Source organism: Bradyrhizobium embrapense (assembly GCF_001189235.2).
In the GTDB taxonomy this organism is placed as follows: Bacteria; Pseudomonadota; Alphaproteobacteria; order Rhizobiales; family Xanthobacteraceae; genus Bradyrhizobium; species Bradyrhizobium embrapense.
In genome coordinates this window covers 395,827-845,112 of record NZ_LFIP02000002.1, presented here as the reverse complement: position 1 = coordinate 845,112, position 449,286 = coordinate 395,827, and the positions used below count along the sequence as shown (strand labels likewise).

The following is a 449,286-nucleotide window of genomic DNA, read 5'->3' as shown; positions in this document are numbered from 1 at the left end:
GCCGTCGTAAAATCGTTAACGCACGCAATCATTAAGCCACTTGGCTGATCGCTGTCGAAACCGTGATACGGCCATGGTAAGGGCTGCCACGAACCACCCTTGGAACCCGTGCGGACCCCGAATCCGCAACCTTTGGACGTCGAGATGAGCCAAGCTGCCGCACCACGATCCGCCGCCGGATCCGCCTTATGGGCGGATGCGCTGCTGGCCTCGTTCGCGCAGGCTGGCTATCTCAGGTCCGAGCCCGCGATCCTGCAGCCGGCCGAGCCGTTCCTCGACCTGTCCGGCGAGGACATCCGAAAGAGCCTGTATCTGACGACCGACCCGAGCGGCGAGGAGCTCTGCCTGCGCCCGGATCTCACGATCCCGGTGGCGCGCGACTACCTCGCCTCGCCCCGCGCCGGCCAGCCGGCCGGCTTCAGCTATCTCGGCCCGGTGTTCCGCTATCGCGACGGAGCGCCGAGCCAGTTCCTGCAGGCCGGCATCGAATCCTTCGGACGGCAGGACCGCGCCGCGGCCGACGCCGAGATGCTGGCGCTGGCGCTGGAGGCGACCACGGCGTTCGGATTGACGGACGTCGAGATCCGCACCGGCGACGTCGCGCTGTTCAACGCGCTGATCGATGCACTCGAGCTTTACCCGGTGTGGCGACGCCGGCTGATCAAGGATTTCAACCGCAAGGTTTCGCTGACCGACGACATCGAGCAGCTGACCCTGGCGACCGCGCCCGGCCGGAACGAATATGAGGGCGTGCTCGCGGCGCTGGCCGGCTCCGACCGCAAAGCGGCGCTGGCGCTGGTCACCGACCTGATGTCGATCGCCGGCACCACCAATGTCGGCGGACGAACGGTCGCCGAGATCGCCGATCGCTTCCTCGAGCAATCGACGCTGAAGGGCGGCGCACTGCCGCGCGATGCGCTCGCCACCATCAAGCGCTTCCTCGCCATATCAGGCGATCCCGACGACGCGGTCGCGCAGCTGCGCGCGCTGGCCGCCGACGCCAGGCTCGATCTTGCCGCCGCGATCGACCAGCTGGAGAGCCGGGTCGGCTTCATGGCCGCACGCGGCATCGATATCCGCAAGACGCGGTTCGCGACCGCATTCGGCCGCGGCCTCGACTACTACACCGGCTTCGAGTTCGAACTGCACGCCAAGGGCAACGGCGCCGAGCCGCTGGTCGCGGGCGGCCGCTACGACGGGCTGATGTCGCAGCTCGGCTCGGCCAATCCGATCCCCGCGGTCGGCTTCTCGGTCTGGATCGAGGCGATGAACCGGCATGGCAAGGCCGGCGGAGGCGCCCGATGAGCACGCCATTCGTCGTCGCCGTTCCTTCCAAGGGACGTCTGCAGGAAAATGCCGAAAGCTTCTTCGCCCGCGCCGGGCTGACCCTGTCGAAAGCCGGCGGCGCGCGCGACTATCGCGGCACCATCGCCGGCGTCGACAATGTCGAGATCGCCTATCTGTCGGCGAGCGAGATCGCGGCCAATCTGGCGCGCGGCTCGGTGCATCTCGGCGTCACCGGCGAGGACCTGGTGCGCGAGAGCATTCCCGATGCCGACAAGCGCGTGCTGATGATCGAAGGCCTGGGCTTCGGCTATGCCAATGTCGTGGTCGCGGTGCCGCAGGCCTGGATCGACGTCCGCACCATGGCCGATCTCGACGACGTCGCGAGCGGCTTTCGCGAGCAGCACAACCACCGCATGCGGGTTGCGACCAAATACATCAACCTGACACGCGGCTTCTTCGCCAAGCACGGCGTCGGCGACTACCGCATCGTCGAAAGCGCCGGCGCCACCGAGGGCGCGCCCGCGGCCGGCACCGCCGAGTTGATCGTCGACATCACGACGACGGGCGCGACGCTCGCCGCCAACGGGCTCAAGGTGCTCGACGACGGTGTGATGCTGCGCAGCCAGGCCAACCTCGTCGCCTCCCGCGATGCCGACTGGTCGACCGGCGCCCGCGAGACTGCGCGCGTCATCCTCGACCACATCGCCGCGCGCGCCCGCGCCAGCAAATACCGCGAGGTCCGCACCCGCTTTGCCGGCTGCAACGACGCGCTGCTGTCGGAAGCCCATACCCGCTTCGGCGTGGTCGCCCCGTTCGGCAGCCCGACCTCGTCGGGCATGCTGACGCTGCACTGCCCACCCGGCAAGCTCTACGCGCTCGGCAGTTTCCTGCGCGAGCACGGCGCCGAGACCGTGTCGGTGGTGTCGCTTGACTATGTGTTCGACCGCGAGAACCCGCTGTTCGCCAGGCTCGAGGCGTTCCTGCGACAATGAGCCGGTGTCGCCGTTCATGTTGGCGACAGCCGGCCGTCGGTACCATATTGTGTTCATGATATCTTGTCGTGACGCGTTTTCTCCATGCGAAGGCGAAGCTCTTTTCGCCGGAAAGCGCTCTAGTTCCGGAACCTGACCGATGATGCTGGGCTCTGACGTCTCCAGCCTGACCACAACCGCCAAGACCGCCGCCGCGCAGGGTCTGTCCATCGTCGTGCCCGTCTACAACGAGGCCGCCGGGCTTGCGGCGCTGCACCAACGACTGATCGACCTCGCCGGCTCGCTGCGCGCCCGCTACGGGCTCAATTGCGAAGTGGTCTATGTCGACGACGGCAGCGCGGACAACACGCTGGCGATCGCGCGCGGCCTGCCTGCCGACGGGCTCGACCTGCAGGTGGTGTCGCTGTCGCGCAATTTCGGCAAGGAGGCGGCGCTGATGGCCGGCCTCGACCATGCCCGCCGCGGCGCGGTGCTGTTCATGGACGGCGACGGCCAGCATCCGCCGACATTGGTGGAGCAGCTGGTCGCGCACTGGATCGATGACGGCTTTGATGTGGTCTACACGGCGAAGGCGCATCGCGACAATGAATCGGCGTTGCGGCGGCTTGCGGTGCGCGGCTTCTACGCGCTGATCAACTGGGGCGCGCGGCAGCAGATTCCCGAGGATGCCGGCGACTTCCGCCTGCTGTCGCCGCGCGCGGCAGCCGCCTTGCGGCAATTGCCGGAGCGCAACCGCTTCTTCAAGGGCCTCGCGAGCTGGATCGGCTTCAGGCAGATCCGCGTCGACTACGAGCCGGCGCCGCGCGCGCATGGCGTCACCACCTTCAACGCCGGCCGGCTGATCGGCCTGTCGATCGAGGGCCTGACCTCGTTCTCGGTGGCGCCGCTGCGCTTCGCCAGCCTGCTCGGCGCGCTGCTCGCCGGCGCAGCCTTCCTGTTCGGCCTCTCGATCCTGTGGGAAGTGCTGACCACCGGCAAGCAGGTGCCCGGCTATCCCTCGCTGATGATCGGCGTGATGACGATCGGCGGCGTGCAGCTGATCATGATCGGCATCGTCGGCGAATATATCGGCAAGATCCTCTCCGAATTGAAGGCACGGCCGATCTACTTCGTCGCCGAGCACACCGAGAAGCACGCCGACGGCGGCGCGGCGCAAAGCGCCACAGAGCGGACCGCCGCCGAATGAGCGACACTGCGCCGCGCCGGATCTGGCTGTGTGCTGACGACTATGGCTTGAGTGATGGCGTCAACCGCGCGATCCGCGATCTGATCGAACGCGGCCGCCTCAATGCGACATCGGTGATGATGGTGACGCCGGCAATCGGCCGCGAGGCGGCGGCCGTGCTGACGGCATCGGTGGCGAAGAGCCTGCGCTGCGCGATCGGGCTGCATGTGACGCTGACCGCGCCGTTCCGGCCGCTGACGATGCATTTCCGCCCGCTCGACGGCGACATGTTCCTGCCGTTCCCGCGGCTGCTGCGTGCCGGGCTGATGCATCGCCTCGACGCCGAGCTGGTCCATGCCGAAGTGCTGGCGCAGCTCGACGCCTTCCACGATCTGTTCGGCCGCGCGCCCGATTTCGTCGACGGCCATCAGCACGCGCAGCTGTTCCCGCAGGTGCGCGACGGCTTCCTGCGCGCCGTGAAGGAGCGCGCGCCGGGCGCCTGGGTGCGGCAGTGCGGACGCGAAGGTCCCCTCGCACGCCAGCTCGCGGCGCCGAAGGCGCTGGTGCTGAACGTGCTCAGCACCCAATTCCGGATCAAGGCCCAGCGATCGGGCCTGCGCTTCAATCCGGCCTTCGCCGGCGCCTATGATTTCACACGCGAGACCGATTTCGCAGGCTTGATGCGCGGCTTCCTCGACGGCCTGCCCGAGGATGGGCTGGTGATGTGCCATCCCGGCTTCGTCGATGAAACGTTGAAGAGCCTCGATCCGCTGACGACGCAGCGCGAGACCGAGCATGCCTATCTCGCAGGCGACGATTTCCCCGCCCTGCTGGCCCTGAATAAAGTTACACTCGGATAAAGTTACATCGGCCTGACGAGGTTCATCCGGTCGTATTGTCGCATACATAAATTTAATTCGGGCCCCCACTCCTTGCGCCACAAAGCCCGTCCTACATCAGCCGCGCGCCGATTCGAGCGACGCGATGGAGAACGCCATGACACCGCAAGAACGCCAATTGATCGACGATCTCTTCGACCGGCTCGCCAAGCTGGAGAATGCCCCGCGCGACAGCGAGGCCATGTCCGCGATCATGCAAGGCCTGCGTAGCGCGCCGAATGCGGTTTACGCGCTGGTGCAGACCGCGCTGGTGCAGGACGAGGCGCTGAAGCGCGCCCACGACCGCATCCAGCAGCTCGAGGCCGCGGTCGCCCAGCAGCAGCCGGCACAGCAGCAGGGCGGCGGCTTCCTCGATTCGATGCGCGATGCGATCTTCGGACAGGGCCAGCAGCAGCCGCACGGCTCGGTGCCGCCGGTGCGCGCGCCCGATATCGGCGGCAGCCGCCCGGTCTGGAACTCGGGACAGGCGATGCAGCAGGCCGGCGGCTACGGCCAGCCGCCGCAGCAATATGGTCAGCCCCAATACGGCGGCCCGCAGCCCTCGGCCTTCGGCGGCGCGCCCGGTGGCGGTGGCGGCTCGTTCCTCGGCACTGCGGCTGCGGCCGCGGCCGGCGTGGTCGGCGGCGGGCTCTTGCTGTCGAGCATCCGCGGCATGATGGGCGGCGGCGGCCACCAGTCGCTGGCCGATGCGGGCAACTTCGGCGGCGGTTCGCGCCCCTGGGGCGGTGACCAGTCGTCGAGCGATCTTGCCCGTGACGCCGGGATCAACGATGTCGGCTCGAATCGCGACAGCGGCTCGCGCGCCAGCGCGTTCGACCAGGCGCAGGCCGATCGGGACAGTGACGATGATCAAGACGCCGACGACTTCGACAACGACGACGGCGGCTTCGATGATGGTGGCGGCGACGACAGCAACTACGCGTAAGCGTACGCATGTCGCCTGAACACGAACGGCCGCTCCATCGAGCGGCCGTTTTGTCTTGAACAATCCGTAGCCCCGGATGCAGCCGTTCTCCTTCCCCCTGAAAGGGGGAAGGTCGGGATGGGGGTCAGCCACACGCATTGCTGCTCATGGAGAGACCAGATCCCCACCCGCTCTGCTCTGACGAGCAAAGCGACCTCCCCTTTGCAAGGGGAGGTTGACGCGCCTCTCACATCACGACGACCTTGGCGCCGACATTGACGCGGCCATAGAGGTCGATCACGTCCTCATTGCGCATCCGGATGCAGCCCGACGAGACGTTGGTGCCGATCGTCCAGGGTTCGTTGGAGCCGTGGATGCGATAGAGCGAGGAGCCGAGATACATCGCGCGGGCACCGAGCGGATTCTCCGGGCCGCCTTCCATGTGCCGCGGCAGATCGGGACGGCGTGCCAGCATTTCCGGCGGTGGCGTCCAGGCCGGCCACTCCTTCTTCGCCGAGATCGTCTTGACGCCGGCCCAGGTGAAGCCGGGCCGCCCGACGCCGATGCCGTAGCGCAGCGCGCGGCCGTCGCCCTGCACCAGATAGAGGAACTTGTTCGGCGTATCGACGACGATGGTGCCGGCGCTTTCCTTGCCGCTGTAATCGACCAGCTGCTTTTCGTATCGCGGATCGAACGGACGCTGCGTCGGATCGCCGGCCGCCTCTTCCTGCTGGCGGATCATCTGCTGCTGCGGATCCATCGGCGGCAGCTCCTGGCGGTTGCCGTAATAACCGGGCTGTTGCTGATACCTCGGCTGCGGAGAATAACCCTGCGACGACGGCGCATCGCCAAACAGGAATTCGATGAAGCCGCCGCCCAGGTTGGAGCGTTGCGGCTGCACATAAGCGGTGCGCATCGGCGGCTGCGGTGCGCCCTGGTTGGCGTAGATCACGGTGGGCTCGGGCTGAGCCGATGCGTCGATCGCCATGGCATGATGCGGAAGGGCAACAAGCGAAGAGGCGCCGGCGAGCAGCGCAAGCGTGGTTTTCCTGAACATCGACGTACTCTGTACTGGTTTCGTCGTGACGTGTGACGTGGACGGAGCGCACAAGCCCCGTTGCACGTGGTCAATAAGCAATGAAAACCGCATCGGTTTGGTAAACGGATCGGCCGTTTCGATTCACCATCTCGACACTGCGGCGCGGTTTTGCCTGACAGCGTTTATTTTGCGTGAACGCCGCGGCGACATGGTTAATCGCCGGTATCGCAGCGGTTGCGCGCGGGCGGCGCAAACTGTTCCCGCGTGAACCTGACGTTAAATCACCTCTCGCTAGAACGGACGGCAGTGAAGGGGCGGGAATGAAAATCATGTCAGTGAAGCGCAAGCGTTTTCGTGTCGAGCAGGCGATGGGCGAAGTCGTGATGCCGGAGCCGGAAGTTGCCGGCAGCGCCGAGCTCGGCCCGATGCATCGGGAGATCATGGCGGAGCTTCGCTCGATCCGCGCCCAGATGGCCGCGACGCCGGCGCAGCGCACCGGCGACAGCGTCGATGCCGCGGTCGCCCGCGAAGTCGCCGAGACGCACGCACTGCTCGAGACCTACCGCGCGCAGGTCGAACAATGCGAGAAGCTCAAGGTCGAGCTCGACCTGATCCACGACGCGATCAGCCGCACCAAACGCGAGATCGCCGTGCTGCACGGCAAGAGCTTCAACGGCGAGGAGATGGCCAAGGTCAATGGCGAGCTCGGCGCCGTGGTCGGCGGCACCGAACAGGCCACCCAGCTGATCCTCGAGGCGGTGGAGGCGATCGACCAGGCCGCGACCGCGCTCGCCAACAACGTCACGCCCGATCAGCAGAAGCGGCTCAGCGAAGATATTCAGGAGCGCGTGGTCTCGATCTTCGAGGCCTGCAACTTTCAGGACCTCACCGGCCAGCGCATCAGCAAGGTGATGCAGACGATGAAGTTCATCGAACAGCACATCAACGAGATGATGAATATCTGGGGCGGCGTCGACGCCATCAAGTCGCATGCGACGCCGATCGTCGACACCCGCGAGGGCGACGCCCGCCTGCTCAACGGCCCGAAGCTCGACGGCGACGCCGGCCACGCCTCGCAGGACGACATCGACGCAATGTTCAATTGAGGCTTGCCGAACTAGAACGAAAAATGCCGGCCTCGAGGGCCGGCGTTTTTGCTTCAGCGGTGGTCCATCCCGAGAAGGATCACCAGACAGAGCCGTCAGATCACGCGGTCACCGTTCGTGAGTGACCTTGCGCGATAGCTTTCCTTGCTTGCCCGTCAAGCGAAACATCAGTCAGAAATTCTGTCTCGATCGCATGCAGTTTGTGCCAATTGTGACACTTGCAAATTTACTGGCAGGCTTGCTGTCGTTGGCGCATACTGCGTGTGAGGAAGCATTGTCATGCGTGTGCCGGGAGCCAGGATTGGATGCCGGTTGCATCGGACTTCCCGAGTGAATCCGGTCGCTCCGAACGGGGCTTTGTACTTCCGCACAACACACAGCACAGGTTTGCGGACCGCTCGTTGCGTGCATCCGATGTTGAGCAGGCTTCGCTCGGGCGCTGCCGTCATTGAAACCGTGACGATGCATAGCGGGTTTCTTGGGCGCTGATACCTGCGGCTTGTTGAGGATCACAGATTGGGGGGAGCCACTGGAGTACTCAACACTGGAGATCGAACATGACGCGAAGAAATGTCAGGAATACTGCAATTACGCTCTCGACTTTCGCTTGTGCGACACTGCTCTCCATTACCTGGTCCGAGCAGGGCGGCATTTCGGCTTCGGTCGAAAGCGCCCAGGCGCGCGTGGGCCGACCGCTGACGCCCGTGAGCGTCGCGGGCGTTGCGCGTCGTCACACCCGGCGCGCTGCGTACGGGTACGGAGTCGGCGCGGGGATCGCCGCCACGGCCGCGGTCGCCACGGCAGCCGCCACGGCGCCGGTCTATGCTGGCTGGGGCACGAATAACTGGACCGATGCATACGCCGCCCAGACGGATCCCCACTTCGGCCAGCCCTACTATCCGGCCCGAGCCTATTATGGTGGCAGCCCGTATTACGGGTATGCCGGATGGGCGGACTACAAAGCGGCCAATGGAATCATCTGCGAACCGGGCACGATGACGAAGATGGCCGACGGCCACAGCTACGTCTGTCAGTGAGATCCGTGCAACGACACGACAAGAGGGCGGCTAATGAGCCGCCCTCTTTCATATGGAGGGAGATCGATCTAGCATGGGGCGGCCCGCGCCAGCGTTGATCTAGGTCAACATCGCCTATCCCTCGCCATTCATATGGTTAACCGTGCCCGAACCGCCGCCATCATCGTCGGTTCGCTTGCGATGGAGATCACCATGCATCGGACGAACATTTTTTCGACCAGGTCGGTGACGGTTACGGGGATTGCGGCCAGCCTCCTGTTGGGGGCAGCAGGTGTCGCGCTCAATCCGGCACCGGCCAAGGCGGTCGTCTACTGCCAGTATGTCGGCTATCCGCACGGTTGCGTGGCGAGGGCAGGCGTCGTGCTAAGGCCTCGTCCGGTGGCGCGGGCTACGGTTCGTCATCACGCGGGCGGCAACCTGAATGGTGGCGTCAATCGGGTTGGAGTCCGGCGATAAAGCAGGTCTCTGCGAGTCACGCCCTGGGCGACACGGCAATGTTCGTGCCCCCTGAGGTTGGTTCACGGACAGACGAAAAACGCCGGCCCTCGGGGCCGGCGGTTTTGTTTTGACCTACGGCAAGCCCATGACGTCGAGATTCTCCGGTGCGCAGTTGCGCAACTGAGGTCCGATGCTTCGCATCGAGCCCGAATGACGCGCCAGCCCGTCACGCCCTCGGGGCGCAGCGGACATAGACCATGTTGCCGTAGCGGGTGGCGGCGTCCTTGTCGACGAAGCGGGTGATCATGACCCGGCCGTCGAACGAGAGGATCTCACGGTCCTGCTCGCCGGGCACAGGTCCGGGCGGGCCGATATAGTTCTTGCCGCTGGGGGAACCCTTCAGCCGCAGTTCCTGCGGGGTGGCCTGGTCGGCCAGATGCATGATGACGCCGCCGTTCTGGCCCGCGCCGATCACGTAAGGCTGCTTGCACTGGCCGCGCGCGGCGGCCTCGGTGCGGGCGCGGTCGGCGGGATTCTGGAACGAGGCGAGGCCCCAGCGGCCGACGATCTCGTCGGCGCGGATGCTCGCCGGCATCTCCGGGGCCACCCCCGGCTCGACCGGCCCCGGTTCGGGATTCGACGACAGCGACGGCAGGCTCATGCTGCCGCACGCCCCCAAAAGCGTCGTCAGCGCCGAGACAGCCGCGAACCGTGCGACCAATCGCGCGTTGAGTGACCTGATCATATGCATCCCCCGAACTATCTCCCGGCCGCACCCGTCATGCAGCCAAGCGTAAAACTTAAGGCGGAGCAATGACGTCTGACAAAATTACGTCATCGCTACGATTTGGTTTCCGGTCCACCATCCTATATTGGCCTCACCAAGGCCTTAACCCGTTTGCTTGACAGAAACTGCGCCAAGCCATATTTCCCGGCGCACAATTAGCACTCTTGCACCACGATTGCTAAATGCGCCGGGCGTCCTGCCTGGCGCCGACCGGGCCGGTATTCAACGCCGGTCTCGATGAACCGGACCTGAAACCGAGCCTCCAAGAGGAAACGTCATGGCTAAATCCACCTTCCGCCCACTGCATGACCGCGTCGTGGTCAAGCGTATCGATGCCGAGGAGAAGTCCAAGGGCGGCATCATCATTCCGGACTCGGCCAAGGAGAAGCCGTCCCAAGGCGAGATCGTCGCCGTCGGCCCGGGGGGCCGGGACGAGGCCGGCAAGCTGATCCCGATCGACCTCAAGGTCGGCGACCGCGTGCTGTTCGGCAAGTGGTCGGGCACCGAGGTCAAGCTCGACAACCAGGAGCTCCTGATCATGAAGGAGTCCGACATCATGGGCGTGCTGGCGTAAGCGCCAGGATCTTCAAGGCCGCCGCGCCCTCAGCTGTCACGCCCGGGGCTTGACCCGGGCATCCATCACGCTTCCGAAGAATCTTACCAAAACGATGGATCGCCGGGTCACCTAGCACGAAGACGCACTTCGTGCTTTTGCCCGGCGATGACGAGCGTCAACAGACGGCAAGCAATTCACAGACACTCCAGGAGTTCAAATCAATGGCTGCCAAGGACGTAAAATTCGCCGGAGACGCCCGCGACCGCATGCTGCGCGGTGTCGACGTGCTCGCCAATGCCGTGAAGGTGACGCTCGGCCCGAAGGGCCGCAACGTCGTCATCGAGAAGAGCTTCGGCGCGCCCCGCATCACCAAGGATGGCGTCACCGTCGCCAAGGAGATCGAGCTCGACGACAAGTTCGAGAACATGGGCGCGCAGATGCTGCGCGAGGTCGCTTCCAAGACCAACGACACCGCCGGCGACGGCACCACCACCGCGACCGTGCTGGCGCAGGCCATCGTCCGCGAGGGCGCCAAGTCGGTCGCCGCCGGCATGAACCCGATGGATCTCAAGCGCGGCATCGACACCGCGGTCGCCGCCGTGATCAAGGACATCGAGAAGCGCGCCAAGGCGGTCGCCTCCTCCTCCGAAGTCGCCCAGGTCGGCACCATCTCCGCCAATGGCGATGCCGCCATCGGCAAGATGATCGCGCAGGCGATGCAGAAGGTCGGCAACGAGGGCGTCATCACCGTCGAGGAGAACAAGTCGCTGGAGACCGAGGTCGACATCGTCGAGGGCATGAAGTTCGACCGCGGCTACCTGTCGCCCTACTTCATCACCAACGCCGAGAAGATGACCGCCGAGCTCGAGGATGCCTACATCCTGCTGCACGAGAAGAAGCTGACCGGCCTGCAGTCGATGCTGCCGGTGCTGGAAGCGGTGGTGCAGTCGGGCCGTCCGCTCTTGATTCTCGCCGAGGACGTCGAGGGCGAGGCGCTGGCGACGCTGGTGGTCAACCGCCTGCGCGGCGGCCTCAAGGTCGCCGCCGTCAAGGCGCCGGGCTTCGGCGATCGCCGCAAGGCGATGCTGGAGGACATCGCGATCCTGACCGGCGGTCAGCTGATCTCCGACGACCTCGGCATGAAGCTCGAGAACGTCACGGTCAACATGCTGGGCCGTGCCGGCAAGATCGTGATCGACAAGGAGAACACCACGATCGTCAAGGGCGCCGGCAAGAAGAAGGACATCGACGCCCGCGTTGGCCAGATCAAGGCGCAGATCGAGGAAACCACCTCGGACTACGACCGTGAGAAGCTGCAGGAGCGTCTTGCCAAGCTCGCCGGCGGCGTTGCCGTCATCAAGGTCGGCGGCGCGACCGAGGTCGAGGTCAAGGAGAAGAAGGACCGTGTCGAGGACGCGCTGAACGCGACCCGCGCTGCGGTGCAGGAAGGCATCGTGCCGGGCGGCGGCGTTGCGCTGCTGCGCGCCAAGAAGGCGGTCGGCCGTCTCACCAACCCGAATGCCGACGTCCAGGCCGGCATCAACATCGTGCTCAAGGCACTCGAAGCTCCGGTCCGCCAGATCTCGGAGAACGCCGGCGTCGAGGGCTCGATCGTGGTCGGCAAGATCCTCGAGAACAAGTCGGAGACCTTCGGCTTCGACGCCCAGACCGAGGATTATGTCGACATGGTCGACAAGGGCATCATCGACCCCGCCAAGGTGGTGCGCACTGCGCTGCAGGACGCCTCCTCGGTGGCCGGCCTCCTGGTGACCACCGAAGCCATGGTCGCCGAACTGCCCAAGGACGCTGCGCCGGCAATGCCGGGCGGTGGCGGCATGGGTGGAATGGGCGGCATGGGCGGATTCTGAGCCCGTTCAGCACATTCGCATCGCGATCGAAGGCCGCCTCCGGGCGGCCTTCTTTTTTTGCGGTTCAATTACGATCGAGACGTAAGATCATCCCATGTCCCGCGACGCCAAATCCCTGACGTCTACGCTGGTGCTGTTCTACGCGATCGGCGCGGTGCTCGCGCTCGGCGCCTATGCCCAAGACAGCATCGACGATCTTGCGGTGGTCCTGACGTTCTGGTTCAAGCAAACGTTGACGTTTGTCGTGCTCGGCGCGGGTTATGGCCTCTACTACGTCATGTCCGGTGCCGCGGGTCGTCGCCCAAAATCGCCGCTGCGATTTCTGGACATATCGTTTCTTGCCGCACTCGCCACGCTCGGCATTCTGATGGTGATCTAGGGTTGGGCGATCCGACTGCGACGAGGCGATAATTCCGGCAGCCTGCTACGCCACGCACACGCCCGGCACCGCGACCTTCTGGAACAGGTGCGGCGACGCCACCGCCGAGGCCGGATAGGCCGCGAGCTTGGCCCTGAACTCGGGGTTCGCAAAGGCGGCGCGGAAGGCCGCGGTGGATTCCCAGATTGCGTAGTTCAGATAGGCCGGGCTGTCCCCGAGCGCGCGGTGCAGCTGGGTGGAGATGAAGCCGGGCTGCCGCTTCATGATGGCGGCGTCGGCCTGCCATGCCTTCAGAAAGATATCCTCGTCGGCCGCATCGAGCGTGAAGAGGTTGACGAGCACGATGTTGCTGGCCTCGACCGAGAGCTGGCGGTCGATCGGGAATGCGGGGTCGAGGGGGCGCATCTGCGGCATGGCTGGCTCCGTTGATTTGGTGCTATGATGTCATTTCGACCCGACGGATACATATGATATTTGACATCATGATGTCAATACAAACTTATGGTGACAAATGCCGCAAACCAAGCGAACGCCGGCGGGCGAGGCCCTGAGCGACCTGATTCTCGACCTGTTCAGGCTCAACAGCCTGCTGTTCACCGCCGGCGACCGGATGGTGGCCGGACTTGGCCTGACCAGCGCGCGCTGGCAGATCCTCGGCGCCATCGTCGCCACCGAGCGCCCGCAACCGGTGGCGTGGCTGGCGCGCGACCTCGGCGCTGCCAGACAGAACGTGCAGCGGATCGTCAACGACCTCAAGCGGGACGGGCTCGTCACATTCGAGACCAACCCGCATCACCGCCGCGCCCAGCTCGTCGTGCTGACCGACAAGGGCCAGCAAAGCTTCGACGCGGCGATGCGGCTGCAACTGCCCTGGGTGAACGGCCTCGCCGATGGGCTGCCGGTGAAGGACATCGAAACCGTCAGTCGCGTCGTCAGCACGCTGCGCAGCAGGCTGGAGAGCGGCCAGGAACCGCACGACCGCGCATGACGACGATTATGGAAGCACCGCCGTTAGGCGGCCTTCTTTTTTGGCCAATGACACGGAGGTTTGCTAGTTACGACGGAACCGATTCTGCCCTTCGAGGACTTATCGTATGCGCGCGCTCCCGCTCCTGCTGCTCGGTGTTGCCGTCATCTCGGCACCTGCCCTCGCCCAGATGAAGCTGCAAACGAAGCCGGCGCCGACGGGCGGCCCCGAGACGCGCTACTTCACCGCGATCGACGGCCTGATGGACGGCAATGCCGACGTGGTGCTGAAGGAAACCCGCCAGGGCAAGACCGTGACTGCGGCGGTGCTCGACGTCTGCTATCCCGCCGACAAGAGCTCCGAGCGTAAGGACCGCTTCGTCGCCAACCTGACCATCAACGGCCAGACGCTCTCCGGCACCACCACGAGCGTTGCCGACAAGCAGCCGGTCACCGTCAAGCTGAACCGCAAGCAGAGCGGCGACAGTTTTGAGTTCCGCGGCCAGATCACGATCGGCCAGACCGTGACCGAAGTGGCATCGACGGACAATTCCGATCTCAGCGAGAAGGAATTCCAGGACAACCAGGCCACCGAGGACGGCATCACGCCGCAGCCGAAGGATTTTACCGACGTCTCCCCGGAATCGATCGGGGTGCGGGTGAAGCTCGACGCGGCGGCCGATTTCCTCAAGAGCCTGAAGGGCGAGGCCGTCGAGGTCGGCACCTCCAGCCTCGCGGTAACCTGCGATGCAATGCGCTCCGGCGAGCAGACCCTCAACCTCACCGTCGATCCCGAGCACGCCGGCGCGCTGCTCGCCAAGGCGAAATCGGCGCCCGGCGTGACGGCAGCCGGCTGGACCAGTGGCGTGGTGGAGATGGACCGCACCATCCGCTTCGCCGCCGCCGACTGGCGCGACGGCGACAAGATCAACAAGGACAAGCTCGCGACTGCGATTTCCAATGTGCTGGCAAAGACGCTCGCGGCAAAGCCGGCGTCCGCGACCTGGAACGCGAACACCGGCAAGCTCAAGCTGGTGCTGAAGCGGCCGAGCGCGATCTATCCTGCGCTCGGCCTTACCCAGAACTACGAAATCACCGCCCTCGTCTCGCCCGACAAGCCCGGCAGCTCCGACAAACTGATGCTGTGGGTCTCGAGCCCCACCGTCTCGACGTCGGACGACAGCGCCGGCGCCAAGCTCAATCTGTCCGACGATTCCAGCAGCGACGAGGAAGGCAGCGAAGCCAAGGACGACAACGGCGCGATCGACGCGCTGCTCAAGGAGTTCAAAGGCCAGCGCTGGGACGCCGACAAGTCGGTGTGGCGGTGATCCACCCGCTTCCCGATTGCTCGACGGAGTTCGGGAAGCAGCGCCAAACGTCATATCGACACAGCGGAATTTCTCCTGAAGTCTGACAGCATGCCCGATCCGGAATCGGGTGGTGCGACACGCGTCTCACATTGCCTAATGCGCGCATCGACACAGCGCCGGCCGCGATGCCGGCAACGCGCAAATGGAGACGATGAGATGTCAGAGCAAAACAAGAATGTGGTCGGCCGATGGTTCACGGGCTTCTGGGGCAACCCGTGGAATCCAAACATCATCGAGGAGCTCGCGACGCCGGACATTGTCGTGCACTACCCGATGCACGAGCCGAAGAGGGGCCGCGCCGCGGTCACGCAGTTCATCACCGAGTTTCGCGAAGCGTTCCCGGATCTCAATTTCTGGGGCGTCGGCGATCTCGTCGCGGAGGGCGATCTCGTCGTCGGCCGCTGGGAAGGTGGCGGCACGCACACCGGGCCTGCCTTCAGCGACTTCCGCCTCGGCTCGCTGCCCGCGGGCTCCGGCCGCAAGATGACGTTCGCCGGCACGACCGTGCTGCGCGTGCGGGACGGACGGATCGCCGAGGAGCTCGGGCAGGAAGACGCGCTGACCGCCATGCTGCAGCTCGGCCTCATTCGCTTGCCTGAACGGAATGGTTACGCCGGGTGAGCCGGCGTTTCATCGACGATCGCATCGCGGCTACATGCATTCGGGTAGAGCAAGCGATCGGCTCGGCAGTGCCGGCGCAGGCTCTCCGCAGCAGCTTTTCATCAAGCCGGAAAGATCAGGCACGTCGTCGTGCCGTGCGCGAGCAGTCGCCCCTTCTCGTCGGTGACCCTGCCTTCCGCGGTGCCGACGCGGCGGCCGCAATTGAGCACACGGCCCTCGGCCCGGATGAGCCCGGTGTCCGGCGTGATCGGCCGCACCAGAGAGATCTTGAATTCCAGCGTGGTCTGGCTCGTGCCGGCATCGAGCGTCGACTGCACCGCAAGCCCCATGCAGCTGTCGAGCAGTGTCGCGGTGAGCCCGCCATGCACGGTGCCGGCCGGATTGAGATGCGCATCCGTCGGCAGCAGCGTGACGACGACGCGGCCATGCTCGGCCTCGGTGACGTCATAGCCGAGCGTGCGCGCGATGGTGTTGAGCGGCAATTCGCCAGAGGCGAGCCCTTGGACGAATTCGAGACCGCTCATCTTGAGTTTCTGTTCGGCGCTGACGGTGCCGTAGGTCCTGGCCATTGCAGATCTCCATCGAGGTTCATGGCATCGCGATGCTTGGCGGCGGCTTTCCGTCGCAGCGAGGCGGGCGAGCGGCCGTAGAGTTTTGCGAATGCGGCGTTCATGCGACGCGCGCTGGAGAAGCCGGCGCGCTGCGCCACCACACGGATCGGGAGATTGCTGCCGTCGATCAGGCGCTTGGCGCGCTGCACGCGCAGCGAGAGCGCGACCTGCAGCGGCGATGCATCGAGTTGCTCGTCAAAAAGACGCGACAGATGCCGTGCGCCGATGCCGAGCCGATCGGCCAGCGCAGCGACATTGCCGCGGTCGAGCGCGCCCGCTTCGATCAGCGCCAGCGCGCGCTCGACCGTGGACCTGGTGCCCTTCCATGCCGGGCAGAACGGCGCCGCTTCGGGACGGCAGCGCAGGCAGGGCCGGTAGCCGGCGCGCTCGGCCGACGCGGCGCTGCCATAGAACCGCACGTTGCGGGCGAGCGGCGTGCGCGCCCGGCACACCGGGCGGCAATACACGCCCGTGGTCCGGACCGCGACGAACACGATGCCGTCCCAGGCCGGATCGCGGCGCCGAAAGGCAGCGTATTGTGCGGCGAAGTCGAGCATGCATCCGCTATAGCGACGTCTGCGCGCCGCGACGACCCGCTTCGCGGAGACGGCGTCCGGAAACGACCGCTGCAGGCCGGGCAACGTAGCGCCCCCTGGACGCTTCATCGCGGGCTTGTTTGTGGTGATCGCCCAAAGGACGGCATCGCTTCCGCTCGCCTATACCCGTCGATTTACGGGGCCTGCGACCAAAAGACTTCGTGCTGCCGCAGTTCGGTCACCGAAAATTAAGGCTCGATTTAGTTTCGAGGATCATCCTTTGCGTCACCGAACACGGGTCACGCCCATGCAAGACCGCGAGCCGATCAGTCCTTCGAGCATCTGGCCAACGGATGTGACGGAGGGTCATTCGCCGGCGCAGACCGCGGACCTCTGGGACATCTCAGGCGAGAACCATGACGCCGCCCTGCTGCTGCGGGAGCCGTTCGCCGACCGGATCGGCACTGCCCTGCTGGCAGCCACCGCACTGGCCGCAAGCTTCGTGCTGGGATGGACCGGCGGCGCCAACTGGCGCGACTTTACAGCTCCCGCCGCGGTCCCGGTGGCCCAGAAGGAAGCGCCTGTCCAGCACGTTGCGGAGGCGCCACCGAGCCGAAAGAGCGAGAGCCCGCGCCGGACCGCCTCCAACGCCGATGTTACCGGCAGCATCCCCAAATCGGTCGCCAATCCACGCCCGCAGATGCTCGGTGCCGCGCCGACGACGCTGAACGCGCAAGCCATGGCGCTGGGGCCGAAGCAGCCCGCGGCAGCAGCTCCCGAGACCCGCCCGAGCACGATTCCCGGATGGTCGGTGGTCGAAGTCCGCGACGGCACCGCCGTGCTCGAGGGGCCGGAGGGCGTCAAGATGGCCGCGCGCGGCGACGTCGTGCCTGGCCTTGGACGCGTCGATTCCATCGTGCGCTGGGGCAATCGCTGGATCGTCGCCACCGCAAGCGGATTGGTCGCAACGCCCTGAGCGGCCGCCCCTCGATGTATCAGTTGCTGTTGATCACGAACCGCAGCTGCTTGCTGCCGATGAACGTGACCTGATCGCCCTGCCGTTTCCAGCTCGTCATGTCGCCGAGCGCAGCCAGCAGATCCTTGTCGGCCTGCGCCCGATCCGGCGCGCAGCTGCGGTTCTCCATCGCGCCGGGAACGAACACGATGGTGTTGCCGGCGACCGAGAACTGGCCCTTGCCGCCATCGCACCACAGTTCGAGGATCACCTCGCCATTCTCGCCGACCTCGATCGAGGGAATCCGCTTGGAGCCTGGCATGCGCGCGGCATCGAGCGTCATCACGAAGCCGAACGGGAATTCTTCCTGGGCCTGCACTGGAACCGCGGCAAGGGCCGTTGCACTCAGCGCCAACGCGGCCATGCCGCCGTTCAGAATCCGCTTCATCGAGATCATGCCATTCCCAGGATCGCTTTTGAGCATGTCTAGTCGGAAAACCGGCTTCCGCTTTTCCGGATCATGCTCTGACGCCGCCCTTGTATGGGACGCGGCTGCGATTGGCCAGAACGGCGGCGCGTGAAAAAGCGCTTGAAACGCAAAATCCCCGCGGGCTCGCACCCGCGGGGATCTTCGTTTGGGCGACGCCTCGCCTCGTTATTTCAAGACCAGCTCCGTGAACGGGTAGACATAGGCCTGCAGGGTCACGAACAGACCGACCAGGCACGCCAGCACGATCGAGTGCAGGAACACGTAGCGCAGGATCGAACCCTCGTGGCCGTACCAGTTGGTCGCGGTCGAGGCGACCACGATCGATTGCGCGTCGATCATCTTGCCCATCACGCCGCCCGAGGAGTTCGCCGCCGCCATCAGGATCGGCGACAGGCCGAGCTGCTCGGAGGTGATCTTCTGCAGATTGCCGAACAGCACGTTCGAGGCGGTGTCCGATCCGGTCAGCGCCACGCCGAGCCAGCCGAGCAAGGTTCCGAAGAAGGGATAGAGCACGCCGGTCGCCGCGAAGGCGAGACCGAGCGTGGCGTCGACGCCGGACAGCCGGGTCAGCGTGCCGATCGCCAGCATCGCCGAGATCGTAATCAGCGAGATCGCGCAGAGGCGGATGGTGCGGCCATATTCGGCGATCAGCTTGGCAGGCGAGAAGCCCATCAAGAGACCCGAGATGATCGCGGCGATCAGCATGCCGGTTCCGGTGAACGACAGATAGGTGAAGCTGAACACGGCGCCTTCCGGCGTCGGCTTGGCGGCCACCGGCGGCACCTTGAAGATCAGCTTGTCGAGGTCGGGCACCGCATAGTTCCAGACGAAGTTGGCATTCGCCCAGGTCTTGAAGGCGCCATTGCCCCAGATCAGCATCAGGATGCAGACGATGATCCACGGCAGCAGCGCGCTCCACAATTCGCCCTGGGTCAGCGGCGTCTTGTCGAGCGGCGGTGCGGCCGCCATCGTCGCCGCCGATTCATCGCGGCCGCGCAGCGCAGGCGACAGCCAGAGCTGCCGCGGCTGCCAGATCTTGAGGAACAGGATCAGCGCGCCCATCGAGATCAGCGAGGCGCCGATATCGACGATCCAGGGATTGATGTAGTTCGAGATCACGAATTGCGGCACCGCGAACGACACGCCGGTGACCAGGATCGCCGGCCAGATTTCCTTCATGCCGCGCCAGCCGGCAAAGGCCCACACCACCCAGAACGGCACGATCAGCGAGAACAGCGGCAGCTGCCGGCCGACCATGGCGCCGAGGATATAGGGATCGAGCCCGGTGACCGAGGCGAGGCCCTGGATCGGCGTGCCGAGCGCACCATAGGCGACCGGCGCGGTGTTGGCGATCAGCGACAGGCCGGAGGCTGCGAGCGGCGAGAAGCCGAGCCCGATCAGCACCGCGCCGGTGATCGCGACCGGGGTGCCGAAGCCCGAGGCGCCCTCGAAGAAGGCGCCGAACGAGAACGCGATCAGGAGAAGCTGCAACCGGCGATCCTCCGTGACGCCGCCGACCGCGCGCTTCAGCAACTCGAACTTCCCGCATCTCACCGTGACCTGGTAGAGGAAGATGACGTTGAGCACGATCCAGCCGATCGGAAAGAACCCGGTGACGATGCCGAGGATCGATGCGCGGATCGACATGCCGGCCGGCATCGTGAACACGAAGATCGTGATCAGGTTGGTCACGATCACGGCGATGATGGCCGCGATATGCGCCTTCACCTTGCCGCTGGCGATCAAGACCAGCAGCGTGACCACGGGAATGGCGGCGGCCAGCGTCGACAGCCCCGCATTGCCGAGCGGATTGTAGATTTGATTCCAGGTGCTCATCTCGGGATCCTTCCCACATTTTTATGCAGCGCCCTCGCCTTGCGTGCAGGCAGGTGCGCTGGTGCGATTGCGGGAGTCCGTCGGAAAGATTGCAGCCCCGGCTCGCGAATGAACGATCGGTAAGGATCGCTCACATCCTCGCGAAAAATCGAAGGTCCCCCGCCCCTCGCCGTTGTCGTCATGCTAGGGTTGACTCGCTTGCCGGGACAAGCCAACGCTTGCATGCCAGACCTACGACTTTAGTCGAGGTGCACTGCGATTGTCCCGATTCTTCAGGCCGTTGCGGCCGCTTCCCCGGAGACGATAATCTGTGAAAAACATTCGCTCGACGCTCGCAACGGTGTGGCGCATCGCCTCGCCCTATTTCAACTCCGACGACAAATGGGCAGGCCGCGGACTTCTGGCCGCGGTGGTGATCATCGAGCTCGCCAGCGTCTTCCTGACCGTGCTGTTCAACCGCTGGAACAATGTTTTCTACAACGCGCTGCAGGAGCGTGATCAGGCGGTCTTCACCTACCAGATCGGTTATTTCTGCGTGCTCGCGGCATTCTGGATCGGCCTGAAGGTCTACCAGCTCTATCTCAATCAATGGCTGCAGATCCGCTGGCGGCGGTGGATGACCACGCGCTATCTCGGCGGCTGGCTGCACAATGCCAACCACTATCGCATGCAGTTGCTCGGCGATGCCGCCGATAACCCCGACCAGCGTATCGCCGACGACACCCAGCGCTTCGTCGAGCAGACCCTGACGCTCGGGATCGGATTGTTGAGCTCCGTCGTGACGCTTGCGTCCTTCGTGGTCATCCTGTGGGGTTTGTCCAATCAGGCGCCGCTGCATCTGTTCGGCAACGACATCGCCTTTCCCGGCTATCTGGTATGGGGGGCGCTGATCTACGCGATCCTCGGAACGGTTTTGACCCATGTGATCGGCAGGCCGCTGGTCGACCTCAATTTCCGGCAACAACGGTTCGAGGCCGATTTCCGTTTCAACCTGGTGCGCACCCGCGAGAACGCCGAGCAGATCGCACTGCTCCGCGGCGAACCGGCCGAGCGTACGCGATTGCTCGATCGCTTCGGTTTCGTGGTTGGAAACTGGCTCGACATCATGCAGCGAACCAAGAAGCTGACCGCGTTCACCGCGACCTATTCGCAAGCCGCCGTGATCTTCCCCTATGTGTTGATCGCACCGGCCTATTTCGCCAACAAGATCCAGCTCGGCGGCATGATGCAGACCGCGTCCGCCTTCAGCAGCGTGCAGGAATCACTGTCGTTCTTCATCACGGCCTACCGGACGCTGGCCGAATGGCAATCGGTGGTCGCGCGTCTCGATGGCTTCGAGAACTCGATCCGCGGCGGCGATGCGCTCGCGCAACGGCAGGACATTATCCACGTCAGACCTGCAGGTGGTGGCGACACCATCGATCTCGACGATCTCCTGGTCACCCTGCCGGATGGCAAGCCGCTGCTCGCGGCTGACGGCTTCAGCCTCCGCGACAATGAACGCACCCTGGTCACCGGCCCCTCCGGCGCCGGCAAGTCCACGCTGTTCCGCGCGGTGGCTGGCATCTGGCCGTTCGGTCGCGGCGCGGTCGAGATCCCGGCCAATGCCAGCCTGATGATGTTGCCGCAACGTCCCTATCTGCCGATCGGCTCGCTGCACGATGCGGTTGTCTATCCGGGCCAGGCTGCGAGCTACGATGCGGGACGGGTCCGTGAGACCCTCGCCGCTGTCGGACTGCCGCAGCTCGCGGCGCGACTCGAGGAACAGGCACACTGGAACCGGATGCTGTCGCTCGGCGAGCAGCAGCGGCTCGGCATCGCCCGCGCGCTGCTGCATGCGCCGCAGTTCCTGTTCCTGGACGAGGCGACGGCCTCGCTCGACGAGCCGTCGGAGGCCGCGCTGTACCGACTGATCGCCGAGAAACTGCCCGACACCACGGTGGTTTCGATCGGCCACCGCGCGACGCTCGACGCCTTCCACCAGCGCAACGTCTCGCTGGTCCGCGACGGCGACCGCTTCACCTTGCGCGACAAGGTCGAGGCCGCGGCGTCGTAGGCGAGCGAACTCAGCCGCGAATTCGAATAGCGAGCCCGGAAGGCACTCGGCTCCCTCTCCCGCTTGCGGGGGAGGTGGAGCTCGTCTGCCGCTTCACTCTCGTCATCACACGAATCCGCAAAACAAAAGGGGCGGCAGATTGCTCTGCCGCCCCCGCGATCCTCGGATGAGGAAATTACTTCAGGTTGGACATCGCCGTCAGGTCGACCGAGAGCTTGGCAATGCCGGCCGCGCCGCACCAGTTGGAGCCCGTGCCGCCCGGATTGATCGGGGTGACGTTGGTGGTTCCGCCTGCGGTGTAGTCGCTGGTGAAGGCGCTGCAATTGCCCTTCGACATGTCGGTGTCGGAGTAGCGCAGATCGAGCGTGAACACCTTGTAGGTGAAGCCGATGCCGATGTTCCAGGTGTTGTAGTCGGCGTACTTGATGCCGTTCGGGAACGCCGGGACGCCGTAGAAGCTGTCGGAGGTGCCGAGCCACTGCCGGCCGAACTCACCCGACACATACATGCCGACGCCGCTGGTGCCGAACACGGTGCTGGGCGCGGTGTACTTGCCGATGATCGACGAGTAGTTGCCCCAGGCTCCGGTGTTCAGGAAGTTCGGCGAGTAGTATTCGTTGATGGTGAACGCCCAGTTGTCGTTGATGGTCCAGGTCGCCTTGCCATAGACTTCGAAGAACGAGACGTCCTTCTTCATAACGTTGCCGTTCGGCAGGAAGTTGAGGGCGCACTCGGCACCGAGCGCCTTGCCGGCGGTGTCGAACGGCGCGCCGTAGTAGCAGGTTCCACCCGGATACAGGTAACCCCAGACGCCGATGTCGAAGGCGAAGGCGCCGAAGGTCGGGCGGATACCGCCGTAGACGTCGACTTCAGCCGCGGCGCGGTTGGCGAACGAGATGCTCTCGGTCGAGGTGCCGATGTAGAGCTGCAGGTCCTTGTTGACGTTGTAGCGCGGCTCGAAATAGGCGGTGACCGACGGATTGTGGTTGGACTGGGTGACGCCGCGGAAGACGTAGTCGCTCAGGATGCCGGCACCGAAGGCGATGTCCCAGGGATCGAAGGGAGCCGGCGGCGGCGCCTTGACGGCCTTCACCGCCATGTCAGCTGCCATTGCCGAGCTCGAAATCATTGCTAGCGCCGTTGCTAACAAAGCCAGTTTCTTCATGACGATCCCCATCTACTTTTCCAGACAGCCCAGCTCCGGTGGCCCCCAGGGCGCGCGATAACGGACTGCGACTAAATCGCGTGGGCTCAATCTGAGGCCCGTGCACGGTACCGTGAAGGCGAAAAGACATGCATCTGCCGACTTTTTAGGCGTTCCAGCCGCCTAGCCACACGTTGGTTGACGGGTGTTGCATTTGCACCACAAGATTCATGGTTCCCGCGCCGGTTGAGCGGCGAGCAAGATCGGATTCGAGCAACAGTTCGGCATGCTGCAGTCGGCGGCGACCCGAATCGTGCCCCCGCAATACTACGGACCACCCGCACGGAAAAAGCCGCAGCGGCGTCCGCTGCGGCTTCGATCAGGTCAACCGTTGCTGGTTCGGTCAGTGGTGCTCGCCCTCGGAGGTCCCCCAACTCGGCGCCGGCTCGTGGCTCGGTGTGGCCCAGCTCGCGGCCGGCTGCGGCGCAGGCTCGGGTGCCGGCGGTGCTGCGGCCGGGGCGGCCGGCTTCGGCGCGGCGGCCTTCTTCGGAGCGCTCTTCTTGGCGGCTTTCTTCGCAGCCGGCTTCGCGGCCTTCTTCGGAGCAGCCTTCTTCGCAGCTTTCTTGGCGGTCTTCTTGGCTGACTTCTTCGCCGATTTCTTTGCAGACTTCTTCGCGGCCTTCTTGGCCGACTTCTTCGCGGACTTCTTCTTCGCTGCTACCGCCTTCTTGGCCTTTTTGGCCTTCTTGCTTTTCTTCGCCTTCTTCGACTTCGCCATCGTGGTCCTCCTGTTGCCGCTGATCTGAGTCCACCGCGTATTGAAGTGATCGCTTGCCGGTCGTTGGCCGCACCTCGGGAAGAGGCACCCTCCACTTCGCTTGTCGAGCATGATGGCCGCGTGATCGCTTCGCGTCTGTGGCAGGGAAGCGCCGGTCCTTCAGTTTGCGTCAGGGCAAGGCTGGGGTCCGGATCATGTTCGAATGGCAGTCGATCAATTCAATCCTGGCCGGGGACCTCCTGTCGCCCAATCGAGAAGCTCAATCGTGTGCACCACAGGAACTGACGTACCGCCGGCAATCTGAACCATGCAGCCAATATTGCCCGCAGCGATCATGTCCGGTTTGACAAGCGCGATATTGGCGACCTTGCGATCGCGCAATCTGCTCGCAATGTCGGGCTGGAGAATGTTGTAGGTCCCCGCCGAACCGCAACACAAATGGCTCTCAGGCACATCTTTCACCACGAATCCATTCTTGGAAAGCAATTCTTTCGGAAGTTGAGTGATTTTCTGTCCATGCTGCAACGAACAAGCCGAGTGATAGGCGACGGTGACGTCGCCTTTCTGCGTTGAAGGTGCGAGCTCGAGAGTTGAGAGATACTCGGTGATATCCTTTGCCAGCGCGGAGATTCGCTTGGCAGGATCGGCGAATGTTTTGTCCTCGCGCAGCAGGTAGCCGTAGTCCTTGACAACTGTCCCACAGCCCGAGGTCGTCACCAGAATGGCGTCGAGCCCTTCTCTGTCCGCTTCCCTTTGCCACACCGCGATGTTGGCCCGGGCGCGCGCCAGCGCGTCGGCGTCCTGTCCCATGTGATGGGTCAACGCGCCGCAGCATTGCTCGTCCTTGACCAGCACCACCTCGACGCCGTGCCGGGTCAGCACGTTGATCGCGGCCTGATTGATGCGCGGCGCCAGCACCTGCTGGGCGCAGCCCTGCAGCAGCGCGACCCGCCCACGCCGCCGGCCGATCGCCGCAAACACGGTTCCCGCAGCCGGACCGGGCTGCGGCAGGCCGCGCGGCGCGAGCGCCAGCATGGCCTTGATCCGCCGCAGCAGGCCCGGGCTCGCCGCACCGACCGACGGCGTCGGCAGCAGGGCCGCGAACGGACGGGCGAGCCCGGCCAGGATCATGCTGATCCGGAACAGGCCCGGCCGCGGCAGCACGTAGGCGAGCACCGACCGCAGCAGCCGCTCGGTCAGCGGCCGCTGGTAATCCCGCTCGATCCTGACCCGGGCCTGGTCGACGAGGTGCATGTAGTTCACGCCCGACGGACAGGTGGTCATGCAGGCGAGGCACGACAGGCAGCGGTCGATATGCTTGACCACGTCCGCCGTCGGCGGCTTGTCCTTCTCCAGCATCTCCTTGATCAGGTAGATGCGGCCGCGCGGACTATCGAGCTCGTCGCCGAGCAGCACATAGGTCGGACAGGTCGCGGTGCAGAAGCCGCAATGCACGCAGGCGCGCAGGATCTTGTCGGCTTCCTTGATGTCGGGATCGGCGAGTTGCGCCAGGGAAAACTCGGTCTTCATGCAATCCCGCCTCGAATCATCCGGCCGCGGTTGAGGACCGACCTCGGATCGAAACTCGCCCTGATACGTTCGCCGAGCGCGGCGAGCCCGGGCGGCTGCGGCTGGAACACATCGACCGAGCGGCGCACTTCGTCGGTAGCGCGGATCAGGGTGGCGTGCCCGCCGACCGCCTCGACCTGGCGGCGGACCAGCGCGGCCTGCGCGTCGGCACACTGCGGCAGCGCGGCCCAGATCAGCCCGCCGCCCCAATCGTAGATCACATCGCCGCCGGTTGAGCGCGACAGCGCCTGGCCGAGCGCGCCGCCTGAGGCCGGCGGGCAAACGATGCGCCACACCGGCCAGTCCCCGAGCGCGCCGTTCGCAGCAAACGGCACCACGTCGCGCAGTGCGCTCCAGATCGCAACCGAGGCGTCGTCAGCGAGGCTGTCGACGGGTCCATAGGACGACAATGTCTGGCTCAGCGACGCCGCCCGGTGCGCCGCCGACGCCGAAATCCCTTCGAGCCGCACCAGCGTGACCGGCTGGCCGGCGGCAGCAACGCCGGCCAGCGCGCCGGTTGCGGACCGTAGCGCCGAACCGGGCAGATGCGCCGCGCCCGACACGTCGAAGGGCGACCCCAGCGCCGCCGTCATCGCCTTGTTGGCGGCGACGTCGTCGAGACCGCGCAGCACCAGGGTGCGCTCGGCTTCCGGCTTCGGCATCACCTTGAGCGTCACTTCGGTCATGACCGCGAGCGTGCCCCAGGAACCGGTGAGCAGCTTGCAGAGATCGTAGCCGGTGACGTTCTTCACCACCCGTCCGCCGGTCTTGAAGCTGTCGCCGAACCCGGACACGGCGTGCGCCCCGAGCAGATGATCCCGGGCGCCGCCGGCCTTGATGCGGCGCGGACCGGCAAGGCCTGCGCCGATCATGCCGCCGATCGTGCCGGCTCCCGCGGTGCCGAGCAGCACGGACGTGTCGATCGGCTCGAAGGCGAATTGCTGGTTCTTGGCGTCGATCAGGGATTGCACGTCGGCAAGCGGCGCGCCGGCCTGCACGGTGATGATCAGCTCGTTCGGCTCATAGGAGCTGACGGCGTTCAGCACCGAGACGTCGAGCACCGCGTTGGTCGCCATCGGATGGCCGATGGCGCGTTTCGATCCATGACCGATGACCTCAAGCGGCTGCTCGCTGGCGACAGCGGCGCGCACCACCTCTTCAACGTCCTGGATGTCTCTGACTTTCAGCGTTTCCACCCGCTAGGCGGTAACGAAGTTTAGCGCCGAAATCAAATGCGACAAACTCCACCGCCGCAACGCCGACGGAATGGCCCCGGGGAGCGGGGCTTGGCGTCCGGCAGTGGTGGGAACGGCGGTCGGGCCACCCAGCTCGAGGATTTGCCCACATCGCGCGTCCTGCGAAGGCGGAGACGCAACACTTCGACCAATGTCGAACCATTTTCACGACATCGACATTTCGACCGTCGCCTAACCGAGTTCATCGAACGATCCACTATCTCTCGCGGTGCGGTTCGGCCGGCACGCCGGTTGGCGCAAATCATCCGGAGGCGACATGAAGCGTTCGCAACTCACGACCACGACGATGATGCTCACCCGACGATCGGCCATCGGCTCGTTCGCCGCGATCATGACGATCGCCGGCATCTCGCCCCTCGCCGGATCGCAAGCTCGATCGGAGCAAAGCAACGGAGGAATGCAAATGAAGCACTATGCGATGAGCACGAGAACCATCAGCGATGCGATCAACACATCAGGCCTTCTGGTCGTGGCGCAATGGGAAGCCAAGGAAGGCCAGGCCGACAAGGTCGCGGAAATTCTCGGCAGCTTCCTGCCCGAGGCGCAGAAGGATCCCGGCACCAAGCTGTTCCTGATCGGCCGCGGCAAGGACAATCCGGCGCAATTCCTGTTCTACGAATTGTTCCAGGACGAAGCGGCGTTCAAGGCGCATTCAGAGAGCGCCTACTTCAAGACCTACATCGCCGAGCAGGCGCTGCCGCTGCTCGCCAAGCGCGAACGGACGCAATACGCATTGCTGTGAGTGATGGCGCCGCGGGAGGGCTTGCGATGCAGGCCCTCCACTCCGGCGCGATATCAGACCGACGCGCGGCCGCCGAGCGCCGGTCCCAACTCGATCCGCTCGGGAGATTTGCGCCAGAAGGCTGCGATCGAAATCCGGGAGAGCACCGCCGCCTCGATCCGTTCGACCTGCGCCCTGAGCCGAAGCGCGTGTTTCTCGACGAGATGCCAGGACGCCACCGCGATGCCGAAGGCGAGCGGCAGGCTGATCAGGAGGTTCAGGTACCAGGGCTGCGCCGGCGGACCGAAAGCCGCCACGCATTGCTGGATGACGAAGCCGTAGAGATAGAGCCCGTAGGAGTAGTCGCCCGACGCCACGATCCAGCTCCGCCGCGGGTTCATCAGACCGAAATAGCAAGCGACATAGGCGGCCGGCACCGGAGCCAGCGCGTCGCCGCGTCCGGTGGCCATGCCGGCGGCGCACAGCACCAGCGCGAACAGGCAGACGGTCCGGTCGTACGGCACCTTGTCGCGCCAGAGATAGAAGCCGACGCCGGCAAGGAAGGAAAACACCAGCAGATGCGGGCGAAGCTGGATCGGCACCACGTCCCAGCGATAGATGTCGTAACCGATCAGCCCGATCTGGGCGATCACCATGAACGCGAGATACGCCACCCGGTTGAAGGCAATCGTGGTCACCGCGAGCAATGCCAGGATGACGTAGCACCACAGCTCATACGGCACCGTCCAGAGCTGGCAATTCACGAGGCGCGGCAGCGGATTATTGAGGAACACGCCCGGCAATTCGTAATGGATGTCGCCGACGATGTTGAGAAAATAGGCGTGGAATTTCGGGTCGGCGACGTACTGCGCCAACGGCAGTTCGGTGAAGACCGAGCCGATGACGACCGCCGACAGCGTCGTCTCGACCGCGAGCGCGGGTCCGATCCGAAGCACGCGCAGGCCGAGGAAGGAAATCAAGCTCTTGCACCTCAAGAGACTCGCCGTCACCAGGAAGCCGCTGAGGGCAAAGAACAGTGCGAGGATCATCGCGACGCCGATGCGAAGCTTGCTCTGGACCTGCAGCGCCTCGCCGAGCCCGAGCGACACGTTCAGGCTGTGCAGCCCGATGATCGTCGCCGCCAGCACGACCCGCATGTAGTCGAAACCCGCGGGCCGATTGCGCGAAAGCGCCAGTTGATCAGCCAGGCTGGGCATCGATGTGTTCCCGAAGACATACATCTCGGGAAAATACCGAGGAACAGTTGAAGGCCGTGTAAACGGGCGGTCGCCGCAATTGCGGCGACGCGCAACGGCATCGTAACGGCTTGCCACGGCCGTCGCGGCAAGCATCGGTTAAGGTTATCGGCCGGCTAGCGCGATCGATCGAAATGTACCGATCGCCCTAACGCGCGATGTGATTAGGTTGAAGCGTCATCGCGCTTTGAGCTCTTTGACTGAGCATGATCTTTTCGGAAAACCGCTTCGCACTTTTCCGGATCATGCTTTAGAACCGCGGGATATCCGGAAACGCCAGCTTGCCGGCGTGGACATGGACGCGGCCGAGCTCGGCGCAGCGGTGCAGGGTGGGAAACACCTTGCCGGGGTTGAGCAGGCCCGCGGCATCGAACGCACATTTCAGGCGCTGCTGCTGGTTGAGGTCGATCTCGGTGAACATTTCCGGCATCAAATCGCGCTTCTCGATACCGACGCCGTGCTCGCCGGTGAGTACGCCGCCGAGCTCGACGCAGCAGCGCAGGATGTCGGCGCCGAACGCCTCGGCCTTCTCGATCTCGCCCGGCTTGTTGGCATCGTAGAGGATCAGGGGGTGCAGATTGCCGTCACCGGCGTGGAACACGTTGGCGACGCCGAGGCCGTATTTCTCCGAGAGCTCGCGAATCCGCGCCAGCGCCTTCGGCAGCGCGCCACGGGGGATGGTGCCGTCCATGCAGAGATAGTCCGGCGAGATGCGCCCGACCGCCGGGAATGCCGCCTTGCGGCCGGCCCAGAACAGATTGCGTTCGGCTTCTGAGGTCGATATCTGGCAGGACGTCGAGCCGCAGCCCTGCGCGATCGCCTCGACCCGCTTGATCAGCTCGTCGACCTCGACCTGGGGCCCGTCGAGCTCGATGATCAGGAGCGCCTCGACATCGAGCGGATAGCCGGCATGGACGAAGGCTTCCGCGGCGTGGATCGCCGGCTTGTCCATCATCTCCATGCCCCCCGGGATGATGCCGGCGCCGATGATGGCGGCCACGCATTCGCCGGCCGCCTCGACCTCGGCGAAACCGACCATCAGCGCGCGCGCCGTCTCCGGCTTCTGCAAAATGCGCACCGTGATCTCGGTGATGACGCCGAGCAGCCCCTCCGAGCCGGTGATGATCCCCATCAGATCGTAGCCGGCATTCTCGGCCGACTTGCCGCCGATGCGCAGGATCTCGCCCGACATCAGCACGATCTCGCAGCCCAGCACGTTGTTGGTGGTCATGCCGTATTTCAGGCAGTGCACGCCGCCGGAATTCTCTGCGACATTGCCGCCGATCGAGCAGGCGATCTGCGACGACGGATCGGGCGCGTAATAGAAGCCGGCATGAGCAACCGCCTGGCTGATCGCAAGGTTGGTGACGCCGGGCTCGGTGACGACGACGCGGTTGTCGAAGTCGATCTCGCGAATCCGCTTGAACTTGCCGAGCCCGAGCAAGACGCCGTCGGCAAGCGGCAGCGCGCCGCCGGACAGCGAGGTGCCGGAGCCGCGCGGTACCACCTTGATGCCCTGCGCCTGGCAATATTTGAGGACCTTTGCGACCTGCTCGGTGGTATCGGGCAGCACCACGACCATCGGCGGCTGCCGATAGGCGGTCAGGCCGTCGGATTCATAGGCCAGCATCTCGGCGGCGCTGTCGATCACGCCCTCGCCGGGGACGATTGCGCGCAAGGCGGCCACGATCTCGGCGCGGCGCGCAAGTACAGCCTTGTCGGCCTCCGGCATCATGATGGACATCGATGTTCCCTCGGACGGGCTTTTGCCCTTTGCCGATTTGTTACGACAAATCAAACACGTCTGCACCTGTTTCAGTCGCCTTGTTTCGGGCGCCCGGCCGAAGGTCCCATTGCCCCGCCCCGCAAGGACGAGTTCTCTCTCGGACAAGCGGGCGGTCATGAAACCTGTCAAAGTTTCGTGGCTTGTCCTGTCCAAGCCGGACATGCCACAAACGATCACTACCCCCGGGACGAAACGAAGAGAACCCCATGAACCTAAAGACCTTGAGCGCGCTGGCGGTCGTCACATCGCTGGCCACCGCATCCTCCGCGCTGGCGCAGGATGCCGCTGCCGGCAAGACCTCGTTCAACAAATGCCTCGCCTGTCACGCGATCGGCGAAGGCGCCAAGAACAAGGTCGGCCCCGAGCTCAACGGCCTCGACGGCCGCCACTCCGGCACCGCGCCGGACTACAATTATTCCGATGCCAACAAGAATTCCGGCATCACCTGGAACAAGGAAACCTTCCTCGAATACATCAAGGACCCGAAGGCCAAGATCCCCGGCACCAAGATGGCCTTCGCCGGCATCAAGAACGAGACCGAGGCCAACAATCTGTGGGCCTACGTGTCGTCGTTCGACAAGGACGGCAAGCAGAAGTAATCGGCGGTATCGGACGTCGTCCGCCCTGCGCCAATGCCAGGGCGGACGCTGGAAGGGGATGCGTTTCCTCGAATCGCCATCCCCTTCTGGCTTTTTGGTTTGCGCCGCCGCCGCGATCAGCGCGGCAACAGATTGGTTTTGGCGAGATCGACCACCTCGTCGCCGCGCCCGCTCATCACGGCGCGCAGCACCCACAGGCTGAAGCCCTTGACCTGCTCCAGCGTAATGGTCGGCGGCATCGACAATTCCTGCGTCGCGGTCACGACGTCGAGCACCGCCGGGCCGTCATGCGAGAACACGTCGCGGATCGCGCCCTCGAGCTCGCCAGGATCCTCCACCCTGACGCCGTGAATGCCCATGGCGCGGGCCATCGCCGCGAAATCCGGATTCTTCAGGTCGACCCCGGTCTCGATGAAGCCGGCGGCCTTCATCTCCAGCGCGACGAAGCCGAGCACGCTGTTGTTGAAGATCACGACCTTCACCGGCAACTTCGCCTGGGTCAGCGTGATCAAATCGCCCATCAGCATGGCAAAGCCGCCGTCGCCGGACATCGACACCACCTGACGCCCCGGCTGTGCCGCCTGCGCGCCGATCGCATGCGCCATCGCGTTGGCCATCGAGCCGTGCACCCAGGAGCCGACCAGCCGGCGGCGGCCATTCATCTTCAGATAGCGCGCAGCCCAGATCGTCGGCGTGCCGACGTCGGCGGTGAACACCGCATCCTCGCTGGCTTGCTCGCTGAGCAGCCGCGCCAGATATTGCGGATGGATCGGCTTCTGGCCCGGCTTGCCGCGGGCGAGATCGTCGAGCCCGGCGCGCGCGTCCTTGTAGTGCCCAAGGCTGGCGTCGAGGAATTTGCGCTCGCTCTTCAGGTTGAGCTTCGGCAATAGCGCGGCGATGGTCTCGCCGACGTCGCCGACGATGCCGAGATCGAGCTTGCAGCGGCGGCCGAGATTTTCCGGGCGCAGATCGACCTGGGCGATGCTGATGCCGGTCGGGAAGAACTGCTTGTAGGGAAAGTCGGTGCCCAGCATCAGCAACACGTCGCAGCCATGCATCGCGGCATAGCCGGAGGAGAAGCCGATGAAACCGGTCATGCCGACGTCGTAGGGATTGTCGTATTCGACATATTCCTTGCCGCCGAGCGCATGCACGATCGGACTCTTCAGCGTCTCGGCGAGCTTGAGCAGGACGTCATGCGCGCCGGCGCAGCCGCGGCCGCAGAACAGCGTGACGCGCTTCGCGCCATTGAGCAGCGCGGCCAGCGCATTCAATTCGGCGTCGGCCGGGCGCACCACCGGCGCGGGCGGCAGCAGGCCGGCGTTCGGCGCGATGTCGCGCTTCGGCGCCGGTCGCATCGCGACATCGCCGGGCAGCACCAGCACCGCCACGCCGCGCTTGCCGACCGCGGCGCGGATCGCGTTCTCCAGCATGTAGGGCAGCTGCGCCGGATCCGACACCAGCTCGCAATAATGGCTGCATTCGCGGAACAGGTCCTGCGGATGGGTCTCCTGGAAATAGCCGCCGCCGATCTCGGCCGACGGAATCTGTGCCGCGATCGCCAGCACCGGCGTGCGGCTGCGATGCGCGTCGAACAGGCCGTTGATGAGATGCAGATTGCCCGGGCCGCAGGAGCCCGCGCACACCGCAAGGTCTCCCGTGATCTGGGATTCGGCCGCCGCAGCGAACGCCGCGACCTCCTCGTGGCGGACATGCAGCCAATCGATCGTGCCGCGCTTGCGCAGGGCCTCGGTCAAGCCATTGAGACTGTCGCCGACGACACCGTAGATGCGCTTCACCCCGGCTTGGGCAAGGGTTTCGGCGATGAGGTCGGCGATGTTGTCGATCCGCATGGGGCTTGTCCTTTGGGTAAGATCTGTCTGGCCGCGCAGCCGCATGATGTTCGGCAGGCTGCAACCGCGCAAGCCTCACCGGATCACAGATTCGCGGGCGCAATCTTGTCCGCTGTTGCTGCCGGTTGGACCATCCGGCCGGCCATCGCCTCGATCTCGGACACCACGAGATCGGGCGCCGCGTATTGCACCATGTGGCCGACACCCGGCAGCACGATGAGCTTGGCGTTCGGCGCCGTGGCGGCAAGCGGCCGCGAATGGATGCGGGTCGTGACCGTTGCGTCGACGTCGCCCGCAATGATCGACAGCGGCGCCGTGATCTCCGCATAGCGCGGCGCCTGCTCGACCATGGCGGCCTTCAGCGTGACGAGGTCGCGCGCATTGGCGATGAACTCGCGCGGCCGCAGCAGGAGCAACGTCTCGCTGTCGCGGACGAAATCGTCCGGCATCGGCTGCGGTGCGAACACGCCGCGCGCGCCTGATGGCGTGACGAGATAGCCAAGCGGCAACGTGATGGTGTGCGCCAGCAAGGGCCCGATCAGCGGCGTCGAGATCACATCGTTGTAGCGGCCGGCACCGCCGCGCCATGGATAGGCGACGGGAGCGAGCAGCACGAGACCGGCGACGCGCTCCGGATGATCCAGCGCAATGCGCAGCGCGAGCGCGCCGGCCCAGGAATGCGCCACCACGGTCGCCCTGATGATACCGAGTCTGGCGAGCGCCTCGGCGATCATCCGGCCCTGAATCGCCGGCGTCGAATCCTCAGCGCGCTCGCGCGTGCTCCAGCCATGGCCCGGGCGGTCGATCAGGATCACCCGGCGCGTTTTCGCAATGCGCTCGCCGAGCGGCTGCATCGCCCGCAGATTGGAGCTTGCGCCGTGCAGCATCACGACCGGCGGCTCCGCGGCATCGCGCGGGCCGAGCTCGACCACATGCAGCCGCGCGCCGGTCACATCGACCATGCGGCCCCGAGGCGGAAAGGCTCCCTGAATGAAGATGACGCCGATTTGCGTCACCAGAGCCAGCCACAGCCCTGTGGCCGCCAGCGCAATGATTGCGGTCAACATCGAGGGTATCCGAAGGGTCTTGGGTAACTGAAGTGTGTTGGGCACCTGAACATTAAGACGAAGCCAACGCTTGGTTTCGCGTCGATTTGCCCCCTGCCCGGGCATGCTCTTGTTCGGAAAGCCAATTGTCGATTTCCGGCCCGCGGCGGAGCGCGGAGTTGTCCACAATGCCCCCAGCCTGTGGATAGCGGGTTTATCCCTGCGTCATTAGTAATTCCATAGATTGCCCGTGGCAATTTCGCCATCAGAGGCGAGGCTTCATCGAAACCGCGACGGGCTCGGGATGTCTCTTGGCTTGTACACTGAATCCACAGGAACCTGCGTCCGCACGACGTGTTCAATGGGAAGTAATCGGAGGAGTACCATGATTTCCGACCCTAGCGATGCGGCCATCGATCAGATCGTGGCGAGTTGCAATGGCGACCTGCGCGGCGCCCTGAAGGCATTGTTGCTGGTGAATGAGCACCTGGAGGCGGAGCTTCAGCAATTCTATGCCGCTGTCGCCCAGGACAGCGCGTCACGCGGCAAGTTACTGCACTAGTCTCCTGCGCCGGACCGTATCGCGAGCAAGCATCAGGTTCGCGAGCAACGTGCCCATCGCGGCCATTGGCCCGCGATCGCGATCCATCGCACGCATTCAGTTCAAGGCAATCAGATGTCGCGGCCTTCGACCTTCTCGGTCAGCTGCTTGACGATCTGCGGCACCTTCTCAAGGTAGGGATCGACCGCCAGCGCCTTGCGGAAGGCGTCCAGCGCGCGCTTGTCGTCGCCCATGTCCTGCATGATCATGCCGACACCCGCCAGCGCGCCGAAATGGCGGGGCTCGCGGGTCAACACCTGCTGCAGATCTCCAAGCGAACGGACGTAGTCGTTCTTGAGGTAGTAGATGGTCGCGCGCCGGTTCCAGGCCTCGACATAGTCGGGCCGGAGCTTGATCACCGCGTCCAGAAGCTTCAGGGCGACATCGACATTCTGGGCGTCGAGCGCGGCCTTGGCGCGCACCATCAAAAGCGCCGCGGTATCGCTCGGGGTTTGCAGCCATAGCGCCCATATCCGCGCCTCGACATGGCGGGCGCTGTCCTCATCAGGCGCGGCCTTCAGCGCGCCGAACAGGAAATCCAGCCCGCGGGTGCGGTCGGCCGGAACCTTCGGTAGCTTGGTCGGGGCTTCCGGCAGTTTCTTCTGCGCCTTCGGCGGCGGGACCACGTGCGGATCGTCCTGCGCGGCGGCCGCGACGGGCACGGCCAGAAGTGCTGCGATCAGGATCGCCAGCCGGCGGTTGGTGGGCCGAAGGAGGTTGAATCCCATGACCGAAGTCTAGACGCACAAAGCCGCGCTGCAAAGCAGCACGGCCTCAAAGACCTGTGAAATGATGTGTTGGGATCAGCGCAATCGGCCGACCCGCGCCGGATCAACCCTGGCGCGCCTTGAAGCGGCGCTGGACCTTGTTGATCACGTAGACCCGGCCCTTGCGGCGGACCAGACGGTTGTTGCGATGGCGGCCGCGCAGCGACTTCAGCGAGTTACGGACCTTCATGGGACAATCCTGTTACTTCGAAAGGCCCGCGTTGGAGGCCGTACCTGATCAATGCCAATCGTCGGCAAAAAGCCAATAGTTGGCGAAATGGGATTATCCCGACAAGCGCCTAACGCGCGGGACGGCCGGGTTCTAAGCCATCGGACCGTTAAATGTCAACCGAGATGGGCCGATTTTCGGCCATATCCGGGCCTGGAACCAACGTTGGCCATCCCCGTCACGTTATTGAGATCACATCAGAAACGGACGACCGCCGCGATATCCGCGCCATCGCCCCGTCCGGTCGCAGCGCTCTAACGATGGCTTCTTGGCCGGCGAAGCGGGCTCACGCGCCGGATGCACCCCGCACCCAGGGACGACTTCGTGCCCGAACCGGGTTCGCGCCGCCACCGCGCCTTCCATCAACTCAGACCGCTTGCGAAAATTGTTATATCATATAATTATTTTCCATCGCCAACAAACGCGCCGCCGGGGAAGCCGAATGCCCAAGCTCAAACTGCCTGACATCGAAAAGGTCATCGCGATCGACATCCACACCCATGCCGAGGAGCCGTGCGGCATGCATGGCGACGACGGCTATGACGATTTCCAGGCGCAAATGGCCGACTATTTCAAGTCGCCGCACAAGCATCCGCCGACCGTGCCGGAGACTGCGGCCTACTACCGCGCCAAGAACATCGCCGCGGTGATCTTTCCGGTCGACGCCGAACGCGAGACCGGTTTCCGCCGCTACAAGAACGAAGAAATGCTGGAGATCGCGTCCGACCATCTCGACGTGCTGATCCCGTTCGTCTCGATCGATCCGCACAAGGGCAAGCTCGGCGTCCGCGAGGCGCGCAGGCTGATCGAGGACTACGGCGTCCGCGGCTTCAAATTCCATCCGACCATGCAGGGCTTCTACGCCAACGACCGCATGGCCTATCCGCTCTATGAGGCGATCAATGACGGCGGTGCGATTGCGCTGTTCCACACCGGCCAGACCGGCGTCGGCTCGGGCATGCCGGGCGGCATGGGGATGCGGCTGAAATATTCCAACCCGATGTACATGGACGACGTCGCGGCCGATTTTCCCGACCTCAAGATCATCCTCGCGCATCCCTCCTTCCCCTGGCAGGAAGAGGCGCTGTCGGTCGCGACCCACAAGCCGAACGTCTACATCGACCTGTCCGGCTGGTCGCCGAAATATTTCCCGCCGATCCTGGTGCGCTACATCAACTCGATCCTGCAGGACAAGATGCTGTTCGGCTCCGACTGGCCGGTCATCACGCCGGACCGCTGGCTCGCAGATTTCGCCAAGCTCGACATCCGCGAGGAGATCCGCCCCAAGGTCCTGAAGGCCAACGCGCGCAAGATTTTGGGGATTTAAGGGAGTATTGTCGGCGGCAAGCTTCGGAGGTGGTTCATGGCGAACTTCACCGGACTTGCCGCTTTCCTCGCCGCGCTCGCGATCGCAAGCGCAGTGCCGGGCTGCGCCGCCGCCGCCGAGCAGCCGGCCGCCTTCGTCGAGTTCGAGAGCCCGCTTGCGAGCGCGCAACCGCTGCAAGGCCTGTTGCGGCGGCCGGAGCGACCGGGTCCCCTGCCCGCCGTGGTGTTGCTCCACGGCTGCAGCGGGCAGTGGCGGGAACTCGACGAGCGCTGGGGCAAGCGGCTCGCGGCCTGGGGCTATGTCACGCTCACGGTAGACCGGTTCGGCCCACGCGGCATCAGCAATACCTGCACCGGCGATGTTCCGGCCGCAACGGTTCACGACGCCTATCGCGCGCTGAGCTTCCTAAGCCGGCAATCCCTGGTCGATCCGACACGCATTGCCGTGATCGGCTTCTCGCAAGGCGGATGGCTTGCGTTGCTCTCGGTCGAGCGCGGCGCGATCGAGATCAACGCGACAGAAAAATTCCGCGCCGCCGTCGCCTTCTATCCGCGCTGCCTCGGCATCAAGGGCAACATGAGTGTGCCGACCCTGATCATGGTCGGTGAACTCGACGACTGGACGCCGGCGCAAGAGTGCCGGAACCTGGCAGAAGGCCGCGACGATGACGGCATCTCGCGGCAGCAGGGCCTCGGTTATCCGATCGAGTTGATCGTCTATCCCGGCGCCTACCATGAATTCGATATCCCGCATTACAGCACGCCGGCACAGCCGCTCGGCCATCACCTCGAATTCAACGAGCAGGTCCGCGATCGGTCCATCGACGCTCTCAAGAAATTCCTGTATGCGACCATTGGCGGGCAAGAGAAAACCCAATGAGCATCAAAGCAATCGTCTTCGACGCCTATGGCACGCTCTATGATGTGCAGTCCGTGGCCGAAATCACCGAAGATGCGTTCCCCGGCTATGGCGACATCATCACCCAGATCTGGCGCATCAAGCAGCTCGAATATTCCTGGCTGCGCACGCTGATGCGGCGCTACCAGGATTTCGCGACCGTGACCCGCGATTCCCTCGCCTACACGCTGCGCTGCCTCGGCCTGCAATATGACGAGGCGACCTTCGGGCGCATCATCGACAAGTACCAGCATCTTGCGCTGTATCCGGATGCCGTCGCTGCGCTCGAGGCGATGAAGGACAAGAAGCTCGCGATCCTCTCCAACGGCAGCCCTGGCATGCTGAATGCGCTGGTGCGCAATTCCGGCCTCGATCGCCTGCTCGATGCGACCATCAGCGTCGACGCCCACAAGGTGTTCAAGCCGGCACCGGAAGCCTACACGCTGATCGAGGAGGTGCTGAACGTGCCGCCTGCGGAGGTGCTGTTCATCTCGTCCAATCCGTGGGACGCCTGCGGCGCCAAGGCGTTTGGACTCAATGTCGCATGGATCGAACGGGTGACGCCGGAGGCGATGGCGCTGGCCTGCGTCGAAAGCGAGACGGTTGCCCCATTGACGATGTTTTGGGCGTTGCGTACCCAGATGGACGAGCTCGGCGTGGTGCCCGATCATCGGATCCACGGCCTGTCTGAACTTCCTGCCCTGGTGTCTGCCAGATCCTGACTAGCAAGGTCCTGAACAGTATGAGCCTCGCCTCCGTCCGCGCCTTCTTCGCCGAGAAGGCGCCCGAAATCTCCGTGATCGAATCCGCTGTGAGCTCTGCGACCGTCGCGCTGGCGGCGGAGGCCTATGGCGTCGAGCCGGCGCGGATCGCCAAGACACTGAGCCTGCGGGTCGGTGACCGTGTGGTGCTGATCGTCACGGCCGGAACGTCCCGGATGGACAACAAGAAGGTGAAGGCCGCGTTCGGCGGCAAGCCGAAGATGCTCGGCCTCGACGAGGTCGCCGATATCACCGGCCACGAGGTTGGCGGCGTCTGTCCGTTCGGACTGAAGACGCCGCTGCCGGTCTTTTGCGATGTGTCGCTGAAGGCATTCGACATCGTGGTGCCGGCCGCAGGCTCGACCCACAGCGCGGTGCGCATCACGCCCGACCGGATGGCGGAACTCACCGCCGCAGAATGGGTCGATGTCTGCGAGGTCAGGTCTCAGGCAGACGTCGGTTCCTAGAGATTAGTCTTCGTCGTCGCCAGGCGCCGGCCGCGGTGGCGCAACGGAGCCTGGACGCATCTGCTGTTGCACGTGCGGCCGCTGCATCGTCTGCGGCTGGGGCGCGCGCCCCTGCGTTTGGGCCTGCTGTTGCGCATTGGACTCGAACACCGCCCGGCAAGAACTGCCAAGCAGCGCCGTATTCTGCCGCAGGCAGGCGACAATCCGGTTGGTGTCGGGAATCTGATCGCTGCACAGCCGCATCACGTCAGGCGTGCAAGCCATCTGCTGTTCCCAGGTGCCACGATACTCCTGCGATAGCGCAGGCGCGGCCGTGCCAAGGCCGCCGATCGCGATCGCTAAGCTCAGGACAATCCGCTGCGTCTGCATGCCCAATGCCTTCATTCGATTGGAGTTCAATTTGATCCGCGCAGGCGGGTTCCGCGCGGCGATTGCTTCAACGTGGAAAATAAATGCGGCCAAGGATCGTTCGTGCAGACAACTAAATGTGATTGCCGATCGACACAGGTTCCCTGTTCGACCTTGCCGCTTCTTCACCGCCGCGCTCAAGCGCGCGCTGTCGTCTGCAATAAATTCTTGAAAATTCCGCCGCGTCTCCTTTCCCGCAAGCTGGAGAGGTGCAGCAGTTTGCCGCGAGGCCGGTTCAACCTGATTCAAAAAGCTAGCGCTTGCGCGCCACCTTGCGCGTCTTTGCAACCGACCGCTTCCTGGCCGCGCCGCGCTTGGTCGCTGTCTTCTTGCTGGCGGCTGCGCGGCGGACCGGAGCGGCTGCCGGTGGACGCTTGCGCGACCCCGCCCTCCTGACCGCCTTCCTGTGCGAATTCTTGGCTGTCTTCTTCGCTGCTTTCTTTGCGGCCTGCGGGCTCGCGCGCCGCGCCGTCGACGCGCTCCGGCGCTGCGCGCCGCTTCCCCCGACCGGAACGATGTGGTCGTCGGCATCGAGCGTGAGCTGCTGGAGCGGATATGCCGGCAGGAAGCTCGGATCGTTGTAGAGCTTGCTCAAGCTGCCCTGGTCGAACTTGCCGCCTTGCCCGCGATCTTCACCTGCGCCGGCGCGCCAGGCCGCTTCCCAGACTCTCGCGAGCGTCTTGGCGCCGTCCTGCATGCAGGCCGCCGTCGCATCCTTCAGCTTCGACCACATCACGTCGACCTGGCCGCTTCCCATGTGCGAGTTGAACAGGTCGACGATCGTCATCGGCGGCAGCCGCTTCACGGTTCGCTGCATCAGCGCGACCACGGCGACCGCAGCGTCGCGTCCGGTCGGCGTGGCGCCCGCAGCGATCTCCGCGACGTCGCTGGTCCGCGCTTCGGGGATCATCTTGATGAGGTCCTTGCCGTGGCGCCCGATCATCGTGGTCTCGTACACGCTGTGCACCTTGGCGTGCTTCTTGTCGTTCGGGTCGAGGCCATGGTGGAATTGCGAGATGTGCAGCGGCTGGCAGGCATCGCCGATGTAGTGCGCGACGATCCCCGCGGCGCAGACGAATTCCAGCTTCTTGTTGGCAGCGGCGTATTCGACCATTTCGTCGAAGATCTGCCAGATCCGGAACGGCAACGCGCCGCGGCGGTCCTCGCCGATCCCTTCGTAATAGTCGTTCCAGACCTTTGGATCGACGTTGCGCGTGGACTCGGCGCAAAGATCCAGCAGCGTCTTGCCATCCTTGCCCGGTCTATCCATGTCGGCGAAATGGTTGCTCTCGTCGGTGTGCCGGGTGAAGCGCCAGACCAGGTCGGCGACGTCGGCCAGCGGCGCGAATGCGCCGCGCTGATACGGCTTGAGATTGGCCAGCAGCTTGTCGTCGAGGCCGATATTGTCGGAATTGGCGTCCATCATGGCGGAGAGCTTGGGCAACTTCGCATCGATCAAGCCGGTGGCGTAGGCGCCGATCTTGACGTGTCCCCATTCGCCCCAATACTCGGTGTGGCCGGCGTTCCAGTCGCCGATCAATTCGACATCGAGCTCGCGGCACAGCGTCGCCATGCAGATGCCGAGCGCAACCTGCATCGGGACCTTGCCGCCTGATCCGAACAATTCCTGGCCACCCCATTCCAGCGCCAGGGGACTGAGGATGCGCGCGCCGCTGGCGTTCTTCTTCGCGTCCGGATCGTCGAGAAACCAGACCGTGCCGGAGTCGCCGGGATAGTTGTTGAGCGGGGTGTCGCCGTCGCGCGGGCCGATCACGAAATCGCTGACATATTCCATGCCGCCGACGGTCTTGTAGCGATAGAACAGGCCAATGATCTTGCCCTTCATCAATCCGCTGGTGGCGCCGAAGGCGATCAGCGGCTGGTTGATGATCTCGAGGCGGAAGGTGCCGACATTGAGATCGACGACGTCGCCGACCTGGCCGACGCCGTAGACCTGCGCGGTCCAGCCCTTGACGTCGTCGACGCGGATCAATCCGGCATCGAGATTGGCCACCGCGCGCGCGCCGGGCCAGCCGGGATAGACGTCGCTGAACGCGCGCTTGCCGAGTTGCAGCGCATCGCTGATGCCGAGGCGGCGGTCCGTGTTCTTGAAGCCGGCGAATATCTCGCGCCCGGCCGCGCCGACCACGTGGCGATTGGAGAGTGCAAACACGGTCTCGCCATTGGTGACGAGGCAACCGATCGAGCCGCGGTGGATCTTGCCCTGGATCATGGTCTGGACGGGGAAGCCGCCGCCGACCAGATCGCTCTTGAACACCGGCGGATCGACGACGCCGGGGCCGCCCTCGTTCGGATCGACCTTGACGACGCAGGTCGGCACGACGCGCCCGTCCGGCAGATACAGGAACGGCGGCACCAGCTGGTCCTGCTTCTCCGGATGGTTCTTCAAATCCGAGCGCTTCATCCAATCCCGCACGAAGACGAGAATGCAGGGCCATGACCAGTCCTTGACCGACGAATTGAACAGCGTGCGCGGTCCGAGCGCCTGCGGCTTGGAATGGTGCCGCCGTTCGGTCGCGTTGCGGTCGCTGTCCCGGATCAGATAGCGGCCGATCGCCGTGGCGTAGACCGATTGCAGATGGGCCAGATGCACATGATAGGCTTCGCGGGCATCGAGCAGATCCTTCACCGACAATGACGTGAAATCGTGCTTGGTCAGATCAATCATCTGATCCCTCCCAAAATGCGCTTGGCGGCAACAGGTTCAGGACACAGAAATAGACGATCGCGGCGGCCCACGATCATGGGTTAGTTCACACAGTTTATACAATTTAAAAGGGATGACACGAATGTGACGGGTCACGCGGCCTACGGCCTGCGTGCGGACGTCCGTTATTCGGATGAGCGGCCCGTTATTTCCGCTGGCCGCGGCCTTTGGCGAAATGGCTGGCGAGGAAATCCGCCAGCACCTCGACGCGGGCGGGACGCGGGCCGCCGGGCGGGGTGACGAGATGCACGGCGCCCTCGGGCTGCTTCCAGCCTTTCAGGATCACCTCGACCTCGCCGCGCGCGATCGCGTCGCCGACGATGAAGTCGGGCAGATCGGCGATGCCGAGGCCGGCGAGCAGCGCGGGCATCACGGCCTCGCCATTGTTGACGCGCAACTGGCCGGCGGGACGCACGCTCGCCTGTTCGCCAGACGCGTTGGTGTAGTGCCAGACGCCCTGGGTCGAGAGATAGGCGTAGCCGAAGCATTTGTGCTCGGCGAGATGCATCGGATGGGTCGGCCGGCCGTAGCGCTTCAAATAGGACGGCGCCGCCACCGTATAGCGCGGCATGCCGCATAGCCGCCGCGCGATCAGCGAGGAATCCGGCAGCCGCGCGATGCGCAGGCCGGCATCAAAGCCTTCGCCGATCAGATCGACGGTGGCATCACTCAGATGCAGATCGATCGCGACCTCCGGATAGGCCTCCATGAATTCCGGCAGCAGGGGCGCCACGGTCTTGATGCCGAAGCTCATGGGCACCGCGAACCGCACCAAGCCGCGCGGCGTGGTCGATTGCGCCAGCGCCTCGCTCTCGGCGGCCTCGCCGTCGGCCAGCAGCCGCGCGGCGCGCTCCGACAGTTTCTGGCCGGCATCGGTCAGCGCCAGACGCCGCGAGGTGCGGTTGAACAGCCGCGCGCCGAGCCGCTCCTCCAGCCGGCTGACCGCTTTCGAGATGGTCGCCTTGGACAGTGAGAGCTCGGTCGCAGCCGCCGCAAACGACCGTAACTCCACGACTTTTGCGAAGATCGCGAGCGCCTCGAAGTCCGGAAGTTTCGACATGGCAGCTGCCCCGATTACCAATTTTGGAAACAATGAGTTTCAATAGTTTCTATTTCTATACCACAGCCGGAGGCATATCCAAGGGGTCAACGAGATCGAAACCAACTATCAAGCGGAGTAACACATGATCGAACTCAGACCATTCGCAGAGCTTGGCGGCGCCGACCACGGCTGGCTGAAGGCCAAGCATCACTTCTCGTTCGCGAGCTACTACGATCCCGCCAATGTCAGCCACGGCGCGCTGCGCGTGTGGAACGACGACGAAATCGCGCCCAACTCCGGCTTCCCGGCGCATCCGCATGCCAACATGGAGATCATCACCTATGTTCGCGAAGGCGCGATCACGCACCAGGACTCGCTCGGCAACAAGGGACGCACCGAAGCCGGCGACGTGCAGGTGATGAGCGCCGGCAGCGGCATCCGTCACTCCGAGTACAATCTGGAGCCGTCCAAGACCAAGATCTTCCAGATCTGGATCGAGCCGACGACGAAGGGCGGCCAGCCGACCTGGGGCTCGAAGCCGTTCCCGAAGGCGGACCGCTCGGGCAAGCTCGTCACCATCGCCTCCGGCATCGCCGGCGACAACGACGCGCTGCCGATCCGCGCCGATGCGCGGGTGCTCGCCACCACGCTGAAGGCCGGTGAGAGCGCGGAATACGCCGCCGACAAGGCCCGTCACCTCTATCTGGTGCCGGCGGCCGGCAGCATCGAGGTCAACGGTGTCCGCGTCAACACACGCGACGGCGCCGCGATCCGCGATGAAGCCAAGCTGAAGATCATCGCGCTCGAGGATGCCGAGCTCGTGCTGGTCGACGCGGCCTGATCACCTCACTCTGCATGCGCGGACGGATGTCCGCGCATGCCCCTCCCGATCATCTTCCCTTACCTCAACCCCAGAAGGAGGCCATCATGGCCAAGGTTCTCGTCCTCTACTACTCCGCCTACGGTCATATCGAAGCGATGGCCAATGCCGTCGCGGAAGGTGCGCGCGAAGCCGGCGCTACCGTCGACATCAAGCGCGTGCCCGAGCTGGTGCCGGCCGAAGTCGCCAAAGCTTCGTACTACAAGCTCGACCAGCCCGCGCCGATCGCCAAAATCGACGACCTCGCCAACTATGACGCGATCATCGTCGGCACCGGCACCCGGTTCGGCCGCATGGCCTCGCAGATGGCGAACTTCCTCGACCAGGCCGGCGGGCTCTGGGCCCGGGGCGCGCTGAACGGCAAGGTCGGCGGCGCCTTCACCTCGAGCGCGACCCAGCATGGCGGCCAGGAGACCACGCTGTTCTCGATCATCACCAACCTCTTGCATTTCGGCATGACCGTGATCGGCCTGAACTATGGCTTTGCCGGACAAATGAAGCTCGACGAGGTCACCGGCGGCGCGCCCTACGGCGCCACCACGATCACCGGCGGCGACGGCAGCCGCCAACCCAGCGAGAACGAACTCGCCGGCGCGCGCTATCAGGGCCGCGCCATCGCGGAGGCCGCGAAGAAGCTGCACGGCTGAACTGCACGGCCGAGTTCCACATCCGGCTGGATAGATGCTCGACAGGGCGGCACTCGGTGACGATTGCCGCCCTCTCGACCGCAACGGTTCCCGAGGTTCATCGCGACTATTTTCGTGATATGCCGCAAGGCTCCTTGTCGGCGCAGCCCTGAGGTTTGCCATGACCAACGCACCGAAGACCCGCTGGCCGGAACTGCCGACGGCGGAGTGGCGCGACAGCTGTGCCACGCTCCAGCTCTTCACCCAGATCGTCGGCAAGATCCGGCTGGCGAAATCGCCCTGGCTCAATCACTCCTGGCACGTTACGCTCTATGTCACGGCACGCGGGCTGACAACCTCACCGATCCCGGATGGTGACCGCACGTTCCAGGTCGACTTCGATTTCATCGATCACGTGCTGCGCATCTCGACCAGCGACGGCGCCGAGCGGCAATTCGCGCTGGCCGGGCAATCGGTCGCGAGCTTCTACGCGGCGATCATGGCGAAGCTGAGCGAGCTCGGCGTCAATGTCGTCATCGACGAGACGCCGAACGAAATCCCCGAGCCGATCCGGTTTTCGCTGGACACGCAACATGCCGCCTACGATGCGGACGCCGTGCGCCGTTTTCACCAGATCCTCGTGAACTGCGACCGCGTGTTCAAGCAATTCCGGACCGGCTTTCTCGGCAAGGCGAGCCCGGTGCATTTCTTCTGGGGCAGCTTCGATCTCGCGGTGACGCGCTTCTCGGGCAGGACGGCACCGCGGCATCCCGGGGGCGTGCCGTATTTGCCCGACGAGGTGGCGCACGAAGCCTATTCGCACGAGGTCAGCAGCGCCGGCTTCTGGCCGGGCGGCGGCGCGATTGATTATCCCGCTTTTTATTCCTATGCCTATCCGGAACCTGCGGGCTATCGCAGCATGCCGGTGCGACCTGACGCTGCGTTCTTCAGCGAGGCGCTCGGCGAATTCATCCTGCCCTACGACGCCGTGCGGATGGCTGCGGACCCGGACAGGGCGCTGCTCGAATTCCTGCAATCAAGCTATGAGGCCGCGGCCATCAATGCGAACTGGGACCGTGCTGCGCTGGAGTGCACACCGGGCCAGCCGGGCGTGGTCAGAGGGGTCTGAGGCCGGCGCGCCGCGCCATTCGTTCAATCGTCTTCGCGCGAGGGCGTCGCCTTGCCGAGCGCCCGTTTCAGCCGCGCGGTCAGCTCGGGATAGTGACGCAGCGCCAGCACGGCGCGGTCGCGCAGCGCGTGAGGCTGCCCGCGCCAGCTCAAGGGTGCGCTGAGGTCGACCAGTGGCGTGCGCTGCGGTCCGAACCGCCGCTTGTAGCTGTAATTGCCGATCGAGAAATCGAACTCCCGCACACCATCCTTGTGCAGCGCTGCGATGGTGCGATCGACGATCAGCCGGCCCGGCGAACAGGCCGACCATTTGCCGCCCGCATTGCTGATGCGGATCATGACATAGCGCGAGCCGGTGCGAATGCCGAGCAGCGTCGCCACGACTTCGTCGTGGGTCGCAAGCGCGGTCATGACGGCATAGCCGCGCGCGGTGCCTTCGCGCACGAGGTCGCGATAGAAGGCGGCGCAGTCCGCATTGTCGAGCACGTAGTTGAGCCCCAGGCTGTTCAGCCGCGCGCCCTGCTGCGCTTCCGTGACGGACAGCAGGCCCAGCGCCTCGTCGGTATCTGTGGCGATCCTGAATGATGCGGACCGCTCGCGCGCAAACACGCGCCAGCTCCGTCCCAATTCCTTGCGAACCTTCCGGCTCAGCTCGTAGCGCCAGGCGTCGTGGTCGTCGCCGATGGTCAGGAGATTGCCGTTGACGACCGACGGCCCGATGCCGTCGAGCAGCGCCAGCGGGTTGGATCGCGTCGCGAGCTTGATCGGCATCTTGCGAAACCTGATCAGATCGGCCCCGCCTTGCGCCTTGCGCAGCGCGGCCTGCAAATCGCGCCAGAACTGCCATGCGGCGACGTCGTCGCGCGGCGCAGCCGGCCCGAGCACCGGCGCGTTGAAATCGGTGAGGTTGAGGTCGGCGAATTCAACGATGCGCAGGCTGCCCAGCCGATGACGGATCAGCGGCAGCAGCGCCGCCCGCTCGCCGGTCGCGGCATCGCTGACAAGGGCGATCAGCGGCTCGACGCCGTCGGTCGACGCGAAAGCGCGGTACCAGGACGCATACCATTGCGGATGCTGGAACGCGGTAAGCGGTTCGAAAGTCCCCCAGCGGGCGACCGCCTGCGCCCAATCGGAAACCAATTCGACGCGATAGCCGACCGCATAGGAGGCGACCCGCGCCCCGAATTTCTCAACCGCTGTCGTCAAGACCGTCATTTCAGCACCTGCTACCGGCAAGCTGGCTTACGCCGCCTGCAACGCCGCATTGGACGGGTCCTTGGGCGGGTCCCTGGGCAGGTCGACGATCTTGCCGAGATCGCTCTCGTTGAGGCGGAAGTCGATTGCGCGCCGCACGGCACGTTCGCGCTTCACCCACTTGCCGTCGCGCAGCAGCTTCTGCATCACCTGCTTGGCGAAGAAGGTCGGGCCGCGAATGCTGCGGCTGCGCGGCGTGTAACCGAAGCGATGCCGCAGCATGCCGTTGGCAAGATGCAGGATCTGGGCGCGGCGGATGTCGTCGTTGACATAGGAGATCGTCATCGAGATGTTGACGGTGTCGAGGTTCTCGACACGGTGCGGCGCATTGAGCGGCCAGTTCAGCATCTGGCCGGGCTCGAGATCGATGACCTGCGCATGCCAGTCGTACCAGGGTTCGTAGGGGATATCGACCTCGACGTCGAACAGCGCGATGTTCTCCAGATGCTCGGGCCGGATGAAGGGCTGCGTGGCGGGGTAGATGTAGACCCGCTTGCGGCCGGCGATCTGGACCAGGCCCTGCCCCGGCAGATCGGCGTGGTAATAGACCTGCGCATCGGGCGACGAAATCAGGATGCCGGCCTGATGGGTCGGCGCATCGAAGCCAGGAACCTTGGCCGCGATCTCGCCGAACATCCGCTCGATCATGTCACGGTAGCGCCGATCGATCGCGGTGACGTTGCGCAGGTTCAGCCACAGACCGCCGCGCGAAATCGCCTCGATCACCTGATGGCCGCGCAACCTGCCGATCTCGCCCTCGCGCCAGACCCGGCTCGATCCCTTGGCGCCAGTCTTGACTAGGCTGTAATGCTCGCGCGGATAGTGCTCGATCAGCTTGGCGAGATCGTCCATCGAGAACGCGGGCTGCTTGTGCATGGTGTGCTCGAGCCGGATCGGCTGATGGCTCCAGAGCCTGGAATGGTTGTCATCCCAGTTCGCAAAGATCTTGCCCGTCGTCATTGGTCGCGCTCCTGGCTGCGCCGTTTCGCTGCATTCGATGTCCCGTTCCGGGACGATCTGGCTGCTCTTGAGCAGGGATTGGCAAGAACGGTGCCGTCGCACACGCGCGCGGGGTTACGCAAAGCTAATGTCTCGCCGATATGGCTAACCGCGACGTTTCCGGAGCCGGCCGCCGTGGCCGACAGGACTGAATGACTGTACCACCCCGATATCGCGCGCTGTTCCTCGGCGCCGGGCCGCGGATGCACTGCGGCGTCGGGCACTTCACTCGCCTTTTGCAGGAGACGATCGACAAGATCGAGCCCGGCGCGACCACGGCGTTAACCCTGACCCAGACCGATGGCAGGATCAGCGAGATCTGGCGCGCGGTCGGCAGCGCGGACAGCGTGGTCTGTAACTTCCCGATCGTGGCCTGGAAGCGCGTGATCGTGCGGCCGCTGCTCGCGCTGCTGTTCGCCCGCCTGCGGCGCCGCAAGGTCGTCTTGATCCAGCACGAATGGGCCGGCCTCAACGGCATCCGCCGGCTGACCTTTATTCCCGCGCTATGGTTCGCCAACGCCATTGTGATGTTCTCGCCGCTGGTACGCCGCGAACTCGCCGACGACCGGATCATGCGTGGCATGGTGCGGAAATGCGTGCTGGCGCCGCTGCCGCCGAACATCGCGGCGCCGGCCGGCTTCGCGGACTCGATGTTGCTGCAGCGGCTCGTCGCGGCACGCAGCAACGGCCAGCTCATCGTCGGGCATTTCGGCTCGATCTATCCCGGCAAGCAGCCGAACGGGCTGCTCGAGATCGGCGCGATCCTGAAGCAGCGGGGCCTGCAGCCCTTGATCGTCTATGTCGGCTCCTTCATCCGCGGCACCGACAATATCGAGCAGAAGTTCTATGCCCGCGTCGCCGAGCTGGGGCTCAAGGGCGATGTGATCGTCTCCGGCTATGTCGCCTCCGACCACGAGGTATTCGGCCTGCTCGGCGAGATCGACGTGTTCTGCTATTCGCTGGCGGAGGGCCTGACCGCCCGGCGGTCGAGCATCCTGGCCTGCGTGCAGTCCGGCCGGCCGCTGATCGTCACCGGCCCGGCGCTGCCGGACGAATTCGACCATCATCCGCGCTTCAAGGAACTGATCGACCGCGGCGCCATCCTGCTGGTGCCGCGCGACGCCGACAGTGCCGGCTATGCCGACCGGATCGTCACGGCGCTGAAGCGGCCGACCGTCCCCGTGCCGTTCGATTTCGACGCTTGGTGGACGGATGTCGCCAACGCGGTCCGCGCGCAGCTCTAGCTACGCATCCGGAACCGGGCCAGATAATGCAGCCCGAATACCGCGATCAGGAACGTCACCCAGGTCGTATCGGCGCGATCGAGAAAGAAGCTCTCCATCGACGACAGATAAAGTCCGAACAGCCAGATGCGCAGGAACAGCATCGTCAGCGGCCCATCATTGCCGCCGCGATCCGCGGCCTGGAAGTCGCACAGCGGCTTGACGACAACCGCCGCGATCAGCAGCACGAGACCCGGCAGGCCGGTCCCGAGCGCGGTATCGAGATAGCCATTGTGGCTGTGCGAGGCGTAGCCCGCCCACTCCTTGCCTTCCTGCAGGTTCTGGATCGCGCTAGTGCCCCAGAACGACTCGAAGCCGTAGCCGGTCCATAACCGCTGGTGCAGCGATTCGAGGGCGAACGCCCAGATGTCGGCGCGGCCGGTGAAGGAGGTGTCGATCGGCATCCGGTCGGCGATCGCCGCCAGCGTATCGCTCATCACGGTGCCGACGCTGAACAGATTGAGCAACAGCAGCGGCGTCAACAGCAGCAGCGCGCGGCCCGACAGCGAGCGGATCACCGGCATTAGCGCGGTCAGCATCAGCACGGCGAGGCAGAGCACGATCGCGCTCTTGCCGGCGGTGAAGAACAGGAACACCGCGGCAAGCCCGGTCACCGCGATGCCCGACAGCCAGCCGCCGGCCCGCATCAGATAGATGCCGATGAAGATCAGCATCGCCATCATCGCGGCCGCGACGTTCTTGTGGCCGAACGCGCCGCGCCAGTTGCCGGCAAGCGCCGGTTCCTGCGGATCGGTGGCCTGGTGGATCGACAGATGCGGCGCCAGCAAGACGCCGAGGTAACACGTCACCAGCAGCACCAGGGCGGCGATGCCGAACCAGCGCATCAATTCGCCCTGCGATTTCGGCAGCAGCAGCAGCGTCGCGGTTACCACGATGACGAACACCGACAGCGTCAGGCGGCGCAGCGAGGTGGCAGGATCGGACGACAGCACGACGGTGACGCAGGTCCAGCCGGCGAACAGCAGGAAGGCCGGCGTCAGCAGCGATTTCAGCGCCGGCAGATTGTCGCGCAAGGTCAGAGCCAGCATCGCGACCATCAGCACGCCGAACAGCGCGTACAGCACCGCATCCTTGCCGGTGACGACGTCGCCGACATGGAAGCCGCTCAGATCCGCGAACGGCCGCAGCGATATCCAGACCAGCAGGAGGATGCCGACAAAGAATGCACCTCGGACGATATCCATCACAGGCCGGCGCGCAACCTCGGCGATCAGCGCCCGGCCTTCCGCGGTGACGGACATCTCACTCACGGGGCGATCTTGGAAGCCGCATAAGGCTGCGGCTCGATGCCGAGTACGGCAAGCGCGCTGCCGACCGCGACCACCATCGGATGCATCGCAATCACCGCCTGATGCTCGCGCAGCACGATGCGCGTGAAGCGATACAGCGAGAACGGCACCAGGCCGAACATCTTGGCCTTGACGGCCGCGCGCGACCACGTTGTCTGCGCCGCCTTGCGCTCGATGTGATAGTTGATCGCGCCGATCCGCAATCCGCGCCGCACGATCCAGCCGAGACTGGTTCGGGTCGAGGGAACGGTCTCGCTGATGACGGCGTCCGTAACCCAGAAGAACCGAAAGCCGGCGCGGCGCGCCCGTGCGAAGAAATCGTGGTCGCCGCCACCGAGGAAGTTGAAGCGCAGGTCGAAGGCGGGCTGGCCGAGCCTTTCGAATACCGCGCGCCCGATCAGGCAATTGCCGCAGCCATAGATCACCGGAACCGGACCGCTGGCATGATAGGCCGGCGCAAACGCCGGATGCCGCTTGAGGCTGCGCTTGTGCTTGTCATCGAAGTTCGGCCACACCGGCCCGCCGACGATCTCGGCGCCGGAGGTCTCGGCGGCCTGCACCATCCGCTCCAGCCAATCCGGCGAGGCGACCTCGTCGTCGTCGATCATCAGGAAGTTCTGCGCGTTCGGGAAGGTCTCGAGCGCGGTCTCGAATGCCGCGTTGATCGCCTGGCAATTGCCCTGCCGCGGCTCGACGACGCAGACGCCGCGAAGCTTGCCGGAATTGAGAAACTCGGCCGCTACCGGCGCGCTCTCGCAGTGCGCCGCATCGTTCTCGACCACGACGATCGCGAAGCTGCGCTCGGTGCGCTGCGCCGCCACGGACTCCAGCGTCAGCCGCAGGTGCTTCGGGCGCCGGAAGCTCGGAATGCAGATGACGGTATCGATGGAGCAATCCAGCGCGGGCGAAGTGGTGACCCAGGCGCGGTCGGCTACAGCAAGCTCGGTCGACATCTCCATGCCCTCCTGGCAATCGCGATTCGCACGACGCATCGTCCCGGCACGGATCGGAATGGGACATGGCCGTCCCAAAGTGACCGACACCGGTGGCAATACGGACGCGGCGCGAACGTTACGGCGACCTCATGGCAAAATCCGCTCCACAGGAGACCCGCGTTACCGCAACTTCGTCGCAAGGTTAATTTGAAGTCGAACGAAGCGATTTGCAGGCATATGCGACAGTGCGGCAGGCGGCTTCACCATCGGCGTCACGCTGTTAGCTGATCCTTAGGGTTAAGAGCCGTCACGCGCGCGTGAAGCGTGCTTTACGCTCCAGTTGGCATTCAATTTGCTGATCACCCCATAATTTTCGATCGTTCCGATCGCAACAACGCAAAACACTGCTAGAGGTTCACCTTGAAAGCGCTCGACCTCGTCTCGCTCGGCACCAAGCATGTCCGCAACGCCCTCTCGGAAGAGCTCTATTTGCGTACCGGACGCGACGTCACCCGCCCGGCCGCGATCTTCGCCGAGGTCGTCGAACGCTGCAACTACAAGTGCCGCTACTGCGACTACTGGCGCCGCCCGAACTATCGCGACGAGATGTCGATCGCCGAATGGCAGCGCGCGCTCGCGAGCCTGAAGCAATTCATCGGCGCCTATCACGTCGAGTTCGCCGGCGGCGAGCCCTACATCAAGAAGGGCTTTCTCGACCTGCTGCGGTTCTGCCGCGACAACGACATCCACTGGGGCGTCACCACCAATGGCGGCGCCTACCTCAACAAGAAGATCGTGGCGCAAACCGTCGCGGCGCGCCCGTTCAACATCAACATCTCGATCGATTCCACCGATCCGGCGATCCACGACTACTCGCGCGGCGTCGAGAACTCGCTGCACGACATCGTGCAGGGCATCCGCAACGTCGCCGAGCAGCGCCGTGCCGAAGGCCTGGATTTCCCGATCATCATCAAGCCGGTCGTGCATCGGCTGAACTTCCGCCGCCTGCCCGAAATGGTCGACTGGATCCAAGAGATCGGCGCTACCGCGCTGAGCTTCCAGCCGGTCGAGCAAGGCACGCAGGAGGTCGAGGACGAACTGTGGATCGGTGAGAGCGAGCTGGACGATCTCATCAAGGTCCGCGACGAGCTGTTGCGCATGAAGCGCGACGGCGCGCCGATCCTCAACGGCGAGGCCGTGTTGCGGGCCTGGCCGAACCATTTCCGCCGCGAAAAGGCGCCGAAGGAAGTGATGCCGTGCCGGGTCGGCATGCGCAATTATTTCATCCGCTCCGACGGCCGCCTGGAAACGTGCTGGTTCTTCAAGCCGATCGGCAACGTGCGTACCCAGACCGCACGTGAGATCTGGTACAGTGAGGAAGCCCGGGTCCGCCGCAAGGAGACCGTCGCTTGCGACAAGCTCTGCCTGTTCACCTGCCTTGCGCAGCGCACGCTGCAGGACAAGCTGAAGATGGGCCTGACGCTGCTAACCAACACCAAGGCCGCCTGACGCAGCGAGAGAAAGGCAACAAAGCCCGGTAGGTTCGTGGGACCGATCGGGCTTTTTGCTCGATCGCATTGAGTTCAGCCCGCGAACAGCCTTCGGAACAGGCTGGCCGATTCGGGAAACTGGCCGTTGTCGATCTGCGTTGGCCACAGACCGTCGACATCGAAATAGGCCGCATAGGCGATCGCAGCCTGATTGGCGGCAAACCAGTCGTGCATCTGCTGCACGAAAAACGCATTGTCGCCGGACTGGCCGACGCCCCATTCCGGATAGCTCATCAGCTTGCCGTGCTTCGCTGCAAACGTCTGCTGCCATTCGAGGCCGAACGGAGCCTTCAGACAGGAATTGGTCCAGCGCTCGGCCGCGCTGCCGGCCGATTTGAAATCGTAGACGTCGAGGCCGATGAAATCGACGACGTCATCGCCGGGATAGGCGGCGTCGGCCGGCATGTCCTGCGCACCCCAGCCCGGACACCAGTCGAACTTGAAACGGCGGGAATGTCGGCGGAAGATTCCAACCACGCGGCGGAACGCCCTGATGTAGTCGTCTTCATGCCCCTTGGCGAACCAGCCCGAGCTGGAGATGTTCATCTCCCAGCCGAGGCGGATGATCGCTTTGGGATGCGCCGCTGCGATGGCGCGCGCGGCCGCCCCGAACTCGGCGTCGTGCAGGCCGCCCGCGACATCGGCAAGCGGCGTGCCGGCCATGGTGAGCGGCACCGACCACACCACATTGCGCGCCGGATTCAGCTTTTTCCAGAGCCCCGGCACCCAATCGAGCTTGTGAAAGTCGTCCCAGCTGCTCTGGCCGTAGAAGTCGACGCCGAGCACTGACGACCGCGGCCGATTGAGCCATGTCTCCCAGGCCTGCAGCACTTGCTCGCGGCCGGTCTCGCCCCAATTGACGAAGGCGCCGGCGAACCGTGCCGAACCCGTGCCGAGCTGCGATCGTGCCGGTGGCGCGGCCCGCGCGGTCGACAGTCCGTTCAGCGCAAGCGCCGCGAATGCGAGGGCACCTCGCCGCGTGATTCCGTGATCAGTTGGCATCCCGCGCTCCAGTCGGCTCGCTCGCGGCGCGCGTGCCAAAAGCACACAGCGGGGCCAGCGCGGATGTCTCGAAATGGACTGATGTTGCAGTCGGCCGTTTGGCCGCGCCGCTGACCCGCCGAAAATGCCACCGAATCCGCATGTGCACTCACCTGCGCCGACCTCGTCGGCATTCGAGACGGCAGCACTGCAATATCCAGGCAACATCCCGGTCCAGCGCCAAAATCGCGCAACCGAGCGATGATTGTCGATCCATTACCGACCGCGGCGGGCCATCATTTACCATTGCTTAACCATCAACGCCGCCGATAGGGCCATCAAATCTCTCCGGCACTGATCTTGCTGAACTCGGGTTCAGGACAAGTCTGGCGGCTGCGATGTGCCGCCGTGAAACGGTGTCGCCGGAGAGAGTTACGAGATGAACCCTGTCGCGTTGCTGACCCCGACCTACGGGCGCGATCTGGAAATCTGCGCGCTGCTCTGCGAGAGCGTGGATCGTCACGTCACATCGTTCTCCAGGCACTATCTGCTGGTGCCGGATTGCGACCTGCCGCTGTTCGCGCCGCTGGCCAGCGAGCGCCGCATCATCATTCCGGCCTCGTCCTTCCTGCCCGACTGGCTGCGGCCGCTGCCGCGCATGATCCAGCGCAAGCGCCGCCAGTTCTGGTGGTCGCTGCGCACCAAGCCGGTGAACGGCTGGCACGTCCAGCAGATCCTGAAGATCGCGGCGACGATCGCGTTGCCCTATGAGCGGTTCTGCATCCTGGATTCCGACATCGTGTTCTTCCGTGATTTCGACCTTTCGCGCTTCCAGCATCCGAACACGATCCCGCTGCTGAAGACGGCCGATGCCGTAACCGCCGACCAGCCGCGCCATTCGCGTTGGCTCGAGACCAGCCACCAGTTGATCGGCCTGCCGACGCCGCCGTTCCCGGCACCGGATTTCATCGGACACATCATCTTCTGGGACAAGCAGACCACGCGTGCGCTCACTGAGCGCATCGAGGCCGTCTCCGGGATGAGCTGGATCGAGGCGCTGTGCCGGACCCGCGAATTCTCAGAATATCTGCTGTACGGCTTCTTCGTCGAGAACGACGAGTCCGCCGCACTGCGTCACTCCGACGTGCCGAAGACGCCATGCGTCAGCTACTGGGACGATCCGACTCTGAGCAAAGACGAACTCACCCGGCTGCTGCTGCGCGCCGACAGGGACGACGTTGCGTTCTCGATCGCGTCGTTCTCGGGGACGCCGGTCGCGACGATTCGCGAGGTCGTGGCCGAGAGCGACGCCATCCTGGCGTCGTCGGCGGCCGGGACGCTTTCGGAGTTCGCCGCGTCATGCTGATCGGACAGGCCAGCATCAACCTGACCGCCAACGTGCTCTCGGCGCTGCTTGGACTGTTCAGCGTATTCATTTTCACGCGGCTGTTCGCGCCGCATGACTATGGCATCTATCTGCTCGGCGTCGGCTTCGCCTCGGTCATATCGGTCTTCCTGGTCGGGTGGTTTCGCAACCTTATCCTGAGCGGCCACGCCCGCAATGACGGCACCGACGTCCGCGGCCTGGTCGTGTCGGGCTATCTGATCTGCTGCCTCACCGCGCCGATCGCCTGGCTGCTGGCCCGCCACGTCGGGCTCGATGCCGCCGCCGCGCTCGCGGCCGTGGTCCTCGCTGTTGCAATCGGCCTGTTCGAGTTGACGCAGGATCTGCTGCGTGCACGGCTGAAGGCGTTTTCGGTCATGAAGGCGACGCTGGTCCGCGCCGCCGCCTTGCTCGGCCTGGGGGTCGCGGTTGCGCTGGTCAGCCCGACCGGCGTGCTGCTGCTGCTCGCGGCCGCCACAGCCTATCTCGTCGCCGTGCTCCTGCAATCGCGCAGCGGGTGGCGCGGCACCGTCGTCACCTTCGACCGGGCCGACCTGCGGTCGCTTGCCCGCACCGGCCTGCCGCTGACCTTGTCGCTGACGCTGCTCGCGATCTCGAGCGTGACCGACCGCTTCATGATCGCCAACCTGATCGGCGCCGCCGATGCCGGCAAATATGTCGCGGCGCTCGACCTGGTGCGCCAGACCCTGATGATGCCGGCGATGAGCATGGCCGCGGCGTTCTTTCCGATGGCCGTGCAGATCCATGCCAGGCAGGGCGACGCCGCGGTCAGGACCCATCTCGCCGATTGCCTCGAGCTGCTTGCCGGCGTCACGCTGCCGGCCTGCCTCGGCTTCGCGCTGATCGCCCCGCATGTCGCCAACATCGTCCTCGGTCCCGCCTTCCGCGCAGTTGCTAGCGAGATCATGCCGGTCATCGCGATCGCCGTGCTGTTCCAGGTGCTGACGCAGCAATATCTGCATGCGAGCTTCCTGCTGTCGGGACGCAACTCCTTCTACCTGATCAACACCGCCTCGATCATCGCCGCGAACGTGATCCTGTCCTACGGGTTGGTCAGCCTTTACGAGACGGTCGGCGCAGCTTGGGCGCGGCTCGGCGCCGACACCACGGGCTTTGTCTGCGCCTTGGTCCTGAGCCGCTTTGCCTTCCGGATTCCGATCCCGATCGGTCGGCTCGCGCTGATCGCTATCGCCGCGCTCGCGATGGCGCTCACCGTCGGCGCACTCGACCGCATCCTCGCCCTCGCCGATCTCCCTGCCAGCATCGTGCTGATCGCGGCCGGGCTCGTCGTTTATGCCGCGCTCTGCTGGCTGTTCGACATCGCGCGGCTGCGCGGCAGGCTGAAGCGGGGCGTTGTCATGTTCCACACCAGATCCGCAAACAGCAACGTTGGATGAGCCGATGAACAGATCCCTCGCGCTTGCTACGCGTCCCGCCCCGCTCACCGAACTCACGATGCCCGTCCCCGCTGAAATCCATCCGGAATCACTGCTGGCCCTGCCGCCCGGCGAAGCCAAGCAGAGCCTGCTCACGGTTCACAGCATCCTCGAGGCCCGGCTGCCGGCCGGTCGGCTCGCGATCTACGAAGCCGGCGGCGGCTCGACCAGCTATCTGCCGCTGGGCGTGCTGCGCCGTTCGCATGTGACCGTCGTCGACATCGACGCCGATCAGATCCGCAACAACAGCTATGCGCAGGAAGCCATCCTCGGCGACATCCAGACCTATCGCTTCCCGCCAGGGCAGCGCTTCGACCTGATCATCTGCTACAACGTCATCGAGCACATCCCCGACGTGGAGGCCGTGCTGCGCGGGTTCTGCGAGGCGCTGAAGCCGAACGGGCTGCTGTTGATCGGCGCACCGAACCCGAAGTCACTGTCGGGCATCGTCACGAAATACTCCCCGCACTGGTTCCACGTCTGGTTCTACCGGCATGTGCGCGGCGAGAAGCACGCCGGACTGCCGGGCGAGGCGCCGTTCCCGACCCATTTCCATCCGCTGGTGACTCTCGGCAACCTCGAGGCGTTCGCGGCCGGCCACGGGCTGCAGGTGATCTATCGGAAGAAATACGAGAGCCCGCGCTATCCCGAGATGCGCAGACGCAAGCCGCTGCTGGCCGCGCTGATCGACGCGGGCGCGAAGGCGATCAACACGCTATTGCCGGGCAAGATCGACGTCCGGCACGGCGACTACCACGTGATCTTGCGGAAACTTGGCTCATGAACGCATTGTGGTCGGAAGCCAGGGTCAAGGTCAGCCACCGGCTGGCGATGCATGTGCAGGTCGAGCGTTTTCGCCTGAACAATGCCACGTCGATGGTGACCTTCACCTTTGACGACCTGCCGAAAAGCGCGGCGACATTCGGCGCCGACATTTTGGAGTCCTACGGGGCTCGCGGCACGTTCTACGTGTCGGGCGGGCTGGTTGGACTGGACGCACCCGACTGGACCACCGGCAGCGCCGACGACGTCGTCTCGCTGCATCGCCGTGGCCATGAGATCGGCTGCCACACCTTCTCGCACCGCCGCGCCTGCGACCTCGACGAGAGATCGCTGGCCGCGGAGATCGCGCGTAACCGGACCTATTTCCATTCGCTCGATCCGACGATGCCGGTCGAGAGCTTCGCCTACCCGTTCGGCTACGGCTCCTACGCGCGGAAGCACCTGTTGAGGTCCGAATTCCGCACCTGCCGCAGCATCGTGCCCGGCGTGAACAGCGGCGGGGTCGACCTGCAGTTCCTCCGCGCCATGCCGCTGATCGACCGCCAGATGTCGCGCGACCGGATCGACATGGCCTTCGCGGAAGCGGCAAAGGTGAACGGCTGGTTAATTTTCTACAGCCACGACGTCGCCGAGGTACCGAGCCTCTATGGCTGCACGCCCGATCTGATGACCTATGCGCTGGAGGCGGCGGCGCGGCGCAATGTCCCGGTCCTGACGATGGCGGAGGCGTTCCGATGCGCCCGCGCTTAAACCCTTTGTTTGCCTTTCTGGTGAATAGTTGGCGAATGAGTATGGTTAATTTTTCGTATTGCGTGTTTTTCGCGTCGTCTCGTGCGCGTTGCGTGGCCCGAAAGAGTGCTCCTCAGCCGATGCGTGCGGCCATTCAGACGAAAGCTGGGGTCGATGCTTAGCTATGACCAGCCGATCGACCGGACCAAACCGGAGCCGCGCCGGGCCGCAATCCCGGCCGGCTTCAACCTGCTTGAGCTGGTCCGCCTGTTGTGGGCGCGCAGGGTCGCGATCGTCTCGGCCGCGCTGCTCTGCGCCTGCATCGCGGTTGCGATCGGCAAGAGCCTGACACCGAAATATACCGCCGGCGCCCAGCTCTATGTCGATCCGCGCGAGCTGCAATTGGTCGAGCGCGAGCTGACCCCGCGCGCCCAGGATGTCTCCGGACTCTCGATGGTGGTCGAGAGCCAGTCGCGCCTGATCACATCAAACAACGTACTGCTGCAGGTGATCCGCGACACCAATCTGGTGAAGGATCCCGAATTCGGCGCTGGCGCCGCAAGCCGCGGCCTGCTCGCCGCGCTGCTCGGCCTGTTCGGCATCGAGCCGCGTACGACGGCGGAGCAGCAACAGCAGATCGAGATGAACACGCTCGACACGCTGAACCGCCATATCAACGTCAAGAAGACCGATCGCACCTTCATCGTCGACATTGACGTGTGGTCGCACGATCCGGTCAAGGCGGCGATGCTCGCCAATGCGATCGCCAAGGCCTATCTCACCGAGTCCAAGCAGTCGCAGGCGGAGGCCGCGCGGCGCGCCACCCGCGACCTGTCCGGCCGGCTGAAGGAGCTGCAGCAGCGCCTGCGCAACGCCGAAGAGGCGCTCGCGACCTACAAGGCGCAGAACAACTTCGTCGGCTCCCAGGACAATCTGCTGACCGACCAGCAGCTCTCGGTCGGCAACCAGCGGCTGGCCGCGGCGCGGGCGCTGACACTCGATGCCCAGGCCAAGTTTGACCAGATCGAAGCCAGCCGGCGCGGAGCGATGGACGCGGGCGCAATTCCCGAAGCGCTGCAGTCGCCGACCATCGCCAACCTGCGCTCGCAATATGCCGATGCCAAGAAGCGGCAAGCCGAGCTGCAGGGCGAGCTCGGGCCGCGCCATCCGGCGCTGCGCCAGGTCGACCAGCAGGTCGAGGACCTGCGCCGGACCATCAAGGAAGAGATCGATCGCTTTGCGGTATCCGCGAAGAACGATCTGACCCGGGCGCGCGACTATGAAGCCTCGCTCAACAAGGCGCTCGACGTTCAGAAGCACCAGAGCGTGCAGATGAGCCAGGCGTCGGTGCGGCTGCGCGAACTCGAGCGCGAGGTCGATGCCAGCCGCGACGTCTATCAGTCCTTCCTCAAGCGCTCGCGCGAGACCGAGGAGCAGGAGAGCCTCAACACCTCGAGCGCGCGCGTGATTGGCGATGCGACGATCCCGCAGCAGCGCACTTTCCCGCCGCCGATGACCCTGCTCGCGATGATCGGCTTCATGCTTGGCGGGCTCGCCGCCGCGGCGTGGATCGTTGCGGCCGGCCAGCTGGCACCCGGCGCCGATCCGATCCGTCCCAGGCTCCAACCGAAACACGATGCCGCGCCGGAACGGCAGCCCATCGCCGCGATGGCCAAGCCGGCCGTGCAGGCACCGCCCGCGATCCAGCCGGCCGCCGCTCTCATCGACAAGCCGGTGATCGAGAAGCCGCTGATCGCCGAGCTGCAGGAATCCGATGTCATGCGCACGCTTGGCGGCATCCTGACCGGCGACAATCCCGCCGACGTCACGCGGTTCGGCTGGCCGACGTTGCGCACCAGTTCGGCGCTCGGGCCGTTCTCCAACACGATCCGGCAGATCCATGCGGTGCTGGCGACCGGCACCGCTCCGAACGCCGTCCCCGTGCTGGCCGTGCTCGGCACCGTCGACGATCCCGACCGCAGCGTTGTCGCGCTCAACATCGCGCTCGTTGCCGCACGCGACGGCGCCCGCGTCCTGCTGATCGACGCTGACCCAACCGTCCACGCCCTGACCGACAGGGCCGGGCATCCCCTCCGGAGCAGGCCGAGCCGGCTCGACCGGCTCACCATCGGCAGCAACGCGTCTCGCGCCATCAACACCGCAAACGGCATTGCCATCCTGCCGGCGATCAAGGGCAATCCCGCCAAGGCCGGCGAGGCGATCCAGCAGGCGATCGCGCAGGCGCGCTCCGCCGGCAGCCACGACCTCGTGATCATGGACGGGCCGCCGATGCGGTGGAGTGCGGATGAACGACGGCTGTTCGACATGGCCGACGGACTGATCGCGGCACTGCCAGTGGATCGCGACATCAACGCGTCGATGGAAGACATCATCACCGCGCTCGGTGGCGCCGAGCGCAAGCTCGCCGGTGTCGTTCTCAACGAACTCCAGTCCAGCGTCGCAAGTCGGCAACACGACAGGCAGTATGCGTGAGCGACGCACCAGCCGCGCCACGTTCGGCGTCGCCGCTGCAACATTGATCGCGAGTTGATCGTCCAATGGCCCGGCTATCGATCCCCGCCATCATCGCCACCGCATCCATTCTGCTGTCCGTCGCCGCGCGGGCCTGCCCCGCCCTGATCGAAGGCGTCCCCGCGGACCGGATCAAGGCGTTGTCGCGCGGCGTCAGTGCCGACGGCTGGATCGTCGATCCGCGGTCGGCGCCGCCGCGCAGCCTGCTGCTCGAACTGCGCAAGGCCGGCCTGACCCACATCCGGCTGCCGGTGCCCGCCGACTTCGTCATGCCGCGCTTCGCTGCGAAGGCGGAGATCGACAGCCGGCTGCAAACCGTCGATGCCGCGTTGAAAGCCCTGCTCGCACTCGGCTATGCCGTGTCGATCGACCTGCATTCGGGTCGGGACTTCAACGCGCTGCACAAGGACGACCCGGCCGGCGCGATGGCCGAAATGAAGAGCGCCTGGACCGCGCTCGCGCGGGTCATGGAGCGATATCCCTTCGATCGGGTGTTTGCGGAACTCCTGAACGAGCCGGAGGTCGATGCCACGCAGTGGCAGCGCGAGGTCCGGGAGTTGGCCGGCTTCATTCGCCAATTGCTGCCGCAGACCACGCTGATCACGGGTCCGGTCAACTGGCAGCGTGCGGACTCGCTGCCGGGCTTCACGCCGCTCGACGATCCGAACGTCGTCTATGCCATCCACTTCTACGATCCGATGGTGTTCACCCATCAGGCCCACTGGGACTCGAACGAGCCGCTCCACGACGTCGTCGGATTGCCCTATCCGGCCCGTGCCGGCGATCCCAGGGTTCAACAATTGCGAGAGCAGCTGACCGCGCTGAACAAGCCCAGGGCGCTCGCGATGGTCGACCGCGCCATCCCGGGCCGCGGCATCGACCAGTGGCTCGAGCCCGCGGCTGCCTGGCAGCGGCAGTATTCCCGCCCGATCATCATCAATGAGTTCGGGGTGCTGAAGGCCAGCGCGCCGCGCGACAGCCGGCTGCGCTGGCTCGCCGGCGTCACCGCCTACGCACGGCAGCAGTGCTGGGGCTGGACCCATTGGGAGCTCTCGCAGGGCTTTGGCCTCGCCGACTCCTCTACCGGCAAGGCCGACCGCGACGTGCTGAGGGCGCTGCTCGGAACGCACTAACCGATCTGGTTAACCGGTTCTTTCACAATGCGCGGCTAGATCGACGATGCGGGTGCGGCACGCCCCCATCCGGTCATTTAGGTCAGAGCCTGTGCGAGCAGACATAGCCCCGCGGCCGCTGTTGGCCGGCGACCTCATTCCTGCGCTCGGCATCGCCGTGGCATCGATCGCATTCGCTCCGATCATGCAGGCTGCCAATGCCGGGCTCGCGATCGTGGTGGAAAGCCTGATCGGCTGCTCCATCGTGCTCGCGGCCCCGGCCTATGCGCCGTCGATCGCCGTCTTCATCATCTTCTTCCAGAACCTGTTCGTCTCGATCCTGTCGTCCACCATGACGACCGAGCAGGAGATGGATTTCGTCAAGGGCTACAATTTCCTGATCTGCGCAGTGATGTGGCTGGTGACGCTCGCGCTATACATGCTGCGCGAGCGCAAGCATTCGCCCGAGATCGACCGGATCATGAATTGGGGGCTGATGACCCTCGCGGTCGTGGGGATGTATTTCCTGCTCGGCGCCACGCAGGACGCGCATGCGGCACTCGTCTATCTGCGCAACATCGCGTTTCCGCTGTTTCTGTTTCAGCTCTCGTTGCTGACCGCCGCAACCTTCGAGCTTCGCATTACACCCTTCCTGGCGACCGTCGCCACGCTGCTGATCGTCTGCGGCTATGTCGAATTGCTGTTTCGCGATTTCTGGCTCGAAATCACCAACGGCTACACGTTCTGGCATTTCGACGAACTGAAGGCGACTCGCTCCGGATCCTGGGAAGCCCAGATGCGCCAAACCGGCAATGTCCCGGTCGATCTGATCGACCGCTTCCGTTTCAGCTTTCTCAACAGCCCGCTGTTCGAGGATCTCGGACTGTCGTCGATCCTGCGCATCTTCGGACCGAATATGAGCCCGATCAGTTTCGGCTACGGGATCGCCTTTTCCATCCTGTTCCTGTTCGCGGTCGGATATCGCTGGCTGGCGCTGGCCGCAATCCCGCTCTTGATCTTCTGCAGCGTGAAGGGCGCGCTCATCCTGGTCATTTTCGTGGCCCTGGCCTGGACGGCAACCTGGCTATTCGGCACCACCATCACCCTTGCCCTCGCACTGGTCGGACTCGTGGTGTACGCCATCGCGGCGATCCATATCGGGCTGCAGATCGGCGACTTTCACGTGATCGGCTTCATGGGCGGCTGGGACGGCTTCCTGCACAACCCGATCGGCCGTGGCCTCGGCGTCGGCGGCAATCTCTCCGAAGGTTACTTCTCGATCGACTGGAACGCCGCGCAAGCCGCCGGCACGATGGACGGCGCGGTCGAGAGCGCCGTCGGCGTCCTGCTCTACCAGATGGGGATCGGCGCGGTGGTCCCGCTCGGCTTCTTCTTTGCGGTGGCGCTGAAAGCCTGGCGCCTCTACGCCTCGTCCGGAATTCTCATTCAAGGGCTCGCTGCGTTCGGCACGATGGTCGTGCTGGTGAACGGCATCTTCCAGGAGGAGGCGCTATTTGCGCCGGCGGCGCTCGGGCTGTTGTTGTGCATGACCGGGCTCGTGCTCGGTCATCATTTGCGCACGCAAGGCGAAGATCTGACGGCCTCCCACGGATAGCACATGACACGCGATCAAACCCGGCCGCGGCGCGGCCGGGCTCTCCTCGGCTTGCGTTGTCAGAGCGGCTTGATCTGCACCTTGCGGAACTTGACCACGCCGGAACCATACTGGAGCGCGATGTAGCCGCTGGCGTGCTTGGTGTCCTGCGCGTCGACGGTCTTCTGGCCGTTCAGCGTCACGACGAAATGTGGCCCCTGCGCCATGATCTCGTAGACGTTCCACTTGCCGGCCGCCTTCGGCATCGGATCGACCTTGCCGACGTCGACGATCGCGCCGGTGCCGTAGGTCGGGTCGGGCCGCTTGTCGAAGATGTTGACCTCGTAGCAGACCTTGGAGTCGATGACCTTGTTGCCTTCGCAGCGGATGAAGACGCCGCTGTTGGCGTCCTCGTCGGTCCAGAACTCCGCCCTGATCTGGAAATCCTTGTATTGGGTCTTGCTGACGAGATAGGAGAGATCCTTGCCATCGAGCTTGTCGGCGACCAGCGCGCCGTCTTTCATGGCCCAGTTGGCCTTGCCGACCTCGTCCCAGTCGCCCTTCCTGGAGCTGTCGAGCAGCGTGACCCAGCCGTCATCGCCCGATGCAGCAGTGGAGAATTGCAGCGCGGCCGCACCGATCACGAGTCCCGCCGCCAGTATCGACAGATGCTTCTTCAAAGTTATCCTCCCGTCTTTTGGTTGGCGCGCAACCTATCATCGTCCGCGGCGTCGTAAATGCGTTTTTCATATTGCAACTGCGTTGTGTCACGACCCGATGCCGCAATCTTGAGAGCAGACATGCGCGGGCGCGTCTTGTCCCGCGCAAGCGGGAGCGCTTAGCATCATGCGAGATACGGGCGCGGCAGTCGCCCGAACGAACCGATCTCGGAGGATATGATGGCGGCGTCGAACCGGTCCTGGCGATACCTGATGATGCCGCTGGCCCTTGCGGGCACGCTGAGCGTCAGCGCCGCGGCAGAGCTCAATCCGGCCGCCGTCACCTACAAGCTGCCGGACCAGATTCCCTGGAGCGCGGTCGACGCGCGCGGCGCGCAGAATGCCGTCGTGGTCGGCGATCCCTCGAAGCCGGGCTTCTACATGGTCTACACCAAATGGACCAAGGGCAATCACTTCAGCCGTCCGCATTTCCACCCGAACGACCGCTACATCGTCGTGCTCAAGGGCACCTGGTGGGTCGGCTCGGGTCCGAAATTCGATCCCGATCATGGCACCGTGGCAATGCCGGCGGGCAGCTTCGTCACCCATTTCGGCAAGCAGGTGCATTGGGACGGCGCCAAGGACGAGGACGCCGTGCTGCTGATCATGGGCGAAGGCCCGGCCACCGCGACCGAGGTGGAACAGAAGTAGCCGGACGCGGCTAGCAACCATTCCATCCACCCAGCGTTTCACCCCCTCATCATCATGACGAGGAGATAACGCATGGCAACAGCTGCCGACATTCGGGAACATATGGACGTGATCTCGTCGGACAAGAAGACGGTCGGCAAGGTCGACCACATGGAAGGCACCGACAAGATCAAGCTGACCAAGCAGAGTTCACCCGACGGTCAGCACCACCATTTCATTCCGCTGTCCTGGGTCGATCATGTCGACCAGCACGTCCACCTCAACAAATCGGGCTCCGACGTCACGGCGCATTGGCAGCACGGTCGCCAATAGCCGCGTTGCGCGAGGTGCGTGGGATGCTATCATCCGGCTTCGAGGAAGGGCCTTCGATGCATCCCGCCGCCAAACTGCAATTTGCCCGCATTGCCGACGAGTTCGCGCGATGGCGCGCCATTGCCGAACCGGAACGGCCGCCGGCGCCGGCATGGTGGTGGGGACCGGCGTTCGAGATGCGCGATACCGCCGAACCGCTGCCGTCGAATTGGTGCCGTCGGTTCCGTCTGGCCGACGGGGCGAGCTTTGCGGAGGCGTCGGCGGCGCTGCGCCAGACCTTGGCCGGCCAGGCGATCCCGTCCTGGCCCTATGATTTCTCGCGCCTGATCGCATCCACCGATTCCGACGTCCGCGACCTGCCCGTGCAGCCGTCAGACGATAGCGCGTTTCCGCCCTAGCTCCAGCCCGGCTTCGCTGGCCGCTTCGCCATCCAGCGACGGCTGCAATGGCGGCGACGTCAGCACCGGCGCCGTCTTCGACAACAATTCGGCGAGATCGCGCGGCGGCAGCGGCCTCGAGAACAGGAAGCCCTGCATCTCGTCGCAGGCATGCGCGCGCAGGAACTCCTGCTGCTCGGAGGTCTCGACGCCCTCGGCCACGATGGTCATGCCGAGCGCCTTGCCCATGCTGATGATCGCCTGCGCGATCGCGACGTCCTCGGAATCATCAGGCAAATCGCGCACGAAGGAGCGATCGATCTTGATTGTGTCGATCGGGAACTGCTTCATCAGCGACATCGACGAATAGCCGGTGCCGAAATCGTCGATCGCAAGCCGAATGCCGCGGTTCTGGATGGCGTCGAGCACGCGGACCGCGCGCGTCACGTTGCGCATCACCATGCTTTCGGTGACCTCGAGTTGCAGCAGCGCCGGCGACATGCCGCTCGCCGCCAGCGCCGCGTCGATGTCGTCGAGCAGGTTCGGATCGCCGAACTGCCGCGGCGAAAGGTTGACCGCCATCGTCACCGCCCTGAGGCCACGGTGCTGCCACGCCATGTTCTGCGCGCAAGCCGCCTTCAACACCCAGCGGCCGATCGGCACGATCAGCCCGATCTCCTCGGCGAGCGGAATGAACTGCCCCGGCGAGACATTGCCAAGCTCGGGATGGCTCCAGCGCAGCAGCGCCTCGACGCCGCTGACCTGTCCGCTCGCCATATCGACCTTGGGCTGATATTCGAGCGAGAACTGGTCGCGCTCCAGCGCGCGGCGCAGTGCGCTCTCCATCGTCAGGCGCTCGATCGACTGCGCCCTCACCTCGTTGGAGAAGAAGCGGAAGCCGTTCTTGCCGTCCTCCTTGGCGAGATACATCGCCATGTCGGCATTCTTGGTGAGCGTCTGCACGTCGGAGCCGTCGGTGGGATAGGTCGCAATCCCGATCGAGGCCGTGGTGTGGCACTCATGCCCGCTGAGCTGCATCGGTTGGCTGAGTGCGACCAGGAGATCGCCGGCGATCCGCTCGACGTCGTGCCGTTCGGCGGTGTCCTCCAGGATGACCACGAACTCGTCGCCGCCGAGCCGCGCCACCACGTCGCTTGCACGCAACGATCCGCGCAGCCGCTCGGCGATCGCCACCAGCAGCATGTCGCCGGCGTCGTGGCCGAGCGAGTCGTTGATCACCTTGAAGCGGTCGAGATCGATGAACAGCACCGCGAGCTGCCGGCGATGGCGATCCGCCGCCGAGATCGCGTGACGCAGCATCTCGTTGAAGGTCTCGCGGTTCGGCAGATTGGTCAGGCTGTCATGCGAGGCGAGATATTCGATCCGCTCATCGGCCTTGTGCTTCTCGTCGGCGCGGTCGAAGCTCTCGAGCGCGAACGCCAGATTGTCCGCGAGTCGCTGCAGCAGCTCGGCGAATTCCGGCGTGAACGTATCCTTCTCGATCGCGACGAAGATCATGACGCCGACGACCGATCCGTTGACGATTAGCGGGAACGAGGCACCGGACTGCGTTCCATCGAGGCGAGCGCGCTCATGGAAAGCGGCGGTCTCGGTATCGGCAAAATAGTCATTGATGATGCAGGCCTTGCCCGACCGGAACGCCCTGCCGCAGGCGCCGCGCCCCTCGGGGTGCGCCTCGCTGGTCGAGAGCGTCACCTGGCTCGCGCCGTCGGCCGCCGGGCCCGCGATCGCGACGATGCGGAGATAGTCGCTTCCGGGCTGCGCCAGCGCGATGGTGGTCGAGGTGAACTTGCCGCCGGTCGCCGCCGCCTCGCTGACCAGCTGGTAGAGCTCGGTGCGGGACTTCGCCCGCATGATCGCCTCGTTGGTCGCGCTCAACGCCGCGAACATCCGCGACAGCCGCTCCTTCTGCTCGTCAGCCCGGGCCTTCTCGTCGGCGCGATCAAAATTGGCCAGTGCAAACGACACGTTCTCGGTGAGCCGCTGCAGCAGCGCCATCATCTCCGGGCTGAAGGTGTTGAACTCGCCGGAGAGGAACACCAGCGCGCCGATCGCCTCGCCGTTCTTGAGCAGCGGCAGGGCTGCGCCGGACTTGCTGCCGCTGTCGCGCACGACCGGATAGACATGCGATTCGGGGCCGAAGTCGCTGAGATAATCGTTGCTGATGCAGGGCCTGCGAGTGCGGATCGCAACGCCGGTCAGCGTCTGTCCCTCCGGACGCGTCGCATCGGCCGACAGCTGGACTTCGCGGGCGCGTACCCGATCGGGGCCGGAAGCAGCCACGTTCTCCAGGAAGACCTCGCCCGGCCGCACCAGCCTGATCGTGGCCGAGATGAATTGACCGCCGACTGCGGCGGCATCGCAAACCAGATCGAACAGCTCGCTGCGGGATTTCGCCCGCATGATCGCCTCGTTGGTCGCGCTCAGCGCCGCGAACATCCGCCTCAGACGTTCCTTCTGCTCCTCCGTGCGCGCCTTCTCGTCGGCGCGATCGAAGCTGCCGAGCGCATAGGCGACGTTGTCGGCGAGCCGCTGCAGCAGCTCGGCGAACTCGGCCGAGAAGGTGTTGCGCTTGGCCGAGATGAACAGCATCACGCCGACCGGATCGTCGTCGACGATCAACGGAAATGCCGCGCCCGATCGCGCATCCTCGCGGTCGATGACGTCGCGGAACGGGCTGTTGGCGACGTCGCCCAGAAAATCGTTGTTGACGCAGGCACGCCTGGAGCGGAACGCCCTGCCGCAAACCCCGCGTCCTTCCGGACGCGCCTCGCTGCGCGAGACGTTGAGACGGCGCGCATTCTCGGCGGTCGGCCCCGCGACCGCCATCATCTCCAGGAAGTCGTCGCCAGGTTTCGCGATCAGGATGCTGGTCGAGTTGAACCCGCCGCCATGCGCCGCCGCGGCGCAGACCAGCTCGAACATCTCGAGGCGCGACCGCGCGCGCATGATCGCCTCGTTGGTCGCGCTCAGCGCCGCGAACATCCGCGACAGCCGCTCGCGCTCGGCATCGGCCTTGGCCTTCTCGGTGGCGCGGCCGAACGTGTCAAGCGCAACCGAGACGTTCTCGGCAATGCCCGCCAGCAGCGCGATGATCTCTTCGTCGCGGGCCCAGGAATTGCCGATGAAGAAGATCAGGACGCCGATGCTCCTGCCGAACCGGGTGAGCGGCAGCGCGACGCAGGCCATCAGGCCGCCGCCACCGGCTTCCGTCTGTGCGGCGCCCGCCGATACCGGAATGTCGTGCTCGATGCACGGCCGTTTGGTCCGGAACGCCTCGCCGCAGATGCCCTTGCCGTAGAGATTGTCCGGGTCGGTCGAAAAGCGCGTCTGCGTGATCAGGTCGAGCGCCTCGCCGGTGCCTGCGACCGGCTCGAGCCAGTGCGTGTCGGGCTCGGCCAGCAGCACCACGGTCGCGAAGGATTTGCCGCTGAACACCGCGGCATCGCACACCCTCTGATAAAGATCGTGCTCGGTCTTGGCGCGAAGGATCGCCTCGTTGGTTGCGCTGATGGCGCCGAACATGCGGTTGAGCCGACGCATCGCCCGCTCGCCGCTCTTGCGCGACGCTTCATGGTCGAAATTGTCGAGCGCGTAAGACACGTTGGCGGCCATGCGCTCCAGCAGCGACACGATCTCCTCGCCGAGCGAGTCGACCTCGCGCCGGGTCACCATGAAGACGCCGACGCTGCGGCCGTTGCAGACCAACGGCATCGCCGCCGCCGCACCAACGCCAGCTGCCGCGAGGCCGCTACGCCAGGCCGACGAACGGGCATCGTTGACATAGTCGTTGCTGACGCTGGCGCTCTGATCGCGGAACGCCCGCCCGGCCACGCCCTCCCCTTCCGGGGTGTTGGCGAGGGCGGAGATCGTGATGCTGCGCAGGCGCGCGACATCGTCGCCGCAACCGGCCGCGAACAGCAGCCGACCGGTATCGGGCTCCAGCAAAAAGACGGTCGCGGCCAGGAAGCTCCCACTCGAGAACGCGGCTTCGCAGACCTTTCCGTACAATTCTTCTGGTGATTTCGCGTACAGGATCGCTTCGTTGGTCGCATTCAACGCCGCGAATGTACGCCCGATGCTCGACTGCACGATCCCTGAAGGCCCCAGGGCCACCCCCTTCAACTGCCGGGGAACATTGCCCGCGAGAGGCCTAAGTGGCGGTTAGCGCATCCGGCAAGTTGTGAGACAAAGTAAACGGCTGACGAATGCCGAAGAGCGTTTTCCGGGATATTACGGACGTCAGTGTGCCAGGTTGAGGCGGAGCGCCGAAAGGCACGGACTGCCGCCTTGGTCGTCCCGCCGCGGCGCCCAAATTCCGCATCGCGACCGCACCCGTTTCACTCGGTGAAAATATCGCCGGGAGCACTCTGCTGGCGGTATGGCGGACCGGATTTTCCGCCCTTGCTCGGCAAGCTGCGCTTTGAGAGCATGAGCCTGACAACAGCAAGCAAGACCCGCGCATCACGCGGGCGGACCGCGAGGAAAATCCCATGCCGATCGTCCGGGCCGACCGTCTCACGCGCATCGGCGCGGCGCTGCTCCGGGGCGCCGGCGCATCGGAGGAGGAGGCCGATGCGGTCGCCTCCGGCTGCGTCAACGCCAACCTCGCCGGCCATGACTCCCACGGCGTGATCGCGATCCCGACCTATATCGACCGCATCAAGGCCGGCCATATCGTGCCCGGCGCGAAATGGACCATCGTGCAGGAGACGCCGACCACGACCGTGATCGACGGCCATTGGGGGTTCGGCTTCCACGTCAACGCCAAGGCGATGGAGATGACCATCAACAAAGCGAAGACCGCCAATGTCGCGGCCTGCACCGTTTTCCGGCAGAGTCATGTCGGCCGTCTCGCGCATTACCCGATGATGGCGATGCGCGAAGGCATGATCGGAATTGCGGCCGCGGATTCCGGCCGCTCGCCGAAGCATGTCGCGCCGTTCGGCGGCCGCGAGGCCCGACTCGGCACCAACCCGCTCTCGATCGCGGTGCCCTCCGATCTCGAGGCGCCGTTCTATTTGGACATGGCGACCTCGGCGGTCGCGGCCGGCAAGATTCAGCTTGCCGTGGCGCGCGGCGAGAGCATCCCGAAAGGCTGGATCATCGATGCCGAAGGGCGCGACACCACCGATCCAAAAGACTATCGCAAGGGCGGCGCGCTGCTACCGCTCGGCGGCAGCGAAGGCTACAAGGGAAGTGGCCTTGCCGCGATGGTCGAGGTGCTGTGCGGCCTGCTGACCGGCCTCGGCTTCGGCGTCGAGCCGACCGGCCGTCACAACGACGGTTGCTTCATGGCGGTGTTCAACGTCGCCGCATTCCGCCCCTTGCAGGATTTCAAGAAGGAGGTCGCCGACTTCGCCCGCTACCTGAAATCGACGCCGCCTTCGGAAGGGAGCCGCGGCGTGTTTTATCCGGGTGAGGTCGAATTCATCCGCGAGCAGCAGCGGCGCAAGGACGGCATCGAGATCGAGGACGCCACCTGGGACAAGCTCAAGGCGCTCGCCGCCGACTACAAGCTGACCGACGACCTCGATCTTCGCTGACGCATTCAGGCACAGGAGAACGACATGACACGGCAAATGGCGCTGGTTGGCTTCTTGCAGGCGCAGAACTGCACCAACCTGCCGGGCTCCTGGCGCCACCCGGAGTCGCGCGACGATTCGATGTCGGCGGACTACTACCAGGAGATCGCGCGCATCCTAGAGCGCGGCAAATTCCACATGGCGTTCTTCGACGATCGCCTTGCAATGCCCGACCGCTACGGCAATGACCACGCCCACACCGTCGAATACGGCATCCGCTGCGTGAAGATGGACCCGATCGTGGTGCTGACCACGATGGGCATGGTGACCACCAGGCTCGGCCTCGCCTCGACTGCGTCCACCACCTATTTCGAGCCGTTCGACGTCGCCCGCCGCTTCGCCACGCTCGATCTGATGACAGGTGGCCGCGCCGCCTGGAACGTGGTGACCTCGGTCAATGACGGCGAAGCCCTCAACATGGGCCGCGAGCAGCATCTCGAGCACGATCTGCGCTACGATCGCGCCGACGAGTTCATGGAGGTGGTGCTCGGCCACTGGGACGCCTGGGAAGACGGCTCGCTGGTGATCGACAAGACATCCGGCCGCTTCGCCGATCCGACCAAGGTGAAGCGGCTCGACCACAAGGGCACGTTCTTCACCTCGCGCGGCCCGTTCACGGTGCCGCGCTCGGCGCAGGGCCATCCCGTCGTGATCCAGGCCGGCGCTTCCGGCCGCGGCCAGCGCTTTGCCGGGCGTTGGGGCGAGGTGATCTTCACCGCGGCGCGCAACCTCGCCAATGCGAAGCAGGGCTATGACGCGATCCGGGGCGAAGCCGCCAAGGCCGGGCGCGATCCCGAGCAGATGTTCCTCTGCAATCTGATCACGCCGGTCACCGGCGCGACCAAGGCCGAGGCCGAGGACCGCATGGCCCTGATCCAGAAGCTGCCGCTCGAGATCGACGCGCTGTCGCTGCTCGCCGAAGGCCTCAACTTCGACTTCGGAGCCAAGGGGATCGACGAGCCGCTGACCACGGAGGAACTGCAGGGCATGCAAGGCATGCTCGGCATCCGCGACGGCGTGCTTCGCACCTCCGGCAAGGCCAATCCCTCGACCCGCGACTTCATCACCTTCTCCGGCCGCGGCCAGGTGCAGGACGCGATGGTGGGCGGCCCGAAGGAGATTGCCGACCGGCTGGAGGAAATGTTCGAACGTCGCGGCTGCGACGGCTTCGTCGTCGCGGCGAGCTATGTGCCGGGCTCCTACGCCGACTTCGTCGATCACGTGGTGCCCGAGTTGCAGAAGCGCGGCCTGTTTCACAAGGACTACGCCGGCACGACGTTGCGGGAAAATCTCGGGCTGAAGCGCCCGGCGGCCGGCGCCTGGAAGACCCGTGCGCAGGCCGCGGAATAGAAGGACATCATCATGCGCTGGCTGAAATTCACCGCCGCGGGCACGACTTCCTGGGGCCTCGTCGAGGGCGACACCGTCACGACCGTCAACGGCGATCCGTTCGGTGAATGGAGCAGGACCGCGAAGACCCACGCCCTGAAGGACGTCAAGATCGAGCTGCCGCTGATCCCGCGCACCTTCTACTGCGTCGGGCTGAACTATCTGAAGCATCTCAAGGAAGCTGCCGACAAGGCCGGCACGGTGCCGAACGTGCCCGATCGTCCCGAGATCGGCTACCGTGCGCAGAACGCGCTGATCGCCCATGACGAGAATGTCGTGATCCCGGCGAGCGCGACCGAGAAGATCCATTACGAGGGCGAGCTCGTCGTCGTGATCGGCAAGAAAGCCAAGCACCTCACCGAAGCCAATGCGATGGACTGCGTGTTCGGCTACACCATCGGCAACGACGTCTCCGAGCGCAGCTGGCAAAAGGCCGACCGCGGGCTGTGGCGGTCCAAGAATGCCGACACCTTCAAGCCGATGGGCCCGTGGATCGAGACCGATGTCGATCTCGATCGCATGGAGACCGCGATCCGCGTCAACGGCAAGGAGACCGGCCGCTTCCGCACCAACGAGATGATCTTCGGCATCGTGCCGTTCCTCGTCGAGCTATCGAAATATTTCACGCTGTCGCCCGGCGACGTGATCTGGATGGGCACCGACGGCGCCTCGCCGGACCTGAAGGACGGCGACGTGGTGGAGATCGACATCACCGGCATCGGGACATTGCGGAACAGGTTCGTGAAGGAGAAGGTGTGAGGCACGCCGCGGTGTCCTAAACCCGTCAGCGCGCCGCCGCCGATCTGCTCTTCACGTGGTCGATGAACGCCCGCAGCTTCGGAAGGATCTGACGGTGGCCGGGATAGTAGAGAAACACTCCGGGCGTGGTCGGCGCGAAGGTATCGAGCACGCGGACCAGCTTCTTCTCTTTCACGGCGCCTGATATCAGCGGTGCGGGGACTTGCGCGAGGCCCACGCCCTCGATGGCCGCGCCGACCAGCGTCGGGAAGTCGTGACCGATGAAGGAGCCCGAGACGGCGAGCTCGATCGAACGGCCGTTGTCGTTCAGCGACCACGGCGCGAGCCCGCCGTTCGATCGCCGCAGCCTGAGGCAGGCGTGCCCGCGTAAATCGTCCGGGCGCTTGGGGCGGCCGCGGTGCGCGAGATAGTCCGGACTCCCAACGATCGCGAACGGGAACGGCCTGGTCAGGCGGACCGCGACCATGTCCGGGTTGATGAACTGGCCCATCCTGATGCCGGCATCGAAGCCGCCGGCCGCGAGGTCGACCAGCTCTTCGCTTGCGGCGAGTTCGACCTCGATCTCGGGATACGCTTTGCAGAACGAGGCGATCAGCGGCTCCAGCAGGATCGGCACCACCGAGCGCGGCACGGTGAGGCGCAACAGCCCGGCCGGTTTCTGCCCGAGTTCGCGCGCGGCCCCGCTCGCGGCAACCAACTCCTCGAACGCGGGCCTGGCGCGCGCCAGGAATCGTTCGCCCGCCTCGGTCATTCCGACGCTGCGGGTGGTGCGGATGAACAGCACGGCGCCGAGCCGCGCCTCGAGCGCGCGCACCGCCTGGCTGATCGCCGATGGCGTGACGCCGAGCTCGGTGGCCGCGCGGCGAAAACTGCGGTGCGCCGCGACGCTGAGGAACGCCTCGACGCCATCGAGCGCGCCCTGCCTGACTGTGAAGTTCTGCTTCATGGCCTGTCAACATTATCGCGAATAGTCGCCCGCGGGAAGCCGCCCTACATCGGAGCCACAGGCAGCAGCACCGCGACGCGCGGTGCTCCACGCGACATCACCACGACAGTCGTGAACGGAGACCTGCGACCGATGAAAACGATCCGTCACACCTTGCTTGCCCTCACCCTCACTTCGACAGGCCTAACCTCCATGACCGCACCCTCTTCTGCTCAGGCCCAAACACAGGGACAAGCCCCCTCCACCATCACCACTGGCGTGGTGGTGATCCTGACCGTCAAGGCCGGCGTCACCCGCGAACAGGTGATGGCCGTGATGCCGGATGAGATCCGGCAGACCGTGCAGCTCTATCTCAACGGCAAGGTTCGCGAATGGTATTCGCGATCCGACGGCCGCGGCGTCGTCTTCCTGCTCGATGCCAGGGATACATCCGAGGCGCATGCGATCATGGAGGGGCTGCCGTTGTCCAAGCTCGACATCATGGACCACGACTACATCGCGGTCGGCCCGCTGCTGCCGCTGCGCCTGCTGCTCGCCAAGCCCTAAGAGTCGAACCCCGAGTGCCTCGCCGAGGACGGCCCCCGATCGCCGGGTCCGGCCAGATCGCCAGTCAGACAGGAGCCGACCGTGCCAATCAGTCTCAACATTCCATTCCTGCTCAGCGTCGCCGGAGCATTTCTGGCGAGTACGGTAGTGGCCGCCACCTATGTCTGGCCGGCGCTCCGCACCTGGCCGCGCCATGAGGCGCTCCGGCTGCTTGCGGCGTTTCATGCCTTCCGATTCCTCGGGATGAACTTCATGGTCACGGGCTTCGTATCGCCTGAGGTGAACCCGCTGTTTGCCAGCGCCGTCGGTTGGGGCGATCTGACCGCCGCGGCGCTCGCGCTGCTCGCGATGGCGGCACTGTCGTGGCGCTGGCCAATGGCGATTCCGATCGTCTGGTTGTTCAACATCTGGGGCACGCTGGATCTTCTCAACGCCTACTTCATGGGCGCGACGAAGAATGCGGATCCCGGCCTGTTCGGCGCCGGCATCTATATTCCGGCGCTCTACGTGCCGCTGCTGCTGGTCAGTCATGTCATGGTGTTCATGATCCTGATGCGGACCAAGTGGGCGGAAGCGTAGCGCCCTCTCGTCATTCCGGGGCTCGCGAAGCGAGAACCCGGAATCCATCAAGCCGCATAGCATGTAGTGGAATGGATTCCGGGCTCGTGCTTCGCACGCCCCGGAATGACGAACTAGAACGGCAGCGCCACGCCGGTCTTGATCTCCTTCAGGATCACGTTGGTCCGGACATGGCGGATACCGGGAATGCGGAACATGAACTCGTCGAGGAATCTGTTGTAGGCGTCCATGTCGCGCACGACGACGCGCAGATGATAGTCGGCATCGCCTGTCGTCGCGAAGCATTCCAGCACCTCGCGGCGCTGCGTTACCCGCGCGACGAACTCGTCGACGAATTTGACGTCGTGGCGCTCCAGCGAGACGTGCAGGATCGCCGAAGTCGCAAAGCCTGCGCGCTCGCGCGCCACCAGCGCCGAATAGCCCGAGATGACGCCGGCCTCTTCCAGCGCACGGACCCGCCGCCAGCACGCCGAGGTCGACATCCCCACGGTTTCCGCAAGCTGCTGGTTGGTGGCGCGGCCGTCCTTCTGCAGTTCGGCGAGAATTTTCTCGTCTTGCTCTTCGACCATCATGCGGCTCCGATTTGGTACTTTCTACCAAATTATGAGACTCACAGCAATTTTCTACCGATTATGGATCGTCATCTGAATAGATAGGTAAGACCTACCAACTTCTCGGGCGTAGCCTTGCCCCATCAGACATCACGATTCCCGGAGGGGTCAGTCATGGGCCAGATGCCGCTGCTCGACGCCTACCAGCTCTCCGAGCGCTACAGCAGGGAATACGGCCGCGTCTTCCTCACCGGCACGCAGGCGATCGTGCGCATCGCGCTCGATCAGATCAGGCGCGACCGTGCGAGCGGCCTCAACACCGCGGGCTTCATCTCCGGCTATCGCGGCTCACCGCTCGGCGGCGTCGATCTCGAATTGTGGAAGATCGGCGATCTGCTGAAGGAGAGCCGGATCGAATTCCTGCCCGCGGTCAACGAGGACCTTGCCGCCACCGCCGTGCTCGGCTCGCAGCAGGTCGAGACGCAACGGGATCGCGAGGTCGATGGTGTGTTCGGGCTGTGGTACGGCAAGGGCCCCGGCGTCGATCGCTCCGGCGATGCGCTCAAGCACGGCAATGCCTATGGCTCCTCGCCGCATGGCGGCGTGCTGGTCGTGGCCGGCGACGACCATGGCTGCGTCTCGTCGTCGATGCCGCACCAGTCCGACGTCGCATTCATGAGCTGGTTCATGCCGACGCTGCATCCGGCCGATGTCGGTGAATATCTCGCGTTCGGCGAATACGGCTATGCGCTCAGTCGATTCTCGGGCATGTGGGTCGGCTTCAAGGCGATCTCGGAGATCGTCGAATCCGGCGCTTCGGTCGACCTGCCTGCCCCGCGCCGCTTCATCCAACCGGACTTTTCGCCGCCGCCCGGTGGCCTGCACTATCGTTGGCCGGATCTGCCGGGCCCGCAGATCGAGGAGCGGCTGGAGGCCAAGAAGCACGCGGTCTACGCCTTCGCAAAAGCCAATCCGATTGACCGCCGCATCTACAACGTCAGGGATGCGACCTACGGCATCGTCACGACAGGAAAGGCGCATCTTGATCTGATGGAGGCGCTGCGGCTGATTGGCCTCGATGAGGCTACCTGCCGCCGCTTCGGCATCGACATCTACAAGGTCGGTATGGTGTGGCCGCTCGCACTGCACGACGCGATGGAGTTCGTGAAGGGCAAGCGCGAGATTCTCGTCGTCGAGGAGAAGCGCGGCATCATCGAAAGCCAGTTCAAGGAATATTTCTACGACTATCCCGGCGCCAAGCCGGAGCGGATGGTCGGCAAGCATGACGAGAGCGGCGCGCGGCTGATCTCCTGGACCGGCGAATTGTCGCCGCGCATGCTGGCCGACGTGCTGGCACGGCGGCTCGATCCGATGTTTCCGGAATTGCAGCTCGCTCGCAGCGTCGCTGCGCTCAGGCCGGAGCAGGATCGCACGATTGCAGTGCCCGGTGCCGCGCGCACGCCGTATTTCTGCTCGGGCTGCCCGCACAACACCTCGACCAAGGTGCCGGAAGGCTCCAAGGCGCTGGCCGGCATCGGCTGCCATTTCATGGCGAGCTGGATGGACCGCGAGACCTCGTCGCTAATCCAGATGGGCGGCGAAGGCGTCAACTGGGCGGCCTCGTCGAGATTCACCGGCAATAGCCATGTATTCCAGAATCTCGGCGAGGGTACCTATTATCACTCCGGCTCGATGGCGATCCGCCAGGCGATCGCAGCGAAGGCCAACATCACCTACAAGATCCTGTTCAACGATGCGGTGGCGATGACCGGCGGCCAGCCGGTCGACGGCCCGGTCAGCGTACAGGCGATCGCGCACTCCGTCCGCGCTGAAGGCGTCGCGCGCATTGCGCTGGTGTCGGATGAGCCAAAGCATTTCTCGCCGGCGGATTTGCCCGTCGGCGTCACCATCCACCCGCGCGAGGAGATGGACGCCGTGCAGCGCGAGCTGCGTGCGATATCAGGCGTCACCGTGCTGATCTATCAGCAGACCTGCGCCACAGAAAAACGCCGGCGGCGCAAGCGCGGCACGATCGCAGACCCGGCGCGCTTCGCCTATATCAACGATCTCGTCTGCGAGGGCTGCGGCGACTGTTCGGTGGAATCCAACTGCCTCAGCGTCGAGCCGAAAGAGACGCCGTTCGGCCGCAAGCGCAAGATCAACCTCTCGACCTGCAACACGGATTTTTCCTGCCTCAACGGCTTCTGCCCGAGTTTTGTGACGATCGAGGGCGGCAAGCGGCGGGCGAAGAATGCGAGCATGATCGATCCGCTGGCGCGCGCCGCGGCACTGCCGGCGCCGGAACTCGCGCCGCTGGACAAGCCCTACGATCTGCTGGTGACCGGCGTCGGCGGCACCGGCGTCATCACGGTCGGCGCGCTGGTCGCGATGGCCGCACATCTCGAGGGCCGCGGCGTTTCGGTGCTCGACTTCACCGGCTTCGCGCAGAAGTTCGGCCCGGTGCTGAGTTTCCTGCGGCTGGCGGCTCTGCCCGAAGCGCTGCACCAGGTGCGGATCGACCAGGGGGCCGCGGATGCGCTGATCGGCTGCGATCTCGTGGTGAGCTCGTCGGCCAAGGCCTCCGGCACCTACCGCAAGGGGATGCGCGCCGCGGTCAACCTCGCGGAGATGCCGACCGGCGACGTGGTGCGCTTCCGCGACGCCGACCTCGCCTCGCCGGCTCGCCTGCGTGCCATCGAGCGCGTGATCGGCGCAGGCAATCTCACCATGATCGACGCCAACGCACTGGCCGAGCGGCTGCTCGGCGACAGCGTCTATGCCAACATCATGATGCTCGGCTTCGCCTGGCAGCAGGGCCTCGTGCCGGTGTCGCTGGGCGCACTGACGCGCGCGATCGAGCTCAACGGCGTCGCGGTCGAGCGCAACAAGCAGGCGCTGGCCTGGGGCCGGCTCGCCTTTGGCGATCCGAAGTTCTTGCCGAAGGCCGACGGCCCGGCGACCAACGTGCCGGAGACGCTGGAGCAGATGATCGCGCGGCGCGCCGACTTCCTTCGTGATTATCAGGACGAAGCCTATGCTGCGCGCTACAGGGCGGCAGTCGATCGCGTCCGCCGCGCCGAGGCGGCGATCGGCAGTGAGAGCCTCACCGACGCGGTCGCCCAGTCGCTGTTCAAGCTGATGGCTTACAAGGATGAGTATGAGGTGGCGCGGCTGCATGTGCAGTCGGGCTTCCTCGACGAGCTCAGGCGCACATTCGATGGCGACTTCACGGTGCAGTACCATCTTGCGCCGCCCTTCCTGCCGGCGCGGCGCGATGCGCGCGGCCGGCCGCGCAAGCGGGCGTTCGGGCAATGGATCCAAGCGCCGCTGCGGCTGCTCGTGAGTCTCAAGGGACTGCGCGGCACGCCATTCGACGTGTTCGGCTACACCGCGGAGCGGCGCGCCGAGCGCGAGCTGATCACCTGGTACGAGGCGCTGGTCGAGACCATGCTCGGCAAGCTCGATGCCGCGCGGCTGCCCGATCTCACAGCCATCGCAAAGGCGCCGATGGAGATCCGCGGCTATGGGCCGGTGAAGGACGCCGCGATCGAGAAGACCAAGGTGGAGGTGGCGCTGCTGACCGCGCTTCTCACCTCCGCCCCGTCAGATACGCACGACGGCTCAGGCCGCCGCACCGCGCTTGGCGGGTGAGATCACGCCGACCACAACGGTCGCAATCACCGCCACCACGATGTTGAGCAGGAGCGCGCCGAGACCGACATAGAAGGTGTATGTAGCGTCGCCGAGCGAGATGCTGGCGAGCGGCTTCAGCCCGTTGCTCCACGCCGTGTAGGTGCCCCAGCCGATGCCGACCGCCCAGCCGAGCAGCAGACCCTCGGCGCGGAACCAAAGCGTGAACAGGCCGAACACCAGCGCCGGCAGCGTCTGCACGATCCAGAGACCACCGAGCAGTTGCAGGTCGAGCGCATATTGCGTCGGCAGGAACAGGATGAAGGCCAGCGCGCCGACCTTCACCACCAGCGAGGTGATCTTCGCCACCGAGGCCTCACCGGCATGCGAGATGCCCGGATTGACGTAGTGCTTCCAGACATTGCGCGTGAACAGGTTGGCGGCGCCGATGCTCATCACCGCGGCCGGCACCAGCGCGCCGATCGCGATCGCCGAGAACGCAAAGCCCGCGAACCATTCCGGGAACAGGGTCTTGAACAGCATCGGCACCACGTCGTTGGGCGACGTCACCTTGACCCCTGCGGCATAGGCCATGTAGCCGAGCAGCGCGATCAGACCGAGCAGCAGCGTATAGGCCGGCAGCAGGATCGCATTCTTGCGGATGGTGTCCGCCGACTTCGAGGCGAAGATGCCGGTCAACGTGTGCGGATACATGAAGGCGGCCAGCGCCGAGCCGAGCGCCAGCGTCGCATAGGGCAGATACTGCGCGGGCTTCAGCGTCAGTCCGGTGGCGCCGCCCTTCGCCGTGAAGGCGTCGTTGGCGGCCGAGAACACCGCGCCATAGCCGCCGAGCTTCGACGGCACCACGACCACGGCCGTCAGCACCACGATGTAGATCATGATGTCCTTGACGAAGGCGATCAGTGCCGGCGCACGCAGACCGGAGCTGTAGGTATAGAGCGCGAGGATCACGAAGGCGGCGATGATCGGCAGCTCGCCAGTGAGGCCCATCGCCTTGATCACGACCTCCATGCCGATCAGCTGCAGCGCGATATAGGGCATGGTTGCGACGAGGCCGGTCAGCGCCACGGCGAGCTCAAGCGCGCGCGAGCCATAGGCGCCGTGGACGACATCAGCGGCGGTGACGTAGCCGTTGGCATGCGCCTTCTTCCACAGCACCGGCATCACGGCGAATACGAAGGGATAGACGATGATGGTGTAGGGCAGCGCGAAGAAGCCGTAGGCGCCGACTGCGTAGACCAGCGCCGGCACCGCGATCACGGTGTAGGCGGTATAGAAGTCGCCGCCAACCAGGAACCAGGTGATCCAGGTACCGAACTGGCGGCCGCCGAGACCCCATTCGTCGAGATGCTCGCTGACCGGGCCGGATTTCCAGCGCGCGGCGAGGAAGCCCATCACGGTGACGAGGGCGAAGAAGAAGATGAAGACGGAGAGCGCCACCCAGGCGATATGATCGGTCATGGCTGTCCCCTCACCGCTGCTCGTCGGCATCAGGCTGCCGGCTGCGATAGACCAGCCAGATCAAGAGCGAGGAGATCGGCACCCAGGCGAGCTGGTACCAGTAGAAGAAGGGAAAGCCGAACAGCGACGGTTCGGCGAAATTATAGAACGGCACCCACAGCAAGCCGATGAACGGCAGCAGCAACAGAATCCACATGGCCTACTCTTCAATGGGCTGAATAGCTCAAGGCGGGAAGTTCCGCTGACCTCAACGATCCAGGAACTCATTTCGTTGCGTCTAGAATCACAGTTACGGCAATGCGACGCAAAAAGTTGTGATCGTCACCTGACGCATGCCGCCTATTCGGCCTTGATGCCGGCATCCTGGATCAGGCTGCGCCATCGCGCCTGCTCGCCGGCAAAGTAGCGGTCGAGCTCGGCCGGAGGCTTTGCCACCATCACGAGCCCCTCATTGACGCTGAGCTTCCTGAAGGCCTCCGCCTGCACGGCCTTGGCCGCGGATTTGTTGAGGCGGTCGATGATCTCGGGCGGCGTGTTCGCAGGTGCGTAAAGGCCGTACCAGGATTCCGCTGAATAGCCCGGCACACCGGCTTCCGACACCGTCGGCAATTGCGGGAAGGACGGCGAACGCTCGGCCGAGGTCACCCCGATCGCACGCAGCTGGCCGGCCTCGACCAGCGACGCGCAACTGGCCACCGTCGTGAACATCACCTGGATCTGGCCGCCCAAGAGATCGGTGATGGCAGGCGCCGCGCCCTTGTAGGGCACGGTGGTAAGATTGACACCCGCCATATGCTTGAACAATTCGCCGGCCAGATGCGCCGAGGTGCCGGTGCCATAGGTCCCGTAGGACAGTTTTTCCGGATCGGCCTTCGCGGCCGCGATCAGATCGGCGATCGACTTGATCGGCGAGGAAGGATTGACCACGACGACGTTGAACGAGCGTGCCACCAGCGCCACGGGCGCAAAGTCCTTGTGCGCGTCATAGGGCAGCTTGCTGGTGAGGCTCGGATTGACCGCGTTGGCGAAGGTCGCCATCAGCAGCGTGTAGCCGTCGGGTGGGCTCGCCGCGACGCTTTGCGTGCCGAGGATGGTGCCCGCCCCCGGCTTGTTCTCGATGATGACGCTGACGCCGAGATCCTTCTGCATCTCCTGCGCCAGCGTGCGCGCCACGACATCGGTGCCGCCGCCCGGCGCGAACGGCACCACGATCTTCACGATATGATCGGGATAAGAGGCATGTACGGGGGCGTGCGGCAGAACGCTTGCTGCAAGCGCGAACAGAATGGCGGTCAGGACACGAAGCGGCATGGCAGGCCCCGGCAAATGACGTGCCCTTCATATACACGCCTACGCCATGCAAGGGGTGGCGGGCGGTCATGATACCGCGAAGCGTAGGCAGATCGTCATTGCGGGCGAGGCGAAGCAATCCATCATTCCGCGTGCTGGGAGGATGGATTGCTTCGTGGCTCCGCTCCTCGCGATGACGGCTGCACTGCCTCACGAATACGGATTGATCAGCTTCTGCTGCTCGGTGGCGTGACGCACCAGGAGGTCGATGAAGACGCGGACCTTCGCCGAGAGGTGATGGCGGTGCGGGTAGATCGCGTTCATCGTGAGCTCGACCGGCCGGTATTCGGGCAGCAGCCGGACCAGCTTGCCGGATTCGAGTTCGTCCCGGACCAGGAAGCCCGCCGCGAGGAACACGCCGACGCCGGCGAGCGCCGCGAGCTTCAGCGTCTCGCCGCTGTTGGAGACGAGATTGCCCGTCACCTTCACCGCCGCCGGCGCGCCCTTGCGGTCGACGAAGTGCCACTCGTCCCCGAACGGGTAGTTGATATGGCGAACGCAGTTGCGGGTCGTGAGATCAGCGAGCTGTTCCGGCTTGCCGTGCGCCGCGACGTAGTCGTGCGAGCAGCACAGCACGTGGCGCCAGGTGGCGATGCGGCGCACGATCAGCGCGGAATCGCGCGGCGGGATCATCTGCACGGCGAGATCGAAATTCTCGTCGATCAGGTCGGCCGAGCGTTCGCCGATCATCAGGTCGACCTTGACCTCGGGATAAGTGGCCAGGAACTCGGCCACCGTCGATGACAGGAACTGGACCAGATGGGTGTTGGTGAAGATGCGCAGCGTGCCGCGCGGCACAGATTGCTGCGCGCCCGCGACCTCGTCGGCCTGCTCGATGTCGGCGAGGATCTGGACGCAGCGGTCGTAATAGGCCTTACCGACCTCGGTGAGGCTGACCTTGCGCGTGGTGCGGTTGAGCAGCCGGGCACCGAGCCGGTCCTCCAGCGACTGGACGTGGTTGCTCACCATGGTGGTGGACATGTTGAGCTTGCGGCCGGCCGCGGAAAAGCCGCCTGAATCCACGACCCGGACGAAGGCGGTCATACTGGTCAGGCGATCCATGTGGCAAGTCCGGATTATCAGCGCTGGCTTGATAATGCTTCCAGTTTTATCGGGATTATCACAGCGGGCAGGACATTGCATCTAGGGGCGCAGCCTGCGCCCTTTCTGGAAGGACGCGAATGTTCGGCCAGGAGACGATCATGTCGACCACGACTTATGTTACTGAAGAATCTGCCAAAATCGGCCTCCACCCATCCCGGCAGACGGTCAAGCGAGTCGCGCTTGGGCTCGCCGCAATGCTCGGGATCGCCGTCGCTGCCGACTTTGGCTACGACTACGTCACCACCGGCCGCTATTTCGAATCGACCGACGACGCCTATGTGAAGGCGGACTCCACGATCATCGCGCCGAAAGTGTCGGGCTACATCGCCCGCGTGCTGGTGACCGACAACCAGCCGGTGAAGGCCGGCCAGCTGCTGGCCGAGATCGACGACCGCGACTACCGCACCGCGCTCGGCCAAGCCAAGGCCGACGTCAACGCGGCCGATGCCTCGGTGCGCAACCTCGATGCCCAGCTCGAATTGCAGCAACCGATCATCGACCAGAGCATCGCCGACGTCACCGCCGCCGAGGCCAATCTGAAATTCGCCCAGGAGGAGCAGAGCCGCTACGACGGGCTGATGAAGTCCGGCTCCGGCACCATTCAACGCGCGCAACAGACCGACGCGGCGCTGCGCTCCAACACGGCGCAGTTGCAGCACGCGAAGTCGGCGCTGTCAGCGGCGCAGCGCAAGCTCGATGTGCTGACCACGCAGCGCGCCCAGGCTGTCGCGCAGGCCGACCGCGCCCGTGCGGTCGAGCAGCAGGCCGAGCTGAACCTGTCCTATGCACGGATCACTGCGCCGGTCGACGGCACGGTCGGCGCCCGCACGCTCCGCGTCGGGCAATATGTGCAGGCCGGCACGCAGCTGATGGCGGTGGTGCCGCTCGATGCGGTCTATGTGGTCGCCAATTTCAAGGAGACGCAGCTGACGCATGTGCGCAACGGCCAGCCGGTCGAGCTCACCGTCGACAGTTTTCACGGCACCACGCTTAAGGGCCATGTCGACAGCCTGTCGCCCGCCAGCGGCCTCGAATTCGCGCTGCTGCCGCCCGACAACGCCACCGGCAACTTCACCAAGATCGTGCAGCGCGTGCCGGTCAAGATCGTGCTCGACGATCACAGCCTCACCGGCCTGCTGCGGCCCGGCATGTCGGCGATCCCGACCGTCAACACCAAGGCGACGGTGCTGGCCGAGCGGGAAGAGAAGCGGCGGCTGGCCTCGGCGGCGCGGGCAAACGGCGGTTAGCGCAAAGCACTTCTTCAACTGGCTTGACGCGATGGATCACCGCAACGGTGGTCGATCGCGTTTTTGTATTCTCCATCCTGCTCGCTTCTCCTTCGTGCCGCAGCCGCCGACGGCAGGGCTCCCTCCCCCCTTGCGGGGGAGGGTTGGGGAGAGCGATCTCGCACTGAAGCTTGTTGCTTTGCGAAGACGCTTTCGAGAGTGACGCGTGCAACAGGATTGAAGCGGCTTGCCTGGATCCCTGCCTGTCAGCGCCCGGAGCCACCCCTCTCCCCGCCGTCCCCCCGCAAGGGGAGAGGGAGCCAATCCAGCGGCTCGCCTCACCTATCGACAGGGCTGAGACCAGCCATCGTGTCGAGATGCTGGCCGCCCCACGAATGCCGGAGCGGCTAGGCATCCCGATTATCAACCTGTGCCGGACAATCCTTCCACTCCTTTCCGGATTATCGAAACCGGCCGCCTAATACATGTTGTACGGGTCAGTAAGGACGACCCCGATGACCACACGTCAGCCCACAGCTAACGCCGTCCCCATTCCAAATCCCGCCGCGCCTGCAACACCGGCGATCCCGACCAAGACCTGGGTCGCGGTGGTCGGCGCCACGCTCGGCGCCTTCATGGCGGTGCTCAACATCCAGATCGTCAACGCCTCGCTTGCCGACATCCAGGGCGGCATCGGCGCCGGCATCGATGACGGCGGCTGGATCTCGACCTCCTATCTGATCGCCGAGATCGTGGTGATCCCGCTGTCCGGCTGGCTCGCCCGGGTGTTCTCGGTGCGCCTCTATCTGCTCACCAATGCGTTCCTGTTCCTGGTGTTCTCGGCGGCCTGCGCGCTGGCGCAGGACCTGCCGCAGATGATCGCGCTGCGCGCCGTGCAGGGCTTTACTGGCGGCGTGCTGATTCCGATGGCGTTCACGCTGATCATCACGCTGCTGCCGAAGGCAAAGCAGCCGATCGGGCTGGCGCTGTTCGCGCTGTCGGCGACATTCGCGCCGGCGATCGGCCCGACCATCGGCGGCTACCTCACCGAGAACTGGGGCTGGCAGTACATCTTCTATGTCAATCTGGTGCCGGGCGCCGTGATGATCGCGATGCTGTACGTCTCGCTCGATCCGAGCCCGATGAAGCTGTCGCTGATCCGCCAGGGCGACTGGCTCGGCATCATCACCATGGCGATCGGCCTCGCCGCGCTGCAGACCGTGCTGGAAGAGGGCAACAAGGACGACTGGTTCGGTTCGCCCTTCATCGTCCGCCTGTCTGTCATCGCGGCCGTGGCGCTGACAGCCTTCCTGATCGTCGAGTTCACCGTCGAGAAGCCGCTGCTCAATCTGCGCCTGCTCGCCCGCCGCAATTTCGGCTTCGGCATGCTGGCGAACTTCCTGATGGGCATCGCGCTGTATGGCTCGGTGTTCATCCTGCCGCAGTACCTGTCGCGCATCCAGGGCTACAATGCCGAGCAGATCGGCATGGTGCTGGCATGGACCGGACTGCCGCAGCTCGTGCTGATCCCGCTGGTGCCGAAGCTGATGCAGCGCTTCGATCCCCGCATCGTCATCGGTATCGGATTTGCGCTGTTCGCCGGCTCCAACTTCATGAACATCTACATGACCAACGACTATGCCGCCGATCAGCTGCTCTGGCCCAATGTCGTCCGTGCCATCGGTCAGGCGCTGGCATTCGCGCCCCTGTCGGCGGTTGCGACCGCCGGAATCGAGGCGGAGAATGCCGGATCGGCGTCGGCGTTGTTCAACATGATGCGCAACCTCGGCGGCGCAATCGGCATTGCCGCGCTGCAGACACTGCTGACCAAGCGCGAACAGTATCACTCCAACGTGCTGATGCAGTCAGTCTCGATGCTGGAACAGGCGACCCGAACCCGGATTGAGGGATTGACCCAGTATTTCCTGAACCACGGCGTTTCCGATCACGCCGACGCGACCCACCGCGCGATCGCGGCGGTCGGCAAGGTCGTGCAGAAGCAGGCCTACATCCTCGCCTTCAGCGACACGTTCTATCTGCTCGGCGCGGCGCTGATCGTGGCGCTGGTGGCGACGCTGTTCCTGAAGAAGCCGGGCCAGCTCGCTGGCGGCGGCGGCGCACACTAGCCCTTTTCACTGTCCCCATAACCAAGGAGAACGACCATGAAACCCCGCATGAATTTCTACCAGGCTGCTCCCGAGACGATCAAAGCGCTGGTTGCGGTCGAAAGCCAGATCACGGCGAGCGGCCTCGAGCAATCGCTGATCGAGTTGGTCAAGACCCGCGCCTCGCAGATCAACGGCTGCGCCTACTGCATCAACATGCACACCGAAGACGCGCGCAAGCATGGCGAGACCGAACAGCGGCTCTATCTGCTCGACGCCTGGCGCGAGTCGCCGCTCTATAGCGAGCGCGAGCGCGCGGCACTGGCCTGGACCGAAGCGCTGACGCTGGTTGCAGAGACCCATGCACCCGACGCCGACTACGAGGCGGTGCGCGCCCAGTTCACCGACGGCGAGCTGGTCAACCTGACCACGCTGATCGGCGCCATCAACGCCTGGAACCGGATCGCGATCGGCTTCCGCGCGGTGCATCCGGTGAAGGTGAAGGTCGCGGCGTGAGGATGATACTGTCCGCCATTTACTCCGCTGTCATGCCCCGCTTCGTGCGGGGCATCCAGTACGCCGCGGCCCTTCGGCTCAAGCACCGCGGCCTCTGGAATACTGGATCGCCCGGTCGAGCCGGACGATGACAGCGCGGAGCGTGGCGCGAGTGCCTTAAACCGCCGTCGCGCGGGCGAACTCGACATAGATCTCGCGCAGGCGGTCGGTGATCGGGCCGACCTTGCCGCTGCCGACGGTCTTGCCGTCGATCGCGACCACGCCCTGCACGAACACCGAGGCGCTGGTGATGAAGGCCTCCTTGGCGGCGAGCGCCTCCTCGACCGTGAAGGCGCGCTCCTCGATGCGCAACTGGCGCTCCTCGGCGAGCTTGACCACGGCCTTGCGGGTGCAGCCGGGCAGGATCTCGTTGCCGTTCTGCCGGGTCACGATCACGTCGTCCTGGGTGACGATGAAGGACGAGGACGAGCCGCCCTCGGTGACCTTGCCGTCCTCGATCATCCAGGCTTCGCCGGCGCCGGCCGCGGCCGCCGCCTGCTTGGCCAGCACCTGTGCCAAAAGCGCCACGCTCTTGATGTCGCGCCGCTCCCAGCGAATATCGGGCACCGTGATGACGTTGATGCCGGTCTTGGCCGACGGCGCGTTGATGATGTCCTTTTCCGAGGTGAACATCACAAGCGTCGGCTTGACGTCGGCCTTCGGAAAGGCGAAGTCGCGCCCCTTGTCGGCGCCGCGGGTGACCTCGAGATAGACCATGCCGTTGACGAGGTCGTTGCGCTTGACCAGCTCCTTCTGGATCTCCTCGATCCGCTCCAGCGTCTCTGGGAGCGCGAGCTGGATCTCGCCGACCGAGCGCTTCAGCCGCGCCAGGTGCGAGGCGTTGTCGATCAGCTTGCCCTCGAGCACCGCCGCCACCTCGTAGATGCCGTCGGCGAACAGGAATCCGCGGTCGAACACCGAGACCTTGGCCTCCGAATGCGGCACGAACGCGCCGTTGACGTAAGCGATCTTTTCCACGCGAGTTCTCCTGCGGACGAAGCGGGTTTCAGGCCTTCGTATACGCAAATTGTTAACGGGGGAAAACCCTCTCCGACGTCGTTCCGGGCTCGCGCCAAGAGGCGCGCCCCGGAACGACGACCTGGAAGGACCGGCGCGCCCGTTCTCAGTGCTGCAAGATCTTCGACAGAAACTTCTGCGCGCGGTCGCTGCGGGGCGTTCCGAAGAAGTCGGCCTTCTTGGCATCCTCGACGATCTCGCCGCGGTCCATGAAGATGACGCGGTCGGCGACCTTGTTGGCAAAGCCCATTTCGTGGGTCACCACCATCATGGTCATGCCCTCGCGGGCGAGGTCGACCATGACGTCGAGCACCTCGCTGATCATTTCCGGGTCGAGCGCCGAGGTCGGTTCGTCGAACAGCATCGCGATCGGGTCCATCGCCAGCGCACGTGCGATCGCGACGCGCTGCTGCTGGCCGCCGGACAATTCCGCGGGAAACTTCTTGGCATGGTCCTTCAGCCCGACGCGCTCAAGCAGCTTCATGCCCTTGGTCATGGCATCGTCATGCTTGCGGCCCAGCACCTTCTCCTGCGCGAGGCAGAGATTGTCGATGATGCGCAGATGCGGGAACAGCTCGAAATGCTGGAACACCATGCCGACGCGGGAGCGCAGCTTGGGCAGGTCGGTCTTCGGATCGTTGACCTTGACGCCGTCGAGCGTGATGTCGCCGCCCTGGATCGGCTCCAGCGCGTTGACGCATTTGATCAGGGTCGACTTGCCCGAGCCGGACGGGCCGCAGACCACCACCACCTCGCCCTTGGCGACGCTGGTGGTGCAGTCCTTCAGCACCTGGAAGGTCGGCCCGTACCATTTATTGACGTGATTGATCTCGATCATGATGGCTCAGCTTGTTGTTCAGCGAACAATGGCGATCCGCGACTGCAGGCGGCGGACGCCGAAAGACGCGACACAGGAAATGACGAAGTAGACCAGCGCGGCGAACAGGTACATTTCGACCAGGCGGCCGTCGCGCTGCGCGACCTTGCTGGCGGCGCCGAGGAAATCCGGGATCGACAGCACGTAGACCAGCGAGGTGTCCTGGAACAGCACGATGGTCTGCGTCAGCAGCACCGGCAGCATGTTGCGGAACGCCTGCGGCAGCACGACGTAGCGCATCGACTGCGCGTAGGTCAGGCCGAGCGCGCTGGCCGCCGCCGGCTGCCCCTTCGAGATCGACTGGATGCCGGCGCGCATGATCTCGGAGAAATAGGCCGCCTCGAACGCGATGAAGGTGATCAGCGAGGAGGCGAAGGCGCCGACCGTGATCGGCCGCGACGCGCCGGTCAGCCACTGCCCGATGTAAGGCACCAGGAAGTAGAACCAGAAGATCACCAGCACCAGCGGCAGCGAGCGGATGAAGTCGACATAGAAGCCTGCGATGCGGCCGAGCCATTTGTAGCTCGACAGCCGCATCAGGGCGATCAGGGTGCCGAACACGAGGCCGCCGAACGCGGCGAGTGCCGTCAGGGTCAGCGTGAAGCGCATGCCCTCGAAGAACAGATAGGGCAGCGCGCGGCGGATGACGTCGAAATCGAAATTGCCGAGCATCATCATTTGCCCGTGATGTAGCCGGGGATCGCGACGTAGCGCTCGAGGTAGCGCATCGCGGTGACCACGACGAAATTGAGGAGAAGATAGAGCACGGTCGCCGCGGTGAACGCCTCGAACACCTGGAACGAGAATTCCTGCATCGAGCGCGCCTGGCCGGTCAATTCGATCAGGCCGATGGTGATGGCGACCGCGCTGTTCTTGATGGTGTTGAGGAATTCGGAGGTCAGCGGCGGCAGGATGATGCGGAACGCCATCGGCAGCAGCACGTAGCGATAGGTCTGCACCGTGGTGAGGCCGAGCGCGGTCGAAGCCTGCTTCTGCCCACGCGGCAGCGACGTGATGCCGGCCTGCAGTTGCACGGCGACGCGTGCCGACATGAACAGGCCGACGCCGATCGCCGCGGTCCAGAATGGCGCGTTCGGCAATTGCTTCAGCCACAGCCCTGCGGATTTCGGCAGCAATTCCGGCAGCACGAAGAACCACAGGAAGAGCTGCACCAGCAGCGGCATGTTGCGGAAGAACTCGACCCAGCAGAAGCCGATCCATGACGCCGTCCGCGACGGCAGCGTGCGCAGCACGCCGATCACCGAGCCGGTGACCAGCGCGATGATCCAGGCGAGCACCGACACCTTGACGGTGACCACCAGTCCCGACAGCAACAGGTCGAGATAGGTGCCGGTCCCCATCGGGTTCGGCTCGAGAAAGATGTGCCAGTTCCAATTGTAGTTCACGGGTCCCCCGCGCTCTCGCGCCGATCACGCATTACGCCGACATTACGGGCGGCGTCTATGCAAATGTCCGGCCATTCTCCTCCAAAATGGCCGGACACGCTTGTCTTCCGGACCCGCCGCCGAACGGCGACGGGTCATGTGCAGCACTGCGATCAGTTCACCAGATACGCATCCGGATCCGGCGAATCCGACGGCTTGGCGAACTGCTTCTTCATCTCCGGTCCAGCCGGCGAATTGAGATTGAGGCCCTTCGGCGGGATTTTCTGGGTGAACCACTTGTCGTAGATCTTCAAGCCCTCGCCGCTGGTGTAGAGCGCGGCGGTGGCGGCGTCGACGACCTTCTTGAACGGCGCGTCATCCTTGCGCAGCATGATGCCGTAGGGCTCCGGCTTGGAGAACGCGTCCTTGGAGATCACGTAGTCATCCGGCGACTTCGAGCCGGCGACGAGGCTTGCGAGCAGGATGTCGTCCATCACGAAGGCGACCGCGCGGTCGGTCTCGACCATCAGGAAGGCCTCGGCGTGATCCTTGGCCGGGATGATGTTGATGCTCAGCCCACGCGCGACGTTGGCTTCGGTGAGCTGCTTGATGTTGGTGGTGCCGGCGGTCGAGACCACCGTCTTGCCCTTCAAATCGTCGATCGAGTTGATCTTGTTCGCCTTCTTCGTGACGTAGCGGCTCGCAGTCAGGAAGTGCGAGTTGGTGAAGGAAACCTGCTTCTGGCGCTCGGCATTGTTGGTGGTCGAGCCGCATTCGAGGTCGACGGTGCCGTTGGCCATCAGCGGAATACGCGTCGCCGAGGTCACCGGGTTAAGCTTGACCTCGACTTTGTCGAGCTTCAACTCCTTCTTGATGGCATCGACGATCTTGTAGCAGATATCCATCGCATAACCGATGGGCTTCTGATTGTCATCGAGATAGGAGAACGGGATCGAGGAATCGCGGTAGCCGAGCGTGATCGCGCCGGTGTCCTTGATGTTCTTCAGCGTCCCCGTCAGCTCCTCGGCCTGCGCCTGGCTCACGCCGAGCGCGGTGGCGAGCGCGAAGCCGATCAGATATTTGGATGTCATACGTCTACTCCTTCGTGGAACGTCAATCTACTGCGTGAGAATGTCGGCGAGGACGGGTGCGATATAGCGGCGAAACTGGTCCGGATTCTCGCTCATCGGAAAATGACCGAGCTTTTCCATGATCGTGACGCTGGCGCCCCCTATTGCCGCTGCCGTTCGCCTCGTGTCCTCAGGCGTGCAGGAGAAATCATACTCGCCCGTGAGGAGATAGAGCCTGCATACTTTAGTATCGATTGACGCGACCCGGCCGCGGAGGTCGCCGTCGACACGATAGAAATACAGGTCGCCCTTGAACACGCCCGGGCCGCCCTGCTTGTAGGCCCACAGCGTTTCCATCCGCGCAGGCGCCGGGCTCTGCGGCGCGATCAGCCCCGACACCAGCGCGGCGCAGACCTCGCCGCCGTGAACGTCGGGGCGGTTCAGCCAGCCGGTGTCATACCAGGGCGCCTGGAAATCGGCGGCCTCGAGCCCGATCAGCGCGCGGAACTCGGCGGCATGTTCGATCGCAAGGTTGAGCACGATACGGCCGCCGATCGAGCAGCCCATCACGACAGGCTTCTCCAGCCGCAACGCACGGCAGAAGGCGCGGATGGTCTCGGTGTAGCGCGCTGTGGTGAGTTGGTATTCATCGCCGGACCAGCTTTTCGGCGGATTCGACTTGCCATGCCAGGGCATATCGAAGGCAATGACGCGGAAATTTTCGGCAAATTGCGCGTCTGCGAGCAGGTGCCGCCACTGCCGCGCGTCGGATCCCGCGGTGTGCAGGCAGACCAGCGGAATGCCCTTGCCGTTCTCCTCGAAATAGATGCGGTGCAGCTCGCCGCCGATCTCGACGTGGACGTAGCGGCCGACCATCGGCTCGATATGGCCGTTCGTGATGGTGCCGCTCATGATACGGCCGCCGCGAAATGCTGCCGCGGCAGCGCCAGCAGGTCCTTGAAGTATTGCAGATGCGCCATGAAGGGATGCAGATCGCCCTCCAGCACCGCCTCGCCGCGCTTGGTCAGCGCCAGCAGATCGTGCCAGCCGGGTTTCGGTTCGGCCTGCCAATAGGCGGCCCAGGCCTGCGGCGTCGCGCGATAGGCAAAGCGCCACGAGCGCATCAGGCGAGGGGCGGGTACGAACTCGACGATGCGCCCCGCGCGGATCGCGGCGTGAAACGGCCGCGCCATCGGCCCGAGCAGGCAGTCGCAATCGAGCAGCCGCCCGCGCGAGACCAAGAGAGGCGCCTGGTCGAGCAATGCGGGAATGCCGGCAAACGCCGTCGTCACAGCGTCGTCGGTGGCGTCGGGCGATAGCGTCATCTGGCGGGGAAGTTTTTCCTGCGGCGGACGCCCCATGATGACCGGAAGGGAGCGATCCCGCAAGGCACCGATGCCCTTGAGTTCCCTGGATTATACGCTTGACCAAACCCGGCTTGCCGGTCAGGGCGCGCCCTCCCCGCATCTGCCGGGAGCTGCCAATAGCCGCCACTCCGTCAGACCAAAGACCGATTGAATTCCGCAGCTCGGCAGGTTGCGCCTGACCGTGGCAGGCCAATTGTCGCAGCCGGCGCGTTCGCTCTTCCGTTGCCCGCCGCGTTCTGTCCAATGCGCATCGCGTCCCTGCGACGACAGGGACGATCATCGCCAACAGTAAACAAGACATGGCCGCGATCGAACGCGGCCACACGGGAGAGATCGAGATGTCGCACCGCAATCGCTTGATGGTCCTGCTCGCCGCCGCCGGCATGCTGGCGTCGGTCGCAGCGCAAGCGCAGGAGTATCCGACCAAGCCGATCACGCTGATCGTGCCATGGCCGGCGGGCGGCTCGACCGATATCTCGATGCGCGCGATCGCCGAGAGCGCCTCGAAGGTGCTGGGCCAGCCGATCGCGGTCGACAACAAGGCGGGCGGCGGCGGCACCGTGGGCCCCGCGACCATGGCGGCCGGCGCCAAGCCCGACGGCTACACCATCGCGCAGATCCCGATCACCGTGTTCCGCCTGCCCTTGATGCAGGAGGTGTCGTGGGATCCGGCGAAGGATTTCTCCTACATCGTCCACCTCACCGGCTACACCTTCGGCGTCACCACCAATGCGGACTCGCAGTTCAAGACCTGGCAGGACGTGGTCGACTTCGCCAAGAAGAATCCCGGCAAGGTGACCTATGCGACGCCGGGCACCGGCACCTCGCTGCATATCGGCATGGAGCAGATCGCCCTGATGGCCGGCGGGATCAAGCTGACCCAGGTGCCGTTCAAGGGCGGCGCCGAGACCAACGCCGCGGTGCTCGGCCAGCACACCATGCTGCAGGCGGATTCCACCGGCTGGCGGCCACTGGTCGACGCCGGCAAGCTGCGGCTCTTGATGGTGTGGACCGGCACGCGCTCGCCGAACTATCCGGACGTGCCGACGCTGAAAGAGCTCGGCTACCCCATGGTCTACGACTCGCCGTTCGGCATCGCCGGCCCCAAGGGCATGGATCCCAAGATCGTCGCCAAGCTGCACGACGCCTTCAAGAAGGCGATCGAGGACCCGGCCGTGATCGCAACGCTCGCCAAATACGACATGGTGCCGAATTACAAGAACACCGAGGACTACAGGAAGTTCGTGGTCGAGGTCACCGAGTCCGAGCGCAAGGTGATCGACACGCTCGGACTGGCGAAGAAGTAGGACTGGGCTGACCGCGAAGCCTCTCTCCGTCATTGCGAGGAGCGAAGCGACGAAGCAATCCATCCTTCCGCATACGCGGTGAAATGGATTGCTTCGCTTCGCTCGCAATGACGGGGATAGCTCATGCCCAATTTTGCGACGTGACGAGAGCATTCCCTATGAGCGACAAAACCGACGTCAAACTTCGCCTCAACAACTCCGAGCTCTGGGGCGGCCTGATCGGGCTCGCGCTCGGCGCCTTCGTGATCTGGTCCGGCTTAAAGCTCAAGCTCGGCACCATCAACGATCCCGGCTCCGGCTATGTGCTGTTCTACACCGGCATCCTGATGTGCGTGTTCGCGATCTCGATCATCGTCGCGGCGGTCACCGAGGGCGGTCCGACCTTCGCCTCGCGCTGGGAGAATGCGCGCTGGGGCAAGCCGGTCCTCGTCATCGTCTGCCTCGCCGCGTTCGCCTTTGCGCTGGAGCCGCTGGGCTTCCTGCTGTCGGCGATCCCGCTGATGCTGTTGCTACTCCGCGTGATCGATCCGGTACGCTGGTCGCTCGCGATCCCGCTGTCCATCCTTGCCCCGCTCGGGATGTGGTGGGTGCTGAAGCACCTGCTCGCGATCCAGTTGCCGAGCGGCCTGTTCGAGATCGGTTGAGCTGCCATGGATACTCTCGTCAATGTCGCCCACGGCCTCGGCGTCGCGCTGCTGCCGGTCAACCTGCTCTATTGCTTCATCGGCGTCTTCATCGGCACGCTGGTCGGCGTGCTGCCCGGCATCGGTCCGATCTCGGCGATGTCGCTGCTGCTGCCGGTCACGCTATCAGGCACGCCGGAGTCCGGCATCATCATGATGGCCGGCATCTACTACGGCTCGATGTATGGCGGCTCGACCACGTCGATCCTGGTCAACATTCCCGGCGAAGCCGCCTCCGTCGTCACCTGCATCGACGGCCACCAGATGGCCAAGCAGGGCCGCGCCGGCCCCGCGCTCGGCATCTCCGCATTCGGCTCCTTCATCGCCGGCACCTTCTCGCTGGTCGCCCTGATGCTGGTGGCGCCCTCGCTCGCCAGCGTCGCGATCGCGTTCGGCCCGGCCGAATATTTCGGCCTGATGGTGCTCGGCCTCGTCGTGCTGACCTTCCTGACGCAAGGCTCGATGGCCAAGGCGCTGCTGATGGCCTGCATCGGCGTCGTGCTCGGCCTGGTCGGGCTCGACAGCATCACCGCGCAGCCGCGGCTGACCTTCGGCCGCATTGAGCTGATCGACGGCATCGGCCTCGTGCCGGTCGTGATGGGCCTGTTCGGCGTCGCCGAGGTGCTGCTCAACACCGAGCAGGCGATCAAGCGCGACATCATCAAGACCAAGATCACCCAGTTGCTGCCGAGCAAGGAGGATTGGAAGGCCAGCGGCGGGCCGGTGGCGCGCGGCACCGTGCTCGGCTTCTTCCTCGGCATCCTGCCCGGCGGCGGTGCCGTGGTGGCGTCGTTCGCCTCTTACGCGCTGGAGAAGCGGCTCTCGAAGCATCCCGAGCGGTTCGGCCATGGCGCGATCGAGGGTGTCGCGGGGCCGGAATCGGCCAACAATTCAGCGGCCGGCGGCGCCTTCATTCCGCTGATGACGCTCGGCATCCCGCCGAATGTGGTGATGGCGCTGCTGCTCGGCGCCTTCGTGATCCACGGCCTGCAGCCGGGACCATTGATGATCTCGCAGAACCCGACGCTGTTCTGGGGCATCGTCGCCAGCATGTATATCGGCAATCTGATGCTGCTGGTGCTCAACCTGCCGATGATCGGCATGTGGGTGCAGCTGCTGCGGCTACCCTACAACGTGCTGTTCCCGCTGATCATCCTGTTCACCATCATCGGCGTCTACTGCTCCAGCAACAACGTGTTCGACGTCCATGTCATGATCGCGTTCGGCGTCATCGGCTACTTCATGCGCAAGCTCGGCTACGAGCCGGCGCCGCTGGTGCTGGCCTTCGTGCTCGGGCCGATGCTGGAGAACAATCTGCGCAAGTCGCTGATCCTCTCGCAGGGCGACCTCATGACCTTCGTGGAGCGGCCGATCTCGGCGATCTGCCTCGCCTTCGCACTGGCGCTGCTGGTCGGCCCGCTGCTGCCGTCGCTGCGCAGGAAGCGTGAGCTGGTGGCGCTGGACGAGGGGGCGTAGCTGCTGCACCCCCTCTCCGCCGCACCATTTCAACCCGCCTTCACGCCCCGCCCGGCCTTCGGCGCCTGGGCCATCGCACGGGCCAGCACCTGGGCTTCCTTCTTCAGCATGTCGGCGAGCTCGCTTTCGCGGCGGCGGATGCGGTCGGTGGCCGCGCCGATCGAGAGCGCGGCGACCACCTCGCCGGCATCGTCGCGGACGGGAACGCCGACACCGCCCATGCCGGGAAATGCGGCGTCAAGCAACACGGTGTGGCCGGCCTTGCGCGCCACGGCGATCCGCTCGCGCAGGAATTTCGGCGTGATGCGCGGCGACTTCGCCAGCCGCGGCATGATCACCTCGATCACGGCCTCGATCTCGGCGTCCGGCAGCCATACCAGAAGCGCCAGCGCGCCGGCGCCGACCCCGAGCGGGCGGCGGCTGCCGATCTGCAGATAGTTCGGCTGCAGCGGATGGCTGCCGACCGAGCGCGCCAGATACAGCGCCTCGACCCCGGAGCGCACCGACAACAGCGCCGTATCCGCGGAGCGCTCCGACAGCCGGAGCAGGCTCGGCTGCGCCAGCTCGGCGATGTCGACCGAGCGGCGCGCGCCGACCGCCATCACCCGCGCTTCCTGGCCGAGCTCGTAGGTCTTGGCGCCCGCGACGCGGCTGACGAAACCTTCCTCGATCAGCGAGTTGAGGATGCGCAGCGCGGTCGCCTTGTTCAGCGAGGTGGTGTCGGCGATGTCGGTCAGCCGCAGCGGCGAGCGCTGCGCCAGCACGCGCAGGATCGCGCAGACCTTCTGGATCGCGTTGAACTTGTCGGGTTGGCCTGGCTCCGGCGGCGCCCTCTTGCGGCTGGTCCGTGCGGTCGCAGTCGTGGAGGCGTTCATGCCCTGGTCTTCCTTGCCTCATCCAAATCCTGACCGGGTACGACGAGGGGACGTGCCCGGGGACGGCATCCTAAAACGGATGACGCGCGCCGGACACCGTATACTTTCGTCAGATGAAACTATGATTTCGACAACTACGCTGCCTTGCAGCAAGCGGGATATCTGAATTTCGTTTCGCGAAATCAGGCCAACCGCATCTTCCGGATCGTGAACAGCGCAGCGAGGCTGAGAATGCAGACCGCGGTGAGATAGTATCCCGGCGCAAGTTCGCCGATCAGCGCAAAGCCGCCAATCCAGGTCATGATCGCCGGGCCCATGCCGCCGAACACCGTGACGCCGATATTGTAGCTGAGACCGAGCCCGGTCGCGCGCGTCGCCGGCGGAAACAACTCCGACATCAGCGCGGCGAGCGGCCCGTAGTAAAGCGACTTGAGCACGCCGAGCCAGAGCACGCCGAGCAGGATGATGACAGGCGTCGGCCTGCCCGTGAGCAGCAGGAAGGCCGGGAAGATCGAGACCAGCAGCAGCAGCGCAAACAGGATCATGTGCGTGGTGCGCCCGATCTTGTCGGAGACCAGGCCTGCGATCGGCGCCAGCAGCGCGACCGCGGTCTGCGCGGCGAATGCGGCGATGAAGCCGACCGAGGGCGCGAGGTTCAGCGTCTTCACCACATAGGTCGGCATATAGACGATCAGATAGTTGACCGCAGTCGACACCGCGAGCGCGCCGATCGCAAGGATCGTGGCGAGCTTCTGCCGCGCGAGCACGTCCCTGACCGGCGAGTCCTGCTTCCCGGCGGCCGGCGGCGGCGTCGCATCGTCGACATGGTTGCGGATGTAGATGCCGACCGGCCCGATCAGCACGCCGAACAGGAATGGCAGCCGCCAGCCCCAGGATTGCAAATCCTCGGGACTCATCAGCGAGGTCAGGAGTGCGCCGAAGCCCGCGCCGAGCAGGCCGCTGACGCCCTGGCTGGCGAACTGCCAGCTCGCCACGAAGCCGCGCCGCTCCGGCATGTGCTCGACCAGGAACGCGGTCGAGGAGCCGAACTCGCCGCCGGCGGAGAAGCCCTGCACCAGCCGCGCTGCCATCACCGCGATCGGCGCCAGGATGCCGATGGTCTCGAAGGTCGGCATCAGCGCCAGCACCAAGGTGCCAAATGTCATCAGCACGATCGACAGCATCAGCGAGGCCTTGCGGCCGTGCCGGTCGGCATAGGCGCCGAGCACGATGCCGCCGATCGGGCGAATCAAAAACGACAGGCCGAAGCTGCCGAAGGTCAGCAGCAGTGAAATGGTCGGATCGTTGGCCGGGAAGAACGCCTTGGACAGGTAGACCGCGAAATAGGCGTAGACCGAGATGTCGTACCATTCGAGCGCATTGCCGACCGAGGTCGCGACGACCAAGCGGGTGATGTTTTTCTTGTCGACCGTGACTGCGTGCTGCGCGTCGGTCGAAGTTGATAGAGTCATTCGGTTTTCCTTGCCGGCGTCCTCCGCCAGCGCTCCGCTCGTCATGCCCGGTCGTAGGCCTCTTCCCCGTCACCCTGAGGAGCGCGAAGCGCGTCTCGAAGGGTCGACGGCCCTGCTGATAGCCGCGCATCCTTCGAGACGCGCGCAAGAGCGCGCTCCTCATCAAGATGACGGGGAACAAGCGAGCCCGGCTCGGCTCACCCCTTGTGCTTTGCCTCGCCGAGGTCCCAGAACAGCCCGGCCATGATGGTCAGCGCCTCCTCAGTCACCGGCAACAGGATGTGTTCGTCGGGCGCGTGCTGCGAGCAGCCCGGATAGGAATGCGGCACCCAGATCGTCGGCAGGCCGAGGCCTTCGGAGAACACGTCGTTCGGCAGCGAGCCGCCGAAGTTCGGCAGCACCGCCGGCGCCTTGCCGGTGGTGGCGCGGATCGAGTTCGCGGCCCAGTCGATCCACGGACTGTCCATGTCGGTGCGCGAGGCGCCGAAGCGCTGCGCGCCGGAGACCTCGACCATCGGGAAGCCGTTCTTGTGCAGATAATCGCGCACCCCATCGATCACTTCGAGATACCTGGTGCCGACGACGAAGCGGAGCTGCAGCACCGCGTTCGCCTTGCCGGGAATGGCGTTGGCAGGCTTGTCGATGTTGCCCGCCGACATCGCCAGCACTTCCAGCGTGTTCCAGGCGTAAAGCCGTTCCGCCGCGGTCAGGCCCTCCTCGCCCCAATCCTCCGCCAGCTGAGGTTCGTCTGCCGTCGGCTTGATCTCGACATCGGCGAGCGCGGCGCGGACGCGGTTCGAGATCGGCGGCGGTTTCAGGATCTCGAGCTTCATGCGGCCCTTGCCGTCGACCAGGCTCGCGATCGCGTTGACCAGGATGGTCGCGGGATTGGCCAGCACGCCGCCCCAATTGCCGGAATGGTTGCCGCCCTCGCGCAGATTGACGTCGAGATGGATGCGGTTGCCGCCGCGGCAGCCGAGGAAGATGGTCGGCCGCTCCGCTGACAGCCGCGGCCCGTCCGAGGCAATGAACAGATCGGCCTTCAGCTCCTCGCGATGCGCCTCGCAGACCTCGCGCAGATCGGGCGAGCCGATCTCCTCGCCGGTCTCGATGATGAACTTGGCGTTGAAGCCGAGCTTGCCGCCGCGGGCCTGCTTCACTGCGCGCAGCGCGGCCATGTTGATCGAATGCTGGCCCTTGTTGTCGGCGGTGCCGCGGCCGTAGACCCGCTCGCCCTTGACCGTGGTCTGCCAGGGATTGAGCCCGTCGCGCCATTCGCCGACCATGCCGTCGACGACGTCGCCGTGGCCATAGCTCAGCACGGTCGGCCGCTCGGCGCCCTCCTGGTAGTCGGCGATCAGATACGGCCCGCGGCCGGTCGGCGATTCAATCAGCCGGGTCTTGAAATCGAGCTCGGCGAAGGCCGGCTGCAAATTCTCGACCAGATAGGCGCGCAGCGCATCGGCCTTGTCGGCATTCAGGCTCTCGGTCTGGTAGCCGACCCTGCGGTCCAGCTCCTGCAAGAACTGTCCCGATTGAAAATGCTCTCGCACGTTTGCGATTGCGTCGGCCCGTGTCGCCATGATTGTTCCTTCGTCAGGTCGCGTCTTGGCATGAACCGGCCAGATCGCTGCGTTGCACAGCCAGGTCATGCTCTGGTGGCCGGCAACCTATCGGGATCGGCGCGCCACCGGAAGGGTGTGAATCGCGAAGGGGGCCTTGCCAAAACGTGGGAAGTCGCAACAAGTTGACAGGGAGACGCCCGGCATCTGACCGGGCCGTCATCAGCGGCGCTCGAGGTTTCGGCAATGACAAAACAAATCCGGCTCAACGCCTTCGCCATGAACTGCGTGGCGCATCAATCACCGGGGCTGTGGACCCATCCGCGCGACCGCACCAAGGACTACAACAAGCTGTCCTACTGGACCGATCTGGCGAAGACGCTGGAGCGCGGTCGGTTCGACGGCCTGTTTCTCGCCGACGTGCTTGGGGTCTACGACGTGTATGCGGGCAATCCGGATGCGGCGCTGCGCAACGCGGCGCAGACCCCGGCCAACGAGCCGCTGATGCTGATCCCGGCGATGGCCGCCGTGACCGAAAATCTCGGCTTCGGCGTCACCAGCAACCTCTCCTTCGAACCGCCCTACCCGTTCGCGCGGCGGATGTCGACGCTCGATCACCTTACCGGCGGCCGGGTCGGCTGGAACGTGGTGACCGGCTATCTCGACAGCGCGGCGCGTGGCGCCGGCAAGGACAAGCAGACCGCGCATGACGACCGCTACGAGCTCGCCGACGAATATATGGAGCTGGTCTACAAGCTCTGGGAAGGCAGCTGGGAGGACGACGCCGCGATCCGCGACGTCGCGCGCGGCATCTTCACGGATCCAAAGAAGGTGCATCGGGTGCAGCACGAGGGAGCTAACTACCGGCTCAACGCAATCCATCTGTCCGAGCCGTCGCCACAGCGCACGCCGGTGCTCTACCAGGCCGGCACCTCGCCGCGCGGCCGGCAGTTCGCCGCCGAGCACGCCGAATGCGTCTTCATGTCGGGTCCGTCGGCCAAGGTGATCGGCCCGCGGGTCTCGGCGATCCGCGCGCTCGCCGCCGAAAAGGGCCGCAACGCCGCCGAGATCCTGATGTTCTCGATGATGTGCGTCGTGGTGGCGCCGACCGAAGCCGAGGCGAAAGCGAAATACGCCGAGTATCGCAGCCACATCAGCCATGAGGGCGCGCTGGCGCTGATGTCAGGCTGGACCGGCGTCGACTTCTCGACCTATTCGCTCGATCAGGAAGTGCGGCACGTGCAGAACGACGCCGGCCGCTCCGCGATGGACAACGTCACCCGCGCCGATCCCGACCGGGTCTGGACCGTGCGCGAGGTCGCCGAGCATGTCGGCATCGGCGGCGCCGGACCGGTGGTGGTCGGTTCGCCCGAGCAGGTCGCCGACAAGATCGAGCAATGGTTCGAGGACACCGACGTCGACGGCCTCAACGTCGCGTTTGCGATCTCGCCCGGCGATTTCGAGGATATCGCCGACATGTTGGTGCCGGAGCTCGTCAAGCGCGGCCGCTACAAGCGGGAATATGCCAAGGGCACGCTGCGCGAGAAGCTGTTCGGCGAAGGACGCGCGAGGCTCGATGCGACGCATCCTGCGGGGCGATATCGGGTGAAGAGCGCGAAGGAGTGATTGCCGCCGTCATTGCGAGCAAAGCGAAGCAATCCATCGTTCTGCGTACGCGGGCCAATGCTTCGTCGCTTCGCTCCTCGCAATGACGCGAATAGCCCTGTCATCCTGAGGTGCGAGCGGAGCGAGCCTCGAAGGATGCACGGCCCGGCCGGTGGCCGTCGATCCTTCGAGACGCGCGCAAGTGCGCGCTCCTCAGGATGACGGTGACGGACTGACGTCCTACGTTCAATTCACCGCATTGCTCACCATCACTTCGATCAGCTTCGCGCCTGGGCGGCTGAACGCCGACTTCAGCACGCCCTTCAGCTCCTGCGGGTCGGCGACTTTGATCGCCTCGAGGCCGAGCGAGCGCGCCACGCCGGTGAAATCGACCGGCGGGTCGATGAAGTCCATGCCGACATAATTGTCGTCGCCATGGAAGGCGAGCAGGCGCTGCTTGATGATGCGATAGCCGCCATTGTTGACGATGACGAAGTTGAGCGGCAGCTTGTGGTTGGCCGCTGTCCACAGCGACTGGATCGAATACATCGACGAGCCGTCGCCGGAATAGCACACCACGGGCCGCTGCGGATTGGCGAGGCTGACGCCGACCGCGGCCGGCAGGCCCCAGCCGATGCCGCCCGACGCCAGCGCGTGATAGCCGTAGCGGTCGCGATGCGCCCGCAGCGCGAGGATCTGCCGCGACGAGGTCAAGCCTTCGTCGACCAGGATCGCATTGTCCGGCATCGCCTCCACGACCTGCAGCGCCAGCCAGTCCGGATCGATCGGCGATTTCTGGCTCGCCTTCGAGATCTGCTCGACCAGCGCCTTGCGCTTTGCTGCCCAATTCTTGCTCGACAGCGCCGCGAGGCCCTGCCTGGCGCGCGTCTCCAGCGCGTCGCCGCCGAGCTCCTTCAGTGCTGGGACCAGCGCGCGCAGCGTCTCCTTGACATCGGCCTTCACCGCGATCTCGGCGCCGTAGTTCCTGGCGAGATCATTGTCGACCAGGCCGACCTGCACGATCGAGAGCCCGTCCGGCAGCGGATCGACCTCGCTGTAGACCGACATCCGCAGCGGATCGCCGCCGAGCGCGATCAGGAGATCATGCGGCGCCAATACATCGCGGGCGACCTTCTGCAGCCGCGCGATCGCGCCCATGAAGCTCGGGCTTTCAGACAGAAAATGCGAGCCATAAGGCGTCGGGGATTGCCAGGCCGGACAGCCCAGCGTCTCGGCGAGATCGGCCGCCTCGCGTAGCGCATCGCTTTTGACGATCTCGTCGCCGACGACGATCACCGGCCGCTCGGCTTTCAGGATGCGCGCGGCCAGCGCCTTCAAGGAATCTTCCGACGGCCGGACGCGGGTGTCGACCCGGGTGGTGCGGCCGAGCTCGATGCCGGCCTCGGCGTTGAGAATATCGCCTGGCAGCGAGATGAACACCGGTCCGGTGGGCGGCGTGGTCGCGATCTTGGCGGCGCGGCGCACGATGCGCGGCAGGTCTTCGAGCCGCGTCACCTCGACCGCCCATTTCACCAAGGGCGTGGCCATCTGCACCAGCGGACCATAAAGCACCGGCTCGGTCAGGCCGTGGCCCTGCTCCTGCTGACCGGCGGTGAGGATCAACGGCGTGCCGGTGAAGCTCGCATTGTAGAGCGAGCCCATCGCATTGCCGAGGCCGGGCGCGACATGGACGTTGCAGGCGACCAGCCTGCCGGAGGCGCGGCTGAAACCGTCGGCCATCGCAACCACCAGGCTCTCCTGCATCGCCATCACATAGGTGAGGTCGGGATGATCCTTCAGCGCATGCATGATCGGCAATTCGGTGGTGCCGGGATTGCCGAACAGATGCGTGACACCCTCGTCTTTCAGCAGCGCCAGGAATGCCGAGCGGCCGGTAATGCGATTCTTCATGTTCCCTCCAGGCCTGCCAGCGCATTGGCCGACGGCGCCGCTGGAGATGACCAAACTTGCGCCTGGGGAGCAATCGAGCGGCCGGTCATGGCCGCATTCCGCTGGCGCGCGCCTGGCTCTCCCAACGGGAGCCATCGAATTGTGCGGCCGACTTTAACGCTACTTTAGCGAGAGTGGCCTAAACCGAAGGTGCTTTGCCTTCATCAAACACACAGAAACGCATGCAGGGCCTGCAGACGGCTCGCTTCGACCGCGGGGGCTCAGTCATGGACGCGCTGACGACCTGGAGCGGAACCAGGCTCGATAGAAGACCGGGAACGATCGGGCTCGAGAAGCCGGGACTCTATGTCTTCCTGATCGCAGTCACGTCCGTGTACTACCTGGCGAACGGGCCGCTCCTGCTCGGCCACCTGGATCTCGGATGGCACCTCGCCGCCGGAGACCTGATCAGGGAACGCGGCAACGTCCCCTTTCAGGATCCATGGTCGTTCACCCTCGGCGACAGGCAATGGTACAACCTGTCCTGGCTCTGGGACGTGATCGCCAGCGTGATGTTTCAATACACGGGATATGTCGGTCTCACGCTGTCAGTCCTTGCATGTGGCGCCGTCATCACCGGATATCTTGCATCGATCTGCCTGCGCAGCAGCGCCTCGACACTTGCAGTTTGCATTTCCGTTCTCGCCGCGTGCCTGCTGTATCCTGCGTTCGTGACCGCGCCGAATTCCTATCTCGCCGCTTCGCCGAACACCCCGACCATGTTGTTCTGCGTCGTTTTCTACGCAGAGTGCCTGAAGCGAACCCGATGGTTCCTGCTGCCGGCGATGATGGTGCTTTGGGCCAACCTGCATGGCGGCTTCGTGCTCGGGCTTTTCATCATCGGCCTTTTTGGCGCTGCGTGCGTGCTCAAGCGGGACTGGGCCGGTCTTAGAATCTACGGTTTTGCAGCGGCCGGCTGCCTTGTCGCAATCCTGATCAATCCGCTTGGCTGGCACATCTACGCCGGTGTCACGACCACGCTCGGCCACTTTGCGCAGGCGAACATCACCGAGTGGTGGTCTTATTCTGCGAACTTCAGCGTGCCCGGCAGCATTCCCGGCATCGTCTACATCGCGATATTTGCGGCGTTTGAGCTCCGCCACCCGGCCGCCTCGTCCGCTCCTCTGGAGTCGCGGCTGCTGTCCTGGCTGTTCCTGCTGCTGGGATTCTATCAGTACCGGTACATGTCGTTCTTCTTCATGTTCGCGACGGTACCGCTGGCGCTTCACATCGACCGACTGCTGCCCAAGCAACTGAACGATCTCAAGGTCCAACGCTCGCTCCTGGTTGCGGGCATCGTCGGAATGTGCGCGCTGCCGCTGACGCTGATGCACGTCAGACCGGCGCTCGCGATGCCGCAACTGCTCTCGGAGCAGGACGCGCGCTATCTTCAGACCCATTTCCCGCATGCGCGGCTGCTGAACCACTGGAATGTCGGCGGGCTCCTGATCTTCTACACACGGGGTGCGGTGCCGGTATTCATCGACGGCCGGTCTGCTACCGCCTATCCCGACGAGCTGCTGCGCGACTATTTCACTCTGAGCAAATGGGAGGTCGACGAGACCGCCTGGGACACCGTGCTCGCCAAGTACAAGATCGATACGGTGCTCTGGGTGAAGGCGCACGAGCCTCTGAAGAGGTTCCTCGTGGACAAGAGAGGGTGGACCGAGGAATACGCGGGATCGGAAGAGGCCATCTACGTGAAGCACTGACGCGGCCCACGTTTCAGGCGAACCAGCGAAAACGCTCTAGAACATGCCCTCCCGCTCGCTGCGCTTCTTCTTTTTCGAACGCTGCCAAACCACGCCGGGATAGCCCTTCAGCGGCACCAGCGGCTCGCCGGTGTAGGCCCATTCCTGCAATTCCTCGATCGCGATGTGATAGAGCGGCTGCCGGCCGGTGCGCCCCGAGAACAGCGCGCGCGGGATGTTGACCATGTGCGGCGACCGCGCGCGCTCGTAGATGACGGGGGTGCCGCAATGGCCGCAGAAGCTGCGCGCGGTCCTGGTCGCGGCATCCTCGTAGCGCGACAGCTCGCTTTCGCCTTTCGTGATGCGGAAGCGCTTCTTCCAGCTGCCGACATAGGTCGCATAGACGGCGCCGTGCGCGCGGCGGCTCGCGGCGGTGTGGTCGTGCCAGGCCCAGCGCGCCGGTACGTCGATCTCGAACCGGACCTTGCCGCACAGGCATTGCCCGGCCGCCGGCTTCGCCAGCGCCACCGGTTTTGGCTTTTTGGTCGGTTCGAACTGGTCGTCCGGAAACATCCGATGGCTCCGTCATTGCGAGCGAAGCGAAGCAATCCATTCATCCGCATGCTCGGAGCGATGGATTGCTTCGTCGCTTCGCTCCTCGCAATGACGCGCTCGTCTACGCCTGCGCCAGTTCGTCGTGCACGGGATAGTCCGTGTAGCCCTTCTCCTCGCCGGCATAGAAGGTGGCGCGGTTGTACTTGGTCAGGGGATAGCCGCGCTGCAGGCGCCGCGGCAGGTCCGGATTGGAAATGAAGTAGCGGCCGAACGCGATCGCATCGGCATGACCTTCGGCGACCGCGCTCTGCGCGCTGTCGCCGACGAAGTTGCCGGCGGTGATCAGGACACCGCTCCACATCGGGCGGAACAACACCATCGCCGACGGCACGTTCTGCCAGTCGACCTCGGCGCGGCCGGTGCCCGAGGCGCGCGGCTCGATGAAATGCAGATAGGCAAGCCCGAACTTGTCCAGCGCCTGGATGGCGTGGCTGTAGAGCGGCATCGGGTCGGCCTCGCCGCTGCCATTGGCGATGCCGTAAGGCGACAGCCGCACGCCGACGCGGTTGGCGCCCCACACTTCGGTGACCGCCTGCGTCACTTCCAGCAGGAAGCGGACCCGGTTCTCGATCGAGCCGCCATACTGATCGGTGCGCAGATTGCTGCGCGATTGCAGGAACTGCTCGATCAGATAGCCATTGGCGCCATGGATCTCGACGCCGTCGAACCCGGCGGCGAGCGCGTTCTTCGCGCCCTGCCGATAGGCCTCGACCATCAGCCCGACCTCGCCGGTCGTAAGCGCCCGCGGCGTCTCGTAGTCGACCAACTTGCCGTCCGCCGTCATGCACTTGAACTCGGAGGGGATCGCGACCGCCGACGGCGCCACCGGCAGCGCGCCATCCGGCTGGAACGAGGAGTGCGAGACGCGGCCGACGTGCCAGAGCTGCAGGAAGATCAGCCCACCCTTTGCGTGCACCGCATCCACCACCTCGCGCCAGCCCGCGATCTGGGCCTCGCTGTAGATGCCGGGGACGCCGGGATTGCCGAAGCCGGTGGCGACCACCGGCGAGGCTTCGGCGATGAGCAGGCCGCCTTGCGTGGCGCGCTGCGCGTAATATTCCGCGTTCATCGGCCGCGGCGCGAGGCTCGGCCGCGCCGCCCGCATCCGCGTCAGCGGCGCCATCACGACACGGTGCTTCAACTCATACGGACCGACCTTGAGCGGCGAAAACAGCGATGGAGAACTCATGCCTACCCCGATTATTCTTTGTGATGCCCGTTATGTCACGGGTTCATCTTGTTCGCAAAAGCAGGTAGTGGCAATCTAGCGAACAGACAAGCAGGCTTGCCATGTCGAAAACGAGCGCCACATCGCTCCCCTCGTTGAGCGTCCGCATCGATCTCGATGCCGAAGACCGCATCGGACCGGGCAAGATCCTGCTGCTCGAGCAGATCAAGGAATGCGGCTCCATCTCCGCCGCCGGCCGCGCCATGGACATGAGCTACAAGCGCGCCTGGGACCTGGTCGACGAGATCAACCGCATCTGCCGCCAGGCCGCCGTGGAACGCCAGACCGGCGGCAAGAACGGCGGCGGCGCGGTGCTGACCCCGTTCGGCCTCTCCTTGGTGGCGCGCTACCGCAAGATCGAGCGCGATGCGGCGATCGCCGTGCGCAAGGATCTCGAGGCCCTGCGCAGCGACATCGGCAAGCCGAAGAAGGCTGCGGGCCGGTAAACGCGAGAACCGGCGGCCGCCACACGGCGCTTACGAAAATATCGAAAACAACCCCATGCACAGTAGCCGGCGGCGACCGGCGTGCGACAAGGCACTTGACGCGTCGGGCAACTCAGGGTTATATTTCTAATATTCAGAAAATATGCGAGCGCCGGGGCGAGAGCCTTGCGGCGCAAGAGCGCGATGATTTTTGGTTGAATCAGCCGAGCCGCGGATTCGTTTCACCTCTCCCCGACGGGGAGAGATCGATTTGCGCAGCAAATCGGGTGAGGGCCGCGGCGCTAACGAGAGATCGTAACCCCTCACCCGGCGCTGCGCGCCGACCTCTCCCAAGGGAGAGGTGACACACCGCCGCGGCCGGATCGACCTAACTCATTGTGCGCTAACCCGTCTTGATCCAGACCGCCTTGACGTTGAGGTATTCTTCGACGTGCTGCTTGCCGGACTCGCGGCCGTAGCCGCTCATCTTGTAGCCGCCGAACGGCACCGCCGGATCCATCGCCTGGTAGCAATTGACCCAGACCGAGCCGGCGCGCAGCGCCTTCGCGACCTGGTGCGCCTTGCTGACATTGGTGGTCCAGACGCCGGAGCCGAGGCCGAAGGTGGTGGCGTTGGCGCGCTTGATCAGCTCGTCCGGATCCTTGAACGAGATCGCCGAGATCACCGGGCCGAAGATCTCCTCCTTGGCGATGCGCATGTTGTCCTGCACATTGGCGAACACCGTCGGTTGCACGAAATAGCCCTTCGACAGCGCGCCCTCGGTGAGACGGCCGCCGCCGGCCAGCGCCGTGGCGCCTTCCTTCTGACCGATGTCGAGATAGCCGGAGACGCGATCGAGCTGATCCTTCGACACCAGCGGCCCGATCTGGGTGTTGGGATCGAGGCCGTTGCCGACCTGCAGCTTCTTGCCGAACTCGGCGACGCGGCCGACGAATTCGTCATAGACCTTCTGCTCGACGAACAGCCGGGTGCCGGCGCTGCAGATCTGGCCGGAATTGGCGAACACCGCCATCGCCGCGCCCGGCACCGCGGCGTCGAGATCGGCGTCGGCGAACACGATGTCCGGCGATTTGCCGCCAAGCTCGAGCGAGACGCGCTTGAGGTTGCCGGCCGAGGCGCGGATGATCGACTGACCTGTGACGTGCGAGCCGGTGAAGGCGACCTTGTCGACGTCGGGATGATTGGCGAGCGCGGCGCCCGCGGTCTCGCCATAGCCCGGCACGACGTTGACGACGCCGGGCGGAATGCCGGCCTCCATGCAGAGCTCGCCGATGCGCAGCGAGGTCAGCGGCGATTCCTCGGCCGGCTTCAGCACCACGGAGCAGCCGGTCGCGATCGCAGGACCGATCTTCCAGATCGAGGCGGTTAGCGGCCCGTTCCAGGGGATGATGGCGCCGACCACGCCGATCGGCTCCTTCAGCGTGTAGGAGAAGATCTCGCCGGGCAGCGAGTTCTCGATGGTCTCGCCGTGGATCGCGGTGGCCTGGCCGGCGTAGTAGCGCAGCATGCCGAGCGCGCGCAGCCGGTTGCCGCGGGTGCGGCTGATCGGCGCGCCCATGTCGAGCGTGTCGAGCTGGGACAGTTCCTCGAAATTGGCTTCGACCAGTTCGGCGAGCTTGAGCAGCATGTTCTGCCGCTCGAACGGCTTCACCTTGCTCCAGGGCCCTTCGAAGGCGCGGCGCGCCGCCGCAACCGCACGGTTGATGTCCTCGGCATCGCCCTCGGCGACGGAGGCGAGCAATTCGCCGGTGGCGGGGTTGTGCGTCTCGAATTTCTTGCCGGAGGCGGCGTCGACCCATTTGCCGTCGATCAGCATCTGCTTGTAGGAGCCATCGGCATAAGGATGGCGCGTGATCGGAATAGCCTGCGAAACAGCCATGTTTGCACTCCCTGTCGTCGGCTGAGGTCTTTTGGAAGCGTTATATCGACGATTCTACAGCGCGGCTGCGAAACCGTAAAGCGGAGCCGGCGTTGTCGAGGGCGGCGCGCATGAAAACCTCCCATGCGCCTGCGCGATGCGTGCAGTATGATAGATAGGGTTCTCTTGTTAGACGCGTTTCTTCACGCGAACCGGGAACCGCTTCGCTTGAAAACGCGATGCCAACCTCAGCCACAGATGTGTCCGGAGAGCTTCGATGCCCCATCCCGTGATATCAGCCAATCATGTTGCCGTGATCACCGGAGGCGCATCCGGCATCGGGCTTGCCGCAGCTACGCGGTTTGCCGAAGCCGGCATGAAGGTCTGCATCGCCGATCTCGGTGATGACCGGCTGAAGGCGGCTGCCGCAAAACTGTCATCTGCCGCGCCCCGCGGCGCCGCCGACATCATGACGGCTGCGGTCGATGTCAGCCGCGCCGACGAGGTCGCAGGCCTTGAAGCCGCCGTCGCGAAAAAATTCGGCGGCACCGACCTCCTGATGAACAATGCCGGCATCCAGCCCGGCAGCGCGATGTTCGGGCCCGCGGACAATTGGCAACGCATCCTGGGCGTCAATCTGTGGGGCGTCATCAACGGCACGCAGGCGTTCGCGCCTGACATGATCAAGCGCGGCAGGCCGGGACTGATCATCAATACCGGCTCCAAGCAGGGCATCACTACGCCGCCGGGCGATCCGGCCTACAATGTCTCCAAGGCCGGTGTGAAGGCATTTACAGAAGCGCTGCAGCACGAGCTGCGCAACACCGACGGCTGCAGGATTTCGGCGCATCTGCTGATCCCGGGATTCGTCTTCACCGGGCTGACCGCGCGCGGCCGCACCGAGAAGCCGGCCGGCGCCTGGACGGCGGAGCAGACCGTCGACTTCATGATCGAGCACCTCACCGCCGGCGATTTCTACATCCTCTGCCCCGACAACGACGTGCCGCGCGCGCTCGACGAACGCCGCATTCTGTGGGCCGCCGGCGACATCGTCGAGAACCGCCCGCCGCTGTCGCGCTGGCATCCCGACTACGGCGACGCGTTCGCCGCCTTCGTGAAGGGGAAGTAAATCCCCCGTCATTGCGAGGAGCGAAGCGACGAAGCAATCCATAGTACCGCATACGCGGAAGGGTGGATTGCTTCGCTGCGCTCGCAATGACGAGGAACGTCGTAGCAACCATCAAGTCGCCCGCTCAAAGCGTTTCCTGCTTGTGGTTGCAGTTCTTGCAGGTGAATTTGACGCGGGTCTGGCCCTTTTCCGCCTGCACCCGGTTCGGCGCGCCGCATTTGCCGCAGATGGCCTCGATCCGGGTTGTGCCCTGCTTGATGACCAGGTTCCGCTTTTCCATGGTCTCGCGGATCAGGCGCTCGGCCTCCTCGCGCAGCGATTGCTTCGACATCATCCCACCGGTCATTGGTTAGCGGGCGGCGTCATAGCACGACCGCGTGAAGCTTTGACAGCGGGGATTGCAGCTTAATTTTTAGACGATGAGCCGATCGACCGGCAGCCGGAAATGCCGGGATTTCAGCGGCTTTGAGGGCCAGCCGACGCGGAACACGTTGACGAGGCGACGATCGGTGCCGATCCTGCCGAGCTTGCGCAGCCGATCGTTGAAATCAGGGTGGTCGGCCAGCGCCGAGATCGGGCACGCCGCGAGCCCGGCGCGATCGATCTCCAACCAGCTGCGGTAGAAATGCCGCCCCGTCGTGAGTGGATCCTCACCGACCGGACGACAGAACAGCACGATCGCCGCGGCCGAGGCGGTCTTGGCGCTGTCCGACAGCAGCGATGCGGCGAGGCCGAGACGATCGAGCGGCTTGAACAGGCCGCCGAGCACGTAGCGGGCGATGGCGGCCTCGACCGTATTCATGGCGAGTGCGTCGCGATTGAGACCGTCCAGCAGATAGTGCGGATGGTCGCCCGACAGCCGCATCCATTCTAGCAATTCGGCCCGATAGTCGTCGCCGTGCAGAAAGGAGAACTCGGCCTGGTCCGCCCACTCTCCGATATCGGCAATTGCCCGGCGATCCCCGATACAGATCAGATCGTCACGCGCGACGGCGAGCTGCACCAGCGGCGCGGCCTCATTCGGCGACGCCGCAAACTTGCCGCGCCACGACATCCGATGCGCCACATGGCCTGCCAGCGGATCGGTCGCAACACCTTGCCTGATTGCAAAGCTGCACAGCGCGGTAAACTGCGCCGACAACGGCTGCTCGATCGTGGTCATCGCCGTGATCGCGAGGCCGCGGCGGTTGAGCGCAAGGCTCATGCCCTCGAGCGCCGCACCGTGCGACACCAGCACATCATGCCCCGCGGGATCGGCGACCGGCGTGCGCACCGAGGTGTCGTCGACCAGCGCCAGCCGCCCGTCGCCGAGCAAGCGCCAGCGGGTCGGCTGGATATTATGGACGCTCGGCGCCAGCCGCGCCTCCGCCACCAGCTCGCGCAGCAGATCCGGCGTCGGCTCGCTCATGCCGCGGCCAGCCGCTTGGTGAACAGATGCAGCCGGTGCAGCGGCGTGGCGCCGGCCTTCTCGACCTGGCGCAGCGACGGCGCGTTGATGTCTGATATCCAGGTGCCGCCGAGCGTGCGGTAGCCGGCCTCTTGCAACGCCAGCGCGGTGCGGTAGAGCATGGCGCCGTTGAGGCCGCGATTGTGCAGGTCGCGACAGACCGACTGATAGATCAGCACCGCGCGCGTGTTCAGCATGCGGTGTTTTACAAACTTGAACGGTGCTGTCAGTCCGATGCGGCCGCCGATCGCCTTGATCAGCGGGTTGAGATCGGGGATCGCGATGATCGCGCCGGCGGGCCGGCCGCGATGATAGACCACCGTCGAAATCCGCTTGTCGATGATCCACATCATTTCGCCGGCCTGGAACAGATATTCGGCGGCCGTCGGCGGCACGAACATCGGGTTGTCGGCAAAGCCGTCGTTCAGGATCAGGCGCGCATCCTCCAGCCGCACCTTGAAGGCGGAGCGCTTGATCGGCTGCCAGACGAAATCCTTGTCGGCCAGCACCGCGCGCTGCTTGTCGCCGAGCAGCTGTTCCGGCTTGCCGCCGTCGAGCGCGATCTCGAACGTCGTCATCGGGAAGGTCGCGACATAGCCGGCGCGCTCGAGGTGGCGCGCGATATGCGGCGGCGACCACATCATGTCGGTGAACGGCGCATGGTCGAAACCGTCGGTCATCACCCCGATCTGCTGCATCGCCGTGAGATTGAAATTGCCGGCGATGCGGGTCATGCCGCGCGCCGACAGCCATTGCTCGGCGGCGCGCAACAGCGCATCGGCCACTTCGGGATCGTCGACGCAGTCGAAGAAGCCGAACGCACCGTGGCGGGTGCCGTGCTTGCGGTTGGAGGCATCGTGGATCGAGGCGGCGATGCGGCCGACCGGGCGGCCGTCGCGATGCGCCGAAAACAGCGCATAGCGGCCGTGGCCTTCGGTGACGAACGGGTTCTTCGCGGCATCGAACATCCGGTCGAAATCGCTCCACAGCGGCGGCACGTAGAGGCTGTCGGGCCCATAGGCGTTAAGCGCGGCGTCGAACGCCGCTTTGCGGTCGCCCTCCCGGATCTCGATCGTCATTTGGCCTCAGGGGTCAGCGCCAAGAGCCGCCGCACCAGCGCCAGCGCGGTTTCGGTGGCGGGGTCGGCCGCGGTGACGGGCACCGCGAGCACGATCAGGTCGAGCGGATCATGCGCAAGCACGATGGCGTGGGACGCATTATTGGCCGTCATCAGCGAGACCATGCGCTCGGGGGCGGGGGCGGTCGGCGCCAGCCCCCACGGCGCCTCGGAGCGGCGCAGCACGCGCCTCGCTGACAGGAAGTCGCGGAGCAGCGGCGGATCGTAGGGTCCAAGCTCGTCTTCGCGGAAGCGCCGCGCGCTTTCGAAGATCGGGTGCCGTGCGAGCTCGGCGATCAACTGCTCCCTTGTCTGCGCCGGCGAGGCCGCGACCGAGTTGAGCACGCCGGGCTCCTGCGATTCGAACAGCGCGCGCAGCGCATCCGTCATCAGCCCGATGGTCAGCACGCCGGCGATCGCGACCGCGACGAAGCGGACCATTTGGGCGGCATCGACGTCAGGCGCCATGAACGCGGCGGCGAGGCCGAGCAGGCCCGACGAGATCAGCCGCAGCGCCATCATCGCAAGGCCATGCCGGCGCGTTTCGGCGCCGCCGCCGGCGATCAGCATCACGGTGACCGTCAGCAACGCACCTAGCGCGCCGAGCCGCACCGGGATGTCCGGAAACAGCGTGCGGAAATCGGTGAGGATGAACGGGATCACCACCAGCGCCCCGACCGCCATGCGGCCGATGCTGCGGTTTTCCGAAGCCATCAGCGAGGCGCGGTCGCGCGTCGCCAGCAGCAGCGCGCAGGTGCCAAAGCCGACCAGCTGGAACAGCGCCAGCGTGACTGCATAAGGCATCACAAAACGTTGCAGCCCGAACAGGCCGCCGAGGCCGAGCAGGATGCCGCCCGCGAGCGCAGCGATCTTGACCGCGCGCGGCGCGTGGCGGCGCAGGATGCCCTCGGTGACGATCAGCGCGCCGAGCGGAATCAGCGCGGCCGGGATCACCGAGAGACGATCGAGCAGCCAGCTGCCGCTCCACCATGCCAAACCGCGGTCGAGGAACAGGAGCGCGATCACGCCGAGTGCGAGCAGCAGCCGGCGCGTCAAAGGGCTCCTCGGATCGCGCCGGTAGAACGTCATCATCGCCACTGCGACGCCGATGGCGCCGCAGAGATTGACGATGGAATCGGCGATCACCCCCGAGGTCATGCAACGCCCGTCAATTGATCGATCGCCCGCCGCACCAGCGGGCGCATCAAGGCGGCGACCAGCGCGTTGCGCGGCTTCTCGATCGCCGGTCGATGCGGGTTGAGGAACCAGCCGCGGCAATCGGTGCCGGAGGTGCGGCCGAGGATCAGCGCGACCGCCTCATAGGCCATCAACATGCCGGTCGAGATCACCATCGGCGCGAACGACATCCGGCTGCGGCGGCCGGCCGCGACTTCGCCGGCGATCGCGAGGTCGACATAGTTGCGCGAGGAGGAATGCAGCATCACGTGCTCGATCTCGGCCCGCATCGCGGCGCGACGGTCGTCCTCGGTGATCTCGGTCCAGTCCTTGGCCAGCGTCGGAAAGCCGAGGCGCTCTTCGGGCCTGGGATCATGCGGGCGCACCACGATCACCGACGGCAGCGGCGACATATAAGCATCGATCACGGTTGCATCGGCGCGCTTGGCGGTCCTGTACAGATGCACGCCGGCGGCGATGTCGTCCATGCCGTTGACGATGACCGGGCAGCGTTCGGCAATCCCGGCGAGCTCACTGGTCCAGTTCTGGCCGAGCACCTCGACCTCGATGGTCGGGTTGATCCGCCTGGCGGCCTCGGCGGCGACCGCGGCCTTCTCCCGGCCGACCTCGTCGGCGAAGGCGAACACCTGGCGGTTGAGATTGGAGACCTCGAAGCGGTCGATGTCGGCAATCACGAACTTGCCGATTCCGGCGCGCGCCAGCGCCATGAAGGCCGCGCCGCCCATGCCGCCGACGCCGCAGACGAACACCCGCGCCTGGCGCAGCAGCTGCTGCTCGTGCTCGTCGATGAAGCCGATGTTGCGGCCGGTGAACGAGTAATAATCGAAATTCATCGCACCGCCCCGTTGTCCTGCCGGCGCGGCCGCAAGGTGCCGAAGGCGCGGCTGTCGTCCATCCAGTACACCACCGGCAGCACCAGCCGCTGCAGCGCCAGCATCGCGGAGGCCGCGAGCAGCGCCGGCAGCGAGCCCGACGGCACCTCGCTCATGATGTAACGGCGCGCGCCGGCCAGATCGATGCGGCCGAGCTGCAGCACATCATCGCCACGGCCGTAATCCAGCTCGCGTTCGCAAAATTCGTTGTAGACGGCATTGCGATGCTTCGGCGCGATCTCGAAGGTCTTCTTCAGCGCGTCCGAGCCGCCGGTATAGGCGTTGGTGATGACCGAACGCGCCTCGTCGAAGCCGGCCTCCTCGCCGACGCCGAACACCGCGCGATGCCTTGCCATGATGCCGCGCGCGAGCTGCAGATGCGCGAAGCTTTGCCGCGCGCCCGGCAGCGGCGACGGGAACACGTCCGAGAAGGTGTCGCTGACCATGCCAACCACCGCCGGCACCTGGGTGACGTTGGAGATCCATTTCGGCCGCAAGCCATCGCGGGCGAACAGCACCAGCGCGGTGAGGCCGTAAAGCACCCAGGACAGGCCCTGCCCGCGCACATCGGGATCGACCATGACGAGGCCGAGATGGGTGACTTCAATGGGCTCGCCGTCGAGCGGCACGTCCATCACCGACAGCGCGTTGAACGCGATCGGCCGTCCGCTGTCTTCCTCCGAGATCAACGTGATGATCGCTCGCGACAGCCGCTCGGGCTCGCCGGAGAAGATGCCATAAGTCAGGCTCTCCTCGGGCAGCGTCTTGGCGGCGACGATGCGCAACTGCGCGACCAACGCGTCGAGTTCATCCTTCGGCAGCGACAGGCCGGGCGATTCGACGATGCGGGTGCGCTGGCCGGGCTGGGTGCGCAAGGTGAGATCGATGGTCGGTTGCGACAGTGCCTTCAGCCAGAAGCCGCCATGGCTGCGCAAGCCGTCAAAGGCCGCGCGCGCCTTCGCAAGGCCTGAGCTGCCGCGCGACGCGGGCGTGGGATTGTCGGTGGACGCCATTTCTCTGTCCCTCGGGCGCGATCTCTGCACTCTCGCCTGTTAAAGAGCCATGAGTGCAACCTGGCGCTGTTTGCCGCAGGGTAAACAAGGCGTTCCGGAAACGGAACAAGTTGGTCGTAAGCGGCCTACGGTCCATCCACACCGTCATTGCGAGCGAAGCGAAGCAATCCATCCCTCCGCGTACACGGCACGATGGATTGCTTCGTCGCTAGCGCTCCTCGCAATGACGCGGAGGGAATTGGGCCGCCGTCTCACCCAGCCTTGGACACTTCCATCAACAGGCGTTCGGCCTTGGCGTCCTCGATGCGGTTCACGAGCTTGCCGCTCTCGTGGTTATCCCGGATGGTCTTGGTCAGCGTGACGCAGGTCTGGATCAGCATCACGACGCCCATCGTGAGGTAGCCCTTCATCCAGAGATCGATCGGCAGGAAGAACACGCCGACGGCAACGAGGAAAGCGGAGGCTGCGAAGGACGCGTAAGTGAATGTCACCCAGCCGCTGCTGTGGGGTTGGATCGTCTGGTTCATGGTCGTCTCCTTGATGACAGGTGGTTTGAAGTTGGCTTGCTTTCAGGCTCGCGTTCTCAGGCGGCAGGCGGACGCTTGGCTCTCAAGCGTGCCAGCACGTCGTCGGCGGTCGATTTCATCCTAGGGCCGAAGCCCTGCTCGGCGAGCTTTTCGGCGGTGGCTGATGGGCCCGAGGCGGTGTCGATCTCGAACAGCGCATCGTCCGCCGCCTGGATCTCGATCTGCCGCTCGCGCAGCCGCTTCAGGGTCGCTTCCGCTTCCGGCAGCGTCGACTCATAGGGCCGCGCCGCCTCGATGCCGCTCCGGCGCAGCGAACGCACCGCTTCCGAGGCGCGGGCGAGGCGGCGGCCGCGATCCAGCTCGGCAATGCGCGCCTCGGCATTGGCGACGTGGCGCTTGAGCCGGGTGATCTCGGTGCCGAACAGCGTGCGCGCGGTCATCGCGGCGTCGCGTTCGGCTTCGAGGTTGGCGATCGCCTGCGCGGCTTCGCGGGCGAGGTCTTCCCGGCCGCCCTCGAGCGCCGTCGTCGCGCGCACCTCGAGATCGGCGATCCGGGCGTTGGTCGCCTCGAGCCGCCGGCCCTCCTGCTGGTCGCCGGCGATGGCGAGCGCCAGGGTCCGTTTCGAGCGGTCGACCGCGGCGGCGGCATCGCGCATCTGCTGGTCGAGCACGACCAGCGCGGTCCGATCCTGCAGTTCCTCCTCGGCTGCCGCCACGCTGCCGCGGAAAATCGTCAAAACTGTTTTGAACATTTGGCCACTCCCTGTTATGAGCATCGCTCATGAATCTCTTGTACCACATAATGAGCGATGCTCAAGAATTATTTGAGCGACGCTCAAGCGTACGGTTAAGGACGGGTGAAACATGTCCAAGGCATTGGAACGACGCGCAAAGCTGCGCGAAGCGCTGATCGAGGCGGCGGAACGGGCGATTGCGGCAAAGGGGCTCGGCGGCCTGAAAACCCGCGAACTGGCCCAGGAAATCGGGATCGCCAATGGCGGCGTCTACAATCTGGTCGAGGATGTCGACGAGCTGATCCTGCGCGTCGGCTCGCGCACCCTGGCCCGGCTCGATGCCTCGCTGTCGCTGGCCGAGATCGGCGGCGCGGCGGCTCCGCGCGAGCTGCTGGTGCGGATCGCGGTCGCCTATTGCGATTTCGCCGCCGACAATCTCGAATTGTGGCGCGCGCTGTTCGAGCATCGCATGCAGCACGGCAAGCCGGTGCCGGAATGGGCGATCACCGAGCAGATGGAGCTGTTCCGCCACATCTACAAACCGCTCGCCGCGTTGTTTCCGCAGCGCACGCCGGCCCAGCTCGGCGTGACCGCGCGCAGCCTGTTCTCCGCCGTGCACGGCATGGTCGCGCTCGGGCTCGAGCACAAGCTGATCGCGGTGCCGATCGGCGCGCTGCGCAGCGAGATCTCGACCTTGACGCGCGCGATGGTCGACGGCCTGACGGCGAAGAAGGATTAGGGCAGCCCCCAATCAGCGGAAAATCGGCGCGCGCCCCAAGTGCGGCAATAGGCGCCATGCTGCTTTGACAATTGATGTACTAGCAGAGCCACTGGTTTTCGCGACCCCGCGACTTGTCTACCGATCGCGGGGTTCTACTTATTACCGCGTGCAATGCCGCCAGAGCCGGCATTTGAGCATCTGCTGGCCGGGCGGCCCGCGCATTGAAGCAATCGAGGTCGCGAGCGTGTCCACCAATATCGATCCAGCTCCGCAGCACGACGACATCATGTACCCGCAGGTCCTCCCGTTCCTGCTGGTCCACATCGGATGTCTGGCCGCGATCTGGTCGGGCGTCTCATGGCCGGCGATTGCGATTTGCGTCGCCCTGTACTGGCTGCGGATGTTTGCGATCACGGCCGGATACCATCGCTACTTCTCGCATCGAGCCTATGCGACCAGCCGGGCGTTCCAGTTCATCCTTGCATTCCTGGCCCAAAGCAGCGCCCAGAAAAGCGTGCTCTGGTGGGCTGCGAAACATCGGCATCACCATCTTCATTCCGATACCGAGCAAGATGTGCATTCACCCCGGCACAAGGGCTTCCTGTACAGTCATCTCGGCTGGATCTTCTATCGGCAGCACGATGCAACCGATCTGACGAAAGTCGCTGATTTTGCCGCGTATCCGGAGTTGATGTGGCTGCACAAATTCGAGATTTTGCCGGCCGTTGTGGTCGCAGTCCTGTGCTTCCTGATTGCCGGGTGGCCGGGACTTCTGGCCGGTTTCTTCTGGAGCACCGTGCTGCTGTATCACGCAACGTTCTGCATCAACTCGCTGGCCCATGTTCACGGTCGCAAGCGGTATGTGACGGGCGACGATTCCCGCAACAATTGGCTGCTGGCGCTGGTTACCATGGGTGAGGGTTGGCACAACAATCATCACGCCTACCAAAGCAGTGCGCGGCAGGGCTTCCGCTGGTGGGAGATCGATGCGACCTACTATGTTCTGGTGGCCTTGTCCTGGTTCGGAATCGTCTGGGATCTGAAGGCGCCGCCCGCGCAGGTTCTCCGCAACGAGCAGCGCCTGGGATCGCGCGTGATCAAGCGAACGGCCGAGCAGCTCGCCGCCCGCTTCAATCCCGAATACATTGCGCAGGCGATCAGATCCTCGGTTCACGAAACCGGATTGTCGGTGCGGGAAGCACTTGTTCTGTTGCAGCACCGTGCCGACCTGCACCTGCCCAGCATCCCGACGCGTGAGCGGTTGCTGGCGGAGGCCCAGGCCATGTTCGCGAAGACGAGCTCGTTGGACGACATCGTCGATCGTGCCCATGAACTTCTGGTGGAATCGGTTTGCCTTCTGCTGGCCGTTCCCCTGCCGCTGGCCAGCGCAAATTCGAAGGCTCAAGCGAGCCAGCGGTAGCGTTCTGCAGCCTCACGGCTCCATGGTGTAGGCAAGTCCTTGCCAGCCCTGCTCCGGCGTTGCAGGATTCCCTTGCCGAAAACCTTCAGCAGTGGGCCTTGCATGAGAACGAGCATCGTTACGACGCGATTGTCGGGAGCCGTCGCCCTGGCACTCATCCTCGCCGCATCAGGTATCACGCCGGCTTCGTCGGCGCAGGCCGTGCCGGAATGCTCGATGTCGGTGACATTGGCGGATTGGGGCGAGAACTCGACCGGCGATATCGACCTCGCGGCAGGCGAAAGCTGCCAGATCCCGATCGGGATCCGCGGCACGGTGACGGACTCGTCGATCTCGCAGAAGCCGGCCTACGGCAAATTGAAGAAAATCAACGCGTCGACCTTCGAATACCGGGCGAAGGCCAAGTACAAGGGCAGCGATACGTTTGCCATCAAGGCAACAGGTCAGGGACCGAAGGCCTCCGGCACCTCGGTCATCACCGTGCACGCCACGATCAAGTGATCGCCGCCCCCCCCCGTTGGACTGCCGCGCTTGCGAGCGACGAGGATCTCACCGACCAGCGGATAGACGGCGGCGCGGCCGCGGTCGATGACCTCTGGCCGCCATCTTGATCACCGGTAAGCGGGGCGGGTCTCAAACCTCGATGATTTTGCTTATTTGCCGAGCTCTGTCTTAGTAAGAGAGCATGAATGACTTTACCCAAGCGCTGGACGTGGCAGCCAGCCTTATCAGCCGTTTTGATCCGGAGCTAAGCCAGATCGTCGGCCTCTCGCTCGGCGTCAGCCTGACGGCAAGCCTCGTTGCGTTCGCGATCGGGGCGCCGTTGGGGACGGCGCTGGCCATCTACCGGGTCCGGGGCAGAGTTGGGCTGATCGTTGTCGCCAATGCGCTGCTGGGGTTGCCGCCGGTCGTGGTGGGGCTTGCCGTCTATCTCTTACTATCACGATCGGGGCCGTTGGGGGCGCTCGGGATCTTGTTCACGCCAACCGCCATGGTGATCGCGCAGGCCATTCTCGGCATCCCCATCGTCATTGCGCTGGTGCACCGGATCATGGTGGATGTCTGGGCTCGCTACGGCGATGCCCTTCTCGTCGATGGCGCCTCGCGCTTGCGTGCCACCTTGCCGCTCATGGCTATCGGGCGCGACGGGCTATTGACCGCGTTTCTCGCTGCGTTCGGCCGGGCGATCGCCGAGGTCGGCGCGATCATCATCGTCGGCGGCAATGTGCACGGCTATACGCGCACCATGACCACTGCCATCGCATTGGAGACGAGCAAGGGAGAGTTGAGCCTCGCGCTTGCGCTCGGCATCATCCTCATCATCCTCTCGATGACCGTGAGCGGGCTGAGCTTCCTGATCGGACGCATCCTGACAGGTCGCTGAAGCACCAAGAAGAACTGTTGTTCAGAGGGAGATCGCTGGCATGAAGCACTGGTTCGGGTCACTTCGCATCCTCGCAATCATCGCGCTTGTCGTGCTTGGTACGCAGACCTTCCCCCAATCGAGTTGGGCGGAAGATCATTCGATTGTCGTGGCGTCGACGACGTCCACCCAGGATTCCGGGCTGTTCGGCTACCTGCTGCCGATCGTCAAGCGGAAGACGGGTATCGAGGTGAAGGTGCTGGCACAAGGAACGGGTCAGGCGCTCGACACGGCACGTCGCGGCGATGCCGACGTGGTGTTCGTTCACGCCAAATCCGCCGAGGAGAAGTTCCTTGCGGAGGGATTTGGCGTGAAGCGTTATCCCGTGATGTATAACGACTTCGTCGTCATCGGTCCGAAGGGCGATCCGGCAGGCATCAAGGGCAAGGATGTCCTCACGGCGCTGCAGACCATCAAGACCAGAGCTGCGCCGTTCGTCTCCCGCGGCGATCATTCCGGCACCCATATTGCCGAACTGAAGCTTTGGAAGGAGGCCGGCATCGACATCGTGAACGACCGCGGCTCGTGGTACAAGGAAATCGGCCAGGGCATGGGTGCGGCGCTGAACATGGCCTCAGCGTCAAACGCCTATGTGCTGTCCGACCGCGGCACATGGCTGGCGTTCCAAAATCGCGGCGACCTGACCGTCCTGGTTGAAAGCGACAAGCGACTGTTCAATCAGTACGGAGTGATGCTGGTAAATCCGGTCAAGCATCCCACGGTGAAAAAGGAACCCGGCCAGCGCTTCATCGACTTTCTGATTTCACCGGAGGGACAGAACGCGATCGCCGGCTATAAGATCAACGGCCAGCAGCTGTTCTATCCCAATGCGAACGATCCCAATGCTTGAGAAGACAGGGAGCGGCCCCGTCGCGTCCCGTAGGCACGCCCCAGGCCTCACCCGGCGATCACCGGCAGCTTGACCCTCACGCGCAGGCCCGAGCGCCCGGCGCCGGTCACATTCTCGAACAGGATCGAACCGGCGGCTTGATCGACGATGCGCTTCACGATCGAGAGCCCGAGCCCCGCCCCCTCTCCGCTCGGCTGGCCGCCGCGAAAAAACGGCTCGCCGATCCGCGCCAGATCCCGTGGCGGAATGCCCGGCCCCGTGTCCTCGATCTCGATCACCGCCATTCGATCCTCCCTCACGACAGCAAGATCGACAGCGCCTCCATCGGGCGTGAACTTGATTGCGTTCTCGACCAGGTTCCGGATCGCCGAGATCAGCGACAGCTCATCACCGTTCACCGCGACGACCTCGACCGTCGTGAAACCGAGATCGATGCTGCGCGCTGCCGCCTCCGGCAGCAGATCAGCGACGACGCCCTTTGCGATCTTGTCCAGCTCCACCGCCGCACGCACGACGGACGGCGCGGCGTCCTGACGCGCCAGCGCCAGAAGCTGCTCGAGCAGATGCTTGGTGCGCCGCATGCCGCTGTTCAACGCATCGAGCCGGTCGCGCGTCTCCGCGGGCATGTCGAGGGAGGCGAGATTTTCCGCCTGCAGGCTGAGCGCGGTGACCGGCGTGCGAAGCTCATGGGCAGCGTCGGCGATGAAGCGCCGTTGCTGGTCCATCATGACGCGCACCCGCTCCAGCAAGCCGTTGATCGAGCCGAGGAACGGCTGCAGCTCGCTCGGCGCGCCCGTCACCGGCAACGCACCGACGTCATCCACCCTGCTCGCATCGAGATCACCGGCGAGGCGCAACATCGGCCGGAACGATCGGGCGATCACGAAAGCCGTCATCAGCAGCAGGCACGGCACCAGCGCGGCGATCGGCAACAGCGTCCGCACCGCCATGTCGCCTGCGATCTCGGTGCGGATCTCGGTCTGCTGCGTCACCGCAAAGCGGCTACCGTCCGGCCGGGTCCGAAGCAGCACGCGGACCGGCTGGCTGTGATAAACATCATTGTGCAGCCCGTCCTTCAGTCCCCACAGCCGGCGCTCGTCGGGGGAGCCGCGCGGCGCCTCACCGAGCTCGACGACGGCAACCTCGGCTTCCGCGTCGACGCCGGTGACGGGCCGGCTCTGCCGGATCGGAGCGCTCAGCGCGAAGCTGCCGATCTGGATCAGGACGGAGTCCTGCATCTCGATCGCTTCGCTGTAGGCCCATCGGTAGGCCAGGAGTCCGCCGATGGCGCCCGTCAGCAGGATGATCGCGGTAAGTCCGACGAACAGGCGTCCGCGCAGCGATCTCATCATCTCGAACGATCCACCATCCACCCGACGCCGCGCACGTTCCTGATCGCCGCAGCGCCGAGTTTTCTGCGCACGGCGTGGATCAGGAATTCGACCGCGTTGCTCTCGACCTCCTCGCGCCAGCCGTAGATCTGGCGTTCGAGCTCGGCACGGGACAGGATCGTCCCCGGCCGCGTCAGCAGCGCCTGTAGCAGGGCGAACTCGCGCGCGCTGAGCACGGCCTTTTCTTCGCAGAAGATGGCTTCCCGCGTGGCCGGGTCGAGATGAAGCGCGCCGTTGGTCAGAACCGGCGGCGCCCCGCTGCCCTCGCGCCGCAGCACCGCGCGCATCCGCGCCAGCAACTCCGCGATCTCGAACGGCTTGACCAGGTAGTCGTCGGCGCCGAGATCGAGCCCCCGGATGCGGTCGTCCAGCGCATCGCGGGCGGTGAGAATGATCACCGGAAGGCGCGAGGCGCGCTCCCGGATCGCCTTGAGAACATCGAGACCATCAGTCGATGGCAGGCCGAGATCGAGCAGCGCGATGTCGTAGGTCTCGCTGCGGCTGGCCTCGATGGCGAGATCGCCGTCGCGCACCCAGTCCACCGCATAGGCGGCATCCCGCAGCGCCTCGACGACGGCGGCGCCGATCATCCTGTCGTCCTCGACCACGAGCACCCGCATCGCCTGGCGATCCATCCCGATCCGCACCGGGAGTACGCCCCGGCGAAACTGCGTCGCACCGATCAGCCGGCGACGCTTCCGCGATCATATCAGCTTCGACTTAGCCGCGGCTTAGGGCTTCGGAGCTCAAATGGCGACCGCTCCGCCCACCTAAGCCGGGGCTAAGTCTCGCCGTGCACGCTCGCTTTCGAACCCGGCGGAACCGCCGACCCTGTCAAAGCGGAGCTTCACACCGTGCTTGATATCAGACCCATCGGCCGCAGCTTGCTGAACAAGGTTCCCGAAGTCACCCTCGTCTTCTGGCTGATCAAGATCATGTCGACCACGGTCGGCGAGACCGGCGCCGATTATCTCGCCGTCCATGTCGGCCTTGGCACCGGTGTGACCGGCCTGCTCATGATTGCGCTGCTTGCCGCAGTGCTGGCCATCCAGTTGCGGATGAACCGTTACGTGCCATGGGTCTACTGGCTGACGGTCGTGCTCGTCAGCATCGTCGGGACGCAGATCACCGATGCACTGACCGACAAGCTCGAGATCAACCTCTACGTCAGCACGGCCGCCTTCGCGATCGCTTTGGCCGCGACCTTCGCGATCTGGTTCGCGGTCGAGCGGACGCTGTCGATCAACAGCATCGTGACCACGCGGCGCGAATGGTTCTACTGGGCGGCGATCCTCTTCACATTCGCGCTCGGCACGGCCGCCGGTGATCTTGCCACCGAAGCGCTTGGCCTTGGCTTCAACGTCGGGGTGGTCGCGTTCGCGGCACTGATCGCGGCGATCGCGGCGGCCTATGCGCTCGGCGCCAATGCGGTGCTGACGTTCTGGCTCGCCTACATCCTGACGCGCCCGCTCGGCGCATCGTTCGGCGACCTGCTGTCCCAGGCCCGAGAGTATGGCGGGCTCGGCTTCGGCACGATCTACACGAGCCTCGCCTTCCTGACCGTGATCGTCGCGCTGGTCGCGTGGCTATCGTTCGAAGGCGACGCCGGCAGAAGGCCCGAGGCGTCGCCCGGCGCGTGAATTCAACATGCGCCCCGACGGGACATCAACCGAACCAACCCCACACAGGAGAACCACGATGAACAAGACGACACTCAGCTTGGCGACGGCGATTGTCGCGCTCGCAATCATCCAGCCGCTCCCCGATGCCAACGCAGGCCTCAGGCTGCTGCCGCACACGCAGGCGGCCGCCGCCGGGCTCGGCGACCTGACGCGGTTCCGCAGCATCGCCGCCGATGTCGCGGCGCTGGTCGACAAGGGCGACCTCGTCGGTGCCAAGGCGCGGATCAAGGATCTCGAGACCAAATGGGACGAAGCGGAAGCCGGATTGAAACCGCGCGCCGCCGCGGACTGGCACACGGTCGACAAGGCGATCGATCGTGCGCTCGAGGCGGTGCGTGAAACCAATCCGGATGCCGCCAAATGCAGGAAAGCGCTCGCCGAGCTGCTGTCGATCATGGACTCGATGAAGGCCTGATCTCCATCCGGCATTTCGACCACCCGCCGGCGGCATCGTCCGCCGGCGACCCGTTCTCTCGGAGCGAACAACCCCATGAAATTATCATTGCGCGACACCGCCACGGACGAGCGCCTGGGAAAGGTCCCCGCCGTCACGCTCGGCTTCTGGGTCATCAAGATTCTCGCCACGACGCTCGGCGAGACCGGCGGCGACGCCGTCACGATGTCGATGAATCTCGGTTATCTCGTCGGCACCGCGATCTTCGCGGTCGTGTTCGCGGTTGCCGTCGCGGCGCAGATGGCGGCGAAGCGCTTTCATCCGCTGCTCTATTGGATAGTGATCATCGCGACGACGACGGTCGGCACGACCTTTGCCGATTTCGTCGACCGCTCGCTGGGGATCGGATATCTCGGCGGCTCGTCGCTGCTCGCCGGACTGCTCGTTGCGTCGCTTGTTGTATGGCATCGCACCATGGGAACGGTCTCGATCGCGTCGATCGACAACAGGGCGGCGGAAACCTTCTACTGGGTCACGATCCTGTTCTCGCAGACGCTGGGCACCGCGCTCGGCGACTGGATGGCCGATTCCACCGGCCTCGGCTATGGCGGCGGCGCCATCGTGTTCGCCGCCGGCATCGCCATCGTTGCCGCCGCCTATCTCTGGACGCGGGTGTCGCACACGGTGCTGTTCTGGATCGCCTTCGTCCTGACCCGGCCGCTCGGCGCCACCGTCGGCGATTTCCTCGACAAGCCGCTGGATCACGGCGGCCTTGCGCTCAGCCGCTATACGGCGTCGATCGCCCTTGCCGGTGCGATCGCCGCGCTGGTCTTCATCCTGCCGCAGCGGGCCGGAAAGCACGCGTGAATGGCCCGCCCCGGCAGGACCTGCTCGAAGCGTCGATCAGGCCTTGCCGGGCGTAAAGATGACCTTCCCTTTGAAGGCCGCGGCCTGGGCGATCGCCTCGGAAAATCCTTCCAGACCATATGTCCCGACGACCGGTGCAGTGATCGCTCCGGACGCGACCATCGGCACGAGGTGGTCGTACATCCTGGCCAGCGTCTCGTCGGTCGCAGCCTTGCCCCAATGGCCGAGCCAGAAGCCGCGCACCGACACTTCCTTGAAAATCACGCTCAAGGCCGAGCCGGAGAACGGCTGCCCGCTCATCGCGCTGTAGATGACGAGCACGGCCTTCGGCGCCAGGCAGTTCATCAGGTTTAGCGCCGACGCGCCACCGACGACATCGAGCGCCAGCAGGATCGGTGCCCCGCCGGTTTCCCTGGCGACGCGCTTGGCGAGATCCGGTCCGTCGACCAGCACGACATCGCCGCCGGCCGCTTTGACCTCGTCGACAACCTCCTCGCGCCGGACGACGTTGACGGTCTTGAGCCCGAGTGATTTGGCAACCGCGATCACCGCCCGTGCCGTCGCCGAATTGGCGCCGTTCTGAATCACCCAGCCGCCGTGGGGGATCTTCACGAAATCGGTCAGCAGCAGATAGGCGGTCGCCGGATTGACGCCGATCATCGAGAGTTGCCGGATGTCCGCATTGTCGGGCAACGGCCGCTGCCATGACGCGGCGAACCTGACGCGTTCGGTCCAGGTCGGAACCGTGAACGGGATCAGCGTGCGATCGCCCTCCTTCAGGTTCTTGACCTGCGATCCCGCGGCGACCACCCGCCCGACGCCCTCGATGCCGAGCGTGGCCGGCGGCGTCGGCAGATAGCCGTAGCGGCCGGCGATGATCATGAAATCCGAATTGTTGATCGGCGCGGCCTCCACCGCGACCACGACTTCATTGGGACCCGGGCTGCCGACGTCGGGCACCTCGTTGAGCTTGACCACATCCTGGGCACGTCCGAACGCAACGACCTGAACCGCCTTCATGGCACGATCTCCCGATTTTGTTATGTACTACTAAGTACAGAACGTGGATCACGTCAATGGCCGCAAATGCCCTCCCGGCAAGGTGAAGGCTTCACATCCGACGCAGGAGTACATAAAATAAGCTATGGCAAGGCCGCGCAGCTTCGATCCGGACGACGTCCTGGAAATCGCCCGTCAGGTATTCTGGCAGAAGGGTTTCCAGGCGACCTCGCTCGACGAGATCACGGCGGCGAGCGGCGTCGCCAAACCCAGCCTCTATGCAGCCTTCGGCGACAAGAACGCGCTGTTCCTCAAAGTGCTCGACCGCTATCACGACGGCATTCTGGGCTGGGCCGAGCGCACCCTGGCCCAGCCTGTACCCGCCCGCGAGGCGATCAGACGGTGGCTCACCGGCTTCATCCCCTATTGCTCGGGCGAGAAAGGCCAGCGCGGCTGCCTGTCGATCAATTCCGCGACCGACGGCTCGCTCGACCAGGCCGACCTGCGCAAGAGCATCGAGCGCTACAACCGGCGGCTCGAGGAGCTGTTGCGCGCGCGGCTGCGCGCCGACCGCGCCCAGTTCCGGAAGGGCTTCGACCCCGACGTTACCGCGCACACCATTATGGTGGTGCATGCCGGGCTGCTGGCGCTCGCGCATCAACGGCCGGATTCGAAACAGGTGAAGGCCGTGATCGACCAGGTGATGGGCCTGCTCGCCTGAGTTTACCGGCAGCGGGGCCTTCCTGCGGAGCCGCCGCGCCTCTCACGAATGTGATTTATATGATATCCGTCATTTATTGACGGATTGAACTCGATGACCATTTCCGGATTGGCTGACATGGGCTTCCGGGATTGGGAACCAGATGAACAATTCGTCTTGGCGTATGACGCTCACGATACTCACCGCCCTGCTGTCGATGCCGGCGATCGGTCCGTCCCAGGCGCATGATCACGACCACCCGGAATTGAATGGCTGGTATGAGAACCTGCACAGCGGCAAGGGGCCTTGTTGCGACGGCAGCGACGCGACGCGCGTCGATGACGCCGATTGGGACACCAGGGACGGCCACTACCGGGTGCGCCTCGAGGGCGAATGGGTCGACGTTCCCGACGAGGCCGTCGTCTCCGGACCGAACCGCGCCGGCCACACCATGGTCTGGCCTTACTACCTGAATGGTCACCCGCGGCCGCGCTGCTTCATGCCGGGCAGCATGGGCTGAAGCGTCAGCGAGGACACCGCGTGTGCCGGCGCGCCGCGTTGATCAGAGATCCAGCTGGATGCGATCCTCACCATCGGCCTCCGGCTTCGCCGGCACCGCGCAGCAGATCAGCACCTCATCATCGGCGACCTCGGCGGTCGGCTCCTTCACATAGGTCACGGCGCCTGCCAGCAGCCGGGTTCGACAGCTACCGCAATTGCCTTCCCGGCAACTGAACGCGGGGCTGAGGCCGCGCGCTTCTGCGAGTTCGAGCAACGTTCCCTGCCCCGGCGTCCAGCGTGCTTCCTTCATCGATGCGGTGAAGGCGACCGGGACCGGCGCGGACGCAGCCAGCCGGCGCGGCGGCGCCGTCGTGACCAGGTCCGGCTTCCGCACCAGCGACGATGGACCGAATGCCTCGGCGTGAATCCTGCCGTCGGCGATATTGTAGCCGCGCAGCGCGTCATACAGCGATTGGGTGAATTGCGGCGGCCCGCACAGGTAGAAGTCGTAATCGTTGAACGGCAGGATTCGCGACAGCAGCGCCATGTCGATCCGTCCCGCGGCGTCGTAATCGACACCCTGCTCGGCGCCATCGACGTCGCTGAGAACGCGGATGATCCGCACGGCACCGCCGGCCGCATCGGCCAGTTGCTGCAATTCGCCTGAGAAAGCGCGGTCCGCTTTCGCATGCGCGGCCTGGAACAGGAAGGTCGGCCGAATGCTGCGGGTGCGCAGCCCTTCATAGACCACGTGACGCAACATCGCGAGCATCGGCGTGATGCCGACGCCACCGGCGAGCAGCACCGCGGGCCGCTTCTCGCGCGCATCGATCGTGAAGCCGCCGCCCGGCGCGCGCGCCTCGATGACATCGCCGACATGCAGGTGGTCGTGGAGATGCTGCGACACCGGCCCGTCGCGCTTCACGCTGATGCGGTACATGCCGTCCGATGGCGCGACCGACAGCGTGTAGGTGCGGATATCAGGCTTGTCGGCGCCGGGCAATGCGAGGCGGATCGGCAGATGCTGCCCGGCCTGGTGCGGCAGCCGCCCTGCGCCATCGTCTGGCTGCAGATGAAACGAGCGGATCGAACGGCTCTCGTCGACGATCCTGGTGACCTTGAACGGGCGCCATTGCGTCGCGCGCTCGGCTGCCCGAATGCGATCTGCAGCCTGTGCCCAGTCGCCGGTCATCAGCGCGTTCGGCGACCAGCCTTCGGCGCGGAGCGCCCAGCGCAGCGGCAGCGCGCCGCGCCTGCGTACCAAACGACGGACGCGAAAATTCCAGAGCCGCTCGGCGCCCTGAAATGCAGCGATCTCGGGCGAGTCCAGCATCACCTCGGCGTCGCCGGTCAATTGCAGCACGTCGCCGGTGTCGAAATCGACGAACAGCAGCCCGGCCTTGCCGTTGACGAGGATGTTGCCGAGCGTGTTGAAGAACAGATTGCCGGCGAAATCGGGGATCGTCAGCGTGCCGTCGGCGGCGACGCGGACGAAGCCGGCCTTGCCGCCGCGATGTGAGACGTCGACCTGGCGACGGTCCTCGCGCTCGGCATAGGACGCTACGAAGAAGGTGTCCGCGGCCGCAATCATGTCGCGCGCGGCCTGATCGAGCGTCGCGCTTTGCTCGATCTCTCCCGTGAAAGGTTCGTCCGGCGCGCGCACGAAGGCGAAATCGCGCAGCTGGATGTATTGCGGACAATTGCCGAAACTCTGGTCGAGTTCGAAGCTGAGCGCGCTGCCCGACGATGCACGCAGCAGTCCGTTGGCGCGGTTGCGACGGCGCGTGTGCAATTCGATGCCCAGCAACGCGATCGCATCGCCCTCGCGCATGCCTTCGCCCACGGGATCGCCGGAGTCGGGCCGCGCATCGATCTCGAGGCTGCGCGGCGTCGGCGAGGCGATGAAGCCGGGCCGGCCGGCCAGCACCGAGGCCCACACGTCGCCGCTGCGATCCACGCTGCCGACCACGATGAAGGGAATTTGGGCGAAGAATTCGCGATGCTGGTCGGGCATGAAGTCGCGCACCGCGCGCCGGCCGACGGCCGCCATCTCCTCGGCGACGCCGACCTTCTGCTGGATCGCCAGCTCGCCTTCATGCCAGGTCGCGAGCTTGCCCTTGGTTCGCCTGTCGCTCATCTCCTCGCCCTCCCCTTCGGGGTTGGACGGGCGCGCCCGCGGGGCACGCCCGGTCGACCCATCACGCAGCCGCAGCCAGACCGGCGCGCGTCTTGGCAAACGGCACGAAGCCCGGCAGCGCCTCGATCCGGCGCAGGAACGCGTTGACACTGACATAGGCGGAGAGATCGACGTTGCCTTCGGGCGCGCTCGACAGATAGCTGTAGAGCGCGACATCGGCGATCGTCGGCTGCGCACCGACCAGAAAGTCGCGATCGGCGAGATGGGCCTCGAGCCGCTTCAGCAGCACGTGGGCGCGCGCGATCACGTCGTCCGGATTGTGCTTGGCACCGAACACGGTGATCAGCCGCGCCGCCGCGGGACCGTAGGCAAGTTCGCCGGCGGCAACCGACAGCCAGCGCTGCACCATGGCGGCGCCCTTGGCATCCTGCGGCAGCCAGTCGGTGCGGCCGAGCTTGGTCGCGAGATAGACCAGGATCGCGTTGGAATCGGGAATGATGGTGCCGTCATCATCCAGCACCGGCACCTGGCCGAACGGATTGAGCGCGAGGAACTCCGGCGTCTTGTGCGCGCCGGACCCGAGGTCGACGTCGACCAGCTCGTGCGGAACGCCGAGCAGGGAGATGAACAGGCGGGCGCGATGCGCGTGGCCGGAGAGTGCGAAGTGATAGAGCTTCATGATGCCGTTCCTGATGTCGTGGGCGGGGTCATCCCCACCGCGACATCAAGGTGGCTCATTGCACCGGATATTATAATGATCGCCAACGGAACTTCATTATTGCAGATATAGCAATAATGGCTTGAACGTCGTGACCGGGCTCATCCCGAGCATCGGTCACACCTCGACGATCACGTAATCATCCTCGATGTGCACCGGAAACGTCTCGGCGACATACGGCCCCTTCTGCAATTCCGCGCCGCTCTCGACCGCGACCGGATAGGAGCGGATCCTGAACCGCTTGGGATCGAACCACGACTGGCCGTTGCGCATGTCGAATTCCCAGCCGTGCCACGGACAGCGCAGCATCTCGCCGACCCGGTCGCGCTGATAGATGCCGGGCTCCGGCGAGGTCAGGCGCGCGACGCAGGCCGCCTTCTCCAGCGGCGCGCCCTCGTGCGGACAGCGATTGAGCAGCGCGAAGAACGCGCCATTGGCGTGGAACACGACGATGTCGCGGCCCTCGAGGCCGAACACCTTGTTGCCGCCGGCCGGAATCTCACTGGTGCGCGCGACGATGTGACGGGCCATCGGTGTCCTAGAATTTGTAGACCGCGCGGGCATTGCTGTTGAATATCTTGCGTCGCTCGGCCTCGGTCAGCGGCGTCTTGAAGGCGTAGCGCGCGTCGTCATAGTCCCAGTGCGGATAATCCGACGAGAACAGCAGCCGGTCGATGCCGACCCATTCGATCAGCTGACGCAGATGCCTGGCTTCATCGGGCTCGTCGATCGGCTGGGTCGTGAACCAGAAATGCTCCTTCACATATTCGCTCGGCCTGCGCTTCAGATGCGGCACCTCGCTGCGGAAACGCTCGAAGTGCTGGTCCATCCGCCACATCGTCGCCGGGATCCAGCCGAAGCCGCCCTCGATGAACACGATCTTCAGTTTCGGGAAACGCTCCGGAACACCCTCGAGCACCAGGCTCGTGAGGTTCGAGGCCACCGTGTGGGCGTTCGACTGATGCTCCTCGCAATAATAGGACGGCCAGCCGCCGCCGGTCGGCGCATGCCCGCCATAGCCGCCGACATGGATTCCGAGTGGCAGATCGAGCTCTTGCGCGCGGTCATAGATCGGCCAGTAGCGGCGGCGGCCGAGCGGCTCGTTGGCGCGCGGCGAGACGTTGATCTGGATGTACTCGCCGGTCTTCGCACAGCGGTCGATCTCGGCAAGGCCGAGGTCGGAGCCGTCCTGCCCGACCAGGATCGAGGCCTTCAGCCTGGGATCGCGATGCGCCCAGAACGCGAGCTGCCAGTCGTTGATGGCGCGCTGGATCGCGGCGCCGAATTCAAGGTTCTGCTGCGAGAAGATGAAGAGGTCGAGCACCTGCAGGATGCCGAACTCGACATCAAAGGGATCGAGGTGCTGCTTGCGCATGAAATCGAGGTCGGAGCCCGGTACGCCGCCGGTCGGCGGCCAGGCGTCGCGGCGTGCGATAAGCGGCGAGGAGCGCGGATACGGCGTGGTGCCGATATAGGGCGTGCGCAGATGGCTGCCGTATTCCTTGAGATGCTGCTGCCAGCGCTTCGGCAGAAACTCGTTGAGGTCGCTATGCGAATGGATGCTCGGATGGATGTCGCAATCGATGATCTTCAGCCGCGTCGCGGCGGTCTTCTCCTGATCGAGCATCGGGCGGTCGATGACGTCACTCATGCGATCCTCCTTTGAATTGAGCCGGTGTGGCCGTCACCTCTCCCCATCGGGGAGAGGTGTGGCACCATCGATGTGGCGTCAAATCGCATCATGCCTCACGCATCAAGCTTCAAACGCGGAAAGGTTTCGAGCGGGTTGTCAGCGCACATCCGCTCGACAAGACTCTTCGGCAAATGCGGCGGGACCGGATCGTCGCCGTCGAACTGCCAGTGCGGGTAGTCGGATGCGAACAGGAACATCTTGTCGGAGCCGATCTGATCGATGATGTCGGCAACGCCCGTCGCGTCCAGCGGTGCATCGAACGGCTGCATGGTGACGCGGAAATGGTCGCGGATGATCGCGGCCGGTTCGCGCTCCACCCATGGCACCTCGACGCGGACGCCGCGCCAGGTCTTGTTGGCGCGCCACATGAAGGCGGGCAACCAGCTAACCCCGGACTCCATCAGCACCACGGTCAATCCCGGATACTTCCCGAACACGCCCTCATAGATCAGGCTCAATGTCTGAGCCTGGAACGCCTGCGCTTCGGCGAGATAATATTCGTAGCGATAGGACGGCCAGCCGATCGAGCTCGGCGCGCCGCGATAGGCGCTGCCGGCGTGGATCGCGATCGGCAGCCTGTGTTTCTCCGCGGCCTGATAGATCGGCCAATAGTGCCGCCGCCCGAGCAGCATCTCGCCCTGCGAGGGCACCAGCACCGAGACGAACCTGTTATCGCCGGCGCGGCGCTCGATCTCCTCGACGGCGAGATCCGGCGCCTGGATCGGCACCACGATCGAGGCGCGCAGCCGCGTGTCCCTGGCAAGCCATTCGGCCGCGATCCAGTCGTTGATCGCCTTGCAGAAGTCCGCCGCCATGTAGGGATCGAACACCGCCTGCGCGCCGTAGACGACATTGCAGATGGCATGGCTGGCGCCGAGCTGGTCGAATGCGCCGCGCTGCACCATGGCAAGATCGCTGCCCGGCTTGCGGCCGTCGGCCGGCCGCCAGTCGGCACGGCCGGACAGCGGCATCGACGGCGGGTAGGAATTGAGATCGAGCCCGTCGATGGCGCGGCTGACCACCTGTTCCTTCCAGTGATCGCTGAGGTAAGGCAGCAGCGTGGTGCGCGTTCCCCCCACCGCGGGATGGATGTCGCAGTCGATGCGCGTGGCCGCCATGATGCTCCCTAGAAGTTCCGTTCCCCGGATTGAGCGTCTTGTCTTGCTTGTTGGCGGCACCGCTGCCGCGGATCCGACTGTGCCGCCGATGGCGCGATCCTGCAAGCGGGTCCACGCGGGGCCGCCCTGCCCTGTGCGCGCAGCGGCCCTCACGCGAAGTTGCGGGATCGCGTGTGAACGGCATCACCCATGCGCGTCGTCAGACATGCTAGCGATCTCGCGGCGCGGAAAGAGCGGATACAGGAGATGGGAATGAGACTTGGAATGAGCCTTGGCCGACTGACGATCCTCGCATGTTCAATGTCGCTGGCCTCGTCCGCCGCATGGGCCGCGCCCGCAACCACCTCCGGCTCGGTCGCGCTGGCGCTCGCCGGCGTCGTGGCGCCGTACTCGCGGCTGCCGGCCAGGGAGAAGAAGGCGGTCGCCGCGTTCTTTGGCGGCGACAGCAGTGTCCGCATCACGAAGAAGATCACCGTCATCGCCGACAAGGTGGTCTGCCGCGCCAGCAATGTCGACATCACCTCGCGCTCCTGCGCGCTGACCTTCGGCAGCAAGACCCACACCGTGAAGGGCAGCGAGGCCAACGCAATCTACGCGACCGTGGCGCTGGCCGGCGTTCCCGGCGACGGCGCCGCCGGCACGATCTACGAGGCGCTGTCGAAATTGTCCTGCACGCTCGATCCCAAGGTGATCAAGGACAAGGCCGGCGGCGGCGCCGACTGCAGCTTCGAGCCGGGGAATTAGTCCGGGCTCAAGCTCCGACGACGACACCGAGCCTCGCGGCGACGCGGCGAGCGGTTTCCTCCCGCTGCGCCGTGATCGCGCGCACGGACTCGCGCGACTGCTGCAGGATTTCGGCTGGCGCTGTTTCCGGCGTGCCGCTGTCGAACGGCGGCTCCGGCGCATACACCATATAGAGCTGAATCGCGCGCGCGGCATCGTCGCCGCGCAATTCGGCCGCGAGCCGCAAAGCGCCATCGATGCCTGCCGTGACTCCGGCGGTAAAGACAAAGCTTCCGTCCACCACCACGCGTTCGTTCACCGGCGTCGCGCCGAAGAACGGCAGCAAATGGAACGACGCCCAATGCGTCGTCGCCCTGCGCCCCTTGAGAAGGCCCGCCGCTCCGCAGATCAGCGCACCCGTGCAGACCGAGAAGATGCGGCATGCCCCCGCCGCCTGCCGCCTGATCCAGCCGAGCACTTCCGCGTCCTCCATCAGGGCTTGCTGACCGAAGCCACCCGGCACATGCAGCACGTCGAGCGGCGGCGCCTCGGCCAGTGTCGCATCGGGCGTCAGCCGCAATCCCTTGATGTCGCGGACCGGCTCGGCGGTCTTGCCGTAGATGCGGTAGGTCGAATTCGGAAGCCGCGACAGCACCTCGAACGGGCCGGTCAAATCGATTTGATCGACGCCTTCGAACAGCAGTGATCCGATCCGCAAGTGGACATCGTGAGCAATCATCGCACTTCCCTCAAACTTCGCGTGAACTTTCCCAGCACTATGGACAAAGCAAATCTAGCGCGGCACGCTTCGGCGATGACGCCAACCAGCCCACGTTTCTCGCCAAACGGCCGCCGCCTGATCGAAGTGCTGGCTTATCCGGCGGTGCAACTGCTCGATGTCACCGGGCCATTGCAGGTGTTCGCATCCGCCAATGCGCTGGCGGCAAGGGCAGGCAACGCCGAACCTTACGAGGTCCGCGTCGTCGCCAAGCATGGCCCGACGATCGAGGCATCGGCCGGTGTCGGGCTCGCCGTGCACCCATTGCCCGCCATCGGCACTGCGGTCGACACGCTGGTGATTCCGGGCGGCGACGGCGTCAACGCAGCGGCGGCCGATCGCGCCTTGGTGGACTGGGTGCGCGGACGCGCCGGGCAGGCACACCGCACCGCATCGGTCTGCACCGGCGCGTTCCTGCTTGCTGCATCGGGCGTTCTCGATGGCCGTCGCGCCGCGACGCACTGGCAGTTCTGTTCGGAACTCGCCGAGCGCTTTCCCGCTGTTCGCGTCGAGTCCGATCCGATCTTCGTGCGCGACGGATCGTTCTGGACGTCGGCCGGCGTCACCTCCGGGATCGATCTCGCCCTCGCCCTGTTGGAGGAGGACCTCGGCCGCGCGGCGGCGCTCGCCGTCGCGCGCTATCTCGTGGTGTTCTTCAAGCGGCCGGGCGGACAGGCGCAGTTCAGCGAAATCCTGTCGCTGCAAACGACGGACAATAGATTCGGCGCGCTGCATGACTGGATCAGCGGCCATCTGGCCGACGACCTCTCGCTGTCGACGCTGGCGAAGCAGGCCGGCATGAGCGAGCGCAGCTTCAGCCGGCACTACGCTGATGCAACCGGGTTGACGCCGGCACGCGCGATCGAGCGATTGCGGGTCGAGGGCGCCCGGCATTTGCTCTCGGAGACGCGCCTGCCGGTCAAGCGGATCTCGCAGCGCTGCGGCTTCGGGTCCGAGGAGACGATGCGCCGCAGCTTCCTGCGCGTGCTGTCGACCACACCGCAGGATTACCGCGCCAGATTTGCGCGCTGAACCACACGCCGGCCGCAGGGTCGACGTGCAATGATTGACGCCCGGGAGAGAAGCAGGTCAGCCCTTCCAGGCATGCGCCTGCAATCCCGCTTCCAACGGCGGATTGGTCACGCTGCCGGTGTAGTTCGTGATGGTCGATGCCGCCACGATGGTGATCACTTCAAGCACGAGATCCTTGTAGAACCCGGCCGCCAGGAAGCGTTCGATCTCCTCGTCGTCGAGCCGCCCGCGCTTTTCGATCAGCGACCGCGCCAGAGTCGAGAGCGCGCCGAGGGTCTTGTCGGCAGGCGAGCGGCCGGCACGCATCGCATCGACGTCGGCGGGATCGAGGCCGGCCTGCAGGCCGAGCGCGGAATGCAGTGCGACCGCCCAGGTGCAGCCATTGGTCACCGCATCGGTGAGCAGCACGGTCTGGATCTGCTGCTCGGTGAAGCTGCCGCCATGCACCTTGTCGAAGATGCCGATGAAGCTCTGGATCAGCACCGGCGACGTCGCCATCGTCGCCGCAAGGTTCGGGATCATGCCGAACCGCGCCTCGACGTCACGCAACGCGGGTTTTGAGGCTTCCGGTGCGGAGTCGAGCGTATGGACAGGAAAACGTGCCATTGAAACTGCCTTTCACTGTGGTGATTGAACCCGAGGCCGCCGGACGCAACTGAGCCGTTGCGATCGATATGCGGGCGAGCGAGTTCGATGCAGGCTATCTAGCCGCGCCCCGGCGCACGCGTTCGCCAAACTCCCCACATTCCGCGCCATCCCGGTGGCAGTGCCGGGCACGCTGATGTTCCACTGTCATTGCGAGCGAAGCGAAGCAATCCATGTTTCCGCGCAACGGATAGATGGATTGCTTCGTCGCTGTCGCTCCTCGCAATGACGGTTGCAAGTGCCGCTTAGACGCCGGCGCGGTCCTTCACCCGCCGTGTCACGATGGCGAGCAGGCGGCCGAGCGTGCCGCCGGCGGGGCCCTTCTTGCGCACCAGTGCGAGCGGGGCGACGAGGCCGGTGGCGCGGTCGAGGCGGAGATAGGCGACGCCTGCGGTCTCCAGCCGCGCCATCGATTCCGGCACGATCGAAATGCCGAGCCCGGCCGCGACGAGGCTCAGCGTCGACACCATCCGCGTCGCCTCCTGCGCCACCTTCGGGCTGAAGCCCGCTGCGCGGCAGGCCGCGATGATGCTGTCATAGAGGCCCGGTCCGGTCGGGCGGCGGTACAGGATCAGCGACTCGTCGGCGAGCGACGTCAATGAGATCCGCCGGCGCGGGTCCTTGCGGGCGCGCGGATGATGATCCGGCAGCGCCACCAGCATCTCCTCGTCGAGCAGGTGCGTGACCGTGAGGTTCTCCAGCCGCTCGCTCGGCGAACGCACGAAAGCGGCATCGAGCCGGTCGGCCGCGACGGCCTCGATCAGCTCGCCGGTCGAAGCTTCTTCCAGCGACAGCGTGATCGCCGGCGTGCGCTCGCGCATTTCGCGCATCACGCCGGTGACGAAGGGATGGAACGCGGCCGACGAGGTGAAGCCGATCGCAAGCTGTCCTTCCTGGCCGCGGCTCGCGCGGCGCGCGGCCTCCACCGCGAGCTCGGTGTCGCGCAGGATCGTGCGCGCCTTGGCGACGAAAGCGCGCCCGGCGGCGGTCAGCTCGACCCCGCGCGGCTGCCGGCGGAACAGCGGCGCGCCGATCGCGGCTTCCAGCGCGCGGATCTGCTGGCTCAGCGGCGGCTGCTGGATGCCGAGCCGCGCGGCGGCACGGGTGATATGGCCCTCCTCGGCGACCGCGACGGCATAGCGGAGATGGCGCAGCTCGATCATCGGCGATCCATATGTGATAGATATGCGAATTCCCTTATCCATATATTGGATATTTGGCACGCGGCCAACTAAAGTCGGGTCAACAACGAACCGGAGCCGCCCCGCCGATGGACGCCATACCCGCCGCACGGACCGCCAAGCATGACGCACCTGACGTCGGCGAGTTGTTCACGGGCTTCTTCATTCTCGGGCTGACCGGTTTCGGCGGCGTGTTGCCGCTGGCGCGTCACATGATGGTGGAGAAGCGCCGCTGGCTGACCGGTGCCGAGTTCACCGACCTGCTCGGGCTCTGCCAGTTCCTGCCCGGCGGCAACATCATCAACATGTCGGTGGCGGTCGGGCTGAAGTTTCGTGGCATTCCCGGCGCATTCGCTTCGATCCTCGGCCTGATCGCGGTGCCGACCGCGGTCGTGATCGGCCTCGGCGTGATCTATGGCCGCTTCGCCGACGATCCGGTGGTGCGTCATCTGTTCGGCGGCCTCGCCGCTGCGGCAGCCGGGCTCCTGATCTCCACCGCGATCAAGATCGCCTGGCCGTTGCGGCGCGATGTGCTCGGCCTGTTCATCGGCGCGCTCTGCGTGCTGGCGATCGCGGTGTTCAGATTGCCGCTGCTGCCGACCTTGTTGACGCTCGCGCCGCTCAGCATTTTCCTCCGATCGAGGCAGGCGTCATGACCGCAACCCTCGTCACGCTCGCACTGATCTTCGCCGAGCTCTCGCTGCTCGCCTTCGGCGGCGGCAACACCATCCTGCCGGAGATGCAGCGTCAGGTGGTCGACGTCAATCACTGGATGACGGCCCAGGAGTTCACCGCGCTGTTCGCGCTGGCGCAGGCCGCGCCCGGGCCGAACATGATGGTGGTGCCGTTGGTCGGCTGGCACGTCGCCGGCTTCTCGGGTGTGCTGGTGACCTCGCTCGCCAAGTTCGGGCCGTCGTCGCTCGTCACCGGCTTCGCGCTGCGGCTCTGGGAACGCTTCAAGGACCGGCCGTGGCGCCGCACGGTGCAGGCCGGGCTGGTGCCGGTCACCGCCGGCCTCGTCGCCGCCAGCGCCATCGTCATCACCCATGCATCGGTCTCGGGCTGGGGTACGGTGCTGATCGCGGCCGGCGTCGCGATCGCGACCACCACGACCCGGATCCATCCGCTGCTCGCGCTCGCCGCCGGCGCAGTGCTCGGCCTCACCGGCATCGGCCAGCCCTGACGACAGGCTGTTGGCGATGGCGCATGCGCGCTTTCGCCGCAATGGATGCGACGTCATCAGCGGCTATGTTGATCGTGCCATGATCGACACCTTGAGCATCGACACCCGTATTGCGCGCCTCGGTTTGCGCGCCGGACGTCTGCACGCAGGCACTTAGCCGGCCGGCGATCGCGCGCCGTCCGGATTCTCGTCGTCGTCAATTCATAACCCATCAAATCATTCGGCCTGTCGCGTCGCGCGAGACATCCGCGCGCCGGCAGCGCCGCGCCTGCGATCAACCGCTGAGATCATCGATATGACCCGAACCATTCAGAACGACTTCACCGCTGCCGCATTGCCGCCGATCGTGATCACCGCGAGCGAGGCGCAGCGCCTCAGCGCGCTGGCCGATTCCAGCATGGCGGTGTTTCCCCGCGTGGCCCAGTTCCTCGCCCGTGAGACCGACCGCGCCCGGGTCGTCGCCGACGATTCCGAACTCCCGGACGTGGTCCGCATGGGCGCGCGCGTGCGCTACCGGGACGACGAGACCGGCGACGTCAGGGAAGTCGTGCTGGTGTACCCGCACGAAGCCGACATCGCGCTGCGGCGCATATCGGTGCTGACGCCGGTCGGCGCCGCGCTGATCGGGCTTTCGGTCGGCCAGACGATCGATTTCCAGACGCCGAGCCACCAGACGCGCGCGGTGACGATTCTGGCCGTGAAGCAGCAGAGCTAGCGGCGTGTAAGGGAGCCACCGGCGGCAGGGTTCCCTCTCCCCTTGTGGGAGAGGTTAGGGAGAGGGGTGCCACACGGCACACAGCAACATGCATACGCAATTGCGCGGTTAGTGACCCTATCAATGATCTCGTCCGGGCCACCCCTCTCCCCACCCTCTCCCACAAGGGGAGAGGGAGCCTGACCAGTGTGCTCACCTCACCGACTCGCAACGACAAGCGCAGACACCTACGCCGCCAAATGGCACTGCCCCATTTCGAGGCCGTGCCGGCGTCCGCGCGCGATGCCTTCGGCGATCGCTTTCACGACGATCTCGGCATCATCAGGCGACAGATGGTCGAGCGGCTGCCAGGCGCGCAGGATGTCGCGCGCGCGATCGAGGTCGCCATAGATCGCAAGGACGGGAAGCGATTTGATCGGCATGTGCGTGGCTCCCAATCGCAACTGCGCGAGCCTAGCCCACCTCGATCCGCCGAGCCATGCGTTCGGCAACCGCGATCGCACGCTTTGCTGATCGCCGATGCATGGCGAGGGCGCGTGCCGCCCCCGCCAACACGTCGCGTGGTTATTCTGCGCCGGAGCCGCCCTGCACGATCTTCTCGTTCAGCTTCTGGTCGACGGTCTCGACGGTACGGTCGATCTCGGCGCTGGGCCTGCCGAGCTGGTGCGAGATCAGCTTCACCAGGAGATCGACGCGCTCGATGAACGGCGCGCCGGCGGCGACCGCGCGGGCGGCCGAGGACGGCTTGAGCAGGCTTTCCGCCGCCTTGGCGTATTTCGCGAACGGCACCTGATCGGCAGGATCGGCGCCGAGCTTGCGCGCGATGCCGTCGACATGGTCGTAGATCGCCTGCGAGCGCGCGAGATCGCTGTGGACGGCGTCGCGGATCGATTGCGGCTCGGTCGGCGTGATGCAGCGATAATTGCCGGTCAGCAGCATCGACCACTTCGCCAGCGGCACGAACAGCGAGTCGAACACTTTCAGCTTCACCGGTACGTCCTGGCCATCGAGCGTCACCGCGTCGATGTCGGCTTCGAGCTCGCGCAGCACCTTGTTGTGCTTGTCGTCGGCGAAGGCAGAGGCCTTGAAGTTGGTGGGCAGGCCGACATGCAGCACGTTGGCCTTCTCCTCCGGTGGACGGAACGCCTGCGGATCCGGCGAGCACAGCGTGACGAGGCCCGGCTCGAAGCGCTCCCAGACCTGCGCGTTGGTGTAGGCCTCCTCGAGGTCCATGCCGGCGAGCGCGGGGATCCGCTTCAGATACGGCAGCGGTGGCATGTTCATGATCGACAGGCACGGCAGCTTCGCCGCCGCGATCTTGATCATCAGCACGCGAACCGTGTGGTTGGTGTATTGCGGCTCCTGCATCGCAAGGCCGACCATGTCGTAGCGCGACACGTCGACATCGGCGGGCGTGACGGCGTCGAGCTTGCCCGGCAGGTCGCGCGAGAAGATCGAGCGATGCTCTTTCTCGTCACGGAGCTTGATGCGGACCTCCGTGCCCTCGCGGTTGATCAGGTCGGCGGTGTTCCTGCGGCACACCAGGGACACGTTGTGCCCCGCCATCAGAAGCTTGGTCCCCAGCAGGGAGCCGTAGGAAGCCCCAAGGATCAGAATGTTGCGCGCCATGCTCTCTCCAAAAGCCGCTGGTGTATGGTATACCAACGTCTATTGCAGATCGACAAGCGGCTGCCAAGGGGATTATCTCGCGTGCGGGCTTCGTTCCGCGATCAGGAAGGGCATCCGAGCTTGCAAGTCGCCGCCGACCCGACGGATCGGGCTGAAGAAATCCTCCTCTCAGCTTCCCGGCTGTTTGCCCGCCACTCCTATGCGAATGTGACGATGGAGCAGGTCGCGGCGGCGGTAAGGGGCGTGCCGGGCGCGCTGTACCACTATTTCCGCGACAAGGAAGATCTGATCTTCCACTGCTATCTGCGGGGACTTGCGATCTACCGGCACGAGATCGAGGCGGCCACCGAACCCGGCATCGACGGGCTCGAGATCGTCAGGCGCTTCGTGCGCGGCCGGCTGCGGCCCGAGGGCCAACGCATGATCCTGTTCACCGATATCGACGCGCTGGCTGCGCCCTACAGCAGCGAGGTTCATGCCGGGCGCTGGCAGAATGCCGCGCGGCTTGCGGACATTCTGGATCGGGGCGTAGCCGACGGCTCGATCGCCTGCGACCAACCGCTGCTCACGGCGGTGGCGCTCATCTCCATCCTGGACTGGGTGCCGTTCTGGCTGTCCGAACGCGACTATTACACGCGCCAGCAGGCGATCGATGCCATCGACGACATCATCACGCACGGCGTCTACCGGCGCGAGATCGCGGTGCCCGAGATGCCCGAACCGCTCAGTCTCGCCCCGTTCCTGGAGTCGCGCGCGGCGTTGAACAAGCGGGCCGCGAAGTTCGATCGGATGCTGTCGATTGCCTCCGACAGCTTCAACCGCAGGGGCGCGTCGGGCACGTCGCTCGAGAGCATCGCCGCGGATGCCGGCATGACCCGCGCCGGCATCTACTATCACTTCAGTGAGAAGGAGAGCCTGCTGCTGGCGTGCCTGCGCCGCGGGCTCGCCGGCGAGGTCAGCATTCGCGAGCACCTGCAAGAGCACAGCCTCGGCGCCTTCGATCATATCGTGCAGCGGATCCGCCTGCTGTTGATGCTGCACGACACGCCGTGCGGCCCGAAGGCCACCTACCACAACATCAACTATCTCAACGAGGCCGACCGGAAAGCCTATGTCGCAGATGTGCTGGCGACGATCCGGCGGGATCAGGACAGCTATCAGCGCTGGATCGACGAGGGCCGCTTCCGCCGCATCGATACCTATTTCGCAGAGCGCATCCTGACCGGAATGGGCCATTGGTATCCGATCTGGTTCAAGACCAGGCGAGACTGGTCACCAACCCAGATCGCAGATCATTTCGCGCGGTTGTTTCTCGCGGGTCTCAAGCCGCGTCGGCATCGGTAGCAATCCCGGTTTTCTCCTTCCCCCTGAAAGGGGGAAGGTCGGGATGGGGGTCGGCCGCAGCCGACGCTGTATGCGGAGAGAAGAACCCCACCCACTTCGCTCTGACGAGCGAAGCGACCTCCCCTTTTCAAGGGGAGGTTTAGAGACGAAAGGACGCTGGTCCGGAACCGCGAACAAGGATGAGTCTCATCCAAAAGTTTACTGCCAGTTCAAATTTTGGCCGCCTCTCGACGCCAAATAGCCTATAACATCATGGTACCGCCCGCTAAAACTTGACGCAGTATTCAAAGCGAAAGTTGCGAAGGCGCGGCAATTGGGGTTATGAGACGGCCTCGATCGCTCAAGATCAAGAAACACAAGCAAGGGAGGAACGCAGGATGCATAGGCTGATCGTTGCCGCCGCGGCAGCGCTGACGGTGTTGGGAGGCGCGGCGTCCGCGCAGGAAACCCTCAAGATCGGCTATATCGATCCGCTCTCCGGCGGCGGCGCCAGCGTTGGCGAAGGCGGCCTGAAGACGTTTCAGTATCTCGCCGACGAATTGAACGCCAAGGGCGGCATCCTCGGCCACAAGGTCGAGATCGTCCCGCTCGACAACAAGACCAATCCGCAGGAAAGCCTGGTGCAGGCGCAGAAGGCGGTCGACGCCGGCATCCACTACATCACCCAGGGCAACGGCTCGTCGGTCGGTGCGGCGCTGGAGGATTTCGTCACCAAGAACAATTCGCGCAACCCCGGCAAGGAAGTGCTGTACTTCAACTACGCCGCGGTCGATCCGAGCATGACCAACGAGAAGTGCAGCTACTGGCACTTCCGCTGGGACGCGAACTCGGACATCAAGATGGAAGCGCTGACCAACTACATGAAGGGCCAGGCGTCCATCAAGAAGGTCTACCTGATCAACATGGACTACTCGTTCGGCCAGTCGGTGCGATCAACGGCGCGCAAGATGCTGGGCGAAAAGCGGCCGGACATCCAGCTGGTCGGCGACGAACTGCACCCGATGCTCAAGGTCACCGACTTCTCGCCCTACATCGCCAAGATCAAGGCCTCGGGCGCCGACACTGTCGTGACCGGCAATTGGGGCCAGGACTTCGCGCTGCTGCTGAAGGCCGCGGCCGACGCCGGCCTCAAGGTCAACTGGTACACCTATTACGCCGGCGGCGCCGGCGGGCCGACCGCGATCAAGCAGACCGGCCTCGAGAACCAGGTGTTCCAGATCAGCGAAGGCGTCCCGAACTCCGGCAACAAGGCGGCGATGGATTTCGAGAAGGACTTCCGCGCCAAGACCGGCATTTCCGTGTGGTATCCGCGCGCGGTCAACGAGATGCGGATGTTCAAGGCCGCCGCCGAGAAAGCCAATTCGATCGATCCGGTGAAAGTTGCGGCCGCCCTCGAGGGCATGAAGTTCGACGTGTTCGACGGCGGCGAAGGCTTCATGCGCAAGGACGACCACCAGTTCTTCCAGCCGATTTACATCTCCTCGTTCGGCTCACTGACCGACAAGGCCAAGGAGCCGTTCGACGAAGAGAACACCGGCTGGGGCTGGCACATCGTCTCCAAGATCGACACCGATAAGACGATGCTTCCGACCACCTGCAACATGAAGCGGCCCTGATCGGCCGCCGCAAGGCACCTCCGCGACCACAGGGTTGCGGAGGTGTTCGCCTGCCGGCAGCGTCGTGGTGTCGGGGCTCATTTCATCGACAGGTTATTGATCACGTGAACCGTTCCAGTCTCAAGCGGGTGCGCCGTGGCTGAGCTCATCGTTATCTCGACGCTCAACGGCGTCCTGTTCGGCATGCTGTTGTTCCTGCTGTCCAGCGGGCTCACCGTCATCTTCAGCATGATGGGCGTGCTCAACTTCGCGCATGCGAGCTTCTACATGCTGGGCGCGTTCTTCGGCTTTCAGCTCACCCGCTGGATCGGCTTCTGGCCGGCGCTGGTGATCGCACCGCTCCTGGTCGGCGTGGTCGGCATGGGCGTCGAGCGCTACGGCCTGCGCAACACCCACAAGCACGGCCATGTCGCCGAGCTGCTGCTGACCTTCGGCCTCGCCTTCGCCATCGAGGAAATCGTCTCGATGATCTGGGGCAAGAGCCCGGTCGACTATCGGGTTCCGGCAGCGCTCGACTTTCCGGCCTTCACCGTGTTCTCGACCAACTACCCCGCCTACAAGATCTTTATGCTGGTGGTCTCGGTCGTGATCTTCATCGCGCTGCTGGTCACGCTGAAGCGGACGCGGGTCGGCCTGATCGTGCAGGCCGCGCTGACCCATCCGAGCATGGTCGGCCATCTCGGCCACAATGTCGGCCGCGTCTTCATGCTGGTGTTCGGCGTCGGCAGCGCGCTGGCGGGCCTCGCCGGCGTCATCGCCGGTCCCTCGCTGGTGACGCAGTCCGACATGGCCGCGCTGCTCGGCCCGATCCTGTTCGTCGTCATCGTGTTCGGCGGCCTCGGCTCGCTGCCCGGCGCCTTCATCGCCTCGCTCCTGATCGGCCTGATCCAGACCTTTGCGGTCGCGCTCAATGGTTCGCTCGCCAGCGTGTTCGGCCCGCTCGATCCGAGCCTCGGCCCCTCGCCGCTGACCGACATCTGGAACGTCACGATCGCGCAGATCGCACCGATCCTGCCCTATCTGCTGCTGGTGCTGGTCCTGATCTTCCGCCCCATGGGCCTGTTGGGGACGCGCGAGTCATGAGCAACGCCGCTATCCCCACCTCCGCCGCGACCAAGGAAGAGTCCGCCAGCGCCCTCAGCTTCTACGGCATCTGGCTGATCGCAGCGGCCGCGCTGGTCGTGCTGCCGCTGATCTTCTCCTCCGGCGGCTCACTGACCTCGTTCAGCCTGATCGGCATCGCGATCATCTTCGCGCTGTCCTACAACATCCTGCTCGGCCAGACCGGCCTCTTGTCGTTCGGACACGCGGTGCAGTACGGCCTCGGCGGCTTCCTCGCCGTCCATGCCATGAACGCGGTCGCGAGCCACAACTGGCCGATCCCGCTGCCGGCGATCCCGCTCGTCGGCGGCATCGGCGGCATGGCCTTCGCAGTGCTGGTCGGCTGGGTCATGACCAAGCGCGCCGGCACCGTGTTTGCGATGATCTCGCTCGGCATCGGCGAGCTGGTCGCCTCGTCGTCGCTGATCCTGCGCAGCGTGTTCGGCGGCGAGTCCGGCGTCACCACCGACCGCACCTCGCTGATGCCGCTGTTCGGCTGGACCTTCGGGCCGCAGATCCAGGTCTATTACCTGATCGCATTCTGGGTGATGATCTCAGCGATCGCCATGTACGCGCTGACCCGCACGCCACTCGGGCGCATCTGCAACGCGGTGCGCGACAATCCGGAGCGCGTCGAGTTCATCGGCTACGATCCGCATGTGGTGCGCTATCTCGCCTACATGTTCGCCGGCTTCTTCGCCGGCATCGCCGGTGGGCTGACCGCGATCAATTTCGAGATCGCCAACTCGGCCTATCTCGGCGCAACGCAATCGGGCCTCGTGCTGTTCTCCGCGTTCATCGGCGGCACCGCCTATTTCTTCGGTCCGATCCTCGGCGCCATCCTGGTGACCTATCTGCAACTCGGGCTGACCAGCGTCACTTCGGTCTGGCAGCTCTACTTCGGCATCATCTTCATCTGCATCGTGATGTTCGCACCCGGTGGCATCGCCGGCATCCTGATGAAGCACCGTCCGCTGATCCGCGCCGGCACGCTGGGCACCGTGATCCCGTCCTATCTGGTCGCGGCGATCCCGACGCTGGCGCTGGCGCTCGGCATCATCCTGACCATCGAGACCGTCGCGCGCTTCTCCGGCGGCGACGCCATCAATCTGCTCGGCATCCCGTTCGCCGCGACGGCGCCGACGACCTGGGTAACTGCTGCGGTTCTGCTCGTCGGCGGCTTCCTGGTCGCGCGCATCACCTGGCGGCGCGTCGCCGAAGCGTGGGATCGCGCCGCGACGGTGGCCCGTGATCGGGGGTATCTGGCATGACCGCCGCCATCCAAGTCAACGCCGTTGAGAAGAGCTTCGGCAACGTCCAGATCATCCGCGACCTCAATCTGAGCGTCGCCAAGGGCGAGCGTCACGCCATCATCGGCCCGAACGGCGCCGGCAAGTCGACGACGTTCAACCTGATCTCCGGCCACATCAAGCCGACCTCGGGCGAGATCCGCCTCAACGGCGAAGTCACCTCGGGGCTCAGACCGTTCGAGATCAACCGGCGCGGCCTGTCGCGCTCGTTCCAGGTCACCAACGTGTTCGCCCACATGACGGTATGGGAGAACGTCCGCTGCGCGGTGCTGTGGGCGACCGGCCACCGCTACGCGTTCTGGAAGAACGTCGACACCCTGCCCGAGGTGAAGCAGCGCACCGCCGAGATACTCGACGACATCCATCTCAGCCATCGCCGCGACGTGCCGGCGGGCCTGCTCACCTATGCCGAGCAGCGCGAACTCGAGATCGGCATCACGGTCGCGGGCGGCGCCAGCGTCATTATGCTGGACGAGCCGACCGCCGGCATGAGCCACGCCGAGACCGAGCGCGCCGTCGCGCTGATCCGCCGCCTCACCGAAGGACGCACGCTCGTGATCGTCGAACATGACATGAGCGTGGTGTTCGGTCTCGCCGACCGCATCTCGGTGCTGGTCTACGGCCACATCATCGCCTCAGGCACGCCTGAGGAAATCCGCGGCAATCCGAAGGTCAAGGAAGCCTATCTCGGCGAGGAGGTCGACTGATGCTCGAGGTCAGGAATCTCCACGCCTACTACGGCAAGAGCCACATCCTGCAGGGCGTCGATCTCGACATCGCCGCCGGCGAGGTGGTCAGCCTGCTCGGGCGCAACGGCGTCGGCCGCTCCACGACCGTCAAGGCGATCATGGGCGAGGTGCCGCCGCACGGCACCATCCGCTTCAAGGGCCAGGACATCGCAGGCCTGCCGAGCCACAAGATCGCCCGCCTCGGGCTCGGCTATGTGCCGGAGCATCGCGACATCTTCCCGAGCCTGACGGTGCGCCAGAACCTGATCCTCGGCATCAAGGACCCGCGCCGCCCCGGCAAGTGGCGGCTGCAGGAGATGCTCGACATGTTCCCCAACCTCGCCCGCCGCGCCGACACGCCGGCCGGCGTGCTGTCGGGCGGCGAGAAGCAGATGCTGACCACCTGCCGCACCCTGCTCGGCGATCCCGAATTGATGATGATCGACGAGCCGACCGAAGGCCTCGCGCCGCTGATCGTGCAACAGGTCGGCGAGCTGATCGCGCGAATCGCGAAAGCCGGCGTCGCTATCCTCTTGGTCGAGCAGAAGCTGTCGATCGCGATGAAGATCTCGAACCGCGTCTACATCATGGGCCACGGCCGCGTGGTGTTCGAAGGCACGCCCGATCAGCTCAAGGCGAACGCCGCCGTCCGCGAGGAATGGCTCGAGGTGTGAGGCTCGTCAAGCCGGCACGCGGGCGGGCTTCCTGAATTCTGCGGTCTCGGCACGAACCAGGTCGCAGAATTCGAGCGCAAGGCGGCTGCGCGGCCGCTGCGACGGAAACAGCAGCACGGTGGTGAGCTCCAGCCGCGGCGCGAACGGCTTGAGCACGATCCGCGTGCTGGCAAAATCCCGCGCCACGACGGGATCGACGATCGAGAAGCCCAGCCCCTGCGCAACCAGCGCGCAGCGCTGCATGCTGTACTGAATCTCCGCCACCGTCCTGACCTCGGCCCCGGCGTCCTCGAAGGCGCGTTCGAGGCGCGTTCGATGCGGCGCGCCCGGGGCCGGCGCAATCATCGCCTCGCCGTGCAGGTCTTTTGGCATGATCAATCGCTTGGATCGCAGCCGGTGCTGACGCGGCAGCACGCAGATGGCGTCGGTCGTCATCAGCAATTCGTCGTCGACCGCTGCAAAACCCGACTGGGGCCGCGCCAACCCGACGTCGCACTGGCCCGCAGCAACCAGGCTCCAGACCCGTTCAGGGCTGTGCACGGCGACCGACAGCATGATGCCGGGGTTTTTCCTGGAGAAGCTGCTGACGATCCGCGGCATCAACGAATAGGTGAATGCCGGAAGGCAGGCGATCCTCAGCGTCCCGCTGCCCCGCGCGCGAATGCCGCGCGCCGCACGCGCCAGATATTCCAGCCCGGCCTGGTTGCGCTTCACCTCGTGCAGGAAGATCTCGCCTTCCGGCGTCAACGTGACGCCGCCGCGCCCGCGTTCGAACAGCGCGAAGCCGATCTCGCGCTCCAGCCGCGCGATGGCGCGACTGACGAAGGGTTGCCCGATCCGCAGGCTCAGCGCCGCCTTGGTGATTCCGTTGTGACGCACGACCTCGCGAAACAGGTCGACGTGTCTTGGATTCAGGGACATGACCAATCCGCATATGAACTGCCAATCCGGTCATTTGACGGCATGCTGGTTCGATGCGTCAATAGGGCATGCAATTCGCAGACAGCCATGCCGCCTTGGCCACCGACCGCATCCTGCTGACCAGGATCGACTGCTCCGGGATCTCGCGGGTCAAGCCACTCGGCGACGCCGGCATGCTTCGGCAGCTCGATCGCGGCGGCTCCAGCCAGGCGGTGGCCGCGCGCCTGGCAGCCACGCTGAGCTGCGCGAACGTCACGGCCGCGTTCGCGATCGAGGACGCTGGATCGGGCGACATCATTGGCCTCACTGCTGTCGCGGCGCACGAGCCGCAGGAGAAGCGGGCGACGCTAGCGCCGATCTGGAGCAGCGGACGATTGGACGAGGTCGTGCTCATCAGCCACGTCGCGCATCTCATGACGCGGTACGCGTTCGAGGTGCTCGCCGTCGAGCGGGCCGAGGTGCATCTGGATTGGCGCTTGCGGCGTACGCTCGAGCTTTACGCCGGCCTCGGCTTCCGCTGTGAGGGACGGCTTCGCGCCTATTTTGCTTGCGACGAAGGTCCTTCCGCCGATGCTGCGGTCCTCAGCGTGGTACGCTCCGGATGGCCTGTCATCGCCGACCGACAGCGCCGGCTCCTTGCCAATGAGGCGTGGTGCTGTCGGCTTCCGTCCGATCGTCCGCCATAGCGCAATGAGGCGTGAGGCGCCGCGGGGCAGCATCAGGGGACGATCTTCATCCCAACAGCGAAAGGATGGTAACACCCCGTCGCGGGCTCGACCGAGCGCCGGAGCATCGCATCGCGACATCTTCCCGAGCAGAACACGCGTGCCCATCGGATCATTGCCGATCATGGTCCACGGATGCCTTTGGGCCCGGGCTGTTGATCCGGATCAATAGGCAATACCAACCACTTGATATCCATGCTCGAAATCCGAAAGGGTTGCGAGATGCGAACGAATTTCACGCTACCTGAACTGGAGCAAGAGCTGCGCCGTCTTCACGATGGTGCCGTCCACCACCTGACGCGGCACGATTACAGGCGGCTGTTCGGCGATAACGATGTGGCGGTAGCTCGATTGCGAAATTTCGCAAAGAGTCACGGCTGCGTGGCGAGCTTTGCCGACGAGCAAATATTGTTGCGAAAGCTGCTTCGACGTGTCGAAGGCAGCGCGTCCGCCAAATAGGCAACGGGCTCTGCGCGTCAGGGCCCATTCAAGCCTTCTGCCTCTCGTGGCGGGTGCATCAAGATCAAGCCAACCAGGCACTCTGATGATCGTCTTGAGGACAGCGTCGGCCGCGTCTTCCGGAAGGCCACCCCGCACTTGACCTCGACGCTTCGGCTCAGCTCTAATGCCTCGTCGCTCTTGGCTGGCGCTGACGGCGTGTCTGGAGAAAGCCGATTTCGAAGAGCAAGAGATTTGCCCGATGGTCCGCGGACGATGACAGAGAGCTGCTGAGGTCGTGTGCCTCTGGAATGCATCCCCGGCTGCTGGCTGACGCGTTCGGGCGAACCGAGACCGCGATCAAGGCCCGCCTCGCTTTGCTTTCCAAGCATCCGCCGTGGGCTGAGCTGTCGCCGGAGACTGACAACCTCTCGAAACCCGAGAACGATAGCTGGATAGCGGATCAAGGCTTTGTGAGCGCTTGCCGCCAGCCGCTCGCGACGACCCGGCGCGAACGCCTGCGTGCAATCGGACTGAAGGGACTGCAGCGTAGCCCCACAGCCAGGGCAGTCCCTGAAACGACCGTATCGGAGGATCGCCAGTCCGCTTCTGCAGCTCGCACCGACCAGAGACCGATCGAGGTTGCCCGGGAGTGGCTTCGCGAACGGCAGGCGCACCTGCAACTGACCAATCAGTTCACCCGCAACATGCTCGCACGGACGGCGGAGCGGTTGCGGCTATCCCGCGCAATCTTGAGCCATCCTCTTCCGCCCATCATCAAGCGCGCAGCGATGCGGATCGAGCCGGGCGGCCAATGAGCGCGTACGGTCAACCGGCTTCGCGCGGGGCTTTGGGCGGATCGGACATCGGGCGATAACCGCCCGGCTGCGCCACGGCATCGGCTATTGGTCCGAAGCGGGCGCGTCAGGACGTCGCTCGCGCGTTCAACTGTGCAAATCGTGCCAGAAGATTGGTGTTGCCGAGGCGGAATTCGACCACCGAGATTGCCCCCGTATTTGTACGGGCCGGCACCATCCGAATTTTGCCACCTCACCGGCCCTATGTTAGCGTGGAACCTAGTCCCCGGCACAGTCGATCGGCGAACACATGGCAGACGACGGCAACCGTTTCCCCGAAAACCTTGGGAAACGGGTCCGCAAGGCTCTCCAGGCGTTTTCGACCGACGAGCTTCGTCAGCTTCTGGCTGAGATCGAGCGCACCTTGCGTGTCCATTCGTCACACAATTCGATTGATGATCCGGGAAGTCGTCGTCCGCATCCGGCCAGAGCTCGCCAATCTGAACTGCGACTCGTGGGAGGCGCCTACATGGACAAGTATATCGCGCAGGCGAACATCGATCATTATCTGGGCCTGCTGAAGGATCCGGATGTTCCGGGCGACACCAGGACGACGATCACCAAGCTGCTGCTCGCCGAGGAAGACAAGTTGGGCCACCAAAGAGAGCAGCTCGAATTTGCCGAAAGCAGGGCCGCTGCATGCCGGCAACGCGCGGACCGTCAACGGCGGCTGATGAATGCGTTTGCTCCGGGCTCGACCGATCGGATGCAGGCCGAAAGGCTGCTCGTCAATTTCGACGCGCTCACGCAGTTTGTCGAAGGCTGCTGTCACCAGATGCGCCGCAAGGCAAATGAAAGCTCGCTTTGAGCTGCCGGTCTCCGCTTGGTGAATCGTATCGGGATTCAACTGAAAAGTAGTTCGAGATGGACCGCGTGATCCTCGAGCAATACCTCGCCCTCGCAGAGCGGCACGCCGCCCAGGGCAGGCAGCATGTTGCCCGGCAGGAGAACCTGATCGCGGAACTTGACCGGGACGGGCACGATACCACCGAGGCCCGCAAGGTGCTCGACACATTGCGGATCACGCAAGCGCTGCACGAACAGGACGTCGAGCGCATTCTGGGCGAGCTGACGAAGTAAGGCCGATCGCGCCGGGCCTGTTGCCGTCCGGAGGTGCAGCCCGGCGAGGAGCCGTTTCCTCAGTTTACGTGATCGCCGTGACGTCGATAAAGGTGATCACGACGCCGGCGATGAAATTGTCGATGCTGCGGTAGGGCAGGATGCGCACGATGTAGCGCGTGCCGGTGTCGGGCGCGGTCAGCTCGCGTTCGACGCTCGCCAGCGTCCGCAGCACGCGCCGGACATCGTCGTAGAGTTCCTCGATCGGAATACGCGCCTTGATGTGCGCGATCGGCCGGCCGACATCGGTCTCGACTAGATGCAGCAATTGGGTGATCGCCGGAGTGAAGTTCATCACCTTCAGCTCGTTGTCCAGGAACACCGTTGCGATCTGCGTGCTCTCGAGGAAGTTCTTCAGGTCGCTGGTGGCGCGAGTGAGCTCCTGTACGCGATGCGCCAGCTCGCCGTTGACGGTCGTCAGCTCTTCGTTGACCGACTGCAATTCCTCGCGCGAGGTCTCCAGCTCCTCGTTGGCGGATTGCAGCTCTTCGTTGAGCGACTGATATTCCTCGTTGGAGGACTTCAGCTCCTCGTTGGTGCTTTCAAGCTCCTCGATCGTGGCCTGCAGCCGTTCGCGGGTGGCGCGCAGCTCGCTCTCCAGCCGCTCGACATGCTCAGTCCTGACCAGGGCGTTGGGGTTGCTCTCCGCGCGCTCGTCGGACCGGACCGGGCCATCCTTGAACAGGACGACGAAATTGCGCTGGCCGGCGAGGCCGTCCTGGACAGGCTCGACCGTGATGTCGACCAGGACGCGATGCCCGTTGACGCCGAGCTGCACCTGTTCAGCTTGCGCCGCTTCATTGGTTTCCGCTGCGCGGCTCAGCGCGGTGCGCAGCTCCAGCCTGAGATCGCGGTGCACGAGATGCAACAGGTCGAGCGTCGCTGCGCCTGCCGTCGGATCGATGTACCGGCCGGTCCGGCCGGAGAAATGCAGGATGTGAAAATGCCCGTCGGTGATCACGTAGGCCGGCGCATAGCGCTCGGCGATGCGCTGGGCGCGGCGCTCGAGACCGACATCCGTGCCGATGGAGCGCGGGGGCGGAGCGTCGATCGCCGCCCGTCCGGCCGCCGTCGTGATCGGAAATTCCGGCGGCAGCCGCGTTCCGTTCTCTAGCCTTCTGAAGATACGCGCGCGCCGATCGACCGGCGCAAACAGCTTCAGGTGCCGGGTGACGTTCTCGGAATTGCCCAGGAACAGGAAACGATCCGGGAGCAGCGCAAAGTGAAACAGCGGGATCACGCGGTTCTGCAGCTCGGCATTGAGATAGATCAGGAGATTGCGGCACGAGATCAGGTCGAGCTTGGAGAACGGCGCATCCTTGGTGACGTTGTGTTGCGAGAAGATGCACATCTCTCGCAGCTCCTTGACGACGCAATACGTGTCGCCCTCGCGCACGAACCAGCGCGCCAATCGTTCCGGAATCATGTCGCTTTCAATGCTGGTGCGATAACGCCCGACGCGCGCGGTGGCGAGCGCCCGGCCGTCGATATCGGTCGCGAAGATCTGCACCTGCGGCGCCGCATCCAGGCTGGCCATATGTCCGCGCAGAAGGATGCCGATCGAGTACGCCTCCTCACCGGTGGCGCAACCGAGCACCCAGATGCGCACCTGCTGGCCAGCGCCCTTTCCCTCGAAGATCTTCGGGATGACCTGGGTTTCCAGGACATCGAACTCCTTCTTGTCGCGGAAAAACTCCGTCACGCCGATCAGAAGGTCGTTGAAGAGATGCTGCGCCTCGTCCTTGTCATTCCTCAGGAAATCGACATAAGAGGAAATATTGTCGATCTGCACCACCTGCATGCGACGCTGGACGCGACGCAGGAAGGTGTTCTGCTTGTAACCGTGGAAATCGTTGCCGGTCTTGTTGCGAAGGATATCCGCAATGCGTGCAAGCGAGCTGGCGGCCGCCGCCAGCACCTCGTCGAACCCCTGCTTCTTCTCGAGCCGCCGCAGGTGGCGGGCGTAGACGTCGATATGTTCCGGAATATCCTCGGGCGGCAGCACGAAATCCGCAATGGCTGCGGCCGAGTTGCTCTCGTCGTACGGCGCGGACTGCCCGTCGGCGCTGCGCTCAGCAATCGCCAGACCGCCATGATCCTTCAAGGTCGCGACCCCGAGCGTCCCGTCGCCTCCCGTGCCGGCCAGCACGACGCCGATCGATTGCTCGGCGCGGTCTTCCGCCAGCGACACCAGGAAACTGTCGATGGCCGCCCGTTCACCGCGCTGGTGCTCGGCGCGCCGGACCGTGAAACGGCCGCCATGAATCGTGGTGATCATATCGGGCGGACAAAGGTGGATCGCGCCGCCCTCCACGATCTGGCCATCGTTGATCTCGCACAGTTTCGCGCCTTCTGATCGCTGCAATGCTTGGTGCAGCTGGGTGTCCTCGATGGCAGCCCGGTACTGCAGCACGAGCACGATTGCCTGGTCAGGACTGAGCCTCAGCTTCGAGAAGAACCGCCCGATGCTTTCCACGGCCCCGGCGGACGCACCGACGCCGACGATCAGCGGCACCTTTGACTGGCGCTCTTCGTCTCCGCTCTGCGGTTGACCAACATCATCCATGATCGCAACGACTCTCGTTGACCTGTAGGCGCCTCGCCCTAGCCATGTTGATAGCAGAGTTCAGTTCCATCCCAATGGGATACGTAGGCATTATCCAATTTCCTGAAAAACTCGACCCGACGCGCGGTCGCCCTCCAGGAACGGAGAAGTCATGGCGCCAACAGCCAAGCCAGGAGACTGCCTTTCGGGAGTTCGCAGCCCTCCTTGCGCTCCGGCCCAAACTCGTCCCATCGCGCCTTTAGGAAGATGTGACCTGTCCTTCGAGATATGCGACCCGCTGCGCAATCAGGGTCCGATGTCGTTCCCACTCGATCAAGGTCTGCTTGAGCAGGCTGGCCAGACGCTCGGCCTCGTTGGTGTCGTGGCCGGCCCGCCGCAGCCAAAGCACCAAATCCTGCTGGCTGCGAAGGCGCTTCCAGCCCTCCTCGATATCGACCTCCGCCTTGACCAGAAGCGCCCGTTCCGACCGCAACTGCTCGGCCCAGTTCGCATGTTCAGCGCCAGCCATCACGGTTCCTTCTGCGCCGGTCGCGTCGGATCAATTCATTGTAGCATGACTTGCCCGATCATATCCGGATCTTCACGCTATGCGACGGCAAGCGCGTGCGCGCCCTATGGAATCGCGATCGACCGCTCCCGGACCAGATCGAGCAAGGCGTCGCCAAGCCGGGCGCCTGGAGCGCAGAGATCGACCGTGGTTGCTTGCAGCGCCCGGCGCGGCATTTGCTGGAAATAGCGTCCGCGGGATCCTGCACCAGCGTGATCCCGCCGCAACGCTTGATCGCTTGCAGGCCCGCGGCCCCATCGGATAACCGCTCGCTCAGCACCACGCCGATCACCCGAGGTCCATAGTGCCGCTCGGCCGAGCGAAACAACGGGTCGATCGCCGGCCGCACCAGGTTCTCGCACGGGCCACGATCGAGCATCAGATGGCCGTCCAGGACCAGCAGATGACGGTCCGGCCCCGCCAGATAGACCTGGCTGTTCTCGATCACCATGCCGCTTTCCGCTTGCCGGACCGGCAGCCTGCCGGCCGCGCCCGCGACCGTCGAGAGAATGCCGATCCCATTGGCCGGCATGTGCAGCACAATGCAGATTGCGGCCGGCAGGTCAGGCGGCAATCGCCCGAGGATTTGCCTCAAGGGTGCAATTGCCCCGGCGGAGCCGCCGATGACGATGATATCGCGATCGGGCATGGAACCCATCGTTGTTGATGTCGTTTGCAACAAAGCGAGCTTTCGTCCTCCGTTCCTGTTTTGCGATGGATTCAAGCCGAGGCGAGGCCGGTGCCGGATATCTGATCACGTCGAACGATCACGCGAGCGCTGGCTCCTGACGTCACGTCCTCATCGTCGAAGCGGGTCCGTTGTGGAAAAGGCGAGACCGAACCGTGCGCGCCCGCACCGTCGTGTGTGACGCAGATCGCTCCGCTCGATCGTGGAACGTCCGGGAGCGGCGGCTTCATCGTTCGAGCCCTTCGTGCTACGGTCAATCCATCACCGGCTGAGGCTTTGTCCGTAGGCGTCGGTGGCTGAGAGACCGAGCGCGCTCCCGCCTGCTAGCGATGGAGACGCCGATGTCCGGCCGCGTACCGATTTATCATCTTGATGAAGCCGATGCTGCCATTACGGCCCACACACGCGAACTGATCCGACAGGCCCGCGACCTGCTCAAGGCGCCCAACGATACGTTCCTCGGCCGAAAGACCTCCGAACCGTTTCCAAGGGAGGGCAAGCATGGCCACGCGACAGTGAAGCTGACCTGACCTGCGCGCCGGATCTCGAGCACAGGCGGGCACGGCGACAACAGCGTGGAGGCCAAGGCTACCGCTCCAGCGATGCTGAAACGACGGATGGCGTGACATCTGTTCCCGGCATAGACCTAGGCAGCCGATCTGGAGAAGGAACGCTCCGATGCCTGACGAGTGGATTGCCTGGCAGGTCGCGCGGGTGATCGCGCGGCGGCGCAGAAGCGACGCCCTGACCCAAGAGGCGCTGCAACGTTCATACCTCAGGATCAAGGAATCCTGCGAACTCTTGAACGCTGACGTGCCAAGGGTCTGGACCGCACCAGGCCGCAATGAAGGTTCGGCGCGCCGCGATACCGCAAACCTTATTGTTCGCGGCGCGACCGGGAATTGACCGGCAGTTGGCCCCGGGGACGTCACGATTCGATGAGCAACGCCACGACGTCGCCCGCGCGCAGCGTCTGGCCCGGTTTCACCGGCACCGACGCGATGCGGCCCGCAGCGGGTGCGTGCACCGAGATCTCCATCTTCATGGATTCGATGATCGCCAGCACGTCACCGGCCGCGACTGCGGTGCCCTCCTCAACCAGGATCTTCCAGATGTTGCCGGGCACTTCGGAAAAGGCGCCGATCTGGCCGTCGGGAATGCCCGCCGCGGCGACACCCGCATCGATCGATTCCGCCGGCACCTCATCGAGCTTCATCTCGCGCCAGCGCTGACGCTCGGCATCGAACGCGGCCTGCTGGGTCGCCTTGAATGCTGCGATCGACGAATGCGTCTCGGTCAACTGCTTCGCGTAGTCGGCGTAGCAGAATTCGCCCTGCTCGATCCTGATGTCGTATTGCCCGTGCGGGAATGCGGCGCGGGCGTCCAGCAGTTCGTCGGCGTCGACCGGGAAGAAGCGGATCTTGTCGAAGAACCGCAGCAACCAGGGATGGCCGGGCTCGAACACCCGCGTCGTGCGCCAGGTGTTCCAGACCTGGATGGTGCGTCCGAACAGCTGGTAGCCGCCCGGCCCTTCCATGCCGTAGATGCACATATAGGCGCCGCCGATTCCGACCGCGTTCTCCGGCGTCCAGGTCCGCGCCGGGTTGTACTTCGTGGTCACCAGGCGATGCCGCGGATCGAGCGGGGTCGCCACCGGTGCGCCGAGATAGACGTCGCCGAGGCCGAGCACGAAGTAATCCGCATCGAGCACGATGCGGCGAACGTCGTCCTCGCTGCCGAGCCCGTTGATGCGGCGGATGAACTCGACATTCGACGGACACCATGGCGCATCAGCACGGACCAGCTCCTGATACTTGCGCATCGCCAATTCGGCCTGCGGATCCCGCCACGACAGCGGCAGATGCACGGTGCGGCTCGGCACCCGCATCGCATCGACATCAGGCAGTTCGCGCTCGATCCGCCTGAGCACATCGAGCAGCTTGGTTCGCGGCAACGCAGTGCCGTCATAATGGATCTGCAACGAACGGATGCCGGGCGTCAGATCGATCAGGCCGCCGAGCTTCGCAGCCTCCAGCGCCTGCGCCAGCACATGCACGCGCAGCCGCAGCGCGATGTCGAGCTCCATCGGGCCATATTCGACCAGCAGATTGTCGTCGCCGGCGCGGCGGTAGACCATCGGGATCGGGCCATCATCATTTCGCCCGACAATGGCGGCGCCGACTTCGGCCGCACGCAGCACGGTGGGGCCGGCGACCGGATCGTCGCGTTTCACCGGCACGAAGCGGACGGTGTCGCCGGGCCGGAGCTGGCCGACCTTCCAGAGCTCGTCGCGCGCGACGACCGCTGGACACACGAAGCCGCCGAGACTCGGGCCGTCGGGCCCGAGGATGATCGGCATGTCGCCGGTGAAGTCGATCGAGCCGACCGCATAGGCGTTGTCGTGGATGTTCGACGGATGCAGCCCGGCCTCGCCGCCGTCGGCCCGCGCCCAGCGCGGCTTCGGCCCGATCAGCCGCACCCCGGTCCGAGCACTGTTGAAGTGCACCTCGTAGCTCGCCGCGAACAGCGTCTCGATGTCCTCATCGAGGAAGAAGTCCGGCGCGCCGTGCGGGCCATAGACCACGCCGATTTGCCACGCCGAAGTCAGCTCCGGCCGCTCGTCCACCGTGGCGCGCCGCGGCGCCGCAAGGCCTTGCGTCTTCGCGCCGATATGCAGCACGTCGCCGGCCTTCAGCGAGCCCGTCGCGTGGCCGCCGAAGGCGCCGAGAGCGAACACCGCACGCGAACCCAGAATCTCGGGCACATCGATGCCGCCGCGCACGGCAAGATAGGTGCGCTGGCCCGGGCCCTTGATGCTGCCGATGACGAGCGTCTGGCCCGCACGCACCGCGACAGGCTCGTGGTAGGCGAGATCAATACCGTCGAGCGACGCCTTCATTTGCGCGCCGGACAACGCGACGATCGCATCGGTGTTGAAGCGCAAAGTCGGCCCGTTGACCGTCAGCTCCAGCGCGGTCGTTACCTCCGGATTGCCGACCACACGGTTGGCGAGGCGGAACGACCGCTCGTCCATCGGCCCGCTCGGCGGCACGCCGACATGCCAGAGATGCAGCCGGCCGGGCAATTCCTGCACGCCGCTTTGCGCACCGGGCGCGACGACGTCGATGGTGTAGGGACGATAGGCGAATGCGCCGAGCACGCTGGTCGCGACCTGCCCGCTCCGGAACACATCCGACGCCGCGATGGCGCGCAGATAGTCGAGATTGGTCTCGATGCCGGCGACGATCGTGTCGTCCAGCGCCTGCGTCAGCTTTGCGATCGCGGCCTCGCGCGTCTCGGCCGACACGATGATCTTGGCCAGCATCGGATCGTAGAACGGCGACACCTCGGCGCCGGTCTCGATCCAGCCGTCGATCCGCGCGTCCGGCGAAAAGCTGACCCGCGTCAGCCGGCCCGCGCTCGGGCGAAATCCTGCGCCCGGATTCTCGGCATAGAGTCGCACCTCGATCGCCGCGCCCTTTGGCGTCAGCGTGCTGGCCTGGCCCAGCACGTCCTCGCCGGCCGCCTGCCGGATCATCCATTCGACGAGGTCGACGCCGGTGACCTGTTCGGTGACGGGATGCTCGACCTGCAGACGGGTGTTGACCTCGAGGAAGTAGAAATCCTCGCGCTCGACGTCGTAGATGAACTCCACCGTGCCGGCGGATTCGTAGGCCACGGCCTTGCCGAGCGATACCGCGGCCGCATGCAACCGCTGGCGGATATCGTCGGACAGCCCCGGCGCCGGCGTCTCCTCGAAGACCTTCTGGTTGCGGCGCTGCAGCGAGCAATCGCGCTCGCCGAGCGCGATCACGTCGCCCTTGCCGTTGCCGAAGATCTGCACCTCGATGTGGCGCGCGCGGGCGACGAACCGCTCGAGATAGACCCGGGCATCGCCGAAACTGGCGCGCGCCGTGCGCTGCACGGACTCAAAGCGCTCGCGCAGCGTCGCCATGTCGTGGCAGAGCTGCATGCCGATGCCGCCGCCGCCCGCCGTGCTCTTCAGCATCACTGGGAAGCCGATCGCCTCCGCCTGTTGCACCGCCTCTTCGATGGTGTCCAGCAGGCCGGAGCCCGGCAGCAGCGGCACGCCGCTGCGCTCGGCGAGCTCGCGCGCGCGGTGCTTGAGGCCGAAGGCATCGAGATGCTCGGGCCGCGGCCCGATGAATTTGATGCCGTGTTCGGCGAGCCGCTCGGCGAAGCGGCGGTTCTCCGACAAGAAGCCGTAGCCGGGATGCACCGCCTGCGCGCCGGTCGCAAGGCACGCGGCCATGATCGCATCGACGTTGAGGTAGCTCTCGGCGGCGGGCGCCGGGCCAATGCGCACCGCCTCGTCAGCCTCGAGCACCGGCCGCGTGAAGCGGTCGGCGTCGGAATAGACCGCGACCGAAGAGGTGCCCATGCGGCGCAATGTCTTTCCGATCCGCCCGGCGATCTCGCCGCGGTTGGCAATCAGGACCTTGCTGAACATGCGTCACGCCTCCGGCTCGACGTCGTAGATCGTGACCTGTACCGGCGTTGGGAAGAAACCGTTGCAAGGGTTGTTGATCTGCGGGCAGTTCGAGATCAGGCACAGCACGTCCATCTCGGCGACCAGCTCGATGGCGTCGCCGGGCTTGGAGACGCCATCGACCACAGTGAAATTGCCGGTGGGATCGATCGGCACGTTCATGAAGAAGTTCAGATTCGGCACGATGTCGCGCTTCGACATGCCGTATTTGGCGGCCTCGATCACGAAATTCTCGCGGCAGGCATGCTGGTAGCGGGTCTGGTGCCCGAACCGAACGGTGTTGCTCTCGCAGGAGCAGGCACCGGCGGAGGTATCGTGCAGGCCGCAGCTGTCTGCCGTGACGCGCAGCATCACCCGGCCCTCGTTGGACATGATCCTGGTGCCGAGCCCGACATAGGCCGAGCCCTGCGCGCGCAGCGTATCCTGCCCGCTGTAGCGCTCGCCGAAGTCGTCGGCGCGATAGAACAGCGTATCGACCGCCTGCTGGCCATGGGTATCCGTGATCCTCAGCGTCTGTCCCTTGCGGATGACGGCGGACCACGGCTTGCGCGCGGGGATTTCGACGTCGAGAACGATGCGGCCGCGGGTCTCGGCGGATTGCGTGGTCATCGCACCGCTCCTTCGCTCGTCTCGCCGAAATACAGCGCATTGTTCTGATAGGCGCGGATCGCCTCGGCCGTCGCGGTGCGGCACAAATCGTCGGCCGCGAGTGCACCGGCACGATAGCGCACGATCTCGACGCTCGCCCGCGGATAGGTCTTGGCCGGGTCGAGCGGATGCGGACAGTTCGACAGCGCGATCAGCAGGTCCATATCCGCGCGCAGGTCGACGAAGTCACCCTTGTGCCGTCGCGCGTCGGACCAGACAAACTTGCCGTCCGCATCGATCGCAACCGGCGCAAAGAAGCTGACGCAGGGATGGACGTCGCGGCGATCGAGCCCGAGCTTGGCTGCCGCCAAGAGGAAATTGTCACGCGTATTGCGGAAATTTCCGTCGCCGTACTTCGCCAGGTTGGTCGCCGCGGTCGAGCCGCCGACCACCGCATCGTGCGCGGCGCTGGTGTCCTCGGTGATGCCGAGCAGCGCCCGCCCCATGTCGGACAGCAGCACACGCCCCTTCTGCAGCCGCGCCGCCCATTGCACCTTGATGGTGTCGGCGTGGTTGAGCCTCTCGGTCGGGTCGGCGGCATTCCAGGCGAGCAGGCTGACGGCCGATGTCCCCGACGGATTGACGATGCGCAGCGTATCGCCACGGTTCAGGCACGTGGTCCAGTACCAGCCGGCCGGAATCACCTCGCGATGAATGATCGCGTCAGTCGCGATCGGCGCGGCGTCGCGCGCCGTCGGCTGTGGCAGCGCGCGCGGCGCGTGCTCCTGTCCGGCCGCCTTCAGCTCGTTGTAGCGCTTTGTATGCGCCGTGACCTCAGCCTTCTGTTCCTCTGTGAGGATCATGGGTGCTCCTTCAAGACGAGAGCGCCGGGCCGTCCCGGCTGATGCTCCTGGTCTGACCGGGTCGTCCCGATCGGAGCTGGTTGAACTGCTGACCGCAGCTCGGCGCTGCGGCGCGGAAAGATCTCGAGGTCGCGCGACACCGTGGCGCCGTAGCGCTCGCGCTCCTCGGGCCGATTGCGCTGCCGCTCCAGCGCGATCACGCGGGTCGCGAGCCCGAACGCCTCGCTGAGGTCGTGCGTCACCATCACGACCGTCAGATGGGTCTCGTTCCACAGCCGCTTCATCAACAGGTGAATGTCGGCACGAATCCCGGGATCGAGCGCGCCGAACGGCTCATCGAGCAGCAGGATTTTCGGCTCGCGCATGATCGCTTGGGCTAGCGCAAGGCGCTGCTGCATGCCGCCGGACAATGCTGATGGATATTTGCTCTCCTGGCCGGCGAGCCCGACCTCGGCCAGGAGCTCCATCGCGTTGTCCATGGCGGCGCGGCGCGCGGCGCCGAACAAGCGAGCGGAGAATTTGGCGTCGCGCAGTTCGCGGCCGAGCAATACGTTCTGCAGCACCGTCAGATGCGGAAACACCGAGTAGCGCTGGAACACCACGCCGCGATCGGCATCCGGCTCGCCGAGCAACGGCTTGCCGTCGACCAGGATCTGGCCGCGGCTCGGCTGCTCCTCGCCGAGCAGCATCCGCAGCAGCGTGGTCTTGCCGCAGCCGGACGGTCCGACCAGTGCAATGAAAGCACGCGGCTCAACCTCCATCGTGATGCGTTCGAGCACGATGTGATCGCCATATTCCTTCCAGACGTCGTCGAACCGGATCGCGCTCATTCCGCCCTCACCGACGCAAACCAGGGAAACAGCCTGCGCTGCAGAACGCGCAGGCCGACATCGATCAGGAACGCCAGCAGCGTGATCCAGGCGACGTAGGGAATGATGACGTCCATCGCGAGATAGCGCCGCACCAGGAAGATCCGGTAGCCGAGCCCGGAGTCGGATGCGATCGCCTCCGCCGCGATCAGGAACAGCCATGCGGGACCGAGTTGCAGGCGCAGCACGTCGATCAGGCGCGGCAGGGTCTGCGGCATCGCGACGCGTAGCGCGATCTGCCAGGTCGAGGCACCGAGCGTCTGCGCCTTGACGATCTGCTCGCGCGGCAACTCCTGCACTTTCATGGCGAGATCGCGGATCATGCAGGGCAGCGTCCCGATCACGATGAGCGCTATCTTGGAGTTCTCGCCCAATCCCATCACGATGAACAGGATCGGGAGCAATGCCAGCGGCGGCACCATCGAGGTGACGGACACGAACGGCCCGAGCAGGGCATTGGCGCCGGGCAACAGTCCGATCACGATGCCGAGGATGAGCGCCGCCACCGTCGAGATCGCCAGCGCCGACCCCAGCCGCCCGAGGCTCGCAACGGTGTCGGAGGCCATCAGATAGCTGCCGGTGCGGGGGTCGACCTCGAACGCCATCTGCTTGACGGCCTGCACCATGCTCGGCAGCGCCGGCAGCAGCTTGTCGTTCGGGTTTTGCGCGAGCCGCGCGCTGGAGCCGGCGAAGTAGGCGATTGCGACCAACAGGAACGGCAGCGCGAGCAGATAGAATCGCGTCTGACGTCCCGGCCGTATGTTCACAAGTCGCATCCTCGGCTCCTGCTTGTGGCGGCACTAAGCGCTCAGAGCTTGCCCTTGGCGGCTTCATCCATAAAAGTCGAGTCGAAGCGCAGCTTGACGTTCGACTTGTCTCCCAGCACCGACTTGTCGGCGAGCTCGATGCCGACGGCGTCGGCTGATTTCGCGCCCTTGCCGAGCAGGTCCTTCTCGAACAGGAACTTGCGGACGCGATCCATGGTCGCCCCGACTGTCTTGCTGCGCGTAAACGCTTCGGCGTCGGTTGCCTTGTCGAACAGTTTGGTGGTCGAGAGCTGGCTGTCGAAGCCGGCGAGATCGGTGCCGGAAGCCTTGGCCATCGCCTCCTTCGCAGCCTTCGCGGCGGGATCGTTCGCCGTCATTTTCGACAGCGTCTCGTACCAGATGCCGACCAGTGCCTTGGCGAACTCCGGATTATCCTTGGCGACCGCCGTGTTCACCACCATCAGATCCATGATCTCGCCGGGGATCTGCGAGGAGTCGAATACCTTCTTGGCGTCGGGCGAGCCGAGGATTTCGGTCACGATCGGATTCCAGGTCACGACCGCGTTGACGTCGGGCGTCTTGTAGGCGGCGGCGATATCGGCATCTGAGGTGTTGACGACCTTGACGTCCTTCTCGCTCAGCTTGCTGGTCTCGAGCGCCCGGGCCAGCAGATAGTGCGACACCGAGAATTCGACCAGGTTGACCGTCTGTCCCTTGATGGCGGCGAGATCCGACTTGTTCTTGAGGATCACGGCGTCGTTGCCGTTGGAGAAATCGCCCATCACGACCGCTGTCGTGTCGACGCCACCGGCGGCGGGAATCGATAGCGCGTCCATGTTGGTGATGGTGACGGCGTCATAGCCGCCGGCGGTGTACTGGTTGATCGATTCGACGTAGTCGTTGAACTGCTTGACCTCGATCGTGATGCCGTATTTGTCGGCCCACTTCTTGACGATGCCGGTGTCGGCCGCATAGCCCCATGGCATCCACCCGACATAGATCGACCAGGCGACCTTGAAGCTCTTCTTCGGTGCGGCGTCGGCGACGGATGCGGCCGCGAGCACGATCGCGCAGCCGGTGACAACAGAGCGGAGGAAGAAAACGAGTTTGTTCATTGCCGATCCCTCTTGCGAAACTTCACAAAAAGGGACTGGCGAAAAGACCATCGCTCCGCCAATCCCTTGGCTAACGAGGTCTCCCGGGCTTTTATCCCGCCGTGCACCTACGGGGATGTCTCCCCCGCAAGCGGCTGCTCTCGGACCAGCACCTTGTGTCTCAAGGTCGGAACCCTAGCGGCCAACTCAGCGCCATTGATGCACGAGGCGTGCCACAGCACTGGGGTTTGAATCTCATGAGATTTCGGCGCGCGTGGCGTGGCCGCGCGGACGCTCTGCTTAAAAACTACGCAGGCCTGCCCAGAATTGGCTCTGTCATTCCGTCGTGGGCGTCAGCAGGATGCCTGCTATCGCTGATGTCGAGGGGATGTTCGATGCGCAGGCTCTTGACTGCTCTCTGGCGCGGATTGCATGGCCGCTACGGCCTGACGCCGCGATGCGATGTCGGCGGTCCGGCGCGGACCAGGCTCTGACGCGGGTGGCCGGTCACTTCTTCATGGTGTTGACGGCGACGCTTTCCTTATAGGCCGGCCGCGACGTAACACGGTCGAGATACGGCGTTGCGACCTCGCAGACCCCGACACCGTAATCGATCGCCCACACCAGACAGGTCGTCAGCAGGATATCCGCGCTGGTGAACTGATCGCCCATCAGATATTGCCGGCCGTCCGACAGGGCGACCTCAACGTGCCGCAGCTGCTGGCGGAAATACTCGGCCGCTTTCACGACCACATCAGGAGCGTGGCCGTAGATATGGGCAAGGCCCTGGACGTCATGGCGGCGCATCACATAGAGACTGGTCGAGTCGAGCTCGGCCACGATGAAGAAGCACCATTCCAGCCATCGCGCGAAATCGCGCTCCTCGATGGGAACGAGCGAGACGTTCGGGTTGGAGTAATGGCGCGCCAGATAGGCGACGATCGCCGCACTCTCCCCGATCGTGAAGTCGCCGTCCTGCAGCAGGGGAATCTTCTGCCGCGGATTGAGCAAGGTGTATTCCGGAGTCTTGGTCTCGCCCGAACGCGGCAGGATCGGCTTGCAGTGATAGTCCAGCCCCAATTCGTGCAATGCCCAATGGGCCCGGATCGTCCGCGATGTCCCTATCCCCCATAGCGTCAACGCTTCCGGCATGGTGTCACCATTTCTCGACGGAAGGACGCAGATCGAGTTCATGGCTCCAGCCGTCGCGGCTCTGCTGGTGCACGAACCAATAGGCCTCAGCGATCGAGGACGTGCGCGTCAAGGAATCCGGCGGGATCGCCGTCGCATCGATGCCCGTGGCGGCCTTCATCCGCTGGTGGATGGCCGGGCTGTCGACGCCGGCATCGATCAACAGATGCGCGACATGGATGTTCTTCGGCCCGAGCTCGCGCGCCATCGCCTGGGCGACTGCGCGCAGGCCGAACTTGGCGGACGCGAACGCCGCAAAGCCGCTGCTGCCACGCACGCTCGCGGTCGCGCCGGTGAACAGCATGGTGCCGCGGCCATGCCGCAGCATATGCCGTGTCGCCTCGCGCCCGACCAGGAAGCCGGCGAAGCAGGCGAGCTCCCAGGCCTTGAAGAACAGCTTTTCGCTGGTCTCGTGCAGCTCCTTCTTGACGTTCGAGCCGGCATTGAACAGGCAGACCTCGATCGGCCCGATTTCGCGTTCGACCCGCTCGCACAGCTCCTGCACCTCACTCTCGCGCCGTGCGTCGACGCTGAACGCATGCAACTGGCTTCCGGCACCGGTCAGCTCCTCCACCAGCGCGCCCGACTTTGCCGCATCGCGCCGTGCGATGCAGACGGTGTAGCCGCCGGCGGCGAAGCGCCGCGCCACCGCGGCGCCGATCGCATCGCCCGCGCCAACCAGCAAAGCAGTCTTGTTCGTCTCGGCCATAGGGCATCTCCCACCGACGGCGGTTGTTTTGGTTCAGCAATGGTGACGTTGCGTCGCGTGGTCGCTCAGACCGCGCGCACGGCCTTCTGCTCGATCATCTCTGCGATGACGGCTTCGCCGTAACCGAGATCGCGCAGTACCTGCCTGGTATGCTGGCCGATGCGCGGGGCCGGGCCGCCGATCGCGGCGGCGTCGACCTCGAACCGCGCCGCAGGCTTCGGCTGCCGCACGGTGCCGACGCCGGGCTGCTCCAGCTCGGCGATCAGCCCACGAGCGACCACCTGCTCGTTGGCAATGATTTCGCCGCGCCTGAGGATCGGCGCGCAGGGCACGTCGGCCGCATCGAGCCGAGCCAGCCATTCGGCGGTGGTGTGCCTGCCGATATAGTCCTGCATCTTGTTGATGCGCGCCGTCGCGTTGACCGAGCGCGACGCTGGCGTGGCGAAGCGTTCATCTCTGGCAAGCTCCGGGTCGCCGGTAGCTTTGCAGAAGCCCTGCCATTCGGAGTCGGAGATCGTTCCGCAAGTGAGGTATCCGTCCGAGGTCTGGAACACGAGATCGGGACGATCGTTCGGATCCGCCGTCGCCTGTTCCCGGCCAACCACCGTGTACTGCATCATGCCTTCCGGCCAGAGATAGGCGATCATCGCGTCGAGCATCGCCACCTGGATGTGCTGGCCGCTGCCGGATTTTTCCCGCGCGTAGAGCGCCGCGGTGATCGCCTGCGCGGCATAGACCGCCGTGGTCTTGTCGGCCACGATGGTCCGGATCATCTGCGGACGGTTGGTCACCGGCTGCGCCTGGATATCGCAGAAGCCCGACAGGGCCTGCACGATCGGATCGTAGACGCGCTTCTTGGCGTAAGGCCCGTCTTCGCCGACGCCGCTGATCGAGACATAGATCAGCCGCGGATTCTTCCTGCGCACCTGGTCCGGACCGAGCCCGAGACGTTCCATCGTGCCGGGCCGGAAATTCTGCACCAGCACGTCGGACTGCATCACCAGCTTGCTCAGCACGTCCCGGCCGGCATCCGTCTTCATGTCGATCGAGAGCGAACGCTTGCCGCGGTTCGACGAGATGAACAGCGCCGAGAACTCGCCGGTCTTGTCGACATTGGCCCGGCTGCGGCGGGTGATGTCGCCGCCGATCGGTTCGACTTTCAGGACGTCCGCGCCCTGATCGGCCAGGAACATCGTCGCGAACGGACCGGAAACGACACCGGTCAGATCAAGTACGCGAACTCCCGCCAATGGCCCTGGCATGCTTTGCTTCCTTCTCCAATGCGCGGACGCGACCAAGCCTTGCGCGCAACCTCGGCATACGATGGACGGGCCCGCCGGCGCTTGCTGGAAAGCGCCTCGACTTGCAAAAAAGCGCCGAAACTCACGCCCGGCCCTGCTGCCGGAATACCGACGGACTGACGCCCGTGACTTGCCTGAACGTCGACGAGAAATGCTGGGCGTGGCTGAACCCCGACGCCAACGCGATGCTGGTCAGGCTCTCGTCGGTGTCGCTGAGCCGGCGCTTGGCGACCTCGATGCGCAGGCCAAGCACATAGCGATGCGGGCTGGTGCCCATGCTCTCCTGGAACGCGCGCAGGAAATGCCGCTTGCTGAGACCGGCAACATCTGACAGTGCCGACAACGAGATCGTCTCGCCAAGATTGGCCCTGACGAATTCTTCGATCCGCCGCAGCTTGAGCGCCGGCAGTCCGCCACGGCTCGGCGCCTTCGCGGGTTCTGCAACGCGCGAGAGCCGCGCCATATGGGCCAGCGCCTGGCTGGCCCAGCCTTCGGCGAACAGATCGAACAGATTGTCCGGCGTGGCCGCTTCCTGGCAAAGCTCGGAGAGACCGCGGCAGAGCTGGTCATGGCCGAACGCAATCGCTGATGTTTCGATCAAGCCGTTGAGACGGCTCTGCACGAATTTCGGGTCGAGGAAAACGACGACATAGTCGAATGCCGGGCCGACCGACCACTCGCCCTCGATCTCGGTACCGGCCGGGAACAGCGCGAGGTTGGCCGCCCTGGAGAACTCATATTCGACCGGACGGCCGTCGATCGTGGCCTGCAACCGCGAGCAGCCGTTGCGGAACCAGAACAACGTCAGTTCAGGCTGCCGGAAGTGCCAGTTCATGCGCGGCCGCGAGGTCCGCCTGAGCAGCTCGACCCTGATCGGCTCCGACCGCGCGATGACGGACGACACCAGCTCACCGCCGACCTCGCGGACAAACCGCTCCGGACGCGCTTCCTCCATGGGACATCTCCTCCGCGTTTGGCACGGATGGTAAGTTCCAAATCAGAATTGACGATCCGGCGCCAGAAATCCAGCCCTTTGATCGCTGATCGCCAAGATGTTAGCGGGCAGTTGCGGAGGATTGCGCATGGGACCGTGATGTCAGCGGTTCTCGACCGATCATTCCAAATCTGTCATTGCCAAACAATGGCACGACCAAAGGAATTCATTGCAGAAGAGGCGCTCGATGCCGCGATCCGCGTATTCCGCGAGCACGGCTACGAGGGCACGTCGGCCGAAATGCTAGTGCGAACGCTCGGCATCGGCCGGCAAAGCCTTTACGACACGTTCGGCGACAAGTGGCAGCTGTATCTCGCCGCAGTGCAGCGCTATGCCGCCCGAGAGACCGCGGCACATTTGTCAGCCCTCGCAAGCCAGCCGCGCGCGGTCGACGGCCTTCGCGCCATGGTCGAGCGCGTGGTGGATGACGCAGCGGAGGCGTGTCTGGGCGTCAATTCGATCTGCGAATTCGGCACCGGCAAGCCCGAGCTTGCGACTATTCGTGACAATGCGGGACGCGCTCTGAGCAAAGCGATCGTGGCGCGAATCCGCGAAGCTCAGGCGCAGGGAGACGTGGCAGCCGAAATCGATCCGTCGAGCGCGACCGAATTCCTCCACGCATCGTTCGCAGGCATCCGGATCGCCGCCCGTGGTGGCGCCGGACAGCGGCGGCTGCGGGCACTCGGACAGTTGGCGATGCGGGCCCTCGTGTAATTTTTTTGGCCTATTCTGGAATGAACATTCCAATAAGAAAGGAAGCACGGAAATGACTGACCCAGTATCGGATAACCCACGCACCGCCCTCATATTCGGGGGCTCCCGGGGGATCGGCGCCGCGATCGCCAAGCGCCTCGCGGCGGAGAAGTTCTCGGTCGCCCTCACCTATGTGAGCAGGCCCGACAAGGCGCGCGAGGTATGCGACGCAGTATCCGGAGCGGGAGGCAAGGCAATCGCGATCCACGCCGACAGCGGCGATCCCGCCGCGATCCAGCGCGCCGTCGCGGAGGCCACCGATCAACTCGGACTGCTCGACGTCGCGGTCATCAATGCCGGCGTGCTTCGCCTCGGATCGATCGAGTCGTTCAATCCCGACGATCTCGATCTGCTGCTCAATGTGAACATTCGCGGCGTGTTCCTGGCGATGCAGGCCTCCACCGCCGCCATGCGTGACGGCGGGCGGATCATCACCATCGGGAGCAATACGGCAATCAGGACCGGCGCCGCCGGCGGCAGCGCCTATGCAATGACGAAGGCCGCGGTCGCGTCACTCGTGAAGACCGCAGCACTCGATTTGGCCCCGCGGCAGATCACGGTCAACAATCTGCAGCCGGGACCGACGGAAACCGACATGACCGCCGGCATGGCCGATTGGCTGAAGGAGAGGATTCCATTGCGCCGCCTGAACAGTCCGGACGATGTCGCATCGGCCGTCTGCTTCCTGGCCAGCAGCAGCGCGAGCCTGATCACGGGCACCAGCATCACCATCGACGGCGGCTACGTTCTCTGATCGAACGCCGTCACGATGCGACAGCGCCGCGCTATCCGGCGACCCGGAGCGCGGTCACCGCGACGCAGGCGTTGCCGAACGGAATCAGCACCACCTGCGCGCCGTTCGGCAGCGCGATCGTCGCGAGGTCACCGAGCGCGCCGCTTTGCCCGTTGAGCTTGGCGAGTTCGGCTGCAACCGTCGGGCAGCTTTCCGCGCTCGGCGTTACCCGCACCAGATTGCCCTCGCAGGACGACCCGACCGGCGCGGCAAACACGATGCCGGCGGCGCGCTGGGCAGCGCTGCCCTGCGGCGCCTGGTTGGGTGCGAGTGCGACCAGCGACTGCACCGAATGCGAATTGCCGGCCTTGGCATCCCACTGCGACTGCGCGGTGTAGTTGGAGTTGGTCGCAAGACCGCGGCCGAGCAGCCCGAACAGATTGGCGCAGGTCGCGATGTTGCCCTGCCGCGCATGATCGTCGAACACGGTCGGCTGCTGCCCCGCCTGCTGCTGTGGAACGGATGCCGCGGCTGCCGCTGGCGTCTGCGCCTCCTGCGGGCGCGGCTGCGACTTGTGCGGCTGTGGCTTCGCAGCGGCGGCAGGCTTCTTGGCCGGTGCAGGTGCGGCCGGCTGCAAGGGTGCAGGTTGCGTTTGCTGCGCGTAGACCACGACGCCGGCAGCACCGAGCGCGGCCACGACGACCGCAACAAAGATCAATCCAAGGGTGCGCCGCATCGACAATCCGTCCTTTTCACTTCGCACTTCAGTTTCGAGCCGGATGCCGGAATTCCTCATCCGCATGTCCGACCTCGCTTCATTTCAGTTTCGCCAGCACACCGGACAGTCCATCGAGCGGCGCTTCCAGCACGATCGGCCCTGCTTGCGGAAGCTGATAGGACACAAGGCACGGCGTCGCCGCCCGGATGTGCCGCCTCAGCACATTGCCGATCGCGACCGTGGCAAAGCAGAAATTGGCGTCGCAGCGATCGGTCTGCGCGACGATGCGGTCGGGACTATCGCCCATCGCGAGCTCGATCTGCGCGCCGACGCCAGCGGCTGCGGGAATCCGCATCGCCATCAGCGGCTTGCCGTCGGCGGTCGCAATCAGCGACCAGTTGAAGGCGACCGCGCCCTGCGCGTTGACGATCGACTGCGTGACGTTGCAGACGCGGCGCTTGGATTTGAGACTCTCGTCGCAGATCAGGGTCCAGTTCTTGAACGGCTGGATCATCCGCCTGAACTCGCCGAGCGTCTCGCCTTCCGGCACCACGACGTCGGACGGCTTCACGCTGTAGGCAGCTGGCGGCGCGCCCTGTGCGGCGGCGCTCGCCGCCGCACCGAGCCAGATCGCAAAAGCCAGACACGCCAGCCGCCTCGTCGCCGTCAGCGTCAATTGAGCGTCAGGCTCACGCCGGCACTGACGCCCCAGTCGCCGCCGGCGGTGGTTGCCGCCGCGTTGGTGCGCAGCTTGCCGTTCTCGCTGGTGTAGCCGATACCGAAGGCGAGCGCGCCCTGGCTGCGCCAGACGCCGCCACCGGCCGATGCGCTGATCTTGCCGGGCCGGTCGTCATAGCGCAGCGATGCCGCAGCCATGCCGATCGCGGCGGCGCGCCAGGCGTCCTGCCGCACCTCGCCGATCTGGCCGTTGAGTTGCTGGAACGCGCTGTTGAGCTGGTTGACGTTGACCGCGTCGGTGCCGGCGACACCCGCCGCCACGTTGCTGATCGTCACCGGTCCGCCATTGCCGCTGTTCAGCGTCACCTTGTTGGTGGTGTTGCCGGAGGCATCGGTGTCGTAGCGGATCGAGCTACTGGCAACCGCCTGCAGCTGGCTGACATTGACCGCATCCGTCGCGGCCGAGCCGGCGGCGACATTGGTGACGCGGCGTTCGGCGCCGGCCGAGCCGACCGACACTTCGCCGGTCGCAACCCCCGCGACGCTCTTGCCGACGACGGGCGTATAGGCCGCATCGCTCAGATTGGCGGTGGTGGTTGAGTTCGCGCCGAGCGCCAGCGAGTTGGCCGCCGTTGCCTTGGCGCCGGCGCCGATCGCGACCGAATTGTCGCCCGACGCGGCCGAGCCGTTGCCCATCGAGATCGCATTGGCACCGCTCGCCACCGACCGCGGTCCGATCGCGACGCTCTCCGCACCGGTCGCAATGGAATCCGCCGCGGTCGAATTGGCGTGGAAATATTTCACGCCGCCGCCGCCGGTCGAGATGTTGCTGACCGTGGTGTAGAGCGCGGCGAGCGAGGTGTTGGTGGCCCAGAGCTGCGAGCCGTTGATCGCATCCGTCGAGGTCGAGCTGATCTGGCCCGCGGCCACGTTGGTGATGGTACGCTCGGCACCGGCGCTGCCGACGCTGACGGTCGAGGTCGGATTGGTGCCGGCGAAGTCGTAGGTGGTGCCGGCGATCGTGGTGCTGGCGGTCTTGACCACCGCCTGTGTGGTCGAATTGGCGCCGAGCGCGACGTCGCCGGCCTGCGCGGTCGCCTTGGCATTCGGGCCGAGTGCGACGCTGGTCGGGTTGGTGGTCTGGGCTCCAGCGCCAATCGACACCGACTGGATGCCGTTGGCCGCCGCGTTGGTTCCGAATGCGATCGAATCGGTGAAGTTGGACACCGAATTCTGGCCGATCGCGATGCCGCCGGGCGCGGTCTGCGCCACGGTTGCGCCAAAGCCCATGCCGATGCCGTTGTCGCCATTGACCACGGTCGCAGGTCCGACCGCGACGGAATTGTTGCCGACCGCGAGCGAGTCGGCGAGCGTCGAGTTGGCGTGGAAGTATTTCGTCGTCGTGGTCGCAAACGAGGTCAGCGCGCCGGTCAGCTGCCGCACGGTGACCGCGTCGCTCGACTGGGTGCCGTCAGCCACATTGGTGATCTGGCGATAGCTCGTCGCATTGCCGACCGACACCGCGCCGAGCAACGCGAGATCGGTGGTGTTGTAGGGAATGATGGTGCCGCCGATCGTGCCGGACGCCGGCGCGAGCGCGCGGTTTGAGATCGAGCCCGAACCGATCGCAACGCCGCCATCGACCGTCGCCTGGGTGTTGAAGCCGAGCGCGGTGGAATTGGCTGCGGTTGCCGACGCGGCGACGCCGGCCGCCATCGAGTTGGCCCCGGTCGCGCCGTTGTTGTTGTAGTTGGCCTGCTGGGTGCCGCCGTCGTTGTAGCTGTAATAATGCGTCAGGCCGTTGTTGACGACAGTCGAGAGGCTGTCGATCGCCGAAGTCGCGGCAAACAGCTGCGAGCCGTTGATCGCGTCGGTCGAGCCGTTGCTGACTCGTCCCGCCGCGACATTGGTGATGGTGCGTTCGTTGCCGACGGAGCCGACGCTGATCGTCGAGAGCGGGGTGGTGCCGGCGAAGCTATAGGTGGTGGTGCCGATCACCATGCTGCCGGTTTGAACCGCCGCGGCAGTGACGCTGCCGGAGCCGAGCGCGACCGCGCCGGCGTTCGCGGCGCTGGCATTGGCGCCGAGCGCGAGCGCATTCGCAGCTCCCGCACTCGAATTGACACCGAGGGAGGTCGCCTGAACGTCGGAGGCCGCCGCATTCTGGCCGATCGCCGTGCTTGACGTCGCCGAGGCCTGGGCATTGGGTCCGATCGCCGTGCTGAATTGGCCTGTCGCCTTGGATATGTATCCCAACGCCACTGCATCGAGCGCCGATGCGGTAGATTGGTAGCCGGCGGCGATCGCATTGTTGCCGCTGGCCGCCGAGGCGTTACCAACCGAGATGGCATTGGTGCCGGTCGCTGTCGACACCGGGCCGATCGCAACCGAGTCGGTGCCCACTGCGGAGGAATCCGCCAGCGTCGAATTGGCATGGAAGTACTTGATGCCGCCCCCGACGTTGATGTTGTTGACGGTATTTGCGAGGCTGTCGACCGCCTGGTTGGTGGCGAACAGCTGCGAGCCGTTGATCGCGTCGGTCGAAGAGTTGCTGAGGCGTCCCGCAGCGACGTTGGTGATGGTGCGTTCTGCGCCAAGCGCGCCGACGCTGACGGTCGAGAGCGCTGTCGTCCCGGCGAAGCTGTAGGTGGTGCCGTTGATCACCGTGTTCGGCGTGTTGACAGCGGCCGACGTGACGCTGCCGGAGCCGAGCGCAATAGCGCCGGCATTGCTCGCGTTGGCGTTGGCGCCGAGCGCGAGTGCATTCGCGGCACCGGCACTCGAATTGACACCGAGAGAGGTCGCCTGAGCATCGGAGGCCGCTGCATTCTGGCCGACCGCAGTGCTGGACGTGGCCGAAGCCTGGGCATTGGGGCCGACCGCGGTGCTGAATTGGCCGGTCGCCTTGGCGATGTATCCAACCGCGACGGCGTCCACGCCGGACGCCGCAGCGCTCACCCCTGCCGCAAGCGCATTGGCGCCTGTGGCTCCAGCGTTGTTGTAGTTGGTATCCGTGCCCGTGCTCACACTGTTGACGCTATAATCGTGGATCGCGCCGGCGGTGATCTGGCTCGAGAGCGTATTGGCGACGCTGTAGAGCTGCGAGCCGTTGATGGCGTCCGTGCTCGACGTGCTGATCCGCCCGGCCGCGACGTTGGTGATGGTCCGTTCCGCGCCGACCGCGCCGACGCTGACCGTCGAACCCGGCGTGGTGCCGGCGAAGCCTGAATAGGTGATCCCGTTGATCACCGCGTTGGGCGTGCCGACCGCCGCAGCGGTGACGCTGCCGGAGCCGAGCGCGACATCGCCGGATTTTGCCGCCGCCGTGGCGCCGTCGCCCAGTGCGATATTGCCGGCAAGGCCGCCAGCGCCCGCGGTCGAGCCATTGCCGAGCGCAACCGAGCCCTGCCCGATCGCCTTGTTGTTGTTGCCGATCGCAACCGCGCCGTTGGCCTGGTTGGCGGCGGTGGCACTGGCCGTGCCGTCGCTGTTGGCGATGTTGTTCGCGCCGCCGGTGAAGGCGCCGGTGCCGCTGGCATAGCTGGGATCGCCGATCGCGACTGCACCGTTGCCGAAGGCGGTGTTGTTCGCGCCGATGGAGACGGCCTGACCGCCGGTTGCCACCGAGTTGGTGCCCACCGCAACGGCATTGGTCGAACTGGCCGCGGCATTGGTGCCGAGCGCAATCGCGCTGACGGCGCTGGCAGCCGCCTGCCCGCCGATGGCGATGGCGTTATTCCCGGAAGCATTGGCGCCGGCCGTCGAATTGCCGCCGAGCGCTACCGATCCGGCGCCTGAGGCGATCACCCGCGTCGACACCGTAGTCCCGCCGGAGCCAATTGCAGTTGCATAAGTGCCCGTCGCTTGGGCCTGGGTGCCGAGGGCAGAGGCATTTCCGCCTGATGCGGACGCCCCAACGCCGAGAGCGGCAGCAGAAACACCGGTGGAGCTCGCATTATTGCCGACCGCGATACCGCCCGTCGCCGTGCCGCCGACGATTGCACCCGATCCGATCGAAACCGCGCCCCCCGCGGCCAGCGCCTGCGCCTGGTTACCCAAAGCAACGGCGAAATTCCCGGATGCAGTGGCGAGATTGCCTCCGGCAAATGCGCTCGTCCCCGACGCTGCGGCGGAAGAGCCGATGGCAATCGTAGTCGCGCCCGATGCGTTGGCGGTGTAACCCAACGCGCTGGCTCCCTGCCCGGAAGCAGTCGCGCCATTTCCGAGCGCTGTCGACTGATTTCCCGTCGCGGCAGCGGATGTACCCAACGCGCTGGAGCCGGTCGCTGTCGCAGAAGCGCTCGAACCGACACTGGTCGACCACGCCCCTGTTGCGGTGGATCCGGTACCGAGCGCGACTGCCTCGAACGTGAAGCCGGAGGGAGCGGTCCCGCTGGCATTGGCATTCACGCCGATGGCGATCGGGGAGCCGCCGCCGGTTCCGGCGTTTGCCTTGGCGCTGGTTCCGATGGCCGTGCCCGAGCCGTTTGGGGATGATGCGGCAGCGCTAAATCCAATGGCTAGCGAGGAGCCGCCGGAAGCGCTCGAGCCGTTACCGATGGCGGTCGCAGCTGCCCCATTTGCTGTGGTGTTGACGCCGAAGGCGCTCGATCCGGCGCCGGTGGCGTGCGCGTTCCCGCCGATAGCCAGAGCATTGACGCCAGTCGCGTTAGCAAAGACCCCCATGCCGATCGCATTCAGGCCGTTCACAGAATTGGCATAGCCCACGATGATCGAGCCATCGCCGGTCGCGGTATTGGCATCGCCGATTGCCAGCGAGTTCTGCCCATTTGCATTGGTGCCGGTGCCGATGGCGGTTGCGTTAGCGCCGGCAGCATTGGCGCCGCAACCCATGGCCGTGCTGCCTGCGGTTGCAGCAGTGGGGTTGCTGCAGTTGGCAGGGTTGCTCAAGACACCATTTCCGATCGCAACCTGCGCGAACGCCGCCTGCGGAGTCATGCCTCCGATGGCGACAAGCAGCGCGCCGACCACTCCGCCGACACCCAGCGAACCGAGCCCCAGCCGGTCGCGCTTGACACCGAGTGTCCGATGGGACTGACGCAGCACGGAGAGAAGTCGCCGCCGCAGCGAACGGCTGCCCGCATCGCTCGACGCGACCCAGCTCCGGACGAAGCCGGAGCGGCCCTGACTCTTCAGCGATTCGGTTGAGTTGCGTGCGACAACCATGGTGCGACCCCTTTGTGACATCTTGTCCAGACGTCGGGGGTGCTGGGCCGCGGACCGTGTCGACATGCGCGTCCTTCGGGAGCGCATGTGACGATATGAAGACAGCGCAACGCGCGCCTGCCTTGTTGTCCTGACCGATGATGTGTCGAACTCAACGAGCGCATCTTGCCACCCAGCGCCCGCTCGACTGCCCTACCAATGTGCCCCGAGTCGTCATAGACAAAAATGATAGACAGATATTCACCAACGTCACTCAGCAGGCCGTCCAAATAACGCGCAGATCGTCTCACAAGTTGAATGATTTACTTGATGCACCGTGTGGTATTGCGAAAAATTTCAACCGGCAGTTGACCTGCGGCGCACGCGTTCACGCATCTCGCGCGGACTGACGCCGAACTCGCGGCGAAACGCGCGCGTGAAATCCGACGCCAGCTTGAAGCCGTGCCGATAGGCGATCTCCTGCACCTGCCTGTCGTTGGATGCGACCAGTTCTGCGTGTGCTGCACGCAACCGCTTGCGCAGGATATAGCCGGCGACGCCGCCAACGCTCTCGAATGCACGGTAGAGGGCGGAGCGCGAGATCCGCAATTGCTGCGCAATGCGATCCGGCGTCAGGTCGAAGTCGCCGAGATGCGTCTCTATATAGAGTCGCGCACGCTCGAACAGCACGGATTCGACCGCGCTGCGCGCCTGATCCAGCCGGTCCGAAGACAGCTGGATGCATGCGGCGATCATCTGCGCGGTCGCCCGCCCTGCCTGTTTCAGCTCCTCCGGCGACATCAGGACCAGGCGCGATTCTAGTCTGTCGAGATAGTCGGACAGCAGTTCGATCAGATTGCCCGAGAGCAGAATGTTGCAGGCGTCGTTGAGCTGATCGGCCACGTCTGCGAATGACCGGCGCGGCAAGGCGAGCACCAGGCCATCATAACCGGTGATGCTGCCGCGGAAATCGTCGTCGAGCGAGATCAGGAACATCGCGCCCGGTCCGGCATGAATCCGCCGCTCTGCGGTTTCGAAGCGGGCCTCGCCGGAGCGCAGGCGGAACAACCACCAGATATCGACCGGCGCGCCCTGCGAGGGCTCGATGACGCGCGCGAATGTTTGATCGGCAACGCGTCCTGACGTGAAGACGACGTCGGTCATGTTGCAGGTCAGGTATTCCACCTCGAACCCCTGTGCGGGACTGTAGCCATCGGGCGGCGCGACGTCGATCAGGGAGGCCATGCGCGTCTTCCAGACCTCGAACTGTTCCGACGGCGGATAGAGTCGTGTCGTGAAAAGCCGCGGTACCGCCGGGACGATGTCCCTGATGTTCCGAGGTTCGCGCGGCAAGGGAACTTGTTCCAGGAGCTTCGCTGCGCTCCCTGGCCTATTGTCGTCTTCTTGCATGTATTTTCGTCCCCGGTTGTCGCGACGAACGTCGTCTCAACGGAGGCGCATTCCCAAGGTTGCGTCGCCGGCCGCTGGCGGGCAGGCGATTTTCAGGCGGACAATGAAGCAGCATTTTCGGATACGGACGCCAACCGCTTACACCGGCCGCTCCTGATAGGGCCGATGCGTCCTGCGGCAGTCGGGCTCACACATGGTCTTCATCATCGTCGCGTCATAGCCGGATCCGCTGCGGTTGTTTCACCGCCGCGTCGGCTTCGCTCATTTAGAGAACAATCTGCGCGAGAACCAGAGCGGCGGCAACGCACGCTGCGAAGAAATCCAAGATTGCATGCGTGCGATGCGATCGGGCAACGCATCGTCGCAGAGACTTCAGAGAATGTTCTCGATGTTCGAGCTGGAGACGAGATGAATGTCGCGAGAGCGCAGCAACCTAAGCACGGTACATGACACAGCACGAATCCCGCGTACGGGATTCGCGTCGACAACGCCAGAACACGCGTGCCTAATCATGCGGCATTCCAACAGCGCAACGTGAATGCGATCGATGGGAACAGAGCACGCGCGCCGCACGAGGCGTGCGCATGTTGTGGCACGTTGCGGCATTCGCGTCTGAACGTCGAGATGACGAAAGTAACAATGGCTCATTACTTTCGTCGATGAACACGCGCGCGGCGCCGGCGGCACGGGCCTGATCGCCGGCACCCGCAACACCAATGCGTTCCTCGATCGGGCGCGGCCCGGCTAGGTCTTGTCTTGTCTTGTCTTGCCCGATCCAATCGAGCAATGCCCTCGTCATGGAACGCCGCCGTTGGCAGGCGACGCAGATCGGATATGCATTCGGATATCCGAGGAAGATGTCGGCTACTTCGGTGACGAAAGTCGCAACAAATGGGCCGCGCCCCTGTCGTAGATTTGTAACCATCTTGCAAATCGTGACCGCGCAAAAGTCGCGGGCAGCCTTCACGCAACCTTTTGCAAACTCCAGACTGCCTACCATCACCGGCATATTGTAGTGATAGTGGGGACGGGAATGGCTGGGCTGCGGCCGAATATCCCAATACGACTCGGGACTGCATTCAGGGAACAGCATTCGGGCGTTGAGCGTGATCCCGCCGTTCCATCGGTCGGAACAAACCCGGAGGTCGAGCGCCTGCGCGGCGTCATTGCACGCCTGATGCATACGGCCGCGCATGACCAGCTGACCGGCCTTCCGACCCGCAGCCTGCTGCTCGAGCGGCTGGATCTTGAACTGGCGCGCGAGGCCGATGACGGCGCGCGGATCGCGGTTCTGTTCGTCGATCTCGACAACTTCAAGCTCGTCAACGATTCACTCGGCCATAGCAGCGGCGACGAGGTGTTGTCCGAGATGGCCCGGCGTATCCTTGGCTGTCTCGGACCGGAAGATACGGCGAGCCGGTTCGGCGGCGACGAGATGGTGGTTCTCCATCCGCGCGCCTCGGACCGCTCCGGAGTGGACCTCGGCAAGCGGATCCTCAGCGCGCTGGCGGAGCCGATCCTGCTCTCCGGCAAGGAAGTCGTGGTATCGGCAAGCGTCGGGCTGGCGCATTGCAAGCCCGGCACGAAGTCCGCCGAACAATTGCTGCGCGAGGCAGACACCGCCCTCTACGCGGCAAAGGTCCGCGGCCGTGCGCGATTGGCCGAGTTCAACGACGATCTGCATGCCCGCGCCGAGAAGCGCGTTCAAATCGAATCCGATTTGCGGGCGGCGCTGCGGGAATCGCAGCTGTTCGTCGAGTATCAGCCGCAGGTCCGTCTGAAGGATGGCTGTGTCGTCGGCGTCGAGGCGCTGGTGCGCTGGCGGCATCCCGAGCGTGGCATCATCTCGCCCGCCGACTTCATCCCTGTCGCCGAGGAATGCGGGCTCATCGTCAGGATCGGACGGCAGGTGTTGCAGGAATCCTGTCGCCAACTCGCCCAGTGGACGAGGCTGATGCCGGGCTGCCGGCTGGCCATGACCGTGAACGTCTCGCCCCGCGAGATCGCGGAGCCGACCTTCATCCAGGAGCTCTGCCAGGTTCTCGCCAGCACCAACGTCGATCCGACCGCCCTTTGTCTCGAAATCACCGAGAGCGTCATGATGAGCGCCCCGGACGAGGTCGTCCAGGTGCTCGATCAGATCCGGCAGCTCGGCGTGTTCGTCGCGATCGACGATTTCGGCACCGAGCACTCATCGCTGTCGCGCCTGCGCGACATGCCAGCCGAAGTCCTGAAGATCGATCGCAGCTTCATCGACGGTCTCAGCAGCGAACCGGGCGATACGGCGATCGTATCGTCGATCCTGAGCCTGGCTTACGCGATGGGCAAGCACACCATCGCCGAGGGGGTGGAACGGCGTGAGCAGGCGGCAATGCTGCTCCGCATGGGGTGCGACGTCGCCCAGGGCTATTTCTTTTCGCGGCCGGTCGCCGCCGAACAGATCGCGCCGATGCTGACCAGGGCACTCTGGCATCCGAGTTCGGGACGCGCGCTGCATGCTGCGCAGCCGGTGGAAGGACCGGTTCGGCGCGGCCATCATTATTTCATCGACGAATTCCTCGATCACATCGGGGCGCCCATGGGCACCAAGGCGACGGTCTCGCGATGATGTATCTCGTCATTGGTCTCAGCAATCTGGCGATCGGACTGGCTTACGCGGGCCTCGGGCTGTTGTCGGCCTGGGAAACGGTCAGCCTGCATCGCTACCGCGGCTGGTCCCGCTTCGGCATCGGATTTTCGATGATGGCTGCAAGCTGCGGGCCGCATCACCTGGTGCACGGCTTCCAGGTGCTGCAGGGCGAAAGCGTGTCCGGGTCGATGCTCGCCGTCACGCTGCTCGGGCTGCCGGCAGGACTCACATTCGTGTTCCTGCGGTTCGAGACGATATTGGGTGGTCAGGGTGAGCGAATGATGACCCTCTCGCCGCATCGCGCGATATTGCTGGTCGGCGGCTTCGCCATCACGGCAGGCTGGCTCGCAGCCTGGGCGATGGCCCAGCCCGGCGCAAACATTCCGTTCCTTTGCACGTCAGCCGATCTTGCCGCGCGCGTTGCGTTCCCAGGCACCTGGATCGACGTTGCTTCGGCCACGTTCTACGCCAACGTGTTCGTGACCGTGACTTACGGCTTGGTCGGCTGGTACCTGGCTGACCATCAGGTGCGCCGCTATCTGGCGACCGGCGTCTGGTCGCTCTCCGGGACCGCGCTGGCGGGCGTCTTCTTCTCCTGCGCGCTGATCCATCTCATCGACGCCACGACTTACGGCAGCGGATCGATGCTCGTCTTCGACCTGATCGGCATTCCCGCCTCGGTTTATTTCCTGTGGGTCGTCGAGCAGCTGCACAGCGACTCCGTGCTGGACTGGAATCGGCGTCCGCTGGTCGGCGCCGCGGCCGCGCCGGCACGGCCCTCACCCTGGAGCGGCAGGAACCTGCAGCACTGAATCACCGCCGCGCCAACAATCTCGATGTCGTCGCGGCGAACGCAGTGACGGTGCCGGGAGATGCCGCGGCTTCTCGGCTCAAGCACAAGCGTCTCTGGAATATTGGATCACCGCATGCGCAGGTGACGACACCGCGCTGCCCCCGCATCGTCGTGATGGCGAAGCGCAGCTTGCCGAGCCGTAGCTCGCAGCCAAAGGCCCGCCTTCGCCCTTTGGGCTTCGGCGTGGCATCCTTCTCTCGCCGCGCGAGCGAAGGATGGTGGGTGCGACAGGGATCGAACCTGTGACCCCTACCATGTCAAGGTAGTGCTCTCCCGCTGAGCTACGCACCCAAAGCCGTGTTTGGATCGGGTCCCTATAACGGACCCGGACGGGGCAGGCAAGGATACAAAGTGAAGGTTTTTTGGCGAATCAGGCCGCCAGCAACTTGTTCACTTCGCTAACCAATTCCCTCAGGTGCACCGGCTTGGCCAGCACCTTGGCGTTTTTCGGCGCCTCCGAATCGGAATTGAGGGCCACCGCGGCAAAGCCGGTGATGAACATGATCTTGATATCGGGATCGAGTTCCGAGGCACGGCGCGCCAGCTCGATGCCGTCCATCTCGGGCATCACGATGTCGGTGAGCAGCATTTCGAACGGCTCCTCGCGCAGCCGCTGGTAGGCCGACATGCCGTTGTCGTGCGGAGAGACCTTGAAACCGGCATTTTCCAGCGCCTTGACCAGGAAGCGGCGCATATCGGTGTCGTCTTCGGCGAGAAGAATTTTCGGCATGGCAGGGATCGTCGAATCCGGCTTGAGGAGCAGTCCGAACAATAAGCCCGACAGAGGGTAAATTTCGGGTGAAATTTGCGTCAAGCCAGCGGCAAATGCGCGCCAGCCATTTGTGGACCGAACCACGCATCGAATCAACCTTGTGCGGCATTTCACGCCTTTAAGACGCGTTCCAGGCGGCGCCACACTCTTTTCACTTGGCAGAATGATCGCGATTACCGACAATGCCCGCCCATAAATCTCCGCTTTTCCGGCAGAATCAGTTCTTGCGGGGCGAGGCGGACGCAAGGGACGGCGCCAAGGGAATGACCGAATTTGCTGGCGAGTTGTCGCCCCCGTTCGAGATCGTTGAGCCGCAGGCCTGGCGCGCGCCGATCATCTTTAATTCCCCGCATTCTGGCTCGGTCTACCCGGCCGAATTCCTTGAGGCGTCGCGAATCGACGTGGCGTCGCTGCGCCGCTCCGAAGATAGCTTCATGGACGAGTTGATCGCCGGCTTGAGCGATCGCGGCTTTCCCATCATCCGGGTCAACTTCCCGCGTTCCTACGTCGACGTGAACCGCGAGCCCTACGAGCTCGACCCGCGCATGTTCACCGGGCGGCTGCCGAGCTTTGCCAACACCCGCTCGATGCGAGTGGCCGGTGGGCTGGGCACCATCCCGCGCGTGGTCGGCGACGGACAGGAGATTTATCGCGAGCGGCTCGACGTTGACGAGGCGCTGCGGCGGATCGAGGTGCTCTACAAGCCCTATCACCGTGCATTGCGCCGACTGATCAACAAGGCGCACCAGGCGTTCGGTGCCGTGATCTTGGTCGATTGCCATTCGATGCCGTCGGTCGGGGTATCGCGCGACGAGCCGCGCCGGCCCGACATCGTGATCGGCGACCGCTACGGCACGAGCTGCGCGCCGCTGCTGCCCGACCTGGTCGAGGAGACCATGGGTTCGCTCGGCTATTCGGTCGGCCGCAACAAGCCCTATGCCGGCGGCTTCATCACCGAGCACTACGGCAATCCGGCAAGCGGCCTGCACACGGTGCAGATCGAGCTCAACCGCGCGGTCTATATGGATGAGCGCCAACGCGAGCGCGGACCGCGCTTCGCCCAGGTAGCGGCCGACTTCGCGGCGCTTGCCGATGCGCTTGCGAAAATTCCGTTCGGAGATCTCGGCCCGTTCCAGGCGGCGGCGGAGTAAATTGTTCATCGGGCACTATGGTGACGATGAAGGCATGAACTTCGAATTCAAATTGGCGACGCGACAAACGCCGAATTGAATTCTCAATTCACTCGCGGAGAGACGACCCCAAGAAAAAAGGGCCGCTTGAATGAACAAGCGGCCCAAGTCTAGGGAGGAAACGCCCAAGGAGGGCAGCGATAGCGCGAGGCGCTACCGCACCGCAACAATATGCGACCGCGCTGCACAAAACGCAAGAACTTTCGAAACATTTCTTCTGTAATGTTGGTAAGTCTGGCGAAACTGCAACACGGCCGAAAGGCCAAATTAAGATGTTGAATATCAATATCTTACGCGAGAAATCGAGATCGGACAGCGTTCAGCGCATAGCTTGTATACCAGAACTCGCAACTTCGTGATCCGCCGCGAAGCCAGAGAGACTTTCGAATCGAAGCCAAATCGAAAGTCCCGGAACCGGGTCATCAGGCTGGGATAACACTCTGTTAATCGTGCGCGCCGCATCGGATTGAGCTAGGCAAGATCGCATCCAGCTTCTAACGCGACGTTTGCGCATTTCAGGGACACGCCGTGACGGTCATCGACTTTACCGCCTTCATCGGCCGCCTCGCGACCGCATCCGGCGAAACCATTCTACCTTTCTTCCGCACCTCGCTGTCGGTCGACAATAAAAGCTCGAACGATTTCGATCCGGTCACCGAGGCCGACCGGGCCGCCGAAGCGGTCATGCGGCGGCTGATCAAGGCGAACTTCCCCCAGCACGGCATCGTCGGCGAGGAGTTCGGCAATGAGCGGGAAGGCGCCGACTATGTTTGGGTGCTCGACCCCATCGACGGCACGAAGTCGTTCATCGCCGGCTTTCCGATCTGGGGTACGCTGATCGCGCTGCTGCACAAAGGTACGCCGGTATTCGGCATGATGCACCAGCCCTATATCGGCGAGCGGTTCTCCGGCGACAACGGCTCGGCGAATTACTCCGGGCCGTCGGGCGGGCGGCGGCTCTCGGTACGGCGCTGCACCTCGCTGAAGGAGGCGACCGTCTTCACCACGAGCCCGCTGCTGATGAATCCGGATGACCGCGCCCGCTTCGGCCGCGTCGAGCACGCGGCGCGCCTGTCGCGCTACGGCGGCGACTGCTACTCGTATTGCATGCTCGCAGCCGGCCATCTCGACCTCGTGATCGAGACCGAGCTGAAACCCTACGACATTGCCGGCCTGATCCCGATCGTCACCGGCGCCGGCGGCGTCGTCACCACCTGGGACGGCAAGCCGGCGCAAGCTGGCGGCCGCATCATCGCAGCCGGCGATCCGCGCGTGCACGAAGCCGCGATGAAGCTGCTCAACGCCTGAGCTTCGTCGCCCGATTCTTCGGTTGCCGGGCGATTGATCTGCGCCCATCCTGACCGCAACGAGAAAAGTCAGGGATGGGCGACATGACGATGTGCGGCAGGCTGCTGGCGGCCATTCTCCTGCTTCTCGCGCCCGTTGCGACTTCGGCTAAGGAGTTCCCCGCCAAGCCTGTCCGGCTGATCGTGCCGTTCCCGCCCGGCGGCCCGAACGACATCATCGCGCGGGTGATCGGGCAGAAGATATCTGAACTGGTGAAGCAGCCGATTATCGTCGACAACCGCGCCGGCCAGGGCGGCGTGCTCGGCACCGATGCGGTCGCGAAGGCCTCGCCCGACGGCTATACGATTGCGATCGCGAGCGCCGGCGCGCTGGCGATCAGCCCGAGCATGGAGAAGGTCGCCTACGACACGCTGAAGGATCTCGCGCCGGTGACGCTGGTCGCGACCGTGCCGGAGATGCTGGTCGTCGCCACCGACGTGCCGGCAAAGAGCATGAGCGAGCTGGTCGCGCTCGCCAAGGCGCAGCCGGGCAAACTCAACTTCGCCTCCTCCGGCCCTGGCAGCCTGCCGCATCTGGCGTGCGAATTGTTCAAGCTGACGGCGAAGATCGACATCGTCCACGTGCCCTATCGGGGCGCGGCGCCGGCGGTGAACGATCTCCTGGGGCAGCAGGTGCAAATGACCTTCCTCGACCTGCCGGTGATCCTGCCGCAGATCAAGGCCGGCTCGTTGCGGCCAATCGCGCTCGGCGGCCGCGAGCGTGCTCCGACCGCACCCGACGTCCCGACCACGGCGGAAGTCGGGATGCCCGACCTGATCATCGAGAACTGGTACGGCATGGTCGCGCCCGCCGGAACGCCGCTCGAGATCGTCGCAAAGCTGAACAAACTCGCCACCGATGCGATGGCTGATCCGGCGGTCAAGGCAAAGCTCGCCGCGCAGGGCCTGATTCTGGCCGGCGACACGCCGGAGCATTTCCGCGATTTCATCGCCGCCGACATCAAGCGATGGGCGAAGGTGATCCAGGACGCCGGCGTGATAACGGCGAAGTAGGTTTAGTAATCGAGCCGGCCACGCAGCTCCTCGAACGGGATCATGACGTGCTGACGAAACGGCGGGCGCTGCTGCAGCCTCTGATACCAGCTCTCGACCGCTGGCAGCGGCGGTCGCGCGATCTCGAGCCCGAAATAGCGATAGAGCGAAGTTCCCGCGGTGATGTCGGCGAGCGACGGCGTCTCGCCGAGCAGGAACGGCGTCGCCTCGAGAAGCCGTTCGAGCTTGGTAAAATGCCGCTCGCAGCGGGCGAGCGCCTTGTGAATGGCCGGCAAGTCGCGCTGGCTCTCGGGTGTGCGGAAAAATCCCCAGAACACGCCGCCGAGAAAATCCGGCTGCAGCGCGGTCTGCGACCAGTCCATCCAGCCATCGACCCGCGCCCGGATGACAGGATCATCGGACCAGAAGCGGCCGTTGCCGTAGCGCGCGGCGAGGTAGCGCAGGATGGCGTGGGATTCCCAGACGGTCGCATCGTGATCCCTGACGACAGGCACGCGGCCATGCGGGTTCATCGCGAGGAATGCCGGCGCATCGAGCCCGCCGAACGCGCCGCCGGCATCGATGTGCTCGTGTGCCAGATCGAGTTCGCCGATCAGCCACATCACCTTCTGCACGTTGAACGAACTGCGTCGTCCCCAGACCCTGAGCATTACACTCCCCCCGGCTTCGTCAGCGCTGCGCTTCGGCCCGCAAATATTCCACCAGCTGCTTGGCCGCTCGCGGCAGCGCCTTGAAGCTGCGCGCGCAGATCGTCAGCCGGCGGTTGGCCCAGGCGTCGCGGATTCTGATCGTCGTGATCGGCATCGCCGCCGCGCAGCGCCGCGCCGCGGTTTCCGGGATCACCGCGATGCCGACATCGGCGGCGACCATCTGGCAGATGGCGTCGAAGCCGCGCAGGCGGGCGCGGAAGCGCAGCCGCGCACCAAGTTTCGCCGCGTGCCTGGAAATATGGACCTGCAGCGCGGACGTTGCGGTGAGGCCGACGAAATCGCGGCCAACCACCTCCTGGAAGTCGATCTGGCGGCGGCCGCCGAGATCGCTGCGCCGCGACGCCACCAGCATCAGGCGGTCCTCGCTGAACAGAAATCGCTCGACGCTGTCAGGCAGCGCGTGTTCGGCGGCGAAGCCGAGGTCGGCGGCGCCGCTGGCGATCGCGGTCGCGATGTCGGTACTCTCGCGCTCCTCGACGTCGACGCTGATATCGGGATGTTCGTGCAGGAACGCCGCCAGCGCCCGCGGCAGGTGCTCCGACAGGCCCGAGGTGTTGGCGAGCAGCAGCACGTTGGCGCGGACGCCGCTGGCATAGGCCGCGAGATCGCTCTGCAGGGCCTCGACATTATGCATCACGATCCGCGCGTGACCGAGCAGGCTCTCGCCCGCCGCCGTCAACTCGACGCCGCGACGGCCGCGCTTGAGCAGCGCGACGCCGAGCGCCTCCTCGAGACCTTTGATCCGCTCGCTGGCCGAGGCCAGCGCAAGATTTGCGCGCGCCGCGCCCTGCGTGATACTGCGCGCGTCGGCAACCGCGATGAACAATTGCAAGTCGATCAGGTCGAACCGCATGACGTTTCCCCGCCCCGCCTTCGGGTGATCCGAAGGCTAACTCCGTAAGCTCCAGATTGTGCCGATCGGCACGATCGGTCAATGTGCAGTCATGGTCGACCATCTCCTGATCTTCATCGCCTTCGCCTTCCTGCTCGCCGGCTTCGTCAAGGGCACTCTCGGCCTCGGTCTGCCGACTGTCGCGATGGGGCTGCTGGCAACCACGATGGCGCCGGGTCAGGCGATTGCGATCGTGATCGTGCCGGCGATCGTCACCAATATCTGGCAGACCTTCGTCGGTCCCTTTCTGCGCGACATCCTCAAGCGGCTGTGGCCGCTGATGCTCGGCACCGTCTTCGGAATCTGGATCAATGCCGGGCTGTTGACCGGGCCGTACGCGGCCTACGGAACCGTCGTACTTGGCGCGCTGCTGGTGATCTACGCGATCGTCGGCCTGAGCCGATTCAACTTCAAGGTCAGGCGGCGCGACGAGAAATGGATCGGCGGCATCGTCGGCGTCATCACCGGGCTGATCTCGGCGGCAACCGGCGTCCAGGTCATTCCCTCAATGCCGTTCATGCAGGCGATCGGCATGGAGCGGGACGAATTGGTGCAGGCGCTCGGCGTCTTCTTCACCACGGCAACCATCGCGCTTGCCTTCAACCTCACGGCCTCGGGCCTGCTGACGGCGGCCACCGCGCTGCCGGGCGCGGTGGCGATGGTAGCGTCGTTCACCGGCATGTTCATCGGCCAAGCGGTCCGCACACGGATGCAGCCAGACGTCTTCCGCCGCTGGTTCCTGATCTCGATGATCCTGCTCGGCATCTATCTGGCGGGCAGCGCGCTGCTCAAGATCCACGGCTAGCGCTTCTTGTTTGACGCGTTTTCTTCACGCGAACCGGTAGCCACTTCGCTCGAAAACGCTCTGGCGACGGCTAGCGCGCCTCCAGCATGGCAACGCGGACGCCGAGATAGATGAAGAGCGCGCCGAGCGAGCGGTTGATCCAGGCAATCACGCCGGTCGATTGCCGGATGCGGCCGGCAGCCCGTGCCGCGAAGGCGGCGAGGCCGAGGCACCACAGCGTACCGCCGGTGATGAAGATCAGCCCGAGCACCAGGAAGGCGAGCGTCTTGTGGGCTGAGTCCGCCGCCACGAATTGCGGCAGGAAAGCCAGGAAGAACAGGGCCACCTTGGGGTTGAGGACGTTGGTCAGCGCTCCCTGCCAGAACACGCGCGAGATCGAGGTCTCGCCGTCCTGCCCGGCGGTGTCCGCGACCGGCTTGGCGCGCGACAGCAGCATCTGCAGCCCGGTCAGCACCAGATAGGCCGCGCCGATCAGCTTGACGGCCAGGAACGCGGTCGACGACGCCATCAGCAGCGCCGACAGCCCGATCGCCGCACCCAGCACGTGGACCAGGCAGCCGCAGCTGATACCGATCGCCGCAGCGGCTCCGCCACGCCATCCGTGCTGAATCGTGCGTCCTATGATATAAGCGGTATCCGGCCCCGGCGTGACGTTGAGCAGCAGCCCGGACAGGACAAACAGCCAAAGCTCGTGAATTCCCAGCATCTCGGCCACATTAGCCCATGTAAGTAACGACCCTGAAAGGAAGGTCCCAACCTGCGCCATCCCGGCGACACACGAATTCAGTAGAGAAACGGACTGTACGATCCGTTGGTCGCATGCCAATTCCTGCTACTATGCATTATAGGTGCACGTAAACCGAGCTTCCGCCGGACCCGGCCTGTCTTGTAAGTATCGGATTCGGTCACCTCGGCTAAGTGGCCATTCCAGGGCACAGGAGACATGGAAAGACGGCTCGCTGCCATTCTTTGCGCTGATATCGCCGGCTATTCCCGCATGATGGGAGTCGACGAGGCGGGGACGCACGCCTCGTTCAAGGCGCACCGCAGTGCGATCTACCCGATCATCCTCAACCATGGCGGCCGAATCGTCAAAAACACCGGCGACGGCTTCCTGCTGGAATTTCCGAGCATCATCGGCGCGATCGAGGCTGCCGTCGCGATGCAGACCCTGATGGCCGAGCGCAACGAACATCTGCCCGCCGACCGCGCCATGCATTTCCGGATGGGCGTCCACATGGGCGACGTCATGGCCGACGAGGACGAGGTGTTCGGCGACGACGTCAACATCGCAGTCCGCCTCGAGACCGTCGCCGTGCCCGGCGGCATCGCAGTGTCGGACAAAGCCCGCACCGAGGCGGGACGGCGACTCGCCGTCACCCTGGCCGATGCCGGGCCGCACCGTTTCAAGAACATCGCCGAGCCGGTCCATGTCTGGACCTGGGCGCCGGCCGGATCGGATCTCCAGGACAAGGCGCCGGACGACGGCCCGCATCTGCCCGGGCAATACCGGACCGCGATCGTCGGCGTGCTGCCGTTCGACAACCTGAGCGGCGGAGCCGACGAATATTTCTCCGACGGCCTGACCGAGGATCTGATCCACGCGCTGTCGCTGCAATCCTTCTACCGCGTGCTGAGCCGCAACTCGACCTTCGCCTACAAGGGCAAGAACGTCTCGACCCGCCTGATCGCGCGCGAAATCGACGCGACCTATCTGATTCAGGGCTCGGTGCGCCGCGCCGGCAACAAGATCCGCGTCTCCGCCGAGTTGATCGCGCCCGAGAAGGGCGAGCAGCTGTGGACCGGCCGCTACGACCGCGACATGGGCGACCTGTTCGCGATGCAGGACGAGATCACCGCCAACCTCTCCGCGGCGGTGGCCCAGGAGATCTACCGCGCCGAGGCCTCGGCACCGGCACGCTCGCCGAACGCCGAACTGACGGCGTGGGACCGCTTCCTGAAGGGTCTGTCGCACTATTATCACCAGACCAAGGACGATTGCGAAACCGCGATCGCGCTGTTCAAGGAGGCGATCGAGCTCGACCCCGCACTGTCGATCGCGCGCGCCTATCTCGCGCTGATCCAGATCCAGAGTGTCCAATTCGGCTGGATTCCGAGCACCCGCGAATTGTGGGCCTCGTCGGTGAGCCTCGCCGAGAGCAGCGTGCGGCTCGACCCGCGCTCCTCGTTCGCATTTTCGCTGCTCGCCTATCTGCATGCGATGCAGGGCCACTATGAAGCCGCGATGGACGCCATCAAGCGGGCGATCGAGCTCAATCCCTACGACATGGGCGCCCGCGGCGTGCTCGGGATCTGCCATATGGTGATCGGCGACCATCGCAAGGCGGTCGATCTGTTCTCGACCGCGGTCCAGCGCGGCAACAGCGATCCGCGCTACCAATGGGCCGCGCTGAATGCGTTCAGCCATTATCTGCTTGGGCAATATGACGCGTCGCTGTCGTGGTCGCGCGAGGGATTGTATCTCAACCCGAACCATCTGCAGTGCCTGGCCGTGCGCGCCGCCGCGCTCGCCCAGCTCGGCCGCGCCGACGAAGCCGCGCAGGCGGCCGAGGCGCTGCTCGCCAACCATTCCGACCTCACGGTCGAACGTCACCTGCGCAATTTCCACTGGAAGAACCCGGCCGACATCGCGCATTATCGCGAAGGCCTCTTGAAAGCCGGCCTCCCCTTCGGCAAACTCGCTCTGGTTGCATCCACGTCGAAATTCGCCGTCGATTCCTGAGCGAAATTCATCCTCCGGTGATGGATGCCTTTTAAGCTGAAGCTTTTCAGGATGTGGATTGATGCCCGATACGGCTGCAAGCGGGGCGCCCGCCCCGCAGGTTTCCCCTGATAATCCCTGCCCGTTCCTGCGCGCGCTGGTCGCCGGCGCCTATGTCGGCGGTCATGTCGTGCCACTGCCGAAGCTGACCGAAACCATCGACCGCGCCACCGGCAAGACCGGCCTTCCGGCACTGAACGCCGGCGCCAAGATATTCATGGTCGCGCAGATGGCCAACGGCATCGGCCCCTTCAGCCAGATCCGCAGCCTGTTGCAGGGCGCGATCCTCGACGAGTTGCGCAACGGCCCGCTCGACAAGCACGGCGCCGGCTCGCGCATCCTCGACCAGCATGCCGTCGTGCATGAGGACGAGATCGCGCGGCTCGCCACCTTCGGCAGTGACTACAAGGCGCCCGACGGCAGCGTCGAACGCGGGCTGTCGGCCGCCGAGATCAAGACCTTCATGGCGGCAAATTTCCAGCGCGCCAAGGACGAGCATCCGCCATCCTACGCGATCCTGCACTGCTACTATCCGCTGCTGATGCTCGGCGAATGGCCGGTGCTGCTCGACATCATGGGCAAGGGCGAAGGCAAGGACCGCTATCTCAGCGTCGCCGAGGTCAGGACCTTGTTCGTGGAAAAGCGCTTTCCCGACCGCATCGTCGCGCTGCTCAACGGCTGAACCCCGAGCTCACACCAGTCCATCGCTCACTTGAACAGCGGCGTACCCGGCACGAAGGCGTCGAACGCCGCCCAGAATTGCCCGCGGTAGCGATCCTGCTCCTGCAGGATCTCGTGCTTGGAGCCGGCGATCACGAGATGCGAGCCGGCGCGCAAATGATAGGCGAACTCCTCGATCGCCGCCGTCGACACCACCTCGTCATTGCTCGCCGCCAGCATCAGGATCGGCTGGCGGATTTCGGTCGGGTACGTCATGCCGCGGAAGGTGCGCATCGCGGTGAACGCAGTGTCGGCCCAGGCGATGGTCGGCGCCGCGATGCCGAGCGTCGGGTCTTCCTCCAGGATCGCCGCGTTGCGGGCGTGGCGCACCGGGTCGCTGGTCACGGGATTGCCGATGAATGGCGCGAGGCCGACCAACTCGTCGTTGCCGCCCGGAATGTAGCGGCCGCCCTGCCCGGCGAGGCGCATGATCCGCAGCAGCGCGCTCGGAAACAACGACACGCGCCCGCGCGGCAAGTCGATCATCGGCGCCGACAGCACCATGCGGTCGAACCAGCGCTTGCCGGCATGCGCGACCCGCAACATGACGGCGCCGCCCATCGAATGCGCCAGCGCAAAATAGGGCGGCGGACAGTCCGGCAGTACCACCTGCTGCACGAAGGTCTCGACATCGACCTCGTAGTCGGCGAAGTTGCGCACGTAGCCCTTGCGCGGATCGCGCAGCCGCCGCGACGAATGGCCCTGCCCGCGCCAGTCGATCATCGCCACCGCAAAGCCGCGGTCGCGCAGGTCACGCACGGTCTCGAAATATTTCTCGATCATCTCGCCGCGCCCGCCGAACACGCAGACCGTGCCCTTGCGGCCGGGCGGCGGCGCCCAGCGCGCGAAGCGCAGCTCGGCGCCGTCAGGCGTCTTGATGGTGCCACTGACAACGTCGTCCGGAACCGGGTTGGCAGGGATCGAGACGAGCGTCATGCAGGAGACCGAAATGGGGGGACAGGGTGGGGATCAAGCACGCGGGCGCCGAAAAAAGCTGCGCGGTTTCCGCCTCTTGAACGCGACGTGACTCCTCCCATATCACCTCAGTGCAGGCCGCTACCAGTGTTTCGGAACCGGAACATGAGGCTGCACACATCTAAGCCCGGCCCGATGGCGGGCGGGTAACTGCAACAGTCGCTCATTGGAGGACTATCCTATGCGTAGCTACGACCTCACTCCGTTCTATCGTTCCACCGTCGGCTTCGACCGCCTCTTCAACCTGCTCGATCAGGTGACCTCGGACGGCAGCCCCGGCTATCCCCCCTACAACATCGAGCGCACTGGCGAGAATGCCTACCGGATCAGCGTTGCGGTCTCCGGCTTCTCGCAAGCCGAGCTTTCGATCGTCGCGAAGGAGAACACGCTGACGATCAAGGGCGAGAAATCCGCCAATGAGAACTCCGGCAACGGCTCGGAAGTGCTCTATCGCGGCATCGCCTCCCGCGCCTTCGAGCGCGTCTTCCAGCTTGCCGATTTCGTGCAGGTGAAGAACGCCTCGCTCGAGAACGGCCTGCTCCATGTCGATCTCGTCCGCGAGATTCCCGAGGCCAAGAAGCCCCGCAGCATTCCGATCGGCGGCGGCGAGAAGGCCCCGCAGGTCGTCGACGGCTCGAAGGTCGCGGCCTAAGCAATGCCCCCGCGTCAGCAGATATTGGCTGAACGCGAAAACGCCCCGGGAAACCGGGGCGTTTTTTGTGTCTGGCTGCCGTAGCCCGGATGGAGCGAAGCGCAATCCCGGGTTGTCCGCCGCGGCGGCACCGTCCCGGATTACGCTTCGCTCCATCCGGGCTACCGACTTCACTCCAGCCCCTGCACCTTCGGCATTTCCTGGGTCGGCAGGATCGCAGGCGGGGGCGCCGGTGCAGCGGCCTGACCGACGGTCGGAGCTTCGGCTTGCTGAACGGCCTGCGACGCCGTCTGGGTCTGCCCCGGCTTGGGCGTCGCGGCTGCCTGCTCGGCTGGCGCAGGTGCGGTTGCCTGGGCGGGCGCAACGGTCGGCGGGACGGCCGCCTGGGTTGCCGGGGCAGGAGCCTGGGCCGCTGCAGGCGCCTGCGCCTTGGCCGAGAGCGGGCTCCGCTTCGGCACCGGCACGCGGCTGGCGACGTGCGGAATCGGGAGCGGTGGCCGCGGCACCCTCGCCTGGATCGCCCGCGGCATCGGGCCGACCGGGCCGTAGGTCGCGCTCATCTCGTCCTTGTAATTGTCGCCGAGCCGGTAAGCCGGGGTGAAGCGGACGATGTGCCCGTCGCGGGCGTCGATCACCAGCCGGCCGTCGTCCCCGCCCTGGTCGATCACCGAGATCGTGTAGACGAAGCCGCGCTGCTGGGGCGCGCCGAGGGGTAGATAGCCGTTCTCGCGCAGCACGGTGTAGACCTCGACCGGCGGCAACAGGCTCGGGACGCGGCCGAACCGCGGCGGCGGCGGAACCTCGGGCATGGCGGCGTAGGGCCCGTTCATGTCGGATACCCTGACGAGAGCCGGGCTGCCGATCCGGACTGATGTCACCAGCTGCGACTGGGCCGAGGCCGCGCTGAGCGCGAGAGCGGCGGCTGCTACCGAACCTGTGAACAACTTCATCGCCGTAACTCCTGTCTGGCCGCGCCCCTGGGAGCTTCCCGCTCTCTTGCCGGCTTGCCAGGCAAAATTTCAGTTTGAATTCCGGCGGTCCTTGGTCCCTCCTTGGGCCAGATCACGGCGTGTTTGCTTCGAATCAGGGGCGCGGCGGGCCCCGCCGAGCCGTTCGTTTCGAGCATGCGGGCGAGGACTTCCTCGCGCTTGTGTGATAGACAAAAATTTGGCAAGGTCGATGTTAGGACAGTAAGGCTGTCTCAATTTCGAGGCCATTCCGGCATAGGGATTGCAACGAAACCTCGGCGCCCCGGGCTCCGAGAATGCTGCAGGCAGGGCCGTCCCCCAGGGGACGTTGAAACGCCCATCGTCTGAATTTAGGAAAATGCGGCTCGCGGCGGACGAGCGGTGGCCCGGTGGGTGCCGCAACGTCCAAGGTGCGCCAAATGCGGTGAGGCCCCTTACGAAAGGGAGAGGACACATGAGCGGGTCGGAATTCGAGCGCGAAACCATCGTGGCAGGCATGCTGTCGGCGACCGCGGACTCGAAAGCCGCCGATGCCGCGCATGATGCGTCCTTTGGACCGCACACCCCCGAGCTTCACACCTGGCGCCCGCAGGCCGAAGGTCTGTACGACCTGAGCCTGGAGAAGGACTCCTGCGGCGTCGGCTTCATCGCCAACATCAAGGGCCAGAAGTCGCATCAGATCGTCTCCGACGCGCTGAGCATCCTGTGCAACCTCGAGCATCGCGGCGCCGTCGGCGCCGACCCGCGCGCCGGCGACGGCGCCGGCATCCTGGTGCAGATCCCGCACGCCTTCTTCGCGCGCAAGACCGCCGAGCTCGGCTTCAAGCTTCCGAAGCCCGGTGAATACGCCATCGGCGCGCTGTTCATGCCGCGCGATGCCGCGTGGCGGAACGTGATCAAGAGCATCATCGCCGACGAGATCAAGAACGAGGGCTTCAAGCTGCTCGGCTGGCGCGACGTGCCGTCGGACAACTCGTCGCTCGGCGTCACGGTGAAGCCGACCGAGCCCTATCACATGCAGGTCTTCATCGGCCGCAACAATGCGGTCAAGACCGAGGACGATTTCGAGCGCCGGCTCTACATCCTGCGCAAGTCGATCTCGCAGGCGATCTATCAACGCCGCGACCGCGGCATGGCGGGCTATTATCCGTGCTCGCTGTCGTGCCGCACCGTGATCTACAAGGGCATGTTCCTCGCCGACCAGCTCGGCAAGTACTATCCCGACCTGCATGAAGCGGATTTCGACAGCGCGCTGGCGCTGGTGCATCAACGCTTCTCGACCAACACCTTCCCGACCTGGTCGCTGGCGCATCCCTACCGGATGATCGCCCACAACGGCGAGATCAACACGCTGCGCGGCAACGTCAACTGGATGGCGGCACGGCAGGCTTCCGTGCATTCGGAGCTCTACGGCAAGGACATCAGCCGCCTGTGGCCGATCTCCTATGAAGGCCAGAGCGACACCGCCTGCTTCGACAACGCGCTCGAATTCCTGGTGCAGGGCGGTTACTCGCTGCCGCACGCCGTGATGATGATGATTCCGGAAGCGTGGGCTGGCAACCCGCTGATGGATGAGCAGCGCCGCGCCTTCTACGAATATCACGCCGCGCTGATGGAGCCGTGGGACGGCCCGGCTGCGATCGCCTTCACCGACGGCCGCAAGATCGGCGCGACGCTCGACCGCAACGGCCTGCGTCCCGCGCGCTATCTCGTGACCAAGGACGATCGCATCGTGATGGCGTCCGAAATGGGCGTGCTGAAGATTCCGGAGGACCAGATCGTCACCAAGTGGCGGCTGCAGCCCGGCAAGATGCTGCTCGTCGACCTCGAGCAGGGCCGCCTGATTCCGGACGACGAGATCAAGGCCGACCTCGCCAAGAGCCATCCCTACAGCGACTGGCTGCACCGCACCCAGATCCAGCTCGAGGAGCTGCCGGATGCGCCGGCCAAGGGCGTGCGCTCCAACCTGCCGCTGCTCGATCGCCAGCAGGCGTTCGGCTACAGCCAGGAAGACATCAACATCCTGATGACGCCGATGGCCTCCACCGGCGAGGAAGCCGCCGGCTCGATGGGCAACGACACGCCGATCTCGGCGCTGTCGGACAAGCCGAAGCAGCTGTTCACCTACTTCAAGCAGAACTTCGCGCAGGTCACCAACCCGCCGATCGACCCGATCCGCGAAGAGATCGTGATGAGCCTCGTCTCGATCATCGGGCCGCGGCCGAACCTGTTCGACCTGCAGGGCGTCGCCTCGACGCAGCGCCTCGAAGTGCGGCAGCCGATCCTGACCGATGCGGACCTCGAGAAGATCCGCTCGATCTCCGACGTTCCCGAGACCCACTTCAAGTCGCGCACGCTCGACACCACCTTCCACGCCGGATTCGGCGCGGCGGGCATGGAGCAGGTGCTCGACGAGCTCTGCGCGCGCGCGGAGGGCGCGGTGCGCGAGGGCATCAACATCATCATCCTGTCGGACCGCATGACCGGCACCGACCGGATTCCGATCCCGTCGCTGCTCGCCTGCGCCGCCGTGCATCATCATCTGATCCGCACCGGCCTGCGTACCTCGGTCGGCCTCGTCGTGGAGTCGGGTGAGCCGCGCGAAGTGCATCACTTCGCCTGCCTCGCCGGCTACGGCGCCGAAGCCATCAACCCCTATCTCGCGTTCGAGACCATCCTCGCGATGAAGGACCGGCTGCCCGGCGCGCTCGACGACTACGAGATCGTCAAGCGCTACATCAAGTCGATCGGCAAGGGCCTGCTCAAGGTGATGTCCAAGATGGGCATCTCCACCTACCAGTCCTATTGCGGCGCGCAGATCTTCGACGCAGTCGGCCTCAAGGCCGATTTCGTCGCCAAGTACTTCGCCGGCACCCACACGCGGATCGAGGGCGTCGGCCTCGGCGAGATCGCCGAGGAGACCGTGCGGCGCCACACCGACGCGTTCGGCGACGGCCAGATCTACAAGAGCGCGCTCGACGTCGGCGGCGAATATGCCTACCGCACCCGCGGCGAGGACCATGCATGGACCGCGGAATCGGTCTCGACCTTGCAACATGCCGTGCGCGGCAACTCGCTGGAGCGCTACCGGGCGTTCGCCAAGATCCTCAACGAGCAGTCCGAGCGTCTGCTGACGCTGCGCGGCCTGTTCCGGATCAAGAGCGCCGAGGACGACAAGCGCAAGCCGGTCAAGCTCGAGGACGTCGAGCCGGCCAAGGAGATCGTCAAGCGCTTCTCCACCGGCGCGATGTCGTTCGGCTCGATCTCGCGCGAGGCGCACACCACGCTCGCGATCGCGATGAACCGGATCGGCGGCAAGTCGAACACCGGCGAAGGCGGCGAGGAATCCGACCGCTTCAAGCCGCTGCCCAATGGCGACAGTATGCGCTCGGCGATCAAGCAGGTCGCCTCGGGCCGGTTCGGCGTGACGACGGAATATCTCGTCAACTCCGACATGATGCAGATCAAGATGGCGCAGGGTGCCAAGCCCGGCGAAGGCGGCCAGTTGCCCGGCCACAAGGTCGACGCGACGATCGCCCGCGTCCGGCACTCGACGCCGGGCGTCGGCCTGATCTCGCCGCCGCCGCATCACGACATCTACTCGATCGAAGACCTCGCTCAGCTGATCTACGACCTCAAGAACGTCAATCCGGACGGCCAGGTCTCGGTCAAGCTGGTGTCCGAGGTCGGCGTCGGCACGGTTGCCGCCGGCGTCGCCAAGGCACGCGCCGACCACGTGACCATCGCAGGCTTCGAGGGCGGCACCGGCGCCTCGCCCCTGACCTCGATCAAGCATGCCGGCTCGCCGTGGGAGATCGGTCTTGCCGAGACCCATCAGACGCTGGTGCGCCAGCGGCTGCGCAGCCGCATCGCGGTCCAGGTCGACGGCGGTTTCCGCACCGGCCGTGACGTCGTGATCGGCGCGCTGCTCGGAGCCGACGAATTCGGCTTCGCCACCGCGCCGTTGATCGCGGCGGGCTGCATCATGATGCGCAAGTGCCATCTCAACACCTGCCCGGTCGGGGTTGCGACCCAGGATCCGGTGCTGCGCAAGCGCTTCACCGGTCAGCCCGAGCATGTCATCAACTACTTCTTCTTCGTCGCCGAGGAAGTCCGCGAGATCATGGCCCAGCTCGGCTACAAGACGTTCGACGAGATGGTCGGCCAGGTCCAGATGCTGGACCAGACCGCGCTGGTCTCGCACTGGAAGGCCAAGGGCCTCGACTTCTCCAAGCTGTTCGTGCGGCAGAAGGAGGAGAAGGGCCAGACGATCTATCACTCGGAGAGCCAGAACCACCATCTGGACGCCGTGCTCGACCGCCGGCTGATCGAAAAGGCGCAAGCCGCGCTCGATCGCGGTGCGCCGGTCAGGATCGAGGAAGAGATCAACAACACCGACCGCTCCGCCGGCGCGATGCTGTCGGGCGCGGTGGCCAAGATCTACGGCCATGCCGGCCTGCCGCTCGACACCATCCATGTCGGCCTGAAGGGCACGGCCGGACAGGCGTTCGGCGCCTGGCTTGCCAAGGGCATCACCTTCGAGCTCGAGGGTGAAGGCAACGACTATGTCGGCAAGGGCCTCTCCGGCGGCTGCATCATCGTCAAGCCGCCGAAGATCTCCGGCATCGTGCCGGAAGAATCGATCATCGTCGGCAACACCGTGATGTACGGCGCGATCGCGGGCGAGTGCTACTTCCGCGGCATCGCCGGCGAGCGTTTCGCGGTGCGCAACTCAGGCGCGGTCGCGGTCGTCGAAGGCGCCGGCGATCATTGCTGCGAATACATGACCGGCGGCATCGTGGTGGTGCTCGGCAAGACCGGGCGCAACTTCGCGGCCGGCATGTCCGGCGGCATCGCCTATGTCCTCGACGAGGCCGGCGACTTCGATAAGCTCTGCAACCTGTCGATGGTCGAGCTCGAGCCGGTGCTGTCGGAGGAGATGATCAACGCCGACACCTATCACCACTCCGGCGATCTCGAGGCGCATGGCCGGGTCGACGTGTTCCAGAACCTGCTCGAGTCCGACGTCGAGCGGCTGCACGTCCTGATCACGCGGCACGCCAAGCTGACCGGCTCGAAGAAGGCGGCCGAGATCCTCGCCGACTGGAAGAGCTGGCTGCCGAAATTCCGCAAGGTGATGCCGGTGGAGTACCGCCGCGCGCTGAAGGAAATGAAGGCCAACGCCGACGCCGAGCCGAAGATCGCGATCGGCGCGTAGTATCACCGGGCGTCATTCCGGGGCGCGCCATCGGCGCGAACCCGGAATCTCGCCAAGCCACTTCGAGACCTTCGGGTCTGCGTCTCTCGGCGCAGCCCGGAATGACGGACAACTGAGATGCAGGGGCATCGGGTTTCAATGGGTAAGATCACAGGTTTTCTCGAGATCGAGCGGCATGACCGCAAGTACCAGCCGGTCGCCGATCGGCTCAAGAACTTCAACGAGTTCGTGATTCCACTGAGCGAGAAGGACACGCGCGACCAGGCCGCGCGCTGCATGAATTGCGGCATCCCCTATTGCCACGGCACCGGCTCGACCGCGCCGGGCACGCCGGGCTGCCCGGTCAACAACCAGATCCCCGATTTCAACGACCTCGTCTATCAGGGCAACTGGGAAGAGGCCTCGCGCAACCTGCACTCGACCAACAATTTCCCCGAGTTCACCGGCCGCATCTGCCCGGCGCCGTGCGAGGCGTCCTGCACGCTGAACATCGACGACAACCCGGTCACCATCAAAACCATCGAATGCGCGATCGTCGACCGCGCCTGGGACAATGGCTGGGTCAAGCCGGAGATCGCGGCGCAGAAGACCGGCAAGAAGGTCGCCGTGATCGGCTCCGGCCCCGCGGGCCTTGCCGCCGCGCAGCAGCTCGCGCGCGCCGGCCACGAGGTGCATGTCTACGAGAAGTTCGCCAAGGCCGGCGGCCTGCTGCGCTATGGCATTCCCGACTTCAAGATGGAGAAGGGCATCATCGATCGCCGCGTCAAGCAGATGGAAGCCGAGGGCGTCACCTTCCACTACGGCAAGGCGGTGGGCGGCGCGACGCCAGGTGCGATCGACCCGCAGGAGCTCGCCAGGCAGTATGACGCCGTGGCGCTGACCGGCGGCGCTGAAGCCCCGCGCGACCTGCCGATCCCCGGCCGCGACCTCGCCGGCATCCACTTCGCGATGGACTTCCTGCCGCAGCAGAACCGTCGCGTCTCCGGCGAGCCGCTGAACGGCGCCGCCGACATCCTCGCCGGCGGCAAGCATGTCGTCGTGATCGGCGGCGGCGACACCGGATCGGACTGCATCGGCACCTCGTTCCGCCAGGGCGCCAAGTCGGTGACCCAGCTCGAGATCATGCCGGCGCCGCCCGAGCACGAGAACAAGGGCGTGACCTGGCCGAACTGGCCGCTGAAGATGCGGACGTCATCGAGCCAGGCCGAAGGCGCGGTGCGCGAATTCGCGGTGCTGACGACCAAGTTCGAAGGCACCGACGGCAAGGTGACGAAGCTGCATTGCGTCAAGGTCGACGACAAGTTCAAGCCGCTGCCCGGCACCGAGTTCACGCTCGATGCCGAGCTGGTGCTGCTGGCGATGGGCTTCGTGCATCCGGTACACGAGGGCCTGCTCAAGACGCTCGGCGTCGAGCTCGACCAGCGCGGCAACGTCCGCGCGTCGCTGCAGGACTACCAGACCTCGCGCGCGAAAATCTTCTCCGCCGGCGACATGCGCCGCGGCCAGTCGCTGGTGGTCTGGGCGATCCGCGAAGGCCGCCAGTGCGCGCGCTCGATCGACAGCTTCCTGATGGGGAAGACGGATCTGCCGGGGTAAGTGCCCCGGCTGTTGCACCGAACTTCATCACACTCTGCTGTCATCGCCCGCGAAAGGGGGCGATCCAGTATTCCAGCGACATCAGCCATCGAACGGATGGGCCGCGGCGTACTGGGTGCCCCGCCTTCGCAGGGCACGAGACCTCATGCGGGACGCGACCTGCGCAGCCTCAGACACTAAAGCGCGATATGATTAGGTTGAATCGTCATCGCGCTTTAGCTCTTTGACTGAGCATGATCTTTTCGGAAAACCGCTTCGCACTTTTCCGGATCATGCTTTAGTTCTGCACCCGCACGCCCAGCATCACCACCGTCGATGCCGAGCTCTGTCCCGGCTGATTCGAGTCCAGCCAGTCGCGGCGCAGCGTGCCCTTGATCCAGAGGCTGCGGGTCATCTTGTAGATCAGGTCACCCGACACCGAGTAGATCGTGTCGTTGCGGTTATCGCCCTGGTAGTCGAGCGTACCGTAGGTGAACTTGCCGATGCCGGTCAGCCAGCGGCGGAAGTCGTGGTCGACCTCGACGGTGTAGGTGCGCGACAGCACACCGGAGGTGCCGGGCAGTGTGGTCTCGCCGAGCTGGGTGTCGGAATAGAATTTGGCCGTGGTCAGCGGCGTCGCATTCCAGGTCAGCGAGGCGGTGGTCAGCAAGCCCTCGAGCGGGCTGAGCCGCGGGTCGATATAGTCGCGCCTGGCATAGCCGATCGAGATTTCGCCGAACAGAATCCGCGTGAATTCGAACGACGTACCGACCTTGGCGTAGCCGCCCGACGAATTGCGCGCGTAACCGTTGCGGTCGAGATAGAGATCATGGAAGCGGCTGTCGCCCTCCACTTCCACGAACGGCTTCACGGCCGGATTGAGCTCATAGCTGACGCGGCCGACACCGCCATACTGCGTGAAGTTGCGATCGTCGTTCGACGACGACGTGCCGTCGGTCAGCTTCGACCATTGATAATCGGTGCGGTCGACGGTGCCGCCGAGCGAGACCTGCATGCGGTTGAAATTCTGGTCGATGCCGAAGGTGCCGCCGACCGTGGTGTAGATCGGATATTTGGCGAGGCCGGCCTGCACGTTCGGGCTGCCGGGATTGTCGGTCGAGACCAGCAGGCGGGCCTGTCCCGTCAGATGCGTGTCCCTCGACACATCGAGACGGCCATCGATATGCCCGGTGAAGCTCGGACGGTCGATGTCGAGCGGCGCCGACAGCGGCGTGCCGTCGACCGGCGTGAGCTGGGAGCCGTAGCCGGTGAACGAGCCGCGCAGATCGGCGACGACGGCGTGCCGCTCCCAGTCCGATATCGCGACGAATTCCGGCGCGACCATGTAGAACGCCTTGCCTTGCGGCGAGTTCAAGCGGCCCGGATTGGTGTCGTAGCCCGCCATCACCTCGACCGCGGTCTTGACCATGAACGAGCCGGCGTAGTCGCCGACCGCGCCGAACGGATCGTCGTCGAGCTTGAGCCGCCGGCGTGGCGGCTGGCCGACGATGGTGCCGGCCATCGCCGGCGGCAGCGGCGGCTTGCTGGCGGTCTCCGACGGCGGGATCGACAGCCGCAACTGCCCGGCGGCGGTGAGCGGCGGCGGCGTGGGCGCCGGCGAGCCGGGCCCCGGCGGCGGCTTCGGCTTGGCCTGGCCCGGATAATATTTCGGCTTCAGGCGCTTCCGGTTGAGCGAGTCATAACCTGATGTCGCCGCGCCATTGGCGGCAGGAAGACCGTAGGTCGGGACCTGTCCGACACGGTCCGTGGTTGATGTCGACGACGACGCGGCACGCCGGGCAGGATCGGCGTCGGGCAGCTTCAAGCCGTTGAGCGGATCAGTGGCATCGGCCGTGGTCCGGCGCAGCGGCGAGTCCTGGGTGATCACCTGGCTCTGTCGGTTCGGGCTGAACAGATCCGGCGTCACGGTCTGGGCATTGGCGAGCCCGGTCATCGCGGTCAGCGAAAAAGTCAGCAAGAGGCATGGCAAAACCACGCGAACGAAGTGTCCACGCCGATTTGGGCCGCTTGCTGGCCGCCGCCACACGATGGAAATACTCCAACGAATCCATACACTTGACGTACGCATCTCGCCGGGCGGCGAAAAACGTCGTTAATGGAGTTAAAACAATTATGGTTAATGAGCCGTTGAGGATGCGCCGCCGCGCGTCGCATCGCGGAATCGAACGTGCTAAGGGAGACGCCCGGGTGCAAAACCCCTCCCCTGGAATGCGAAATGGCCAAACCGAAACCGCTGATGACAAAATCATCCGGCCCCGATGACGGCGCCGTTCAGTCGGCGCTCCGCACCCTAGATGCCGAAGCAAGCGGCGTCGCTGCGCTGTCTGCGGCACTCAAATCCGACCTCGGCGCGGCGTTCACGGCGGCGGCCGAGCTGATCCGCAAGGCCAAGGGACGGCTGATCGTCACCGGGCTCGGCAAGTCGGGCCATATCGGCCGCAAGATCGCAGCGACCTTCGCCTCCACCGGCACGCCGGCGTTCTTCGTGCACACCGCCGAAGCCAGCCACGGCGATCTCGGCATGATCACCGCCGATGATGCGATCCTGGCGCTGTCATGGTCCGGCGAGCAGCCGGAGATGCGCAATCTGATCGCCTATGCCGCGCGCTTCGGCATCCCGCTGATCGCGATGACCGCCGACAAGGACTCGACGCTGAGCAAGGCGGCCGACGTGCAGCTTACCATGCCGAAGGCCCGCGAGGCCTGCCCGCATAATCTCGCGCCGACCACCTCCTCGCTGATGATGCTGGCGCTCGGCGATGCGCTGGCGATCGCGCTGCTCGAAGGCCGCGGCTTCACCTCGACCGATTTCAGCGTGCTGCATCCGGGCGGCAAGCTCGGCGCGCTGCTGAAATATGCCCGCGACCTGATGCACAGCGGCGAGGCGCTGCCGCTGAAGCCGCTCGGCACCAGGATGTCGGACGCGCTGGTCGAGATGACCTCGAAGGGCTTCGGCTGCGTCGGTATCGTCGACCGCCACGGCCATCTCGTCGGCATCGTCACCGACGGCGATTTGCGCCGGCAGCTGACGCGCCCTGAGTTGCTGACGCTGTCGGTCGACGAGGTCATGACCAGGACACCGAAGACGATTGGCCGCGACACGCTGGCCGGCGAAGCGCTGGAGCTGCTCAACGCCTCGAAGATCACGACATTGATCGTGACCGATGCGAAGAAGCCGGTCGGCATCATCCATCTGCACGATCTGCTGCGCGCCGGCGTGGCGTAACTTCGCTGTCATTCCGGGGTACGCGAAGCGTGAACCCGGAATGACGGCTAGCTCGGAAACCGCGCCGCCGTTTGCTCCAGCGGCAGCGCCAGCGCGTTGGCGAGGTAGGAGACCGTGCGGTAGAAGCCGCACAGCAGGATGATCTCCAGCGCCTGATCTTCGTCATAATGCGCTGCCAGCGCCGCGTACTCTGCGTCATCCAGCGTCGCCCGGGCATGCAGCGCATCGACCGCCGCGATCAGCGCCTGCTCGGCCGGCGACCAGCAGTCGGCATCGGCCGCACCGCGCACGGTGGCGTGGACCTGCTGCTCCGACAGCCCGGCGGCGGCGCCGAACGCGGTGACGTGCACGCCCCATTCATATTCGCATGCATTGAGCGCGCAGGTGCGGTCGATCACGATCTCGCGCTCCCGCAACGGCAGCGGCCCGCGGTCCAGCAGGCTGCCGCCGCGAAACTTCTCCCAGGCGCGCGGGTGCGCCGCCATCATGCGGAACAGCACCAGCGGCGGCTTGCCGCGCATGATGCGGTCGAAATGCTGTTGAACGTCCGCCGCATAGGGCGGATCGAGCGATGCGATGCGTGGCATGGCTGATCTCGTCGCTACATTTACTGTAGCGATACGCTACAATATCTGTAGCAAATGGCGCAAGAGAGATTCGCGCAAGCGAAATCATGAGGGGTTCATGGCAAAGCAGGTTCCGACCGCAAAATCCGGCGTCCGCGGCTCACGGACCGGCCGCCCGATCATGGCACTTCTCGACCTGCTCGGACGGCGCTGGACCTTGCGCATCGTCTGGGAGCTGCGCGAGGGCGCGCTGACCTCGCGCGCGCTGCGCACCGCCTGCGACGAGGCCTCGCCGACGATCCTGCAGACGCGGTTGACCGAGCTGCGCGAGGCGGGCTTCGTCGAACTGACGGAGGATGGCTATGGCCTCACCGCGCTTGGGAGAGAGCTGTTTGCGACATTCACGCCGCTCAACCGCTTCGCCGAGCGCTGGAGCAAGCACGCTGGCAGCTAGACCGCGGCCACCGTCAGGCTGGCGCCATCGGCGCGGACCACCTTCACCCGGCTGCCGGCCGGCGCATCGGGGCCGGCGACGCGCCAGACCGTATCGTCGATCCGCACCGTGCCCAATCCGTCGATGATCGGCTTCTCCAGCGTGAATTCGCGGCCGACCAGGGCTTCGTTGCGGCGGTTGAGGAACGGATTGGTATTGCTCGCCTCGGTCGCGCCTCTGGCAAAATGCCGCCACGCCGGCACCGCGAGCGCGGCGAACACCGCGAACATCAGGAGCTGCATCTGCCAGGACGGCGTGAACACGAACGACAGCAGGCCGACCGCGAGCGCCGCGAGCCCGAGCCAGAACAGGAAGACGCCCGGCGCCGCGAGCTCCAGCGCCATCAGGATGAAGCCGAAGATCAGCCAGTTCCAGGTACCCAATGTCGAAAACATCTCGGCCATGACGTGACCTCTCACATTTGCGGGCAATCGCCGTCACACCCTCACCGCTGCGGCGGCACCGGCGGGGGCGGCGTGGAACCTGCCGGCGGCACCGAGCCGCCGCGCCGCGCTGCAGCCGTGGCCGATGCCGCGCTCTCCCCGAAGGTGGCGCGGGCGATCTCGCCGATGCCGGCCAGCGAGCCCAGCACGCTCGAGGTCTCGATCGGCAGCATCAAGACCTTCTGGTTCGGCGACTCCGCGAGCTGGCCGAACGCCTTGATGTATTTGTCGGCGATGAAATAGTTCAGCGCGGCGACGTCGCCCTTGGCGATCGACTCCGACACCATCTGGGTCGCCTTGGCTTCGGCCTCGGCGAGACGCTCGCGCGCCTCGGCGTCGCGAAAGGCCGCCTCGCGGCGGCCCTCGGCCTGCAGGATCTGGCCCTGCTTGGCGCCCTCGGCGCGCAGGATCTCCGACTGCCGCTGTCCCTCGGCCTGCAAGATGTCGGCGCGCTTGACGCGCTCGGCCTTCATCTGCCGGCCCATCGCCTCGACGAGATCGGCCGGCGGCACGATGTCCTTGATCTCGATGCGGTTGACCTTGACGCCCCACGGTGACACCGCGGCGTCGACCACGCGGAGCAGCCGCTCGTTGATCTCGTCGCGATGCGACAGCACCTGGTCGAGATCCATCGAGCCCATCACCGAGCGGATGTTGGTCATGGTCAGGACGGTAATCGCCTGGTTGAGATTGGCGACTTCGTAGCTCGCCTTCGCGGCATCGAACACCTGATAGAAGGCGACGCCATCCACCGTGACGGTGGCGTTGTCCTTGGTGATCACCTCCTGCTCGGGGATGTTGATCACCTGCTCCATCATGTTGATCTTGCGCCCGATGCGATCGAAATACGGCACGATCAGATTGAGGCCGGGCGACAGCGTGCGGGTGTATTTGCCGAACCGCTCGATGGTCCAGTCATAGCCCTGCGGAACGGTCTTGATCCCGGCGAACAGCGTGACGATGACGAGAAGAACAAAGACGATCGCGAAAACGTCGAAGCCAGTCATGAAGTCCTCCAGGGGCCAGCGAGACCGTCGCCAGCGCGGTCGTGCATTGGTCGGCAGGACCGCTCCGCCGGTTCAGCCGGCTGTTGTTCTACCTAGCACATAGGAAGTGGTTGCCGGACTACCAGATGCGCACGAATAGCCGCATCCGGCGTCACGGATCGTTAACAATCAGATCCAGCCCTGGAGCTCGCGCAGCACGAGCTGGCGGATCACGTCCATGCCGCCGTCGCTGTCGTTGAGGCAGGGGATGGCCGCGAACTGCTCGCCGCCATTGTGCCGGAAGATCTCGGCGTTCTCCTGCGCGATCTCCTCCAGCGTCTCCAGGCAATCCGCGGAGAAGCCGGGCGTGACCACGGCAATTCGCCGCACGCCGTCTTTGGCCAGCTTCTCGACCGTCTTGTCGGTATAGGGCTGCAGCCACTCGGCATTGCCGAAGCGCGACTGGAAGGTGAGGAGCAGCCTGCCGGCATCGAGCCCGAGCCGCCTGCGCAACGCGTTGGTCGTGGCGATGCATTGCGCCTGATAGGGATCGCCCTTGTCGACATATTCCTTCGGCATGCCGTGGAACGAGGCGAGGATGATCTCGGGCTGGAACGGCAATGTCGCGAGATGTTCGTTGATCGAGACCGCGAGCGCCTCGATGTAATCAGGGTCATCGTAGTAAGGCGGCGTCACCCGCAGGGTCGGCTGCGCGCGCAGGCCGGCCAGCACGCGAAACGCCTCGTCGCAGACGGTCGCCGACGTAGCCGCAGAATATTGCGGATAGAGCGGCACCAGCAGCAGGCGGGTGCAGCCCTGCGCCGCCAGCGCCTCGATGCGGTCCTTGATCGAAGGATTGCCATAGCGCATCGCCCAGTCGACGACGACACGGTCGTGATCGGCGATCGCCTCCGCCAGCTTGTCGGCTTGCGAGCGCGTGATGGTCTTCAACGGCGACTCGTTCTTCTCGGTGTTCCAGATCTTCAGATAGTCCCGGGCCTTGCGGGCCGGGCGCACGCGCAGAATGATGCCGTTGAGGATCAGCTTCCAGAGCAGCCCCTGGTCCTCGATCACCCGCGGATCGGACAGGAATTCCCTCAGATAGACCCGCACGCCCGCGGCATCCGCCGTGTCCGGCGTGCCGAGATTGACCAGCAGCACGCCGACGCGCTCCGGCTTCGGCGCCGCGGCAGGCTTCGCGCTCTCGAACGGGATCACCGTGCTCATGATGGCCTTGCGCTCAAAGTCCTTCGCTTGGGGGCTTTGGGCTTCGCGCGTTGCGCCAACCTTGTCAAGCCGAGTGCCGGTTGGCTACGTTCCCATGCGTGAATGGGGAGGAACCATGACGATCGCCGAATGGTGCGTCTTCGGAACGCTGCTGCTCTCGCTGCTGACGATCGTATCGGTGAAATGGTCCGGCATCCGCGGCTTCGACAATTCGAAACCTCGCGATCCCGATTTCTACGACGACCCGATCCGCTCGCGCGCGCTCGGCGCCCACCAGAACGGCATCGAGGCCTTGCCGTTCTTCGCCTTCGCCGTATTGCTCGCCGAATTCCGCGTCGGCCCGCTGCGGCTGATCGACGAGCTCGCCGTGCTGTTCCTGATCGTGCGGATCGCCTACGTCTTCACCTATATCGGCAACCGCCCGACGCTGCGCTCGATCCTCTGGAGCATCGGCTTTGCGATCAACATCGCGATCTTCCTGCTGCCGGCGATCAGGGGGTATCTGACGAGCTGAGCGCACGCCTCCCCGTTATCCGTCCCCCTGAGGTTCGAGCTCTTGCGAGCCTCGAAGGGTCGACGGCCCGGCCTGTGGCCGTCGACCCTTCGAGACGCGCTACGCGCTCCTCAGGGTGACGGATCAGGGCACGGCGGGGACGAAGGACTCTACAAACACGTCGCCCGCTCGGCCGCGACGTAGCCGAACAAGAGCCCAAGCCCGAACAGCAGCACGAGGCTCGCGGCGGCGAATTCCAGGCCGCGCATGATCACCATGCCGCCGCCGTCGCGCGCTGCGCTCAGCCGTTCGGCCACGCCGCGCGCCGACACCGCGACCAGCGCGATCGCCGCCACCGTGATGGCGGTGCCGAGGCCCATCACGAAGGTCGCGGCGACGCCGGCCCAGAACAGGCCCTGCGCCAGCGCGAACACCAAGACCAGGATCGCGCCCGAGCACGGCCGGATGCCGACCGTGAAGATCGCGCTGAGGCCGCGCCGCCAGCCGCCGGGACCGGCGAGCTCGGCGGGCGTCGGCCCGTGCGAATGGCCGCAATGCTCGTCATGGACGTGCTGGGCATCATGACCGTGATCGTGGCCATGATGATGGCCATCATCGTCATACGCGTGACGATGATGGTGATCATGGCCATGGCCGCGGTGATCGTGATCATGTTGGTCGTGATCGTGCTGCTGCGCGCCGGCCATCGCCAGCGCCGGCCGCGCCGGCTGGAGCGCACGGAAGAAGCCGCCGCCCTTGAGCCAGACCAGCCGGGCGCCGAACCCCGCGATCAGTGCGTAGCTTGCGATCTCGATCGCCTTCTCCGCCCCGCACATGGTCTTCGCCGTCGCATTGAGCAGCCAGGCGCAGATCCCGACGATGGCGACCGCGACCAGCGACTGCATCAGCGCCGAGGCGAACGACAGCACGATGCCGCGCCGCGCGGTCTCGCGATTGGCGACCATGTAGGACGAGATCACCGCCTTGCCGTGGCCGGGGCCGGCGGCATGGAAGATTCCGTAGGCGAACGAGATCGCAAGCAGCGTCCAGACCGCAGAACCGTCGGATTTCGCGGCGCGGATCGCCTGCGAGATCTCGCGATAGAACTCCGACTGCTTTGCCAACAGCCAGCCGAAGATGCCGCCCTGCGGCTCCGCTGTCCGCGGTGCGCCGAACGGATTTTGCGCCAGCAGCGCATGAACGGCGCCATCGAGCACCGCCACTGCCGCCAGCACCGCAGCGGACACGGCAAGGCCACGCATCACGCGCGAGGCGATCAGCGTCATGGGCAATCCACCGTGATCTTGTTGGCGAACATCATGCCGAAATTGCCGTTGCCACCATCGAGAAAATTCTGCTCGCCTAGCTTCTGCGCGGCCGCGGTGCCGTCACTATTCGGCCGTTCGAACTGCATCTTGCACTCTGCCGCGGCGCCGACCAGCTTGACCGGCTCCTTCTCCGCGAACTGGAAGTCGATGAAGTAGGTCGGGTCGAACACTTCGAGCGAGAGCTGCCGGGCCTTGAACGGCGTCTTCACCGGCAGGGTGAAGTGCAGCGTCAGCGCCGAATCCTTGTATTCGAGGAAGTAGTCGACCGGCTCGGTAAACTTCTGCTTCTTGCCGTCGCCCTTGGCGAAGGTGAAGTAGGCGTATTCCTTCAGCGACTCGACGTTGGTCTGGGCCAGCGGCGCCAGCTCGTCGCGGCTGTAGGCGCCCTTCACCTTGGTCTCGATGCCCTGCAGCGCATAGGTCGAGAACATGTCGTCGAAGGTCCAGGCGTGGCGGACGCCGGTGATGGTGCCGTCGGGCGCATAGATCAGTTCGCTTTTGGCCACGATCCAGACATGCGGGTGGGCCTCGGCGGCCGCCGTACCGAGCACGACGGACACCCCAAGCACGAGCCAGGCGACCAGGCATTTCACGGACTGCCACACCGTCAGGCCGCCTCAGGCGTCTCGAGCAGGCCGCGACGGCGCAAGAGCGCGTCCGGCTCGGGCTCGCGGCCGCGGAAGGCGACATAGGCCTCCTCCGGATCGCGCGAGCCGCCCGACGAATAGATGTCGTCGAGCAGCCGCTTGGCAGTCGCGGGATCGAAAATGTCGCCGGCCTCCTCGAAGGCGCCGAAGGCATCGGCGTCCATCACCTCCGACCACATGTAGCTGTAGTAACCCGACGCATAGTGGTCGCCGGAGAAGATGTGGCCGAACTGGGTCGGTCGGTGCCGCAGCGAGATTTCGGCGGGCATGCCTATCTTCTCGAGCTCCTTCTGCTCGAAGGCGCGGACGTCCCAGCTCGCCGCCGCCGGCTGGGTGTGGAATTCGAGGTCGACCAGCGCCGAGGAGACGAACTCCACGGTGGCAAAGCCCTGGTTGAACTTGCGCGCGGCGAGGAAGCGCTTCAGCAGGTCGTCCGGCAGCGCCTCCCCGGTCTGGTAGTGGCGGGCGAAGCGCTGCAGCACCTCGGGCCGCTCCTGCCAGTGCTCGTACAGCTGCGAGGGCAGCTCGACGAAATCGGTGAACACCGAGGTTCCCGACAGCGACGGATAGGTCACATTGGAGAGCATGCCGTGCAGGCCATGGCCGAACTCGTGGAACAGGGTCCGCGCGTCGTCCGGCGACAGCAGCGAGGGCGCGCCGTCGGCGCCCTTGGCGAAGTTGCAGACATTGATGACCAGCGGCGCGACGTCGCCGTCGAGCTTCTGCTGGTCGCGCAGCGAGGTCATCCAGGCACCGGAGCGCTTCGACGGCCGCGCGAAGTAGTCGCCGTAGAACAGCGCCTTGTGCTGGCCGTCGCGGCCCTTGACCTCCCAGACCCGGACGTCCGGGTGCCAGACCGGCACGTCCTTGCGCTCGGCGAAGGTGACGCCGAACAGGCGGGTGGCGCAGTCGAACGCGGCCTCGATCATATGGTCGAGCACCAGATACGGCTTGATCGCGGAATCATCGAAATTGGCTTTGGCCTGGCGCAGTTTCTCGGCGTAGTACCGCCAGTCCCAGGCCGCCAGAGTGAAATTGCCGCCCTCCTCGGTGATCAGCGCCTGCAGCGCGTCGCGGTCGGCGAGCGCGCGCGCCCGCGCCGGCTTCCAGACCCGCTCCAGCAGGCCGCGCACCGCCTCCGGCGTCTTGGCCATGGAATCCTCGAGGCGATAGGCGGCGTAGGTCGGGAAGCCCAGGATCTTCGCGGTCTCCTCGCGCAGCCTGAGGATCTCCACGATGGTCGCGTTGTTGTCGTTGGCGTTGCCATTGTCGCCGCGGGCCGTGAACGCCTTGTAGACCTTCTCGCGCAGGTCGCGCCGCGACGAGCTCTGCAGGAACGGCTCGACCGAGGAGCGCGACAGCGTCACGATCGCCTTGCCGGCCATGCCGCGCTCTTCCGCCGCAGCCTTGGCCGCTGCCACAAATGTGTCGGACAGGCCGGCGCGGTCACCCTCGCCGAGCTCCATGAACCACTCCTGCTCGTCGCCGAGCAGGTGGTGGCTGAACGAGGTGCCGAGATGGGCAAGACGCTCGTTGATCTCGGCCATGCGGGCCTTGGCGGCGTCGTCGAGCCCGGCGCCGGAGCGGCGGAAGCGGGTGTAGGTGCGCTCCAGCAGCCGCATCTGCTCGCCGGTCAGGCCGAGCGAGGCGCGCTTCTCGTGCAGCATGGCGATGCGGCCAAACAGCACAGCGTTCATCATGATCGGATTCCAGTGCCGCGCCATCCGGGGCGAGATCTCCTTGTCGATCTCCAGGATCGCAGGGCTCGAATGCGCCGAGACCAGGTCGTAGAACACGGCCGAGACCTTCGACAGCAGCTTGCCGGAGCGCTCCAGCGCCGTGATGGTGTTGTCGAAGTCCGGCAGCGCCGGATCATGGGTAATCGCAGCCACTTCAGCCGAATGGTCGGCGAAGGCCTGCTCGAAGGCGGGGAGGAAATGCTCCGGCTTGATCTCGGCGAAGGGCGGGGTCTCGAGCGGCGTCTGCCACGCCTTCAGGAGGGGATTGGTTTGAACCTCTGCGCTGGCTTCTGACATCGAATATCCCGTTTTTCGCCTTGAAAATGCGGCCCAATCTATATCACGCGATACGGCATTTTTGGGCCTTTTGCGCTTGATAGATGGGCACTTTTCGGAGAGATTGCGCCCCCCTGAACAGGACCTATTCCATGACCATGCAGCCCTCCGCCTCGACCAATCGCGCCATCGCCTGGCCGAGCGTCATCACCGTCATCTCGGCGGCGATCCTGATCGGCGCCGAAGTGTTCGGCGCGGCCTTCGCCGGCGGCTGGGCGCTCGCGATCGTGCTCGGGCTCGGTGATCTCGGCGCGCACATCCTGCAGGCCGTGCTGTTCGGCATTGGCGTCCTGATCATGATCGCCTTCATCCGCGCAGCTCAGCGCATCGAGCCGTTCACGCGCCGTGCGTGAGCTGAAGCGATTCAAGAAAGCGCTGCGGCACAGGGCTTAGACGCACACGCTTCGTTAGTCATTCTTAACGGCCGTTCATCTTCAGCGCCTGCTGCGCGCGAGATCGCAAGCACGCGTTAGGGAAATTTGTCGCTATCGCAAAAAAATTCTTGCGCCGCGAATTCAAAAGACTTATTTCCTGCCTTGCCCAATTTCGCACGTGCCTGTGGTCGTGTGTCAGTCGGTAGGTATCCGGACAAGAGGCCGGACAGCCGCCAAGGGGTGGAAGAACCGAGGGTCGCTTACGTCCATTAGGACACGAAGCGGCCAGCATCTCTCTCCAGGGATGCCTTGTTGAAGGTCTCGCCACTCTTTGCAACCGTGACTGGCAGCCGGAGGCGAACCGGCGCACCCCGCTCTCCACGGGGGACGCGACTTAAAGCAACGACGGATCGGGCTTTTTTGGTCTCTACCGGCGGTCCAACGCCGGCGCGGGCTACTGAAAAGGCTTGTCCTTCATTGCCAGGTGAGCGGGCGGGAAACTCTCCCAACCAATCCACGGCAGCACAGTCTGGTTTGAGTCTCTTGGCCTCAACGCGCCTCCATCGCGCGATGTGGCCGAAGCGCTCGTACCCGACGTCACGTTGATGCGGATCCCGTCGCTGGGGCCGTTGGAGAGTGCCATGACTGAACGTATCCAGGAATTCCTGCGCAACCGCCGCCAGGATGGTCTCGACACCGAGCCGTGCCTCGTCGTCGACCTCGAAGTCGTGCGCGACAACTACCAGACCTTCGCGAAGGTGTTGCCGGACAGCCGCGTGTTCTACGCGGTGAAGGCCAACCCCGCGCCAGAAGTGCTGTCGCTGCTGGCTTCGCTCGGCTCCTGCTTCGACACCGCGACCGTCGCCGAGATCGAGATGGCGCTGGCCGCCGGTGCGACGCCTGACCGGATCTCCTATGGCAACACGATCAAGAAGGAGCGCGACATCGCGCGCGCCTTCGCGCTCGGCATTCGCCTGTTCGCGGTCGATTGCGCCGCCGAGGTCGAGAAGATCGCCCGCGCCGCTCCCGGTGCGAAGGTGTTCTGCCGCATCCTCTATGATTGCGCCGGCGCCGAGTGGCCGCTGTCGCGCAAGTTCGGCTGCGATCCGGAGATGGCGGTCGACGTGCTCGACCTCGCCAAGCGCCTTGGGCTGGAGCCGTGCGGCATCTCGTTCCACGTCGGCTCGCAGCAGCGCAAGGTGAAGGCGTGGGACCGCGCGCTCGCGATGGCGTCGACCGTGTTCCGTGACTGCGCCGAGCGCGGCATCAACCTCACCATGGTCAACATGGGCGGCGGCTTCCCGACCAAGTATCTCAAGGACGTTCCGCCGGTCCTGCAGTATGGCCGGTCGATCTTCCGCGCGCTGCGCAAGCATTTCGGCAACCAGATCCCGGAGACGATCATCGAGCCGGGCCGCGGCATGGTCGGCAATGCGGGCATCATCGAGACCGAAGTCGTTCTGATCTCGAAGAAGAGCGACGAGGACGAGGTGCGCTGGGTCTATCTCGACATCGGCAAGTTCGGCGGTCTCGCCGAGACGATGGACGAGTCGATCCGCTACGCCATCCGCACCCCGCATGACGGGGCCGACATGACGCCGTGCGTGCTCGCGGGCCCGACCTGCGATAGCGCCGACGTGCTGTACGAGAAGCTGCCGTATCCGCTCCCGGTGACGCTCGAGATCGGCGACAAGCTGCTGATCGAAGGCACCGGCGCCTATACGTCGACCTACTCGTCGGTGGCGTTCAACGGCATTCCGCCGCTGAAGACCTACCACATCTAAGCCGCCTCCTGTTCGAGGCCTGATGAACCGGGAGCCGGCCCCGCCGGCTCCTTCCCGATCATTTTTGATTTTTCTGAACGACGCTTGCGCGGCGTGCGACATGCCGTTGCAAGCGGGGACTGACGTGCCATGACTGCAAAACGGAACACCCCCGTTGCCCTCATCCGAAAAGCCGCCCCGTTCGCGATCCGCGCGGAGCGTACCTCGGACGTCGTCGCGCGCGAAGCGCTGCTGGATGCCTGCTTTGGCGACAACCGCCATGCCCGCACTTGCCAGCGCCTGCGCGACGGACGCGCGCCCGCCCAAGGCCTGAGCCTTGTGGCCGTGCGCCAGGACGGCCGGCTGGTTGGAACCGTGCGGCTGTGGCACGTCAGCGCGGGGGGCCGCAGCGCGCTGATGCTGGGGCCGCTGGCCGTCGACGACGACTGCCGCGGCCTCGGCGTCGGCGCCGCGCTGATGCAACGCGCGCTGGCCGTGGCGAAGGCCCGCGGCCACGGCGCGGTGATCCTGCTCGGCGATGCGCCCTATTACGCCCGCTATGGCTTCACCGCCGCCAGGACCGGCAGATTGTCGCTGCCCGGTACTTTCGAGCGCGAGCGGCTGCTCGGCCTCGAGCTGGTCGACGGCGCGCTCGACGGAGCATGGGGCATGATCACGCCGACCGGCGCACCGCTGCCCAAGGGCAAGGCAACCCGCAACCGGAAGGCACCGCTCGCCGTGCCGCACGCAGCGTAAGGCCGGCGCCATGGCAGAGAACCTTCCCGCAACCGATGGCGCGCGCCCGCGTTGGCGCGGTTTCGTGACCACGGTCATGCTGGTCCTGATCTCGGTCATGATCGTCCGGGACATCCTGATCCGGCGCTGGGCCGGCTCGCCGCCGTCCCCACCGGACGCCACGCAGCAGTCCCACTAGCGCCGGCCGCAAGGCCAGAATCCCAGGTCAGAATGCGGGGGTTGCGCGGGCGCCAAAAATGCCCGTAAACCCCGCGCATAACCTTTTTCCGTCGAGGTCCTACATGTCCCGCCGTCTGATTTCCACCGGCTCGCCCTTTGAGAAAACCGCCGGCTACAGCCGAGCCGTGATCGACGGCGACTTCGCCTTCGTCGCGGGGACCACCGGCTACGACTACACCACCATGACCATGCCTGATGATGTCACGAGCCAGTCACGGAACTGCTTCAAGACCATCGAAGCTGCCCTTAAAGAGGGAGGCTTTGCGATGGCCGACATCGTCCGCGCGACCTACTACCTCACTGACAGCAGTGACGTGGATGCCCATTTCGCGGTCTGCGGCGAAGTTCTCGGCGACATCCGCCCGGCCGCAACGCTGCTGATCGTCGCGGGACTCTACAGGCCCGAGATGAAGGTCGAGATCGAAGTCACCGCAAAGCGACGCAACCCCTGATCCACTCTATCCGCCGCTCGGCGCTCTCCTGGAGAAAATGATGAGCCCCTCCTCGCAGATCTACGCGAAAATCACCGGCCCCATTGTCATGATCGGCTTCGGCTCGATCGGCAAAGGCACCTTGCCGATGATCGAGCGGCATCTCGATTACGACAAGTCGCGCGTCACCGTGATCGATCCCAAGGACGAGGGCCGCAAGGCGCATTGCGAGAAGCACAATGTGAAATTCATCCAGAAGGCCGTGACCAGGGACAATTATCGCGAGCTGCTGACCCCGCTGCTCACCGAGGGCGGCGGCCAGGGCTTTTGCGTCAATCTCTCGGTCGATACCGGCTCGACCGACATCATGGAGCTCTGCAACGAGGTCGGCGCGCTCTACATCGACACCGTCAACGAGCCCTGGCTCGGCTTCTATTTCGACGCCTCGAAGGGCCCGGAAGCGCGCTCCAACTACGCGCTGCGCGAAGTAACGCTGGCGGCCAAGAAGGCGCGTCCGGCCGGCTCGACCACGGCAGTCTCCTGCTGCGGCGCCAATCCCGGCATGGTCTCCTTCTTCGTCAAGCAGGCGCTGCTCAATGTCGCCGCCGATCTGAAGCTCAATGCGCCGAGGCCGAAGACCAAGGCCGAATGGGCCGACCTGATGCGGCAGGCCGGTATCAAGGGCATCCACATCGCCGAACGCGACACCCAGCGCGCCAAGACGCCGAAGGAGCCCGATGTCTTCGTCAACACCTGGTCGGTGGAAGGCTTCCTGTCCGAAGGCGTGCAGCCGTCCGAACTCGGCTGGGGCACCCATGAGAAATGGATGCCGGAGAATGCGCATACCCACGAAGCCGGCTGCGGCGCGGCCATCTATCTGATGCAGCCCGGCGCCAACACGCGCGTGCGCACCTGGTGTCCGACCCGCGGCCCGCAGTATGGCTTCCTCGTCACCCACAACGAGTCGATCTCGATCTCGGATTACTTCACGGTGCGTGACGCATCGGGCAAGGCGATCTATCGGCCGACCTGCCACTATGCCTATCACCCGTGCGACGACGCCGTGCTGTCGCTGCACGAGATGTTCGGCCGCGCCGCCAGGATGCAGGAGAAGCACCACATCCTCGACGAGAACGAGATCGTCGACGGCATCGACGAGCTCGGCGTGCTGCTGTTCGGCCACGACAACAATGCCTACTGGTACGGCTCGCAGCTCTCGATCGAGGAGACCCGCAGGCTCGCGCCCTATCAGAACGCGACCGGCCTGCAGGTGACCTCCGCCGTGCTCGGCGGCATGGTGTGGGCGCTGGAGAACCCGAACGAGGGCATCGTCGAAGCCGACGAGATGGACTTCGATCGCCTCTTGGAAATCCAGCTGCCGTATCTCGGACCGGTGAAGGGCTTCTACACCGACTGGACCCCGCTGACGGATCGTCCGGGCCTGTTCCCGGAAGACATCGACACCTCAGATCCCTGGCAGTTCAAGAACATTCTGGTGCGCTGAGAGGCGTTCCGGCAAAAATCTCGAAAACAACCCCATGCACAGTAGCCGGCGATGGGCCGGCTCGCGTCATTCCGGGCTGGCCCGAAGGGCCAGCCCTCGGGTGCGCGATTGCGCACCGGGGAATGACATCCGCTCAGCGCGCCATGTAGTCGAACGCCACTGAGCCGAGCCCCAGCGTCAGGTCCGCCTTGTAGTGCAGCGCCGAGACCACCTCGCGCACCGGCAGGCGGGCGACGTCGCACAGCGCGTGCGGAAACAGGCCGAGCGCGGCGGGGCCGGTCCAGGCCTCCTTCAGCACGATGTCGTCGAGATGGAAGCGCACCAGCTCGCAGATCCGCGGGCTGCCGTCGACATGCGGGATGATTTTCAGGATGAAGTTCGGCGCCTTCATCGCGTTCAGGACCGTGTCGTGATCGACCTTGCGGTACTTGTAGCCCATGGTGGCGGAGGCGCAGAGCACCGAGCCGTAATGCAGCGAGCCGACCAGCACGTCGCTCTCGACTGAGATCTTCGGCCGCGCCAGTTTCTTCGGAAATCCCCACAGCTCGCGGCCACCCGCGATCGGGGCCTCGTCGTCGAGATACATTGCGTGAGTATAGGCCCCGAGTTCGCCCTTGAAGCGGACCGGGATCACCTGCCCGGTCTCGGTGTAGTCACCGAAGCCGGTCGAGTCGGGCATGCGGATGAATTCGTACTTCACGACAGGCTCGGCGACCTCGAGCGGCTCCGGCACCACCGCCGCCAGCGCCTCAGGGTCGGTCTTGTAGGTGATGATGAAATATTCGCGGTCGAAGAACCGGTACGGCCCCGGCGGAAACGACGGGTTGGTGAGCGGCATCGAATAGGCGGTGCGCCGGACGTCCTCGATCTTCATGAAAAGCCCCATCTGTCGTTGGCAAGACGGCAGATTATGGCGGGCGGGGATGACAGAGGCGAGACCGTATAATCGGCAGCGTCAGTCAAATGCGCGTCACAATGCGTCGACCGGCAGCCGCTATTTCTTCTCGATCGGCGGGGCGGTCTTCTCAGCGGGTGCCGGCGGCAACACCGGCTTGGCGCCGGCCTTCTGTGCCTCGGCGTCGGGACGCGCCGGCTCCGGCGCGGGCGTGGTCGGCCGATCGCCGCCGGGCTTCGACTCCGCTGGCGGCGCGGTCTTCTCCGGCTCCTGCGACGGCGTCGCCTGTAGCGGCTGGGTTGCCTGCGCCATTTCCTGCGGCGGGGCGGCGTTGATCGCGTGCAGCGACAGCGCGGCGATCGCAACGCCCGCCACCACCATCGTGGAGGCGATCAGCACGTCGTTCCGCAGCCTGGTCCGATCCGCAGCCATCTCGTTCACCTGCGCATTGTCAGCAGGGTCAACGATCGGGCTGCCGCATGGTTCCTGAGCAGGACTTACAGGAACCTCGCCTCAATCCGTGGTGCTGATTTCCCAGGTCACGTGCCGCACGCCCGGCTGATGCTGCAGGTCGACCACCACGGCGTTCAGCTCGTTGGGGTCGACCGCGGTCGAGACCAGCTCCGCCACGATCTCGAGGAAGTCGTCGCCGGCCTCGACCACGTTGACATCGGCGACAGGATAATTCGCGGCCTCGAGCTTCTCGACCAGGCGGTCGCGCATGTCGGGCAGCGCTTCGGGGGTCACCGCGAGCTTGAAGTAGTAGGTCGCCTCCAACGCCTTCTCGTTCAGCGGGATGCGGTTGATGGCGTTGACCAGCGGACGCAGCAGCGTGTTGCCGGCGATCACGAACACGGTCAGGGCCGCCGCCTGCGCCACGAGGTCGGCGCCGGCGCAGGAGCCGACCGCGGCCGAGGCCCACAGCGTCGCCGCGGTGTTGAGGCCGCGCACGTCCATGCCCTGCTTCATGATGACGCCGGCGCCGAGGAAGCCGATCCCCGACACCACATAGGCGATCACCCGCACCGCGCCGTCGGCGCCGGCCAGATGCATCGCCAGATCAACGAAGGCGGCCGCGCCGACCGCGACCAGCACATTGGTGCGCAGCCCCGCGGTGCGCTGCCGGTACTGCCGTTCGGCCCCGATCAGCGTGCCCAGCACAAAAGCTGACGTCAGGCTGACTAGCGTGTCGATGAAGTCGGCGAGCTGGAATGTGGTGAGAAATCGCATGACGCCGCCGATTCTTCCTCGCCCGAGAACGATGCAGCGATCTCTTACATTTCCAGGATGCCCGCGTCACCATCTTCCGTGCCGAAGGCGAGAAGCGTGCCCTTGGCATTCCACCCCAGCGCGGACACCGCCGCGCCGGCATTCCGGCGCACTAGGATCTCGGCGCCGTCCTCGAACCGGACCATCAGCACGGTGCCGTCGGCATAGCCGACCGCCATGATGTCGTTCTTCGGATGGCAGGCGACGACTGCGACCCGCGCCGGCATCGGCGCCAGCATCGCCGGCTCCTTGCCCATCGGGCCGTCCTTGCTGGTGAACGGCCAGACGATCACGGTATCGGCGCCCGAGGTCGCGAGCCCCTTGCCGCCGGCGCTCCACGACATCGAGCGCACGCGGCCGGGATAGCCGCTCATCCGCATGTGCCGGTTATCGGCGAGCCGCCAGCCATGCATCGCGGCCTCGTGCATCGCGGTGACCAGGAATTTGTTGTCCGGGCTGAACGTCACCGCGAGATGCGAGCCGGCCCATTCCAGAAATTCCGGGTTGGCGGCCATGTTCGGAAACCACAGCGTCACACCATTGTAATGGGCGATCGCGAGCCGCAGCCCCTTCGGCGCGAATGCCAGCCCGCCGACGGTCGACGGCACCTCGAAGGTTTTCTCTTCGCCCTTGGGATTGCGCACGAACGCGGTCTTGCCCGCCGACCACGCCACGGTGCCGTCGCTGTGCAGGGCGACATTATCGATCCAGCGCCGCTTGGCGTCGGTCGCAATCGTCGAGATCTCGCCCTTGGCATCGATCGCGATCAGCTTGCCGTCGTCGCCGCCGGTGACGAGCCGTTTGCCGTCGGAAGCCGCGCACAGGATGGCGCCGAAATGGGTTTCCGTCCGCGTGATCTCACCGTCGATGGTCGCGATTGCGACGCTCTCCTCGGCGCCGACGAAGAACGCGCGGTCGCCGAGGAAATGCACCGAACCGACTGCCGCGCCGAGCGGAAGCTGCTTGACGCGATCGGTGATCGAAACGATGGAAGAAGGGGCCTCGCCCGGGTCGAACTCTTTCATCACGTGGTGATGCACTGCTCGAAGCCATCGCGGATCGCCTGCTCCGGCAATTCGCGACCGATGAACACGACGCGGCTCTCGCGCTTCTCGCCGTCCTTCCATTTCCGCTGGTGGTCGCCCTCCAGCATCATGTGGACGCCCTGGAACACGTAGCGGTCGTCATCGCCGGTGAAGGCGAGGATGCCCTTCGAGCGCAGGATCTTCTGTCCCTCGGTGGCGACGAGGTTCTGCAACCAGGGCATGAACTTGGTCGGATCGAGCGGCTTCTCCGAACGCAGCGACAGCGATTGCATGTCCTCGTCGTGATAGTGCTTCAGGCCGTGGCCGTGATCATGGTTGTGATCATGGTCATGGTTATGATGATGATCGTGGTCATGATCGTGATCATCGCCGGCCTCGAGGAAGTCGGGCTCGATCTCCAGGATGCGGTCGAGGTCGAACGCGCCGCGCTCCAGCACGTCGGTCAGCCCGACCTGGCAGCGCTCGGTGCGGTGCAGCTTTGCATACGGATTGATGCCGCGGATCCGGGCTTCGACTTCGGCCAATTCGGGCTTGGAGACGAGATCGGTCTTGTTCAGGACGATGACGTCGGCGAACGCGATCTGGTTCTTGGCTTCCGGCGCGTCCTTGAGACGGTCGCTCAGCCATTTGGCATCGGCGACGGTCACAACAGCATCGAGCCGGGCGTTCTTCTGCACGTCCTCGTCGACGAAGAAGGTCTGCGCGACCGGCGCCGGATCGGCAAGGCCGGTGGTCTCGACGATGATGGCGTCGAACTTGCCCTTGCGCTTCATCAACCCGTCCATGATGCGGACGAGGTCGCCGCGCACCGTGCAGCAGATGCAGCCATTGTTCATCTCGAAAACTTCCTCATCGGCACCGATGATGAGGTCGTTGTCGATGCCGATCTCGCCGAATTCGTTGACGATGACGGCGTATTTCTTGCCGTGGTTCTCCGACAGGATGCGGTTCAACAGCGTGGTCTTGCCGGCGCCGAGATAGCCCGTCAGCACGGTCACTGGAATTTTTTGCGAAGCTTCAGCCATAACAACTCCGAAAGGAACTTCAGGCCACGCTCGGTCCCGCAGGGAGGCCCCTGCCCTAATTGGCGAGCGCGCTGGTCAGGGCCTTTATATTGTGCCTGACCATATCAATGTAAGTGGGTGCCTGGCCCTTTTCGCCCGTCAAACTGTCCGAATACAGGGTCCCGCCGACCTTGGCGCCGGTCTCGGCGGCGATCCGCTCGACCAGACGGGGATCGCTGATATTTTCGAGAAAAACTGCCGGAATTTTCGCGACCTTGATCTGGGCGATAATGGCGGCGATATCGCGTGCGCTGGGCTCGGAATCCGTGGACACGCTCTGCGGCGCGAAGAACGTGACCCCGTAGGCATCGGCGAAATAGCCGAACGCGCCGTGGGTCGAGATCACCTTGCGCCGCGCCTCCGGTACGCGCGCCACCGCCTCGTGCACCTCACGATCGAGCGCCTCCAGCTTGGCCAGATAGGCGTCGGCATTGGCCTTGAAGACGCCGGCATGGTCGGGGGCGGCAGCCATCAGCGCGTCGCGAATATTGACGACGTAGATCTTGGCATTGGCAACGGATTGCCAGGCATGCGGATCGTCATGGCCGCCCATCTTGCGCGGCATGATCCCCTTGGTCGCCACCACGACCGGCGCCTTGCTGCCGGAGGCCTGCAACAGCCGTGGCAGCCAGCCCTCGAAGCCGAGGCCGTTGATGACCAGCAGCCTGGCGTCGGCGACCTTTTTGGCATCGGCCGGCGTCGGCGCGTAGACATGCGCGTCGCCGTCGGGACCGACCAGCGCCGCCACGTCGACGTCGTTGCCGCCGACATTGCGCACCATGTCGGCGAGGATCGAGAAGCTCGCAACGACCTTGATGCGCTCCTCGGCGCGCGCCGTGCCGCTCGCCAGCAGCAGCACCAGACCGATCAGACCGAACAATCGCCGCATCGTCCTCACGCCTCGAGATGGCGGCCGGGAAACAGCTGCCGCACCAGTCCGCTGACATTGCCGAACAGCAGCGACACAATGTAGAGCCCGGCCGCGACGAGGATGATCGCGGGGCCGGAGGGAATGCGGGTCTGGTACGACAGCACGAGCCCGGCATAGCCCGACACAATCGCGCTCGCAACCGCGATGCAGATCATGGTGGTGATGTCGCGCGACCAGAACCGCGCAATGCCGGCGGGCAGGATCATCAGCCCGACGCCGAGCAGCGTGCCGAGCGCGTGGAAGCCGTTGACGAGATTGACCACGACCAGCGCGAGGAAGGCGAGATGCGACGGCGCGCCGGCCCGGCTCACGGTGCGCAGGAACACCGGATCGACGCATTCGATCACCAGCGGGCGATAGATCACCGCGAGCACCAGCAGCGTGATGGTGGCGTTGAACGCGATCACCAGCAGGGTCTGGTCGTCCATCGCGAGGATATTGCCGAACAGCACGTGCAGCAGGTCGATATTGGTGCCTTTGATCGAGACGATGGTGACGCCGAGCGCCAGCGAGACCAGATAGAAGGTCGCGAGCGAAGCATCCTCCTTCAGCTCGGTGGTGCGGGCGACGAGGCCGGCGAGCAATGCGACGGCAAAACCCGCGATCAACCCCCCGGTCGTCATCGCGAACAGATTGAGCCCGGACAGCAGGAAGCCGATCGCAGCTCCCGGCAGGATCGCATGCGCCATGGCATCGCCGACCAGGCTCATCCGCCGCAGCATCAGGAACACGCCGATCGGCGCGCCGCCGAGCGACAGGGCGATCACGGCCGCCAGCGCGCGGCGCATGAACTCAAATTCGGTGAAAGGCGTGATCAGCACGTCAGTCAGCATCGGCGTCAGGCGGCCCGTGAGCGTGGATCGGTTGCGCAGGCCGCGGCGCTGTCGTCGAAGGCCTCGCACATCCGCATCGCGACCGTCAGGTTTTCGGGCGTCAGCGCCTCCGCGGTCGGCCCCCATTCCACCGGGCCGCGCGCCAAGAGCAGCGTTTCCGGGAAATTGTTGCGCACCATGTCGAGATCGTGCAGCGCGGCCAGCACCGTACGCCCCTCGCCGTTCCAGCGCTTCACCAGCGTCAGCAGGTCGGCGGTGGTCTTGGCATCGATGGCGTTGAAGGGTTCGTCGAGCACGATCAGGCGGGCGTCCTGCAGCAGCACGCGCGCGAACAGCATGCGCTGCATCTGGCCGCCGGACAGCGTACCGATCGGGCGGTTCTCGAAGCCGTTGAGGCCAACCGCGGCGAGCGCTGCCAAGATCTTTTCGCGCGCGGCCTTGCCGATGCCGCCGAAGAAGCCGGTCGAGCGCCACAGCCCGGTGCCGACGAAATCGAACACCGAGATCGGGAACGTACGGTCGATGTCGGCGGATTGCGGCAGATAGGCGATGTCGCGATGCTCGAGGCCGTCGAGATCGATCACGCCCGACAGCGGCTTCAGCACACCGGCGACGCCGCGCAGCAATGTCGACTTGCCGGCGCCGTTCGGGCCGATCACGGCGAGCAGCGCGCCCGCCTCGACCGCGCCATTGAGATGGTGCACGGCCGGGTGGCGGTCATAGCCAAGGGTAACGTCGCGGAAGGTGACAAGCGCGCCCATCGGTTTACCTCATCGCCAGCCAGACGACCGCCCACAGGCAGGCAGAGACCGCGAGCGCCGCCGACAGCCGGGTCGACACCGGCATGCGCAGGATCGACCAGGGCGCCGCCTGAGCCGGATGCGCCGACGGGCCGTGGCTATGCTCGTGGGGATGGCTGTGGCCGTGATGGTGGTGGTCGTCGTGGGAGTGCGTGTGCGCCATGGCCAAATTGTTATATTATAACATAACGCGAGTCTACCGATGCGGAACTCATGGCCGCTCCGCAAAACCGGAAGAGATTCGAGCTGCGCCAGCCAAAACCCGCCCCGATGGAACCGCGCCCGGACGAAAGCGACCCGTGCGCTCTCCAACGTCGTCCTGGCGAAAAGCCAGGACGACGATGAGGATGGATCTCGATTCACGCGAGAGACCGGAAGCCGGTCTACTGGCACACCGGCGCGGTCAGTTTCGGGTCGGCCGGCCGCGCCGACCAATACGCCCGCTGACCAAGCTCGGCGTCATTTGTCGCGGGAGCACAGACGTAGCTGGTCTTGCCGACGCAGATCGGCGAACCGATCGAGTAGATGAGGTTGTCGTAGATGCAATAGCTGCCGATCCCGGACGGCAGATCGGTCGGCGGCGTTGTGGAGCCCCCGAAATAGGGCTGCGACGAAGCACCAGGCGCCTTGTCCTGTGCTGCAGCCGCACCAAGGGACACCAGGAGCGTCAGACACGTGACGATGCGGAGCATGATCCCTCCGTCAAGGAATGCCGGCGAAGCGTCGGGCGGCTTCCGGCGCGGGAAGCGCATGGCAGCCGCGACCGAACCGCTAGCAGGCCAATATGACACTTGCGTTGCTGGTCCTCCGAAGGACGAACACCTCTTTATCCCTTCGCGTCGGGCGGCGTCACGCCTCGCGAGCGTAACCCTTCAACCTTGCCTCGAGCACCGCGATCACCTGGTCGCGCACCGGATCGCGGGAGCCCTTCAGCCAGGCGGCGGCGAGCGGCAGGCGGCCGGCGGCACTGCCGCGCTTGAGCCTGAGGGGAACGAAACGCACGCCCGGGATCGCCATCCGCGCAGTCCAGCGCGGCACGATCGCAACCCCGAGCCGTGCCGCGACCATGTTGACGATGGTCTGCTTCTCGTCGGCGATCTCCTGGATGCGCGGCGTCAGGGAGGCCTCGTCGAACAGTTTTGTCGTGAGATCGTGGCTGTGCGGCCGCGAGCGTCGCTCCGGCACGATCAAGGGCTGATCGGCGATGTCGGGCAGCACGATCTGCTTGCGCCGCGCCAGCTTATGCTTGTGCGACAGCGCCACCACGGCGGTCTCCTGCAGCAGCGGAAAAAACTCGATGCGCCGGTCGGGCCGCTCCGGCGGGCGCACGAAAGCGAGATCGAGCGCGCCGGACAGCAGTTTCGGCAGCAGCCGGATCGTCTTCTCCTCGAGCAGTTGCACGGCGACGTCGGGATAGGCGGCGCGGAGGTCGCGCAGCAGCGGCGGCAGCAGGCCGGCTGCGGCACTGTCGATCGCGCCGATCCGGAAGCGCCGCGCCTGCGGCTTGCGCAGCCGGCGGCGAAAGCCGTTCTCGATCGCCTCGGCGCGGCCGAGCAACGCGCGACCCTCGCGCAGCAGCACAGCCCCATCCTCGGTCAGCGACACCGCGCGGGTGGTGCGGGCGAACAGCCGGACCCCGAGATCCTCCTCCAGCAGCTTGATGTGGCGGCCGAGCGCCGACGGCATCATCTGCAGCCGCTGCGCGGCACGGCCGAAATGCAGTTCCTCGGCAGCCGCGACGAAGCAGCGAAGCTGGTGCAGTTCCAAGACCGGTTCCTTTATTGCCACCCAGTCATTTGCGAGCGAAGCGAAGCAATCCATCGCTCGGCATATGCGGAGCGATGGATTGCGTCGTCGCTGCGCTCCTCGCAATGACAGGCAACGACGGCGATTATATCGTTTTTTTGTATAAACCGGCGCGGATTGAATCGGAAGGGCGCAGCCTTCTAGGCTTCCCAATGGTGCGGGGAAACGCCGTCCCAACAAACAAGACAAACCGGGGAAGGAAGCCCATGGAAAGCGAGCTTGGCACGCGCGTGTTGCGCAAGATCTCACTGCGCATCGTGCCGTTCATCATGCTGCTGTACTTCGTGGCCTTCATCGACCGCGTCAATATCGGCTTCGCCTCATTGACCATGAACAAGGACATCGGCCTGTCGCCGACCGTCTATGGCTTCGGCGCCGGTATCTTCTTCTGGGGCTACTTCCTGTTCGAGGTGCCCTCCAACATCATCCTGCACAAGATCGGCGCGCGGATCTGGATCGCGCGGGTGATGATCACCTGGGGGATCGTTTCGGCGGCGATGGCGCTGGTGCAGGGCGCGACCAGCTTCTACGTGCTGCGCTTCCTGCTCGGCGCCGCCGAAGCCGGCTTCTTCCCCGGCATCATCCTCTATTTGTCCTACTGGTTCCCGGCGCGGCAGCGCGCCGCCGTCACCGCGCTGTTCATGGCCGCGGCGCCGCTCTCGACCGTGCTCGGCTCGCCGCTGTCGGGTGCGCTGCTGGAGATGGACGGCCTGCTCGGCTTCAAGGGCTGGCAATGGCTGTTCGTGCTGGAGGCCATACCCGCCGTGCTGCTCGGCTTCGTCGTGCTCGGCTTCCTGACCGACCGGCCGGAGCAGGCCAAATGGCTCGCTGACGACGAGCGCGCCTGGCTGGTCAAGACCATGAAGACGGAGACCGACGGCAAGGCCGCGACCGCGAGCCACAGCATCTGGCGCGGCCTCGCCGATCCGCGCGTGCTGGCGCTGTCGCTGGTCTATTTCGGCACTTCAGCGGGGCTCTACACACTCGGCGTGTGGGCGCCGCAGATCATCAAGGCGTTCGGCCTGTCGTCGATCCAGGTCGGCTTCCTCAACGCGGTGCCGGCGACCATCGCCGTGATCACCATGGTGCTGTGGGCGCGGCATTCCGATCGCACCGGCGAGCGCACCTGGCACGTCGTGATCGCCTGCCTGATTGCGGCGGCGGGACTTGCGCTGGCGGGATTGTGGACAGGGCTTGCCGCCGTGATCGCGGCGCTGACCCTGGTCAATATCGGCATCTCCTCGTCGAAGCCGCCGCTGTGGAGCATGCCGACCATGTTCCTGTCCGGCTCGGCTGCGGCGGCCGGGATCGCCACCATCAACTCGATCGGCAATCTCGGCGGCTTCGTCGGGCCGGCGATGATCGGCTGGATCAAGGAACGCACCGGCAGCTTCGACGGCGGCCTCTATTTCGTCGCCGGCCTGCTGGTGCTGTCCGCCGTGCTGACGCTGCTGCTGTCGCGTGCACGAGCCGCGCCCGCACCAGCCGAACCGCAACCCAATCCCGCGCGAACCCGCTAACCACTGATCCGGAGACAACCATGCGTACCCATTCCATCGCCGCCATCCCCGCCGACGGCATCGGCCCCGAAGTGATCTCCGCGGGCGTCCGCGTGCTCGAGGCGCTGGCAAAGCGCTCGGGCGACATCAGCTTCAACGTCAAGACCTTCGACTGGGGCTCGGACTACTACAAGAAGCACGGCGTGATGATGCCGGCCGACGGGCTCGCGGAATTGAAGAATTTCGACGCGATCTATTTCGGCGCGGTCGGCGCGCCCGACGTGCCCGACCACATCACGCTGTGGGGCCTTCGCCTGCCGATCTGCCAGGGTTTTGACCAATACGCCAATGTGCGGCCGACCAAGATCCTGCCCGGCGTCGCCTCGCCGCTGCGCAATGTCGGGGTCGGCGATCTCGACTGGGTGATCGTGCGCGAGAATTCCGAGGGCGAATATGCCGGCATGGGCGGCCGTGCGCACAGGGGGCTGCCGGAAGAGGTCGGCACCGAAGTCGCCGTCTTCACCGGGGTCGGCGTCACGCGGATCATGCGCTATGCATTCCAGCTCGCGCAGTCGCGGCCGCGCAAATTCCTTACCGTGGTGACCAAGTCGAACGCGCAGCGCCACGGCATGGTGATGTGGGACGAAATCGCGGCCGAGGTCGCGCAGGAATTCCCCGACGTCACCTGGGACAAGATGCTGGTCGACGCCATGACGGTGCGGATGACGCTCAATCCGAAGAGCCTCGATACGATCGTCGCGACCAATTTGCACGCCGACATCCTGTCGGACCTCGCAGGCGCGCTGGCCGGCAGCCTCGGCGTGGCGCCGACCGGCAACATCGACCCGCAGCGCCGCTTCCCCTCGATGTTCGAGCCTATCCACGGCTCGGCGTTCGACATCACCGGCAAGGGCATCGCCAACCCGGTCGCGACCTTCTGGACCGGCGCGCAGATGCTGGAACATCTCGGCGAAAAGGACGCTGCGGCGCGCCTGATGGCGGCAGTCGAGAAGGTGTGCGCGGCCGGCGTGCTGACGCCCGACGTCGGCGGCAAGGCGACGACCAAGGAAGTGACGGATGCCGTGATCGACGCGATCCATGGATCGAACGTGTGAGAGTGCGTAGCTATCCGCGAACGTCGTCCGCCTCCCCCGCTTGCGGGGAGGGAGCCTGACCAGGAGTACTCGCCTCACGACGGTGCGGCTGCTCTCGATACCCATAACCGGGAAACGGACCGTGCTACCCGATCTGACCAGACGACACTTCATGACTGCTGGAGGACTATCGATCATGGCCGCGATGACGGGGATACAGCCGGCTGGTGCTGCGGCATGGCGCGACGAGATCCGCGCCATCGCGTTCGACGTCCAGGGGACATGCGTCGACTTCCATCAGCCGATCCTGAGTGCCGGGCAGGCCGTCAACACCGCCAAGGGCCTCGCGCTCGACTGGGCAAGGCTCTCGAGCGAATGGCGCGACCTCTATCGTGCCGCGCTCGACGACGTGATCGCCGGCAAGCGCCCGTGGATCCGGGTCGACCGCATCTATCGCGAGGCGCTGGATGTGCTGCTCGATCGCCACGGCCTCGCGGAGGCTTTCTCCAGGAATGAACGCGACGAATTGAACACGGTGTGGAGCAAGCTCGACGCCTGGCCCGACAGCGTCGAGGGACTTGCGCGCCTGCGCAGCCGCTTCGTGACCTCGACATTGTCGAATGCCGGCATGGCCGCCGTGGTGGCGGTGGTCAAGCACGCCAGGCTGCCGTTCGACGCCGTGCTGACCGCAGAGCTTGCACGCAGCTACAAGCCGTCACCGGCCGTGTATCAGCTCGCCATCGACTACCTCGGCTATCCCGCCGACAAGATCCTGATGGTCGCCTGCCACAAATACGACCTGAAGGCGGCCCGGGCCTTCGGCATGCGCACCGCGTTCGTCGCCCGTCCGCTGGAGTTCGGGCCGGCGGCGAAGGTCGACGTGGCGCCAGAATCCTGGATCGACCTGCACGCGGACAGCTTTACGCAACTCGCCGATCAGCTCGTGCCGGCGTAGCGACGCAACGAAACAGGGCGCTTACGTCACGACAGCGCACCCGGCTCCGCGCAATTGGTCAACCGCGCCGGCACACCAACGGCGGTGCAGCCGGCCGGCACGTCCGAGGTCACCAGTGCGCCGGCGCCGACCTTGGCGAAATCGCCAACAGAGAGATTCCCGATCAGCGTTGCGCCGGCGCTGAGCAGCACGCCGCGGCCGATCGTCGGGGCATGGCGCGGGTCATCCTGATGCCGGGCGATGGTGACGTTCTGCAGGATCGTGACCTCATCGCCGATCGACGCCAGAGCGCCGATGATGATGCCGGTGCCGTGATCGAGGAACACCGCAGTGCCGATTTTGGCCGAGGGATGAATGCTGATCTGCAACTGGTCCGCCGTCGCGCTTTGCATCAGCAGCGCAAGATCAGGGCGATCATGGCGCCACAGCCAGTTCGTCACCCGCCAGGCCTGCAGCGCGACGTAGCCCTTGAAGTCGAGCAGCGGCACCAGCAGGCCCGTGATCGCCGGGTCGCGGCGCACGATGGCGGTAAGATCGGTGGCCGCGGCTTCGACCAGCGCGGGCTCGGCCGCGAACGCCTCGCGGGCGGTCCGCATGAACTGCGCACGATCGGCTTCCGCACGGCAGATAGCCCGGCCGATCAGGAAGGCGAGCGCGCCGCCGAGATCGCCCTGATCGAGGATGAAGGCGGCCGACGCCTCGAGAAAACGATCGGCGACAACGGCAGCTTCCGCCTCGCGCCGGATCGCAAGCCAGAGATCGTCGGGACTCGCCGTCACCTGCACCGCCATGATCACCTCATCGCCCCGCGTCAGGACGATAGAGTGGGCATGGCCTCGCCAAAATGCAAACCGCCCGCTTGCTTGTCGCAAACGGGCGGCTCGGGGCCATCAGGGTGTTATGGGGGCACATCGCCTGAAGGCTCAGTGCTTGCCTCGCATGATCAGCCCTGCGGCGGCTGATCGTTCGGCGGGGTCGGACGGGTCTTGTGCTGCGCCATGAAGGCGTCGAACTCTTCCTTGTCCTTGGCGTGGCGGAGGCGATCGAGGAAGTTCTTGAACTCGACCTGCTCTTCCTCGAGCCGGCGCAGCGTGTCCTGACGATACTCGTCGAAGGCGCGGTTGCCGCTCGACGGCGGGCCGAAGCCGCCGAACGGGAAGCCGCGGCGCTCCATGCGGCTCTTCATCCGCTCCATCTTGTCCTGCATGCGCTCCATCTTGTTCTGCCAGCGATCCATGTCGTTGTGACTCCAACAGGCCATTTTTCTGCTCCCGAGTGTGAAAAAGAGAAGGGCGAGGCCGATCGGCCACCAGATCATGAAGCCGAGGATGATCCCGGCGATCTTCAGGGGATGCCAGGGCGTCGCGTAGAAGTGCGGACGGTAGGGCTCTTCGACGGGGCCGCGCCAGCGATTGACATCAGCGGTGTAGGCCATTTCCTTCTCCATCACGGCATCACGCCGTTGTGAATGTAAATAACATTTACATAGGTAGCCGATCCCTTGCGAAAGTCAAGCAGCGCTGATGACGCAGCCCTCGGATTATTTTTGAGTTCGCCGTTGAACCTTATTTCGGCTTGCCCCACGGGCCGGCCGGCTTGTCGTCGGCGGGCGCCGCGGCGCCCGGCCTGCGATCGGTGAGGAAGCCAAGGCCGCGCAGATAGATCAGCACTTCGGCCTCGAGCAGATCCTCCGGCGACATCGGCAGCTTGCGCCGGGCGGCGTCGCCGCGGCCGAACAGCGAGGCGACGCCGTGCGACATCGACCAGATATGCAGCGCCATCATCATCGCCGGCGGGCGCGGTGTGCCGGGCGGCGCCAGCGCCGCGAGCCGCTCGGCGGCGGCGCGGATGATCGCAAAGGCGCGCTCGCTTGCCGCCATCAGGGTCGAATTGGAATCGACCGGCAGGCCGGATTCGAACATCGCGGAGTAGAACGCGGGCTCCTCGCGCGCAAAGGCGAGATAGGCCTTGCCGACCCGCTCGAACGCCGTGACGGTGTCGGGGCGGCCGTCGTCCCAGGCCTGCGTCAAGAGCTGCTCGAACTGCTCGAAGCCGCGCTGCGCGATGCTGGCGATCAGCTCGTCACGGTCGCGGAAATGCCGGTACGGCGCGGCGGGGCTGACGCCGGCCATGCGCGCGGCATCGGCGAAGGTGAAGCCGGCCGGCCCCTTCTTCGAGATCAGGTCGAGGGCGGCCTGCAGCAACGCCTCTTTGAGATTGCCGTGATGATAGCCGCGCTCGGCGCGGCCTTGGTCCTTGCGCCAGCTCATGTGAACGGCTTTTACATGAGCCGGCGGTAAAGGTCACTAGCGGGACGACGGCCCGTCAATCAAGATTAACGGATCGGTGGCGTGAGGCACACTGCTGTCGCTTGACCAGCGGAGCCCCGCTCAAGCCAATGCCTGCGTATACTCCCCTTCCCCTGAAAGGGGGAAGGGCGGCCGCAGGCGACGCTGTATGCGGAGAGAGCAGATCCCCACCCGCTTTGCTCTGGCGAGCAAAGCGACCTCCCCTTTTCAAGGGGAGGTAAATGCTCCCGCAGTATCGGCCCGGGCACTACCGTCCCGGGATCGGCAGCACCGGCATGATCTCCACGGCCTCGCCGGGGAATATCGCAAAATGCGGGTGGTTCTCGAACAGCTTTGCCGCCGCCTCATGCGAGGGCGCGCGCACCACGGTGAAGCCGGTCATCAGATTGGCGATGTCGGCGGTGCCGCCGGCGCCGACATGCTTGGTCTTGCCGAGCGGCCCGCCCATCTCGACGATCACATCGTGGTGTTTCTCGACCCAGGCGCCCCAGGCGGCCATGCCCTGCTGTTCCTTGGCGCGCCGTTCGGCCTCCGGCAGCGCGTTCCAGGCTGCCATGCGCGAACCGGTTTTGCCGCCGCCGAGATAGACCGCGAGGAAGGTGTCATTGCTCATCGTGCTTCTCCGTTGTGGTGGTTTGACGATCGGTCGGTCGCGCGATGCCGCCGCTTTGCGGTGGCATCGCGTCTCGTTTGAGATTCACCGCAGCGCCTTGCCCCAGCCGCCCTGCGGATGCTCGAAGGTCGAAGCCGCTTGCTGCACTTCCTCCGAGAAATCCGCCATCTCCTGCACCTGGCGGATCTCGATCATCTCGTTGGCACTGGCGGGGCACTGCTTGGCCCATGCGATCGCTTCGGCGCGCGAAGCGACCTCGATCATCCAGAAGCCGCCGATCACTTCCTTGGCCTCGGTGAAGGGGCCGTCGACCACGATGGGCTCGCCGGTGTCGAACTTGACGCGCGCGCCCGAGGCCGGCGGATGCAGGCCTTCCAGCGTGATCAGCACGCCGGCGTCCTTCAGCGCCTGATTGTATCGCATCATTGCGGCGACCCGTTCGGGGTCGAGCTCGAGCTCGGCCGGCGCGGACTCGTAGCCGAGCGGGATCATCAACATCATGAAACGCATTGGTCGGACTTCCTTGCTAGTTGAGTTCTCACCCCGTCATTTCGGCAGCGCGTCGTCCGAATTCGAGTCTACTCGAATTCGGCACCTGGTATTTGTCCAAGTCGGCAACAGCCGACCTGGATGCGCAAGCCTGCAATGACGAAGTCGTCACCTGTTTCCAGCCTGCGCGCGCAGGCGTTCTTCCTGCTCGCGCAGCTCGGGCGTCAGCGCCTCGCCGAAATCCTCCGCGGCGAACACCTGGCGGATCTCGATCTCGGAGCCGGCGTCGAACCGCGCGCGCTTCATCCAGCCGATCGCATCATCGAGCGATTTGGTCTCGATCATCCAGAAACCGCAGGCGAGATCGGAGGTCATGCTGAACGGTCCATGGCTCACGGTGCTCTGCCCGCCGGCATATTTGACGCGCGCGCCCTTGCTGGTCGGATGCAGGCCCTCGCCGGCCTGCATCACGCCGGCCTTGACCATCTCCTCGTTGAACTTGCCCATCGCAGCGAGCATCTCCGTGCTCGGCATCACGCCGGCCTCGGTATCCTTGTTCGCCTTCACGATCACCATGAACTTCATCGTCCTGCTCCGTTGGCTGCTGTCTTGCCGGCATCGCCGGTGCTCGTCTCAAGGACGACGCGTGGCTTGCCGCGCCGACAGGACAGGCGGAATTATTTCGGAGGTCGTCGCATCGCGCGTCACTGCGGTCAGCGCTCCTGCGGAACAAGCACACCGTCCTGATGCGACGGACCGAAATAGACGTCGATGCGCGACACCTTGTCGCCGTCGAACACGAAGAACTCGGTGTTGCGGAAGCTCTTGCCGTCGCGGGCGACGCAGCGATAGGTGACGAAGGCCTCGGCGCCGTCGACCATGATGCGCTCGATCTCGTGGCGGCCGATCCAGCCAGAGTCGCGCCAGCACTCGGCGAAATAGCGCGGCTTGTCGATGTTCTCGCCGTAGGGCGTCGAGAAACGGAAATCCTCGGCAAACGCCGCTTCCACACTCGCGCGATCATTGGCGAGATAAGCGGCGAAGAGGGAGCGGATGATCTCCGCCCTGTTGCCAGCTGCAGCCATGTCACCTCCACACAAATCTCGCCCGGGCCCCAGGGCGCGACCGGCGCTCCAGAACCCGGGCTTCAGGGAGATGACGAACGGGGCGGCCCAAAAGCGACATCGCACCGCGATTTATTTTCGGGTCTCGACCGAACCGCGGGTTCCCCTGTCGGTTCCGTCCCAGTTTTCAATCCCCATTGGGGAACATGCCGAAATAAGGCTCGGCCTCCTTGAGGACGCGCGCGAAGGACGGCCGCGCTTTCAGCCGCTCGAGATAGGCCAGGAGGTCCGGATGGTCCTCCCCGATCGGCTCGACCTTGTTGCCGTAGAACAGCGCCGGCGCGGCGGCGCAGTCGGCCAGCGAGACCTGCTCACCCATCATCCAGCCGTCATGCGCGAGCTGCTCATCCAGGATTGCATAGGAAGTACGGAGCTGCGCCCGCGCCTCGGCGACGCCATGCGGGTCCTTGCTGTCAGCCGGCCGCAGCCGGTCGCCGACGATCTTCTGCGTCGGCAGATGGACGTAGAGATCGAGGAAGCGGTCGCGCAGCCGGGTCTGCAACGCGAGCTCCGGGTCATTGGGGATCAATCCGACGGCGCCGGGATAATGCCGGTCGAGATACTCGATGACGATGCTCGATTCAGGCACCGTCTCGCCGCGCGCCTCGTCGCGCAGCACGGGAAAGCGGCCGATCGGCGACAGCGCGAGCAGCGCTGCGCGCTCGGCGGGGTCGCCGAGATTGACCATGTTCGGCGTGAACGGCGCGCCGTTCTCGTAAAGCGCGACCAGCGCCTTCCAGCAGAACGAGGACAGCGGGTGGTAATGCAGGGTCAGTGACATCGGAACTCCATCATGGGACCAGTATCTGGACGACGAACCGGAGACCGCTCAACAGACATCTCGTGCGGAATTATTTTGCCCGTCGGCCGGGACTGAGAGCGGGCATCGACGCGATGCGCATTCGTCGAGGCTGCGAATCGCGGTGCGGAATCGATCCGTGAAACGCTCAGCATATCAGCGTTCGTAATAGGTCTATCAGCGTCGCTGAAGTAGATGCATTGCGATCATCCGCATCACACCAAAATCGTCACCAATTTTGGTCCGTAGGATTACGGTAGAGATCGCATCACGACTATGGATGATAACGTGCACATCGGAAAATTACTTTGCAAGCTGAGATAGATGCGTGCGCGCCGCGCTGCATTATGCAGTCCGTGCCACGCCGCAGGCTTTACCGATGCTAAACGGCTCGCTGCAACCTTTCCGTGAGTTGCGTCGATCCAATTTCCCATCCCGTTTCATTTGAAACTTCACGGAGCCCTGATGTTCAGTTTCAGCAACAAGGCAAACATCGACAGTGCGCTGGCGCAAGCTGCAGCGATCGGCAAGTCGCAGGCGGTGATCGAGTTCAAGCTCGACGGCACCATCGTCACCGCCAACGAGAACTTCCTGAACGCAATGGGCTACACGCTCGACGAGATCAGGGGCAAGCACCACAGCATGTTCGTCGAGCCGGCGTATCGCGACAGCCACGACTATCGCGCGTTCTGGGCGAGCCTGAATCGCGGCGAGCTTCAGGCCGCGCAGTACAAGCGCGTCGCCAAGGGCGGCCGCGAGGTCTGGATCCAGGCTTCCTACAACCCCATCCTGGACAAGACCGGCAAGCCGGTCGGCGTCGTCAAATTCGCCACCGACATCACCGCGCAGAAGATCCACAGTATGGAAGACGCCGGCAAGATCGCCGCGATCGGCCGGGCGCAGGCGGTCATCGAGTTCAAGATGGACGGCACCATCGTCAATGCCAACGAGAACTTCCTCGGCGCGATGGGCTACTCGCTCGCCGAGATCCAGGGCAAGCACCACAGCATCTTCGTGCCGCCGCCCGACCGAGACAGCCCGGCCTATCGCGATTTCTGGGCACGGCTGAACCGCGGCGAGCTGGAGTCAGGCGAATTCAAGCGCCTCGCCAAGGGCGGCAAGGAGATCTGGATCCTCGCCAGCTACAATCCGATCCTCGACGACCGCGGCAAGCCGTTCAAGGTCGTCAAGTTCGCGACCGACATCACGCAGCAGAAGCTGAAGGCCGCCGACAATGACGGCCAGATCGACGCCATTGGCAAGTCGCAGGCGGTGATCGAGTTCAACATGGACGGCACGATCCGTACCGCGAACCCGAACTTCCTCGCCGCGATGGGCTATTCGCTCGCCGAGATCCAGGGCCGGCATCACAGCATGTTCGTCGAGCCGGTCGAGGCAGGCTCGTCGGGCTACCGCGAGTTCTGGGGAGCGCTGAATCGCGGCGAGTTCCAGGCCGCCGAATACAAGCGCATCGCCAAGGGCGGCCGCGAGATCTGGATCCAGGCATCCTACAACCCGATCCTCGATCTCAACGGCAAGCCCTACAAGGTGGTGAAATACGCCACCGACATCACCGCGCAGGCGATCGGCCGCAAGAAGGCCGACAGCGCACGCGGCCTGATCGAGGCGGTTGCCGCCGGCAGCGAGGAGATGAGCGCCTCGATCCGCGAGATCTCGGAGACCATGACCAAGTCGAAGCAGAACGCCGCGGTCGCAACAGGCCGTGTCGAGGCTGCCGACGGACAGGCGCAGAAACTCAACGCCGCAGCTCAGGCGATGAGCGGCATCGTCGAGATGATCTCGAGCATCACCGGGCAGATCAACCTGCTCGCGCTCAACGCCACGATCGAATCGGCGCGTGCGGGCGAAGCCGGCCGCGGCTTCGCGGTGGTGGCCTCCGAGGTGAAGAGCCTCGCCAACCAGGCCAAGCAGGCGACCGATACGATCTCCTCGGAGATCGACGCACTGAACTCGATCGCGGCCGAGGTGGTCTCCTCGCTGTCCGAGATCAAGGCGGCGATCGCCGGCGTCAACGAATACATCACCTCCACCGCCGCCGCAGTCGAGGAGCAGAGCATCGTCACGCAGGACATGTCGACCAACATGCAGCGCGCCTCTGCCGAACTCGCGGCATAGGCAGCGGTGCGATCCTCGAAGGATGCACGGCCCAGGCTGGTGGTCGTGCATCCTTCGAGACGCGACTGCCACACGACAATGACAAAGAATTCCTCTCGGGTTGACACGTCGGAGTAAAGGTCGCAGACGGTCGGGACTTCCTGCCTGAACCGATGGACCATCCGATGAATTCCGCTTCCCCCAAAGTCGCACTCGTGACCGGCGCCGCGCGCGGTATCGGGCTTGCCGCCGCGAAACGCTTTCTCGCCGACGGTTGGCGCGTCGCGCTGCTCGACATCGAAGGCGCGCTGCTGGAGAGCGCGGTCGCGGCATTGAAGCAGCCCGACACCACATTGGCGCTGACCTGCGACGTATCGGACGCCGACGGCGTGGCCGCCGCGATCGCTGCGATCACGAGCCGCTTCGCCCGGCTCGACGCGCTGGTCAACAACGCCGGCACGGCCGTGTTCGCGCCGGTGCTGGAGACCTCGGACGCCGACTGGAGCCGCATCATGGCGGTGAATCTCACCGGCCCGTTCCTGTGCACCAAGGCGGCAGCGCCCGTGATGCGCGAGCATGGCGGCGGCGCGATCGTCAACATCACCTCGATCTCGGCGGTGCGCGCCTCGACCTTGCGCTCGGCCTACGGCACCAGCAAGGCGGGCCTCGCCCATCTCACCAAGCAGCTCGCGGTGGAGCTCGCCTCGCTCGGCATCCGCGTCAACGGCGTCGCGCCCGGGCCGGTCGAGACCGCGATGGCCAAGGCCGTGCACACGCCGGAGATCCGCGCCGACTATCACGACGCGATCCCGCTCAACCGCTACGGGCTGGAGGAGGAGCTGGCGGAGGCGATCTTCTTCCTGTGCTCGGATCGCGCCAGCTACATCACCGGCCAGATCCTCGCCGTCGACGGCGGCTTCGACGCCGCCGGCATCGGCCTGCCGACCCTGCGCGGGCAGCGGCGGAACGGGTGAGGACGCTCACGCAGCCTCATCGTCACCCTGAGGAGCGCGCAGCGCGCGCTCCTCAGGGATGACGGGTTGAAACCAGCGAAAGGTCTACCGTCCATTCACCGCGACCACGCGCCAGGCATCTGCCAGCCGATCGATCCGCGTCAACGACAATGGATCGATCACGAAGCGCAGCGCGAGCTCCGGCGCGAGCTCGAGCGCGATTGCGAGGATCGCACGGATGGTGCCTGAGTGCACGACCAGCACGACGTCGCCGGCCGGCAGCCGCACCAGCCCTGCCCGCGCGCGCGCGATCTGATCGGCAAAACTTTCGCCGCCGGGCGGCCGGTTGGTCCCCGGCGAATTCCAGAACGCCCGATAGGCCGCCGCGCCGAGCTCGGCCTCGATCTCGCTGTGGCGACGGCCGGTCCAGTCGCCAAAATCCTGCTCGCGGAAGGCATCATCCGCCGTCGCCGTGAGGCCGAGCCGCTCGGCGGTCTCGCTCGTGCGCCGCGCCGGACTGCAGACCGCGAAAACGCCGGCCGGCAGCCGCGCCTGCAACGCGGCGAATGCTGGCGCATCGCCGAGGTCTGCGGGCGCATCCGGCGCATGGATCACGCCGCGCGGACCGTCGACCGGCGCGTGGCGGATCAGCCAGAGATGCGTTTCATGGTCCATCGCGGCAGCAGCCCTTCCATTCTGACCGGGGCGTGTACTCATTGACAGTTGATGCCTGATTTATCGGGCAAGGCGCCAACGTACACGGTACGTGGTGGTCCCCCATTATCAGGTGACCTCAGCCCGCTATCATCCGGCCATTTTTTGGACAAGACTGACGGGAGTGCTGGGGGTCGGTCGACCCGGACGGATAACCGAGTCGGCACGCTTGGGTGACATTGGATGGAAAGGGAAGCGCCAGTGAACTCCACCCCCACCCCGAACCCGGTCGAATCGAACGATGGCCTGACCACGCGCGCCGACGAAAGACTCGCAGAAACCCACAAGCAGATCACGCGCGCCAATGAAGAGCTCGCGCGTTTGAGCGAACAGCTTGCGAGAATGGAGCGCGATGCCGCCTCCCCGGCTCCGGCGCAGCCTGCCCCGCCTTCGGCCGGACCCAGCCTTGGCGCTTCCGAGCCAGGCTCTGCCGCTTTCGGACCTCGCTCGCGATCGCCGCGCCGGATGCCGGGCTTCCGTGCTCTCGCCGGCTTGTCGCTGGCAGCATGTATCATTGTCGGCGCGCTGGCTTTGCAGTCGTCGTACGGTAGAGGAGCCAAGCAGGTTGTCGCACGTTGGGTGCCTCAGCTCGTTTCAACTCCGTCATTGCCCCCGGATAATCCGCCGCTGGCGGCGCAGCCCGCTCCACCCACCGTTCAGGCCGCAGCGGTGGACGCCGCTCTGCCCCAGGCGACGCCCCCGGTACCGCCGCAGGACGCCGCGCCGACGGTCAATCCAGCTCTTCCCGACCAAGCGCAGCTGCTGCAAACGATCGCCCGCAACCTCGAAAATTTGGAGCGAAGCATCGAGCAGCTCAAGGCGGACCAGCAACAGACGGCCCGCGTGAGCTCCAAAGCCATCGAGGAACTCAAGGCGAGCCAAGAAGACATGAAACGGACGCTGGCGAAGCTCTCCGAGCCGAAGCCGTTACCGCTTCCGACGCCGCCTACTCCAAGCGTGCGCAAGCCCGAGCGGACGTCTCCACCCCCGTATGCTAGAGCGCGGCCGCCAATCTCCAGGGAATGGCTCTACGACGATTGGTGACGGTCGATGCAATGCCCATCGACGTCTTGTCCCGGAACAACGCCTCGGATCGGCGCGGCTTCCAGTTCTGGCCCATGGCTGAACGCGCGCCAGCGGTTGCTTGGGCTCGCATCATCTTCATGCGAAGGGGTCTCCACCGCACTCGAAATCGCTAGCCGAGCCGCGCCGCGAGCAGCACCAGGATCGCGGTCTCCGCAACCTGCTCGGCGCCACCGAGCACGTCGCCGGTCTGGCCGCCGATCTGCCGCTTTGCCAGCAGCGCCATGATCGATGCGCTCGCGCCGGCCGCGATCGCCGCCAGCAGCGCGCTGCCGAAGGGCAGCGCGAGGACTGCGATCACCAGCGCGATGCCGGCTGCGACACCCGCAATCGCGCCGTCGGGCCGGCCGGCATTAGCCGCGAGCCCATCCTTGCGCGCGTAAGGCAGGCTGATCGCGATCCACGGCAACACACCGCGGCCGAGCGCATGCGCCGCGATCAGGCTCTGCACCACCATTCCGTTGGGAAGTGCAGCCAGGGCCGCGAGCCTGGTGGCAAAGCTCACCACCAGCGCCAGCGCGCCATAGGTGCCGAGCCGGCTGTCGCGCATGATCTCGAGCTTGGCCGCTTGATCGCGGCCGCCGCCGAACCCGTCGGCGACATCGGCGAGCCCGTCTTCGTGCAGCGCGCCGGTCAACAGCGCGCCACAACCGAGCGCCAGCGCCGCCGCAGCGAGGTCCGGAACACCGATCATCCGCAGCAGCAGACAGAACAGGCCGATCGCCGCCCCGATGCCCGCGCCGACCAGGGGGAACAGCCGTTGCGCCCGGGCAAAACCTTCCGGCCGCGCACCGTCCGGATGCGGCATCGGCAGCCGGGTCAGAAAGGCCGTGGCGGTCCTGAGATCGTCGAGCCATTGATTCATGGTGAAGGCCTGAAAATTGAACTAGTTTGCGGCCCGCTCGACGAGGGAATCGCATGCATTTCAGCACTCTAGACGACATCCGGAGCTTTTGTCGCGACCTGCCCAAGGGCGATGAGGCGAGCGCTGCGGCAGCTACCCTGCGCCAGCAGAACCTGACCAAGCCGCCGGGCAGCCTCGGCCGGCTGGAAGAGGTTGCGATCTGGCTGGCGCGCTGGCAGCGGCGCGAGATCCCCCGGCTCGACCAGGTCACGATCGCCGTGTTCGCCGGCAATCACGGCATCGCCGAGCGCGGCGTCTCCGCCTTTCCCTCTGAAGTCACCGCGCAGATGGTGGCGAATTTCGCCGCGGGGGGCGCCGCGATCAACCAGATCGCCAGGCTTGCCGGGGCGGAGCTGCGCGTCGAGCCGCTCGAACTCGCACGTCCGACCCGCGATTTCACGATGGCGCCGGCGATGGATGGCGCCGATTTCCTGGTCGCCTTCGACACCGGCTGGCGCACGGTGCCGGAGCGATGCGATCTGCTCGTGGTCGGCGAGATGGGCATCGCCAACACCACGGTCGCGGCGACGCTGTGCGCGGCGCTGATGGGCGGACGCGGTGCGCGCTGGGCCGGCCGCGGCACCGGCGTCGACGATACCGGCCTGCTGCGCAAGCGCACTGTGATCGATACCGCGCTGAAACTGCATCGCAGCCTGCTCGACGATCCGCTCGCCGTCGCAGTCGCGCTCGGCGGCCGCGAGCTCGCGGCCATCGCGGGCGCCGTGCTGGCGGCGCGGGCACGATCGATCCCGGTGCTGCTCGACGGCTTCGTCGCGACGTCGGCGGTGCTGCCGCTGGCGCGGCTTGCGCCTGATAGCCTCGCGCATTGCCGCGCCGGGCATGTCTCGGCCGAGCTCGGCCATCGTCAGCTGCTGCGCGACCTGCAGCTCGCGCCCCTGCTCGATCTCGAGATGCGGCTCGGCGAAGCCTCCGGCGCCGGGGTTGCGATCCTGCTGCTGCGCGCGGCGCTCGCCTGTCATGGCGGCATGGCGACCTTTGCCGAGGCCGGTGTCTCCGGCGCGGGCTGACAAACTGTCGCCGCATGGGCTAGCGTAGACTACGGGTTCAGCGCGAGCTGGACGACGTCAACCGAAGGAACCGCCGAATGCGCACCGGGGCGATCTCGACGATCTTGGGCTTGGCGGCGCTTTTCGCGGACATTTCCTTCGCGCATGCCGAGGTCCGCATCCTCGCCAGCCCCGGCGGGCAGGTCGGCCCGTTCATCGAATTGTTCGACAAGGTGCGCGAGTCCGGCGGGCGCGTGGTGATCGACGGGCCGTGCCTGTCGGCCTGCACGCTGGTGCTGTCGATGGTGCCGGGCGACCGCATCTGCGTGACGCGGCGCGCCGTGCTCGGCTTCCACGCCGCGCGCTCGATCGACCGGCGCGGCCGGACCTATGCCGAACCGGAAGCATCCGAGGCGGTGCTGGAGGCCTATCCGGCGCCAGTGCGCGGCTGGATCGTGCGCCGCGGCGGCCTGACCTCGCGCCTGCTGCTGCTGCGCGGCCGCGAGCTCGACGCGATCTATCCGCGGTGCCGGTGAATTGCGTAGCTGATGTAGGGTGGGTTAGCGAAGCGTAACCCACGCTTGTCGCCCACAGGCGCTTGCGCAGACGGGAAACCGGCGCTGGGTCACGCCTTTGGCTAACCCACACGACGTTCTACAATTCTACGGCGGCGCGTGTGCCGGCCTACATCTGCTGCGGGCAGTTCACCATCCAGGGGATGCCGAACTGATCGACGCACATGCCGAAGCCGTTGGAGAAGAAGGTCTTGCCGAACGGCATGGTGACCGTACCGCCTTCGGACAGCGCCTTGAAGCGGCGTTCGGCCTCCGCGGGATCCTCGACCTGCAGCGCGACGTGAAAACCCTGCGGCTTCTGGAAGTGACCGGGCGGGGCGTCGGAGGCCATGATGATCTCGCCGTCGATCGAGAGGCGAGCATGCATGATCTTGTCCTTCCAGCCCGGCGGCGTCTGCATCTCCGCGTTGCCCTCGCCGTAGGGGAAGGATTCCTCGATCCGTGCGCCCAGAACCTTCTGATAGAAGTTCAGCGCCGCGCCGCAATTGCCGTCGTAGGAGAGATAAGGATTGACCTGCATCACATGCTCCCTGGGTAGGTTCTGGTTTTGAGGCGCTTCTTCACGCGAACCGTTAAACCACTTCGCTCGAAAACGCGCTATTTTTCCGTCAGCTTCTTCAGATTGGCGAGACCGGCCTCGAAATCCTTGCCGATCATGTGATCCAGGTTCATGAACACCTGCATCACCTTCGACATGAAGACGGCCGGACCATACATGGTCCATGTGACGCTGGTCGCATCTCCCTGCGGCAGCATTGTGAACTCGGCGGTGTTGTGGCCCTCGAACGGCTTGAGGAAGTCGAGCTTGATCACGATCTTCGACGGCGCGGACGACTGCAGGATCTCCATCCGGCCGGTGCCGACATTCTTGTTGCCGTCCCAGGCATAGATCGCTCCCTGCCCGCGCCCGGCGCCGTCATAGGTGCGCTTCATGTCGGGATCCCGATTCTCGTAGGGCGACCAGACCGTCCACTGACGGAAATCGTCGATCAACGGAAAAATCCGCTCGGCCGGCGCATTGATGCTGGTCGTGCGCGTGACGCGGAATGTGCTCGGCTTGGTCGCCGCGAGGACGAGGATGACGGCAATCGCGACCGCGAGAATGACCGCGATGATGGCAATGGTCTCGAACATGACAGTCTCCACGCAAATGAATGAGGACGATAGCTCAGCGGCGGAACGGAAGCAGCGCGCGCAGATTGCCGTCGCGCAGATAGAGCCCGCCCCAGACCATCAGGCCGAGATAGAGCCCGAACAGCGTGTGGGTGAACAGCGGGCTGCCGATCCGCACATGGGAGGCAATCGCGCCGCCGAGATAGCCGGTGAGCAGGATGGCGCCGAGGATCGAGGTCGGCGGCACCGAGTACAGCAGCGTGCAGACGATGGTGATGATGCCGAGGCTGCGCGCCAGCGTATCGCTCGCGCCGTAGCCCATCTTGTCCATGGTCTCGGTGACGACGGACAACGGCAGCAGCTTGATCGCGCCATCGAACAGCAGGAAAAGGACGACCACGCCGCTCAAGACGCGGCCGGTGATGCGGGCGGGCTTCGAGATTTCGGTGTCGACGATGACAGGCATGGCAGGCTCCGTAACGCTTGGTGATGCTCTGCCTTCATGACGAATGGAGCAGTGCGGCGCCGACGGGGTGGCGAAGATTTTTTGCAGCGACGACTGGACTTGCGCGAGCGATGCACGCGTCGATCAGCGCGCCGGGGGCTTACCCCAACCCTCCCCCGCAAGGGGAGGGAGCCTGACCAGCGTGCTCACCTCACTTGCGCGCGGTCGCGAAAAATCGGTGCATGCCAATATCGACGTGAGAAGCCACCGGCGGAAGGGTTCCCTCCCCCCTTGCGGGGGAGGGATAGGGAGAGGGGTGTCGCACGGGAAGTCTCTCAACGCACACGCGAACGAGGCACGACCAAGCGAGCGCTACTTCGCCTTCACATTGCGCGGCTGGCTGTCGCGCATCAGGCGATCGATATGCATGCGGATATGGGCGGCTTCGGCGGTGGTGTTGGCGAGCGCGATAGCGCGGTCGAAAGTGACGCGGGCCTCCTCGTTGCGGCCGAGCTGCATCAGGAAGGCGCCGCGCACGCCGAAATAATGGAAGTAATTGGAAAGCCGCGGCGCCAAGGGCTCGATCATCTCGAGCGCGGCCGCCGGCCCCTTCACCTTGGAGACCGCAACGGCGCGGTTCAGCGTGATCACCGGCGACGGCTGCATGATCTCGAGCGCACCGTAGAGCAGGTCGATCTGGGTCCAGTCGGTATCCTCTGCCTTTTCCGCGCGGGCGTGGAGTGCGGCGATCGCGGCCTGCACCTGGTAGGGCCCGCTGCGGCGGTGGCGCATCGCCTTGTCGATCAGCGCGAGGCCTTCGGCGATCAGCTTCTGATTCCACAGGCTGCGGTCCTGGTCGTCGAGCAGGATGACCTGACCGTCGGCGTCGAAGCGCGCCGCGGCTCGGGCATGCTGCAGCAACAGGAGCGCCGTCAGCCCCATGATCTCCGGCTCGCTCTGGAACAGCCGCAGCAGCAGGCGGGCGAGGCGGATCGCCTCCTCACACAGCGGCGAGCGGATCTCCGCGGTGTCGCCGCTCGCCGAATAGCCCTCGTTGAAGATCAGATAGATCATCGCCGCGACCGAGGCGAGCCGCTCGCTGCGCTCGACGGCGCCCGGCGTCTCGAACGGCACATTGGCGTCGGCGACGCGCGCCTTGGCCCGCGTGATGCGCTGCTCCATCGCGGCTTCCGAGACCAGGAAGGCGCGCGCGATCTGCTTCACCGACAGGCCGGAGACGATGCGCAGCGCGAGCGCGATCTGCTGCGTCGCCGGCAGGTCCTTGTGGCAGCAGATGAACAGCAGCCGCAGGATGTCGTCGCGGTAATGCGAGCCATCGAGCCGCTCGGCGAGCTCCTCCTCCGCGTCCTCGAGGTCGGAAATCGCCTGGTCGTCCTCGGGCAGCGGTTGCTGCTTCTTGTTGCGGCGGACCTCGTCGATCGCGACGTTGCGGCCGACCATGATCAGCCACGCCGCGGGATCGCGCGGCGGGCCGTTCTGCGGCCAGCTCTTCAGCGCCCGCAGGCAGGCGTTCTGGAATGCTTCCTCTGCGGTGTCGAGATTGCGGAAGTAGCGCAGCAACGCGCCAACCGCCTGGGGACGCGCCGACGTCAGCGCGGCATCGATCCAGGCGGTGTCGGTCAGGCTCACGGCTTTGCACTCCCCGGGGTGAAGTAGCCGACCGGGCGGATTTCGTAGGTGCCGCCGGGATTGGCCTCGCCGAGGTCGCGCGCGATGTCGAGCACCTCGTCGAGGTTCTTGCCCTCGACCAGATAGAAGCCGAGCAGCTGCTCCTTGGTTTCGGCGAACGGGCCATCGAGCACCAGCGGCGGGTTTTCCTTGCGCAGCGTGGTCGCCGCGGTGGTCGGCAGCAGCCGCGCCACCGGGCCGAGCTTGCCCTGCTTGGCGAGCTTGTCCTGCACGACGGACAATTTCTGCATGACCGACGCGTCGTGTTCCTTGCTCCAGGAACCGACTAGGTCTTCGTCATGATAGCAGAGGATGGCGTACAGCATCGAAAAGGCATCTCCGTTCATTGCAAGAACGAACGATTATGCCCGCTGCCGACAGGCGGCGCGAAAGAAATTTGGGTTCCGGATGCCGGCGACGGATTTCGCCGAAGCCTCGGCGCACAGCGCGAAAGACCGAGGGCTGAGGCCGCGATGGCGCGTCAGGCCATCGCCGTAACGACGATGCCGCGATCACCAATAGACGCCGTAGCGGGCGGCGATCCGGCGCGCCTTGGCCTCGTCGCTCTCCCGGCGGTTGGCCTGGCTCCTCTTCACCGGACGCGACGCCTGCGGCCGCGGCGCATCGGCAGGCTGCACCTGCGACGGGCCCGGCTGGGCTTCGGCGGGAGCAGGCGCAACGGCCGATTGCGTCTGAGCGGGGGTGTCGGCGTTTGCGAGCACAAGGCCACGACTCTGGCCGGCGTGAGCGGTGGTGGCGGCGACTGCGATGAAAGCCGCGATCAGGATCAGCTTGCGCATGGAAGTTCTCCCCGGTTGATGGCAGGAGACTAAGGGGCGGGCCACGCCCGTTCTGTGATGAATATCACATTGAAGTTGGAGGTATCCCGATGGGTAAGGGCGCACTGGCGCTGCTGATCAATGGCGGCTCGGAAAACTGGTCGTCGGCGCGCTGGAAAGCGCGGTTCGACACGGTCTGCCCGGACCGCCGCGTGGTGCTGCTGCCGGACGGCGCGCTCGATCCCGCGGAGGTGCACTATGCCGCGGTATGGAAGCCGAAGCCGGGCGAGCTCGCGGCATTCAAGAACCTGCGCGTCATCTTCAACCTCGGCGCCGGCGTCGACGCACTGATGGCGGACCGCTCGCTGCCCGACGTGCCGCTGGTGCGGGTTTCGGTCTCCGATCTCACCGACCGCATGACAGAATATGTCGTGCTGCATGTGTTGATGCATCACCGCCAGGAGCTATATCTGCGCGAGTCGCAGCGCCTGAAGCGCTGGGCGCCGGACTATCAGTGGGCGGCAAGCGCGATCACCGTCGGGGTGATGGGGCTCGGCACCCTCGGCGCCGCCTCGGCGCACGCGCTGCGCGCGCTCGGCTTCCGCGTCGTCGGCTGGAGCCGCAGCGAGAAGCGGATCGACGGCGTCGTCTGCTATCACGGCACTGACGGGCTGGACGCGTTCCTGCGCGAGACCAACATCCTGGTCTGCCTGCTGCCGCTGACGCCGGATACCCGGCACGTGCTGAACCGCGACGCGTTCGTGAAACTGAACCGCAGCAGCCCGCTCGGCGCGCCTGTCATCATCAATGCCGGCCGCGGCGGATTGCAGAACGAAGCGGACATTTTGCGCGCGCTCGATGACGGCACGCTGGGCGCGGCCTCGCTCGACGTCTTCGAGACCGAGCCGCTGCCCGAGGCGAGCCCGTTCTGGAGCCATCCGAAGGTGGTGCTGACACCGCACAACGCCGCCGACACCGACGCCGACGAGATCTCGAAATACGTCGCGCAACAGATCGCGCGCTTCGAGCAAGGCGGGGAGCTGGAGAACATGGTCGATCGCAAGCGGGGGTATTAGCGCGAAGCCGTCATTGCGAGGAGCGAAGCGACGAAGCAATCCATGCCACCGCAAACACGGTCAGATGGATTGCTTCGCGTCGCTCGCAATGGCGGATGCGAGACAACAGGCGCCTTAGCCCATCCCGGCAACCACCTCCGCGAGCCGGTCGTAGGCCGGCGCGACGCCCTTGTCGATGCCCGAATTGAGATGGCCGTCGCGCGCTTCCTTGGTCGGATGGCGGATGGTGGTGGTCAACGTGGTGGTGCCGGCTTCCTCGATGAAGGTCGAGATGACGAGATATTCGTCGCTGGTGAAGCCCGGCATCGAGAAGGTCTCGCCGAATGCCAGCCGCTCCGGGCGCACCACCTCGCGATAGGTGCCGGTCAGTTCATGCTCGATGCCCTCGGAAGAGCGGAACACAAACCGATAGGCTCCGCCGACGCGCAGGTCGACTTCGCACACGGGCATTGCGAGCGTCTCGCAGCCGAGCCAGCGCACCAGATATTCCGGCTTGGTCATCGCGTCGAACACGAAGCGCCGCGGCGCGTCGAACTGCCGCGTCATGGCGAACTCGAAATCCGATGGGGTCGTGATCCTCAGCGTCTTATCCACGCGTGCGTCCACGTTGCTTCTCCTTGGTTACTCTGACTTTAGGGTTGCTGACCTTGCGGTTGCTGCGCGGCGGGGCCTTCGCGGCCTCCTCCGCCTTCATCTCCTCGAGCAGGCCGTCGAGGCGGTTGAAGCTTTCATCCCAGAAACGACGGAAATTCCCGAGCCAGCCGTCGACCTGCTTGAACGAGTCCGGCGCGATGCGGCACGGCCGCCACTGCGCCTCGCGCCCGCGCGAGATCAACCCGGCATGCTCCAGCACCTTCAGGTGCTTGGAGATCGCCGGCAGGCTCATATCGAATGGTTTTGCCAGCTCCATCACCGAGGTTTCGCCGAGCGCGAGCCGCGCCAGGATCGCGCGCCGGGTCGGATCGGCCAGCGCCGCGAAGGTCGAACTGAGGGGATCGAGCGGCATCTACTTAGCTCATTGGTTAAATAACCTTTGGGTTAAGTACGACCAAAAAGCGGTCGCGTCAACGGCCTATTTTGGCCGCTGACGCGGAGACTGCGACCTACGGCTTGCGCGCGAAGGTGACGTGGGTGGCGTTCGGGCTCGCGACATGCGAGACGACGCCATAGCCGAGCGCGGGCAGGTCGAGCCCCGCGAACAAGCTCTCGCCGGCACCGAGCAAGACCGGCGGTATCACCAATTGCAGTTCGTCGAGCAAACGGGCCTGGAGGAATTGCCGCACCACCGATACGCCGCCACCGACCCGGATGTCCTTGTCGCCGGCAACGGCGCGCGCCCGCTCCAGCGCAGCAAGCATGCCGTCGGTGACGAAATGAAACGTGGTGTCGCCCGCCATCGGAAGGTCGGGCCGCGCGTGATGCGTCAGCACGAACACTGGCGTGTGATATGGCGGTACGTCGCCCCACCAGCCCTTCCACGAATGATCGGGCCACGGCCCACGAATCGGTCCGAACATGTTGCGGCCCATGATCCAGGCGCCGATGTTCTGCATCGACTTGCGGGCGATCTCGTCGTCGAGCCCGGTGGTGCCGCCGTCCTGTCCGGTCATCTGGCGAAATGTTCGCGTCTCGAAGAACCAGGCGGCGGGCAGCGCGAGACCGCCTTCGCCGAATGGATTTTCCAGGCTCTGGCGCGGCGCCGCGCCAAATCCGTCGATCGATACCATGAAGAGTGAAGTCCTGAGCTTTCCCATGAAGTTCCGCTTCCGTGTGCGAGGAGACCTGACCGAGGACGGCCCGGAAAACCAGCTCCCGACATTTGCTCTGGTGAAATTCGCGGCGGCTATTTGGCCGCGCACAGCACGTCGACGGCGCCCTTCACGATCGCCTCGAGTTCCCCGCGCGGCACGCGGGCGCGGGCACGGATCGCGATGGTGTGGATGGTGGCGGAGGCGAGATGCGCCAGCGCCGCCGGATCGGCGCCCTCGGGCAGCTCGCCGCGTTCCCTGGCATGGCGGAAGCAAATGCCGAACGCCTTGTCGAGTTCGGTCAGGCCCTCCACCACCATGCTGCGGATATCCGGATCCGACACCGCCTCGGACGCCGCTGTCATCACCGTGAAGCAGCCGCGCGGACCGGACTCGCCGGAGAGATAGATGTCGAGCGCGATCCGGTAGATGCGCTCCAGCCGCTCGCGCAGCGGCGCCTCGGCGCGAAAGATGTCGGCCATCGACGCGCGCGCATCGTCGCGGTAGCGCTGGTAGCTCTTGATGTAGAGGTCGCGCTTGTCGCCGAACGCGCCATAGAGACTCGGCCGGTTCATGCCGGTCGCAGCACTCAGATCATCGAGCGAGGTCGCGGCAAAGCCGTCGCGGCGAAACAGATCGAGCGCCTTGCCGAGCGCCACATCGGGCTCATAGGCGCGCGGCCGCCCGCGCCGCTTCGGTTCGACGGGCGTCGCACTTCTTGCAGCAGATGGCGGCCTCTTACTTTTTTGTACCATTTCGCATTAAATTCCTTGACGCCCTCAATATTATCCAAGACAGTACAAAAATCAACAATGGCCGGGACACCCGCGCCAGACTCGCCCCAAGGAGGCACCATGGACCTGTATTTCTCGCCGCTCGCCTGCTCGATGGCGACCCGCGTCGCGCTGTACGAAGCGGGCCAGCCGGCCAACTATCTCGAGGTCGATCCGAAGACCAAACAGGTGCGCAATGACGGCACCGACTTCAACAAGGTCAACCCGCTCGGGCTGGTGCCGACCTTGCGCACCGACGACGGCGTGGTGCTGACCGAGAACGCCGCGATCCTGCAATATGTCGCCGACCAGTTCCCGCGCGCCGGCATCGGCACCGCATCGAGCGCCGAACGTTCGAAGCTGCATCAATGGCTGTGCTTCATCGGCACCGAGTTGCACAAGGGCCTGTTCCTGCCGCTGCTCGACAAGAAGGCGCCGCCGGAAGCCAAGACCTACGCGCTGGAGAAATACGTCTCGCGGCTCGACTATCTCGAGGACCACCTGAAGGGCCGCGACTACCTGCTCGATCATTTCAGCGTCGCCGACGCCTATCTCGTCACTGTCATCAACTGGACCATGGCAACGCCGCCGATCGAGCTTTCAAAGTGGCCGGCGCTGAAGGCCTATTACGAGCGCCTGCGCACCCGGCCGTCGGTCGCGAAAGCGGTCGCGGAGGAGTTCGAGCTCTACAAGGCGGAGATCGCCCGGCACAAGGCGGCGGCGTAAGGCACATTGAAAGGCGACGGCTCCGAGCGTGGGGCCGTCCACACTTCGAGGCTCGCTCCGCTCGCACCTCCAGCGACAAAGGCGAAGCCTTTGCGCAGGGGTGACGGAGCGAACATCTGCACGCTTAGCTCTAGCTGAACGCTCAATCTCATGACCGTCATGCTGAGGAGCGCGGAACGCGCGTCTCGAAGCACGACGGCCCGGCTCCCGCCTCACCCTGAGCCCGGATCGAGCGCAGCGATCAGAACGGCTCCTGCCCCAACCCGGGCACGTCGGCCGGACGCGGACCCGGCGCGAGCCAGTGGAAGCGGCGGTCCTTCTCTGCGATCGCGATGTCGTTGATCGAGGCCTCGCGGCGGCGCATCAGGCCGTGCTCGTCGAACTCCCACTGCTCGTTGCCGTAGGAGCGAAACCAGTTGCCGCCGACGTCGTGCCATTCGTACTGGAAGCGCACCGCGATGCGATTGCCGTCGAACGCCCAGAGGTCCTTGATCAGGCGATACTCCAGCTCCTTCTCCCATTTGCGGGTCAGGAAGGCCACGATCGCCTCGCGGCCTTGAAATACCTCGGAGCGATTGCGCCAGCGGCTGTCCTCGGTATAGGCGCCGGCAACCCGGACCGGGTCGCGCGAATTCCAGGCGTCCTCCGCCATGCGCGCCTTCTGCGCGGCGGTCTCGCGGGTAAAGGGCGGCAGCGGCGGGCGTGACATCGGCGATCCCTCAATGTTTGCCAGGCAAATCTATCGCCGGGCGACGGAGAGTCGATGGGGTGTTTCCTATCGCCCGATAGTTAAGCCAGATCGGCCTTCATCAGCGCGCGAATGGACTTCGGAATCGGCTGTGCCCTGCCCTGACTGACGAAGGCGACGCGCACCTGCGCCTTCACGAGCACGTCATCGCCGCGCCGGACCTCCTGCGCGAGCATGATGGAGGCACCCTTCACCGCGATCGGCCAGGTCACGACGTCGAGCATGTCGTCCATTCGCGCGGGCTTCAGGAAGTCCAGCGTCATCGAGCGCACCACGAAGGCGAAGCCGCCGGTCTCCTCCTGCGTCTCCTCGAACAGCGCGTTCTGTTCGGCGCCCATCAAGCGGAGATGATTGGTGCGGCCGCGCTCCATGAAGCGCAGATAATTGGCGTGGTAGACGATGCCGGAAAAATCGGTGTCTTCGTAGTAGACACGGACCTGCATATGATGTCGGCCATCGCGGATCGCGCCGTCGATATGGGGTAAGGTCAAGTGCGGCCCCTCGATTGCCCTCGTGAGAACCATCGTTTTGCGCAAATTGCGCGATCACGCAAGCGCGATCAGGACAGCACCGGCCCCTTTGCGCCGAGCGTGACCTGCACGATCTCCGGCGGCACGCCGAGGCGGAACGGCATGATGCTGCAGCCGAGGCCGCCGGAGACGACGACGTCGCATTTCAGCTTGATGTGGCCATAGGCGAGCCGCATGCCGTGCTTCACCGGCACCGCGGGCGACCAGCCGAGCAGCCGGATCTGCCCGCCATGGGTGTGGCCGGACAGTTGCAGCGCGACGCGCGAGGGCACGCGGAGCGCCACATCGGGCTCGTGCGCGAGCAGGATCACCGGCGCGTCGTCGGTGACTTTTGCGAGCGTCGCGTTGAGATCGTCGACGCCGATGCGCCGGACCTCGCGATAGCGCCGCGCCGCCATAAAGGCGAGCTGGTCGCCGAGACCGGCAAGCCAGAACGGGCGACCGTCCTTGGTGAGCCGCACCGCGTCGTTCTCGTAGACCGGAATGCCGGCGCGCTCCAGCGCGCGGCGCGCGACGGGTGTCCCCTGCCCCAGGCGCTGCACCGTCTTGTCTTCCCAATAATCGTGATTGCCGAGCACGGCGTGGACGCCGAGCGGCGCCTTCAGGCCCCTGAGCACCGCGGCCCATTCGGAAGCCGGAATGAAGCGGGTGACGTGGCGCAGTCCCGCGACATAGTCGCCGAGCAACACGATGATGTCGGGGTTCAGCGCGTTGGTGCGCTCGACGATCTCCGCGATGCGATCGAGCGACATCCAGGGATCGCAGGCGTGAATGTCGGCGAGCGCGACGATCCTGAGCGGAAAGTCGGCCGGCCATTGCCGCGGCGACAGATCGTAGCGCGTCAGCGTGAGGCGGACGACCGGCTCGCTCAGGCCGTAGGCTGCGGTCGAGGCGGTGGCGGCGGTCAATCCGCCGAAGCCGCGAAGAAAATGTCGACGTGAAATCATGGACGCTTGATCGGTGATGCCTGGCGCCTCCTGGAAGGCGCTCCGGACGATCATAGGCCCTTTGATTAGAGCGAAATTGGGCCGTGTTTGTGCAGAGGACCCGCAGAGACGTCGCAATGGTTAGCGGGCACAACACGTCTTTTCACGTCTTCGAGAGCGCTCGCCTCAATCCTCATCGCCATTGCCGCCGAACAGGCCGAACTGCGCGGGATCGCGGTTCGGCTCGGCGAGGCCGAGATGGCGGAAGGCATGTGAGGTCAGCAGTCTTCCGCGCGGGGTGCGCTGCAGATAGCCGCACTGGATCAGATAGGGCTCGATGATGTCCTCGATCGCATCGCGCGGCTCCGACAACGCTGCGGCCATGGTCTCGACGCCGACTGGCCCGCCGCCATAGTTCAAGGCGATGGTGGTGAGATAGCGCCGGTCCATCGCGTCGAGCCCGGCGCTGTCGACCTCGAGCGCGCTCAGCGCCCGGTCGGCGATGCCGCGGTCGATGGCATCGGCATCGGCTGCCGAGGCAAAGTCGCGGACCCGGCGCAGCAGGCGGCCGGCGATGCGCGGCGTGCCGCGGGCGCGGCGCGCGATCTCGTTGGCGCCGTCGGGGCTCATGCCGATGTTGAGCACGCGGGCGCCGCGGGTGACGATCTTCTCGAGCTCTTCCACGGTGTAGAAGTTGAGCCGGACCGGAATGCCGAAGCGATCGCGCAAGGGATTGGTGAGCAGGCCCGCGCGCGTCGTCGCACCGACCAGGGTGAATTTCGACAGCTCGATCTTGACCGAGCGCGCCGCAGGGCCTTCGCCGATGATCAGATCAAGCTGAAAATCCTCCATCGCGGGATAGAGTACTTCTTCCACCGCTGGGCTCAGGCGATGGATTTCGTCGATGAACAGCACATCGCGCTCTTCCAGATTGGTGAGCAGCGCCGCGAGGTCGCCAGCCTTCGCGATCACGGGGCCGGAGGTGGCACGGAAGCCGACGCCGAGCTCGCGCGCGACGATCTGCGCCAGCGTGGTCTTGCCGAGGCCGGGGGGACCGACGAACAGCACGTGATCGAGCGCCTCGCCGCGCTTCTTGGCGGCTTCGATGAAGATCGAGAGATTCTTGCGCGCCTGGGCCTGGCCGACGAACTCCGTCAGCGACTGCGGACGCAGCGCGGTGTCGCCGACATCGTCGGAGCGGCGTTCGGGCGAGACCATGCGCGAGGGCGTGTTCACTTCGACAATTCCTTAAGCCCAAGCCGGATCAGCTGCGCGGTCTCGGCGCTCTCACCGGCGCTGCGCGAGGCAGCGGCGATCGCGGCGGCGGCCTGCGGCTGGCCGTAGCCGAGGTTAACCAGCGCGGAGATCGCGTCGGTGACCGGACGCGGCGCGCGGTTGTTGTCGATCGCGCCCGAGAGATGCACCACCGCGGGATCGACATCGGCAAAGCCCGGTGCCTTGTCCTTCAATTCGCTGACGATGCGTTCGGCGACCTTCGGCCCGACACCGGGCGTCCGCGCCACAGCCGCCTTGTCACGCAGCGCGACGGCGTTGGCGAGATCGGTCGGCGGCAGCGTGCCGAGCACCGCGAGCGCGACCTTGGCGCCGACGCCCTGCACGGTCTGCAGCAGGCGAAACCATTCGCGCTCGAGATCTGAGCGGAAGCCGAACAGCTTGATCTGATCCTCGCGGACATAGGTCTCGATCGAGAGCACCGCCGCGCCGCCCGGCGACGGCAATGCCTGCAGCGTGCGGCTCGCGCAATGCACCTGATAGCCGACGCCGCCGACGTCGAGGATTACGTAGTCCTCGCCATAGGAATCGATCAGGCCCTTGAGCTTGCCGATCATGATGGTGACCCAGGCTCGACGCGCGCACCGTGTTCGGATGAACCCGCACTAGTAGGGGACGCACTGGCGGAAGGGTTCCCTCCCCCCTTGCGGTGGAGGGTTAGGGCGAGGGGTACCACACGACGCGCTCTGTCAATTTCCGTTCCGACCACAGGTAGCCGACTTTGCGAGGGCGATGCGCTCAGCAATCGTCTCGCCCGGGGTCCACCCCTCTCCCCAACCCTCCCCCGCAAGGGGGGAGGGAGCCTGACGAGCGTGCGCTCCTCACGTTGCGCTACGTTGCAATAGCCGATCATAGGCTCGCCACCCTGAGCCGGAGTGCGGCGCTCTGGCGGTGATGGGCGTGGGTGATCGCGACCGCGAGCGCGTCGGCGGCGTCGGCGGACGGCGGTTCGGCCTTCGGCAACAGGATCTTCAGCATCACCTTGATCTGGTTCTTCTCGGCGTGACCGGCACCGACCACGGTCTTCTTGACCTGGTTCGGCGCGTATTCGGCGACCGAGATACCGAACATTGCGGGCGCCAGCATGGCGACGCCGCGGGCCTGGCCGAGCTTCAGCGTGGCAACGCCGTCCTTGTTGACGAAGGTCTGCTCGACCGCGGCCTCCGCCGGCCTAAAGTCGCCGAGCACGGCGGCCAGCCCCTCATGGATCGCGAGCAGCCGGCTCGCCAGCGGCAGATCGTCCGGCGGCTCGACCGAGCCGCAGCCGATATAGACCAGACGGTTGCCCTCGGTCTCGATCACGCCCCAGCCGGTGCGGCGGAGACCCGGATCGATACCGATGATGCGGACGGGAGAGCGAATCGGCTGGGATGTCATGGGGTAGTGATACCGCCTGGCCTGCGAGAACGAAACACAAACGGAAGCCCATCCCCTGCCGCGGTCGCCGTCGGCTCCGCTCGTGATCCCGTCCTCGCTCGTCATCCCCCGCGAAAGCGGGGGATCCAGCACGCCGCGGCCTCTCGGGTCAAATAACGGCCTCTGGAATGCTGAATCGCCCGATCAAGTCGGGCGATGACATTGGAGCTTGGGGCGATGAACGCGACTCTTACCCGCCCATCTTTGCAATCAGCGCGTCGGACACCTCGAAATTGGCGTAGACGTTCTGCACGTCGTCGTGCTCGTTGAGCAGGTCCATCAGCTTGAGCAGCTTTTCGCCGGTCTCGTCGTCGACCGCGACGGTGTTCTGCGGCTTCCAGGTCAGCGCCGCCTTGCGCGGCTCGCCGAACTTCGCTTCCAGCGCTTTTGCGACCTCGCGGAAGGTGTCCTGCGAGGCGTAGACCTCGTGGCCGCCTTCGCTGGAGACGACGTCGTCGGCGCCGGCCTCGATCGCGGCGTCCAGCATCGCATCGTCGGAGGCCACCTTGGCGTCGTATTCGATGATGCCGGTGCGATCGAACATGAAGGCGACCGAGCCGGTTTCGCCGAGATTGCCGCCCGACTTGGTGAAGAACGAGCGGATGTCGGAGGCGGCGCGGTTGCGGTTGTCGGTCAGCGCCTCGACGATCACGGCGACACCGCCGGGGCCATAGCCCTCGTAGCGGATCTCGTCGTAGTTCTCGCCCTCATTGCCCGCGGCCTTCTTGATGGCGCGGTCGATATTGTCCTTGGGCATGTTCTCGGCCCGCGCTGCAACCACGGCGGCGCGCAGCCGCGGGTTCATCGCCGGGTCCGGGGTGCCGAGCTTGGCCGCCACGGTGATTTCGCGGGCCAGCTTGCCGAAAAGCTTCGACTTCTGGGCATCCTGCCGGCCCTTGCGGTGCATGATGTTCTTGAATTGGGAATGGCCGGCCATGCGACGTCTCTTCGAGCCTAGGGTCTGAACAGGGGTGGAAAACGCGGCCTTATAGGCCCCTGGCGGTCAAAATCAAAGGTCGGCAGGGGTCGTCTGGCCCGAGAATACTACCGCAAGCCGGAATATGAGGCACTTGTTAACCATGACTTCATGCCCGGATGCGAGGATCGCCCCGTCCCGCCGCAACTTTCCAAGAGCCCCCCATGGCGTTCGGTTTGTTTCGAAAGCAAGAGCCGGAGCCGGCTGCGCCTGTCGCCGCGCCACTGGTGCCGGCCGCGGCAACCGCGCCCGAGGTCTCGACCGAGACTGATTCGTCGAAGGAAATCTTGGAGCTGCTGGAACTCGAGCTAGGGGCTATGATCCGCCAGCTCGAGCGCGCTGCGGGCGCGGTGGCCGACGGCGCCGAGGCGACGGCCGCCAAGCTCGCGACGATCCGCGCCCGCACCGACGCGCTGACCGGGCGCAGCAGCGATGCGCAGAGCACCGCGACGACATTCTCCGAAGCCGCCGACCGGTTCACCCATTCCGCCGAAGGCATCGGCGCGCAGGTGCGCAGCGCGAGCCAGCTCGCCGACGATGCCGCGGCGGCGGCGCGCGAGGCCACCGCGAATGTCGATCGCCTGCGCGAATCCTCGGCCGCGATCGGCAATGTCGTCAATCTGATCGCGCAGATCGCGCGGCAGACCACGCTGCTCGCGCTCAACTCCACCATTGAAGCTGCGCGCGCCGGCGCGGCCGGCAAGGGCTTTGCCGTGGTCGCCACCGAGGTCAAGGCGCTGGCGGTGCAGACCCAGAGCGCCACTGAGGAGATCACCCGCAAGATCGAGGCGCTGCAGAAGGACGCCACCGGATCGGCGGACGCCGTCCACCGCATCTCGCAGGCGATCGAGAAGATCCGGCCGGTGTTCGAGAACGTCAACGGCGCGGTCGCCGAGCAGAACCAGATCACCGGCGAGATGGGCCAGAATGCAGCCTCCGCCTCCCACTTCATCGTCTCGGTCGGCACCAGCGCCGGCGAGATCGACAGCGCGACGCGGGAAGCCGCCGCGCATGGCGACAATGTCGCCAAGGCCGGCAAGGCGGTGACCGCCTTCGCCCAGAAGCTGAAGGCGCGCTGCGCGGTGCTGCTGCGCCAGGACGAGCGCGGCGATCCGCGCAAGAACGAGCGCCTGCCCTGCAGCCTCAGAATCGAGATCACGACCGCGCGCGGCAACATCACCGCGCCGGTCTATGAGATCGCGATGGACGGCATCCTGATCGGCGGGCCCGATGCCGAGAAGCTGCCGGCCCATGAGACCCTGAGCGCGACCCTCCAGGACATCGGCGCCTGCCGGATCAGGATCGGCGACCGCGCCAAGGCAGGCAGCCAGGCGCGCTTCGAGGCCGCGACCGCCGAATTGCGCGAAAAGATCGAAGACCGGATGTGGGCGATCCACGAGGAGAACGCCGAACTCGTCACCCGCGCGATGGAAGCCGGCCGCGCGCTGAGCAGACTGTTCGAGAACGGACTGGCCAGCGGCGCGATCACGATCGCCGACATGTTCGACACCGACTATGTCGAGATACCGGGCACCAATCCGGTGCAGTACCGCACCAAGATGCTGGACTGGGCGGACCGCGCGCTGCCCGCTCCGCTCGAGGCGTTCCTCGCCAAGGACAAGCGCCTGGCATTCTGCGCGACGGTCGACCGCAACGGCTATCTGCCGGTCCACAACAAGATCTACTCGCAGCCGCAGCGGCCGGGCGACGTCGCCTACAACACCGCCAATTGCCGCAATCGCCGCATCTTCAACGACCCCGCCGGCCTCGCCGCCGCGCGCAATGAGCGCGCCTACCTGGTGCAAAGCTACGCGCGCGACATGGGAGGCGGCACCACCGTGATGATGCGCGAGATCGACGTGCCGATCCGCGTCCGCGGCCGGCACTGGGGCGCCTTCCGCACCGCCTACAAGCTTTGAACGGGGTCCGGATGGGGGTCGCGCGAACGTGCGCCCCGTTGGCTGCATCCGGGCTACAGGCACTGCCAAAAAAATGCAAAACAACCCCATGCACAGTAGCCGTCGGCTGCCGGCGCTCGACACTGCGCTTGACACGTCGGGCAACTCACCGGTACATTTCCATTATTCCGAAATGGTGTGCAGCGATAGGCCGGACCGGTTTCCGGCAGGGTTGACAGCAAGTCGTCATTGCGAGGAGCGATAGCGACGAAGCAATCCATCGCCCCCCATGCACGGTGACATGGATTGCTTCGCTTCGCTCGCAATGACGGAATCGGTTCGTCGGCGCGACTTCACTTACGTCCAGAACGCCGGCACCGCGGGCTCGAGCCGGCCACCGGCGCGCACCGGCGCGACCTTGACCGCAAGCCCGGTCGCATCGTCGGTCTCGACCGCGACGCCGCTGAGCGTCGCAACGCCTGCCGCCGGCTCGAAACGGCCGGAGGGAATGCCGGTGAGGAAACGCTGCAGCGGCTCCTCCTTCTGCATACCGATCACCGAATCATAGTCGCCGGTCATGCCGGCATCGGTCATGTAAGCGGTGCCGCCGGGCAGCACCTGGTGATCGGCGGTCGGCACATGGGTGTGGGTCCCGACCACGAGGCTGACGCGGCCGTCGCAGAAGAAGCCGACGCCCTGCTTCTCGCTGGTCGCCTCGGCGTGGAAATCGAGCACGATGGCGTCACAACCCTCGCGCAGCGGGCAGGCCTCGAGCTCACGCTCGATCGCGCTGAACGGATCGTTCGAGGACGGCTCCATGAAGACGCGACCGATCGCGTTGAGAACCAGCGCGCGCTTGCCGCTCTTGGTGTCGACCAGCGCGGCGCCGCGGCCCGGCGAATGGCGCGGGAAATTCAAGGGCCGGATCAGGCGCGGCGCGCGCTCGATGAAGACCAGCGCCTCCTTCTGATTCCAGGCGTGGTTGCCGAGCGTGATCGCATCGGCGCCGGCGTCGAGCAGCTCCTGGTAGATCGCCTCGGTGATGCCGAATCCGCCGGCGGCGTTCTCGCCATTGACGACGACGAGATCGAGCGACCAGTCCCTGATCATGCCGGGGAGATGATCTGATATGGCGGTGCGGCCGGTTCTGCCGACGACGTCACCAACGAAGAGGATACGCAATTCAAGGGCTCCGGAAATCGAACGTCTTGCGCTCCGTTAGCACATAATCGAGCGGGACGTCGTGCGACAGCGCCGGAATGGCCTTGGTTTCCTGTGCAGCAAAGGCGATCCCGACCCCGATCACATGCTTGGCCTTGCGCAGATGCGCAAAGGTATAGTCGTAATAGCCGGCACCATAGCCGATGCGGTGGCCGAGCTTGTCGAAGGCGGCAAGCGGCACCAGCATCACGTCGGGATGCACCTCGGCCGCGGCCGGCGACGGCTCGGGTATGCCGAGCGGCCCGAGCATCAGCCGGTCCTGCGGCGACCAGCTGCGGAAGGTCAGCGACTGGCCGCGCGCATTGATACAGGGCAGCGCGAGCCGCGCCCCCTTCTCGGCAAGCTTCTTCATCAGCGGCGCCGGATCGATCTCGCTGCGGATCGGGGCATAGCCCGAGATGATCATGCCTTGCGTGATGGCGAACGGCGCGCCGCGCTTGGCGAGCGCTTCCGCAGCCGTCGCGCGCTGCTCGTCGCTCAGCGCGTCACGCTTGGCGAGGGCAAGCGCCCGAAGCTCGGCCTTCGATGGAGATGCGTGCATGATCCATCTTCCGCTGTCGTCGTCCGCGACAACGGACGATCCATCAATCACAGACGCTCGCATTCATTAGGGTCACGCCGCGGCGCACTGGACGCCCTGCTTCGCAGGGAACAGCGCTGCACCACAATCGAACCGCCGCCGCGCGACGACTAGGCAACAGCAAAAATAGTGCGAAGCCGCAGAGGCCGTTGGAGCGCTCGATCCCGGAGTTCCCTACGAAAGTAGGTGGGCACCATATGTCCGGGTCCACGGACCCGGCCAGGGACAGTTCCCTAAAGGATCGATAAGGCCCCGGGGATATATGGCTCCTGACGCACGACGCAGCTTCGCGTGGGCTAATCTAGCGATCGTTGTCGCAATTCGCCAGCGGTAAGAAACCTGGCGTCGCCCCGGCGAAGACCGGGACGACCAAGAACATCACCCGATCGCGATGCCGCCGCCGATGGTGCGGTTGAGCACCTGCGTGGTGCGCTCGATCCGCTCGGCGGCGGCGTTCAGCGCGTTGGAGACCGCGGTCTGGGTCGCACGGGCGCGGTCGGCGGCGGCTGTGCGGGCATTGCGCAACTGCTCGACCTCTTCCTCGAGGCTGCGGATGCGCGCGCTTGCATCGACCAGCTCGTCGCAGGCGGTGAGCGCCGCCATCACGGTGAGCCGTGCGTCGCCGATCTCGCCGAACTTGCCGCGCAGCGATTCGACGCGCTGCTGGAGATTTTCCGCGAGCTTCAAGAGCCGCACCTCCTGGCCCTCCTCGCAGGCCATGCGGTATTGCCGGCCATTGATGGTGACGTTGATGTGGCTCATCTGCCTTCTCCGCCCTCGAGCACGGCGCGAATGGTGCCGATCGCCGCGTCGAGCTTTTCCGCGATGTCGCGATTGACGCGCTCGAGCTTGCGCGTCTTCACCAGCGATCCGTCGAGTTCGTCGGCAAGTCTCGAGCGATCGGCGCCGAGCGCCTGGATCCGGCTCGCCAGTTCGTTCTCATCGCGGTCGGCCTCGCGGCGCCGCTCCACCGAACTTTCCAGCGCATCGAGCGCGGCCATCAGCCGCTTGGTCGCAGCATCGATATCGGCAAGCGGTGCCTCGGTATTGCCAGATCCGTTGGCGAGACGATCACTCATGACACGCGGCGTGGACCCCTTCTGGTCGATCGGCCTTGATAGCCGGCTGGAGACAGGCTTGCCGCACGGCAAAAGCGGCGGTTGGGCAAGCGTTTAGCGGACGAAATTTACGTGGCAAGCGAGGGAAGCGCAACGGCGGCGCAGAACTATGCACCGTTGAATGAAATTGGGCCATTTCGAGCAACTTTTCCCCGTTTTGGGGCGTTTCCTCGCCTTGGACTTGCGGAATTGAGGTGCTAATCCACCCTCCAACCCGTAAGGCCACTCCACGCGCGCATCGCGGCTGCTCGCCCCGATGCGTCCAGCAATCAGCTCTCATTTCAGGCGGACTTTTCATCATGACGCAGGTCGATCACACCCGTATGGCCAATGCGATCCGTGGCCTTGCCATGGACGCCGTCGAGAAGGCGAATTCCGGCCATCCCGGCCTGCCGATGGGCGCTGCCGACATCGCAACCGTCCTGTTCACGAAATTCCTGAAGTTCGATGCCGCCGATACGGCGTGGCCCGATCGCGATCGCTTCGTGCTGTCGGCCGGCCACGGCTCGATGCTGCTCTATGCGTTGCTGTACCTCACCGGCAACAAGGACATGACGCTCGACCAGCTCAAGCATTTCCGCCAGCTCGGATCGCTGACGCCGGGGCACCCCGAGAATTTCCACACCAAGGGCATCGAGACCACCACCGGTCCGCTCGGCCAGGGCATCGCGACCGCGGTCGGCATGGCGCTCGCCGAGAAGATGCTCGCTGCAGAATTCGGCAAGAAGATCGTCAACCACCACACCTATGTGCTCGCCTCGGACGGCGACCTGATGGAAGGCATCTCGCAGGAAGCGATCGCGCTCGCCGGTGTCTGGCGGCTCAACAAGATGATCGTGCTGTACGACGACAACGGCATCTCGATCGACGGCCCGACCTCGATCTCCGACTCCGTCGATCAGGTGAAGCGCTTCAAGTCCGCGGGCTGGGCGGCCGAGCTGATCGATGGCCACGATCCGCAGGCGATCGCGGCTGCGATCACCCGCGCGCAGAAGTCCAGCAAGCCTTCGCTGATCGCCTGCAAGACCACGATCGGCTTCGGCGCGCCGACCAGGGCCGGTACCGCGAAAGCCCATGGCGAAGCGCTCGGCGCCAACGAGCTCAAGGGCGCCAAGGAGAAGCTCGGCATCTCGCTCGAACCGTTCTCGGTGCCCGACGACGTGCTGAAGGCCTGGCGTGAGGCCGGGGCTCGCGGCGCTGCCGAGCACAAGGCGTGGGACGAGCAGTTCGCGCAGCTCGGCAACCGCAAGCGCGCCGAGTTCGAGCGCCGCATCCGTCACGAGCGCCCGCAGTCGCTCGCCAAGGGGCTGCGCGCCTTCAAGAAGGGCCTCTTGGAAAATCCGCTCAACGTCGCGACCCGCAAATCGTCGGAAGCTGCGATCGAGGTGATCGCGGCCGCGATGCCGATGGAATTCGTGGCCGGCTCGGCCGACCTCACCGGCTCCAACAACAACAAGGCGAAGTCGGCAACAGCGTTCGCCGCCAAGACGCCGAAGGGCCGCTTCATCCATTACGGCATCCGCGAGCACGGCATGGCAGCGTGCCTCAACGGCATCTTCCTGCATGGCGGCTTTGCGCCGAACGGCGCCACCTTCCTGGTCTTCACCGACTATGCGCGCGGCGCGATGCGCCTGTCGGCGCTGATGGGCACCGGCGTCGTCTATGTCATGACCCATGATTCGATCGGCCTCGGCGAGGACGGCCCGACGCACCAGCCGGTCGAGCACCTCTCCGCGTTGCGCGCGATGCCGAACATGCGCGTGTTCCGTCCCTGCGACGCGGTCGAGACCGCCGAGTGCTGGGAATTGGCGCTCAACCGCGTCGACGGACCGACCGTGCTGGCGCTGACCCGCCAGAACCTGCCGCAGCTCCGCACCACGGCGCCGAACGACAATCCGTGCAGTCACGGCGCCTACGAATTGGTCGCGGCGCAGGGTGACGCAAAAGTGTCATTGTTCGCCTCCGGTTCCGAGGTCCAGATCGCGGTCGAAGCACAGAAGCAGCTCGCAGGGCGCGGCATCGCGACGCGGGTCGTCTCGGTGCCGTCGCTGGAATTGCTGCTGGCGCAGCCTGCGGAGCGACAAAATGCCATTATCGGCAAGGCGCCGGTCAAGATCGCGATCGAGGCTGCGGTGCGCTGGGGCTGGGACGCCGTGATCGGCCATGACGGCGAATTCATCGGCATGCACGGTTTCGGGGCCAGCGCCCCGGCGAAGGACCTTTTCCCGCATTTCGGCATTACCGCTGAAGCCGTCGTTAACGCTGCCACCAAGCGCGTCTGACGCCGGTCTGCCACTCGCGGGGCACGGTTGAGCTTGTCGTGAAAAAGGATTACCAAAGCTCCATCTTTTCCGTACGCGCCCGGCCGAACCGGGCGTTCCGCCGTAAGAACCTCGTGGGAGCCCTCCCGCGGGGCTGACAACAGCTTTAGAGGAGACGAGCATGGCAATCCGCGTCGCGATCAACGGGTTTGGGCGCATCGGCCGCAACATTCTGCGCGCCATCGCCGAGTCCGGCCGCAAGGACATCGAGGTGGTTGGCATCAACGACCTCGGCCCGGTCGAGACCAACGCGCATCTGCTGCGCTTCGATTCCGTGCATGGCCGCTTTCCCGGCACCGTGACCGTCGACGGCGATTCGATCAGCGTCGGCGACAACAAGATCAAGGTCTCGGCCGAGCGCGATCCCTCCAAGCTGCCGTGGAAGGCGCTCGGCGTCGACATCGCGCTGGAATGCACCGGCATCTTCACCGCCAAGGACAAGGCCTCAGCGCACCTCGCCGCCGGCGCCAAGCGCGTGCTGGTCTCGGCGCCCGCCGACGGTGCTGACGCGACGATCGTCTACGGCGTCAACCATGACACGCTGAACAAGGATCAGCTCGTCGTCTCCAACGGCTCCTGCACCACCAACTGCCTGGCGCCGGTTGCCAAGGTGCTGAACGAGACCGTCGGCATCGAGACCGGCTTCATGACCACGATCCACGCCTATACCGGCGACCAGCCGACGCTCGACACCCTGCACAAGGACCTCTATCGCGGCCGCGCCGCGGCGATGTCGATGATCCCGACCTCGACCGGTGCGGCAAAGGCGATCGGCCTGGTGCTGCCGGAACTGAAGGGCAAGCTCGACGGCGTCTCGATCCGCGTGCCGACCCCGAACGTCTCGGTGATCGACCTGAAGATCGTCGCCAAGCGCTCAACCGACGCCAAGGAAATCAACGAGGCGATGAAGCGCGCCTCCGAGCAGCAGCTCAAGGGCATCCTCGGCTTCACCACCGCGCCGAACGTCTCGATCGACTTCAACCACGATCCGCATTCGGCCACCTTCCACATGGACCAGACCAAGGTGCAGAACGGCACGCTGGTGCGCGTGATGGCCTGGTACGACAACGAGTGGGGCTTCTCGAACCGCATGGCCGACACCGCCGTCGCGATCGGCAAGCTGATCTAAGTTCGACTGTTCGTGATGCCCGGCCCAGCGCCGGGCATCTGCGTGTTTGCCCTGCATTCGCGACCTTGACGGCCGCGACATCGGCAAGCGAAAGCGACACCGTCCGCTGGACGGCTGTGTCCGGCCGCACAGGAAACGTCCCAGGAAACGTCCATGACAAAATCGTTCCGCACCCTCGACGACGTCAACGTGAAGGGCAAGCGCGTGCTGCTGCGCGTCGACCTCAACGTCCCCATGGAAGGCGGCCGCGTCACCGACGCCACACGGCTCGAGCGCGTTGCTCCCACCATCACTGAAATCTCCGACAAGGGCGGCAAGGTGATCCTGCTCGCCCATTTCGGCCGGCCCAAGGGGCGCGATCCCAAGGATTCGCTGAAGCCGGTCGCCGAAACGCTGTCGACGGTGATCAAGCGGCCGGTCGCCTTCGCCGAGGACTGCATCGGCGAGCCGGCGGCCAAGGCGGTTGCGGCCCTCAAGGACGGCGACATTCTCTGCCTGGAAAACACCCGCTTCCACAAGGAAGAGGAGAAGAACGACGCCGGCTTCGTCGCTGAATTGGCAAAACTCGGCGACATCTGGGTCAACGACGCCTTCTCCGCCGCGCACCGCGCCCACGCCTCGACCGAAGGCCTCGGCCACAAACTGCCGGCCTATGCCGGCCGCACCATGCAGGCCGAGCTCGACGCGCTCGGCAAGGCGCTGGAAGCCCCGACCAAGCCGGTGATTGCGATCATCGGCGGCGCCAAGGTCTCGACCAAGATCGACCTTTTGGAAAACCTCGTGAACAAGGTGGACGCGCTGGTGATCGGCGGCGGCATGGCCAACACCTTCCTGCACGCGCAGGGCGTCGCCGTCGGCAAGTCGCTCGCCGAAAAGGACCTCGCCGCGACCGCGCTGCGGATCATGGAGAAGGCCAACGCGGCGAATTGCGCGATCATCCTGCCGGTTGACGCGGTTGTCGCCAATCAGTTCGCCGCCAACGCGCCTTCGCACGCTTACGGCCTCGATGCGATCCCGGCCGACGGCATGATCCTCGACGTCGGCCCGCAATCGATCGCGCGCATCCATGCCGCGATCGACGATGCCGCGACCCTGGTCTGGAACGGGCCGCTCGGCGCCTTCGAACTGACGCCGTTCGACCGCGGCACCGTGGTGTCGGCCAAGCATGCCGCCGAGCGCACCAGGGCCAAGAAGCTGATCTCGGTCGCCGGAGGCGGCGACACCGTCGCGGCGCTCAACCAGGCCGGCGTGGCCGGTGACTTTTCCTACGTCTCGACCGCCGGCGGCGCGTTTCTTGAATGGATGGAAGGCAAGCCGCTGCCGGGCGTCGAAGTTTTGAAAAAAGGTTGATTTAGGTCAAATCCGCGAACGCGCATTACAGGGAGAAATGGAATGGCTCGCATCACGTTGCGGCAACTGCTCGACCACGCGGCCGAGCATGATTACGGCGTACCTGCCTTCAACATCAACAACATGGAGCAGGCGCTGGCGATCATGGCGGCGGCCTCCGAGGTCGATGCGCCGGTCATCATCCAGGCTTCGCGCGGCGCGCGCTCCTACGCCAACGACGTCATGCTCAAGCACATGATGGACGCCGTCACCGAGATCTATCCGCAGATCCCGGTCTGCGTGCATCTCGACCACGGCAACGAGCCCGCCACCTGCATGACCGCGATCCAGGCCGGCTTCACCTCTGTCATGATGGACGGCTCGCTGAAGGCCGACGGCAAGACCCCCGGCGACTGGGACTACAATGTCGGCGTCACCCGGACCGTGACCGGCATGGCCCATCTCGGCGGCATCTCGGTGGAAGGCGAGCTCGGCGTGCTCGGCTCGCTCGAGACCGGCATGGGCGACAAGGAAGACGGCCACGGCGCCGAGGGCAAGCTGTCGCATGACCAGTTGCTGACCAATCCCGACGAGGCCGTGAAATTCGTCAAGGAGACCAAGGTCGACGCGCTGGCGATCGCGATGGGCACCTCGCACGGCGCCTACAAATTCACCCGCAAGCCCGATGGCGACATCCTCGCCATGAACGTGATCGAGGAAATCCATCGCAAGCTGCCGAACACGCATCTGGTGATGCATGGCTCCTCGTCGGTGCCGCAGGAGCTGCAGGAGATCATCAACGCCAATGGCGGCAAGATGAAGCCGACCTGGGGCGTGCCGGTCGCCGAGATCCAGCGCGGCATCAAGAACGGCGTGCGCAAGATCAACATCGACACCGACAACCGGATGGCGATGACCGGTCAGATCCGGAAAGTTCTGAAGGACAATCCGGAAGAGTTCGATCCGCGCAAGTACCTGAAGCCTGCGATGGAGGCGATGACCAAGCTGTGCAAGCAGCGCCTGCAGGAGTTCAACACTGCGGGCCAGGCCAGCAAGATCAAGAAGGTGCTGACCACGGCGGAAATGGCCAAGCGCTACGCCGCGGGCGAGCTCGACCCCAAGGTTGCTTGAGCGCTCTTCACTCGCCGCGGACCGCGATCACCTCTCCCCGACGGGGAGAGGTCGGATCGCGCCGGCGATCCGGGTGAGGGGTTCGGGTCCCTCGATAGAGCGCATCCCCTCACCCGCGCCTTCGGCGCGACCTCTCCCGATGGGAGAGGTGGAACGTCCGAACACGAGCCGCGACGAACGTTTTCTAGGCATTTGCCCGAGAACCGCCTATTTTGGTTTGCAAAGGCAATGGCCCTAAAGGACGTTCCCGATGAACCTCGCTGACCTCAACAAAGTTGCGCTTGCCATGGTCACCCCGGGCAAGGGCATCCTCGCTGCCGACGAATCCTCCGGCACCATCAAGAAGCGGTTCGACGCCATCAAGGTCGATTCGACCGAGGACAATCGCCGCGACTATCGCGAGATGCTGTTCCGCTCGCAGGAGGCGATGAGCAAATACATCTCCGGCGTCATCCTCTACGACGAGACGATCTGGCAGAATGCCAAGGACGGCACGCCGCTGGTCAAGCTGATCGAGCAGGCGGGCGCAATTCCCGGCATCAAGGTCGACGAAGGCACCCAGCCGTTGCCGAACTGCCCCGGCGAACTCGTCACCGTCGGCCTCGACAGGCTCGCCGAGCGGCTGAAGAAATATTACGAGCGCGGTGCGCGGTTTGCGAAATGGCGCGCCGTGATCGATATCGGCTCGGGCGCGGGCAGCCGCGGTATTCCCACGATGACCGCAATTCGCGTCAACGCGCATGCGCTGGCGCGCTACGCCGCGCTGTGCCAGGCCGCGCAGATCGTGCCGATCGTCGAGCCGGAGGTGCTGATGGACGGCGATCACGACATCGACCGCTGCTACGAGGTGACGCAGCGCGTGCTGAACCGCACCTTCCAGGAATTGCGGGTGCAGCGCGTCGCGCTCGAAGGCATGATCCTGAAGCCCAACATGGCGATCTCGGGCAAGAAGTGCCCGAAGCAGGCGTCGGTGCAGGAAGTCGCCGAGAAGACCGTCCGCCTGCTCAAGAGCTGCGTGCCGGCCGCGGTGCCCGGCATCGCCTTCCTCTCCGGCGGACAGAGCGACGAGGAAGCGACCGCGCATCTCGACGCCATGAACAAGATCGGCCATCTGCCTTGGCGGCTGACCTTCTCCTATGGCCGTGCGCTGCAGGCGGCGCCGCAGAAGGCATGGTCCGGCAAACCGGAGAACGTCCCCGCGGGCCAGCGCGCTTTCTCGCATCGCGCCCAGATGAACGGGCTGGCGAGCACCGGCAAGTGGGACGCCGGCCTCGAGAAACAGGCGGCATAGTTGGCCCCAAAGCCCGTTCCGCCGCGGCCGGCGCCGCGCCTCTACCTGGCAACGCCGCCGGTCGACGAGCCGTTGCTGCTTGCGGCCGAGCTTGCCGATCTGCTGGCCGCGGCCGACGTCGCGGCCGTTCTGGTGCGGCTGCGCGAGAGCGATCCGCGCAGCATGATCTCCACCATCAAGGCGCTGGCGCCTGCGATCCAGAACGCAGGTGCGGCGCTGTTGATCGACGGCCATCCCGACATCGTGGCCCGCGCCGGCGCCGACGGCGCACACCTGACCGGCCTCGCCGCGATGGAAGAGGCGATGCCCTCGCTGAAGCCCGATCGCATCGCAGGCGTCGGTGGCCTGGCGACACGCCACGATTCCATGGCCGCGGGCGAAGCCGGCGCCGACTATGTGCTGTTCGGCGAGCCCGACGCCAAGGGAGCGCGGCCATCGCTCGAGGCGATCGCCGAGCGGCTGGAATGGTGGGACGAATTGTTCGAGCCGCCCTGCGTCGGCTTTGCGACCTCGCGCGAGGAGGCCGAGGCGTTCGCCGCGGCCGGCGCGGATTTCGTGCTGGTCGGAGATTTCATCTGGTCCGATCTGCGCGGCGCGAAGGCTGCGCTCGTCGAGATCGGCGAAGCGGTTGCACATGCCGGCAAAGCCAAGGCCGCGGGATGATGCCGGAATGAAATGCCTGCGTCCGATAGGTGTTGCGCTCGGCTGCACGATGCTGGCGAGCGGCGCGATGGCGCAGCTCTCGATCACGCCGCCGGCGCAAACGCCGCCGTCCGCGAAGAAGGAGGCGCCGAAAGAGAAGACGAAGGTGCATGCGCCGGCCGCGAAGAGGCCCGCGCCGAAGCCCGCCGCCACGCCGACGGCCACCCCGACATCCTCGCCGGCCCCGACGCCTGACGATCCCAATGTCGACCTGGTCTACGGCGCCTATCAGCGCGGCATGTACAAGACCGCGTTCGAACTGGCGATGGCGCGCGCCCAGAACAACAACGATGCCAAGGCAATGACGATGCTGGGCGAGCTCTATGCCAATGGGCTCGGCGTCAAACGCGACTACGCCAAGGCCGACGACTGGTACAAGCGCGCGTCCGATGCCGGCGACCGCGAGGCGATGTTCGCGCTCGCGATGATGCGGATCGCGGGCCGCGGCGGCGCGGTGGACAAGGATTCCGCGGTCAAGCTGCTGGCCTCGTCCGCCAAGCTCGGCGAACCCAAGGCGGCCTACAACCTCGCTCTGCTCTATCTCGATGGCCAGACCCTGCCGCAGGACCTCAAGCGCTCCGCCGAGCTGTTGCGGATGGCCGCCGACGCCGGCAGCCCCGAGGCGCAGTACGCGCTCGCGACCTTCTACAAGGAAGGCACCGGCGTGCCGAAGGACCTCGAAAAGGCGGCGCGGCTGCTACAGGCCGCCTCGCTGGCCGACAATGTCGATGCCGAGGTCGAGTATGCCATCGCGCTGTACAACGGCACCGGCACGCCGCGGAACGTGCCGGCGGCGGTGGCGCTGCTGCGCAAGGCGGCCCGGCAGAACAGCCCGATCGCGCAAAACCGCCTCGCCCGTGTGCTGGCGACCGGCGCCGGCGCCCCGGTGGACAAGGTCGAGGCCCTGAAATGGCACACGATCGCCAAGACCGCCGGCAAGGGCGACCCCGATCTCGACGACATCCTCGCCGATATGAGCCCGGAAGACCGCGCCAAGGGCGAGGCGGCCGCGCGAAAATGGATCGGAAACAACGTCAAATGACGCCTTGACGGCGCCCCTTCCAGAGGGCACCCAGTCGGGAAACCGAAGGCGCCGCAGGCCGTTTCCCGTCATCCTGAGGTGCGAGCGAAGCGAGCCTCGAAGGATGCGCGGCCCGGCCGGTGGCCGTCGATCCTTCGAGACGCGCGTTCCGCGCTCCTCAGGATGACGGGCAAGATCTTGCGCACGCTGCCCGATTGATTTTCCAACGCTCGAAAGCCGCCAGCTCTCATCATGCTCTACTCCGCCCTCATCAATGTCATGGTCAAGGCCGCGCGCCGCGCCGGCCGCAGCCTCAAGCGCGACCTCGGCGAGATCGAACACCTGCAGGTGTCGCTGAAGGGCCCGGCGAACTTCGTCTCGCTCGCCGACAAGCGCGCCGAGGAGATGCTCTACACCGACCTCGAAAAGGCCCGGCCCGGCTACGGGTTCCTCGGCGAGGAAGGCGGAAAGCGCGAAGGCTCGGACAAAAGCCACACCTGGATCGTCGATCCCCTGGACGGCACCACCAACTTCCTGCACGGCATCCCGCAATTCGCGATCTCGATCGGGCTGTTGCGCGAGGACACCGTGATCGCAGGCGTGATCTACAATCCCGCCAATGACGAGCTCTACATCGCCGAGCGCGGCAAGGGCGCGTTCCTCAACGACCAGCGGCTGCGCGTCGCCGGCCGCCGCCAGCTCAACGAATGCGTGGTCGCCTGCGGCCTGCCGCATATCGGCCGCGGCAACCACCAGCTCGCGCTGCAGGAGCTAGCCGCGCTGCAGAGCAAGGTGGCGGGCTTCCGCCGCTTCGGCGCCGCCTCGCTCGACCTCGCCTTCGTCGCCGCCGGCCGCCTCGACGGCTATTGGGAGCGCAATCTGCAGGCCTGGGACGTCGCGGCCGGTCTCTTGATGGTCCGCGAAGCCGGCGGCACCGTCTCCGGCATCCAGGGCAATGACGACCCGCTGCAGACCGGCCACGTCGTCTGCGGCAACGAGTATGTGCATGGCGAGCTGATCAAGATCCTGAAGCCGCTCGGGCAATAGCGCGACGGCGCGTTCTAATCGTCGTCGTCATCGTTCTCATCGTCGTCTGCCCCGTCACGAAACTCACCGCCGAGGGTCAGGCCCTCGATGGTCGTGGCGCCGTTGGACTTGATCACCCGGCGCAGCGGCACCGAGCTTTCGCTGCGCAACGCCTCCATCAAATGTTCCGAATGGGTGACGATCCAGACGTCGGCGCGGCGCGAGGCCTTGGCGATCAGCCGGGCCAGCGGCGCCAGCAGGGATGGATGCAGGCTGGTCTCGGGCTCGTTCAGCGCGATGAACGGCGGCAGCCGGTAGCCCATGAACACCGCGAGCAGGCAGATATATTTCAGCGTGCCGTCGGATAGTTCGTGCGCCTTGAACGGACGCGGCATGTCCGCCTGTTGCAGATCGAATTCGCAGCGCCCGCTTTCTTCCCACGCCCGGAGTTCTGCACCCGGGAATGCGTCCTCGATCGCATCCTGCAGGTCGGCCGCGTCTTGCCTGATCGCGGTGAGCGTTGCCAAAGCGGCAGCGAGATCGCTGCCATCGGCGCTCAGCGACGGCGTCGTGATCGCGAGACAAGGCTTGCGGATCGGCGATGCCGGATCGGTGCGAAAATCGTGATAGAAGCGCCAGCTCTGCAAGGCGTTCCTGATCAGACCGACTTCGGGACATATCTGGCCGTCGAGGAAATCGGCGAGCGCGGTTTCCGATGGCAGCACCGCATTCTCGTGCTCGCTCCAGGCACCGCTCTCGCCGCGGACGCTGACGTGTGAATTGGTCCGCTCCATCATCAGGACTTTGCGTTTGCCGTGGATCGCCTCGATGCGTTCCGACTTGATCATCGGCTCGCCCGGGAACGCCGCCTCGACCGGGCCGGGATGCCCGAGCTCGATCGAATAATTGACGTTCTCGAATCTGACCGCCAGCCGCAGCCGTCCATCCTCGCCGCGCCTGCGAAGCCCTGACCAGCAGACCGAGTTCAATCCGCCTTCGTCGGCGATCGTACGCGTGATCCGGCCGGTTGCCGCGTCGCGCAGCAGCGACAGGGACTTGTAGAGATTGGATTTGCCGACGCCGTTCTCGCCGACGAAGACGGATAGCGGTTGAATGGACATGAAAAGCCGACGAATGGAGCGATAATTCGAGATCGCAATGTCGGTCGGCCGCATCCCATGCTCTCAGTCCTCGGGTTGCCTAAACGCTCCCCGTTCCATCCAGAGCCGCAATCTGGATTGAACGGCTTGCGAAAGCAAGGCGCGACTGATCTCGAAAATCAGTGTCCCATCCTGGCCGGCGCAGGCGGGCCGTACATCTCACCCTGCTCCGACGCCTTCTCGCGATCCCCCGCCAGCACGCGCTGCACGCTGACGAAGAACACCGGCACAAGCAGCAGCGCCAGGATCACCACGGCGATCATGCCGCCCATCACCGACGTGCCGAGCGCCTGTTGGCTGGCGCCGCCGGCGCCGGTGGCGATCGCCATCGGCAGCACGCCGCAGACGAAGGCAAGACCCGTCATCAGGATCGGGCGGAACCGGAGGCTACACGCCTCGATGGTCGCCTCGACCAGCGGCTTGCCCTGCGCGCGCAAATCCTTGGCGAACTCGATGATCAGGATCGCGTCCTTGGCGGCGAGGCCGATGATGGTGATCAGGCCGACGGTGAAATAGACGTCGTTGGACAGCCCGCGCATCGTCGCCGCCACCACGGCGCCGAGAATGCCGAGCGGAATGGTGAGCAGCACCGCGAGCGGAATGGTCCAGCTCTCATAGAGCGCGGCGAGCAAAAGGAACACCACCAGCACCGACAGCGCGAGCAGGAACGGCGCCTGCGAACCCGACAGCTTCTCCTGCAGCGACTGGCCGGTCCACTCATAGCCGAAACCGCGCGGCAGCTTGTCGGCGAGCCGCTCCATCTCCGCGATCGCGTCGCCCGAGGTGAAGCCCGGCTTCGCCTCGCCGGAGATGCGCACCGCCGGATAATAGTTGAAGCCGGCAATTTGAGTGGGCCCCTTCGACCATTCGATGGTGGCGAACGCCGAGAACGGCACCAGCTGGCCGCGGTTGTTCTTGACGTTGTAATTCAGGATGTCGTCCGCGTTCATGCGGCTGGTCTTGTCGGCCTGCACGATGACGCGCTGCATGCGCCCGCGGTTCGGGAAGTCGTTGATGTAGTTCGAGCCGAGATTGGTCGAGATCGTGTTGTTGATGTCCTCGAAGGTGAGGCCGAACGCGCCGGCCTTCTCGCGATCGATCATCAGATTGACCTGCGGCGCCGGCGGCAGGCCTTCGACATAGACCTTCTGCAGGACCGGGCTGGCATTGGCCTCAGCGATGAGGCGGTCGCTTGCTGCGATCAGCGCCGCATAGCCCTTCTGGCCGCGATCCTGCAGGCGGAACGAGAAGCCCGAGGAGTTGCCGAGGTTGTCGATCGGCGGCGGCTGCAGCGCGGAGATCCTGGCGTCGCGGATCGACGACGACAGGTCGCGGTTGATATCGGCAACGATGGCGGCAGCGGAATCCTTCGCGCCGCGCTCCGACCAGTCCTTCAGCGTGATGAACGCCTGTGCGGTGTTCATGCCCTGACCGAGGAAGCTGAAGCCGGTGAGGAAGGTGACGTTCTCGATGCCGGCGCGATCCTTGAGGTACTTCTCGACCTGCTCGACCGCGGCTTCGGTCCGTGCATAGGACGACTCCGACGGCGTCTGCACGTCGGTCGTGATGAAGCCCTGGTCGTCGACCGGCAGGAAGCCGCCGGGCAGCCGCACGAAGCCGTAAGCGACGCCGGCGAACAGCACGAGATAGATCAGCATCAGGCGGCCGGTGCGCTTCAGCCCGCCCTGCACCGTGCGGACATAGCCGGCACGGCTGCTGTCGAGCACGCGGTTGAAGGCGCCGAACACGCCCTTGCGGGCATGGCCGTGGCCCTTTTCGACCGGCTTGAGCAGCGTCGCGCACAGCGCCGGCGTCAGCGACAGCGCGAGCAGCGCAGAGAACGCGATCGCCGCCACCATGGTGACCGAGAACTGGCGGTAGATGATGCCGACCGAGCCGGGAAAGAACGCCATCGGCACGAACACCGCCATCAGCACCAGCGTGATGCCGATGATGGCGCCTGATATCTGCGACATCGCCTTCTTGGTGGCTTCCTTCGGCGGCAGGCCCTCTTCGGCCATGATGCGCTCGACGTTCTCGACCACGACGATGGCGTCGTCGACCAGGATGCCGACCGCCAGCACCATGCCGAACATGGTCAGCATGTTGATCGAGAAGCCCGCGACCATCAGCGTGGCGCAGGCGCCCAATAGCGCCACCGGCACCACGATGGTCGGAATGATGGTGTAGCGGATGTTCTGCAGGAAGAGGAACATCACGATGAACACCAGCACCACCGCCTCGACCAGCGTCATCAGGACCTTCTCGATCGAGGCCTTGACGACGGGCGTGATGTTGTAGGGAATCTCGTAGGAGATATTGGCGGGGAAGAAGCGCGACAGCTCCTTCATCTTGGCTTCGACCGCGCTCGCGGTCGCCAGCGCATTGCCCTTCGGCGACAGCAGCACCGAGAGGCCGGCGGTCGGCTTGCCGTCGAGACGGGTATTGAACTGATAGCTGAGGCCGCCGATCTCGATCCGCGCGACGTCGCGCAGGCGGACCGTCGATCCATCGGCGTTGGCGCGCAGGATGATCGCGCCGAACTCGTCGGGCGATGAGAGCTGGCCCTTCACCAGCACCTGCGCGGAAATCGTCTGCGTATCGGTGCTCGGCTCGGCGCCGATGCTGCCGGAGGCGACCTGGGCGTTCTGCGCCGTGATCGCCTTGTTGACGTCGTCGGCGGACAGGCCGTAGCCGACCAGCTTGGCCGGATCGATCCAGATGCGCAGCGAACGCTCGGTCGAATACAGCGTGGCGCGGCCGACGCCGGGAATGCGGCGCACCTCGCCCAGCACGTTGCGGATCATGAAGTCGCCGAGGCCCACTTCATCGAGCGAGCCGTCGGTCGAGTTCAGCGTAATGATCTGCAGCACGGCGCTTGAGGCTTCCTCGACCAGGATACCCTGCTGGATCACGGCGCGCGGAAGCCGCGCCTCGACGCGCTTGAGGCGGTTCTGCACCTCGACCGAGGCCTGGCTGGTGTCGGTGCCGGGCTTGAAGTTGGCGATGATCTCGACCTGGCCGAGAGAGTCGGAGGTCGATTCGAAGTTCAGGATGTTCGCGGCGCCGTTGAGTTCCTCTTCGATCAGCCGCGTGACGCTGTTGTAGAGGTTTTCAGGCGATGCGCCAGGATAGCTCGTCGAGATCGAGATCGAAGGCGGCGCAATAATCGGGTACTGCGCGACCGCGAGCAGCGGAATCGAGATCGCGCCGACCAGACAGATAAACAGCGCGACGACCCAGGCGAAGATCGGCCTGTCGATGAAAAAGCCGGGCATGTCGGATCACTTCACGGCATGCGCGGCCTGCTGCGAATCCGGTGCTGCAGCAGCATCGACCTCACGCCAGGCCTGCGGCCGAACCTTGTCGCCGGCGGCGAACTTCTGGAAACCCTCGACGACGACCTTGTCGCCGGCCTTGAGGCCTTCGGTCACGAACCAGGAACCGCCCTGCAGCAAACCGGTGCGCACCGGCTGCACCGCGATGTGATTGTCGTCCTTGACGACGAACACTTCGCTGCCGCCGCCGCCATTGCGCTGGATCGCCTGCTGCGGCACGGCGATCGCATCGGTGTCGATGCCCTGCTCGATCTGCACGCGGACATACATGCCCGGCAGCAGGACTCGCTTCGGGTTCGGGAACTCACCGCGCAGGGTAACCTGCCCGGTATGGGCGTCGACCTTGGCGTCGGAGAACAACAGCTTGCCCGGCAGCGGATAGATCGAGCCGTCGTCGAGCACGAGACGCACCTTCATCGCGTCGGACTCGATGCGGTCGAGATCGCCGTTCTCGAAGGCGCGGCGGAGCTGGTTCATCTCGGTGACCGACTGCTGGAAGTCGGCATAGATCGGATCGAGCTGCTGGATGGTCGCAAGGCTGGTGGCGTCGTTCTGCACGACCAGCGCGCCTTCGCTGACCAGTGCAGCACCGATCGTGCCGTCAATCGGCGCACGAATGGTGGCGTAATCCAGATTGAGCTTGGCCCGCGCGACGTCGGCCTCGCGGCCCTGCACGTCGGCTTCGGCCTGCTTCAGGTTGGCGATCGCCTTCTCGTTCTCGGCCTCCGAGGTCGCGTGCTGGGTGGTAAGGGTCGCGATACGGCGCGCCTGCAGCGAGGTCTGCTCCAGCACGGCCTTGGCGCGCGCCAGCGCCGCCTCGGTCGACTGCACTTCGACTTCGAACGGGCGCGGATCGATCTGATACAGGGGATCGCCGACCTTCACCTCGCTGCCCTGGTGGAACATGCGGTTGACGACGATGCCCGAGACGCGCGGGCGGACCTCGGAGACGCGGGTCGGCGCGATGCGGCCCGGCAGCTCGCGCACCATCGCGCGCGCCTGCTGCTTCACGGTGACGACACTGACGTCCGGCTCGGGTGCTTGTACGGCGGCGGTTGCCGAATTCGGTTCGTCGCAGCCAGCAAGCAGTGGCGCCGTCACGGCCAGCATCAGAGCAATGCATGCCGATTGCGCGCGAAGTCCAGACATTGAGATGATCGCCCCTGTGGGTTGGAATAAGCGAACGGCGGCGTCACACCGACACCGCGCCTGCCGGCAAAATAAATCTCGCTTGCTGCGACGCAATGCATTTGTCGGGCGGCTCAATGTCACACAAACCTATCGCACTGATTTCGCGGTCTGTTTTGCCGACTCACCGGATTGTGAGCGGGTTCCATCGCAGGCTGTGGAATGCGTTTAGGACTGCGTGAGCGGGAACCCGCCCCTTGCCTGCGCAGAATGTCGCAGATGCAAAGCCGTCATGCGCGGCCCGCGAATCGCCGATCGCAGCGGCTCGCCCGGCGATGCGCGCGACCAGCGCTCGTCCCGCGACCCGCGCGTGGAATTGGCACCTTCCGAACAGGCTGTTGCGCTGAAGCGATGGAATGCTGCGCAAAGCGGCAACACTCTGCGAGGTCTCTACCCAGGGTTCTGCCATCCGCCTCTGGATTCGGCTTTCCTCACTACGCCGCTGTGCCATATTGCTGGCAGATGCGGCCTTCGCGAACGGATGACCCGGCAATGCCCCCTTCTCGCTCCGACATGGAGATCGAACTGAGCAAGCTGTCCTCGCCCAGGATCTTCCTGGTGCGGATGCTGGTATTCCTGGTGCTCTGCGGCCTGGTCGGGGTCGTGCTGTACAAGCAGATCGTCACCGCCTTCTTCGCCAATCCCGGGCTGAACGCCCTGATCGGCGCCGTGCTGCTGATCGGCATCATCCTGGCGTTCCGCCAGGTGATCCGGCTCTATCCCGAGGTCGCCTGGGTCAATAATTTCCGCATCGCCGATCCCGGCCTTGCGATCGAGCGCCGCCCGACATTGCTTGCCCCGATGGCCGCGATCCTCGGCGGCGAGCGCACCGGGCGGATGTCGATCTCGCAGCAGACCATGCGGCATCTGCTCGATTCGATCGCAACCCGCCTCGATGAAGCCCGCGACATCTCGCGATACATGACCGGCCTGTTGGTGTTCCTTGGCCTGCTCGGCACCTTCTGGGGCCTGATTGAGACGGTGGGCTCCGTCGGCAAGGTGATCGACGGGCTCAAGGTCGGCGGCGACGCCGGCGCGCTGTTCGATACGCTGAAGGAGGGTCTCGCCGCCCCGCTCGGCGGCATGGGCATCTCGTTCTCGTCCTCGCTGTTCGGCCTCGCCGGCTCGCTGATCCTCGGCTTCCTCGATTTGCAATCGAGCCAGGCCCAGAACCGCTTCTACACCGACCTCGAAGACTGGCTCGCCACCACCGTGCGCGGCATTTCCGGCGACGGTGTCGGCGCCGGCGGTGCCGACCTGCAGGGCGCGATCGACCGGCTGCGTGCCACCTTCGAGGAAGGTGGCGCCGGCGGCGGCCGCAGCACCACAGCGGCGATGGCCAATCTTGCCGAGGCGATCCAGGGGCTGGTTGCGCATATGCGCACCGAGCAGCAGATGATCCGCGAATGGGCCGACGGCCAGGGCGAGCAGAACCGCGAGATCAAGCGGCTGCTCGAGCGCCTCGCGCGCCAGCCCGAGAAGAGCTAGCCGCGCGGCAAGCCCAGGGAGAAACTCATGGCCCTCGCCCGCTCACGCCGCAGCGAATCCGGCTTCAACTACTGGCCCGGCTTTGTCGACGCGCTGTCGACGCTGGTGCTGTCGATCGTGTTCCTGCTGTCGGTGTTCCTGGTCGTGCAGTTCTTCCTGTCGCAGGAGGTCACCGGCAAGGACAAGGCGCTGGAGCAGCTCAACGCCAAGATCGCCCAGCTCAACGACCTCTTGTCGCTGGAGAAGCTCTCCAAGCTGACGCTCGACGACCAGGTGGCGCAGCTGCGCGCCGGCCTCGCCTCTGCCGAGGGCGAGCGCGACCGCATGAAGGGGCTCTATGAGGGGCTCGCCAATTCCGGCAACGATGCGCAGGGACGCGCCAACGAGCTCAACAAGGCGCTGGAGTCCGAGAAGAGCGTGTCGTCGCGCGCGCTGGCGCAGATCGAGGTGCTGAACCAGCAGATCAGCGCGCTGCGCCGCCAGCTCGCGGCACTGGAGGAGGCGCTCGACGCCTCCGAGAAGCGCGACAAGGAATCGCAGAACCGCATCGCCGATCTCGGTTCGCGCCTCAACGTCGCGCTGGCGCAGCGGGTGCAGGAATTGTCGAAGTATCGCTCGGAATTCTTCGGCCGGCTGCGCGCCATCCTCGGCAACCGCCCCGATATCCGCATCGTCGGCGACCGCTTCGTGTTCCAGTCCGAAGTGTTCTTCGATACCGGCCAGGCGACGCTGCTGCCGGAAGGCAAGACCGAGCTCGACACTGTGGCGAGCGCGCTGATCGATCTCGACAAGCAGATTCCGAGCGAGATCGCCTGGGTGCTGCGGGTCGACGGCCACACCGACGTGCGGCCGATCAACAGCCCGCTGTTCAAGTCGAACTGGGAACTGTCCTCCGCGCGCGCGATCTCGGTGGTGCAATATCTGGTCTCGCTCGGCGTGCCGGCGCAGCGCCTGGTCGCCGCCGGCTTCGCCGAATTCCAGCCGCTCGACACCGCGCAGACCGAAGACGCCTACAAGCGCAACCGCCGCATCGAGCTGAAGCTGACGGAACGCTAGGCGGCACGGGCCTTCGCGATTCGCTGTGGCCGGGACGACGATGAGCATGAGGACGCAGCAGTGGCACGCGCGCGCGAGGGAGCCGCTGGCGGCAGGGTTCCCTCCCCCGCAAGGACCCTTGCGGGGAGGGTCAGGGGAGGGGCGCCACACGACGTCCCTCTCCGTATCGTCAGGGCGACGAGCGAACAGGTTGCGCGAGCGACGCACGCATCGATCATCTCGCCCGGGGCCACCCCTCTCCCCACCCTCTCCCGCAAGGGGAGAGGCAGCCTGAGAGGCGTGCTCGCCTCACCAGCAATTCCGAGGCTCGTGAAACACGAGCTCGCATTAACGTACCCCCTCAGCGGCCAACCATGCCGAGCAATTGCTCCGGATAACGTTCGCCCTGCACCTCGACGGCTGCGACGGTCTTGGCGATATCGGCGAGATCGGCGGAGCTCAGTTCGATCCGGGCGGCACCGATGTTTTCCTCGAGCCGATTGAGCTTCGTGGTGCCCGGGATCGGCACGATCCACGGCTTTTGCGCAAGCAGCCAGGCCAGCGCGATCTGGGCCGGCGTCGCGCCCTTGCCGGCGGCGATCTTGCCTAGCTGATCGACCAGCGCCTGATTGGCGCGGCGGGCTTCCGGCGAAAAACGCGGCACGAGGTTGCGGAAGTCGTCGCCGGCGAACGTCGTCGACGCGCTGATCGCGCCGGTGAGAAAGCCGCGGCCGAGTGGGCTGTACGGCACGAAGCCGATGCCGAGCTCTTGCAGCACCGGCAGGATCTCCGCTTCCGGTCCGCGCTCCCACAGCGAATATTCGCTCTGCAATGCGGTGACCTTCTGCACCGCATGGGCGCGGCGAATGGTCGTCACGCCGGCCTCCGACAGGCCGAAATGGCGGACCTTGCCGGCGGCGATCAGCTCCTTCACGGCGCCGGCGACATCCTCGATCGGCACGTTGGGATCGACCCGATGCTGATAGAACAGATCGATGACGTCGATCTTGAGCCGCTTCAGCGAGGCGTCCGCGACCGCCTTGATGTGCTCGGGCCGGCTGTTCAGCGAGCGGTGCCGCTCGGCCATGGTGCCGAGATCGAAGCCGAACTTGGTGGCGATCACGACGTCGTTGCGGACCGGCGCCAGCGCCTCGCCGACGAGCTCCTCGTTGACGAAGGGACCGTAGACCTCCGCGGTATCGAAGAAGGTGACGCCGCGCTCGACCGCGCCGCGCAGCAGCGCGATGCCTGCGGCCTTCTCGACCGCCGGGCCATAGGCGAAGCTGAGGCCCATGCAGCCCAGGCCGATCGCCGATACCTCCAGATTGCTGTTACCGAGTTTGCGCTTCTGCATGATGTCTCTCCGCATCAACGGGATGGAACCTGCCGCCGCGGGATTTAGGGCGTGCACGGGCGTCCCGTTAGACGTAAGAATCGGGATAGACTTATGAGCAGGGTTCATCAATGCCGCGGCATGACGTCAATGACCTGATCGCCTTCCTCGCGGTGGCGCGTGAGCGCAGCTTCACCCGCGCAGCGGCGCGGCTCGGCGTGTCGCAATCGGCGCTCAGCCACACCATGCGCGCGCTGGAGGAACGGCTGGGCGTACGGCTGTTGACCCGCACCACGCGCAGCGTCGCGCCGACCGAGGCCGGCGAGCGGCTGCTGCAGGGCATCGGGCCGCGCTTCGAGGAGATCGAGGCCGAACTCGCAGCGCTCAATGCGCTGCGCGAGAAGCCGGCCGGCACCATCCGCATCAACGCCGGCGAGCACGCCGCCGAGACCATCCTGTGGCCGGCGCTGGAGAAGTTCCTGCCGCGCTATCCCGACATCAAGGTGGAGATCAAGGTCGACAACGGGCTCACCAACATCGTCGCGGAGCGTTTTGACGCCGGTGTTCGCCTCGGCGAGCAGCTGGCGAAGGACATGATCGCGGTGCGGATCGCGCCGGATTTTCGCATGGTCGTGGTCGGTGCGCCGTCCTATCTCAAGCGGCGAGACCGTCCGAAGCGGCCGCAGGACCTGACCCAGCACGCCTGCATCAACATTCGCCTGCCGACCCATGGCGGCATCTATGCCTGGGAATTCGAGAAGCGCGGGCGCCCAATCAAGGTCCGCGTCGACGGACAATTGGTGTTCAACAGCGCCGCGCTGCGGATCAAGGCGGCGCTGGCCGGGCTTGGGCTCGCCTATGTCGCCGAGGATCAGGTGCAGGCGCAACTGGCCAAGGGCCAGTTGGTCCAGGTGCTCGACGACTGGTGCGCGCCGTTTCCCGGCTATCACCTCTATTACCCGAGCCGCCGGCAATCCTCGCCGGCCTTCGCGCTGCTGGTCAACGCGCTGCGTTATCGGGGATAGGAGAGCCGACGCGGCGGCGATCGCCGCCGGGATTCAGTACACGGATATTTGCGCTCCGATCGGGCGGCAAGCCTCTGGGAACGCAACCAACACCGCCTACGTTATTGGATGTATAATCGTGCGGGTTGTCGCCTCCGCTGCCGCCCCACCGCACTATCCGGAGCAGCACATGTCGAAGAGCAAGTTCGCCATCATTCTCGCCGCCGGCCTGACGCTCGCGCCGGCCCAGCTTCTCGCGCAGAGCACGGGAGGCTCCGCGCCGCCGCCGAGGCCCGGCGACCGCGCCGCGTCGTCCAACGGCATTGGCGGTACCGCACTTCCGGCCCAGACCGGCCAACGCTATGCACCGTCCTCCGGCGGCAATTTCAGCGCGGCGCCGGCCGCTCCCGGCGGTACGACCGGCAATGCCGGCAACGCCAACAACGTCAACAACGCGCAGGGACGCTGAGGCGCGGCACGCTTGCAGCAGCCGTCGACGCCGGGCCTATGCAATCGGCGTTGGCGTGGCCGAGCCACCGTTGATCCCGTTGATGCGCCGCGTCAGATCGCGCCGACCGGCTCCGCGGCCGGTTGATCCGGTTCAGCCTCGGCGGTCACGAATTTGAGCCCGTAGGTCTTGCCGCGGCGCCAGACCACCTCGCAAGGGTAGCGCTTGGCATGGTCGGCGAGCAGCGTCAGCGCAAGGCGGTCCTTCACATCGAACTCGACCTCGGTGGTGATCTTGGCGCCACCGGGCGAGATGTCGACCACGGCGCAGGCGTTCTCTGTCGCGCCGTCATCGACGGTGATCCACGCCGCACGATTGTTGAGCTGGCGCCGCGGTTCGCGACTGATCTTGATCCGTGCTCCATTGCTCGCCATCGTCGTCGTCCTTGAAGACATTGGTCATTGAAAAGACATTGGAGGCCGCGCAGGTCGATCGACGCGCCCGGCACACAACCGCACGGGCCACAGTGCCGTTGCCCCCGTAAAGTCCGGCTTAGCGCGATCGCTTGAACTTTACCGGAATCTTGACGCGGCTTTTAGCAAACGAGGATTCTGCAATTCCATCAGCGGGATACCGGTCGCCCCGGCAGCCGTTGGCTTGACACGGGGACCGCATAATTGGTGAAGTAGCCGTCGTGGCCCTGGCCGCGTCCCTGCAACAAGAGCGCTTCAAGCCGCCTCTGTCTTTCGGAAACGCCCCATGCTGATCCCTCTCGCCGACGTGCCGCGCTGGTATGCCGAACGCAAGCCCGCAGACGCGATCGCCGTCAGTCACGGCGCGGATACGCTGACCTGGCGTGAGCTCGAGCAGCGCGCCAATGCGCGGGCGCGCGCCTTCGCCGCCAAGGGCGTCAAGCCCGGCGACTTCGTCGCGATCGGGCTGCCCAACAGCAACGCGTTCTTCGAGACCACGTTCGCGGTGTGGAAATGCGGCGCGACGCCGACCTCGCTCTCGTGGCGGCTGCCGCGCGGCGAGGCTGCGGCCGTGCTCGAGATCCTGAAACCGTCGCTGGTGGTCGGCGGTGAGGCAGACTGGAATGCGCCGAACTCGCTGCCGGTGAATTTCGTGCCGGAGGGATTTTCCGAAGAACCGCTCGACGCACCCGTTGCGCGCTACTGGAAGGCGATGACCAGCGGCGGCTCGACCGGGCGGCCGAAGGTGATCCTCGATCACAACCCCGCCGTGATCGAAACTACGGCGCCGCTGATGCTCGGGATTCCGTTTGAGGCTTCGCTGCTGAACCCGGGCCCGCTCTATCACAACGCGCCGTTCATCCTGTCGCACGCGGCGCTGTTCGGCGGCGGACGGCTGACCGGCATGGTGAAGTTCGACGCCGAGGAGACGCTGCGGCTGATCGAGCGCGAGCGCGTGCAATGGGTCAACTTCGTGCCGACCATGATGCACCGGATCTGGGCGCTGCCCGAGGAGGTGCGCAAGCGCTACGACGTCTCCAGCCTGCAAATCGTGTTTCACATGGCGGCTCCCATGCCGCCCTGGCTGAAGGAGAAGTGGATCGAATGGCTCGGGCCGGAGCGGGTCTGGGAACTCTACGGCGGCACCGAGCGGCAGGGCGCCTGCGTGATTTCGGGCGTCGAATGGATGGCGCACAAGGGCTCCGTCGGCAGGATCGGCGAGACCGCGAAGCTGCGCATCATCGGCGAGGACGGCAACGACGTCGCGCCAGGCGAGACCGGCGAAATCTATTTCCTGCCCAATGACGGCGCGGGCTCGACCTATCACTATCTCGGCGCGACACCGAAGCGACGCCCCGACGGCTGGGAATCGCTCGGCGATATCGGCCGGCTCGACGAGGAAGGCTATCTCTATCTCGGCGACCGGCTCGCCGACATGGTGCTGCGCGGCGGCGCCAACATCTATCCGGCCGAGGTCGAGGCCGCCGTCAGCGAGCATCCCGAGGTGCGCTCCTGTGTCGTGGTAGGCCTGCCCGATCCGGAATTCGGCCAGCGCGTGCATGCGATCCTCGAACTCGCCGAGACCGCGGATGCGCAAGCGATCGCCGACGGCATGGGCGACTTCCTGAAAGACCGGCTCAGCCGCTACAAGCATCCGGAAAGTTTCGAGCGCGTCGGCACCGCGCCGCGCGATGATTCCGGAAAAGTCCGCCGCACCATGCTGCGCGACGAGCGCGCAGCATGGATCAAGGACAACCGCGCCTTCCGCATCATGCCGGCGCGCGCGGCAAGAAGCGAATAAGTTCATTCTGTCTTGCGAGGGGCAGGTCTGCACGCCAGATGAGCTGTGCAGGCCGCCGCGCAAGGTATATCATTCCATCTTCCCTGCCGGCAGAACCTCGGATTACCTTGAGGTTCCAGCGCCCTGCACGCCAGGAGATCCTTGATGCCCTCCACCACCGAATGGAAAGTGCCAGCGGCCTTTCAGCCCCGCCCCGAAGATTACCGCTATGACCTCGATCGCGCGCTGATGAGCGTGGTCGGGCTGCATTCGATCATTCCGCCTGACGCGTTCAGCGCCGAGACGCTCGGCACCGAGCGCGCCGGCAACGGCGTCCTGATCGATCACGGGCTGGTGCTGACAATCGGCTATCTGATCACCGAAGCGGCCACGGTGTGGCTGCATCTCGGCGACGGCCGCGCGGTCGAGGGCCACGCGCTCGGCTTCGATTTTGAATCTGGCTTCGGCCTGGTGCAGGCGCTCGGACGGCTCGACATCGATCCGCTGCCGCTCGGCTCGTCGGCGGCAGCGCAGGTCGGCGACAATGTCGTGCTCGGCGGCGCCGGCGGCCGCACCCGCTCGGTCGCAAGCCAGATCGCCGCGAAGCAGGAGTTCGCAGGTTACTGGGAGTATCTGCTCGACGAGGCGATCTTCACCTATCCGGCGCATCCGAACTGGGGCGGCGCCGGACTGATCAACAATGCCGGCGAGCTGATCGGCATCGGCTCGCTGCAGCTCGAACGCGAGCGCTCGAGCCGCTCCGAGCACGTCAACATGATCGTGCCGATCGACCTACTGAACCCGGTGCTGAGCGACCTGCGCAAGTTCGGCCGGGTCGACAGGCCGGCGCGGCCGTGGCTCGGCATGTACACGACCGAGATCGACAACCGCCTCGTGGTGGTCGGCGTCGCCAGCAAGGGACCGGCGGCGCGCGCCGAACTCAAGACCGGCGACGTGATCCTCGCGGTCGACGGCGACAAGGTGACGAGCCAGACCGGCTTCTACCGAAAACTCTGGTCGCTCGGCGCGGCTGGGGTCGACGTGCCGCTGACCATCTATCACGAGGGCGTCACCTTCGACGTGACGCTGACCTCGATCGACCGCATGAAGCTGCTGAAGGCGCCGCGGCTTCATTAAGCGAATAGAGAAGGGGCAGCGGCGATGGGCGAGGCCGTGGTTGACGACATCGTGGCCGTGCTGCCGCCGCTGTTGCAGACGCTGGAATCGCTGTCCTTTGTCGCGCGCAACCTCAATCCGCCGGACTTCGATCGGGTGATGCAAATCGCGGGCGAGCCCGAGGAGGCCTTGCAGGCGGTGCGGCCACGGCTTGCCGACTGGCCGGAGAAATTCGCGCACATCAGGACCGCACTGGAGGCCGCGATCGAGCCGGCGCTCGCGGGCTATGCGGGCCTGCGCGCCGTGCAGAATGGCGAAGGCGATCTGGTCAGCGTATTCCGCGCGCTGCGCTATCTGCCGCGCGCGCAGGAGGCGCTCTATCCGCTGACCGAGCTGCCGCCGGTCAGCGGCTTCTTCATCGCGCCCGATTTGCGCGAGGATGCCGCGCTGCAGGCCAAGCTCGCGGCGACACCCAACGCCGACACCGGCATCTTCCATGAGCGCAACGAGCCGGGTAGCCGCGGCGGCTTCTCGATCTACGTGCCGGAATACTACACGCCGGATCGTGCCTGGCCGCTGGTGATGGCCCTGCATGGCGGCAGCGGTAACGGCCGCGGCTTCCTGTGGAGCTGGTTGCGCGACGCGCGCAGCCGCGGCGCCATCCTGGTGGCGCCGACCGCAACCGGCCAGACCTGGGCGCTGATGGGCGACGACAGCGACACGCCGAACCTCAACCGCATCCTCGACCAGGTACGCGCGCGCTGGCGCATCGACCAGACGCGCATGCTGCTGACCGGCATGAGCGACGGCGGCACGTTCAGCTATGTGAGCGGGCTCGACGACGCCTCGCGCTTCACGCATCTGGCGCCGGTTGCCGCAACTTTCCATCCGCTGATGGCCGAGATGGCCGATGCGGAGCGGCTGCGCGGCTTGCCGATCTTCATCACCCATGGCCGGCTCGACTGGATGTTCCCGGTGCAGACCGCGCGGCAGACCCAAGGCTTGCTGTCGGCCGCGGGCGCCAAGGTGGTCTATCGCGAGATCGACGACCTCAGCCACACCTATCCGCGCGAGATCAATGCGGAGATTATGCAGTGGCTGAACGACGGGCAAGCCGACGGCGCTTGAGGGCCTCTCTCCCCATGGGCACGCCGATCCCGGTGCTGCAGCAATGCCGGCTAGCATCGGTGCCGGTATCCCTGCTCTACCCGCGCAACCGCCAACCGTCGCCGCGCGTGTGCGTGTTCATCGATGATGTGATGCGGGCGTTCGCGCGCAGTCGATCGAAAGCCGGAACCACAGCTGCCTCCACGACGTTATCCCGCCGACACCGGAGGAATGAAGCGATGCGGACGTTTTTCGGCATGATTTTGGGCGCGCTGCTGCTGGTTTGCGGCGTCTATGTCTATGATTCGATGCGGACGTCGAGCGTCGCCAATGGCGAAGTGGCGCAGGATACCCGCACCATCGTCAATTGGGATGTCGCAGCCCATGACTGGAACCGACTGAAGACGCGCACCCGCGAGCAGTGGGACAAAATTGCATCGAAGTAACTGCTGACGTCACAGCCCGATCATGGACGCCGCCAAGGCCGCACCGAAGCCGGCACCCAGCGCAGCCCATTCCCTCGCCGTGATGGCCATTGTCACCAGCGCGACCATCGTCCCGACCAGGCCTGCCAGTCCGCCGGACAGGCAACCGCCGACGATGAAAGCGATGAACAGATTGCCGGGCGCGAGCCGAAGAAACCGCGCGGCGATGCCGTCGTCGCGCATCGACGCCGCGAGGACGTAGCCACCGGCGCGCATCGCATAGCAGGTGATGCCGAGGATGCAGATGACGCCGAGCACCTGCAGATCATCCATCTTTCCGCTCCAGCATGCTGACGAGCGTGCCGCATCCGCCTCCGATCAGCATGGACCAGCCGGGATCCACGAACCGGGCGACGAGAAGCGCCGCGACGGCCGAAGTCAGCCACGGCCACGGCGATCGCGCGTTCTTCCACTGGCTCGGAAGCAGGGTCGCGATGAACATCGTCGGTAGCAGTGCGGCGGCGAGCTTCAGTGATCCGTTGGTCGCGACCGGGACGGCATAGGCAAGTGCGGTGCCGCCGACCCAGCCGATCGCCATGGGAATGCTCGATCCGAGCAGATAGCCGGCGTCGGGCCCGTTGCGGTCGGCATCCGAACTCGTCATCAGCCACGACGCATCGGCGAGCAGAAACAGGCTGAGCAGGATCTTCCGGGGGGCCAGTCCGCCAAACAGCTGGCGCAGATGGGCGCCCATCAGTAGATATCGTGAATTGGTGCCGATGCAGGCAACGACCATGGTGAAGATCGGCAGCGGATGAGCCCACATGCTCAGCGTGATCGCCTGTGCGGTGGCGGAGTAGACGAGCAGGCTGAACAGGACAGCTTGCGGCGCCGCGAGCCCAAGCCCCTTGTAGGTCAGTCCCATCACGAGGCCGGCGGCGCCATTGCTGACCAGGAACGGCAAGGCCGCGACCAGGCCCCGCCTGAATCCGGCTGTCGTCATCGTTGGGAGGCGTCGCGACGGCTGGGTACTTGTAATGGTCATGACCATTAGATTAGACTTGGTGAGAGGCCGTGATGTCAAGGGATCCCGCGCGGGCAGCGACACAGTTCTTCGGTGGACGGGTCTGCCTCGACTTCGCGAACACGCTCGACTGGCGGACGTCGGGCGATCCGCAGGAGCTGATCCCGGATTACGCTGCGCTGTTGTCCTGGAGCGAACGCCGCGGGACGTTGCCGCTCGCCGCGATCAGGAAGCTGAAAGCGCATTCGGCGAGCAGCGTTGCCGCGGCCGCGATGCAGAAGGCGCATGATCTGCGTCGCGATATCTGGGCGATTTCCGACGCGCTGCGCGGTGGCGGCAGCGTGGACCTCCGTCTCGTCAATCGGATGCTGTCGGCGGCGCCGCGGCAGCCCGACCTGGTGCGGCAGGATCGCGGCTATCGCCATGCGTTTGCGGGGATCGACGCGATCGAGCCATTGTGGCCGGTGCTATGGTCGCTGACGGCCCTGCTTTCGTCCGATGATGCGAGCCGCATCGGACGCTGCGAGGCCGACGGCTGCGGCTGGTTCTTCGTCGACGAGAGCCCGAACCGGACGCGCCGATGGTGCTCGAGCGAAGTCTGCGGCAATCGCGAGCGCGCGCGGCGCGCCTATGCCAAGCGGAAAGGCTCGACGTAAACGCGCTCCGTGCTGGTCGCGAGTGAAGCGACGTCGCGAGCTAGTTCTGCTCGGTCTTGCGGCCCATATTGGCCTTGCGCGCATCGGCGATCACCTGCTCGAACTGATCGATGCTGAGCACGCCCGGCACGCGATACTTGCCGACGATGAACGACGGCGTGCCGTTGAAGCCGAACGCCGTCGCCTGCTCGTTGTTGCGCGCCAAGACCGCGTCGATCGCCTTGGCGTTGGCGTCGAGATCCTTCTTCAGGCGGTCCATGTCGAGGCTGGCGCCCGAGAGCAGTTCGGCGATGCGCGGCTCGGTGATGCGCGAATTGACCGAGATCATCGCCTCATGCGCTGCTTCGAACTTGCCCTGGTACTTCGCCGCCAGCGCCATCCGCGCCGCGACCTTCGACACCGGACCGAGGATCGGCCAATCCTTCAGCACCAGACGGACCTTGCCGTCGTCCTGCACCACCTGGCGCAGCTCCGGCGCGAGCTTGCGGCAATACGGGCAATTATAGTCGAACCATTCGACGATCGTGATGTCGCCCTTGGGATTGCCGATGTCAGGAATGTCCGGATCGCGCAGCACCTGGGCCTCGGTCAGGACATTGTCGTCCTCGGCGCGCGCGCCTCCGGCGGCCAGCAGCGCAATGCCGGTTCCGATGAGGCCGAGCGCGCCGCGGCGGGTGGCGCCGGCAGTGTCGAGGGGGAATTTCGCCAAGTGGTTCATAGCTCGCTTCCGGAAGGGCTTCTCGCCCTTCTACGTTCAGGACACATCGATGTTACGCAGCAGCATATAGATCGCCACCACGATAATCACAGTCGCAAACACGATATTTAGCGCGCCGCGCCGTTCCGACAGATGCCGGGCACTCCTCGTGCCCAGCAGGCCGCCCGCAATGCCGCCGGCGACGAATAGCCCCGCCAGGTCCCACGACACCAGCCCGGACCAAGCATAGCTCAGGGCCGTGGTCACGCCGAAGGCCGTGACGGCCACCAGCGAGGAACTGACCGCGTTCATGATCGGCATCCCGGTCGCCAGCATCAGGGCCGGCACGATCAGGAAGCCGCCGCCGATGCCGAAAAAGCCCGACATGGTTCCGGTCACAAGCCCGAGACCGATGATCGCGGGCGTGTTGGACATCGAAATCTTGACGTCGGTCAGCCCGACCCGCGCGCGGGTCTTCAGCATCAACGCGGCGATGACAAGCATCACGATCGAGAACAGGGCAAGCAGCTTCTGCCCGTCCAGCATCTTGCCGAGGATCGAGCCGCCGAAAGCGCCGAACATGCCCGACAGCGCGAACACTAGCGCGCAGGACCAGATCACGGTGCCGCCGCGGGCGTGGTTGGAGAGGTTGATCGCGGCGTTGGCGGCGACCGCGATCGCCGAGGTGCCGATCGCGACATGCGGCTGGGGCACCCCGACCACATAGACCATCAGCGGCACGGCAAGGATCGACCCGCCGCCGCCGACCAGACCCAGCGAAAAACCGACCAGCATGCCGGATGCCAGCCCAAGCACGCTCTGAGTTGCGGAGAAGATCAAGGGGAAATAGACTCGCGTTTGCAGCTGCAATCCTAGAAGGATTTGCTGTTCAACGCCATACCAATAGCACAAAACTGCCCTGCAACTGTGCTCAGCGCAACAGATAAGTCACGGCCAGCGGCACCAGCAGCGAGGTGACCAGCGCGTTCAGGCTCATCGCGATGCCGGCAAACACGCCGGCGACCTCGTCGACCTGGAAGGCGCGCGCGGTGCCGATGCCGTGGGCGGCGATGCCGGCGGCAAAGCCGCGACCACGGAAGTCGGTGATGCCGGTGAAGTTCATCAAGGGCGTGACGATGATCGCCCCCATGATGCCGGTGAGGATCACGGCGACCGCCGTCAGCGAGGGATCGGCATGCAGGGATTCGCTGATGCCCATGGCAACGCCGGCCGTGACTGATTTGGGCGCCAGCGACAGGATGATGTCACGCGGCAGGCCGAACGCCCGCGCCAACAGCACCACAGAGACGATCGCAGTGAGCGAGCCGATCGCGAGCGCGACCAGCATCGGCAGGACCGCAGCCGCGACCCGCCGGCGGTTCTCGTAGAGCGGCACCGCGAGCGCGACCGTCGCCGGCCCGAGCAGGAAGTGCACGAACTGCGCACCGGCAAAATAGGTGGTGTAGGAGGTGCGGGTCAGCAGCAGGAACACGCCGATGATCCACAGCGAGTGCAGCACGGGATTGGCGAGCGGATGGCGCCGCGTCTTCAGCGACACCGCATCGGTCGCCGCATAAGTCAGCAGCGTCACCGTCAGCCAGAGCAGCGGCGACTGCGAGAGATAGACCCAGAGCGAGAATGGATTGTCGCTCACGGATTCTCCTCCTCGCGCGCAAACATACTGCTCGCCGCGACGAAGGTCGCGACCGTCGCCAGCAACGTGACGATGACCGAGACCGCGAGGATCACCAGGATCGCAACGCCATGCTCGGCGAGCAGATCGAGCTTTTGCACCACGCCGACCCCGGCCGGAACGAACAGCAGCGAGAGATTGGCGAGCATGCCGCGGCTTGCGCTCTCGACGCCGTCATTGCCGAGCGGGCCGCGCGCGAGCGCCGGAAACCGGTCGCGCGCCAGAAGCAGCAACAGCAATAGCACCAGTCCGACAACCGGGCCTGGTCCCGGCACGGCCAGCGCCCGCACGGCAACCTCGCCGACCAGTTGGCAGAGCAGGATCAGACTGAGGCTGGCGATCATGACAAGGCGCTCACGCGAAGCATCCGCCTATCAGGTCGGTGTGGCGATGGCTTGTCAATGCGCGGGGTCTCGAGCGCGTGCGCAGATGTTGGGCGCCGCTGCTCTCAGATCCGTCATGCTGAGGAGCCGCGCAGCGGCGTCTCGACGCATGAACGGCCAAGCCGGTGGCCGCGCATCCTTCGAGGCTCGCTCCGCTCGCACCTCCAGCGACAAAGGCGAAGCCTTTGCGCGGGGATGACGGGGAAGGTCTGCAGCACAACTTACGATCGCCGCTGCAGCGCCATCAGCGTGCCGCTCATGGTCGCGACCAGGGTCTCCACGCCGTCCTGCACGGCATAGGCGCGACCATCGCAGACCGTCAGCGTGCGGCCGGGCTTGACCACGACGCCGCGGAACACGAAGCGCTCGCCGCGCGCCGGCGCCAGGAGATTGGTCTTGAACTCCACGGTGAGGATGTCGGAGCCATCAGGCATCAGCGTGAAGGCGGCAATCCCGCAGGCGTTGTCGAGGCCCGCGGTGATGATTCCGGCATGCACGAAGCCGTTCTGCTGGCAGAACTCCGGCGCATAGTCCATCGCGAGGTCGACCTCGCCCGGCTCGATGCGCGCGATCGAGATGCCGAGCGTCTGCATCGCGCGCTGGCGCGCGAATGTGGCGGCGGCAACCGCGCGGAAGTCGGGATTCTTCGGCTCAAAGCGGGGCATGGCGGTCACGCAGTCGCGGGCTCGGACGGCACGAGATGGGGCATCGCGGCGTAGCGGATCGCCGGCGCGAACGGCGCCGATTTGCGCGCGGTGCGATCGATGTGCACGGCCGCGATCTCGCAGGTCGCGGCGAGGTCGCCGGTCTCCGCGTTGCGCATTTCGTGCAGGATACGGACCGACTTGTCGCGGAATTCGACCAGCCGGCTCTTGACCTCGACGAGGTCGCCGGCGAGCAGCTCGCGCTGGTAGGAGATGTTCTGCTGCACGGCGGCCATGCCGCGACCGGACTCGCGCAGGTAGCTCGGCGTCAGGCCGAGCCGCGCGAACATGTTCCAGCTCGCCTCGTCGAACTTGCCGACATACCACATGACATTCATGTGGCCGATGTGGTCGCAATGCCAGGGATAGACCGTGCCGCGATAGGTCGCCTCGCCCTCCATCGTGCCGCTCCTCCATTTTTGATACGGTAGCGTATCAAGGACGAAGAAGGCTAGCAATACGGTACCGTATCAGAGCGGGTACGCGGAGATCACATGACTGAAAGCAAGGGCGATGTCTGGGTCGCGGCCGGCTTTGCCGAGCTCGCGCATAGCGGCGTCGATGGCGTGCGGGTCGAGGTGCTGGCGAAGAATCTCGGCGTCACCAAGGGCGGCTTCTACCGCCGTTTTCGGGATCGCGCCGCGCTGCTCGAGGCCATGCTGACGCGCTGGCGCGACGGGCGAATCGCATCGATCGAGAAGCACACCGCGCTCGACGGCGCCAGCGCACGCGAGCGGCTGAAGGCGATCATCACGCTCTATTCGGAGCGCATGAACACCGAGGCGATGGCGGTCGAGCTCGCGATCCGGCAATGGGCCCGCACCGACGAGGCCGCGGCGGCCGCCGCCGCGAGCGTCGATGCCGCTCGGCTGAAGAATGTCGGCCAGCTCTATCGCGCCACCGGGCTCCCGGCGGAGGAGGCCGATGCGCAGGCCTTCCTGTTCTACTGCTTCATCTTCGGCCAGAGCCTGTTGTTTCTCGAACGCGGCCCGCGCAAGCGCGCGCAATTGCTGGCGCAATCGGCGGACACGCTGCTCGCGGAAAGCCAATAGCTTCAGAGCTAAAGCGCGATGAGATTAGGTTAAGCTGGATCGGCATCGGAGGTTCACCTCTCCCTTGGGAGAGGTCGATTTGCGCAGCAAATCGGGTGAGGGGTTACGGTCTATCGAGAGCAAGAGCCCTCACCCGGATTGCTTCGCAATCCGACCTCTCCCCAACGGGGAGAGGTGAAACGAGACCGCGGCAAGCCGATTCAACCAAAACTCATCCCGCTTTAGCCGCCATAGAAGAGCGGCCGGCTCGCGCCGGCCGCTTCGTCGAACATTCGTACGGGTAACGGCTCAGGCGCCCTTGAGCTTCTTGTTGCACTCGCTGTAATAGCCGCCGCCCTTCTGGATCCACTTCATGCCGCCGTTGCCGCCCGTGGTCTTGTTGGCATTGTACTGGTCGAGGCAGCTGTGCATGCGCTGCTTGCCTTCGGTTTCCTTGGCGTATTTGGGATCGACCGCGTTCGGAAACACGGCGGGCCCTGCCGGTGCGGCGGGTGCCGCGGCGGGGGCGGCTTCCCGCTTGGCTTCCTTCGGCGCGGCCGGAGCAGGCGCGGCGGCAGCGGGCGGCGGCGCGGCGGGCGCCGCAGCCGGGGTCGCGTCGGCACCGCACTGGGCCTTGCGGAAGTCATTCCACTTCTGGCCGCCGAGGGTGCCGGCCGACTTGGCCGCCTGGTACTTGGCGCTGCATTCCTGCGCGGTCAGCGCCTGCGCGGGCGCGCTCGCCGCAAAGGCTGCAAAGCCCGACACCGCGATCACGCACAACAATCTGGTCTGAATGGTCATCCCTGGTCTCCCGTCATCCCTGGTTTCCCGTCGGTTTCCCTTGGGGGGCATTGGCGTAAGACCATTATCCTAGCGCAACCCCGACTTGCGACAACGTGCGGGCGTGCCCGGACGCTAAAATATTGTGGCGGCAGGACTGCGGCATGTTCATCCACGGTTCAGCATCGCCGCGCAACGTTTCGCCTCCTTTCCTCACGAGGTGCCCCATGAAGACAATGTCCAAACTCGCGACCGCGACCGCCCTTGCCTCCCTGCTGCTGATGGGCGGAGCCTTCGCGCAAACCGCCGCGCCCGCCGCCAAGGAGGCCGCTCCGAAGGCCGACGGCAAGATGGCGAAGGAAGCCAAGCCGCGCACCGCCGAGTCGCTCGAGTGCTCGAAGCAAGCCGACGCCAAGGGCCTGCACGGCAAGGAGCGCAAAAAATTCCGCTCCGAGTGCAAGAAGGCGGGCGGCGCGGCCGCAGCGCCGGCCGCGAAGTAACGCGCAGACGCATTTGACGTCCTTCACCCTCCCCGCCGGGGAGGGTGAAAATCTGTGGCCTGAGGCGAGCCGGGGCGCAATGCTGCAATCGCCAGACGCAATTGTCCCGTGGTTGCGAATTTGCCATAAGGCGGCGTGACCCTGATCCGCGCTTCGATGGCGACAGCCATTCCCGACCGCAACAAAGTTCTGAATGGGCTCGAGACGCTCGTCATCGGCGCCGGCGGCGGTTTGCTGTTTTTATGGGCGGGATTGCCGGGCGGGCTGATCTCGGGTGCGATGTGCGCGGTTGCGATCGCTGCTTTGGCCGGACGGCCGCTCGCGGTGCCGCCGGTGCTGACGCAATCGGTGCTGCTGCTGCTCGGCATCTCCCTGGGTTCGCTGATGTCGCAGCAATTGCTGCAGCATATGAGCTCCTATCCGCTCACCATCGCCCTGCTGGCGCTGGCGACGTTCTGTTCGACCTTCGGCTCGAGCCTCTATCTGCAGCGCATCCATGGCTGGGACCAGACCTCGGCCTTCCTCGCCGGCAGCCCCGGCGCGCTCTCGCAGATCACCATCCTCGCCGCGGAGAAGGGCGCCGACGTCGCGGCGATCGCAGTGGTGCAGACCATGCGCGTCATCATCCTGACCGCGGCCCTGCCGCTGGTGCTGGCGCTGACCGGCGTGACGCACGCGGCGCCGCCGCCATTGCCGACGACGGTCGCCTCGCCGCTCGGCCTCACAGCCCTGGTCGCCGGGTCGATCGGCGTCTCGCTGCTGCTGCGCTGGATCAAATTCCCCGCCAGTTGGATGTTCGGCGCGATGCTCGCCTCCAGCCTGCTGCATGGCTCAGGGCTGGTCGATGGCGGCCTGCCGCCCTGGCTGCGCAACGTCGCGCTGGTCGGCATCGGAGCGCTGATCGGCACGCGCTTCGCGCGGATGAAGACCTCGACCCTGCTGAGCCACGTCAATGCCGGGCTCGGCTCGTTTGCCATTGCCATCGCAATCTCGGCCGTGTTCGTCGCGGTGATCGCCTTCACCACCCACGTGCGGCTCGCCGACGTCGTGGTCGCCTTTGCGCCCGGCGCGATGGACGCCATGCTGGCGCTGGCGCTGACATTGCACATCGACCCGATCTTCGTCGGTGCGCATCATCTGTCGCGCTTCCTGTTCGTCACTATTTCGACGCCGGGGATCATCCATCTGTTCGGACGGCCGCAGGACGACGTCGACGATTAGTGGCTCTTGAAGCGCGATGAGATTGAGTTGAATCGTCATCGCGCTTTAGCTCTTTGACTGAGCATGATCTTTTCGGAAAACCGCTTCACACTTTTCCGGATCATGCTCTAGTCCCATCATCGTGAGGTGGCCGCTTCAGCGGCCCTCGAAGGATGAACGGCCCGGCTGGTGCCCGTGCTTGCTTCGAGACGCGCTTCGCGCTCCTCAGCATGACGGATCAACGGGAGCGCAGTTGAGAATCAGGCCTTCGCCGCCTTCGCCGCGCCCCAGCCGGCGATCGCGGCCATCAGGAGTGAGATCAGGACGTTGTAACCGGCGAGCGAGATGCCGAGGAAGCGCCACTGCACTTCGTCGCAGCGGACCACCTTGACCTTGTCGAGCTGATCCAGCAGCGAACCGGCCTTGCCGAAATCCACCATCGGGCCGGTGCAGTCGGTCGGCCCCTGCCAAAATCCCCATTCAACCCCGGCATGATAGGCACCGAGCCCGGCGTTGGCGAGCGCGGCGAGGCCGAGGATCGCAAGGCCCGCGAGCAGCAGCGGGCGCGCCGCGCCACGGGCGGCGGCGAGCGCGACCACGGCGCCGAGCGGGACCGCGAGGTAATAGGCATAGCGCTGCTCGAGGCAGAGCGGACAGGGCATGATCTCCAGCACGAGCTGGAAGAACCAGGCGCCGGCCAGCGTCACTGCTGCGATCACGGCAATCGCCAGGGCCGAGGTCAGCGCCGGATTGCCGGTGGCGGAAGCATCCGACGGATGGGCGGTGGCGAGCGTCACGGCAGTCCTCCTGCGAGCACCGTCCGGCAGGGTCATGGCCCCTGCTACATGCTCAGATCGGGTCGTATCGCGTGAAAATACCGCTGTCGAGGCGCGGGACAATCACATCCGCGCGGGTTGACCGTGACGGGCCGCCCGCTATAGTCCGCCGCACTTCGCGACCCGGGCCCGTCTCGGCCTGGATCATCGCGAATGCCCCTGTGGCGGAACTGGTAGACGCGCTCGACTCAAAATCGAGTTCCGCAAGGAGTGCTGGTTCGATTCCGGCCAGGGGCACCAAGCAGGCTGTCGCAGTCGTTCGCGCAGTGCTCGGAAAGCTTTTAAAATAGGTATTTCCGCGTACATCGGTATTTGATCTCGTCCGATGCCAGCCGCCGATTTGCTGGTATTTTTGTTGGTATCGGGAGAACAAACGTTCACGGCGACTTTCGCGATTCCGAACGAGGCAATTGAGCCGACGGCCGCAAGAATGACGACGCGTGCGCCGATCCCAAAGCAGATCAGGACCGACGTCGACTGTCGCGCCGTCCGACCGCGGCATCTCCGAAGGCCTGCCGCACCCCGGTCGCTACCGTGACGACAGACGCTGCCTTTCGTCATCTGTCAGCTGCTGCGCCTGCTCAGCGGTCAGTTTACCGCTGCCGACCACGCGAAACATGCTGTTCGGATCATAGCTCTGCTGCTCGTTGCCGCTGCGGCGCTGGTCGTTGCCGTCGGGATCCGGCGTGCCGTCGCCTCCGCCATAGCCGAGCACCTCGACGATGATGACCGAGGGCTGTCCGGTATTGGCCGCCGGCGTCGCGGTCCTCGGTTGCTGGGCTGCGCCCGCGGTGTTGTTGGCCGCGGTCAATGCCGCCACCGGCGGCCCCTGCACCGCCGGCACACCGACCGACGTGCCCTGCACCTGGATATTGGCGATGTTGAGCACTCGCAGCGCTTCCAGGGTGAGATTGCCCGACACGCGAATGCCGGCCTCGCCGGCATCGATCGCGCCGTGCGGTGCGAACAGGTCGACGTTACCAGGAGGCACGCCGGGCACGCCAATCAGGGTCGCGATGCCGGCGCCGGTTTGCGGCGTGTTCGGCGTCTTGGCCGCGCGGCCATACTGATCGTAGACGACCAGCGGCGGCGACGTCACGATCGAGGTCTGCTTGCCCTTGCCGGCATTGAGGTCGCCATTGGTCGAGAACATCAGGATGTCGCCGCCGAGCTCGGTGAAGACGCGCGACTGCGCCACTACGACACTCCGATCGGTGAAGATGTTGACGTCGCCGCCTTCGAGCGTCAGCAGGCCGGGGCGTGCGGTGTCGGTCTGCCCGGTCAAATCGGGCGTCTGGTTCTCGATGCCGAGCGAGACGCCGCCGCCGGGCGCCAGGATGTTGATGCTGCCACCCTGCTCGGAGCGGATGCGTGCGAGCTGGAACAGCGACAAATTGCCGGCATAGGCTGTGGTGGTGCCGCCGATCACGCTGTCGGGAAATAAGGTCTGGATCGCCCGGTAGGCCCGGTCGTAACCCTTGCCGCCGGCGCCAAGCCCTTTGGCCGCCGCCTCGCCGCCCGCCGTGAGCTCGGCGAAATACACCTGTTCGATGAACGGCAATTGTGCGACCGGGGTGAAGTTGCGGAAATCGGCGAGCGCCTGGTCGCGACTGAGGGCGATGCCCTCGATCCTGCTCATGTGGCTGGTCAGCTGCGCGAGATAGCCTTGCGTCGTCGCATCGGTGTTCTGCGGATCGAAATAGAGGTTGATGAAGGCCGTGGTGTCGAGGCCGCTCGCGCCGATACCGACCGCGATGCCGATCGAGGCACCCGTCGGCGGCAACAACGGATTGTCCGCGTTGCCGACCGACGTGATGCCAACGCCCTGCGAGCCATACTGGCCCTTCTGCGCAACGATGTCGCGACCGGCGAGGACGGAAAGCGCGCCGGGCCCCTCGACACGAATGTTGAAGAAGTCCGGGTAGGCCAGGCTGCAGGGCTGGCAGCTGACGATGTCGCGCCCGGCCTGCACCAGCGAGACGTCGCCGAGCCCGGCGTTCTCGATATTGATGATCGGCCGGACGATATCGAGACCGGCGCGCACCTGCGCGCGCTCCGACGTCGCCAGCGCGGGATTTGTCAGGCTGCCCTGCACCGCATAGACATGCACGGTATGCGGAGCGTTGAACTCCACCAGGTTCGAGGGCAGCGACAGAGCCCCGCCAAGCGTGTCGTTGGCCGAATTGGCGAGCGTGCTCGGGTAATCGCTGCCTGCCGGCGCCGAGGCGCCATTGACCTGGGACATTAGATCGGCCGCCGTCATGCTGACGCCAAAACCCACGATATCCTGCTGAGCCAGCAGATCGAGGCGGGCCGTTGGCGCAGCCAGTGCGGCGAGATAGTGGAAACCAGACCCGGTTTGCTGAATGCTGCCGGCCCGGATGGATCCGCCGGCCGCCGTCAATTCGAAGATCGGTGGCGCGAAATCACCATGCACCGTGATGTCGCCGCCTTCGGCGAATTCGGTCAGGGCGCTGGCGGTCGTCATGCTGGTGAAGAAGCCATAGGGGACCGCGGTGAGATAGTAAAATGAGGGGGGCCCATTTCCCTCCAGGCCCGCCGGAACGCTATAGCCGGTTCTCGTGGGGTCGGGCTGCTGCGTCATCCGCGTCGGATCGCCGACGATCGCGTTGATTCCGCGGCGGGACACCACGATGAACTGGGCATCGCCGATCAGCAGATCCACCCGCGCGACTGTCAGAGCACTGGTGCTCAGCGGCGCCATCCCGACCTCGCCGGCCTGGATGTCGGCCGTTCCGTGCCCGACCAGCAGATTGGCGTAGTTGATGCCGCTGCCCACGGTCAGCGAGAGATTGCCGCCGCCGTACACCGACACCGCGCCGGTGCTCGTCAATCCGCCCGTTGTCGGCAGGCTGATGTCGACATTCCTGAGGTCGCCGTCGACAGCGACCCGGACGTTTCCTCCTCCCAACGCACCGAGCCCCTTGAACGCGGCCACGGACGGAAATGAGTCGACCCCGTAATCGAGATACGGTTGATAGTAAGTGCCGAAATTGACGAACCACGTCGGACTGACGGCCGTCGGTTCGGTCCATAGCCAATAGGTGTCGGGCTCGGAAGCCGCGTAGCTCGTCACACCATTATTGCTCGTATCGGCGCCGATCAGGCTGCCATGCGCCTTGACCGTGAGATTGCCGCCGCCGCTCGAATAGCTGGCGTTGAATGCGAGGGGATACAGCGTGTCGTACGCCGTCAGATTGCCGCTCGCGTCGGAGTGATATCCGAGATAGTTGTCGTAGGTGTACGTGTAGGCATTCAAGATCAGCGCGCGCTGCCCCGCCGTGAAATTCGGCGCTACGGGCTGCCCCGCGGTATAAATGCCGAATGCGGTCTGGATGTCGATGTTGCCGGCCGCAGCGAGCTCGATATCGCGCGCGCCGGTGCGGACCACGCTCGGAATCTGTACGACGATGCCGCTGTCATTGACATTGGCGTCGATCAGGTAGGGCGCCGCGAACACGATCGAGCCTGGCTCGGGATTGGCCGCCGTGGCCGCGGGACGCAGCACGGCCGGCATGACCGCCAGCGGATCGGCACCCGCGAGATCCGCGCCCGCAACCAGCCGCAGCGTCGCTGATCCGGAGCCCGCCGGCAGCGGTGCCGCGATCGCGAAGATGCTGCCGTCCGGCGAACTGACCGGCGCGGCAAAACCGTCGCTGAGGCTGCCGTTGATCAAGAGGTTTCCGGCTGTGCGGAGCGTCAGCACCATCGGCTCGCCATTGTAGCGGTAGGTGTGCAGATCGATACCGGAGTTGGTGGGGGATGGATTTTGCAACAGCTGGAGGTCGCCGCTGCTGTCCAGCTCGATCCCGGGCATCAGGTGGAAGGCGGTGACCGAGTTGCCGGTCAGCGTACCGATGCCAGTCTTGACCGTGGCGGCAGCGATATACGCCTGTGCGTCGGCATCGGCCGTCGTCAGATTGGCGTCGACATAGGGCGTGCCGCTGACGTCATAGGTCTTGACTGCCTCGACGACGATCTCGCGGGCGCCGGCGACCTGGACCCCGTTGTTGCTGATGCGCACATTGTTTGCGGTCCGCGGTGCGCGCAGCCAGACCTGTCCGCCGTTGAGCGCGATATTCGGATCGGTGCCGGCGACGCTGATCGTAGAGCCGGCGTCGAACGTCAGCATGCCGGTGCTGTTGCCGGCGAGGCCGAGGAATACCGTGCCACCCTTGGCGACGGCGGTGCCGGCATTGAGCACCGCCTGCGCGCCCAGCTCCAGATTGTTGCCGGCGATCAGGCGGATGGTCGCATCGCGGCCGCCGTTCGCATCGATCAGACCGGCGACGGTGATGCTGCCGCTGCTCGCGGTCAGCTCGACGTCACGGGCGGTGATGTTGCCGACATTGATGTCGCCGCTCGCCAGCGTCAGCGCCTGCTCGCCCGAGAAACCTGCGATGCTGCCGAGCAGTGCACCGGCGTCACCGGACTTGAGCGCGAGAACCGCACTGCCGCCGGCGTAGCGCGGATCGGCGCTGGCCAACAATTGCCCGTCGAGATGGGCCGTCCCGTTCGGCGCGACGATGGTGAGCGTGCCGGCGTTGCCGCCCGGGTCGGAATCCACGACATCGAGTGTCGGCAGCGTGACCGAGCCCAATCGGCCGCCGCGCAGATCGACCACCGCCCCGGCGGCAACGGAGACATCACCGTTCACGGTCTGCAGTGTGATGCTGCCGGCCGGCGCAATCCGCACCACATCGAAGAACGGCGTCACCGCGCCGGCGACATTGGTGACCGAACCGGCCTGAAGCGTAATGCCGTTCTGCGCCGAGAAGCTGATCGCGCCGGACGGCAGGTTGATCGTCGTGCCCTGGACGATGCGCTGCGCCGAGACCGAGAGCGTCGCGCCGCTGGAGCTGGCGACCGGCTGGACGGCACTGCCGGGCAGCGCGGCGAAGCTGACTGTGCCGGCATTGGCGATGAGCTGCGTCAGCGCGCCGGCCTGGGCCGTCACCACGGGCGCGGCGATCGTCAGGTTTTCGCTGACGCTGAAGGTGCCCGGCATCACCTCGCCGGGCGCATACGACACCGTGCCGATCGTTTGCATCGTGCCCGCGGCGATGGGGCCGGCATACGCGACGCCGCCGATCACCTGCCCGGACGCCGCCAGCGTCACGTTGTTGAAGCCGCCGAAGGCCAGATTGCCGCCGCCACCCAGCGTCAGCTGCGCCGCATCGATCTCGAACGCGCCCTGCCCGGTTCCGGTCGAAGCTGCGCCGATGGCGCCGCCGTTCAACGTGATCGTATTGGCGCGGAGCCTGACGCTGTCGGTCGCGGCACCGAACCCGTTGATCACGGGCGCGCTCAAGGTCAGCCCGGCGAGCAGGGGCCGGCCGGTCGCCGGATCCGGCTCGCCGAGATCGACCGAGCCATAGACGTTGATCGCGGTGGACGCCGACAGCATCAGGTTGCCGGTCGGCGCGAGATGCCGCAGCGAATCGCCTGCGGACAATTGCGCGAGCAGGCCGGCGCTCAGGTTGAAGCCCGAAGCGCCTCCGGTGCCGAAATTGATCGCGGGCACGCTGACCATGACGGTCGGCGCCGCAAGGCGGGCGGAGGGATCCATGCTGATCGTGTTCGAGGCGCTCAGCGCCAGCACGCTGCCGCCGAAGATCTGCGCGCCCGCGCCAATGCTCAGCATGCTCGCGCTGCCGCTCCCGGCCGGCAACGTGACCGGCAGCACCGGCGCGTTGGACGCCAGCACGAATGCGCCGGCACCGCCGCCGCTGACGCGCGCCAGCGCAATCGATCCCAGGGTCTTGCCGGTCTTCGGATCGTTCGGGAACAGGGTCGCGATCGCGCCGAACGATGTCGTATCGACCTGTGCGCCGGCGCCGATCGCGATCGCACTGCTCGCCGTCAGCATGATCTCGGGCGCGGTCAGCACCGCTCCGCTGTCGATCTGGAGCTGCTGCGCCGCCGGCGTGATGGTCAGCACGTTGCCGTTCAGGTTGCGCGTGCCGCCGATCAGAATGCTCTGCGCGCCGATGCTGTCCAGCGCACTGGCCTGCAGCCCGGTCATGCCCGGCGCTGCGGCGCCGCCCGGCGCAAGGATCTCGAGATTCGACGCCACGATGTCGGCCTGCCCGCCGCGGCCGCCCGCCGGAGCCGTGAAGTCGCCGAACCCGCCGGTGACCGGCAACGACAGGCTGTTGGTCGCATTGATGACGAGCTGTCCCGCATCGAGCGGCAGATAGGGCGCCGCGATGCCGCTTGCGGCCGCCTTGGCCGCATAGAACTGAGTGGCCGTGGTTTCGGCATATTGCGACTGCCGGCGGACCACCGCTCCCGGCGTGACGATGTAGACCGAAGGAAGCGCGTCGCGGAAGCCCGTGTTGGCGACCTCGCCGTAGCCCAGCACACGGTAAGAGCCGTCACGCTGCACAAAATTCGACAGCCCGGTCGCGGTAGTCTGATTCTCCGCAACCGTGACCTTGTAGGCGCCGGCCAACAACGCGTAATGCCCCGGCAGCAAGGTGTAGGTGCCGGCCGGCAATCCCGGAATGCCGCTCAGATAAATCTGCTGGCCGACTTGCAGAGCCACCGGTGCCGATGTCGTCTGCGTCGGATCGCTGAGCTGCATCTGCGGGTCGCGCGGCGCATAGCGGTTGCCGAGGCTCGGCAGAATCGCAAATGTCTGGGTGCCGCTGAGCGTATCGACCGATCCGCCGGCGCCGCTGACGAACTGCGCGCCGTAGAGATCGCCACCGCCGGACTCGTCGATGCGCGCGGTTGCCGCCCCACCGGACGCGCCCGCGACCGTCAACGCCTTGCCGTAGAACGAGATCGTCTTGGCCGGCGGCGCGCTGATCGTGTTCGCCGTGCCGGTATTGTCATAGCCATAGATCCAGTCGGTGTTGCCGAGCGGCGCGCCGTACGGGATCAGCGTGCCGGCGGCCGACACCGACGTGATGCTGCCCGGCAGCAGGTTGATCGCGCGCGTGCCGGCAGGATTGTTCGGATCCCCGAAGGTGATCTGCCCGAGCGGCGCCAGCAGGACGCCGCCTTGATTGATGGTCGGCGCGACGATCTGCACGGACCCGCCCGCTGACAGCGGCGTGTAGGGCGCCTGGCCGTTGCTGACAAAGCTGACCACGCTGCTCGGCCCTGTCGCCTGGATCAGGAACAAACCGCTCGGGACGCTTGAATATGCATTGCTGACCGGTCCGGTGCTGATCGGATAGATCTCCGTCCCCGAGAACGTCACGTCGCCGGCGGTCGTCAACGTCGTCGACTTGGCGGCGTAGAGGGGTGAAGTCCTCGAGGCCGGCACCAGGCGGATGTCGCCAAGGCTGTTGAACGCCATGCTGGCAAAGCCGGGCAGCGATACCGCCTGCTGAACCGGCGTGTAAAAATTGATGAAGCTGGTGACGTAGTTGTAGCTTGCGCCGCTGCGCAGGGTGCCTTCGATGTCGATCAGGTCGGCATCGACCTCGAGACGCGCCGTGCCGGCCATCGGCATTGCGCTGTAGCTGCCGCCCGGAATGTAGCTGCTGCTGATGTATTCGTTGATGTTGCGCTGACCGCCGCCGATGTCGACATAGGGCGCGTTGAGCCGGACGATCGCGCCCGGCGTCGCGCTGATGTTGCTGGCGTTGATGGTCAGGCTGCGCGCCGCGGCGAGCTTGACGCTGCCGTTGAACACCAGGGCATCGACCGCGCCGAGGGATACCGATGCGAAGCCGCCGCTGGAGATCTGGTCGGCGCCGATGAAGAGCTCTCCGAGCAAGCCGCCCGCGATCGCCTGCCCCTGCGACAGACCCGTCGTCATCAGCGGCGCCGCCTGACTTACGATCGTCTGGAACACCGGCTGCACGAACTGCGAGGCCCCGGAGCTGTCCGCGACATAGGTCCCGATCACCTGATCGATCGTCAGGCTGCCGCCGGCGACGCCAGCCCCACCGCCCTGCGCCTTCATCGAGGCGTCGAACAGCAGACCGAGCGATGCCCGGATCGCGAGGCTGCCGCCCGGAGTCGCAACCTGGGTCTGCGTCAGACCGGATCGGCCCGCGACCTGGAGGATCGTTCCCGACGCTCCCGACACGTCAATGATCGCCCCGGCTTGCGCCACGACGACACCGAGCGGCTGCTCGCCATAAGGCTGAGTGGCCGAATAGGGATAGTAAAGCGCGGGCTGAGTGTCCTGATTGATGTTGACCTGACCGCCGCCGAGCACCGTGTTCACCGGGCGCCCCAGCCCGTCCAGCATCGACGTCACCAGGCCGGGCGCCAGCAACCTTGCGTTCGCGCCGATCCACAGCGTCTGCGCGGCATTGTAGGACGGCCCATTGTTGGGCGGCACGCCAGCCTGGGAGCCGACCGCGTTCCAGGTTCCCGTGGTGCCGGTCAAATCGAGATTGATGGTGCCGGCGGGCGCGCTGATGGTACCGTCGAAGCTGAGTTGATGGCGTGCGTGCAGGGATATCGTCGCTTGCGGATCGGCATCGATCACGACGCCGCGCTGAACGTCGAGATTGCCGTTGAAGGCATCGATCGCGCTCAGGACGAGGTTGACGGGCGCCGGCCGCTGGTACGACGGCAGCACCCCCGCCGTCGCGACGCTCATGACATCGCTGCCTGTCGGCGCCAGGGCGGCCTGCGGATTCGGAACCAGATTGACTCCGTGCAGCTCGATATCGGTGCCGCGCGCGACCGTCAGGTTCTGGTAGCTGTAGAGGGCATACTGACTGAAGCCGCCGCCGGCAAAGAAGCCGGGCGACAGCTGCAGCACGCTGGCGGGATCGACCGCCGCGAGGTTGCTGGTCCCGTCGGCGTTGATGCTGCTGATGGTGCTGAGCGGAAGGATGGCGTCGCCGCCGATCTGGATCGCGAGCGTGGCGATGCCGAGCGTGCCGCCACCCGTGAAGCCGTAGGACCGCAGCGTACCGTCGAGATAGACCCGGCCCGGGTAGGCCTGCGCGAGCGTCGTCGAATTGTGCAGCGTCGCGCCGAAGCCGTCGGCGATCAGCGTGATGTTGCCGCCGGTTCCGACCGGCAGGCCGTTGCTGCTCTTGATCTTGCCGGTGCTCTGCATCCAGCCGCCGCTCGACGCATCGATCACCGCCCCGTCATCGATCCGAACGCTGCCGTAGGCGGCCAGCTTGACATTGCCGCCATTGTAGAGCGCAGGCGGCGTATCGGTGCCGCCGGTGTGATCGTTGACCCACAGACCGCGCGTATCGATCAGGCTGCCCGGATGCAGTTCGACGTCGCCCGTGAGGATCGTGGTTCCCTGCTGCGCGGCGTTGACGGAGATCGAGCCGGCCCGCGCCACCAATTGGCCGTCGATCGAAATGCCCCCGCCGACCAAGGCGATATTCGAGTTCAGGGCGATCGAGCCGCCGGGGGCAACCTGAAGCTTGGCTCCGCCCACGAGGCTGATAGCGGGAGATACCGCGCCGCTGACCGGATCGGTCACGCCGCCCCGGGCGTTGATGGTGATGCTGCCATAGTTCACCCGGTCGAGCAGATCGGCCGACAGATAGACCGTCTGCTGCCAGGACGGCGGCAGCGGCGACGTCGCACTGGAAATGTCCGGCGGCGCGACTGACGGCGCGATGACCACGCTGGTGGGCACGATGCTCGCATCGGACGCCCCGATGGTGAACGCGGCACCGGATGGAAGCGTGTTGGCGGTCCGCTGATAGGGCCCATTGATGGTTGCCGCGACTACCGAGGCGTCGACCTCAGCCGCGCTCGCAATCACGGTCAGCGCGCCGGCGGCGCGTCCTTCCAGATAGGCCGGCTGGTACACCTGACTGGCGACCAGTGGATCGGCATAGAACTCGGTGACGTTCCAATGGGTGTGATTGACCGTGAAGCCGACCCCGATCGAGCTGTAAGTCAGATCCGCGGGAGCTCGATTGGCGCTGTAGATCCGGCCGTCGGAGCCGACCAGCCAGGTGACCGGCACATAGCCGGCCTGATGCGCGAGCGAGCCGCCGGCAATATCGATCGACGCACCGGGCCGCAGGATGGCATCACCAGAGGAATAGACGCTCACCGAACCGCCCGTGGTCAGGCGCTGGTCGATCGGACGCTCGACCTGCCCGAGCCATCCCGACACCTCGAGAAGGCCGCCGGCGGTGTAGACCCGATCCGACGCCACAGGGTTGAGATCGTGGAGGTTTACCCACACCTTCTTGCTGGAGAGGATACCACCGCGCTGCAACGGCGAGTCGCGCAGCTCGTTGGCACGCACGTCGACCTGCACCACATCGCTCGACGCCGCGACCGGGACACCCTGCAGCCCCGAAACGTCGATCAGGGAGCCGGTGTCGACCAGCACACGCGCCCCGTCGGGGCTGGAGTTCGCGTTGATCTTGGCGGTCGGATTGTCCTGCAGATAGAGCTGGTCGCCGTGGCTCGATGCCTGAAGCGCAACGCGTCCGGACGGCGCGATGATCGCAGCTCCCGACTGCACGTTGACGAAGCCGCCCTCGACCGTGATGCGCGACTGGGCCTGCGGCTGGGTGTCCATCGCGGTCAGACCGTCCTCCTCGGGAAGGACCGCGGTGAGGCTGCCGGGCGCGAGTTGCACCTTACCGGCCTGCGTCGACACCGCGTAGCGCGAGGAGCTGTCATAACCGTATATTCCCTGCAGGCCCTGCTGCGCCGACAGCAGGATCGAGCCGGCCTGGTTGACCGAGGTGGTCGCCACCAGCACGCCGGACTGCTGCAGATTCATGCCGACCAGGGTGACGCTTCCGGTCGGCGCTGCGACGAGGCCGGTGTTGCTGACCGTGCCGCCATTGAGCACATTTAACATCAGACCCAGCTGGCTGGTGCTGCCGCTGGTCGTGACATAGACCGACGTGCCGGCAGCGAGCGCGGCCTGGCCGCCCGGCGTGACGATGCTGCCGTTGTTCTGCACATTGGCGCCGAGCAGGAAGACGTTGCCGCCTCCCGTGGTGACGGCTGCGGGCGGCGCCGTGAGGATCACGGCACCTGCCTCGACGATGACGTCGCCGGTCGGGCCGCTGCCGTTGGCATAGATCGGGGCCTGCAGATTGCCGGCATTGTCAAACGGCGAGCGATTGAGCAGAGCGGTCTTGAACTGCTGATCGGTGATGTTGAGTGTCGAGGCCACCAGTGAGCCGACATTGATCTGGCTGGCGCCGCCGAAAATGATGCCGTTCTGGTTGATCACCAGCACCTGGCCGTCGGCGCTGATGCGGCCGAGGATCTGGCTCGGCCCGACATTGCCGATCACGCGATTGAGCGCGACCCAGTTGCTGTTGCCCTGCTGATTGAAGACGACATCGGTCTGGACGCCGACATTGAAGCTCTGCCAGTTGAGGATGGCCTGCGGCGCGGTCTGGGTGATGCCGACACTGGTGCGTCCATTCGCGCTGGTCTGGGTCGGAAGGTTGGCGCCGGACCAGAGGTCCGATCCGGGCGCGGCGCCTGGCGCGACCTGCAGCCCGCCCGTCGCCAGACCGTTCGGCACCGTCAGCTGCGGCAGCGTCTGCGACGTGCCGGAGGCCTGTGCGGCTCTGCGCGCGGCGGCCTGTGCCGCCTGCATGGCCTGGATCGCTTGGGCCGCCCGCGTCAATGCACCAGAGCTTTGGGCGGCAGCGGCCGCCGCCTGCTGGGCCCCGGCGCTCGCCGCATCGGCGGCGTAGTGCGGCGCGCCGAGCGTCCAGGCGCCGGTCAGCGGCCTCGCGCCAGCAGGATACGAGGCGAGCAACAATGTCACAAGGCTGGTGCCGGCCATCAACCCGCTGCGGGACACAAGGCGCGACGACCGCAACAGCGTGCGGGCGGCCAATTCACCGCGCGTACGGGGCTGATGGATGGCTTGAGCTCGAACCGGCATGACAGTCCTTCCAGCGAACATCGCAGAGGTCACACCAGCGTGACGGGAAGCCCCGCCGAAAGCCGCAAGGGATTTTTGTGAAAGTTTCGTGTCGCCGCAGAGCGCAAGATCGCGGCAACCATGCTCAGCTCAGCAGCACGATTCCGCCAGGCAGCAACCGCACGCGCGCATCGAACGCCTGCTGGATCTGGGTCAGAACTTCGTCCATCCGATCGATGCGGAAGCGGCCACTGACGGGCAGCCGTGCGATCGCCGCATTGACGATGAAGATGCGGCCAGGCCGGTAGCGGTTGATTTCCTCGACCACGTTGGAGAGCGGCGTGAAGCGAAACAACAGGAAGCCGCGCTGCCAGGCGGAGGCAGCCTCGATATCGGCAGCGACAAGCGTCTCCCCACGCGCGTCGTAGCGCAGCTGCTGGCTCTCCTTCAGTGCGATCGCCTGGGCGCCTCGCTGGACCTGCAGCTCGCCCTTGAGGCAGGTCACACAGACCGGCCATTCGCCGCCAGCCGGCACATAGCGCACGTCGAACTGCGCCTTGTCCGCGAGTATCCAGCGGTCGGCCGCTCGTACGCCAAAATTGCGTCCGGATGTGGCGAACGCCGCCTCGCCGGAAAGCAACTCGATCCGTGCCGCGCCGGGATCGGCAAGCCGAAGCGCGATGCTGGTCTGCACATTCATCTGGATTGACACATCGCCGGGCAGCGCCACGTGGCGCTGCTCGCCGGTTGCGGTCCGGTAGTCGGCCGCGAACTCCGACCATGACGGCCACAGACCGAGCGGCGGACGCGCAAGCGCATAGACGCCCGCCGCCGAGGCAGCGGCCGCGAGCCCGCCACCAAGCAGCGCACGGCGGTGCAGCGGGCGCGAAGCACTCGGCAATCGTCCGGTCATCATTGCCGCCCGGACATTGCGGCCGGCCGGAGCAAGGTCTCTCCACAGCCGGCTCGCGGCGGTGAAGGCCGCAGCATGATCTACGCTCTGGGCGCACCAGCGCCGCAGCGCCTCGGCGTCCGCCACCGTGGCCCGCCCCGAGGTGAGATGCCGGACCCAGCCCACCGCTTCCCGCTTGAGCGGGTCAAGTTCCATGTCGTCCTTGTCCTTCGCGCTCATGGCCGGAGCCCGCCCCATGCCCGCCTACGCCAAGATACGGCGGCTCGCGCCACCACTCCCAAGAAGACGTTTCCAGCCAGGCGAATCCGCATCTTCATCCGCCGTTCCGATCGCGCCGCGCCAGACAATATTCCTGCGCCCGCTGCAGCTCCAACTCGACCAGGCGCAAGGAAATGCCGAAGCGGCGGGCTATCTCCTGCCGCGGCATCTGGTCGAGCCGTGCGGCGAGCAGGATCGCGCGGCGACGCGGCGGCAATTCGCGCAGGACGGCTTCCAGGCCACGCAGGTCCGAACGCGCGCGCGCGACCTGCTCCGGATCGGGCGCGCTATCGGCGACCTCGAGCAATCCGTCGACCTCGGCGGCGCTCAAGGTCCGGCTATCGGCAGTACGCTGGCGATCACGCGCCGCGTTCATGGCGACCCCAAAGATATAGTTGCCGGGATTGCGGACCACACCGATCGAATCCACCCGGGCGATGCGGAGCCAGGCATCCTGCAAAGCCTCGCCCGCGAGCTCGGACGATCCCAGCCGTCGCGTTAACCGTCGCTTGAGTTCATCGTAGCGCTCGACCAGCAGGCGTCTGATCAGCGCCAGGGACGCCTCGGTCATGGCGTCGCGCTGGCGCGGCGCGCCGGAGGACCATCGCAGGCCATCGTTGTGCCGGATCCTTGCGGGACGACCACCAGGGTCACCGGCTGTGCAAGGCCCGCCGGCGGCGGTACATCGACTCGTATCCGGCGCAGCGCGTGATCGATGCCCGCATCGACCGCGGCGCTGCCCGCCGATCCCAGCCGTGCGAACCGCTCGACGTTGCCGGCCGGATCAATCCAGAACTGTAGTGCGATCCGATATCGGCCCGGCCGTGCATCGGCCTCCGCGCACAGTGCGGCCCGAAGGCCGGTCTGTAGCCGGGCATAATAATGGCTCACCGAAACCGGCAGCACCGCCTGCGCCGTGGTCGGTATTGGATAAAGCATGAAGGACGTCTCTCCGAGCACACGCGCCGACAGACCGCTACCCGCGAGCAGGCGCGCGAGCGCCATGTCCGCGGTCATGGGCCCGCGCACGGCGCTGGAACGCAGTCCGGCCGTCAGGTTGCTGTTGTAGAGGACGTTCCGACCAGCCACGGCACCATACTGCTCGAGCGCGGCCGCCAGCGGCTGGGCTGCGATATCAAAGTCGATCTGCGCCTCCTGCGCCGATGCGCTCGGCGGCGCCGCGACAAGACAGACCCAGAACATCAGAGCACGGCACAGCCGCCGAGCGCTCCAGACTCGCGCTGGCGCATCCGGGGTCAACTCGGCTCCTTGCCTTTACAAGCCTGTCATGGTCGGGCGAAGAACATAGGCAGGCAGTGTAACAATCTCATGTCAGGAAGACTGAAGATGGTCATCGCACAGCCGGCGTCATGAGCCTGACGGACTATCGGTCAATCCAGACTAGCGGACGGCAGACGGATCTCCACCCGAAGTCCTCCGAGCGGGGACCGGTCCAAGGCAAGTGATCCGGCGTACAACTCGGCAAGCTCGCGCGTGATCGACAGGCCGAAGCCGAATCCTGGAGAGCTTTCGTCGAGCCGTTGGCCGGCCTGCACCGCCTGCGACATCTGCTCCGGCGAAAGCCCCGGTCCATCGTCCTCGACGGCAATGACGACGCTTCGCATCTCCTCGCGGGATCCGACCGTGACCTTGCCGCGGCACCAGGAGAAGGCGTTCTCCAGCACGTTTCCCAGCATCTCGTCGACGTCCTGCTGTTCGCAGGCGACCGTCACGCCGGCCGGTATGTGATTGACGAAATCGATCGTCTTGTCGGCGTTCACCTTGTCGAGGACGAGGCCGAGATCGGCGACGTGCAGCGCGATCTCGGTCCTGGTCCGGACCGGACCGCCGAGCGCGGCCGACCGGGCGCGCCCCAGATGATGCCGGATGCGCCGGTCCATCAGCACGACGAGGCCATGCAGATCGTCCGAGCCCGGGGGCTGCTTCTTCAGCGCGACCGCCAGCGTTGCGAGCGGCGTCTTCAGGCCGTGCGCCAGGTTCGAGACATGTTTGCGCGCCCGCTCCAGATTGGCCGCGTTCTGCACCAGCAGCGCATTCAGTTCGGTGGCCAATGGCTGCACCTCATCGGGCTGGGCGTTGGGCACGGTGTCGCGACGTCCCGATCTCACATCGGCGACGGCCTGACGCAGCCGTTCCAGCGGCCGCAATCCGAGCCGGACCTGAATCAGCATGGCGCAGATCAACGCGATGCCGAGCACACCGAGCGACAGCGACAGGGTGCGCATCGCCTCCCACAACGGCCCGCGCACCGCGTCTCGCGGCGCGGAGGCAACGATCGTGACGGGTGTGCCGGAGACCGTCACGTTCAGGATGCGGAAGTGAAGCATGCGGCCGTATGGGCCTTCGCCGTCGGCGGGCAACGGACGCTCCCGCGGCGGCGGATCGCCATCGGCGCGGGGAGGTGGCGGTGGTGGAGGCGCCCGTCTGTTACGGATATCCGGCGGGGCGAGGTCCCCGCCATCGAGCGAGCGGGACCGCAGCACGTTGTTCGGTCCGGAGACCTGCCAGTACCAGCCATGTCGGCGCCGATCGAAGGGGGGGCCGTCGGCGGATCCCGCCAGATGCATGTTGCCGCCGCCATCGACCTCGAGCATGGACGCCAGGAAGAGGATTTGTCCATCGAGCCTCTGATCGATCTGCCCCTGCACGAAACGATGCAGCACGAACGATATCAGGATCGCGGCGACGATCAGTGCTGCGGTGATGAACACGCCGGCCCCGATCATGAGGCGCCGGCCGAGCGATGCGTTCCGCCACATCATCGGGATTCCGAGTTGAGCTTGTAGCCGCGGCCTCGCTCGGTCTCGATCAGCGCCTTGCCGATCTTGCGCCTGAGCCGCGCGACGATCACCTCGATCGAATTCGAGTCGGTCCCGACGTCGCCTTCATAGATCTTTTCCGCCAGCAGGCCGCGCTCGACCACGGTGTCCTTGCGCAGGATCAGGCATTCGAGCACGCGCCATTCCAGGGCGGTCAATTTCAACGGCAGGCCATCGAGCTCGAACACGCCGGTCTGGGTTTCGAAGCTGAGCGGCCCACAGGAAATGCGCGGCGCGGCATGTCCGGAGGCGCGACGGACCAGTGCGCGCAGCCGCATCACCAATTCCTCGATCCGGAACGGCTTGGTGAGATAGTCGTCGGCGCCCGCCTTGAAGCCGTCCACCTTGTCGGTCCAGCCGTCGCGCGCGGTGAGGATCAGCACCGGCAAATGCCGGCCGTGCTTGCGCCAGCCGCGCAGCACCTCGACGCCGGGCACCTTGGGCAGCCCGAGATCGAGCACCGCGGCATCGTAGGATTCGGTTTCCCCGAGGTGCTGCCCGTCCTCGCCATTGGCCGCGATGTCGACCGCGAAATTCTCCTCGCGCAGGGCGCGGGCAATCTCGTGCGCCAGCAGACGATCGTCTTCGACCAGAAGGATTTTCATTTCATGCGACTCACACCTTGGATCGGAACTAGGCGCCCAAGCTTAACTCAACCTGAACGGATCGGTTCAGGCTGGATTGGGGCCAGTGCCCTAGGCTCCGCACATCGCAATCGATGAAAGGAGCGTCCAATGACCGAAACCGATGCACAGAATGTTCCGCCAGCGCCGCAGCCCGAGCGCCGGCAGATCCGGCATCGCGGCCTGCTGGCCGGAGCCGCGCTTGCCATGCTTCTCGCGGGGGCGACCGCTGGTGCCGGCGGTCTTCGTGTTGCCCAGAATTGGCAACCGCGCAGCGTCCTGCTGCTGCAGCCGACCGCAATCGGCAGGCTGCAACCCGGCGGCCCAGCCGCAGTGCGCGGCAACGTCGCCGAGATCTTCGGCCACATGTTCGTCGTCGAGGACGGCAGCGGCCGGGCACTGATCGATCTCGGACGCCGCGGCGAGAACGCCGACATTGTTACCAAGGGCGAGACGGTGACGATCCAGGGCATGTTCGATCGGGGAATCGTTCACGCCCAGATCGTCTCTCACGCCGACGGCCGCACCGAAGCCTTCGGTCCCCCGCCGCATCCGCCTCGCGAAGCGCCGCCCCCGCCTCCGCGGGCCGATGCGCCTCCGCCACCTCCAGGCGCGCTGCCGCCGCCTCCCAAAGCGCTTTGAGAAAAGCCGCTTTGACAATGACGAATGGATGACAATCAGGAGACCAGGATGTCCGAAGACCAGATCAAGCTGTCCGGCAAGATCGTCAACGTGTTTGCGCACCGCTTCGTGGTGCAGACCTCGAGCGGCGCGGTGCTTGCCGATCTCACGCCGCACGGCGCGGATCGCGTCAAGCTGCGCATCGGCGCCGAGGTCGTGCTGGAAGGCGAGCAGAAGCCTTCCGAACTCAAGGTGACGCGGTTCTCGTGCGACGGCGCCAGCGTCACGATCGAGCACAAGAAGAAGCCCGATCACGGTCACCACGAGCCCGCCGACCCCGCCACGGCGATCGAGGCTGCGCGCGCGGCCGGGTTCGAGCCGCTGGGCACGCCCCGCCGCAAGCCCAAGCATTTCGAGTTCGACGGCCGGCGCAACGGCGAGACCTACGAATTGCACGTGGAATTGGGCGGACGGATTCGGAAAGCCAAGCTGGTCGACGAAGAAAACGACACTGCCTGAGGCTTGCGGCCGCGACAGACGCGGGTCTGTCCAGCCGCGGTCTGAGTAGCTGAAGACAACAGGATGGAGCCGGACGCCGGCTCCATCGCACAGCCCGCCGACTCGGCAGGTTGATCAATCAAGCATTGGGAAACGACATGTCGAATTCACTTGAGACGCCGTTGCGGCGCTTGCGAGCCGGCATCTTCCTCGTTTCTCGGTTCTGAGGAGTAGTGCCGGTGACCGCACCCAATGCAGATCGAGGTGACGCGCTTCGTCCACTGCTCGCGCTCAACTTCTTCATGGCCGACATGCAGGCCGGCATCGGTCCGTTCCTCGGCGTATTCCTGCTCGCGCATGGTTGGCAGAGCGGCTGGATCGGAACGGTGATGACGGCGGGCGGCGTCGCCGGCATGCTGATGACGACGCCGGCCGGCGCGCTGATCGACGCCACCCGCAGCAAGAAGCTGTTCGTCATCATCCCCGGCATCTGCACCGTCATCGCATCCGGCATCGTGCTGCTGTCGCAGGAGTTCTGGCTGGTGGCGGCATCCCAGGTCGCGACCGCAATCGCGGGTGCCGCGATCGGTCCGGCGGTCGCCGGCATCACGCTCGGCATCGTGCGCCAGGCCGGCTTTAATCGACAGAACGGCCGTAACCAGGCGTTCAACCACGCCGGCAACATGGTGGGCGCCGGACTATCCGGATTCGTCGGCTGGATGTACGGCTTCACGGCGGTGTTCTGGCTCGCCGCGCTCTTCGGCATCCTCTCGATCATTTCGGTGCTGATGATCCCGCGCGCATCCATCGACGACGACGCCGCACGCGGGCTCACACGCGAGACCGACGACGACAGGCCGGCGAGCGGGTTGCGCGTGCTGGTCGAGTCGAAGCCGTTGCTGATCCTGGCCGCAGCTCTGCTGTTCTTCCACCTCGGCAACGCGGCGATGCTGCCGCTCTACGGCCTCGCGGTCGTGGCCGGCAAGCAGGCCGACCCGGCGAGCTTTGTCGCCACGACCATCGTCATCGCCCAGGGCACCATGATCCTGACCTCGCTGGCCGCCATGCGGATGGCCGAAAAGGAGGGCTACTGGCTGGTCCTGCTGGTATCGTTCATTGCCTTGCCGATCCGGGGTATCGTCGCGGCGTGGCTGTTGAATAGATGGGGTGTTTATCCGGTGCAGATCCTCGATGGCGTCGGTGCAGGGTTGCAGAGCGTCGCCGTGCCGGGGCTCGTCGCACGTATCCTTGATGGCACGGGGCGGATCAACGCCGGTCAGGGCGCCGTCATGACGGCGCAAGGCATCGGTGCTTCACTCAGCCCGGCGATCGGCGGCTGGATCGCGCAGGAATTCGGATATGAAACGATGTTTCTCATCCTCGGCAGCTTCGCGGCGGTCTCGGTCGCGCTGTGGAGCGTGTTCGCTACGGTGTTGAGGCCGGCTTGTGCGACGAAGCCCGGGCGCCTATCGGAAGCAATGGCTTCAAGCGTCGCGGGTATCGCCTGATGTTCGCCAACAATGCCGCGACCTGGGGAATCGCGGGTCTTGCGACCCTGGGCGTCATCGCCCGTCCGTGGAACATGCCGGAATACATCTGGGCGGTGACCGGCGCCGTCCTGCTGATCGCCTTCGACCTGTTGCCGTTGCGGGATGCCGTCGCAGCCGCGGGGAAAGGCACCGACGTCTACTTCTTTCTGATCGGCATGATGCTGCTCGCCGAGGTCGCACGGAAGGAAGGCCTGTTCGACTGGCTCGCCGAACAGGCCGTCGGGCATGCGCGCAACTCGGCATCCCGGCTGTTTTCGATCGTCTATGCGGTCGGCACGCTGGTCACCATCTTCCTGTCGAACGACGCCACCGCGGTCGTGCTGACGCCCGCGGTCTACGCCGCGACCCGTACCGCGAAGGTCGAGCCGCTGCCGTATCTGTTCGTCTGCGCATTCATCGCCAACGCCGCCAGCTTCGTGCTGCCGATCTCGAACCCGGCGAACCTCGTGTTGTTCGGCGCGCGGATGCCGACGCTGCCGCAGTGGCTGCACCACTTCCTGCTGCCTTCGATCGTGGCGATCGCCGCGACCTTCATCATGCTTCGGCTCAGCCTGCGGAATAGCCTGTGCGGCGGCGTCGATGAACGCGACGGCGAGCCGATCGTCCTGACCAGGGGCGCCGCGATCGTCGCCGCCGGCATCGGCGCGACAGCGGTGGTCCTGCTCGCTGCATCGGCCTTCGGCCTGGATCTTGGAATCCCGACCTTCACCTGCGGTGCAGTGGTGACTGCGATCGTGCTCCTGCTCGGCCGTAAGTCGCCGCTTTCCGTCGCTCGCGATATCTCCTGGTCGGTCCTGCCCCTCGTCGCCGGGCTGTTCATCCTGGTCGAAGGCCTCAATCGCACAGGCGTGCTGCCGGCACTCGCCGAACAACTCGGGCAATCCGCCGCGCTGGCGCCGCACGCAACGTCATGGGGCGCCGGCATCGTCACGGCGATCGCCTCGAACCTCATCAACAACCTGCCGATGGGGCTGATCGCTGCGACGACCACGCACGCCGCGCAGGTGTCGCATCACATCACCGGGGCAGTTCTGATCGGCGTCGATCTCGGCCCAAACCTGTCGGTCACCGGTTCGCTCGCAACGATCCTGTGGCTGATCGCGCTGCGGCGCGAGGGCGAGCACGTGGGTGCGCTCAGCTTTCTGCGGCTGGGCATCCTGGTCATGCCGCCGGCGTTGGTGCTGTCGCTCCTCGCACTCTCGCTGACCGCGACATGAGAGCATACCTCGCCCTGACATCGGCGCTCGGCACGAATATGCACCACCCGTGAGAGCAACGCGATTCTGTCCTCGCAGGAAATTCCATGCGATCGCCGTTCACGGCGGGGGAGGCGGCGCGTTACTTTTCGGAGCCGATCTTGCCCAAGAACGACTGCTCCGCATCGCGACCACCGTGGCCCGCGATCACCATTTCAATGCGGCCGTGCGCACCGGGGCGTCCCACAATGCGGTCGTCTCGGCATCGAGCAGGCTCACGGTGAGCGAGCAGCCGGCCATGTCCAGCGAGGTGACGTAGCTGCCGACCAGCGAGCGGACGATGCGCAGGCCGCGCTGCTCAAGCATGCGACGCGCAGCATTGTACATCAGATAGAGCTCGATCGTCGGCGTGCCGCCGAAGCCGTTGACCAGCAGCAGGGCCTCGGAGCCTGCCGGCGCCGCGAGATCGTCGGCAATGGCGGTGATCATTTCCGACACGATCGCGTCGGCCTCGGCGAGCTTGACGCGGCGGCGGCCCGGCTCGCCGTGGATGCCGACGCCCATCTCCATCTCGTCCGCGCCGAGCGCGAAGGTCGGCGTGCCCGCGGCCGGGACCGTGCAGCTGGTCAACGCCACGCCCATCGAACGCGTCCGCGCGTTGACGCGCTCGCCAAGCGCCACGCAGGTCTTGAGATCGGCGCCCTTCTCGGCGGCGGCGCCGACGATCTTCTCGACGATCAAGGTGCCGGCGACGCCGCGGCGCCCGGTGCTGTAAGTCGACTTTTCGACCGCGACATCATCGTCGGTTACGATGGTGGCGGTGCGGCCCTCCGCGATCTCGGCCGCCATCTCGAAATTCATGCGGTCGCCCGCGTAGTTCTTGACGATGAACAGCACGCCGGCCTCGCCCGCGACCGCCTGCGCGGCCTCGACGATCTGGTCCGGCGTCGGCGAGGTGAACACCTGGCCGGGACAGGCGGCATCCAGCATGCCGTAGCCGACGAAGCCGGCATGCAGCGGCTCATGCCCGCTGCCGCCGCCCGAGACCAGCGCGACCTTCCTGCCGTTCAGCTCGCGGCGGCGCACGAATTTGCGCTCGGCGCCCAGCGTGACCAGATCGGCATGCGCGGCCGCGAAGCCGTCGAGGCTCTCGCCGAGCACATTGTCGAGCGCATTGATGAACTTCTTCATGGTGTCCTCCCCGCTTCGTCCAAAGCTTCGCTCCTATCAATCGGAACGAAGCTCCAGGTTCTTGTTTTGACGCGTCTTCTTCACGCGAACCGGTATCCACTTCGCTCGAAAACGCTTTGGTTGGCGTTTTCGCCTATTTTTCCCGCATGATGCCGATCAGGCGCCGCGTGAATTCCTGCAGCAGCGCGTCGAGCTCGGCGTTGCGTTTGGCGCTACCGAGATCCGGCAGATGCAATGTCAGCGTCCGCTCATGCGAGCCTTCGCTCAACCGGCCGACCCGGCGCGGATGCGCGCGCGCATAGGCGCGCAGGAAGGCGGTCTTCGCTTGCGGCGGAAAGTGGCAGACATCGAAGATCGTATTGAGATGCTGCACCGGGATCGGCACCGGATAGGCCGGATTGCTGATCTGGCTGACGAAGCTGCGGTTCTTGCCCATGGCATGGGCGAGGCGCAGCCGCATGCCGGACGGGCGGCTCTCCAGCACTTCCTTGAAGATGCGCTTGTAGGCCGCAACCGCGCCGGCTTCGGGCGCTTCATCGGCCGCCGTGTCAGCCAACACTGCCTCCGCTGCTCAGCCGGTCGATCGTCTGCTTGATCTGCGCCAGCGCTGATGGGTTCACGGACAATTCGCGCAGGCCGCAGTTCAGAAGCGCGGGAACACAGCGCGGATCACCCGCCATGTCGCCGCACAGGCTGACACTGACGCCGGCGCGGCGGCCATGGTCGGCGGTCCGCGCGATCAGTTCGAGCACTGCGGGATGCAGGGGGTCCATCAGGGGGGCGAGAGCTCCGTTGGAACGATCGCACGCCAGCACATATTGCGCGAGATCGTTCGAGCCGATCGAGAAGAACGACGCCTTGAAGCTCGAGATGGCCAGGGCCGCCGCCGGAACCTCGACCATGATTCCGAGCTCCGGGAGCATCGCGGCAATGCCGTCCGCCTGCAAGCGCTGCACGATGTCGGCGAACAGCTTCCGTCCCGCTTCGAGCTCGTCCGCCGACGTCACCATCGGGAACATGACCTTGAGATTGCCGCGCACCGCGGCACGGGCCAGCGCGCGGAGCTGGACGGCAAAGATATCGGGCCGGGCGAGGCAAAGCCGCAGGCCGCGCACGCCGAGGAACGGGTTGGCTTCGCCGTCGAATGTGAAGCCGGGCACCGGCTTGTCGCCGCCGGCATCGAACGTGCGGATCGTGACCGGCCGCTGGCCGGCCCAGCGCAGCACTGCGTCATAGGCCTGGAATTGGGTCTCCTCATCCGGCAGGTCGTTCCGCCCGGCGAGCAGGAATTCGGTCCGCATCAGGCCGATGCCGTCGGCATATTGCGCGTCCGCATCATCGAGGTCGTCGACGCGCTGGATATTGATCAAAAGCTTGATGTGCTCGCCGCGCCACGAGGCGGTCGGCCGCCGCAGGATCGCGCGCGCGGATGCCCGGCTCTTGCGGTGGCTCTCCCGCCGCTTCTCGAAGACGCGCACCTGCTCGGCGCTGGGATCAAGCTCCAGCGTCGCGCCTTCGCCGTCGAGCAGCGCCGTGGCGCCGGCAGCCGGAATGGCACCGAGCTGCACGACCATCGGGATGCCGCGCGCCCGCGCCAGCATCGCGACATGGCTGGTCGGGCTCCCGTGCAGCAGCGCCAGGCCGCCGCCGCCCGACCAGTCGATCTCCAGGAAGCGCGACGGCGGCAGGTCGTCGGCACAGACGACGCCACCGCTCGGGATCTTCAGCGGCTCGCCCGCGTCGCCGCGCAGGATGTGGACCACCCGGTCGCGCAGATCCGCAAGGTCCGACGAGCGCGCCTGCAGATACTCATCCGCCGCCGCATTGTACTCCGCGATCTGCTCGTCGAGCGTCGAGCGCCATGCGACGTCGGCCGGACGTCCCTCCCCAATCGACGCGAAGATCGCCTCGATCAGATCCTCATCCTCCAGCAATGCGACCTGGAATTCGAGGATCTGCGCGGCTTCGCCGCCGGCGCTGGCGGCAAGATCGGCGATCTGGCCGCTCGCAAGATCGATCGCCTTGCGCAAGGCGAGCGCCTCCTCGACCAGTGTGCCGGCAGCCCGTTCGCCGCCGGCGCCCGCATCGACGCGGACCAGCGGACCGTGCGCAAAGCCAATCGAGGCGGTCCTGCCGCGGTAAGCCGGTCCTGCAGCGCCGCCCTGCATGCTAGGCTGCTCCATCCGGAAAATCGCTGGCAACCAGGTCGACCAGGGCGGCGACGGCCGCTTCGGCGTCGCTGCCGGAGGCCTTGATCTCGATCGTGCTGCCGTGCGCAGCACGCATCGCCATGATCTTGGCCACGCTCTTGGCATTGATCCACTCGGGCGCGCCCGCGACCCGCACTGAGATCTGGGCCTGGAACTTCTTGGCGAGCTTGGTCAGCTTGACCGCCGGGCGCGCATGCATGCCGACCGCATGCACCAGCCGCACATTGCCGGTGAAGATCTGTCCGTCCGCTTTATCAAGCATACTCATCATCCATCATCGCTTCGCCGACATGTCAGTCGGCAGAGAGTTCCTCGGCCACGGCCTTGACCTGGGCCAGCGAGCTGCCGCCCGCCGCCTCGGTCGCCGCCATCACGGCCCCCTCGACGATCGGCGCGTTGCAGACCACAACGAGATCGCGCCGCGCAGGCTCCAGCATCTCGACCGCCATCTCGCTATTGGTCTCGGCGCCGCCGAGATCGACCAGCACCGCGACTCCCTTCGGAGACCAGGCGTCGTTGATGGCGTCGATGATCAGCGGCACGCTGGTGCCCAATCCGCCGTCGGGATTTCCGCCGCAGAAGGCCACCTTGACCTCGCTGCCGACCATCTGCCGCACCATGTCGGCGGTTCCCTTGGCGATATCAGCTGAATGCGAGACGATCACGATCCCTACGGTATCGGTCATGGGCGCGCCTCCAGGCCGGCGCACACCGCCTGCACCAACACGCAGCTCGACCGTGCGCCGGGATCGACATGCCCGACGCTGCGCGCGCCGAGGAACGACGCACGTCCCTTGGTGGCCTGCATCGGTGCGGTCCGTTCGACCGCCTCGGTCGCGGTGGCGCGCACCCGCGCGATCAGATCCGGCTGGCCGGCCGCCATCTTCAACGTCTCCAGCACGGGAACCAGCACATCCAGCATCGTCTTCTCGCCGACCTGCGAGCGGCCGCGCGCGCTGACTGCGTTCACAGCGCTGCCGAACACGTCGGCGAGATCGTCGGGCAGGTGCTTGTCGTGCGACAGCGCCTCGCCCGCGGCCAGAAAGAAGCTGCCATAGAGCGGCCCGGAGGCGCCGCCGACCGTCATCACCAGGGTCTTGCCGATCATCTTCAGCGCTTCGTCGAGCGGCTGTGCCGAGATGACATCGAGCTTGCCGAGCACGGCTTCGCAACCGCGCTTCATGTTGGTCCCGTGGTCGCCGTCACCGATCGCCTGGTCGAGGCTGGTCAGCTCCGGCGCGCTGGCGATGACCCGCTCTGCGGCCGCCTTGACCAACGACTTGAATGTCTCAGGTTGCACCGACATCTCCTCGATCCTCTCGCCCCCTCTAATGAACCGCCGCGGCAATGCGCTGCCCCGCGCGGTCGAAGCACAACGGACGCACCAGGTGCAAGTCGACCTCCTGGCCGGCCTGCAGCGGCTGATGCGGATCCGCCAGCGTCACCAGCGTCTCGCCCTTATAGTCCAGGTGAATATGATTCTGCTCGCCGAGGTGCTCGACCCGATGCACGCGGCCGACCATCTGCCCGCCATTACGCGCAGCGAGCTGCAGATGCTCGGTACGAATGCCGACCGTCTCGGTTCCGGCCGGCATCGCGACATCGGCGAGCAGGCGAGCCGGCAGGAAGTTGATCGGCGGCGTCCCGAGTCGCGAGGCGACATAGCTGCTGGACGGGCTTTCATAGATCTCCCGGGGGGTGCCGAGCTGCAGCAGCCGGCCGTCCCTGATCACGCCGATCCGCGAGGCCATCGTCATCGCCTCGACCTGATCGTGGGTGACGTAGAGGATGGTCGCACCGAGCTCGATCTGGATCCGCTTCAGTTCGAGCCGCAGCTCGGCGCGGAGTTTTGCGTCGAGCGAAGACAGCGGCTCGTCCATCAGATAGATCGAGGGATCGCGCACTAAAGCGCGGCCGATCGCCACGCGCTGCATCTCGCCACCGGACAGCCGGGTGGCGCGGTTGTTCAGCTTGCTCGCGATATGCAGCAGCTCGGCGGTCTGTTCGACGCGCTTGCGGATGATCGGCTCCGCAACCCGCCGCGCGGGAGAGCGCAGCGGAAACGCCAGATTGTCGTAGACCGTGAGATGCGGGTACAGCGAATATTGCTGGAACACAAAGGCGATATCCCTCGAGCCCGGCGGATCGTGCGTCACGTCGCGACCGTCGATCATGACGGAGCCCGTATCGGGACTCTCCAGCCCGGTGATCAGGCGCAGCGTCGTGGTCTTGCCGGCGCCGCTCGGCCCGAGCAGGACCAGGAACTCGCCGTCGTTTACCCTCAGCGAGAGATCCCGAACGGCTTCGATCGCGCCGAAGCGCTTGTTGACGTTACGCAGGGTGACGTCAGCCATGCCGCACACCCTCCACGCTCTCGGTCCGGATCGCACGGCCGCTGCCGATGTCGAACAGCGCCAGCCGCTCGGCATTGAATTCGAGACCGATGGTCTCGCCGATCCGCACCGAAGCGCTGGAGGGCAGCCGCGCCGCGACCCGCCCATAGGCCGTGTCGACGGTGACAATCTGGGTGGTGCCGAGATATTCCGCGCCGAACACCTCGCCGCGAACGGCGCCCGCGTCAGCGAAGCGGATATGCTCCGGACGGACACCGAGCGCGAGCGGCGCGCTGGCGCGGTCCTCGCGGATCTCCGGCACCGCAAGCCTGGTGTCGTGGAAGCTGACCGCGCGATCGCCGGATCGCAAGCCGCCCTCGAAGCGCAGGAAGTTCATCGGCGGCGAGCCGATGAAGTCGGCGACGAACATGCTCGCAGGCCGGTCATAGACCTCCTGCGGCGTGCCGATCTGCTCGACACGGCCCTTGTTCATGACGGCGATCTGGTCGGCCATCGACATCGCCTCGAGCTGGTCGTGCGTGACATAGACCGTGGTCGCCTTGATGCGATCGTGCAGGTCGCGCAGCTCGCCGCACATCAGATGGCGAAACTCGGCGTCGAGCGCGCCCAGCGGCTCGTCCATCAGGAACGCCTTCGGCCGCCGCACCATGGCGCGCCCGAGCGCGACGCGCTGCCGGTCGCCGCCCGAGAGTTTCGAGGTCTTGCTCGACAGCAGATGCTCGATCCGCAACATCCGCGCGGTCTCCTGCACGCGCTCGCGAATCTCGCGCCTCGCCATGCCCTGGCACTTCAGGGGAAAGCCGATGTTCTCCCCGACATTCATGTGCGGATAGAGCGCGAACAGCTGAAACACGAAGGCGATATCGCGCGCGGCGGCACGGTGGAACGTGACATCCTCGCCGTCGAGCAGGATCTTGCCTTCGGTCGGCAGCTCGAGGCCGGCAATCATGCGCAAGGTGGTGGTCTTGCCGCAGCCGGAGGGCCCGAGCATCGCGAAGAACGTGCCGTCGTCGATCGTGAAGGTCGAGCCTTCCACCGCGGTGAACTGATCGAACGACTTGCGCAGGTTTTCGATACGGATCTGTGCCATGGCGCTATTCCGGAAAATGGCTGACGATGACGAAGCCGACCGTGCCGGCGAGGATCGTCACGAAGGAGTAGCTGTAGAGATCGATCGACCAGGGCTGCACCAGCATGATGATGCCGCCTCCGATCAGGGTCATCGCGATGGCCTCCCACGGCCCGCGGCGGAACCAGCGCGCTACGCCACCCCGAGTTACGCCATTCCTGGCAACCACAGAGCCGCTCATTTGCGCACCGCTCCGAAGGTGATGCCGCGCAGCAGATGCTTGCGCAACAGCACGGTGAACATGACAATCGGGACGACGAACAGCGTGGTCGCGGCGGCCACCGCCGGCCAGTCCTGTCCACCCTCGCCGATGATGAAGGGGATGAAGGGCGGCATGGTCTGCGCCTCGCCGCTGGTCAGCAGCACCGCGAAGGCGTACTCGTTCCAGGAGAAGATCAGGCAGAAGATTGCGGTCGCCGCGATTCCCGTCACGGCCTGCGGCAGCACCACCTTGCGCAGTGCCTGCAGCCGCGTATAGCCGTCGACCAGCGCCGCTTCCTCGTACTCGCGCGGGATCTCGTCGATGAAGCCCTTGAGCAGCCACACCGCGAGCGAGACGTTCACCGCGGTGTAGAGCAGGATCATGCCGAGCCGCGTGTCGGTCAGATTGAGCTGCCGGTACATCAGATAGATCGGGATCGCCACCGCGACCGGCGGCATCATGCGCGTCGAGAGGATGAAGAACAGCAGATCGTCGGCCAGGGGTATTCGGAAGCGCGAGAAAGCATAGGCTGCGAGCGTGCCGAGGAAGACCGCGAGGAAGGTCGAGCCGAAGCCGATGATCAGCGAGTTGACGAAGCGCGGCACGACCTTGGAGGGACCTGCGATCACCATGTCGCGCTTGCGCACCAGCTTGTCGTACCAGGTCTCCGGCGGCGGCAGCTTGGCAATGAAGTCCGGCGTCTGGCGCGTCCGCACGGTGAACAGGTTCACATAGCCTTCGAGGGTCGGCTCGAAGATCACCTTGGGCGGATAGGCGATGGCGTCGCTCTGCGACTTGAACGCTGTGGCAACGATCCACAGCAGCGGCAGGATCGTGATCACGGCATACAGGATGACGAGGCCGCCGGCGAACGCCTTGGTGCGCGGCGAGGCTTCGACGATGGAATGCGCGGTGGATCTGGTGGCGGCAGCGGTCATCGTTGCTTCACCTTGTTGAGCGTCTTGACGTAGATGTTGGCGGCGCCGAACACAGTCACGAACAGGATGATGGCGAGCGCCGAGGAATAGCCGGTGCGCCACTTCTCGAACGCCGCGCGTTTCAGCGAGATCGACACCAGCTCGGTGGTCGAGCCCGGCCCGCCCGAGGTCAGGAGATTGACCATGTCGAACATCTTGAAGTTCTCGATCGCACGGAACAGCACCGCGAGCATCAGGAACGGCACCGTCATCGGCAGCGTGATCGACCAGAACTGCCGCCAGGCCGAGGCGCGATCGACTTCCGCCGCCTCATAGATGTAATCGGGGATCGAGCGCAGCCCGGCGAGGCAGATCAGCATGACATAGGGCGCCCACATCCAGGTATCGACCAGCACGATGGTCCACGGCGCCAGCGACACCTGCCCGGTCATGCTGAACGAGCTCGGCGGCACGCCGGTGAACAGGCTGATCAGGTAGTTGAATGGGCCGATCTGCGGCTGCAGCAGCAGCGTCCAGAAATTGCCGACCACCGCCGGCGACAGCATCATCGGCAGCAGGATGATCGTGGTCCAGAAGCTGTGGCCGCGAAACTGCCGGTTGATCAGGAGTGCCAGACCGAAGCCGACGACCACCTGCAACGCCACCGACGAGATCACGAATTGCGCCGTGGTCTGCAGCCGAAACCAGACGTCCTCGTCGGTGAGGATGTCCCTGAAATTGTCGAGACCGACGAACCGCAGCGGCAGATAGGACATGCTGAGGTTGAGGTTGGTGAAGGACAGCCGGATCATCCAGATCAGCGGAAAGATGTTGATCGCGAGCAGCAGCGCGATCGTCGGCGCGACGAACAGCCAGGCGATGGCGCGGTCCGACAGGCCGTGGACGCGCCGGGCGGCGCGGGATTTTACGGGCTCGCTCACGCCAGGGATCGTAGCATGATCGGGTTGCAGGATTGTCGTCATCGTGTCCATCAGCGGGCTGGGCTGGTTCGGATTCCCCGAGGTGGCCCTCGGGGAATCCAGTTCAGGCGAGGTCGGGCACCTTCTATTGTGAGGAGGCGACTTCCTTGCCCTGCTCCTTGAACACCTTGGTCCAGTCCTTGACCAGGAGATCGAGCGCCTGCTGCGCGGTGCCCTTGTCCGCAACGACGTAGTCATGCACCCGCTTCTGCATGTCGAGCAGCAGTTGCGCGTAGGATGGCTCGGCCCAGAAGTCCTTGACGATGCCCATCGACTCCAGGAATTGCGGCGCGAACGCCGCGCTCTTCGGGAAGTCGGGCGCGTCGACCACGGCCTTGAGCGCCGAGTATCCGCCGATCTGCCACCACTTCTGCTGCACGGTGGGCTGCGCGAACCACTTGATGTAGGCGAGCGCGTCGTCCTTGTGGTCGGAGGTTGCCACCACCGAGATGCCCTGCCCGCCGAGCTGGGTGAAATGCCCCTTGGGACCTGCCGGATTGACGAAGAAGCCGATCTTGTCGCCGCCGACATTCGGATCCTTGTAGAGGCCGGGGAAGAAGGCGAACCAGTTCATCTGCATCGCGACTTGGCCGGACTTGAAGGCATCGAGGCCTTCCTGCATGTAGGCGTTGGTCATGCCCGGCGCCGTGCAGCACTTGTAGAGCTCCTTGTAGAACTCGAGTCCCTTGGCCGCATCGGCGGAATTGACGATGCCCTGCATCTGGTACGGCTTCTTCGGATTGTCGTAGGCGAAGCCGTAATTGTAGAGCACGTTGGTCACGCCCATCGTGATGCCTTCCGAGCCGCGCTCGGTGAAGATGTAGGCGCCATAGACCTTCTTGCCGTCGATCTCGCGACCCTGGAAGAACTCGGCGATCTGCTTCAGCTCGTCATAGGTCTTCGGCGGCGCCAGGTCGCGGCCGTACTTGGCCTTGAACGCGGATTGAATCTCGGGCCTGGAGAACCAGTCCTTGCGATAAGTCCAGCCCACCGCATCGGCCATCGCCGGCAGCGCCCAGTAGTTCGGCGTGTTCTTCGGCCACTGCGAATAGCCGACGACGGTCGCCGGGACGAAGTCGCCCATCGAGATCTTCTCCTTGTCGAAGAAGTCGTTGAGCTTGACGTACCACTTGTTCTCGGCGGCGCCGCCGATCCACTGGCTGTCGCCGATGATCAGGTCGCAGAGCTTGCCGTGCGAGTTGAGCTCGTTGAGGAAGCGATCAGCGTAGCTCGTCCAGGGGACGAACTCGTATTTCATCTCGATGCCGGATTGCTTGGTGAAGTCCTTACCGAGTTCGACCAACGCGTTGGCCGGATCCCATGCCGCCCAGCACAAAGTGAGCTGCTTGCCTTGCGCTGCGGCCTGCCCGCCGCCGAGAACCCCAAGTGCAGCGGCCGCAACGACCGCGGACGCTACCGTACTGCGTAACCATCCCAATCTTCGCATATCCATTTCCTCCCTATCGTTGAAGCACCTAACTCGCCCGGCGCATCCGTGCCGGATCGACACCGAGACTTCGAAAACCGAGTTGATGAGCGATGATGGAGAGCGAGACTGGCCGCGTCCGGAAACTGGGTCCGGACGGCGGGGCTCCTCCCACACATCAGCTCGATGCGCGATGTTTATCGTTTTTGCAATACTAAACGTATTACTAAATTCAGGAACCCGTCAAGCGGGTTTCTTGCGAGCATCAATGAAAGGCCGACCTCGCCATCCAACGGCAGCCATTCGCTGCAGCGCACCAACGCCGATAGCGGAAAGCGCCGAGCGCTGTGCTCGGCTTGGTGTTTAGTATATCATTTTACTGAACGTTCAGCGCGACGACGAAGGCATCACCCGCATTGATACGGCTTGGTGAAACTCCACAGACGAAACGGCCATGACAGGCCGATCGAGGCGCCGGCCAGCGATCAGTCCTCATCCTTGATCTGGCTGTAAAGCTCGGCGCACAGCCGCGCCGCGTCTTCTTGTAGCGCGGCTCCGACGTCCGCACGATGCGATGGTGGGAATCGCTGAGCGAGCCCCGGATGTCATTGACCTCCATCGTCAGGATCAGATCGGCCTGCGACAGGGTCGAGCGACGGAACGACTGCCTAGCGCGCCAGCGCTGCGATCAACTCGACTTCGATCGAGGCGTTGCGCGGAAGCTGCGCGACGCCGACGCTCGTCCTGCTATGCCGTCCATGCTCCGGACCGAACAGTTCCATGATGAGCTCCGATGCGCCGTCGGCGACCGCCGTCTGACCGCTGAAATCCGTGGCGCTGTGCACGAATACGGTGAGCTTCAGGATCTGCGCGACATTGTCGAGCGATCCGAGATGCGCCTTGATCGCGGCCAATCCGCGGATCAGTGCCAGCCGTGCGCCCCGCTGGGCCTCTTCCAGTGTGACGTCACGGCCAACCTGGCCGACGACATGCACCTTGTCGCCGTCGCGCGGAAGCTGACCGCTGACATAGATCGTATCGCCATGGACCACGACCGGCGCGTAGGCGCCGCCCGCCGCTGCCGACATCGGCAGCTCGATGTTGAGTTCGTTCAGACGTTGCTCGAGGTTCACGATTGCTTGCCAGCGAACTGGCCCTCCTGTCGGGATCGCGGCGCGGCTTCCGCAGCGACGATGGTCCGAGCGAAGCAGAGCTCCGTCTGCCGCCGGGCGTTTCTGTTAGCCGAGTTCCGCGTGAAGCGACAGCCGAGAACATGCTCTCGGAGCAATTCTGCTGGCGTCAGCGCTTCGCGCGGCGCTTCAGATCCGCGCAGAACATGCCGGTCATGTTCTGCCGCCAGACGGGACCTAGCGGCCATATTTTGGCCATAGCCCGTTTCTTAAAGGCCCGAGCGGGCCACGTCCCGCCTCTGTTTTGCGTCGCCTGGCCGGTGCGGTCGCTTCGCAATCAAATCGCAGATCATCGCTGCGCCCCTCCCAGAACCAGGATGGTCCGCCAACAACAAGAGGACTTTGTAATGCGTAAAACTCTCGCGGCTGTCGCCGTGCTCCTGGCTTTCGCGTCGTCTGCTGCTGAAGCTCGCGGCCGTCATCACCATCATCGACATTCTGCACATTCCGGCCGTCCCGCTGCGTGGTGCGGGTGGTTCATGCGCACGCAGGTCGGCAGCGATCCTGGCCCGCAATTCAATCTGGCGCGATCCTGGGCGCGATACGGCTCCAATGCAGGCGGCCCTGCGGTCGGCGCGATCGTCGTCTGGCGTCACCACGTCGGCAAGATCGTGGGTCACGAGAATGGCCAGTGGATCGTCCAGAGCGGCAACGACGGACATGCCGTGCGGACGCGGCCGCGCTCGCTGGCCGGCGCCATCGCGTTCCGCAACGCCTACGCTTCGTTCTAAGGGAACTCTCGTACGCCTCTGCTAACATGCAAGCCGACGACGTTCAGCGGTATACGAACCGTTCATCATCGCGGCTTACGTTCAAGCGGGGTTTCGCCCTGAAGCCCTCAGACGGGCGCCGTCGCCTGCGTTGACCAGGCGGCGGCGCCTTTTTCAGGAATGCATTGGTTTGGCTCAAAGACCGAAGAAAGTCGTCGCTACGTCTACGGCCGTCTGAACAATGTTCCGCTCGCGGTCTCGCGCGAGACCGGCGCACTGCTCTACATGCTGGCGCGCGGCGCACGGGCGCGGAACATCGTCGAGTTCGCTGAGGTGGATGCTCGCGGCGCGAGCAATCAGCCTGCCTTGATCTTGTCGATGATAGCGGACAGCCGCGCGCGCTTTGCGGGATCGGTGACCTGCGCAACGCTGGCGTTGAGGTCGGCCAGTACGCTGGTGACCTTCCATGCTGCGGGACCCTCATCGATCACCGCGTCAGCCAGTTCGTCGGCCTTGTCGGGATCGCCGACGTCGAAAGCAGCGGCAAGCAGTGTCGGACGCACCCATTCGTCGGCGACCTGAAGCTGTCTCGCGCGTTCGCACGCGGCGATCGTCAGCCGCAACGCCGTCTGCGCACGCTCCTCGTCGCCTGCCCGTGCGCGGGTTCGATAGAGGCGGGGCAGATTGCTCGAGCAATAATAGGCATTGAGGTCGAGCTGCATGCCGTGTTCATAGCACTCGATCGCCTTCGCGAGGGCTTGCCGTTTGTCTGCGGCTGATACGGCCGCCCTTTCGAGGCGCTTGTAGCGACCGCCCATCAGGCCGAGGCGTTCGGGGGTCGGCCCCGCCGCCTTGATCAAGGTATCAAGCGCGGCAATGGCTTGGAGATTGTTGCCGGCATAGGCGCCGGCAAACTCGCGAATTTCCTGGATTTCGGCGACATCGCTGAACCGCGTCGGAAGGCTGGTCACAAAGTCAAGGACACTGTTCCAGTCCTCCGTCGAATCCACGCTGTCGCGCAACAGCAACAGCAATGCGAGCGCAATTGGATAGGTCGCTGGCGGGCTTCCTTCGCTCGCGATCAGCTTCTGCGCGAGCTCCATGCGCTTGCTACGCGGTGCGGCACGAACCTCGCGCACCTTAGTTTGGAACACTGCGAGCTCGGCGAGTTGCTCCTTGGTCGTCGTCGCCTTAGCCGGATCGACGTTGCCGGGATAGCCAGGCATCGACTGATGCATCGGCGAAAGCCCGTCGCGGAGCGACACGATGCCCTCCTTGATCTTGGGCCGAAGGCCGGCTGCCGTGTCGTCGGAAATGTTGCCCTCGGGGAGCGGGTAGCGCACGGTACGCATCTGCACAACATCGAACAATTGCTTCGACCAATCGGCCGCGAGCAGGACGCATCCAGTCTTTTGCGCCGCGTGGCGGATACCAACCTCGTAGTAAACGTTGCCGTTCGGAATTGTCATGTCCGCCAGCACGAGGTCAGCGAAATAGAGCCGCTCCAGCATCTGGCCGACGATCAACGCACCGGTGTCCTGGTCGGCGCGAACCGGTTCAAAGCCGAGTTCCTTGATGACCGGAACATAACCCCGATCCCAGAGCGCGTTAAAGTCAATCTCAGCCGGACCAGACTTGGGGTCGGCCTGGGTCGCCTTGCGGCCGTAAGGCATGATCATGAAACACGACGGCATCTTGCAATTCCTTCAGTTCCACAATTTTTTCGTATCCAGCCAGTAAACCCATGTCGTCTTGCGCCCCGCCTCGTCCATCAGGTGCTTGGCGCCGCCCGGACCATCGCCGCCTTCGCCGTTCCACAGACAGATGAAGGCGAGCTTCTTGTCGCCAAACCGGGCGGCGCGTTCGAGCATCCATTGATTGTCGCGCTCGTAGGCGTTTTGGCCGGCCGGCAGCGACCCCAGTTCGTCCGGCATGACATGGAGCGTCGCATTCGATTTCGCTGCAAAATAGCGGGCGCGCCAATCACCACCGGCGAAATCAACCGAGCCGGCAAGAAACGTCGGCTCGTCGAACGGAATATAGATTTCGAGCCGCATGCCCTGCGCGAGCGCGGATTCCGCAAACAGCAGATCGCCGCCGCAGGCGCCGCCGCAAATGGCGAGATCGCCTTTGGTGACACCGATCTTCGCAAGCGCGTCGGCGATCGCAGCGGCCGCAACAGCTTCCTTGTCCGGAGGAAAGCGTGGGGTTTTTCGGTCCGGCGCATCGATCATGTGCCCGCTGAAGAGAACCACCGTGTTCGGTGATTTGGCGTCCTGGTCCGTGGCCATCGCGACACCTCGACTCATGATTGGATCATTATGTCCAGGTGACGAACTTATCTGAAGGCGAATTCCTTGTCGAAGCCGGGACCGGCGTGTTGTGACGCCGCTCCGCGCGGCATCACGTGAGATCGAAGGCCGACGGGAAATGTTCGGGCTTGACCTGCTCCTTCGCGGCGAGCTGTCCGATCCCGGCGAGTTCATCCATGTTCTTCGGGTCGTCCATCGCGGCGACCTTCGCGAGCGCGTCGGGCGTCCGCTCGATGCCGAGCTTCTGCTTCAGCCAAGCCGTTTCCAGCAGCACATTATAGCGCGCATAGGTCGCGAGTTGCGGCCCGCTCTGGCTGTCCGCGATCATATCCGTCACCGCGCGATCGATCGGCCACGGAGTCAGGCAATTGGTCAGCCACTGCAGCATGCCGTGATTGAGCCGCGCGCAATCGTCCATGAGCGATTGCAGCGAGCGCACGCCCTGCTCCGCCGCCGGCATGTGAAGTATCTGCTCGGTCGGATAGGTCGGCCTGAATACGCCGGTACCCGCCGAGATCAGCAGGAGCCTGTCCTTGCCGCTCTCCCAGCGGAAGCCATGGCCATGGAGTGCGGCAAGCATCAGGAGTTGTAGCGCCGGATCGTTGAACGGGCTGACGCCGCCATCGACGAAGGCGCCGCTGACCGTGTGACCGTCGCGCGCCGAGATCGTGATCTCCTCCGGTTGGAAATAGGTTGGCGCCGCGGTGCTGGCACGCACCACCTGGGTCAGCCGCAACGCTCCGTCCTGCCTGGCAAACACCGCGTCCGGATGATTGTGCAGCGGCCAGGGGCTGCCGGTATCGAGCCGCTTGGTCATGATCATCAGGCCGGTGCGGATGCGGTCGCCACCGAGCACGGTATCGGCGCCGAGCTGCGCATCGAGCGCGTGCTGCAAGGCATCGGAATCGAATTTCGGCGCCAGCAGCCCCCGCCGCCAGAATGACTGCTGAAAGATGTCCGTGCCGATCGAGCGATAGAGCTTCTTCAATGCGTCCACGGTCATGCCGCAGGCAAGCCCGGCTGCGATGATCGATCCGGTCGAGGTGCCCCCGATCAGGTCGAAATAATCGCATAGCAACAGGTCCCTGTTCTTGTACCGCTCGCGCAACTGCGTCTCAATCGCGGCCAGATATTCGAGCGTCAGAATGCCGCGAATGCCGCCACCGTCGAGCGCCAATATCCGCTTCGGTCCGGCGTCACGATCAAGATGCTGCTGCTTGGTCTTCGGCATGACTGCCTCCCGACTACGACTTTTGCTGATCTCGATACGGCCGACCGATCACGGCCGATGGCTCAATTGATCGTACGTCCAGGCGCGAATGGCGCCAGGCCATGAAATGAAGCGATGCGTTCAAATCGACACATCGGCAAAGTTTCGAAAAATTTTAGCTAGTCCATCCCAGAGCACGACAAGCGGCTCCGGCTTCCCTGGGTATCTTGCACATGGCACACCCTAAGGTATAGTGAGATGGATCACTGGCAGGCGGTTTTCCTTTTTCGCGCCCGGCGATAGCAGATTTCAGAGACGAGCTATCATTCAGTCCGCGGCAGGACGTGCAGCCGCCTCATTCGGCCGACGAGATGCGGCCAGCCGACGCATGATACTCATGCAGATCGGATTTTGCCCTGCCCAACGATTTCTCGGTCTTCATCAGCCATCGCGCCGAAGACGGATTTCTCGCGCGTCTCTTGAAGGCTCGGCGGGAATATCTGAGCAGCCTGGACGGTCAGCGTTCGGTGGAATGCTTTGTCTGCGAAGAAATTCCGGGCGGCGCGGGGACGTTCCAGACCCGGCTGGCGCAGGCCATCGAGAAGAAGTCGCCGGGCGAACCGAAGCCTGCGCTCAAATCATCGAGGCGACGCGCTCGAGACCGATCAGGCGCGCCAGCGAACGGACCTCGTTCTTCTGATCCTCGCGGAGCTGGAACAGCAACGGCATCGCGGCCGACTTCAGCTGCTGAACTTCCTCGGAGTCGGGATCGATCGGCATGTTGCCCGATGCGGGATCGCCCTGGCGCTTGGCGTGGATTTTTCGCGCGACGGCACGCAGCGCGGTCTCGACTGCCGGCCAGTAATATTCCTGCGATGACGACAGCTTCAGCCGGTCCTTGATGCCGGCGATCTGGGCGTCGCTGAGCAACGCATAAGTCTTTTGCGGCGCCGGCTTGGCGGCAGCCTTGGGCTTCGGCGGTGCGGCGGGGGCAGTCGGCGACGCCGCGGCGGGCTCTGCGACCTTCGGCTGGGCGGCATCGGCGGGGTCATTGAGCTTCGGCAGGCCGAGATCGGCATGCTCGGCGGAGGCATAAGCCTGGGGCACCGTATCGGTCGCGCCCGGGATCGCGGCTTGCGCGCGCAGCAGCAGCGGTGACGGATTGGCCGGAGGCTCGGCGGGCTGCGGCACCTCGAAGGCGGCAGTCGCGAGCGTCGTGACCGCGAGCTTGTCCTGCTTGCCGGCGCGATTGGCGACCGGACCAATGTCGGCCTGCGCCGCCGGCAGGCTGTCACGGCCGAGAATGGCTGTTATCGCGGCGCCGGCGAGGAGGAGGCAGGTCAGCGCGGCGAGGGTGATGGCTCTGGTCAAAAACTACTCCATTGCCGGCCGGTGTTGCCGCAAACTGCGCGCGAAATGCGGCGTTAGCGTGCCGTGACCGCGCCAAATAGGTGAAATCGTCCCGAAACGACCCGAAAATCAGGCCGCAGCGTCGAGCTCATAAGCTTCCTGGATGTCGGCCACGATCTCGTGCGCCGTCCAGAGGGCGCCGGGCTGGACCGAGTGCAGGCTGACCGTCCAGTTGGTGCGGCGGGTACGCGGCGTGCTGACGATATCGAATTCGACCTGACGGCACAGCGGATGCCGCTGCAGGGCGTAGAACACGCGGGTCCGGAGATCGTCGAGCGATGCCGGGGTCTTGGCGAGCGCCTCAAAAGCCATGGTCGCATTCCCACTACTGCCGGGCGGCCAGCCGCGGCGGCGGACCATCCCGTGACGCATAGTTGGGACCGGCATGGTTAATGCCGCGTTAAGCGAACACGCGGGATTTGAGCGGCGAACTCGCAGCGTATCAGGCGAGCCGCACCCGCGCGCTCGCCGCCTCGTACTCCGCGACCGTTTGCGCGACGAGTTCGTCGACCCCAAGGACCCCGGTCACCCCCGAGGTGGAGTGACCGCCGCTCCAGATGTCGCGCCAGCGCTTGGGGCGGCTTTCGCGCGCGCCGATGTCGATGTCCTTGCCGATGTCGATCGCGCCGCGCGCTGGCAGGTTGTCGGGATCCAGCCCGGCAGCTTCGATCGAGGGCCGCAGCATGTTGGTCTGCAGGCCGGTGAACGCCGTCGTGAGCACGATGTCATCGGCGGTGGCGCCGACCAGCATCTGCTTGTACCTCGCGTCCGCCATGCTCTCGCGCGTCGCGATGAACTTGGTGCCCATGTAGGCGAGATCGCAGCCGAGCGCCTCGGCGGCGCGCAGTGCGTGACCGTCGCTGATGCCGCCGGCCAGCACGATCGGGCCGTCGAAGAATGCGCGCACCGCGCGGACGAACACGAACGGATTGAGCCAGCCGGTCTGCCCGCCGGCGCCCGCGGTGAGCAGCACGAGCCCGTCGGCGCCGGCTGCTGCCGCGCGCTCGGCATGACGGATCGAGGCGACGTCGGCGAAAACAAGCGCGCCGGCGTCGTGCAGCGGTGCGAGCACCGGCGCCGGCGAGCCGACCGAGGTGATCACAAGCTCGGGCTTGTGCCGCAACAGCACCGTGAGATCCTGCTGCAGCCGCGCATTGGAGCGGTGCACGATCAGGTTCGGACAGACCGGCGCCGCCGACCTTCCGCTCGCGTCGGCATGCACCTGCAGGCTGCGCGCGATATCGCCAAGCCACGCATCGAGCTGTTCCGTCTCACGGCAATTCACTGTCGGAAAGGAGCCGATCACGCCGTTGCGGCAGGCAGCTACCACCAGCTCGACGCCGGACACCAGAAACATCGGTGCCGCAATCAGTGGCAACCGGAGGCGATCGCGAAAACGCGTGAGAAGATCAGCGGCCAAGTCGTTTCATCCCTGCGTCATTGTGTTAGCGTTGCGCCGACATTGGCACGCAAGAGGCCAAAGGCAAAGTGGGAGGAGGCGAGGACATGAGCAACCCGCTCTATGCATTTCCGGCGGTCTGCGAACAGACCTTGCGCGCGCTGGCGCGCTATCCGTCGCACACAGCCTTCGCGTGGCCGGGCGGATCGCTCAGCTATCGGGGCGCGACCGACCTGATCGGACGGATGCAGAGCGTGTTCATGCGGCTCGGCCTTGCGCCGGGTACCCGCGTCGCGATGCTCACCGCCAACCGCGCCGACAGCTGGTGCGCCGGCGTCGCCGCGCAATTGTCGCGGCTCGCGATCACCTGGCTGCACCCGCTCGGCTCGCTCGACGACCAGCTGTTCCAGATCGAGGACTCCGAGGCCGAGATGCTGATCGTCGACAGCATCACGTTTCGCGATCGCGGCGGCGAGCTCGCGGCGAAGGCGCAGGGCCTCAAGACGGTGTTCACGCTCGGCCCGGCGGATTACGGCGCCGACCTGTTGCAGGTGGTCGAGGATGCCGGCAGCGCGACCGCGAAGAACTTCGCTCGTGAAGACGATATCTCGACCCTGAACTACACCGGCGGCACCACCGGCAAATCCAAGGGCGCGCTGCGCTATCACCGCGAATATGGCGGCTTCGCCGCCGCGATCCTCGCCGACTTCGAGATTCCCGAGACGCCGCGTTACCTCACGGTGGCCCCCATCAGCCATGTCGCCGGCACCAAGGTGCTGCCGACGCTGATGCGCGGCGGCACCGTGCACATGCTGAAGGGGTTCGATCCGGAGGCCGTGTTCAAGACCATCGAGCGCGAGAAGATCAACTTCACGCTGTTCGTACCGACCATGATCTATGTGATGCTGGATCATCCCGCGCTGCCCAGGACCGACCTCTCCTCGCTCGAGCTGTTGCTCTACGGCGCCTCCGCGATGTCGCCGAGCCGACTGGTCGAAGGCATCGAGCGGATCGGCCCGGTGTTCTCGCAGCTTTACGGCCAGACCGAATGCTATCCGGTCTCGGTGCTGCGCAAGGCGGATCATGACCCGAAGACGCCGGAGCTGTTCCTGTCCTGCGGTTTCCCGATCGCCGCCTGCCAGGTGAAGATCCTCGATCAGGACGACCAGGAGGTTGCGACCGGCGAGGCTGGCGAGATCTGCGTGCGCGCCACGCATGTGATGGCGGAATACTGGAAGCGGCCCGACATCACGGCCGAGACGCTGAAGAGCGGCTGGCTGCACACCGGCGACATCGGCTGCAAGGACGAGCGCGGCTACATGTTCATCCTCGACCGCAAGAAGGACATGATCGTCTCCGGCGGCTTCAACATCTTTCCGCGCGAAGTCGAGGATGTGCTGTCGCAGCATGCCGACGTCGCAATGGTCGCGGTGGTCGGCGTGCCCGACGACAAATGGGGCGAGGCCGTCACCGCCATCGTGGTGGCGCGCGAGGGTGCTTCGCCCAATGCGGACGAGCTGATCGGCCTCGTCAAGGCGAAGAAGGGCTCGGCGCACGCGCCGAAGCAGATCCAGTTCGTCACGGAGCTGCCGATGACCGGCGTCGGCAAGGTCGACAAGAAGGTACTGAAAGCGCGCTTCTGGTCCGGCCGCGACCGCATGGTGGGGTGAGGCGCTCGCACGAGACCATCGTTGGTCCAGTCATCCCGAGGAGCGCTCTCGCGCCTCGAAGGATGCACGGCCCGGATATTTCAGCGAGCGCTCGGCCTATCCTGGCGACAGCCGGGTCCTCGCCCTTCGAGGCTCGCTTCGCTCGAACCTCAGGATGACGGCGACGAGGTGGATGGCGCAGCGAGACTGTCGGTGCTCGCTGTAACCGTGTGCTGCCCCACCCCCTGCGCCAGCAGCTGATCGAGCCGCTCGCGCAGCTGATCCTGGTGATAGGGCTTGGCCAGCCGCGGCAGGTCGAGCTGGGTGCCGTCGGGCAGCTCGGCGTAGCCGGTGGCGAGCAGGACGACGAGGTGCGGGCGCACCTCGCGCGAGGCTGCGGCGAGTTCGAGGCCGGTCATGCCGGGCATCACGTGGTCAGTCATCATCAGGTCGATCTCCTGGTCGCTCCTGAGGATGTCGAGCGCGTGCGGTCCGGAATTGGCGCCGATGACGCGGTGGCCGAGGTCCTCGAGCATCTCCATGGTCGACATCGCAATCAGCGGATCGTCGTCGACCAGCAGGATCACCGCCGAGCGCTTGACCTTCTGTGCCGCAGGCGCCGGGCTCTCGACCGCCGGCACGGCAGTCGCAACCGGCAGCACCAGCGCGGCCGTGGTGCCCTTGCCGACGGCGCTCGACAGCTGCAGCGCGCCGCCGAGCTGGACCGCGAGCCCATGCACCATCGACAGGCCGAGCCCGGTCCCCTTGCCCACCGGCTTGGACGAGAAGAACGGCTCGATCGCCCGCTTCAGCACGTCCGGCGACATCCCGGTGCCGCTGTCGATCACCGACAGTCTGAGGTAGTTGCCTGGCTGCAGCGCCGGATCGCCCTTCGACTGGAAGGCCGCGAGGCGGATCTCGATCACGCCGCCATCCGGCATCGCGTCGCGCGCATTGATCGCAAGGTTGAGCAAGGCAAGCTCGAGCTGGTTGGTATCGACGCAGGCCGCCGGCAGTCCATCGGGGATGTCGAGCCGCAAGCCGATGCGCGGCCCGAGCGAGCGCTCCAGCAATTCGCTCATGTCGCGCACCAGCGCGCCGAGATCGACCGGCACCGCGCGTAGATCCTGCTGCCGCGCAAAGGCCAACAGCCGCTGCGTCAGCGAAGCACCGCGCTCGGCGCCCTGCAATGCGCCGTCGACCAGCCGGCGCAGGCGCGGGTCCTCCGGCATCCGCTTGCGCAGCAGATCGAGATTGCCCATCACGGCCATCAGCAGGTTGTTGAAATCGTGCGCGACGCCGCCGGTGAGCTGGCCGATCGCCTCCATCTTCTGCGCATGGCGGAGCTGTTCCTGCGCCCGCTCGCGCGCGGCGACCTCCTTCATCAGATCGGCGGTGCGCTGCTCGACCCGCTGCTCCAGCGTCGCGGTGAGCTCGGCAAGCGCGGTGCGCTCGGCGGCGAGCTGCGCCAGCAGCGCTTCGCGCTCGATCTCCGCGGTCTTGCGCGCGGTGATGTCGGAGCAGACCCCGACCAGCGACCGGATGCTGCCGTCGGGCCGGCGCACCGCGCGGGCGCGCACATCGACCCAATGCTGGGTGCCGTCGGGCCAGATGTTGCGATACTCGATCCGGTAATCCGCGCCGGTGCGCAACGTTTGCTCGACGATTTCGCCGCGGCGGGCGCGGTCATCGGGATGCACCGCGGCGAGCAGCTCCTGATAGGTGAAGGGATCGCGCGGCTTGCGCCCGAAGAATGCCTTGCAGGTCGGCGACGCCTCGAGCTCGAACTCCGGCAGATGAAGTTCAAGCGCGCCGAGATGCCCGGCATCGAGCGCGGTCTGCAACAGGTCTTCGCTCTCGGTCAGGTCCTCCAGGATCTGGCGGGTCTGGTACTGGCGGCGGCGGCCGCGCACCGCCGCGGCGACCAGGCTCACCAGCGTGGTCGGATGAAACGGCCGCTCGATGAAGGTGACATTGCCGAGCGCGCGGCCGAGCCGCGCCGCTTCGGGATGGCGCTCGGGCCCGCCCCCCTTTTCGCTCATCAGCACGATGGGAAAATCCGACCATGACGGCTGCTCATTCAGCCAGCGCGTCAGGCCGGCGAGGTCGGCGTTCCTGATCGCCTCATCGGCAATGATGGCAAGGCCCGCCCCGCTCATGACCTGGTGCTCTAACTCGGCCAAGTCGCCGCAGATGTTGGCGTAGTAACCGGCTTCCTTGATCAGGTGGGCAGTCTTGACGGCGTCCCGCTCGCTCGCGGCGAGGATGACCGCGCGTTCCGAGGACGGGCCGGGCTTCATCGTGTCTGTCCCTGCGACGGCCGGGCGCAGCGACCGACCGGCACAGCATGAAACCGCCGGGCGGCCAATGCCACGATACCGGCCGCGGGATCGATACGCACCATGAGGCCCCCTAATCGGAGCGAAACTCGCTGGCGGCGCCAAGCGTTCCCGGCGGGCGGAGTTATTTTTGCTGCAAGGCCGCTGCTTGGCGCGGCTCCCCACGGCGAATCCGTAAAACAACCCCATGCACAGTAGATGTGGCCCGCCTTCTCCTTCCCCCTGAATGCGGGAAGGTCGGGAGTGGCGGCCCCAGGCCAGGCTGTATGCGGGGAGAGAGCTGATCCCCACCCGCTTTGCTCTGGCGAGCAAAGCGACCTCCCCTTTGCAAGGGGAGGTGGGAGAACGGTAGCCCTGGCTAGCGCCGATCGATCACGAGGCTCTGGACGGTACGGCCGAAATAGCCGCGCTGGTCGGCGAGCCGCGACATCGCAAGCCCGGCACCGTCAGGCCCGATCCAGCTTTCGCTGTCGAGCAGGATCCAGTCGCCGACCGGTTCGCGCGCCAGGCTCACGGTGAGATCGGCGTTGATGAAGGTCCACTGGCTGAAATCGAGCGCCGGCGAAACGCCGTTGGAGAAATCCGAAGCGACCACCGCGCGCATCGCCTGCGAGACGGCGACGCCGGCGATCAGCGGGCGGTCGACGCGGAACCAGATCGCACCCGGACCCAGCACGCCGAAGCGGCCGCGCGCGGCCCGCATCGAAATGTTCTTCACGAACGGACTGTTCGCGAGATTGCCCGGCTCGACCGCACTTTCGTCGGGGCCCGGCAGATCGACCGGAAACGCTGCGACATCAGGCGGCAGCTCGGCCGCCTGATGCTTGATCTTCAGCACGGTGGCCGAGACGACGAGAACGCCGTCGGCGAACAGCTTGACGCCGCAGAGCTGGATCTTGCGGCCGTCGCGCTGGATCTCGCTCGAAACCGTCAGCGGCGCCACCGGCACCGGACGCATCAGGTCGATCGTGACCCGCGCGATCCGCATCGGCACCGGCGTGGGGATGGCTTCGGCGGCCCACACCACCAGCGCGGCCGGCGCGGAACCGTGCTGCATCCGCGGATCCCATGGACCCGCGGCATCGGGACTGGTGACGATGCGGTCGCCGTCGACGCGAAAGATCGGGTCCATCAAAGCGCCGGATCGACCGCCTCGTCATACTCTTTCTTGAAGCGCGCAATCAGTTCGGCCGCGGGCACCACCTTGGAGATGCTGCCGACGCCCTGGCCGGAGCCCCAGATCTCCTTCCAGGCCTTCGGCTTGGCGCGCTCACCCGACGCATCGGTGCCGAAGCTCATCTTCGAGGGATCGGAGGTCGGCAGGTTTTCCGGATCCATGCCCGCTGCGACGATCGAGGGTTTCAAATAGTTGCCGTGCACGCCGGTGAACAGGTTGGAGTAGACGATGTCCTCGGCGGACGAATTGGTGATCATGCTCTTGTAGCCCTCGACCGCGTTTGCCTCTTTGGTCGCGATGAAGGCGGAGCCGATATAGGCGAAGTCGGCGCCGATGATGCGCGCGGCGCGAATGGCGCGGCCGTTGGCGATGGTGCCCGACAGCGCGATCGGCCCGTCGAACCACTGCCGCGTCTCCGAGACGAACGGGAACGGTGAGATCGTGCCGGCATGGCCGCCGGCGCCGGCCGCGACCAGGATCAGGCCGTCGGCGCCCTTCTCGATCGCCTTGTGTGCGAACTTCTGATTGATCACGTCGTGGAACACGATGCCGCCCCAGCCGTGGACGGCCTGGTTGAGCTCCTCGCGCGCGCCGAGCGAGGAGATGATCATCGGCACCTTGTGCTTCTCGCAAAGCGCCATGTCGTGATCGAGCCGGTTGTTGGATTTGTGCACGATCTGGTTCACCGCGAACGGCGCCGACGGCCGCTCCGGGTGTGCCTTGTCATAAGCGGCGAGCTCTTCCTTGATCCGGTACAGCCATTCGTCGAGCAGCTCCGGCGGGCGCGCATTCAGCGCCGGAAACGAGCCGACCACGCCAGCCTTGCACTGGGCGATAACGAGGTCGGGCACCGAGATGATGAATAGCGGCGCCCCGATCACGGGAAGAGACAGGCGGCCCTTGAACAGAGCAGGCATCGACATAGGCGGCGGATCCTCAAGCTGGTTGGTCTCGAATGCTGAGCGTCATACCAACAAGGCAATCTTTCCACTGTCAAGGATTGCGTTTTGGCGCTGCAAAAGGATGACAAAACCTCATCCACACGCGGCATTTTCCGCAGGCGTGTGGCATCCCAGCGGCGATTTTGCCCGCCTTATTGGCAGACCGCCCGTGTCACGAAATTTTCCGTCTTGCAGTCGTTCGGCCCGCGCTTGTGGCCCGGCAAATAGACCAGCGGCGAGCATTTCTCCGTGGCGGCAATATCGATGCCCTTGCCTTCCTTGTATCCGTTGCTCTGACAGAGCCGGTCGGCGCCGATCTTGCAGTCGGGCGCACCGTTGGCGGCCACCGCGCAGGCCGCACGCCCGGTGACCATCGTCGAGGGCCGCGCCAGGTTCGACAAGTCGTTGAAGGTATCGCCGGGGCTCTTCAGCGGCGGCAGCACCGACTTCGACTTCTCGAACAGCTTTTCGATTTCGTTGATCAGCCCGGGATGCTCGCGCGCGGGCGGCAGCTCGATCTGTTGCGTCTGAGACTCAGCAGGTTGCTGCGCGGGGGACTGCACACCGAGCACGGGCGGCGCAGTCTGCGCCCGCGCGCTATCGGTCGCAGGTAGCGCCATCGACAGCACAAGGGCCGCCATCGCAGCGCACGCCTTGGCGGGATTGAGTCTCGCGAGATTCACCGGTGTCGTTCCGTCAGCCAACGCAGCGACCGTAGTCCGAAGCCGTCCGCGAGCATAGACGCGGACAGCTAGAACTTTGGTTAGAGCGTTTTCGAGCGAAGTGGATACCGGTTCACGTGAAGAAAACGCGCCGAAACAACAAGCTGGAGCTTCGGGTCCGATTCAGTCAGAACCGAAGCCCTAGATCAGCTTGAATGCGACGACAAAGCCCAGCACCAGCACGATCGCGCCGATCGCAACCCACAGGCCGAGCCGCTTCTCGAGCTCGGCACGGATGACATCGCCATAGCGATTGAGCAGCACCGCGACGAAGAAGAAGCGGCCGCCGCGTGCGACGATCGAGCACAGGATGAACAGCCAGATGTTGTAGCCGGCAAAGCCCGAGGTGATCGTCACGAGCTTGTAGGGGATCGGCGTCAGCCCCTTCACCAGGATGATCACGGCGCCCCACTCGGCATAGGAGGTGCGGAACGCATCGACCTTGTCGGAGAGGCCGTAGAGGTGGATCAGCCACTGTCCGAGCGAGTCATAGAGCAGCGCGCCGATCGCGTAGCCGAGTACGCCGCCAGCGACCGACGCGACGGTGCAGACCGCCGCGAACCACCAGGCCCGCTTCGGCCGCGCCAACGACATCGGCAACAGCATGATGTCGGGAGGAATCGGGAAGAAGGAGCTTTCGGCGAAGGCGACGGCGGCGAGAATCCACAGTGCGTAGGGCTTGTCGGCCGCCGCGACGCACCAGTCGTAAATCCGTTTCAACATGGGCGCGATGAACCATCATGGCGCGGATTTGTCCATGCCGGGATTGGATCGAATTTGGTTGATTTACGACTGCCGTTTGCGCAGCCGGTTCTCCAGCGCGACAATTCGACGCCGAACCACCGGATCGGGCGCGGTCTTGGGAATCTTGACCGGCGACTTCGGCAGCTTCTCGGCGATCCCGAGCAGCCGCTCGCGCCGCTCCATCTCGCGCCAGACATCGTCCGGCTTCACGCCGGCCGACGCCCAGAGAACGGTGAGATTGTAGAGCAGGTCCGCACTCTCGCGGACCATCGCATCCGGTTTGCCGCTGACGGCGTCGATCACGACCTCGACGGCTTCCTCGGCGAGCTTCTTGGCCATCTTGGCCGGCCCGCGCTGGAACAGCCGTGCGGTGCGCGACGTAGCCGGATCAAGATCCTTGGCCACGATCACCGCCTGGTAAAGCCGCTCGATCGAATCACTCATCCTGCGAGCCTAATCGAAACGCGTCGCCAGCGTGTTAACGGCCTCACCGAAAACGAAAAATCCACCGGCCTCGCAGCCGGTGGATTCGATGTTTTGTGACAGTTCTGAGAACCGAGGATGCGTGTCAGTACGGCGTATAGGGCAGCGCCGAGCGGCGCCCGTAATAGCCGTGATAACCATAATACGGTCCGCCGCCGTAATAGGCCGGGCCACCACCATAATAGGCGGGACCGCCATAATAGCCGGGACCGCCGTCGTAGTAGCCATAGGAATCGTAATAGTCGCGGCGGTTCTGGGCTGCCGCGATTGCCAGACCTGTGCCGACGATCCCGGCGAATACGGCCGCAGCGGCCGCGCCACCGCCTCCGCCACGATAGTAGCGACGGCGCGCGCTGATGTCGGTCGCTCCGCTGGTGCCGTGCGATGTGGTCACGGCGGCGGCCTTGCCCGCAGGAGCGGAGCCCGCGAACGCCATCGTCGGCTCAACGGCCGTCAACGCCACCGCGGCAACCGTTGCCAATGTGGCTGCGCGGCCAATGGACGAAAAAACACCTTTTCGCGCAAACATTGCAGTCATCCTTTGTGGAAGCCGGCCCGACGGGCCTCGGTGAGCTAACCCACTCCACCTAGATTAGGTTCCCCAAACCGAACGCAAGCTGAACAACCCTGACATGAAATCGAGGCAGTCATCGGCCGTTCACCTTGTCTGGGGCAAAATGCGTGCAATGGCGCTTGAAATTGCAGCTTGAAATGATCTTTGCCCTGGCGCATTCGGTGTCATGAAGCAGGCGCGGCCGGCGCGGCACTTTGTCTCGCCTCCCGGATGTGATGATGCAGGTAAGTCGGACCACCGTTCTCCGCTGGATACTGGCCGGCATGATCGGCCTTTCGGGCGGCGTGTGGCCGGCCGTCACACCGCTGCGCGCCGGCGATGCGCCGCAGCCGCTCACCATCCAGTTCACGCTCGATCGTCCGCTTGATGCTGCTGCGGCCCCGTTCGTGATGGCGTCGGCCGGCGGTCTGTTCGGCGCCGAGGGCCTTGCGGTCGGCACCAACGTCGCCACCAGTTCGGCCGACGCCATCGCGCGTGTCGCCGACGGCTCGAGCGATTTCGCGCTGGTCGACATCAATGCGCTGATCCGCTTTCGCGACAAACCTGATGCTGCCCCCGTCAAGGCAGTGTTCGTGCTGTTCAACCAGGCGCCTTACGCAATCATCGCCCGCAAGAGCCGTGGCATCAGGGCGCTGGCCGACATGGAAGGCAAGAGCCTCGGCGTCGCCGAGGGCGACCTTTCGGTCCGGCTGTGGCCTGCGGTCGCCAGGCAGAACGGCATCCAGCTTGCGAGCGTGAAGCAGAACATCATCAGCGCCGCGGTGCGCGAGCCGATGCTGTCCGCCGGACAGATCGATGCCGTCACCGGCTTCTCCTACCTCTCGGCGATCAATCTGCGCGATCGCGGCGTGCCCGCCGATGATCTCGCGGTGCTGCGCTTCGCCGGCTATGGCTGCGAGGCCTATGGCTTTGCCGTGATCGCCAGTCCGCGCCTTGCGGCGGCGAAGCCGGACACGGTGAAAGGCTTCGTGCGCGCGGTGATCGGCGGCACCAACCTCGCCGTCAAGGACCCGGCCCGCGCCGCAAGCGAGGTGGTGAGCCGGATGGACGGCGGTTCGCGCGACCTGGAGCTCGAACGGCTCGGCGCCATTCTCCGCGACAACATCCTGACCAGCGAGGTGAAGCGCAACGGCCTCGGCGGCATCGAGCCGGAGCGCTTCGAGCGGTCGCTCGACCAGCTCGCGGAGGACGTCAAATTCCAGAAGCGACCGCGCGCCGTCGACATCTTCGACGATCAATTCCTGCCGCCGATCGATGGCCGGCTGGTGAATTGAGAGCCGGTTTCCTTACGACAACTCGCTCTCCCCGTCATTGCGAGGAGCGATAGCGACGAAGCAATCCATCTCGCCACGCGCGCGGTGACAATGGATTGCTTCGCTTCGCTCGCAATGACGACATAGGCCGAGCCCCATAAACTGGGAGGATGACGCGCTGTCACCGCTGGCCCTCGCTGGCGAACCCTGATTAGATTGCATCCCGCCTGACCGGGCGCCCACCGCTGATGAGTCTCGCCGGCATGTCCATGCTTCGTCTCTATACCCGCGTCCTCGAACTGCTCGGCAAGGAGGCGCGGCTCGGCTGGATCCTCGCCGCCGCCAACATGCTGCTCGCCGGCGCGCAATTCGCCGAGCCGGTGCTGTTCGGCAAGATCGTCGACGTGTTGTCGGGCCGGCCGGTCACCGGGCTGTTCGCGACCTCCTCGGCATGGCCGCTGCTCGCGGCCTGGGCGGCATTCGGCCTGTTCACGATCGGCTGCAGCGCGATCGTCGCCTTGCAGGCCGACCGGCTGGCGCACCGCCAGCGCCAGGCCGTGCTGACCGACTATTTCGAGCACATCCTGCAACTGCCGCTGACGTTCCACTCCGGCACCCATTCCGGGCGATTGATGAAGGTGATGCTGAACGGCACCGACGCGCTGTGGCGGCTCTGGCTCGGCTTCTTTCGCGAGCATTTCGCCGCGATCATGTCGCTGATCGTGCTGTTGCCGCTCGCGCTCTACATCAACTGGCGGCTGGCGATCCTGCTGTTCGCGCTCTGCGTCGTGTTCACGGCGCTGACGACGATGGTGGTGCGCAAGACCTACGGCATGCAGAGCGAGGTCGAGGCCTATTACAGCGACCTCTCGGCCCGCGCCTCCGACGCGCTCGGCAATGTCGCGCTGGTGCAGAGCTTCGTGCGGATCGATTCCGAGGTGCAGGGGCTGCGCTACGTCGCCGACAAGCTGCTCGCGGTGCAGATGCCGGTGCTGTCATGGTGGGCGCTGGTCACCGTGATCACGCGCGCCTCGACCACCATCACGGTGCTCGCGATCTTCACCGTCGGCATCGCGCTCCACAATCAAGGGCTGACCACGGTCGGCGAGATCGTGATGTTCGTCTCGTTCGCCACCATGCTGATCCAGAAGCTCGAGCAGGTGGTGAGCTTCATCAACAATGTGTTCATGGAAGCGCCTCGCCTGCAGGAATTCTTCGACGTGCTCGATGCGGTGCCGGCGGTGCGCGACCGACCCGGTGCGATCGACCCCGGCCGGCTGTCCGGCCTCGTCGAATTCAACGACGTCTCGTTCTCCTATGACGGCAAGCGGCCGGCGATCGAAGATCTCAGCTTCACCGCATTGCCGGGCCAGACCATCGCACTGGTCGGTTCGACCGGGGCCGGCAAATCCACCGCGATCGCGCTGCTGCATCGCGCGTTCGATCCGCAATCCGGCATCATCAAGATCGACGGTATGGACATACGCGCGATGAAGCTGACGGCGCTGCGGCGGAACATCGGCGTCGTGTTCCAGGAGGCGCTGCTGTTCAACCGGTCGCTCGCCGACAACCTCCGCGTCGGCAAGCCTGACGCGACCGATGAGGAGCTGCGTACCGCCGCGACACGTGCCCAGGCGCTGGATTTCATCGAGCGCAGCGAAAAGAAGTTCGACACCCATGCCGGCGAGCGTGGCCGCATGCTGTCCGGCGGCGAGCGGCAGCGGCTGTCGATTGCGCGTGCGCTGCTCAAGGATCCGCCGATCCTGATCCTCGACGAGGCGACCAGCGCGCTCGACGCCGTCACCGAGGCCAAGGTCAATGCTGCTCTCGACGAAGTGATGAAGGGCCGCACCACCTTCGTGATCGCGCACCGTCTCTCGACCATCCGCCACGCCACCCGCATCCTGTTGTTCGACCAGGGACGGGTGATCGAAAGCGGAACTTTCGATGAACTGGTGGCGAAAGGCGGGCGTTTTGCCGATCTCGCGCGGGCCCAATTCATGGTCCAGGAGCAGGCACGCGCCGGCATCGAGACACCATAATTCTCCCGTTTCCAATTGAGACCGCTGCCGAAATTCAGCCGATTTCGTCCACGATATAATGCGCCGGCCTCTGTTCTCTGCTGCCAAGCCGGTATAGGGTTTGCATCGCCGCAAAGCGGCGCCGGACACGCTTGAAACCCGTATGTCACATCGCAAGACCTCCTTCTCGAAGGCGGGTCTCAAAGGACCGGAACCGTCGTGTATTTTCCTCGCCCGCTGCGCCCGTCGTTGAAATGGATTCTGGCCGTCGCGATGCTCGCCATCGCAACGCCGCAGATCGCGCAAGCCGAGGCGCTGCTGGTCGTCGAGGCCGATACCGGGAAGGTGCTGCAGGCCGATAATGCGACGATGCCGTGGTATCCGGCCTCGCTCAGCAAGCTGATGACCGCCTATGTGACGCTGAAGGCGGTCAAGGACGGCCGGGTGTCGCTTGATACGCTGCTCACGGTGTCGCCGACCGCCTCGTCGCAGTCGCCCTCGAAGATGGGGCTTCGGCCCGGCACCCAGGTCACCGTCGACAACGCGCTCAAGATGATGCTGGTGAAGTCGGCCAACGACATGGCCGTGGTGCTGGCCGAGGGCATCGGCGGTTCGATCGACGGCTTTGCCGGGATGATGAACGAGACGGCGCGCAAGCTCGGCATGACGCAAACCAGCTACGTCAACCCGAACGGCCTGCCCGCCGACGGCCAGATCACCTCGGCGCGCGACATGGCGATCCTCGCCCGCGCCATCATCCGCGACCTGCCGGAATACGAATATTTCGTCCACATCCCGTCGATCCGCTTCGGCCGCCGCGTCACCCAGAACTTCAACAAGCTGATCGGCCGCTATCCCGGCGCCGACGGCTTCAAGACCGGCTTCATCTGCGCCTCCGGCTACAATCTCGTGGCGTCGGCGACGCGCGACGGCAAACGGCTGATCGCCGTGGTGCTCGGCGCCTCCTCGGGCCGCATGCGCGCAATCCGCGCCGCGCAACTTTTGGATCGCGGCTTTGCCAATAACGGGCTGGCGTGGCTGCGGCCTTCGCTCGGCACCGTCGACAATCTGGTGCCGATCGATACCACCCCGCCGAACCTGCGCGAGGAGATGTGCGGCGCCAAGCACAAGCGGCCCGCCAGCGACGAGGACGGCGAAGACACCGTCGCCAGCGCCGGCGCAAGCACCAACGGCGACAGTGGCGTGAGCTTCTTCGCCTCGGGTCTGCAGGCCGCGATGCCGACAAAGCCGGCCGACATGCTGGCGCAGCCGGCAGCGGCGTCCGAACCGGTGGTGGTTTATACGGGACCGACCAAGACCGGCGCTGCGTTGATCGCCGCGGTCGAGGCCGATACCGAGAAGCTGCAGCCGGCCAAGCGCGCCAAGGGCAAGCACACCCGCGTCGCCGGCAAGAAGTCCGATGCGGCTGACGACGCCAAGGGTGACGCCAAGAGCGCCTCCAAGTCGGACAGCAAGCCGGCCGCCAAGCCGGTGCGTCACGCCAACGCCAAGCCGGATGCCGCAGCTGCGAAGCCCGCCGCGGACAAGCCGGCCGCCGCAAAGCCTGCCGGCAAGCCGGCGGCAGCAAAGCCTGCGGCGAAGCCCAAGGCTGAGAAGCCGAAGGCCGACGCCAAGCCGGCAGGCTAGGCGGAGCGCCGCCCTCTTCGAATTCCCAATGCGTCGATAGCGCGCAGCGGCTTGCCATCGGCCGCGGCATCGCTCAATACTGCCCGAAATACCGCGGCCAAGAATAATACGACCAAGGGTCGGAAAACCGGAAGCAATCCGGGACGTCAGCCAAAATTTGAGAGAGGGAATAACCATTATGGAGCGCATCTGGCTCAAGCATTATCCGGCCGGCGTGCCCGCCGATATCGACGTCACGCAATATTCGTCGCTGGTCGAATTGCTGGAAGAGAGCTTCAAGAAGTTCGCCGATCGCAAGGCGTTCATCTGCATGGACAAGGCGATCACCTATCGCGAGCTCGACGAGATGTCGACCGCGCTCGGCGCCTACCTGCAGAGCAAGGGCCTGCAGAAGGGCGCGCGGGTCGCGCTGATGATGCCGAACGTGCTGCAATATCCGGTCGCGACTGCAGCCGTGCTGCGTGCCGGCTATGCCGTGGTCAACGTCAATCCGCTCTATACCCCGCGCGAGCTCGAGCATCAGCTCAAGGATTCCGGCGCGGAAGCGATCATCGTGCTGGAGAACTTCGCCACCACCGTGCAGAAGGTGCTGCCTAACACCGCGCTGAGGACCGTGATCGTCGGCAGCATGGGCGACCTGCTCGGCCTCAAGGGCGTCATCGTCAACCTGGTGGTGCGCCGGGTGAAGAAGATGGTCCCGACCTGGTCGATCCCGGGTGCGGTCAGCTTCAACGAGGCGCTGTCGGCCGGCCGCGGCATGAAGCTCAACAAGCCGGTGCTGACGCGCCAGGACGTCGCCTTCCTGCAATACACCGGCGGCACCACGGGCGTTTCCAAGGGCGCCACGCTGATCCACCAGAACGTGCTCGCCAACGTGCTGCAGAATGACGCCTGGCTGCAGCCGGCGCTGAAGAAGCCGCCGCATGTCGAGCAGCTCTTCATCGTCTGCGCGCTGCCGCTCTACCATATCTTCGCGTTGACCGCGTGCTATTTGCTCGCGGTGCGCGCCGGCGGCGTCAATCTGTTGATCCCGAACCCGCGCGACATGGCGGGCTTCATCAAGGAGCTGTCGAAGTACCAAGTCAACAGCTTCCCGGCGGTCAACACGCTCTACAACGGCCTGTTGAACACGCCCGGCTTCGACAAGCTCGACTTCTCCAAGCTAAAGACCTCGTTCGGCGGCGGCATGGCAACGCAGAAGCCGGTCGCCGAGAAATGGCTGAAGGTCACGGGCTGCGCGCTGTCGGAAGGTTACGGCCTGTCGGAGACCTCGCCGACATTGACCTGCAACCCCGCCGACGCCGACGAGTTCTCCGGCTCGATCGGCCTTCCGGTGCCCTCGACCCACCTGTCGATCCGCGACGACGACGGCAACGAGCTGCCGCTCGGCCAGGCCGGCGAGATCTGCGCCAAGGGTCCGCAGGTGATGGCGGGCTACTGGAACAGGCCGGACGAGACCGCACGCGTGATGACCGCGGACGGCTATTTCCGCACCGGCGACATCGGCGTGATGGACGAGCGCGGCTACACCAAGATCGTCGACCGCAAGAAGGACATGATCCTGGTCTCGGGCTTCAACGTCTATCCGAACGAGATCGAGGAAGTGCTCGCGAGCCATCCGGGCGTGCTCGAATGCGCCGTGATCGGCGTGCCCGACGCGAAGTCCGGCGAGGCGGTGAAGGCCTTCGTGGTCAAGAAGGACCCCAACGTCACGGCGGAGGACATCATCAAGTTCAGCGCCACCCAGCTCACCGCCTACAAGGTGCCGAAGCAGATCGAGTTCAGGACCGACCTGCCGAAAACCAATGTCGGCAAGATCCTGCGCCGCGAGCTGCGCGACGAGAAGAAGGCCGCGGCCTGACGACAGCAAGCGGGCGTTGGATCGACATGACTGACGCCCGCATCGCGACGCCTGCCGACGTGCTCGTCTTTTGGCGTCAGGCTGGCCGCGATCGCTGGTACAAGCGCGACGACGCCTTCGATGCCGACATCCGCAACCGCTTCCTGGCCACCTGGCAGAAGGCGGCTGCCGGCGAATTGTCGTCATGGGAGGCGAGCGACGGGGGCGCGCTGGCCCTGATCATCGTGCTCGACCAGTTTCCGCGAAACCTGTTTCGAGGCGACCCCAGGACCTTTTCAAGTGATGCGCTGGCGCGCGAGGTGGCAAGGCGCGCCATTGACCGCGGCGTCGATGCGCGAACCGACCCGGAGCTGCGCGAATTCCTCTATTTGCCGTTCGAGCATTCCGAGGACCTCGACGAGCAGCAGCGCTGCGTGACGCTGTTCCGGCAGTATGATTGCCATCCCGACAACCTGAAATATGCCGAGGACCATGCCGACATCATCCGCCGGTTCGGCCGCTTCCCGCACCGGAATCGGGTCCTGGGCCGGCAGACCACGGCCGAGGAGCAGGCCTTCCTCGACGCAGGCGGGTTTTCCGGCTGATGACGGAACAGTGACTGGAGCCTTTTCCGTTCCGATTGCATCGGAACGGGGGCTCCAGATTGTTGTTTTGACGCGTTTTCTTCACGCGAACCGGTACCTCGAAAACGCTTTAGTCTCAGCCATTGCCGTTCTTCGGCGAGCCCGTATTGTGCCGTGCCGTAGCCGGGTTTAAGACAATTCCGCTTCACCGAGGGAGAACGACGATGACCATCAATGTTGGCGACAAGCTGCCGGAAACCAAGTTTCGCGTGATGACCGCCGAGGGTCCGCAGGTCAAAACCACCGAAGACATTTTCAAGGGCAAGAAGGTCGCCCTGTTCGCGGTGCCCGGCGCCTACACCGGCACCTGCCACAAGATGCATCTGCCGAGCATCTTCCTCAACGCCTATGCCTTGAAGAACAAGGGCGTCGACACCATCGCGATCGTCTCGGTCAACGACGCCTTCGTGATGAACGCCTGGAAGCGCGACACCGACCAGCGCGACGAAGCCGTTTTCCTGGCCGACGGCAATGCCGACTTCACCAAGGCGATCGGCATGGAGCTCGACGCCTCCGGCAACGGCCTCGGCATCCGCTCCCATCGCTACTCGATGCTGGTCGAGGACGGCGTGGTGAAGAAGCTCAACAAGGAGCCGGCTCCGGGCAAGGTCGAGGTCTCCGGCGGCGACACGCTGCTCGGGCAGCTGTAAGCTGACGCTTCTTCCCTTCTCCCCTTGTGGGAGAAGGTGGCGCGGATGCAATCCGCGCCGGATGAGGGGTCTCTATCCGCGGAGACAGACCCCTCAGCCGTCCGCGATGCTACGCATCGCGTCCACCCTCTCCCACAAGGGGAGAGGGAAACTCGCCGAAATTTCGGGACTCGTAGGATGGGTAGAGCGCAGCGAAACCCATCGACTTCGTGCCGTGCCTTGAGATGATGGGTTTCGTTTCGCTTCGCTCTACCCATCCTACGCAGCAGGGCTGAGTTTTCACCGCAAACTGAGCCGTCGTTGCCCGGCTTGGCCGGGCAACCGGTACGCCGCGGCCTCTCGTTTCAATCACCAACGTCTCTGGAACACTGGATCGCCCGCCTTCGCGGGCGATGACAGTTTTGGGTATGGCGATAGCCGGGATCGCCGATGCCGCCGGCGTCCTACCCCTTCAATCTCGCCATCGCCACGCCTTCGCGCGCCAGCTCGTCAGCGCGTTCGTTCTCGGCGTGGCCGGCATGGCCCTTGATCCAGTGCCAGCGCACCTCGTGCGGCTTCAGCGCGGCGTCGAGGCGTTGCCACAGCTCGACATTCTTGACCGGCTTCTTGTCGGCCGTGCGCCAGCCGTTGCGCTTCCAGCCATGGATCCAGCCGGTGATGCCTTGGCGGACGTATTGGCTGTCGGTGGTGAGGTCGACCACGCAGGGCTTCTTCAGGGCCTCCAGCGCCGAGATCGCCGCCATCAGCTCCATGCGGTTGTTGGTGGTGTGCGCCTCGCCGCCCTTCAATTCCTTCTCGACGTCGCCGAATCTGAGGATCGCGCCCCAGCCGCCCGGTCCGGGGTTTCCGGAGCAGGCACCATCGGTGAAGACGATCACATGCGGCTTGTCGCTCACGCCGCGCATCCTGCCGGCGTGATGCCGTAGTCGTTGAGACCAGCGACGTTCTGGTGGAAGCGCAGCTTGCGGACGTATTCCAGCGGATCCTTCGGCTGCACCAGCGCACCTTCCGGCACGTTGAGGAAGTCGACCAGCCGCGTCAGCAGGAAACGCAGCGCTGCGCCGCGCGCGAGCAGCGGCAGCGCGGCCTGTTCCGCCGCCGACAATTGCCGCTCGCGGCCATAGGCATTGAGCAGCGCGCGCGCCTTGGTGACGTTGAAGGAATGATCCGGCTCGAAGCACCAGGCGTTGAGGCAGATCGCGACGTCGTAGGCCAGGATGTCGTTGCAGGCGAACGGAAAGTCGATCAGGCCCGAGACCTTGTCGCCGAGGAAGAAGACGTTGTCGGGAAACAGGTCGGCATGGATCACGCCGACCGGCAGGTCTGCCGGCCACAAAGCTTCGAGATGGTCGAGCTCGCGCGCGATGAAGTCGTGCAGGCCCGGCTGCACGCTGTCGGCCCGCGCGGCGGCGAGATCGAACAGCGGCCGCCAGCCGGAAACCGACAGCGGGTTCTTGCGGACCAGCGGAAAGTCGCGGCCGGCCAGATGCATTTTCGCCAACGCCTCGCCGACGCCTGAGCAATGCGCGACGTTCGGCCGCCGCGGCCACATGCCTTCGAGGAAGTTGATGATCGCCGCCGGCCGGCCGGCGAGCCGGCTGGTGACCTCGCCCTTGCGGTTGCGCGCCGGCTGCGGGCACGACACCCCGCGCTCGGCGAGATGCGCCATCAGAGACAGGAAATACGGCAGGTCGTCCTCTGCCACGCGCTTTTCATAGAGCGTGAGGATGTAGGCGCCCTGGCTGGTGTGCAGCAGGAAGTTCGAATTCTCGACGCCCTCGGCGATGCCCTTGTAGGAGAGCAATTCGCCGATGTCGTAGCTCTTGAGGAATTCCGCGAGGTCTTCGGCGGCAACGTCGGTGTAAACCGCCATATGGTCTATTCCGCGGCGGCAGCGTCGGGCCGCAGCGAACGCGGCAGCGGGAAGAACTCGTTCTCTTCCGCGGCCGAGACCGTCTCCACGTGAAGCTCGAAGCGCTCGGCGAAGGCGCCCATGATCTCCTCGACGATCACTTCCGGCGCCGAGGCGCCCGCGGTGATGCCGAGGCTCTTGATGCCTTCGAAGCGCGCCCAGTCGATGTCGCTGGCCCGCTGCGCAAGAATCGCAATGGGGCAGCCTTCGCGCTCGGCGACCTCGCGCAGGCGTTGCGAGTTCGACGAGTTCGGCGCGCCGACCACGATCAGGGCATCGACCACCGGTGCCACCTTCTTCACCGCGAGCTGGCGATTGGTGGTGGCGTAGCAGATGTCTTCCTTGTGCGGACCGTTGACGTTCGGGAAGCGCTCCTTGAGCAGCGCCACGATCTCCGCGGTGTCGTCGATCGACAGCGTGGTCTGAGTCACGAAGGCGAGGTTGTCGGGGTCCTTCGGCACGAAGGTTTTGGCATCCTCCGCGGTCTCGATCAGGGTCACGGCGCCCTCTGGCAGCTGGCCCAGAGTGCCGACCACCTCGGGGTGATGGGAGTGCCCGATCAAAAGGATCTCGCGGCCGCGCTTGAAATGGATCGCCGCCTCGCGATGGACCTTGGTCACCAGCGGGCAGGTCGCGTCCAGCGAGAAGAAATTGCGGGATTTGGCCTCGGCCGGAACCGACTTGGGAACGCCATGGGCCGAAAATACCACCGGCGCGTTGGTATCGTCGGGGATTTCGGCCAATTCCTCGACGAAAATGGCGCCTTTGGTCTTCAGGCTGTCGACCACATACTTGTTATGGACGATTTCGTGCCGGACATAGACCGGTGCACCATAAATGGTGAGCGCGCGCTCGACCGTATCGATGGCACGGACCACCCCGGCGCAAAAGCCGCGGGGGGAACAAAGCACGATTCTAAGATCGGGTTTTTTCGCTGACATCAGGCTGTCTCGGGGCAATTTCGGGACCGAATCACCCCTCGCCGGGCGGGCGGGGAACGGCCAGTTAGGATAAGGACTTGGGACTGCTTTCGGGCGCTGTCAAGGCGATTTTGCTGGCCCATTGCGCCATTCCCCCCGGAGGGCTTATATAGGCCCTATAATTCCCGTCATCGCCGATGACTACCAGCTTCGCCTCGACAGAGGTGGGCGAAGCACAAAGGAGATTTGCCATGAGCAACGCACCGCTGATGCCGAAGGCGACTGCCGTGTGGTTGGTCGACAATACCGCCCTGACGTTCGATCAGGTGGCCGATTTCACAAAAATGCACCCCCTGGAGGTGCGCGCCATCGCCGACGGCGACGCCGCCCAGGGCATCAAGGGCATGGACCCGATTTCCAACGGCCAGCTGACCCGCGAGGAGATCGAGCGCGGCGAGCGGGACCAGAACTACCGCCTCAGGCTCCAGGAGAGCAAGGTGGTGCTGCCGACCGCCGCCAAGAAGAAGGGCCCCCGCTACACCCCGGTGTCGCGCCGCCATGAGCGGCCGAGCGCGATCCTCTGGCTGGTGCGCAACCACCCCGAGCTGAAGGACGCCCAGATCATGCGTCTGGTCGGTACCACCAAGACCACGATCGCCAGCGTGCGCGACCGCACTCACTGGAATGCCTCGACCCTGACCCCGATGGACCCGGTGACGCTCGGCCTGTGCTCGCAGATCGAGCTCGATTTCGAGGTGCAGCGCGCCGCCAAGGAGAAGCCGACCACGACCGTCTATGGCGGCGCCACGCTGCTGCCGGCCTCCGAGACCACGCGCAAGGACGAGCTCGACGATCAGCCGATCGAGCGGCACGACGATCTCAATGTCGATGCCGTGTTCGCCAAGCTGAAGACGATCGGCGGCAAGAAGGCCGACGACGAAGAATAAGCGCCGGCTGGTTTTCGCGAAGACCGGAATACGAAACGCGGCAGGGCAACCCGCCGCGTTTTTTGTTCTGACCGCGCGTGACCGTGATGGCACGAGCGGCGCGCCGATAACGGGTTTCGCTCACCCGAACGAGAATCGCCGGTGGGCGAAGTCGAGCAGCGGGCGTTCGAAATATCGATAGCTCAGCGCACACAGGGCGAACGTCAGCGCGAGTGCGGCGAAGGTCAGCGAGATGCCGGCGAGGCTCTCGACCGTCCTCGGTTGATGCAGCACGGCGAACAGCAGGTACACGATGACGTGGTGGGTGAGATACGCCGCGTAGGACGTCCTGGCGAAGAAGTTCGCGACCGAACCGCGCAGCAGTGCGAGTTTTGGCGAGCCGCGATTTTCGAGTACGACGAACAGCAGAGAACCGAAGAAGATCTCGACCTGGGTGTGCGAGAACGCCACCGACCAGCGCTTCCATCCGAACAGCCACAACAGCGGGAGCGACATGCACGACCATTTGAGGATGGCGGCGACGCGTCTGGAGACCTCGGCATCCGGCTTGCGATAGAGGCGCCACCAGGCGATCAGCGCGCCGACTGCAAGCGAATCGATCCTGAATTGCGGCAGTACGTACCAGCCATAGGCGTCCGGCAGCGCGCTATCGATCAGGCGCCCGATCGGGCAGATCAGGATCGGCACGAGCAGGATCGCGAACAGCCGCTCGGACGGGATGTTCCGGACCAGCAACGGAAACAGCAGATAGAACTGCTCCTCTATCGCGAGCGACCAGGTCACGGCCAGAAAGTAGGCGCCGTCGGTCTGGGCCCTGGCCATGCCGAAATTCTGCAAGCCGAACAGATACAGCCAGCCGGGCACACCCCTGGTGTCGAACAGATCAGGGCTTAACGAAAAATACCAGCCGATCAGGGCGCAAGCGCACATCAGGTAGTAGAGCGGCCAGATGCGAAACGCGCGCCTGCCATAGAAGGCCGAGTAATATCGTTCGGCCGCGCGGTGGCGCAGCAGAATATCCGTGATGAGATAGCCGGACAGAATGAAGAACAGGTCGACGCCGAACCGGCCGACATGCAGCAGCTTCCACGGCCAATTTTCCGGCCCGTCCGGCGCGCCGAAATAGTGCCAGATGACGACGATCAGCAGCGCGATCGCGCGCAGCCCGTCGAGCTCCTCGATCCTGTCACGTTGCAACGCGAGCTCGCCTTCCACAAGCACAGGACCCGGTCTCATCCAAAAGGGCCGCGCATCATCGCATGCGGCGCGCCGATAGCTTAAGGGAATTCGGCCCGGCGCCTAATGGCGGTCCGGATTGTTCATCATGTATTCGCCAAGATCGCGCTGCCGCCGATCGGTGCGGGCTTCGGCGTTCTGGCGCTGGACGTCGCGATCCTTGCGGCAGGCGACGTAGTCGGGCGAGCCGACCGCGACCTTGCCGCCGGCCTGGCAGTATTGATCGTCGTCCCCCATACTCTCCGCGATCGGCGATCGGCCGCGCTCGAGGCAGCCTGCCAGCAGCGGCAGTGCGAGCAGCAATGCGAGAGGCGCGCGTGCGGAAATGGATCGCATCCGGTGGTCCGTATCTTGTGGGACATTGGTGTTGGAGACGCCGGGATGACCCGGCAATCCATCAAAATCAAGGCCATTTTGCTTCCGATGGGTTTTGCGGGCGAGCAATGGCGCTTGTCCATTGATTGATATCGCCCCGGGGCCAACCCTCTCCCACAAGGGGGGAGGGAGCCTGACCCGCGTGCTCACCTCACGTGATGCAGCGCCAACTGCACGCCCTGAACTTCGCCTACGTAAGGCGGCCAACGGCGGAAGGGTTCCCTCCCCCCTTGTGGGGCGAGGGTCAGGGAGAGGGGTGGCCACACGGGCGGTTTATCCGGAAGCGCGCAAAGCGTCCAACGACGACGCTACGCCTTGCCCTTCAACGCATCGCCGATTTCGTCGAGCACCTTCGGATCCTCGATGGTTGCCGGCATGGTCCAGGACTCACCGTCGGCGATCTTCTTGATGGTGCCGCGCAGGATCTTGCCGGAGCGCGTCTTCGGCAGCCGCCCGACCGTGATCGCAAGCTTGAACGCTGCGACCGGGCCGAGCTTGTCGCGCACCAGTGCCACGACTTCCTTCTCGACCTGATCCGGCGCCTTGGTGACGCCGGCCTTCAGCACCAGGAAGCCGCAAGGCACCTCGCCCTTGATCGCATCCTTGACGCCGAGCACGGCACATTCGGCGACGTCGGGATGCGAGGCGAGGATCTCCTCCATGCCGCCGGTGGAGAGCCGGTGGCCGGCGACATTGATGATGTCGTCGGTGCGGCCCATCACCCAGACATAGCCGTCCTCGTCCTTGTAGCCGGCATCCGAGGTCTTGTAGTAGCCGGGGAATTCCGAGAGATAGGCCTCTCTGAAGCGATTGTCCTGCTGCCACAGCGTCGGCAGGCACGCCGGTGGCATCGGCAGCTTGATCACGATCGAGCCCATGGTGCCCGCGGCGACCGGCTTCGCCGCCTCGTCGACGATGTCGACCTGATAGCCCGGCATCGGCACGGTCGGCGAACCGTGCTTGACCGGCAACATGCCGAGCCCAACCGGATTGCCGGCGATGCACCAGCCGGTCTCGGTCTGCCACCAGTGATCGATGACCGGCACCTTGAGCTGCTGCTCGGCCCACTCCACCGTCGGTGGATCGGCGCGCTCGCCGGCGAGGAACAGCGTGCGGAAGCGCGAGAGATCGTAGCTCCTGAGCAGCTTGCCTTCGGGATCTTCCTTCTTGATCGCGCGAAACGCTGTCGGCGCGGTGAAGAAGGCGACCGCCTTGTGTTCCGAGATCACGCGCCAGAAGGCGCCGGCGTCCGGCGTGCCGACCGGCTTGCCTTCATACATGATCGTGGTCGCGCCGTGGATCAGCGGGCCATACACGATGTAGGAGTGGCCGACCACCCAGCCGATGTCGGAGCCGCACCACCAGATCTCACCGGGCTTCACACCGTAGAGATTCTCCATCGACCATTTCAGCGCGACGAGATGCCCGCCATTGTCGCGCACCACGCCCTTCGGGATTCCGGTCGTACCCGAAGTGTAGAGGATGTAGAGCGGATCGGTCGCGCTGACCGGCACACAGGGCGCGGCCTTGCCGGCGTCGAACGCGGCGCTGCGCAGCGTCGCCCAGTCGTGGTCGCGGCCCGCGGTGAGTTCGCACGCCTGCTGCGGCCGCTGCAGGATGATGCAGGTGCCGGGCTTGGTGCCGGCGAGGCGGATCGCCTCGTCGAGCAGCGGCTTGTATTGCACGATGCGGCCGGGCTCGATGCCGCAGCTCGCCGAGAAGATCAGCTTCGGCTTGGCGTCGTCGATGCGGGTCGCGAGCTCTTTCGCCGCAAAGCCGCCGAACACCACGCTGTGCACAGCACCAATCCGCGCGCAGGCCAGCATCGCAACGACGGCCTCCGGCACCATCGGCATATAGAGGATGACGCGGTCGCCCTTGGCCACGCCGAAATCCTGCATCACCGCGGCGAGCGCCTGCACTTCCTTCAGGAGCTCGGAATAGGTGAACCTCGTGATCGAATTGGTGAGCGGGGAATCGTGGATCAGCGCGACCTGGTCGGCGCGGCCGCCGGCGACATGGCGATCCAGCGCGTTGTAGCAGGTGTTGACCACGGCCCCGGCGAACCAGCGTCCGTACGCGCCGATCGACGGGTCGAAGATTTTCTTCGCCGGCTCGATCCAGTCGATCTCGCGCGCCGCTTCCGCCCAAAAGCCCTCGGGGTCTCGAAGCGAGCGGGCATACACCTCATGATACCGGCTCTGCTGCTGGACGTTCATTGCGCTTCTCCCTCGCCTCCATCGTCGTGGTCAAACATGACGGACATGTTGGCTCTCTTTGGCGGTCATTGTCATGGGCGCGGCCGATAATTCAAGCCGTAAAACTCACCGACGTTAACACTAGGAGCCGTCGGCACCGTTGATCTGCCGCAACCGCTCGCGCATCGCCTTTTGCAGGTCATAGCCAGGCTTGCCGAATTCCGCGTTGCGGCGCGCGATGAACTGGTCCTGCGCACGCTGCAACTCGCGCGCCTGGCGCGGGTCCTGCGCCTCGCGCATCGTGCGGAACGTCGATGCGACGATCTCGCGATCGAGATCGGCCAGCGCGGCATTGGCGCAGATCGCCTTCTCCACCGGCCGGCGCGCCTTGCGGCAGTCGAAGCTCGGCTTGCCGGCGACCGCCATCATGGCGCCGATCCGCTCCAGCTCGAGCGACAGCGATTTGTAGTTGGCCTTGGCGGCGGTATGATCGGGGTTGAGCTTGACGGCGGCGCCGAAATCCATGATCGCCTTCGGCCGGTCCCCCTTGCGGCGCCACAGCTCGCCGCGTGCATTGTGGGCGTCGGCAAGCGATGGATCGAGCCGGAGCACGGTGTCGTAATCTGCGATCGCGCGGTCAATCAACTGCTTGCGGTCATAGGCGCTCGCCCGCGCCAGCAGGGCCTTGACGCGATCTGGCCTGACCGCCTTCTCGTTGTCAATCAGCGCGCTGCAGGCCTCGATGGTCTTGTCGTCATCCGCCGCGGCGGCGGCTGCGATGCAGGGACCGGCATCGGCCTGTATGTCCTTGCCGGGCTCGCTGCCGGCAGCGCGCGCAACGCCTGATGTCAGCGCTCCCGACAGGCAAACGCACAGCAGCGCCAGAGTCAGATTGAAGGCGAGATTCACAGAGTTGCGTCGCATTCCGATTGCCGACAAGACATTCCTCTCCCGCACCCGAACCACCGGCCTCTGATGCCCGGCAGCGCGCCATTTGCCGCAAAACCACACGCTGGATTATACGTCAATTGCGACGATCGGCTGCACTTTGAGCCGCACGTCGGGTCGCACTTTGGGGGTTCGCGTTGCTGACATTCGAATGGATCATCGGCTTGTTGCTCGCGGCGGTGGCGCTGTCGGCGCTGGCGCGGCGGATCAAGGTGCCCTACCCGACCTTTCTTGCGCTCGGCGGCGTGCTGCTGACCCTGCTGCCATGGGCCCCGACCTGGACGCTGGAACCGAAACTGGCGCTGGCCCTGTTCGTGGCCCCGGTGCTGCTCGATGCCGCCTTCGACACCTCGCTGCGCGACCTCCGCAACAACTGGCTGCCGGTCTCGACACTGGTGGTGGTCGCGGTCGGCGTCACGACAATGGCGGTCGCCGTGGTCGCACGTTGGCTGCGCCCGGATATGCCCTGGGCGGTCGCGATCGCGCTCGGCGCCATCGTGGCGCCGCCCGACGCGGCCGCGGCCACCGCGATCTTGCGCCAGGTCAGTCTGCCCTACCGGATCCAGAAGATCCTCGAAGGCGAGAGCCTGCTCAACGATGCCACGTCGCTGTTGATCTATCGCGTCGCGGTTGGCCTCGTCGCCGCCGAGCACATGAAGATCCGCGAATTCGTGCCGTCGATCGCGGTTGCGCTGGTCGGCAGCCTTGCCGCCGGCTATCTGTTCGCGCAGGTCTGGATGATGATCACCCGCCGCATCACCGAGGCGCCGAGCGCGATCATCACGCAATTCTGCGGCACCTTCATGGTCTGGATCGTCGCCGAGCATCTCGGCCTGTCCGGCATCCTGACCATCATCGCCTATGCGATCACCATCGCCCGCACCGCGCCGGCGCGCACCTCCGCACGGCTGCGCGTGTCATCCTACGCGGTGTGGGAGACCGTCGTGCTGGTGCTCAACGTGCTCGCTTTCATGCTGATCGGCCTGCAACTGCGCCCGATCTGGTCCGAGCTCGACGCCGAGGTGCGCTGGAAATATTGCAGCTTTGCCGCCGCGATCCTCGCCGTGGTGATCCTCGCGCGCATCCTCTGGGTGATGCCATACGGCGCGTTGCTGCGCCTGCTGAAGCAACGCAACCTCCTGCCTGCCCATGTGGTGGATGCGGTGCCGACCTTGAAACGCGGCTTTATCGTATCCTGGTGCGGCATGCGCGGCATCGTCACATTGGCGGCTGCGTTTGCGCTGCCCGAATGGTTTCCGTATCGCGACCTGATCCTGTTGACGGCGTTTGCCGTGGTGTTCGGCACGCTCGTGCTCCAGGGCCTGACATTGCGGCCGCTGATCCTGGCATTGCAATTCGATGACGACGATCCGGTCGGCCGCGAGGCGGCCCGTGCCCGCGGCGTGGTGTTTCGCGCCGCGCTGGAAGAGATCGATGCCGACCCTTCGGAAGAGGCCGAGATCCTCCGGCTGGAATACCGCGCCGCGCTCATGCGCGCGGATAACGACCCCGACGGCGGCCTGACCTCGCGCGAGCTGCCATCGGATCCGCTGCGCCGCCGCGCCATCGCCGCCGCCCGTCAGGCGCTGCTCGATTTGCGCCGTACCGAGACGATCGGCGACGACGCATTCCATCTGGTCGAAGAAGAGCTCGACCGCGCCGAGCTCAGCGTGGAAGCGTAGTTCCTCCTGCAATCACGCGCCCGACTTCGAGGTGATGCCGCCATCGACCACGAGTTCGATGCCGGTGACGTATTTCGATTCGTCCGACGCCAGGAACAGTGCGGCGTTGGCGACGTCCCAGGCGTCGCCCATGTGCCCCATCGGCACCTGCGCGTCGCGCGCGCGCCACATCGCCTCGACATCGCCCTTGGCGTAGCTCTGCGCGAGGCCTGCCGAATGTTCGACCATCGGCGTCTTCATCAATCCCGGCAGGATCGCGTTGACGCGCACGTGCTTGGAGGCGAACTCGACCGCGGTCGAGCGCGTCATTTGGTTCATCGCCGCCTTGCTCGCATTGTAGCTGACATAGGAAATGCCGACATGGCGGATCGAGGCGATCGAGGAGATGTTGATGATCGAGCCGCCGCCCTGCTTGATCATGACCGGAATGACGTGCTTCATCGACAGATAGGCGCTCTTGAGGTTGACCGCGAAGACCCGATCCCACTCGGCTTCCGCAACGTCCACCACGCTGCCGACCTCGGCGATGCCGACATTGTTGTCGAGCACGTCGATGCGGCCATAGGTCTTGAGGCAGGCGGCGACCATCGCCTCGACCTCGTCGGCGCGCGAGACGTCGGCGGTGAATGCGGCCGCCTTGCCGCCCTCGCCGGTGATGATCTTGACCGTCTCCTCGGCCGCGGCGCCGTTGCGATCGACGCAGAACACGCTGGCGCCCTCGCGCGCAAAGGTGACGGCGGTCGCCTTGCCATTGCCCCAGCCGGGCCCGATCGAGCCCGCCCCGACCACCATCGCAACCTTGCCCTTGAGCCGATCCATCGCCTGTTCTCCCGTTTGTTGTTGTCATTGTAGCCCGGATGGAGCGAAGCAAAATCCGGGAACACGGCCCCGGATTACGCTTCGCTCCATCCAGGCTACGGATCGCGACACACACTCATCGTCGTGACATTAGCACCGATCGGATGCCCGAAAATCTCCGATAGCGTCTGGCAGCGTCGCGCATGGCACAGGTGCCATTCGCCGGCGGCGCCGGAATTGCCGAGCACGACCTCGGACCTGGGCAACGGCGGCGGCGACCATTGAAACCAGCCGCCCGAGAGGCGCGCCTCCGGCGGCGGCTCCATGCCAGCGCCGGTGCCCTTGATGCGCGCCTCTTGCAGCGTGAGTCCGGCCGGCGTGACCTGCCAGTCTTCCTGCCAGGCGGTCTTCTCGATCGAATGCGTCCAGCTGAGCGTAAAGGCCGCAATCGACAGCGCCTTCACGACACCGGCGGACGCGAGACAGAGGCTCAAGTCGCCGCCACCGCGCTACGCGGACGCTGCCGCCATTGCCACAGCACGACCGCGGCGGCGAGCGTGAAGCCGGCCGTATCCGAGAACTGGAAGTCCCCGAGCAGGCAGAGCGCGGCGCCGAACGCGATCACGATCTCGATCAACGTCAGCCGCGTGAACAGGAAGCCGATCGCGACGATGCCGAACAGGGCGATCGCCACCAGCGCCTTGAAGGTCGCCAGCGCCACCGCGCCGTAGAAGCCGAGCTGGGCGGTCATCGGATCATTGCCTTGCAGCATCAACGCCGGCGAATAGACGAAGATGAAGGGAATGACGTAGCCGGCGAGCGCGATCCGCATCGCCTCCCAGCCGATCTTGTCCGGATTCTCCTTGGCGATCGGCGCCGCCGCCAATGCCGCGAGCGCCACCGGCGGCGAGAGGTCGGCCATGATGCCGTAGTAGAACGCGAACATGTGGCTTGCGATCAGCGGCACGCCGAGCTTGGCCAGCGCAGGCGCGGCAAGCGCCGCGGTGATAATGTAGGTCGGGATCGTCGGGATGCCGGTGCCGAGCAGGATCGACAGCAGCATGGTCATGATCAGCGCCAGGAACAGGCTCTTGGCGCCGAGCCCGATAATCCAGCTGCCGAAGATGGTGCCGACGCCGGTCTGCGTCATCATGCCGATGATGGTGCCAACGATGGCACAGGCCATGCCGACGGTCAGGGCCGACTTGGCGCTGTCGGCGAGCGAGTCGCGGCAGGCGCGGAGCGTGGCGCGGCCACCGCGTGTGATCGCAGCGATGACCATCAGACCGCCGACGACGCTGGCCACCGGCACGATCTCCAGCCCATGGCGCGACACCGCGGCAACCACCAGCGCGAGCCCGATCCAGAAGATGGTGCGCACGACGGTGTTGGAGAAGCCGAGCGTGATGCTGGCGCCGAGGATCAGCGCAGCGGTCAGCGCGAGCCCCATGCTGCCGGCATAGAGCGGCGTGAAGCCTTCGAACAGCATGTAGACCAGCGCCGCGAGCGGCAACACCAGGTACCAGCGGGCGACCAGCGCCTTCCAGGCGCTCGGGATCTCCGAACGCTTCATGCCGACGAGGCCATGCTTGCCGGCTTCCAGATGCACCATCCAGAACGCCGAGGCGAAATACAGGATCGCCGGAATCACGGCGGCCTTGACGATCTCCGAATAGGGAACGCCAAGCGTCTCGGCCATGATGAAGGCGACCGCACCCATCACCGGCGGCATGATCTGGCCGCCCATCGAGGCGGTGGCCTCGACGCCGGCGGCGAACGCGCGGCGATAGCCGAACTTGATCATCAAGGGAATCGTGAACTGGCCGACGGTGACGACGTTGGCGACGCCGGAACCCGAGATCGTGCCCATCATGCCGGAGGCAAACACGGCGACCTTGGCCGGGCCGCCGCGGGTGCGGCCGAACAGGCCGAGTGAGACGTCGGTGAACAGCTGGATCATCCCCGCGCGCTCTAGGAACGAGCCGAACAGGATGAACAGGAAGATGTAGGTCGCAGACACATAGATCGGCACGCCGTAGAAGCCTTCGGTGCCGAACGAGAGATGGGTGACGATCTGGTCGAAATCATAGCCGCGATGGTTGAACGGCGACGGCAGATATTGTCCGAAGAACCAGTAGAGCAGACAGGCGCCGCACATCAGCGGCAGCGCCGCCCCCATCAGCCGCCGCGTGCCCTCGAAAATCAGGATCGCGAGCAGCGTGCCGACCGCAAGGTCCATGTGGGTCGGATCGCCGTCGCGGGCGATCAAATCGGCATAGAAGATCCACTGATAAAGCCCGCAGAGGAAACCGGCCGCGCCGACGATCCAGCTCACCGCGCGGCCGAAATCGGTCTTGGCGGTGAAGTTGCCGATCAGGCCGAAGGTCAAGAGGATCAGGAAGCCGACATGGACGCCGCGCACCACCTGGCTCGGCAAATAATTGAAAGCCGCGACATAGAGCTGGAATACCGCGAAGGCGAGACCGATGGCATAGGCCAGATGCCCCCAGGCGCCCGGGCCGAAGCCCTCCGGAAAGCCATGCTCGAAATTGTCGAATTCAACCTTGATGGGCTGCTCGCCCGCAACCTGCTGCTGCATTGAATAAGTCCCCCGCCGTGCCCGCGACGCTTATAGCCACCCGGCTTCTGTCCCGAAACCGGGAAAAAGCCGTGCCGCCGTCATTGCGAGCGAAGCGAAGCAATCCATCTCACAGCTTACTGAGAGATGGATTGCTTCGTCGCTTCGCTCCTCGCAATGACGGTGGTTAGTTCAGTCCTACTTGATCAGGCCCTTTTCCTTGTAGTAGCGGATCGCGCCGGGATGCAGCGGCACCGGGCTGCCGGTCGCGGCGGCCTCGAGCTTGATCTCCTTGCCCGCGGCGTGGGCATTGGCGAGTTCCGGCAGCGATTCGTAGACCAGCTTGGTCATCTGATAGGCGAGGTCGTCCGACACCGCACTCGAGGTGACGAGATAGTTCACGACCGCCGCGGTCGGCACGTCCTTGTCCTGGCCGGTATAGGTGTTGGCCGGGATGATCACGGAGACGAAGGGAGGGCCGATCTTGTCGATGGTCTCCTTCGGCACGGCCACCACGGTGATCTCGCTGGAGGTCGAGAGGTCCTTCAGCGAGGCGACGCCGAGGCCGGCGGACTGCAGCGTGGCGGCGAGCTGGCGGTTCTTCATCAGGTCGACCGATTCGGCGAATGGCAGATACTCGACCTTGCCGAGATCCTTGTAGCTCATGCCGGCGGCCGCGAGGATCGCGCGCGAGTTGAGCTCGGTGCCGGACTTCGGCGCACCGACCGACAGGCTTTTGCCCTTGAGGTCGGCGAGCGTCCTGATGCCGCTTTCGGCGGTGGCGACGATCTGGATGTAGTTCGGATAGATCGCGCCGATGGTGCGCAGCTTGTCGAGCTTGTTCTTGAAGCCGGCTTCGGCGTCGCCTTCCCAGGCCGCCTTCAGCGAATCGCCGAGCGTGAAGGCGATCTCGCCTCGGCCCTGCTGCAGCAGCACCAGGTTCTCCACCGAGGCCTTGGTCGCCTGCACCTGGGTCTTCACGTCAGGGATCTTGTCGCCGTAGATCTTCCCGATCGCGACGCCGAGCGGATAGTAGACGCCCGAGGTGCCGCCGGTGAGCACGTTAATGAACTGCTGGGCCTGTGCGACAGGCGCAGACAAAACACCGGCGGCCACGATCGCGGCAGCCATCAATCTTGAATTCATGAGCATTATTCTCCCCTAAGCCGGCCGGAAATTGGCCGGACACCCCCGTCGGGTCAACCCATCCAAATGACGCATGCGCGGTCGAAATCCCTGATGGCAGCATCACCTTACCTGCGCGGGAAACTCTGCTCATGCGGGCAGGCGCCGCCGGTTCTGTGTTCGCACCGGCGATCGCCGGGGTGACCCATCCTGACCGGTGTCGATGCAACTGCGCGGCAGCACCGCTGGGGTCGAGCGATCGGCTGCTGCGCGTTGATGCCGGAGATGCGACGCGGCATCGTTGACGTCACACACAACTTCATTGGCATCACAGAACCGATGACCCGCGATTCGCCACCAACGACTCGACACAGCGCTCGCGCGACGCGATCCGATGTCCGACAATGGTGCAACTTCACGCCGGCATCCACGCGACAACACAGTTATTAACGTCGTCTCTCGATGACACATCGCGCGCTGCGCTTCTGCCGCGTGCAAAGTCGCGCGCGATCACGCTCATGAACGTCAGATGACGCATTTGTTGCACGAGAAGCGGCGGCGAAACGCTGCGATTACGGCATCATTTGATTCGAATTGAATCCTTTAAGGTTAGCGAGCCAATCAATGTATGAACCAGAAATTTCCATGATTGCCGCGGCTCAAGGATGTACGAGTCGAGCCGGGGTAATTACGGACAAGGCGGGGCATGAATCACATCGGCCACATCACACAGACACGAGCCGGCTGGTTCGGACATCGCAAGCTGACCCCGCGCGCATGCATTGCGGACAGCAAAAAACACCTTCGGACCTTCCTCGCCGAGGCACTGGACGACCTCGGCTTCATCACCAGTGAATGCGGCCAGGCTCTGGAACTCGACGCCGTGCTGGACGCGGAACGGCCCGATCTTCTGGTGCTCGGCGTGTCCGTGGACGGCATCGAAGTCAGTAAAATTCTCGAGACTTTGGTGAGAAAGGACTACGGCGGCAAGGTCCTCGTCATCGGCCAGCCGGACTCGATCATCGTCAAGGCGGTCCGGCAGATCGGCGATGAGTACGGCATCGCCATGCTGCCGGCCCTCTCCACCCCGTTCAGCGCCGGAACCCTTCGTGACAGTCTTGCGTCACTGATGCCGCTCGAGCCCGCACCGAGCCCGGCAGTGGACGTGCCCGAAGCGCTGAAGGCCGGCTGGCTCGAGCTCTGGTATCAGCAGAAGATTCATCTCCGGACATTGGTTCCGAGCGGCGCCGAGGCGCTGATCCGGATGCGCCATCCCGCATGGGGCGTCGTACCGCCGGCCTATTTCATCCCCGACGAAAGCGACCCGCATTTTCATGCGCTGTCCGAGTTCGTGATCGAGCGCGCGATCGAGGACTGGCGCTCTCTCCTCGAACAGATCGGGCCGGTCGATCTCTCGATCAACCTGCCGATCTCGTTTCTCGCCGACGATGCTGCGGTGCGCGAGCTTTGCTACCGGATTCCGGATCATGCCGCATTCGCCGGCCTCTTGATCGAGATCGACAGCGCCGAGGTGATCGACAATCTCGATTTGGCGATCGATGTCGCCCGGCGCGTTCGCCTACACAATATCGGCATCTCGATCGACAATGTCGGCGCGAACTGGCCATCGCTGCTGGGATTGCCGAACTTTCCGTTCGTCCAGCTCAAGGTTGACCATCAATACGTCACCGGTTGTGCGGATCAGCGCCTAAAGCAGACGGTGTGCCGGCGTATCGTCGAGCTCGCCCACGACGCCGGCGCGCAGGTTATTGCGCAGGGTGTCGAGACGCGCGCCGACTTTCTCGCCGCGCACGAGATGGATTTCGATCAGGTCCAGGGCTACTTGTTCGGCAAGCCGATGGGCGTCAAGAAGTTCGCCCGCTCGCGCATGCACTTCTCCGAGAAAGCGCCGGCCCCCTGAGGCATGCGGCCTCGGCGACACTACGACATCGGGAGCGCTGCACATCACGCGGGACGCACCGCCGTCACTGAAACGTCATGTCGAGGCATTTCGAGATGTCGGAGCCGAGACCGGACGAGATGGTGATGCAGCCGCGGATCTTCTGGGTGTTGGCATCGCTGGCCCAGATCGCATAGCCGCCCGTTCCGAAGAACGAATTGGTGTTCGGCGGCTCGGTCTCGGTGGCGTCGAACGTGTAATTGCCGTCGGTCTCGAAGATGCGCGGCTTCTTGGTGCAGCCGCCGTCGGCCTGCACGTTGATGACCTCCTTGTTGTCCCGCGTCAGCGCCAGCGAGACCTGGCAGCGGAAGTATTCGGAGGTCTTGGCGTTGAACAGATAGGCGTAGGACTTGCAGGTCGAGGTATTGAGCTTGCCGGCCGACAGGCCGCGGCTGCAGGAGATCCGCTGGTTGTTGGAAAGCTTGAACTCGTCCGCCTGCGCGACTGACGCCAGCGCGATGAACGACAGAGCGACACCGATACCGATCTTCATGACGTGGTTCATCGCGATCCCCCCAGGTAGTGTTTCCGCCAATCGAAGCGTTTGTAAACGGTAACGCGAAAATAGTCGCCAAGCTTGATGCGGGAAATCACAAAGTCGCTGGCGTGTGTGAGCGGTCGCGCCGATTGTCGTATTGACGCGCGATTGCTGTTCGTGATTTGTTCAAAAGCGTGGGGACACGCCGTTTTCTTTTTCTCGGCCGGAGGTGGATCATGACGCATTTCTTGACCAAGACCTTTATTGCGACTGCGGCGTTTGCCGCTCTGACGACGTGCGCATTCGCGCAGGAGGCTGCGCCCTGGGAGCTGAAGACCGACATGGGCTACGCCTACGACAAGGACGGCAAGACCTGGGCCTACAAGATGGGGACCAGCAATGCCAACACGTTGTTGAAGGGCGCCAAGAAGGTGCCGAAGGGGACGCTGTTCTTCATCGGCCACAACGGCCAGCTCTACATGCGCTCCGGGCCCTATCTCGAGGGCGACGGCAAGTTCATGTTCGGCTCGAACTAACCGCTTTGGCAAACCTCAGAACGCCGCGGCCAATTCCCTCGCGCCGGGCTTGTTGCTGTTGAAATCCATCCGCTCGTTGGTGATGGCGAGAAGCTTTGCCACGGTGTTGTGACGGATCGCGACTGGGTTGCGCTCATAGCCCGAGCGCTGGAAGAAATTCGTGGTCGGTACCTGCTCGCGCATCGCCTGCGGCATGGTCACCATGTCGAGCCCGGTGCCGTCGCCGGTCAGGTTCATCATCTCGAGCTCGGCCGCGGTCAGCGGCCGTGTGTAGCCCTTGTTGCGCGCGAAGATCACCGAGGTCAGCAGCTTGTGGGTCTGCAGCATCGGCCCGATATCGATATCGAGCACCATGGCGTGACAGGCCCAGCCCTGCGGCGTGTCGGCGAGGCGCTGATGCGCCGACCAGTCGTCGGGCACGGTCCGCGTGAATGCGACCATCTTCTTCAGCACCGCGAGCTTGTGCTCCATGGCCTTGCGCGCCGGCCCCTGCGTCGCCGCAACCCGCGCCGTCAGGTCCCGCACGAATTCATGGCCCTGTTCGGCGAGCAGTTCGACGGTGTTGGTGGTGAGCAACTGGTTGTAGCCCATCGCGGTGGAGATGGCGCGCTTGCCGCCATGCTCGATGCCGGCCTGCACGTCGTAATTGCCGGTGCCGCCGGTTTCGAACGAATAGACCCGCACCGCTTGCTCCGGGGTCAGCCCCGCGGCGCGCGCGTAGCGGGCATAAGCGCGCTTGAACTCGACTTCGCTCGTCGGCCGCTGCGGCGTGAACTGGAATTGTTCGGCCGCCGCCCGGATCAGATCCGACACCACTGGAATTGTCTTGGGCGGACGTGGCGGCTTGCCGCCCTCTTCTTCCAGCGCCGGATTGACCGGCCGCTTCGGGCCCTCGTAGACCGGCGGCTGCTGCAGCACGTAATCATCCAGCGTGATCTGCACGCGGTCGCGGCGCTTGGCGTTGCGGCCGCGCCGCTTGTCGGCGATCGCGCTCCAATAGGCGCCGGCATCCTGCTCGAAGGCGGCGCGCGCCTCCTCGTATTCCTGCAGCTTGCGGCGATACTCCATGATTGCCTGCGGCGAGGCCTGCGCCATCGCATTGGCAACCGCCGGCGGCAGCGCATCGGCCTCGCCGGCCGATACGGACGGCGCGCTGGCGGCAAGCGCGAGCACGACAAATCCAGGAACGAAGCGAATCAATTGCGGGCGCATGGCCTCGTTGTAGCAAGCACGGCTGCGAAGTCAGCCCGGAAATGTCCGATCGCAAGCGGCCGGATGCCGCGATCATGTCCAGAAATTTCGCCACAATGCGGTGTTCTCCGAAGAAGTCGCTTCTCAGCAATGCCTTGGAGATTGCGATGAGGATGGCACTCTGGCTCGCCGCCGCCGGCGCGTTGACGCTTGCCGCACCTTTACGCGCCGAGCGTCCGGATTGCGGGTCGTTTCCGGATACGCGTTCACGGCTCTCTTGTTACGAGAATGTGTCGCGTGCGCCGCCGGAACCCGCGACCCCGACGCCTCCGCCTGCTGCGCAAGGCGAGGCAATGAAGATGAACGCCCGCAAGCGCCATCACAAATAGCCGCATCGCTAAAGCCTACTTCCACGCGAACACCGGCTGCTCCAGATCGGCGACGCGGGTGTTGCGGCCGGCGAGCACCTCGCGGAACTGATAGATCAGCGCGGCGGTCGGCGCATGAATCTGCTGGCCGCCGAGCCGGAAGCGGATCACGCGCCGCGCGCTCTCCGGGATCGTGACGAAGGTGAAAGCATCGTCGAGCTCGATCGCATCGAGGCCGATGCGATGGACGGAGGCGACCTCGTCCGGGTTCGGAATGATCGCCACATCCGCACCGGCCCAGACCACGACCGGCGTGATCAGATAGCCGGACCGCGTCGGATAGTCATCGAGCATGCCGAGCACGTCGCGCTCGGACAGCGCGAGCCCAAGCTCCTCGTGCAGTTCGCGCAGCGCGGCCTGGGGCTGCGTCTCGCCGGCATCGCAGCGCCCGCCCGGCAGCGCCCATTGCGCGCTGTGGGCGCGCAGGCGCGCGCTACGGCGGGTCAGCAGGAAGGCGGTGCTGCTGTCGTCATCGCCTTCGGTCAGCGCGATCGCGACTGCCGCGCGCTTCAGCGTCGGCGCCGCGTCTGCCGGCGCCAGGCGCGCGAATGCTGAGCAGAGCTCTGCGATATTCCGCCGGGTGGCATCGTCAAATGTGCGGGCCATTGAGCTTGACTACAACACAACAGCGTTTGATGAAATGAGCGCGACGACATGCCTCCTGCGATCAATCAGCTGCAAGCAAGGAATCCCTCCCCATGACGGCCAAGGCCGCGGACAAACTCAAATCCGACGGCTGGAAGATCGCCGACACCACGGGTTTCCTGACGCTGATCGGCCCGCTGTGGGAGCGGTTGAAGGACGGCGCGCTCGAGCTCGCGCTGATCACCGAGGACAAGCACCACAATCGCCGCGGCTTGGTGCAGGGCGGCGTCATCATGACCTTCGCCGACCGTGCCTGCGGCATGGCCGCGCGCTTCGTCTCGGGCAAGCCGACGCTTGCGACGGTGCAGCTCGACACCCATTTCGTCGAGGCCGGCAAGATCGGCGAGATCCTGACCACGAGGCCGCGCGTGGTGCGCTCGACCCGCAGCCTGATCTTCATCACGGCCGAGGTGACCGTCGACAAGCGCTGTGTCGCGATGGCCAACGGCGTGTTCAAGATCCTGAAGAACGAGAGTTGAACCTGTCATTCCGGGGCGATGCGCCAGCATTCGAACCCCAACGTGCAATCGCACATTGTGGAATCTCGAGATTCCGGGTTTGGTCTTTCGGACCATCCCGGAATGACATCCAGAGGAGGCCCCGATGCAATATCGCCAGCTCGGCCGCAGCGGCCTGAAGGTCTCGCCGATCTGCCTCGGCACCATGATGTTCGGCGGCCCGACCGACGAGGCGACATCGTCGCGGATCGTGGCGAAGGCGCGCGAGGCCGGCATCAACTTCATCGACAGCGCCGACGCCTATAATAGTGGCAAGTCCGAGGAGGTCGTGGGACGCGCGATCTCCAACAGAAGGTCGAGCTGGGTGCTCGCGACCAAGCTGGCCAACCCGATCGGCGACGATCCCAACCATGGCGGACTGTCGCGGCGCTGGGTGTTGCAGGCCGCCGACGAGAGTTTGAAGCGGCTCGGCACCGACTACATCGACGTCTACTATCTGCACAAGGAAGACCACGCGACGCCGCTCGACGAGACGGTGCGGGCGATGGGCGACCTGATCCGCGCCGGCAAGGTGCGCTATTTCGGCGTCTCCAACTACCGCGCCTGGCGCGTCGCCGAGATCTGCAACATCTGTGACCGGCTCGGCATCGATCGTCCCGTCGCCAGCCAGCCCTATTACAACGCGATGAACCGGATGCCCGAGGTCGAGCATTTCCCGGCCTGCGCCTATTACGGTCTCGGCATCGTGCCCTATAGCCCGCTGGCGCGCGGCGTGCTGACCGGCAAATACGCGCCCGATGCCGCACCGCCCGCGGATACCCGCGCCGGCCGCAACGACAAGCGCATGATGCAGACCGAGTGGCGGCCGGAATCGCTGCAGCTCGCGCAACAGATCAAGCGCCACGCCGAGAGCTGCGGCATCACCGCCGGGCAGTTCGCTGTCGCCTGGGTGCTGAACTCGTCGTTCGTCAGTGCAGTCATCGCGGGCCCGCGCACCGAAGCGCAATGGGACGATTACATCCGCGCGCTCGACTATCGTTTCACGGCCGAGGACGAAGCCCTGATCGACCGCCTCGTCGCGGCCGGCCATCCGTCGACGCCCGGATTCAACGATCCGGCCTATCCGATCGAAGGCCGCCGGGCGCGGACCGGATAGTCCCTCTAGCGCCGTCATTGCGAGGAGCGATAGCGACGAAGCAATCCACCTCTCCGCAAGCGGCGCGATGGATTGCTTCGCTTCGCTCGCAATGACGACAATTTGCGATGGCTTCGTCCGGACATCCCGCTCGGTTCTGCCGAAGTTACGTTTCGTAGCTTCCGAATTGCGCATGCGCTGTGCAGGCTGCAGCATCGGGGCATGGAAATGCTGATGCCGGCGCTGCAATGAAGGCAGCCAATGTACTCGACTGGATCGTTGCTCTCCTGGTGTGCTGGGCCAGCCTCACCGCAATTTTCGAGCCTTCGCGCGGAGCCGCGCAGTGCGATGCGCCGATCGCGGCGAGCAGCGCGCCGCAGTCGCGACCGGCAATCCCGACGCAGGCGGAGTTCGAGGAGATGATCCGCAACATGAAGCTGCACGACTGAGCGAGCCGCAAAACGGCATCGCCCTAGCAATGGCATCCCCGAAATGAAACAGGGCGACGCCAAAGCGCCGCCCTGTCCCTGATTGCCGTTGCCGGCCGCTTACTTCACGAGATCGAAGCGATCGGCGTTCATCACCTTGGCCCAGGCCGCGACGAAGTCGTTCACGAACTGCTCCTTGGCGTCCGACGAGCCGTAGACTTCGGCGAACGCGCGCAGCTGCGAGTGCGAGCCGAAGATCAGGTCGACGCGGGTGCCGGTCCACTTCACCGCCTTGGTCTTGCGGTCGCGTCCTTCGTAGACGCCCTGGCCGGCGTCGCTCCACACCGTGCCCATGTCGAGCAGGTTGAGGAAGAAGTCGTTGGTCAAGGTGCCCGGCTTGTCGGTGAAGACGCCGTGCTTCGACTTCTTGGCATTGGCGCCGAGCACGCGCAGGCCGCCGACCAGGACCGTCATTTCCGGTCCGGTCAGCCGCAGCAGCTGCGCACGGTCGACCAGCGCCTCCTCGGGCTGCATGAACTGATGCTTGCCGCTGATGTAGTTGCGGAAGCCGTCAGCCCGCGGCTCGAGCGGAGCGAACGATTCGACGTCGGTCTGGTCCTGCGTCGCATCGGTGCGGCCCGGCGTGAAGGGGACCTTCACATTGGTGCCGCCGTCCTTCGCCGCCTTCTCGATCGCAGCCGCGCCGCCGAGCACGATCAGATCGGCCAGCGAGACCTTCTTGCCGAAGTCCTTCTGGATGGTCTCGAGCTTGGCCAGCACGGTCTTGAGCTGGGCGGGCTCGTTGACTTCCCAGTCCTTCTGCGGAGCGAGGCGGATGCGCGCGCCGTTGGCGCCTCCGCGCTTGTCGGAGCCGCGGAACGTGGAGGCCGAGGCCCACGCGGTCGACACCAGTTCGGAGACCGAGAGACCCGAGGCGAGGATTTTCGCCTTGAGCGCCTCGATATCCTTGTCGTCGATCACGGCGTGATCGAGCGCCGGCAGCGGGTCCTGCCAGATCAGCGTCTCCTTCGGCACCAGCGGGCCGAGGTAGCGCTGGATCGGGCCCATGTCGCGGTGCGTGAGCTTGAACCAGGCGCGGGCGAAGGCGTCCGCGAACTGATCCGGATGCTCATAGAACCGGCGCGAAATTTTCTCATAGGCCGGGTCGAAGCGCAGCGACAGATCCGTGGTCAGCATGGTCGGAACATGCTTCTTCGACGGGTCGTACGCGTCCGGAATGTCGGCCGCCGCGCCCTTCGCCTTCCACTGCTTCGCACCCGCCGGGCTCTTGGTCAGCTCCCATTCGTACTTGAACAGGTTGTCGAAGAAGTGGTTGCTCCACCTGGTCGGGGTCTGGGTCCAGGTGACCTCGGGACCGCCGGTGATCGCGTCCGCGCCGACGCCGGTGCCGAACTTGCTCTTCCAGCCGAGACCCTGATCCTCGATCGCGCCGCCTTCCGGCTCCGGCCCGATCAGCGAGGGATCGCCCGCGCCGTGGGTCTTGCCGAAGGTGTGGCCGCCGGCGATCAGCGCAACGGTCTCCTCGTCGTTCATCGCCATGCGGAAGAACGTCTCGCGGATGTCCTTCGCGGCGGCGACCGGGTCCGGATTGCCGTTCGGGCCTTCCGGATTGACGTAGATCAGGCCCATCTGCACCGCGCCGAGCGGCTCGGAGAGCTGGCGCTCGCCGCTATAGCGCTCGTCGCCGAGCCAGGTGCCTTCCGGACCCCAGTACAGCTCTTCCGGCTCCCACACGTCAGCGCGGCCACCGGCAAAACCGAACGTCTTGAAGCCCATCGATTCGAGCGCGACGTTGCCGGCGAGGACCATCAGGTCGGCCCAGGAGATCTTGCGGCCGTATTTCTGCTTGATCGGCCACAGCAGCCGGCGCGCCTTGTCGAGGTTGGCGTTGTCGGGCCAGCTGTTGAGCGGGGCGAACCGCTGCTGACCGGCACCGGCGCCGCCGCGGCCATCGGTGATGCGATAGGTGCCCGCCGAGTGCCAGGCCATGCGGATCATCAGGCCGCCGTAATGGCCGAAGTCGGCCGGCCACCATTCCTGCGACGTCGTCATCAGGGCCGTGAGGTCCTTGATCACGGTATTGAGATCGAGGCTCTTGAATTCCTTGGCGTAGTCGAAACCCTTGCCCATCGGGTCCGACAGGTTGGAGTTCCGATGCAGCACCTGAACGTCGAGCGTCTCCGGCCACCAGTCACGATTCGTGTGCCCGCGAGGCCCGCCCGTGAATGGGCATTTGCCCGCGCCTTCGTCGGTTTTTGCGTCCATGTTTCTTCTCCGAGGTGATGGATTCTGGAATGTGCTGGAGCTCTTCCAGGAACGATTCTACGCGCCCCAATCCATCAGGTGAAATTGACTTTAGTGATCGCGGCAATAAGATAATCTGATGATAAATGTCACACTCCGGCAACTGAGGTATTTCGATGCGCTGGCCCGGCACGGGCATTTCGGGCGCGCCGCGGATGCCTGCGCGGTGTCGCAGCCGGCACTGTCGATGCAGATCCGCGAGTTGGAACGCGCGGTCGGCGGCGTGCTGATCGAACGCAATGCCCGACAGGTTACCTTGACGACATTCGGCGAGGATGTTCTGCACCGTGTGCGCGACATCCTGCGCTCGGTCGACGAACTTGGCGACTTCGCCCGCGCCTCGCGCGACAAGCTCGCCGGCCGCCTGCGCGTCGGCATGATCCCGACCATTGCGCCATATCTGCTGCCGAGGGTGATCGAGACGCTGGCGCGGCTGCATCCCGAGCTCGACATTCATGTCCGCGAGACGCTGACGCCGAAGCTGATCAAGGAAGTCGCCGAGGGCCGGCTCGACACCGCGATCGTGGCGCTGCCGGTGCATGAACCGTCGCTGACCGAGGTCGCGCTGTTCTCCGAGAATTTCCTGCTGGTGCGACCGGGCGAGGACGCCAAGACGCCGGTGCCGAGCGCCGAGATGCTGCGCGAGATGCGACTTCTGCTGCTCGAGGAAGGCCACTGCTTCCGCGACCAGGCGCTGTCGTTCTGCAACATGCAGTCCTCGCCGCCGCGCGAGGTGCTGGATGCGAGCTCGCTGTCGACCCTGGTGCAGATGGTCGGCGCCGGCATCGGCGTCACCTTGATTCCCGAGATGGCGGTGACGGTGGAGACGCGCTCGGCGCCGGTCACGGTCTCGCGCTTCAAGAATCCGCAGCCCTCGCGCACCATCGGCATGGTCTGGCGCAAGACCTCACCGCTCGCTTCGCAGCTCCAGCAAATCGCCGAAGTGGTGAGCCTTGCCGCGCGGGAATTGCGTGCGCCGAAGGCGGATGGGGTGAAGGACGCGAAGCGCGCGTGGCGGCGGAACGTGGCGTGATTGCTTCGGTGGTTCGGAGACGATGCCGTCCGCGCTTGACGCACTCACCGCGCTACACTTGCAGCTGTCGTCCCTGCTGTCGCATCCTTCGCAGGGACAGACGACAGCGAATATGATGCACGGTCGTGCATCATCGTCCGGATTCTTGCGGCGAATGACGAGATGTGGCAGCGACCTACTGCCCCAGATACCTCTTCATCTCGGCAATCAATCCGTCGCGCAGCTCGGGGCGCTTGAGGCCGAAGGCGATGTTGGCGCGGAGGAAGCCGGGCTTGGAGCCGCAATCGTGGCGCTCGCCCTCGAACTCGACGCCGTAGAACTTCTGCGTCTTGGCAAGGCCGATCATCGCGTCGGTGAGTTGGATCTCGCCGCCGGCGCCGCGCTCCTGCGTGGCCAGGATGTCGAAAATCTCCGGCTGCAGGATGTAGCGGCCGGTGATCGACAGGTTCGACGGCGCGGTGCCCTTCGGCGGCTTCTCGACCATGCCGTCGACCTCGAAGATGTTGCCGGTGCGCTTGCCGACGCCGCAGATGCCGTATTGATGAGTGAGCTCATCGGGCACCGCCTCTACCGCGAGCACGTTTGATTTCTCGCCGAGCTTGTTGGCAGCGTCGATCATCTGCTTCAGGCAGCCCGGCGTGTTCAGCACCAGTTCGTCCGGCAGCACCACCGCGAACGGTTCGTTGCCGACGATGTCGCGCGCGCACCACACCGCATGGCCGAGCCCGAGCGGCGATTGCTGCCGCGTGAAGCTCATCGCGCCGGCCTCCGGCTGGTTCTGCGCCAGGATCTCCTGCTCGGTTTTCTTGCCGCGTTGCGCGAGCGTGGTGTCGAGCTCGAACATGCGGTCGAAGTGGTCCTCGATGACGCCCTTGTTGCGACCGGTGACGAACACGAAGTGCTCGATGCCGGCCTCGCGGGCCTCATCGACCACGTACTGGATCAACGGCTTGTCGACGATCGTCAGCATCTCCTTCGGCATCGCCTTGGTGGCGGGCAGCACGCGGGTGCCGAGACCGGCGACGGGAAATACGGCTTTGCGGATCTTCATGGGATTATCGGAAGCCTTGAAAACGGGTGGGACGGCGGCGCGAATTCTAATCGCTTCTTGGTACCCGTTTTGCAGCCGAGAACAAAGGCGGATGTGTGATGCGCACGAATCCGTCTTATTCCACCCATGCGTATGGTTTATCGCGGCATCCCGACGGCCCGCGCATTGGCGCGCAACGACGCCGACGTGCCGACAGACGCAGCCGCCGTGACAGGTGATGCGATCCAGCGGCGATATTTGCGGGTGAGCGACGCCGTGCGCAATCGCCCGAGAACCAACGCCTTCAGCGGCGAAACGTTCGGATTGGCCGTGCGGCCCCGGCTCAACCGCCGCAGCTGGAATTTCACGACGGCCATGGCGGCAAGCGACGCCATCGGCTTGCTCTTCCAGCGGATGGGCGCGACTTCTGGCCGCAGATCTTCGCCGCGGCGCCAGACATCCGGCAGATCCGGCCTGATCGCAAGCGCGGTGGCGATACCCACAATGGCGACGCCGCTGTCGAGCACCTGCTGCACGACGCCGATGCGGCGAATGCCGCCGGTGACCATCACCGGCATCCTTGCGACCCCCGCGATATCGCGCGCGAAATCGAGGAAATAGGCCTCGCGCGCCAGCGTGCGGCCATCGCGCGCATCGCCTTGCATCGCCGGCGCCTCATAGCTGCCGCCCGACAGTTCCACCAGATCGACCCGCAGCTCGTTCAGCATCTCGACGACGGTCCTCGCATCAGCTGCATCGAAGCCGCCGCGCTGGAAATCGGCCGAGTTCAGTTTGACCGCGATCGAGAAACCCGGCGACACCGCGGCGCGGACCGCCTTGACGGTCTCGATCAAAAGACGCGCCCGGTTTTGCAACGAGCCGCCCCAGCGGTCGGTGCGCCGGTTGCTCAAGGGCGACAGGAACTGGCTGATCAGATAGCCGTGCGCGGCATGGATCTGCACGCCGGAGAAACCGGCCTGCTCGGCGAGTTTCGCTGATGTGACGAAGCGCGCGATCACCTCGTCGATGTCGTGCTCGGTCATCGCTTTGGGCATCGCAAACAGGTTCGAATGCTTGCCGAGATCGAGCGCCACCGCCGACGGCGCCAGGGTCGGCTGGCCCATGTTCTTCATCATCTGGCGGCCCGGATGGCTGAGCTGCAGCCAGATTTGCGCACCCCTGGCCCGGCCGATCTGCGCCCAGTTGCGGAACGCTTCGAGCGGCGTGCCGTCTTCCAGCACGACGCCGCCCGGTCCGGTCATGGCGCGGCGATCGATCATGACATTGCCCGTTATGATGAGGCCGGCGCCGCCGTCTGCCCAGGCCTGATAGAGGCGCAGCAGCTCGGCCGACGGGAGATGCGCGGCGTCAGCCATGTTCTCCTCCATCGCCGCCTTGGCGATGCGGTTGGGAACGCTGGTTCCGTTGGGCAAAGTCAGGGAATCGAACGGCGACATGAACAGGTTCCCTATTGAGTTCCTTGTTGATCCGGGGCGCACCCTAACCTTAAAGTGAACTTCAAGGTCAAGGCGGCAAGGAGCAGCGCAGTGAAGGTCGGGGAACTGGCTCGGGAGTCCGGTCTGGCGCCGTCGCGCATCCGCTTCTATGAGCGAGAGGGCCTGATCGGATCGATCGATCGCGGCCCGAATGGCTACCGGCAGTATTCGCGCGGAACCAGGCAGCTCCTCGAAATCATCGTGATGGCCCAGCAGGCCGGATTTTCGCTCGGCGAGATCCGAAACCTGCTGCCGCCGCACGGCAAGGGGGATTGGAGCAAGGACAAACTGGTGGCCGCGCTCAAGACCAAGGTGATCGAGGTTGCAGCCCTGCAGCGCCGGCTATCTGAAACCCAGGCCGGGCTCGAGGCCGTGATCGCCCGGATCGAAGCCAGGCCGCCGGGCGGCGACTGCTTCGAGAACGCCGAAGCTGTTCTGGCCGACCTCAGGGATCAGGTGAAAGCGGGCTGATGCGCCGGACAATTTGTCCCGGTCAAAACCGTCGCGCGCGATTTCGCCACGCCCCAAATGCTGCGCTTTGTTAAGCTATTGGAAACCGTGACGGGGCCTTCTGAGCCGGCACGATTTTGACAGGCACACGACACATGCGCGCGTTGGGAACATCACGGACCAGGTTATTCGGCGCCAGCATGGTCGCGCTGGCCCTGCTGCTGCCGGGCAGCACGCAAGCCCAATCGGCCGGCAACGGCCTGAACAATTTGATCGACAGCATCTTCTCCCCGAACGCCGCGACGCCGCCGCAGGCCGCGACCGGACAGGACGGCGCAGCGCCGCCCTGGAGCGGCGAAGACGGCGCTTCCGGCCATCCCTTGATGACGGCAGCCGCGATCCGCCAGGCCGCATCCGACTTCCCGAACTGCGTCGCAGCGATGTGGCCGGATGCCGCGCGGCGCAACATCACCCAGCAGAATTTCGAGCGCTTCACCGCGGGCCTGCAGCCCGACCTGCGCATCATGGATCTGCTGGATTCGCAGCCGGAATTCACCAAGGCGATCTGGGACTATCTCGACATCCTCGTCAGCGACACCAGGCTCGCCAAGGGCCGCGAGATCCTTGCGAAGTACAAGCCGCAGTTCGACGCGACCGAGAAGGCCTATGGCGTCGATCGCTACATCATCGCGGCGATCTGGGGGATCGAGTCGAACTACTCGACCCAGATGGGTGATCGCAGCGTGGTGCAGTCGACCGCGACGCTCGCCTGCATCGGCCGCCGCCAGGCCTATTTCAAGGACGAATTCCTGTCGGCGCTGGAGATCCTCAACCGGGGCGATTTGCGGCCGGAACAGATGCGCGGCTCCTGGGCCGGCGCCTTCGGCCCGACCCAGTTCATGCCGACCGCGTTCAAGCGCTACGCCGTCGACGGCGATGGCGACGGCCGCCGCGATGTCGTCGACAATCCGAGCGATCTGATCGCCTCGACCGCCAACAATCTGAAGAAGGATGGCTGGCAGACCGGCGCGAGCTGGGGCTACGAGGTGGTGCTGCCGCAGGGCCTGAACTACATGCTGGCCGACCGGGCCAAGGCGATGCCGCTGTCGCAATGGGAGCAACTCGGCGTCAAGCGGCCCAATGGCCAGGCGTTCCCGCGGCCATCCGACAAGGCCTATCTGCTGGCGCCGGCCGGCGCCGAGGGTCCGGGCTTCCTTATGCTGCAGAATTTCCGGGTGATCATGAAGTACAACCCGGCCGAGGCCTACGCGCTCGCGATCGGCCATTTCGCCGATCGCCTGCGCGGCGGCCAGCCCTTCGTGCAGCCCTGGCCGCGCCAGGAACGGGTGCTGTCGCGCGCCGAACGGCTGGAACTGCAGCAGCTGCTCGCCCAGCGCGGCTTCTACAAGGGCACCCCCGACGGCCAGTTCGGCGGCCAGACGCGCGAAGCGCTGCGCGGCTTCCAGGTGTCCATCGGGGCGCCGGCCGATGGTTTTGCCACTGCAGAGGTGCTGGAGCGACTCCGCGGGCGATAGGGCTAAGGCCACAACCCCCGTTCTCCTCTCCCGCAAGCGCAGGAGAGGGTGCAGTTCCGTCGCCGCGACATTCGGGCTCCTCCCCCAAAACTAACCACGAAATCCGATATTTGCCGCTTGCCTTGACGGCGGCGGGAAGCACCCGATTTATGGTGGAAAAGCTGCCCGCTTGCGGCCCGATTCCGCTAATATGCTCACGTACTTCCTGATCATTGCGACGAACTCGATGGCGAAGCCGAGATCCTTTCTGCGCCTATTCACCGAAGCCGGCCCGCTGGTCGCGCTGACGGTGGCGCTCGCGCTGTTGATCGGCATTGCCGAGCCTGCCTCGGCGCAGTTCTTCGGTTTCCCCGGCTTCGGCGGCGGACCACCGCAACCGCAGCGCCGTGCGCCGCCGCAGCATGGCGGTGGTGGCGGCTGGTTCGGCGGCGATTTCTTCGCGCCGTTCCAACAGCAGCCGCAATCATCGCAGCCGCAGCGACCGCGCGAGGATTTCTCCCGGGCGCCGCCGCCGGCCAAGCGCGAAGCCGCCGCCGAGCGCAACGTGCTGGTGATCGGCGACGCGATGGCCGACTGGCTCGCCTATGGCCTGGAAGATGCCTATTCCGACCAGCCCGACATGGGCGTGATCCGCAAGCACAAGACGGTCTCCGGCCTGATCCGCTATCAGCCCAAGGGCGACCCGGCGGATTGGGCTGCGGCCGCCAAGGGCATTCTCGCCACCGAGAACCCCGACGCCATCGTCGTGATGCTCGGCCTCAATGACCGCACCGCGATCCGCGAACCGGTCGCGGAGAAGAAGGTCGACAAGAAGGACGACAAAAAGGACGCGCGCGGCAAGCCCGACGCAAAGCCGGGCGACAAGCCCGATACCGCCGCCAAGACCGATGGCAAGACCGATAGCAAGACCGATAGCAAGGCCGACAACAAGCCGGCCGATGCCGAGCCGCCGGCCGACGACGCCGACACCGATTCGCAGGCCGCGCCGGAAAAGACCGCGCGCTCGCCCAACGGCCTCTATGATTTCCGCGACGACCGTTGGGTCGAGCTCTATGGCAAGAAGATCGAGGAGCTGATCAACGTGCTGAAGAGCAAGGGCGTACCGGTGCTGTGGGTCGGCCTGCCCGCGATCCGCGGCCAGAAGGGCACGTCGGACATGCTGTTCCTCGACGCGCTCTATCGCGATGGCGCCGGCAAGGCCGGCATCACCTATGTCGACGTCTGGGACGGCTTCGTCGACGAGGCCGGCCGCTTCATGCCGAAGGGCCCGGACTTCGAAGGCCAGCCGCGCAAGCTGCGCTCCGATGACGGCGTGTTCTTCACCAAGGCCGGCGCGCGCAAGCTCGCGCATTATGTCGAGCGCGAGGTGACCCGCCTGCTCGCGGTGCGCTCAGGCCCGATCGCGCTGCCGAGCGAACCGGCAACGCCCGAGACCAGCACCGAGCCCGGCAAGCCCGCGCCACGGCCGCTGGCCGGCCCCGTGCTGCCGCTGGTCGCCTCCACGGTCGGCACCGATCAATTGCTCGGCGGCCCCGGCTCGCGGCCCGCCGCGGTCGACGCGCTCGCCGCACGCACGCTGGTGAAGGGCGAGGCCCTGGCCCCGCCGGCCGGCCGCGCCGATGATTTCGCCTGGCCGCGCCGCGAGATCGGCCGCGAGCAGGCCAAGGGCGACGTGCCGGTTGCCGCGGCCACGCCCGCCGCGCCGGCGGCGGGGGGCCCTGCCAATCCGCCACCTTCGACCACGGCGATCGCGCCCGACGGCTCGATCATCACCGCGCCGAAGCCGCCACGGCGGGTGTTCCGTCCGGCCCAGGCCCAACCGCAGCAGCAACCGCAGACACAGCCCTGGCTGCGTGACTTCTTCGGCTTCGGCGCGCCGCAGCAGCGCCCGCTGGTCACCCCGCCGCGCCCTCCGCGGCCGCCCGGCAATATCGGACAGCGGGCCGCAGGGCCGGGGAATCCCTGGCAGTAGGGATTTCTGCCAAGCTCCGCCGAACGACGAAGCCCGCAGGATCCATCCACGTCATTGCGAGGAGCAAAGCGACGAAGCAATCCACCCATCCACGCGTGCGGGTCGATGGATTGCTTCGCTACGCTCGCAATGACGGTTGGTGAGACTCACCCGTAGTACCGCCAGCGTGACGGCGCGCGGCGCGGCTGGCGCGTCATCAACAGCGCCAGCGCAAAGCCGATGCCACCGGCGATCAAGAGCGATCCGAGCGGATTTTCTTGCACCGTTTGCGCCATTGCCTTCTGTCCGCTGCGAACGGTCTCGCCGCGATGTTCATAAGCATCCTTGGCATAGTTGACCGCGGTGTCGGCTGCGTCGCGCGCGGCATCCTTGGCCTGGCCGTAGAGATCCTGGACGGCGCCCGCGGCCTCGCGCGCGCGGCCCGAGGCTTGCGTCTGTGCATCGCCGGCCGCATCGCCGACGGCGCCTTCGGCCTTGCCTGCAAATTCCTTTGCCGTTCCGAAAATCCGATCCTTGTCCATCATGACTGCTCCCTGAAACTGTCAGGGAGCCAACCGCGGAACCTCGCGCGGGTTCCTAAAGGATCAACCCGCCATCGACGATGATGGTTTGTCCGACGACGTAGGACGCGAGCGGCGAGGCCAGGAAGAGCGCGGCGCCGGCCATGTCGGCGGGCGTGCCGAGACGCTTCAGCGGAATGCGCTCGAGCGCGCCTTCCAGCCGCTTTGGATTCGCCGTCGTCGCTTTGGTCATCTTGGTGTCGACAAGGCCTGGCGCGATGCCGTTGACGCGGATGCCGCTCTCGGCCCAGGCTTCGCCAAGCGTGCGGGTCAAGCCGACCGCGCCGGTCTTCGAAGCGTTGTAGGCCGGATTGCCCATCGTGGAATGATAGGCTGCGGTTGAGCTGACGATGATCAGCGATCCCCTGGCTGCGCTCAGCATCGGGTGGAATTTCGTGGCGCAGGCCATCAGGCTCATCAGATTGACTTCGATCACCCTGCGGAAGCCTTCCATCTGGAATTCCCCGCGGCGGTAAATCACCGCGCCCTGCGCCAGCACCAGCACGTCGAGCCGATCGAACGACGGCGTGAGGTTCTCGATCGCCTGCGGATCAGAGACATCGAGCTGCGCATAGGCAAGGCCGTCGAGATGCGAGCCCTCCGCGGAGGAATAGTCGCTCGCCTGCGCGCGGGTGCCGTACACGGCAACGTGCGCGCCCTTGGCGCGGAAGGCCTGCGCGATGCCGTTGCCGATGCCGCTGGAGCCGCCGACCACCAGGACCTGCTTGCCGCCGAAATCGAGTTCGTTCATCGCGTTCCTCTCTCGTGCTGTTTTCTTGATTGAGCATGATCCTTTTCGAAAAGCCAACGCAGAACTTGTGTTGACGCGCTGCACGCGTGCTGGATACGGATCAGCGGTTTGACGTCTCTCTCGATCGGTGCCAGCGTCGTCGGTCTCGCAACACGCAAAAAACAATAAGGGAGGTCCATAATGTCCGAATTCAAGCAGCTGAGCCGTTCGGTGAAGGGCCTCACCGTTCTCGTCACGGGAGCAGCCAGCGGCATGGGCCGCGCCACCGCGCGCGTGTTCGCCGATGAGGGCGCCAATGTCGCGGTCACCGACCTGACCGAAGACGGCACGCAGGCGGTGGCCAAGGAGATTTCCGCAAACGGCGGCTCGGCAAAGGCCTGGACGCTCGACGTCAGCGATCGCGACGCCATCACCCGTGTCGTCAACGATGTCGCCGCGCATTTCGGCGGGCTCGACATCATCGTCAACAATGCCGGCATCTCGGTGCGCGTGGCGATCGACGATCCTGGTTACGAGGACGCCTGGGCCAGGGGCATCGCCGTCATGCTGACGGCGCATCCGCGCATCATCCGCGCTGCACTGCCATACCTGCGCAAGTCGCGCTCGCCGCGCATCGTCAACATCGCCTCCACGGAAGCTCTGGGTGCAACAGGCCTGCACAGCCCCTACTCCGCGGCAAAAGGCGGCGTCACCAGCCTGACCCGCTCGCTCGCGGTGGAACTGGGGCGCGAAGGCATTACCGTGAACTGCATCTGCCCGGGCCCGATCCGCACAGGGATCACCGACCGCATCTCCGAGGAGCACAAGACGATCTACGCCAAGCGCCGTACCGCGCTCGGCCGCTATGGTGATCCCGAAGAGATCGCGCACATGACGCTGAGCCTGTGCCTGCCCGCCGCATCGTTCCTGACCGGCGCCGTGATTCCCGTCGACGGCGGGTTGATGGCGCGGAATGCCTGACCCGCGTCCGGCCTCGAAGCGTTGACAGGCTGCGTCTCCGGAGTAGCCTTCGCGTCAAACGAAGCGGGACAACCGCCCGCGAGATACGGGGAGATACGCCAATGACGGTCCTGATCCGGCAGCTTCACAAGCACTTCGTCGGCGAGGTCTCCGGCGTCGATCTGCGGAAGCCGCTGACGAAGCAGGAAGCCATCGACATCGAGGCCGGCATGGACAAATACGCCGTGCTCGTCTTCCACGGCCAGGACATCACTGACGAGCAGCAGATGGCGTTCGCGCTGAACTTCGGCGAGCGCGAGAACGCGCGCGGCGGCACGGTGACCAAGAAGGAGGACTACCGCCTCTCCTCCGGGCTCAACGATGTCTCCAATCTCGGCAAGGACGGCAAGCCGCTGCCGAAGGATCATCGCACCCACCTGTTCAATCTCGGCAACTGCCTGTGGCACTCCGACAGCTCGTTCCGGCCGATCCCGGCGAAATTCTCGCTGCTGTCGGCACGCGTGGTCAACCCGAAAGGCGGCAACACCGAGTTCGCCGACATGCGCGCCGCTTATGACGCGCTCGACGACGAGACCAAGGCCGAGATCGAGGACATGATCTGCGAGCACTCGTTGATGTATTCGCGCGGCTCGCTCGGCTTCCTCGACTACACCGACGAGGAGAAGGAGATGTTCAAGCCGGTGCTGCAGCGCCTGGTGCGCACCCATCCGGCGCACGGCCGCAAGTCGCTGTACCTGTCCTCGCATGCCGGCGCCATCAGGGGGATGAGCATGCCGGAGGCGCGGCTCTTACTGCGCGATCTCACCGAGCATGCCACGCAGCCGGAGTTCGTCTATGTGCACAAATGGACGGTGCATGACCTCGTGATGTGGGACAATCGCCAGACCGTGCACCGCGTCCGCCGCTACGACCAGTCGCAGCCCCGCGACATGCGCCGCGCCACGGTCGCCGGCACCCAGCCGACCGTGGCTCAGGAAGCGGCGGAGTAGCGCGGACACAATAATAGCTGTCGTCCCGGCGAAGGCCTTGCGAAAGCAGGGACGACGTTTGGGAAGACAGCGTCGCGCGCTACGCGTGGCCGGCGTCGTTGGACAGCATACCGGCCTCGATGCCGATCTTGCGCAGGGCGCGCGCGTATTTCTCGTCGACATCGGCGCCGAAAATCAGTTCCGGGTCGGCATCGCAATGCAGCCAGCCATTGTGCTGGATCTCGTTCTCGAGCTGGCCCGGCGCCCAGCCGGCATAGCCCAGCGCGAGGATCGCGTGCTTGGGACCGGCGCCCTTGGCGATCGCCTTCAAAATATCGACGGTCGCGGTGAGCGAGATGCCGTCGTCGATGTTCAGCGTCGCATCCTGAATGTAGAAGTCGCTGGAATGCAGCACGAAGCCGCGGCCGGTGTCGACCGGGCCGCCCTTCATCACCTTCATCATCTCGGCGTTTTCCGGCAGCTGGATCTGGTCCGACTTCTGGATGATGTCGAGTTGCACCAGCAGGCCGGGGAAATCGATGCTGCCGGCCGGGCGGTTGACGATGATGCCCATCGCCCCCTCGGAGGAATGCGCGCACATGTAGATCACGGAGCGTTCGAAGCGCGGGTCGTTCATGACAGGCATCGCGATCAGCATCTGGCCATCGAGATAGCCATCTTCGGTGGCATGGGGACCGACGGCCGGGCTTCCGCCGGCGGCGGTCTTGCGAGACTTGCCTGTTTTGCCTTCAGGGCGCATCCACAAAGGCCTTTCCTGCTGATTTGGCATCCTGATATTGGGTCGCCGTTCTGTCAATCAACCTTCGGCCGCAGTGCGGCGATGCATCACAAGCAATTCAATGGTTTGCAACGAAAGTTGCAGGTAAAGACGTCTCATGACCGTCACAGTTCCCGTGCGTGCCGCATTTGCCGTTGCCGCCATGTTTTCCGTCGCATCCGTGGCAGCGGAGGCCCGCGCCGACGACGCCTCGCCGTGGCAGCAGGACACGCATTCGGCGGTCAGGCTGCTGGCGGGATCGCGCAGCGGCGCGGTGCTGCTCGGCGGCATCGCCTTCCAGTTGCAGGACGGCTGGAAAACCTACTGGCGCACGCCGGGCGATTCCGGTGTGCCGCCACGATTCGATTTCTCCAAGTCGGACAATGTCGATGCGGTCACGGTGATGTGGCCGGCACCGCGCCAGTTCGACGACGGCGCCGGCGGCACCTCGCTCGGCTACAAGCATCAGGTGGTGCTGCCGCTGCGCATCGTCGCCAAGAATCCCGACAAACCGCTGGTGCTGCGCGCCGACATCAACTACGCGGTGTGCGAGAAGCTGTGCGTGCCGGTGGAGGCGAAGGCCGAGCTCGCATTCGCTAGCGTCGCCTCGACCGAGGACGCAGCGCTGTCCGAAGCGCTCAACGCGGTGCCGAAGCCTGCCAATATCGGTGATCCCATCCCGTTCACGATCCGCGACGTCAAGCGCGACGGCAACAACGTGCTGGTCGATGTCACCGCGCCCGAGTCGAAAGACCTCAGCCTGTTCGTCGAGGGACCGACGCCCGACTGGGCGCTGCCCGTGCCGAAGCTCGTCGAGCACGCGCCGCCGGGTGTGAAGCGCTTCTCGTTCGAGCTCGACGGCCTGCCGCCGGGCGCCAAAGCGGACGGCGCCGCGCTGAAACTGACGTTGGTCGGCGGCGACAAAAGCTACGAATTCAACATCAATTTGAACTGACGCTGGCCTCTCCGATCGTCGTGCTGGCGAAAAGCCAGGACCCATACTCCGCGGCGGCTATTTGAGGCAGGCTGGCTAGGGACACAGCGTGCTCCCAAACTGACTTTTGTGGTTATGGGCGGCCCAGGCTTTCGCCAGGACGAAGGGAACATCCGTCACCCAACCCAATCTTAACGTTTCGTTGATAGATCGGGGCCATTGCCGCCTTGCGGCGCTTTAGGAATTTTCCGCCTTGGCTGTGATGGAAACACAACCCGCAACCTCTGCGCCATCGGGGCCGGCCGCACGCTTGCGCGACCTTGCCGCGCGCCTGCTCGGCGGCACGAAGGAGGCGTCGGTCACCAAGCGCCTCGCCGGCATGATCTTCGTCATCCGCGTCGTCAGCGCCGCCATCGCCTATCTCGCGCAGATCCTGCTGGCGCGCTGGATGAGCGGCTCGGACTACGGCATCTATGTCTATGTCTGGACCTGGGTATTGCTGCTCGGCAGCACGATGGACTTCGGCATCGCGCCGTCCTCCCAGAAGATCATTCCGGAATATCGTGCGCGCGGCGACCTCGCCGCGCTGCGCGGCTTCCTCTCCGGCGGCCGCTGGGTGGTGCTTGCCGCCTCCAGCACGGTGGCGTTGCTGCTCGCCGGCGTGATCCATTTCGCCTCGCCCTGGATCGATCCCAACGCGGTCGTGCCGCTCTATATCGGCTGCCTGACATTGCCGCCCTTCGTGGTCGCCAATACCCAGGACGGCATCTCGCGCGCGCATGACTGGATGCAGCTCGGCCTGATGCCGCAGTTCATCGTGCGGCAGGGGCTGATCATCGCGCTCACCGCCGGCGCGCTGGCGCTCGGCCTCAATCTCGGGGCGACGGCTGCGATGATCGCGAGTGCCGCAGCCGTGTACATCGCGGCGATCGGCCAGATGATCGTGCTGAACCGCCGCCTCAAGGCCCATCTCGGCGCGGGCGAGAAGACCTACGACCTCAGGGGCTGGTTCGCGATCTCGCTGCCGATCATGCTGGTCGAGAGCTTCTATCTCTTGCTTGGCTACACCGACGTGCTGATGTTGCAGCAATTCCGCTCCTCCGAGGAGGTCGGCATCTATTTCGCCGTGGTGAAGACGCTGGCGCTGGTGTCGTTCGTGCACTACGCGATGTCGGCGACGACGGCGCATCGGTTCGCCGAATACAACGCGCTCGGCGACAAGGAGCGGCTGTCGGCCTATGTCGCACACGCCATCAGCTGGACGTTCTGGCCCTCGCTGCTCGCGACCATCGCCCTGCTCGCATTCGGCAAGCCGCTGCTGTGGCTGTTCGGCCCGAAATTCGTCGACGGCTACGGTATCATGTTCGTTGCCGCGATCGGACTCGTGGTGCGCTCGGCGATCGGGCCGGTGGAGCGGCTGCTGAACATGCTCGGCCATCAGAGCATCTGCGCCACCGCCTATGCGGTGTCGTTTTTCATGAATGTCGGGCTCTGCATCGCGCTGGTGCCACGCTATGGCGGCATGGGCGCAGCCGCCTCGACCTCGCTGTCGCTGACCTTCGAGACCATCCTGCTGTTCGTCGTGGTGCGCTCGCGGCTCGGGCTGCACGTGCTGGCGTTCGGGAAACGGCGGTCGGCGCCGTAGCATTGCCGGGCCGGATGCCTGACCGCCCGCGGCGATCATCAGGTCGAAAGAAAAAGCCGGCCCTGATCCAATCAGGGCCGGCTTGTTCTTGGGCCGACAAATCCCGCCGGAAAACTACTCCGCGGTCCAGCCGCCGTCGATCGAGAGGTTGGCGCCGGTGATCTGCGCGGCATCGTCGCCGCACAGGAACAGCGCGAGGGCTGCGACCTGCTCGGAGGTGACGAACTCCTTGGTGGGTTGGGCGGCGAGCAGCACGTCCTTGATGACCTGCTCCTTGGTCATGTTGCGCGCCTTCATGGTCTCCGGAATCTGGTGCTCGACCAGCGGCGTCCAGACATAGCCAGGCGAGATGCAATTGCAGGTGATCTTGAACTGCGCGAGCTCGAGCGCCGCCGTCTTGGTAAGGCCGGCGATGCCGTGCTTGGCCGAGACATAGGCCGACTTGAACGGCGAGGCGACCAGCGAGTGCGCCGAGGCGGTGTTGATGATGCGGCCCCAGCCGCGCTTCTTCATGCCGGGCACCGCGGCGCGGATGCCGTAGAACGCCGACGACAGATTGATCGCGATGATCGCTTCCCACTTCTCCGGCGGGAATTCCTCGATCGGCGACACGAACTGGATGCCGGCATTGTTGACGAGGATGTCGACCGAACCGAAGGTCTTCTCGCCAAGCGCGATCATGTCGGCGATCTCGGCCGGCTTGGTCATATCGGCCGGCGAATGCACGGCCTTTACCTTGAAGTCGGTCTCGATGCCGGAACGCTCCTTCTCGATGTCCGCCGGCACGCCCATGCCGTTGAGCACGATATTGGCGCCGGCGCCGGCGAAGGCGCGCGCATACGCCAATCCGATGCCGCTGGTCGAGCCGGTCACAACGGCGGTCTTGCCTGTCAACGTACCCATTGCTCTTCGCTCCTATTTGCTTGCGGGGGGTGTGGGTTCATCCCCCGTGAGATCGTAAGTCACCATGGTTTCCCCGGACTGCGGGCGTTCTAGCCATTCTTTGTGACGCATCGACAAATGCACGTCGCGAACGCCCGCGCCCCAATGCTCGACCATCGCAACATGGGAGAAGTCGTAGTCCTTCGACGAGGACTCGTAATTCTTGCTCTTGTAGATCAGGTGAACCACCGTGACGGTGTTCTCCTTGGACGCCTTGCGCAGCAGTTCGACCGACGGATCGTTCTTCAGGTAATCGGGCAGCTTGCCGATCAGGTCGCGCACCGCCATGCGCGCGTTGTGGATCTGCCTGTTCTTGTCGGTGTTCATCCGCGTCCGGCTGGAATAGCGGATGTCCTTTTCGCGCTCGGCGGCCTCCAGCAGCGTCTCGGGCAACGGCCCGCGCGCGCTGAACAGGTCGACCTGGAAGATCAGGAGATCGCGGCTGGTCTCCTCATCGAGCACGAAGTCGAGCGGCGTGTTGGAGGCGATGCCGCCGTCCCAGTAATGCTCGCCCTCGATCACGACGGCGGGAAAGCCCGGCGGCAGCGCGCCCGATGCCATGATGTGTTCGGGGCCGATCCTCTTGCCGAGCTTCTTGAACTCGTAATTGTCGAAATAGCGGAAGTTGCCCGAGGTGACGCCGACCGCGCCGACCGACAGCCGCGTCTTCAGATCGTTGATGCGATCGAAGTCGACGAGACGCTCCAGCGTCTTCTTCAGGGGCGCGGTGTCGTAATAGCTCAGCGACTGCGAGCTGCCGGGCGGCCACAGCGGCGCCGGCGGAATCCGCGGCGTGAAAAACCCGGGCACGCCGAAGGTCGCGATGATGGCGGCAGAGGTCTCGTTGAACAGCGAGCGGGCGCGCTCATGTTTGGAGACCGGATTCCACGGCACCGGCGCCGACACCATCTCCCAGAATTCCTTCAGCCGCGGCACGCGCTGGTCCGGCTCGTTGCCGGCGATGATCGCGGCATTGATGGCGCCGATCGAGATGCCGGCGATCCATTCCGGCTCGAAGCCTGCATGGCAGAGCGCCTGGAAGGCGCCGGCCTGATAGGAGCCGAGCGCACCGCCGCCCTGGAGAACCAGCACCCGCTGCGCTTGCGCCGGCGTCGAGCCGGGCGCGGAATCCGAAGTATCCATTCGTAACCGTTCGGTTCAAATGACTTGAGGCCGCACCGTGGCGGCTGTTCGCAGCGGCGTCAATCAACGAGAAGCGGAAGGGAGTTCACGCGGAATTTATCGCGGGTCAGGTTGCCGCCAAAATGAGCGTCCAGAACACCTTGTATTTGGTATTCGGAGCATAGACGGCCGCGATGCCCATTTTTGTGACACCGCTCTTCAGCATATTGGCCTTGTGCGGCGGTGAATCGCGCCAGCCCGAAAAGGCTTCCGCCAAGGTGTGATAGCCGGCCGAGATGTTTTCGACCGCGACGGTTGCCGGGTAGCCCCCGGCCTCCAGCCGCTTGCCGAGCGGGGCCTTCACATCATGGTCCATCTTGTTGCGGGCGGCCATCGCCTGCGATTGCTGCTCGGCGAGCCTGGTCAGATCGGGATCGACAACGACGGTGCCGAGGCCATTGTTCTGGCGGTACTGCGAGAACATGATCGCAGCCGCCTGGCTGTCCAGCACGGCGCCGGGCTGCGCCATGTTGAGATACATGGCCGGTTCTTCCGGGATTTTGGTCTCTGTGCCGCAGCCGGCAAGCACCAGAAGCCCGAACAGGGCGACCGTCGTCCGTTTCACTACTGAAAACCCCCAAGGTTGGCCCGCCGTTGTTGCATACCAACCGTGGCTGAATGGTGAACAGGGGCTAACTTTTGGCCATCAATAGCCACCGATCCCCAGGCTACGAGACTTTTCAGGGGGGTGTTTGAAGCAGCGTTTGGGCGTTACCCCTGGGCGGCAAATATCCGGTAGCGGCGGGGCTGCAGCGAGACGATTTCGCCGGCCTGCAACTCGCGGTCGCGAGGGGCGTCGATCTCGATCACAGTCTTGCCCTCGCTGCCGGCGAGGGCCACCTCGGCGCGCTGGATCGGACCGAACGAGCGGACATGCCGGATGGCGCCTTCCAGGGCCCCGGTTCCCGCCGGACCGACCGCCATGTCGTGGCGGCGGACGAACAGCTTGGCCGCGCCGGACGCGGCGCCCAAGGCGGGAATGTTCAAGGGACGGCCGTCCAGCCGCACCGCGTCGCCGGCCACGTCGACCGGCAGCACGATGGATTCGCCGATGAAGCCGTGCACGAAGGCGGTCGCCGGATTGTCATAGACCTCGCCGGGCGAGCCGATCTGCTCGATCTTGCCCTTGTCCATCACCACGACGCGGTTGGCGACTTCGAGCGCCTCCTCCTGGTCGTGGGTGACGAAGATCGAGGTGACGTGGATCTCGTTGTGCAGCGAGCGCAGCCATTGCCGGAGCTCCTTGCGCACCTTGGCGTCGAGCGCGCCGAACGGCTCGTCGAGCAGCAGGATCCGCGGCTCGATCGCGAGCGCACGCGCCAGCGCGATGCGCTGCCGCTGGCCGCCGGACAATTGGCTGGGATAGCGGTTGGCGAGCCAATCGAGCTGCACCAGATCGAGCAGGTTCTTGACGCGGGCGCGGATCGTCGCCTCGTCCTTGCGGATCGCGCGCGGCTGCACGCGCAGGCCGAAGGCGACGTTCTCGAACACCGTCATGTGGCGGAACAAAGCATAGTGCTGAAACACGAATCCGACCTGGCGCTCGCTGGCGCCGCGCGAGAGCGCGTTCTCGCCGTCGATCGCGACCTCGCCGGCGTCGGGCCAGTCGAGCCCTGCGATGATCCGCAGCAGCGTCGTCTTGCCGGAGCCGGACGGGCCGAGCAGCGCCAACAGCTCGCCATCGGCGACCTTGAGATCGACATTGTCGAGCGCGGCGAAGCTGCCGAACCGCTTTACGATATTCTTGACTTCAATCGCCATCGGGCACCTCTGCCTCGTCGAGCCGCCGCTCGAGAACGGTCTTCGCCACCAGCGTGATCAGCGCCAGCATCGCCAGCAGCGATGCGATCGCGAACGACGCCACGAACTGATATTCGTTGTAGAGAATCTCGACCAGGAGCGGCATCGTGTTGGTCTCGCCGCGGATGTGGCCGGAGACGACGGACACCGCGCCGAACTCGCCCATCGCGCGCGCGTTGCAGAGCAGAACGCCGTAGAGCAGGCCCCATTTGATGTTGGGCAGCGTGACGCGGAAGAAGGTCTGCAGGCCGGAGGCGCCGAGCGAGATCGCCGCCTCCTCCTCCTGGGTGCCCTGCTCCTGCATCAGGGGGATCAGCGCGCGCGCCACGAACGGGAAAGTGACGAAGATCGTCGCCAGCGCGATACCGGGCACCGCGAACAGGATGTGGACGTTGTGCGCCTGCAGCCATGGACCCAAATAGCCCTGAGCGCCGAACAGCAGCACGAACACCAGACCCGAGATCACCGGCGAGACCGAGAACGGCAGGTCGATCAGCGTGATCAGGAAGGTCTTGCCGTTGAATTCGAATTTCGAGATCGCCCAGGCCGCTACCACGCCGAACACCAGGTTGAGCATGACCGAGATCGCGGCGATCAAGAGCGTCAGCTTGATCGCGGCGAGCGCCTCGGGCTCGGCCAGCGCCGCGAAATAGGCGACGACGCCCTTCGATAACGCCGAGGCAAATACGACGACCAGCGGCAGCACCACGAAGACGCTGAGGAAGGCGATCGCGAGCGCGATGATGATGAGGCGGATCGGACCCGGCTCGGTGCGCGGATTGCGCAGCGTGGTGACCGGCTCGGTACGCGCGACATCGAGCCGCGGCGCAGGCGCTGCGACGCTGACATCGGTCGCGGGCGCGTAGGTCCGCAGCTGTGTGGTCGAGGTCGCCAATCCGGTCTGCATCGACATATCCTGAGACCTCAATGCACGGGGATGCGGGCTTGCGCCCAGCGCTGCAGGCGGTTGATCAGGAAGATGATCAGGAACGAGGCGACCAGCATCACGACTGCGATCGCGGTGGCATCGGCATAGCGGAATTCGGACAGCCGGATCACGATCAGGAGCGGCGCGATCTCGGACACGTTCGGCAGATTGCCGGCGATGAAGATCACCGAGCCGTATTCACCGATGGCGCGGGCGAAGGCGAGCGCAAATCCGGTGAGCAGCGCCGGGATCAGGCTCGGCAGGATGACGCGAAACACGGTGTGCCAGCGATTGGCCCCAAGGCTCGCCGCCGCTTCCTCGATCTCGGGATCGAGATCGATCAGCACCGGCTGCACCGTGCGCACCACGAAGGGAATGCCGATGAAGATCATCGCGATGAAGATGCCGATCGGCGTGAACGCGACCTTGATGCCGAGCTCGGCGAGCGGCGCGCCGAGCCAGCCCTTCTGGGCGAACAGCTGCGTCAGCGCGACGCCGGCGACCGCCGTCGGCAGCGCGAACGGAATATCGACGATCGCATCGAACAGCCGCCGGCCCGGAAAGCGGTAGCGCACGAGCGCCCAGACGATGATGGTGCCCGTCACCAGATTGACGCAGGCGGCCGCAAACGAAAGCCCAAACGAAATCTTCAGCGCGTTCAGGGTGCGGCGGCTGGTGACGATGCTCCAGAATTGATCGAGACTGAGCTCGAAGGTCTTGAGGAACAGCGCAGCCAGCGGAATCAGGATGATGACGGAGAGCCATGTCAGGGTCAGTCCCATGGTGAGACCGAACCCCGGCAGGGTGCTGCGCCTTGCAACCGCTGTGCTCACATATCCCCCTGTTCGACCCGGGCTAGATCACGCTCAGTTCTTGTAGATCTGATCGAAGATGCCGCCCTCGGCGAAGTGCTCCTTCTGCGCCTTGGTCCAACCACCGAAAACGTCGTCGATGGTGAAAAGTTCGACCTTGGCGAAGGATTTTTCGTACTCCTTGGCGATCTCCGGATCGCGTGGCCGGTAAGAATTGCGCGCGGCGATCTCCTGGCCTTCCTTGGTGTACCAGTATTTCAGATAAGCCTCGGCGACGGCGCGGGTACCCTTTTGATCGGCAACCTTATCGACGACGGCGACCGGCGGTTCGGCCAGGATCGACTGCGGCGGCGCCACGATCTCGAACTTGTCCGCACCGAATTCGCGCAGCGCCAGGAAAGCTTCGTTCTCCCAGGCGAGCAGCACGTCGCCGACGCCGCGCTCGACGAAGGTCACGGTCGAGCCGCGCGCGCCGGTGTCGAGCACCGGGACGTTCTGGTAGAGGTCGGCGACGAATTTCTTCGCCTTGTCGGTCGAACCGAACTTCTTCTGCGCGTAGCCCCAGGCAGCCAGATAGTTCCAGCGCGCGCCACCCGAGGTCTTCGGGTTCGGCGTGATCACGGCAACGCCGGGCTTGATCAAATCATCCCAATCCTTGATCCCCTTGGGATTGCCCTTCCGGACCAGGAAGACGATGGTCGACGTGTAGGGCGAGGCGTTCAGCGGCAGCCGCTTCTGCCAATCAGCGGCGATCAGGCCCTTGGCTGCAATCGCGTCGATGTCGTAGGCCAGCGCCAGGGTGACGACATCGGCCTGCAAGCCGTCGATCACGCTGCGCGAGGACGCACCCGATCCGTTATGCGACTGTTTGATCTCGACGCTCTTGCCGGTTTCCTTCTGGTAGGCCGCGGCGAACGCCTTGTTGAAGTCGACATAGAGTTCGCGCGTCGGGTCGTAGGACACGTTCAGCAGCGAATAGTCGGCCGCAAAGGCCGAGCTCGCCCACAATAATCCCGCGACCAGCGGCAGCAAACGACGGATCATTTCGGTCTCCATTCAACCTGAGAATGTCAGGGAACAAACAAGACATAACTCACGGCGAAGTGGCTTTAAGTCAACGAAACCGGTTTTCTTTGTTTTCGGCGGCGCAGCGCGCTTGTGCTACGAAGCCGCTGCGCTGCGAAGGCTTTGTCGCGTCGCTCGATTGCGATGGATGATCATCGCGATCGAGCCCCTAGCGTCGTGCCCTACGACATCTTCATTGTATGGATGCCGCATTCGGTCTTGCCGCGGCCGCGCCAGCGGCCGTCGCGCGCATCCTCGCCGGCTGCGGACCGGCTCGAGCAAGGCATACACCCGACCGACTGATATCCCGATGCGACAAGTGGATGCGACGGCAGTCCGCCGAGCGCGTAGATCGCCTCGATCTCCTCGCGCGAGACGTTGGCAAACGGATTGAATTTCAGCCTGACGCCGTCGTCCTCGACGACCGGAATATCGGCACGGGCACCGCCCTGGAAGCGCTTGCGGCCGTTGATCCAGCCGGCGAACGGCTTCAACGCGCGCGCCAAGGGCTCCACCTTGCGGATGCGGCAGCAGGCGTCGGGATCGCTGAACCACAGCTCGCGGTCCGGATCGAGACGCGACAGCGCCTCTTCGTCGGGCTTGATCGAGCGCACGTCGGTGAGGCCAAGCGTCTTGATCAGCGTGTCGCGATAGGCCAGCGTCTCCTCGAACAGCCAGCCGGTGTCGAGGAACACCACCGGGATCGCCGGATCGACATCCGCCATCACCTTGAGCAGCGCGGCGGACTCGGTGCCGAATGACGACACCAGCGCCAGCTTGTCGCGGCCGACCGTCTTCAATGCGGCGGCGATTATCTCGGCGGGCGATGCCTTGCGCAGCGCGCGATCGAGCGCATCGGCCGCGGGCAATGCGGCCGGCGCCACTGCGAGCTCTGGTGCAAGTGTGTTCACTGGCCGGCGCTCTCCGAGTGACGCAGCTGCATGCGGCGGTTGAGTGCGGTGACGCGGCCGTCGCCGGTCGGCTGGTAGAACACCGAATAGCGCTTCATGGTCGCGGCGAACGCATCGGCGTCGGCGTCCTTCTTCACCTCGAAGGCGTCGAAGCCGGCGCGCGCCATGAACACGAACTGGTCGCGCAGGATCTGCCCGGTGGCGCGCAGCTCGCCATCATAGCCATGGCGCTCGCGCAGCAGGCGCGCCTGGCTGTAGGCACGGCCGTCGCGGAAGGTCGGGAACACCAGCGCGACCGAGGCCAAACGATCGAGATGCGGCACCAGTTCGTCGAGGCTCCGGTTGTTCGGCCAGATCACGCCGACCTTGCCGGTGCGGCGCAGCAGCGCCTCGGGATCGGCGAGAAAGCGCTCGGCCGTCACCAGCACCGCGCCGTCGCCGGGCAGTTCGGCGCCGTCGGCGACGTGGACGAACAGGTCGGTCGTGATTCTTCCCTGCTTAACGAGTGGCATAGACCCGCTCCCTGATAGGCTCGACGCCCAGACGCTTCACCGTATCGACGAACAATTCCTCGGGACGGTCGCGCAGCGCGAGATAGGCTTCGACAATGTCTTCGATCACGTCGGCGACTTCCGCATAGGGAACGGCCGGGCCGATCAAGGTGCCCAACTGCGCGTTCTCGTCGGCGCGGCCGCCGATCGTGATCTGGTAGAACTCCTCGCCGTTCTTCTCGACGCCGAGAATGCCGATGTGGCCGACATGGTGATGGCCGCAGGCATTGATGCAGCCGGAGATGTTGATGTGCAGCCGACCGATCAGATCGGCGGTGTCGTGGTTGGCGAACCGGCGCGTCAGCTCCTGCGCGATCGGGATCGAGCGCGCATTGGCCAGCGAGCAGTAGTCCAGCCCCGGGCAGGCGATGATGTCGGTGACGAGGTTGACGTTCGGCGTCGCGAGGCCGAGGCGGTCGAGCGCCTTGAACAGGGCCGGCAGGTCGCGCTTGGCGACGTGCGGCAGCGCCAGGTTCTGCTCGTGACCGACGCGGATCTCGCCGAACGAATATTTGTCGGCGAGGTCGGCGACCGCATCCATCTGCTCGGCGGTGGCATCGCCGGGCGGACCGCCGACCGGCTTCAGCGAAAGCGTCACGATCGAATAGCCCTGCACCTTGTGCGGCGACACCGAGTTCTTGCGCCAGCGCTCGAACAGCTTGTCATGCGCGGCCTGCTTCAGCTCGTCCGGCATGTGCGGCAGCTTTTCGTAAGCCGGATAGGAGAACCGCGAGCGCACCTCCTCGATGGCGGCGTGATCGAGCGTCAGCCCGACATCGCCCATCGCCTTCCACTCCTCCTCGACCTCCTTGGCGAACTTCTCGATGCCGAGCTCGTGCACCAGGATCTTGATACGTGCCTTGTAGATGTTGTCGCGGCGGCCGTACTGGTTGTAGACGCGCAGGATCGCCTCGATGTAGCTCAGGATATCGCGGCCGGGGACGAACGGCTTGATGGTCTTGGCGATGAACGGGGTGCGGCCGAGGCCGCCGCCGACCAGCACCTCGAAGCCGGTCTCGCCGTCGGCGTTCTTGTGCAGGCGAAGCCCGATGTCGTGGATCTTGATCGCGGCGCGGTCGTGCTCGGCAGCGGTGATCGCGATCTTGAACTTGCGCGGCAGGAACGAGAATTCCGGATGCAGCGTGGTGTGCTGGCGGATCAGCTCCGACCAGATCCGCGGATCCTCGATCTCGCCCGGCGCGACGCCGGCCCACTGGTCCGAGGTGACGTTGCGCATGTTGTTGCCGGAGGTCTGCATCGCGTGAATGCCGACCTCGGCGAGATCGGCCAGCGCATCCGGCAGCTCGGCGAGCTTGATCCAGTTGAACTGGATGTTCTGCCGCGTGGTGAAGTGGCCATAGCCGCGATCGTAGCGGCGCGCGACATGGGCGAGCCGGCGCAGCTGCTTCGACGACAGCGTGCCGTAGGGGATCGCGACGCGGAACATGTAGGCGTGCAGCTGCAAGTACACGCCGTTCTGCAGGCGCAGGATCTTGAATTCGTCCTCGGTGAGCTCGCCGGAGAGGCGGCGCTTCACCTGGTCGCGGAATTCCGAAACACGCTCGTTGATCAGCGTGCGGTCGAGTTCGTCATAAGCATACATGTTCGATAAGCCTTACGCCGGCGCGCCTTACGCGGGAACCTGGAGATCGATGGTGACGCCCTTGGCGCGGATGTGTTCGCGGAGGTTGCCCGGCTTGACCTTGCCGCCATCCTTGAGCTCGACCGGTGCGATATAGGGCCCGACCGCGCCGAGGTCGTCGGCGGTGGCCTCGGCCAAAAGCGCGCGGGCCTCGTCAGACGTCGTCACGATCGCGGAGTCGGAGAGTTCGGTGGACCAGCCGTGCTTGGCGGTTCGGTACACGACGGCACCATCCCAGGTCCGGTTGGCGGTCACCACCGAGGGGCCGGTGATCCTGATTTTCTTCTGTTCGAGCGGAGAGGTCATTCGGCAGCTTTCAGCAGTTCGGAGAACATCTGGTTGGAGAACAATTGGGTGACGTTGGATCGGCCCCACGGCGCGGAATGCGCGACCACGTCGCCGATGATGAGAACGGCGGGACCGCCATCGACCTGTTTGACCAGCTCGGGCAGCCGCGCCAGCGTGCCGACCGCCGCCTTGGCGTCCGGCCGCGTCACGCGCGCGAACACGCCGACCGGCGTCTCGGGCGAGCGGCCCGCGGCCAGCATGCGTTCACGGATCGCGGGCGCCGCCGTCATGCCCATGTAAACGACGACGGTCATCTTCTTGTCTGTCAGCACCGACCAGTCGACGACTTCGGCATCGCGCGCCTTGTGCGCGGTGAGGAAGGTGATGCGCAGGGCCTCGTGCCGGAAGGTCAGCGGCACCTCGAATTGCGCGGCCGCGCCGAGGCCGGCGGAGACGCCGGGAATGATGGAGTAGGCGACGCCGGCGTCGCGCAGCGCCTCGATTTCCTCGCCGCCGCGGCCAAAGATGAAGGGATCGCCGCCCTTCAGCCGCACCGCACGCTGACCCGACTGCGCGGCCTCGATCATCAGGCGGTTGATCGCGTCCTGGCCGATGCCGGGCTTGCCGACACGGCGGCCGACCGGAATCCGCGTCGCATCGCGCCGGATGCGGTCGAGAATTTCAGGTGACACCAATTCGTCATGGAACACGACGTCGGCGTCCTGCAGCGCGCGCAGCGCCTTCACGGTGAGCAGATCCGGGTCGCCGGGACCGGCGCCGACCAAGGTCACATGACCAACGGCCTTGCCGTCACGATCAGCGCCGGCGAATGCGGCGGGATCGCCGATCGCATTCAGGGCCTGCTCGGCCTCGTCCCTGCGGCCGGCCAGCACCAGCGCGCCGACGGGGCCGTCGACGATGCGCTCCCAGAAGCGGCGACGCAGCGGAAACTCTTCGATCCGCGCATGCATCGATTTGCGGAAGCGGCCGATGAAGCCGGCGAGATCGCCGATCCGCGCCGGCAGCACCGCCTCGATCTTCTCGCGGATGCGCCGCGCCACCACCGGCGACGTGCCGCCGGTGCCGACCGCGACCACGACATCGCCGCGATCGACGATCGCGGGCATGATGAAGGTGGAATGTACGAGGTCGTCCATCACGTTGACCGGCAGGCCGATCGCCTTGGCGCGCACCGACATCGCGATACCGATGTCGCCTGCGCCGGCGCAGAGCACGGCGATGACATCAGAGAGATCGGCTGTGAGCGGATCGCCCTCGGCGTGCTCGATGCGCGCGGCGTCCTCCGCCGCGATGCCCGCGAGTTCATGATTGCCGTCGGTGGCGTACCAGCGAACCGCGGCACCGGCAGCTGCGAGCAGCCGCAGCTTGGCGCGCACGAGCTCGCCCGCTCCAACGAGCAGCACCTTGCCGCTTTGCAGATCCAGAAACACCGGCAGATATCGCATCAGACACTCGCTTCCCCAATTTGGGGGTTGACTGAAATTATTTTCTATTTATCTCTCGATCAAGCCCGGCAAAGAGAAAATTATTTCTTCTCTATTGCGGCGCAACTTTAGAATTTTCAACTCCACAGGCCAAGGCCAAGAGATGCATCTTCTCGACAACGAATCCGTCGCTGCCGGAACGCGGTCCGCAGCCCTTAGCAGTGCATCTTCCGTGCCGGGGATTCCCGCCCATCAGGCGCCCCCGTCCATGGATCATCTCGATGAGCTGGAGGCCCAGAGCATCTACATTCTGCGCGAGGCGTTCGCCCGGCTGAAGAAGCTCGCGCTGCTGTGGTCGCTCGGCAAAGACTCCAATGTCATGATCTGGCTGGCGCGCAAGGCGTTCTTCGGCCGCGTCCCGTTCCCGGCCATGCATGTCGACACCGGCAAGAAGTTTCCGGAAATGTATGAGTTCCGCGATCGCTTCGGCAAGGAATGGGATCTCGACCTGCGCGTCGAGCCCTGCCCGCCGATCGACAGCGTCGACCCGACCCTGCCGCCGGCGGCGCGCTCCGCGGCGCGCAAGACCGAGGGGCTGAAGCTCGCACTCAACAAGTATGGCTTTGACGGATTGATCGCCGGCATCCGCCGCGACGAGGAGGCGACGCGTGCCAAGGAGCGCGTGTTCTCGCCGCGCGGCCTCGAAGGCGAATGGGACGTGCGCGACCAGCCGCCGGAATTCTGGGATCACTTCAACGCCTCGCCGCCGCAAGGCGCGCATCTGCGTATCCATCCGATCCTGCATTGGACCGAGGCCGACATCTGGGCCTACACCAAGCGCGAAGGCATTCCGATCATTCCGCTCTATCTCGCCAAGGACGGCAAGCGCTATCGCTCGCTGGGGGATCAGGACATCACCAATCCGGTGGCGTCGACCGCATCGAGCATCGACGAAATCCTGGCTGAACTCGAGAACACCAGGATTCCGGAGCGCGCCGGCCGCGCGCTCGACCACGAAACCGAGGATGCGTTCGAGCGGCTGCGTGTCGCCGGCTATCTCTGATCCCAGTCTGGCGTGAGTGCTCTGATGAATATGATTCTCCCCACCGCCTCGATCTCGGCAACTCCCAACGGCACCACGCGTCCCCAGGTGCGCATCGTCATCGTCGGCCATGTCGACCACGGCAAGTCCACCTTGGTGGGCCGCCTGCTGCATGAGACCGGCAGTCTGCCGGACGGCAAGCTGGAAATGCTGAAGGCGGTCAGCGCGCGGCGCGGCATGCCGTTCGAATGGTCGTTCCTGCTCGACGCGCTGCAGACCGAGCGCGACCAGGGCATCACCATCGACACCACCCAGATCCGCTTTCGCACGCGCTCGCGCGACGTCGTGCTGATCGACGCGCCCGGCCACGCAGAGTTCCTGCGCAACATGATCACCGGCGCCTCGCAGGCCGACGGCGCGGTGCTGATCATCGACGCGCTCGAAGGCGTCCGCTCGCAGACGCGGCGGCACGGCTATCTCCTGCATCTGCTCGGCGTGAAGCAGGTCGCGGTCGTCGTCAACAAGATGGACCGGGTCGATTTCAGCGCCGACCGTTTCAAGGAGATCAGCGCGGAGATTTCGTCGCATCTGATCGGCCTCGGCGTGACGCCGACCGCCGTGGTCCCGATTTCCGCGCGTGACGGTGACGGCGTTGCCGAACACACGCCGCGGATCGGATGGTACAAGGGACCGACCGTGGTCGAGGCGCTCGACGCGCTCGAGCCGGCAAGGCCGCTGGCGGAGCTGCCGCTGCGTCTGCCGGTGCAGGCGATCTACAAGTTCGACGACCGCCGCATCGTGGCGGGCCGCGTCGAGTCCGGCAGCCTGAAGGCCGGCGACGAGATCGTCATCATGCCTACGGGCAAGATCGCCAGGATCAAGACGGTCGAGAGCTGGCCGGTGACACCGGTCGACGGCCCCCAGGGCGCCGGGCGCTCGGTCGGTATCACGCTCGACCGCGAGCTGTTCCTCGAGCGCGGCGACATCATCGGACATAGCGGGCAAAGCCCGCGCGACACCCGCCGCATCCGCGCGCGGATCTTCTGGCTGCACGACAAGCCGCTGACCAGGGGCGAGCAGATCCTGATCCGGCTCGGCACCAAGGAAACCCGCGCCACCGTGGTCGCGATCGAAAAGGCGATCGATCCCGGCGCACTGTCCAACGAAGAGAACACCGCGATCGCGCGCAACCATGTCGGCGAGATCGACATCTCTCTGGCACAGCCGGTTGCGACCGATCCCTATACCGATAATCCACGCACTGGGCGCCTCGTGATCGAGGTCAACGGCCGCATCGCCGGCGGCGGCCTCGTGCTGTCGGTCGACGCCGGCCGGCCTGCGGTGCCGATCGACATCGTGCCGGTGGAATCCGCGCTGCGGCCGGACGAGCGCTCGGCGCGCTATCATCACAATGGCGCGGTGGTCTGGCTGACCGGCCTGCCCGGCTCGGGCAAGTCGACCCTGGCGCGGGCGCTGGAGCGGCGGCTGTTCAGCAATGGCGGCTCGCCCATTCTGCTCGACGGCGATACGCTGCGCGCGGGCCTCAACAATGATCTCGGGTTCTCGCCGCAGGATCGCAGCGAAAACATCCGCCGCCTCGCCGAGGTCGCGACCCATCTGGCGCGCAACGGCCATATCGCGATCGTCGCCGCGGTCTCGCCCTCGACCGCCGACCGCGCGGCGGCGCGCCGCATCGCCGACAGCGCGTTCCGCGAAATCTATGTCGCGACGCCTGCCGAGATCTGCGAGACCCGCGATCCCAAGGGTCATTACGCCAAGGCGCGCTCCGGCGGATTGCCGTCCTTCACCGGCATCACCAACGACTACCAGCCGCCGACCGGCAATGAACTGACCATCGACACCTCGAACCGCTCGGTCAGCGACGCCACCGACGAGATCGAGCGGATGCTTGCAGAGACCGGCATCCTGTTCGACGAAGTGTCCGACCTCGCGGCAAATATCTAACCTTGCTCAACTGTCGTCGTCCGGCTCGACCGGACGACCGAGTATTCCAGAGACGCCGGTGCTCAAGCGGAAAGGCCGCGGCGCACTGGATGCCCCGCTTGAAGCGGGCATGACGGCGGTGTCAAAGGAATCGGTTCGGTTGCCTATTCCGCCGCGCGGCGGCTCCCGCCCGCGTTCCGCACCATCCCCGGCGATTGCCCGGTGATACGCTTGAACGCGCGGCTGAAGGCCGCCTGCGATGCATAGCCGAGCCGCTGCGCGATCACATCGATCGGCTGGCGCTCATGCTCGATCCATTGCGTCGCTAGGCGCATGCGCAGTTCGGCAAGGTAGCGCAGTGGCGATTGCCCGGTCATCGACTGGAAGCGTTCGGCGAACAGCGAGCGCGAGCAGCCCGCCTCCGCCGCCAGCTCAGCGACAGTCCAGTTGCGGCCGGGCGCGCGGTGCAGCGCGCCGATCGCGCGGCCGAGCCGTGGATCGCGCAAGGCCTCGAACCAGCCCATCGCGGTGTCGCCGCCGCATTCGACCCAGCCACGCACGATCGACGCGGCAAGAACGTCGGCGAGACGCGCCATCACGCCGACCGAGCCGGCCCGCGGCGTGCAGGTCTCGCGTTCCATCGCCTTCAGCATCGGTTCGATTTCCGGCTGGCGCACAAGCAACGTGTCGGCCCGCATCACCTCCGGCATCAGCGCGATCAGCGGGCGCATGCCGCCGAGATCGAAATTCATGCAGGCGCTGAAGACCAGGACCTGATCGTCCTGCGGGCATCCTTCCGGGCACGCCGACGTCACATCGACATTGCCGCACAGCGTCTTGGTCTCGAAACTCTCGACGTCGCAACTCGGCTCATCCGGCCCCGAGACAAGATCATGCGCGCCGCCGCGTGGCAGGAAGATCGCATCACCGCAACCGAGCGGAAGCAGCGTCGCGTCGGCGTAACGCAGCAGTGCCGTGCCATGGGCAACGAAGTGGAATTGCGCCCGCCCGTACGGGGTTTCGAAGCGAAACCCGAACGGCGCTCGCGTCTCGACCCGACGATAGTGAACGCCCTCGAGCCGCATGCCGAGCAGCAATTCGCTGACCAGGTCGACGACGGCGTCGGTCGTATCGGCGGCGGACGATCTGGACGAACGATCAAACATTCGGGCGTTTATGGCATAGCTTGTCCAAAACCTCCAGCCTATGTCTGCGGCGGTGCAACATAAGATGGAAGTTTCGGTCAATGGATCAAGAAGTGGACCCCGCCCTGGCGCAGGCCGATGCCGTTGCGCTGATGCCGGGCGACGTCGCGCTCGGGGTTGCTGACAAGCCCGCCTGGGGCGCCGTCGTTGCCATGATGCTTGGAGTCACGGCACTGCTGACGGCGGAGTTCCTGCCGTCCGGCGTGCTGACGCCGATGGCGAGGGACCTCGGTGTCAGTCCGGGCCTTGCCGGCCAGGCGGTGACCGCGACCTCGCTCGCCGGTCTGGTCGGCGCGCTGTTCACGCCGAGACTGACGCGCAGCTTCAATCGCAAGCCGGTGCTGCTGAGCTTCTCGATTCTCCTCGTCATCTCCAACCTGCTGGTGGCGCTGGCGCCGAACATCACGTTCCTGCTGGCCGCGCGCATCGTACTCGGCCTCGCCATCGGCGGCTTCTGGGCGATGGCGGCGGCGACAACAATCCGGCTGGTGCCGCCATCGCTGGTTGCACGGGCGCTGTCGATCGTGATGAGCGGCATTCCCGCTGCGATGATCATCGCCGTTCCGCTCGGCAGCTATCTCGGCGAGGTCGCGAGCTGGCGCATCGTGTTCCTGCTCGCGACCGCATTGGGCGCAGCAGTGTTCGTCGTGCAGGCGCTTGCGTTGCCGCGTCTGGCGCCGAAGGGAGAAGCCGGGCTCGACACCCTGGTCGACATCCTGACACGGCCGGGGATCGGTGCCGGCATCCTGGCGGCAACCTTGGTGTTCACCGGACACTTCGGTTACTTCGGCTATATCCGGCCCTTCCTTGAAAGCGTGACCGGACTTGGCGCGGCCGGCGTCGCGGCGACGTTGCTGGCTTTCGGCGTCGCCAACTATGTCGGCTCCTTCGCCAGCGGGCTGATGGCCGAGCGCAATCTCAAGCTCACGCTGATCGCGATGCCGCTGGCGATCAGCGCGCTCGGCCTGCTGCTCTCGGTCTACGGCAAGGACGTCATTCCGGCGCTCGCGCTGGTCGCGCTGTGGGGCTTCGCCTTCAGCGGCGTGCCGGTCGCGACCACGACCTGGATCACCCGCATGGTGCCCGATGAAACCGAAAGCGGCACTGGACTGACCGTGGCCTCGATCTTTCTCGGCATCACCATGGGCGCAGCGGGCGGCGGCCTTGTGCTTGATGTGATGGGCGCGCCGGCCGTGTTCGTGGCGGGCGCAATTCCCCTGGTGCTCGCCGCATTGCTGATCGCCAGCAAGGTGCGGACCAGGGCGCCCTGAGCGGCACTCGGGGAAAGGGGCCTTCTCAGAGCCGTGGCTTTAAGGCTAAAAGGGCCGTGAACGCGGCCCTTTGGCGCGTTTTTTGCTGATTTCGCTCGAAAGCAGCGCCTAAACGCCCCATTTCTTTGAGAAAGCCCATCATGACTCGTGTCGATGCCCATGGATTGAAGATCGCCCCTGTCCTGTTCGATTTCATCGCCAAGGAGGCGACGCCGAAAACCGGGATCGCGCCGGACGCGTTCTGGGCAGGACTCGCCGCCATCATCCAGAAGCTCGGCCCGAAGAACCGCGAGCTGCTCGCGGTCCGCGACACCTTGCAGGCCAAGATCGACGACTGGCATCGCGCCAACAAGGGCAAGGCATTCGACATCAACGCCTACACCGCGTTCCTCAAGGACATCGGCTATCTGCTGCCCGAGCCCGCGACCCAAAAGGTCGAGACCGCCAATATCGACGAGGAAATCGGCAAGATCTGCGGCCCGCAGCTGGTGGTGCCGCTCACCAACGCCCGCTACGCGCTGAACGCCGCCAACGCGCGCTGGGGTTCGCTGTACGACGCCTTCTACGGCACCGATGCGATCCCGCATGATCCGAGCGAGACTGGCCGTGGCTACAACAAGGCTCGCGGCGACAAGGTGATCGCGAAGGCCAAGGCGTTCCTCGACGCCGCCGTGCCGCTCGCGACCGGAAGCCACACCGACGTGACCTCCTATGCCGTGATCGCGGGTCAGCTCTCGGTCAAGCTGAAGAGCGGCAATTCGACCGCGCTGAAGAACGCCGCCCAGTTCGCCGGCTATCTGGGCGATGCCGCCCAGCCCACCGCGATCCTGCTCGTCAACAACGGCATGCATGTCGAGGTCAAGATCGACCGTAGCCACGTCATCGGCAAGGACGATCCGGCCGGCGTCGCCGACATGATCCTGGAATCGGCGGCCTCCACCATTCTCGACATGGAAGACTCGGTCGCCGCGGTCGACGCCGAGGACAAGGTGCTGGTCTATCGCAACACGCTCGGCCTGATGAACGGCACGCTGTCGGCCGATTTCGAGAAGGGCGGCAAGACGCTGACCCGCTCGCTCAATCCCGACCGCGTCTACAAGAAGCCCGACGGCAGCGAGCTGAAGCTGCACGGCCGCAGCCTGCTGCTGATGCGCAATGTCGGCCACCACATGTTCACCGACGCGGTGCTCGACGCCAAGGGCGAGGAGATTCCCGAGGGTCTGCTCGACGCCGCGGTCGCCGGCCTGCTCGCGATCCACGACCTCAAGGGCAATTCCAAGGTCAGGAACAGCCGCACCGGCTCGGCCTATATCGTCAAGCCGAAGATGCACGGTCCCGACGAAGTGACGCTGACCTGCGACCTGTTCGCCGAAGTCGAGAAGATGCTCGGCCTGCCGGAGAATACGCTGAAGGTCGGCATCATGGACGAGGAGCGCCGCACCACGGTCAACCTCAAGGCCTGCATCCAGCGCGCCTCCAAGCGCATCATGTTCATCAACACCGGCTTCCTCGACCGCACCGGCGACGAGATCCACACCTCGATGGAAGCGGGTCCGATGATCCGCAAGAACGACATGAAGGCGCAGCCCTGGATCAAGGCCTATGAGGACTGGAACGTCGACAACGGCCTGCTCGACGGCCTGCCCGGCCATGCCCAGATCGGCAAGGGCATGTGGGCCGCGCCCGACAAGATGGCCGACATGTTGGCGCAGAAGATCGGCCATCCGCAGGCCGGCGCCACCACCGCTTGGGTGCCGTCGCCGACCGCAGCCACGCTGCACGCCCTGCACTATCACCAGGTCAACGTGATCGCCCGCCAGCAGGAGCTCGCCAAAGGCGGGCCGCGCGCCAAGCTCGAAGACATCCTCACCATTCCGGTGTCGCAGTCGAACTGGGCGCCCGACGATGTGAAGCAGGAGATCGACAACAACTGCCAGGGCATCCTCGGCTACGTCGTGCGCTGGATCGACCAGGGCGTCGGCTGCTCCAAGGTGCCCGACATCCACGATGTCGGCCTGATGGAAGACCGCGCCACGCTGCGCATCTCGAGCCAGCATCTGGCGAACTGGCTGCATCAGGGCGTCATCACCCGGGATCAGGTGATGGAATCGCTGAAGCGCATGGCCGTCGTCGTCGACAAGCAGAACGCCGGCGATGCGCTCTACAAGCCGATGGCGCCTTCATTCGACGGCGTGGCCTTCAAGGCGGCCTGCGACCTGATCTTCGAGGGGCGCACCCAGCCAAACGGCTACACCGAATACATCCTCACCGCGCGCCGCCGCGAGGCCAAGGCTGCGGGTTGATCCGCGAGCGATCGCAACGATTGAGCAAAGCCCCGGCGCGAGCCGGGGCTTTTTTTGGCGCCGCGCCCGCCGTCGCAGGGGGCGGCCAACCAAAATATCGAAAACAACCCCATGCACAGTAGCCGGCGGGCCCGGCAACCTGCCTCGTCGAGCATATCAGCGGTAATATTTTACTATTCCGAAATTGTGCAGCCTGTACGCGGGATGCGCCATTGGCGGCTCCGGGGGTGACGGCGTGATTGCTTTGCTTGCTCAGTGTCATCACCCGCGCAGGCGGGTGACCCAGTATTCCAGAGGCCGCAGTGCTTGAGCCGAAAGGCCGCGGCTTACCGGATCGCCCGGTCCATGTGCGCAATTGCGTACAGGCCGGGCGATGACGGCGGTGCATCCACGTCATTGCGAGGAGCGAAGCGACGAAGCTAGAAAACCGCCAAATACTTCAGCAGCGAGACGATGCCGATGATGATGACCACGACGCGCGCGATCTGCTTGGCGCGGCCGTCGAGCGGCAACATGTTGATGAGATAAAGAACCAGAATAATGACAAGGAAAGTGACGAGTACGCCGACGAGCATGCGGGGCCCCCTGATGGCATCGGTGAATGTGCTGTTCGCAGTTTGCTAACGTGCGAAGGGAAGGTCGGTTCCCGATGACGGAACCGGGGCTGGCCGCCGCTTGCGCAAGCGAGGCTATTCGCGCGCCAGCACAGGCGCGCGCTCATACCTGGCGCGGATGCGATCCGGCGCCGGCGTGAAGTTGAGCGACGCACCGCGGCGGTCGGGGCGGCCGACCGACATCAATCCGTCCTTGCCGGCGACGATGTCACCCTTGCGCAAGGTCGGATCGTCCTCGATTTTGACCGCGGCGAGCCCGACAGTGTCCTTGCCGTTGCAGGTGCAGCCCGAGACGATCTCGTCGCGATAACGGAATGCGTTCGGCAGCTCGGAATACGGCTTGCCGTCCTCGGTCGCGGCGTTGTCGATGTTGCCGCCATAGACCACTTCGGTCGCGCTCGCCGGGCAGAAGCTGTTGCAGCTCTCCGCCTTGCTCTGGTTGCCGGTCGCAGCCAGCGGGAAATAACGGCCGTCGCAGGTGCGCACGCAATAGGCCTGGCCGCCGTCATAGCGCGCGCGGCGTTCGGTCCGCGGCACCGGCGCCGGGCCATCATCGAACGGCACCCGGATGACCGGCGGGCGGCCCTGCATGAAGCCGCCGAACAATTGCGAGAAGAAATCCTGGGCTTGCGCCGCGGGCGCCAGCGAAAGTCCGAGCAATGCCGCCGCCCCGAACGCCAACCGCCTGGAATGTCGTTTCACCATCACCGACCTCGCGCCACAACACTCCTCAGTACAACGAGGCACCGGTCGGAATGTTCACCGCCTGACGACCGGACGGCAGCGTCATCACGGCGGGGCGCGGCTGCATCGGCGCGGGGCGGACAGAGATCTGCGTCGTACTCGGACCGAGCTCGCGGGCGGCGAGATGCGGCCCGTTCTTCGGCAGCACCACGACCTTGGTGCCGACATTGACGCGATTGAACAGGTCGGTGACGTCCTCATTGGTCAGGCGGATGCAGCCCGAGGAGACGAACTTGCCGATGGTCGAGGGATCGTTGGTGCCGTGGATGCGGTACTCGCTGGAGCCGAGATACATCGCGCGGGCGCCGAGCGGATTGCCCGGGCCGCCGGCCATGAAGCGCGGCAGATAGGGCTGGCGCTTGATCATCTCGGCCGGCGGATGCCAGTCCGGCCATTCCGCCTTGTTGCTGATGGTCTGGGTGCCAGCCCAGGTGAAGCCCTCGCGGCCGACGCCGACGCCGTAGCGGATCGCCCGGCCACCGCCGAGCACATAATAGAGCGCGGTGTTGCCGGTATCGATGATGATGGTGCCGGGCGCCTCCGACGTGTTGAGCGCGACGGTGGTGCGGCGCAGCCGCTCCGGCAGCGCGCCGTCCTCGGTGCCCACGGCCGAAGGATCACTCATCACCTCGTCGGAGGGAAATCCGCCCGTCTGGGTCGACGCATAGCCCAGCGCGGAAGAGCGGACCTGGGCGCTGGCCGAATTGGCGACCATGAACGGCGTCGCCAAGAGGATGCTGGTGAAGGCAAGATTACGAGCAACGGTGCGCGCGGCGCGCGACGCAAGCCGGCGGCTGGAGAGAGACTGCTGTGTCATGTGCTGCCCCTGGACGGGATGCGCATCATGGTGATGCGATGCCAGACCAACGCACGTGACCGTCAGACAGTTCCGCTGCGAATCGTCGCGAAGTCGCGATTGTCAACCCGCCGGCCCTCACGAGAGCGCGATGGAACCATTGCCGGGGCGACGCCGTTGTCGTGCGCAGTTTGACGTAAATTCATTTGTCCCGTTCGGGAGGAGTCTTGTGCGCGCCTTTCCGGGTGAACGTAGGCTTGGCAACGCGCCCGAAGGCACGCCCCTCCCCGACAGCAAAGCCGATCTGCCGCCGGTGATCAGCCGCGCCGAGGTCACAGCCTTCGCGCTGGTCGCGCTGCTGGTGATCGTCGTGGTGGCGGTGCTTTATTTGGCGCGCGCGGTCTTCCTGCCGATCACCATGGCCTTCATCGTCGGCACCATGCTGTCGCCGGCGGCGAGCCTGCTCGAGCGCTACCGGATTCCGCGTGCGCTCGGCGCCGTGCTGATCGTGATTGCGGTCGGCGCCGCCGTCAGCTTCATGGTCGGGCTGATCGCCTCGCCGGTGATGCAATGGAGCTCGCGGCTGCCCGAACTCGGCGCGATTCTGAAGCAGAAGCTGCATGTGTTCGACCGGCCGCTCGCGCTGTGGCAGGAACTGCAGAGCATGGTCGGCGGCTCCGATACGCTGGCCGCGCTGCAGATGCCGAAATTCGAATGGGTGCAGCCGACGCTGGAATTCGTCTCACCGACCTTCGCCGAATTCCTGCTGTTCATCGCCACTCTGATCCTGTTCATCGCGAGCTGGACGGATCTGCGCCGCGCGCTGGTGATGACCTTCAGCGATCGCGCGGCGCGGCTGCGCACGCTGCGCATGCTCAACGAGATCGAGGTCCATCTCGGCAGTTATCTGCTGACGGTGACCATGATCAATGCCGGCGTCGGCATCGTCACCGGCGTGATCTGCGCGGCGACCGGCACGCCCAATCCGGCCGGGCTCGGCGCGCTCGCCGCGACGCTGAACTTCATTCCGATCATCGGTCCGATCGCGATGTTCGTGGTCCTGGTCGCGGTCGGCATCATTTCCGCGCCGACCATCGGCGCGGGGCTGATCGCACCGGCCTGCTTTGCGGTCGTGACCTTCATGGAAGGGCATTTCGTGACGCCGACGATCGTCGGCCGCCGGCTGTCGCTGAATGCGCTCGCGGTGTTTCTCGCGCTCGCATTCTGGACCTGGCTGTGGGGCCCGATGGGCGCCTTCCTGTCGTCGCCGCTGCTAATCGTGGCGCTGATCGTTAAAGAGCATTTGATACCAGTCAATTCGCCGCAGCTGCCTGAAGGCTAACAAAGCGTTTTCAAGCGGGCACCGGTTCGCGTGGAGAAAACGCGTCGAACCACAAAGCCGGTTTCGTACCTGGAACCTTGAGCGGTGCGAAGCGTTTTTCTCCGAACACACACGTTTTCCGGGAGCTTTCGATGTCGAGCACGGACAGCACATTTGGGATCAAGAACATGACGGACAAAGCGACCTACGAACGCCTCGAAAAGGATGTCACTGCCGTGAAGAACGATATCGCAGCTCTCACCGAACAGATCACCGACGCGCTCAATTCGTTCGCCAACAACGCCGGCAAGCAGGCCCGCCGCCGCTACAAGGACGCGCGCGCCAACGCGGAAGAGGCGCTCGACGACGTGACCGAGCGCGGCAGCGCGATGATGGGCGCGGCACAGGAGGCTGCATCGTCGATCGAGGAAACGCTGGAAGAGGTGATCACGCAGCGGCCGCTGGCGACCGTCGGCCTGGCGCTCGGCCTCGGCTTTCTGATCGGTGTCACCTGGCGGCGCTAGGTCATGCGCAAACCACCGTTCCGGACGCGATGGCAGCGCTGGCACGCCGCCACCGCGTTCGTCGATGCGCTTTTCAGGGCAAGGTTCAAAGCAGGACTTTTCAGGGCAAGGTTGGTCAATGCTTCAGCGGCTGATCGATGACGTCAAGCAATCCATCGGCAGCGCGTTGCGGCTGACGTCGCTTGCGGCCGCCGCCGCGGTCGCGCTGCTCATCACCATCGCCTTCCTGTGCGCGGCCGCCTTCGTCTATGTGCTGCAGCACTACGGTGCGGTGGAAGCATGCCTGTCCGGCGCCGCGGTGTTCCTCGTCGTCACGCTGATCGTCATTGTCGTTTACACGGTGCGCAAGCGCGAGATGCAGAGGCGTGCCGAGAAGGCGGCCAAGGCCGCCAAATCCGCCGCGGCGACGATGCTCGCCAACCCCGCATTGATCGCCACCGGCCTGCAGATCGCCCGCGCCATCGGCGGCAAGCGGCTGATCCCGATCCTCGCGGTCGGCGGCCTCGCGCTCGGCCTGATGGCAAGCCGCGGCGCCGCCCGCGGCAGCGAGGAGGCGGAGGAAGAGGAATAGGAGTAGCGTTTCTCCCTCGGGACGCGAAGCCAGCACCGCTCAACCGTCATCATCGCCCGGTTCAAGCCGGGCGACGACGTCGTGCAAGGGGTTCTCAGGTCACGCAGCGGCCGGGCTGCAGCAGCTTGGCCACTTCGGTCAGGACGCTGACCACCGGCTCGCAGGCCACCTTGCGAGTGTCGCCGGGCCGCGCCCGGGCGGGCGCTGCGGGACGATTGCGCGCTTCTTCCCGCGCCACGGGAACGCGGACCAGGACCGAAGTATCGGGAAGCCGATCGAGCTTAAGCGCGACGGTCCGGCTCGGCAGGGCGGCAATCGGAGCCACGGCACGATCCGTTTTGGCGGCGCGATTGACCGCGCTCTCCGGCGCCAATGCGGTGGTGACCTGCTGTCCGCCGATGAGATCGTGGCCGGACGCCAACTGTACCGCGCCAAGCGTCAGTGAAGCCGCCAACGCAGCGAAAATTCCTTTTTGAATCTTTGACATGGCAATGTCCCTCGCCCCACGGAAATTCCCTTTGGCGATCACGGACACAACGCGAACGAAACCTGTGGGGTTCTCGCGTCCAGCCATCACTTAACCGTGTACGAAAAAATTTTGGTTCGCACGGAACGAGTCGTGGGTCTGCGAGTCGTTACAACAGCCGGTTATTCCCCCTGCCCCATTGACCGGCGACGTAGGGCGCGACCGTGGTGATGCCGGTCGCGCCCTGCTCTTTTTCTGAGCGCCGCGAACGATGCGTCAGGCGGACTGTCCATCCTTCGCAAATTGAAGCTAGGCGCTGCAGGACCGCGGTCCGACCTCAGGCATCATCGCCCGATGGTGTGTCCTGGGATCGAACAACCGTCACTTCACGGCATGACGGGCAACGGCCGACGTGAAACTTGATTCCGGTTGTCTGGTCGTCGACGAGCATCAATTCGCTCAAGGCCTCGCCGCATTTGCAAGTGACCGTTTTTTTATCGGCAAAATACATCTGACGTCCTCCATAAGCCTGGAGATTTCATCTCGTCATTGGGGCGAACCCGCTTGCGCCGTGCTCGCCCCCTTAGCTTCCGCTCCTTCTCGGCATGTCGAACCCGGACAATCCGGATGATGGTCGTGGTGTCCGGCGCTTATCTCGAACCGGTCTTCCGCGGCTCCGCGGCTTCGCGCGCCTGCCGCTCGGCCTTGAGGCGCTGGAAGTTGTCGTAGAACGCCTTCTCGTTGGCGCGATGCTCCTTCATCGCCTGCGACGCCTCTTGCTGCCGCTGTGCGTCACGGACCTTGCGCTGCTCGGGAGTGAGATTCATGCGACCTCCAACTAAGTTCTTGAATCAACGTTGAATTCAATGCGCGAGGCCGGAAAAGGTTGCAGCGGGAAGGCCGGGTATCTATTTGCGCAGGCTCGCCCAGACGCCGCCGAGGATCAGCAAACCGCCAACCAGATGGATCAGCCTCGGCGGCTCGCCGAGGATGATCCAGGACAACAGGGCGCTCGCGATCGGCGCGACATAAAGCACGAGCGACGTCCGCACCGAGCCGAACCTTGCGCCGAGCCAGGCGAAGCCGGCATAGGCGAGCAGGCCCGGAACGATGCCGGCGAAGACATAGGCCTCGAGCGCCCGGACGTTGAAAACCGCAGCCGGCGTCGCCCACATCTCCTGAAGTGCCGGCGGCAGCGAGCACAGCGCGCCGGCCGCCGCGAACAGGCTGACCCGCGCCAGCAGCGAGGCGCGCGGCGCGACGCGTGATTGCACGATCGTATAGCCGGACCAGCCGAGCATCGCGCACACCACCAAGAGGTCGCCCCAGGCCGCGCTCGACTGCGCCAGCGTTTCCAGATGGCCGCCGGAGACGATCAGCAGCGCGCCTGCAAGCGCCAACGCGGTGCCGAGCCATTGCAGCGGACCGATATGCTCGATGCCGAGCGCCGCCGAAATCAGCAGCACCATGATCGGCGACAGCGCGAAGATCAGCGCGATGTGGATCGCTGATGTGGTGATGCCGGCGATGTAGACCGGGCCGCCGCACAGGAACATGCCGAGGAAGCCTGCGGCGAGGATCGGCCAGAAATTCCGCGCCAGCGGGATCTTGCCGTCCCGGACTGCCGCGATCGCAAACGGCGCGAGGCCGATGGCGATGATGCTCCAGCGGAACAAGGCCAGCGAGAACGGCGGCACCGAGCCGGCAAGGCCGCGCGCCAGCACCTGGTTCGAGGCCTGCCCGACCGCGACCAGGATGAATCCGGTCAGCGCGACCGCGTCCTCCCAGCCTGAGGCCGGACGGCTGACGGGCGCCTTCGGCAACTCCGCATCCATGACACCGCCCCCTCAGCCGGTGCGCAGGGCACGCGCCCGCTATCGCTGCGCCGCCTCGCGCTCCATGTCGCGGCCGGTCATGTCCTCGCCCTGCATGTTGGCGTATTCGCGCGCCATCTCGCGCATCAGGAATTTGGCGGGGACGTCGTGATAGCTGCCGTGGTCGTTGACATACTGCATGTAGGCTCGCCCGGCGCCATCGAAGGGATGCAGCAGCGCGTCGGAATGGCCGTCGAAATCGAGCGGCTTGACGCCGAGCTTGGCGCACAGCGTGTCGTTGAAGGTCGGGGTCGCCTTGCGCCAGGCGCCGTCGACGAACACTTCGGTGAAGCCGTGCCAGCTGAACAGGTCGGAGCCCATGCTCTGGCGCAGCTTCTCGGTGGTGAGATGGTTGCGGACATCGGCGAAGCCGACCCGCGCCGGGATGCCGTGGACCCGGCAGGCCGCCGCATAAAGCGCCGCCTTGCCGACGCAATAGCCGTTGCCGGCGGCGAGCACGCTGGAGGCCCGGTAGCTCTCCGCCGAGCGCATGCTGACATAGGGGTTGTAGCGGATGCCGTCGCGCACCGCTGTGTAGAGCCGGCTCGCGATCTCGCGCGCACTGGCGCCGGCCGGGACGGCGGCGCGGGCGAACGCCTCGACGGCCGGATGATCGCTGTCGACATATTCGCCCGGGTCGGTGTAGAGGCGGCTGATCGTATCGGGGAGATGCTCGGTCATGGCGCGAAGCTTAGCAAGCCATGGACGCAGTTCAATGCAGCACGTGCAGCCGCATTGCAGAGCTGCCGTTCCGTTCTCGCCGTTCAGTTCTTGAAGCGTTCGTCCAGTTGCGGCGGCCGGTAGCTGCGCCGCTTCGCCTTGAAATATTCGCGCGCGAAATGGATGCCGATCCCGATCAGGAACGGCGGGGCAAGCGCGGCAGCGATCATGAACACCGTGATCGACTTCGGCGTCAGGATGTCCAGCACCATCGACGCCAGCAGCCACAGCGTGGCAGCAATCACCGCGACGTCGACATGCTTCATTTCTCCGGTCTTCCCTTGGTCCCTGACCTCGCTCCGGGTTCCATCCTACCGGCTGCCCCCGCGCACGCCAAGGATTCCCGCAGTAAACGATACCTGCGCCCTTCACTTTTTGGAACGGCGCTCGCGCTGGGCACGTTGGTCGGAAGTGACCAGGCGAGGAGGCCGCGATGGGCAATTCCAGTGACATCCACAACGGCACCGATCATCCCGCCAGCCAACACGGCGTCAATGACCCGGTCGGCGGGCTCGACGTGAAGCGGACGTTCGACGACAACCAGACGCCGCACGAGCGCGCGCAATGGGCCGCCGATGTCCGCGCCGAAGCCTTGCCCAGGCGTGGCGAGGCGTTTCTTCCCGAAGCGCTGCGGCGGCCGCCGACCGCACCGCTGAATCCGCGCACCGGCCGCCACCCCACCAATTAGCGTCTGGCGAGATGGTCTATCCGTTTGTCTGTTGACCAGTCATCCTCGCGCGGAGGCGAAGCCTTTGCCCGGGATGACGGAAAGCGGAGGCGCGTCGTTGACCATCGGGCCGCGGACGCCCGCCGAACAGGGAAGACCGGGAAGCTCCGCCATTCTGCGCCCTTCTCGTTCGCAGGGTCACGCAGCGGATCGGCAGTGGCGCATGCTCCTGCGGACTCTGTCGCGCCCGGTACGAGTCATCAGCAACGTGGCGGTTACCGGAGGACTCGATCCCCATCAGCATCCCCATCAACGCGGGGAACGGGACGAGCGGCGCGACGGGCAAGGAGTCCCCGCGGCGCCGCTGTCGTCGTCACTCGCGCGTCGACAGCATCGCGTTCAGCTCGACCGCTGTGCGCAGCTGCTCGATCCGCGCGGCGATCTGATCGCGCTCGGCGCCGCTCGGCAACTCCGCGAGCTGGCTCTCGAGCCGCACCCGGTGCTCTTCGAGACGCTGTTCGAAGGTGTGGGGTTCAGACCGCTTCCGCTTTCGAATCGTCTTCTCCATCACTCGTCCTTGGCGGTTGCAGACCGGGACTATTGGCCCAGCGGTCCAGTTGGTCGATGACCCGTGCGTGGCTCGGACGCCGCGGCTTTGGGGCTTCCGGTTCCTCCGACAGCTTGCGGGGCAGATTGACTTGGTTGGTCATGGCAGCACTCCCGCCAGACAACGGGATGGGCGCCGGATCGTTCCTAATATTTTACGTAAGACATTGATATTGCTTGATAAATATACTCAATCGATGTCTTTTTACAGGTTGGGGGAACCCGCTGGCACTTGGTTTGTTTAGCAAACTGCTCAACTAACTAATTCTTGGCGGTTTGCGATGAATGAGCTTCGCGCTGAACGTCTTCAAGTGATGCTTTCTCCCGACGAATTATCGGCCCTCGACGATTTCCGCTTCAAGCACCGCATGCCGACCCGCGCCGCGGCGGTCCGCGAACTGCTCAAGCTCGGTCTCGCTGGCACCGGTATCGATGCCGCAGCCGGAGTGAAATCCAGCGAGTACGGGGTGTTCGATCGAGGGCCCGAAGGGCACACACAGGAGGACGCGCCGAGCAAGTGACGGCGCGTTGCGCTGGTCCGGCGGTTCAGCCGGCGACGAACAGGTCCACGACCGCTTTCAGGGTACAGACCACGAGTGCCGAGGTGAACATCGCCGTGCCGAGATCTACGAGATAAAGCAGCTGCGCCTTCTGCTCCGCATCAAGCCGCGCGATCGCCTTGCGCATGGCCAAGCTCCCTTTTTAGAAGAACGCGTCGCGTGAACGTCGGTTCCTTCGACCGGCAATTCACGCCCGCTGCAGCGCCAGCGTCACGCCGCCGAGTGTCAACGCCATCGCGCCAATCTCACGCAGGCCGAGCGGCTCGCCGAGGATGATCGCGGCCGAAATCACCCCGATGACCGGCACCAACAGCATCCCCGTCGACGCCGATGTCGGCGGCAGCCGGCGCAGCGTCTCGAACCAGGTGAGATAGCAAATGCCCATCGGCATCAGCGTCATGTAGGCAAGACAGCCGAGGCCGAACGGCGTGATCGCGGCATAGTTCGGATGTTCGAACAGAACGCCGAGCAGCAGCATCACCAGACAGCCGATGCCGACCTGCCAGGCCACCACCGCAAGCGGCGGCATCGGCAGCGGCTTGCGGTTCAGCACGTTGCCGAGCGCAAACAGGGTGGCGCAGGCGAGCGCCAGCGCGATGCCGGTGAGCTTGTCGGCGCCGAACGCAAAACCGCCTCCGCCGAGCAGGAGCGCGACGCCGGCGACGCCGAGCACCAGCGCCGCCAGGTCCCGCAGCGTCGGGCGGCTGTGCAGCACCGGCCAGGCGAACAGCATCGCCCAGATCGGCATGGTGTAGGCGAGCAACGCCCCCTCGCCGACCGTGACGAATTTCATCGCGATGGTGCCAAAACCCATCCAGGCGAAGACATTGGTGAAGGAGGCGAACAGCAGCCGCGGGACCGCCTCGCACGGCACCGCGAGCGACTGGCCGCGCGCCAGCGCCAGCGTGGCGAGGATCACCGCGGCGCAGGTGCCGGCGAGTCCGCGGGCGAACAGCGGCGGCCATTGCTGCAGCAGCAGCTTCATCAGCGGCCAGTTCAGGGCCCAGCCGAAGGCCGTCGCCACCAGGCAGAGAAAGCCGATCGTTCGGTCGCGTTGCGTCGTATCCATCGGCCGCGCTTAACAGGGGGAGGCGCGCAATGCCACATCGCATCGCGCATGCGGACCACCGTCTCAGGCAAAGGTCCCGATCGCGATCTTCGGCCAGCCGTCGCTTTTCCGTGCGACGGCAAGTCTGCTCGTCCAGGCATCGATCAGGCTTGCGATCAAGAGGCGCCCGGTCCCGCGCATGTCGGGCAGTTTCATGGTCGGCGTGCCCAGCGTCAGCGCGACCACGCCATGGGTCGCCGCGAGCAGCGCGGTCGCCAGCCGCTGCGGCAGGCCCGGCGCAGGCTCGGCGCCATGCGCCGCCAGATATTCCCGCACCGAGATCACGAACAGCTCGAAGCTGCGGCGCGCGATCTCGGTCTCCCCGAAATAGACGCCGTCGGGAAAGCGGCGGTCCTCGACCGTCCCCGACATCGAGAACAGCGAACGGAAATGATCGGGGTTGTCGGCCCAGTAATCGAGATAGGTCTCCATCACGCGCCGCAGCCGCTGCTCGCTGTCGGCGGTCTGCGCGCGGACCCGTTCGAGGCGCTCGGCCACCGCCTCGAGATTCTGCTGCTTCACCGCGAGCAGCAACAGCAGCTTGGTTGGATAATATTTGAGGACGGTGCCCTTGGAGTAGCCGATCGCGTCGGCGATCTTCTGGATCGAGACGGTCTCGAGCGTGCCGGCGGCGAACTCCTTGCGCGCGGTCGCGAGGATCAACGCCTTCAGCGCCTCCTTGTCGGCATCCTGGCGCGCCCTGCGCTGAAAGCGCCGCGCACCCTTGCTGGCTTGCTCCTCGATCGACATTGCCGTCTCCTGGCCGTGTCCTAGAGGCTTTTCCGTCCCGATGGAATCGAAACGAGGCTCGCTCTTGCCATACCTCAGTTAATTGACTATGGTCAATTAACTGATCGCACAACACGGGAGGATGCAATGAGCGCGCATGCGAGCCCCCTTGCCGCCGATATCGTCCGCAGCGATTTCGATCCGTTCAGTCCGGCGACGCGGGCCGATCCCTACGGCATTTATGCGGAGCTGCGCGCTGCGGCGCCGGTGGTTCGCCTGACCAAGTACGATATCTGGGCGGTGCCGCGCTTTGCCGAGGTCAAGGCGATCTTCGGCGACCATGTCAAATTCAGCAACGCGGGCGGCGCCGGGCTTGCCAACCACTTCAAGGAGAAGCCGTGGCGGCCGCCGAGCATCATCCTGGAGGCAGATCCGCCGCTGCACACAAGGACCCGCGCCGTGCTGGCGCGGATCCTCTCGCCCGGCGCGATGCGTCGGCTCGCGGATGATTTCAAGGCGAAGGCCGCAACGCTGGTCGACGGGTTGGTGGCACGCGGCTCGTTCGATGCGATCAAGGACGTCGCGGAGGTGTTTCCGGTCAGCGTGTTTCCCGACGCGCTCGGCATCAACCAGGAGGGCCGCGAGAACTTCCTGACCTATGGCGCGATGGTGTTTGCGGGCTTCGGGCCGGAGAACGATTACTTCCGCGACCTGATGAAAGAGGCGCCGCGCGTGCTGCCGTGGGTCGCGGCGCGCTGTCAGCGCGAGGCGCTGCGCCCTGGCAGCTTCGGCGCGCAGGTTTATGAGGCGGCCGACGCCGGCGAGATCAGCGCGGAAGAAGCGCAGCTGCTGGTGCGTTCGCTGCTCTCGGCCGGGCTCGACACCACGATCAGCGCGATCGGCATGGCGCTGTACACGCTGGCGCGCCATCCAGGGCAATGGGCACTGCTTGCAGCCGATCCGTCGCTGGCGCGCGCCGCCTTCGACGAGACCCTGCGCTTCGACTCGCCGGCGCCGTTCGTGTTCCGCACCACGCCGCATGACACCGAGATCGCCGGCGTTGCGATCGGGAAGCATGAGAAGGTGCTGCTGCTGCTTGCTTCCGCCAACCGCGACGAGACGCGGTGGGAGCATGCCGAGCGGTTCGATGTCAGGCGGCGCCTCTCCGGGCACATGGGCTTCGGCGTCGGCATTCACGGCTGTGTCGGGCAGATGGTGGCGCGGCTGGAGGCGGAAGCCGTGATTGCAGCGCTCGCCGCCCGCGTCAGGCAGTTCGAGATTGCCGGTCCGGTCGCGTTCCGCGGCAGCTCGGGCCTGCGCGCGCTCAGCACGATGCCGGTCCACGTTACGCCCAAATAGGCCGCGAAAGCGGCGGATCCGCCGCTAGATCCCGTCCAGGACCTCGCGCACCTTGGTCGCCAGTTCGTCGATCGAAAACGGCTTCGGCAGCAGATTGGTGCCGGGGTCGAGGATGCCGTTGTGGACGATGGCGTTGCGGGTGTAGCCGGTGGTGTAAAGCACCTTGAGGCCCGGGATGCGCTCACGCGCCCGTACCGCGAGATCGTGGCCCGACATGCTGGGCATCACCACGTCGGTGAACAGCAACGCCACCGAAAGCCCGCCATCGAGGAGTTGCAGGGCTTCGTGCGGATTGGCGGCACTGACCACGGTGTAGCCGAGCTCCCGCAGCGCCTCGACGGAAACGCCACGCACGCGGTCCTCGTCCTCGACCACCAGGACCACCTCGTTGTTGTGGCCGCGATACGAAGCGATCGGCGCACGCCTGACAAGGTCCGGGCCCGCTTCACCGCGGTACCGCGGCAGATAGATCTTGACGGTCGTACCGACACCGATTTCCGAATAGATCTTCACATGGCCACCGGACTGGCGCACGAAGCCATAGACCTGGCTGAGGCCGAGTCCGGTCCCCTTGCCGACCCCCTTGGTGGTGAAGAACGGATCGAACGCCTTGGCGATGACCCCTTCGGTCATGCCGCTGCCGTTGTCCGCCACGGCGATCATGACGTACTGGCCGGGCGGAATCGAATATGCCTTCGCCGCGACCTCGTCGACATAGCTGTTGGCGGTCTCCAGCGTGAGCTTGCCGCCACCCGGCATCGCATCGCGGGCGTTGACGCAGAGATTGAGGATGGCGTTTTCGAGTTGGCCGGAATCGGCGCGAACCCGCCACAGGCCCGCGGCCAGCACGGTTTCAAGACCGATGGTCTCGCCAAGCGTGCGCGCCAGCAGCTCGGCCATGCCCGAAATCATCTTGTTGCCGTCAAGCGTCACCGGCGCGAGCGGCTGCTGACGCGAGAACGCAAGCAGGCGCTGGGTGAGGCCCGCGGCGCGCTGCGCGCCGTCGACGGCGGCCTCCACGAAACGCTCGACATCGTTTTCGCCCTTCGCAAGCTTGCGCTGGATCAGATTGAGGCCGGCGATGATCACCGCCAGCATGTTGTTGAAGTCGTGAGCGATGCCACCGGTCAACTGGCCGACGGCCTCCATCTTCTGGATCTGTCGCAGTTGCTCCTCGGCCTTGGTCCGCTCCTGGACTTCTTCCACGACCCGCTGCTCCAGCGTCGTGTTGAGGGCCTGCAACGCGGCTTCGGCGCGGCGCCGCTCGGCGACCTCGCGCTCAGCGGCCTGGAATAGCCGCGCGGTGTCGATCGCGGTCGCCGCCTGCGCGGCGATACCGGCGATCAGCTGCTCGGCACGATCGCCGAAGACGCCCGGCTCGGGATGGCCGAAGAACAGCCCACCCAGCACCTCGCCGGAGCGCGACACGACGGGCGCCGCAAGATAGCTACGCACCGGCAGATGCCCTTTCGGCATCCCGTAATGCGGATCGTTCTTGCCGTAGCGGGGATCCTTCAGGATGTCGTCGGATCGCACGATCGCGTCGCCATTGAAGGTCGGCGCGAACACCGCCGTGTTGCGCGGCATCGGAAACCGCGAGAACGCCTCGCGCGGCACGCCGGACAGGGTGTAAAGCATGTAGCTCTCACCCGTGTCGTTGATCACGTTGTAGAAGAACGAGCCGAAGGCAGCGCCCGTCAACTCGGTCGCCGCATCGGTGACGATCTGGACAGCACGATCGAGATTGAGTTCGCCCGCCACCGCACTGCCGACCTTGTTCAAGAGCTCGAGGACGTGCGCCTCCTCTTCAAGCCGCACGGCACGCTCCGCCCGTGAGCCGGACAGTTCAAGGTTGGCGGCAACGCGCGCCAGCAGCTCCCTCGCGCTGAATGGCTTGACGAGATAATCGTCGGCGCCGATCTGCAGGCCCTCGACCTTCGCCTCCTCACCTGCGCGTGCCGACAGGAAGATGACCGGCAGCCCTTTCAGGTCCCGGTCGGAGCGCAGCGCATTCAAGAGGCTGATGCCATCCAGGCGCGGCATCATGATGTCGCTCAATACGAGGTCGGGCCGCTGCCGCCAGACCGCCTCCAGCGCGGCCTGCCCATCTTCAACCGCCTCAACGTCATAGAGCGGCGCGAGCAGGCGGCGCACATATTGGCGCATGTCGGAATTGTCGTCGGCGAGCAGGATGCGTTGCCGCCGTCCAGCGACCGCAGGCGCTGCGAAACCGAGATCCTCCGATGAGGATGGATCAGGTCGATCGCCGGGGTCACCGCCAGCCAGCCATCCCATCGCCTCATCGAGATAGGCCTGTGCGCGAACACTGCTCGAGGCGGCCGCATTGCCCGCACTGATCTGCTCGGCCGGAAGATGCGCCGTTCCGAACGGCAGCGCGATGGTGAAAGCGGTCCCGCGATCGATCTCGCTCTCGACCCGGATCTGCCCGCCATGCTGCTTCACCAGTTCCCGTACCAGCGCAAGGCCGATACCACTTCCTTCGAAAGAGCGGCCGCGCGCGCCCTCGACGCGCTGAAACCGATCGAATATGTGCGGCAGCGCTGACGCCGGAATGCCGGTCCCCGTGTCACTCACGACGACCTCGGCCGCAGTACCGTCGGGCGAGGTCATGATGGAGACCGCAATCTCTCCATCGAATGTGAACTTGAACGCGTTCGAGAGCAGGTTGAGGACGATCTTCTCCCACATGTCACGGTCGACATAGACGGGCTCCGGGAGTGCCTCGGTCTCGATCAGAAGACTCAACCCGGCCTTCTCGACAGTCGAACGAAAACTCGACGCGAGGTCGGACGTCAGCGCAACAAGGTCGACCGGCTCGTATGTGGCGGAACTCCGACCCGCCTCGATGCGCGCGAAATCCAGCAGCGTGTTGACCAGCTTCAGCAGACGCTGACCGTTGCGGTGTGCGATGTCGAGCAGCGAACGCTGCTCTGGCGGTAGATGCTCGTCCGCCTTGGATATCAGCTCTTCGAGCGGGCTCAGCATCAAGGTGAGCGGCGTACGGAATTCGTGGCTGACATTGGAGAAGAAAGTGGTCTTGGCGCGATCGATCTCGGCCAGCGCCTCGGCGCGGCGGCGCTCCTCCTCATACGCCTGTGCATGGTTGATTGCAGCGGTGATCTGCGCCGATACCAACCCGAGGAAGCTCGTGTAGCGTTCATCGTAGACGCGGAATGGATTGAGCCCCGCGATCAGGAAGCCGGCGACCGCATCACCGGCAGCAAGCACCGGCAGCACGACGGCTTGGTCCGGCGCCTGGCGCCAGCCGCCGGAAGGGAAATCGAGACCGAACAGACTTTTCAGGTCCTGCACCAGCACGCCGTCACGGCTCGCCTGCACGTCGGCGACCGGCCACGCTTCGCTGCCGTCGAGCGCTAGCTGCGGCTTCACCCCGACATGATGCCGGTCCATGCCGCTGGTCGCGGCCAGCCGCGCAACCTGCTCCTGCTGATCGATCAGATAGATCATCGCGAAAGGCAAATCCTGAGGATCGGTCGCCAGCGCCGCGGCACTGCGCTCGCAAGCCTGGCCGACGCTTCGCGCCTCGGCCGCGCGGCTGGCAAGCTCGCGCAGAAGCGAGAGCTGCCGCTCGCTGATCACGCGCTGCGTATCGTCGGTATTGGCGCAGAAGATTCCGGCGGGCAGACCGTCGGCATCGGGAATCGGGCTGTAGGAGAACGTGTAGTAGGTCTCTTCGGGGAAGCCGTTGCGCTCCATGATCAGCAATTGGGCCTCGACATAGGTGCCCTCGCTCCCGCTCATCGCCTTGGTGAGCAGCGGCGCAATGTCATCCCAGATCTCGCGCCACACCACGCGGGTCGGCTCGCCTAGGGCGCGCGGATGCTTGCCGCCGATGATCGATTTGTAGGGATCGTTGTAGAGGAAGGTCAGCTCCTTGCCCCAGCCGATCCAGATCGGCTGCTGCGAGGTGAGCATGATGCGCACCGCAGTCTTGAGGCTTTCCGGCCACACCTCGGGCGGCCCCAGCGATGTGCCTGCCCAATCCCGATTCCTGAGGAGGCCAGCGAGCTCGCTGCTACCGATGAAGAGATGTTCGCTGGTCACGCCACGCAATGTCGCCGGGGTTGGTAATCTCGACACAACGGCTCCCGCCAAGCCCAAACAATGAAAAGCAAACTCTTGCTGACAATGTCAGTTCCTAAGCGCTCTACCGGCCGCACGACGCCTGGCAGCAATCCGGGCTAGCAAAGAAAAAGCCGGCGTACCTTTCGGTACGCCGGCCGTATTTTTCCCGCTTTGCGTAAATTCAGATCATGCCGACGCGGCGCGCGGCGTGCGGTTGCGCGAGTTGCGCTGGAAGAACAGCGCCTGGCTCGCCACCGCCGACACCATTGCCGGCTGGAACGGTTTTGAGATCAGGAAGGCCGGCTCCGGCCGCTCGCCGGTCAGGAAGCGCTCCGGATACGCGGTGATGAACACCACCGGCACCTCGAAGGTCCGCAGCAGCTCGTTGACCGCATCGAGGCCGGACGAGCCGTCGGCGAGCTGGATGTCGGCGAGGATCAGGCCGGGCTTCTTGTTCTTGGCGAGCGCCACCGCATCGGAATGTGTGCGCGCAACGCCGATGACGTTGTGGCCGAGATTCTTCACCAGGCTCTCGAGGTCCATCGCGATGAAGGTCTCGTCCTCGATGATCAGGACATCGGTGGCGATCTCGGCGGCCATCTCGCGGCCGGCGGCATCGGTCAGCTTGCGCGTTTCGGCAACGTCGGTGCCGAGAATGTAGCCGACCTCCTCCTCCGAGAAGCCTTCCAGCGACAGCAGCAGGAAGGCCTGCCGCGGCAGCGGCGTGATGTTGGAGAGCCGGCGCTCCGGCGGCAGCGAGAGCGTCGCCACGTCTTCATTGTCGTTGTTGTTCACCGATACCGAATTCCAGATCTGGGTGAACAGCCGAAACAGGCCGGCGCGCGGGCCGTGCGTCTGGTCCAGCAATGATCCGTCCTGCAACAGGGCCTCGAGCATGGCCCCGACATAGGCGTCCCCGGACGCCTGGTTTCCGGTCAGTGCGCGCGCATAGCGGCGCAACAGCGGAAGGTGTTCGGCAACGATCTGCGATCGGGACATTCCCACTCCATCCTTGTTCGTGAGGCCAACCGGCCTGCGACCCGTGCTCTGGGGCGGCGTACCATTTTGGGGCGCCCCCGGTTCCCCTGCATGCCCGACTACGCGCGAGCGCCGGAAAAGTTCCACGAAATAGTTCCAGGCTTCCGGAACTTTATGCGCAACTTCGCATTAGCTCCTGACCGACGAGGCAACGCGGCCAGCCTCTTTTTTCGAGGAAACATCTTGGAAATCAGAGACTTAACTCCCGGGGAAGCGTGGATCAGATCATGAAGGAAGTGAAGAAGCAGGGCGGTCTCAACGCCGAGATTCAATCGAGAATCGGCCACCAGCTGCGTGCCATGTACGACGACGTCGTGCGGCAGGGGGTGCCCGACCGCTTTGCGGAGCTGATCCGCAAACTCGACGGACCCGAGGCTGCCGCGGCGGCCGTGGCCGGGGGCGATACCGACAAGAACAATGGAGGGGACTAATGCCTCTCACGAATGAACTTCGCGACGACATCCTGGCGTCGGTCCCGAGCCTGCGCGCGTTCGCGATCTCGCTGTCCGGCAATGGCGACCGCGCCGACGATCTGGTGCAGGAGACGCTGCTGCGGGCAATCGCCAATATCGATTCATTCCAGCCCGGCTCGAACCTGCCCGCGTGGTTGTTCACCATCCTGCGCAACCTGTTTCGCTCCGACTACCGCAAGCGGCGGCGCGAGGTGGAAGACGCCGAGGGCAACTATGCCAAGACGCTGAAGAGCCAGCCGTCGCAGGCCGCGCATCTGGAGTTCGAGGAATTCCGCGCGGCGCTCGAAAAGCTGCCGCAGGACCAGCGTGAAGCGTTGATCCTGGTTGGTGCCTCCGGCTTCTCCTACGAGGATGCCGCGGCGATCTGCGGCTGCGCGGTCGGCACCATCAAGAGCCGCGTCAACCGTGCGCGATCGAAGCTCTCCGCGCTGCTCTATGTCGACAGCGCCGAGGATTTCGGTCCGGACAACACCGTGCGCGCCGTGATCGGCGGCAACGGTGGATAGGCACCACGACGGGCGGTGGATACGAAGAGGCGGTCCATGAGGGCCGCCTTTTTTATTGACCTGAACAGCCCGGCCGGCGCGCTTAGCCCGCCATCGCCTGCTTGACGGCCGCCGGCTTGAAGCCGTTCCTCAATTCGAGGATCTTGGCCGCGATCTCGGTCACCGGGACCGGATGACTGAACAGGAAGCCCTGGGCCTCGTTGCAGCCTTCGGCTCGCATGTGGTCCAGCTGTTCGACGGTCTCGATGCCTTCGGCGATCGTGGTCATGCCGAGGCTTCTGCCGAGGCTGATGACGGCGCGCACGATCGACTTCGATCCATGCGTCGCGGTCGCGTCGCGCACGAAGGATTTGTCGATCTTGAGCTTGTCGAACGGGAAACTGCGCAGATAGCTCAGCGACGAATAGCCGGTGCCGAAATCGTCCAGCGCGATGCGCACCCCTTGTGCTTTCAGCTTGTGCAGCGTCGCAAGCGTCTCGCTGCTGTTGGCGAGGAAGACGGATTCGGTGATTTCGAGCTCCAGCCGGCGCGGCGACAATTTCGACGCCGCCAACGCGTTGACGACGACGTCGATGAAGGCGGGATCGCGAAATTGGACCGCGGAGACGTTGACCGCGAGCTTCATCTCGGTGGGCCAGGTGACGGCCTGCTCGCAGGCGCGATTGAGCACCCATTCTCCGAGCGGGCCGATCAGGCCGATCTCTTCGGCGATCGGGATGAACTGGTCCGGCGGCACCAGTCCGCGCTTCGGATGATGCCAACGCAGCAGCGCCTCGAAGCCGCAGATGCGATCGAGATGCAGATCGTAGAGCGGCTGGTAGTACAGCGAGAACTCGTCCTTGGCCATCGCCTCGCGCAGATCGAGCTCGATCGCCCGGCGCCGCTGCAGGCTGGCGTCCATCGCAGGCTCGAAGAAGCGCCAGGTGCCCCGGCCTTCCATCTTGGCGCGGTACAGCGCGACGTCGGCGTTCTTCAGCAGCTTCTCGCCGGTGGTGCCGTCGCCCGGCGACATCGAGATGCCGACGCTGCATCCGACCACGACGCGATGCCCATTCAGCTCATAGGGAGCGCCGACGCATTCCACGATGCGGCGAGCGAGCCGTTCGGCCTCCTCGCCGCCCTGGACGCCGCACTGGATGACCGCGAACTCGTCGCCGCCCAGACGCGCGACGGTGTCGACCTCGCGGACGCAGGCGTTGAGCCGGTCCGCGACCGCGCACAGCAATTCGTCCCCGACCGGATGCCCGAGCGTATCGTTGACCTGCTTGAAATTGTCGAGATCGAGGCAGAACACCGCGAAGCCGGATCCGCGGCCGACCTGGGCGACCGCGAGCTCGATCCGTTCCGCCAGCAGCGTCCGGTTCGGCAGCCTGGTCAGGGCATCGTGCCGGGCCATGAACGCGATCTGCGATTCGGCGCGCTGCTGTTCGGTGACGTCCTCGCAGGTCACGAGCCAGCCTCCGTCGGATGTCGGCCGCTGCGCGATGGCGATGATCCGTCCATCGCTGAGATGCTGCAGATAGTTGCCCTCGTGCTGGGCCATCGATCGCTCGCGTTCCGCCAGCAGGTCGGCGACGCTCCGCTCACCGTGACTGCCGGCGGCGACGCTGAGGCCGAGCACGTCCTCCATGGTCATTCCGGGAACGACGAGCTCCGGCGAAATATCGAAGATCTCGCAGAACCGGCGGTTGGCGACCTGCAGCCGCGCCTCGCTGTTGTACAGGCACAGCCCTTGCGACATGTGCGTGAGCGCCGCATCGAGCCGCAGATTGGTTTCATGCAGCTCGGCCTTCTGCTGCTTCAACGCGGAGATGTCGCTGTAGACGAGAACGACGCCGCCCTCCTGCGTCTCGCTGCGGCTGACCCGCAGCCAGCGCCCGTCGGCAAGCTGCGCCTCGCTCGCGAATCCATCGAAGTCGCCGTCGGCCGGCGCCAGGCTGGGCGCGTCGAGCCGATCCGACTGCAGGAGCTGCGGCGAGAGGCGGATGAATTCGCTGGCGCGCGAGTTGGCCAGCGCGATCTGGCCGTCCGCATCGAGCAGCACGACGCCTTCGTGCGACGTTTCGAGCGCATCGGAGAGCCGCGCCTGGGCGGAGCGGCGTTGCGACACCTCTTGATCGACCATCCGCCTGATGTTGTCGCGCATGGTTTCCATGGCGGTCAGCAGCGTGCCGAGCTCGTCGGTGCCGCCCTTGGGGACGGTCGCATCGAGGTCGCCGCCGGCGATGCTTCGCGCGGCCCGCGATGCAATGGCGACCGGCCCGATGATCCGGCGCGCCAGCAACCACGAGAACAGCGCCGACAGGAACAGCGCGACGGTCAGCCCTGCGACGTTGAGCTGCAGATCCCGCTTGATGGTCGACAGCGCCTTTTGCCGGAACAGGAAGCCGTCACCGGCCGTATAGTTGACCAGCAGCTCGACCTGCTGGCTGACGATCTTGGAGTAGCGATCGACATCGCCGACCGTCGTCCCCGATACTTGCGGATCAGCCGCCGCATTTCCCTCGACCGAGGATCCGATCGCACGGCGATGCAGTGCCATCCAGGCGTCGGCGGCTTCCTGAACCTTGGCCGCGGCTTGCGCGGCGCGCGAGGACTGCGAGCGATCGGCGGCGATCGTCAGGTCTTCGGAGAGCGTCTTGGCGAGCTTTTCGATCTGGCTGTCGAGGCTGGCCCGGATTTCCGGATCCGTGGTCAAGAGACGCTGCGACGAGGCGACCCGCATCGAGGCGAAGTCCGCACCGGCGGCGCGGGCGTAATTGATCGACATCAGGGATTCGTCGAATGTCTTGGCTACCAGATCGCCGGCATGGCGGATGCCGAGGATGGAGTATCCGCCGAGCGCGACCGCAACGGCGCTCATCGCGAGGCAGAAAATCAGGATCTGGGTGCGGATCGAACCCGTGGTCAGGGCAATGCGCGACAGGCCGCCGGTTGCGAGCCGGAAGGCTGCACCGATCTTTACCTTGAGGTTGCCCAACAGGCTATCCATACCCGCGTTTCGCCGTAGTGCTCGATGTTCAAGCTACGCAGAAACGCGCAGCGCTTGCGGAAAAATGACTGTCTGCTCAAAATTGCTTTAGTAGTGACTGCAACTCATGCTGAAATCGTTAAGATCAGCTGGCGATAATCACCCTTACAGGTAATCCGGGACGCTTCATTTGCACGCTCGAGTAGCCGGGGTTGGAATTCCAAGCGGGGGTCTCATGCAGTCAGGCTTGTTGCGCATCCTGCGCCTCGGCCGGTCCGGCCGCGTGCCTTTGATGGCCGCGATTGTCACGGGAGCGCTAGCCGGCGCCGCTCTGGGTGCCAGTCCCTATGTCATTTCGCAGAAGGATCGTGAATTCAAGCCCGCGGAGATCTCGATCAAGCGCGGCGAGGTTTTACGATTCATTAACGATGACGGCGAGCTGCTTCATCACGCTTATTTGAGCAGCGATACGTTCAGTTTTGACTCCGGCGACCAGCAGCCGGGCAGCAAGTTCGACGTCACCTTTTCGGTGCCAGGCGACTACACCGTGTTGTGTGGCATTCATCCGAAGATGAAGCTTGCCGTCCATGTCGCCAAATAGTCCCCCACAGCCATCACGATCTACAGGATCGAGGTCTTGAAGATCGCGGCGTGGCCGAAATAGTAGACGAACAGCGTCAGCGACAGCGCGGCGCAGAGCGCGACCGGGGCAAGCCATGCCGCGCGACGATCGCGCGGCAGCACCTTGTTGTCGGCGACAATCGCAAACAGTACGGCGATGATCGCCGAGTGTCCGATGGTGTCGATCTTGCCGAATTCGAAGCACGCGCTGATGAACATCCCCACCAGCACGGCGGCGGCGCAGCGCCGGATCAGCGGCGTCCAGATCAGGGCGAAAGCGAGCGTGAACTCCACCATGCCGGCAGCGCGCATGTAGAATTCATTGTCGAAGCCGAGGGTCATCCCGGCATGCTCGATCAGGAGCGGGAAGCTCCATTCCGGATAGGCCCATTTTTCGATCGAAGCCCACATCAGCGTCACCGCCGCGGCGTACCGCATGACGTCGATCGGGCGGATGCCGAACAGGTCCTTGTTCAGCCCGATCAGTGCAAAATAGGCGGCAACGCCTAGAAAAATCGGGTAGTCGGCGAGATGGAAGACGCCGTAGTCGCGGATACCGATCCCGAACAGGATCGCCATTCCCACGGCCGAGAGCGGCAGCGTGCGCCGAGACAGCATTCCGGCGGCGATGGCGAGTTGCAATGCGCCCACCAGCGGTGACGACGTCTTCAACTCGGGCGTCAGCAGGATCCCGCCGACGGCCCAGATCGAGATGAAGAAGAAGGCGCAGACCGCGCGCATCATCGTCTCGGTGTGCAGCCGCAGACCTTCGGTAATGCGGTCCAGCACGCGAATGGTCGCATCGCCGAGCGATGTCGGTTCGATCAGGCAGCCCGCAAACAGCCAGAACACGGCGACGCCGAGCAACAGTTCAAAATCGAGGCAAAGGACATTCTCGAGTCCGCGCGGCTGACCGGCGACATCGTAGGCGCAAAACCATTTGACATGTGCCTCGGCACTGCGCGCGGCTGTGACACAAAACAAAACCGCTGCAAGGCACGTGGCGAAAAAGGAGCGCACAGCCGACGCGGCATCTCGCTCCCGCCCACTAAACATTGAACCAACCGCCCACACACAGATACGCTTAAGGACTTGCACGCTTAAGGACTTGTTTAACTTATATCAAATTTTACGCATTGCGCCTGCCCAGACATCCGCTGGTTGCATTGTGGTTAATTGCGGCAGCCAGGTCCCAGCCCGTCCTTCAGTGCGTCTTTTCCGGCCGGTTCCATCGAATTTTAGCTAATTCCGGCACGGGGGCTCAATTCAACTGTCGTAGTGAAACCCGGACAAATCGGATCGGGAGGCCGGTTAAATGTTCGGAGCGATGAGCGTCGTGAGTATCGGGGTGGGGTCAGCCCTCGCCTATGTGACAAAATCGTCCCCGTCGCGCACGGCGGCCCTCGAGACCTGCGCCGGCGCATTCCTGGTCGTCGGGCTTGGCCTGCTCGGGGCTGCGCTGCCGCACCTCGCCTGACAAGCCCCCGTTCAAAGCCCTCCTGCTGCGCTCAGCGCGGCAGTTTGGGGATCCCCGCCACCGGCGGGGCCGTGGCGGTCAGGGTTTGCAGGAAGGCGATGAGGTCCTTCTTCTCGCCTGCCGTCAGGGACAATGGCTTGATGTCGGGTGACCGGCTCGGCCGCTCGATCCCGCCCTTGTTGTAGAGCTCGATGACATCTTCCAGCGTTGCGACCGATCCGTCGTGCATGTAGGGCGCACGCCGCGCGACGTCGCGCAATGTCGGGGTCTTGAACGCATATTTCAGCTTCGCCGAGGTCGGAAAGTAACGTCCGCGCCCGATGTCGTGGCCCTTGGCAGTGCCGATATCCTGGAAGGACCCGTCGGAGAAGGATGGGCCGCTGTGGCAGGACGAACAGCGTCCCTTGCCGTTGAAAAGCTCAAAGCCGCGCTGGGCCGATGCGCCGATCGCGCTCTCGTCGCCCTTGATCCAGCGGTCGAACGGCGCCTCGCCCGCAACGATGGAGCGCTCGAAAGTCGCCAGCGACTGCTCGATCCTCGGCCGTGTGATCGCGCCGTCTCCGAACGCGTGAGCGAATGCATCGACATAGCCGGGGATCGCCGCGAGACGCGCGATCAATTCCGGCTCGGTCATGTTAAGGTTCATCGGGCTCAGGATCGGCCCGAATGCAACGGATTCGAGATCCCTGAACTTGCCGTCCCATCCCAGCGGCTCGAAGAACGCCACGTCGATCAGCGTCGGCGAGCGGATCGGCAGGCCCTTCGGATCCTCACCGATGGCGCGCGGCAAGCCGTCGGCCCATGACAGGCTCGGCTTGTGGCAGCTCGCGCAGGAATGCGTCTTGGACCGCGACAGGAGCGGATCGAAGAACAGCATCTGCCCAAGCGCGGATTTCGCCTCCGAATAGGGATTGTTGCTCGGGAAGGGAACGACGTCGGGCCGGCGATAGCTGGCGCGTATTGTTGCAGGGTCGCTCGGCGCCGTCCCCGGGGTCAAGGCAAGCGACAGCCCGACAGGCAAAACTGCCGCGAGCAAGGTCAGGCTGACCCAAAGCCTCATCGGGGTCCTCAGACGGTATCCTGCTCGGTATATGCCCAAGCATGTTCAACGAAGTTTTAACGCTCGGTTGCGGGCTATTACGGATGCCGGATTTCGACATGGATTGGCATGAGCGTCGTCCGACGCGCCTTATTTCGATCAATCCGGGCAGCGACAGAGTTGCACAACCTGGGGCGGCGACACCGCTCTACTTCTTGACCGGACGGACCGGTGCGGAGAACTGCTCGGTGCGGTCGCGCTCGGTCATGTCGACCACGGTGTCCATCGGCGCGGTGAGCTCATAGACATAGGAGACGTCGGTGAAGTAGCGCTTCGCGGTGCCGCCGAGCGCCTCCGGCGCGACGCGGTCGAGCAGGATCAAGCCGAAATCGCTGTCGGCGCGCCGCGTCGCCTGGCTGGTGTTGAACTCCTCCCAGCGGAAGTGGAAGACCGCATCCTCGCCGGCGACTTCCCAGTTCGCGACGATGTGCGGATGCTTGCCGACCAGCGACAGCCCTTCGTCGGAATGCGAGGCGAGCTCGAAGAACAGCAGCGAGAGCGATTGCGCGGCGCGGGCGCTGACGGTGATATCAGGACCGTTCACCGCGATCCGATCGGCATGCGGAATCGCGCGCGCTTCGAAAAGGCCCTTCAGCTTGACGCCCTGCCACTGGCTCTCGCTGAGCAGCGTGACGACATTCGACATCGCGTGGATGCGCCCGATCAACAGTTCGCGTGCGACGTCGATGTCGGCGCCGTGCCGCAGCGTGCGGGTCACGATCGACTGGATCACCGCGAGGATGTTCTTGACCCGATGGTTGAGCTCGTCGATCACAGCAGTCAGCCGGCGCTCGAAGCCGATCCGGACCTCGATCTCGCGGCTGAGGCGAAGGTTGTTGTAGGCGACATAGCCGAACAGGCCGCAGACGATGCCGGTCAGCGCGAGGCCGATCGCAGCGACGATGGTCGCGGTCTGCTGCGCGCGCACCGTGGCGTTGCTCTTCGCATAATAGTCGAGCGACCAGTCCCGGCCGCCGAACGTCACCGTGCGGACCATCGACGGCACCGGGCCGTCCTGGCGCACCGCGCGCGAGGTGACGATGCCCTGTTCGTTGGCGGTGAACTCGTCGTTGGAATCCCGCGGGTCCTTCAACGCCACCGCGAACAGCGAGGAATCGTCGTTGGTCAGCATCAGCGACGATAGCTCGTAGGAAAAGGTGATGAAGCCGGCCGGCTCGGAGGCGCCCTCCTGGAACACCGGCGCGGCGAGCACGACCCCGACCGGGCCGTTCTGCCGCAGCAGCGGCACCGGGTCCGAGGCCACGGGCTTGGCGCTCTCCATCGCCTTGGCCAGCATCGGGCCGACCACCGAGTGGCGGTCGAAGGCACGGCCCGGGATGCTCAGGGTCTCCGGATTGCGCGGCTCGACGTCCATCAACACGTTGATCGGCTTGTCGAGCGCCTTGATGTCGAGCGCCTGGTCGTCGAAATCGCGGATCGAGGGATTGGTGAAGCCGGCGGCCTTCAGCTCCGCCTCGGCCGCGGTCAATTCGTTCGGCTTGAGCCGCGCGATCCAGGCGGCGACGACGAAATCGGTCTTGAAGGCGTAGATCGCCGAGCGCAGCGGCTGCAGCATGTTGGCCTTCACCATCGACGGCGTCCGGAACAGCCCCGAGGCCACCCGCGCCAGCAGCTCGCGCTCGGTCAGGCGGTCCTGCACCAGGCTGGCGTGGACGTCGATCGCACGCGCCAGTGCGATACCGTCGATTGCGAGCTCCTGATCGTGCACCCGATAGGCCGCAAGACCGGAGAGCAGAACTCCGATCAGCGCAATCAATGCAACGATGAAGCCCAGTCGAACCACACGCTTACTCGGCAATCAGGGGGTGGCGAAAGGGTACGGTAGGCATCTGGCTTCTGCGGGGGCGGCGAAAAATCAGGATGCGATGAACGCCAGGCGCAAAGGAATATGGAACGGCGATCATCGGTACGCAACAGCAGCCGGTCGGCAACATTAACGACGACGCCACCCGGCGGTCTTTGGCGGCGCCAAAGGTTGGTAATCGTCGAAGTTGGCAATTGTTCCGGCGATTGCGCAGCTTTTTTGCGGCGGGGTTGGTGCGCCAAAGGATCAGCGGTGCATTTGGCGGCTCCGCCACAATGATTAACGCGCTACCTCGCCTTGCCTGCCGCCTGCGGCCGAAGGCCGCCCTTGGTCTCGATGAAGCCGATGATGCGGTCGAGGCCCTCGCTCTTCTTCAGATTGGTCATCACGAAGGGCCGCTGGCCGCGCATCCGCCTCGCGTCGGTGTCCATCTTCTCCAGCGACGCACCGACGTGGGGCGCGAGGTCGATCTTGTTGATCACCAGCAGGTCGGACCGCGTGATGCCGGGGCCGCCCTTGGAGGGAATCTTGTCGCCGGCCGCAACGTCGATGACGTAGATCGTGAGGTCGGCCAATTCCGGCGAGAAGGTTGCGGCCAGATTGTCGCCGCCGGACTCGATCAGCACCAGGTCGAGGTCGGGAAATTTGGCCCGCATGTCGGCGACCGCGGCGAGGTTCATCGAGGCGTCCTCGCGGATCGCGGTGTGCGGACAGCCGCCGGTCTCGACGCCGGCGATGCGGTCCGGCGTCAGCGAGCCGGAACGCACCAGGAATTCGGCATCCCATTTGGTGTAGATGTCGTTGGTGATCGCGGCGATGTCGTAGCGCTCGCGCATCGACTTGCAGAGCAGATCCATCAGCGCGGTCTTGCCGGAGCCCACCGGACCGCCGACGCCGACCCGCAACGGACCATGAGAAGTGGGCATGAGGCGCTCTCTCCGTTATCCTCGTCCCGGCCTAGCACGCAATTGCGCACGGGGGCCCGGACCCATTACCACCGAATTGAATTGTTGCGATGCGCTGGGGCCGCAGCCCTGCACAACCACCAAAGCCGGTGGTTATGGGTCGCGGCCTTCGCCGGGACGACAGCGGATTACCCATCATGACCGAAACAGCCTCGTATACTGCGTCTCATGGCGCAGGCTGGCGAGGTCGGCCCGGAAGGTCGCGCTGCCGAGATCGTCGAGCGAGGCTGCGTCGGCCCGCGCAGCGGTGGCGGCAACGACCGGCTCGAGATCGGCCAACACGCGCTGGCTGTCGGTCTGCCCGAGCGGAATCAGCCGGCTGCCGGCGGAAATCCAGTTGGAGAGCACGGCATGCAGGAAGGCGTGCAGCGACGGCGCAAGCCGGATGCCGTGCGCAGCGCTGACGACGCCGACCGCAACCGGGTAGACAATGGGCCCGTCGCAGGCCGCGATCATCGCGTCGAGACGGGGCGAATTCCAGGCCGCGCGCGCGATCTCGATGAAGGCGCGCCCCTGCGTCGTGGTCTCGAGCTGCCGCTCGCGCGACGGCACCAAGGCGGCAGCAAGCTCGGCGATCTCCTGCAGCCCGGCGTGGCCGGGCTCCGACGCCGCGCGATGGCCTTGTGCAAGGAAGACGGCGTCGCAGAAGCCGCTGCCGTCGGTGAGCATCGCCGCGAGCCAGCCGCGGAGCGATGCGGCATCGGTGATGTCGCCGGCCTCGACCGCCCATTCGATACCGCTGGAATAGGCGAACGCGCCCACCGGAAAGGACGGCGACAGCCACGTCATCAGCCGGTACAGCGCGGCCGCCTCGTCCTCCGCCATCCCGCCGCGCACCGCGGCGGGATCAGGCTCATTTGTGGTCATGAGCATGGGAGTGGTCGTGGTGATGATGGGCGTGGTCGCAATGCTCATCATGATGATGGTGGTGGTCATGCCCGTGATGATGGTGGTGGCCATGATCGTGCGCATGGCCATGGGCGTGATCGTGCCCGGTATGACCATGCGCGTGCTCGTCGGCATGCGCATGCTCGGCATAGGCGCCGCCTTCGGGGTCGAACGGCGCTTCGATCTCGATGACCCGGGCGCCAAGCCCCTTCACCATCGCCTCGATCACGTGATCGCGCCGAATGCGCAGGCCCTTCGGCATGATCTGCGTCGGCAGATGGCGGTTGCCGAGATGCCAGGCGACCCGGATCAGGTGATGCGGATCGCTGCCGCGGATTTCCGCGAGCGGCTCGGGAGCTGCGATCACCTCGACGAGGCGGCCGTCCTCCAGCACCAGCGCGTCGCCGCCGCGCAGCGCGACGGCACTTTCCAGATCGAGCAGGAATTCGAGCCCGCGCGTCCCGGTCATCGCCATCCGCCGCCGGTGCCGGTCGTCGAAATCGAGCACGACGGTGTCGGCTGCCGCTTCCGTCCAGCGATGCTGTCCCAGGACCTTGGTTGCGCGGATCATCGAATGCCTCAGAGCTTCTGAACCTTGGCGTCGCTGATGATCTCGATCACCGTCGGGCCCGTCTTCATCTCCGCGGAATATTCGCGCCACACCTTCATGTGCGGCGCCTTGCTGTGCGCGGTCAGGTCATCGCGGGTTTCCCAGCGCTCGACCACCACATACAGATTGGGATCGTTGACGCTGACATGGCCCTCATAGGCGAGACAGCCCTTCTCCTTGTGGGTCTCGGCGATGCACGCCTTGTGTCCCCTAATGAAGTCGTCCTTCTTTTCCGGCTTCATCGGCGTGGTGGCGATGACATAGATCATGGATGATCTCCCTTCTTTTTCTTGTCAGCGGACGTCGACCTTCTCGGGCGTGATCACCTCGATCTTCGGCGGCGCGGCCATGCACTTCACCGCGACCCGGCCGAACGTCTTCATGTGCTCGGCGGTGCGATGCGGCACCAGCGCCTCGGCGTTCTCCCACTGCTCGACGAACACCATCTTGCTTTGGTCGGTGACGCTCTCGTGCAGGTCGTAGGCGATGTTGCCGGGCTCCTTGCGGGTTTCCTTGATACAGGCGGTTGCCGCAGCGATGAATTCGGCGCGGGTCTCGGGCTTGATGGTCAGCGTGGCAACGACGTAAATCACGGAAATTCCTCCCGGTTTTCTGTTTTGGCTTTGGATACCGGGATGGGTTTTAGAACATAAAATAGCGCTGTGCCATGGGCAGCACCTCGGCCGGCGCGCAGGTCAGCAGCTCGCCGTCTGCGCGTACCTCATAGGTCTCGGGATCGACCTCGATCTTGGGCGTCGCATCGTTGTGGATCATGCTTTTCTTGGAGATCTTGCCGCGGGTGTTCTGCACCGCGTAGAGCTTCTTCGAGATGCCGAGCTTGCGGGCGAGGCCGCCGGTGACGGCAGCCTTCGAGGTGAACACGACCGAGGATGCCGTCAGCGACTTGCCGAAGGCGGCGAACATCGGCTGGTAATGCACCGGCTGCGGCGTCGGGATCGAGGCGTTGGGATCGCCCATCGGCGCCGCCACGATCGAGCCGCCCTTGATGATACAGTCCGGCTTGACGCCGAAGAACGCCGGCGACCACAGCACCAGATCGGCCATCTTGCCCTTCTCCACCGAACCGATCAGCTTCGACACGCCATGCGCGATCGCCGGGTTGATGGTGTATTTGGCGATGTAGCGCTTGACGCGGAAATTGTCGTTGTCGTTGCCCTTGTCCTGCGGCAGCGCTCCGCGCTGTTTCTTCATCTTGTCGGCAGTCTGCCAGGTGCGGATGATGACCTCCCCGAGCCGGCCCATTGCCTGCGAGTCCGACGACAGCATCGAGAGCGCGCCGAGATCGTGCAGGATGTCCTCGGCAGCGATGGTCTCCTTGCGGATCCGGCTTTCGGCGAAAGCGAGATCTTCGGCGATCGACGGATCGAGGTGATGGCACACCATCAGCATATCCAGATGCTCGTCGATGGTGTTGCGGGTGAATGGCCGCGTCGGATTGGTCGAGGACGGTAACACGTTCTTCAGGCCGGCAACCTTGATGATGTCGGGCGCATGGCCGCCGCCGGCACCTTCAGTGTGGAAGGCGTGGATGGTGCGGCCCTTGAAGGCCTTGATGGTGTCTTCCACGAAGCCGGATTCGTTCAGCGTGTCCGAGTGCAGCATCACCTGGACGTCGTAATCGTCCGCCACCGAGAGGCAGGTGTCGATCGCCGACGGCGTGGTGCCCCAATCCTCATGCAGCTTCAGCGCGCAGGCGCCGGCCTTGATCATCTCGACCAGCGCCGCCGGCCGCGACGCATTGCCCTTGCCCGAGATGCCGAGGTTGACCGGAAAGGCGTCGAACGACTGGATCATCCGCCCCATGTGCCACGGGCCGGGCGTGCAGGTGGTGGCAAACGTGCCATGCGAGGGACCGGTGCCGCCCCCGAGCATCGAGGTGACGCCAGACATCAGCGCGTGCTCGATCTGCTGCGGACAGATGAAATGGATGTGGCTGTCGAATCCGCCCGCGGTGAGGATCTTGCCTTCGCCCGCGATCACGTCGGTGCCGGGCCCGATGATGATGGTGACGTTGGGCTGGATGTCAGGATTGCCCGCCTTGCCGATCGCGGCGATCATGCCCTCCTTGATCGCAACGTCGGCCTTCACGATGCCCCAGTGATCGACGATCAGCGCGTTGGTGATCACGGTGTCGGCCGCGCCTTGCGCGTTGGTCACCTGCGACTGCCCCATGCCGTCGCGGATCACCTTGCCGCCGCCGAACTTCACCTCCTCGCCATAGGTGGTGAGGTCCTTCTCGACCTCGATGATCAGATCGGTGTCGGCGAGCCGCACCTTGTCGCCGGTGGTCGGCCCGAACATGTCGGCATAGACGGAACGCTTGATCTTCACGGACATATCAGCCCCCAGTTTCAGCCAGCGCGGCCCTGGCACGCGCCATGGTGTCGTCGAAAATGCGGTCGAGCCGCGGATTGATGCCCCGGCAGCCGGCGACGACCTGGTCGGCCCAGGCCGCATAGTCGGCAAGATCGTCGCGCTCGTCCTGGCTCGGATGCGGCACGATCCGGGCGCCGATATTGCTGACCTTGTCGGCGGTCTTGATCAGCTTTGCGCCGGGCGATTTGCGCGGAGCGTCTTCGATCTGCTTCTGCCGGCGGACCGCTTTCGGCAGGCTCATGTCATCGGTGCATTCGACCACCAGCGCGGCGACGCGTGCGCTGAATCTTTGCGCGAGCTCCTCGCGCGTCGTCTCGGTGTCTTCGATGGTGTCGTGCAGCCAGCCCGCCGCCACCAGCTCGGCATCGGCGCCATCAGTCACCTGCGCCAGCAGGTTCGCGACCTCGGCGAGATGGTTGATGTACGGCTCATTCCCCCGCCCCTTGCGCGCCATGCCGCTGTGACGGCGCGCAGCGAGCTCGGCAGCTTCGGAGATCAGGCGAACTGGAGGGAGCATGCGGCTACAGCGCCCCTGTGCAGAGGCGCGCGTTGCGGAGCCGCGTTGCACCGACTTCCCGAATCTGTTTGGCCAGAGCCCGCGGCTCACCCCTCTCCCCAGCCCTCCCCCGCAAGGGGGGAGGGAGCCTGACCAACGTGCTCACCTTACTTGGTGCTGAAGCTTCTCCGCGCAGCATCACAGCTTCTCCATTCCATCGGCATCAGATGTAAGGAAGCCTCCGACGGCAGGGTTCCCTCCCCCCTTGCGGGGGAGGGTTAGGGAGAGGGGTGCCGCTTGCTCAGCTGGATAACGTGACGCAACAACCACGCTAGCGACATTCGAGCTGCCGAGCCGGATTGCGCGCGCTCGCAGGATATCATCGGTCAGCGGCTTACCCCTCTCCCCAACCCTTCCCCGCAAGGGGGGAGGGAGCCCTACCGATGTGCTCACCTCACGAAGGATCACAGCTTCCCCTTCACCTCGGCGCGGAAGCCGTGGATCACACGCTTGCCGGCGAGCGCCACCAGTTGCACGTCGCGGGTCTGGCCGGGCTCGAAGCGGACGGCGGTGCCGGCAGCGATGTCGAGGCGCATGCCGCGGGCGCGTCTGCGATCGAATTTCAGCGCCGGATTGGTCTCGAAGAAGTGGTAGTGCGAGCCGACCTGGATCGGGCGGTCGCCGGTGTTGGCGACCGACAGCGTCACGGTCTTGCGGCCGGCATTGAGCTCGATCTCGCCGTCCTTGATGAAGAGTTCGCCGGGGATCATGTCGCGCTCCTATCGGATCGGCTCGTGCACGGTGACGAGCTTGGTGCCGTCGGGGAATGTCGCCTCAACCTGGATGTCGTGGATCATCTCCGGGATGCCGTCCATCACCTGCGCGCGGGTCAGGACCTTGGCGCCCGCCTGCATCAGCTCGGCGACGGTGCGGCCGTCGCGCGCGCCCTCGACGATGTAATCGGTAATCAGCGCCACCGCTTCGGGATGGTTCAGCTTCACGCCACGCTCGAGCCGGCGGCGCGCCACCATCGCGGCCATCGAAACCAGGAGCTTGTCCTTTTCGCGGGGAGACAAATTCATGCGAGCACTCTGATGATCTTGAAAGGATTGGTTGAGCCACAGGCATTTAGTTGAGCCAGAGTCTTGGCAGCGGGACCAAGGAGGCGCGGCCGAGCACCGCCATCATGTCGGCGCGCAGCCGGGCGGCATCTTGGGCACAGAAGCGCGCCATTGCAAAGCCATTCCACGCGGAGATGCCGACCTCGCCGCCGAAGCCGTCCGACGCCTCGCGGATGCGCGCGACCAGCGCTTCGTCGCCCGGCACGATCAGCGCGGTGCCGATCGCGCAGCCGCCCCCTGCCACCGCGGGCCTTGCCAGCTTCTCGCCGATCTCGCCGTCGAGGCGGATGGTCTCGGCAAACACCAGCCGGCCGCCGCGGCGCATCCGCCAGCGGTCGACGAACTCGCCATGGCGCATGGTCTCGCCCATCGCGGCGCGGCCGAACACCACGCTCTCGCACAGCAGGAGCGAGGCCCCCTCGGCAAGGTCGATGTCGAAGCGGCGATGGATCCGGGCGCGGTCGAACAGGATGGTCTCCTGCGGCAGCCAGGACAGATGCGCGCCATCAGCGACCTTCAGCGCGATGTCGAGCCGCGCCGCGGCGCCGGGGGCGCGGTAGACCTTTTCGGCGGCTGCTGTGGTCAGCGTCAGCCGGGCTCCCTCGCCGGCTGCGATCGCGATCTCGAAACGGTCCCCGCCGGCAATGCCGCCGGCAGTGTTGACAAACATCGCCGACAGACCGTCATCCTCGGGCGATGGAAAGCGGACGCGCAGCGAGCCTGACTCATGCAAGTCGCCGCGGCGGGTGGTCCCGTCCTTGCGATGTACGCCGAACCTGACCGCGCCCTGGGCGCGGTTTGCCGCAAACGTCGCCGCTTCCGCGCTTGCGATCCCGGTCCGCATTCTCCGACGCTCCCTCAACCCACGCCACAAAGGGCGGCGTCACATCCTGTTCACAGCGCCATCTGGCGGCTGATCTCGGCGGGATCGAGGCTTGCGCGATCGCAGGCATATTTCACCGCGCCCCGGTCCATCACGGCAAAACTGTCGCCGAGTTCGCAGGCAAAGTCGAGATATTGTTCGACCAGCACGATGGCGATGTTGCCGAGATTGCGCAGATAGGAGATGGCGCGGCCGATGTCCTTGATGATCGAGGGCTGGATGCCTTCGGTCGGCTCGTCTAGCAGCAGGAGCTTTGGCCGCATCACCAGCGCGCGGCCGATCGCGAGCTGCTGCTGCTGGCCGCCGGAGAGGTCGCCGCCGCGGCGGCCCAGCATGGTCTGCAGCACCGGAAACAGCGAGAATACGTCATCGGGGATGTTGCGGTCCTCGCGCTTCAGCGGACCGAAGCCAGTCTTGAGGTTCTCCTCCACCGTCAGCAGCGGGAAGATCTCGCGGCCCTGCGGCACGAAGCCGATGCCGCGCCGCGCCCGCTCATAGGGCTTCAGCGCGGTGATGTCCTTGCCGTCGAAATTGATCGCGCCGGAGGCGATCGGATACTGGCCGACCATGGCGCGCAGCAGCGAGGTCTTGCCGACGCCGTTGCGGCCGAGCACGCACGTGACCTTGCCGGGCTCGGCGGTCAGCGACACCCCGCGCAAGGCCTGCGCCGCGCCGTAATAGAGGTTGATGTTGTCGACCTTCAGCATCGCCCTAGCGCCCCAGATACACTTCGACCACCCGTTCGTTCGACGACACCTGGTCGATCGAACCTTCGGCGAGCACCGTGCCTTCGTGCAGGCAGGTGACCTTGACGCCGAGCTCGCGCACGAAGGTCATGTCGTGCTCGACCACCATGATGGTGTGGTTCTTGTTGATCTCCTTCAGCAGCTCCGCGGTGAGATGGGTCTCGACGTCGGTCATCCCGGCGACCGGCTCGTCGACCAGCAGCACCTTGGGGTCCTGCGCCAGCAGCATGCCGATCTCGAGCCACTGCTTCTGGCCATGCGACAGGCTGCCGGCGAGGCGGTTGCGCGCATCGGTCAGGCGGATGGTCTCGAGCACCTTGTCGATGCGCTCGGACTCCGCCTTGCTGCCGCGCCAGAACAGCGTGCCGCGCACGGAATGATCGACATTGAGCGCGAGCAGCAGATTGTCCTGCACGGTCTGGCTCTCGAACACCGTCGGCTTCTGGAATTTGCGGCCGATGCCGAGCTCGGCGATGCGGGTCTCGTCGAGCCGGGTCAGGTCGACGGTGCCGTCGAACAGCACGGTGCCCTCATCCGGCTTGGTCTTGCCGGTGATGATGTCCATCATCGTGGTCTTGCCGGCGCCGTTCGGGCCGATGATCGCGCGCATCTCGCCGGGCGCGAGCGTCAGCGACAGATTGTTGATGGCGTGAAAGCCGTCGAACGAGACGTGCACGCCGTCGAGGTAGAGCATGGCCGAAGTGGCGCGGGTATCCATGACGTTCATCTGCCTACTCCGCCGGGTTCGGCGCGCCGACGCCGTCTTCGCGCGCCGCACTCTCCGCATCGGGCGAGTTGCGCCTTGCCCTGATCGGCTCCCACCAGCTGTTGAAGGTGCCGACGATGCCCTTGGGCAACAGCAGAGTGACCAGGATGAACAGCGCGCCCAGCATGAACAGCCAGTACGGCGCCAGCGGCCCGGAGGTGAAGAACGTCTTGGCATAGTTGACGACGACCGCGCCGAGCGCGGCGCCGACCAGCGTGCCGCGGCCGCCGACAGCGACCCAGATCACCGCCTCGATCGAATTGCCGGGCGCGAACTCGCTCGGGTTGATGATGCCGACCTGCGGCACATAGAGCGCGCCGGCGACGCCGGCCATGCAGGCCGACAGCGTGAACACGAACAGCTTGTAGGATTCGACGCGATAGCCGAGGAAGCGGGTACGGCTTTCGGCGTCGCGCACCGCGATCAGGACCTTGCCAAGCTTCGAGGTCACGATCGCGCGGCAGATCAGGAAGGCGACGATCAGCGCCAGGCAGCTCAGCAGGAACAGCACGGCACGGGTGCCTTCGGCCTGCACGTTGAAGCCGAGGATGTCCTTGAAATCGGTCAGGCCGTTGTTGCCGCCGAAGCCGAAATCGTTGCGGAAGAAGCCGAGCAGCAGCGCATAGGTCATGGCCTGCGTGATGATCGACAGATACACGCCGGTGACACGCGAGCGGAAGGCGAGCCAGCCGAAGCAGAAGGCGAGCAGGCCCGGCACCAGCAGCACCATCAAGGCAGCAAACCAGAATTTATCGAAGCCGTACCAGTACCAGGGCAGCTTGTCCCAGTTCAGGAACACCATGAAGTCGGGCAGAACAGGGTTGCCGTAGACGCCACGGCTGCCGATCTGCCGCATCAGGTACATGCCCATGGCGTAGCCGCCGAGCGCGAAGAACGCGCCATGGCCGAGCGAAAGGATGCCGCAATAGCCCCAGATCAGATCGATCGCGAGCGCGAGGATGGCGTAGCAGACATATTTGCCCCACAGCGCCACCAGATAGGTAGGCACCTGGAACATCGATCCCTGCGGCAGCAGCAGGTTCGACAGCGGGATCAGCACGCCGACCGCGGCGACGATCAGGACGAACGCGGTCGCGGCGCGATCGAGCGAACGGGTCAGGATATGCGGCGTCATGCTTCCACCGCCCAGCCCTTGAGCGCGAACAGGCCGCGCGGCCGCTTCTGGATGAACAGGATGATCAGCACCAGGATCGCGATCTTGCCGAGCACGGCGCCCGCCACCGGCTCGAGGAACTTGTTGGCGATGCCGAGCGTGAACGCGCCGACCAGCGTGCCCCAGAGATTGCCGACGCCGCCGAACACCACGACCATGAAACTGTCGATGATGTAGCTCTGGCCGAGATTCGGACTGACATTGTCGATCTGCGACAACGCCACGCCGGCGATGCCCGCGATCCCCGAGCCGAGGCCGAAGGTCAGCGCGTCCACGCGCGAGGTGGCGATCCCCATCGAGGCCGCCATGCGGCGATTCTGCGTCACCGCGCGCATCTCGAGCCCGAGCGCGGTGTAGCGCAGCATCGCCAGCAGGATGGCGAACACCGCGAGCGTGAAGCAGAGAATCCAGAGCCGGTTATAGGTGATGGTGATCTGGCCGAGCTCGAAGGCGCCGCTCATCCAGGACGGATTGCCGACCTCGCGGTTGGTCGGGCCGAACGCGGTGCGCACGGCCTGCTGCAGCACCAGCGACAGGCCCCAGGTCGCGAGCAGCGTCTCCAGCGGACGGCCGTAGAGGAAGCGG

Annotated in this window: 432 protein-coding genes, 2 tRNA genes, 1 other RNA gene, 3 pseudogenes and 2 riboswitches (1 of these 440 only partly in view); of the genes and pseudogenes, 181 read left to right on the top strand and 257 right to left on the bottom strand. The window is 65.2% G+C overall.

Translation table 11 applies throughout. The annotated features are described in order from the left end of the window. Window positions 1–144: 144 nt before the first annotated feature. From AKN83_RS11400 to AKN83_RS11380, 5 genes are all read left to right on the top strand, one after another. Window positions 145–1,305: an ATP phosphoribosyltransferase regulatory subunit gene (locus tag AKN83_RS11400; protein ID WP_050403748.1), complete on the top strand. Its 1,161-nt coding sequence runs from the start codon at window positions 145–147 to the stop codon at window positions 1,303–1,305. Then, the gene (gene hisG, locus AKN83_RS11395) at window positions 1,302–2,279 is read left to right on the top strand and encodes an ATP phosphoribosyltransferase (RefSeq protein WP_050403690.1); all 978 of its coding nucleotides are present in this window, start codon (window positions 1,302–1,304) and stop codon (window positions 2,277–2,279) included. The genes AKN83_RS11400 and hisG overlap by 4 nt, the downstream gene beginning before the upstream one ends. A 139-nt stretch (window positions 2,280–2,418) precedes the next feature. Continuing rightward, complete coding sequence (locus tag AKN83_RS11390) at window positions 2,419–3,465, top strand: glycosyltransferase family 2 protein (RefSeq protein ID WP_050403691.1); 1,047 nt, start codon at window positions 2,419–2,421, stop codon at window positions 3,463–3,465. After that, entirely contained in the window at window positions 3,462–4,304 is an 843-nt protein-coding gene (locus AKN83_RS11385) for a ChbG/HpnK family deacetylase (RefSeq protein ID WP_050403692.1), read from the top strand. The genes AKN83_RS11390 and AKN83_RS11385 overlap by 4 nt, the downstream gene beginning before the upstream one ends. A gap of 136 nt (window positions 4,305–4,440) precedes the next feature. After that, entirely contained in the window at window positions 4,441–5,268 is an 828-nt protein-coding gene (locus AKN83_RS11380) for a DUF2076 domain-containing protein (RefSeq protein ID WP_050403749.1), read from the top strand. Between the two features lie 226 nt (window positions 5,269–5,494). Here AKN83_RS11380 and AKN83_RS11375 read toward each other — a convergent pair whose 3' ends face one another. Next, complete coding sequence (locus AKN83_RS11375) at window positions 5,495–6,304, bottom strand: L,D-transpeptidase (RefSeq protein WP_050403693.1); 810 nt, start codon at window positions 6,302–6,304, stop codon at window positions 5,495–5,497. Between the two features lie 311 nt (window positions 6,305–6,615). Here AKN83_RS11375 and AKN83_RS11370 point away from each other — a divergent pair, with 311 nt between their 5' ends. From AKN83_RS11370 to AKN83_RS41140, 3 genes are all read left to right on the top strand, one after another. Beyond that, entirely contained in the window at window positions 6,616–7,392 is a 777-nt protein-coding gene (locus tag AKN83_RS11370; RefSeq protein ID WP_050403694.1) for a protein phosphatase CheZ, read from the top strand. Window positions 7,393–7,949: 557 nt separating this feature from the next. After that, window positions 7,950–8,429, top strand: coding sequence for a hypothetical protein (locus tag AKN83_RS41145; protein WP_244521957.1), 480 nt, complete (start codon window positions 7,950–7,952; stop codon window positions 8,427–8,429). Window positions 8,430–8,621: 192 nt separating this feature from the next. Next, window positions 8,622–8,885, top strand: coding sequence for a hypothetical protein (locus AKN83_RS41140; RefSeq protein WP_083992045.1), 264 nt, complete (start codon window positions 8,622–8,624; stop codon window positions 8,883–8,885). Window positions 8,886–9,093: 208 nt separating this feature from the next. Here the strand turns inward: AKN83_RS41140 and AKN83_RS11360 are convergent, their stop codons facing one another. After that, a complete protein-coding gene (locus tag AKN83_RS11360; RefSeq protein WP_050403750.1) occupies window positions 9,094–9,612 on the bottom strand; it encodes a hypothetical protein in 519 nt (172 codons plus the stop codon). A 319-nt stretch (window positions 9,613–9,931) separates the two neighbouring features. On the opposite strand from AKN83_RS11360, the gene AKN83_RS11355 reads away from it, so the two are divergent. The 3 genes from AKN83_RS11355 (at window position 9,932) to AKN83_RS11345 (ending at window position 12,457) form a co-directional block, all read left to right on the top strand. Next, window positions 9,932–10,228, top strand: a complete 297-nt coding sequence (locus tag AKN83_RS11355) for a co-chaperone GroES (protein WP_018269780.1) — start codon at window positions 9,932–9,934, stop codon at window positions 10,226–10,228. Window positions 10,229–10,431: 203 nt separating this feature from the next. Next, the gene (gene groL, locus AKN83_RS11350; RefSeq protein ID WP_063695299.1) at window positions 10,432–12,078 is read left to right on the top strand and encodes a chaperonin GroEL; all 1,647 of its coding nucleotides are present in this window, start codon (window positions 10,432–10,434) and stop codon (window positions 12,076–12,078) included. A 94-nt stretch (window positions 12,079–12,172) separates the two neighbouring features. Next, complete coding sequence (locus tag AKN83_RS11345) at window positions 12,173–12,457, top strand: hypothetical protein (protein ID WP_050403695.1); 285 nt, start codon at window positions 12,173–12,175, stop codon at window positions 12,455–12,457. Between the two features lie 45 nt (window positions 12,458–12,502). On the opposite strand, the gene AKN83_RS11340 is transcribed toward AKN83_RS11345, so the two are convergent. Beyond that, window positions 12,503–12,871: an antibiotic biosynthesis monooxygenase family protein gene (locus tag AKN83_RS11340; RefSeq protein WP_050403696.1), complete on the bottom strand. Its 369-nt coding sequence runs from the start codon at window positions 12,869–12,871 to the stop codon at window positions 12,503–12,505. 97 nt (window positions 12,872–12,968) lie between these two features. Here AKN83_RS11340 and AKN83_RS11335 point away from each other — a divergent pair, with 97 nt between their 5' ends. The 3 genes from AKN83_RS11335 to AKN83_RS11325 all read left to right on the top strand — a co-directional run bounded on the left by AKN83_RS11335 (window position 12,969) and on the right by AKN83_RS11325 (window position 15,414). Continuing rightward, window positions 12,969–13,445 (top strand): MarR family winged helix-turn-helix transcriptional regulator, encoded by a 477-nt coding sequence (locus tag AKN83_RS11335; RefSeq protein ID WP_050403697.1) that lies wholly within the window; start codon window positions 12,969–12,971, stop codon window positions 13,443–13,445. 106 nt (window positions 13,446–13,551) lie between these two features. Next, window positions 13,552–14,751 carry a hypothetical protein gene (locus tag AKN83_RS11330; RefSeq protein ID WP_050403698.1) on the top strand — a complete coding sequence of 400 codons (1,200 nt, stop codon included), beginning with the start codon at window positions 13,552–13,554 and terminating at the stop codon, window positions 14,749–14,751. Window positions 14,752–14,949: 198 nt separating this feature from the next. Then, window positions 14,950–15,414: an ester cyclase gene (locus tag AKN83_RS11325; protein ID WP_050403699.1), complete on the top strand. Its 465-nt coding sequence runs from the start codon at window positions 14,950–14,952 to the stop codon at window positions 15,412–15,414. Window positions 15,415–15,515: 101 nt separating this feature from the next. Here AKN83_RS11325 and AKN83_RS11320 read toward each other — a convergent pair whose 3' ends face one another. Both AKN83_RS11320 and AKN83_RS11315 read right to left on the bottom strand, forming a co-directional pair. Continuing rightward, a complete protein-coding gene (locus tag AKN83_RS11320) occupies window positions 15,516–15,983 on the bottom strand; it encodes a PaaI family thioesterase (protein ID WP_050403700.1) in 468 nt (155 codons plus the stop codon). Then, window positions 15,935–16,690 carry a bifunctional transcriptional activator/DNA repair enzyme AdaA gene (locus AKN83_RS11315; protein WP_347336821.1) on the bottom strand — a complete coding sequence of 252 codons (756 nt, stop codon included), beginning with the start codon at window positions 16,688–16,690 and terminating at the stop codon, window positions 15,935–15,937. Before AKN83_RS11315 ends, AKN83_RS11320 begins: the two co-directional genes overlap by 49 nt. A 226-nt stretch (window positions 16,691–16,916) precedes the next feature. Here AKN83_RS11315 and AKN83_RS11310 point away from each other — a divergent pair, with 226 nt between their 5' ends. Further along, on the top strand, window positions 16,917–17,537 hold the full coding sequence (locus AKN83_RS11310; protein WP_157113315.1) for a hypothetical protein: 621 nt from the start codon (window positions 16,917–16,919) through the stop codon (window positions 17,535–17,537). A gap of 19 nt (window positions 17,538–17,556) precedes the next feature. Here AKN83_RS11310 and AKN83_RS11305 read toward each other — a convergent pair whose 3' ends face one another. Together AKN83_RS11305 and AKN83_RS11300 are read right to left on the bottom strand one after the other, a co-directional pair. After that, on the bottom strand, window positions 17,557–17,973 hold the full coding sequence (locus AKN83_RS11305; RefSeq protein ID WP_050403702.1) for an META domain-containing protein: 417 nt from the start codon (window positions 17,971–17,973) through the stop codon (window positions 17,557–17,559). 198 nt (window positions 17,974–18,171) lie between these two features. Then, window positions 18,172–19,842, bottom strand: a complete 1,671-nt coding sequence (locus AKN83_RS11300; protein WP_050403703.1) for an L-lactate permease — start codon at window positions 19,840–19,842, stop codon at window positions 18,172–18,174. Window positions 19,843–20,152: 310 nt separating this feature from the next. Here AKN83_RS11300 and AKN83_RS11295 point away from each other — a divergent pair, with 310 nt between their 5' ends. Then, entirely contained in the window at window positions 20,153–21,898 is a 1,746-nt protein-coding gene (locus AKN83_RS11295; RefSeq protein WP_050403704.1) for an ABC transporter ATP-binding protein/permease, read from the top strand. A 175-nt stretch (window positions 21,899–22,073) separates the two neighbouring features. On the opposite strand, the gene AKN83_RS11290 is transcribed toward AKN83_RS11295, so the two are convergent. After that, on the bottom strand, window positions 22,074–23,063 hold the full coding sequence (locus tag AKN83_RS11290) for a TorF family putative porin (protein WP_050403752.1): 990 nt from the start codon (window positions 23,061–23,063) through the stop codon (window positions 22,074–22,076). Window positions 23,064–23,500: 437 nt separating this feature from the next. Between AKN83_RS11290 and AKN83_RS40520 the strand changes: the two genes are divergently transcribed. After that, the gene (locus AKN83_RS40520; protein WP_050403705.1) at window positions 23,501–23,848 is read left to right on the top strand and encodes a hypothetical protein; all 348 of its coding nucleotides are present in this window, start codon (window positions 23,501–23,503) and stop codon (window positions 23,846–23,848) included. A 185-nt stretch (window positions 23,849–24,033) separates the two neighbouring features. On the opposite strand, the gene glcF is transcribed toward AKN83_RS40520, so the two are convergent. Together glcF and AKN83_RS11275 are read right to left on the bottom strand one after the other, a co-directional pair. Further along, window positions 24,034–25,350: a glycolate oxidase subunit GlcF gene (gene glcF / locus AKN83_RS11280; RefSeq protein WP_050403706.1), complete on the bottom strand. Its 1,317-nt coding sequence runs from the start codon at window positions 25,348–25,350 to the stop codon at window positions 24,034–24,036. After that, the gene (locus AKN83_RS11275) at window positions 25,347–26,585 is read right to left on the bottom strand and encodes an FAD-binding protein (RefSeq protein WP_050403707.1); all 1,239 of its coding nucleotides are present in this window, start codon (window positions 26,583–26,585) and stop codon (window positions 25,347–25,349) included. The genes glcF and AKN83_RS11275 overlap by 4 nt, the downstream gene beginning before the upstream one ends. Window positions 26,586–26,901: 316 nt before the next feature. Between AKN83_RS11275 and AKN83_RS11270 the strand changes: the two genes are divergently transcribed. Further along, window positions 26,902–27,387, top strand: a complete 486-nt coding sequence (locus AKN83_RS11270) for a putative quinol monooxygenase (protein ID WP_244521956.1) — start codon at window positions 26,902–26,904, stop codon at window positions 27,385–27,387. Window positions 27,388–27,440: 53 nt separating this feature from the next. Here AKN83_RS11270 and AKN83_RS11265 read toward each other — a convergent pair whose 3' ends face one another. Further along, complete coding sequence (locus AKN83_RS11265; RefSeq protein ID WP_244521955.1) at window positions 27,441–28,583, bottom strand: acyltransferase family protein; 1,143 nt, start codon at window positions 28,581–28,583, stop codon at window positions 27,441–27,443. 289 nt (window positions 28,584–28,872) lie between these two features. Next, entirely contained in the window at window positions 28,873–30,366 is a 1,494-nt protein-coding gene (locus tag AKN83_RS11260; protein ID WP_050403709.1) for an FAD-linked oxidase C-terminal domain-containing protein, read from the bottom strand. A 248-nt stretch (window positions 30,367–30,614) separates the two neighbouring features. On the opposite strand from AKN83_RS11260, the gene cycA reads away from it, so the two are divergent. After that, a complete protein-coding gene (gene cycA / locus AKN83_RS11255; RefSeq protein WP_050403710.1) occupies window positions 30,615–31,007 on the top strand; it encodes a cytochrome c-550 CycA in 393 nt (130 codons plus the stop codon). Window positions 31,008–31,123: 116 nt separating this feature from the next. Here the strand turns inward: cycA and poxB are convergent, their stop codons facing one another. Both poxB and AKN83_RS11245 read right to left on the bottom strand, forming a co-directional pair. Further along, window positions 31,124–32,860, bottom strand: coding sequence for a ubiquinone-dependent pyruvate dehydrogenase (poxB, locus tag AKN83_RS11250; RefSeq protein WP_050403711.1), 1,737 nt, complete (start codon window positions 32,858–32,860; stop codon window positions 31,124–31,126). 83 nt (window positions 32,861–32,943) lie between these two features. Then, window positions 32,944–33,927, bottom strand: coding sequence for an alpha/beta fold hydrolase (locus tag AKN83_RS11245; RefSeq protein WP_050403712.1), 984 nt, complete (start codon window positions 33,925–33,927; stop codon window positions 32,944–32,946). A 364-nt stretch (window positions 33,928–34,291) separates the two neighbouring features. Between AKN83_RS11245 and AKN83_RS40515 the strand changes: the two genes are divergently transcribed. Next, window positions 34,292–34,468, top strand: a complete 177-nt coding sequence (locus AKN83_RS40515) for a hypothetical protein (RefSeq protein ID WP_172803524.1) — start codon at window positions 34,292–34,294, stop codon at window positions 34,466–34,468. 110 nt (window positions 34,469–34,578) lie between these two features. On the opposite strand, the gene AKN83_RS11240 is transcribed toward AKN83_RS40515, so the two are convergent. Both AKN83_RS11240 and ykgO read right to left on the bottom strand, forming a co-directional pair. Next, a complete protein-coding gene (locus AKN83_RS11240) occupies window positions 34,579–35,235 on the bottom strand; it encodes a tetratricopeptide repeat protein (RefSeq protein WP_050403713.1) in 657 nt (218 codons plus the stop codon). Between the two features lie 103 nt (window positions 35,236–35,338). Next, the gene (gene ykgO / locus AKN83_RS11235) at window positions 35,339–35,464 is read right to left on the bottom strand and encodes a type B 50S ribosomal protein L36 (RefSeq protein ID WP_002718645.1); all 126 of its coding nucleotides are present in this window, start codon (window positions 35,462–35,464) and stop codon (window positions 35,339–35,341) included. A gap of 481 nt (window positions 35,465–35,945) precedes the next feature. Between ykgO and AKN83_RS11230 the strand changes: the two genes are divergently transcribed. From AKN83_RS11230 to AKN83_RS11215, 4 genes are read left to right on the top strand one after another with little or no spacing between them, the layout of a single operon-like run. Then, window positions 35,946–36,830: an amidohydrolase family protein gene (locus AKN83_RS11230; RefSeq protein ID WP_050403714.1), complete on the top strand. Its 885-nt coding sequence runs from the start codon at window positions 35,946–35,948 to the stop codon at window positions 36,828–36,830. A gap of 36 nt (window positions 36,831–36,866) precedes the next feature. Next, window positions 36,867–37,709: a dienelactone hydrolase family protein gene (locus AKN83_RS11225; protein WP_050403715.1), complete on the top strand. Its 843-nt coding sequence runs from the start codon at window positions 36,867–36,869 to the stop codon at window positions 37,707–37,709. Beyond that, on the top strand, window positions 37,706–38,449 hold the full coding sequence (locus AKN83_RS11220; protein ID WP_050403716.1) for a haloacid dehalogenase type II: 744 nt from the start codon (window positions 37,706–37,708) through the stop codon (window positions 38,447–38,449). Before AKN83_RS11225 ends, AKN83_RS11220 begins: the two co-directional genes overlap by 4 nt. Window positions 38,450–38,469: 20 nt before the next feature. Continuing rightward, complete coding sequence (locus AKN83_RS11215; protein WP_050403717.1) at window positions 38,470–38,955, top strand: YbaK/EbsC family protein; 486 nt, start codon at window positions 38,470–38,472, stop codon at window positions 38,953–38,955. Between the two features lie 3 nt (window positions 38,956–38,958). Here AKN83_RS11215 and AKN83_RS11210 read toward each other — a convergent pair whose 3' ends face one another. The 3 genes from AKN83_RS11210 to AKN83_RS11200 all read right to left on the bottom strand — a co-directional run bounded on the left by AKN83_RS11210 (window position 38,959) and on the right by AKN83_RS11200 (window position 43,151). Further along, the gene (locus tag AKN83_RS11210) at window positions 38,959–39,417 is read right to left on the bottom strand and encodes a hypothetical protein (protein WP_430641518.1); all 459 of its coding nucleotides are present in this window, start codon (window positions 39,415–39,417) and stop codon (window positions 38,959–38,961) included. A 199-nt stretch (window positions 39,418–39,616) separates the two neighbouring features. Next, the gene (locus AKN83_RS11205) at window positions 39,617–42,052 is read right to left on the bottom strand and encodes a Nal1-like putative serine protease (protein WP_050403718.1); all 2,436 of its coding nucleotides are present in this window, start codon (window positions 42,050–42,052) and stop codon (window positions 39,617–39,619) included. A gap of 184 nt (window positions 42,053–42,236) precedes the next feature. After that, on the bottom strand, window positions 42,237–43,151 hold the full coding sequence (locus AKN83_RS11200; RefSeq protein ID WP_050403719.1) for a LysR family transcriptional regulator: 915 nt from the start codon (window positions 43,149–43,151) through the stop codon (window positions 42,237–42,239). 124 nt (window positions 43,152–43,275) lie between these two features. On the opposite strand from AKN83_RS11200, the gene AKN83_RS11195 reads away from it, so the two are divergent. The 3 genes from AKN83_RS11195 (at window position 43,276) to AKN83_RS11185 (ending at window position 45,768) form a co-directional block, all read left to right on the top strand. Then, the gene (locus AKN83_RS11195) at window positions 43,276–43,974 is read left to right on the top strand and encodes a pirin family protein (RefSeq protein WP_050403720.1); all 699 of its coding nucleotides are present in this window, start codon (window positions 43,276–43,278) and stop codon (window positions 43,972–43,974) included. An 86-nt stretch (window positions 43,975–44,060) separates the two neighbouring features. Continuing rightward, the gene (wrbA, locus tag AKN83_RS11190) at window positions 44,061–44,660 is read left to right on the top strand and encodes an NAD(P)H:quinone oxidoreductase (RefSeq protein WP_050403721.1); all 600 of its coding nucleotides are present in this window, start codon (window positions 44,061–44,063) and stop codon (window positions 44,658–44,660) included. 160 nt (window positions 44,661–44,820) lie between these two features. Beyond that, entirely contained in the window at window positions 44,821–45,768 is a 948-nt protein-coding gene (locus AKN83_RS11185; protein WP_050403722.1) for a DUF5996 family protein, read from the top strand. 23 nt (window positions 45,769–45,791) lie between these two features. On the opposite strand, the gene AKN83_RS11180 is transcribed toward AKN83_RS11185, so the two are convergent. Then, the gene (locus AKN83_RS11180) at window positions 45,792–46,973 is read right to left on the bottom strand and encodes a GNAT family N-acetyltransferase (RefSeq protein ID WP_244521954.1); all 1,182 of its coding nucleotides are present in this window, start codon (window positions 46,971–46,973) and stop codon (window positions 45,792–45,794) included. A 36-nt stretch (window positions 46,974–47,009) separates the two neighbouring features. After that, window positions 47,010–47,981, bottom strand: coding sequence for a cupin-like domain-containing protein (locus AKN83_RS11175; RefSeq protein ID WP_050403724.1), 972 nt, complete (start codon window positions 47,979–47,981; stop codon window positions 47,010–47,012). A gap of 191 nt (window positions 47,982–48,172) precedes the next feature. Here AKN83_RS11175 and AKN83_RS11170 point away from each other — a divergent pair, with 191 nt between their 5' ends. After that, window positions 48,173–49,264, top strand: coding sequence for a glycosyltransferase family protein (locus AKN83_RS11170; RefSeq protein WP_157113314.1), 1,092 nt, complete (start codon window positions 48,173–48,175; stop codon window positions 49,262–49,264). On the opposite strand, the gene AKN83_RS11165 is transcribed toward AKN83_RS11170, so the two are convergent. Both AKN83_RS11165 and AKN83_RS11160 read right to left on the bottom strand, forming a co-directional pair. Then, window positions 49,261–50,565, bottom strand: a complete 1,305-nt coding sequence (locus AKN83_RS11165; RefSeq protein WP_050403726.1) for an O-antigen ligase family protein — start codon at window positions 50,563–50,565, stop codon at window positions 49,261–49,263. The genes AKN83_RS11170 and AKN83_RS11165 overlap by 4 nt on opposite strands. Before the next feature lie 5 nt (window positions 50,566–50,570). Then, the gene (locus tag AKN83_RS11160; RefSeq protein WP_050403755.1) at window positions 50,571–51,566 is read right to left on the bottom strand and encodes a glycosyltransferase family 2 protein; all 996 of its coding nucleotides are present in this window, start codon (window positions 51,564–51,566) and stop codon (window positions 50,571–50,573) included. Window positions 51,567–51,968: 402 nt separating this feature from the next. Here AKN83_RS11160 and AKN83_RS11155 point away from each other — a divergent pair, with 402 nt between their 5' ends. Then, window positions 51,969–53,057 (top strand): radical SAM protein, encoded by a 1,089-nt coding sequence (locus AKN83_RS11155; protein WP_050403727.1) that lies wholly within the window; start codon window positions 51,969–51,971, stop codon window positions 53,055–53,057. A 74-nt stretch (window positions 53,058–53,131) separates the two neighbouring features. Here AKN83_RS11155 and AKN83_RS11150 read toward each other — a convergent pair whose 3' ends face one another. After that, window positions 53,132–54,100, bottom strand: coding sequence for a glycoside hydrolase family 26 protein (locus tag AKN83_RS11150; protein WP_050403728.1), 969 nt, complete (start codon window positions 54,098–54,100; stop codon window positions 53,132–53,134). A gap of 418 nt (window positions 54,101–54,518) precedes the next feature. Between AKN83_RS11150 and AKN83_RS40510 the strand changes: the two genes are divergently transcribed. The 7 genes from AKN83_RS40510 (at window position 54,519) to AKN83_RS11115 (ending at window position 63,691) form a co-directional block, all read left to right on the top strand. Continuing rightward, on the top strand, window positions 54,519–55,445 hold the full coding sequence (locus AKN83_RS40510) for a DUF6492 family protein (RefSeq protein ID WP_050403729.1): 927 nt from the start codon (window positions 54,519–54,521) through the stop codon (window positions 55,443–55,445). After that, window positions 55,439–56,881 carry a lipopolysaccharide biosynthesis protein gene (locus AKN83_RS11140; RefSeq protein ID WP_050403730.1) on the top strand — a complete coding sequence of 481 codons (1,443 nt, stop codon included), beginning with the start codon at window positions 55,439–55,441 and terminating at the stop codon, window positions 56,879–56,881. Before AKN83_RS40510 ends, AKN83_RS11140 begins: the two co-directional genes overlap by 7 nt. Before the next feature lie 4 nt (window positions 56,882–56,885). Beyond that, entirely contained in the window at window positions 56,886–57,704 is an 819-nt protein-coding gene (locus tag AKN83_RS11135; protein WP_050403731.1) for a class I SAM-dependent methyltransferase, read from the top strand. Continuing rightward, window positions 57,701–58,453, top strand: coding sequence for a polysaccharide deacetylase family protein (locus tag AKN83_RS11130; RefSeq protein ID WP_050403732.1), 753 nt, complete (start codon window positions 57,701–57,703; stop codon window positions 58,451–58,453). Before AKN83_RS11135 ends, AKN83_RS11130 begins: the two co-directional genes overlap by 4 nt. A gap of 153 nt (window positions 58,454–58,606) precedes the next feature. Further along, window positions 58,607–60,925, top strand: a complete 2,319-nt coding sequence (locus tag AKN83_RS11125; RefSeq protein WP_050403733.1) for an exopolysaccharide transport family protein — start codon at window positions 58,607–58,609, stop codon at window positions 60,923–60,925. 65 nt (window positions 60,926–60,990) lie between these two features. Then, a complete protein-coding gene (locus tag AKN83_RS11120; protein ID WP_050403734.1) occupies window positions 60,991–62,097 on the top strand; it encodes a glycoside hydrolase family 5 protein in 1,107 nt (368 codons plus the stop codon). A 91-nt stretch (window positions 62,098–62,188) separates the two neighbouring features. Next, entirely contained in the window at window positions 62,189–63,691 is a 1,503-nt protein-coding gene (locus AKN83_RS11115) for a hypothetical protein (RefSeq protein WP_244521953.1), read from the top strand. A 59-nt stretch (window positions 63,692–63,750) separates the two neighbouring features. On the opposite strand, the gene AKN83_RS11110 is transcribed toward AKN83_RS11115, so the two are convergent. Then, window positions 63,751–64,350: a 3-keto-disaccharide hydrolase gene (locus tag AKN83_RS11110; RefSeq protein WP_050403736.1), complete on the bottom strand. Its 600-nt coding sequence runs from the start codon at window positions 64,348–64,350 to the stop codon at window positions 63,751–63,753. A 219-nt stretch (window positions 64,351–64,569) separates the two neighbouring features. On the opposite strand from AKN83_RS11110, the gene AKN83_RS11105 reads away from it, so the two are divergent. The 3 genes from AKN83_RS11105 to AKN83_RS11095 all read left to right on the top strand — a co-directional run bounded on the left by AKN83_RS11105 (window position 64,570) and on the right by AKN83_RS11095 (window position 65,750). Continuing rightward, on the top strand, window positions 64,570–65,040 hold the full coding sequence (locus AKN83_RS11105; protein WP_244521952.1) for a cupin domain-containing protein: 471 nt from the start codon (window positions 64,570–64,572) through the stop codon (window positions 65,038–65,040). Between the two features lie 72 nt (window positions 65,041–65,112). After that, window positions 65,113–65,352: a DUF2171 domain-containing protein gene (locus AKN83_RS11100; protein WP_050403738.1), complete on the top strand. Its 240-nt coding sequence runs from the start codon at window positions 65,113–65,115 to the stop codon at window positions 65,350–65,352. Between the two features lie 23 nt (window positions 65,353–65,375). Continuing rightward, window positions 65,376–65,750: a hypothetical protein gene (locus AKN83_RS11095; RefSeq protein ID WP_244521951.1), complete on the top strand. Its 375-nt coding sequence runs from the start codon at window positions 65,376–65,378 to the stop codon at window positions 65,748–65,750. Here the strand turns inward: AKN83_RS11095 and AKN83_RS11090 are convergent. Next, window positions 65,724–69,842 carry a bifunctional diguanylate cyclase/phosphodiesterase gene (locus AKN83_RS11090; RefSeq protein WP_063695296.1) on the bottom strand — a complete coding sequence of 1,373 codons (4,119 nt, stop codon included), beginning with the start codon at window positions 69,840–69,842 and terminating at the stop codon, window positions 65,724–65,726. The genes AKN83_RS11095 and AKN83_RS11090 overlap by 27 nt on opposite strands. Window positions 69,843–70,243: 401 nt before the next feature. Here AKN83_RS11090 and AKN83_RS11085 point away from each other — a divergent pair, with 401 nt between their 5' ends. Genes AKN83_RS11085 through AKN83_RS11075 form a run of 3 tightly spaced genes read left to right on the top strand, consistent with a single transcriptional unit; the run spans window position 70,244 to window position 73,483 of the window. Further along, window positions 70,244–71,296, top strand: coding sequence for an Ldh family oxidoreductase (locus tag AKN83_RS11085; protein WP_050403739.1), 1,053 nt, complete (start codon window positions 70,244–70,246; stop codon window positions 71,294–71,296). A 24-nt stretch (window positions 71,297–71,320) separates the two neighbouring features. Beyond that, the gene (locus AKN83_RS11080) at window positions 71,321–72,685 is read left to right on the top strand and encodes an LLM class flavin-dependent oxidoreductase (protein WP_050403740.1); all 1,365 of its coding nucleotides are present in this window, start codon (window positions 71,321–71,323) and stop codon (window positions 72,683–72,685) included. Window positions 72,686–72,697: 12 nt separating this feature from the next. Next, window positions 72,698–73,483, top strand: coding sequence for a fumarylacetoacetate hydrolase family protein (locus AKN83_RS11075; protein WP_050403741.1), 786 nt, complete (start codon window positions 72,698–72,700; stop codon window positions 73,481–73,483). A gap of 25 nt (window positions 73,484–73,508) precedes the next feature. Here AKN83_RS11075 and AKN83_RS11070 read toward each other — a convergent pair whose 3' ends face one another. Beyond that, on the bottom strand, window positions 73,509–74,429 hold the full coding sequence (locus tag AKN83_RS11070) for a LysR family transcriptional regulator (RefSeq protein WP_050403742.1): 921 nt from the start codon (window positions 74,427–74,429) through the stop codon (window positions 73,509–73,511). 192 nt (window positions 74,430–74,621) lie between these two features. Between AKN83_RS11070 and AKN83_RS11065 the strand changes: the two genes are divergently transcribed. Both AKN83_RS11065 and AKN83_RS11060 read left to right on the top strand, forming a co-directional pair. Further along, the gene (locus AKN83_RS11065; RefSeq protein ID WP_244521950.1) at window positions 74,622–74,975 is read left to right on the top strand and encodes a hypothetical protein; all 354 of its coding nucleotides are present in this window, start codon (window positions 74,622–74,624) and stop codon (window positions 74,973–74,975) included. 81 nt (window positions 74,976–75,056) lie between these two features. Continuing rightward, the gene (locus AKN83_RS11060; protein ID WP_050403743.1) at window positions 75,057–75,554 is read left to right on the top strand and encodes a hypothetical protein; all 498 of its coding nucleotides are present in this window, start codon (window positions 75,057–75,059) and stop codon (window positions 75,552–75,554) included. Between the two features lie 113 nt (window positions 75,555–75,667). Here AKN83_RS11060 and AKN83_RS11055 read toward each other — a convergent pair whose 3' ends face one another. Further along, window positions 75,668–76,123, bottom strand: coding sequence for an Lrp/AsnC family transcriptional regulator (locus tag AKN83_RS11055; protein ID WP_050403758.1), 456 nt, complete (start codon window positions 76,121–76,123; stop codon window positions 75,668–75,670). 156 nt (window positions 76,124–76,279) lie between these two features. On the opposite strand from AKN83_RS11055, the gene AKN83_RS11050 reads away from it, so the two are divergent. After that, window positions 76,280–79,756, top strand: a complete 3,477-nt coding sequence (locus AKN83_RS11050) for an indolepyruvate ferredoxin oxidoreductase family protein (RefSeq protein WP_050403744.1) — start codon at window positions 76,280–76,282, stop codon at window positions 79,754–79,756. Here AKN83_RS11050 and mctP read toward each other — a convergent pair. From mctP to AKN83_RS11030, 4 genes are all read right to left on the bottom strand, one after another. Further along, window positions 79,727–81,217, bottom strand: a complete 1,491-nt coding sequence (gene mctP, locus AKN83_RS11045; protein ID WP_050403745.1) for a monocarboxylate uptake permease MctP — start codon at window positions 81,215–81,217, stop codon at window positions 79,727–79,729. The genes AKN83_RS11050 and mctP overlap by 30 nt on opposite strands. Window positions 81,218–81,227: 10 nt before the next feature. After that, window positions 81,228–81,413, bottom strand: a complete 186-nt coding sequence (locus AKN83_RS11040) for a DUF3311 domain-containing protein (RefSeq protein WP_024581224.1) — start codon at window positions 81,411–81,413, stop codon at window positions 81,228–81,230. A gap of 143 nt (window positions 81,414–81,556) precedes the next feature. Next, complete coding sequence (locus AKN83_RS11035) at window positions 81,557–82,528, bottom strand: Bug family tripartite tricarboxylate transporter substrate binding protein (protein WP_050403746.1); 972 nt, start codon at window positions 82,526–82,528, stop codon at window positions 81,557–81,559. Window positions 82,529–82,717: 189 nt separating this feature from the next. Further along, window positions 82,718–83,629 carry a LysR family transcriptional regulator gene (locus AKN83_RS11030; protein ID WP_050403747.1) on the bottom strand — a complete coding sequence of 304 codons (912 nt, stop codon included), beginning with the start codon at window positions 83,627–83,629 and terminating at the stop codon, window positions 82,718–82,720. A gap of 140 nt (window positions 83,630–83,769) precedes the next feature. Between AKN83_RS11030 and AKN83_RS11025 the strand changes: the two genes are divergently transcribed. The 3 genes from AKN83_RS11025 (at window position 83,770) to AKN83_RS11015 (ending at window position 87,518) form a co-directional block, all read left to right on the top strand. Beyond that, window positions 83,770–84,918, top strand: a complete 1,149-nt coding sequence (locus AKN83_RS11025) for an HlyD family secretion protein (RefSeq protein WP_050403759.1) — start codon at window positions 83,770–83,772, stop codon at window positions 84,916–84,918. Window positions 84,919–85,412: 494 nt separating this feature from the next. After that, on the top strand, window positions 85,413–87,023 hold the full coding sequence (locus AKN83_RS11020) for an MDR family MFS transporter (RefSeq protein ID WP_063695295.1): 1,611 nt from the start codon (window positions 85,413–85,415) through the stop codon (window positions 87,021–87,023). Between the two features lie 36 nt (window positions 87,024–87,059). Then, window positions 87,060–87,518, top strand: coding sequence for a carboxymuconolactone decarboxylase family protein (locus tag AKN83_RS11015; RefSeq protein WP_063695294.1), 459 nt, complete (start codon window positions 87,060–87,062; stop codon window positions 87,516–87,518). Between the two features lie 156 nt (window positions 87,519–87,674). Here AKN83_RS11015 and AKN83_RS11010 read toward each other — a convergent pair whose 3' ends face one another. From AKN83_RS11010 to AKN83_RS10980, 7 genes are all read right to left on the bottom strand, one after another. Further along, complete coding sequence (locus AKN83_RS11010) at window positions 87,675–88,535, bottom strand: D-amino-acid transaminase (protein ID WP_063695293.1); 861 nt, start codon at window positions 88,533–88,535, stop codon at window positions 87,675–87,677. A gap of 145 nt (window positions 88,536–88,680) precedes the next feature. Next, window positions 88,681–89,412 carry an amino acid ABC transporter ATP-binding protein gene (locus AKN83_RS11005; RefSeq protein ID WP_050405686.1) on the bottom strand — a complete coding sequence of 244 codons (732 nt, stop codon included), beginning with the start codon at window positions 89,410–89,412 and terminating at the stop codon, window positions 88,681–88,683. An 18-nt stretch (window positions 89,413–89,430) separates the two neighbouring features. Beyond that, window positions 89,431–90,123 (bottom strand): amino acid ABC transporter permease, encoded by a 693-nt coding sequence (locus tag AKN83_RS11000; protein WP_050405694.1) that lies wholly within the window; start codon window positions 90,121–90,123, stop codon window positions 89,431–89,433. Between the two features lie 2 nt (window positions 90,124–90,125). Then, window positions 90,126–90,857, bottom strand: coding sequence for an amino acid ABC transporter permease (locus tag AKN83_RS10995; RefSeq protein ID WP_050405685.1), 732 nt, complete (start codon window positions 90,855–90,857; stop codon window positions 90,126–90,128). 152 nt (window positions 90,858–91,009) lie between these two features. After that, the gene (locus AKN83_RS10990) at window positions 91,010–91,927 is read right to left on the bottom strand and encodes an amino acid ABC transporter substrate-binding protein (protein ID WP_050405684.1); all 918 of its coding nucleotides are present in this window, start codon (window positions 91,925–91,927) and stop codon (window positions 91,010–91,012) included. 27 nt (window positions 91,928–91,954) lie between these two features. Continuing rightward, window positions 91,955–92,818 carry an alpha/beta fold hydrolase gene (locus AKN83_RS10985; RefSeq protein ID WP_050405683.1) on the bottom strand — a complete coding sequence of 288 codons (864 nt, stop codon included), beginning with the start codon at window positions 92,816–92,818 and terminating at the stop codon, window positions 91,955–91,957. Further along, window positions 92,815–93,231: a hypothetical protein gene (locus AKN83_RS10980; protein WP_050405682.1), complete on the bottom strand. Its 417-nt coding sequence runs from the start codon at window positions 93,229–93,231 to the stop codon at window positions 92,815–92,817. Before AKN83_RS10980 ends, AKN83_RS10985 begins: the two co-directional genes overlap by 4 nt. A gap of 380 nt (window positions 93,232–93,611) precedes the next feature. On the opposite strand from AKN83_RS10980, the gene AKN83_RS10975 reads away from it, so the two are divergent. From AKN83_RS10975 to AKN83_RS10965, 3 genes are all read left to right on the top strand, one after another. Beyond that, window positions 93,612–94,580, top strand: coding sequence for a Bug family tripartite tricarboxylate transporter substrate binding protein (locus tag AKN83_RS10975; protein WP_050405693.1), 969 nt, complete (start codon window positions 93,612–93,614; stop codon window positions 94,578–94,580). 158 nt (window positions 94,581–94,738) lie between these two features. Continuing rightward, entirely contained in the window at window positions 94,739–95,224 is a 486-nt protein-coding gene (locus AKN83_RS10970; RefSeq protein WP_050405681.1) for a tripartite tricarboxylate transporter TctB family protein, read from the top strand. Window positions 95,225–95,230: 6 nt separating this feature from the next. After that, window positions 95,231–96,739: a tripartite tricarboxylate transporter permease gene (locus tag AKN83_RS10965; RefSeq protein ID WP_050405680.1), complete on the top strand. Its 1,509-nt coding sequence runs from the start codon at window positions 95,231–95,233 to the stop codon at window positions 96,737–96,739. 29 nt (window positions 96,740–96,768) lie between these two features. Here the strand turns inward: AKN83_RS10965 and AKN83_RS10960 are convergent, their stop codons facing one another. From AKN83_RS10960 to AKN83_RS10950, 3 genes are all read right to left on the bottom strand, one after another. Then, entirely contained in the window at window positions 96,769–97,614 is an 846-nt protein-coding gene (locus AKN83_RS10960) for an IclR family transcriptional regulator (RefSeq protein ID WP_050405679.1), read from the bottom strand. Between the two features lie 182 nt (window positions 97,615–97,796). Then, window positions 97,797–99,086, bottom strand: coding sequence for an MFS transporter (locus AKN83_RS10955; RefSeq protein WP_050405692.1), 1,290 nt, complete (start codon window positions 99,084–99,086; stop codon window positions 97,797–97,799). 197 nt (window positions 99,087–99,283) lie between these two features. Next, on the bottom strand, window positions 99,284–100,669 hold the full coding sequence (locus tag AKN83_RS10950) for a M20 family metallopeptidase (RefSeq protein WP_050405691.1): 1,386 nt from the start codon (window positions 100,667–100,669) through the stop codon (window positions 99,284–99,286). Between the two features lie 225 nt (window positions 100,670–100,894). Between AKN83_RS10950 and AKN83_RS10945 the strand changes: the two genes are divergently transcribed. Beyond that, a complete protein-coding gene (locus AKN83_RS10945; RefSeq protein ID WP_050405678.1) occupies window positions 100,895–102,274 on the top strand; it encodes an LLM class flavin-dependent oxidoreductase in 1,380 nt (459 codons plus the stop codon). Between the two features lie 225 nt (window positions 102,275–102,499). Here AKN83_RS10945 and AKN83_RS10940 read toward each other — a convergent pair whose 3' ends face one another. After that, window positions 102,500–104,164 carry a thiamine pyrophosphate-binding protein gene (locus tag AKN83_RS10940; protein ID WP_050405677.1) on the bottom strand — a complete coding sequence of 555 codons (1,665 nt, stop codon included), beginning with the start codon at window positions 104,162–104,164 and terminating at the stop codon, window positions 102,500–102,502. A 266-nt stretch (window positions 104,165–104,430) separates the two neighbouring features. On the opposite strand from AKN83_RS10940, the gene AKN83_RS10935 reads away from it, so the two are divergent. Continuing rightward, complete coding sequence (locus AKN83_RS10935) at window positions 104,431–105,915, top strand: hypothetical protein (protein ID WP_050405690.1); 1,485 nt, start codon at window positions 104,431–104,433, stop codon at window positions 105,913–105,915. Between the two features lie 36 nt (window positions 105,916–105,951). Here the strand turns inward: AKN83_RS10935 and AKN83_RS10930 are convergent, their stop codons facing one another. Then, entirely contained in the window at window positions 105,952–106,467 is a 516-nt protein-coding gene (locus tag AKN83_RS10930; protein WP_050405676.1) for a GFA family protein, read from the bottom strand. A gap of 103 nt (window positions 106,468–106,570) precedes the next feature. Continuing rightward, window positions 106,571–107,698, bottom strand: coding sequence for an alkene reductase (locus AKN83_RS10925; protein WP_050405675.1), 1,128 nt, complete (start codon window positions 107,696–107,698; stop codon window positions 106,571–106,573). Window positions 107,699–107,799: 101 nt separating this feature from the next. Here AKN83_RS10925 and AKN83_RS10920 point away from each other — a divergent pair, with 101 nt between their 5' ends. After that, window positions 107,800–108,183: a winged helix-turn-helix domain-containing protein gene (locus AKN83_RS10920; protein WP_050405674.1), complete on the top strand. Its 384-nt coding sequence runs from the start codon at window positions 107,800–107,802 to the stop codon at window positions 108,181–108,183. A 382-nt stretch (window positions 108,184–108,565) separates the two neighbouring features. On the opposite strand, the gene AKN83_RS10915 is transcribed toward AKN83_RS10920, so the two are convergent. After that, window positions 108,566–110,062, bottom strand: a complete 1,497-nt coding sequence (locus tag AKN83_RS10915; protein ID WP_050405673.1) for an aldehyde dehydrogenase family protein — start codon at window positions 110,060–110,062, stop codon at window positions 108,566–108,568. Between the two features lie 256 nt (window positions 110,063–110,318). Between AKN83_RS10915 and AKN83_RS10910 the strand changes: the two genes are divergently transcribed. Then, on the top strand, window positions 110,319–111,170 hold the full coding sequence (locus tag AKN83_RS10910; RefSeq protein ID WP_050405672.1) for an SDR family NAD(P)-dependent oxidoreductase: 852 nt from the start codon (window positions 110,319–110,321) through the stop codon (window positions 111,168–111,170). A 124-nt stretch (window positions 111,171–111,294) separates the two neighbouring features. Here AKN83_RS10910 and AKN83_RS10905 read toward each other — a convergent pair whose 3' ends face one another. The 8 genes from AKN83_RS10905 to AKN83_RS10870 all read right to left on the bottom strand — a co-directional run bounded on the left by AKN83_RS10905 (window position 111,295) and on the right by AKN83_RS10870 (window position 118,095). Beyond that, window positions 111,295–111,501: a hypothetical protein gene (locus tag AKN83_RS10905; protein WP_050405689.1), complete on the bottom strand. Its 207-nt coding sequence runs from the start codon at window positions 111,499–111,501 to the stop codon at window positions 111,295–111,297. Window positions 111,502–111,582: 81 nt separating this feature from the next. Further along, entirely contained in the window at window positions 111,583–112,578 is a 996-nt protein-coding gene (locus tag AKN83_RS10900; protein ID WP_050405671.1) for a nitroreductase family protein, read from the bottom strand. After that, entirely contained in the window at window positions 112,575–113,696 is a 1,122-nt protein-coding gene (locus tag AKN83_RS10895) for a hypothetical protein (RefSeq protein WP_050405670.1), read from the bottom strand. The genes AKN83_RS10900 and AKN83_RS10895 overlap by 4 nt, the downstream gene beginning before the upstream one ends. Continuing rightward, the gene (locus AKN83_RS10890) at window positions 113,693–114,892 is read right to left on the bottom strand and encodes a hypothetical protein (RefSeq protein WP_050405669.1); all 1,200 of its coding nucleotides are present in this window, start codon (window positions 114,890–114,892) and stop codon (window positions 113,693–113,695) included. The genes AKN83_RS10895 and AKN83_RS10890 overlap by 4 nt, the downstream gene beginning before the upstream one ends. Beyond that, window positions 114,889–115,764 (bottom strand): HesA/MoeB/ThiF family protein, encoded by an 876-nt coding sequence (locus AKN83_RS10885; RefSeq protein WP_050405668.1) that lies wholly within the window; start codon window positions 115,762–115,764, stop codon window positions 114,889–114,891. The genes AKN83_RS10890 and AKN83_RS10885 overlap by 4 nt, the downstream gene beginning before the upstream one ends. Beyond that, a complete protein-coding gene (locus AKN83_RS10880) occupies window positions 115,761–116,816 on the bottom strand; it encodes a hypothetical protein (protein WP_206600782.1) in 1,056 nt (351 codons plus the stop codon). The genes AKN83_RS10885 and AKN83_RS10880 overlap by 4 nt, the downstream gene beginning before the upstream one ends. A 251-nt stretch (window positions 116,817–117,067) precedes the next feature. Beyond that, on the bottom strand, window positions 117,068–117,343 hold the full coding sequence (locus AKN83_RS10875; protein WP_050405667.1) for a YiaA/YiaB family inner membrane protein: 276 nt from the start codon (window positions 117,341–117,343) through the stop codon (window positions 117,068–117,070). Between the two features lie 56 nt (window positions 117,344–117,399). Further along, the gene (locus AKN83_RS10870; protein ID WP_050405666.1) at window positions 117,400–118,095 is read right to left on the bottom strand and encodes a PspA/IM30 family protein; all 696 of its coding nucleotides are present in this window, start codon (window positions 118,093–118,095) and stop codon (window positions 117,400–117,402) included. Window positions 118,096–118,207: 112 nt separating this feature from the next. Here AKN83_RS10870 and AKN83_RS10865 point away from each other — a divergent pair, with 112 nt between their 5' ends. The 5 genes from AKN83_RS10865 (at window position 118,208) to AKN83_RS10845 (ending at window position 122,491) form a co-directional block, all read left to right on the top strand. After that, window positions 118,208–118,816 carry a TetR/AcrR family transcriptional regulator gene (locus tag AKN83_RS10865; protein ID WP_063695292.1) on the top strand — a complete coding sequence of 203 codons (609 nt, stop codon included), beginning with the start codon at window positions 118,208–118,210 and terminating at the stop codon, window positions 118,814–118,816. A gap of 268 nt (window positions 118,817–119,084) precedes the next feature. Beyond that, complete coding sequence (locus AKN83_RS10860) at window positions 119,085–120,218, top strand: acyl-CoA desaturase (protein WP_050401217.1); 1,134 nt, start codon at window positions 119,085–119,087, stop codon at window positions 120,216–120,218. A 102-nt stretch (window positions 120,219–120,320) separates the two neighbouring features. Further along, a complete protein-coding gene (locus tag AKN83_RS10855; RefSeq protein ID WP_244521949.1) occupies window positions 120,321–120,719 on the top strand; it encodes a hypothetical protein in 399 nt (132 codons plus the stop codon). Window positions 120,720–120,903: 184 nt separating this feature from the next. Beyond that, window positions 120,904–121,602, top strand: coding sequence for an ABC transporter permease (locus AKN83_RS10850; protein WP_050401212.1), 699 nt, complete (start codon window positions 120,904–120,906; stop codon window positions 121,600–121,602). Window positions 121,603–121,642: 40 nt separating this feature from the next. After that, on the top strand, window positions 121,643–122,491 hold the full coding sequence (locus AKN83_RS10845; protein ID WP_050401211.1) for an ABC transporter substrate-binding protein: 849 nt from the start codon (window positions 121,643–121,645) through the stop codon (window positions 122,489–122,491). 47 nt (window positions 122,492–122,538) lie between these two features. On the opposite strand, the gene AKN83_RS10840 is transcribed toward AKN83_RS10845, so the two are convergent. Continuing rightward, window positions 122,539–123,843, bottom strand: a complete 1,305-nt coding sequence (locus AKN83_RS10840) for an ATP-binding protein (protein ID WP_063695291.1) — start codon at window positions 123,841–123,843, stop codon at window positions 122,539–122,541. Continuing rightward, complete coding sequence (locus AKN83_RS10835) at window positions 123,840–124,502, bottom strand: response regulator transcription factor (protein ID WP_050401215.1); 663 nt, start codon at window positions 124,500–124,502, stop codon at window positions 123,840–123,842. Before AKN83_RS10835 ends, AKN83_RS10840 begins: the two co-directional genes overlap by 4 nt. A 234-nt stretch (window positions 124,503–124,736) precedes the next feature. On the opposite strand from AKN83_RS10835, the gene AKN83_RS10830 reads away from it, so the two are divergent. The 3 genes from AKN83_RS10830 (at window position 124,737) to AKN83_RS10820 (ending at window position 126,825) form a co-directional block, all read left to right on the top strand. Further along, entirely contained in the window at window positions 124,737–125,522 is a 786-nt protein-coding gene (locus tag AKN83_RS10830; RefSeq protein WP_430641517.1) for a COG4705 family protein, read from the top strand. A 58-nt stretch (window positions 125,523–125,580) separates the two neighbouring features. Continuing rightward, window positions 125,581–125,979, top strand: a complete 399-nt coding sequence (locus AKN83_RS10825; RefSeq protein ID WP_050401209.1) for a hypothetical protein — start codon at window positions 125,581–125,583, stop codon at window positions 125,977–125,979. A 75-nt stretch (window positions 125,980–126,054) separates the two neighbouring features. Continuing rightward, on the top strand, window positions 126,055–126,825 hold the full coding sequence (locus AKN83_RS10820) for a COG4705 family protein (RefSeq protein WP_050401208.1): 771 nt from the start codon (window positions 126,055–126,057) through the stop codon (window positions 126,823–126,825). A gap of 36 nt (window positions 126,826–126,861) precedes the next feature. Here the strand turns inward: AKN83_RS10820 and AKN83_RS10815 are convergent, their stop codons facing one another. Beyond that, a complete protein-coding gene (locus AKN83_RS10815; RefSeq protein ID WP_050401207.1) occupies window positions 126,862–127,845 on the bottom strand; it encodes a zinc-dependent alcohol dehydrogenase family protein in 984 nt (327 codons plus the stop codon). Window positions 127,846–127,969: 124 nt separating this feature from the next. Between AKN83_RS10815 and AKN83_RS10810 the strand changes: the two genes are divergently transcribed. Beyond that, window positions 127,970–128,545 (top strand): TetR/AcrR family transcriptional regulator, encoded by a 576-nt coding sequence (locus AKN83_RS10810; RefSeq protein WP_050401206.1) that lies wholly within the window; start codon window positions 127,970–127,972, stop codon window positions 128,543–128,545. 142 nt (window positions 128,546–128,687) lie between these two features. Next, on the top strand, window positions 128,688–129,044 hold the full coding sequence (locus AKN83_RS10805; RefSeq protein WP_050401205.1) for a hypothetical protein: 357 nt from the start codon (window positions 128,688–128,690) through the stop codon (window positions 129,042–129,044). Between the two features lie 42 nt (window positions 129,045–129,086). Here the strand turns inward: AKN83_RS10805 and AKN83_RS10800 are convergent, their stop codons facing one another. The 5 genes from AKN83_RS10800 to AKN83_RS10780 form a co-directional block, all read right to left on the bottom strand. Further along, complete coding sequence (locus AKN83_RS10800) at window positions 129,087–131,162, bottom strand: 2Fe-2S iron-sulfur cluster-binding protein (protein ID WP_050401213.1); 2,076 nt, start codon at window positions 131,160–131,162, stop codon at window positions 129,087–129,089. A gap of 61 nt (window positions 131,163–131,223) precedes the next feature. Continuing rightward, entirely contained in the window at window positions 131,224–131,841 is a 618-nt protein-coding gene (locus tag AKN83_RS10795; protein WP_063695290.1) for a glutathione S-transferase family protein, read from the bottom strand. A gap of 156 nt (window positions 131,842–131,997) precedes the next feature. Then, window positions 131,998–132,411, bottom strand: coding sequence for a Rieske (2Fe-2S) protein (locus AKN83_RS10790; RefSeq protein ID WP_050405851.1), 414 nt, complete (start codon window positions 132,409–132,411; stop codon window positions 131,998–132,000). Window positions 132,412–132,418: 7 nt separating this feature from the next. Beyond that, window positions 132,419–133,531 carry an amidohydrolase family protein gene (locus tag AKN83_RS10785; RefSeq protein ID WP_050405850.1) on the bottom strand — a complete coding sequence of 371 codons (1,113 nt, stop codon included), beginning with the start codon at window positions 133,529–133,531 and terminating at the stop codon, window positions 132,419–132,421. Between the two features lie 95 nt (window positions 133,532–133,626). Further along, complete coding sequence (locus AKN83_RS10780; protein ID WP_050405849.1) at window positions 133,627–134,691, bottom strand: amidohydrolase family protein; 1,065 nt, start codon at window positions 134,689–134,691, stop codon at window positions 133,627–133,629. A gap of 300 nt (window positions 134,692–134,991) precedes the next feature. On the opposite strand from AKN83_RS10780, the gene AKN83_RS10775 reads away from it, so the two are divergent. Next, window positions 134,992–135,435: a hypothetical protein gene (locus AKN83_RS10775; RefSeq protein WP_083992005.1), complete on the top strand. Its 444-nt coding sequence runs from the start codon at window positions 134,992–134,994 to the stop codon at window positions 135,433–135,435. Between the two features lie 7 nt (window positions 135,436–135,442). Here the strand turns inward: AKN83_RS10775 and AKN83_RS10770 are convergent, their stop codons facing one another. Then, the gene (locus tag AKN83_RS10770; RefSeq protein ID WP_050405847.1) at window positions 135,443–136,153 is read right to left on the bottom strand and encodes a DJ-1/PfpI family protein; all 711 of its coding nucleotides are present in this window, start codon (window positions 136,151–136,153) and stop codon (window positions 135,443–135,445) included. 75 nt (window positions 136,154–136,228) lie between these two features. Between AKN83_RS10770 and AKN83_RS10765 the strand changes: the two genes are divergently transcribed. Further along, window positions 136,229–137,224: a GlxA family transcriptional regulator gene (locus AKN83_RS10765; RefSeq protein ID WP_050405846.1), complete on the top strand. Its 996-nt coding sequence runs from the start codon at window positions 136,229–136,231 to the stop codon at window positions 137,222–137,224. Window positions 137,225–137,281: 57 nt separating this feature from the next. On the opposite strand, the gene AKN83_RS10760 is transcribed toward AKN83_RS10765, so the two are convergent. Together AKN83_RS10760 and AKN83_RS10755 are read right to left on the bottom strand one after the other, a co-directional pair. Further along, window positions 137,282–137,830, bottom strand: coding sequence for a carboxymuconolactone decarboxylase family protein (locus AKN83_RS10760; RefSeq protein WP_050405845.1), 549 nt, complete (start codon window positions 137,828–137,830; stop codon window positions 137,282–137,284). A 284-nt stretch (window positions 137,831–138,114) separates the two neighbouring features. After that, a complete protein-coding gene (locus AKN83_RS10755; RefSeq protein ID WP_063695289.1) occupies window positions 138,115–139,032 on the bottom strand; it encodes a LysR family transcriptional regulator in 918 nt (305 codons plus the stop codon). Between the two features lie 107 nt (window positions 139,033–139,139). Between AKN83_RS10755 and AKN83_RS10750 the strand changes: the two genes are divergently transcribed. The 4 genes from AKN83_RS10750 to rnk all read left to right on the top strand — a co-directional run bounded on the left by AKN83_RS10750 (window position 139,140) and on the right by rnk (window position 140,948). Then, a complete protein-coding gene (locus tag AKN83_RS10750; RefSeq protein WP_050405843.1) occupies window positions 139,140–139,706 on the top strand; it encodes a chromate transporter in 567 nt (188 codons plus the stop codon). Beyond that, a complete protein-coding gene (locus AKN83_RS10745; RefSeq protein ID WP_050405842.1) occupies window positions 139,703–140,233 on the top strand; it encodes a chromate transporter in 531 nt (176 codons plus the stop codon). Before AKN83_RS10750 ends, AKN83_RS10745 begins: the two co-directional genes overlap by 4 nt. Before the next feature lie 10 nt (window positions 140,234–140,243). Continuing rightward, window positions 140,244–140,390, top strand: a complete 147-nt coding sequence (locus tag AKN83_RS39535; protein WP_157113310.1) for a hypothetical protein — start codon at window positions 140,244–140,246, stop codon at window positions 140,388–140,390. A 138-nt stretch (window positions 140,391–140,528) separates the two neighbouring features. Then, complete coding sequence (gene rnk / locus AKN83_RS10740; RefSeq protein WP_063695288.1) at window positions 140,529–140,948, top strand: nucleoside diphosphate kinase regulator; 420 nt, start codon at window positions 140,529–140,531, stop codon at window positions 140,946–140,948. Between the two features lie 227 nt (window positions 140,949–141,175). On the opposite strand, the gene AKN83_RS10735 is transcribed toward rnk, so the two are convergent. After that, complete coding sequence (locus AKN83_RS10735; RefSeq protein WP_050405841.1) at window positions 141,176–141,370, bottom strand: hypothetical protein; 195 nt, start codon at window positions 141,368–141,370, stop codon at window positions 141,176–141,178. Between the two features lie 142 nt (window positions 141,371–141,512). Then, window positions 141,513–142,577 (bottom strand): ketopantoate reductase family protein, encoded by a 1,065-nt coding sequence (locus tag AKN83_RS10730; RefSeq protein ID WP_050405840.1) that lies wholly within the window; start codon window positions 142,575–142,577, stop codon window positions 141,513–141,515. An 81-nt stretch (window positions 142,578–142,658) separates the two neighbouring features. Here AKN83_RS10730 and AKN83_RS10725 point away from each other — a divergent pair, with 81 nt between their 5' ends. The 6 genes from AKN83_RS10725 to AKN83_RS10700 all read left to right on the top strand — a co-directional run bounded on the left by AKN83_RS10725 (window position 142,659) and on the right by AKN83_RS10700 (window position 149,350). Further along, complete coding sequence (locus tag AKN83_RS10725) at window positions 142,659–143,921, top strand: TetR/AcrR family transcriptional regulator (RefSeq protein WP_172803522.1); 1,263 nt, start codon at window positions 142,659–142,661, stop codon at window positions 143,919–143,921. A 377-nt stretch (window positions 143,922–144,298) separates the two neighbouring features. Next, window positions 144,299–145,537 (top strand): branched-chain amino acid ABC transporter substrate-binding protein, encoded by a 1,239-nt coding sequence (locus AKN83_RS10720; RefSeq protein WP_050405838.1) that lies wholly within the window; start codon window positions 144,299–144,301, stop codon window positions 145,535–145,537. Between the two features lie 135 nt (window positions 145,538–145,672). Next, on the top strand, window positions 145,673–146,620 hold the full coding sequence (locus AKN83_RS10715) for a branched-chain amino acid ABC transporter permease (protein ID WP_021078464.1): 948 nt from the start codon (window positions 145,673–145,675) through the stop codon (window positions 146,618–146,620). Then, entirely contained in the window at window positions 146,617–147,909 is a 1,293-nt protein-coding gene (locus AKN83_RS10710; protein ID WP_050405837.1) for a branched-chain amino acid ABC transporter permease, read from the top strand. Before AKN83_RS10715 ends, AKN83_RS10710 begins: the two co-directional genes overlap by 4 nt. Then, complete coding sequence (locus AKN83_RS10705; RefSeq protein ID WP_050405836.1) at window positions 147,906–148,655, top strand: ABC transporter ATP-binding protein; 750 nt, start codon at window positions 147,906–147,908, stop codon at window positions 148,653–148,655. Before AKN83_RS10710 ends, AKN83_RS10705 begins: the two co-directional genes overlap by 4 nt. Beyond that, window positions 148,655–149,350, top strand: a complete 696-nt coding sequence (locus tag AKN83_RS10700) for an ABC transporter ATP-binding protein (RefSeq protein WP_050405835.1) — start codon at window positions 148,655–148,657, stop codon at window positions 149,348–149,350. Before AKN83_RS10705 ends, AKN83_RS10700 begins: the two co-directional genes overlap by 1 nt. 6 nt (window positions 149,351–149,356) lie before the next feature. On the opposite strand, the gene AKN83_RS10695 is transcribed toward AKN83_RS10700, so the two are convergent. Further along, window positions 149,357–150,271 (bottom strand): LysR family transcriptional regulator, encoded by a 915-nt coding sequence (locus AKN83_RS10695; protein ID WP_050405834.1) that lies wholly within the window; start codon window positions 150,269–150,271, stop codon window positions 149,357–149,359. 68 nt (window positions 150,272–150,339) lie between these two features. Here AKN83_RS10695 and AKN83_RS10690 point away from each other — a divergent pair, with 68 nt between their 5' ends. From AKN83_RS10690 to AKN83_RS10670, 5 genes are all read left to right on the top strand, one after another. Next, window positions 150,340–150,957: a GNAT family N-acetyltransferase gene (locus AKN83_RS10690; RefSeq protein ID WP_050405833.1), complete on the top strand. Its 618-nt coding sequence runs from the start codon at window positions 150,340–150,342 to the stop codon at window positions 150,955–150,957. A gap of 261 nt (window positions 150,958–151,218) precedes the next feature. Then, window positions 151,219–151,455, top strand: a complete 237-nt coding sequence (locus AKN83_RS39530) for a hypothetical protein (RefSeq protein ID WP_157113309.1) — start codon at window positions 151,219–151,221, stop codon at window positions 151,453–151,455. Between the two features lie 290 nt (window positions 151,456–151,745). Further along, window positions 151,746–152,252 carry a hypothetical protein gene (locus AKN83_RS10680; RefSeq protein ID WP_050405831.1) on the top strand — a complete coding sequence of 169 codons (507 nt, stop codon included), beginning with the start codon at window positions 151,746–151,748 and terminating at the stop codon, window positions 152,250–152,252. Between the two features lie 289 nt (window positions 152,253–152,541). Then, window positions 152,542–153,099: a hypothetical protein gene (locus AKN83_RS10675; RefSeq protein WP_050405830.1), complete on the top strand. Its 558-nt coding sequence runs from the start codon at window positions 152,542–152,544 to the stop codon at window positions 153,097–153,099. Window positions 153,100–153,155: 56 nt separating this feature from the next. Continuing rightward, window positions 153,156–153,371: a hypothetical protein gene (locus tag AKN83_RS10670; RefSeq protein ID WP_050405829.1), complete on the top strand. Its 216-nt coding sequence runs from the start codon at window positions 153,156–153,158 to the stop codon at window positions 153,369–153,371. Between the two features lie 67 nt (window positions 153,372–153,438). On the opposite strand, the pseudogene AKN83_RS10665 reads toward AKN83_RS10670, so the two are convergent. The 3 genes and pseudogenes from AKN83_RS10665 to AKN83_RS10655 all read right to left on the bottom strand — a co-directional run. Continuing rightward, window positions 153,439–155,976 (bottom strand): annotated as a pseudogene (locus AKN83_RS10665) (CheR family methyltransferase); the annotation flags it as partial. A 238-nt stretch (window positions 155,977–156,214) separates the two neighbouring features. Beyond that, window positions 156,215–156,484: a hypothetical protein gene (locus AKN83_RS10660; protein ID WP_050405828.1), complete on the bottom strand. Its 270-nt coding sequence runs from the start codon at window positions 156,482–156,484 to the stop codon at window positions 156,215–156,217. A gap of 125 nt (window positions 156,485–156,609) precedes the next feature. Then, window positions 156,610–157,172 (bottom strand): annotated as a pseudogene (locus AKN83_RS10655) (chemotaxis protein CheB); the annotation flags it as partial. A 380-nt stretch (window positions 157,173–157,552) separates the two neighbouring features. Here AKN83_RS10655 and AKN83_RS10650 point away from each other — a divergent pair. Then, complete coding sequence (locus AKN83_RS10650) at window positions 157,553–157,741, top strand: hypothetical protein (RefSeq protein ID WP_157113308.1); 189 nt, start codon at window positions 157,553–157,555, stop codon at window positions 157,739–157,741. Between the two features lie 148 nt (window positions 157,742–157,889). After that, window positions 157,890–158,117, top strand: coding sequence for a hypothetical protein (locus AKN83_RS39525; protein WP_050405826.1), 228 nt, complete (start codon window positions 157,890–157,892; stop codon window positions 158,115–158,117). Between the two features lie 22 nt (window positions 158,118–158,139). Here AKN83_RS39525 and uca read toward each other — a convergent pair whose 3' ends face one another. The 10 genes from uca to AKN83_RS10600 all read right to left on the bottom strand — a co-directional run bounded on the left by uca (window position 158,140) and on the right by AKN83_RS10600 (window position 170,058). After that, entirely contained in the window at window positions 158,140–161,682 is a 3,543-nt protein-coding gene (uca, locus tag AKN83_RS10645; RefSeq protein ID WP_050405825.1) for an urea carboxylase, read from the bottom strand. 3 nt (window positions 161,683–161,685) lie between these two features. After that, window positions 161,686–162,330, bottom strand: a complete 645-nt coding sequence (locus AKN83_RS10640; RefSeq protein WP_050405824.1) for an urea amidolyase associated protein UAAP2 — start codon at window positions 162,328–162,330, stop codon at window positions 161,686–161,688. Then, on the bottom strand, window positions 162,327–163,172 hold the full coding sequence (locus AKN83_RS10635; RefSeq protein ID WP_050405823.1) for an urea amidolyase associated protein UAAP1: 846 nt from the start codon (window positions 163,170–163,172) through the stop codon (window positions 162,327–162,329). Before AKN83_RS10635 ends, AKN83_RS10640 begins: the two co-directional genes overlap by 4 nt. Next, window positions 163,169–164,002, bottom strand: coding sequence for an ABC transporter ATP-binding protein (locus AKN83_RS10630; protein ID WP_050405822.1), 834 nt, complete (start codon window positions 164,000–164,002; stop codon window positions 163,169–163,171). The genes AKN83_RS10635 and AKN83_RS10630 overlap by 4 nt, the downstream gene beginning before the upstream one ends. Further along, the gene (locus tag AKN83_RS10625) at window positions 163,999–164,817 is read right to left on the bottom strand and encodes an ABC transporter permease (protein WP_050405821.1); all 819 of its coding nucleotides are present in this window, start codon (window positions 164,815–164,817) and stop codon (window positions 163,999–164,001) included. Before AKN83_RS10625 ends, AKN83_RS10630 begins: the two co-directional genes overlap by 4 nt. A gap of 32 nt (window positions 164,818–164,849) precedes the next feature. Beyond that, complete coding sequence (locus AKN83_RS10620; RefSeq protein ID WP_050405820.1) at window positions 164,850–165,923, bottom strand: putative urea ABC transporter substrate-binding protein; 1,074 nt, start codon at window positions 165,921–165,923, stop codon at window positions 164,850–164,852. A 78-nt stretch (window positions 165,924–166,001) separates the two neighbouring features. After that, a riboswitch (guanidine-I (ykkC/yxkD leader) is annotated at window positions 166,002–166,112 on the bottom strand. A gap of 297 nt (window positions 166,113–166,409) precedes the next feature. Further along, a complete protein-coding gene (locus AKN83_RS10615; RefSeq protein WP_050405819.1) occupies window positions 166,410–167,054 on the bottom strand; it encodes a glutathione S-transferase family protein in 645 nt (214 codons plus the stop codon). A 4-nt stretch (window positions 167,055–167,058) separates the two neighbouring features. Beyond that, window positions 167,059–167,802, bottom strand: coding sequence for an SDR family NAD(P)-dependent oxidoreductase (locus tag AKN83_RS10610; RefSeq protein ID WP_050405818.1), 744 nt, complete (start codon window positions 167,800–167,802; stop codon window positions 167,059–167,061). Between the two features lie 65 nt (window positions 167,803–167,867). Continuing rightward, window positions 167,868–169,064, bottom strand: a complete 1,197-nt coding sequence (locus tag AKN83_RS10605; RefSeq protein ID WP_050405817.1) for a CaiB/BaiF CoA transferase family protein — start codon at window positions 169,062–169,064, stop codon at window positions 167,868–167,870. A 121-nt stretch (window positions 169,065–169,185) separates the two neighbouring features. Further along, entirely contained in the window at window positions 169,186–170,058 is an 873-nt protein-coding gene (locus tag AKN83_RS10600) for an AraC family transcriptional regulator (protein ID WP_050405816.1), read from the bottom strand. 186 nt (window positions 170,059–170,244) lie between these two features. Between AKN83_RS10600 and AKN83_RS10595 the strand changes: the two genes are divergently transcribed. After that, complete coding sequence (locus AKN83_RS10595; protein WP_050405815.1) at window positions 170,245–170,811, top strand: TetR/AcrR family transcriptional regulator; 567 nt, start codon at window positions 170,245–170,247, stop codon at window positions 170,809–170,811. A 52-nt stretch (window positions 170,812–170,863) separates the two neighbouring features. After that, window positions 170,864–171,604: an SDR family oxidoreductase gene (locus AKN83_RS10590; RefSeq protein WP_050405814.1), complete on the top strand. Its 741-nt coding sequence runs from the start codon at window positions 170,864–170,866 to the stop codon at window positions 171,602–171,604. Between the two features lie 31 nt (window positions 171,605–171,635). Here the strand turns inward: AKN83_RS10590 and AKN83_RS10585 are convergent, their stop codons facing one another. From AKN83_RS10585 to AKN83_RS40505, 5 genes are all read right to left on the bottom strand, one after another. Beyond that, on the bottom strand, window positions 171,636–172,319 hold the full coding sequence (locus tag AKN83_RS10585; protein WP_063695287.1) for a hypothetical protein: 684 nt from the start codon (window positions 172,317–172,319) through the stop codon (window positions 171,636–171,638). A gap of 79 nt (window positions 172,320–172,398) precedes the next feature. Next, window positions 172,399–172,977: an invasion associated locus B family protein gene (locus tag AKN83_RS10580; RefSeq protein ID WP_050405812.1), complete on the bottom strand. Its 579-nt coding sequence runs from the start codon at window positions 172,975–172,977 to the stop codon at window positions 172,399–172,401. Beyond that, on the bottom strand, window positions 172,974–178,166 hold the full coding sequence (locus tag AKN83_RS41710; RefSeq protein ID WP_063695286.1) for a beta strand repeat-containing protein: 5,193 nt from the start codon (window positions 178,164–178,166) through the stop codon (window positions 172,974–172,976). Before AKN83_RS41710 ends, AKN83_RS10580 begins: the two co-directional genes overlap by 4 nt. A 336-nt stretch (window positions 178,167–178,502) precedes the next feature. Further along, window positions 178,503–179,498 carry a helix-turn-helix domain-containing protein gene (locus tag AKN83_RS10570; protein WP_244521947.1) on the bottom strand — a complete coding sequence of 332 codons (996 nt, stop codon included), beginning with the start codon at window positions 179,496–179,498 and terminating at the stop codon, window positions 178,503–178,505. 562 nt (window positions 179,499–180,060) lie between these two features. After that, a complete protein-coding gene (locus tag AKN83_RS40505) occupies window positions 180,061–180,750 on the bottom strand; it encodes a hypothetical protein (protein ID WP_172803521.1) in 690 nt (229 codons plus the stop codon). Here AKN83_RS40505 and AKN83_RS10565 point away from each other — a divergent pair. Then, window positions 180,733–182,163, top strand: coding sequence for a putative bifunctional diguanylate cyclase/phosphodiesterase (locus tag AKN83_RS10565; protein ID WP_050405809.1), 1,431 nt, complete (start codon window positions 180,733–180,735; stop codon window positions 182,161–182,163). The two genes, AKN83_RS40505 and AKN83_RS10565, sit on opposite strands and share 18 nt — an antisense overlap. Then, on the top strand, window positions 182,160–182,996 hold the full coding sequence (locus tag AKN83_RS10560; protein WP_063695285.1) for a hypothetical protein: 837 nt from the start codon (window positions 182,160–182,162) through the stop codon (window positions 182,994–182,996). Before AKN83_RS10565 ends, AKN83_RS10560 begins: the two co-directional genes overlap by 4 nt. A 257-nt stretch (window positions 182,997–183,253) precedes the next feature. On the opposite strand, the gene AKN83_RS10555 is transcribed toward AKN83_RS10560, so the two are convergent. Together AKN83_RS10555 and cpdR are read right to left on the bottom strand one after the other, a co-directional pair. Then, window positions 183,254–183,328: transfer RNA gene (locus AKN83_RS10555), tRNA-Val, on the bottom strand. Between the two features lie 79 nt (window positions 183,329–183,407). Further along, on the bottom strand, window positions 183,408–183,767 hold the full coding sequence (gene cpdR, locus AKN83_RS10550) for a cell cycle two-component system response regulator CpdR (RefSeq protein ID WP_016843340.1): 360 nt from the start codon (window positions 183,765–183,767) through the stop codon (window positions 183,408–183,410). 305 nt (window positions 183,768–184,072) lie between these two features. Here cpdR and AKN83_RS10545 point away from each other — a divergent pair, with 305 nt between their 5' ends. The 3 genes from AKN83_RS10545 (at window position 184,073) to AKN83_RS10535 (ending at window position 187,359) form a co-directional block, all read left to right on the top strand. After that, entirely contained in the window at window positions 184,073–184,960 is an 888-nt protein-coding gene (locus AKN83_RS10545) for an N-formylglutamate amidohydrolase (protein ID WP_050405807.1), read from the top strand. 567 nt (window positions 184,961–185,527) lie between these two features. Further along, window positions 185,528–186,307: a histidinol-phosphatase gene (gene hisN / locus AKN83_RS10540; RefSeq protein WP_050405806.1), complete on the top strand. Its 780-nt coding sequence runs from the start codon at window positions 185,528–185,530 to the stop codon at window positions 186,305–186,307. Window positions 186,308–186,381: 74 nt separating this feature from the next. Continuing rightward, window positions 186,382–187,359 (top strand): tripartite tricarboxylate transporter substrate binding protein, encoded by a 978-nt coding sequence (locus AKN83_RS10535; protein WP_172803520.1) that lies wholly within the window; start codon window positions 186,382–186,384, stop codon window positions 187,357–187,359. A gap of 2 nt (window positions 187,360–187,361) precedes the next feature. On the opposite strand, the gene AKN83_RS10530 is transcribed toward AKN83_RS10535, so the two are convergent. Beyond that, a complete protein-coding gene (locus AKN83_RS10530; protein WP_050405805.1) occupies window positions 187,362–188,009 on the bottom strand; it encodes a glutathione S-transferase family protein in 648 nt (215 codons plus the stop codon). A 19-nt stretch (window positions 188,010–188,028) separates the two neighbouring features. After that, window positions 188,029–188,922, bottom strand: coding sequence for a LysR family transcriptional regulator (locus AKN83_RS10525; RefSeq protein ID WP_050405804.1), 894 nt, complete (start codon window positions 188,920–188,922; stop codon window positions 188,029–188,031). A 91-nt stretch (window positions 188,923–189,013) separates the two neighbouring features. Between AKN83_RS10525 and AKN83_RS10520 the strand changes: the two genes are divergently transcribed. Beyond that, window positions 189,014–189,766, top strand: coding sequence for a sulfite exporter TauE/SafE family protein (locus AKN83_RS10520; protein ID WP_050405803.1), 753 nt, complete (start codon window positions 189,014–189,016; stop codon window positions 189,764–189,766). 70 nt (window positions 189,767–189,836) lie between these two features. Here AKN83_RS10520 and AKN83_RS10515 read toward each other — a convergent pair whose 3' ends face one another. Beyond that, window positions 189,837–190,472, bottom strand: a complete 636-nt coding sequence (locus tag AKN83_RS10515) for a LysE family translocator (RefSeq protein ID WP_050405868.1) — start codon at window positions 190,470–190,472, stop codon at window positions 189,837–189,839. Window positions 190,473–190,709: 237 nt separating this feature from the next. On the opposite strand from AKN83_RS10515, the gene AKN83_RS10510 reads away from it, so the two are divergent. Further along, entirely contained in the window at window positions 190,710–192,509 is a 1,800-nt protein-coding gene (locus tag AKN83_RS10510) for an adenylate/guanylate cyclase domain-containing protein (protein ID WP_050405802.1), read from the top strand. A gap of 61 nt (window positions 192,510–192,570) precedes the next feature. Further along, a complete protein-coding gene (locus AKN83_RS10505; protein ID WP_050405801.1) occupies window positions 192,571–193,230 on the top strand; it encodes a hypothetical protein in 660 nt (219 codons plus the stop codon). A gap of 26 nt (window positions 193,231–193,256) precedes the next feature. Here the strand turns inward: AKN83_RS10505 and AKN83_RS10500 are convergent, their stop codons facing one another. After that, a complete protein-coding gene (locus AKN83_RS10500) occupies window positions 193,257–194,204 on the bottom strand; it encodes an alpha/beta fold hydrolase (protein ID WP_050405800.1) in 948 nt (315 codons plus the stop codon). Window positions 194,205–194,424: 220 nt separating this feature from the next. Here AKN83_RS10500 and AKN83_RS10495 point away from each other — a divergent pair, with 220 nt between their 5' ends. Continuing rightward, the gene (locus AKN83_RS10495; protein ID WP_050405799.1) at window positions 194,425–194,895 is read left to right on the top strand and encodes an Hsp20 family protein; all 471 of its coding nucleotides are present in this window, start codon (window positions 194,425–194,427) and stop codon (window positions 194,893–194,895) included. A gap of 170 nt (window positions 194,896–195,065) precedes the next feature. Here the strand turns inward: AKN83_RS10495 and AKN83_RS10490 are convergent, their stop codons facing one another. Beyond that, window positions 195,066–195,845, bottom strand: a complete 780-nt coding sequence (locus AKN83_RS10490; protein WP_050405798.1) for a hypothetical protein — start codon at window positions 195,843–195,845, stop codon at window positions 195,066–195,068. A 472-nt stretch (window positions 195,846–196,317) separates the two neighbouring features. Here AKN83_RS10490 and gltB point away from each other — a divergent pair, with 472 nt between their 5' ends. Next, complete coding sequence (gltB, locus tag AKN83_RS10485) at window positions 196,318–201,081, top strand: glutamate synthase large subunit (RefSeq protein WP_050405797.1); 4,764 nt, start codon at window positions 196,318–196,320, stop codon at window positions 201,079–201,081. 138 nt (window positions 201,082–201,219) lie between these two features. After that, entirely contained in the window at window positions 201,220–202,677 is a 1,458-nt protein-coding gene (locus tag AKN83_RS10480) for a glutamate synthase subunit beta (RefSeq protein WP_050405796.1), read from the top strand. A gap of 277 nt (window positions 202,678–202,954) precedes the next feature. Here the strand turns inward: AKN83_RS10480 and AKN83_RS10475 are convergent, their stop codons facing one another. Beyond that, entirely contained in the window at window positions 202,955–204,745 is a 1,791-nt protein-coding gene (locus AKN83_RS10475) for an outer membrane beta-barrel protein (RefSeq protein WP_430641516.1), read from the bottom strand. Between the two features lie 147 nt (window positions 204,746–204,892). Here AKN83_RS10475 and AKN83_RS10470 point away from each other — a divergent pair, with 147 nt between their 5' ends. Then, a complete protein-coding gene (locus AKN83_RS10470) occupies window positions 204,893–205,903 on the top strand; it encodes a KpsF/GutQ family sugar-phosphate isomerase (protein ID WP_050405795.1) in 1,011 nt (336 codons plus the stop codon). Window positions 205,904–205,950: 47 nt separating this feature from the next. On the opposite strand, the gene AKN83_RS10465 is transcribed toward AKN83_RS10470, so the two are convergent. Next, window positions 205,951–206,490, bottom strand: coding sequence for a carboxymuconolactone decarboxylase family protein (locus AKN83_RS10465; RefSeq protein WP_050405794.1), 540 nt, complete (start codon window positions 206,488–206,490; stop codon window positions 205,951–205,953). 97 nt (window positions 206,491–206,587) lie between these two features. On the opposite strand from AKN83_RS10465, the gene AKN83_RS10460 reads away from it, so the two are divergent. Continuing rightward, window positions 206,588–206,923, top strand: coding sequence for a winged helix-turn-helix transcriptional regulator (locus AKN83_RS10460; RefSeq protein WP_050405793.1), 336 nt, complete (start codon window positions 206,588–206,590; stop codon window positions 206,921–206,923). Here the strand turns inward: AKN83_RS10460 and AKN83_RS10455 are convergent. The 3 genes from AKN83_RS10455 to hemH form a co-directional block, all read right to left on the bottom strand. Further along, a complete protein-coding gene (locus AKN83_RS10455; protein ID WP_050405792.1) occupies window positions 206,920–207,366 on the bottom strand; it encodes an NfeD family protein in 447 nt (148 codons plus the stop codon). The two genes, AKN83_RS10460 and AKN83_RS10455, sit on opposite strands and share 4 nt — an antisense overlap. A gap of 41 nt (window positions 207,367–207,407) precedes the next feature. Beyond that, window positions 207,408–208,412, bottom strand: a complete 1,005-nt coding sequence (locus tag AKN83_RS10450) for an SPFH domain-containing protein (RefSeq protein ID WP_050405791.1) — start codon at window positions 208,410–208,412, stop codon at window positions 207,408–207,410. Window positions 208,413–208,580: 168 nt separating this feature from the next. Then, on the bottom strand, window positions 208,581–209,618 hold the full coding sequence (gene hemH / locus AKN83_RS10445) for a ferrochelatase (protein WP_050405790.1): 1,038 nt from the start codon (window positions 209,616–209,618) through the stop codon (window positions 208,581–208,583). A gap of 115 nt (window positions 209,619–209,733) precedes the next feature. Here hemH and AKN83_RS10440 point away from each other — a divergent pair, with 115 nt between their 5' ends. Then, window positions 209,734–210,132, top strand: coding sequence for an MAPEG family protein (locus AKN83_RS10440; RefSeq protein ID WP_050405789.1), 399 nt, complete (start codon window positions 209,734–209,736; stop codon window positions 210,130–210,132). Window positions 210,133–210,281: 149 nt separating this feature from the next. Here AKN83_RS10440 and AKN83_RS10435 read toward each other — a convergent pair whose 3' ends face one another. Genes AKN83_RS10435 through AKN83_RS10425 form a run of 3 tightly spaced genes read right to left on the bottom strand, consistent with a single transcriptional unit; the run spans window position 210,282 to window position 214,122 of the window. Beyond that, window positions 210,282–211,397, bottom strand: a complete 1,116-nt coding sequence (locus AKN83_RS10435) for a nickel/cobalt transporter (RefSeq protein ID WP_172803518.1) — start codon at window positions 211,395–211,397, stop codon at window positions 210,282–210,284. Beyond that, window positions 211,394–212,032, bottom strand: a complete 639-nt coding sequence (locus tag AKN83_RS10430) for a DUF1007 family protein (RefSeq protein WP_050405866.1) — start codon at window positions 212,030–212,032, stop codon at window positions 211,394–211,396. Before AKN83_RS10430 ends, AKN83_RS10435 begins: the two co-directional genes overlap by 4 nt. 14 nt (window positions 212,033–212,046) lie before the next feature. After that, on the bottom strand, window positions 212,047–214,122 hold the full coding sequence (locus tag AKN83_RS10425) for a M3 family metallopeptidase (protein ID WP_050405787.1): 2,076 nt from the start codon (window positions 214,120–214,122) through the stop codon (window positions 212,047–212,049). A 131-nt stretch (window positions 214,123–214,253) separates the two neighbouring features. Here AKN83_RS10425 and AKN83_RS10420 point away from each other — a divergent pair, with 131 nt between their 5' ends. The 6 genes from AKN83_RS10420 to AKN83_RS10400 all read left to right on the top strand — a co-directional run bounded on the left by AKN83_RS10420 (window position 214,254) and on the right by AKN83_RS10400 (window position 219,208). Further along, window positions 214,254–214,514 carry a hypothetical protein gene (locus tag AKN83_RS10420; RefSeq protein ID WP_430641515.1) on the top strand — a complete coding sequence of 87 codons (261 nt, stop codon included), beginning with the start codon at window positions 214,254–214,256 and terminating at the stop codon, window positions 214,512–214,514. Window positions 214,515–215,176: 662 nt separating this feature from the next. Next, the gene (locus tag AKN83_RS10415; protein ID WP_050405864.1) at window positions 215,177–216,319 is read left to right on the top strand and encodes a type III PLP-dependent enzyme; all 1,143 of its coding nucleotides are present in this window, start codon (window positions 215,177–215,179) and stop codon (window positions 216,317–216,319) included. A gap of 129 nt (window positions 216,320–216,448) precedes the next feature. After that, on the top strand, window positions 216,449–217,054 hold the full coding sequence (locus AKN83_RS10410; protein ID WP_050405786.1) for a GNAT family N-acetyltransferase: 606 nt from the start codon (window positions 216,449–216,451) through the stop codon (window positions 217,052–217,054). A 10-nt stretch (window positions 217,055–217,064) separates the two neighbouring features. Then, on the top strand, window positions 217,065–217,232 hold the full coding sequence (locus AKN83_RS40500; protein ID WP_172803517.1) for a hypothetical protein: 168 nt from the start codon (window positions 217,065–217,067) through the stop codon (window positions 217,230–217,232). Window positions 217,233–217,335: 103 nt separating this feature from the next. Then, on the top strand, window positions 217,336–217,725 hold the full coding sequence (locus tag AKN83_RS10405) for a RidA family protein (RefSeq protein ID WP_050405785.1): 390 nt from the start codon (window positions 217,336–217,338) through the stop codon (window positions 217,723–217,725). A 40-nt stretch (window positions 217,726–217,765) separates the two neighbouring features. Further along, on the top strand, window positions 217,766–219,208 hold the full coding sequence (locus AKN83_RS10400) for a homospermidine synthase (protein ID WP_157113305.1): 1,443 nt from the start codon (window positions 217,766–217,768) through the stop codon (window positions 219,206–219,208). A gap of 133 nt (window positions 219,209–219,341) precedes the next feature. Here the strand turns inward: AKN83_RS10400 and AKN83_RS10395 are convergent, their stop codons facing one another. The 11 genes from AKN83_RS10395 to AKN83_RS10345 all read right to left on the bottom strand — a co-directional run bounded on the left by AKN83_RS10395 (window position 219,342) and on the right by AKN83_RS10345 (window position 227,813). Next, window positions 219,342–220,082 carry an acetoacetate decarboxylase gene (locus tag AKN83_RS10395; protein ID WP_050405863.1) on the bottom strand — a complete coding sequence of 247 codons (741 nt, stop codon included), beginning with the start codon at window positions 220,080–220,082 and terminating at the stop codon, window positions 219,342–219,344. A gap of 120 nt (window positions 220,083–220,202) precedes the next feature. Beyond that, complete coding sequence (locus tag AKN83_RS10390; RefSeq protein ID WP_050405862.1) at window positions 220,203–220,535, bottom strand: hypothetical protein; 333 nt, start codon at window positions 220,533–220,535, stop codon at window positions 220,203–220,205. An 81-nt stretch (window positions 220,536–220,616) separates the two neighbouring features. Then, on the bottom strand, window positions 220,617–221,333 hold the full coding sequence (locus AKN83_RS10385; RefSeq protein ID WP_050405783.1) for an MgtC/SapB family protein: 717 nt from the start codon (window positions 221,331–221,333) through the stop codon (window positions 220,617–220,619). A gap of 44 nt (window positions 221,334–221,377) precedes the next feature. Next, a complete protein-coding gene (locus tag AKN83_RS10380; RefSeq protein ID WP_050405782.1) occupies window positions 221,378–222,397 on the bottom strand; it encodes a WD40 repeat domain-containing protein in 1,020 nt (339 codons plus the stop codon). Continuing rightward, on the bottom strand, window positions 222,397–223,443 hold the full coding sequence (locus tag AKN83_RS10375; protein WP_050405781.1) for a CobW family GTP-binding protein: 1,047 nt from the start codon (window positions 223,441–223,443) through the stop codon (window positions 222,397–222,399). The genes AKN83_RS10380 and AKN83_RS10375 overlap by 1 nt, the downstream gene beginning before the upstream one ends. Window positions 223,444–223,498: 55 nt before the next feature. Next, window positions 223,499–224,371 carry a metal ABC transporter substrate-binding protein gene (locus AKN83_RS10370; RefSeq protein WP_050405780.1) on the bottom strand — a complete coding sequence of 291 codons (873 nt, stop codon included), beginning with the start codon at window positions 224,369–224,371 and terminating at the stop codon, window positions 223,499–223,501. A gap of 5 nt (window positions 224,372–224,376) precedes the next feature. Further along, the gene (locus AKN83_RS10365; protein ID WP_050405779.1) at window positions 224,377–225,246 is read right to left on the bottom strand and encodes a metal ABC transporter permease; all 870 of its coding nucleotides are present in this window, start codon (window positions 225,244–225,246) and stop codon (window positions 224,377–224,379) included. A 5-nt stretch (window positions 225,247–225,251) separates the two neighbouring features. Further along, window positions 225,252–226,007 (bottom strand): metal ABC transporter ATP-binding protein, encoded by a 756-nt coding sequence (locus AKN83_RS10360; RefSeq protein ID WP_050405778.1) that lies wholly within the window; start codon window positions 226,005–226,007, stop codon window positions 225,252–225,254. Between the two features lie 4 nt (window positions 226,008–226,011). Beyond that, window positions 226,012–226,209, bottom strand: a complete 198-nt coding sequence (locus AKN83_RS10355) for a hypothetical protein (RefSeq protein WP_050405777.1) — start codon at window positions 226,207–226,209, stop codon at window positions 226,012–226,014. Between the two features lie 220 nt (window positions 226,210–226,429). Continuing rightward, entirely contained in the window at window positions 226,430–226,738 is a 309-nt protein-coding gene (locus tag AKN83_RS10350) for a hypothetical protein (RefSeq protein WP_050405776.1), read from the bottom strand. Between the two features lie 157 nt (window positions 226,739–226,895). Continuing rightward, window positions 226,896–227,813: a LysR family transcriptional regulator gene (locus tag AKN83_RS10345; protein WP_050405861.1), complete on the bottom strand. Its 918-nt coding sequence runs from the start codon at window positions 227,811–227,813 to the stop codon at window positions 226,896–226,898. 245 nt (window positions 227,814–228,058) lie between these two features. Here AKN83_RS10345 and AKN83_RS10340 point away from each other — a divergent pair, with 245 nt between their 5' ends. The 3 genes from AKN83_RS10340 to AKN83_RS10330 all read left to right on the top strand — a co-directional run bounded on the left by AKN83_RS10340 (window position 228,059) and on the right by AKN83_RS10330 (window position 231,400). Next, window positions 228,059–229,372: an MFS transporter gene (locus AKN83_RS10340; protein ID WP_050405775.1), complete on the top strand. Its 1,314-nt coding sequence runs from the start codon at window positions 228,059–228,061 to the stop codon at window positions 229,370–229,372. Between the two features lie 20 nt (window positions 229,373–229,392). Further along, the gene (locus AKN83_RS10335) at window positions 229,393–230,466 is read left to right on the top strand and encodes a tartrate dehydrogenase (RefSeq protein WP_050405774.1); all 1,074 of its coding nucleotides are present in this window, start codon (window positions 229,393–229,395) and stop codon (window positions 230,464–230,466) included. Window positions 230,467–230,641: 175 nt separating this feature from the next. Further along, window positions 230,642–231,400 carry a haloacid dehalogenase type II gene (locus tag AKN83_RS10330; RefSeq protein WP_244521946.1) on the top strand — a complete coding sequence of 253 codons (759 nt, stop codon included), beginning with the start codon at window positions 230,642–230,644 and terminating at the stop codon, window positions 231,398–231,400. 26 nt (window positions 231,401–231,426) lie between these two features. On the opposite strand, the gene AKN83_RS10325 is transcribed toward AKN83_RS10330, so the two are convergent. The 8 genes from AKN83_RS10325 to AKN83_RS10290 all read right to left on the bottom strand — a co-directional run bounded on the left by AKN83_RS10325 (window position 231,427) and on the right by AKN83_RS10290 (window position 236,716). Beyond that, complete coding sequence (locus AKN83_RS10325; RefSeq protein ID WP_050405859.1) at window positions 231,427–232,191, bottom strand: serine acetyltransferase domain-containing protein; 765 nt, start codon at window positions 232,189–232,191, stop codon at window positions 231,427–231,429. Between the two features lie 152 nt (window positions 232,192–232,343). Further along, window positions 232,344–232,835: a DUF2852 domain-containing protein gene (locus AKN83_RS10320; protein WP_050405858.1), complete on the bottom strand. Its 492-nt coding sequence runs from the start codon at window positions 232,833–232,835 to the stop codon at window positions 232,344–232,346. 130 nt (window positions 232,836–232,965) lie between these two features. Continuing rightward, window positions 232,966–233,670, bottom strand: coding sequence for a TetR/AcrR family transcriptional regulator (locus AKN83_RS10315; protein WP_050405773.1), 705 nt, complete (start codon window positions 233,668–233,670; stop codon window positions 232,966–232,968). A gap of 286 nt (window positions 233,671–233,956) precedes the next feature. Further along, the gene (locus AKN83_RS10310) at window positions 233,957–234,322 is read right to left on the bottom strand and encodes a YciI family protein (protein ID WP_050405772.1); all 366 of its coding nucleotides are present in this window, start codon (window positions 234,320–234,322) and stop codon (window positions 233,957–233,959) included. A gap of 84 nt (window positions 234,323–234,406) precedes the next feature. Continuing rightward, entirely contained in the window at window positions 234,407–234,832 is a 426-nt protein-coding gene (locus tag AKN83_RS10305) for a YciI family protein (protein ID WP_050405771.1), read from the bottom strand. A gap of 147 nt (window positions 234,833–234,979) precedes the next feature. Beyond that, window positions 234,980–235,396 carry a YciI family protein gene (locus AKN83_RS10300; RefSeq protein ID WP_050405770.1) on the bottom strand — a complete coding sequence of 139 codons (417 nt, stop codon included), beginning with the start codon at window positions 235,394–235,396 and terminating at the stop codon, window positions 234,980–234,982. A 128-nt stretch (window positions 235,397–235,524) separates the two neighbouring features. Continuing rightward, window positions 235,525–235,896, bottom strand: a complete 372-nt coding sequence (locus AKN83_RS10295) for a nuclear transport factor 2 family protein (protein WP_050405769.1) — start codon at window positions 235,894–235,896, stop codon at window positions 235,525–235,527. 166 nt (window positions 235,897–236,062) lie between these two features. Beyond that, entirely contained in the window at window positions 236,063–236,716 is a 654-nt protein-coding gene (locus tag AKN83_RS10290; protein WP_050405768.1) for a glutathione S-transferase family protein, read from the bottom strand. A gap of 483 nt (window positions 236,717–237,199) precedes the next feature. Here AKN83_RS10290 and AKN83_RS10285 point away from each other — a divergent pair, with 483 nt between their 5' ends. Beyond that, window positions 237,200–238,870: a methyl-accepting chemotaxis protein gene (locus AKN83_RS10285; RefSeq protein ID WP_050405767.1), complete on the top strand. Its 1,671-nt coding sequence runs from the start codon at window positions 237,200–237,202 to the stop codon at window positions 238,868–238,870. Window positions 238,871–239,034: 164 nt separating this feature from the next. Beyond that, window positions 239,035–239,823, top strand: a complete 789-nt coding sequence (locus AKN83_RS10280) for an SDR family NAD(P)-dependent oxidoreductase (RefSeq protein ID WP_050405857.1) — start codon at window positions 239,035–239,037, stop codon at window positions 239,821–239,823. 84 nt (window positions 239,824–239,907) lie between these two features. Here AKN83_RS10280 and AKN83_RS10275 read toward each other — a convergent pair whose 3' ends face one another. Further along, window positions 239,908–240,477, bottom strand: a complete 570-nt coding sequence (locus AKN83_RS10275; protein WP_050405766.1) for a histidine phosphatase family protein — start codon at window positions 240,475–240,477, stop codon at window positions 239,908–239,910. A 240-nt stretch (window positions 240,478–240,717) separates the two neighbouring features. On the opposite strand from AKN83_RS10275, the gene AKN83_RS10270 reads away from it, so the two are divergent. Beyond that, window positions 240,718–241,560, top strand: a complete 843-nt coding sequence (locus tag AKN83_RS10270; protein ID WP_157113302.1) for an SH3 domain-containing protein — start codon at window positions 240,718–240,720, stop codon at window positions 241,558–241,560. A gap of 151 nt (window positions 241,561–241,711) precedes the next feature. Here AKN83_RS10270 and cobS read toward each other — a convergent pair whose 3' ends face one another. Continuing rightward, window positions 241,712–242,464, bottom strand: a complete 753-nt coding sequence (cobS, locus tag AKN83_RS10265; RefSeq protein ID WP_050405764.1) for an adenosylcobinamide-GDP ribazoletransferase — start codon at window positions 242,462–242,464, stop codon at window positions 241,712–241,714. Window positions 242,465–242,517: 53 nt separating this feature from the next. Between cobS and cobT the strand changes: the two genes are divergently transcribed. Together cobT and AKN83_RS10255 are read left to right on the top strand one after the other, a co-directional pair. Then, complete coding sequence (gene cobT, locus AKN83_RS10260; protein WP_050405763.1) at window positions 242,518–243,531, top strand: nicotinate-nucleotide--dimethylbenzimidazole phosphoribosyltransferase; 1,014 nt, start codon at window positions 242,518–242,520, stop codon at window positions 243,529–243,531. Between the two features lie 77 nt (window positions 243,532–243,608). Further along, complete coding sequence (locus tag AKN83_RS10255; RefSeq protein ID WP_050405762.1) at window positions 243,609–244,046, top strand: hypothetical protein; 438 nt, start codon at window positions 243,609–243,611, stop codon at window positions 244,044–244,046. 148 nt (window positions 244,047–244,194) lie between these two features. Here AKN83_RS10255 and AKN83_RS10250 read toward each other — a convergent pair whose 3' ends face one another. From AKN83_RS10250 to AKN83_RS10225, 6 genes are all read right to left on the bottom strand, one after another. Beyond that, on the bottom strand, window positions 244,195–244,605 hold the full coding sequence (locus AKN83_RS10250; RefSeq protein WP_050405761.1) for a VOC family protein: 411 nt from the start codon (window positions 244,603–244,605) through the stop codon (window positions 244,195–244,197). 77 nt (window positions 244,606–244,682) lie between these two features. Then, the gene (locus AKN83_RS10245) at window positions 244,683–245,219 is read right to left on the bottom strand and encodes an SRPBCC family protein (protein WP_050405760.1); all 537 of its coding nucleotides are present in this window, start codon (window positions 245,217–245,219) and stop codon (window positions 244,683–244,685) included. 34 nt (window positions 245,220–245,253) lie between these two features. Continuing rightward, on the bottom strand, window positions 245,254–245,664 hold the full coding sequence (locus tag AKN83_RS10240) for a DoxX family protein (RefSeq protein ID WP_050405759.1): 411 nt from the start codon (window positions 245,662–245,664) through the stop codon (window positions 245,254–245,256). Window positions 245,665–246,015: 351 nt separating this feature from the next. After that, window positions 246,016–247,293: an RNA polymerase sigma factor gene (locus tag AKN83_RS10235; RefSeq protein WP_050405758.1), complete on the bottom strand. Its 1,278-nt coding sequence runs from the start codon at window positions 247,291–247,293 to the stop codon at window positions 246,016–246,018. After that, window positions 247,290–247,658 (bottom strand): YciI family protein, encoded by a 369-nt coding sequence (locus AKN83_RS10230; protein ID WP_050405757.1) that lies wholly within the window; start codon window positions 247,656–247,658, stop codon window positions 247,290–247,292. Before AKN83_RS10230 ends, AKN83_RS10235 begins: the two co-directional genes overlap by 4 nt. Window positions 247,659–247,844: 186 nt before the next feature. Beyond that, window positions 247,845–248,132, bottom strand: a complete 288-nt coding sequence (locus tag AKN83_RS10225; RefSeq protein WP_050405756.1) for a hypothetical protein — start codon at window positions 248,130–248,132, stop codon at window positions 247,845–247,847. Window positions 248,133–248,221: 89 nt separating this feature from the next. Here AKN83_RS10225 and AKN83_RS10220 point away from each other — a divergent pair, with 89 nt between their 5' ends. Continuing rightward, entirely contained in the window at window positions 248,222–249,187 is a 966-nt protein-coding gene (locus AKN83_RS10220; protein ID WP_050405755.1) for a 2-hydroxyacid dehydrogenase, read from the top strand. 114 nt (window positions 249,188–249,301) lie between these two features. Here AKN83_RS10220 and AKN83_RS10215 read toward each other — a convergent pair whose 3' ends face one another. From AKN83_RS10215 to AKN83_RS10200, 4 genes are all read right to left on the bottom strand, one after another. Continuing rightward, on the bottom strand, window positions 249,302–249,793 hold the full coding sequence (locus AKN83_RS10215) for an SRPBCC domain-containing protein (RefSeq protein ID WP_206600781.1): 492 nt from the start codon (window positions 249,791–249,793) through the stop codon (window positions 249,302–249,304). Next, on the bottom strand, window positions 249,774–250,193 hold the full coding sequence (locus tag AKN83_RS10210) for an ArsR/SmtB family transcription factor (protein WP_050405754.1): 420 nt from the start codon (window positions 250,191–250,193) through the stop codon (window positions 249,774–249,776). The genes AKN83_RS10215 and AKN83_RS10210 overlap by 20 nt, the downstream gene beginning before the upstream one ends. 97 nt (window positions 250,194–250,290) lie before the next feature. Then, the gene (locus tag AKN83_RS10205; protein ID WP_050405753.1) at window positions 250,291–250,941 is read right to left on the bottom strand and encodes a dihydrofolate reductase family protein; all 651 of its coding nucleotides are present in this window, start codon (window positions 250,939–250,941) and stop codon (window positions 250,291–250,293) included. A gap of 89 nt (window positions 250,942–251,030) precedes the next feature. Beyond that, window positions 251,031–251,690 (bottom strand): TetR/AcrR family transcriptional regulator, encoded by a 660-nt coding sequence (locus AKN83_RS10200; protein ID WP_050405752.1) that lies wholly within the window; start codon window positions 251,688–251,690, stop codon window positions 251,031–251,033. Between the two features lie 99 nt (window positions 251,691–251,789). Here AKN83_RS10200 and AKN83_RS10195 point away from each other — a divergent pair, with 99 nt between their 5' ends. Beyond that, complete coding sequence (locus AKN83_RS10195) at window positions 251,790–252,434, top strand: glutathione binding-like protein (RefSeq protein WP_050405751.1); 645 nt, start codon at window positions 251,790–251,792, stop codon at window positions 252,432–252,434. A gap of 241 nt (window positions 252,435–252,675) precedes the next feature. Here the strand turns inward: AKN83_RS10195 and AKN83_RS10190 are convergent, their stop codons facing one another. The 7 genes from AKN83_RS10190 to AKN83_RS10160 all read right to left on the bottom strand — a co-directional run bounded on the left by AKN83_RS10190 (window position 252,676) and on the right by AKN83_RS10160 (window position 258,284). Next, the gene (locus AKN83_RS10190; RefSeq protein ID WP_050405750.1) at window positions 252,676–253,143 is read right to left on the bottom strand and encodes a nuclear transport factor 2 family protein; all 468 of its coding nucleotides are present in this window, start codon (window positions 253,141–253,143) and stop codon (window positions 252,676–252,678) included. An 80-nt stretch (window positions 253,144–253,223) separates the two neighbouring features. Next, on the bottom strand, window positions 253,224–253,706 hold the full coding sequence (gene ybgC, locus AKN83_RS10185; RefSeq protein ID WP_430641513.1) for a tol-pal system-associated acyl-CoA thioesterase: 483 nt from the start codon (window positions 253,704–253,706) through the stop codon (window positions 253,224–253,226). A gap of 35 nt (window positions 253,707–253,741) precedes the next feature. Next, entirely contained in the window at window positions 253,742–254,659 is a 918-nt protein-coding gene (locus AKN83_RS10180; protein WP_050405855.1) for a metallophosphoesterase, read from the bottom strand. Window positions 254,660–254,824: 165 nt separating this feature from the next. Beyond that, window positions 254,825–255,874 carry a Holliday junction branch migration DNA helicase RuvB gene (ruvB, locus tag AKN83_RS10175; protein ID WP_050405748.1) on the bottom strand — a complete coding sequence of 350 codons (1,050 nt, stop codon included), beginning with the start codon at window positions 255,872–255,874 and terminating at the stop codon, window positions 254,825–254,827. Then, window positions 255,871–256,488, bottom strand: coding sequence for a Holliday junction branch migration protein RuvA (gene ruvA, locus AKN83_RS10170; RefSeq protein ID WP_050405747.1), 618 nt, complete (start codon window positions 256,486–256,488; stop codon window positions 255,871–255,873). The genes ruvB and ruvA overlap by 4 nt, the downstream gene beginning before the upstream one ends. A gap of 292 nt (window positions 256,489–256,780) precedes the next feature. Further along, the gene (gene ruvC / locus AKN83_RS10165; RefSeq protein ID WP_050405746.1) at window positions 256,781–257,308 is read right to left on the bottom strand and encodes a crossover junction endodeoxyribonuclease RuvC; all 528 of its coding nucleotides are present in this window, start codon (window positions 257,306–257,308) and stop codon (window positions 256,781–256,783) included. 229 nt (window positions 257,309–257,537) lie between these two features. Further along, complete coding sequence (locus AKN83_RS10160) at window positions 257,538–258,284, bottom strand: YebC/PmpR family DNA-binding transcriptional regulator (RefSeq protein ID WP_050405745.1); 747 nt, start codon at window positions 258,282–258,284, stop codon at window positions 257,538–257,540. A 203-nt stretch (window positions 258,285–258,487) separates the two neighbouring features. Here AKN83_RS10160 and AKN83_RS10155 point away from each other — a divergent pair, with 203 nt between their 5' ends. Further along, window positions 258,488–260,242 (top strand): methyl-accepting chemotaxis protein, encoded by a 1,755-nt coding sequence (locus tag AKN83_RS10155; RefSeq protein ID WP_050405744.1) that lies wholly within the window; start codon window positions 258,488–258,490, stop codon window positions 260,240–260,242. Window positions 260,243–260,578: 336 nt separating this feature from the next. Here AKN83_RS10155 and AKN83_RS10150 read toward each other — a convergent pair whose 3' ends face one another. From AKN83_RS10150 to AKN83_RS10130, 5 genes are all read right to left on the bottom strand, one after another. Further along, window positions 260,579–261,403 carry a TIGR00282 family metallophosphoesterase gene (locus AKN83_RS10150; protein ID WP_050405743.1) on the bottom strand — a complete coding sequence of 275 codons (825 nt, stop codon included), beginning with the start codon at window positions 261,401–261,403 and terminating at the stop codon, window positions 260,579–260,581. A gap of 1 nt (window position 261,404) precedes the next feature. Beyond that, the gene (locus tag AKN83_RS10145; RefSeq protein ID WP_050405742.1) at window positions 261,405–261,983 is read right to left on the bottom strand and encodes a 5-formyltetrahydrofolate cyclo-ligase; all 579 of its coding nucleotides are present in this window, start codon (window positions 261,981–261,983) and stop codon (window positions 261,405–261,407) included. Between the two features lie 169 nt (window positions 261,984–262,152). After that, a non-coding RNA gene (ssrS, locus tag AKN83_RS10140) (6S RNA) lies at window positions 262,153–262,313 on the bottom strand. Window positions 262,314–262,400: 87 nt separating this feature from the next. Further along, the gene (locus tag AKN83_RS10135; RefSeq protein WP_050405741.1) at window positions 262,401–262,784 is read right to left on the bottom strand and encodes a cell division protein ZapA; all 384 of its coding nucleotides are present in this window, start codon (window positions 262,782–262,784) and stop codon (window positions 262,401–262,403) included. Further along, the gene (locus AKN83_RS10130; RefSeq protein ID WP_050405740.1) at window positions 262,781–263,101 is read right to left on the bottom strand and encodes a DUF4164 domain-containing protein; all 321 of its coding nucleotides are present in this window, start codon (window positions 263,099–263,101) and stop codon (window positions 262,781–262,783) included. The genes AKN83_RS10135 and AKN83_RS10130 overlap by 4 nt, the downstream gene beginning before the upstream one ends. A 338-nt stretch (window positions 263,102–263,439) precedes the next feature. On the opposite strand from AKN83_RS10130, the gene tkt reads away from it, so the two are divergent. The 8 genes from tkt to AKN83_RS10090 all read left to right on the top strand — a co-directional run bounded on the left by tkt (window position 263,440) and on the right by AKN83_RS10090 (window position 273,111). Further along, a complete protein-coding gene (tkt, locus tag AKN83_RS10125) occupies window positions 263,440–265,422 on the top strand; it encodes a transketolase (protein WP_050405739.1) in 1,983 nt (660 codons plus the stop codon). Between the two features lie 160 nt (window positions 265,423–265,582). Then, window positions 265,583–266,590 (top strand): type I glyceraldehyde-3-phosphate dehydrogenase, encoded by a 1,008-nt coding sequence (gene gap / locus AKN83_RS10120; RefSeq protein WP_050405738.1) that lies wholly within the window; start codon window positions 265,583–265,585, stop codon window positions 266,588–266,590. 153 nt (window positions 266,591–266,743) lie between these two features. Further along, complete coding sequence (locus tag AKN83_RS10115) at window positions 266,744–267,940, top strand: phosphoglycerate kinase (RefSeq protein WP_050405737.1); 1,197 nt, start codon at window positions 266,744–266,746, stop codon at window positions 267,938–267,940. A 42-nt stretch (window positions 267,941–267,982) separates the two neighbouring features. Then, a complete protein-coding gene (fba, locus tag AKN83_RS10110; RefSeq protein WP_050405736.1) occupies window positions 267,983–269,050 on the top strand; it encodes a class II fructose-bisphosphate aldolase in 1,068 nt (355 codons plus the stop codon). Window positions 269,051–269,300: 250 nt separating this feature from the next. Then, window positions 269,301–270,341: a class I fructose-bisphosphate aldolase gene (locus AKN83_RS10105; RefSeq protein WP_050405735.1), complete on the top strand. Its 1,041-nt coding sequence runs from the start codon at window positions 269,301–269,303 to the stop codon at window positions 270,339–270,341. Further along, window positions 270,342–271,004, top strand: coding sequence for a thiamine phosphate synthase (locus AKN83_RS10100; RefSeq protein ID WP_050405734.1), 663 nt, complete (start codon window positions 270,342–270,344; stop codon window positions 271,002–271,004). 7 nt (window positions 271,005–271,011) lie between these two features. Further along, window positions 271,012–272,085, top strand: coding sequence for a tetratricopeptide repeat protein (locus AKN83_RS10095; RefSeq protein ID WP_050405733.1), 1,074 nt, complete (start codon window positions 271,012–271,014; stop codon window positions 272,083–272,085). A 231-nt stretch (window positions 272,086–272,316) separates the two neighbouring features. Beyond that, the gene (locus AKN83_RS10090) at window positions 272,317–273,111 is read left to right on the top strand and encodes an inositol monophosphatase family protein (RefSeq protein ID WP_050405732.1); all 795 of its coding nucleotides are present in this window, start codon (window positions 272,317–272,319) and stop codon (window positions 273,109–273,111) included. Between the two features lie 14 nt (window positions 273,112–273,125). Here the strand turns inward: AKN83_RS10090 and AKN83_RS10085 are convergent, their stop codons facing one another. The 3 genes from AKN83_RS10085 to AKN83_RS10075 form a co-directional block, all read right to left on the bottom strand. After that, window positions 273,126–274,265: an AAA family ATPase gene (locus AKN83_RS10085; protein WP_050405731.1), complete on the bottom strand. Its 1,140-nt coding sequence runs from the start codon at window positions 274,263–274,265 to the stop codon at window positions 273,126–273,128. A gap of 104 nt (window positions 274,266–274,369) precedes the next feature. Further along, window positions 274,370–277,528, bottom strand: coding sequence for a multidrug efflux RND transporter permease subunit (locus AKN83_RS10080; RefSeq protein WP_050405730.1), 3,159 nt, complete (start codon window positions 277,526–277,528; stop codon window positions 274,370–274,372). Between the two features lie 6 nt (window positions 277,529–277,534). After that, window positions 277,535–278,737: an efflux RND transporter periplasmic adaptor subunit gene (locus AKN83_RS10075; RefSeq protein ID WP_157113300.1), complete on the bottom strand. Its 1,203-nt coding sequence runs from the start codon at window positions 278,735–278,737 to the stop codon at window positions 277,535–277,537. 531 nt (window positions 278,738–279,268) lie between these two features. On the opposite strand from AKN83_RS10075, the gene AKN83_RS10070 reads away from it, so the two are divergent. Together AKN83_RS10070 and AKN83_RS10065 are read left to right on the top strand one after the other, a co-directional pair. After that, the gene (locus AKN83_RS10070) at window positions 279,269–280,264 is read left to right on the top strand and encodes a hypothetical protein (RefSeq protein ID WP_050405729.1); all 996 of its coding nucleotides are present in this window, start codon (window positions 279,269–279,271) and stop codon (window positions 280,262–280,264) included. A 27-nt stretch (window positions 280,265–280,291) separates the two neighbouring features. Next, window positions 280,292–281,320 carry a peptidoglycan -binding protein gene (locus AKN83_RS10065; protein WP_050405728.1) on the top strand — a complete coding sequence of 343 codons (1,029 nt, stop codon included), beginning with the start codon at window positions 280,292–280,294 and terminating at the stop codon, window positions 281,318–281,320. A gap of 340 nt (window positions 281,321–281,660) precedes the next feature. Here the strand turns inward: AKN83_RS10065 and AKN83_RS10060 are convergent, their stop codons facing one another. Beyond that, complete coding sequence (locus AKN83_RS10060; RefSeq protein ID WP_050405727.1) at window positions 281,661–282,653, bottom strand: aldo/keto reductase; 993 nt, start codon at window positions 282,651–282,653, stop codon at window positions 281,661–281,663. A 110-nt stretch (window positions 282,654–282,763) separates the two neighbouring features. Here AKN83_RS10060 and AKN83_RS10055 point away from each other — a divergent pair, with 110 nt between their 5' ends. Beyond that, the gene (locus tag AKN83_RS10055; RefSeq protein ID WP_050405726.1) at window positions 282,764–283,657 is read left to right on the top strand and encodes a LysR family transcriptional regulator; all 894 of its coding nucleotides are present in this window, start codon (window positions 282,764–282,766) and stop codon (window positions 283,655–283,657) included. Window positions 283,658–283,826: 169 nt separating this feature from the next. Beyond that, window positions 283,827–284,105 (top strand): hypothetical protein, encoded by a 279-nt coding sequence (locus AKN83_RS10050; protein ID WP_157113299.1) that lies wholly within the window; start codon window positions 283,827–283,829, stop codon window positions 284,103–284,105. Window positions 284,106–284,197: 92 nt separating this feature from the next. On the opposite strand, the gene AKN83_RS10045 is transcribed toward AKN83_RS10050, so the two are convergent. After that, on the bottom strand, window positions 284,198–284,518 hold the full coding sequence (locus AKN83_RS10045; protein WP_050405724.1) for a PilZ domain-containing protein: 321 nt from the start codon (window positions 284,516–284,518) through the stop codon (window positions 284,198–284,200). A 325-nt stretch (window positions 284,519–284,843) separates the two neighbouring features. Between AKN83_RS10045 and AKN83_RS10040 the strand changes: the two genes are divergently transcribed. The 4 genes from AKN83_RS10040 (at window position 284,844) to AKN83_RS10025 (ending at window position 289,006) form a co-directional block, all read left to right on the top strand. After that, window positions 284,844–286,358: an AMP-binding protein gene (locus tag AKN83_RS10040; protein ID WP_050405723.1), complete on the top strand. Its 1,515-nt coding sequence runs from the start codon at window positions 284,844–284,846 to the stop codon at window positions 286,356–286,358. Between the two features lie 144 nt (window positions 286,359–286,502). Continuing rightward, a complete protein-coding gene (locus AKN83_RS10035) occupies window positions 286,503–287,474 on the top strand; it encodes a S1C family serine protease (protein ID WP_050405722.1) in 972 nt (323 codons plus the stop codon). Window positions 287,475–287,498: 24 nt separating this feature from the next. After that, on the top strand, window positions 287,499–288,581 hold the full coding sequence (locus AKN83_RS10030; RefSeq protein ID WP_050405721.1) for a carboxylesterase family protein: 1,083 nt from the start codon (window positions 287,499–287,501) through the stop codon (window positions 288,579–288,581). Window positions 288,582–288,799: 218 nt separating this feature from the next. Further along, window positions 288,800–289,006, top strand: a complete 207-nt coding sequence (locus tag AKN83_RS10025) for a hypothetical protein (RefSeq protein ID WP_050405853.1) — start codon at window positions 288,800–288,802, stop codon at window positions 289,004–289,006. 9 nt (window positions 289,007–289,015) lie between these two features. Here the strand turns inward: AKN83_RS10025 and AKN83_RS10020 are convergent, their stop codons facing one another. Further along, entirely contained in the window at window positions 289,016–289,318 is a 303-nt protein-coding gene (locus AKN83_RS10020) for an AzlD domain-containing protein (protein ID WP_050405720.1), read from the bottom strand. Beyond that, window positions 289,311–289,988 carry an AzlC family ABC transporter permease gene (locus tag AKN83_RS10015; RefSeq protein ID WP_063695283.1) on the bottom strand — a complete coding sequence of 226 codons (678 nt, stop codon included), beginning with the start codon at window positions 289,986–289,988 and terminating at the stop codon, window positions 289,311–289,313. The genes AKN83_RS10020 and AKN83_RS10015 overlap by 8 nt, the downstream gene beginning before the upstream one ends. Before the next feature lie 74 nt (window positions 289,989–290,062). Here AKN83_RS10015 and AKN83_RS10010 point away from each other — a divergent pair, with 74 nt between their 5' ends. Beyond that, window positions 290,063–290,665 (top strand): CGNR zinc finger domain-containing protein, encoded by a 603-nt coding sequence (locus AKN83_RS10010; protein ID WP_050405493.1) that lies wholly within the window; start codon window positions 290,063–290,065, stop codon window positions 290,663–290,665. Between the two features lie 40 nt (window positions 290,666–290,705). On the opposite strand, the gene AKN83_RS10005 is transcribed toward AKN83_RS10010, so the two are convergent. From AKN83_RS10005 to AKN83_RS09980, 6 genes are all read right to left on the bottom strand, one after another. Further along, a complete protein-coding gene (locus tag AKN83_RS10005) occupies window positions 290,706–291,383 on the bottom strand; it encodes a DsbA family protein (protein WP_050405494.1) in 678 nt (225 codons plus the stop codon). 36 nt (window positions 291,384–291,419) lie between these two features. Then, on the bottom strand, window positions 291,420–292,199 hold the full coding sequence (locus AKN83_RS10000; protein ID WP_050405561.1) for a sulfite exporter TauE/SafE family protein: 780 nt from the start codon (window positions 292,197–292,199) through the stop codon (window positions 291,420–291,422). Window positions 292,200–292,293: 94 nt separating this feature from the next. Then, the gene (locus AKN83_RS09995) at window positions 292,294–293,016 is read right to left on the bottom strand and encodes an LrgB family protein (RefSeq protein WP_050405495.1); all 723 of its coding nucleotides are present in this window, start codon (window positions 293,014–293,016) and stop codon (window positions 292,294–292,296) included. Further along, window positions 293,013–293,399 carry a CidA/LrgA family protein gene (locus tag AKN83_RS09990; protein ID WP_050405496.1) on the bottom strand — a complete coding sequence of 129 codons (387 nt, stop codon included), beginning with the start codon at window positions 293,397–293,399 and terminating at the stop codon, window positions 293,013–293,015. Before AKN83_RS09990 ends, AKN83_RS09995 begins: the two co-directional genes overlap by 4 nt. Before the next feature lie 260 nt (window positions 293,400–293,659). Then, window positions 293,660–294,103: a PaaI family thioesterase gene (locus AKN83_RS09985; protein ID WP_050405562.1), complete on the bottom strand. Its 444-nt coding sequence runs from the start codon at window positions 294,101–294,103 to the stop codon at window positions 293,660–293,662. A 5-nt stretch (window positions 294,104–294,108) separates the two neighbouring features. Continuing rightward, window positions 294,109–294,543, bottom strand: a complete 435-nt coding sequence (locus AKN83_RS09980) for an acyl-CoA thioesterase (RefSeq protein WP_050405497.1) — start codon at window positions 294,541–294,543, stop codon at window positions 294,109–294,111. Between the two features lie 93 nt (window positions 294,544–294,636). On the opposite strand from AKN83_RS09980, the gene AKN83_RS09975 reads away from it, so the two are divergent. Further along, entirely contained in the window at window positions 294,637–295,194 is a 558-nt protein-coding gene (locus AKN83_RS09975) for a TetR/AcrR family transcriptional regulator (RefSeq protein ID WP_050405498.1), read from the top strand. Window positions 295,195–295,482: 288 nt separating this feature from the next. Here AKN83_RS09975 and AKN83_RS09970 read toward each other — a convergent pair whose 3' ends face one another. Next, window positions 295,483–295,974, bottom strand: coding sequence for a hypothetical protein (locus AKN83_RS09970; RefSeq protein WP_050405499.1), 492 nt, complete (start codon window positions 295,972–295,974; stop codon window positions 295,483–295,485). A 206-nt stretch (window positions 295,975–296,180) separates the two neighbouring features. Here AKN83_RS09970 and AKN83_RS09965 point away from each other — a divergent pair, with 206 nt between their 5' ends. Both AKN83_RS09965 and AKN83_RS09960 read left to right on the top strand, forming a co-directional pair. Next, window positions 296,181–296,453, top strand: a complete 273-nt coding sequence (locus AKN83_RS09965; protein ID WP_050405500.1) for a PsiF family protein — start codon at window positions 296,181–296,183, stop codon at window positions 296,451–296,453. Between the two features lie 135 nt (window positions 296,454–296,588). After that, entirely contained in the window at window positions 296,589–297,674 is a 1,086-nt protein-coding gene (locus tag AKN83_RS09960) for an AbrB family transcriptional regulator (protein ID WP_157113298.1), read from the top strand. 239 nt (window positions 297,675–297,913) lie between these two features. On the opposite strand, the gene AKN83_RS09955 is transcribed toward AKN83_RS09960, so the two are convergent. Then, window positions 297,914–298,486 (bottom strand): disulfide bond formation protein B, encoded by a 573-nt coding sequence (locus tag AKN83_RS09955; RefSeq protein WP_050405501.1) that lies wholly within the window; start codon window positions 298,484–298,486, stop codon window positions 297,914–297,916. Between the two features lie 158 nt (window positions 298,487–298,644). Here AKN83_RS09955 and AKN83_RS09950 point away from each other — a divergent pair. After that, window positions 298,645–298,729: transfer RNA gene (locus AKN83_RS09950), tRNA-Leu, on the top strand. Between the two features lie 289 nt (window positions 298,730–299,018). On the opposite strand, the gene AKN83_RS09945 is transcribed toward AKN83_RS09950, so the two are convergent. From AKN83_RS09945 to AKN83_RS09920, 6 genes are all read right to left on the bottom strand, one after another. After that, complete coding sequence (locus AKN83_RS09945) at window positions 299,019–310,331, bottom strand: filamentous hemagglutinin family protein (protein WP_172803516.1); 11,313 nt, start codon at window positions 310,329–310,331, stop codon at window positions 299,019–299,021. Between the two features lie 124 nt (window positions 310,332–310,455). Then, window positions 310,456–311,442, bottom strand: a complete 987-nt coding sequence (locus AKN83_RS09940) for a FecR family protein (protein WP_050405503.1) — start codon at window positions 311,440–311,442, stop codon at window positions 310,456–310,458. 94 nt (window positions 311,443–311,536) lie between these two features. Beyond that, the gene (locus AKN83_RS09935) at window positions 311,537–312,052 is read right to left on the bottom strand and encodes an RNA polymerase sigma factor (protein WP_050405504.1); all 516 of its coding nucleotides are present in this window, start codon (window positions 312,050–312,052) and stop codon (window positions 311,537–311,539) included. Further along, complete coding sequence (locus tag AKN83_RS09930) at window positions 312,049–312,741, bottom strand: secretin and TonB N-terminal domain-containing protein (RefSeq protein ID WP_157113296.1); 693 nt, start codon at window positions 312,739–312,741, stop codon at window positions 312,049–312,051. Before AKN83_RS09930 ends, AKN83_RS09935 begins: the two co-directional genes overlap by 4 nt. A gap of 131 nt (window positions 312,742–312,872) precedes the next feature. After that, window positions 312,873–314,150: a sensor histidine kinase gene (locus AKN83_RS09925; protein WP_244521944.1), complete on the bottom strand. Its 1,278-nt coding sequence runs from the start codon at window positions 314,148–314,150 to the stop codon at window positions 312,873–312,875. A 110-nt stretch (window positions 314,151–314,260) separates the two neighbouring features. Then, a complete protein-coding gene (locus AKN83_RS09920) occupies window positions 314,261–314,926 on the bottom strand; it encodes a response regulator transcription factor (protein ID WP_050405506.1) in 666 nt (221 codons plus the stop codon). Between the two features lie 129 nt (window positions 314,927–315,055). Between AKN83_RS09920 and AKN83_RS09915 the strand changes: the two genes are divergently transcribed. The 4 genes from AKN83_RS09915 to AKN83_RS09900 all read left to right on the top strand — a co-directional run bounded on the left by AKN83_RS09915 (window position 315,056) and on the right by AKN83_RS09900 (window position 318,830). After that, a complete protein-coding gene (locus AKN83_RS09915; protein ID WP_050405507.1) occupies window positions 315,056–315,586 on the top strand; it encodes a hypothetical protein in 531 nt (176 codons plus the stop codon). 48 nt (window positions 315,587–315,634) lie between these two features. Further along, window positions 315,635–316,084: a hypothetical protein gene (locus AKN83_RS09910; protein ID WP_063695330.1), complete on the top strand. Its 450-nt coding sequence runs from the start codon at window positions 315,635–315,637 to the stop codon at window positions 316,082–316,084. Window positions 316,085–316,302: 218 nt separating this feature from the next. Then, complete coding sequence (locus AKN83_RS09905; protein ID WP_347336820.1) at window positions 316,303–317,571, top strand: MFS transporter; 1,269 nt, start codon at window positions 316,303–316,305, stop codon at window positions 317,569–317,571. Further along, on the top strand, window positions 317,571–318,830 hold the full coding sequence (locus tag AKN83_RS09900) for an arsenic transporter (protein ID WP_050405510.1): 1,260 nt from the start codon (window positions 317,571–317,573) through the stop codon (window positions 318,828–318,830). Before AKN83_RS09905 ends, AKN83_RS09900 begins: the two co-directional genes overlap by 1 nt. 186 nt (window positions 318,831–319,016) lie before the next feature. Here the strand turns inward: AKN83_RS09900 and dhaK are convergent, their stop codons facing one another. The 13 genes from dhaK to AKN83_RS09835 form a co-directional block, all read right to left on the bottom strand. Then, window positions 319,017–320,000, bottom strand: coding sequence for a dihydroxyacetone kinase subunit DhaK (gene dhaK / locus AKN83_RS09895; protein ID WP_050405511.1), 984 nt, complete (start codon window positions 319,998–320,000; stop codon window positions 319,017–319,019). 133 nt (window positions 320,001–320,133) lie between these two features. Continuing rightward, entirely contained in the window at window positions 320,134–320,559 is a 426-nt protein-coding gene (locus AKN83_RS09890) for a hypothetical protein (RefSeq protein WP_308444385.1), read from the bottom strand. Continuing rightward, window positions 320,549–322,168 carry a phosphoenolpyruvate--protein phosphotransferase gene (gene ptsP / locus AKN83_RS09885; RefSeq protein WP_050405514.1) on the bottom strand — a complete coding sequence of 540 codons (1,620 nt, stop codon included), beginning with the start codon at window positions 322,166–322,168 and terminating at the stop codon, window positions 320,549–320,551. Before ptsP ends, AKN83_RS09890 begins: the two co-directional genes overlap by 11 nt. Before the next feature lies 1 nt (window position 322,169). After that, window positions 322,170–322,472, bottom strand: a complete 303-nt coding sequence (locus AKN83_RS09880; RefSeq protein WP_430641512.1) for an HPr family phosphocarrier protein — start codon at window positions 322,470–322,472, stop codon at window positions 322,170–322,172. Between the two features lie 31 nt (window positions 322,473–322,503). After that, window positions 322,504–322,896 carry a dihydroxyacetone kinase phosphoryl donor subunit DhaM gene (gene dhaM / locus AKN83_RS09875; protein WP_050405516.1) on the bottom strand — a complete coding sequence of 131 codons (393 nt, stop codon included), beginning with the start codon at window positions 322,894–322,896 and terminating at the stop codon, window positions 322,504–322,506. Next, window positions 322,893–323,516, bottom strand: coding sequence for a dihydroxyacetone kinase subunit DhaL (gene dhaL, locus AKN83_RS09870; RefSeq protein WP_050405517.1), 624 nt, complete (start codon window positions 323,514–323,516; stop codon window positions 322,893–322,895). Before dhaL ends, dhaM begins: the two co-directional genes overlap by 4 nt. Window positions 323,517–323,538: 22 nt before the next feature. Beyond that, complete coding sequence (locus AKN83_RS09865; RefSeq protein ID WP_050405518.1) at window positions 323,539–324,564, bottom strand: ABC transporter ATP-binding protein; 1,026 nt, start codon at window positions 324,562–324,564, stop codon at window positions 323,539–323,541. Continuing rightward, entirely contained in the window at window positions 324,557–325,654 is a 1,098-nt protein-coding gene (locus tag AKN83_RS09860) for an ABC transporter ATP-binding protein (RefSeq protein ID WP_050405519.1), read from the bottom strand. The genes AKN83_RS09865 and AKN83_RS09860 overlap by 8 nt, the downstream gene beginning before the upstream one ends. Window positions 325,655–325,658: 4 nt before the next feature. Further along, the gene (locus AKN83_RS09855; protein WP_050405520.1) at window positions 325,659–325,874 is read right to left on the bottom strand and encodes a hypothetical protein; all 216 of its coding nucleotides are present in this window, start codon (window positions 325,872–325,874) and stop codon (window positions 325,659–325,661) included. Further along, complete coding sequence (locus AKN83_RS09850) at window positions 325,871–326,833, bottom strand: carbohydrate ABC transporter permease (protein WP_050405521.1); 963 nt, start codon at window positions 326,831–326,833, stop codon at window positions 325,871–325,873. The genes AKN83_RS09855 and AKN83_RS09850 overlap by 4 nt, the downstream gene beginning before the upstream one ends. Continuing rightward, window positions 326,830–327,804: a carbohydrate ABC transporter permease gene (locus AKN83_RS09845; RefSeq protein WP_157113294.1), complete on the bottom strand. Its 975-nt coding sequence runs from the start codon at window positions 327,802–327,804 to the stop codon at window positions 326,830–326,832. The genes AKN83_RS09850 and AKN83_RS09845 overlap by 4 nt, the downstream gene beginning before the upstream one ends. Before the next feature lie 73 nt (window positions 327,805–327,877). Further along, window positions 327,878–329,239, bottom strand: a complete 1,362-nt coding sequence (locus tag AKN83_RS09840; protein WP_050405522.1) for an ABC transporter substrate-binding protein — start codon at window positions 329,237–329,239, stop codon at window positions 327,878–327,880. A gap of 647 nt (window positions 329,240–329,886) precedes the next feature. After that, window positions 329,887–330,351 (bottom strand): RidA family protein, encoded by a 465-nt coding sequence (locus tag AKN83_RS09835; protein ID WP_050405523.1) that lies wholly within the window; start codon window positions 330,349–330,351, stop codon window positions 329,887–329,889. Window positions 330,352–330,887: 536 nt separating this feature from the next. Here AKN83_RS09835 and AKN83_RS09825 point away from each other — a divergent pair. Both AKN83_RS09825 and AKN83_RS41115 read left to right on the top strand, forming a co-directional pair. Next, window positions 330,888–331,139, top strand: a complete 252-nt coding sequence (locus AKN83_RS09825) for a C40 family peptidase (protein ID WP_050405525.1) — start codon at window positions 330,888–330,890, stop codon at window positions 331,137–331,139. A gap of 195 nt (window positions 331,140–331,334) precedes the next feature. After that, window positions 331,335–331,445: pseudogene (locus AKN83_RS41115) on the top strand (O-methyltransferase); the annotation flags it as partial. Window positions 331,446–331,474: 29 nt separating this feature from the next. Here AKN83_RS41115 and AKN83_RS09820 read toward each other — a convergent pair. From AKN83_RS09820 to AKN83_RS09795, 6 genes are all read right to left on the bottom strand, one after another. Next, a complete protein-coding gene (locus AKN83_RS09820) occupies window positions 331,475–332,812 on the bottom strand; it encodes a tetratricopeptide repeat-containing protein (RefSeq protein WP_157113293.1) in 1,338 nt (445 codons plus the stop codon). A 12-nt stretch (window positions 332,813–332,824) separates the two neighbouring features. Further along, window positions 332,825–333,352: a hypothetical protein gene (locus AKN83_RS09815; RefSeq protein ID WP_050405566.1), complete on the bottom strand. Its 528-nt coding sequence runs from the start codon at window positions 333,350–333,352 to the stop codon at window positions 332,825–332,827. Window positions 333,353–333,521: 169 nt separating this feature from the next. After that, window positions 333,522–334,661 carry a patatin-like phospholipase family protein gene (locus AKN83_RS09810; protein ID WP_050405527.1) on the bottom strand — a complete coding sequence of 380 codons (1,140 nt, stop codon included), beginning with the start codon at window positions 334,659–334,661 and terminating at the stop codon, window positions 333,522–333,524. A gap of 612 nt (window positions 334,662–335,273) precedes the next feature. Then, window positions 335,274–336,011 carry a hypothetical protein gene (locus AKN83_RS09805; protein WP_050405528.1) on the bottom strand — a complete coding sequence of 246 codons (738 nt, stop codon included), beginning with the start codon at window positions 336,009–336,011 and terminating at the stop codon, window positions 335,274–335,276. A 108-nt stretch (window positions 336,012–336,119) separates the two neighbouring features. Next, complete coding sequence (locus AKN83_RS09800; RefSeq protein WP_050405529.1) at window positions 336,120–336,362, bottom strand: hypothetical protein; 243 nt, start codon at window positions 336,360–336,362, stop codon at window positions 336,120–336,122. 130 nt (window positions 336,363–336,492) lie between these two features. After that, entirely contained in the window at window positions 336,493–337,470 is a 978-nt protein-coding gene (locus AKN83_RS09795; protein ID WP_050405530.1) for an NAD(P)H-dependent flavin oxidoreductase, read from the bottom strand. A gap of 86 nt (window positions 337,471–337,556) precedes the next feature. Here AKN83_RS09795 and AKN83_RS09790 point away from each other — a divergent pair, with 86 nt between their 5' ends. Continuing rightward, a complete protein-coding gene (locus tag AKN83_RS09790) occupies window positions 337,557–339,119 on the top strand; it encodes an AMP-binding protein (protein WP_050405531.1) in 1,563 nt (520 codons plus the stop codon). Window positions 339,120–339,268: 149 nt separating this feature from the next. Here the strand turns inward: AKN83_RS09790 and AKN83_RS09785 are convergent, their stop codons facing one another. From AKN83_RS09785 to AKN83_RS09755, 7 genes are all read right to left on the bottom strand, one after another. After that, window positions 339,269–341,398 carry a hybrid sensor histidine kinase/response regulator gene (locus AKN83_RS09785; protein WP_063695280.1) on the bottom strand — a complete coding sequence of 710 codons (2,130 nt, stop codon included), beginning with the start codon at window positions 341,396–341,398 and terminating at the stop codon, window positions 339,269–339,271. A gap of 397 nt (window positions 341,399–341,795) precedes the next feature. After that, a complete protein-coding gene (locus tag AKN83_RS09780; RefSeq protein WP_050405532.1) occupies window positions 341,796–342,569 on the bottom strand; it encodes a thioesterase family protein in 774 nt (257 codons plus the stop codon). Beyond that, window positions 342,569–343,537: an NAD(P)H-dependent flavin oxidoreductase gene (locus AKN83_RS09775; RefSeq protein ID WP_050405533.1), complete on the bottom strand. Its 969-nt coding sequence runs from the start codon at window positions 343,535–343,537 to the stop codon at window positions 342,569–342,571. Before AKN83_RS09775 ends, AKN83_RS09780 begins: the two co-directional genes overlap by 1 nt. A 170-nt stretch (window positions 343,538–343,707) precedes the next feature. Beyond that, window positions 343,708–344,175, bottom strand: coding sequence for a hypothetical protein (locus AKN83_RS09770; protein WP_347336822.1), 468 nt, complete (start codon window positions 344,173–344,175; stop codon window positions 343,708–343,710). 243 nt (window positions 344,176–344,418) lie between these two features. After that, entirely contained in the window at window positions 344,419–345,000 is a 582-nt protein-coding gene (locus tag AKN83_RS09765; protein ID WP_050405535.1) for a YqaA family protein, read from the bottom strand. Window positions 345,001–345,063: 63 nt separating this feature from the next. Continuing rightward, window positions 345,064–345,465: a phosphoribosyl-ATP diphosphatase gene (hisE, locus tag AKN83_RS09760; RefSeq protein ID WP_050405536.1), complete on the bottom strand. Its 402-nt coding sequence runs from the start codon at window positions 345,463–345,465 to the stop codon at window positions 345,064–345,066. A gap of 124 nt (window positions 345,466–345,589) precedes the next feature. Next, window positions 345,590–346,033 carry a hypothetical protein gene (locus AKN83_RS09755; RefSeq protein WP_050405537.1) on the bottom strand — a complete coding sequence of 148 codons (444 nt, stop codon included), beginning with the start codon at window positions 346,031–346,033 and terminating at the stop codon, window positions 345,590–345,592. Between the two features lie 263 nt (window positions 346,034–346,296). Here AKN83_RS09755 and AKN83_RS09750 point away from each other — a divergent pair, with 263 nt between their 5' ends. From AKN83_RS09750 to AKN83_RS09725, 6 genes are all read left to right on the top strand, one after another. Further along, the gene (locus tag AKN83_RS09750) at window positions 346,297–347,352 is read left to right on the top strand and encodes an ABC transporter substrate-binding protein (protein ID WP_050405567.1); all 1,056 of its coding nucleotides are present in this window, start codon (window positions 346,297–346,299) and stop codon (window positions 347,350–347,352) included. A 242-nt stretch (window positions 347,353–347,594) separates the two neighbouring features. After that, window positions 347,595–349,373 (top strand): glucan ABC transporter ATP-binding protein/ permease, encoded by a 1,779-nt coding sequence (locus AKN83_RS09745; RefSeq protein WP_050405568.1) that lies wholly within the window; start codon window positions 347,595–347,597, stop codon window positions 349,371–349,373. 252 nt (window positions 349,374–349,625) lie between these two features. After that, complete coding sequence (locus AKN83_RS09740) at window positions 349,626–350,999, top strand: D-alanyl-D-alanine carboxypeptidase family protein (RefSeq protein WP_430641537.1); 1,374 nt, start codon at window positions 349,626–349,628, stop codon at window positions 350,997–350,999. Window positions 351,000–351,177: 178 nt separating this feature from the next. After that, window positions 351,178–352,860, top strand: a complete 1,683-nt coding sequence (locus tag AKN83_RS09735) for a long-chain fatty acid--CoA ligase (protein WP_050405539.1) — start codon at window positions 351,178–351,180, stop codon at window positions 352,858–352,860. Between the two features lie 26 nt (window positions 352,861–352,886). Beyond that, on the top strand, window positions 352,887–353,444 hold the full coding sequence (locus AKN83_RS09730) for a DUF924 family protein (RefSeq protein ID WP_050405540.1): 558 nt from the start codon (window positions 352,887–352,889) through the stop codon (window positions 353,442–353,444). 203 nt (window positions 353,445–353,647) lie between these two features. Next, complete coding sequence (locus AKN83_RS09725) at window positions 353,648–354,133, top strand: peroxiredoxin (RefSeq protein WP_050405541.1); 486 nt, start codon at window positions 353,648–353,650, stop codon at window positions 354,131–354,133. A gap of 443 nt (window positions 354,134–354,576) precedes the next feature. Here AKN83_RS09725 and rnhA read toward each other — a convergent pair whose 3' ends face one another. Genes rnhA through ispH form a run of 3 tightly spaced genes read right to left on the bottom strand, consistent with a single transcriptional unit; the run spans window position 354,577 to window position 356,986 of the window. After that, window positions 354,577–355,038, bottom strand: coding sequence for a ribonuclease HI (gene rnhA, locus AKN83_RS09720; RefSeq protein WP_171947839.1), 462 nt, complete (start codon window positions 355,036–355,038; stop codon window positions 354,577–354,579). Continuing rightward, on the bottom strand, window positions 355,026–356,006 hold the full coding sequence (locus tag AKN83_RS09715; protein ID WP_050405542.1) for a homoserine kinase: 981 nt from the start codon (window positions 356,004–356,006) through the stop codon (window positions 355,026–355,028). Before AKN83_RS09715 ends, rnhA begins: the two co-directional genes overlap by 13 nt. 5 nt (window positions 356,007–356,011) lie before the next feature. Next, window positions 356,012–356,986 (bottom strand): 4-hydroxy-3-methylbut-2-enyl diphosphate reductase, encoded by a 975-nt coding sequence (ispH, locus tag AKN83_RS09710; protein WP_050405543.1) that lies wholly within the window; start codon window positions 356,984–356,986, stop codon window positions 356,012–356,014. Between the two features lie 230 nt (window positions 356,987–357,216). On the opposite strand from ispH, the gene AKN83_RS09705 reads away from it, so the two are divergent. Then, the gene (locus tag AKN83_RS09705) at window positions 357,217–357,912 is read left to right on the top strand and encodes a DUF1013 domain-containing protein (RefSeq protein ID WP_050405544.1); all 696 of its coding nucleotides are present in this window, start codon (window positions 357,217–357,219) and stop codon (window positions 357,910–357,912) included. 120 nt (window positions 357,913–358,032) lie between these two features. On the opposite strand, the gene AKN83_RS09700 is transcribed toward AKN83_RS09705, so the two are convergent. The 4 genes from AKN83_RS09700 to AKN83_RS09685 all read right to left on the bottom strand — a co-directional run bounded on the left by AKN83_RS09700 (window position 358,033) and on the right by AKN83_RS09685 (window position 362,645). Beyond that, window positions 358,033–359,109: an acyltransferase family protein gene (locus AKN83_RS09700; RefSeq protein ID WP_172803515.1), complete on the bottom strand. Its 1,077-nt coding sequence runs from the start codon at window positions 359,107–359,109 to the stop codon at window positions 358,033–358,035. Between the two features lie 102 nt (window positions 359,110–359,211). Then, window positions 359,212–359,484, bottom strand: a complete 273-nt coding sequence (locus AKN83_RS09695) for a hypothetical protein (protein WP_063270690.1) — start codon at window positions 359,482–359,484, stop codon at window positions 359,212–359,214. A gap of 347 nt (window positions 359,485–359,831) precedes the next feature. Continuing rightward, a complete protein-coding gene (locus AKN83_RS09690; protein ID WP_050405546.1) occupies window positions 359,832–361,742 on the bottom strand; it encodes a propionyl-CoA synthetase in 1,911 nt (636 codons plus the stop codon). Between the two features lie 120 nt (window positions 361,743–361,862). Continuing rightward, window positions 361,863–362,645, bottom strand: coding sequence for a tetratricopeptide repeat protein (locus AKN83_RS09685; RefSeq protein ID WP_083991998.1), 783 nt, complete (start codon window positions 362,643–362,645; stop codon window positions 361,863–361,865). Between the two features lie 161 nt (window positions 362,646–362,806). Between AKN83_RS09685 and AKN83_RS09680 the strand changes: the two genes are divergently transcribed. After that, a complete protein-coding gene (locus AKN83_RS09680) occupies window positions 362,807–364,351 on the top strand; it encodes a cation:proton antiporter (RefSeq protein WP_050405547.1) in 1,545 nt (514 codons plus the stop codon). A gap of 12 nt (window positions 364,352–364,363) precedes the next feature. Here AKN83_RS09680 and AKN83_RS09675 read toward each other — a convergent pair whose 3' ends face one another. From AKN83_RS09675 to AKN83_RS09660, 4 genes are all read right to left on the bottom strand, one after another. Next, on the bottom strand, window positions 364,364–365,170 hold the full coding sequence (locus tag AKN83_RS09675; protein WP_050405548.1) for an SDR family NAD(P)-dependent oxidoreductase: 807 nt from the start codon (window positions 365,168–365,170) through the stop codon (window positions 364,364–364,366). A 95-nt stretch (window positions 365,171–365,265) separates the two neighbouring features. Further along, window positions 365,266–365,643 (bottom strand): DUF1850 domain-containing protein, encoded by a 378-nt coding sequence (locus AKN83_RS09670; protein WP_050405549.1) that lies wholly within the window; start codon window positions 365,641–365,643, stop codon window positions 365,266–365,268. Then, a complete protein-coding gene (locus AKN83_RS09665) occupies window positions 365,640–367,748 on the bottom strand; it encodes a TRAP transporter permease (RefSeq protein ID WP_050405550.1) in 2,109 nt (702 codons plus the stop codon). The genes AKN83_RS09670 and AKN83_RS09665 overlap by 4 nt, the downstream gene beginning before the upstream one ends. 177 nt (window positions 367,749–367,925) lie before the next feature. Then, a complete protein-coding gene (locus tag AKN83_RS09660) occupies window positions 367,926–368,873 on the bottom strand; it encodes a TAXI family TRAP transporter solute-binding subunit (protein ID WP_050405572.1) in 948 nt (315 codons plus the stop codon). 685 nt (window positions 368,874–369,558) lie between these two features. Here AKN83_RS09660 and AKN83_RS09655 point away from each other — a divergent pair. Then, entirely contained in the window at window positions 369,559–370,773 is a 1,215-nt protein-coding gene (locus tag AKN83_RS09655; RefSeq protein WP_050405551.1) for an EAL domain-containing response regulator, read from the top strand. Window positions 370,774–370,837: 64 nt separating this feature from the next. Here AKN83_RS09655 and AKN83_RS09650 read toward each other — a convergent pair whose 3' ends face one another. Further along, complete coding sequence (locus AKN83_RS09650; RefSeq protein ID WP_050405552.1) at window positions 370,838–371,317, bottom strand: hypothetical protein; 480 nt, start codon at window positions 371,315–371,317, stop codon at window positions 370,838–370,840. 209 nt (window positions 371,318–371,526) lie between these two features. Here AKN83_RS09650 and AKN83_RS09645 point away from each other — a divergent pair, with 209 nt between their 5' ends. Further along, on the top strand, window positions 371,527–371,826 hold the full coding sequence (locus AKN83_RS09645; RefSeq protein WP_050405553.1) for a hypothetical protein: 300 nt from the start codon (window positions 371,527–371,529) through the stop codon (window positions 371,824–371,826). 15 nt (window positions 371,827–371,841) lie between these two features. Here AKN83_RS09645 and AKN83_RS09640 read toward each other — a convergent pair whose 3' ends face one another. Continuing rightward, entirely contained in the window at window positions 371,842–373,038 is a 1,197-nt protein-coding gene (locus AKN83_RS09640) for a hypothetical protein (RefSeq protein WP_050405554.1), read from the bottom strand. Window positions 373,039–373,079: 41 nt separating this feature from the next. Here AKN83_RS09640 and AKN83_RS09635 point away from each other — a divergent pair, with 41 nt between their 5' ends. Continuing rightward, window positions 373,080–373,406, top strand: coding sequence for a hypothetical protein (locus tag AKN83_RS09635; RefSeq protein ID WP_244521943.1), 327 nt, complete (start codon window positions 373,080–373,082; stop codon window positions 373,404–373,406). Between the two features lie 15 nt (window positions 373,407–373,421). Here the strand turns inward: AKN83_RS09635 and AKN83_RS09630 are convergent, their stop codons facing one another. Then, window positions 373,422–374,051: an NUDIX hydrolase gene (locus AKN83_RS09630; protein WP_050405555.1), complete on the bottom strand. Its 630-nt coding sequence runs from the start codon at window positions 374,049–374,051 to the stop codon at window positions 373,422–373,424. A gap of 92 nt (window positions 374,052–374,143) precedes the next feature. On the opposite strand from AKN83_RS09630, the gene AKN83_RS09625 reads away from it, so the two are divergent. The 3 genes from AKN83_RS09625 to AKN83_RS09615 all read left to right on the top strand — a co-directional run bounded on the left by AKN83_RS09625 (window position 374,144) and on the right by AKN83_RS09615 (window position 376,132). After that, window positions 374,144–374,569, top strand: coding sequence for a PaaI family thioesterase (locus tag AKN83_RS09625; RefSeq protein ID WP_050405556.1), 426 nt, complete (start codon window positions 374,144–374,146; stop codon window positions 374,567–374,569). Window positions 374,570–374,693: 124 nt separating this feature from the next. Then, window positions 374,694–375,704 carry an aldo/keto reductase gene (locus AKN83_RS09620; RefSeq protein ID WP_050405557.1) on the top strand — a complete coding sequence of 337 codons (1,011 nt, stop codon included), beginning with the start codon at window positions 374,694–374,696 and terminating at the stop codon, window positions 375,702–375,704. A gap of 227 nt (window positions 375,705–375,931) precedes the next feature. Continuing rightward, window positions 375,932–376,132 carry a hypothetical protein gene (locus AKN83_RS09615; protein ID WP_050405558.1) on the top strand — a complete coding sequence of 67 codons (201 nt, stop codon included), beginning with the start codon at window positions 375,932–375,934 and terminating at the stop codon, window positions 376,130–376,132. Window positions 376,133–376,231: 99 nt separating this feature from the next. Here the strand turns inward: AKN83_RS09615 and katG are convergent, their stop codons facing one another. Further along, window positions 376,232–378,397, bottom strand: coding sequence for a catalase/peroxidase HPI (gene katG, locus AKN83_RS09610; protein WP_050405559.1), 2,166 nt, complete (start codon window positions 378,395–378,397; stop codon window positions 376,232–376,234). 118 nt (window positions 378,398–378,515) lie between these two features. On the opposite strand from katG, the gene AKN83_RS09605 reads away from it, so the two are divergent. Beyond that, the gene (locus AKN83_RS09605; RefSeq protein WP_050405560.1) at window positions 378,516–379,469 is read left to right on the top strand and encodes a hydrogen peroxide-inducible genes activator; all 954 of its coding nucleotides are present in this window, start codon (window positions 378,516–378,518) and stop codon (window positions 379,467–379,469) included. A 175-nt stretch (window positions 379,470–379,644) separates the two neighbouring features. Here the strand turns inward: AKN83_RS09605 and galU are convergent, their stop codons facing one another. Further along, window positions 379,645–380,520 (bottom strand): UTP--glucose-1-phosphate uridylyltransferase GalU, encoded by an 876-nt coding sequence (galU, locus tag AKN83_RS09600; RefSeq protein ID WP_063695278.1) that lies wholly within the window; start codon window positions 380,518–380,520, stop codon window positions 379,645–379,647. Between the two features lie 137 nt (window positions 380,521–380,657). Next, on the bottom strand, window positions 380,658–381,956 hold the full coding sequence (locus AKN83_RS09595) for an NADH:flavin oxidoreductase/NADH oxidase family protein (RefSeq protein WP_083991997.1): 1,299 nt from the start codon (window positions 381,954–381,956) through the stop codon (window positions 380,658–380,660). 90 nt (window positions 381,957–382,046) lie between these two features. Here AKN83_RS09595 and AKN83_RS09590 point away from each other — a divergent pair, with 90 nt between their 5' ends. The 3 genes from AKN83_RS09590 to AKN83_RS09580 all read left to right on the top strand — a co-directional run bounded on the left by AKN83_RS09590 (window position 382,047) and on the right by AKN83_RS09580 (window position 385,952). Further along, window positions 382,047–382,466 (top strand): MerR family transcriptional regulator, encoded by a 420-nt coding sequence (locus AKN83_RS09590; protein WP_050405415.1) that lies wholly within the window; start codon window positions 382,047–382,049, stop codon window positions 382,464–382,466. Window positions 382,467–382,645: 179 nt separating this feature from the next. After that, a complete protein-coding gene (locus tag AKN83_RS09585; protein WP_430641510.1) occupies window positions 382,646–383,980 on the top strand; it encodes a lytic murein transglycosylase in 1,335 nt (444 codons plus the stop codon). Between the two features lie 226 nt (window positions 383,981–384,206). Beyond that, complete coding sequence (locus AKN83_RS09580) at window positions 384,207–385,952, top strand: SGNH/GDSL hydrolase family protein (protein WP_050405416.1); 1,746 nt, start codon at window positions 384,207–384,209, stop codon at window positions 385,950–385,952. Between the two features lie 146 nt (window positions 385,953–386,098). Here the strand turns inward: AKN83_RS09580 and AKN83_RS09575 are convergent, their stop codons facing one another. Both AKN83_RS09575 and AKN83_RS09570 read right to left on the bottom strand, forming a co-directional pair. After that, window positions 386,099–386,473, bottom strand: a complete 375-nt coding sequence (locus AKN83_RS09575) for a CsbD family protein (RefSeq protein ID WP_050405417.1) — start codon at window positions 386,471–386,473, stop codon at window positions 386,099–386,101. 55 nt (window positions 386,474–386,528) lie between these two features. Further along, window positions 386,529–387,263, bottom strand: coding sequence for an SDR family NAD(P)-dependent oxidoreductase (locus AKN83_RS09570; RefSeq protein ID WP_050405374.1), 735 nt, complete (start codon window positions 387,261–387,263; stop codon window positions 386,529–386,531). Window positions 387,264–387,443: 180 nt separating this feature from the next. Between AKN83_RS09570 and AKN83_RS09565 the strand changes: the two genes are divergently transcribed. Both AKN83_RS09565 and AKN83_RS09560 read left to right on the top strand, forming a co-directional pair. Continuing rightward, window positions 387,444–388,223, top strand: coding sequence for an SDR family NAD(P)-dependent oxidoreductase (locus AKN83_RS09565; RefSeq protein WP_050405375.1), 780 nt, complete (start codon window positions 387,444–387,446; stop codon window positions 388,221–388,223). 101 nt (window positions 388,224–388,324) lie between these two features. Beyond that, window positions 388,325–389,212 (top strand): TauD/TfdA dioxygenase family protein, encoded by an 888-nt coding sequence (locus tag AKN83_RS09560; protein WP_050405376.1) that lies wholly within the window; start codon window positions 388,325–388,327, stop codon window positions 389,210–389,212. Between the two features lie 79 nt (window positions 389,213–389,291). Here the strand turns inward: AKN83_RS09560 and AKN83_RS09555 are convergent, their stop codons facing one another. Further along, window positions 389,292–389,951, bottom strand: a complete 660-nt coding sequence (locus tag AKN83_RS09555) for a YqgE/AlgH family protein (RefSeq protein ID WP_050405377.1) — start codon at window positions 389,949–389,951, stop codon at window positions 389,292–389,294. A gap of 136 nt (window positions 389,952–390,087) precedes the next feature. Between AKN83_RS09555 and AKN83_RS09550 the strand changes: the two genes are divergently transcribed. Then, complete coding sequence (locus AKN83_RS09550; RefSeq protein WP_050405378.1) at window positions 390,088–390,924, top strand: protein-disulfide reductase DsbD domain-containing protein; 837 nt, start codon at window positions 390,088–390,090, stop codon at window positions 390,922–390,924. 241 nt (window positions 390,925–391,165) lie between these two features. After that, a complete protein-coding gene (locus AKN83_RS09545) occupies window positions 391,166–392,548 on the top strand; it encodes a lipopolysaccharide biosynthesis protein (RefSeq protein WP_157113360.1) in 1,383 nt (460 codons plus the stop codon). Window positions 392,549–392,662: 114 nt separating this feature from the next. On the opposite strand, the gene AKN83_RS09540 is transcribed toward AKN83_RS09545, so the two are convergent. The 12 genes from AKN83_RS09540 to cysG form a co-directional block, all read right to left on the bottom strand. Then, window positions 392,663–393,451, bottom strand: a complete 789-nt coding sequence (locus AKN83_RS09540; RefSeq protein WP_021076374.1) for a 3-hydroxybutyrate dehydrogenase — start codon at window positions 393,449–393,451, stop codon at window positions 392,663–392,665. 12 nt (window positions 393,452–393,463) lie between these two features. Next, window positions 393,464–394,633, bottom strand: coding sequence for a DUF3734 domain-containing protein (locus AKN83_RS09535; RefSeq protein WP_050405381.1), 1,170 nt, complete (start codon window positions 394,631–394,633; stop codon window positions 393,464–393,466). 106 nt (window positions 394,634–394,739) lie between these two features. Then, complete coding sequence (locus AKN83_RS09530) at window positions 394,740–395,237, bottom strand: CAP domain-containing protein (RefSeq protein ID WP_050405382.1); 498 nt, start codon at window positions 395,235–395,237, stop codon at window positions 394,740–394,742. Window positions 395,238–395,383: 146 nt separating this feature from the next. Continuing rightward, window positions 395,384–396,433, bottom strand: coding sequence for a sulfate/molybdate ABC transporter ATP-binding protein (locus AKN83_RS09525; protein WP_050405383.1), 1,050 nt, complete (start codon window positions 396,431–396,433; stop codon window positions 395,384–395,386). After that, window positions 396,423–397,385 (bottom strand): sulfate ABC transporter permease subunit CysW, encoded by a 963-nt coding sequence (gene cysW, locus AKN83_RS09520; RefSeq protein WP_050405384.1) that lies wholly within the window; start codon window positions 397,383–397,385, stop codon window positions 396,423–396,425. Before cysW ends, AKN83_RS09525 begins: the two co-directional genes overlap by 11 nt. Before the next feature lie 11 nt (window positions 397,386–397,396). Next, window positions 397,397–398,203 carry a sulfate ABC transporter permease subunit CysT gene (cysT, locus tag AKN83_RS09515; protein WP_083992039.1) on the bottom strand — a complete coding sequence of 269 codons (807 nt, stop codon included), beginning with the start codon at window positions 398,201–398,203 and terminating at the stop codon, window positions 397,397–397,399. Between the two features lie 63 nt (window positions 398,204–398,266). Beyond that, entirely contained in the window at window positions 398,267–399,256 is a 990-nt protein-coding gene (locus tag AKN83_RS09510; RefSeq protein WP_050405418.1) for a sulfate ABC transporter substrate-binding protein, read from the bottom strand. Window positions 399,257–399,459: 203 nt separating this feature from the next. Beyond that, a complete protein-coding gene (locus tag AKN83_RS09505; RefSeq protein WP_050405386.1) occupies window positions 399,460–400,188 on the bottom strand; it encodes a phosphoadenylyl-sulfate reductase in 729 nt (242 codons plus the stop codon). After that, window positions 400,185–400,700, bottom strand: coding sequence for a DUF934 domain-containing protein (locus AKN83_RS09500; RefSeq protein ID WP_050405387.1), 516 nt, complete (start codon window positions 400,698–400,700; stop codon window positions 400,185–400,187). Before AKN83_RS09500 ends, AKN83_RS09505 begins: the two co-directional genes overlap by 4 nt. Next, a complete protein-coding gene (locus AKN83_RS09495; protein WP_050405388.1) occupies window positions 400,687–402,342 on the bottom strand; it encodes a nitrite/sulfite reductase in 1,656 nt (551 codons plus the stop codon). The genes AKN83_RS09500 and AKN83_RS09495 overlap by 14 nt, the downstream gene beginning before the upstream one ends. Before the next feature lie 27 nt (window positions 402,343–402,369). Continuing rightward, window positions 402,370–402,687, bottom strand: a complete 318-nt coding sequence (locus tag AKN83_RS09490) for a DUF2849 domain-containing protein (RefSeq protein ID WP_050405389.1) — start codon at window positions 402,685–402,687, stop codon at window positions 402,370–402,372. Next, window positions 402,684–404,135: a siroheme synthase CysG gene (gene cysG, locus AKN83_RS09485; protein WP_050405390.1), complete on the bottom strand. Its 1,452-nt coding sequence runs from the start codon at window positions 404,133–404,135 to the stop codon at window positions 402,684–402,686. Before cysG ends, AKN83_RS09490 begins: the two co-directional genes overlap by 4 nt. Before the next feature lie 247 nt (window positions 404,136–404,382). Here cysG and cysD point away from each other — a divergent pair, with 247 nt between their 5' ends. Together cysD and cysC are read left to right on the top strand one after the other, a co-directional pair. After that, on the top strand, window positions 404,383–405,177 hold the full coding sequence (gene cysD / locus AKN83_RS09480) for a sulfate adenylyltransferase subunit CysD (protein WP_050405391.1): 795 nt from the start codon (window positions 404,383–404,385) through the stop codon (window positions 405,175–405,177). Window positions 405,178–405,201: 24 nt separating this feature from the next. Then, window positions 405,202–407,121 carry an adenylyl-sulfate kinase gene (cysC, locus tag AKN83_RS09475; protein WP_063695277.1) on the top strand — a complete coding sequence of 640 codons (1,920 nt, stop codon included), beginning with the start codon at window positions 405,202–405,204 and terminating at the stop codon, window positions 407,119–407,121. Between the two features lie 143 nt (window positions 407,122–407,264). On the opposite strand, the gene AKN83_RS09470 is transcribed toward cysC, so the two are convergent. After that, window positions 407,265–408,266, bottom strand: a complete 1,002-nt coding sequence (locus AKN83_RS09470) for an AraC family transcriptional regulator (RefSeq protein ID WP_050405392.1) — start codon at window positions 408,264–408,266, stop codon at window positions 407,265–407,267. A 92-nt stretch (window positions 408,267–408,358) separates the two neighbouring features. On the opposite strand from AKN83_RS09470, the gene AKN83_RS09465 reads away from it, so the two are divergent. Together AKN83_RS09465 and AKN83_RS09460 are read left to right on the top strand one after the other, a co-directional pair. After that, the gene (locus AKN83_RS09465) at window positions 408,359–409,576 is read left to right on the top strand and encodes an MFS transporter (protein ID WP_244521942.1); all 1,218 of its coding nucleotides are present in this window, start codon (window positions 408,359–408,361) and stop codon (window positions 409,574–409,576) included. Between the two features lie 140 nt (window positions 409,577–409,716). Then, window positions 409,717–411,879 (top strand): malate synthase G, encoded by a 2,163-nt coding sequence (locus AKN83_RS09460; RefSeq protein WP_050405393.1) that lies wholly within the window; start codon window positions 409,717–409,719, stop codon window positions 411,877–411,879. A gap of 419 nt (window positions 411,880–412,298) precedes the next feature. On the opposite strand, the gene AKN83_RS39515 is transcribed toward AKN83_RS09460, so the two are convergent. From AKN83_RS39515 to AKN83_RS09450, 3 genes are all read right to left on the bottom strand, one after another. Continuing rightward, window positions 412,299–412,454: a Thivi_2564 family membrane protein gene (locus tag AKN83_RS39515; protein WP_021076357.1), complete on the bottom strand. Its 156-nt coding sequence runs from the start codon at window positions 412,452–412,454 to the stop codon at window positions 412,299–412,301. A 114-nt stretch (window positions 412,455–412,568) separates the two neighbouring features. Then, window positions 412,569–413,198: a DUF2865 domain-containing protein gene (locus AKN83_RS09455; RefSeq protein ID WP_050405394.1), complete on the bottom strand. Its 630-nt coding sequence runs from the start codon at window positions 413,196–413,198 to the stop codon at window positions 412,569–412,571. Window positions 413,199–413,223: 25 nt separating this feature from the next. Further along, the gene (locus tag AKN83_RS09450; protein ID WP_050405395.1) at window positions 413,224–414,054 is read right to left on the bottom strand and encodes a L,D-transpeptidase; all 831 of its coding nucleotides are present in this window, start codon (window positions 414,052–414,054) and stop codon (window positions 413,224–413,226) included. A gap of 208 nt (window positions 414,055–414,262) precedes the next feature. Between AKN83_RS09450 and AKN83_RS09445 the strand changes: the two genes are divergently transcribed. The 3 genes from AKN83_RS09445 (at window position 414,263) to AKN83_RS09435 (ending at window position 416,449) form a co-directional block, all read left to right on the top strand. Further along, window positions 414,263–415,375, top strand: coding sequence for an AI-2E family transporter (locus tag AKN83_RS09445; protein ID WP_050405396.1), 1,113 nt, complete (start codon window positions 414,263–414,265; stop codon window positions 415,373–415,375). Between the two features lie 131 nt (window positions 415,376–415,506). Next, window positions 415,507–415,878 (top strand): ElaB/YgaM/YqjD family protein, encoded by a 372-nt coding sequence (locus tag AKN83_RS09440; protein ID WP_050405397.1) that lies wholly within the window; start codon window positions 415,507–415,509, stop codon window positions 415,876–415,878. 118 nt (window positions 415,879–415,996) lie between these two features. After that, the gene (locus AKN83_RS09435; protein ID WP_050405398.1) at window positions 415,997–416,449 is read left to right on the top strand and encodes a hypothetical protein; all 453 of its coding nucleotides are present in this window, start codon (window positions 415,997–415,999) and stop codon (window positions 416,447–416,449) included. Between the two features lie 94 nt (window positions 416,450–416,543). Here the strand turns inward: AKN83_RS09435 and AKN83_RS09430 are convergent, their stop codons facing one another. From AKN83_RS09430 to AKN83_RS09415, 6 genes are all read right to left on the bottom strand, one after another. Then, window positions 416,544–416,936, bottom strand: a complete 393-nt coding sequence (locus AKN83_RS09430; RefSeq protein WP_050405399.1) for a hypothetical protein — start codon at window positions 416,934–416,936, stop codon at window positions 416,544–416,546. A 316-nt stretch (window positions 416,937–417,252) separates the two neighbouring features. Continuing rightward, a complete protein-coding gene (locus tag AKN83_RS40495; protein ID WP_172803513.1) occupies window positions 417,253–417,426 on the bottom strand; it encodes a hypothetical protein in 174 nt (57 codons plus the stop codon). Between the two features lie 139 nt (window positions 417,427–417,565). Further along, the gene (locus AKN83_RS40490) at window positions 417,566–417,742 is read right to left on the bottom strand and encodes a hypothetical protein (protein ID WP_172803512.1); all 177 of its coding nucleotides are present in this window, start codon (window positions 417,740–417,742) and stop codon (window positions 417,566–417,568) included. Between the two features lie 81 nt (window positions 417,743–417,823). Beyond that, window positions 417,824–418,750, bottom strand: a complete 927-nt coding sequence (locus tag AKN83_RS09425) for a DMT family transporter (RefSeq protein ID WP_050405400.1) — start codon at window positions 418,748–418,750, stop codon at window positions 417,824–417,826. Window positions 418,751–418,789: 39 nt separating this feature from the next. Beyond that, window positions 418,790–419,470: a transglutaminase-like domain-containing protein gene (locus tag AKN83_RS09420; RefSeq protein ID WP_050405401.1), complete on the bottom strand. Its 681-nt coding sequence runs from the start codon at window positions 419,468–419,470 to the stop codon at window positions 418,790–418,792. 83 nt (window positions 419,471–419,553) lie between these two features. Next, the gene (locus AKN83_RS09415) at window positions 419,554–419,775 is read right to left on the bottom strand and encodes a hypothetical protein (protein ID WP_050405402.1); all 222 of its coding nucleotides are present in this window, start codon (window positions 419,773–419,775) and stop codon (window positions 419,554–419,556) included. Window positions 419,776–419,942: 167 nt separating this feature from the next. Here AKN83_RS09415 and AKN83_RS09410 point away from each other — a divergent pair, with 167 nt between their 5' ends. Next, window positions 419,943–420,197 (top strand): hypothetical protein, encoded by a 255-nt coding sequence (locus AKN83_RS09410; protein WP_050405403.1) that lies wholly within the window; start codon window positions 419,943–419,945, stop codon window positions 420,195–420,197. A gap of 223 nt (window positions 420,198–420,420) precedes the next feature. Continuing rightward, window positions 420,421–420,481: riboswitch (Fluoride riboswitch) on the bottom strand. 68 nt (window positions 420,482–420,549) lie between these two features. Here AKN83_RS09410 and AKN83_RS09405 read toward each other — a convergent pair. Continuing rightward, window positions 420,550–420,744, bottom strand: a complete 195-nt coding sequence (locus AKN83_RS09405) for a hypothetical protein (RefSeq protein WP_050405404.1) — start codon at window positions 420,742–420,744, stop codon at window positions 420,550–420,552. A 319-nt stretch (window positions 420,745–421,063) separates the two neighbouring features. Here AKN83_RS09405 and AKN83_RS09400 point away from each other — a divergent pair, with 319 nt between their 5' ends. Continuing rightward, window positions 421,064–421,303 carry a hypothetical protein gene (locus tag AKN83_RS09400; protein WP_050405405.1) on the top strand — a complete coding sequence of 80 codons (240 nt, stop codon included), beginning with the start codon at window positions 421,064–421,066 and terminating at the stop codon, window positions 421,301–421,303. Window positions 421,304–421,328: 25 nt separating this feature from the next. On the opposite strand, the gene AKN83_RS39510 is transcribed toward AKN83_RS09400, so the two are convergent. From AKN83_RS39510 to AKN83_RS09390, 3 genes are all read right to left on the bottom strand, one after another. After that, complete coding sequence (locus AKN83_RS39510; protein ID WP_157113291.1) at window positions 421,329–421,469, bottom strand: hypothetical protein; 141 nt, start codon at window positions 421,467–421,469, stop codon at window positions 421,329–421,331. Window positions 421,470–421,529: 60 nt separating this feature from the next. Next, entirely contained in the window at window positions 421,530–422,411 is an 882-nt protein-coding gene (locus AKN83_RS09395; RefSeq protein ID WP_050405406.1) for a DMT family transporter, read from the bottom strand. Between the two features lie 63 nt (window positions 422,412–422,474). Next, window positions 422,475–423,200 carry a TetR/AcrR family transcriptional regulator gene (locus tag AKN83_RS09390; RefSeq protein WP_050405407.1) on the bottom strand — a complete coding sequence of 242 codons (726 nt, stop codon included), beginning with the start codon at window positions 423,198–423,200 and terminating at the stop codon, window positions 422,475–422,477. Window positions 423,201–423,326: 126 nt separating this feature from the next. On the opposite strand from AKN83_RS09390, the gene AKN83_RS09385 reads away from it, so the two are divergent. After that, the gene (locus tag AKN83_RS09385; protein ID WP_050405408.1) at window positions 423,327–424,538 is read left to right on the top strand and encodes a cytochrome P450; all 1,212 of its coding nucleotides are present in this window, start codon (window positions 423,327–423,329) and stop codon (window positions 424,536–424,538) included. Between the two features lie 24 nt (window positions 424,539–424,562). On the opposite strand, the gene AKN83_RS09380 is transcribed toward AKN83_RS09385, so the two are convergent. Together AKN83_RS09380 and AKN83_RS09375 are read right to left on the bottom strand one after the other, a co-directional pair. Further along, window positions 424,563–428,660, bottom strand: coding sequence for an ATP-binding protein (locus tag AKN83_RS09380; RefSeq protein ID WP_050405409.1), 4,098 nt, complete (start codon window positions 428,658–428,660; stop codon window positions 424,563–424,565). Window positions 428,661–428,831: 171 nt separating this feature from the next. Continuing rightward, window positions 428,832–429,644 carry a response regulator gene (locus tag AKN83_RS09375; RefSeq protein ID WP_050405410.1) on the bottom strand — a complete coding sequence of 271 codons (813 nt, stop codon included), beginning with the start codon at window positions 429,642–429,644 and terminating at the stop codon, window positions 428,832–428,834. 266 nt (window positions 429,645–429,910) lie between these two features. Here AKN83_RS09375 and AKN83_RS09370 point away from each other — a divergent pair, with 266 nt between their 5' ends. Further along, window positions 429,911–430,114, top strand: a complete 204-nt coding sequence (locus AKN83_RS09370; RefSeq protein ID WP_018269610.1) for a NepR family anti-sigma factor — start codon at window positions 429,911–429,913, stop codon at window positions 430,112–430,114. After that, window positions 430,114–430,662, top strand: coding sequence for a sigma-70 family RNA polymerase sigma factor (locus AKN83_RS09365; RefSeq protein WP_016847265.1), 549 nt, complete (start codon window positions 430,114–430,116; stop codon window positions 430,660–430,662). Before AKN83_RS09370 ends, AKN83_RS09365 begins: the two co-directional genes overlap by 1 nt. An 82-nt stretch (window positions 430,663–430,744) precedes the next feature. Here the strand turns inward: AKN83_RS09365 and AKN83_RS09360 are convergent, their stop codons facing one another. After that, window positions 430,745–433,654, bottom strand: coding sequence for an EAL domain-containing protein (locus AKN83_RS09360; protein ID WP_083991996.1), 2,910 nt, complete (start codon window positions 433,652–433,654; stop codon window positions 430,745–430,747). Between the two features lie 214 nt (window positions 433,655–433,868). Here AKN83_RS09360 and AKN83_RS09355 point away from each other — a divergent pair, with 214 nt between their 5' ends. Next, entirely contained in the window at window positions 433,869–434,234 is a 366-nt protein-coding gene (locus tag AKN83_RS09355) for a methylamine utilization protein (protein ID WP_050405411.1), read from the top strand. Window positions 434,235–434,254: 20 nt separating this feature from the next. Here the strand turns inward: AKN83_RS09355 and AKN83_RS09350 are convergent, their stop codons facing one another. Next, complete coding sequence (locus AKN83_RS09350; RefSeq protein WP_050405421.1) at window positions 434,255–435,238, bottom strand: hypothetical protein; 984 nt, start codon at window positions 435,236–435,238, stop codon at window positions 434,255–434,257. A gap of 331 nt (window positions 435,239–435,569) precedes the next feature. Here AKN83_RS09350 and AKN83_RS39505 point away from each other — a divergent pair, with 331 nt between their 5' ends. Then, window positions 435,570–435,731 (top strand): hypothetical protein, encoded by a 162-nt coding sequence (locus tag AKN83_RS39505; protein ID WP_157113290.1) that lies wholly within the window; start codon window positions 435,570–435,572, stop codon window positions 435,729–435,731. A 31-nt stretch (window positions 435,732–435,762) separates the two neighbouring features. Here AKN83_RS39505 and AKN83_RS09345 read toward each other — a convergent pair whose 3' ends face one another. The 16 genes from AKN83_RS09345 to urtB all read right to left on the bottom strand — a co-directional run. Then, complete coding sequence (locus tag AKN83_RS09345; protein WP_050405412.1) at window positions 435,763–436,791, bottom strand: cytochrome-c peroxidase; 1,029 nt, start codon at window positions 436,789–436,791, stop codon at window positions 435,763–435,765. A gap of 187 nt (window positions 436,792–436,978) precedes the next feature. Next, the gene (locus tag AKN83_RS09340) at window positions 436,979–438,634 is read right to left on the bottom strand and encodes a CHASE domain-containing protein (protein ID WP_050405413.1); all 1,656 of its coding nucleotides are present in this window, start codon (window positions 438,632–438,634) and stop codon (window positions 436,979–436,981) included. 308 nt (window positions 438,635–438,942) lie between these two features. Next, entirely contained in the window at window positions 438,943–439,581 is a 639-nt protein-coding gene (gene ureG / locus AKN83_RS09335; RefSeq protein WP_050405414.1) for an urease accessory protein UreG, read from the bottom strand. Window positions 439,582–439,755: 174 nt separating this feature from the next. Further along, a complete protein-coding gene (locus AKN83_RS09330) occupies window positions 439,756–440,493 on the bottom strand; it encodes an urease accessory protein UreF (protein ID WP_063695275.1) in 738 nt (245 codons plus the stop codon). Continuing rightward, complete coding sequence (ureE, locus tag AKN83_RS38185; protein WP_083991995.1) at window positions 440,474–441,079, bottom strand: urease accessory protein UreE; 606 nt, start codon at window positions 441,077–441,079, stop codon at window positions 440,474–440,476. The genes AKN83_RS09330 and ureE overlap by 20 nt, the downstream gene beginning before the upstream one ends. An 8-nt stretch (window positions 441,080–441,087) precedes the next feature. Beyond that, a complete protein-coding gene (locus AKN83_RS09320) occupies window positions 441,088–441,387 on the bottom strand; it encodes a putative quinol monooxygenase (RefSeq protein WP_050405369.1) in 300 nt (99 codons plus the stop codon). 24 nt (window positions 441,388–441,411) lie between these two features. Beyond that, on the bottom strand, window positions 441,412–441,711 hold the full coding sequence (locus tag AKN83_RS09315; RefSeq protein WP_050405368.1) for a putative quinol monooxygenase: 300 nt from the start codon (window positions 441,709–441,711) through the stop codon (window positions 441,412–441,414). Between the two features lie 49 nt (window positions 441,712–441,760). Continuing rightward, window positions 441,761–443,476 (bottom strand): urease subunit alpha, encoded by a 1,716-nt coding sequence (gene ureC / locus AKN83_RS09310; protein WP_050405367.1) that lies wholly within the window; start codon window positions 443,474–443,476, stop codon window positions 441,761–441,763. 1 nt (window position 443,477) lies between these two features. After that, entirely contained in the window at window positions 443,478–444,032 is a 555-nt protein-coding gene (locus AKN83_RS09305) for an HD domain-containing protein (RefSeq protein ID WP_050405366.1), read from the bottom strand. A 443-nt stretch (window positions 444,033–444,475) separates the two neighbouring features. After that, window positions 444,476–444,781, bottom strand: coding sequence for an urease subunit beta (locus tag AKN83_RS09300; RefSeq protein WP_050405365.1), 306 nt, complete (start codon window positions 444,779–444,781; stop codon window positions 444,476–444,478). A gap of 9 nt (window positions 444,782–444,790) precedes the next feature. Next, window positions 444,791–445,093: an urease subunit gamma gene (locus AKN83_RS09295; protein ID WP_063695274.1), complete on the bottom strand. Its 303-nt coding sequence runs from the start codon at window positions 445,091–445,093 to the stop codon at window positions 444,791–444,793. Between the two features lie 46 nt (window positions 445,094–445,139). Then, window positions 445,140–445,976: an urease accessory protein UreD gene (locus tag AKN83_RS09290; protein ID WP_050405364.1), complete on the bottom strand. Its 837-nt coding sequence runs from the start codon at window positions 445,974–445,976 to the stop codon at window positions 445,140–445,142. 50 nt (window positions 445,977–446,026) lie between these two features. Further along, window positions 446,027–446,722 carry an urea ABC transporter ATP-binding subunit UrtE gene (urtE, locus tag AKN83_RS09285; protein ID WP_021076835.1) on the bottom strand — a complete coding sequence of 232 codons (696 nt, stop codon included), beginning with the start codon at window positions 446,720–446,722 and terminating at the stop codon, window positions 446,027–446,029. Between the two features lie 4 nt (window positions 446,723–446,726). Then, complete coding sequence (gene urtD, locus AKN83_RS09280) at window positions 446,727–447,488, bottom strand: urea ABC transporter ATP-binding protein UrtD (protein WP_050405363.1); 762 nt, start codon at window positions 447,486–447,488, stop codon at window positions 446,727–446,729. A gap of 4 nt (window positions 447,489–447,492) precedes the next feature. Continuing rightward, window positions 447,493–448,662: an urea ABC transporter permease subunit UrtC gene (gene urtC, locus AKN83_RS09275; protein ID WP_050405362.1), complete on the bottom strand. Its 1,170-nt coding sequence runs from the start codon at window positions 448,660–448,662 to the stop codon at window positions 447,493–447,495. Next, on the bottom strand, window positions 448,659–449,286 hold the 3' end of the coding sequence (gene urtB / locus AKN83_RS09270; RefSeq protein WP_050405372.1) for an urea ABC transporter permease subunit UrtB. 968 nt of this gene lie beyond the right edge of the window; only the last 628 of its 1,596 coding nucleotides appear in the window; its start codon lies beyond the right edge, outside the window; it ends in the stop codon at window positions 448,659–448,661. Before urtB ends, urtC begins: the two co-directional genes overlap by 4 nt.

Coding starts and splice junctions, on each gene's coding strand:
- AKN83_RS11400 (WP_050403748.1), top strand. CDS start 145: ATGAGCCAAGCTGCCGCACCACGATCCGCCGCCGGATCCGCCTTATGG.
- hisG (WP_050403690.1), top strand. CDS start 1,302: ATGAGCACGCCATTCGTCGTCGCCGTTCCTTCCAAGGGACGTCTGCAG.
- AKN83_RS11390 (WP_050403691.1), top strand. CDS start 2,419: ATGATGCTGGGCTCTGACGTCTCCAGCCTGACCACAACCGCCAAGACC.
- AKN83_RS11385 (WP_050403692.1), top strand. CDS start 3,462: ATGAGCGACACTGCGCCGCGCCGGATCTGGCTGTGTGCTGACGACTAT.
- AKN83_RS11380 (WP_050403749.1), top strand. CDS start 4,441: ATGACACCGCAAGAACGCCAATTGATCGACGATCTCTTCGACCGGCTC.
- AKN83_RS11375 (WP_050403693.1), bottom strand. CDS start 6,304: ATGTTCAGGAAAACCACGCTTGCGCTGCTCGCCGGCGCCTCTTCGCTT.
- AKN83_RS11370 (WP_050403694.1), top strand. CDS start 6,616: ATGTCAGTGAAGCGCAAGCGTTTTCGTGTCGAGCAGGCGATGGGCGAA.
- AKN83_RS41145 (WP_244521957.1), top strand. CDS start 7,950: ATGACGCGAAGAAATGTCAGGAATACTGCAATTACGCTCTCGACTTTC.
- AKN83_RS41140 (WP_083992045.1), top strand. CDS start 8,622: ATGCATCGGACGAACATTTTTTCGACCAGGTCGGTGACGGTTACGGGG.
- AKN83_RS11360 (WP_050403750.1), bottom strand. CDS start 9,612: ATGATCAGGTCACTCAACGCGCGATTGGTCGCACGGTTCGCGGCTGTC.
- AKN83_RS11355 (WP_018269780.1), top strand. CDS start 9,932: ATGGCTAAATCCACCTTCCGCCCACTGCATGACCGCGTCGTGGTCAAG.
- groL (WP_063695299.1), top strand. CDS start 10,432: ATGGCTGCCAAGGACGTAAAATTCGCCGGAGACGCCCGCGACCGCATG.
- AKN83_RS11345 (WP_050403695.1), top strand. CDS start 12,173: ATGTCCCGCGACGCCAAATCCCTGACGTCTACGCTGGTGCTGTTCTAC.
- AKN83_RS11340 (WP_050403696.1), bottom strand. CDS start 12,871: ATGCCGCAGATGCGCCCCCTCGACCCCGCATTCCCGATCGACCGCCAG.
- AKN83_RS11335 (WP_050403697.1), top strand. CDS start 12,969: ATGCCGCAAACCAAGCGAACGCCGGCGGGCGAGGCCCTGAGCGACCTG.
- AKN83_RS11330 (WP_050403698.1), top strand. CDS start 13,552: ATGCGCGCGCTCCCGCTCCTGCTGCTCGGTGTTGCCGTCATCTCGGCA.
- AKN83_RS11325 (WP_050403699.1), top strand. CDS start 14,950: ATGTCAGAGCAAAACAAGAATGTGGTCGGCCGATGGTTCACGGGCTTC.
- AKN83_RS11320 (WP_050403700.1), bottom strand. CDS start 15,983: ATGGCCAGGACCTACGGCACCGTCAGCGCCGAACAGAAACTCAAGATG.
- AKN83_RS11315 (WP_347336821.1), bottom strand. CDS start 16,690: ATGAAGCGTCCAGGGGGCGCTACGTTGCCCGGCCTGCAGCGGTCGTTT.
- AKN83_RS11305 (WP_050403702.1), bottom strand. CDS start 17,973: ATGATCTCGATGAAGCGGATTCTGAACGGCGGCATGGCCGCGTTGGCG.
- AKN83_RS11300 (WP_050403703.1), bottom strand. CDS start 19,842: ATGAGCACCTGGAATCAAATCTACAATCCGCTCGGCAATGCGGGGCTG.
- AKN83_RS11290 (WP_050403752.1), bottom strand. CDS start 23,063: ATGAAGAAACTGGCTTTGTTAGCAACGGCGCTAGCAATGATTTCGAGC.
- glcF (WP_050403706.1), bottom strand. CDS start 25,350: ATGAAGACCGAGTTTTCCCTGGCGCAACTCGCCGATCCCGACATCAAG.
- AKN83_RS11270 (WP_244521956.1), top strand. CDS start 26,902: ATGAAGCGTTCGCAACTCACGACCACGACGATGATGCTCACCCGACGA.
- AKN83_RS11265 (WP_244521955.1), bottom strand. CDS start 28,583: ATGCCCAGCCTGGCTGATCAACTGGCGCTTTCGCGCAATCGGCCCGCG.
- AKN83_RS11260 (WP_050403709.1), bottom strand. CDS start 30,366: ATGTCCATCATGATGCCGGAGGCCGACAAGGCTGTACTTGCGCGCCGC.
- cycA (WP_050403710.1), top strand. CDS start 30,615: ATGAACCTAAAGACCTTGAGCGCGCTGGCGGTCGTCACATCGCTGGCC.
- poxB (WP_050403711.1), bottom strand. CDS start 32,860: ATGCGGATCGACAACATCGCCGACCTCATCGCCGAAACCCTTGCCCAA.
- AKN83_RS11245 (WP_050403712.1), bottom strand. CDS start 33,927: ATGTTGACCGCAATCATTGCGCTGGCGGCCACAGGGCTGTGGCTGGCT.
- AKN83_RS40515 (WP_172803524.1), top strand. CDS start 34,292: ATGATTTCCGACCCTAGCGATGCGGCCATCGATCAGATCGTGGCGAGT.
- AKN83_RS11240 (WP_050403713.1), bottom strand. CDS start 35,235: ATGGGATTCAACCTCCTTCGGCCCACCAACCGCCGGCTGGCGATCCTG.
- ykgO (WP_002718645.1), bottom strand. CDS start 35,464: ATGAAGGTCCGTAACTCGCTGAAGTCGCTGCGCGGCCGCCATCGCAAC.
- AKN83_RS11230 (WP_050403714.1), top strand. CDS start 35,946: ATGCCCAAGCTCAAACTGCCTGACATCGAAAAGGTCATCGCGATCGAC.
- AKN83_RS11225 (WP_050403715.1), top strand. CDS start 36,867: ATGGCGAACTTCACCGGACTTGCCGCTTTCCTCGCCGCGCTCGCGATC.
- AKN83_RS11220 (WP_050403716.1), top strand. CDS start 37,706: ATGAGCATCAAAGCAATCGTCTTCGACGCCTATGGCACGCTCTATGAT.
- AKN83_RS11215 (WP_050403717.1), top strand. CDS start 38,470: ATGAGCCTCGCCTCCGTCCGCGCCTTCTTCGCCGAGAAGGCGCCCGAA.
- AKN83_RS11205 (WP_050403718.1), bottom strand. CDS start 42,052: ATGATTGATCTGACCAAGCACGATTTCACGTCATTGTCGGTGAAGGAT.
- AKN83_RS11200 (WP_050403719.1), bottom strand. CDS start 43,151: ATGTCGAAACTTCCGGACTTCGAGGCGCTCGCGATCTTCGCAAAAGTC.
- AKN83_RS11195 (WP_050403720.1), top strand. CDS start 43,276: ATGATCGAACTCAGACCATTCGCAGAGCTTGGCGGCGCCGACCACGGC.
- wrbA (WP_050403721.1), top strand. CDS start 44,061: ATGGCCAAGGTTCTCGTCCTCTACTACTCCGCCTACGGTCATATCGAA.
- AKN83_RS11185 (WP_050403722.1), top strand. CDS start 44,821: ATGACCAACGCACCGAAGACCCGCTGGCCGGAACTGCCGACGGCGGAG.
- AKN83_RS11175 (WP_050403724.1), bottom strand. CDS start 47,981: ATGACGACGGGCAAGATCTTTGCGAACTGGGATGACAACCATTCCAGG.
- AKN83_RS11170 (WP_157113314.1), top strand. CDS start 48,173: ATGACTGTACCACCCCGATATCGCGCGCTGTTCCTCGGCGCCGGGCCG.
- AKN83_RS11165 (WP_050403726.1), bottom strand. CDS start 50,565: ATGTCCGTCACCGCGGAAGGCCGGGCGCTGATCGCCGAGGTTGCGCGC.
- AKN83_RS11160 (WP_050403755.1), bottom strand. CDS start 51,566: ATGTCGACCGAGCTTGCTGTAGCCGACCGCGCCTGGGTCACCACTTCG.
- AKN83_RS11150 (WP_050403728.1), bottom strand. CDS start 54,100: ATGCCAACTGATCACGGAATCACGCGGCGAGGTGCCCTCGCATTCGCG.
- AKN83_RS40510 (WP_050403729.1), top strand. CDS start 54,519: ATGAACCCTGTCGCGTTGCTGACCCCGACCTACGGGCGCGATCTGGAA.
- AKN83_RS11140 (WP_050403730.1), top strand. CDS start 55,439: ATGCTGATCGGACAGGCCAGCATCAACCTGACCGCCAACGTGCTCTCG.
- AKN83_RS11135 (WP_050403731.1), top strand. CDS start 56,886: ATGAACAGATCCCTCGCGCTTGCTACGCGTCCCGCCCCGCTCACCGAA.
- AKN83_RS11130 (WP_050403732.1), top strand. CDS start 57,701: ATGAACGCATTGTGGTCGGAAGCCAGGGTCAAGGTCAGCCACCGGCTG.
- AKN83_RS11125 (WP_050403733.1), top strand. CDS start 58,607: ATGCTTAGCTATGACCAGCCGATCGACCGGACCAAACCGGAGCCGCGC.
- AKN83_RS11120 (WP_050403734.1), top strand. CDS start 60,991: ATGGCCCGGCTATCGATCCCCGCCATCATCGCCACCGCATCCATTCTG.
- AKN83_RS11105 (WP_244521952.1), top strand. CDS start 64,570: ATGGCGGCGTCGAACCGGTCCTGGCGATACCTGATGATGCCGCTGGCC.
- AKN83_RS11100 (WP_050403738.1), top strand. CDS start 65,113: ATGGCAACAGCTGCCGACATTCGGGAACATATGGACGTGATCTCGTCG.
- AKN83_RS11095 (WP_244521951.1), top strand. CDS start 65,376: ATGCTATCATCCGGCTTCGAGGAAGGGCCTTCGATGCATCCCGCCGCC.
- AKN83_RS11085 (WP_050403739.1), top strand. CDS start 70,244: ATGCCGATCGTCCGGGCCGACCGTCTCACGCGCATCGGCGCGGCGCTG.
- AKN83_RS11080 (WP_050403740.1), top strand. CDS start 71,321: ATGACACGGCAAATGGCGCTGGTTGGCTTCTTGCAGGCGCAGAACTGC.
- AKN83_RS11075 (WP_050403741.1), top strand. CDS start 72,698: ATGCGCTGGCTGAAATTCACCGCCGCGGGCACGACTTCCTGGGGCCTC.
- AKN83_RS11070 (WP_050403742.1), bottom strand. CDS start 74,429: ATGAAGCAGAACTTCACAGTCAGGCAGGGCGCGCTCGATGGCGTCGAG.
- AKN83_RS11065 (WP_244521950.1), top strand. CDS start 74,622: ATGACCGCACCCTCTTCTGCTCAGGCCCAAACACAGGGACAAGCCCCC.
- AKN83_RS11055 (WP_050403758.1), bottom strand. CDS start 76,123: ATGGTCGAAGAGCAAGACGAGAAAATTCTCGCCGAACTGCAGAAGGAC.
- AKN83_RS11050 (WP_050403744.1), top strand. CDS start 76,280: ATGGGCCAGATGCCGCTGCTCGACGCCTACCAGCTCTCCGAGCGCTAC.
- mctP (WP_050403745.1), bottom strand. CDS start 81,217: ATGACCGATCATATCGCCTGGGTGGCGCTCTCCGTCTTCATCTTCTTC.
- AKN83_RS11040 (WP_024581224.1), bottom strand. CDS start 81,413: ATGTGGATTCTGTTGCTGCTGCCGTTCATCGGCTTGCTGTGGGTGCCG.
- AKN83_RS11035 (WP_050403746.1), bottom strand. CDS start 82,528: ATGCCGCTTCGTGTCCTGACCGCCATTCTGTTCGCGCTTGCAGCAAGC.
- AKN83_RS11030 (WP_050403747.1), bottom strand. CDS start 83,629: ATGGATCGCCTGACCAGTATGACCGCCTTCGTCCGGGTCGTGGATTCA.
- AKN83_RS11025 (WP_050403759.1), top strand. CDS start 83,770: ATGTCGACCACGACTTATGTTACTGAAGAATCTGCCAAAATCGGCCTC.
- AKN83_RS11020 (WP_063695295.1), top strand. CDS start 85,413: ATGACCACACGTCAGCCCACAGCTAACGCCGTCCCCATTCCAAATCCC.
- AKN83_RS11015 (WP_063695294.1), top strand. CDS start 87,060: ATGAAACCCCGCATGAATTTCTACCAGGCTGCTCCCGAGACGATCAAA.
- AKN83_RS11005 (WP_050405686.1), bottom strand. CDS start 89,412: ATGATCGAGATCAATCACGTCAATAAATGGTACGGGCCGACCTTCCAG.
- AKN83_RS11000 (WP_050405694.1), bottom strand. CDS start 90,123: ATGCTCGGCAATTTCGATTTCGACGTCATCCGCCGCGCGCTGCCCTAT.
- AKN83_RS10990 (WP_050405684.1), bottom strand. CDS start 91,927: ATGACATCCAAATATCTGATCGGCTTCGCGCTCGCCACCGCGCTCGGC.
- AKN83_RS10985 (WP_050405683.1), bottom strand. CDS start 92,818: ATGAGCGGCACCATCACGAACGGCCATATCGAGCCGATGGTCGGCCGC.
- AKN83_RS10980 (WP_050405682.1), bottom strand. CDS start 93,231: ATGACGCTATCGCCCGACGCCACCGACGACGCTGTGACGACGGCGTTT.
- AKN83_RS10975 (WP_050405693.1), top strand. CDS start 93,612: ATGTCGCACCGCAATCGCTTGATGGTCCTGCTCGCCGCCGCCGGCATG.
- AKN83_RS10970 (WP_050405681.1), top strand. CDS start 94,739: ATGAGCGACAAAACCGACGTCAAACTTCGCCTCAACAACTCCGAGCTC.
- AKN83_RS10965 (WP_050405680.1), top strand. CDS start 95,231: ATGGATACTCTCGTCAATGTCGCCCACGGCCTCGGCGTCGCGCTGCTG.
- AKN83_RS10960 (WP_050405679.1), bottom strand. CDS start 97,614: ATGAACGCCTCCACGACTGCGACCGCACGGACCAGCCGCAAGAGGGCG.
- AKN83_RS10955 (WP_050405692.1), bottom strand. CDS start 99,086: ATGACTCTATCAACTTCGACCGACGCGCAGCACGCAGTCACGGTCGAC.
- AKN83_RS10950 (WP_050405691.1), bottom strand. CDS start 100,669: ATGGCGACACGGGCCGACGCAATCGCAAACGTGCGAGAGCATTTTCAA.
- AKN83_RS10945 (WP_050405678.1), top strand. CDS start 100,895: ATGACAAAACAAATCCGGCTCAACGCCTTCGCCATGAACTGCGTGGCG.
- AKN83_RS10940 (WP_050405677.1), bottom strand. CDS start 104,164: ATGAAGAATCGCATTACCGGCCGCTCGGCATTCCTGGCGCTGCTGAAA.
- AKN83_RS10935 (WP_050405690.1), top strand. CDS start 104,431: ATGGACGCGCTGACGACCTGGAGCGGAACCAGGCTCGATAGAAGACCG.
- AKN83_RS10930 (WP_050405676.1), bottom strand. CDS start 106,467: ATGTTTCCGGACGACCAGTTCGAACCGACCAAAAAGCCAAAACCGGTG.
- AKN83_RS10925 (WP_050405675.1), bottom strand. CDS start 107,698: ATGAGTTCTCCATCGCTGTTTTCGCCGCTCAAGGTCGGTCCGTATGAG.
- AKN83_RS10920 (WP_050405674.1), top strand. CDS start 107,800: ATGTCGAAAACGAGCGCCACATCGCTCCCCTCGTTGAGCGTCCGCATC.
- AKN83_RS10915 (WP_050405673.1), bottom strand. CDS start 110,062: ATGGCTGTTTCGCAGGCTATTCCGATCACGCGCCATCCTTATGCCGAT.
- AKN83_RS10910 (WP_050405672.1), top strand. CDS start 110,319: ATGCCCCATCCCGTGATATCAGCCAATCATGTTGCCGTGATCACCGGA.
- AKN83_RS10905 (WP_050405689.1), bottom strand. CDS start 111,501: ATGTCGAAGCAATCGCTGCGCGAGGAGGCCGAGCGCCTGATCCGCGAG.
- AKN83_RS10900 (WP_050405671.1), bottom strand. CDS start 112,578: ATGAGCGAGCCGACGCCGGATCTGCTGCGCGAGCTGGTGGCGGAGGCG.
- AKN83_RS10895 (WP_050405670.1), bottom strand. CDS start 113,696: ATGACGATCGAGATCCGGGAGGGCGACCGCAAAGCGGCGTTCGACGCC.
- AKN83_RS10890 (WP_050405669.1), bottom strand. CDS start 114,892: ATGACCTCGGGGGTGATCGCCGATTCCATCGTCAATCTCTGCGGCGCC.
- AKN83_RS10885 (WP_050405668.1), bottom strand. CDS start 115,764: ATGAATTTCGATTATTACTCGTTCACCGGCCGCAACATCGGCTTCATC.
- AKN83_RS10880 (WP_206600782.1), bottom strand. CDS start 116,816: ATGGCGTCCACCGACAATCCCACGCCCGCGTCGCGCGGCAGCTCAGGC.
- AKN83_RS10875 (WP_050405667.1), bottom strand. CDS start 117,343: ATGAACCAGACGATCCAACCCCACAGCAGCGGCTGGGTGACATTCACT.
- AKN83_RS10870 (WP_050405666.1), bottom strand. CDS start 118,095: ATGTTCAAAACAGTTTTGACGATTTTCCGCGGCAGCGTGGCGGCAGCC.
- AKN83_RS10865 (WP_063695292.1), top strand. CDS start 118,208: ATGTCCAAGGCATTGGAACGACGCGCAAAGCTGCGCGAAGCGCTGATC.
- AKN83_RS10860 (WP_050401217.1), top strand. CDS start 119,085: ATGTACCCGCAGGTCCTCCCGTTCCTGCTGGTCCACATCGGATGTCTG.
- AKN83_RS10855 (WP_244521949.1), top strand. CDS start 120,321: ATGAGAACGAGCATCGTTACGACGCGATTGTCGGGAGCCGTCGCCCTG.
- AKN83_RS10850 (WP_050401212.1), top strand. CDS start 120,904: ATGAATGACTTTACCCAAGCGCTGGACGTGGCAGCCAGCCTTATCAGC.
- AKN83_RS10845 (WP_050401211.1), top strand. CDS start 121,643: ATGAAGCACTGGTTCGGGTCACTTCGCATCCTCGCAATCATCGCGCTT.
- AKN83_RS10840 (WP_063695291.1), bottom strand. CDS start 123,843: ATGATGAGATCGCTGCGCGGACGCCTGTTCGTCGGACTTACCGCGATC.
- AKN83_RS10835 (WP_050401215.1), bottom strand. CDS start 124,502: ATGCGGGTGCTCGTGGTCGAGGACGACAGGATGATCGGCGCCGCCGTC.
- AKN83_RS10825 (WP_050401209.1), top strand. CDS start 125,581: ATGAACAAGACGACACTCAGCTTGGCGACGGCGATTGTCGCGCTCGCA.
- AKN83_RS10820 (WP_050401208.1), top strand. CDS start 126,055: ATGAAATTATCATTGCGCGACACCGCCACGGACGAGCGCCTGGGAAAG.
- AKN83_RS10815 (WP_050401207.1), bottom strand. CDS start 127,845: ATGAAGGCGGTTCAGGTCGTTGCGTTCGGACGTGCCCAGGATGTGGTC.
- AKN83_RS10810 (WP_050401206.1), top strand. CDS start 127,970: ATGGCAAGGCCGCGCAGCTTCGATCCGGACGACGTCCTGGAAATCGCC.
- AKN83_RS10805 (WP_050401205.1), top strand. CDS start 128,688: ATGAACAATTCGTCTTGGCGTATGACGCTCACGATACTCACCGCCCTG.
- AKN83_RS10800 (WP_050401213.1), bottom strand. CDS start 131,162: ATGAGCGACAGGCGAACCAAGGGCAAGCTCGCGACCTGGCATGAAGGC.
- AKN83_RS10795 (WP_063695290.1), bottom strand. CDS start 131,841: ATGAAGCTCTATCACTTCGCACTCTCCGGCCACGCGCATCGCGCCCGC.
- AKN83_RS10790 (WP_050405851.1), bottom strand. CDS start 132,411: ATGGCCCGTCACATCGTCGCGCGCACCAGTGAGATTCCGGCCGGCGGC.
- AKN83_RS10785 (WP_050405850.1), bottom strand. CDS start 133,531: ATGAGTGACGTCATCGACCGCCCGATGCTCGATCAGGAGAAGACCGCC.
- AKN83_RS10780 (WP_050405849.1), bottom strand. CDS start 134,691: ATGGCGGCCACGCGCATCGACTGCGACATCCATCCCGCGGTGGGGGGA.
- AKN83_RS10775 (WP_083992005.1), top strand. CDS start 134,992: ATGTCGCTGGCCTCGTCCGCCGCATGGGCCGCGCCCGCAACCACCTCC.
- AKN83_RS10770 (WP_050405847.1), bottom strand. CDS start 136,153: ATGATTGCTCACGATGTCCACTTGCGGATCGGATCACTGCTGTTCGAA.
- AKN83_RS10765 (WP_050405846.1), top strand. CDS start 136,229: ATGACGCCAACCAGCCCACGTTTCTCGCCAAACGGCCGCCGCCTGATC.
- AKN83_RS10760 (WP_050405845.1), bottom strand. CDS start 137,830: ATGGCACGTTTTCCTGTCCATACGCTCGACTCCGCACCGGAAGCCTCA.
- AKN83_RS10755 (WP_063695289.1), bottom strand. CDS start 139,032: ATGATCGAGCTGCGCCATCTCCGCTATGCCGTCGCGGTCGCCGAGGAG.
- AKN83_RS10750 (WP_050405843.1), top strand. CDS start 139,140: ATGGACGCCATACCCGCCGCACGGACCGCCAAGCATGACGCACCTGAC.
- AKN83_RS10745 (WP_050405842.1), top strand. CDS start 139,703: ATGACCGCAACCCTCGTCACGCTCGCACTGATCTTCGCCGAGCTCTCG.
- rnk (WP_063695288.1), top strand. CDS start 140,529: ATGACCCGAACCATTCAGAACGACTTCACCGCTGCCGCATTGCCGCCG.
- AKN83_RS10735 (WP_050405841.1), bottom strand. CDS start 141,370: ATGCCGATCAAATCGCTTCCCGTCCTTGCGATCTATGGCGACCTCGAT.
- AKN83_RS10730 (WP_050405840.1), bottom strand. CDS start 142,577: ATGGCGCGCAACATTCTGATCCTTGGGGCTTCCTACGGCTCCCTGCTG.
- AKN83_RS10720 (WP_050405838.1), top strand. CDS start 144,299: ATGCATAGGCTGATCGTTGCCGCCGCGGCAGCGCTGACGGTGTTGGGA.
- AKN83_RS10710 (WP_050405837.1), top strand. CDS start 146,617: ATGAGCAACGCCGCTATCCCCACCTCCGCCGCGACCAAGGAAGAGTCC.
- AKN83_RS10705 (WP_050405836.1), top strand. CDS start 147,906: ATGACCGCCGCCATCCAAGTCAACGCCGTTGAGAAGAGCTTCGGCAAC.
- AKN83_RS10700 (WP_050405835.1), top strand. CDS start 148,655: ATGCTCGAGGTCAGGAATCTCCACGCCTACTACGGCAAGAGCCACATC.
- AKN83_RS10695 (WP_050405834.1), bottom strand. CDS start 150,271: ATGTCCCTGAATCCAAGACACGTCGACCTGTTTCGCGAGGTCGTGCGT.
- AKN83_RS10690 (WP_050405833.1), top strand. CDS start 150,340: ATGCAATTCGCAGACAGCCATGCCGCCTTGGCCACCGACCGCATCCTG.
- AKN83_RS39530 (WP_157113309.1), top strand. CDS start 151,219: ATGCGAACGAATTTCACGCTACCTGAACTGGAGCAAGAGCTGCGCCGT.
- AKN83_RS10680 (WP_050405831.1), top strand. CDS start 151,746: ATGCATCCCCGGCTGCTGGCTGACGCGTTCGGGCGAACCGAGACCGCG.
- AKN83_RS10675 (WP_050405830.1), top strand. CDS start 152,542: ATGGCAGACGACGGCAACCGTTTCCCCGAAAACCTTGGGAAACGGGTC.
- AKN83_RS10670 (WP_050405829.1), top strand. CDS start 153,156: ATGGACCGCGTGATCCTCGAGCAATACCTCGCCCTCGCAGAGCGGCAC.
- AKN83_RS10660 (WP_050405828.1), bottom strand. CDS start 156,484: ATGGCTGGCGCTGAACATGCGAACTGGGCCGAGCAGTTGCGGTCGGAA.
- AKN83_RS10650 (WP_157113308.1), top strand. CDS start 157,553: ATGTCCGGCCGCGTACCGATTTATCATCTTGATGAAGCCGATGCTGCC.
- AKN83_RS39525 (WP_050405826.1), top strand. CDS start 157,890: ATGCCTGACGAGTGGATTGCCTGGCAGGTCGCGCGGGTGATCGCGCGG.
- uca (WP_050405825.1), bottom strand. CDS start 161,682: ATGTTCAGCAAGGTCCTGATTGCCAACCGCGGCGAGATCGCCGGGCGG.
- AKN83_RS10640 (WP_050405824.1), bottom strand. CDS start 162,330: ATGACCACGCAATCCGCCGAGACCCGCGGCCGCATCGTTCTCGACGTC.
- AKN83_RS10635 (WP_050405823.1), bottom strand. CDS start 163,172: ATGATCCTCACAGAGGAACAGAAGGCTGAGGTCACGGCGCATACAAAG.
- AKN83_RS10630 (WP_050405822.1), bottom strand. CDS start 164,002: ATGAGCGCGATCCGGTTCGACGACGTCTGGAAGGAATATGGCGATCAC.
- AKN83_RS10625 (WP_050405821.1), bottom strand. CDS start 164,817: ATGCGACTTGTGAACATACGGCCGGGACGTCAGACGCGATTCTATCTG.
- AKN83_RS10620 (WP_050405820.1), bottom strand. CDS start 165,923: ATGAACAAACTCGTTTTCTTCCTCCGCTCTGTTGTCACCGGCTGCGCG.
- AKN83_RS10615 (WP_050405819.1), bottom strand. CDS start 167,054: ATGCCGGAAGCGTTGACGCTATGGGGGATAGGGACATCGCGGACGATC.
- AKN83_RS10610 (WP_050405818.1), bottom strand. CDS start 167,802: ATGGCCGAGACGAACAAGACTGCTTTGCTGGTTGGCGCGGGCGATGCG.
- AKN83_RS10605 (WP_050405817.1), bottom strand. CDS start 169,064: ATGCCAGGGCCATTGGCGGGAGTTCGCGTACTTGATCTGACCGGTGTC.
- AKN83_RS10600 (WP_050405816.1), bottom strand. CDS start 170,058: ATGGAGGAAGCGCGTCCGGAGCGGTTTGTCCGCGAGGTCGGCGGTGAG.
- AKN83_RS10595 (WP_050405815.1), top strand. CDS start 170,245: ATGGCACGACCAAAGGAATTCATTGCAGAAGAGGCGCTCGATGCCGCG.
- AKN83_RS10590 (WP_050405814.1), top strand. CDS start 170,864: ATGACTGACCCAGTATCGGATAACCCACGCACCGCCCTCATATTCGGG.
- AKN83_RS10585 (WP_063695287.1), bottom strand. CDS start 172,319: ATGCGGCGCACCCTTGGATTGATCTTTGTTGCGGTCGTCGTGGCCGCG.
- AKN83_RS41710 (WP_063695286.1), bottom strand. CDS start 178,166: ATGGTTGTCGCACGCAACTCAACCGAATCGCTGAAGAGTCAGGGCCGC.
- AKN83_RS10565 (WP_050405809.1), top strand. CDS start 180,733: ATGCATACGGCCGCGCATGACCAGCTGACCGGCCTTCCGACCCGCAGC.
- AKN83_RS40505 (WP_172803521.1), bottom strand. CDS start 180,750: ATGCGCGGCCGTATGCATCAGGCGTGCAATGACGCCGCGCAGGCGCTC.
- AKN83_RS10560 (WP_063695285.1), top strand. CDS start 182,160: ATGATGTATCTCGTCATTGGTCTCAGCAATCTGGCGATCGGACTGGCT.
- cpdR (WP_016843340.1), bottom strand. CDS start 183,767: ATGCCGAAAATTCTTCTCGCCGAAGACGACACCGATATGCGCCGCTTC.
- AKN83_RS10545 (WP_050405807.1), top strand. CDS start 184,073: ATGACCGAATTTGCTGGCGAGTTGTCGCCCCCGTTCGAGATCGTTGAG.
- AKN83_RS10535 (WP_172803520.1), top strand. CDS start 186,382: ATGGGCGACATGACGATGTGCGGCAGGCTGCTGGCGGCCATTCTCCTG.
- AKN83_RS10530 (WP_050405805.1), bottom strand. CDS start 188,009: ATGCTCAGGGTCTGGGGACGACGCAGTTCGTTCAACGTGCAGAAGGTG.
- AKN83_RS10525 (WP_050405804.1), bottom strand. CDS start 188,922: ATGCGGTTCGACCTGATCGACTTGCAATTGTTCATCGCGGTTGCCGAC.
- AKN83_RS10520 (WP_050405803.1), top strand. CDS start 189,014: ATGGTCGACCATCTCCTGATCTTCATCGCCTTCGCCTTCCTGCTCGCC.
- AKN83_RS10515 (WP_050405868.1), bottom strand. CDS start 190,472: ATGCTGGGAATTCACGAGCTTTGGCTGTTTGTCCTGTCCGGGCTGCTG.
- AKN83_RS10510 (WP_050405802.1), top strand. CDS start 190,710: ATGGAAAGACGGCTCGCTGCCATTCTTTGCGCTGATATCGCCGGCTAT.
- AKN83_RS10505 (WP_050405801.1), top strand. CDS start 192,571: ATGCCCGATACGGCTGCAAGCGGGGCGCCCGCCCCGCAGGTTTCCCCT.
- AKN83_RS10500 (WP_050405800.1), bottom strand. CDS start 194,204: ATGACGCTCGTCTCGATCCCTGCCAACCCGGTTCCGGACGACGTTGTC.
- AKN83_RS10495 (WP_050405799.1), top strand. CDS start 194,425: ATGCGTAGCTACGACCTCACTCCGTTCTATCGTTCCACCGTCGGCTTC.
- AKN83_RS10490 (WP_050405798.1), bottom strand. CDS start 195,845: ATGAAGTTGTTCACAGGTTCGGTAGCAGCCGCCGCTCTCGCGCTCAGC.
- gltB (WP_050405797.1), top strand. CDS start 196,318: ATGAGCGGGTCGGAATTCGAGCGCGAAACCATCGTGGCAGGCATGCTG.
- AKN83_RS10480 (WP_050405796.1), top strand. CDS start 201,220: ATGGGTAAGATCACAGGTTTTCTCGAGATCGAGCGGCATGACCGCAAG.
- AKN83_RS10475 (WP_430641516.1), bottom strand. CDS start 204,745: ATGCGTACGTCAAGTGTATGGATTCGTTGGAGTATTTCCATCGTGTGG.
- AKN83_RS10470 (WP_050405795.1), top strand. CDS start 204,893: ATGGCCAAACCGAAACCGCTGATGACAAAATCATCCGGCCCCGATGAC.
- AKN83_RS10465 (WP_050405794.1), bottom strand. CDS start 206,490: ATGCCACGCATCGCATCGCTCGATCCGCCCTATGCGGCGGACGTTCAA.
- AKN83_RS10460 (WP_050405793.1), top strand. CDS start 206,588: ATGGCAAAGCAGGTTCCGACCGCAAAATCCGGCGTCCGCGGCTCACGG.
- AKN83_RS10455 (WP_050405792.1), bottom strand. CDS start 207,366: ATGGCCGAGATGTTTTCGACATTGGGTACCTGGAACTGGCTGATCTTC.
- AKN83_RS10450 (WP_050405791.1), bottom strand. CDS start 208,412: ATGACTGGCTTCGACGTTTTCGCGATCGTCTTTGTTCTTCTCGTCATC.
- hemH (WP_050405790.1), bottom strand. CDS start 209,618: ATGAGCACGGTGATCCCGTTCGAGAGCGCGAAGCCTGCCGCGGCGCCG.
- AKN83_RS10440 (WP_050405789.1), top strand. CDS start 209,734: ATGACGATCGCCGAATGGTGCGTCTTCGGAACGCTGCTGCTCTCGCTG.
- AKN83_RS10435 (WP_172803518.1), bottom strand. CDS start 211,397: ATGACGCTGATCGCCTCGCGCGTGATGCGTGGCCTTGCCGTGTCCGCT.
- AKN83_RS10425 (WP_050405787.1), bottom strand. CDS start 214,122: ATGTCAGAAGCCAGCGCAGAGGTTCAAACCAATCCCCTCCTGAAGGCG.
- AKN83_RS10420 (WP_430641515.1), top strand. CDS start 214,254: ATGACCATGCAGCCCTCCGCCTCGACCAATCGCGCCATCGCCTGGCCG.
- AKN83_RS10415 (WP_050405864.1), top strand. CDS start 215,177: ATGACTGAACGTATCCAGGAATTCCTGCGCAACCGCCGCCAGGATGGT.
- AKN83_RS10410 (WP_050405786.1), top strand. CDS start 216,449: ATGACTGCAAAACGGAACACCCCCGTTGCCCTCATCCGAAAAGCCGCC.
- AKN83_RS40500 (WP_172803517.1), top strand. CDS start 217,065: ATGGCAGAGAACCTTCCCGCAACCGATGGCGCGCGCCCGCGTTGGCGC.
- AKN83_RS10405 (WP_050405785.1), top strand. CDS start 217,336: ATGTCCCGCCGTCTGATTTCCACCGGCTCGCCCTTTGAGAAAACCGCC.
- AKN83_RS10400 (WP_157113305.1), top strand. CDS start 217,766: ATGAGCCCCTCCTCGCAGATCTACGCGAAAATCACCGGCCCCATTGTC.
- AKN83_RS10395 (WP_050405863.1), bottom strand. CDS start 220,082: ATGAAGATCGAGGACGTCCGGCGCACCGCCTATTCGATGCCGCTCACC.
- AKN83_RS10390 (WP_050405862.1), bottom strand. CDS start 220,535: ATGGCTGCGGATCGGACCAGGCTGCGGAACGACGTGCTGATCGCCTCC.
- AKN83_RS10385 (WP_050405783.1), bottom strand. CDS start 221,333: ATGCGATTTCTCACCACATTCCAGCTCGCCGACTTCATCGACACGCTA.
- AKN83_RS10380 (WP_050405782.1), bottom strand. CDS start 222,397: ATGAAAGAGTTCGACCCGGGCGAGGCCCCTTCTTCCATCGTTTCGATC.
- AKN83_RS10375 (WP_050405781.1), bottom strand. CDS start 223,443: ATGGCTGAAGCTTCGCAAAAAATTCCAGTGACCGTGCTGACGGGCTAT.
- AKN83_RS10370 (WP_050405780.1), bottom strand. CDS start 224,371: ATGCGGCGATTGTTCGGTCTGATCGGTCTGGTGCTGCTGCTGGCGAGC.
- AKN83_RS10365 (WP_050405779.1), bottom strand. CDS start 225,246: ATGCTGACTGACGTGCTGATCACGCCTTTCACCGAATTTGAGTTCATG.
- AKN83_RS10360 (WP_050405778.1), bottom strand. CDS start 226,007: ATGGGCGCGCTTGTCACCTTCCGCGACGTTACCCTTGGCTATGACCGC.
- AKN83_RS10355 (WP_050405777.1), bottom strand. CDS start 226,209: ATGGCGCACACGCACTCCCACGACGACCACCACCATCACGGCCACAGC.
- AKN83_RS10350 (WP_050405776.1), bottom strand. CDS start 226,738: ATGCTCCGCATCGTCACGTGTCTGACGCTCCTGGTGTCCCTTGGTGCG.
- AKN83_RS10340 (WP_050405775.1), top strand. CDS start 228,059: ATGGAAAGCGAGCTTGGCACGCGCGTGTTGCGCAAGATCTCACTGCGC.
- AKN83_RS10335 (WP_050405774.1), top strand. CDS start 229,393: ATGCGTACCCATTCCATCGCCGCCATCCCCGCCGACGGCATCGGCCCC.
- AKN83_RS10330 (WP_244521946.1), top strand. CDS start 230,642: ATGGCCGCGATGACGGGGATACAGCCGGCTGGTGCTGCGGCATGGCGC.
- AKN83_RS10325 (WP_050405859.1), bottom strand. CDS start 232,191: ATGGCGGTGCAGGTGACGGCGAGTCCCGACGATCTCTGGCTTGCGATC.
- AKN83_RS10320 (WP_050405858.1), bottom strand. CDS start 232,835: ATGGCCTACACCGCTGATGTCAATCGCTGGCGCGGCCCCGTCGAAGAG.
- AKN83_RS10315 (WP_050405773.1), bottom strand. CDS start 233,670: ATGAGCTGGCGCAAGGACCAAGGCCGCGCCGAGCGCGGCTATCATCAC.
- AKN83_RS10310 (WP_050405772.1), bottom strand. CDS start 234,322: ATGAGCAATGACACCTTCCTCGCGGTCTATCTCGGCGGCGGCAAAACC.
- AKN83_RS10305 (WP_050405771.1), bottom strand. CDS start 234,832: ATGCGTTTCATGATGTTGATGATCCCGCTCGGCTACGAGTCCGCGCCG.
- AKN83_RS10300 (WP_050405770.1), bottom strand. CDS start 235,396: ATGAAGTTCATGGTGATCGTGAAGGCGAACAAGGATACCGAGGCCGGC.
- AKN83_RS10295 (WP_050405769.1), bottom strand. CDS start 235,896: ATGGCTGCAGCTGGCAACAGGGCGGAGATCATCCGCTCCCTCTTCGCC.
- AKN83_RS10290 (WP_050405768.1), bottom strand. CDS start 236,716: ATGTCACTGACCCTGCATTACCACCCGCTGTCCTCGTTCTGCTGGAAG.
- AKN83_RS10285 (WP_050405767.1), top strand. CDS start 237,200: ATGTTCAGTTTCAGCAACAAGGCAAACATCGACAGTGCGCTGGCGCAA.
- AKN83_RS10280 (WP_050405857.1), top strand. CDS start 239,035: ATGAATTCCGCTTCCCCCAAAGTCGCACTCGTGACCGGCGCCGCGCGC.
- AKN83_RS10275 (WP_050405766.1), bottom strand. CDS start 240,477: ATGGACCATGAAACGCATCTCTGGCTGATCCGCCACGCGCCGGTCGAC.
- cobS (WP_050405764.1), bottom strand. CDS start 242,464: ATGAATCAATGGCTCGACGATCTCAGGACCGCCACGGCCTTTCTGACC.
- cobT (WP_050405763.1), top strand. CDS start 242,518: ATGCATTTCAGCACTCTAGACGACATCCGGAGCTTTTGTCGCGACCTG.
- AKN83_RS10255 (WP_050405762.1), top strand. CDS start 243,609: ATGCGCACCGGGGCGATCTCGACGATCTTGGGCTTGGCGGCGCTTTTC.
- AKN83_RS10250 (WP_050405761.1), bottom strand. CDS start 244,605: ATGCAGGTCAATCCTTATCTCTCCTACGACGGCAATTGCGGCGCGGCG.
- AKN83_RS10245 (WP_050405760.1), bottom strand. CDS start 245,219: ATGTTCGAGACCATTGCCATCATCGCGGTCATTCTCGCGGTCGCGATT.
- AKN83_RS10240 (WP_050405759.1), bottom strand. CDS start 245,664: ATGCCTGTCATCGTCGACACCGAAATCTCGAAGCCCGCCCGCATCACC.
- AKN83_RS10230 (WP_050405757.1), bottom strand. CDS start 247,658: ATGCTGTACGCCATCCTCTGCTATCATGACGAAGACCTAGTCGGTTCC.
- AKN83_RS10225 (WP_050405756.1), bottom strand. CDS start 248,132: ATGCGCAAGCTGATCCTGATCGCGGCTTTCATCGCAGTCGCCGCCACC.
- AKN83_RS10220 (WP_050405755.1), top strand. CDS start 248,222: ATGGGTAAGGGCGCACTGGCGCTGCTGATCAATGGCGGCTCGGAAAAC.
- AKN83_RS10210 (WP_050405754.1), bottom strand. CDS start 250,193: ATGCCGCTCGATCCCCTCAGTTCGACCTTCGCGGCGCTGGCCGATCCG.
- AKN83_RS10205 (WP_050405753.1), bottom strand. CDS start 250,941: ATGGGAAAGCTCAGGACTTCACTCTTCATGGTATCGATCGACGGATTT.
- AKN83_RS10200 (WP_050405752.1), bottom strand. CDS start 251,690: ATGGTACAAAAAAGTAAGAGGCCGCCATCTGCTGCAAGAAGTGCGACG.
- AKN83_RS10195 (WP_050405751.1), top strand. CDS start 251,790: ATGGACCTGTATTTCTCGCCGCTCGCCTGCTCGATGGCGACCCGCGTC.
- AKN83_RS10190 (WP_050405750.1), bottom strand. CDS start 253,143: ATGTCACGCCCGCCGCTGCCGCCCTTTACCCGCGAGACCGCCGCGCAG.
- ybgC (WP_430641513.1), bottom strand. CDS start 253,706: ATGGTTCTCACGAGGGCAATCGAGGGGCCGCACTTGACCTTACCCCAT.
- AKN83_RS10180 (WP_050405855.1), bottom strand. CDS start 254,659: ATGATTTCACGTCGACATTTTCTTCGCGGCTTCGGCGGATTGACCGCC.
- ruvA (WP_050405747.1), bottom strand. CDS start 256,488: ATGATCGGCAAGCTCAAGGGCCTGATCGATTCCTATGGCGAGGACTAC.
- ruvC (WP_050405746.1), bottom strand. CDS start 257,308: ATGACATCCCAGCCGATTCGCTCTCCCGTCCGCATCATCGGTATCGAT.
- AKN83_RS10160 (WP_050405745.1), bottom strand. CDS start 258,284: ATGGCCGGCCATTCCCAATTCAAGAACATCATGCACCGCAAGGGCCGG.
- AKN83_RS10155 (WP_050405744.1), top strand. CDS start 258,488: ATGGCGTTCGGTTTGTTTCGAAAGCAAGAGCCGGAGCCGGCTGCGCCT.
- AKN83_RS10145 (WP_050405742.1), bottom strand. CDS start 261,983: ATGCACGCATCTCCATCGAAGGCCGAGCTTCGGGCGCTTGCCCTCGCC.
- AKN83_RS10135 (WP_050405741.1), bottom strand. CDS start 262,784: ATGAGCCACATCAACGTCACCATCAATGGCCGGCAATACCGCATGGCC.
- AKN83_RS10130 (WP_050405740.1), bottom strand. CDS start 263,101: ATGAGTGATCGTCTCGCCAACGGATCTGGCAATACCGAGGCACCGCTT.
- tkt (WP_050405739.1), top strand. CDS start 263,440: ATGACGCAGGTCGATCACACCCGTATGGCCAATGCGATCCGTGGCCTT.
- gap (WP_050405738.1), top strand. CDS start 265,583: ATGGCAATCCGCGTCGCGATCAACGGGTTTGGGCGCATCGGCCGCAAC.
- AKN83_RS10115 (WP_050405737.1), top strand. CDS start 266,744: ATGACAAAATCGTTCCGCACCCTCGACGACGTCAACGTGAAGGGCAAG.
- fba (WP_050405736.1), top strand. CDS start 267,983: ATGGCTCGCATCACGTTGCGGCAACTGCTCGACCACGCGGCCGAGCAT.
- AKN83_RS10105 (WP_050405735.1), top strand. CDS start 269,301: ATGAACCTCGCTGACCTCAACAAAGTTGCGCTTGCCATGGTCACCCCG.
- AKN83_RS10095 (WP_050405733.1), top strand. CDS start 271,012: ATGAAATGCCTGCGTCCGATAGGTGTTGCGCTCGGCTGCACGATGCTG.
- AKN83_RS10090 (WP_050405732.1), top strand. CDS start 272,317: ATGCTCTACTCCGCCCTCATCAATGTCATGGTCAAGGCCGCGCGCCGC.
- AKN83_RS10085 (WP_050405731.1), bottom strand. CDS start 274,265: ATGCGGCCGACCGACATTGCGATCTCGAATTATCGCTCCATTCGTCGG.
- AKN83_RS10080 (WP_050405730.1), bottom strand. CDS start 277,528: ATGCCCGGCTTTTTCATCGACAGGCCGATCTTCGCCTGGGTCGTCGCG.
- AKN83_RS10075 (WP_157113300.1), bottom strand. CDS start 278,737: ATGTCTGGACTTCGCGCGCAATCGGCATGCATTGCTCTGATGCTGGCC.
- AKN83_RS10070 (WP_050405729.1), top strand. CDS start 279,269: ATGCCCCCTTCTCGCTCCGACATGGAGATCGAACTGAGCAAGCTGTCC.
- AKN83_RS10065 (WP_050405728.1), top strand. CDS start 280,292: ATGGCCCTCGCCCGCTCACGCCGCAGCGAATCCGGCTTCAACTACTGG.
- AKN83_RS10060 (WP_050405727.1), bottom strand. CDS start 282,653: ATGCAGAAGCGCAAACTCGGTAACAGCAATCTGGAGGTATCGGCGATC.
- AKN83_RS10055 (WP_050405726.1), top strand. CDS start 282,764: ATGCCGCGGCATGACGTCAATGACCTGATCGCCTTCCTCGCGGTGGCG.
- AKN83_RS10050 (WP_157113299.1), top strand. CDS start 283,827: ATGTCGAAGAGCAAGTTCGCCATCATTCTCGCCGCCGGCCTGACGCTC.
- AKN83_RS10045 (WP_050405724.1), bottom strand. CDS start 284,518: ATGGCGAGCAATGGAGCACGGATCAAGATCAGTCGCGAACCGCGGCGC.
- AKN83_RS10040 (WP_050405723.1), top strand. CDS start 284,844: ATGCTGATCCCTCTCGCCGACGTGCCGCGCTGGTATGCCGAACGCAAG.
- AKN83_RS10035 (WP_050405722.1), top strand. CDS start 286,503: ATGCCCTCCACCACCGAATGGAAAGTGCCAGCGGCCTTTCAGCCCCGC.
- AKN83_RS10030 (WP_050405721.1), top strand. CDS start 287,499: ATGGGCGAGGCCGTGGTTGACGACATCGTGGCCGTGCTGCCGCCGCTG.
- AKN83_RS10025 (WP_050405853.1), top strand. CDS start 288,800: ATGCGGACGTTTTTCGGCATGATTTTGGGCGCGCTGCTGCTGGTTTGC.
- AKN83_RS10020 (WP_050405720.1), bottom strand. CDS start 289,318: ATGGATGATCTGCAGGTGCTCGGCGTCATCTGCATCCTCGGCATCACC.
- AKN83_RS10015 (WP_063695283.1), bottom strand. CDS start 289,988: ATGACGACAGCCGGATTCAGGCGGGGCCTGGTCGCGGCCTTGCCGTTC.
- AKN83_RS10010 (WP_050405493.1), top strand. CDS start 290,063: ATGTCAAGGGATCCCGCGCGGGCAGCGACACAGTTCTTCGGTGGACGG.
- AKN83_RS10005 (WP_050405494.1), bottom strand. CDS start 291,383: ATGAACCACTTGGCGAAATTCCCCCTCGACACTGCCGGCGCCACCCGC.
- AKN83_RS09990 (WP_050405496.1), bottom strand. CDS start 293,399: ATGATCGCCAGCCTCAGTCTGATCCTGCTCTGCCAACTGGTCGGCGAG.
- AKN83_RS09985 (WP_050405562.1), bottom strand. CDS start 294,103: ATGCCCCGCTTTGAGCCGAAGAATCCCGACTTCCGCGCGGTTGCCGCC.
- AKN83_RS09980 (WP_050405497.1), bottom strand. CDS start 294,543: ATGGAGGGCGAGGCGACCTATCGCGGCACGGTCTATCCCTGGCATTGC.
- AKN83_RS09975 (WP_050405498.1), top strand. CDS start 294,637: ATGACTGAAAGCAAGGGCGATGTCTGGGTCGCGGCCGGCTTTGCCGAG.
- AKN83_RS09970 (WP_050405499.1), bottom strand. CDS start 295,974: ATGACCATTCAGACCAGATTGTTGTGCGTGATCGCGGTGTCGGGCTTT.
- AKN83_RS09965 (WP_050405500.1), top strand. CDS start 296,181: ATGAAGACAATGTCCAAACTCGCGACCGCGACCGCCCTTGCCTCCCTG.
- AKN83_RS09955 (WP_050405501.1), bottom strand. CDS start 298,486: ATGACCCTGCCGGACGGTGCTCGCAGGAGGACTGCCGTGACGCTCGCC.
- AKN83_RS09945 (WP_172803516.1), bottom strand. CDS start 310,331: ATGCCGGTTCGAGCTCAAGCCATCCATCAGCCCCGTACGCGCGGTGAA.
- AKN83_RS09940 (WP_050405503.1), bottom strand. CDS start 311,442: ATGAGCGCGAAGGACAAGGACGACATGGAACTTGACCCGCTCAAGCGG.
- AKN83_RS09935 (WP_050405504.1), bottom strand. CDS start 312,052: ATGACCGAGGCGTCCCTGGCGCTGATCAGACGCCTGCTGGTCGAGCGC.
- AKN83_RS09920 (WP_050405506.1), bottom strand. CDS start 314,926: ATGAAAATCCTTCTGGTCGAAGACGATCGTCTGCTGGCGCACGAGATT.
- AKN83_RS09915 (WP_050405507.1), top strand. CDS start 315,056: ATGACCGAAACCGATGCACAGAATGTTCCGCCAGCGCCGCAGCCCGAG.
- AKN83_RS09910 (WP_063695330.1), top strand. CDS start 315,635: ATGTCCGAAGACCAGATCAAGCTGTCCGGCAAGATCGTCAACGTGTTT.
- AKN83_RS09900 (WP_050405510.1), top strand. CDS start 317,571: ATGTTCGCCAACAATGCCGCGACCTGGGGAATCGCGGGTCTTGCGACC.
- dhaK (WP_050405511.1), bottom strand. CDS start 320,000: ATGAAGAAGTTCATCAATGCGCTCGACAATGTGCTCGGCGAGAGCCTC.
- ptsP (WP_050405514.1), bottom strand. CDS start 322,168: ATGCAGGGCGGCGCTGCAGGACCGGCTTACCGCGGCAGGACCGCCTCG.
- AKN83_RS09880 (WP_430641512.1), bottom strand. CDS start 322,472: ATGCTTGATAAAGCGGACGGACAGATCTTCACCGGCAATGTGCGGCTG.
- dhaM (WP_050405516.1), bottom strand. CDS start 322,896: ATGACCGATACCGTAGGGATCGTGATCGTCTCGCATTCAGCTGATATC.
- dhaL (WP_050405517.1), bottom strand. CDS start 323,516: ATGTCGGTGCAACCTGAGACATTCAAGTCGTTGGTCAAGGCGGCCGCA.
- AKN83_RS09865 (WP_050405518.1), bottom strand. CDS start 324,564: ATGGCTGACGTCACCCTGCGTAACGTCAACAAGCGCTTCGGCGCGATC.
- AKN83_RS09860 (WP_050405519.1), bottom strand. CDS start 325,654: ATGGCACAGATCCGTATCGAAAACCTGCGCAAGTCGTTCGATCAGTTC.
- AKN83_RS09855 (WP_050405520.1), bottom strand. CDS start 325,874: ATGAGCGGCTCTGTGGTTGCCAGGAATGGCGTAACTCGGGGTGGCGTA.
- AKN83_RS09850 (WP_050405521.1), bottom strand. CDS start 326,833: ATGACCGCTGCCGCCACCAGATCCACCGCGCATTCCATCGTCGAAGCC.
- AKN83_RS09845 (WP_157113294.1), bottom strand. CDS start 327,804: ATGGACACGATGACGACAATCCTGCAACCCGATCATGCTACGATCCCT.
- AKN83_RS09840 (WP_050405522.1), bottom strand. CDS start 329,239: ATGCGAAGATTGGGATGGTTACGCAGTACGGTAGCGTCCGCGGTCGTT.
- AKN83_RS09825 (WP_050405525.1), top strand. CDS start 330,888: ATGCGCACGCAGGTCGGCAGCGATCCTGGCCCGCAATTCAATCTGGCG.
- AKN83_RS09820 (WP_157113293.1), bottom strand. CDS start 332,812: ATGCCGTCGTGTTTCATGATCATGCCTTACGGCCGCAAGGCGACCCAG.
- AKN83_RS09815 (WP_050405566.1), bottom strand. CDS start 333,352: ATGATCGATGCGCCGGACCGAAAAACCCCACGCTTTCCTCCGGACAAG.
- AKN83_RS09810 (WP_050405527.1), bottom strand. CDS start 334,661: ATGCCGAAGACCAAGCAGCAGCATCTTGATCGTGACGCCGGACCGAAG.
- AKN83_RS09800 (WP_050405529.1), bottom strand. CDS start 336,362: ATGGCTTTTGAGGCGCTCGCCAAGACCCCGGCATCGCTCGACGATCTC.
- AKN83_RS09790 (WP_050405531.1), top strand. CDS start 337,557: ATGAGCAACCCGCTCTATGCATTTCCGGCGGTCTGCGAACAGACCTTG.
- AKN83_RS09785 (WP_063695280.1), bottom strand. CDS start 341,398: ATGAAGCCCGGCCCGTCCTCGGAACGCGCGGTCATCCTCGCCGCGAGC.
- AKN83_RS09780 (WP_050405532.1), bottom strand. CDS start 342,569: ATGGACCCGATCTTTCGCGTCGACGGCGACCGCATCGTCACCAGTCCC.
- AKN83_RS09775 (WP_050405533.1), bottom strand. CDS start 343,537: ATGTCGATGCCTGCTCTGTTCAAGGGCCGCCTGTCTCTTCCCGTGATC.
- AKN83_RS09770 (WP_347336822.1), bottom strand. CDS start 344,175: ATGGCGCTACCTGCGACCGATAGCGCGCGGGCGCAGACTGCGCCGCCC.
- AKN83_RS09765 (WP_050405535.1), bottom strand. CDS start 345,000: ATGTTGAAACGGATTTACGACTGGTGCGTCGCGGCGGCCGACAAGCCC.
- hisE (WP_050405536.1), bottom strand. CDS start 345,465: ATGAGTGATTCGATCGAGCGGCTTTACCAGGCGGTGATCGTGGCCAAG.
- AKN83_RS09755 (WP_050405537.1), bottom strand. CDS start 346,033: ATGTTTGCGCGAAAAGGTGTTTTTTCGTCCATTGGCCGCGCAGCCACA.
- AKN83_RS09750 (WP_050405567.1), top strand. CDS start 346,297: ATGCAGGTAAGTCGGACCACCGTTCTCCGCTGGATACTGGCCGGCATG.
- AKN83_RS09745 (WP_050405568.1), top strand. CDS start 347,595: ATGTCCATGCTTCGTCTCTATACCCGCGTCCTCGAACTGCTCGGCAAG.
- AKN83_RS09740 (WP_430641537.1), top strand. CDS start 349,626: ATGCTCGCCATCGCAACGCCGCAGATCGCGCAAGCCGAGGCGCTGCTG.
- AKN83_RS09735 (WP_050405539.1), top strand. CDS start 351,178: ATGGAGCGCATCTGGCTCAAGCATTATCCGGCCGGCGTGCCCGCCGAT.
- AKN83_RS09730 (WP_050405540.1), top strand. CDS start 352,887: ATGACTGACGCCCGCATCGCGACGCCTGCCGACGTGCTCGTCTTTTGG.
- AKN83_RS09725 (WP_050405541.1), top strand. CDS start 353,648: ATGACCATCAATGTTGGCGACAAGCTGCCGGAAACCAAGTTTCGCGTG.
- rnhA (WP_171947839.1), bottom strand. CDS start 355,038: ATGCGCGGCGTGAGCGACAAGCCGCATGTGATCGTCTTCACCGATGGT.
- AKN83_RS09715 (WP_050405542.1), bottom strand. CDS start 356,006: ATGGCGGTTTACACCGACGTTGCCGCCGAAGACCTCGCGGAATTCCTC.
- ispH (WP_050405543.1), bottom strand. CDS start 356,986: ATGTCAGCGAAAAAACCCGATCTTAGAATCGTGCTTTGTTCCCCCCGC.
- AKN83_RS09705 (WP_050405544.1), top strand. CDS start 357,217: ATGAGCAACGCACCGCTGATGCCGAAGGCGACTGCCGTGTGGTTGGTC.
- AKN83_RS09695 (WP_063270690.1), bottom strand. CDS start 359,484: ATGCGATCCATTTCCGCACGCGCGCCTCTCGCATTGCTGCTCGCACTG.
- AKN83_RS09690 (WP_050405546.1), bottom strand. CDS start 361,742: ATGAACGTCCAGCAGCAGAGCCGGTATCATGAGGTGTATGCCCGCTCG.
- AKN83_RS09685 (WP_083991998.1), bottom strand. CDS start 362,645: ATGCGACGCAACTCTGTGAATCTCGCCTTCAATCTGACTCTGGCGCTG.
- AKN83_RS09675 (WP_050405548.1), bottom strand. CDS start 365,170: ATGGATCGGCTCAAGGGCAAGGTTGCGATGGTGGTCGGGGCGGGCTCG.
- AKN83_RS09665 (WP_050405550.1), bottom strand. CDS start 367,748: ATGCAGCAGCAGGTTGCGGGCGAGCAGCCCATCAAGGTTGAATTCGAC.
- AKN83_RS09660 (WP_050405572.1), bottom strand. CDS start 368,873: ATGAATTCAAGATTGATGGCTGCCGCGATCGTGGCCGCCGGTGTTTTG.
- AKN83_RS09655 (WP_050405551.1), top strand. CDS start 369,559: ATGAATCACATCGGCCACATCACACAGACACGAGCCGGCTGGTTCGGA.
- AKN83_RS09650 (WP_050405552.1), bottom strand. CDS start 371,317: ATGAACCACGTCATGAAGATCGGTATCGGTGTCGCTCTGTCGTTCATC.
- AKN83_RS09645 (WP_050405553.1), top strand. CDS start 371,527: ATGACGCATTTCTTGACCAAGACCTTTATTGCGACTGCGGCGTTTGCC.
- AKN83_RS09640 (WP_050405554.1), bottom strand. CDS start 373,038: ATGCGCCCGCAATTGATTCGCTTCGTTCCTGGATTTGTCGTGCTCGCG.
- AKN83_RS09635 (WP_244521943.1), top strand. CDS start 373,080: ATGTCCGATCGCAAGCGGCCGGATGCCGCGATCATGTCCAGAAATTTC.
- AKN83_RS09630 (WP_050405555.1), bottom strand. CDS start 374,051: ATGGCCCGCACATTTGACGATGCCACCCGGCGGAATATCGCAGAGCTC.
- AKN83_RS09625 (WP_050405556.1), top strand. CDS start 374,144: ATGACGGCCAAGGCCGCGGACAAACTCAAATCCGACGGCTGGAAGATC.
- AKN83_RS09620 (WP_050405557.1), top strand. CDS start 374,694: ATGCAATATCGCCAGCTCGGCCGCAGCGGCCTGAAGGTCTCGCCGATC.
- AKN83_RS09615 (WP_050405558.1), top strand. CDS start 375,932: ATGAAGGCAGCCAATGTACTCGACTGGATCGTTGCTCTCCTGGTGTGC.
- katG (WP_050405559.1), bottom strand. CDS start 378,397: ATGGACGCAAAAACCGACGAAGGCGCGGGCAAATGCCCATTCACGGGC.
- AKN83_RS09605 (WP_050405560.1), top strand. CDS start 378,516: ATGATAAATGTCACACTCCGGCAACTGAGGTATTTCGATGCGCTGGCC.
- galU (WP_063695278.1), bottom strand. CDS start 380,520: ATGAAGATCCGCAAAGCCGTATTTCCCGTCGCCGGTCTCGGCACCCGC.
- AKN83_RS09595 (WP_083991997.1), bottom strand. CDS start 381,956: ATGTCGCCGTTCGATTCCCTGACTTTGCCCAACGGAACCAGCGTTCCC.
- AKN83_RS09585 (WP_430641510.1), top strand. CDS start 382,646: ATGGTCGCGCTGGCCCTGCTGCTGCCGGGCAGCACGCAAGCCCAATCG.
- AKN83_RS09580 (WP_050405416.1), top strand. CDS start 384,207: ATGGCGAAGCCGAGATCCTTTCTGCGCCTATTCACCGAAGCCGGCCCG.
- AKN83_RS09575 (WP_050405417.1), bottom strand. CDS start 386,473: ATGGACAAGGATCGGATTTTCGGAACGGCAAAGGAATTTGCAGGCAAG.
- AKN83_RS09570 (WP_050405374.1), bottom strand. CDS start 387,263: ATGAACGAACTCGATTTCGGCGGCAAGCAGGTCCTGGTGGTCGGCGGC.
- AKN83_RS09565 (WP_050405375.1), top strand. CDS start 387,444: ATGTCCGAATTCAAGCAGCTGAGCCGTTCGGTGAAGGGCCTCACCGTT.
- AKN83_RS09560 (WP_050405376.1), top strand. CDS start 388,325: ATGACGGTCCTGATCCGGCAGCTTCACAAGCACTTCGTCGGCGAGGTC.
- AKN83_RS09555 (WP_050405377.1), bottom strand. CDS start 389,951: ATGCGCCCTGAAGGCAAAACAGGCAAGTCTCGCAAGACCGCCGCCGGC.
- AKN83_RS09550 (WP_050405378.1), top strand. CDS start 390,088: ATGACCGTCACAGTTCCCGTGCGTGCCGCATTTGCCGTTGCCGCCATG.
- AKN83_RS09545 (WP_157113360.1), top strand. CDS start 391,166: ATGGAAACACAACCCGCAACCTCTGCGCCATCGGGGCCGGCCGCACGC.
- AKN83_RS09540 (WP_021076374.1), bottom strand. CDS start 393,451: ATGGGTACGTTGACAGGCAAGACCGCCGTTGTGACCGGCTCGACCAGC.
- AKN83_RS09535 (WP_050405381.1), bottom strand. CDS start 394,633: ATGGATACTTCGGATTCCGCGCCCGGCTCGACGCCGGCGCAAGCGCAG.
- AKN83_RS09525 (WP_050405383.1), bottom strand. CDS start 396,433: ATGGCGATTGAAGTCAAGAATATCGTAAAGCGGTTCGGCAGCTTCGCC.
- cysW (WP_050405384.1), bottom strand. CDS start 397,385: ATGTCGATGCAGACCGGATTGGCGACCTCGACCACACAGCTGCGGACC.
- AKN83_RS09510 (WP_050405418.1), bottom strand. CDS start 399,256: ATGATCCGTCGTTTGCTGCCGCTGGTCGCGGGATTATTGTGGGCGAGC.
- AKN83_RS09500 (WP_050405387.1), bottom strand. CDS start 400,700: ATGCCACTCGTTAAGCAGGGAAGAATCACGACCGACCTGTTCGTCCAC.
- AKN83_RS09495 (WP_050405388.1), bottom strand. CDS start 402,342: ATGTATGCTTATGACGAACTCGACCGCACGCTGATCAACGAGCGTGTT.
- AKN83_RS09490 (WP_050405389.1), bottom strand. CDS start 402,687: ATGACCTCTCCGCTCGAACAGAAGAAAATCAGGATCACCGGCCCCTCG.
- cysG (WP_050405390.1), bottom strand. CDS start 404,135: ATGCGATATCTGCCGGTGTTTCTGGATCTGCAAAGCGGCAAGGTGCTG.
- cysD (WP_050405391.1), top strand. CDS start 404,383: ATGGATCATCTCGATGAGCTGGAGGCCCAGAGCATCTACATTCTGCGC.
- cysC (WP_063695277.1), top strand. CDS start 405,202: ATGAATATGATTCTCCCCACCGCCTCGATCTCGGCAACTCCCAACGGC.
- AKN83_RS09470 (WP_050405392.1), bottom strand. CDS start 408,266: ATGTTTGATCGTTCGTCCAGATCGTCCGCCGCCGATACGACCGACGCC.
- AKN83_RS09460 (WP_050405393.1), top strand. CDS start 409,717: ATGACTCGTGTCGATGCCCATGGATTGAAGATCGCCCCTGTCCTGTTC.
- AKN83_RS39515 (WP_021076357.1), bottom strand. CDS start 412,454: ATGCTCGTCGGCGTACTCGTCACTTTCCTTGTCATTATTCTGGTTCTT.
- AKN83_RS09455 (WP_050405394.1), bottom strand. CDS start 413,198: ATGGTGAAACGACATTCCAGGCGGTTGGCGTTCGGGGCGGCGGCATTG.
- AKN83_RS09450 (WP_050405395.1), bottom strand. CDS start 414,054: ATGACACAGCAGTCTCTCTCCAGCCGCCGGCTTGCGTCGCGCGCCGCG.
- AKN83_RS09440 (WP_050405397.1), top strand. CDS start 415,507: ATGTCGAGCACGGACAGCACATTTGGGATCAAGAACATGACGGACAAA.
- AKN83_RS09435 (WP_050405398.1), top strand. CDS start 415,997: ATGCTTCAGCGGCTGATCGATGACGTCAAGCAATCCATCGGCAGCGCG.
- AKN83_RS09430 (WP_050405399.1), bottom strand. CDS start 416,936: ATGTCAAAGATTCAAAAAGGAATTTTCGCTGCGTTGGCGGCTTCACTG.
- AKN83_RS40495 (WP_172803513.1), bottom strand. CDS start 417,426: ATGTATTTTGCCGATAAAAAAACGGTCACTTGCAAATGCGGCGAGGCC.
- AKN83_RS40490 (WP_172803512.1), bottom strand. CDS start 417,742: ATGAATCTCACTCCCGAGCAGCGCAAGGTCCGTGACGCACAGCGGCAG.
- AKN83_RS09425 (WP_050405400.1), bottom strand. CDS start 418,750: ATGGATGCGGAGTTGCCGAAGGCGCCCGTCAGCCGTCCGGCCTCAGGC.
- AKN83_RS09420 (WP_050405401.1), bottom strand. CDS start 419,470: ATGACCGAGCATCTCCCCGATACGATCAGCCGCCTCTACACCGACCCG.
- AKN83_RS09415 (WP_050405402.1), bottom strand. CDS start 419,775: ATGAAGCATGTCGACGTCGCGGTGATTGCTGCCACGCTGTGGCTGCTG.
- AKN83_RS09410 (WP_050405403.1), top strand. CDS start 419,943: ATGGGCAATTCCAGTGACATCCACAACGGCACCGATCATCCCGCCAGC.
- AKN83_RS09405 (WP_050405404.1), bottom strand. CDS start 420,744: ATGGAGAAGACGATTCGAAAGCGGAAGCGGTCTGAACCCCACACCTTC.
- AKN83_RS09400 (WP_050405405.1), top strand. CDS start 421,064: ATGAATGAGCTTCGCGCTGAACGTCTTCAAGTGATGCTTTCTCCCGAC.
- AKN83_RS39510 (WP_157113291.1), bottom strand. CDS start 421,469: ATGCGCAAGGCGATCGCGCGGCTTGATGCGGAGCAGAAGGCGCAGCTG.
- AKN83_RS09395 (WP_050405406.1), bottom strand. CDS start 422,411: ATGGATACGACGCAACGCGACCGAACGATCGGCTTTCTCTGCCTGGTG.
- AKN83_RS09390 (WP_050405407.1), bottom strand. CDS start 423,200: ATGTCGATCGAGGAGCAAGCCAGCAAGGGTGCGCGGCGCTTTCAGCGC.
- AKN83_RS09385 (WP_050405408.1), top strand. CDS start 423,327: ATGAGCGCGCATGCGAGCCCCCTTGCCGCCGATATCGTCCGCAGCGAT.
- AKN83_RS09375 (WP_050405410.1), bottom strand. CDS start 429,644: ATGTCCCGATCGCAGATCGTTGCCGAACACCTTCCGCTGTTGCGCCGC.
- AKN83_RS09370 (WP_018269610.1), top strand. CDS start 429,911: ATGAAGGAAGTGAAGAAGCAGGGCGGTCTCAACGCCGAGATTCAATCG.
- AKN83_RS09365 (WP_016847265.1), top strand. CDS start 430,114: ATGCCTCTCACGAATGAACTTCGCGACGACATCCTGGCGTCGGTCCCG.
- AKN83_RS09360 (WP_083991996.1), bottom strand. CDS start 433,654: ATGGATAGCCTGTTGGGCAACCTCAAGGTAAAGATCGGTGCAGCCTTC.
- AKN83_RS09355 (WP_050405411.1), top strand. CDS start 433,869: ATGCAGTCAGGCTTGTTGCGCATCCTGCGCCTCGGCCGGTCCGGCCGC.
- AKN83_RS39505 (WP_157113290.1), top strand. CDS start 435,570: ATGTTCGGAGCGATGAGCGTCGTGAGTATCGGGGTGGGGTCAGCCCTC.
- AKN83_RS09345 (WP_050405412.1), bottom strand. CDS start 436,791: ATGAGGCTTTGGGTCAGCCTGACCTTGCTCGCGGCAGTTTTGCCTGTC.
- ureG (WP_050405414.1), bottom strand. CDS start 439,581: ATGCCCACTTCTCATGGTCCGTTGCGGGTCGGCGTCGGCGGTCCGGTG.
- AKN83_RS09330 (WP_063695275.1), bottom strand. CDS start 440,493: ATGCTCATGACCACAAATGAGCCTGATCCCGCCGCGGTGCGCGGCGGG.
- ureE (WP_083991995.1), bottom strand. CDS start 441,079: ATGATCCGCGCAACCAAGGTCCTGGGACAGCATCGCTGGACGGAAGCG.
- AKN83_RS09320 (WP_050405369.1), bottom strand. CDS start 441,387: ATGATCTATGTCATCGCCACCACGCCGATGAAGCCGGAAAAGAAGGAC.
- ureC (WP_050405367.1), bottom strand. CDS start 443,476: ATGTCCGTGAAGATCAAGCGTTCCGTCTATGCCGACATGTTCGGGCCG.
- AKN83_RS09305 (WP_050405366.1), bottom strand. CDS start 444,032: ATGCTCCCTCCAGTTCGCCTGATCTCCGAAGCTGCCGAGCTCGCTGCG.
- AKN83_RS09300 (WP_050405365.1), bottom strand. CDS start 444,781: ATGATCCCCGGCGAACTCTTCATCAAGGACGGCGAGATCGAGCTCAAT.
- AKN83_RS09295 (WP_063695274.1), bottom strand. CDS start 445,093: ATGAATTTGTCTCCCCGCGAAAAGGACAAGCTCCTGGTTTCGATGGCC.
- AKN83_RS09290 (WP_050405364.1), bottom strand. CDS start 445,976: ATGCGGACCGGGATCGCAAGCGCGGAAGCGGCGACGTTTGCGGCAAAC.
- urtE (WP_021076835.1), bottom strand. CDS start 446,722: ATGCTGAAGGTCGACAACATCAACCTCTATTACGGCGCGGCGCAGGCC.
- urtD (WP_050405363.1), bottom strand. CDS start 447,488: ATGAACGTCATGGATACCCGCGCCACTTCGGCCATGCTCTACCTCGAC.
- urtC (WP_050405362.1), bottom strand. CDS start 448,662: ATGACGCCGCATATCCTGACCCGTTCGCTCGATCGCGCCGCGACCGCG.